The sequence below is a fragment of the Lentzea sp. NPDC051838 genome (genome assembly GCF_040681245.1).
Taxonomy (GTDB): domain Bacteria; phylum Actinomycetota; class Actinomycetes; order Mycobacteriales; family Pseudonocardiaceae; genus Lentzea.
In genome coordinates, this window is sequence record NZ_JBFAYI010000007.1 from 1 (window position 1) to 365,423 (window position 365,423).

359 protein-coding genes, 1 tRNA gene and 1 rRNA gene are annotated in these 365,423 nt (G+C 68.4%); 208 read left to right on the forward strand and 153 right to left on the reverse strand.

Annotated elements, in window-relative coordinates; genetic code table 11:
• Positions 1-152: 152 nt before the first annotated feature.
• The 6 genes from AB0M24_RS18040 to AB0M24_RS18065 form a co-directional block, all read right to left on the reverse strand.
• Complete coding sequence (locus AB0M24_RS18040; RefSeq protein ID WP_363769304.1) at positions 153-1,196, reverse strand: IS30 family transposase; 1,044 nt, start codon at positions 1,194-1,196, stop codon at positions 153-155.
• Between the two features lie 496 nt (positions 1,197-1,692).
• Entirely contained in the window at positions 1,693-2,928 is a 1,236-nt protein-coding gene (gene fabF / locus AB0M24_RS18045; RefSeq protein WP_363768313.1) for a beta-ketoacyl-ACP synthase II, read from the reverse strand.
• Complete coding sequence (locus AB0M24_RS18050; protein ID WP_089950824.1) at positions 2,925-3,161, reverse strand: acyl carrier protein; 237 nt, start codon at positions 3,159-3,161, stop codon at positions 2,925-2,927. Before AB0M24_RS18050 ends, fabF begins: the two co-directional genes overlap by 4 nt.
• Positions 3,162-3,195: 34 nt before the next feature.
• Positions 3,196-4,173 (reverse strand): beta-ketoacyl-ACP synthase III, encoded by a 978-nt coding sequence (locus tag AB0M24_RS18055; protein ID WP_363768318.1) that lies wholly within the window; start codon positions 4,171-4,173, stop codon positions 3,196-3,198.
• Positions 4,174-5,100 (reverse strand): ACP S-malonyltransferase, encoded by a 927-nt coding sequence (locus AB0M24_RS18060; RefSeq protein WP_363768321.1) that lies wholly within the window; start codon positions 5,098-5,100, stop codon positions 4,174-4,176.
• Between the two features lie 194 nt (positions 5,101-5,294).
• On the reverse strand, positions 5,295-6,497 hold the full coding sequence (locus AB0M24_RS18065) for a helix-turn-helix domain-containing protein (RefSeq protein ID WP_363768324.1): 1,203 nt from the start codon (positions 6,495-6,497) through the stop codon (positions 5,295-5,297).
• A gap of 122 nt (positions 6,498-6,619) precedes the next feature.
• Here AB0M24_RS18065 and AB0M24_RS18070 point away from each other — a divergent pair, with 122 nt between their 5' ends.
• The 3 genes from AB0M24_RS18070 (at position 6,620) to AB0M24_RS18080 (ending at position 10,354) form a co-directional block, all read left to right on the forward strand.
• A complete protein-coding gene (locus AB0M24_RS18070) occupies positions 6,620-8,176 on the forward strand; it encodes an alpha/beta fold hydrolase (RefSeq protein WP_363768327.1) in 1,557 nt (518 codons plus the stop codon).
• A gap of 219 nt (positions 8,177-8,395) precedes the next feature.
• A complete protein-coding gene (locus AB0M24_RS18075) occupies positions 8,396-9,166 on the forward strand; it encodes a hypothetical protein (RefSeq protein ID WP_363768330.1) in 771 nt (256 codons plus the stop codon).
• A gap of 132 nt (positions 9,167-9,298) precedes the next feature.
• Positions 9,299-10,354, forward strand: a complete 1,056-nt coding sequence (locus AB0M24_RS18080) for a glucose-1-phosphate thymidylyltransferase (RefSeq protein WP_363768333.1) — start codon at positions 9,299-9,301, stop codon at positions 10,352-10,354.
• Here the strand turns inward: AB0M24_RS18080 and AB0M24_RS18085 are convergent.
• Positions 10,351-11,394, reverse strand: a complete 1,044-nt coding sequence (locus tag AB0M24_RS18085; protein ID WP_363768336.1) for a winged helix DNA-binding domain-containing protein — start codon at positions 11,392-11,394, stop codon at positions 10,351-10,353. The two genes, AB0M24_RS18080 and AB0M24_RS18085, sit on opposite strands and share 4 nt — an antisense overlap.
• A 9-nt stretch (positions 11,395-11,403) precedes the next feature.
• On the reverse strand, positions 11,404-12,486 hold the full coding sequence (locus tag AB0M24_RS18090; protein ID WP_363768339.1) for a phytase: 1,083 nt from the start codon (positions 12,484-12,486) through the stop codon (positions 11,404-11,406).
• Between the two features lie 55 nt (positions 12,487-12,541).
• Between AB0M24_RS18090 and pnuC the strand changes: the two genes are divergently transcribed.
• On the forward strand, positions 12,542-13,165 hold the full coding sequence (gene pnuC / locus AB0M24_RS18095) for a nicotinamide riboside transporter PnuC (protein WP_363768342.1): 624 nt from the start codon (positions 12,542-12,544) through the stop codon (positions 13,163-13,165).
• A complete protein-coding gene (locus tag AB0M24_RS18100; RefSeq protein ID WP_363768345.1) occupies positions 13,162-14,331 on the forward strand; it encodes a M14 family zinc carboxypeptidase in 1,170 nt (389 codons plus the stop codon). Before pnuC ends, AB0M24_RS18100 begins: the two co-directional genes overlap by 4 nt.
• Here the strand turns inward: AB0M24_RS18100 and AB0M24_RS18105 are convergent.
• Positions 14,328-15,077, reverse strand: coding sequence for an SDR family oxidoreductase (locus AB0M24_RS18105; RefSeq protein WP_363768348.1), 750 nt, complete (start codon positions 15,075-15,077; stop codon positions 14,328-14,330). The genes AB0M24_RS18100 and AB0M24_RS18105 overlap by 4 nt on opposite strands.
• 248 nt (positions 15,078-15,325) lie before the next feature.
• Here AB0M24_RS18105 and AB0M24_RS18110 point away from each other — a divergent pair, with 248 nt between their 5' ends.
• The 4 genes from AB0M24_RS18110 to AB0M24_RS18125 all read left to right on the forward strand — a co-directional run bounded on the left by AB0M24_RS18110 (position 15,326) and on the right by AB0M24_RS18125 (position 19,568).
• Positions 15,326-15,997 (forward strand): TetR/AcrR family transcriptional regulator, encoded by a 672-nt coding sequence (locus tag AB0M24_RS18110; RefSeq protein ID WP_363768351.1) that lies wholly within the window; start codon positions 15,326-15,328, stop codon positions 15,995-15,997.
• On the forward strand, positions 15,967-16,758 hold the full coding sequence (locus tag AB0M24_RS18115) for a maleylpyruvate isomerase family mycothiol-dependent enzyme (RefSeq protein WP_363768354.1): 792 nt from the start codon (positions 15,967-15,969) through the stop codon (positions 16,756-16,758). Before AB0M24_RS18110 ends, AB0M24_RS18115 begins: the two co-directional genes overlap by 31 nt.
• A gap of 315 nt (positions 16,759-17,073) precedes the next feature.
• Positions 17,074-18,321, forward strand: a complete 1,248-nt coding sequence (locus tag AB0M24_RS18120; RefSeq protein WP_363768357.1) for a GNAT family N-acetyltransferase — start codon at positions 17,074-17,076, stop codon at positions 18,319-18,321.
• Positions 18,318-19,568: a pentapeptide repeat-containing protein gene (locus tag AB0M24_RS18125; RefSeq protein ID WP_363768360.1), complete on the forward strand. Its 1,251-nt coding sequence runs from the start codon at positions 18,318-18,320 to the stop codon at positions 19,566-19,568. The genes AB0M24_RS18120 and AB0M24_RS18125 overlap by 4 nt, the downstream gene beginning before the upstream one ends.
• Before the next feature lie 47 nt (positions 19,569-19,615).
• Here the strand turns inward: AB0M24_RS18125 and aceE are convergent, their stop codons facing one another.
• A complete protein-coding gene (aceE, locus tag AB0M24_RS18130; RefSeq protein ID WP_363769307.1) occupies positions 19,616-22,324 on the reverse strand; it encodes a pyruvate dehydrogenase (acetyl-transferring), homodimeric type in 2,709 nt (902 codons plus the stop codon).
• Between the two features lie 371 nt (positions 22,325-22,695).
• Here aceE and AB0M24_RS18135 point away from each other — a divergent pair, with 371 nt between their 5' ends.
• The 5 genes from AB0M24_RS18135 (at position 22,696) to AB0M24_RS18155 (ending at position 25,740) form a co-directional block, all read left to right on the forward strand.
• Positions 22,696-23,127, forward strand: a complete 432-nt coding sequence (locus AB0M24_RS18135; RefSeq protein WP_363768363.1) for a DUF3052 domain-containing protein — start codon at positions 22,696-22,698, stop codon at positions 23,125-23,127.
• Between the two features lie 80 nt (positions 23,128-23,207).
• The gene (locus tag AB0M24_RS18140; protein WP_363768366.1) at positions 23,208-23,669 is read left to right on the forward strand and encodes a peroxiredoxin; all 462 of its coding nucleotides are present in this window, start codon (positions 23,208-23,210) and stop codon (positions 23,667-23,669) included.
• Between the two features lie 36 nt (positions 23,670-23,705).
• Positions 23,706-23,780, forward strand: a tRNA-Val gene (locus AB0M24_RS18145).
• A gap of 181 nt (positions 23,781-23,961) precedes the next feature.
• Positions 23,962-24,690 (forward strand): TIGR02391 family protein, encoded by a 729-nt coding sequence (locus tag AB0M24_RS18150; RefSeq protein ID WP_363768369.1) that lies wholly within the window; start codon positions 23,962-23,964, stop codon positions 24,688-24,690.
• Positions 24,691-25,050: 360 nt separating this feature from the next.
• A complete protein-coding gene (locus tag AB0M24_RS18155; RefSeq protein ID WP_363768372.1) occupies positions 25,051-25,740 on the forward strand; it encodes a hypothetical protein in 690 nt (229 codons plus the stop codon).
• Here the strand turns inward: AB0M24_RS18155 and AB0M24_RS18160 are convergent.
• The 3 genes from AB0M24_RS18160 to AB0M24_RS18170 all read right to left on the reverse strand — a co-directional run bounded on the left by AB0M24_RS18160 (position 25,721) and on the right by AB0M24_RS18170 (position 27,762).
• On the reverse strand, positions 25,721-26,935 hold the full coding sequence (locus tag AB0M24_RS18160) for a cupin domain-containing protein (protein ID WP_363768375.1): 1,215 nt from the start codon (positions 26,933-26,935) through the stop codon (positions 25,721-25,723). The two genes, AB0M24_RS18155 and AB0M24_RS18160, sit on opposite strands and share 20 nt — an antisense overlap.
• Positions 26,936-27,198: 263 nt before the next feature.
• Complete coding sequence (locus tag AB0M24_RS18165) at positions 27,199-27,525, reverse strand: hypothetical protein (protein ID WP_363768378.1); 327 nt, start codon at positions 27,523-27,525, stop codon at positions 27,199-27,201.
• A gap of 6 nt (positions 27,526-27,531) precedes the next feature.
• A complete protein-coding gene (locus tag AB0M24_RS18170; RefSeq protein ID WP_363768381.1) occupies positions 27,532-27,762 on the reverse strand; it encodes a hypothetical protein in 231 nt (76 codons plus the stop codon).
• A 255-nt stretch (positions 27,763-28,017) separates the two neighbouring features.
• On the opposite strand from AB0M24_RS18170, the gene AB0M24_RS18175 reads away from it, so the two are divergent.
• From AB0M24_RS18175 to AB0M24_RS18190, 4 genes are all read left to right on the forward strand, one after another.
• Positions 28,018-29,232 (forward strand): helix-turn-helix transcriptional regulator, encoded by a 1,215-nt coding sequence (locus AB0M24_RS18175; RefSeq protein ID WP_363768384.1) that lies wholly within the window; start codon positions 28,018-28,020, stop codon positions 29,230-29,232.
• Positions 29,229-29,759 carry a flavoprotein gene (locus AB0M24_RS18180; protein WP_363768387.1) on the forward strand — a complete coding sequence of 177 codons (531 nt, stop codon included), beginning with the start codon at positions 29,229-29,231 and terminating at the stop codon, positions 29,757-29,759. The genes AB0M24_RS18175 and AB0M24_RS18180 overlap by 4 nt, the downstream gene beginning before the upstream one ends.
• Before the next feature lie 242 nt (positions 29,760-30,001).
• Positions 30,002-30,892, forward strand: coding sequence for a hypothetical protein (locus tag AB0M24_RS18185; protein WP_363768390.1), 891 nt, complete (start codon positions 30,002-30,004; stop codon positions 30,890-30,892).
• 5 nt (positions 30,893-30,897) lie between these two features.
• The gene (locus AB0M24_RS18190) at positions 30,898-31,671 is read left to right on the forward strand and encodes a hypothetical protein (RefSeq protein WP_363768393.1); all 774 of its coding nucleotides are present in this window, start codon (positions 30,898-30,900) and stop codon (positions 31,669-31,671) included.
• Positions 31,672-31,735: 64 nt separating this feature from the next.
• Here the strand turns inward: AB0M24_RS18190 and AB0M24_RS18195 are convergent, their stop codons facing one another.
• Positions 31,736-32,170 carry a helix-turn-helix domain-containing protein gene (locus AB0M24_RS18195; RefSeq protein WP_363768396.1) on the reverse strand — a complete coding sequence of 145 codons (435 nt, stop codon included), beginning with the start codon at positions 32,168-32,170 and terminating at the stop codon, positions 31,736-31,738.
• Between the two features lie 147 nt (positions 32,171-32,317).
• On the opposite strand from AB0M24_RS18195, the gene AB0M24_RS18200 reads away from it, so the two are divergent.
• The 5 genes from AB0M24_RS18200 (at position 32,318) to AB0M24_RS18220 (ending at position 35,875) form a co-directional block, all read left to right on the forward strand.
• The gene (locus AB0M24_RS18200; RefSeq protein ID WP_363768399.1) at positions 32,318-32,689 is read left to right on the forward strand and encodes a hypothetical protein; all 372 of its coding nucleotides are present in this window, start codon (positions 32,318-32,320) and stop codon (positions 32,687-32,689) included.
• Between the two features lie 73 nt (positions 32,690-32,762).
• Entirely contained in the window at positions 32,763-33,959 is a 1,197-nt protein-coding gene (locus AB0M24_RS18205) for a cytochrome P450 (protein ID WP_363768402.1), read from the forward strand.
• Positions 33,960-33,974: 15 nt separating this feature from the next.
• A complete protein-coding gene (locus AB0M24_RS18210) occupies positions 33,975-34,442 on the forward strand; it encodes a GNAT family N-acetyltransferase (protein ID WP_363768405.1) in 468 nt (155 codons plus the stop codon).
• 104 nt (positions 34,443-34,546) lie between these two features.
• Complete coding sequence (locus AB0M24_RS18215) at positions 34,547-34,840, forward strand: hypothetical protein (RefSeq protein ID WP_363768408.1); 294 nt, start codon at positions 34,547-34,549, stop codon at positions 34,838-34,840.
• Between the two features lie 9 nt (positions 34,841-34,849).
• Positions 34,850-35,875 carry a saccharopine dehydrogenase NADP-binding domain-containing protein gene (locus tag AB0M24_RS18220; RefSeq protein WP_363768411.1) on the forward strand — a complete coding sequence of 342 codons (1,026 nt, stop codon included), beginning with the start codon at positions 34,850-34,852 and terminating at the stop codon, positions 35,873-35,875.
• A 100-nt stretch (positions 35,876-35,975) separates the two neighbouring features.
• On the opposite strand, the gene AB0M24_RS18225 is transcribed toward AB0M24_RS18220, so the two are convergent.
• Complete coding sequence (locus tag AB0M24_RS18225; protein WP_363768414.1) at positions 35,976-36,182, reverse strand: CsbD family protein; 207 nt, start codon at positions 36,180-36,182, stop codon at positions 35,976-35,978.
• 182 nt (positions 36,183-36,364) lie between these two features.
• Here AB0M24_RS18225 and AB0M24_RS18230 point away from each other — a divergent pair, with 182 nt between their 5' ends.
• Genes AB0M24_RS18230 through AB0M24_RS18270 form a run of 9 tightly spaced genes read left to right on the forward strand, consistent with a single transcriptional unit; the run spans position 36,365 to position 40,148 of the window.
• The gene (locus tag AB0M24_RS18230; protein WP_363768417.1) at positions 36,365-36,922 is read left to right on the forward strand and encodes a sigma-70 family RNA polymerase sigma factor; all 558 of its coding nucleotides are present in this window, start codon (positions 36,365-36,367) and stop codon (positions 36,920-36,922) included.
• A complete protein-coding gene (locus AB0M24_RS18235; RefSeq protein ID WP_363768420.1) occupies positions 36,913-37,452 on the forward strand; it encodes an Asp23/Gls24 family envelope stress response protein in 540 nt (179 codons plus the stop codon). The genes AB0M24_RS18230 and AB0M24_RS18235 overlap by 10 nt, the downstream gene beginning before the upstream one ends.
• A 4-nt stretch (positions 37,453-37,456) precedes the next feature.
• On the forward strand, positions 37,457-37,804 hold the full coding sequence (locus AB0M24_RS18240) for an Asp23/Gls24 family envelope stress response protein (RefSeq protein WP_363768423.1): 348 nt from the start codon (positions 37,457-37,459) through the stop codon (positions 37,802-37,804).
• Positions 37,798-38,091: a hypothetical protein gene (locus AB0M24_RS18245; RefSeq protein ID WP_363768426.1), complete on the forward strand. Its 294-nt coding sequence runs from the start codon at positions 37,798-37,800 to the stop codon at positions 38,089-38,091. Before AB0M24_RS18240 ends, AB0M24_RS18245 begins: the two co-directional genes overlap by 7 nt.
• Before the next feature lie 57 nt (positions 38,092-38,148).
• Positions 38,149-38,589 (forward strand): Asp23/Gls24 family envelope stress response protein, encoded by a 441-nt coding sequence (locus AB0M24_RS18250; protein ID WP_363768429.1) that lies wholly within the window; start codon positions 38,149-38,151, stop codon positions 38,587-38,589.
• 11 nt (positions 38,590-38,600) lie between these two features.
• Positions 38,601-38,777 carry a hypothetical protein gene (locus AB0M24_RS18255; RefSeq protein WP_363768432.1) on the forward strand — a complete coding sequence of 59 codons (177 nt, stop codon included), beginning with the start codon at positions 38,601-38,603 and terminating at the stop codon, positions 38,775-38,777.
• Between the two features lie 2 nt (positions 38,778-38,779).
• Complete coding sequence (locus AB0M24_RS18260; protein ID WP_363768435.1) at positions 38,780-39,097, forward strand: Asp23/Gls24 family envelope stress response protein; 318 nt, start codon at positions 38,780-38,782, stop codon at positions 39,095-39,097.
• Positions 39,094-39,612 (forward strand): DUF6286 domain-containing protein, encoded by a 519-nt coding sequence (locus AB0M24_RS18265; RefSeq protein ID WP_363768438.1) that lies wholly within the window; start codon positions 39,094-39,096, stop codon positions 39,610-39,612. Before AB0M24_RS18260 ends, AB0M24_RS18265 begins: the two co-directional genes overlap by 4 nt.
• Positions 39,609-40,148, forward strand: a complete 540-nt coding sequence (locus AB0M24_RS18270; RefSeq protein ID WP_363768441.1) for an alkaline shock response membrane anchor protein AmaP — start codon at positions 39,609-39,611, stop codon at positions 40,146-40,148. The genes AB0M24_RS18265 and AB0M24_RS18270 overlap by 4 nt, the downstream gene beginning before the upstream one ends.
• Before the next feature lie 114 nt (positions 40,149-40,262).
• Here AB0M24_RS18270 and lipA read toward each other — a convergent pair whose 3' ends face one another.
• The 3 genes from lipA to AB0M24_RS18285 form a co-directional block, all read right to left on the reverse strand.
• The gene (gene lipA / locus AB0M24_RS18275) at positions 40,263-41,264 is read right to left on the reverse strand and encodes a lipoyl synthase (protein WP_363768444.1); all 1,002 of its coding nucleotides are present in this window, start codon (positions 41,262-41,264) and stop codon (positions 40,263-40,265) included.
• 239 nt (positions 41,265-41,503) lie between these two features.
• The gene (locus AB0M24_RS18280) at positions 41,504-42,394 is read right to left on the reverse strand and encodes an oxidoreductase (RefSeq protein WP_363768447.1); all 891 of its coding nucleotides are present in this window, start codon (positions 42,392-42,394) and stop codon (positions 41,504-41,506) included.
• A 10-nt stretch (positions 42,395-42,404) separates the two neighbouring features.
• Positions 42,405-42,713, reverse strand: coding sequence for a hypothetical protein (locus tag AB0M24_RS18285; RefSeq protein ID WP_363768450.1), 309 nt, complete (start codon positions 42,711-42,713; stop codon positions 42,405-42,407).
• A gap of 89 nt (positions 42,714-42,802) precedes the next feature.
• Between AB0M24_RS18285 and AB0M24_RS18290 the strand changes: the two genes are divergently transcribed.
• The 3 genes from AB0M24_RS18290 to AB0M24_RS18300 all read left to right on the forward strand — a co-directional run bounded on the left by AB0M24_RS18290 (position 42,803) and on the right by AB0M24_RS18300 (position 44,925).
• Positions 42,803-43,393: a TetR/AcrR family transcriptional regulator gene (locus AB0M24_RS18290; protein WP_355453699.1), complete on the forward strand. Its 591-nt coding sequence runs from the start codon at positions 42,803-42,805 to the stop codon at positions 43,391-43,393.
• Between the two features lie 66 nt (positions 43,394-43,459).
• Positions 43,460-44,140 (forward strand): SDR family oxidoreductase, encoded by a 681-nt coding sequence (locus AB0M24_RS18295; protein ID WP_363768453.1) that lies wholly within the window; start codon positions 43,460-43,462, stop codon positions 44,138-44,140.
• A 179-nt stretch (positions 44,141-44,319) separates the two neighbouring features.
• Positions 44,320-44,925, forward strand: coding sequence for a response regulator transcription factor (locus AB0M24_RS18300; protein WP_355557858.1), 606 nt, complete (start codon positions 44,320-44,322; stop codon positions 44,923-44,925).
• A gap of 169 nt (positions 44,926-45,094) precedes the next feature.
• On the opposite strand, the gene AB0M24_RS18305 is transcribed toward AB0M24_RS18300, so the two are convergent.
• Positions 45,095-46,126: a histidine kinase gene (locus AB0M24_RS18305; protein WP_363768457.1), complete on the reverse strand. Its 1,032-nt coding sequence runs from the start codon at positions 46,124-46,126 to the stop codon at positions 45,095-45,097.
• 466 nt (positions 46,127-46,592) lie between these two features.
• On the opposite strand from AB0M24_RS18305, the gene AB0M24_RS18310 reads away from it, so the two are divergent.
• From AB0M24_RS18310 to AB0M24_RS18320, 3 genes are read left to right on the forward strand one after another with little or no spacing between them, the layout of a single operon-like run.
• Positions 46,593-47,408, forward strand: coding sequence for an AfsR/SARP family transcriptional regulator (locus AB0M24_RS18310; protein ID WP_363768460.1), 816 nt, complete (start codon positions 46,593-46,595; stop codon positions 47,406-47,408).
• A 20-nt stretch (positions 47,409-47,428) separates the two neighbouring features.
• On the forward strand, positions 47,429-49,141 hold the full coding sequence (locus tag AB0M24_RS18315) for an acetolactate synthase large subunit (RefSeq protein ID WP_363768463.1): 1,713 nt from the start codon (positions 47,429-47,431) through the stop codon (positions 49,139-49,141).
• Entirely contained in the window at positions 49,141-49,413 is a 273-nt protein-coding gene (locus AB0M24_RS18320; RefSeq protein ID WP_363768466.1) for an ACT domain-containing protein, read from the forward strand. The genes AB0M24_RS18315 and AB0M24_RS18320 overlap by 1 nt, the downstream gene beginning before the upstream one ends.
• A gap of 94 nt (positions 49,414-49,507) precedes the next feature.
• Here the strand turns inward: AB0M24_RS18320 and AB0M24_RS18325 are convergent, their stop codons facing one another.
• Positions 49,508-49,990, reverse strand: a complete 483-nt coding sequence (locus AB0M24_RS18325) for an SRPBCC domain-containing protein (protein ID WP_363768469.1) — start codon at positions 49,988-49,990, stop codon at positions 49,508-49,510.
• Between the two features lie 161 nt (positions 49,991-50,151).
• On the opposite strand from AB0M24_RS18325, the gene AB0M24_RS18330 reads away from it, so the two are divergent.
• The 3 genes from AB0M24_RS18330 (at position 50,152) to AB0M24_RS18340 (ending at position 53,133) form a co-directional block, all read left to right on the forward strand.
• On the forward strand, positions 50,152-50,589 hold the full coding sequence (locus AB0M24_RS18330; RefSeq protein WP_363768472.1) for a nuclear transport factor 2 family protein: 438 nt from the start codon (positions 50,152-50,154) through the stop codon (positions 50,587-50,589).
• Between the two features lie 86 nt (positions 50,590-50,675).
• A complete protein-coding gene (locus tag AB0M24_RS18335; RefSeq protein WP_363768474.1) occupies positions 50,676-51,695 on the forward strand; it encodes an NADP-dependent oxidoreductase in 1,020 nt (339 codons plus the stop codon).
• 19 nt (positions 51,696-51,714) lie between these two features.
• Positions 51,715-53,133 carry an alpha/beta hydrolase gene (locus tag AB0M24_RS18340; RefSeq protein WP_363768477.1) on the forward strand — a complete coding sequence of 473 codons (1,419 nt, stop codon included), beginning with the start codon at positions 51,715-51,717 and terminating at the stop codon, positions 53,131-53,133.
• Positions 53,134-53,307: 174 nt separating this feature from the next.
• Here AB0M24_RS18340 and AB0M24_RS18345 read toward each other — a convergent pair whose 3' ends face one another.
• On the reverse strand, positions 53,308-53,790 hold the full coding sequence (locus AB0M24_RS18345; RefSeq protein WP_363768480.1) for a hypothetical protein: 483 nt from the start codon (positions 53,788-53,790) through the stop codon (positions 53,308-53,310).
• Between the two features lie 201 nt (positions 53,791-53,991).
• On the opposite strand from AB0M24_RS18345, the gene AB0M24_RS18350 reads away from it, so the two are divergent.
• Positions 53,992-55,437: an MFS transporter gene (locus AB0M24_RS18350; protein ID WP_363768483.1), complete on the forward strand. Its 1,446-nt coding sequence runs from the start codon at positions 53,992-53,994 to the stop codon at positions 55,435-55,437.
• Positions 55,438-55,495: 58 nt separating this feature from the next.
• Here the strand turns inward: AB0M24_RS18350 and AB0M24_RS18355 are convergent, their stop codons facing one another.
• On the reverse strand, positions 55,496-56,617 hold the full coding sequence (locus tag AB0M24_RS18355) for an epoxide hydrolase family protein (protein WP_363768486.1): 1,122 nt from the start codon (positions 56,615-56,617) through the stop codon (positions 55,496-55,498).
• Between the two features lie 146 nt (positions 56,618-56,763).
• Between AB0M24_RS18355 and AB0M24_RS18360 the strand changes: the two genes are divergently transcribed.
• From AB0M24_RS18360 to AB0M24_RS18375, 4 genes are all read left to right on the forward strand, one after another.
• Positions 56,764-57,996 carry a cytochrome P450 gene (locus AB0M24_RS18360; protein WP_363768489.1) on the forward strand — a complete coding sequence of 411 codons (1,233 nt, stop codon included), beginning with the start codon at positions 56,764-56,766 and terminating at the stop codon, positions 57,994-57,996.
• 134 nt (positions 57,997-58,130) lie between these two features.
• Complete coding sequence (locus AB0M24_RS18365) at positions 58,131-58,454, forward strand: 2Fe-2S iron-sulfur cluster-binding protein (protein WP_363768492.1); 324 nt, start codon at positions 58,131-58,133, stop codon at positions 58,452-58,454.
• 14 nt (positions 58,455-58,468) lie between these two features.
• Complete coding sequence (locus AB0M24_RS18370) at positions 58,469-59,248, forward strand: SDR family NAD(P)-dependent oxidoreductase (protein WP_363768495.1); 780 nt, start codon at positions 58,469-58,471, stop codon at positions 59,246-59,248.
• A gap of 1 nt (position 59,249) precedes the next feature.
• The gene (locus tag AB0M24_RS18375) at positions 59,250-60,470 is read left to right on the forward strand and encodes an FAD-dependent oxidoreductase (RefSeq protein WP_363768498.1); all 1,221 of its coding nucleotides are present in this window, start codon (positions 59,250-59,252) and stop codon (positions 60,468-60,470) included.
• 19 nt (positions 60,471-60,489) lie between these two features.
• Here AB0M24_RS18375 and AB0M24_RS18380 read toward each other — a convergent pair whose 3' ends face one another.
• Positions 60,490-61,095, reverse strand: coding sequence for a response regulator transcription factor (locus AB0M24_RS18380; protein WP_363768501.1), 606 nt, complete (start codon positions 61,093-61,095; stop codon positions 60,490-60,492).
• A 113-nt stretch (positions 61,096-61,208) separates the two neighbouring features.
• Between AB0M24_RS18380 and AB0M24_RS18385 the strand changes: the two genes are divergently transcribed.
• Positions 61,209-62,216 (forward strand): ketoacyl-ACP synthase III family protein, encoded by a 1,008-nt coding sequence (locus tag AB0M24_RS18385; RefSeq protein WP_363768504.1) that lies wholly within the window; start codon positions 61,209-61,211, stop codon positions 62,214-62,216.
• 50 nt (positions 62,217-62,266) lie between these two features.
• Here AB0M24_RS18385 and AB0M24_RS18390 read toward each other — a convergent pair whose 3' ends face one another.
• The 4 genes from AB0M24_RS18390 to AB0M24_RS18405 form a co-directional block, all read right to left on the reverse strand.
• The gene (locus AB0M24_RS18390; RefSeq protein ID WP_363768507.1) at positions 62,267-64,522 is read right to left on the reverse strand and encodes a histidine kinase; all 2,256 of its coding nucleotides are present in this window, start codon (positions 64,520-64,522) and stop codon (positions 62,267-62,269) included.
• A 102-nt stretch (positions 64,523-64,624) separates the two neighbouring features.
• Positions 64,625-65,272, reverse strand: a complete 648-nt coding sequence (locus tag AB0M24_RS18395; RefSeq protein ID WP_363768509.1) for a hypothetical protein — start codon at positions 65,270-65,272, stop codon at positions 64,625-64,627.
• Between the two features lie 18 nt (positions 65,273-65,290).
• On the reverse strand, positions 65,291-67,555 hold the full coding sequence (locus tag AB0M24_RS18400) for a TOMM precursor leader peptide-binding protein (RefSeq protein ID WP_363768512.1): 2,265 nt from the start codon (positions 67,553-67,555) through the stop codon (positions 65,291-65,293).
• The gene (locus AB0M24_RS18405) at positions 67,552-67,737 is read right to left on the reverse strand and encodes a hypothetical protein (protein WP_363768515.1); all 186 of its coding nucleotides are present in this window, start codon (positions 67,735-67,737) and stop codon (positions 67,552-67,554) included. Before AB0M24_RS18405 ends, AB0M24_RS18400 begins: the two co-directional genes overlap by 4 nt.
• Before the next feature lie 211 nt (positions 67,738-67,948).
• On the opposite strand from AB0M24_RS18405, the gene AB0M24_RS18410 reads away from it, so the two are divergent.
• The 8 genes from AB0M24_RS18410 to AB0M24_RS18445 all read left to right on the forward strand — a co-directional run bounded on the left by AB0M24_RS18410 (position 67,949) and on the right by AB0M24_RS18445 (position 74,519).
• Positions 67,949-68,758, forward strand: a complete 810-nt coding sequence (locus tag AB0M24_RS18410) for an AfsR/SARP family transcriptional regulator (RefSeq protein WP_363768518.1) — start codon at positions 67,949-67,951, stop codon at positions 68,756-68,758.
• A gap of 158 nt (positions 68,759-68,916) precedes the next feature.
• Positions 68,917-69,168, forward strand: a complete 252-nt coding sequence (locus AB0M24_RS18415; RefSeq protein ID WP_363768520.1) for an acyl carrier protein — start codon at positions 68,917-68,919, stop codon at positions 69,166-69,168.
• A 28-nt stretch (positions 69,169-69,196) separates the two neighbouring features.
• Complete coding sequence (locus tag AB0M24_RS18420) at positions 69,197-70,132, forward strand: aromatase/cyclase (protein WP_363768523.1); 936 nt, start codon at positions 69,197-69,199, stop codon at positions 70,130-70,132.
• Between the two features lie 11 nt (positions 70,133-70,143).
• Positions 70,144-70,329, forward strand: coding sequence for a hypothetical protein (locus AB0M24_RS18425; RefSeq protein WP_045309297.1), 186 nt, complete (start codon positions 70,144-70,146; stop codon positions 70,327-70,329).
• Entirely contained in the window at positions 70,330-71,043 is a 714-nt protein-coding gene (locus tag AB0M24_RS18430; RefSeq protein WP_363768526.1) for a hypothetical protein, read from the forward strand.
• A complete protein-coding gene (locus AB0M24_RS18435; RefSeq protein WP_363768529.1) occupies positions 71,040-72,308 on the forward strand; it encodes a beta-ketoacyl-[acyl-carrier-protein] synthase family protein in 1,269 nt (422 codons plus the stop codon). The genes AB0M24_RS18430 and AB0M24_RS18435 overlap by 4 nt, the downstream gene beginning before the upstream one ends.
• Positions 72,305-73,519 carry a ketosynthase chain-length factor gene (locus tag AB0M24_RS18440; RefSeq protein WP_363768532.1) on the forward strand — a complete coding sequence of 405 codons (1,215 nt, stop codon included), beginning with the start codon at positions 72,305-72,307 and terminating at the stop codon, positions 73,517-73,519. Before AB0M24_RS18435 ends, AB0M24_RS18440 begins: the two co-directional genes overlap by 4 nt.
• Before the next feature lie 82 nt (positions 73,520-73,601).
• The gene (locus AB0M24_RS18445; RefSeq protein WP_363768535.1) at positions 73,602-74,519 is read left to right on the forward strand and encodes an acyltransferase domain-containing protein; all 918 of its coding nucleotides are present in this window, start codon (positions 73,602-73,604) and stop codon (positions 74,517-74,519) included.
• Positions 74,520-74,676: 157 nt separating this feature from the next.
• Here AB0M24_RS18445 and AB0M24_RS18450 read toward each other — a convergent pair whose 3' ends face one another.
• Positions 74,677-75,453 (reverse strand): cyclase family protein, encoded by a 777-nt coding sequence (locus AB0M24_RS18450; protein WP_363768538.1) that lies wholly within the window; start codon positions 75,451-75,453, stop codon positions 74,677-74,679.
• A gap of 94 nt (positions 75,454-75,547) precedes the next feature.
• On the opposite strand from AB0M24_RS18450, the gene AB0M24_RS18455 reads away from it, so the two are divergent.
• Both AB0M24_RS18455 and AB0M24_RS18460 read left to right on the forward strand, forming a co-directional pair.
• On the forward strand, positions 75,548-75,838 hold the full coding sequence (locus AB0M24_RS18455; protein WP_363768541.1) for an antibiotic biosynthesis monooxygenase family protein: 291 nt from the start codon (positions 75,548-75,550) through the stop codon (positions 75,836-75,838).
• The gene (locus AB0M24_RS18460; RefSeq protein WP_363769310.1) at positions 75,835-76,827 is read left to right on the forward strand and encodes a CaiB/BaiF CoA-transferase family protein; all 993 of its coding nucleotides are present in this window, start codon (positions 75,835-75,837) and stop codon (positions 76,825-76,827) included. Before AB0M24_RS18455 ends, AB0M24_RS18460 begins: the two co-directional genes overlap by 4 nt.
• Here the strand turns inward: AB0M24_RS18460 and AB0M24_RS18465 are convergent.
• Positions 76,822-77,907 (reverse strand): epoxide hydrolase family protein, encoded by a 1,086-nt coding sequence (locus AB0M24_RS18465; protein ID WP_363768544.1) that lies wholly within the window; start codon positions 77,905-77,907, stop codon positions 76,822-76,824. The two genes, AB0M24_RS18460 and AB0M24_RS18465, sit on opposite strands and share 6 nt — an antisense overlap.
• An 80-nt stretch (positions 77,908-77,987) precedes the next feature.
• Between AB0M24_RS18465 and AB0M24_RS18470 the strand changes: the two genes are divergently transcribed.
• A complete protein-coding gene (locus AB0M24_RS18470) occupies positions 77,988-78,920 on the forward strand; it encodes an LLM class F420-dependent oxidoreductase (protein ID WP_363768547.1) in 933 nt (310 codons plus the stop codon).
• Between the two features lie 11 nt (positions 78,921-78,931).
• Here AB0M24_RS18470 and AB0M24_RS18475 read toward each other — a convergent pair whose 3' ends face one another.
• From AB0M24_RS18475 to lpdA, 6 genes are all read right to left on the reverse strand, one after another.
• Positions 78,932-79,342 carry a hypothetical protein gene (locus tag AB0M24_RS18475; protein ID WP_363768551.1) on the reverse strand — a complete coding sequence of 137 codons (411 nt, stop codon included), beginning with the start codon at positions 79,340-79,342 and terminating at the stop codon, positions 78,932-78,934.
• A 128-nt stretch (positions 79,343-79,470) separates the two neighbouring features.
• Complete coding sequence (gene lipB, locus AB0M24_RS18480) at positions 79,471-80,199, reverse strand: lipoyl(octanoyl) transferase LipB (protein WP_363768554.1); 729 nt, start codon at positions 80,197-80,199, stop codon at positions 79,471-79,473.
• On the reverse strand, positions 80,156-80,734 hold the full coding sequence (locus AB0M24_RS18485; RefSeq protein WP_363768557.1) for a phosphatase PAP2 family protein: 579 nt from the start codon (positions 80,732-80,734) through the stop codon (positions 80,156-80,158). The genes lipB and AB0M24_RS18485 overlap by 44 nt, the downstream gene beginning before the upstream one ends.
• Positions 80,731-81,621, reverse strand: a complete 891-nt coding sequence (locus AB0M24_RS18490; protein WP_363768560.1) for a TIGR01777 family oxidoreductase — start codon at positions 81,619-81,621, stop codon at positions 80,731-80,733. The genes AB0M24_RS18485 and AB0M24_RS18490 overlap by 4 nt, the downstream gene beginning before the upstream one ends.
• 146 nt (positions 81,622-81,767) lie before the next feature.
• Positions 81,768-83,501, reverse strand: coding sequence for a 2-oxoglutarate dehydrogenase, E2 component, dihydrolipoamide succinyltransferase (sucB, locus tag AB0M24_RS18495; RefSeq protein WP_363768563.1), 1,734 nt, complete (start codon positions 83,499-83,501; stop codon positions 81,768-81,770).
• A gap of 52 nt (positions 83,502-83,553) precedes the next feature.
• Positions 83,554-84,942, reverse strand: coding sequence for a dihydrolipoyl dehydrogenase (gene lpdA / locus AB0M24_RS18500; protein ID WP_363768566.1), 1,389 nt, complete (start codon positions 84,940-84,942; stop codon positions 83,554-83,556).
• Between the two features lie 179 nt (positions 84,943-85,121).
• Here lpdA and AB0M24_RS18505 point away from each other — a divergent pair, with 179 nt between their 5' ends.
• On the forward strand, positions 85,122-85,448 hold the full coding sequence (locus AB0M24_RS18505; RefSeq protein WP_363768569.1) for an oxidoreductase: 327 nt from the start codon (positions 85,122-85,124) through the stop codon (positions 85,446-85,448).
• Here AB0M24_RS18505 and AB0M24_RS18510 read toward each other — a convergent pair.
• Positions 85,445-85,909 (reverse strand): OsmC family protein, encoded by a 465-nt coding sequence (locus AB0M24_RS18510; RefSeq protein ID WP_363768572.1) that lies wholly within the window; start codon positions 85,907-85,909, stop codon positions 85,445-85,447. The genes AB0M24_RS18505 and AB0M24_RS18510 overlap by 4 nt on opposite strands.
• 549 nt (positions 85,910-86,458) lie before the next feature.
• Positions 86,459-87,931: a leucyl aminopeptidase gene (locus AB0M24_RS18515; RefSeq protein ID WP_363768574.1), complete on the reverse strand. Its 1,473-nt coding sequence runs from the start codon at positions 87,929-87,931 to the stop codon at positions 86,459-86,461.
• A gap of 213 nt (positions 87,932-88,144) precedes the next feature.
• On the opposite strand from AB0M24_RS18515, the gene AB0M24_RS18520 reads away from it, so the two are divergent.
• On the forward strand, positions 88,145-89,380 hold the full coding sequence (locus AB0M24_RS18520; RefSeq protein ID WP_363768576.1) for an amino acid permease: 1,236 nt from the start codon (positions 88,145-88,147) through the stop codon (positions 89,378-89,380).
• Here AB0M24_RS18520 and AB0M24_RS18525 read toward each other — a convergent pair.
• Positions 89,310-89,588, reverse strand: coding sequence for a hypothetical protein (locus tag AB0M24_RS18525; RefSeq protein WP_363768579.1), 279 nt, complete (start codon positions 89,586-89,588; stop codon positions 89,310-89,312). The genes AB0M24_RS18520 and AB0M24_RS18525 overlap by 71 nt on opposite strands.
• Before the next feature lie 92 nt (positions 89,589-89,680).
• On the opposite strand from AB0M24_RS18525, the gene AB0M24_RS18530 reads away from it, so the two are divergent.
• Positions 89,681-90,769 carry a branched-chain amino acid aminotransferase gene (locus tag AB0M24_RS18530; RefSeq protein WP_363768582.1) on the forward strand — a complete coding sequence of 363 codons (1,089 nt, stop codon included), beginning with the start codon at positions 89,681-89,683 and terminating at the stop codon, positions 90,767-90,769.
• On the opposite strand, the gene cobS is transcribed toward AB0M24_RS18530, so the two are convergent.
• The 3 genes from cobS to cobU are packed head-to-tail and all read right to left on the reverse strand — an operon-like array spanning position 90,766 to position 93,071.
• Entirely contained in the window at positions 90,766-91,467 is a 702-nt protein-coding gene (gene cobS, locus AB0M24_RS18535; RefSeq protein WP_363768585.1) for an adenosylcobinamide-GDP ribazoletransferase, read from the reverse strand. The genes AB0M24_RS18530 and cobS overlap by 4 nt on opposite strands.
• 12 nt (positions 91,468-91,479) lie before the next feature.
• A complete protein-coding gene (gene cobT, locus AB0M24_RS18540) occupies positions 91,480-92,523 on the reverse strand; it encodes a nicotinate-nucleotide--dimethylbenzimidazole phosphoribosyltransferase (protein ID WP_363768588.1) in 1,044 nt (347 codons plus the stop codon).
• 8 nt (positions 92,524-92,531) lie between these two features.
• Complete coding sequence (gene cobU, locus AB0M24_RS18545; RefSeq protein WP_363768590.1) at positions 92,532-93,071, reverse strand: bifunctional adenosylcobinamide kinase/adenosylcobinamide-phosphate guanylyltransferase; 540 nt, start codon at positions 93,069-93,071, stop codon at positions 92,532-92,534.
• Positions 93,072-93,088: 17 nt separating this feature from the next.
• Here cobU and AB0M24_RS18550 point away from each other — a divergent pair, with 17 nt between their 5' ends.
• On the forward strand, positions 93,089-93,289 hold the full coding sequence (locus AB0M24_RS18550; RefSeq protein WP_363768593.1) for a hypothetical protein: 201 nt from the start codon (positions 93,089-93,091) through the stop codon (positions 93,287-93,289).
• On the opposite strand, the gene AB0M24_RS18555 is transcribed toward AB0M24_RS18550, so the two are convergent.
• From AB0M24_RS18555 to AB0M24_RS18565, 3 genes are read right to left on the reverse strand one after another with little or no spacing between them, the layout of a single operon-like run.
• Entirely contained in the window at positions 93,286-94,272 is a 987-nt protein-coding gene (locus AB0M24_RS18555) for an aldo/keto reductase family protein (RefSeq protein ID WP_363768596.1), read from the reverse strand. The genes AB0M24_RS18550 and AB0M24_RS18555 overlap by 4 nt on opposite strands.
• Positions 94,273-94,305: 33 nt before the next feature.
• Positions 94,306-94,938 (reverse strand): methyltransferase domain-containing protein, encoded by a 633-nt coding sequence (locus AB0M24_RS18560; protein ID WP_363768599.1) that lies wholly within the window; start codon positions 94,936-94,938, stop codon positions 94,306-94,308.
• Positions 94,938-95,576, reverse strand: a complete 639-nt coding sequence (locus tag AB0M24_RS18565) for a DUF3043 domain-containing protein (protein ID WP_363768602.1) — start codon at positions 95,574-95,576, stop codon at positions 94,938-94,940. The genes AB0M24_RS18560 and AB0M24_RS18565 overlap by 1 nt, the downstream gene beginning before the upstream one ends.
• A gap of 42 nt (positions 95,577-95,618) precedes the next feature.
• On the opposite strand from AB0M24_RS18565, the gene AB0M24_RS18570 reads away from it, so the two are divergent.
• From AB0M24_RS18570 to AB0M24_RS18580, 3 genes are all read left to right on the forward strand, one after another.
• On the forward strand, positions 95,619-96,653 hold the full coding sequence (locus AB0M24_RS18570; RefSeq protein WP_363768605.1) for a glycerate kinase: 1,035 nt from the start codon (positions 95,619-95,621) through the stop codon (positions 96,651-96,653).
• A 23-nt stretch (positions 96,654-96,676) separates the two neighbouring features.
• Positions 96,677-97,024 (forward strand): hypothetical protein, encoded by a 348-nt coding sequence (locus AB0M24_RS18575; RefSeq protein ID WP_363768608.1) that lies wholly within the window; start codon positions 96,677-96,679, stop codon positions 97,022-97,024.
• A gap of 150 nt (positions 97,025-97,174) precedes the next feature.
• Positions 97,175-97,543, forward strand: coding sequence for an iron-sulfur cluster assembly accessory protein (locus AB0M24_RS18580; RefSeq protein WP_045309323.1), 369 nt, complete (start codon positions 97,175-97,177; stop codon positions 97,541-97,543).
• A 106-nt stretch (positions 97,544-97,649) separates the two neighbouring features.
• Here the strand turns inward: AB0M24_RS18580 and AB0M24_RS18585 are convergent, their stop codons facing one another.
• Positions 97,650-97,823 carry a hypothetical protein gene (locus AB0M24_RS18585; RefSeq protein WP_363768612.1) on the reverse strand — a complete coding sequence of 58 codons (174 nt, stop codon included), beginning with the start codon at positions 97,821-97,823 and terminating at the stop codon, positions 97,650-97,652.
• A gap of 158 nt (positions 97,824-97,981) precedes the next feature.
• Here AB0M24_RS18585 and AB0M24_RS18590 point away from each other — a divergent pair, with 158 nt between their 5' ends.
• Both AB0M24_RS18590 and AB0M24_RS18595 read left to right on the forward strand, forming a co-directional pair.
• Positions 97,982-98,914, forward strand: coding sequence for a carbohydrate kinase family protein (locus AB0M24_RS18590; protein ID WP_363769313.1), 933 nt, complete (start codon positions 97,982-97,984; stop codon positions 98,912-98,914).
• A gap of 31 nt (positions 98,915-98,945) precedes the next feature.
• Complete coding sequence (locus AB0M24_RS18595) at positions 98,946-99,710, forward strand: methyltransferase domain-containing protein (protein WP_363768615.1); 765 nt, start codon at positions 98,946-98,948, stop codon at positions 99,708-99,710.
• A 36-nt stretch (positions 99,711-99,746) separates the two neighbouring features.
• Here the strand turns inward: AB0M24_RS18595 and asnB are convergent, their stop codons facing one another.
• Positions 99,747-101,675, reverse strand: a complete 1,929-nt coding sequence (gene asnB / locus AB0M24_RS18600; RefSeq protein ID WP_363768618.1) for an asparagine synthase (glutamine-hydrolyzing) — start codon at positions 101,673-101,675, stop codon at positions 99,747-99,749.
• 181 nt (positions 101,676-101,856) lie between these two features.
• On the opposite strand from asnB, the gene coxB reads away from it, so the two are divergent.
• Positions 101,857-102,789 carry a cytochrome c oxidase subunit II gene (gene coxB / locus AB0M24_RS18605; protein ID WP_363768621.1) on the forward strand — a complete coding sequence of 311 codons (933 nt, stop codon included), beginning with the start codon at positions 101,857-101,859 and terminating at the stop codon, positions 102,787-102,789.
• 14 nt (positions 102,790-102,803) lie between these two features.
• Positions 102,804-103,220 (forward strand): cytochrome c oxidase subunit 4, encoded by a 417-nt coding sequence (locus AB0M24_RS18610; RefSeq protein ID WP_363768624.1) that lies wholly within the window; start codon positions 102,804-102,806, stop codon positions 103,218-103,220.
• Between the two features lie 250 nt (positions 103,221-103,470).
• Here the strand turns inward: AB0M24_RS18610 and AB0M24_RS18615 are convergent, their stop codons facing one another.
• From AB0M24_RS18615 to AB0M24_RS18630, 4 genes are all read right to left on the reverse strand, one after another.
• Entirely contained in the window at positions 103,471-104,142 is a 672-nt protein-coding gene (locus AB0M24_RS18615) for a lysophospholipid acyltransferase family protein (protein WP_363768627.1), read from the reverse strand.
• Positions 104,143-104,277: 135 nt separating this feature from the next.
• Positions 104,278-105,318 (reverse strand): anthranilate phosphoribosyltransferase, encoded by a 1,041-nt coding sequence (gene trpD / locus AB0M24_RS18620; protein ID WP_363768630.1) that lies wholly within the window; start codon positions 105,316-105,318, stop codon positions 104,278-104,280.
• A 6-nt stretch (positions 105,319-105,324) separates the two neighbouring features.
• Entirely contained in the window at positions 105,325-105,735 is a 411-nt protein-coding gene (locus AB0M24_RS18625; RefSeq protein WP_363768633.1) for a hypothetical protein, read from the reverse strand.
• Positions 105,736-105,774: 39 nt separating this feature from the next.
• Positions 105,775-106,176, reverse strand: a complete 402-nt coding sequence (locus AB0M24_RS18630; protein WP_363768636.1) for a hypothetical protein — start codon at positions 106,174-106,176, stop codon at positions 105,775-105,777.
• Between the two features lie 94 nt (positions 106,177-106,270).
• On the opposite strand from AB0M24_RS18630, the gene AB0M24_RS18635 reads away from it, so the two are divergent.
• The 4 genes from AB0M24_RS18635 (at position 106,271) to AB0M24_RS18650 (ending at position 110,532) form a co-directional block, all read left to right on the forward strand.
• Positions 106,271-106,882, forward strand: a complete 612-nt coding sequence (locus AB0M24_RS18635) for a heme-copper oxidase subunit III (protein ID WP_363768639.1) — start codon at positions 106,271-106,273, stop codon at positions 106,880-106,882.
• A gap of 61 nt (positions 106,883-106,943) precedes the next feature.
• Positions 106,944-107,756, forward strand: coding sequence for a c-type cytochrome (locus AB0M24_RS18640; RefSeq protein ID WP_363768642.1), 813 nt, complete (start codon positions 106,944-106,946; stop codon positions 107,754-107,756).
• Complete coding sequence (locus tag AB0M24_RS18645) at positions 107,753-108,880, forward strand: Rieske 2Fe-2S domain-containing protein (protein ID WP_363768645.1); 1,128 nt, start codon at positions 107,753-107,755, stop codon at positions 108,878-108,880. Before AB0M24_RS18640 ends, AB0M24_RS18645 begins: the two co-directional genes overlap by 4 nt.
• A complete protein-coding gene (locus AB0M24_RS18650; RefSeq protein ID WP_363768648.1) occupies positions 108,877-110,532 on the forward strand; it encodes a cytochrome bc complex cytochrome b subunit in 1,656 nt (551 codons plus the stop codon). The genes AB0M24_RS18645 and AB0M24_RS18650 overlap by 4 nt, the downstream gene beginning before the upstream one ends.
• A gap of 109 nt (positions 110,533-110,641) precedes the next feature.
• Here the strand turns inward: AB0M24_RS18650 and AB0M24_RS18655 are convergent, their stop codons facing one another.
• Positions 110,642-110,929 (reverse strand): Lrp/AsnC ligand binding domain-containing protein, encoded by a 288-nt coding sequence (locus AB0M24_RS18655; RefSeq protein ID WP_045309335.1) that lies wholly within the window; start codon positions 110,927-110,929, stop codon positions 110,642-110,644.
• 132 nt (positions 110,930-111,061) lie between these two features.
• Here AB0M24_RS18655 and AB0M24_RS18660 point away from each other — a divergent pair, with 132 nt between their 5' ends.
• A complete protein-coding gene (locus AB0M24_RS18660) occupies positions 111,062-111,775 on the forward strand; it encodes an aquaporin (RefSeq protein WP_363768651.1) in 714 nt (237 codons plus the stop codon).
• A 206-nt stretch (positions 111,776-111,981) separates the two neighbouring features.
• Here AB0M24_RS18660 and AB0M24_RS18665 read toward each other — a convergent pair whose 3' ends face one another.
• Entirely contained in the window at positions 111,982-113,682 is a 1,701-nt protein-coding gene (locus tag AB0M24_RS18665; RefSeq protein ID WP_363768654.1) for a DEDD exonuclease domain-containing protein, read from the reverse strand.
• Between the two features lie 165 nt (positions 113,683-113,847).
• Here AB0M24_RS18665 and AB0M24_RS18670 point away from each other — a divergent pair, with 165 nt between their 5' ends.
• The 5 genes from AB0M24_RS18670 to AB0M24_RS18690 all read left to right on the forward strand — a co-directional run bounded on the left by AB0M24_RS18670 (position 113,848) and on the right by AB0M24_RS18690 (position 119,030).
• Positions 113,848-115,191: an NYN domain-containing protein gene (locus tag AB0M24_RS18670; protein ID WP_363769316.1), complete on the forward strand. Its 1,344-nt coding sequence runs from the start codon at positions 113,848-113,850 to the stop codon at positions 115,189-115,191.
• A gap of 65 nt (positions 115,192-115,256) precedes the next feature.
• The gene (locus AB0M24_RS18675) at positions 115,257-116,264 is read left to right on the forward strand and encodes an NlpC/P60 family protein (protein WP_363768657.1); all 1,008 of its coding nucleotides are present in this window, start codon (positions 115,257-115,259) and stop codon (positions 116,262-116,264) included.
• 193 nt (positions 116,265-116,457) lie between these two features.
• Complete coding sequence (locus AB0M24_RS18680; RefSeq protein ID WP_363768660.1) at positions 116,458-117,042, forward strand: hypothetical protein; 585 nt, start codon at positions 116,458-116,460, stop codon at positions 117,040-117,042.
• Positions 117,043-117,052: 10 nt separating this feature from the next.
• Positions 117,053-118,156, forward strand: a complete 1,104-nt coding sequence (locus tag AB0M24_RS18685) for a glycosyltransferase family 4 protein (RefSeq protein ID WP_363768662.1) — start codon at positions 117,053-117,055, stop codon at positions 118,154-118,156.
• 265 nt (positions 118,157-118,421) lie between these two features.
• The gene (locus AB0M24_RS18690; protein ID WP_363768665.1) at positions 118,422-119,030 is read left to right on the forward strand and encodes a hypothetical protein; all 609 of its coding nucleotides are present in this window, start codon (positions 118,422-118,424) and stop codon (positions 119,028-119,030) included.
• An 82-nt stretch (positions 119,031-119,112) separates the two neighbouring features.
• On the opposite strand, the gene AB0M24_RS18695 is transcribed toward AB0M24_RS18690, so the two are convergent.
• Both AB0M24_RS18695 and AB0M24_RS18700 read right to left on the reverse strand, forming a co-directional pair.
• Positions 119,113-121,968 carry a BTAD domain-containing putative transcriptional regulator gene (locus AB0M24_RS18695; RefSeq protein ID WP_363768668.1) on the reverse strand — a complete coding sequence of 952 codons (2,856 nt, stop codon included), beginning with the start codon at positions 121,966-121,968 and terminating at the stop codon, positions 119,113-119,115.
• Between the two features lie 249 nt (positions 121,969-122,217).
• Positions 122,218-124,014 carry a long-chain fatty acid--CoA ligase gene (locus AB0M24_RS18700; protein ID WP_363768671.1) on the reverse strand — a complete coding sequence of 599 codons (1,797 nt, stop codon included), beginning with the start codon at positions 124,012-124,014 and terminating at the stop codon, positions 122,218-122,220.
• 98 nt (positions 124,015-124,112) lie between these two features.
• On the opposite strand from AB0M24_RS18700, the gene AB0M24_RS18705 reads away from it, so the two are divergent.
• From AB0M24_RS18705 to AB0M24_RS18730, 6 genes are read left to right on the forward strand one after another with little or no spacing between them, the layout of a single operon-like run.
• Positions 124,113-124,493 (forward strand): polyketide cyclase / dehydrase and lipid transport, encoded by a 381-nt coding sequence (locus AB0M24_RS18705; protein ID WP_363768674.1) that lies wholly within the window; start codon positions 124,113-124,115, stop codon positions 124,491-124,493.
• Between the two features lie 57 nt (positions 124,494-124,550).
• Complete coding sequence (locus AB0M24_RS18710; RefSeq protein WP_363768677.1) at positions 124,551-125,339, forward strand: metallophosphoesterase; 789 nt, start codon at positions 124,551-124,553, stop codon at positions 125,337-125,339.
• Positions 125,340-125,362: 23 nt separating this feature from the next.
• Positions 125,363-125,800, forward strand: a complete 438-nt coding sequence (locus tag AB0M24_RS18715) for an SRPBCC family protein (RefSeq protein ID WP_363768679.1) — start codon at positions 125,363-125,365, stop codon at positions 125,798-125,800.
• Positions 125,797-127,005, forward strand: a complete 1,209-nt coding sequence (locus tag AB0M24_RS18720; protein WP_363768682.1) for an ArsA family ATPase — start codon at positions 125,797-125,799, stop codon at positions 127,003-127,005. Before AB0M24_RS18715 ends, AB0M24_RS18720 begins: the two co-directional genes overlap by 4 nt.
• A gap of 13 nt (positions 127,006-127,018) precedes the next feature.
• Complete coding sequence (locus AB0M24_RS18725; protein ID WP_363768685.1) at positions 127,019-127,363, forward strand: hypothetical protein; 345 nt, start codon at positions 127,019-127,021, stop codon at positions 127,361-127,363.
• Positions 127,363-128,337 (forward strand): ROK family glucokinase, encoded by a 975-nt coding sequence (locus tag AB0M24_RS18730; RefSeq protein WP_363768688.1) that lies wholly within the window; start codon positions 127,363-127,365, stop codon positions 128,335-128,337. Before AB0M24_RS18725 ends, AB0M24_RS18730 begins: the two co-directional genes overlap by 1 nt.
• Here the strand turns inward: AB0M24_RS18730 and AB0M24_RS18735 are convergent.
• The 3 genes from AB0M24_RS18735 to AB0M24_RS18745 form a co-directional block, all read right to left on the reverse strand.
• Positions 128,323-129,045: an AAC(3) family N-acetyltransferase gene (locus AB0M24_RS18735; RefSeq protein WP_363768691.1), complete on the reverse strand. Its 723-nt coding sequence runs from the start codon at positions 129,043-129,045 to the stop codon at positions 128,323-128,325. The genes AB0M24_RS18730 and AB0M24_RS18735 overlap by 15 nt on opposite strands.
• A 185-nt stretch (positions 129,046-129,230) precedes the next feature.
• Positions 129,231-130,934 carry an insulinase family protein gene (locus AB0M24_RS18740; RefSeq protein ID WP_363768694.1) on the reverse strand — a complete coding sequence of 568 codons (1,704 nt, stop codon included), beginning with the start codon at positions 130,932-130,934 and terminating at the stop codon, positions 129,231-129,233.
• Between the two features lie 353 nt (positions 130,935-131,287).
• Positions 131,288-131,758, reverse strand: coding sequence for a hypothetical protein (locus AB0M24_RS18745; RefSeq protein WP_363768697.1), 471 nt, complete (start codon positions 131,756-131,758; stop codon positions 131,288-131,290).
• 191 nt (positions 131,759-131,949) lie between these two features.
• On the opposite strand from AB0M24_RS18745, the gene AB0M24_RS18750 reads away from it, so the two are divergent.
• The 5 genes from AB0M24_RS18750 to AB0M24_RS18770 all read left to right on the forward strand — a co-directional run bounded on the left by AB0M24_RS18750 (position 131,950) and on the right by AB0M24_RS18770 (position 136,677).
• Positions 131,950-132,684, forward strand: a complete 735-nt coding sequence (locus AB0M24_RS18750) for a lysophospholipid acyltransferase family protein (RefSeq protein WP_363769319.1) — start codon at positions 131,950-131,952, stop codon at positions 132,682-132,684.
• Between the two features lie 21 nt (positions 132,685-132,705).
• A complete protein-coding gene (locus tag AB0M24_RS18755) occupies positions 132,706-133,218 on the forward strand; it encodes a polyadenylate-specific 3'-exoribonuclease AS (protein ID WP_363768700.1) in 513 nt (170 codons plus the stop codon).
• 77 nt (positions 133,219-133,295) lie between these two features.
• Positions 133,296-134,324 carry a 6-phosphofructokinase gene (locus AB0M24_RS18760; protein WP_363768703.1) on the forward strand — a complete coding sequence of 343 codons (1,029 nt, stop codon included), beginning with the start codon at positions 133,296-133,298 and terminating at the stop codon, positions 134,322-134,324.
• Positions 134,325-134,508: 184 nt separating this feature from the next.
• Complete coding sequence (locus tag AB0M24_RS18765; protein ID WP_363768706.1) at positions 134,509-134,865, forward strand: putative quinol monooxygenase; 357 nt, start codon at positions 134,509-134,511, stop codon at positions 134,863-134,865.
• A gap of 3 nt (positions 134,866-134,868) precedes the next feature.
• Complete coding sequence (locus tag AB0M24_RS18770; RefSeq protein WP_363768709.1) at positions 134,869-136,677, forward strand: FAD-dependent monooxygenase; 1,809 nt, start codon at positions 134,869-134,871, stop codon at positions 136,675-136,677.
• Here the strand turns inward: AB0M24_RS18770 and AB0M24_RS18775 are convergent.
• The 4 genes from AB0M24_RS18775 to AB0M24_RS18790 all read right to left on the reverse strand — a co-directional run bounded on the left by AB0M24_RS18775 (position 136,638) and on the right by AB0M24_RS18790 (position 139,774).
• Positions 136,638-136,997 carry a nuclear transport factor 2 family protein gene (locus tag AB0M24_RS18775; protein ID WP_363768712.1) on the reverse strand — a complete coding sequence of 120 codons (360 nt, stop codon included), beginning with the start codon at positions 136,995-136,997 and terminating at the stop codon, positions 136,638-136,640. The genes AB0M24_RS18770 and AB0M24_RS18775 overlap by 40 nt on opposite strands.
• A complete protein-coding gene (locus tag AB0M24_RS18780) occupies positions 136,994-137,443 on the reverse strand; it encodes a cupin domain-containing protein (protein ID WP_363768715.1) in 450 nt (149 codons plus the stop codon). Before AB0M24_RS18780 ends, AB0M24_RS18775 begins: the two co-directional genes overlap by 4 nt.
• Positions 137,412-138,914, reverse strand: coding sequence for an NAD(P)/FAD-dependent oxidoreductase (locus tag AB0M24_RS18785; protein WP_363768719.1), 1,503 nt, complete (start codon positions 138,912-138,914; stop codon positions 137,412-137,414). The genes AB0M24_RS18780 and AB0M24_RS18785 overlap by 32 nt, the downstream gene beginning before the upstream one ends.
• A 77-nt stretch (positions 138,915-138,991) precedes the next feature.
• Positions 138,992-139,774, reverse strand: a complete 783-nt coding sequence (locus tag AB0M24_RS18790; RefSeq protein ID WP_363768722.1) for an IclR family transcriptional regulator — start codon at positions 139,772-139,774, stop codon at positions 138,992-138,994.
• Positions 139,775-139,813: 39 nt separating this feature from the next.
• On the opposite strand from AB0M24_RS18790, the gene AB0M24_RS18795 reads away from it, so the two are divergent.
• The 4 genes from AB0M24_RS18795 to AB0M24_RS18810 are packed head-to-tail and all read left to right on the forward strand — an operon-like array spanning position 139,814 to position 142,941.
• Positions 139,814-140,584, forward strand: coding sequence for an SDR family oxidoreductase (locus tag AB0M24_RS18795; RefSeq protein ID WP_363768725.1), 771 nt, complete (start codon positions 139,814-139,816; stop codon positions 140,582-140,584).
• Positions 140,585-140,597: 13 nt separating this feature from the next.
• Positions 140,598-141,125 carry a cupin domain-containing protein gene (locus AB0M24_RS18800; protein ID WP_363768728.1) on the forward strand — a complete coding sequence of 176 codons (528 nt, stop codon included), beginning with the start codon at positions 140,598-140,600 and terminating at the stop codon, positions 141,123-141,125.
• Positions 141,122-142,006, forward strand: coding sequence for an alpha/beta hydrolase (locus AB0M24_RS18805; protein ID WP_363768731.1), 885 nt, complete (start codon positions 141,122-141,124; stop codon positions 142,004-142,006). The genes AB0M24_RS18800 and AB0M24_RS18805 overlap by 4 nt, the downstream gene beginning before the upstream one ends.
• Positions 142,006-142,941: a 2,3-dihydroxyphenylpropionate 1,2-dioxygenase gene (locus tag AB0M24_RS18810; protein ID WP_363768734.1), complete on the forward strand. Its 936-nt coding sequence runs from the start codon at positions 142,006-142,008 to the stop codon at positions 142,939-142,941. Before AB0M24_RS18805 ends, AB0M24_RS18810 begins: the two co-directional genes overlap by 1 nt.
• A 34-nt stretch (positions 142,942-142,975) precedes the next feature.
• Here the strand turns inward: AB0M24_RS18810 and dmpG are convergent, their stop codons facing one another.
• Genes dmpG through AB0M24_RS18825 form a run of 3 tightly spaced genes read right to left on the reverse strand, consistent with a single transcriptional unit; the run spans position 142,976 to position 145,658 of the window.
• The gene (gene dmpG, locus AB0M24_RS18815; RefSeq protein ID WP_363768737.1) at positions 142,976-143,974 is read right to left on the reverse strand and encodes a 4-hydroxy-2-oxovalerate aldolase; all 999 of its coding nucleotides are present in this window, start codon (positions 143,972-143,974) and stop codon (positions 142,976-142,978) included.
• Positions 143,971-144,888 (reverse strand): acetaldehyde dehydrogenase (acetylating), encoded by a 918-nt coding sequence (locus tag AB0M24_RS18820; protein ID WP_363768740.1) that lies wholly within the window; start codon positions 144,886-144,888, stop codon positions 143,971-143,973. Before AB0M24_RS18820 ends, dmpG begins: the two co-directional genes overlap by 4 nt.
• Positions 144,885-145,658 (reverse strand): fumarylacetoacetate hydrolase family protein, encoded by a 774-nt coding sequence (locus AB0M24_RS18825; RefSeq protein ID WP_363768743.1) that lies wholly within the window; start codon positions 145,656-145,658, stop codon positions 144,885-144,887. The genes AB0M24_RS18820 and AB0M24_RS18825 overlap by 4 nt, the downstream gene beginning before the upstream one ends.
• Positions 145,659-145,737: 79 nt before the next feature.
• On the opposite strand from AB0M24_RS18825, the gene AB0M24_RS18830 reads away from it, so the two are divergent.
• A complete protein-coding gene (locus AB0M24_RS18830) occupies positions 145,738-146,502 on the forward strand; it encodes an IclR family transcriptional regulator (RefSeq protein WP_363768746.1) in 765 nt (254 codons plus the stop codon).
• Positions 146,503-146,594: 92 nt separating this feature from the next.
• On the opposite strand, the gene AB0M24_RS18835 is transcribed toward AB0M24_RS18830, so the two are convergent.
• Positions 146,595-147,602 carry a DUF2891 domain-containing protein gene (locus AB0M24_RS18835; protein WP_363768750.1) on the reverse strand — a complete coding sequence of 336 codons (1,008 nt, stop codon included), beginning with the start codon at positions 147,600-147,602 and terminating at the stop codon, positions 146,595-146,597.
• Positions 147,603-147,766: 164 nt separating this feature from the next.
• Here AB0M24_RS18835 and AB0M24_RS18840 point away from each other — a divergent pair, with 164 nt between their 5' ends.
• The gene (locus AB0M24_RS18840; RefSeq protein WP_363768753.1) at positions 147,767-149,155 is read left to right on the forward strand and encodes a class II 3-deoxy-7-phosphoheptulonate synthase; all 1,389 of its coding nucleotides are present in this window, start codon (positions 147,767-147,769) and stop codon (positions 149,153-149,155) included.
• A gap of 70 nt (positions 149,156-149,225) precedes the next feature.
• Here AB0M24_RS18840 and pknB read toward each other — a convergent pair whose 3' ends face one another.
• A complete protein-coding gene (pknB, locus tag AB0M24_RS18845) occupies positions 149,226-151,241 on the reverse strand; it encodes a Stk1 family PASTA domain-containing Ser/Thr kinase (protein WP_363768756.1) in 2,016 nt (671 codons plus the stop codon).
• Between the two features lie 77 nt (positions 151,242-151,318).
• On the opposite strand from pknB, the gene AB0M24_RS18850 reads away from it, so the two are divergent.
• Entirely contained in the window at positions 151,319-151,684 is a 366-nt protein-coding gene (locus AB0M24_RS18850) for an Rv2175c family DNA-binding protein (RefSeq protein WP_363768759.1), read from the forward strand.
• 69 nt (positions 151,685-151,753) lie between these two features.
• The gene (locus tag AB0M24_RS18855; RefSeq protein ID WP_363768762.1) at positions 151,754-152,176 is read left to right on the forward strand and encodes a hypothetical protein; all 423 of its coding nucleotides are present in this window, start codon (positions 151,754-151,756) and stop codon (positions 152,174-152,176) included.
• A 17-nt stretch (positions 152,177-152,193) separates the two neighbouring features.
• Here the strand turns inward: AB0M24_RS18855 and AB0M24_RS18860 are convergent, their stop codons facing one another.
• A complete protein-coding gene (locus tag AB0M24_RS18860; RefSeq protein ID WP_363768765.1) occupies positions 152,194-153,048 on the reverse strand; it encodes a phytoene/squalene synthase family protein in 855 nt (284 codons plus the stop codon).
• A 56-nt stretch (positions 153,049-153,104) separates the two neighbouring features.
• Entirely contained in the window at positions 153,105-154,172 is a 1,068-nt protein-coding gene (locus tag AB0M24_RS18865) for a polyprenyl synthetase family protein (RefSeq protein WP_363768768.1), read from the reverse strand.
• Positions 154,173-154,299: 127 nt separating this feature from the next.
• Between AB0M24_RS18865 and metF the strand changes: the two genes are divergently transcribed.
• Entirely contained in the window at positions 154,300-155,181 is an 882-nt protein-coding gene (metF, locus tag AB0M24_RS18870; protein ID WP_363768771.1) for a methylenetetrahydrofolate reductase [NAD(P)H], read from the forward strand.
• Here the strand turns inward: metF and AB0M24_RS18875 are convergent.
• Complete coding sequence (locus tag AB0M24_RS18875; RefSeq protein WP_363768774.1) at positions 155,178-155,831, reverse strand: DUF3153 domain-containing protein; 654 nt, start codon at positions 155,829-155,831, stop codon at positions 155,178-155,180. The two genes, metF and AB0M24_RS18875, sit on opposite strands and share 4 nt — an antisense overlap.
• 118 nt (positions 155,832-155,949) lie before the next feature.
• On the opposite strand from AB0M24_RS18875, the gene AB0M24_RS18880 reads away from it, so the two are divergent.
• Positions 155,950-157,602, forward strand: coding sequence for a DUF885 domain-containing protein (locus tag AB0M24_RS18880; RefSeq protein WP_363768777.1), 1,653 nt, complete (start codon positions 155,950-155,952; stop codon positions 157,600-157,602).
• A gap of 111 nt (positions 157,603-157,713) precedes the next feature.
• Here AB0M24_RS18880 and AB0M24_RS18885 read toward each other — a convergent pair whose 3' ends face one another.
• Both AB0M24_RS18885 and AB0M24_RS18890 read right to left on the reverse strand, forming a co-directional pair.
• A complete protein-coding gene (locus AB0M24_RS18885; protein WP_363768780.1) occupies positions 157,714-158,406 on the reverse strand; it encodes a hypothetical protein in 693 nt (230 codons plus the stop codon).
• On the reverse strand, positions 158,406-158,900 hold the full coding sequence (locus AB0M24_RS18890; protein WP_363768783.1) for a VOC family protein: 495 nt from the start codon (positions 158,898-158,900) through the stop codon (positions 158,406-158,408). The genes AB0M24_RS18885 and AB0M24_RS18890 overlap by 1 nt, the downstream gene beginning before the upstream one ends.
• A gap of 24 nt (positions 158,901-158,924) precedes the next feature.
• Here AB0M24_RS18890 and AB0M24_RS18895 point away from each other — a divergent pair, with 24 nt between their 5' ends.
• Positions 158,925-160,505, forward strand: coding sequence for an alkaline phosphatase D family protein (locus tag AB0M24_RS18895; RefSeq protein WP_363768786.1), 1,581 nt, complete (start codon positions 158,925-158,927; stop codon positions 160,503-160,505).
• On the opposite strand, the gene AB0M24_RS18900 is transcribed toward AB0M24_RS18895, so the two are convergent.
• Both AB0M24_RS18900 and AB0M24_RS18905 read right to left on the reverse strand, forming a co-directional pair.
• On the reverse strand, positions 160,482-161,228 hold the full coding sequence (locus AB0M24_RS18900) for a maleylpyruvate isomerase N-terminal domain-containing protein (protein ID WP_363768789.1): 747 nt from the start codon (positions 161,226-161,228) through the stop codon (positions 160,482-160,484). The two genes, AB0M24_RS18895 and AB0M24_RS18900, sit on opposite strands and share 24 nt — an antisense overlap.
• Positions 161,225-161,656: an SAV_6107 family HEPN domain-containing protein gene (locus AB0M24_RS18905; protein WP_363768792.1), complete on the reverse strand. Its 432-nt coding sequence runs from the start codon at positions 161,654-161,656 to the stop codon at positions 161,225-161,227. Before AB0M24_RS18905 ends, AB0M24_RS18900 begins: the two co-directional genes overlap by 4 nt.
• A gap of 204 nt (positions 161,657-161,860) precedes the next feature.
• Between AB0M24_RS18905 and AB0M24_RS18910 the strand changes: the two genes are divergently transcribed.
• The 4 genes from AB0M24_RS18910 (at position 161,861) to AB0M24_RS18925 (ending at position 164,598) form a co-directional block, all read left to right on the forward strand.
• Complete coding sequence (locus tag AB0M24_RS18910; protein ID WP_363768795.1) at positions 161,861-162,349, forward strand: YbaK/EbsC family protein; 489 nt, start codon at positions 161,861-161,863, stop codon at positions 162,347-162,349.
• Positions 162,346-162,909 carry a GNAT family N-acetyltransferase gene (locus AB0M24_RS18915; RefSeq protein WP_363768798.1) on the forward strand — a complete coding sequence of 188 codons (564 nt, stop codon included), beginning with the start codon at positions 162,346-162,348 and terminating at the stop codon, positions 162,907-162,909. The genes AB0M24_RS18910 and AB0M24_RS18915 overlap by 4 nt, the downstream gene beginning before the upstream one ends.
• A 70-nt stretch (positions 162,910-162,979) precedes the next feature.
• A complete protein-coding gene (locus AB0M24_RS18920; protein WP_363768801.1) occupies positions 162,980-163,615 on the forward strand; it encodes a GntR family transcriptional regulator in 636 nt (211 codons plus the stop codon).
• A complete protein-coding gene (locus AB0M24_RS18925) occupies positions 163,612-164,598 on the forward strand; it encodes a 1-aminocyclopropane-1-carboxylate deaminase (RefSeq protein WP_363768804.1) in 987 nt (328 codons plus the stop codon). Before AB0M24_RS18920 ends, AB0M24_RS18925 begins: the two co-directional genes overlap by 4 nt.
• 11 nt (positions 164,599-164,609) lie before the next feature.
• Here the strand turns inward: AB0M24_RS18925 and AB0M24_RS18930 are convergent, their stop codons facing one another.
• Complete coding sequence (locus AB0M24_RS18930) at positions 164,610-165,338, reverse strand: pentapeptide repeat-containing protein (RefSeq protein WP_363768807.1); 729 nt, start codon at positions 165,336-165,338, stop codon at positions 164,610-164,612.
• A gap of 54 nt (positions 165,339-165,392) precedes the next feature.
• Entirely contained in the window at positions 165,393-169,967 is a 4,575-nt protein-coding gene (locus tag AB0M24_RS18935; protein ID WP_363768810.1) for an ATP-dependent helicase, read from the reverse strand.
• Between the two features lie 81 nt (positions 169,968-170,048).
• Between AB0M24_RS18935 and AB0M24_RS18940 the strand changes: the two genes are divergently transcribed.
• The 8 genes from AB0M24_RS18940 (at position 170,049) to AB0M24_RS18975 (ending at position 177,460) form a co-directional block, all read left to right on the forward strand.
• Positions 170,049-171,893 carry an Hsp70 family protein gene (locus tag AB0M24_RS18940; protein WP_363768813.1) on the forward strand — a complete coding sequence of 615 codons (1,845 nt, stop codon included), beginning with the start codon at positions 170,049-170,051 and terminating at the stop codon, positions 171,891-171,893.
• 53 nt (positions 171,894-171,946) lie between these two features.
• A complete protein-coding gene (locus tag AB0M24_RS18945) occupies positions 171,947-173,200 on the forward strand; it encodes an MFS transporter (RefSeq protein WP_363768816.1) in 1,254 nt (417 codons plus the stop codon).
• A gap of 9 nt (positions 173,201-173,209) precedes the next feature.
• Positions 173,210-173,404: a DUF3046 domain-containing protein gene (locus AB0M24_RS18950; protein WP_045309365.1), complete on the forward strand. Its 195-nt coding sequence runs from the start codon at positions 173,210-173,212 to the stop codon at positions 173,402-173,404.
• 147 nt (positions 173,405-173,551) lie between these two features.
• On the forward strand, positions 173,552-174,598 hold the full coding sequence (gene recA / locus AB0M24_RS18955) for a recombinase RecA (RefSeq protein WP_363768819.1): 1,047 nt from the start codon (positions 173,552-173,554) through the stop codon (positions 174,596-174,598).
• A 13-nt stretch (positions 174,599-174,611) separates the two neighbouring features.
• Positions 174,612-175,121, forward strand: coding sequence for a regulatory protein RecX (locus tag AB0M24_RS18960; protein WP_363768822.1), 510 nt, complete (start codon positions 174,612-174,614; stop codon positions 175,119-175,121).
• Positions 175,122-175,436: 315 nt separating this feature from the next.
• Positions 175,437-176,045, forward strand: coding sequence for a nucleotidyltransferase family protein (locus AB0M24_RS18965; RefSeq protein ID WP_363768825.1), 609 nt, complete (start codon positions 175,437-175,439; stop codon positions 176,043-176,045).
• 46 nt (positions 176,046-176,091) lie between these two features.
• Positions 176,092-176,544, forward strand: a complete 453-nt coding sequence (locus AB0M24_RS18970; protein ID WP_363768828.1) for a MarR family transcriptional regulator — start codon at positions 176,092-176,094, stop codon at positions 176,542-176,544.
• A gap of 121 nt (positions 176,545-176,665) precedes the next feature.
• A complete protein-coding gene (locus tag AB0M24_RS18975; protein WP_363768831.1) occupies positions 176,666-177,460 on the forward strand; it encodes an alpha/beta hydrolase in 795 nt (264 codons plus the stop codon).
• A 53-nt stretch (positions 177,461-177,513) separates the two neighbouring features.
• Here the strand turns inward: AB0M24_RS18975 and AB0M24_RS18980 are convergent, their stop codons facing one another.
• Positions 177,514-178,317 (reverse strand): serine protease, encoded by an 804-nt coding sequence (locus AB0M24_RS18980; RefSeq protein ID WP_363768834.1) that lies wholly within the window; start codon positions 178,315-178,317, stop codon positions 177,514-177,516.
• 186 nt (positions 178,318-178,503) lie between these two features.
• Between AB0M24_RS18980 and AB0M24_RS18985 the strand changes: the two genes are divergently transcribed.
• Genes AB0M24_RS18985 through AB0M24_RS19000 form a run of 4 tightly spaced genes read left to right on the forward strand, consistent with a single transcriptional unit; the run spans position 178,504 to position 181,614 of the window.
• Positions 178,504-179,241, forward strand: a complete 738-nt coding sequence (locus AB0M24_RS18985; RefSeq protein WP_363768837.1) for a DUF4190 domain-containing protein — start codon at positions 178,504-178,506, stop codon at positions 179,239-179,241.
• Between the two features lie 42 nt (positions 179,242-179,283).
• Complete coding sequence (locus tag AB0M24_RS18990; RefSeq protein ID WP_363768840.1) at positions 179,284-180,051, forward strand: RNA ligase family protein; 768 nt, start codon at positions 179,284-179,286, stop codon at positions 180,049-180,051.
• Positions 180,044-181,177, forward strand: coding sequence for an AAA family ATPase (locus AB0M24_RS18995; protein WP_363768843.1), 1,134 nt, complete (start codon positions 180,044-180,046; stop codon positions 181,175-181,177). The genes AB0M24_RS18990 and AB0M24_RS18995 overlap by 8 nt, the downstream gene beginning before the upstream one ends.
• 56 nt (positions 181,178-181,233) lie before the next feature.
• A complete protein-coding gene (locus AB0M24_RS19000) occupies positions 181,234-181,614 on the forward strand; it encodes a hypothetical protein (RefSeq protein WP_363768846.1) in 381 nt (126 codons plus the stop codon).
• 141 nt (positions 181,615-181,755) lie between these two features.
• Here the strand turns inward: AB0M24_RS19000 and AB0M24_RS19005 are convergent, their stop codons facing one another.
• Positions 181,756-182,973, reverse strand: a complete 1,218-nt coding sequence (locus AB0M24_RS19005) for a DUF4142 domain-containing protein (protein ID WP_363768849.1) — start codon at positions 182,971-182,973, stop codon at positions 181,756-181,758.
• A 272-nt stretch (positions 182,974-183,245) separates the two neighbouring features.
• Here AB0M24_RS19005 and AB0M24_RS19010 point away from each other — a divergent pair, with 272 nt between their 5' ends.
• From AB0M24_RS19010 to AB0M24_RS19020, 3 genes are all read left to right on the forward strand, one after another.
• Complete coding sequence (locus tag AB0M24_RS19010; protein WP_363768852.1) at positions 183,246-183,773, forward strand: sigma-70 family RNA polymerase sigma factor; 528 nt, start codon at positions 183,246-183,248, stop codon at positions 183,771-183,773.
• A gap of 4 nt (positions 183,774-183,777) precedes the next feature.
• Entirely contained in the window at positions 183,778-184,245 is a 468-nt protein-coding gene (locus AB0M24_RS19015; RefSeq protein ID WP_363768855.1) for a zf-HC2 domain-containing protein, read from the forward strand.
• 222 nt (positions 184,246-184,467) lie between these two features.
• Entirely contained in the window at positions 184,468-187,002 is a 2,535-nt protein-coding gene (locus AB0M24_RS19020; protein WP_363768858.1) for a BREX system ATP-binding domain-containing protein, read from the forward strand.
• Here AB0M24_RS19020 and AB0M24_RS19025 read toward each other — a convergent pair.
• The 4 genes from AB0M24_RS19025 to edd all read right to left on the reverse strand — a co-directional run bounded on the left by AB0M24_RS19025 (position 186,962) and on the right by edd (position 193,285).
• Positions 186,962-188,197, reverse strand: a complete 1,236-nt coding sequence (locus AB0M24_RS19025) for an MFS transporter (RefSeq protein ID WP_363768861.1) — start codon at positions 188,195-188,197, stop codon at positions 186,962-186,964. The genes AB0M24_RS19020 and AB0M24_RS19025 overlap by 41 nt on opposite strands.
• Complete coding sequence (locus AB0M24_RS19030; protein ID WP_363768864.1) at positions 188,197-190,158, reverse strand: PEP/pyruvate-binding domain-containing protein; 1,962 nt, start codon at positions 190,156-190,158, stop codon at positions 188,197-188,199. The genes AB0M24_RS19025 and AB0M24_RS19030 overlap by 1 nt, the downstream gene beginning before the upstream one ends.
• 215 nt (positions 190,159-190,373) lie before the next feature.
• Positions 190,374-190,997 carry a bifunctional 4-hydroxy-2-oxoglutarate aldolase/2-dehydro-3-deoxy-phosphogluconate aldolase gene (gene eda / locus AB0M24_RS19035; RefSeq protein ID WP_363769322.1) on the reverse strand — a complete coding sequence of 208 codons (624 nt, stop codon included), beginning with the start codon at positions 190,995-190,997 and terminating at the stop codon, positions 190,374-190,376.
• 413 nt (positions 190,998-191,410) lie between these two features.
• Entirely contained in the window at positions 191,411-193,285 is a 1,875-nt protein-coding gene (gene edd / locus AB0M24_RS19040) for a phosphogluconate dehydratase (protein ID WP_363768867.1), read from the reverse strand.
• Positions 193,286-193,496: 211 nt separating this feature from the next.
• Here edd and AB0M24_RS19045 point away from each other — a divergent pair, with 211 nt between their 5' ends.
• From AB0M24_RS19045 to AB0M24_RS19060, 4 genes are all read left to right on the forward strand, one after another.
• On the forward strand, positions 193,497-193,790 hold the full coding sequence (locus AB0M24_RS19045; RefSeq protein WP_112263494.1) for a hypothetical protein: 294 nt from the start codon (positions 193,497-193,499) through the stop codon (positions 193,788-193,790).
• A gap of 85 nt (positions 193,791-193,875) precedes the next feature.
• Complete coding sequence (locus tag AB0M24_RS19050; protein WP_363768871.1) at positions 193,876-194,640, forward strand: hypothetical protein; 765 nt, start codon at positions 193,876-193,878, stop codon at positions 194,638-194,640.
• A 9-nt stretch (positions 194,641-194,649) separates the two neighbouring features.
• Positions 194,650-196,518 carry a fumarate reductase/succinate dehydrogenase flavoprotein subunit gene (locus AB0M24_RS19055; RefSeq protein ID WP_363768874.1) on the forward strand — a complete coding sequence of 623 codons (1,869 nt, stop codon included), beginning with the start codon at positions 194,650-194,652 and terminating at the stop codon, positions 196,516-196,518.
• Positions 196,515-197,261, forward strand: coding sequence for a succinate dehydrogenase/fumarate reductase iron-sulfur subunit (locus tag AB0M24_RS19060; protein ID WP_045309383.1), 747 nt, complete (start codon positions 196,515-196,517; stop codon positions 197,259-197,261). Before AB0M24_RS19055 ends, AB0M24_RS19060 begins: the two co-directional genes overlap by 4 nt.
• Here AB0M24_RS19060 and AB0M24_RS19065 read toward each other — a convergent pair.
• The gene (locus AB0M24_RS19065; RefSeq protein ID WP_363768877.1) at positions 197,251-197,883 is read right to left on the reverse strand and encodes a response regulator transcription factor; all 633 of its coding nucleotides are present in this window, start codon (positions 197,881-197,883) and stop codon (positions 197,251-197,253) included. The two genes, AB0M24_RS19060 and AB0M24_RS19065, sit on opposite strands and share 11 nt — an antisense overlap.
• 136 nt (positions 197,884-198,019) lie before the next feature.
• Here AB0M24_RS19065 and AB0M24_RS19070 point away from each other — a divergent pair, with 136 nt between their 5' ends.
• Genes AB0M24_RS19070 through AB0M24_RS19080 form a run of 3 tightly spaced genes read left to right on the forward strand, consistent with a single transcriptional unit; the run spans position 198,020 to position 199,117 of the window.
• Complete coding sequence (locus AB0M24_RS19070; protein WP_363768880.1) at positions 198,020-198,295, forward strand: hypothetical protein; 276 nt, start codon at positions 198,020-198,022, stop codon at positions 198,293-198,295.
• A gap of 13 nt (positions 198,296-198,308) precedes the next feature.
• Entirely contained in the window at positions 198,309-198,674 is a 366-nt protein-coding gene (locus AB0M24_RS19075) for a hypothetical protein (protein WP_363768883.1), read from the forward strand.
• A complete protein-coding gene (locus tag AB0M24_RS19080; protein WP_363768886.1) occupies positions 198,659-199,117 on the forward strand; it encodes a hypothetical protein in 459 nt (152 codons plus the stop codon). The genes AB0M24_RS19075 and AB0M24_RS19080 overlap by 16 nt, the downstream gene beginning before the upstream one ends.
• A gap of 49 nt (positions 199,118-199,166) precedes the next feature.
• Here the strand turns inward: AB0M24_RS19080 and AB0M24_RS19085 are convergent, their stop codons facing one another.
• The 4 genes from AB0M24_RS19085 to AB0M24_RS19100 all read right to left on the reverse strand — a co-directional run bounded on the left by AB0M24_RS19085 (position 199,167) and on the right by AB0M24_RS19100 (position 202,406).
• Complete coding sequence (locus AB0M24_RS19085; RefSeq protein WP_363768889.1) at positions 199,167-200,024, reverse strand: amino acid ABC transporter permease; 858 nt, start codon at positions 200,022-200,024, stop codon at positions 199,167-199,169.
• Entirely contained in the window at positions 200,021-200,668 is a 648-nt protein-coding gene (locus AB0M24_RS19090) for an amino acid ABC transporter permease (protein WP_363768892.1), read from the reverse strand. The genes AB0M24_RS19085 and AB0M24_RS19090 overlap by 4 nt, the downstream gene beginning before the upstream one ends.
• Before the next feature lie 79 nt (positions 200,669-200,747).
• On the reverse strand, positions 200,748-201,638 hold the full coding sequence (locus AB0M24_RS19095) for a glutamate ABC transporter substrate-binding protein (protein WP_363768895.1): 891 nt from the start codon (positions 201,636-201,638) through the stop codon (positions 200,748-200,750).
• Between the two features lie 39 nt (positions 201,639-201,677).
• Positions 201,678-202,406 carry an amino acid ABC transporter ATP-binding protein gene (locus tag AB0M24_RS19100; RefSeq protein ID WP_198680630.1) on the reverse strand — a complete coding sequence of 243 codons (729 nt, stop codon included), beginning with the start codon at positions 202,404-202,406 and terminating at the stop codon, positions 201,678-201,680.
• 159 nt (positions 202,407-202,565) lie between these two features.
• Here AB0M24_RS19100 and AB0M24_RS19105 point away from each other — a divergent pair, with 159 nt between their 5' ends.
• Both AB0M24_RS19105 and AB0M24_RS19110 read left to right on the forward strand, forming a co-directional pair.
• A complete protein-coding gene (locus AB0M24_RS19105; RefSeq protein WP_363768898.1) occupies positions 202,566-203,243 on the forward strand; it encodes a response regulator transcription factor in 678 nt (225 codons plus the stop codon).
• Positions 203,244-203,268: 25 nt separating this feature from the next.
• A complete protein-coding gene (locus tag AB0M24_RS19110) occupies positions 203,269-204,654 on the forward strand; it encodes a HAMP domain-containing sensor histidine kinase (protein WP_363768901.1) in 1,386 nt (461 codons plus the stop codon).
• Positions 204,655-204,665: 11 nt separating this feature from the next.
• On the opposite strand, the gene AB0M24_RS19115 is transcribed toward AB0M24_RS19110, so the two are convergent.
• Entirely contained in the window at positions 204,666-205,580 is a 915-nt protein-coding gene (locus tag AB0M24_RS19115; RefSeq protein WP_363768904.1) for a TAXI family TRAP transporter solute-binding subunit, read from the reverse strand.
• A 57-nt stretch (positions 205,581-205,637) separates the two neighbouring features.
• On the opposite strand from AB0M24_RS19115, the gene miaB reads away from it, so the two are divergent.
• From miaB to AB0M24_RS19130, 3 genes are read left to right on the forward strand one after another with little or no spacing between them, the layout of a single operon-like run.
• Entirely contained in the window at positions 205,638-207,104 is a 1,467-nt protein-coding gene (gene miaB / locus AB0M24_RS19120; RefSeq protein WP_363768907.1) for a tRNA (N6-isopentenyl adenosine(37)-C2)-methylthiotransferase MiaB, read from the forward strand.
• Positions 207,101-207,568 carry a hypothetical protein gene (locus tag AB0M24_RS19125; protein WP_363768910.1) on the forward strand — a complete coding sequence of 156 codons (468 nt, stop codon included), beginning with the start codon at positions 207,101-207,103 and terminating at the stop codon, positions 207,566-207,568. The genes miaB and AB0M24_RS19125 overlap by 4 nt, the downstream gene beginning before the upstream one ends.
• Before the next feature lie 54 nt (positions 207,569-207,622).
• Positions 207,623-208,423 carry a ricin-type beta-trefoil lectin domain protein gene (locus AB0M24_RS19130; RefSeq protein ID WP_363768912.1) on the forward strand — a complete coding sequence of 267 codons (801 nt, stop codon included), beginning with the start codon at positions 207,623-207,625 and terminating at the stop codon, positions 208,421-208,423.
• A 46-nt stretch (positions 208,424-208,469) separates the two neighbouring features.
• Here the strand turns inward: AB0M24_RS19130 and AB0M24_RS19135 are convergent, their stop codons facing one another.
• Positions 208,470-209,822: a DUF349 domain-containing protein gene (locus AB0M24_RS19135; RefSeq protein ID WP_363768915.1), complete on the reverse strand. Its 1,353-nt coding sequence runs from the start codon at positions 209,820-209,822 to the stop codon at positions 208,470-208,472.
• 170 nt (positions 209,823-209,992) lie between these two features.
• On the opposite strand from AB0M24_RS19135, the gene AB0M24_RS19140 reads away from it, so the two are divergent.
• From AB0M24_RS19140 to dapF, 3 genes are read left to right on the forward strand one after another with little or no spacing between them, the layout of a single operon-like run.
• The gene (locus AB0M24_RS19140) at positions 209,993-210,673 is read left to right on the forward strand and encodes a hypothetical protein (RefSeq protein ID WP_363768918.1); all 681 of its coding nucleotides are present in this window, start codon (positions 209,993-209,995) and stop codon (positions 210,671-210,673) included.
• Positions 210,670-211,578 carry a tRNA (adenosine(37)-N6)-dimethylallyltransferase MiaA gene (miaA, locus tag AB0M24_RS19145; RefSeq protein ID WP_363768921.1) on the forward strand — a complete coding sequence of 303 codons (909 nt, stop codon included), beginning with the start codon at positions 210,670-210,672 and terminating at the stop codon, positions 211,576-211,578. The genes AB0M24_RS19140 and miaA overlap by 4 nt, the downstream gene beginning before the upstream one ends.
• Entirely contained in the window at positions 211,566-212,360 is a 795-nt protein-coding gene (gene dapF / locus AB0M24_RS19150) for a diaminopimelate epimerase (protein ID WP_363768924.1), read from the forward strand. The genes miaA and dapF overlap by 13 nt, the downstream gene beginning before the upstream one ends.
• Positions 212,361-212,378: 18 nt before the next feature.
• On the opposite strand, the gene AB0M24_RS19155 is transcribed toward dapF, so the two are convergent.
• Positions 212,379-213,272 (reverse strand): SMP-30/gluconolactonase/LRE family protein, encoded by an 894-nt coding sequence (locus tag AB0M24_RS19155; protein ID WP_363768927.1) that lies wholly within the window; start codon positions 213,270-213,272, stop codon positions 212,379-212,381.
• Positions 213,265-214,506 (reverse strand): MFS transporter, encoded by a 1,242-nt coding sequence (locus AB0M24_RS19160; protein WP_363768930.1) that lies wholly within the window; start codon positions 214,504-214,506, stop codon positions 213,265-213,267. The genes AB0M24_RS19155 and AB0M24_RS19160 overlap by 8 nt, the downstream gene beginning before the upstream one ends.
• A 55-nt stretch (positions 214,507-214,561) precedes the next feature.
• Here AB0M24_RS19160 and AB0M24_RS19165 point away from each other — a divergent pair, with 55 nt between their 5' ends.
• The 3 genes from AB0M24_RS19165 to AB0M24_RS19175 are packed head-to-tail and all read left to right on the forward strand — an operon-like array spanning position 214,562 to position 217,510.
• Positions 214,562-215,062 (forward strand): winged helix-turn-helix domain-containing protein, encoded by a 501-nt coding sequence (locus AB0M24_RS19165; protein WP_363768933.1) that lies wholly within the window; start codon positions 214,562-214,564, stop codon positions 215,060-215,062.
• Positions 215,063-215,087: 25 nt separating this feature from the next.
• On the forward strand, positions 215,088-216,548 hold the full coding sequence (gene hflX / locus AB0M24_RS19170; RefSeq protein ID WP_363768936.1) for a GTPase HflX: 1,461 nt from the start codon (positions 215,088-215,090) through the stop codon (positions 216,546-216,548).
• Positions 216,545-217,510, forward strand: a complete 966-nt coding sequence (locus tag AB0M24_RS19175; protein ID WP_363768939.1) for a hypothetical protein — start codon at positions 216,545-216,547, stop codon at positions 217,508-217,510. Before hflX ends, AB0M24_RS19175 begins: the two co-directional genes overlap by 4 nt.
• Here the strand turns inward: AB0M24_RS19175 and AB0M24_RS19180 are convergent.
• Together AB0M24_RS19180 and AB0M24_RS19185 are read right to left on the reverse strand one after the other, a co-directional pair.
• Entirely contained in the window at positions 217,397-218,119 is a 723-nt protein-coding gene (locus tag AB0M24_RS19180) for a hypothetical protein (protein WP_363768942.1), read from the reverse strand. The two genes, AB0M24_RS19175 and AB0M24_RS19180, sit on opposite strands and share 114 nt — an antisense overlap.
• 43 nt (positions 218,120-218,162) lie before the next feature.
• Positions 218,163-219,272 (reverse strand): cytochrome P450, encoded by a 1,110-nt coding sequence (locus AB0M24_RS19185; RefSeq protein WP_363768944.1) that lies wholly within the window; start codon positions 219,270-219,272, stop codon positions 218,163-218,165.
• Positions 219,273-219,385: 113 nt separating this feature from the next.
• Between AB0M24_RS19185 and AB0M24_RS19190 the strand changes: the two genes are divergently transcribed.
• A complete protein-coding gene (locus tag AB0M24_RS19190) occupies positions 219,386-220,114 on the forward strand; it encodes a helix-turn-helix domain-containing protein (RefSeq protein ID WP_363768946.1) in 729 nt (242 codons plus the stop codon).
• Here the strand turns inward: AB0M24_RS19190 and lexA are convergent.
• On the reverse strand, positions 220,098-220,754 hold the full coding sequence (gene lexA, locus AB0M24_RS19195; protein WP_363769326.1) for a transcriptional repressor LexA: 657 nt from the start codon (positions 220,752-220,754) through the stop codon (positions 220,098-220,100). The two genes, AB0M24_RS19190 and lexA, sit on opposite strands and share 17 nt — an antisense overlap.
• 256 nt (positions 220,755-221,010) lie before the next feature.
• On the opposite strand from lexA, the gene AB0M24_RS19200 reads away from it, so the two are divergent.
• Positions 221,011-221,283, forward strand: coding sequence for a hypothetical protein (locus AB0M24_RS19200; protein ID WP_363768949.1), 273 nt, complete (start codon positions 221,011-221,013; stop codon positions 221,281-221,283).
• A 92-nt stretch (positions 221,284-221,375) separates the two neighbouring features.
• Positions 221,376-221,777 (forward strand): hypothetical protein, encoded by a 402-nt coding sequence (locus AB0M24_RS19205; RefSeq protein ID WP_363768952.1) that lies wholly within the window; start codon positions 221,376-221,378, stop codon positions 221,775-221,777.
• A gap of 6 nt (positions 221,778-221,783) precedes the next feature.
• Here AB0M24_RS19205 and AB0M24_RS19210 read toward each other — a convergent pair whose 3' ends face one another.
• Positions 221,784-224,813 (reverse strand): BTAD domain-containing putative transcriptional regulator, encoded by a 3,030-nt coding sequence (locus tag AB0M24_RS19210; protein WP_363768955.1) that lies wholly within the window; start codon positions 224,811-224,813, stop codon positions 221,784-221,786.
• Positions 224,786-225,247: a hypothetical protein gene (locus AB0M24_RS19215; RefSeq protein WP_363768958.1), complete on the reverse strand. Its 462-nt coding sequence runs from the start codon at positions 225,245-225,247 to the stop codon at positions 224,786-224,788. The genes AB0M24_RS19210 and AB0M24_RS19215 overlap by 28 nt, the downstream gene beginning before the upstream one ends.
• A 266-nt stretch (positions 225,248-225,513) precedes the next feature.
• On the opposite strand from AB0M24_RS19215, the gene nrdR reads away from it, so the two are divergent.
• Together nrdR and AB0M24_RS19225 are read left to right on the forward strand one after the other, a co-directional pair.
• Positions 225,514-225,984 (forward strand): transcriptional regulator NrdR, encoded by a 471-nt coding sequence (gene nrdR / locus AB0M24_RS19220; protein ID WP_030464916.1) that lies wholly within the window; start codon positions 225,514-225,516, stop codon positions 225,982-225,984.
• Between the two features lie 66 nt (positions 225,985-226,050).
• Positions 226,051-228,873: a vitamin B12-dependent ribonucleotide reductase gene (locus AB0M24_RS19225; protein ID WP_363768962.1), complete on the forward strand. Its 2,823-nt coding sequence runs from the start codon at positions 226,051-226,053 to the stop codon at positions 228,871-228,873.
• Between the two features lie 47 nt (positions 228,874-228,920).
• On the opposite strand, the gene AB0M24_RS19230 is transcribed toward AB0M24_RS19225, so the two are convergent.
• From AB0M24_RS19230 to AB0M24_RS19240, 3 genes are all read right to left on the reverse strand, one after another.
• Positions 228,921-229,268, reverse strand: coding sequence for a hypothetical protein (locus AB0M24_RS19230; RefSeq protein WP_363768965.1), 348 nt, complete (start codon positions 229,266-229,268; stop codon positions 228,921-228,923).
• Between the two features lie 102 nt (positions 229,269-229,370).
• Positions 229,371-229,574 carry a hypothetical protein gene (locus AB0M24_RS19235; RefSeq protein ID WP_363768967.1) on the reverse strand — a complete coding sequence of 68 codons (204 nt, stop codon included), beginning with the start codon at positions 229,572-229,574 and terminating at the stop codon, positions 229,371-229,373.
• Positions 229,526-229,846, reverse strand: coding sequence for an HNH endonuclease signature motif containing protein (locus AB0M24_RS19240; RefSeq protein ID WP_363768970.1), 321 nt, complete (start codon positions 229,844-229,846; stop codon positions 229,526-229,528). The genes AB0M24_RS19235 and AB0M24_RS19240 overlap by 49 nt, the downstream gene beginning before the upstream one ends.
• Before the next feature lie 82 nt (positions 229,847-229,928).
• On the opposite strand from AB0M24_RS19240, the gene AB0M24_RS19245 reads away from it, so the two are divergent.
• Positions 229,929-230,480 (forward strand): hypothetical protein, encoded by a 552-nt coding sequence (locus tag AB0M24_RS19245; RefSeq protein WP_363768973.1) that lies wholly within the window; start codon positions 229,929-229,931, stop codon positions 230,478-230,480.
• On the opposite strand, the gene AB0M24_RS19250 is transcribed toward AB0M24_RS19245, so the two are convergent.
• Entirely contained in the window at positions 230,455-233,352 is a 2,898-nt protein-coding gene (locus tag AB0M24_RS19250; RefSeq protein WP_363768976.1) for a Shedu anti-phage system protein SduA domain-containing protein, read from the reverse strand. The genes AB0M24_RS19245 and AB0M24_RS19250 overlap by 26 nt on opposite strands.
• Between AB0M24_RS19250 and AB0M24_RS19255 the strand changes: the two genes are divergently transcribed.
• On the forward strand, positions 233,246-233,923 hold the full coding sequence (locus tag AB0M24_RS19255; protein WP_363768979.1) for an SDR family oxidoreductase: 678 nt from the start codon (positions 233,246-233,248) through the stop codon (positions 233,921-233,923). The two genes, AB0M24_RS19250 and AB0M24_RS19255, sit on opposite strands and share 107 nt — an antisense overlap.
• Before the next feature lie 33 nt (positions 233,924-233,956).
• The gene (locus AB0M24_RS19260; RefSeq protein ID WP_363768982.1) at positions 233,957-234,838 is read left to right on the forward strand and encodes an ADP-ribosylglycohydrolase family protein; all 882 of its coding nucleotides are present in this window, start codon (positions 233,957-233,959) and stop codon (positions 234,836-234,838) included.
• Here AB0M24_RS19260 and AB0M24_RS19265 read toward each other — a convergent pair.
• Positions 234,835-235,293 (reverse strand): CGNR zinc finger domain-containing protein, encoded by a 459-nt coding sequence (locus AB0M24_RS19265; RefSeq protein ID WP_363768985.1) that lies wholly within the window; start codon positions 235,291-235,293, stop codon positions 234,835-234,837. The genes AB0M24_RS19260 and AB0M24_RS19265 overlap by 4 nt on opposite strands.
• Positions 235,294-235,338: 45 nt before the next feature.
• Here AB0M24_RS19265 and AB0M24_RS19270 point away from each other — a divergent pair, with 45 nt between their 5' ends.
• The 3 genes from AB0M24_RS19270 to AB0M24_RS19280 are packed head-to-tail and all read left to right on the forward strand — an operon-like array spanning position 235,339 to position 239,380.
• Positions 235,339-236,175, forward strand: coding sequence for an alpha/beta hydrolase (locus tag AB0M24_RS19270; protein WP_363768988.1), 837 nt, complete (start codon positions 235,339-235,341; stop codon positions 236,173-236,175).
• 51 nt (positions 236,176-236,226) lie between these two features.
• Positions 236,227-238,713 (forward strand): PEP/pyruvate-binding domain-containing protein, encoded by a 2,487-nt coding sequence (locus AB0M24_RS19275; RefSeq protein ID WP_363768991.1) that lies wholly within the window; start codon positions 236,227-236,229, stop codon positions 238,711-238,713.
• 10 nt (positions 238,714-238,723) lie between these two features.
• Positions 238,724-239,380: an EcsC family protein gene (locus tag AB0M24_RS19280; RefSeq protein WP_363768994.1), complete on the forward strand. Its 657-nt coding sequence runs from the start codon at positions 238,724-238,726 to the stop codon at positions 239,378-239,380.
• Here AB0M24_RS19280 and AB0M24_RS19285 read toward each other — a convergent pair.
• Positions 239,377-240,135, reverse strand: coding sequence for a hypothetical protein (locus tag AB0M24_RS19285; protein WP_363768997.1), 759 nt, complete (start codon positions 240,133-240,135; stop codon positions 239,377-239,379). The two genes, AB0M24_RS19280 and AB0M24_RS19285, sit on opposite strands and share 4 nt — an antisense overlap.
• 315 nt (positions 240,136-240,450) lie before the next feature.
• Here AB0M24_RS19285 and AB0M24_RS19290 point away from each other — a divergent pair, with 315 nt between their 5' ends.
• The 4 genes from AB0M24_RS19290 (at position 240,451) to AB0M24_RS19305 (ending at position 243,261) form a co-directional block, all read left to right on the forward strand.
• Entirely contained in the window at positions 240,451-241,392 is a 942-nt protein-coding gene (locus tag AB0M24_RS19290) for a hypothetical protein (protein ID WP_363769000.1), read from the forward strand.
• A gap of 174 nt (positions 241,393-241,566) precedes the next feature.
• Positions 241,567-241,731 (forward strand): hypothetical protein, encoded by a 165-nt coding sequence (locus tag AB0M24_RS19295; protein ID WP_363769003.1) that lies wholly within the window; start codon positions 241,567-241,569, stop codon positions 241,729-241,731.
• 144 nt (positions 241,732-241,875) lie between these two features.
• Positions 241,876-242,304, forward strand: coding sequence for a CBS domain-containing protein (locus tag AB0M24_RS19300; protein WP_363769006.1), 429 nt, complete (start codon positions 241,876-241,878; stop codon positions 242,302-242,304).
• A gap of 27 nt (positions 242,305-242,331) precedes the next feature.
• Positions 242,332-243,261 (forward strand): MBL fold metallo-hydrolase, encoded by a 930-nt coding sequence (locus AB0M24_RS19305; RefSeq protein ID WP_363769009.1) that lies wholly within the window; start codon positions 242,332-242,334, stop codon positions 243,259-243,261.
• A 105-nt stretch (positions 243,262-243,366) separates the two neighbouring features.
• Here the strand turns inward: AB0M24_RS19305 and AB0M24_RS19310 are convergent, their stop codons facing one another.
• A complete protein-coding gene (locus tag AB0M24_RS19310; RefSeq protein WP_363769012.1) occupies positions 243,367-243,912 on the reverse strand; it encodes an SRPBCC domain-containing protein in 546 nt (181 codons plus the stop codon).
• Entirely contained in the window at positions 243,896-244,243 is a 348-nt protein-coding gene (locus tag AB0M24_RS19315) for a metalloregulator ArsR/SmtB family transcription factor (RefSeq protein ID WP_363769015.1), read from the reverse strand. Before AB0M24_RS19315 ends, AB0M24_RS19310 begins: the two co-directional genes overlap by 17 nt.
• A 157-nt stretch (positions 244,244-244,400) precedes the next feature.
• Between AB0M24_RS19315 and AB0M24_RS19320 the strand changes: the two genes are divergently transcribed.
• From AB0M24_RS19320 to AB0M24_RS19330, 3 genes are read left to right on the forward strand one after another with little or no spacing between them, the layout of a single operon-like run.
• The gene (locus AB0M24_RS19320) at positions 244,401-245,171 is read left to right on the forward strand and encodes a Tat pathway signal sequence domain protein (protein ID WP_363769018.1); all 771 of its coding nucleotides are present in this window, start codon (positions 244,401-244,403) and stop codon (positions 245,169-245,171) included.
• Positions 245,171-246,136, forward strand: coding sequence for a DUF3500 domain-containing protein (locus tag AB0M24_RS19325; RefSeq protein WP_363769021.1), 966 nt, complete (start codon positions 245,171-245,173; stop codon positions 246,134-246,136). The genes AB0M24_RS19320 and AB0M24_RS19325 overlap by 1 nt, the downstream gene beginning before the upstream one ends.
• Positions 246,114-246,791, forward strand: a complete 678-nt coding sequence (locus tag AB0M24_RS19330) for an endonuclease V (RefSeq protein WP_363769024.1) — start codon at positions 246,114-246,116, stop codon at positions 246,789-246,791. The genes AB0M24_RS19325 and AB0M24_RS19330 overlap by 23 nt, the downstream gene beginning before the upstream one ends.
• On the opposite strand, the gene lspA is transcribed toward AB0M24_RS19330, so the two are convergent.
• Genes lspA through AB0M24_RS19355 form a run of 5 tightly spaced genes read right to left on the reverse strand, consistent with a single transcriptional unit; the run spans position 246,763 to position 252,878 of the window.
• Positions 246,763-247,248, reverse strand: coding sequence for a signal peptidase II (gene lspA, locus AB0M24_RS19335; protein WP_363769027.1), 486 nt, complete (start codon positions 247,246-247,248; stop codon positions 246,763-246,765). The two genes, AB0M24_RS19330 and lspA, sit on opposite strands and share 29 nt — an antisense overlap.
• 52 nt (positions 247,249-247,300) lie before the next feature.
• Entirely contained in the window at positions 247,301-247,774 is a 474-nt protein-coding gene (locus tag AB0M24_RS19340; RefSeq protein ID WP_363769030.1) for a DUF4440 domain-containing protein, read from the reverse strand.
• Between the two features lie 40 nt (positions 247,775-247,814).
• Positions 247,815-250,799 (reverse strand): glycoside hydrolase family 38 C-terminal domain-containing protein, encoded by a 2,985-nt coding sequence (locus AB0M24_RS19345; protein WP_363769033.1) that lies wholly within the window; start codon positions 250,797-250,799, stop codon positions 247,815-247,817.
• Positions 250,789-252,084 (reverse strand): 6-phospho-beta-glucosidase, encoded by a 1,296-nt coding sequence (locus tag AB0M24_RS19350; RefSeq protein ID WP_363769036.1) that lies wholly within the window; start codon positions 252,082-252,084, stop codon positions 250,789-250,791. Before AB0M24_RS19350 ends, AB0M24_RS19345 begins: the two co-directional genes overlap by 11 nt.
• Entirely contained in the window at positions 252,081-252,878 is a 798-nt protein-coding gene (locus AB0M24_RS19355) for a DeoR/GlpR family DNA-binding transcription regulator (protein ID WP_363769039.1), read from the reverse strand. The genes AB0M24_RS19350 and AB0M24_RS19355 overlap by 4 nt, the downstream gene beginning before the upstream one ends.
• Positions 252,879-252,977: 99 nt before the next feature.
• Here AB0M24_RS19355 and AB0M24_RS19360 point away from each other — a divergent pair, with 99 nt between their 5' ends.
• From AB0M24_RS19360 to AB0M24_RS19380, 5 genes are all read left to right on the forward strand, one after another.
• On the forward strand, positions 252,978-253,868 hold the full coding sequence (locus AB0M24_RS19360) for a carbohydrate kinase family protein (protein ID WP_363769042.1): 891 nt from the start codon (positions 252,978-252,980) through the stop codon (positions 253,866-253,868).
• Complete coding sequence (locus AB0M24_RS19365) at positions 253,865-255,070, forward strand: extracellular solute-binding protein (RefSeq protein WP_363769045.1); 1,206 nt, start codon at positions 253,865-253,867, stop codon at positions 255,068-255,070. The genes AB0M24_RS19360 and AB0M24_RS19365 overlap by 4 nt, the downstream gene beginning before the upstream one ends.
• A complete protein-coding gene (locus tag AB0M24_RS19370; RefSeq protein ID WP_363769047.1) occupies positions 255,067-255,933 on the forward strand; it encodes a sugar ABC transporter permease in 867 nt (288 codons plus the stop codon). Before AB0M24_RS19365 ends, AB0M24_RS19370 begins: the two co-directional genes overlap by 4 nt.
• Positions 255,930-256,733, forward strand: coding sequence for a carbohydrate ABC transporter permease (locus tag AB0M24_RS19375; protein ID WP_363769050.1), 804 nt, complete (start codon positions 255,930-255,932; stop codon positions 256,731-256,733). Before AB0M24_RS19370 ends, AB0M24_RS19375 begins: the two co-directional genes overlap by 4 nt.
• A gap of 79 nt (positions 256,734-256,812) precedes the next feature.
• The gene (locus tag AB0M24_RS19380) at positions 256,813-258,837 is read left to right on the forward strand and encodes an ATP-binding domain-containing protein (RefSeq protein ID WP_363769053.1); all 2,025 of its coding nucleotides are present in this window, start codon (positions 256,813-256,815) and stop codon (positions 258,835-258,837) included.
• On the opposite strand, the gene cutA is transcribed toward AB0M24_RS19380, so the two are convergent.
• Together cutA and add are read right to left on the reverse strand one after the other, a co-directional pair.
• Positions 258,820-259,134, reverse strand: a complete 315-nt coding sequence (gene cutA / locus AB0M24_RS19385; RefSeq protein ID WP_363769056.1) for a divalent-cation tolerance protein CutA — start codon at positions 259,132-259,134, stop codon at positions 258,820-258,822. The two genes, AB0M24_RS19380 and cutA, sit on opposite strands and share 18 nt — an antisense overlap.
• The gene (add, locus tag AB0M24_RS19390) at positions 259,131-260,132 is read right to left on the reverse strand and encodes an adenosine deaminase (protein ID WP_363769059.1); all 1,002 of its coding nucleotides are present in this window, start codon (positions 260,130-260,132) and stop codon (positions 259,131-259,133) included. Before add ends, cutA begins: the two co-directional genes overlap by 4 nt.
• 107 nt (positions 260,133-260,239) lie before the next feature.
• Here add and AB0M24_RS19395 point away from each other — a divergent pair, with 107 nt between their 5' ends.
• Together AB0M24_RS19395 and AB0M24_RS19400 are read left to right on the forward strand one after the other, a co-directional pair.
• Positions 260,240-262,039, forward strand: a complete 1,800-nt coding sequence (locus AB0M24_RS19395) for a Xaa-Pro dipeptidyl-peptidase (RefSeq protein ID WP_363769062.1) — start codon at positions 260,240-260,242, stop codon at positions 262,037-262,039.
• A 178-nt stretch (positions 262,040-262,217) separates the two neighbouring features.
• Entirely contained in the window at positions 262,218-263,258 is a 1,041-nt protein-coding gene (locus AB0M24_RS19400; protein WP_363769065.1) for a DUF4192 domain-containing protein, read from the forward strand.
• Here AB0M24_RS19400 and AB0M24_RS19405 read toward each other — a convergent pair.
• From AB0M24_RS19405 to AB0M24_RS19420, 4 genes are read right to left on the reverse strand one after another with little or no spacing between them, the layout of a single operon-like run.
• Positions 263,228-265,231 carry a S9 family peptidase gene (locus AB0M24_RS19405; protein ID WP_363769068.1) on the reverse strand — a complete coding sequence of 668 codons (2,004 nt, stop codon included), beginning with the start codon at positions 265,229-265,231 and terminating at the stop codon, positions 263,228-263,230. The two genes, AB0M24_RS19400 and AB0M24_RS19405, sit on opposite strands and share 31 nt — an antisense overlap.
• A gap of 6 nt (positions 265,232-265,237) precedes the next feature.
• Positions 265,238-266,200, reverse strand: coding sequence for a UDP-glucose 4-epimerase GalE (galE, locus tag AB0M24_RS19410; protein WP_363769071.1), 963 nt, complete (start codon positions 266,198-266,200; stop codon positions 265,238-265,240).
• A 36-nt stretch (positions 266,201-266,236) separates the two neighbouring features.
• Positions 266,237-267,409: a galactokinase gene (galK, locus tag AB0M24_RS19415; RefSeq protein WP_363769074.1), complete on the reverse strand. Its 1,173-nt coding sequence runs from the start codon at positions 267,407-267,409 to the stop codon at positions 266,237-266,239.
• On the reverse strand, positions 267,406-268,101 hold the full coding sequence (locus AB0M24_RS19420) for an iron dependent repressor, metal binding and dimerization domain protein (protein ID WP_363769077.1): 696 nt from the start codon (positions 268,099-268,101) through the stop codon (positions 267,406-267,408). Before AB0M24_RS19420 ends, galK begins: the two co-directional genes overlap by 4 nt.
• A 78-nt stretch (positions 268,102-268,179) precedes the next feature.
• Here AB0M24_RS19420 and AB0M24_RS19425 point away from each other — a divergent pair, with 78 nt between their 5' ends.
• Entirely contained in the window at positions 268,180-269,031 is an 852-nt protein-coding gene (locus AB0M24_RS19425; protein ID WP_363769080.1) for a sulfurtransferase, read from the forward strand.
• 97 nt (positions 269,032-269,128) lie between these two features.
• Here AB0M24_RS19425 and AB0M24_RS19430 read toward each other — a convergent pair whose 3' ends face one another.
• Positions 269,129-269,731 carry a hypothetical protein gene (locus tag AB0M24_RS19430; protein WP_363769083.1) on the reverse strand — a complete coding sequence of 201 codons (603 nt, stop codon included), beginning with the start codon at positions 269,729-269,731 and terminating at the stop codon, positions 269,129-269,131.
• Between the two features lie 173 nt (positions 269,732-269,904).
• On the opposite strand from AB0M24_RS19430, the gene AB0M24_RS19435 reads away from it, so the two are divergent.
• From AB0M24_RS19435 to AB0M24_RS19460, 6 genes are all read left to right on the forward strand, one after another.
• On the forward strand, positions 269,905-271,077 hold the full coding sequence (locus tag AB0M24_RS19435) for an acetoin utilization protein AcuC (RefSeq protein WP_363769086.1): 1,173 nt from the start codon (positions 269,905-269,907) through the stop codon (positions 271,075-271,077).
• Between the two features lie 7 nt (positions 271,078-271,084).
• Positions 271,085-273,742: a GNAT family N-acetyltransferase gene (locus AB0M24_RS19440; protein ID WP_363769089.1), complete on the forward strand. Its 2,658-nt coding sequence runs from the start codon at positions 271,085-271,087 to the stop codon at positions 273,740-273,742.
• A gap of 148 nt (positions 273,743-273,890) precedes the next feature.
• A complete protein-coding gene (locus tag AB0M24_RS19445; RefSeq protein ID WP_363769092.1) occupies positions 273,891-274,724 on the forward strand; it encodes a glutamate ABC transporter substrate-binding protein in 834 nt (277 codons plus the stop codon).
• Positions 274,725-274,755: 31 nt separating this feature from the next.
• Complete coding sequence (locus AB0M24_RS19450; RefSeq protein ID WP_363769095.1) at positions 274,756-275,523, forward strand: GntR family transcriptional regulator; 768 nt, start codon at positions 274,756-274,758, stop codon at positions 275,521-275,523.
• A gap of 33 nt (positions 275,524-275,556) precedes the next feature.
• Positions 275,557-279,087: a hypothetical protein gene (locus AB0M24_RS19455; RefSeq protein WP_363769098.1), complete on the forward strand. Its 3,531-nt coding sequence runs from the start codon at positions 275,557-275,559 to the stop codon at positions 279,085-279,087.
• 101 nt (positions 279,088-279,188) lie between these two features.
• Positions 279,189-279,581, forward strand: a complete 393-nt coding sequence (locus AB0M24_RS19460) for a hypothetical protein (RefSeq protein ID WP_363769101.1) — start codon at positions 279,189-279,191, stop codon at positions 279,579-279,581.
• Positions 279,582-279,650: 69 nt separating this feature from the next.
• Here AB0M24_RS19460 and AB0M24_RS19465 read toward each other — a convergent pair whose 3' ends face one another.
• The 6 genes from AB0M24_RS19465 to AB0M24_RS19490 all read right to left on the reverse strand — a co-directional run bounded on the left by AB0M24_RS19465 (position 279,651) and on the right by AB0M24_RS19490 (position 284,377).
• Positions 279,651-280,085, reverse strand: coding sequence for a hypothetical protein (locus AB0M24_RS19465; RefSeq protein ID WP_363769104.1), 435 nt, complete (start codon positions 280,083-280,085; stop codon positions 279,651-279,653).
• The gene (locus AB0M24_RS19470) at positions 280,078-280,641 is read right to left on the reverse strand and encodes a hypothetical protein (RefSeq protein WP_363769107.1); all 564 of its coding nucleotides are present in this window, start codon (positions 280,639-280,641) and stop codon (positions 280,078-280,080) included. The genes AB0M24_RS19465 and AB0M24_RS19470 overlap by 8 nt, the downstream gene beginning before the upstream one ends.
• A gap of 70 nt (positions 280,642-280,711) precedes the next feature.
• Entirely contained in the window at positions 280,712-281,890 is a 1,179-nt protein-coding gene (locus AB0M24_RS19475) for an RtcB family protein (protein WP_363769110.1), read from the reverse strand.
• Between the two features lie 10 nt (positions 281,891-281,900).
• Positions 281,901-282,578 carry a hypothetical protein gene (locus AB0M24_RS19480; RefSeq protein ID WP_363769113.1) on the reverse strand — a complete coding sequence of 226 codons (678 nt, stop codon included), beginning with the start codon at positions 282,576-282,578 and terminating at the stop codon, positions 281,901-281,903.
• Positions 282,579-282,626: 48 nt separating this feature from the next.
• Positions 282,627-283,427, reverse strand: a complete 801-nt coding sequence (locus tag AB0M24_RS19485; RefSeq protein WP_363769116.1) for an ABC transporter permease — start codon at positions 283,425-283,427, stop codon at positions 282,627-282,629.
• The gene (locus AB0M24_RS19490) at positions 283,424-284,377 is read right to left on the reverse strand and encodes an ATP-binding cassette domain-containing protein (RefSeq protein ID WP_363769119.1); all 954 of its coding nucleotides are present in this window, start codon (positions 284,375-284,377) and stop codon (positions 283,424-283,426) included. Before AB0M24_RS19490 ends, AB0M24_RS19485 begins: the two co-directional genes overlap by 4 nt.
• A gap of 97 nt (positions 284,378-284,474) precedes the next feature.
• On the opposite strand from AB0M24_RS19490, the gene AB0M24_RS19495 reads away from it, so the two are divergent.
• From AB0M24_RS19495 to cpt, 3 genes are all read left to right on the forward strand, one after another.
• The gene (locus tag AB0M24_RS19495) at positions 284,475-285,794 is read left to right on the forward strand and encodes an NAD(P)-binding domain-containing protein (protein WP_363769122.1); all 1,320 of its coding nucleotides are present in this window, start codon (positions 284,475-284,477) and stop codon (positions 285,792-285,794) included.
• Between the two features lie 10 nt (positions 285,795-285,804).
• The gene (locus tag AB0M24_RS19500; protein WP_363769125.1) at positions 285,805-286,407 is read left to right on the forward strand and encodes an ATP-binding protein; all 603 of its coding nucleotides are present in this window, start codon (positions 285,805-285,807) and stop codon (positions 286,405-286,407) included.
• A 246-nt stretch (positions 286,408-286,653) separates the two neighbouring features.
• The gene (cpt, locus tag AB0M24_RS19505; protein WP_363769128.1) at positions 286,654-287,220 is read left to right on the forward strand and encodes a chloramphenicol phosphotransferase CPT; all 567 of its coding nucleotides are present in this window, start codon (positions 286,654-286,656) and stop codon (positions 287,218-287,220) included.
• Here cpt and AB0M24_RS19510 read toward each other — a convergent pair.
• From AB0M24_RS19510 to AB0M24_RS19535, 6 genes are all read right to left on the reverse strand, one after another.
• Complete coding sequence (locus AB0M24_RS19510) at positions 287,195-288,016, reverse strand: radical SAM protein (protein WP_363769131.1); 822 nt, start codon at positions 288,014-288,016, stop codon at positions 287,195-287,197. The two genes, cpt and AB0M24_RS19510, sit on opposite strands and share 26 nt — an antisense overlap.
• Positions 288,017-288,239: 223 nt before the next feature.
• On the reverse strand, positions 288,240-288,608 hold the full coding sequence (locus tag AB0M24_RS19515) for a heavy metal-responsive transcriptional regulator (RefSeq protein WP_363769134.1): 369 nt from the start codon (positions 288,606-288,608) through the stop codon (positions 288,240-288,242).
• A 35-nt stretch (positions 288,609-288,643) separates the two neighbouring features.
• Entirely contained in the window at positions 288,644-289,225 is a 582-nt protein-coding gene (locus tag AB0M24_RS19520) for a class I SAM-dependent methyltransferase (protein ID WP_363769137.1), read from the reverse strand.
• 65 nt (positions 289,226-289,290) lie between these two features.
• Complete coding sequence (locus tag AB0M24_RS19525) at positions 289,291-290,793, reverse strand: aldehyde dehydrogenase (NADP(+)) (protein WP_363769140.1); 1,503 nt, start codon at positions 290,791-290,793, stop codon at positions 289,291-289,293.
• Positions 290,790-291,617, reverse strand: a complete 828-nt coding sequence (locus AB0M24_RS19530) for an NAD(P)-dependent oxidoreductase (protein WP_363769143.1) — start codon at positions 291,615-291,617, stop codon at positions 290,790-290,792. Before AB0M24_RS19530 ends, AB0M24_RS19525 begins: the two co-directional genes overlap by 4 nt.
• A 44-nt stretch (positions 291,618-291,661) precedes the next feature.
• Positions 291,662-292,450, reverse strand: a complete 789-nt coding sequence (locus tag AB0M24_RS19535; protein WP_363769146.1) for an IclR family transcriptional regulator — start codon at positions 292,448-292,450, stop codon at positions 291,662-291,664.
• A 237-nt stretch (positions 292,451-292,687) separates the two neighbouring features.
• On the opposite strand from AB0M24_RS19535, the gene AB0M24_RS19540 reads away from it, so the two are divergent.
• The 8 genes from AB0M24_RS19540 to AB0M24_RS19575 all read left to right on the forward strand — a co-directional run bounded on the left by AB0M24_RS19540 (position 292,688) and on the right by AB0M24_RS19575 (position 300,177).
• On the forward strand, positions 292,688-293,890 hold the full coding sequence (locus AB0M24_RS19540) for a sugar ABC transporter substrate-binding protein (RefSeq protein ID WP_363769149.1): 1,203 nt from the start codon (positions 292,688-292,690) through the stop codon (positions 293,888-293,890).
• Between the two features lie 128 nt (positions 293,891-294,018).
• On the forward strand, positions 294,019-294,858 hold the full coding sequence (locus tag AB0M24_RS19545; protein ID WP_363769152.1) for a sugar ABC transporter permease: 840 nt from the start codon (positions 294,019-294,021) through the stop codon (positions 294,856-294,858).
• The gene (locus tag AB0M24_RS19550) at positions 294,855-295,736 is read left to right on the forward strand and encodes a carbohydrate ABC transporter permease (RefSeq protein WP_363769154.1); all 882 of its coding nucleotides are present in this window, start codon (positions 294,855-294,857) and stop codon (positions 295,734-295,736) included. The genes AB0M24_RS19545 and AB0M24_RS19550 overlap by 4 nt, the downstream gene beginning before the upstream one ends.
• 9 nt (positions 295,737-295,745) lie before the next feature.
• Complete coding sequence (locus AB0M24_RS19555) at positions 295,746-296,648, forward strand: 5-dehydro-4-deoxyglucarate dehydratase (RefSeq protein ID WP_363769157.1); 903 nt, start codon at positions 295,746-295,748, stop codon at positions 296,646-296,648.
• Positions 296,645-297,904: a glucarate dehydratase family protein gene (locus AB0M24_RS19560; protein ID WP_363769160.1), complete on the forward strand. Its 1,260-nt coding sequence runs from the start codon at positions 296,645-296,647 to the stop codon at positions 297,902-297,904. The genes AB0M24_RS19555 and AB0M24_RS19560 overlap by 4 nt, the downstream gene beginning before the upstream one ends.
• Positions 297,901-299,028, forward strand: coding sequence for a hypothetical protein (locus AB0M24_RS19565; RefSeq protein ID WP_363769163.1), 1,128 nt, complete (start codon positions 297,901-297,903; stop codon positions 299,026-299,028). Before AB0M24_RS19560 ends, AB0M24_RS19565 begins: the two co-directional genes overlap by 4 nt.
• A gap of 245 nt (positions 299,029-299,273) precedes the next feature.
• On the forward strand, positions 299,274-299,564 hold the full coding sequence (locus AB0M24_RS19570) for a hypothetical protein (RefSeq protein WP_363769166.1): 291 nt from the start codon (positions 299,274-299,276) through the stop codon (positions 299,562-299,564).
• Positions 299,565-299,658: 94 nt separating this feature from the next.
• On the forward strand, positions 299,659-300,177 hold the full coding sequence (locus AB0M24_RS19575; RefSeq protein WP_363769169.1) for a hypothetical protein: 519 nt from the start codon (positions 299,659-299,661) through the stop codon (positions 300,175-300,177).
• 66 nt (positions 300,178-300,243) lie between these two features.
• On the opposite strand, the gene AB0M24_RS19580 is transcribed toward AB0M24_RS19575, so the two are convergent.
• From AB0M24_RS19580 to AB0M24_RS19605, 6 genes are all read right to left on the reverse strand, one after another.
• Positions 300,244-300,597, reverse strand: coding sequence for a glyoxalase (locus AB0M24_RS19580; RefSeq protein ID WP_363769172.1), 354 nt, complete (start codon positions 300,595-300,597; stop codon positions 300,244-300,246).
• 219 nt (positions 300,598-300,816) lie between these two features.
• A complete protein-coding gene (locus AB0M24_RS19585) occupies positions 300,817-302,472 on the reverse strand; it encodes a fumarate hydratase (RefSeq protein ID WP_363769329.1) in 1,656 nt (551 codons plus the stop codon).
• A 271-nt stretch (positions 302,473-302,743) separates the two neighbouring features.
• Complete coding sequence (locus tag AB0M24_RS19590) at positions 302,744-303,733, reverse strand: sigma-70 family RNA polymerase sigma factor (protein ID WP_363769175.1); 990 nt, start codon at positions 303,731-303,733, stop codon at positions 302,744-302,746.
• A 269-nt stretch (positions 303,734-304,002) separates the two neighbouring features.
• Positions 304,003-304,428: a D-aminoacyl-tRNA deacylase gene (gene dtd / locus AB0M24_RS19595; RefSeq protein WP_363769178.1), complete on the reverse strand. Its 426-nt coding sequence runs from the start codon at positions 304,426-304,428 to the stop codon at positions 304,003-304,005.
• Positions 304,425-305,897, reverse strand: a complete 1,473-nt coding sequence (locus AB0M24_RS19600) for a methyltransferase (protein ID WP_363769181.1) — start codon at positions 305,895-305,897, stop codon at positions 304,425-304,427. The genes dtd and AB0M24_RS19600 overlap by 4 nt, the downstream gene beginning before the upstream one ends.
• Positions 305,898-305,904: 7 nt before the next feature.
• Complete coding sequence (locus tag AB0M24_RS19605) at positions 305,905-307,392, reverse strand: helix-turn-helix domain-containing protein (RefSeq protein ID WP_363769183.1); 1,488 nt, start codon at positions 307,390-307,392, stop codon at positions 305,905-305,907.
• 76 nt (positions 307,393-307,468) lie between these two features.
• On the opposite strand from AB0M24_RS19605, the gene AB0M24_RS19610 reads away from it, so the two are divergent.
• Positions 307,469-307,783 (forward strand): DUF3099 domain-containing protein, encoded by a 315-nt coding sequence (locus AB0M24_RS19610; protein ID WP_363769186.1) that lies wholly within the window; start codon positions 307,469-307,471, stop codon positions 307,781-307,783.
• 2 nt (positions 307,784-307,785) lie between these two features.
• The gene (locus AB0M24_RS19615; protein WP_363769188.1) at positions 307,786-308,502 is read left to right on the forward strand and encodes a DinB family protein; all 717 of its coding nucleotides are present in this window, start codon (positions 307,786-307,788) and stop codon (positions 308,500-308,502) included.
• Here the strand turns inward: AB0M24_RS19615 and AB0M24_RS19620 are convergent.
• Together AB0M24_RS19620 and AB0M24_RS19625 are read right to left on the reverse strand one after the other, a co-directional pair.
• Positions 308,499-309,377: a carbohydrate kinase family protein gene (locus tag AB0M24_RS19620; RefSeq protein WP_363769191.1), complete on the reverse strand. Its 879-nt coding sequence runs from the start codon at positions 309,375-309,377 to the stop codon at positions 308,499-308,501. The two genes, AB0M24_RS19615 and AB0M24_RS19620, sit on opposite strands and share 4 nt — an antisense overlap.
• The gene (locus AB0M24_RS19625) at positions 309,374-310,261 is read right to left on the reverse strand and encodes a pseudouridine-5'-phosphate glycosidase (protein ID WP_363769194.1); all 888 of its coding nucleotides are present in this window, start codon (positions 310,259-310,261) and stop codon (positions 309,374-309,376) included. Before AB0M24_RS19625 ends, AB0M24_RS19620 begins: the two co-directional genes overlap by 4 nt.
• A gap of 31 nt (positions 310,262-310,292) precedes the next feature.
• Between AB0M24_RS19625 and AB0M24_RS19630 the strand changes: the two genes are divergently transcribed.
• The 4 genes from AB0M24_RS19630 (at position 310,293) to AB0M24_RS19645 (ending at position 325,217) form a co-directional block, all read left to right on the forward strand.
• Positions 310,293-310,544, forward strand: a complete 252-nt coding sequence (locus AB0M24_RS19630) for a DUF3039 domain-containing protein (protein ID WP_363769197.1) — start codon at positions 310,293-310,295, stop codon at positions 310,542-310,544.
• Between the two features lie 255 nt (positions 310,545-310,799).
• A complete protein-coding gene (locus tag AB0M24_RS19635) occupies positions 310,800-319,601 on the forward strand; it encodes a LamG-like jellyroll fold domain-containing protein (RefSeq protein WP_363769200.1) in 8,802 nt (2,933 codons plus the stop codon).
• Positions 319,585-320,718, forward strand: a complete 1,134-nt coding sequence (locus AB0M24_RS19640; RefSeq protein WP_363769203.1) for an SMI1/KNR4 family protein — start codon at positions 319,585-319,587, stop codon at positions 320,716-320,718. The genes AB0M24_RS19635 and AB0M24_RS19640 overlap by 17 nt, the downstream gene beginning before the upstream one ends.
• 167 nt (positions 320,719-320,885) lie before the next feature.
• The gene (locus AB0M24_RS19645; RefSeq protein WP_363769206.1) at positions 320,886-325,217 is read left to right on the forward strand and encodes a ricin-type beta-trefoil lectin domain protein; all 4,332 of its coding nucleotides are present in this window, start codon (positions 320,886-320,888) and stop codon (positions 325,215-325,217) included.
• Between the two features lie 37 nt (positions 325,218-325,254).
• Here AB0M24_RS19645 and AB0M24_RS19650 read toward each other — a convergent pair whose 3' ends face one another.
• A complete protein-coding gene (locus AB0M24_RS19650; protein ID WP_363769209.1) occupies positions 325,255-326,358 on the reverse strand; it encodes a YihY/virulence factor BrkB family protein in 1,104 nt (367 codons plus the stop codon).
• 142 nt (positions 326,359-326,500) lie between these two features.
• Between AB0M24_RS19650 and AB0M24_RS19655 the strand changes: the two genes are divergently transcribed.
• Positions 326,501-328,186 carry a DEAD/DEAH box helicase gene (locus AB0M24_RS19655; protein WP_363769332.1) on the forward strand — a complete coding sequence of 562 codons (1,686 nt, stop codon included), beginning with the start codon at positions 326,501-326,503 and terminating at the stop codon, positions 328,184-328,186.
• A gap of 216 nt (positions 328,187-328,402) precedes the next feature.
• On the opposite strand, the gene AB0M24_RS19660 is transcribed toward AB0M24_RS19655, so the two are convergent.
• Positions 328,403-329,221, reverse strand: coding sequence for a methyltransferase domain-containing protein (locus AB0M24_RS19660; protein ID WP_363769212.1), 819 nt, complete (start codon positions 329,219-329,221; stop codon positions 328,403-328,405).
• A 49-nt stretch (positions 329,222-329,270) separates the two neighbouring features.
• Here AB0M24_RS19660 and AB0M24_RS19665 point away from each other — a divergent pair, with 49 nt between their 5' ends.
• The 5 genes from AB0M24_RS19665 (at position 329,271) to AB0M24_RS19685 (ending at position 334,591) form a co-directional block, all read left to right on the forward strand.
• A complete protein-coding gene (locus AB0M24_RS19665) occupies positions 329,271-329,867 on the forward strand; it encodes a TetR/AcrR family transcriptional regulator (protein ID WP_363769215.1) in 597 nt (198 codons plus the stop codon).
• A gap of 130 nt (positions 329,868-329,997) precedes the next feature.
• Positions 329,998-331,128, forward strand: a complete 1,131-nt coding sequence (locus tag AB0M24_RS19670; protein WP_363769218.1) for a substrate-binding domain-containing protein — start codon at positions 329,998-330,000, stop codon at positions 331,126-331,128.
• A gap of 76 nt (positions 331,129-331,204) precedes the next feature.
• Positions 331,205-331,978 (forward strand): ATP-binding cassette domain-containing protein, encoded by a 774-nt coding sequence (locus tag AB0M24_RS19675; RefSeq protein WP_363769221.1) that lies wholly within the window; start codon positions 331,205-331,207, stop codon positions 331,976-331,978.
• A gap of 20 nt (positions 331,979-331,998) precedes the next feature.
• Positions 331,999-333,429, forward strand: a complete 1,431-nt coding sequence (locus tag AB0M24_RS19680) for an ABC transporter permease (protein WP_363769224.1) — start codon at positions 331,999-332,001, stop codon at positions 333,427-333,429.
• Between the two features lie 4 nt (positions 333,430-333,433).
• Positions 333,434-334,591: an ROK family protein gene (locus tag AB0M24_RS19685; protein ID WP_363769227.1), complete on the forward strand. Its 1,158-nt coding sequence runs from the start codon at positions 333,434-333,436 to the stop codon at positions 334,589-334,591.
• Between the two features lie 71 nt (positions 334,592-334,662).
• Here the strand turns inward: AB0M24_RS19685 and AB0M24_RS19690 are convergent, their stop codons facing one another.
• The 4 genes from AB0M24_RS19690 to ppgK all read right to left on the reverse strand — a co-directional run bounded on the left by AB0M24_RS19690 (position 334,663) and on the right by ppgK (position 338,558).
• Positions 334,663-334,845 (reverse strand): hypothetical protein, encoded by a 183-nt coding sequence (locus AB0M24_RS19690; protein WP_045316573.1) that lies wholly within the window; start codon positions 334,843-334,845, stop codon positions 334,663-334,665.
• Between the two features lie 436 nt (positions 334,846-335,281).
• Positions 335,282-335,824 (reverse strand): helix-turn-helix domain-containing protein, encoded by a 543-nt coding sequence (locus AB0M24_RS19695; RefSeq protein ID WP_052685410.1) that lies wholly within the window; start codon positions 335,822-335,824, stop codon positions 335,282-335,284.
• Between the two features lie 262 nt (positions 335,825-336,086).
• Entirely contained in the window at positions 336,087-337,415 is a 1,329-nt protein-coding gene (locus tag AB0M24_RS19700; RefSeq protein WP_363769230.1) for an RNA polymerase sigma factor, read from the reverse strand.
• Positions 337,416-337,796: 381 nt separating this feature from the next.
• Positions 337,797-338,558 carry a polyphosphate--glucose phosphotransferase gene (gene ppgK / locus AB0M24_RS19705; protein WP_363769233.1) on the reverse strand — a complete coding sequence of 254 codons (762 nt, stop codon included), beginning with the start codon at positions 338,556-338,558 and terminating at the stop codon, positions 337,797-337,799.
• A gap of 115 nt (positions 338,559-338,673) precedes the next feature.
• On the opposite strand from ppgK, the gene AB0M24_RS19710 reads away from it, so the two are divergent.
• Positions 338,674-339,468, forward strand: coding sequence for an inositol monophosphatase family protein (locus tag AB0M24_RS19710; RefSeq protein ID WP_363769236.1), 795 nt, complete (start codon positions 338,674-338,676; stop codon positions 339,466-339,468).
• 101 nt (positions 339,469-339,569) lie between these two features.
• Here the strand turns inward: AB0M24_RS19710 and AB0M24_RS19715 are convergent, their stop codons facing one another.
• A complete protein-coding gene (locus AB0M24_RS19715; RefSeq protein ID WP_363769239.1) occupies positions 339,570-340,106 on the reverse strand; it encodes a PH domain-containing protein in 537 nt (178 codons plus the stop codon).
• Between the two features lie 28 nt (positions 340,107-340,134).
• Entirely contained in the window at positions 340,135-340,851 is a 717-nt protein-coding gene (gene cei / locus AB0M24_RS19720) for an envelope integrity protein Cei (protein WP_363769242.1), read from the reverse strand.
• Positions 340,852-341,274: 423 nt separating this feature from the next.
• Here cei and AB0M24_RS19725 point away from each other — a divergent pair, with 423 nt between their 5' ends.
• Positions 341,275-341,574 (forward strand): DUF4193 domain-containing protein, encoded by a 300-nt coding sequence (locus tag AB0M24_RS19725; RefSeq protein ID WP_030464829.1) that lies wholly within the window; start codon positions 341,275-341,277, stop codon positions 341,572-341,574.
• 69 nt (positions 341,575-341,643) lie between these two features.
• Here AB0M24_RS19725 and AB0M24_RS19730 read toward each other — a convergent pair whose 3' ends face one another.
• Positions 341,644-342,105, reverse strand: a complete 462-nt coding sequence (locus tag AB0M24_RS19730; protein ID WP_363769245.1) for a DUF3093 domain-containing protein — start codon at positions 342,103-342,105, stop codon at positions 341,644-341,646.
• Between the two features lie 24 nt (positions 342,106-342,129).
• Here AB0M24_RS19730 and dut point away from each other — a divergent pair, with 24 nt between their 5' ends.
• Positions 342,130-342,603 carry a dUTP diphosphatase gene (dut, locus tag AB0M24_RS19735; protein ID WP_045316566.1) on the forward strand — a complete coding sequence of 158 codons (474 nt, stop codon included), beginning with the start codon at positions 342,130-342,132 and terminating at the stop codon, positions 342,601-342,603.
• Between the two features lie 4 nt (positions 342,604-342,607).
• Complete coding sequence (locus AB0M24_RS19740; protein WP_363769248.1) at positions 342,608-343,225, forward strand: DUF3710 domain-containing protein; 618 nt, start codon at positions 342,608-342,610, stop codon at positions 343,223-343,225.
• On the opposite strand, the gene AB0M24_RS19745 is transcribed toward AB0M24_RS19740, so the two are convergent.
• Positions 343,222-343,881 carry an alpha/beta hydrolase gene (locus AB0M24_RS19745; protein WP_363769251.1) on the reverse strand — a complete coding sequence of 220 codons (660 nt, stop codon included), beginning with the start codon at positions 343,879-343,881 and terminating at the stop codon, positions 343,222-343,224. The two genes, AB0M24_RS19740 and AB0M24_RS19745, sit on opposite strands and share 4 nt — an antisense overlap.
• A gap of 84 nt (positions 343,882-343,965) precedes the next feature.
• Between AB0M24_RS19745 and AB0M24_RS19750 the strand changes: the two genes are divergently transcribed.
• Both AB0M24_RS19750 and AB0M24_RS19755 read left to right on the forward strand, forming a co-directional pair.
• Complete coding sequence (locus tag AB0M24_RS19750) at positions 343,966-344,331, forward strand: OB-fold nucleic acid binding domain-containing protein (RefSeq protein ID WP_363769254.1); 366 nt, start codon at positions 343,966-343,968, stop codon at positions 344,329-344,331.
• A complete protein-coding gene (locus tag AB0M24_RS19755) occupies positions 344,328-345,080 on the forward strand; it encodes a DUF3159 domain-containing protein (RefSeq protein ID WP_363769257.1) in 753 nt (250 codons plus the stop codon). The genes AB0M24_RS19750 and AB0M24_RS19755 overlap by 4 nt, the downstream gene beginning before the upstream one ends.
• Positions 345,081-345,179: 99 nt before the next feature.
• Here the strand turns inward: AB0M24_RS19755 and AB0M24_RS19760 are convergent, their stop codons facing one another.
• The 3 genes from AB0M24_RS19760 to AB0M24_RS19770 form a co-directional block, all read right to left on the reverse strand.
• Positions 345,180-346,658 (reverse strand): ricin-type beta-trefoil lectin domain protein, encoded by a 1,479-nt coding sequence (locus tag AB0M24_RS19760; RefSeq protein ID WP_363769260.1) that lies wholly within the window; start codon positions 346,656-346,658, stop codon positions 345,180-345,182.
• Between the two features lie 50 nt (positions 346,659-346,708).
• Entirely contained in the window at positions 346,709-349,270 is a 2,562-nt protein-coding gene (locus AB0M24_RS19765) for a LuxR C-terminal-related transcriptional regulator (RefSeq protein ID WP_363769263.1), read from the reverse strand.
• Positions 349,271-349,353: 83 nt separating this feature from the next.
• Complete coding sequence (locus tag AB0M24_RS19770; protein ID WP_363769266.1) at positions 349,354-351,906, reverse strand: AAA family ATPase; 2,553 nt, start codon at positions 351,904-351,906, stop codon at positions 349,354-349,356.
• 128 nt (positions 351,907-352,034) lie between these two features.
• Between AB0M24_RS19770 and AB0M24_RS19775 the strand changes: the two genes are divergently transcribed.
• Both AB0M24_RS19775 and AB0M24_RS19780 read left to right on the forward strand, forming a co-directional pair.
• Positions 352,035-352,526 (forward strand): RICIN domain-containing protein, encoded by a 492-nt coding sequence (locus AB0M24_RS19775; RefSeq protein WP_363769269.1) that lies wholly within the window; start codon positions 352,035-352,037, stop codon positions 352,524-352,526.
• Positions 352,527-352,566: 40 nt separating this feature from the next.
• Positions 352,567-353,064: an RICIN domain-containing protein gene (locus AB0M24_RS19780; RefSeq protein WP_363769272.1), complete on the forward strand. Its 498-nt coding sequence runs from the start codon at positions 352,567-352,569 to the stop codon at positions 353,062-353,064.
• Here the strand turns inward: AB0M24_RS19780 and AB0M24_RS19785 are convergent.
• From AB0M24_RS19785 to AB0M24_RS19800, 4 genes are all read right to left on the reverse strand, one after another.
• Positions 353,061-354,512 carry an SPFH domain-containing protein gene (locus AB0M24_RS19785; protein WP_363769274.1) on the reverse strand — a complete coding sequence of 484 codons (1,452 nt, stop codon included), beginning with the start codon at positions 354,510-354,512 and terminating at the stop codon, positions 353,061-353,063. The genes AB0M24_RS19780 and AB0M24_RS19785 overlap by 4 nt on opposite strands.
• A gap of 96 nt (positions 354,513-354,608) precedes the next feature.
• A complete protein-coding gene (locus AB0M24_RS19790; RefSeq protein WP_363769277.1) occupies positions 354,609-354,812 on the reverse strand; it encodes a hypothetical protein in 204 nt (67 codons plus the stop codon).
• Complete coding sequence (locus AB0M24_RS19795; protein WP_045316554.1) at positions 354,812-355,468, reverse strand: TrkA family potassium uptake protein; 657 nt, start codon at positions 355,466-355,468, stop codon at positions 354,812-354,814. The genes AB0M24_RS19790 and AB0M24_RS19795 overlap by 1 nt, the downstream gene beginning before the upstream one ends.
• Complete coding sequence (locus AB0M24_RS19800; RefSeq protein ID WP_363769281.1) at positions 355,468-356,130, reverse strand: TrkA family potassium uptake protein; 663 nt, start codon at positions 356,128-356,130, stop codon at positions 355,468-355,470. The genes AB0M24_RS19795 and AB0M24_RS19800 overlap by 1 nt, the downstream gene beginning before the upstream one ends.
• Positions 356,131-356,212: 82 nt before the next feature.
• Here AB0M24_RS19800 and AB0M24_RS19805 point away from each other — a divergent pair, with 82 nt between their 5' ends.
• From AB0M24_RS19805 to AB0M24_RS19820, 4 genes are all read left to right on the forward strand, one after another.
• Positions 356,213-358,198 (forward strand): APC family permease, encoded by a 1,986-nt coding sequence (locus AB0M24_RS19805; RefSeq protein WP_363769284.1) that lies wholly within the window; start codon positions 356,213-356,215, stop codon positions 358,196-358,198.
• Entirely contained in the window at positions 358,195-359,385 is a 1,191-nt protein-coding gene (locus AB0M24_RS19810) for a class I SAM-dependent RNA methyltransferase (protein WP_363769287.1), read from the forward strand. Before AB0M24_RS19805 ends, AB0M24_RS19810 begins: the two co-directional genes overlap by 4 nt.
• A gap of 62 nt (positions 359,386-359,447) precedes the next feature.
• Positions 359,448-361,361 (forward strand): 1-deoxy-D-xylulose-5-phosphate synthase, encoded by a 1,914-nt coding sequence (gene dxs, locus AB0M24_RS19815; protein WP_363769289.1) that lies wholly within the window; start codon positions 359,448-359,450, stop codon positions 361,359-361,361.
• A 237-nt stretch (positions 361,362-361,598) separates the two neighbouring features.
• Positions 361,599-362,240: an SPFH domain-containing protein gene (locus AB0M24_RS19820; protein WP_363769292.1), complete on the forward strand. Its 642-nt coding sequence runs from the start codon at positions 361,599-361,601 to the stop codon at positions 362,238-362,240.
• Between the two features lie 135 nt (positions 362,241-362,375).
• Here AB0M24_RS19820 and AB0M24_RS19825 read toward each other — a convergent pair whose 3' ends face one another.
• Positions 362,376-362,771, reverse strand: coding sequence for a nuclear transport factor 2 family protein (locus tag AB0M24_RS19825; protein WP_363769295.1), 396 nt, complete (start codon positions 362,769-362,771; stop codon positions 362,376-362,378).
• A 121-nt stretch (positions 362,772-362,892) separates the two neighbouring features.
• On the opposite strand from AB0M24_RS19825, the gene AB0M24_RS19830 reads away from it, so the two are divergent.
• The 3 genes from AB0M24_RS19830 to AB0M24_RS19840 form a co-directional block, all read left to right on the forward strand.
• On the forward strand, positions 362,893-363,576 hold the full coding sequence (locus tag AB0M24_RS19830; protein ID WP_363769298.1) for a response regulator transcription factor: 684 nt from the start codon (positions 362,893-362,895) through the stop codon (positions 363,574-363,576).
• A gap of 18 nt (positions 363,577-363,594) precedes the next feature.
• A complete protein-coding gene (locus AB0M24_RS19835) occupies positions 363,595-364,722 on the forward strand; it encodes a HAMP domain-containing sensor histidine kinase (protein WP_363769301.1) in 1,128 nt (375 codons plus the stop codon).
• Between the two features lie 389 nt (positions 364,723-365,111).
• A 16S ribosomal RNA gene (locus AB0M24_RS19840) occupies positions 365,112-365,423 on the forward strand; the annotation flags it as partial.

The window sequence follows — 365,423 nt, forward strand, 5'->3', positions numbered from 1 at the left end:
AGTCGACGAAAAGCGTGTCGAGTTGACACCCCTGACCTGGCGCGGCCAACGTTCAGCCACGACTCGTGACGGGACCCACCCCACCTATTCGTTGTGAGGTAAGGGCAGCTCGCCTTCGGGGTGGATTCCAGGGGTCGTCGCAACACAGGTGGTCAACTGGCCTGAGCCAGGAGTTTAGTGAGGCGTTCGGCTGGGGTGTCCCAGTCGAGTGTCTTGCGTGGGCGGCGGTTGAGCTGGGCTGCGACGGCGGCGAGGTCGTCGGCGGTGTGGGCGGACAGGTTGGCGCCTTTGGGGAAGTATTGGCGTAGCAGGCCGTTGGTGTTCTCGTTGGAGCCGCGTTGCCAGGGGCTGTGCGGGTCGCAGAAGTAGACGGGCATGCCGGTGGCGATGCTGAACTCGTGGTGGCGGCCCATTTCCGGGCCTTGGTCCCAGGTCAGCGACTGCCGCAGAAGTTCCGGCAGGGTGCCGATCGTGGTGATGAGACCGTCGCGGACGGTCTCGGCGTTGTGACGTTCGGGCAGGTGCACGAGCATCACGAACCGGGTGGTGCGCTCGACCAGGGTGCCGATCGCGGAGGTGCCGCCACCACCGATGATCAGGTCGCCTTCCCAGTGACCGGGGACGGCGCGGTCGGCGACCTCGGCTGGCCGGTCGCTGATCATCAGCATCGGATGGGTGAATCGGGGCTGGCGTGCGTCGCCGGTGCGGCGGGGTTTGCGCACGGTGCGGCCGGTGCGCAGCGCGCGGGCGATTTCGCGGCGCAGCTCGCCGCGGCCTTGCAGGTAGAGGGTCTGGTAGATCGTCTCGTGGGTCACGTGCAGCTCCGGCCGGTCGGGGTGATCACGGCGCAGCCGGCGACTGATCTGCTCGGGACTGCACCGGTCATCCAGCATGCCCTGCACGAGATCATGCAGTTCAGGGCAGGCGGCGATCTTGCCGGTCTTCGGGCGCGGACGACGTGCCTCGGCCCGGTCCTGGGCCGCGTAGGGCCGGTAGTCCCCCGAGCCGGGATGACGGTTACGCGCGATCTCCCGGCTGATCGTGGACGGGCTGCGGCCCGACTCCCGCGCGATCGACCGTAGTGAACGGCCCGCCCGCAGCCCGTCAGCGATCACGATCCGCTCGTCGACCGACAAGAACCTGTCCGAGCCTGGTGCGGGCCGGACGGGAGGCACCTTCTGCCCGGCCCGCGCCACGTCTGCTCGTCCGTGCCGCCATCGATAACCGGTCACCCGGTTGACTCCCACGATCCGGCAGGCCTCGTCGTTCCCCACACCCCGCGCCACAAGATCAAGATAAGCCTGGCGCTCCGCCACCAGCTTCCTACGTCCCTGCGGCGACCGATCCCCGCGGATCTCGAACACTGCAACCCCTGAACAACTCAGGTGTTGCAACGATCCCTAGAACCCACGCGGCGTCGCCCAAGCAGCTCGGCTTCGCCATCGCCCTGCCACCGCCTCCCGCCCCCGGTTCTAGCTCCCGCTCCCGCCTCCGCCTTCGCCCCGCGTCCGCCGTTCCCGCCTTCGCCCTCGCCGCGCCCTCGCCGCGCCTCCGCCCCTGTGCCTTCCCCGCGCCTTCGCCCCTGTGCCTTCCCCTCGCCCCTGTCCCGTCCTCGCTCGGCTTTTCCATCTGGGAAAGCCGAAGCCCCGGCTTGCGGGTGCGGGCCGGGGCTTCGTGGTGGTGCGGGCGTGACTAGGCCGGGGTGAAGGCCAGGGCCACGTTGTGGCCGCCGAAGCCGAACGAGTCGTTCACTGCGGCGTCCAGCTTGATCTTGCGCGGTTCGCCTGCGACCACGTCCAGGGAGACGGCCGGGTCCAGGTTTTCCAGGTTCAGCGTTTGTGGAACCACGCCATCGCGGATCGAGAGGACGGTCACGATGGCTTCTACTGCGCCTGCTGCGCCCAGGAGGTGTCCCAGGGCGCCCTTCGGGGCGGTCAGGACCGGGTGGTCGCCGATCGCCTTGCGGATTGCCACGGTTTCCGCGACGTCGCCCACCGGGGTGGAGGTGGCGTGGCAGTTGACGTGGCCCACGTCGGACGGGTCGATGTTGCCGGAGCGCAGGGCTGCGGCGATGGCGCGGGACTGGCCCACGCCCTCGGGGTCCGGGGCGGTGATGTGGTAGCCGTCGGCTGAGGTGCCGATGCCTGCCAGGCGGCCGTAGATCTTGGCACCTCGGGCTTCGGCGAACTCTCGGCGTTCCAGGACCATGATTCCGGCGCCTTCGCCCAGGACGAAGCCGTCGCGGGCCGTGTCGAACGGGCGCGAGGCCTTTTCGGGCTCGTCGTTGCGGGTGCTCATGGTTCGGGCCTGCGAGAAGCCCGCTACCGGGATTGCCGTGATGCACGCTTCGGCGCCGCCTGCCACGACCACGTCGGCTTCGCCGGACTTGATCATGCGGTAGGCCCAGGCGATGGCTTCGGCACCTGAGGCGCAGGCCGAGACCGGGGCGTGGACGCCTGCTTGGGCCTTCAGTTCGAGGCCCACGTGGGCGGCCGGGCCGTTCGGCATCAGCATCGGGACGGTCAGCGGCGACACCTTGCGCAGGCCCTGCTGCTCCAGGAGGTCGTCCTGGGTCAGGAGGGTGATCGCGCCGCCGATGCCCGTGCCGATGATCACGGCCAGGCGCTGGCGGTCCACGGTGTCGTCGCTGTGGCCCGCGTCCTGCCACGCCTGGCGGGACGCCACGATGGCGACCTGCTCCGAGCGGTCAAGGCGCCTCGCCTCGACGCGGGGAAGCACCTCGGTGGGGTCGACGACCAGCTGGGAAGCGATCTTCACCGGCAGGTCGTACTTCTCCACCCACTCGTGGGTGAGGGGGCTGACCCCGCTCTTGCCCGCGAGCAGTGCGTCCCAGGTGGACGTGACGTCACCGCCGAGCGGGGTGGTGGCACCCAGCCCGGTGATGACGACCTCGATGTCCGAACTCACTTGTTGCTGGTGATGTAGTTCACCGCGTCACCAACGGTCTTGAGGTTCGCCAGCTCGTCGTCCGGGATCTTCACGCCGAACTTGTCCTCAGCCTGGACGGCGATCTCGACCATCGACAGCGAGTCGATGTCGAGGTCGTCCACGAAGGACTTCTCAGCGGTGACGTCGTCGGCGGCAACGCCGGCGACCTCTTCGACGATCTCGGCAAGACCGGTCAGGACGTTGTCGCTCACTGAAGTTCCCTTTCGATTGAAACGGTGGAAAAACTCATGGGACCCGGACCACCTGTCCCGCGTAGGACAGGCCTGCGCCGAACCCGACCATCAGCACCACATCTCCCGAGGAGATCTCGCCCGCCGCCCGCATGTGGTCCAGTGCCATGGGGATCGAGGCCGAGGAGGTGTTACCGGATTCGACGATGTCTCGAGCGACCTTCAGGTCCTCCCGCGCACCATTGTTGCGCAGGCGCTTGGCGATCGCCTCGATGATCCGCAGGTTCGCCTGGTGCGGGGCGAACACGTCCACATCGGACAGTTCGACACCCGCGAGCTCGGCGGCGCGGAGAGCGATGGGCGCGATCTGGGTCGTCGCCCAGCGGAAGACCGTCTGGCCTTCCTGGTGGATGAAGGAGTCGCGGTCGACGATGTTGATGACCTCGGCCATGTCACCGGCCGAGCCCCACGCGACGGGGCCGATCTGGTTGTCGTCGCTCGCGCCGATCACGACGGCGCCCGCGCCGTCCGCGAAGATGATCGCGGTCGAGCGGTCGTCCTGGTCGGTCCAGTCGGTGAGCTTCTCGGCACCGATGACGAGCACGTTCTTCAGCGTGCCCGCGCGGACGATGTCCGACGCGGTGGCGACGGCGTAGCAGAAGCCCGCGCACGCGGCGTTGAGGTCGAACGCGGCGGCGGCCTTGATGCCGATCTTGTCCGCGACCTGGGCGGCGGCGTTCGGGATGGTCGACGGCATCGTGCACGTCGCCACGATGACGCCACCGATGTCGGCCGGGGTGAGACCCGCGTCCTCGATCGCCCTGGTGCCCGCCGTGACCGACATGTCCACGACGCCCTCGTCCTTGGACGCGAACCGCCGGTTGACGATGCCGACGCGGTCGCGGATCCACTCGTCGGACGTGTCCATCCGCGCGGCGAGGTCGTGGTTGCTCACCACCGTCTCGGGCTGGTAGCTGCCGAGGCCGATGATGCGGCTACCCGCGGATGCCTGCGGGGCCTGGAAGGTCGTCACTTAGTTAGCTCCAACGGTGTCGAACAGCTCCGCGACCTTCTCGAGCTGGTCGGGGGTCTTGAGGGCGAGGGTGGCGGTGCCCTTCATCGCACGCTTGGCGAGACCCGTCAGCACGCCGGCGGGCGGCAGCTCGACCGAGCCCGCGATGCCCTTCTCGACGAGGGTGGCCTGGCACAGGTCCCAGCGGACGGGGCTCGTGACCTGGGAGACCAGGCGCCGCAGCACCTCGGTGCCCTCGGTGACGACCTGACCGTCCTTGTTGGACACCAGCGGCAGCAACGGGTCGTGCGTGGTGACTTCGGCGGCACGCGCGCGCACTGCGTCTTCCGCAGGCGCCATGTACTGGGTGTGGAACGCGCCCGCGACGGCGAGCTTGCGGATCTTCGCCGGGCCGGGAGGGTTCTCCACCAGCGCGTCGAGAGCCGAGTGCGGACCGGCGGCGACGATCTGGCCGGCGCCGTTGCGGTTGGCGGGCACGAGACCGAGCTCCTCGAGGCGCGCGAGCACCTCCGGCTCGTCGCCGCCGAGCACCGCGGCCATGCCGGTCGGCTCCAGGGCGCACGCCTCGGCCATCGCGGCACCGCGCACGGCGGCCAGCGCGACGGCGTCGTCGGCGCTGATGACACCCGCGACCGCGGCGGCCGCGAGCTCGCCGACCGAGTGACCGCCGACGATCACGGCGGACGGCAGTTCGACGCGCTTGCGCAGCTCACCGAACGCGAGCACGGCGAGTGCCACGACCAGCGGCTGGGTGATGGCGGTGTCGACGATCTCGTCGGCCTCCGCGGTGGTGCCGAGACGCACCAGGTCCAGGCCCGTGATCTCCGACCACGTGCGGACCTGCTTCTCCGCCCCCTCCAGTTCGAGCCAGGGGGTGAGCATGCCGGGCGTCTGGGACCCTTGTCCGGGCGCGAGGAGTGCGATCACGCCGATTACTAAAGCTGGTGAACCCACCGGTACCCCATGCTGTAAAGAACGAAGTACGGCGATCGTATTTGTAGAGACCCTACAAAAGTGTCGGCCAGGTGAACGATCCTCGACGTCCTCGCAGGTCAGCGCATGGGCAGGTCGTTTGGCTCTCACCCTAACGGATGTGTGCGAAGTCGGTCACAGGCCGTTCGCTACCACAGCCCCCGGGCCCGAGCAAGGCGGCCTACAGACAAAGCGACGCGAAGCACAAGCGCGTCTCGAGCGTCATGTGCATTTCTTCCCGTCATTTCCTGAACGCGCCGAAGGCGATATCTGACCGTGTTCGGGTGCACGAACAGCCTTTTCGCGCACGTCTCGAGCACGCCGCCGACCTCCAGGAACGCGTCCACGGTCTCCAGCAGCGCGCCGCCCGCGTCCTCCAGTGGCCGCGCAACCCTGTCAACGAGCTGCCACTCGGCCTCCGGGTCGCCCGCCAAAGCGCGTTCCGGCAGCAGGTCGAGCGAGCGGACCGGCCTCGGAGCGGCGGGCCAGCCCACGACCGCGCGCAGTCCGCTCAACGCGTCGCTGGCGCTGCGGTGGGCCTCCGAGAGGGAGGCGACTGTGGGTCCCGCCACAACGGGTCCTTCGCCGAAGCCTTCCGCTATCCGGCCCAGCACGTCCTCTCCGGTCTCCGTCGGGCCGCCGAGCACGACCACCAGCCGCGAGCCCTGGACGGACAGCAGCACCGGCCGTCCCGCACGCGCCGCCTTGCTGCGGACCGAGTAGATGATCGTGGGCGGGTCCTCACCGCCGGGGTTGCCGACCAGGACCGTGGCTTCGAGCGCCGGGTCCCAGCCGAGTGCGGCCGCACGCGACAGCAGTGACTCCTCGGGGTCGCCACGCACGATGCCGTCCACGACCAGCGCTTCCAGCCGGGCGTCCCACGCGCCACGCGCCTCGGCCGCCGCCGCATAAGAGGTGGCGGCGGAGAACGCGATCTCCCGGCCGTACCGGAGCACGCCCTCCATCAGCAGCGCGCGTTCGGCCTCGTCCGCGGCCATCTCCGGCATCTGGTCCTCGAAGTGCTCCAGCGCTATCCGGACCAGCTCGACGGTCTGGCGCAGGCTGACCCAGCGGGAGATGTCCTTGGGGGCGCTGCGGAACGCGTCCGCGGTGAGCCGGATCGCCTGCTGCCGGTCGTGCAGCCACTCGACGAACCCCGCCACGCCGTTCTGGATCAGCAGCAGCACGCTCGCGCGCTGGTCCGCGGGCATCCGGGCGAACCACGGCAGCCGCTCCTCCATCGCGGACACGCTCGCGGTGGCGAGTGATCCGGACGCGCGCTCGATCTTGCGCATCGTGCGGGCGGAGAGGGTGGGCGGGTGCTCCTCCTTCGCCGGGGCTGCCTTGGTCATACCCGCAGCTTAAGGCGTTCTGGGTGACATCACCGGGACGGGTGACAGAACCCTCTCCGTCGTTTGAACGGCCATACCTTCGGGAAGCAGAGGTCATTTCGGCTCGGCACGGAGGTTTCGTCTTGCGCAGGTTCCTGGCTTTCGTCCTCGGCGTGGTCATGCTCACCGCCACGGGCGTGGCAGCCGCGGCCGACCCTCCCGACCCCCTCGCCGAGTACGTCGCCCAACCCGTCAAGTGGTCCGCGTGCAGCGGAAAGCTCAGCGAGCTGGAATGCGCGACGCTCATGGCGCCGCTCGACTACACCAAACCGGCCGGTGACCGGATCAACCTCACGATCAGCCGGAAGAAGGCGGCGGCGCAGGACCGCAGGCGCGGCGTGCTGTTCACCAATCCGGGTGGACCTGGTGGTTCGGGGCTCGGCCTGCCGCTGTTCCTGGGCAAGTCCGAGCTCTCGCAGGTCTACGACGTGATCGGCCTCGACCCGCGCGGGGTCGGCGGGTCGACGGCGCTGAACTGCCGAGCCGCACCGGCGATCGCCGACCCGGAGTCGCGGCCCGCGGACAGCGAGTTCGGCAAGTGGGCGGCCGAGGCGCGCGAGGCCGAGGAGGCGTGCCAGAAGTCGTCCGGCGGGATCCGGCAGTTCATCAGCACCGCGAACACCGCGCGGGACATGGACGTCGTGCGCGCGGTGCTGGGCGAGCAGAAGATCAACTACTTGGGTTACTCCTACGGCACGTACCTGGGCGCGGTGTACGGGACGTTGTTCCCGAACCGCCTGGACCGCAGCGTGCTCGACTCCGCCGTGCACCCGGAGTGGGTGTGGCACGAGCAGTTCCGGCAGCAGGCCGTGGCGTACCGGCACGACGTCGAGGTGTGGGCGGCGTGGGTGGGGGAGCGCAACGAGAAGTTCGGCCTGGGCAAGTCGCAGGACGAGGTGATCGCCGAGGTCGAGAAGGTCGCCGCCAAGCTGCACGGCACGCCGGTCGGTGAGCACGACCGCTCTTCCTTCGACGGCGCGGTCGGGGTCGGCTCCCGCTACCGTCCACTGTGGTCAGACCTCGCGTCGATCGTGATCAAGCTGCGGTCGGGCGAGAAGCCCGCCAACACCGAAGGCGCCAAGGCCGGGCAGCTGCTCGCGAAGACCGGTCTGCAGGAGCTGCGGTCCGGCGTGTTCGACACGGTCACCTGCGAGTCCGACTGGCCGACCGACCTGCACGTCTACTACGAGGACATGCGGACGTTCCGCGAGCGCTACCCGTTCGGCTTCGGGATCGTCCGCGCCGCACCGATGACGTGCACGTTCCGCTCGTTCACGCCGCCGGAGGAGCCGGTCAGGATCGCGCGCAACGGATACCCCGTCGGCGTCGTCGTGCAGTCCGAGGGCGACACGCAGACGCAGTACGCGAGCGGGCCCGCGATGGCGTCGAGGTTGGGGCACAACCTGATCAGCGTCGTCGACGAGGGCAAGCACGGGCTCTACAACGGCGGCAACAAGTGCGTCGACGACAAGGTCAACCGGTACCTGATCGACGGTGCGCTGCCGGGCAGCAGCTCCGAGTGCGCCGGCGACCCGCGGCCGGACGTGCCGAAGGACGGTCAGGGAGGCGCGGCGCCGGCACTCTCGCCGGACCGGATGCAGCTGTATCTCGACGGCCGGGGACTCTCCGCGCGACCGTAGAAATCTCTTGGGAAATGTGGAAGGGCCCGACACGGAGCGTGTCGGGCCCTTCCCTCTCCCCGGTCCCCACCGGTAGTTCCACTCTGGACTGTATTGAGACAAAAATCCACGTCAGCCACCCTTTCGTGTCACAGTGTCGAAGTTGCCGAGCGGGGTGAACCGCGAAACGATCAACTGGTCGGATCTTCACTCACCGCAACTTTGTTCTTTGGAGGGCCCGTGGGCTCGCAAATCACCGAGGGCCTGGGCCAGGCGTGGGCGATGGTGGCCACGTTCGTGCCGAAGCTGCTCGGCTTCCTGCTCGTTCTGGTCATCGGCTGGTTCATCGCCAAGGCTCTCGCCAAGGGCGTCCAGTTCCTGCTCAAGCGCGTCGGCTTCGACAAGCTCGTCGACAAGTCGGGCCTGAACAACGCGATGCGCCAGTCGCCGATGGACGCGACCGGCCTGATCGCCAAGATCGTCTACTACTTCGTGCTGCTGATCGCGCTGCAGCTGGCGTTCGGCGTGTTCGGCGCCTCGAACCCGGTCAGCACGCTGCTGAACGAGGTCATCGCGTACCTGCCGCGCATCGTCGTGGCGATGGTGCTCGTGATCGTCGCGTCGGCCATCGGCACGGCGCTCAAGGGCCTCGTGACCGGCGCGCTCGGCCAGCGCTCGTACACGAAGATCCTGGGCAACATCACGTACGGCTTCGTGATGGCGCTGGGCATCATCGCGGCGCTCAACCAGCTGGGCATCGCGATCTCGGTGACCATGCCGGTGCTGATCGCCGTGCTCGCCACGGTCGCCGGCGTGATCATCATCGGTGTCGGCGGTGGCCTGGTCCGCCCGATGCAGGCGCGCTGGGAGGGCTGGCTGAACCGCATGCAGGAGGAGGCGAACGTCGAGTCGCCGATGCCGCGTGCCTCCCAGGAGATGCCCGCCACCGTGGGTGGCCGCATGGGTGACGCCCCGACGCCGCCGTCGGGCATGCCGATGAACGAGAAGTAGTTCTCATTTCGTCGAAGGGGCCCCTCGCGAGGGGCCCCTTCTTCGTGTTCTGACGGTTCTCCAGTTTCGATCCAGCGGGCGCACGGACGCTCGTATCCACCCGAACTTGTCCGCTGTCGCGGTGGAGGACCCATGAAAGCCCTTGTGCTGTCCGGAGGAGCGGGAACAAGAAGTCGTCCCGCCGGATGCTCGCTGCCGCCGCTGCTCGTCCCCATCGCGAACAAACCGGTGCTCGAGTACGTCGTGGACAACCTGCGGGACATCGGGATCACCGAGATCGGCGTCGTCGTGGCGGACGGCGAGCACGAGGTCGCCGAGCAGTACGGCGACGGGTCGGTGCTGGGTGTGTCGTTGACCTACATCGACCAGCGGTTCTCGCTCGGACTCGCCCACTCCGTGAGGACCGCCAGGCCGTTCCTCGGCGACGACGACTTCGTGCTCTACCTGGGCGGCACGGTGTTCGCCGAGGGCATCACGCAGATCGCCGACGACTTCGTGCGGCTGCGGCCGTCCGCGCAGGTGCTCGTGGACAAGGTGGAGGACCCGTCGCTGTACGGGGTCGCCGAGGTGGACGAGAACTCGCGCGTGACGCGGCTGATCGAGCAGCCTCGGGAGCCTCGCAGCGATCTCGCGATGATCGGCGTCTACTTCTTCACCTCCGCCGTGCACGCCGCCGTCGACGCGATCGAGCCGTCGTGGCGCGGCGAGTTCGAGATCACCGACGCGCTGCAGTGGCTCGTCACGCACGAGCGCGACGTGCGGGCGTCGAGCTACTCCGGGTTCTGGAAGGACACCGGGAGCATCGAGGAGGTGCTGGAGTGCAACCGCGAGCTGCTTCTGGGGCTGCGGAAGGACGTCCAGGGCGTGGTCGACGACGAGTCGCGGCTGATCGGCGACGTCGTGATCGAGGAGGGCGCGCGGGTCGTGCGCTCGTGCATCGTCGGGCCCGCGATCATCGGTCCCGGCACGCTGGTCGAGGAGTCGATCGTGGGGCCGTACGCGTCGATCGGCGCGGACTGCCGGATCACCGAGTCCGGGGTGGCCGACTCGATCGTGCTGAACGAGGCGTCGGTGCACAACGTGTCCGGGATCGAGACGTCGTTGATCGGGCGCAAGGCTCGCGTCGGATCGGCGCGCCAGCACCGGCTGGTCGTCGGTGATGGCGCGCACGTCTCGGTCGCCGCCTAAGAGCTCATCCAGTCCTGAAGGCGGTCGCACTCCTCGGCGACCGCCTTCTGCCTGCTCTTCGGCAGCTTGTCGAGGTAGTCGACCGAAATGGTCTTGTCTTTCGCCATGGACCAGGTGGCGACGACGTAGCCGTCGACGAGGACTGTCGGCTTGCCGCCGATGACGACGCCGAGCCGGTCGTCCGCGATGACCCTCCTGCGGTCGGCGTGGGCGAGCAGGATGTTGTCGAACTCGGGCAGAAGCCTCACTGGCAGTGAGGTTTCCGGGTCGGGGCGCGGCGCGTCCGGGAGGTCGAACAGCTCTTTGCCGGCCTCGTTGCGGAAGGTCTCGAGCTGCGGTCGGAGTGCTTCGAACGTGTCGGTGAGCCTGGTGAGGCCGGACCACTGCTGGGCGTCCATCACCGTCGCCGGGCCGAATGCCTTGAGGTAGCGCAGGACCAGGCGTTCGAGTGGCATGGGGTGCTGCTCCTGGTCGAGCCAGGACTCCATCGTCGTGCAGACCGCCCGGCCGCTCTGGTGCCACAGGCCTCTCGGCGGAAGCTGGACGAGCGCGAGCTTGTTGCGCAGTGCGTTGCCCAGGACGGTGTGCTCGCGGTCGGGCCAGAGTTGTTTCAGCTGTTTTCCGGCGTCCGCGGTGCCCTGAGGGTCCTCTTCGAGGATCTTGCGGCCGGCTTCGGCGACGGCGTCGAGATCGAGACCCCTGAGGTGTTTCGCGAACGGGCCACTCTGCAGCTCCCGGTCGAGCCGGAGCTGCATGTGGGGCCGGAGGGTCAGCGCGTCGACGGCGCTTACCAGGTGGATCGTGCCGCGCATCAGCAGGATGCGGACGACGTACCTGCTGACGAGGAGATCTTCGAGCTCATCGGGCCGGAAGTGGTTCAGCCGCGTCCACAGACCGATGTACGGGGACTTGGGTTCCTGGGCCTGGATGCCGAAGAGTCGTTCGATGGCGGCGAACGCGCCTATGTCGGCGCGTTCGCGCAGCATCTGTCGTTCGATCAGTGCCCGGTTGAGGGCGTCCTGGCTCAGCGTTGTCCCCATCGGGACAGGTTAGAACCTGATGAACGCGAAACCCGTGCCATTCGGACGTTCGCCGTCGTGGACGACGAGCAGGTTGAGCTTGCCGGTGACGATGTCGGCGCCGTCGGAGTGCTCCACGTCCTTGATTCGGAAGTCCTTGAGCGGCTTCATGTCGGCCTTGCGGTAGGCGACGAACCGCGAGTCGCCCTGGCTGGACGCGAGCAGCACGTCGTTCGCGATCGTGAGGCCCTCGGCGTCGGCTTCGAGCCACTTGCCGCCGAAGCCGGGGTTGGGACCGTCTGCCTCGCACTCCTCGGTCTCGGGGTTGTACTTCTGCGGCGCGCCCCAAGTCCTGACCTTGTCGACGAGCTGCGGTTTGCCGAAGCCGTTGGAGCGCAACGGGATGCGCCAGATGCCGACGTCCTCCTGCGCCGCGTACAGCGTGCTGGTGCGCTCGTCGATCACCATGCCCTCGACCTGCGGGCCCTCGCCGGGCTCGCCGCACACCGTCCACTGCTTGCCGTTCGGCAGCGTGAAGGTGCTCGGAAGGTCCAGAGTGGACACCTTGCGGGTGTCGTTGTCCTTGGTCGCCTGGAGGAGCGCGATGCGGGCCTCGCTGCGCTGGCTGGTGACGACGACGTCCTTGCCGTTGATGCGCCCGGCGGCCAGGCCGTAGACGGTGTGCTGCTCGTCGACCTCCGCCTCGGTCTTGCTGAACACCGGTTTGGTGGCGGGGTTCGTGACGTCCTTCGCACCGCGTTCGTCCACTTGGAACACCCGGATGCGGTCACGGCCGCGGTCGCTGACGAACGCGCGGTCGCCCAGCACGTCGACGTTGTTGTAGCGGCCGGGCTTGGCATCCGGCGTGGGAGGCTTCGGCGCCGGGTACACGCCGATCGTGCGGCCGTTCAGGTCGAACGCCGCCAAGCCGCCTTCCTTGAGTGTGCCCAGGACCACACTGCGTTCGGTGTTGCGCGGGTTCACCCAGATGGCCGGGTCGTCGGCGTCTGAGGGCTCCTCGAACGTCTGCGTGATCACCGTCGGTGTGATGACGGGAGTCGCAGGTGCGGTGAGGAACAAGGGCACGAGCGCCAGCGCTAAGGGAGATGACATGGTGGGAACGTAGAAAACACCGGTATACGGCGACTGAACCACGGGAGAACAAGCCGTGTGGTACGAGCTGGGACTGACGATCTTCGGACAGAAGATCGCGTACACGGAGCTGTTCGGGCAGGTCCTCGCGTTGGCGGTGGTCTTCCTGGCGCAGCGGCGTTCACTGTTGACCTGGCCTGTTCAACTCGTCTCGGTCGCATTGCTGTTCACGGTCTACGCGTCCGCGCACCTGGGTGGTCTCGCCACTCGGCAGATCGTCGTCGGGCTGATCGCCGTCTACGGCTGGTACGCGTGGGTGCGCCGGCGTGACCCGGTGTTCGGTGTCGTGGTGCGCAAGGGCTCCTGGGTCGAACGGCTAGTAGTGGCCAGCGTTTTCCTGGTCGGCACAGTCGGTTTCGCGCTGGTTCTGGACTGGCTGGACGCCTCCTGGGCGCCGTGGCCGGACGCCGCGATCTTCGTCGGCACCGTGCTGGCGTTCACCCTGCAGGGACTCGGTCTGGTCGAGTTCTGGCTGGTGTGGCTCGTGGTCGACTTCGTGGGCGTGCCGCTGCAGATCCAGTCGGGCCTGTACTTCAGCGCGCTGGTCTACGTGGTCTTCGCGGGTCTGGTGATCCACGGTTTCGTCGACTGGAACCGCACGGCCCGGCGGTTGACAGAGGCGGCAAAGTCTCCTCTATGAGGGGACTGATCGCTTTACTGGCTGCTGCTTCGTTGCTGGTGCCCGTGCCCGCTCTGGCTGCTCCCGAGCCGCGGACCGGGTTCGAGAAGACCGGCAAGTGGACCACCGAGACCGAGGAGCAGGACTACCTGCGCTCGCTGGGTCTTCCGGTGTCGCAGATCGGTGAGACCGTGCAAGGCAGGCCGCTGCAACTGGTGCGCGTCGGCTCTCGGTCGGCGCGCACGGTCGTGCTGTTCATCTGTTCGCAGCACGGTGACGAACCCGCGGGCCGCGAAGCCTGCTTGATCCGGATGCGCTCGTTGCCGCGCTCTTCCGCCGTGACCTACCTGTTCGTGCCGAACGCCAACCCCGATGGCCGCGTCGCCGACACGCGCGGCAACTCTCTTGGCACCGACATCAACCGCGACCACCTGTTGCTGAAGTCCGCCGAGGCTCGCGCGATGGCCGCGGTGATTCGTGACTGGCGGCCTGACGTCATCCACGACCTCCACGAGTTCGGGCCTTCCGCGCCCTACTACGTGAAGGACGTGCTCTGGCTGTGGCCGCGCAACCTCAACGTTGCTTCAGGTGTGCACTCGCTGTCCGAGTCGCTGTCGCGGTCTTACGTGCGGCCTTCTGTTGAGGCGGCCGGCCGGACGTCCGGTGTCTACGGCATCTACGTCGACCCGGTGACCGGTGAGCCGGTGCGTCAGGTGGCGGGTGATCACCAGGAACGCATCCTGCGCAACACGGGTGGGTTGAAGCACGGCATGGGGTTGCTCGTCGAGACCAACGTCGACGGCACTCCCGCATACCGCGTCGACTCGCATTTGAAGGCTCTGGACGGCACGCAGTCGTTCGTCCGGGATCGGCGTGCGGAGATCGAGGCCGCCAACGCCGCTTCGCGTGCGGTGCGATCCGGCCCGATCTACTTCGCCGGCGCCGACAACCAACCGCCGGCGCCTGGTGACGTGCTCGCGACGCCTCCCTGCGGCTACGTCCTGACCGGTGCCCAGTACCGCGAGTTCTCCGACGAGCTCGCGCTGCACGGCATCAAGTCGCAGTACCTGCGTGGCGGCGATCGCATCGTGCCTCTTCGCCAGGAAGCGCGTTCCATCATCCCGTTGCTTCTGGACGCCCGTGCCGCCGAACCTCTGCTGAAGGCACAGCCCGTCGCCCAGTGCTAGCTCCGTTGAGCCGCAAGCCACTCGTCGAAGGTCGTCGGGGCGATCTCCGCGTCCGCCGCCGGTAGCAGGACGTCGCCGGCGGCGGTCTCGTCGAACACGCCGCCGTGCCAGGTCGCCACGAGCTTCGTGCTCCTGCCCTGGACGGCGAGCGTGCGGCGAGCCATGTCGACGAGTTCGTGCGTCTCGGGGCCGGCGATGTCGCGGTGCCGGCCCTGCGGCGTACCTACGGCGACTCGGGCGAGAACGTCGGCGACGTCGGCGGGGGCGATCGGCTGCATCAACAGCGGCGGCAACTGCGCGACACCGTCGTGTTCCACCCACCCCACGAACGTCGCGGGGAAGTCGTAGAACTGCGTCGCGGGAACGATCGTGTACGGGATCGGCCCGGCCTCGACGGCGTCCTCCTGGGCGCGCTTGCCCGCGTGGTGAGGGTTGCCGGGCACGGTGCGGACGCGGGCGATGGACAGCACGACGTGGTGGCCGACCCCGGCGCGCTGTTCGGCGGCGAGCAGGTTGGCCGCGGCCGTGGTGAAGAAACCGACGGCCTCCGCCTCGGTCGCGGCCTCGACGCTGGTGGTGTCGACGACCGCGGCCACGCTCTTCAGGGCTTCGTCGAGCCCGGTGCCGGCGATGACGTCGACACCGTGGGTCCGGCTGATGGGCACGACGTCGTGCCCGTCGCGGTGCAACGCGGCGACGGTCAACGACCCGATCCGTCCACTGGCCCCGACCACGGCTACTCGCATGGTGGCAACTCCTCGCACAGCGCGGACATCAGCGGCCCATTCTGGCGACAGCCGCCCAACCCTGCCAGGCCTGCGCGGATGCAAAAGACGTTTGCGGACGTCCGCAAACGTCTTTTGCACAACCGATATATCAGCGCTCTGACCAGGCCTTTAGCAATGAAACTTTGGACTTCGTCCGCAAAAGATCCATTGCTAAGGGGCTTTTCGTGTAACTTGCGGACGTTGGCTATAGGCTATAGCTTGGAGGGATGATGGCGGTTCGGGCCGACGGACGGCGGCGGGTGGACACGCGCCGGGCGATCCTGGACACCGCGGTCGAGGTGATGGCCGAGCGCGGTGTCGCGGGGCTGAGCCTGTCCGAGGTGGCGCGGCGGGTCGGGATCAAGCAGCCGTCGCTCTACAAGCACTTCGCCTCGCTGCACGCCGTGTACGACGAGGTGTTCCGCGAGGGTGCGCAACGTCAGCTGGAAGCGGTCGCGCGAGCGGCGATGGCGAGCGAGCCGGGCCTGCCCGCCATGGAGGCCGTGGTCGAGGCGATCGGGCGGCTGGCGATGGCGAACCCGGTCGTCGCGCAGCTGCTGTCGTGGAGGCCGGTGCCGGACTTCACCCCGTCGGAGGAGGCGTTCCGGCCCAGCGTTGAGATGGTCGGCATCGTGCGGACGATGCTGCGGGACGCCGTCGCCGCAGGTGAGCTGGACCCGGCCGCCGACTCCGACTCCGGTGCCGCGCTCTTCTCGATCGTTGTGGCGGGGACGTTGACCCAGCAGCTGGCCAACGAGCCCGGCGCCACCTACGAAGGCGGTCGCTTCAGCTCGCTGCTGCCGTCCGCCCACGCCATGTTCGTCCGGTACTTCGCCCCGAAGATCGTCTCGCAAGCGGAGGGACAACCGTGCACCAGACCCGAGCACCGCAAGCCCTGACCATTCCGAGACCGAGCCCCCGCGACGCCGCCGCCGAGAGCCTGGCCGAGATCGAGGCGTTCACCGCGTTGCTCGCTGACGTGCCCGACGAGGAGTGGAGCCGGCCCACGGCCAGTGCCGGGTGGAGCGTGCACGACATGGTCGCCCACGTCGTCGGTCAGCACATCGCGTCCGCACGCCCGTGGACGATCCCCGGGAAGCTCAAGCAGGGACGTCGCCGATTCCCCGGCCGCACCACGCTGGACGCCCACAACGCACTCCAGATCGCCGAGTACGGCACCCGCACGCCCGCCGAACTCCGCGGCCTTCTCCAGCGGTTCGGGCCGAAGGCGGTACGCGTCCGGCTGCGGGCGCCGGGGTTCGTCCGCGGCCGGAGCTTCGCGAAGATGTTCCCCGAGGAGAGCCTGCCGGACGGCACGTTCGCCTACCTCTTCGACGTGCTGTCCAACCGGGACACCTGGATGCACCGCCTCGAGATCGCTCGTGCCACGGGCCGGCCGTTCGTCACAGGAGAGCACGATCGCGGCGTCGTCACCCAGGTCGTGCGCGACCTGGCCCAGGAGTGGTCAGGCCTGCCGATCACGCTGGAGCTCGCCGGCGGCCGGTGGTCGTTGGGCGATGGCGAACCGGTCGCGGTCGTCCGTGCCGACGCGCTCGACTTCCTCTGGAACCTGTCCGGGCGCGGCGGTGACCCCGCCCTCGACATCGACGGTGATCCCGCGGTCAGTTCGGCTGTGCTGGACGCTCGCGTCGTGTTCTGACCGTGAGCAGGTCGCGGTGTTCCAGGGTCCACAGAGCAGCTCGCGACTGCGTCGTCGACACCCGAACCCATCACGGCGCGGTGCGGCCTCGAACCCCCTCGGCTTCCAGGTGACGCAGGAACGCGTGCACGGTCTTCGTCCACGGCTGGGGCCGGATGGTAGACAGTCGACCGTCGACGGTCGGCGGGATTGGTGTGGCCGAGATCGGCGAGGCGGTCGTAGGGATCCTGCATACCGGCAACCTAGGTCGCCGACGGTTCCGGGCAACTGACATATCGGTCGCGGTCGATCTCGGGCCCGTGATCCGATGGCGCGATGCGCGTCGAGCAGTACTCCTACTTTGCCCTCAAGAGCCTGACGGTTCCCGCCGCCGAGATGACGCGGCGCCTCGGCCTGGAGCCCGACAAGGTCCTCGTGCGGGGCAGCAGGAACCCCGAACGCGACGTCCCCCGCGTGCACGCCTGGGAGATCGTCCGGAGAACCACCGAAACCGTCGACGAACAGATCCAGCACCTCGTCGACCGGCTCCTGCCTGTCCGCGACGAACTGGTGCGCCTCACCGCCGACCCCGAGATCGAGGCGGTGATGCAGGTGGTGCGCTACTTCAACCACGACGGCGACGCCGAGTCGGAGCGGGCGCCGGTTGGCTTCGGGCTCGAGCCGCAGACCGTCGCGTTCCTCGCCGAGGTTCGCGCCTGGATCGACTTCGACGAGTACGACCACGTCTACCCGCCCGACGAACCGTTGCGGGAGATCAGCGCGGGCCTGCTGGTGAGCATGGAGCAGAACCTCGCCGAACACGCCTGCCACCTGCACCGGCACCTCGGGCACGCGACCGTCGTGGAGACCGATGACCTGCTGATCGCGGACAGCGGCCTGGACGACGACACGTTCAACATCGTCGCGTCGGCCCGGTTCAGCCCGGAGCACGCCGCGGGACGCGTGGTGGAGACGGTGAACGTGGTGAGGCCGACGGGCAGGCGCTTCTCGTGGTGGGTCGGGCCCGCGTCGACGCCTGGCCTCGGGTCGGTGCTGAAGCAGGCGGGCATCGCGGCCGCGGAGACGGAAGCGGCGATGTGGATGGACCTCACCGACGCCGCCCTGCCCGAGCCGGGCGTCGACGGGCTGGAGATCCGGCGGGTGACCACCGAAGCGGAGCTCGCGGACTACGCGGCTGTCGTGGCCGCGAACTGGGACCCGCCCGCCGCCACGGTCCGGCAGTTCTACGCCGACGCGGCACGGCACGCGTTGCGGAGCCAGGCGCGGTACCTCGTCGGGTACGTGGACGGGCGCGCGGTGTGCGCGGCGGAGGTCTTCCTGCACGCGGGCGTCGCCGGGATCTACAACATCGCGACGCTCGCCGGAGACCGCCGGCGTGGCTATGGCGGCGCGATCACGTTGGCCGCGTTGCACACCGCACGAGCAGAAGGCTGCCGTACGGCCGTGCTACAGGCCTCCTACGACGGTGAGCCCGTCTACCGGCGTCTCGGATTCACCATCGCCGGTCAGTTCACCGAATACGCCCTCGTTCCGGGTGGTGGAGACGGCACGCTGTCCGGGTGAAGCTGTTCTCCCCGGCTCCTCAGCAGCCCGTGAACCCCGTCCTGCGTCCAGTAGCGGTGTTCGTGTGGGCTGCGGTCGCCCTGGCCGTCACGGTTGCGCTGACGGCCTTCCTCGCACATCTGTCCTACCGCGCGGACCCGCAACGTCTGGGCGGGCTGCTCGACGTCGTGCGGATCGGACTCAGCGTGGGGGTCGGCACAGGAGGCCTGTTCGCTCTCTGGCTGGCGACGAGGCGGCAGCGCTCAGCGGAGCAGACGCTGGCGTTGCAGCGTGAAGTGTCGGACACGACTGTCGTCGACAGCACCGAACGCCGGATCACCGACCAGTACAGCAAAGCCATCGAACAGCTCGGCCACGAGAAGGCCGCGGTGAGATTGGGCGCGATCTACTCACTCGAGCGACTCGCACAGGAACATCCCGGGCATCGGCAAACCGTGGTCGACGTCTTCTGCTCGTACCTGAGGCTGCCGTTCGACGTGCCGACCGGCCGGAAGAACGCGGAGTACCGGCGTCGGCTGACGTCCGACGAGTCCAGGGCCTTCGCCGAACTGGAGGTCCGCCACACGATCCAGGAGATGCTCTGGACGCATCTGGGCGACCCCGATCAGCGAGAGGTCGGATCGAAGCGCTGGCCGGACATCGACCTGGACCTGTCGCGCGCCATCCTGGTCGACCCGGTCCTGCGGCAGCTCAAGGTGCGCGATTTGAAATGCGAGGGAACGGTCGTTCACGGGATCGCGGACTTCCGCCATCTCCGAGTGACGGGCTTCGCCGCGATCGGGGGTGCGCGATTCCACGGCCAGGCCCTCTTCTCCGATGCCGTGTTCGCCACGCACTTCGGTCTGATCGACTGTGATTTCGCCGCCAGAGCCGACTTCAGCGGGATGAAGATCCCAAAGCTGTCCGTAAACCTCCTGCGCAGCCGGTTCCGCGGCGAGGTCGACTTGAGCGGCTGCACACTGCACAACCTCGGGGTGAACGACTGCCGGTTCGAGCGGGACGTCGTTCTCACCGGCATTTCCTGCGGCGCGTTGTTGATCTTCAACAGCGACTTCCGCGGCAGGCTCTCGACACAGCGACTGGAGTTGACCGCCGGGATGTCGGTGGGGTGCACGTTCCGCGTTCAGCCCGAGCGGCATCAGCAGATCGTGCTGTTCGACAGCCTCGAGAAGAACGAGGCCGCGCGGCGCATCAGAGAGCACTTCGAGATCGAGCTCCCGGACACCGACTCCGTGACAACACGCTGAGAAGGGCCGCCCCGCGCGTGCGGGACGGCCCTTCGGACGAGATCTGACTACGCGAGGCCCGCGTCGCCCGTCGACGGGCCGGCTGCCTGCACGTCGTCGATGCGGTACTTGCGGGCCGCCTCGACGACCTTCGACTGCTCGACCTCGCCGCGCTTGGCCAGGGCGGCCAGCGTGGCGACGACGACGGACTCCGCGTCCACCAGGAAGTGGCGGCGGGCGGCCGGGCGGGTGTCGGAGAAGCCGAAGCCGTCCGTGCCCAGGGTCGTCATGTCGGTCGGCACGTACGGGCGGATCAGGTCCGGGATCGCCGACGCCCAGTCGGACACGGCGACGACCGGGCCCTGGACGTTCTGCAGCACCTGCGTCACGTACGGCACGCGCGGCTCGGCGTCCGGGTGCAGCAGGTTGTGGCGGTCGGTGTCGACGGCGTCGCGGCGCAGCTCCGAGTACGAGGTGGCGGACCACACGTCCGCGGAGACGCCCCACTCGTCGGCGAGCAGCTGCTGGGCCTTGAGAGCCCACGGGAGGCCGACGCCAGAGCCGAGGATCTGCGCACGCGGGCCACCCGTCGCCGGGCCGTCCTGGTACTTGTAGAGGCCGCGCAGGAGGCCTTCCACGTCCAGGCCCTCCGGCTCGGCGGGCTGCACGTACGGCTCGTTGTAGACCGTCATGTAGTAGAAGACGTTCTCGGCGTTCTCGCCGTACATCCTGCGCAGACCGTCCTTGACGATGTGCGCCACCTCGAACGACCACGCCGGGTCGTACGCGATCACGGCCGGGTTCGTGTGCGCCAGCAGGAGCGAGTGGCCGTCGGCGTGCTGCAGGCCCTCACCGGTCAGCGTGGTGCGGCCCGCGGTGGCGCCGAGCACGAAGCCGCGCGCCATCTGGTCCGCCGCCGCCCACAGGCCGTCGCCCGTGCGCTGGAAGCCGAACATCGAGTAGAAGATGTAGATCGGGATCATCGGCTCGCCCTGCGTCGCGTAGGACGTGCCGACCGCCGTGAACGACGCCGTGGAACCCGCCTCGTTGATGCCCTCGTGCAGGATCTGGCCCTGCTCGGACTCCTTGTAGGCGAGCATCAGGTTGGCGTCCACCGAGGTGTACGCCTGGCCGTTCGGGTTGTAGATCTTCTGCGTCGGGAACATGGAGTCCATGCCGAACGTCCGTGCCTCGTCCGGGATGATCGGGACGATGCGCGGGCCGATCTCCGGGTCCTTCGCGAGGTCGCGGACGAGGCGGACGAACGCCATCGTCGTGGCGACCTCCTGCTTGCCAGAGCCGCGCTTGATGCCGTCGTAGACCTTGTCGCCCGGCAGCACCAGCGCCTTGGACTTCGTGCGGCGCTCCGGCACGAACCCACCCAGCTGACGGCGGCGCTCCAGCATGTACTGGATCTCCTGGCTGTCCTGCCCGGGGTGGTAGTACGGCGGCAGGTACGGGTCCTTCTCGAGCACCTCGTCGGAGATCGGGATCCGCAGGCTGTCGCGGAAGCCCTTCAGGTCGTCGAGGGTCATCTTCTTCATCTGGTGCGTCGCGTTGCGGGCCGCGAAGTGCGGGCCGAGCGAGTAGCCCTTGATGGTCTTGGCGAGGATGACGGTCGGCTGGCCGACGGTCTCGGTGGCCGCCTTGTAGGCCGCGTAGACCTTGCGGTAGTCGTGGCCGCCGCGCTTGAGGTTCCACACCTCGTCGTCGGTCATCGGCTCGACGAGCGCCTTCGTCCGCGGGTCGCGGCCGAAGAAGTGCTCCTTGATGTACGCGCCGTCGTTCGCCTTGTAGGTCTGGTAGTCACCGTCGGGCGTGGCGTTCATGAGGTTGACGAGCGCGCCGTCGCGGTCGGCGTGCAGCAGCGCGTCCCACTCGCGGCCCCAGACGACCTTGATGACGTTCCAGCCGGCACCCCGGAAGAACGACTCCAGCTCCTGGATGATCTTGCCGTTGCCGCGCACCGGCCCGTCGAGGCGCTGCAGGTTGCAGTTGACGACGAACGTGAGGTTGTCGAGCTGCTCGTTCGCGGCGAGCTGCAGCAGGCCGCGCGACTCCGGCTCGTCCATCTCGCCGTCGCCGAGGAACGCCCACACGTGCTGGTCGGACGTGTCCTTGAAGCCGCGGTCGCGCAGGTAGCGGTTGAACCGCGCCTGGTAGATCGCGTTCATCGGGCCGATGCCCATCGAGACCGTGGGGAACTCCCAGAAGTCCGGCATCAGGCGCGGGTGCGGGTACGACGGCAGGCCGCCACCCGGACCGGCGTGCGAGTACTCCTGGCGGAAGCCGTCGAGCTGGTGCTCGCTCAGGCGACCCTCGAGGAACGCGCGGGCGTAGACACCGGGGGAGGCGTGGCCCTGGATGAAGACCTGGTCGCCGCCGCCGGGGTGGTTCTTGCCGCGGAAGAAGTGGTTGAAGCCGACCTCGTAGAGCGACGCGCTCGACGCGTACGTCGAAATGTGGCCACCGACACCAACGCCCGGCCGCTGCGCGCGGTGCACCGTCATCGCGGCGTTCCAGCGGATCCACGCGCGGTAGCGACGCTCCACCTCCTCGTCACCGGGGAACCACGGCTCCCGCTCGGTGGGGATGGTGTTGACGTAGTCGGTGCTGGTCAGAGAGGGCATGCCGACGTGGTTCTCACGCGCACGCTCCAGCAGACGCAACATCAGGTACCGGGCCCGCTGCTGACCGCCACCCTTGAGCACCTCGTCGAAGGACTCCAGCCACTCGGACGTCTCTTCGGGGTCGATGTCCGGCAGGTGCGCGGCCATGCCGTCACGAATGACACGTACCCGCTCGGGGCCGGTGTTCTGCGGGCTCAAGGTGTCTCCTCGGCTTCGTTGGCGGTACCTCGCGTTGGCCCGGAAACCGTGCCACGCGCTCCTATCGTTGTCCTTGCGCGACGACTTCGTCACCGCTACTGATCGGTAGTTCTGGATCGTGTCGCTCACGCGCGCGCGATAAGAGGTATGTAGAGCGTGCCTCATGCCAGTGTAGGGATCTCCACAGGGGTCCCTGTTACGGCGTGTCACGTGGTCAACAGTTGCGCCGGAGGTAGCTGACAGTGTTCGCTAGCCGGAGTAACGGACTTGGCGGCAGTCTTTGAGGCTGTCGCTCTTGCGTAGTTGGAGGAGTGAAAACCGTGGTCGCCGCGGAAGACGCCGGCAAGATCGGCGTCGCCGAGAAGCTCGGGATCGAATCGGGCATGGTCGTCCAGGAGCTCGGCTGGGACGAGGACGTCGACGACGCCCTCCGTGCCGCCGTCGAGGAGCAGATCGGGGGCGACCTCCTCGACGAAGACGCCGACGAGACTGTGAGCACCGTGCTGCTCTGGTGGCGAGAGGACGACGGCGACCTGGTCGACGCTCTGCTCGAGGCCACCGGTGTGCTCGCCGAGGACGGCGTGATCTGGGTTCTCACCCCGAAGACCGGCCGCCCCGGCCACGTGGAGCCCTCGGACATCGCCGAGGCCGTCCCCACCGCCGGCCTGTCGCAGACGTCGAACATCAGCGTGGCCGACGACTGGGCCGGCACCCGCCTGGTGTGGCCGAAGTCCGCCAAGGCCAAGCGCTGATCCCACTTCGGTAGGGTTGATCCACGGGCGTCCTGTCTCGCCCGTGGATTCGTCCTGGTCAACCTCCGAGGGGTTCTCGCATGGTGGTCGTGGGTTCCGAGGCGCCGGACTTCACGCTCAAGGACTACAACAAGCAGCCCGTGACGTTGTCGTCGTTCCGCGGCAAGAAGAGCGTTCTCCTGGTCTTCTACCCGTTCGCGTTCAGCGGCATCTGCGGCGGCGAGCTCTGCCAGCTCCGCGACGAGATCGCGGTGTACGAGGACGAGGGCGTCCAGGTGCTCGGCATCTCCGTGGACACCCCGTTCGCCTTGAAGGCGTGGGCGAACCAGGAGGGCTTCGGGTTCCCGCTGCTGTCGGACTTCTGGCCGCACGGAGCCGTGGCTTCGTCGTACGGCGTGTTCAACTCCGTGGCGGGCATGGCGTTGCGCGGTACGTTCCTGATCGACGTCGCCGGTGTCGTCCGCTTCGCCGAGGTGAACGCGCCGGGTGAGGCTCGCGATCAGGACGCCTGGAAGAAGGCCGTGGCCTCGCTTCAGGCATGATGTAGCTGTACCCCTGTGCTTGCGGGCGCGGGGTTGGGGCGTGTAGCTCAGCGGAAGAGCACTCGGTTTACACCCGAGCGGTCGCAGGTTCGATCCCTGTCGCGCCCACCAGCCAGAACGGCGCCTCTGAGAGCGTCGGAGGCGCCGTTGACATCACCGGTTGACATCAGTCGGGCTCTGAAACCCGGTCCGTCCAGGCCTCCAGCCGCTGTTTCGCCTCATCCAGCACCTGGCTGTAGATGTCTGCTAATGCCGTGGTGTGGCCCAGTGCAGCAGCCATACGATGCCGTTTATGCAGACGCGTGCCGCCGTAGAGAACTTGAAGTCGCTCAGGGAGGAAGCGGAGCAGCAGGGGATTCAGCTCAAGCCGCCTGCGAAGCTCGCATCCTGGAGAGGGCGCGTCCAGACGGTTCTGACGCGTGCCTTGGGTGCGGATCACCACGCGACAAAGGCGTTTATGGACGTCAGGTACGCGCCTCGTGCGGTGACTTCGAGCAGTACCCAGAGCTACTTTGACAATGCCTTTCTTAGTGGGCTGGCTAAAGTTACCGGGATAATTGATGCTGCAATCTTTGAACTTGAGCTTGCGGGCACCAGTGACGACGCGGTGGACGAAACTGCATTCGACCCTGATTTGTGGTCGCATGTTCAAAGTCACGTTCAGGGTGAAGAATGGCAGAAGGTTGCAAGTCAAACCGCAATTTTTGTTGAAGATCGAGTTCGGCAGTGGTGTGGGAACCCTACTGGCTCCAGTGGCGAAGCGCTCGTGGGCAAGAGGTTGTTCTCCACAGTATTTGCCGATGCCGGTCAGTATCGCCTTGGGAAGCAGGCGGGCGAATGGGAGGGGTGGCGCGCGCTAGGTATGGGGTTCGCTCAGGCGCTCAGCAACGTTGATCGGCACAACATTCAGAAGCGGCCTGATGCAAAGCGATACGCTTTTGGTGTGCTGGGGCTGGGGAGTCTGATCCTTACGCAGCTTCGTCATCAGCATGGTGACGACCTTGTTGTAGATGGCGAGTAGCAACTCCAAAGGGTTTCAGAGACGCCGTTTCGACTGACGGAGTCGGTTGCGGGAACGGCACCGCGAGCAGGGTGTAATAGGTGCCGTCCCTATTCGCCTCGGTCCCGCTGATCTCGGTACGTCTTGAACACGTTCTTCGCGGCGTCTGTCGCCGGAAACTCCTCGTCGACTGGCATCCATTGGTCCTCGTCGTGCTCCTGCAGCATGCGCTAGTATTTGCGAGTGGCTATAGACCTCCGAACGTATTCCTGTGATGACGTCATCGACCGTGTGCAGAGGACCTTGGATACGACCTTTGATGCCAGCACGGAAGTACGGAAGCGGCGCTCACTGGGCTTCCGTACTAACCGCGGTACATGGGTGCGCATTGAGGTTCGAGGTGTCGATCGCATCGGTGGCCAATGCTGGGGGATTGAATGCGCTTCAGTTCTCAAGGGCGTCGCCATGCCTGCTTGGCGTCAAGGCGTTTCCTGGATTGACCACGAACGCGGCGTCATGTGGCGGACTGACGAGACCGAGTGTGTTTCGGACCAGGCTGTGAAGCTCGGCGGCACCCTCACCACGGCGCCGGACCTATCCGAGTCGTGGTGGCAGACCTTCTCTAGCTCCATGACGGAACTGGCCGCCCACACCACGACCCGGACGGCCACCCCTCACCTGCAACCCATCTCGCAGGACCGCTTTAGCGACACCATCCACCAGGTCTTTCCCGACGTGGACGCCCAAATCACGGAATGGCGGGTGGCTCACGCCGATCTCGCCTGGGGCAACCTCACCGCCCCGAACTGCTACTTCCTCGACTGGGAAGACTGGGGCATGGCACCCCGCGGCTTTGACGCCTCAACGCTGTGGAGTGCGTCGCTTGCCGTGCCCGAGCTGGCGGACCGCGTGTACCGGGAATGTCAGGCCGAGCTTGACAGCCCCACCGGCAAGCTGGTGCAGCTCTACCACTGCGCTGAGATCATGGCCGCCCCCGCCGGCTACGCCGGGCCGTTGCTCGAACCAGCCGAGGCTCGGGCAGCCGAGCTGGTTAAAGAGCTTCAGGGGTAAGCAAGCCGTCATATCCGGCTGCGAGCTCGGGCGTCACCTCGGCGCAGACACCCTCGCGGATGAGCGTCTCAGCGATGGTCATCGCGTCGAGGCTTGTCATCGCAGCCACCTTGTCAATGAAGACCGGCCTGCCGCACGTCAACAGCTCAACAGCGGGCAACGCCTTGCTGGCAAAGGTAATGCGCCGCGTAGCCGCGGCCACGACCACGCGATCGCCGTCCTGCTCGATGTGTGGCGGGAACTCTGTCATGCAGACGACCGCGAGTGGCGCGCCGAAGAGCCCGTGCGTCATGACATGGCGAGCGCTGGACAACTGGTACTCCCGCGCAGACAGGAAGTCGTCCAGCGAGTGGGTGGCGGCGAGTCTCACCGCCATGTCGGTGAATGCCAGCTGTTGCTCTTTGCGCGTGCCGGCCGTGCCCCAACGGTCTACGTCGTGGCGCATCAGCTCGGCTTGGCGCGACTCGTCGGCAATCCAGGTGAAGTAGTCAACGCCGGTGCGCTTGGGGAACCCGAACGTCAGATGCAGACTGAACCCGTCCCCACGCTGCTGCCGCGTGGCCTGATGCCAGTAGCCGCGCGGAATGTGCATGACCTCACCGGCTTGGAGCGTGCCCTTCCACACGATCTCGTCAGTCGGCGTGGGGTTCGGCACGGCGTCGCGGTACATCGGTACGGGCCGCGACAGGCCACGCACTTCCCAGGACTTCTCTCCGGCCACCTGCACGATCACGACGTCGTGGTCGTCCCAGTGAATCTGGAACCCTGCCGCGCTGCCGGTGGTGAGGTAGGCGTTCACCTGCACCAGTTCGCGGGACCACCATTGCAACGCCCGGCAGGCGACTTCCAGCGTGGCGTCGTAGGCGTTCACGCCATCGAGCACCAGCGTGCAGCCGTCCCGAAGCAGGATGCCGAGCCGTTCCATGTCGACCATCTGGATGGCCTCGGCGCGGCGCATCGCCCGTGTGGTCAGATAGTTCTGCGGGTGTACATAGTCGCCGTCTTGCAGGCAACTGATGCGAGCGGCGGTCAGGCTGCGCCGCATGATGAGGTCGAGGAGACGGGTAGGTGTGAGCAGTCGCCCGCACAGGTCGCGATCTGCGAGCTTGCCTCGGGCGAACGTGTCGCCGAGTTCTGTCGGGCCGTCCCAGCACAGCGCCTTCTCGATGGCGCCAACCAACCGATGATGGTTCATAAGAGAGTCCTCCGGCTTAGCAGGAGGGACCCCGCTGTGGGCAGAAGCGAAGTCCCTCCTGGACATGCGAGTGCGAACTAGTGAGCTGGCGGTTTACGGATCGCGCGTGTCGCCCCAGTCGCCCTGCGCACCATCGGACAGCTGCACTTCCGTGCGGTCCTGGACGATGGGCGTCCGCTCGACCGTGAGCACCAAGTCTTCGGGTGCGGACATACGTCACCTCCCTTCGGTTTGCTCGGATTGGTCCCATCCAGACAGATGGCTTATGTGCGAGCCGGATTCACTGGCCAGCTCGGCGGCGTGTCAGTGCGCAGCGCGAGGAGTTGTCCGGCGACCTCGGCGAGCTTTCCCTTGTCGCGAGCCAGGGCGGCAGGCGGAGCGAAGGGCACCGCGGCACTGAAGCTGTCCTGGAGCTGCGCCCGGACGGTTAGGTGGTCGAAGTGTCCGTGCCACACCTGCACCACGTCGATTACGTGCCCCGGCAGGAAGCGGTGAAGGTGAAGCCCGACGAAGTAGCCGTCCGGGTCGAGCAATGGCACGGCCCGGTATCCGGCTTCCGCACGCAGCCGCTGCAACAGTTCGTCTTCCACAGCGCTTCAGAATCCTTCGCGCAAGCGGTACGCCAGCCGCAGGTGCGCGCATGGCCACGGCTCAGGACAACGAGCGCAGACCTCCTTGTCGCCGACCTGCTTTGGCACGTGCAGGAGGAAGGCCAGCACCGTGAGGCCGTACAGCTGTACCGGCTCCGGCAGATCGGGCTCGGCAGGTTCTGCCGAACTGTCCTTTTGCCTGGGGTGCAACGTAATGACTGCCGCCAGGGCTGTCATAGGGATCGCCACCTGTTCACGCTCGCGACTCGAAGAAGCTGGGTGACACCCGGCGGCGGGGACTCAACCGCCGCAGACGAGCGAGGGAGTGTCAAGCGGGCTGCTCGTCTGCGTTCGGGGAGAGGTTTTGCGTCAACCCGACGCCGGATGCCGACAGAGACGTTAGGGCGACGGTGCGTGACGGCTTGTACAAAATGTGTGACCAGCAGGTCGGTAGAGTGAAATCGTCCTCACCAGGCACAGAAGGAGGTGAGCATGGAGCCAACGGATGAGCACATCGGTGCCCGCGTGCGGTACTGGCGGGAGCGGCGGAAGCTGCCGCGCAAGCAGTTCGCCGACATGGTGGGCCGCTCCACCTCGTGGCTGGACAAGATCGAGTCTGGCGAGCGGGAGCTGGTGCGCCTGCCCATGATTGAACGCGTCGCCGAAGCACTCGGGATTGATCCGGCCGTGCTCACCGACGAACCTTCCGCCCAGCGGGCGCAGCAGTGCGTTGACGCCTGCGAGGTCCAAGCTATTCGCCGGGCACTGGCCGCGTATCCGGGTCTCAACGCTGGGGCCTCAGAAGAGGTCGACCTATCGAGAGTTGCGGCTCAAGCGTCCTATTTGGACCATGCCTGGATAACCTCACACTTCACCGTCGTTGCCCGACATTTGCCGACCCTCATGGCCGAGGCGCAGATCGCCGTGCAAACGGCATCCGATGCTGACGAAGTGGCGGCAAACCGGGTCTTGGTGACGACCTACCGTCTGGCCTCGTCGATGCTGCTCAAGTTCGAAGCCAACGACATCGCGTGGCTGGCGGCCGACCGGGCGATGCATACGGCCATGTACGCGGGCGACACCTGGTCGCTTGCCCGAGCGACGCGCAGCGTGGCCCGTGCCATGACCAGCATCCACGAGCAGAACCAGGCAATTGCCACACTGCTGGCGATGGCGGATCAGATGCGGCATGAAGTCAGCGACAATGCCGAAGAGCTGCTGTCGCTCTACGGCATGTTGTATCTCGCCGCCTCGATCACGGCCGCGGGGCAGGAGGACGCTGACCTCGCGCGGGATATGCACGATGCGGCTATGGCTGCAGCTCGTCGCTACGAGCCGCACTACAACGACCACCACACGTTCTTCGGGCTGACCAACACGCAGATTCACCGAGTAGCAGCACTGGTGCGGCTGCGCGAGTGCGGCCAAGCGCTGGAGTTCGCCGGGACGATCAGCCCTGGTGCAGTGGCGGCACTGTCGGCTGAGCGGCAGTCGAACTACCTGCTCGACCTCACCGAGGCGCACACCGGCGCTGGCAACTACGGCCAGGCAGTGCGGATGCTCGGCCGAGCCGAGCAAATTGCTCCAGAAGAAGTCCGCTGCCGGCCGTTGGCGCATGGTCTGCTGCGGTCGCTGCTAGGCAACACCACCGGCGAGCCAGCACGGCTCGCGCGTCAGATGGCACTGCGAGCGGGAGTCGAAGCGTGAGCGCACCGGTTCTGTACCTCATGATCTGCGGCGCTGGTCCCGCCGACCATGTTGATCGCATGGTGAAGCTGGCCCAGGCGGATGGCTGGGACGTGTGGTGCATCGCCTCGCCGTCCGCCATCGAGCACTTCCTCGACCTCGATGCACTGGAAGCCCTGAGCGGGCACCCTGTACGTACGGGTCACCAGCGGGCCGGACAGCCGGCGTTGCCCAAGGCCGCGGCAGTCATCGTCGCGCCTGCTACCTACAACACGATCAACAAGTGGGCCGCAGGCATCGCTGACACCTACGTGCTGACCCAGTTGGCCGAGCTCACCGGGCTCGGCGTGCCGATCGCGGTGCTGCCGTTCGTCAACACGGCCTTGGCGAACAACCGGGTCTTCCATCGCAGCGTCGCCGAGCTGCGCGAGTCCGGCGTGACAGTGCTGTTCGGCGAGGGCGGCTTCGTGCCGCACCCGCCCCGAACGGGTGGCAAGGTCATGGACTCGTACCCGTGGCAGGCGGCGCTGGACGCGGTGAGGGGCTAGTAGGTCGTAGCTCGTCTCAAGGCGGCGTTCCATCGGCCGCAGCAAGCCGAGAGGACCTGAGAATTCTTCAGGTTCTCGGCATTTAGTGACAAAAAGTGGCCATTTTCTCTAGTCTACGGCCGCGGCTTCGCTTGGCACACATTTGTTACTAGCGAGTTGGATGGTTGAACCAATGAGGCCATTGCCATCATTGGCGGGAGTAGTGATGTAGTACATCTCGACACGATGTACTGTGGCCCGCCATGAACGACATCGTGCAGCCAACCAAGATCACCATCTCGGGGCGCGTTGGCTTCGAGCAAGAGATCACCGCCAGCCAGGCTGCTCAAATCATTGCTTTCATCGATCAAACGGGGCCTGCGGCCGGTGTATCCGCCTCCGTCTTTCCGCTAGTGACACCGTCGTCGTCGCCACCCAAAATGATCGCCGCGCTGTCAGTCGGCCCTGCGCTGAGTCCACGTGAAGCACTCGACGCTTCGGGTGCGAAGACCAACGCCGAAAAGATCGTGGCCTTCGCGCTATGTATAGCGCAGGAAGGTGACAAAGACACCTTCAAGATCGAGGACATCAAGCCACTTTTTCGGCGGACGAGGGAAACTCCACCCAAGAACTTTAGCCGCGACCTAGCGGTGGCCATCCGGGCGGGTTGGGTTGTCGAAACGGATGTAAAGAATGAATACTTCATCGCCTCGAAGGTGTCAGACGTCCTCGAGGTGGGATTTGAAGGTCTTCGTTCGCCTCGCGGCAATGGCACTAAGATCCGCGCGCCGAGGGGGCGTCAGTCGAATGGAAAGCCTTCACGCAAGACTGCCGCCGAGGTGCCGGAAGCCTTCAAAGGCATTGAGGCAATTGAGCCCGTCCTCGTTGGCGTCATCGACTTTCATAAGCTGACGAAGCAGGTCGAAAAGTTTGTGTGGACGGTCTACGCTGCAAAGCAGTGGGGCGTGTCGGCGGTGAGTAATCAGGAAGTTGTTTGGCTTAGCGACAAACTGGGCGACTGCATCCCATCGGGAAGCATCACCAAGACTTTCCAAAGTCTTCATAAGGCTGGCTACTTGAACCGCACGCTGCATGAGCACAAGATTCGGATCACGTCGAAGGGCGAGGAGTACCTGAAGGCGCTGGAGAAGTGACAGGGATGCTGCCCGAGGAGCTGACCACCGAACTCGCCAAGGCAATTGATCCCAAGCTCGCTGTACAGCTAGTGGAAGAGGCGGTCTCGCTTGAAGAAGCCTTCCTCCTGAAGCAGTGGAAGTATACGGAGCTGGATGGCGGTCGGTTCGCAGAAGTCGCCGCTCGAATCGTGTATGCCGTTGACTCCGGGAATGTCGCGCTTACCAAGGGTGTTGATGACTGCCTGAAGTATGTCGATAATACCCAGGTTACGCATAGCTTCCCTGAGAACCAAGCGGCGATTCATCTTGCGAAGGTCATTCGCTCCATTTACAAGTTGCGCAGCCAGCGAGGTGCGGTGCACGTATCGCCTACTTACACCGCCAACGAGATTGACTCACGACTGATCGTCGAATCGGCTCGCTGGGTACTTGCTGAGATCATCCGCATCTTCGTGCAGTCGAACCGGGAACTGGTGGCGGAGGCGATCCGCAACCTCGCGCGGTTTCCGCAACCGCTCATTCGTAAGTATGGGGAGGTGCCGCTGTTGCAGTCAGTGTCCTTCACGACCGAGGAAGAGGTACTAGCTCATCTGCTCTACGCAGAAGGAGGCCTCCCTGTTGGTGAGCTGATCTCGGCCATCCCGAAAGATCAGTCAGGCGTGCGACGTGCGCTAAAGAAGCTATCGTCGGCCCAATGCCGACAGGTCGCCCTCAGGGGTAGCCGTTGGTTCATCACCGATCTTGGTATTGCTCGGATTGAAGGAAGGATCGCCAAGGAAGTTGCAAGTGGCCAGTAGCGCGGGCTTCATACCGCAGACTCGGCGGTCGAGGATTTCCCCGCCTGGCGCATAGTTGGAGCGCTCATCGGCGTCGCCGCCCAGGTGGTCGCATCGTCACCCCAGTCTCGCGGAGGTACCTCTGGATCGTGCTGTCGCTGAGCCCATACTGCTTGGCGAGGTCCTCCAGGGTCGCTCCTGCCTGGTAGAGCTTGGCGGCTTCATTGATCTGGTCTTGCCTAAGTGTTCTTGCCTTTGTGTCGATGCCCCGTGCCTTGATGTGAAGGCCCGCCGTCGACCTGTGGATGTTGTACCTCCGGGCGAGCTGTTGCACGCTCCACCCCTCCCGATACGCCTCGACCAGCTTGCTGATTTCAGCCGGCTTCAGCTGACGGGCCGTCTGGCAGTCGCGCTGGACGGGCGGAGGAGCTTGATTAACACTGCCACCCCAGGTCTTGGCCAGGTCCAGTAGCCGCTGTACCGGGCGGTTCGGCATGGAAAGGGCCTCAGTCGCGCCCACTTCACCTCAGGGCCTCTCGACGACGATTGATCACAGTGTGTGGTTGCAGGACCACCGGTGAAGATCTGGAACGGGCCGGGGCGGTGCCGTATTTTGTACGGGTTGTCGGGGACGTTTGGGCCCGCCTCCTCCTAAGGACGACTACCTGTGAAGCGCAAGGCCAAAGCCGCCAAGCCCGTCCCCTCCACCGTCTCGCAGGAGCAGGTCAAGCTGCTCGCCCTGGCGGAACAGGGCGGCGTGCACCGCGGCGCCACCAGCTGGTACCTGGAGCACCGGCCGGCCAAGCAGTGGGACGCCGAGGACCTGGAGATCCTGCAGCGGCGCGGCTGGATCACGTGGGAGCGGCCTGATCGGGCCATGGACCACGGGATGGCGGCTCCTGTCGACATCACGCCGGAGGGGCGCGCGGCGTTGCAGCACCACTTGCCGCACCACGTTCACGGGCGCAAGGCCATTGCCGCGCCGCCGCCGCGGATGCCCGCCGTGGAGACGATCAAGGTGCTCGACGCGCTCCAGTGATCGGAACCGCCGGTTGACCCTCAGGCACGCCGGAGTAGAAACGGTGGGGAGACTCTTCTGAGGGGGCAGAGCCATGTCTGACGGGTTGGCCGGCGGCGATTTGCGCGCGCGTGAGCACCATCGGATCGAGGACGACGCACGGGCAGCGGGGCCACTTCACGACGCGACGCGGCCTGACGGGGTGCGCGTGCAGGTGGTCACGGTGGGGCTCGAGCTCACTCGCAAGTTGCTGGCGGACAAGCGTTTGTCGAAGGACAGCGCTTCGCTCGAGCGTGAGTTCCAGCGCCAGCTCGCGGAGAACGGCAGCTCGACCGAGCTCGGCGGGTTGTTCGGCCCGAGCATGCTCAACAGCGACAACCCGAAGCACGCCCGGCTGCGCGGCCTCGCGGTGAAGGCGTTCAACGCGGAAGCCGTGCAGCTGCTCGCGCCGCGCATCGAGGAGATCGCGAAGCACCTCATCGACCGGCTGCCCGTGAACGAGGAGATCGACCTCGTCGAGACACTGGCCGTGCCGATGCCGATGCGCATCATCGGCGAGGTCCTCGGCGTGCCCGAGAAGGACGGCGCGCGGGTTCGCGAGTTGATCGAGACGTTGATGTCGATGGATCCCGAGGTGTCGCTGCCGGCGAGCGGTCAGCTCGCCGGGTACTTCCACGGCCTGCTGACCGGCGACGAGCTCGACGAGGGCTCGCTGTTCGGTGCGATGGTCAAGGCCGACGACAACGGCGACCACCTCACCAACGACGAGCTCATGGCGATGGCGTTCCTTCTCGTCATCGCGGGCCACGAGACGACGGCCGCGCTCATCACGAACGTCGTGCACGACGCGTTGGACAACGAACTGTGGGAGAAGACCGCGGCCGACCCGGACCTCGTGCCGCTGCTCGTCGAGGAGACGCTGCGGCACAACTCTCCGGTTCGTAACGCCACCCATCGCATCGTCACCGAGGCGATGGAGATCGACGGCGTCGCGGTTGCGGAGAACACGCTGCTGCTGATCAACCTCGGCTCCGCGGGACGCTGCCCGGTCGCCCACGAGGACGCCGCGCAGTACCGGATCGACCGCTCGACGACCTCGCACGTGGCGTTCGGGCACGGACCGCACTTCTGCCTCGGTTCGGTGCTCGCCCGCCTGGAGACCGAGATCGTGCTGCGCGAGCTCGTCACCCGGTTCCCGCGCACCACCTACTCCGGCGACGAGCAGCCCCAGGTGACGGACAACGACATCATGGCCAGCTCGAAAACCCTTCCCGTGGTGTTGCGGCGCTGACCTACGCTGGCGTGCGTGGAGATCATCCGTGGAGGACCGGAACACGTCGACACGGCCGCGCTCATCTGGGCGCACGCGGTGAAGGTCAGAGACGGCTACGACGAGGTTCCGTCCCTTGAGGAAGCGCGTCCCGGTATCGAGAACGCGCTCGCGAACGAACCATCGCTGTTGCTGCTCGCGGTCGAAAACGGTGCTGCGGTCGGCTTTCTCGCCGGAGGTCCACAAGGGACAGCGACGGCGTACATCAACTACGTGGGCGTGCACCCCGACGCGTGGGGCAGGCGTGTCGGCGAGGCGTTGCTGCGCGCGCTGCCCGATGCACTGGCGCACCACGGATACACGGACGCCCAACTGTTGGTCTACGTCGACAACACGCGTGGCGTTCGCCTCTACGAGCGCCTCGGATGGATCAAGGTCGGCGACCCGGCGCCGCATCCGCGCAACGGCCGAGTGGAGCAGCGCTACTCGTTCTCCGTTGCATAACGCATACAAGGGCGCGGGAGCGTTTAGCCGGGGGTTAGGGGATCAACCCCAATGCGGCTGACCAGGGCTATCCCCAAGTCCATTTGAGACGTAACTTTTGTTCCATGTCAGTGCGCACCTTCGCCGTCGTGGTCGGTCTCGCGTTCCTTCTCGGTGGAGGTGCGATCCTGTTCGTGATGCTGGCCGTCGAGGCGCCCAGCGGTTCGCTCATCCCGTGCGGCAACGGTCTGGGCTTCGGGTTCGACGAGCCGGCGGCCGCCGCGGTCGGTCAGGCCTATGTGGACATCTGCGCCGATTTGAGGCATCGCAGACTGCTCTGGGCGTTGCCCGTGATCGGGGTGGGCGCACTACTGCTGATCGGCTCTTTGGTCTCTTCCCGCAACGCTACTCGCCGGTAAGGTCGCGGCATGACGTGGATGGTCTACGGCGCCAACGGCTACACCGGACGCCTCATCGCCGAGCTCGCGGTCAAGCGAGGGGAACGGCCGATCCTCGCGGGTCGCTCGAAGGAGAAGGTCGAGCCGATCGCCGGCGCGCTGGGGCTCGAGCACCGCGCGTTCGACCTCTCCGAGGCGAAGGCGCACCTGGAGGACGTCGACGCTGTCGTGCACTGCGCCGGCCCGTTCGCCCACACCTCGGACGCGATGGTCGACGCCTGCCTCAAGACTCGCACCCACTACCTCGACATCACCGGCGAGATCGACGTCTTCGAGTCCATCGGCCTCCGTGACATCGACGCGCGCAAGGCCGGTGTCGTGCTGTTGCCCGGCGCCGGGTTCGACGTCGTCCCCACCGACTGCCTCGCCGCGATCCTGTCGAACGCCCTGCCCACCGCGACGCACCTCGACCTCGCGTTCGTCGTCGGGGGAGGAGCGAGCGCGGGCACCACCAAGACCTCCGTCGAGGCCGCCGCCGTCGGTGGCCGGGTCCGCGAGGACGGCGAGCTGAAGAGCGTCCGCATCGGACACCGCCGCCGCACCGCCTACTTCCGCTCCGGACCGCGTGAAGTAGGCAGTATCCCGTGGGGCGATGTGTCTACTGCATACCGTTCGACCGGTATACCGAACATCACGACGTTCACGATCGTGCCCGGCGTGCTCGGGCAGCTGCAGCAGGTCTTCGCGCCCGTGCTGCAGGCGCCGCTCGTGCAGAACGTCGCCAAGACCGTCGCCGGCAAGGTCAAGGGACCCGACGAGCGCAAGCGCGCCAACACCAGGGCCGAGGTGTTCGGCGAGGCATGGGACGTCAAGACCAAAGTCGAGTGCGCGATCACCACCCCGAACGCCTACAGCCTCACCGCGGACTCCGTTCTGCGCGCCATCGGCAAGATCAACGGCGTCGCGCCCGGATCGCATACACCATCCAGTGCGTTCGGTGCCGACTTCGTGCGCGAGCTGGACGGCGTCGTCGCCAGCGAGCTCCGCTTCACCTGACCTCACCTGTTTCCGCTGGTCAGGGCAACTAATATATCAGTTATGCAAAAGACGTTTGCGGACGTCCGCAAACGTCTTTTGCATAAGCGGGCAGTGAGCGTCACTTCTTGAGGTGCTTGGCGACGCTGTCGACGGCCCCGCCGACAGCGTCCTTCACCTTCTCCACGCCGTCCTTCAGAGCGGCCTTCGCCTGATCCGCGCGGCCCTCGTCGGCCAGCTGCTCGTCGCCCGTGAGCTCGCCCGCGGCTTCCTTGGCCTTGCCGCCGAGGTCCTCCGCCTTGTTGCCGATCTTGTCCGACAGCGACATCGCGTCCTCCTGAACTGAGTTTGTTGACGCGTTGTCGACACCCGCGGCCGGGCTGTCGTCACGCACGTTCGTGTGAAACCCCGCGTGAGCGTGATCACCGATGGGAAATCCGAGAACCGCGTGACGTTCCGCGACCGAACGTGTCCATCGGGCGACGAAGCAAATTGGGCGGGGGTGTGCGCATGAGCGTGGCCGAAGCAGCCGCACTCGACGACGCCACGCTGGTGGCGAGGTCCCGTGACGGCGACATGCATGCCTATGAGCAGCTTGTTCGCCGTTACCAGGGGCCGATGTACCGGCTGGCGTTGCGCATCGTGGGCAGTTCCGGTGACGCCGAGGACGCGGTGCAGGACGTGTTCCTGACCGCGTGGCGGCGGCTCGGGCAGCTCAACGACGACGGGGCGTTCCTCGGCTGGCTCTACCGCACGACCACCAACCAGTGCCTGAACGTGCTGCGCAAGCGCAAACCGCACGCCGACACCGAGCTCGACGAGCACGAGTCGCCGGCGCCGCGCACCCGGCCCGAACGCGCGGTAGAGGTGAACGCGCAGCTCGACGCACTGCAAGCCGCACTGCGCGACCTCACGCCCGAGCAGCGGGCGTGCTGGGTGCTGCGCGAGGTCCACGGCCGGTCGTACGACGAGATCGCCGACGTGATCGGCACGACCCAGCAGGCGGTGCGCGGCCGGCTCGCGCGGGCGCGGGCACAACTCGCGGAGGTGATGGCGCCGTGGAGGTGACGTCCGACTACGACCTGCCGTGCGGGCGGGACGTCGAACAGGTCTGGGAGTCGATCGACCTCTCGGACGGGCACACGCGGTCGTGCCCGCACTGCGCGGCGGTGCGGGAAAGCCTGCTGGTGCTGCGCGCGGCGACCGAGGAGATGGCCCGCGAGGAGGTCGAGCCGCCGTCCGACCTGGTCAGCAGGGTGATGTCGGCGGTGCGGGCCGACGTGCGCCGATCTGACGTGGTGCCGCTGCCCGGTGACGGCCTGGCGCGGGTCAGCACGCGGGCGGTCGCGGCGGTGCTGCGGTACGCGGCGGACGGGGTCGCCGGTGTGCGGGCGCGGAGATGCCGGGTCGCCGAGGCGCCGGAGTCGACGCACGCGGATCCGGTGATCGAGGTCGAGCTCGACATCGCGATCACCACGGCGGTCACGCCCGAGGCGTTCGAGGAGGTCCGGCGCAGGGTGCTGGCCGCCGCCTCGGCGCGGATCGGCGTGCGGCTGGCCCGCCTGGACCTCGTCGTGTCCGACGTTCTCGAAGGGTGAGCGAGTGATCGAGACGGTCGTGTCCGCCCCGGTGGTGGCGGCGATCGCGGTGCACGCGGCCGAGCGGGTGGCGGGCGTCCGCGTGCAACCGGGTGTGGCGGGTCTGGTGGGTTCGGTCGTGCGGGTGGCGCGGCAGCAGATCAAGGGACTGCGGCCCGCACCTGTGGAAGGCGTGCGGGTGCGGTGGGCCGGCGCGGCTGTGCTGCTGGAGGTGGACGTGGTGATCTCGGGCGAGGACCAGGCGGCGGCGGTGGCCCGTGCGGTGCAGCGGTCAGTGCGGGCGCTCGTGCCGGAACTGGCCGGTGTCGAGGTCGAGTCGGTGCTGGTGACCGTGGTGGACGTCGCATGGTGATCGTCGCGGAGTTGTTGAAGGCACTGGAAAAGGTGGAGAACCTGCGGCCGTCGGTTCCGGAACCCGGCCGGTCGTGGGTCCCGTGGGACGTCGACGTGCTCGCCGTCGACGTCGACGACGACCTGGTGTGCGTGCGGGTCGTCGCCACCGGCCTGCCGTTGCGGCTGGCCGAGGCAGGGGCGGCGCTGCGCCTTGTTCTTGTTGGCACGCAATGGGAAAGCGCGACTCTGCGCGTTGTTGTGACCGATGTGGACAAACGTGCCCTCGATCACCTGAACGGGTCGTGACGAATCGCTGGAGAGCGGTGTCTCTCTGATGTGAACGCTTCGAGGAAAGGGGTTGCGATGAGCACGCAGACTGCGGAGAAGAACGGTGTGCAGGCTGGAAAGCTGGTGACCGACAAGGGATCGACGGCCATCGCCGACGTCGTGGTGCAGAAGGTCGCCGGTCTTGCCGCACGGGAGATTCGCGGCGTGCACGCACTGGGCGGCGGGGCGACGCGGGCGCTGAGCGCGTTGCGTGACCGCATCCCCGGCGCCACCGCGAGCGCGGGCCAGGGCGTGTCGGTCGAGGTCGGCGAGAAGCAGGCCGCGGTCGACCTGGAGATCGTGGTCGAGTACGGCGTGCCGATCGCCGATCTCGCGAAGTCGGTGCGCGGCAACGTGATCACCGCCATCGAGCAGATCACCGGCCTGGAGGTCGTCGAGGTCAACATCAACGTCAACGACGTGCACATCCCGAGCGACTCGGCGGGCGACGAGCCCGAAGCCGCTCGCGTGCGGTGAGAGGAAACGCCATGACCACCACCGCACTGGGTCTGCTGACCGGGCTGACGCTCGGCCTGGCCGCCGCGTTCGGAGGCTTCAGCGCGTTTCTGCTCGTGCTCGTCTTCGGCGGACTCGGCCTGGTCGCGGGCCGGGTCGCGGAGGGCAAGCTCGACCTCGCGCAGCTGCTGGGCAGGGATCGGGACTGACGATGACCACATCTCTCGCTGTGCAGCCGGGCTTGACCACCGTCGCGGATCGCGTGGTGGGCCGGATCGCGGGACGTGCCGCGCTGGAGGTGGCGGACGTGCTGGGCGCCGCGGTCACCGCACGGGTGACCGGTGGAGTGACAGCGCTCGACGCACGTCTCGACCTGCGGTACCCGGCACCTGTCGCGTCGACCGCCGCTCGGGTGCGGGCGCACCTCGTCGAACGGGTTCGCGCGCTCACCGGGTTGAGGGTGTCGGTCGTGGACGTCTCGGTCGGCGTGTTGCAGGCCGGGGTGGCGCCGACGCGGAGGGTGCGATGACCCGCCGTTCCCGCCGCGCTCTGCCAGCCGCGATCACGGCGTTCGTCCTGCTGGCCGTCTCGGCCCTGGTCGCGGCGTGCGCGATCCAGCTGATCGTCGGTGAGACCCCGCTGCTGTCGTACGACGTGTTGGCGGCGGGCTTGCACGACATGACGTGGTCGGCGCCGGCAGTAGCGGCCGCGGGCGGGGTCGTTGGTGCCGTTGGGCTGCTGTTGCTGTTGGTGGCCGTGGTTCCTGGACGGGCCAGGACGGCGGCACTCGACCCGCACACCTCGGTATCGGTGCGTGGCCTGCGCAACGCGCTGAGGTCGGCCGCTCAGGTCGACGGCGTCGAGTCCGCGGTGGTGAAGGTGGGACGCCGTCGCGTCAAGACTGTCGTGCGCACCCGGCGTGCGGTCGTGGACGGCCTTGCGGATGCCGTCCGCACTTCGCTGGATCACCGGATCGGCGAGTTCGCCCTCGTTCGCCCGCCTCAGGTGCTGGTGCGGGTCAAGACGTCGAGGAGCCCGTCGTGAACCGCGTCCTGCTTGGCCTGCTGGGGGTGCTCCTGCTCGGTACAGGAGGTGCGGTGCTCGCCGTGCACCTCGGGTTCGTGCCCCAGGTCGATCGTGGTGCCGCGGTGGTCCCCGGTACGGCTCTGCCTCCGGCGTGGGTGCTGGTCGTCGTCGCGGCCGTGGCCGTCGTGATCGCACTGCTGTGCTTGCGGTGGCTGGCCGCCCAGGTGCCGCGCCACCGGAGCACGACCTGGCGCTGGGCCGGGGACGCCGGGGTCACCCGCCTGAGCACGGCCACGGCCACCGCGCCGTTCACCGCGGAGGTCAGCGCGTATCCCGGGGTGCGCAAGGCCGAGGCGACGCTGACCGGTCCGCGCACCGCCCCGAGTCTCGCCCTCGTCGTCCGCGCCCACAGCGACGCGGATCTGCGTGGGATCCGTCGCCGCCTCGACGACGAGGGCCTGCCACGCCTGCGGGAGGCGCTGGAGACGCCCGGCCTCCAGGCCGTCGTGGAGTTCCGGATGGCCTCGTCGAAGATCGACGCGCGAGTGCACTGATATATCGGTTATGCAAAAGACGTTTGCGGACGTCCGCAAACGTCTTTTGCATCCGGATGCAAAACAGCAGCTCACCCTGGGTGGGTGAGCTGCTGATATATCGGTGGTTCGCCGTCAGCGAGGGGCCAGGAGGCTGGTGATCTCCTGGGAAGCCGAGACCGTCAGGAGGTGCTGGAGGTTCTCCGGCAGCTCCTCGCCGCGTGCCTGCTTCGCCTGTGCATACAGTCGACCGGCGCGGTAGGAGGAGCGGACCAGCGGGCCCGCCATGACGCCGAGGAAGCCGATCTTCTCGGCCGTCTCCTTGTGCTCGACGAACTCCTCGGGCTTCACCCAGCGCTCGACCGGGTGGTGCCGCGGTGAGGGGCGCAGGTACTGGGTGATCGTGATGATGTCGCAGCCCGCGTCGTAGAGGTCGGCAAGCGCCTCGGTGACCTCCTCGGGGGTCTCGCCCATGCCGAGGATCAGGTTCGACTTGGTCACCAGGCCGAACTCGCGGGCCTGCGTGATGACGTCGAGGGAGCGCTCGTAGCGGAACGCCGGGCGGATGCGCTTGAAGATCCGAGGGACGGTCTCCAGGTTGTGCGCGAGCACCTCGGGACGCGACTCGAAGACCTCGGTGAGCTGCTCGGGGACCGCGTTGAAGTCCGGGATCAGCAGCTCGACGCCGGTGCCGGGGTTCATCTCGTGGATCTGGCGGACGGTCTCGGCGTAGAGCCACGCGCCGCCGTCGGCCAGGTCGTCACGGGCGACGCCGGTGACGGTGGAGTAGCGCAGGCCCATCGCCTGGACCGACTCGGCGACGCGGCGGGGCTCGTCGCGGTCGAGGTCGGCGGGCTTGCCCGTGTCGATCTGGCAGAAGTCGCAGCGCCTGGTGCACTGTTCGCCGCCGATCAGGAACGTGGCCTCGCGGTCTTCCCAGCACTCGTAGATGTTGGGACAGCCGGCCTCTTCGCAGACCGTGTGGAGGCCCTCGCGCTTGACCAGACCCTTGAGCTCCCGGTACTCGGGGCCCATCTTCGCCCGCGTCTTGATCCACGAGGGCTTCTTCTCGATCGGCGTCTGGCTGTTGCGGACCTCGAGCCGCAGCAGCTTCCGACCCTCAGGTACCACAGTCACCACCTCACCCTACGCTGCGACCCCGCGTGTCCGGCGTCACGCACGTCTCGCCGAGGATAAGTGCCAGAAACAGGCCGCCGGTCGAGGATTCGTTGTTCACGGTCTGTTGTTCACGGACGTTGCGTCGAACATGAACAACTCCGGCGGACGAGGATGGTCGCCAGGCCCGGAGGTGACGACCGGGCCGTGCCGGCGCCTTCCCTACTCCCTGGCGAAGGCGCCGGCACCCCGAAAGTCGGTTACGGCAGGTCCGGCGTGATCCCGGTGAGCTTGATCGTGAGCTCCCAGAGGCGGTTCGCGGCGAGGTCGTCGCGGGCGGCGGCGGTCATCCGCGCGACGGCCGGGTAGCCGCGCATGCCGTTGAAGCTGTCCGGTCCGTAGTACTGGCCACCGCGCGCGTCGGGCGACGTCGCCGCGTAGAGCTGCGGCAGCGCGCCCATCTCGACGGACTGCGAGAATAGATGACTGATCCTGCCGCCAAGACGCAGCAGCACGGAGTTGTGCGCGCTGGCCATGTTGTTGGTCAGGTCGGTGACCGTGACGCCGGGATGTGCGGCGATGGACGTCACGTCCGATGAGCGTCGTTCCAGCTCACGCGCGAACAGGATGTTGGCGAGCTTCGACTGGCCGTACGAGCTGCGGTAGCCGTACGGGCGGTGCTCCCAGTTCGGGTCGTCGAAGTCCATGCGGCCGTACTGGTGCGCGAGAGAGGCGACCGTGACGACGCGCGCACCCGGACGTTGCCTCAGCGCCGGCAGCAGGAGCCACGTCAGGGCGGCGTGGCCGAGGTGGTTGGTGCCGAACTGGCGCTCGAAACCGTCGGCGGTCTTGCCGTACGGGACGGCCATGATGCCCGCGTTGTTGATCAGGACGTCGAGCGATTCGACCTTCTCGGCAGCGGCGCGCACCGAGCTCAGGTCGGCGAGGTCCAGTTCGAGGACCTCCGCCGACCCGTTGACCTCACGCCGTGCGGCCTGACCTCGTTGGACAGAACGACAGCCCATGATCACGTGAGCGCCCTTGCCCGCGAGCACCTGTGCGGTGCGCAGGCCCAGGCCGGAGTTCGCGCCGGTCACGAGGACGGTGCGGCCGGTCTGGTCGGGGATGTCGGCTTCGGTCCAACGGCTCATGCGGCCATTCCTACCGTCCGGTAACCGCCGAGCGGAAGGCGCGGAGAGAAAGATGACTGTCGAGGACCGCGCGCAGCACCGGCTCGTCGGCGGCCAGTTCCGCGGTGACGACGTGCTCGTCGACCGGGCCGTCCAGCGCGGCGGCCTCCATGCGCGCGGTCAGCTTGTTCTGCCAGCGGTGATCGAGTGCCAGCAGCAGTTCGTGCAGCGACGAGAAGACGTCCGGATCCACGATCAGCGGTGCGGACGGGTCGCGGCGGGCGTCGCGCAGGACGGCGTCGAGCGCGTCACGGCGGCGGTAGTGGTCTGCCCAGCCCATGTCTCGTACCCCCGGTTTCTCGCATACCCTCGGTATGACACGACCATACCACCGGTACGTACCGTCGGTATGTGAGATACGTTTCGGCCGTGCGAACACGGCGTGCCGAGTACTCGGAGTCGACCAGGCAGGCGCTGGTCGACAGCGCCGTCGACCTCTTCACCAAGCGCGGGTACGCCGGGACGTCGCTCGACGAGGTCGTCAAACGGGCACGCGTGACGAAAGGTGCGCTCTACCACCACTTCAGCGGCAAGCAGGCGTTGTTCGAGGCGGCTTTCGCGCAGGTGGAGACCCAGTCGATCGAGTCGCTCACCGCGGTGGTGACGGCGGAAGGCGACGCGTGGGAGACCGCGGTGGCGGGTCTGCGCGCGTACGTCCGCAAGTGCCTGGAGCCGGAGTACCAGCGGATCATCGTCCACGAGGCGCCGGTGGTGATGGGCTGGGAACGCTGGCGCGAGGCGGAGGAGCACTTCAGCTTCGGTCTGCTCCGCACGGCCGTGCAGTTGCTCGTGGACGCCGGCGAGATCGAGGAAGCGCCCGTCGAGATCATGGCCCGGCTGCTGTTCGGGGCGTTGTCCGCGGGTGCCAGCACCATCGCCAGCTCGTCCGACCCGAAGCGCACCGGGCGCGAGGTCGAACGCGCGATCCTGCGCGTTCTGGAGGGTTTGCGCAAGAAGTAGTCGAGTTCCTCCCTAGCGACCGGGCGCAACGTCGATCACCACGCGGACAACGAGGTGGTCAGCATCATGATCGAACCGGTCAACACGCGCCTGGGACTCGACGGAAAGATCGCTCTGGTCACGTCGGGAACGCACGGGCTCGGTCTCGCCATCGCGAGCAAGCTCTGCGACAACGGCGCCCACGTCATCCTCACGACTTCCGACGACGACGTCGACATCGAGCGCGCGAAGACGGTGCTCGCGGGCAAGCCCGGCTCGGCGACCGTCGTCGGGCTGGACATCCACGACGAGCACTCGGTGCGCCTGCTGTTCGACCAGATCAAGGAACAGCGTGGCCGGCTGGACGTGTTCGTGCACCACGCCGTGTCGCCGGATCTCACGCCGTTGCTCAACATCGTGGAGCCTCTCGCCAAGGCTTTCGTGGACGGCGGGCGCGTGGTCATCGCCGGTTACACGGTGACCCCGGTGCACGGCGTGATCCGGACTTTGGCGCTCGAGATGGCCTGGTACCGGGTGGCGGTCAACGCTGTCGTCACCACTGTTGTCGACAACGGCCCGATGAACGTCGATCCGGAACTCGTCGACCGGCTCACGGTGAAGAGTCCGTCAGGTCGAGTCACCGTTCCTTCGGACATCGGCGATGCAGTCGCATTGCTCTGCACGGACGAAGCCGGTTGGATCCAAGGGCAGGTAATTACGGTTGACGGCGGTCTCGAATTGCTGGAGCGGTGGGGTGAGACCCGGTAGCGCTCCCATATGTCCCGATGCGTAAAGGATTGATGACAGGGCGTAATCGCTTGATTGGCCATGTTAATTGCTCATAGCGCAGATGGAGTAACGTAATGCGCTGCGAGCTCAAATCCTTGTCCTGCTTGGTCGCCCAGTGTAAAACTCGAAATACTGGGTGGGATAAGCGGGGGGCCGAGATGATCAGGGTACTACTCGCCGAAGACGTGCAAATGGTCCGTGGCGCGTTGGTGGCTTTGTTGGATCTCGAACCGGACATTGAGGTGGTCGCGTCGATCGCGAACGGTGACGAAATCATCGCAGCGGTCGCCAAGAACAAACCGGACGTCGCGGTCCTCGACATCGACCTGCCCGGGATGGACGGACTTTCCGCCGCGACCGTGATCAACGAAACCGCTCCGGAGACCCGCACCCTCATTCTCACGAGCCTCGGCCGGCCGGGCACCCTGCGTCGCGCGCTCAACGCCCGCGTCAACGGCTTCATCCTCAAGGACGCTCCGGTCGGCGAGCTCGCGGACGCCATCCGCGGCGTCTCGGTCGGCCGCAGAGTGATCGACTCGCAGCTGGCGCTCTCGGCGTGGGACACCGACGAGTGCCCGCTGACCCCTCGCGAGCTCGAGGTGCTGCGGCTCGCCTCCGACGGCGCCGACGCCATGGAGATCGCCACGACGTTGTTCCTGTCGGTCGGCACCGTCCGCAACTACCTCACCTCCGCGACGGCCAAGCTCGACGCCCGCAACCGGGTCGACGCCGTCCGCATCGCGCGCAAGTCCGGCTGGTTCTAAGTCGCCGTCCCAGCCTGTATGCACCTCTCGTGCGGGCCTTTGCAACAGATCTTTTGACGACGAAGTCCAAAGAGTCATTGCTAAGGTGCTGGTCAGTGAGGTTTGGGCGAGTTCGGTTTGGGTATGAAGCCGACGTTGCCAGGCTGATATCCAATATATTGGTGAGTGGTCAGCTTGCTCGGTGGTCGGGCGGGTTGTGGTGGGCGCCGGCGGACGGCGCCGGGATCGTGGCGTGCACGTGGAACAGGCCGCCGTCGGCGTGGCGGGCGCTGAACGTGCCGCCCGCCGCCTTGACGCGCTCGGCCTGGTTGCGGACGCCGTTGCAGTCGGCGGAGGCAGGGCGGGCGTGGGCGCCGTCGTTGATGACGTCGAGCAGGACCGCGCTGCCGCGTTGACGGACGCCGATCGTGCAGCTGCTGGCGTCGCTGTGGCGCAGGATGTTGGTCACGGCCTCGCACAGCACGGCGGCGAGCACTGATTCGACGGGTTCGGGCAGCGGGTCGTGGTCGAGTTCGACGCGGACGTCGATGTTCGACGCGGCCAGCATGGCTTTCGCCGAGTCCGAGGTGTCGGCCAGCGACAGGGGCCGGTACGCGCGGGCCAGTGAGCGGACGTCGGCCAGGGCGTGGTGGGTGATCGACAGGATCTCGCTGAGCTGCTGTTTCGCGTCGGCCGGCTGGTCGTCGACGATGCGGTGCGCTAGCTCGCTCTTGAGCTTGATCGCGCTCAGGCTGTAGCCGAGCAGGTCGTGGAGGTCGCGGGCGACGCGCATGCGTTCGGCGGCGACCGCGGTGTGGACCTTGCTCGCGGCGACGGCCGGCGGCACGTCAGGCAGGTCAGGAGTGTCGGCGGGGTCCTGGGTCGGCCGGAGGGGGCGACCCAGCAAGGCCACGAGGAGTCCGGTCGCGGCTGCCGCGACTGCTGCCTCGCCTGGTGATGTCCCACTGGCGAGGCCGGTGACCAGCACGGTCAGCGTGAAGGTCGCCCAGCCCGCCGGTGGGCGCAGGACGAGAAGGGCGTTGCCGGCGATCAAACCCGCTACTCCCGCCCAGGCGTAACCCAGGGCCAGCGGGGCCAGCAGGAGCAGGATCTGGGCGGCCAGAGTGACGTGTCTCGTGGTGGTGCCCAGTTCCCGGAAATAGGTCAACTGCAACAGCAGCAGCAGTGCCAAATCAATGGTCAACACCACTAATTCGGCCACGTCACGCGTCTGTAACACGAGGCGGCCGAGGTCGGTCAGGCAGACCCCGGCGAAGACCGCGATGATGACCGAGCGGTATCTGGGTATTGCTGGTGCGGCATTCAACTTTCCCCCAATGGGCGTGCCTCTCCGCGTCGTCGGCATACCGGCGCGCCCATGGTCGAATGGTAGACAGCCGAAGCATGCTCGCGTCGGCAACTGTATCGGTGCAGAAACCAAACCTGAAGATGCGTTGCGACCGGATTTCACACAGAAGGACGAGTATTTTCCGGAACTATCACGGCGGGTAACCGGGTGATCACGAACCGAATTGGTTTGGGTTCGTTTGGACCTGTGAATATCTCATACCGGCCGTAGTAGATGGCCATCCCGCACTCATGGCCGGATACGTGGCGTTCGATAGCCCGGCTCAGGTGAACTTGATGGCACAACCAAGTCGGACCGCCGTCGATCAGGGGAGGATCCAATGGAGATCAAGGTTCTGGGGCCGTTGGAGGCGCGGGAGAACGGTGTCTCGATCGCGCCGAGCGCCGTCAAGCCGCGCCAGGTGCTGTCGCTGCTCGGGTTGCAGGCCGGGCACGTCGTCACGGTGCCGACGCTGATCGAGGAACTCTGGGGGATGACACCGCCACGCAGCGCTTTGACCACGTTGCAGACGTACGTGCTGCAGGTGCGCCGGCGCATCGGCGACGCCATGCCCGGCGACGGTCCCGGTATCGCGAAGAGCGTCCTGGTGACCCGCTACGGCGGCTACATGCTGGACGTGCCGCCGGAGAGCGTCGACGTGCGCAGCTACGAGCGGCTCGCGAGCGCCGGTCAGCGCGCGTTCGAGGTCGGCGACCTGGAGTCCGCGAGCCGGTTGCTGCGCAGCGCCACCGACGTGTGGCGCGGACCGGTGCTGGTGGACGTCCAGATCGGCGTGCGCCTCGGCATGGAGGTCACCCGGTTGCAGGAGAGCAGGCTCGGCGTGCTGGAGACGCGCATCGAGGCCGACCTGCAGCTCGGCAAGCACCAGTCGTTGCTCAGCGAGCTGTCCGTGCTCACCTCGCAGCATCCGATGCACGAGAACCTGTGCGCGCAGTACATGCTCGCGCTGTACCGGGCCGGCCGGCAGTGGAAGTCCCTGGAGGCGTACCAGTCGCTGCGGGACACGCTGATCGAGGAGCTCGGGCTTGAGCCGTCCGAAAGGCTGCGTCAGCTGCAGCGGGCGATCCTGAGCTCGGAGCCGTCACTCGACAAGCCGTTGTCCCCTCGCCAGCTGGAGCGTCAGCTCGCGGGCTGAACCCGTTCGGGAGCGTCATCGTGGATACCACCACCGGTGCAGGTGCGTTGATCAAGGCACTTGAGGACGTCGGTTGCGAGGTGATCTTCGGTATGCCCGGCGGGGCGATCCTGCCCGCGTACGACCCGCTGTTCGACTCGGTGAAGATCCGCCACGTGCTGGTGCGCCACGAACAGGGCGCCGGGCACGCCGCGCAGGGGTACGCGCAGGCGACCGGACGAGTCGGCGTCTGCATGGCGACATCGGGACCGGGGGCGACGAACCTGGTGACGCCGCTCGCGGACGCGTACATGGACTCGGTGCCGATCGTGGCGATCACCGGCCAGGTCAACCGGTCGGTGATCGGCACGGACGCCTTCCAGGAGGCGGACATCCGCAGCATCACGCTGCCGATCACCAAGCACAGCTACCAGGTGCACGACCCGGCCGACATCCCGCGCGTGATCGCCGAGGCGTTCGCGCTCGCGGCGAGCGGCAGGCCGGGACCGGTGCTGGTGGACCTGCCCAAGGACGTGCTGGCCACCGCCACGACGTACACCGCGCCGGCCATCACGACGCCGGCGCGCCCCGCTGTCTCGCCGGTGCAGGTTCGCCACGCCGCCCAGCTGATCGCGACCTCCCGCCGCCCGGTGTTCTACGTCGGCGGAGGCGTGATCCGCAGCGGCGCGGCACCCGAACTGCTCAAGTTCGCCACGAGGACCGGGATTCCGGTCGTGACCACGCTGATGGCCCGCGGCGCGTTCCCCGACTCGCACCGGCTGAACCTGGGGATGCCGGGCATGCACGGCACGGTGCCCGCCGTGGGAGCGCTCCAGCGAGCGGACCTGCTGATCGCGCTCGGCACCCGGTTCGACGACCGGGTCACGGGCTCGCTGCCGTTGTTCGCCCCGCACGCCGCGGTGGTGCACGCCGACATCGACCCGGCGGAGATCTCCAAGAACCGCAAGGCGGACGTCGGCATCGTCGGCGACTGCCGCGACGTGATCGCCGCGCTGAACGCCGTCGTCACCAGGACCGCCGATCTCACCGAGTGGTGGGCGTTCCTGGACGGCCTGCGCACCACCTACCCGCTCGGCTACGACTGGCCGTCCGACGGGATGCTCGCCCCGCAGTACGTGATCGAACGGATCAGCAAGCTCGTCGGCCCGGAAGCCGTCTACACCGCGGGGGTCGGCCAGCACCAGATGTGGGCCGCGCAGTACGTGAAGTACGAGCGGCCCGGTTCGTTCATCAACTCCGGCGGCGCGGGCACCATGGGTTTCGCGGTGCCGGCGGCGATGGGCGCCCAGGTCGGCGCACCGGACCGCACGGTGTGGGCGATCGACGGCGACGGCTGCTTCCAGATGACCAACCAGGAGCTCGCGACCTGTGCCGCCGAGGGCATCCCGATCAAGGTCGCGATCATCAACAACGGCAACCTCGGGATGGTCCGGCAGTGGCAGACCCTGTTCTACCAAGGGCGCTACTCCAACACCCGGCTCGGCACGCACGATCGGCACCCCGACTTCGTGCGACTGGCGGAGGCACTGGGGTGCGCCGGACTGCGGTGCACCGAACAGTCCGAAGTGGACGACGTGATCCTCAGGGCGATGTCGATCGACGACCGCCCGGTGGTAGTCGACTTCGTGGTGGGGCAGGACTCCCAGGTGTGGCCGATGGTGGCCGCGGGCACCGGCAACGACGAGATCATGGCCGCGCGGGGCATCCGGCCCCTGTTCGACGAGGAAGAGTGATGACCACCAGACATTCGCTTTCCCTGCTGCTGCGCAACGAACCCGGCGCCCTCGCGCGCATCGTCGTGCTGTTCTCCAGCAGAGGCGTCGACGTCGAGGCGCTCAGCCTCGGACCGGCGGAACGCGGCGACCTGTCCCGTCTCGACGTGATCGTCGGCCTGCAGCCCGGCCGCACGCCCGCCCAGCTGATCAAGCAGCTCGGCCGGATCGTGGAGGTCAAGAACGTCGTCGACCGGACCCACGACGAGGACGAGCTCGAGCTCGGCGCCTGAACCCCAGGAAACCAAGCAGAACGAAAAGGCCGCCCCGCGTGGGGCGGCCTTTTCGGTGTTGCCTGAGGGAGGAGGTCACCTCAGGCCCGCACGGTCAGGCTGCTTTGGTGACGTGCTTGGCCACGACAGATGCGAACTGCTCCAGCGTCTCGCCGGGCGACGGGCCGTCGAGCGCCTGGTGGATGTGCTCGGCGATGTCGCCGTGGCGGTGCAGGTCGGCGTGCGTCAGCGTCATCGTCGTGGTGTTCGGGCCGGTGGCGACGAAGTCCACCTTGATGAACGAGGCCTTCTCGTCGTCGAAGATCGGCCGCCAGTTCGGGCCGACCCGCCACGTCATGACGAGGCGATTGGGCGGGTCCCACTCGGTGATGGTGCCCCACGCGATCTCCTCGCCGTTCGCGCCGCGTTCGAAGTAGCGGCCGCCGACGAACGGCTCGATCGTGATCGACTGGCGGTCCTCGACGAAGACGTGCGTCGGGGGCCACCACTCCATCGGCCGCTCGACGAAGATCGCGAACGCCTGCTCGATGGTCGCTTCGACCGTCACCGACTTGGCGACGTCGGGAACTGAGGCCATGTCGGCCCTCCTCGCGGGTAGGTACAGGGGGTGTCGGGTCCACCGTGCCGAGGCGTTCTCGATCCCGGTTGGAAGCGAGGTCGAACCAGGGCGACTCGACCGGATGTCCAGAAGTGCCACGCATAGTCGCGGGCAGAGAATCCGGCATACGAGGAGTTGTCGTGTCCCCTGTCAGCGTTGAGGTTCACCACGAGGTTCTGACGTTCTACGCACGCCAGATGCGGCTGCTCGACGCGCTGGACGTCGACAACTACGCGAACACCTTCACCGAGGACGGCGTGACCGACCACGCGCACCGCGGCGAGAAGGTCGAGGGCAGGGCCGCGCTGATCGCCGGCGCGAAGCACGCGCTGCCGCGGTACAAGGGCGTGGCCGTGCGGCACTGGAACGACCACTACCTGATCGACGAGGTCGCCGAGAACACGTTCGAGGTCACCTACTGCTCGCTCGTGACGCGGACCGACGCCGAGGGCAAGGTCACGTTCGAGCCGACGTTCTTCATCGAGGACGTCCTCGTGCGCGTCGACGGGCAGCTGTTCACGAAGTCCCGGACCGTGCACCGCGACGGCCAGGAGAAGCCGGTCGCGAAGGCCTCCTGAGCTGGTGCGGCACTCGACTCGACCGCCGCTCTAGGGCGGTGCCCGAGGCTGGGTGCCAAACCGATTTCTAGTACGGAGGTCCCCTCATGGCCACCCAGGCGATTCCCGCCAAAGCACGGGAAGTGCGTCTCGCCTCCCATGTGACGGACGTCGCGACCGAAGCCAACTTCGACATCGTCGAGGTCGAGGTCCGTGAACCAGGTGAGGGCGAGGTCGTCGTCCGGTACGACTACCTCCAGGTCACCGCGGTGATGCAGGACCTGATGCACGAGGACGCGGATCTGCCGATGCCCACCTACAAGGTCGGCGAGCCGCTGTGGGGCTTCGCCGTCGGCAAGGTCGTGGCGTCGAACAGCCCGGACCTGGCGGTCGGCGACGACGTCCAGGGCATGAACGGCTGGCAGGAGTACGCGGTCGGTCCGGCCCAGTCGTTCTGGAAGCTCGACCCGAACCTGTTCCCGACGCCCCAGCACTACCTGACGCAGGGTCCGACGGCCTACCACGGCATCGTCGACATCGCGCAGGTCAAGGAAGGCGACACGGTGTTCGTCTCCGGTGCCGCCGGTGGTGTCGGCTCGCTCGCCGGGCAGATCGCCAAGTGCCTCGGCGCGCGTGTCATCGGGTCGGCCGGCAGCCAGAAGAAGATCGACTACCTGGTGAACGAGCTCGGCTTCGACGCCGCCTTCAGCTACAAGAAGGGCAAGGTCGTCGACAACCTGCGCAAGCTGGCGCCGGAAGGCATCGACGTCTTCTTCGACGTCGTCGGCGGCGAGCAGTTCGAGGCGGCGATCCAGGCCGCGGCGCAGGACGCGAGGTTCGCCCTGTGCGGTGCGTTGTCCGGTCAGGCCGGCAACGGCGACGGCGCGTTCCCGCGGCTCGACATCATGCACGCGATCGTGCGGCAGATCCAGATCCGGCCGTTCGCGACCTACCACACGCCCGAGCAGATCTGGGCGTGGCAGCAGAGCTTCAGCAAGTGGCTCAAGGAAGGCAAGTTCGTCTTCCCGCACACGGTCGTCAACGGGGGAATGAAGAAGGCGCCTGCCGCACTGCTCAACCTGTTGCGGGGCAAGCACTCCGGCAACGTTCTCGTGAAGCTCACCTGACACGTCAAGGGGAACAATCGTGGAGACGTCTTTGCCCGTGTGGTCGGCGGCCGATGCGGACGGTGTGCACCACGCCGTCGTCGAGGTGCCGCTCGACCACTCCGATCCGGCGGGTGAGCGGATTTCGCTGAAGCTCACCCGCATCCCGGCGACCGACCCGGCACGCCGGCGCGGCGTGCTCATTGCGATCAACGGCGGACCAGGCGGAGACGACGGCCTCGGTGCCAGGATGCCGGCCGAACTGCGACGCCTCACGTCGTTGAACGAGGTGTACGACCTCGTCGGGTTCGACCCGCGCGGCACCGGGGACTCCACGTTCCTCGGCGCGGAGGCGAGCCCGGTCACCGCGACGTTCGACTCGCGGCCGCCGGACGAGCAGTTCCCGCTGATCGCGGCGGACATGAAGGAACGGGAGGAAGGGTGCCGCCGGGCCGGTGGCACCCTTCGCCCGCACGTCAGCACCCGCATTCTCGCGCGTGACATCGACGTCATCCGCGAGCTGCTGGGTGAGGAGAAGATCAACTACCTGGGGTACGCGTACGGGACGATGCTCGGCGCGGTGTACGGAACGATGTTCCCGAACCGCTTGGACCGCAGCGTGCTCGACTCGTGCAAGCACCCCGTCTGGGACTGGCGCACCCAGTTCAAGTCGCAGGGCCCCGCGATCCGGCGCAACGTCGACAAGTGGGCCGGTTGGACCGGTGAGCGCGCGAGCCGGTACGGGCTCGGGACGAGTGCGGCCGAGGTGATCGCCTCGGTCGAGGAGGTCTCGGCCGGACTCGCGGAACTGGCGCCGCATCCGTTGCTGCGCACGCTGTTCGACCAGCGGATCGGTGTGCTCGCACCGCGCCGGCCGGACTGGGACGAGCTCGCCCGGCTCGTGGTGGACCTGCGCAAGGCGGCGTCGCACGGCGACTCCGCGGCGGCGGAGGCACTGCTCGCCGGTCAGAGCGTGTGGCGCCCTGGTTCCACGATGGGCGGCCTGCGCGAGGCGGTGCTCGAAGCGGTGACGCTGGAGACCGAGTGGCCGACCGACCTCGAGCTCTACTTCGCGGACATGCGGCGCTTCCGCGACGAGTACCCGTACGGGTTCGGCGTGATGCGCGCACAGCCGTGGGTCGGGACGTTCGCGACGTTCAAGCACGCCGAGCCGATGACGACGGTGGTCCGCGAGGGCTATCCGGCAGGCCTCGTGGTGCAGACCGACGGCGACCCGTGGAGCTGCTACGAGGGCGGCGTCGCGATGGCGGCGAGGCTGGGGAACCGGCTGATCACGATCGTGGACTCCGGTGGGCACGAGAACTTCGCGTTCGCCGGCAACGCTGTCGTCGACGAACTCGTGACCCGTTACCTCGTCGAAGGTGTGCTGCCGGAGAAGGACGTGACGTGCGCGGGTGACCCGCGTCCCGACGTTCCCGCCGACGAACCGGTGCGGTGACAGTCTTTCCTCCCTTGCGGGCGGGCCGTCGAAGTGGACGGTCCGCCCGTTGTTTTGCCAGGTACGACAAAAGGGCAACGGCCGCGGCCGTTGCCCTTCTACGTCCACATGGAACTGGACCCTGTTCCGCGTTTGTTGCCCCGCCGCCGCGAAACAGGGTCCGGACTGCTCGGATCAGACGCGCGTCGCGGTGATCGTCGCCTGCGCCTGGGCCACCTGGTTGCCGTTGACGTCGTAGATCGTGGAAATGCCCGTGCTGTTCAGCGTGTTGCCGGTGATCTTGCCGGACTGGTTCACGTCGACCGACCCGGTCTTGTTGCCCGCGGTGTCGTAGAGGATCTCCCGCACCTTGAACTTGAAGGTGCTGGCGCCGGTGGAGGTCCACGTACCGGTGCCCTCGCCGTGGCCGCCGCTGCCGCCACCGGAGTGCAGGCTCACGGAACCGTTGGCGCAGAAGGTGAGGCTGATCGGGCCGCTCCCACCCTGGTGCTGCACGGTTCCCTGCCAGGAACCGATCACGGGGTTGGCCCTGATGGCCAGCTCGGTGTCCGTCACCGCTTCCGCTCCGACCGCTGTTGTGCTCGTCGCGGCGGCTCCGGAGAGCGCGAGCGCCGCCGCCGAGGCGAGCAGGGCCAAGTTCTTGACGATACGGGGCATCAGAAATCAGTCCTTTGCAGAATCGATGGCGATCGCAGGCAGCTTGGCCAAGAGACCTTCAGGCCTGGTCGAGGACGACTACAGAGGACTCAAGTGCGGCCCGATCGCGGATACACCGCGTTCCGGCACGCTGGTTTGCCTGGGGAGCGCGTACCAACCGCCAGCGCTTACTCGGCGAACTCCAGTGAAGGAGCCACATCCATGTCGAATGCCAACCACGGGCGAACCGGCCTCGTGCTGCTCGCCTGCTGCGTGGGGCAGCTCCTGGTGGTGCTCGACGGCACCATCATGAACGTCGCCCTGCCGTCCATCGAGTCCGCGCTGAAATTCGACGCGAACAGCCTGCAGTGGGTCATCAACGCCTACCTGATCCCGACTGCCGGTCTGCTGCTCCTCGCGGGGCGGATGGCAGACCTGTTCTCCCGCCGCGGCTTCTTCCTCGCCGGCATCGCGCTGTTCACCGTCGCGAGCCTCGCCGGTGGTTTCGCGCAGGACGCGACACAGCTCATCATCGCCCGCGCGTTCCAGGGCGTCGGTGTGGCGCTGATGTCACCCGCGACGCTGACGGTGCTGGGCACGACGTTCACCGAACCTGCCCAGCGCGCCAAGGCGTTCGGGCTGTGGGGTGCCGCCGGCGGTAGCGGTGGCGCGATCGGTGTGCTGGCCGGTGGCGTTGTCACGGACTGGTTGTCGTGGCGCTGGGTGCTGTTGATCAACGTGCCGGTCGGCATCGCGCTGTTCATCGTCGCCGCCATCTCGATCACGCCGACCGCCAAGCACGTCGGACCGCGCAAGCTCGACATCCTCGGTGCCGTCTCGGTGACGATCGGCATCGCCGCTCTGGTGTTCGCCATCGCGCAGGGTGAGCGCGAGGGCTGGGGTTCCCCGGTCAGCCTCATCTCGTTCGCGGTCGCCGTGGTGGGCATCGGTGTCTTCCTGTTCGACCAGGCGAAGCTCGCGAGCGAGCCGCTCGTCCCGTTGAGCGTGTTCCGCAACCGGGCGATCGTCGCCTCGAACGTCGCGATGTTCTGCGTGGGTGCGGCGATGGCGTCGACGTTCTACTTCCTGACGCTGCTGATGCAGTTCGTGCTCGGGTACAGCCCGCTGACGACCGGCCTGTCGTACCTGCCGCTGTCGGTCGCGATCTTCCTGGGCGCCGGCATGGTCGCACCGCAGACGAGCAAGCTGGGCGGCCGGTTCACGTTGATCAGCGGCCTGGTCGTCGGTGTCATCGGCCTCGGCTGGCTGGCCCTCGCCACGGACAACAAGGCGACGTTCGTCGCCGACCTGCTCGGCCCGAGCCTGCTGTTCGGTGTCGGCGTCGGCATGGTGCTCGGCACCGTGGCGAACCTCGCCACCGCGGCGCTGCCGTCGAGCCAGCAGGGCCTCGCGTCCGGTCTGCTGACGACCGGTCAGGCTCTCGGTGGTGCGGCGGGTCTCGCCGTGCTCGTCGCGGTCGCCAACGCGACCGGTGGCGAGACGCGCGTTCCCGAGGAGATGGCGTCCGGGTACGCGAACGCCTTCATCGGCACCGCCATCCTGCTCGTGATCGCCGCGCTCGCCGCGGTCGCGATGCCGAAGGTGGCGAAGTCCGAGTCCGACGACTCGGACGAGTCCGCGCCGAAGCCCGTCGCGGTGCACATCTGATACACGGCAACGAAAAGAGGGGAGCTTCCGCAGCGGAAGCTCCCCTCTTCGTCGTGACTCAGTCGAGTACGCGCAGAAACGCGCGGAGCTCGGCGGCCAGCTCCACCGGGCGTTCCAGCGCGGGGAAGTGGCCTCCCTCGGGGAGATCACGCCAGTACCGCAGGTCGGTGAACCGGGTGCGGGCCCACGCCCTCGGCAGCCATGCGTCGTTCGGGAACACCGACGCGCCGGTGGGCACGTTGGTGGCGTTCATCGGCTCCTTGTCGAAGCTCTCCCAGAACAACCGCGCCGACGAGACACCCGTGCCGGTGAGCCAGTAGGTGGTCACGATGTCGAGCAGCTTGTCCTTGGGCACCGCCTGCTCGAGGTCGTTGTCGTGGCCCGCCCACTCCCAGAAGCGGTCGACGATCCACGCCAGCAACGCGGCGGGGGAGTCGGTGAGCCCGTAGCCGAGCGCCTGCGGGCGGCTCGACTGGATCGCGGCGTACCCGGAGCGGCCCTTGCCGAAGCTCTGCATGCGCGCCATGGCCTTCTGGTCGCGCTCGTCGAGCTCGACCTGCTCCTTCGGCGGCCGGGCGAGCGGCATCGTGAGGTGGATGCCGGCGAGGTGCTCGGGATCCGCGGTGCCGAGCGCGGCGGAGACCCACGAACCCCAGTCGCCGCCGTGCGCGACGTAGCGTTCGTAGCCCAGCCGCGACATGAGCTCCGCCCACGCCTCGGCGATGTGCTGCACGGTCCACCCGGTCGTCGCGGGCTTGTCGCTGAAACCGTGTCCTGGCAAGGAAGGGCACACGACGTCGAACGCGTCGGCCGGGTCCTCGGGATCCGTCAGGAGGTCGATGATGTCGAGGAACTCCACCGAGGCGCTGGGCCAGCCGTGCGTCAGCAGGATCGGCGTCGCCGACGGGTGGGGCGACCGCACGTGGATGAAGTGGATGCCGACACCGTCGATCTCGGTGCGGAACTGCGGCAGCGAGTTCAGCCTGCGTTCGACCACGCGCCAGTCGTACTTGTTCGCCCAGTGGTCCACGAGGTCGGTGAGGTACGCCAGTGGCGGTCCCTGGGACCAGTCGTCGACGGTCTCGGCGTCGGGCCAGCGCGTGCGCGCCAGCCGTTCTTTCAGGTCTTCCAACGCGGACGACGGCACGTCGACCACGTAGGGCTCGATCTTCCGGCTCACCTGCTCACCTCCGGGGGGAGAGGACTGGGGGTCGCGGGTCACGCTAGGGCGCGCCGCTCGACACACCCTTGAGTCCACAATGGACTTTTGAGTGACGCTCCAGGCACCGGTGGCACGCTCTCGGCAGTCGACCAGGAGGACCCGTCATGACCACGAGTGCCGTCGAGCCCGGCAGCGCAGAAGCCGAGGAGACGTTCCCCTACAAAAGGCAGTGCCCGTTCACGCCTCCGAAGCAGTACGACGACATGATCGAAGAGGACGTCGTCGAGGTCACGCTGACGGGCTCCGGGCTGCGCATCTGGACGATCAGCGGGTACGAGACGATCAAGAAGATCCTGACCGACCCGCGGATCAGCGCGTCCCGCAAGCACGACAACTTCCCGTTCTACTTCATCGCCCCGCCGGAGTTCCGCACCGAGACGTCGTTCATCGGGTACGACAACCCGGAGCACACGAAGACGCGGCGCAAGGCGGCGGTGACGTTCACCAACCGCCAGGTGAAGCGGTTGCGCCCGCGGATCCAGGAGATCGTCGACGAGTACATCGACAAGATCCTGACCATGACGCCGCCGATCGACTTCCACCGCGAGTTCTCGCTCGCCGTGCCGATGACGGTGATCTGCGAGCTGCTCGGCATCCCGCAGGACGAGCACGACTTCTTCATCAACCACGGCACGTGTCTGCTCGGCGGTCACTCGACGCCCGAGCAGCGTCAGGCGGCCATCGTCGAGGTGAACGCCTACGTCGACAAGCTGATCACGTTGAAGGAGAAGGAACCCGGCGAGGACCTGCTCAGCCGTGCGATGGCCGAGTACGCCGCGTCCGGCGAGGAGTACACCCGCCGCGACCTGTTCAACATGATCCGCCTGCTGATGAACGGCGGCCACGAGACGACGGCCTCGATGCTGTCGCTCGGCACCGCCGCGCTGCTGGAGAACCCCGACCAGCTGCAGCTGCTGCTCGACGACCCCGAGGGCATGATCGAGCCGGCCGTCGAGGAGCTCGTCCGCATCGCCACCATCGGCGACACCGCGATTCCGCGCGTCGCCCTGGAGGACATCGAGATCGCGGGCAAGACCATCAAGGCGGGCGACGGCATCCTGTGCCTCGCGCTGGCAGGCAACCGCGACCCGGAGCTGTTCCCTGAGCCGGAGAAGCTGATCCTGTCCCGCGGCACGCGCAAGCACCTCGGGTTCGGGCACGGGCTGCACCACTGCATCGGCGCCGACCTCGCGCGCCTGGAGATGGAGCTGGTGTGGTCGACGCTGTTCCAGCGGATCCCGTCGCTGCGGCTCGCCAAGCCGTTCCTGGAGATCCCGCGCAAGGAAGGCGCCGTGATCTACGGCCTGTGGGAGCTTCCGGTCACCTGGGACCTGTAGGCACCCGTGAAGAAGCCCCGCTCCGGCGGGGCTTTTTCCGTTGCGGGGGCTCAAGGTCGCCTCCACCGCACGCAAAGTCCGGCTGGGCACAGTAGAAAACGTCCGGCGAGCCGCAGATCCGTGGGAGAACTGCCATGCCAAAGATCACTTACGTAGCGCACGACGGCATTGAGACCGTCGTCGACGTTGCCCTCAACGACTCCGTGATGCGCGGCGCGGTTCTCAACGGCGTCAAGGGAATCGTCGCGCAGTGCGGCGGCGGGGCCTCCTGCGGCACGTGCCACGTGTACGTGGACCCGGAGAACACCAAGCCGCTGTCGCCGATGCACCAGGTCGAGGACGAGCTGCTGTACTTCACGGCCTGTGAGCGCAAGGAGAACAGCCGGCTGAGCTGCCAGCTCGCCGTGACCGAGGAGCAGGACGGACTCGTCGTGCACACGCCCGAGAAGCAACTCTGAGGGAGAGAAGACGCATGAGCAAGCGACGGGTCGCCCTGGTCACGGGCGCCACGAGTGGCATCGGCCTGGAGGTCGCGCGCAGTCTCGGCAAGGAGGGTCACGCGGTCTTCGTCGTGGCCCGCAACGCCGAGAACGTGAACACCACGGTGAAGCAGCTGCGCGAAGAGGGTTACGAAGCCGACGGTGCCGCCACCGACGTGACGTCCACTGAGGACATTCGCAACGCGGTCCAGAAGGCCGTCGAGGTCTTCGGCCCGATCGAGATCCTCGTGAACAACGCGGGTCGCGGCGGCGGCGGCATCACGGCGGAGCTGGACGAGGACCTCTGGCTGGATGTGATCAACACCAACCTCAACGGTGTTTTCCGCTTCACCAAAGAGGTTCTGTCCACGGGCAAGATGGTCGAGCAGCCGTGGGGCCGGATCATCAACATCGCCTCCACCGGCGGCAAGCAGGGTGTCGTGTTCGCCGCGCCCTACTCGGCGTCCAAGCACGGCGTCGTCGGGTTCACCAAGGCCGTGGGCATCGAGCTCGCGAAGACCGGCATCACCGTCAACGCGGTGTGCCCCGGCTACGTCGAGACGCCGATGGCCGGCCGCGTCCGCCAGGGCTACGCGAACCACTGGGGCGTCACCGAGGAAGAGGTCCTCGAGAAGTTCAACGCCAAGATCCCGCTGGGTCGGTACAGCACGCCGGAAGAGGTCGCCGGTCTCGTGACGTACCTGACCACGGACACCGCGTCCTCGATCACCGCGCAGGCGCTCAACGTCTGCGGCGGGCTGGGCAACTACTGACATGCGCGGCGAGTCGGTAGTCGTCGTCGGGGCCGGGCAGGCGGGTTGCCAAGTCGCGGTGTCCCTGCGTGAACAGGGACACCGCGGCCCCATCACCCTGGTCGGGGACGAGCAGGCCGCGCCGTACCAGCGGCCGCCGCTCACCAAGGCCTACCTCGCGGGGGAGACCGACCTCGCCGGGCTGGTGCTGCGCCAGGACTCCTACTACACGGACCACGGCATCCAGCTCGTCACCGGTGAGCGGGTCGTCGGCGTCGACCGGTCGGCACGGGTCGTGGTCCTGGGCTGTGCCCGCACGATCAGCTACGACCACCTGGTGTTCGCGACGGGCGCACGGCCGCGCCCGCTGTCCGTTCCCGGCGCCGAGCACGTGCTGTCCCTGCGCTCGGTGGCCGACGCGGACGCGATCAGGCAGAAGCTCGACGGCCGCACCGGACTCGACGTCGTCGTCATCGGCGGCGGGTTCATCGGCCTCGAGTTCGCCGCCGTGGTGCGGAAGATGCGCCACGAGGTGACCGTCGTCGAGACCCAGCCGAGGGTCATGCAGCGCGCCGTCTCCGAGGCGACCGCGCAGCACCTCACGGCACGCCACCGCAGCGAGGGCGTGCAGGTGCTGACCGGCGCCGGCGTCGCGGCGGTCAGGGAGGGCTTCGTCGAGCTGACCGACGGCACCGTGCTCGTGGCGGACCTCGTGGTCGCGGGCATCGGCGTGATCCCGAACGCGGAGATCGCGCAGCGGGCCGGGCTGGCGTGCGACGACGGCATCGTCGTCGACACCCACCTGCGCACCGTCGACCAGCGGGTGCACGCGATCGGGGACTGCGCGAGGTTCGCGAGCCCGCTCACCGGCGGCGTGCTGACCCGGCTGGAATCGGTGCAGAACGCCACGGACCAGGCGACCTGCGTGGCCGCGGCGATCCTCGGCAGTGCGGAGCCCTACACCGCGCTGCCGTGGTTCTGGAGCGACCAGTACGACGTGAAGCTGCAGATCGCGGGGCTCACCGACGGGCACGACCGCACGGTCACCGTCGGCGACCCGGCCGAGGGCAAGTTCTCGGTGTTCTGCTTCCGCGGTGACCGGCTGCTCGGGGTCGAGGCCTACAACCGGCCGATCGACTTCCTCATGGCCCGCCGCGTGCTGGAGGCGGGGAGCTCGCTCACCCCGGAGATCGTGGCCAGGCCCGGTTTCGACCTCCGAACCAGTCAGCAGCAGGCGGCTTAGAGCGATGCCATCCGCCGCGTCAGATCCAGCCCGCTTCCTCCGCGATGCGGATGGCGTCGACCCTGTTGCGGCCGTTGAGCTTGGTCATGATCGTCGTCATGTAGTTGCGGACGGTGCCGACGGACAGCGACAGCGTTGTCGCGATGTCCTGCGCGTCGGTGCCGTTCGCGGCCAGGCGCAGCACTTCGAGCTCGCGGTCGGTGAGCGGGCACTCGCCCCTGTCCCACGCGGCGAGCGCGAGCTGGCTGTCCACCACCCGCTCACCGGCGGCGACGCGGCGGATCGCGTCGGCCAGCTCGGTCGGCGGCGCGTCTTTGAGCAGGAACCCGTCCACGCGGGCCGCGAGCGCCCGGCGCAGCGTTCCCGGACGGCCGAGGCTGGTCAGCATCAACGTCCTGACCTGCGGCATCGTCTCGCGGATCGTCGTCGCGGCGCTCAGCCCGTCGAGAATCGGCAGGTCGATGTCGATCACGCAGACGTCCGGCCGGTGCTGGCGGGCGGCCGGCACGATCTTGTCACCGGAGCTGACCTCGACGACCACCTCGATGTCCGGTTCCAGGTTGAGCAGCGCGATGAGAGCACCGCGCACCATGTGCATGTCCTCCGCGAGCAGAACCCTGATCATCGCGCCCCTCCGCACAACACCATATCTCCCACCGTTCCTGTCCCGCTTCGCGCCACAGCGAGGCGGGGCCACATCGAGTCACACGTGCGCGTCTTGAAGGGGGACTGACCGCGGTGCGAGTAGAGGATGTTTTCGTCAGCGGCCACGGGGTACGGCTGCCCGCGACGCTGACCGTCGCGGACGCCATCACGTCGGGGGAGTGCGAGCCGAAACTGGTGGCACGAACCGATGTGCTGTCCGTGGCCGTGTCCCCGGACGAGTCAGCCGCCGAGATGGCGGTCGCGGCGGCCAGGACGGCGTTGGCACGAGCGGGATCCGGCGCGGACGACGTCGACCTGATCCTGCACGCCACGACGTACCACCAGGGCCAGGACCTGTGGGCGGTCGGCTCGTACATCCAGCGCGAGACGGTCAGGAACGCCTGTCTGGCGCTGGAGATCCGGCAGATGTCCAACGGTGGCATGGCGGCGCTCGACCTCGCGGTGGCCTACCTCGCCGCGCGGCCGGGCAAGGACGCGTTGCTGACCTCGGCGGACCGCTTCTGCCTACCGGGCATCGACAGGTGGCGCACCGACCCCGGAACTCCCTACGGCGACGGCGCTTCGGCAATCGTCCTGTCGCGCCGCGGCGGATACGCGCGCCTGCTTTCGTTGGCCATCAATGCGGATTCGGACCTGGAACCGCTGCACCGCGGCGACGTTCCGTTCGGACTCGCGCCGTTCGCGCACTGCATGCCGGTCGACTTCGAGGACGCCAAGCACTCGTTCAGCCGCCAGTACGGGCTTTCCTACGGCATCAACAAGGCCAACGCGGGCCAGGCCGCCGCCGTGGAGCAGGCGCTGGCCGACGCGGACATGAAGATCGGTGACGCCGACTGGGTGGTGCTGCCGCACTTCGGCCGTCGCCGCCTGGACGTGAACTACCTGCGCCCGTACGGGATCGAGGCCGAGCGCACGACGTGGGAGTGGAGCCGCACGGTCGGCCATCTGGGCGCGGGTGACCAGTTCGCGAGCCTCGCCCACCTGGTCGACACCGGTCAGGCCCGTCCGGGGCAGCGCGTCGTGATGTTCGGCGTGGGGGCCGGTTACAGCTGGGGTTGCGCGGTGCTCGAAATGGTGTGAGCGAACAAGATGGCCGCGTGGGCGGGAACGTTCCCGCCCACGCGGCCTTCTCAGTTCAGCGGGATCTCGGCGCGCAGGCGGTACGTGTGCTCGGGGGTGAGGCCCGCGTGGAGGTCTCCGCCGAGTGCGCGGACGCGGGTGGTGAGGTTGCCGATTCCGCTGCCGTCGCGGGACTTGCGGTCCGTGGTGGGGATGCCGTCGTTGACGATGTCCATCGTCACCAGGCCGCGGGCGTGGGACAGCACGATCTCGCAGTGCTCGGCTTTGCTGTGCCGCAACAGGTTCGTGACGCCTTCGCGCAGCACTGTCGCCAGCGTGACCGTCACGTCCTTGGGGAGCCGGTCGCACTCGTCGATCCGCACGGTGACCTCGATGTCGGCCGCGGACAGCAATGCTTGAGCGGACTGGGTTTCCTCGTCGAACGACAGCTCTCGATAGCTCAGCGCCACCGACCGCACGTCCGCGAGCGCCTGCCGGGAGATCTCCAGCACCTCGCCGAGCTCCTGGCGCGCCCGCTCGGGGTCGATGGTGACGAGCCGGTGCGTGAGCTCGCTCTTCAACGTGATCGCGGAGAGGCTGTAGCCGAGCAGGTCGTGCAGGTCGCGCGCGAACCGCAACCGCTCCTGCGTCACGGCGGCGTTCGCGAGCTCTTCGCGTGCCTCGTGCAGCTCGGTCACCATCGACCGCAACCGCGTCAACGCGTACAGGACGAGGCCGTGGTTGATCGTCGCCATGATGCCCCACGCGACGTCCACCGAGTCGAAGCCGAGCACGTCGAAGATGACGCCCTGCCCGAGTGCGACCGCGAAGAAACCCACCCACCCGGCGACGCGCGGCAGGAGCAGTGCCGCAGACCCGGCCAGGAACCCCGGCACGGAGCTGAACGGGTCGCCGTACACGAGCTGGGGCACGTACACGCAGAGCGCGATGCCGCCGAGCACCGCGAGACGGCGCGGCAGGTCCAGCTCGACGAGCGGACGGCTCACCATGCCCAGTGCGAGCGCGGCCGTGCCCGCGATGCCGGCCGCGACGACCGTGACTCCCAGCGGCCCGAACTTGGCGTAGCCGTACCAGACGAAGGTCATCGCCATCAGGCCGTAGCCGATCACCACCGCGGTGAGCAGGATCTGCGCGAACCGCGTCGCGATCATCGGCCCGGCCGGGCGTTCGTCGCGCGCCGGTTCCTCGGTCACCGGGTCGACCGGCACCTCGGCGTGCAGGCGGTAGGTGCGGTCCGGGGAGGTCTGGGACAGCAGGGAACCGCCGATCGCGGTGGTGCGGGTCGCGAGGTTGGCGAGGCCGCTGCCGCGTTCGGCGTTCGCCTCGGCGGGCGCGCCGTCGTTGATGATGTCGATCGACACGTGCCGGTCCGTGCCGGAGATCGTGATCGAGCACCGGGTCGCGTGGCTGTGCCGCAGCAGGTTCGTCACGCCTTCGCGCAGCACGGTCGCGAGCACGGTTCTGGATCTGGGGGAGAGGTCGGTGTGGTTCGCCTCGATCGCCGTCTCGACGCCGGCCGCGGTCAGCACGGATCGCGCGGACTCGATCTCGTCGGTGAGCGACAGCTCGCGATAGCTCGATGCGACCGCACGAACGTCCGTCAACGCCTCGCGGGCGATGCCGAGGATCTCCGCGAGCTCCTTCTGCGCGCGTTCGGTGTGCTCGCCGACCTGGCGGCGGGCGAGCTCCACTTTCAGCGTGATGGCGGAAAGGCTGACGCCGAGCAGGTCGTGCAGGTCGCGGGCGAACCGCAGCCGTTCCTGGGACACCGCGAGGCCGGCGAGCTCGGAGCGGACCGTCTCCAGCTGCTTGACCAGCGACGGCAACCGGGACAGGCCGTAGACGACCAGGCCCGCGACCATCGGCGACAGCAGGTAGTAGACCAGCTGCGGCACCACGTCGACGTAGAAGGACTGGATCGCGGCATTGCTGAGGGCCACCGTGCCGAACGCGAGCCATCGCACCCGGTTCGGGAGCACCAGCAACGCGCTGCCCGCGACGAAACCGGGCATCCCGGACCACGCCTGGGGGAAGAACACCACGGGCACGAACGCCAGCAGAGTCATGGCGCCCAGCGCCAGGTAGGCCTTGACCGACCGGAGATCGGCGCCCGGTTTGGAGAACACCCGCAGCTGCAGGTACCCGATCGTGAGCAGGCAGGCGAGCGAGCCGGCGATGCGCTCGGGGGTCGCTCCGGCCTGCAGGACGTAGAAGAACGCGATGCCGAGGAAGTTGGCGAACACCACGCTGATCACGACGTACGCCAAACGACGGGACACCGATGAGCGTTCCTGTCGCAGCGTCACAGCAGCAGCTCCCACGCGAGGATCCGGACGCGGCCATGATACGGGCGCCGCTTCGGATCTTTCGCGTTTCGCGAGCCTCGTTCGGAGCAACATGACGGCGGCTCAGGGCCGCGGCTCGACGACGAACTGGGCACCCGCGAGGTAGGCGATGACGTCCGCGACCAGCGTGCGGTCGAGCTGCAGCGCCTCCGCTACCTGGGCGATCGTGGTCTCGCCGGTCAGCAGCGCCTTCGCGATCTCCGTCGCCGGTGCGCCGTGCAGGATCACCTGGTACTGCCGACCGGCGCAGGTCAGTGCCTGGTCACCGTTCAGCCGTTCGATCTCCGTGCCAGGCCGCATGGTCACCACGGTCTCGTTCTCGATGTGCGGCAGCGAGAACACCGCGTCCCCGGTCACCGCCATCACGGACAGGATCGGGCCCGCGCCGTCGTCCAGCCCCAGCGACGGCACGAGCACGCCACCCAGCTGGTCGAGCGTGTTCTTGAGCTTGCGCCAGATCAGGCACGGCCCGTTGCCGCCGGTCTTCCAGCGCACGAAGTTGTCGTGCAGCATGGAGATGTTCTCCAGCGCGACCGGGCCCAGGCTCATCCGGTGCAGCGCCTCGCGCACCAGCGGGCTGGTGTCCGCGAGCTCGATCTTGCCCCATCTCCCGTGCACGGTGAGGTGCTCCGCGTCCTCGTCGACGAACGCGTCCTCGAGCAACGACCACAGCGGGCGGCCCGACGGGATGTGCGACTGGGTGGGTACCACAGCGCCTCCACTCGGCAGTCACATGAACAACGGGACGGGGTTGAGCTCGTCGTAGCGGCGAGGTTGTGCCAGTCGACCCAGTTGTACCGGGACGTCGTAGAGGCGCCCTTGAGCGAATCTCGACCAGAAGTGCCGCAGCCCCGGCACGACCACCCGGACCACGGGCAGACCGATGTCGGGTCTGGTCTGGTCGAGCACCAGCACCTCCATCCCGAGCGACTCCAGGGTGTTCTGGACGGCGCGGATGTCGTCGATCAGGTCGGGCCGGTGCGTGTAGCCGTGGTGGAACACGTCCCTGGCCTGCTGCTCCGGATCCGGTGCCAGCCAGGGTTCCCCGGCGAGCCTCGTGTTCTCGAACCAGCTGCGCGTGTCGACGTCGAACGAGCCGATGTCGACCGGCTCGCAGACCATCGGCATGCACTGGTTGAGCTCGGTGAGCGCGCGGCGGGCGGCGATCCGCGGATCCGGATGCGCGCCGCAGCCGAGCATGATGTCCTCGCGCGGCCCGTCGTCCGTGCGACGGGACACGGCGACCATCACCGGCACGCCCAGATCCGCGGTGACGTCGAGCAGCCACACCTCGCGGCCGAGGTTCGCGTGCACGGCGCGGCACTCGTCGATCCACGGGTCGCGGAACGAGTCGAGGTCCATCGCGGGCATCGGGGTGCGGTTGTACCACCAGATGGCGACCGCGTCCCGTTCGACGAGCTCCAGAAGTCCTTGCAGCACAGCGTCTTCCAGGCTGCTGCCGGCGGCGCAGCCGTTGGAGTTGGACGTGATGCTCGGCGGGCAGGGGGCGCCGAAGTAGCACATCCCGGTGGGCAGGAGCTTGTGCCGCTGCTCGGTGAGGGACCACAACGGGGTCCAGTCCATCACCTCGTCGTCGTCGAACGGGGCGGCGACGTGCTGGAACTTCGAATGGCTCGCGTTCCAGGAGTCCCGGTCGCCGTACTGGCGCGGGTCGAAGTGCTGCACGGTGTCGGGGTGGATCGCCAGGTCGCCCAGCGACCGGTAGCTGCCCTGCACGCGTGCCTCGTTGCCGCAGAACGCGCCGCTGCGTCGTTCCACGGCCTCGCACAGCGCGCCGACCTCGGCGTCGAGAGGCGTCACGCCCTTGCCTCCGGTGTCCGCGCGCAGGCTCGAGCGCAGCCCTTCGAGTCCTTCGCCCGCGGCCGCGATGTTCGAGCCGGACCAGAAGGAGTTGAAGAACGCCGGGCCGGACTCGTCGCGGTGGATCTCCCGCACGATCCCGGTGACCGGGCCGATGAGGTGCCGATAGCGGTCGAGCACCTCCTGCGGGGACGAGGACCGGTGGCCGCCGCCGTCGCAGGAGCGCTTCGCCCGGCTGGTCAGCGTGACCGGCTCGAACGCGCGGCGGGCGACCATCCCGGGATCCCCGCAGCCGGGACACTGCGGGCGGACCCGCACGTCGTGCTGCGTGACCTGCATGGTGAGGCTGTCGTAGCTCCAGATCGACCGCTGGGTGTCGTGGCGCAGGCCGGCGAGCCACTTCGTCGCCTCGACCGCGGCCACTCCCAGCGCCGTCGCGGTGAGCGACGGCAGCCCGACGGCCGCACGTGGTGCGGGACCTCGTTGTCCGCACCTCGCGCGCACGTGAGCCTCCGCCGACCGGTTGGCCGACAGCCGGGCGGCCAGGCAACGCCAGCACGGGCCGTCGCCGGGGGTGAAGAAGGGACCGACGCACACCTGCGCGCCGACCGGCTTGACGAGCAACCACGGGATGCCGGCGGCGCGGTGCGCGGAGTCGATGTCGCGCAGCTCGGGAGCCAGGTAGTCGGCACACGCCACGACCGTCAGGTCACCACTCCCCGAGGTGACTGTGAGTCCGTTGCGGTGCAAGGCTTCCACGAGCGAGTCGCGGTTGATGTCGCCGATCGCGGCGACGGAGACGAGCGACCTCGTTGTCGCTGCCACCGCATCCGCGGAGTCGAGGCCCGCCGCGTCCCAGTACGCGAGTGCGGCCTCGGTCCCAGCCGAACCGTCCTCCCGGCCGCGCCTGCCGACCAGGCCCGCCGCGGCGAGCCGCGAGAGCATGCGCCCGACCTTGTCCGCGGGCAGGTCGGCCGGTGCGTCGCGCAGCAGCCCCGCGAGGTCGCGGGTGCCGTCCAGCAACGGGGCCAGCACCTCGACGTGGGCACCCTGGATCGCGGTGACCCCGGACTCCCCGAAGAGGTAGACGGCCTCGCCGCGCACGATCTGCGGCCGGAGGTGTCGTTTGAACCCGATGCGTTGATCGCCCGGTTCGGCCAGGTCTTCTCTCATGCCGCGAGGACCTCTTCGTGCATGACGAAGCGGCCGCCGGGCGAGGTGTTCGACCACGGAGCCGCGATCCAGGTCCAGTCCATCGAGGCGTCACGGTCGAACTCGTAGATTTTCATGTCGTCGGAGTCGTCATGGGCTGTGGCGACGGAAGACAGGTGCTCCACGGTGACGGTGGGGTACATGTGCATCTCCGGTATCTGCGTGTCAATTGGTGTGAGTCAATCGTGCCGACGAGCCGTAATGGCTCGGTAGTTACCGGCTAATGCGCCCAGGTGTGAAGTTTTCATACCCGGCGTGGTGAGAACTCACCTGAGATCGAGGACCGGTGCACTAACGCGACACCGTTGGGCCGAGCAGACTAATCAGGTGCTTGGAGAAGGAGGAGGGGTCGCGATGCAGATCAAGGTCCTGGGGCCGGTCGAGGCCAAGGTGAACGGTCGCTCGGTGACGCCCACGGCAGCCAAGCCGCGGCAGATCCTGGCGCTGCTCGCCCTGCACTCCGGGTCGGTGGTGTCCGTGCCGACGCTGATCGAGGAGTTGTGGGGCGACCGCCCGCCCCGAAGCGCGCGCACGACGTTGCAGACCTACATCCTGCAGTTGCGCAAGCTCATCGGGGACGCGCTGTCGTCGTCCGGTGAGAGCGGTGCGAAGGAAGTGCTCGTCACCCGCTACGGCGGCTATCTGCTCGACGTGCCACCGGAAGCCGTTGACGTGCATGAGTTCGAACGCCTCGCACGCGCCGGCCAGCAGGCCTACGACGTCGAGGACTACGCGTCCGCCGGCCGTCTGCTGGCGCAGGCTCTGGAGACGTGGCGCGGTCCGGCTGTCGTCGACGTGCGGCCCGGTATGCCGCTGGGCATCGAGGTCGTGCGGCTGGAGGAGTCCCGCCTCGGCGTGCTGGAGACCCGCATCGACGCGGAGCTGCGGATGGGCCGGCACAAGTCGTTGCTCAGCGAGCTTTCCGTGCTCACGGTGCAGAACCCGATGAACGAGAACCTGTGCGCGCAGTACATGATCTCGCTGTTCCGCGCTGGCAGGCAGTGGCAGGCACTGGACGCGTTCAAGGCCCTGCGCAACACCCTCGTCGGGGAGCTCGGCGTCGAGCCGTCGGCGCGGCTGCAGACGTTGCAGCACGCCATCCTGACGTCGGACCCTCGCCTGGACCAAGCTGAAACCGGTCAGCTGCAGCGACTTCTCGCCTGAGCTCGGCGGAAGCGGCCCTCGCCACACTGTGGCGGGGGCCGTTTTTCTTTGTGCCGCAACGGTTTCTTCGAGAATCTCTCCAGCGGATTACCAGTGCGCGCTGGCAGTCTCACTTGAGGGCGTGCGGAAACCGCCCAGGTGAGGAAAGGAAAGAAGCCGTGAGCGCACTGACCATCGAGGGCCTCAAGGAGATCCTCAACGAGGCCGCGGGCGAGGACGACTCGTTCAAGCCGGGCCAGGACATTCTCGACACGCCGTTCCTCGAGCTGGGCTTCGACTCGCTCGCCCTGCTGGAGACGGTCGCGCTGATCAAGCGCAAGCACGGGGTCGCGGTCGCCGACGACGAGATGGCGTACATCGAGACGCCGCGTCAGCTGCTGGACAAGGTCAACGGACAGATCGCGGCCTGACCGGCGGCGAGACGAAACGGAGACGGACATGACGCACACCACCACGCACACGGTCATGATCGGTGCTCCCGCCAAGGTGGTCTACGACCTGGTCGCGGACGTCACGGCCTGGCCGTACACCTTCGGACCCACGGTGCACGCCGAGGTGTTCGAACGGGACGGTTCCACCGAAAGGTTGCGGTTGCACGCGTTCGCCAACGGTGACGTGCGCACGTGGACGTCCCGTCGCGAGCTCGACCCCGCGAACCTGCACATCAAGTTCCAGCAGGAACGTTCGGCCGCGCCCGTCAAGACGATGGGCGGGGAGTGGCGGATCGTCCCGATCGCCGACTCGGCGACCCGGGTCGATCTGCTGCACCACTTCACGGCGGCGCAGCCGGAGGCGGTCGACCTGATCCTGAACGCCGTCAACAACAACAGCGACGCCGAGCTGGCCGCACTGAAGCGGGCGGCGGAGTACGGCGACGACTACGACAAGCTGGTGCTGTCGTTCTCCGACAGCATCACGATCCACGCGGGTCGCAAGGACGTCTACGAGTTCCTGTACCGGTCGGACCTGTGGCCGCAGCGGCTGCCGCACGTCGCCAGGCTGGACCTGCAGGAAGCCGTCACCGGGGTGCAGTCCATGCAGATGGACACGCGCAGCCCGGACGGGTCGATCCACACCACGCACTCGGTGCGGGTCTGCTTCCCGTACGACGGCATCGTCTACAAGCAGACGGCGACGCCGCCGATCATGGCGGCTCACGTCGGCAGGTGGACGTTCCGCGACATCGGCGACGGCATCGAGGCCGGGATCGAGGCGACCTCGCACCACACGGTCGTCATCCGGCCGGAGGTCGTGACCGAGGTCCTCGGACCCGACGGCACGCTCGAGCGCGCTCGCGAGCTGATCCGTCACGCGCTGGGAACCAACAGCCTCACGACTCTCCGGCACGCGAAGGAATTCGCGGAGAACGGATGAGGTGACACGCGATGGGGTTGGGTGGAGCGGAGCTGCTCACCGCCGCGGCGCGTGCCGCGAGCCGCAACGGGCTCTACGTGGTGTCCATGTACCTGGAGAAGGCGGCGGTCGAACATCAGCGCAAGGGTTGTCCCTCCGAGGTGGGGCATTGCGCTTATGAGATCGAGGCCTCCCGTGTGCTGCTGTCGGGGTTCTAGATGAAGCTCTACGACATCTCGCTGCGCCGCACCGGACTGTCCATTTCGGACAGGTTGGTCGCGGCGCGGCACCTCGACGCGTCGGGCGTCGCGTTCGTCGACGGAGGGCGGCCCGGCCGGCGGTTCTACCACCGCGCCGCGGTCGAGCTCCGGCTGCGGACAGCCACCCTCATCGCCTCCGGTGGTGCGGAGGACCTCACCGCACTGCTCGCCGCGGAAACCCCCGCGGTGACGGTTGTTGTGCAAGGGCACGGCTTCTCGGTCCTCCGAGAGGCCGTGCGTCAACTCGTGCGCGCCGAACGGCGAGTGATCGTCGAGGCGCGGGACTTCTTCGACGGCTGGTTGATCGACCCCGAACACGCTTTGGAGGTCGTGCTCACCGCCGCGGAGGCTGGGGCGGAAACCGTGTTGCTGCACGACACAGCGGGTGCGTTGTGGCCAGACCAGGTGGGCGAGATCATCGCTGCTGTCGCCCACACCGGTGTGCCCCTTGGTTTTGGTGGTCCGGAAGGCGGCGGAACCGCGGCGAAGCAGCTGGTCGCGGCGGATGCGGGAGCGGGACTCGTACAGGGGTCCTACGCCGTCGTTCGAGGTGGCCTCGATCGGGCCGTTCCACCATCGGTTCATTCGGCAGAAACAGGTGTCGCTCCCGTGCCCTGTCCGAGATTGGAGCAGACCGTGTCCGCACAGAAGGCGATTGGAGGTGTCCGATGAGTCGTCGCGCCGTCATCACCGGGGTGGGCGTGGTCGCACCTGGTGGCATCGGAACGAAGGCGTATTGGCAACTGTTGTCCGAAGGGCGTACGGCGACTCGCATCATCACGCACTTCGACGCGTCTCCGTACCGCTCCCGCATGGCAGGCGAAGCTGACTTCGACCCCGTGCGCGAAGGCCTTACGCCGCAAGAGATCCGCAGGCTCGACCGGGCCGCGCAGTTCGCGGTCGTCGCGGGCCGTGAGGCGATGGCCGACTCGGGCATCGAGTTCGACCAGCTCGACCCCGGCCGCATCGGTGTCTCGCTCGGCACCGCGGTCGGCTGCACGACCTCGTTGGAGCGCGAGTTCATCGTCGGCTCCGACCGGGGCAAGTACTGGGAGGTCGACCAGTCCTACGCCGTTCCGCACCTCTACGACTACTTCACGCCGTCCTCGATGGCGACGGAGCTGGCGTGGACGGTCGGCGCGGAAGGCCCGGTCTCCGTGGTCTCCACGGGCTGCACCTCCGGCCTCGACTCGGTGGGTTACGCGGCCGAGCTGATCATGGAGGGCTCCGCGGACGTCGTCGTCACCGGCGGCACCGAGGCTCCGCTCTCCCCGATCACCGTGGTGTGCTTCGACGTCATCCGCGCGTCCAGCACCCGCAACGACGACCCCACCACCGCCTGCCGCCCGTTCGACAAGACGCGCGACGGACTGGTGCTGGGCGAGGGTTCCGCGATCATCGTGCTCGAAGAGCTGGAGCACGCACGGGCTCGCGGCGCCCACATCTACGGTGAGGTCGCCGGCTTCGCCTCGCGGTGCAACGCCTACCACATGACGGGCCTGCACCCCGAGGGCATCGAGATGTCCGACGCCATCAACATCGCGCTGAAGCAGGCGCGGGCGGACGCGACGGACGTCGGTTACATCAACGCGCACGGGTCGGGCACGAAGCAGAACGACCTGCACGAGACGGCCGCTTTCAAGCGCTCGTTGGGTGCGCACGCGTACAAGACCCCGGTCTCCGGCTTCAAGTCGATGATCGGGCACTCGCTGGGCGCGATCGGGTCGCTGGAGATCGTCGGCTCGCTGCTGGCGTTCGAGCAGGACCTCATCCCGCCGACGGCGAACCTCCACGAGCAGGACCCCGAGTGCGACCTCGACTACACGCCACTGGTGGCGCGCGAGAAGAAGGTCGACACCCTCCTGACCGTGGGCAGTGGTTTCGGTGGATTCCAGAGCGCCATGGTGCTCAAGAAGGTGGAAGGGGCAGGCCGGTGACTCGGGCGGTGGTGACGGGAATCGGCATCGCGTCGCCGAACGGGCTGGGGCCGACCGCGTACTGGCGGGCGACCCTGCACGGGGAGGCGGCGATCAAGCCGATCACCCGGTTCGACAGTGCGAACTACTGGGCGAAGATCGCCGGTGAGGTGCCGGGCTTCGAGGCAGGCCGGCACCTGCAGGGCCGGCTGCTGCCGCAGACGGACCACATGACGCGGTTGACGCTGGTGGGCACGGACTGGGCGTTGCGCGGCGCGGGTGTGCAGCCCAACGACATCCCGGACACCGACATCGCGGTGATCACCGCGGCGACGGCGGGCGGGTACGAGTTCGGTCAGCGGGAGCTGCAGAAGCTGTGGCACCAGGGTCCGGAGTACGTCTCGGCGTACCAGTCGTTCGCGTGGTTCTACGCGGTCAACACGGGCCAGATCTCCATCCGTCACGGCACACGCGGTCCTGGCGCCGTGGTGGTCTCGGAGCAGGCTGGTGGCATCGACTCCATCGGGCATGCTCGCCGTCAGCTGCGCAAGGGTGTCCAGCTCGCGTTGACGGGAGGCATGGACTCGTCCCTGTGCCCGTGGGCGTGGGTGGCGCACCAGGCGTCGGGTTGCCTGTCCCGCAGCAACAACCCTCGCCGGGCGTACCTGCCGTTCGACCGCGACGCCTCCGGGTACGTCGCCGGTGAGGGCGGCGCGATCATGGTGCTCGAGACGCCGGAGTCGGCGGCCGAGCGTCCCGGTACGCGGGTCTACGGCGAGATCGTCGGGTACGCCTCGACGTTCGACTCGAAGATGCCGTCGCGGGAGCCCGGGTTGAAGCGGGCGGCCGAACTGGCGTTGCGCGACGCCGGCATGGACGCGTCCGAGATCGACGTCGTGTTCGCTGACGCGGCGGGCATTCCCGAGCTCGACAAGGCCGAGGCCGAGGCGATCAAGGGGATCTTCGGGCCGTACGGCGTGCCGGTGACGGCGCCGAAGACCATGACCGGGCGCCTGTTCGCCGGTGGTGGCTCGCTGGACGTGGCGTCGGCGATCCTCTCGATCTACTGGTCGGCGATTCCGCCCACCGTCAACGTCGAGAACGTCGTGCCGGAGTACGAGCTCGACCTCGTCCTGAACGAGGCGCGGCACGGCAAGATCAAGGCCGCTCTGGTGCTCGGGCGCGGCAAGGGCGGGTTCAACTCCGCCATGGTGGTTCGCGAGTACAGGTGATGTTGTTGTCCGCACAGGGGTCGTGAGGTCTTCCTCGCGGCCCTTGTCGCTTTTCTGGAGGCTTCTCGTGGATGTTGCCCAGATGGAAGTAGCCCTGATGTTTCCCGGGCAGGGGTCGCAGTACCCGCGGATGGCGGCGTCCCTGTACGGGTCCGAGCCCGTGTTCACCTCCGTGATCGACGAGGTGTTCGGGCTGTTCGGCGACGTGGGTTCGGTTGCTCGCGAGGACTGGTTGTCCGGTGCTGATGTCGATCACGTGTCCCGCGCGCAGCCGTTGCTGTTCGCGGTCGACTACGCGTTGGGGCGCACGGTTCTGTCGTGGGGCGTCAAGCCGGTCGCGTTGATCGGGCACTCCGCGGGTGAAGTCGTCGCGGCGACGCTGGCGCGCGTGTTCTCGTTGGAGGAGGCCGTGTCGCTGGTGCGGGACCGGGTGGTGTCGGCGGTGCCGATTCCGTCCGGTGGCATGCTCGCGGTCGCGGCGTCCGAGGCGGATCTGGTGCCGTACCTGGTCGGTGACGTGGCGATCGCGGCGGTGAACTCGGCCCGGCAGACGATGCTGGCCGGGTCGGACGAGCCGTTGGCCGCGGTGCGCGCCCGGTTGGAGGCGGACGAGTACATCGTGGTGACGGTGCCCGCGTCGACTCCGTTCCACAGCCCGGCGATGCAGCCCGCGGTGGACGAGGCGCTGGCGTCGTGGAACGTGTCGCCCCGGCCGCCGGTCATGCCGGTGTACTCGGGGTACACGGGCAAGCTGATGACCGAGGAGGACGCGTTGTCCGCGCGGTTCTGGACTCGTCAGCTGACCGACGCCGTCTACTTCGGACCGGCGTTGAACGAGCTCGTGGCGATGTACGACGTGCTCTTGGTGGAGGCCGGTCCTGGCCAGACTCTGACGTCGTTCGCCCGTCGTACGAAGGCGGTGCGGTCCGGGGCGTCGCAGGTGTTGCCGTTGTTGGACGCGTCGGATTCCATCGAGGCCGCTCGCGCTCGTCTGTGGTGAGTGCATAAAAGGGCCGCCCTCCTGGTGTGGAGGGCGGCCCTTTGGTGTGCATCTAGTCGATGCCACGGACGATGTGGTCTTCGTTTTCGGGTGGCCATATTTCGTTGTTGTTCATACGTTTTACGGTAAGCGCAGTGATTCAGCTCTCACTTGAGAGCTAGTCGTCGAGGAGAGCGACGGCCCTGGTCCAGCCCGCGCCGGCGCCCTTGATCTTCACCGGGAACGCGACGACCGTGAAACCGAAGTCCGGCAACGCCTCCAGGTTGCTGAGGCGTTCGATCTGGCAGTACTCGCGGTCGCGGCCGGCGAAGTGCGCGGGCCACAGCACGCTCTGGTCCTGGGTCGCCAGGTAGCGCTTGACGATGTCCGGGAACGGCGCGTCGAGGCTGAACGCGTCGGTGGCGATCACCTTGACTCCGAGGTCCAGGAGGAAGTTCGTGGCGGGACCGTCGAGTCCGGTGTAGTCGGTGAAGTAGGTCTGGGTGCCCGCGTGCTCGGCGGCGCCGGTGTCGAGGATAACGATGTCCATCGGCTTCGGGGTGTACCCGATGCGGGCGAACTCCTTCTCGAGGACTTCCGGGCCGATGACGCCGGTGCCGTGGCCGCGGACGTCGAGCTTCACGCCGGGGTTGTGGAACCACTCCAGCGGCATCTCGTCGATGTGGCGCGGGATTCCGTTGCCGTACGTGGTCTTCGAGCCGTAGTGGCTCGGCGCGTCCACGTGCGTGCCGGTGTGGGAGGTGAGGCTGAGCCGGTCCAGCGTCAGGAACTCGGAGTCCCGCAGCACGGACACGTCGAACTCGATGCCCAGCCTCGCCTTCAGCGTCTCGGCCATGTGGTCGGCACCCTGGGCGGCCGTGAGCACCTCGTGCGTCACCGGGTCCGCTTCGTACGCGGATGCGTCAATGTGGGAAGACAGATCGATGATGCGCATGGTGCTGAGCCTGACGGGCGTTCCTTGAGCACGTCTCAAGACGCGGTGTGCATGGTTTTCCTTGTCGCGGAAGCCTGACTCAGGGAGCTTGGCCATGATCACGTTCGTCAACCGTTTCACGCTCACCGGTGACCCGGAGGAGTTCGAGAAGGCCTTCGACGAGACGGCGGGGTTCCTGCGCGAGCAGCCGGGTCTGATCAAGTACACCCTCTCGCGCCAGCTGGACGACCCGGCCTCGTACATCAACATCGCGTTGTGGGAGACCGCGGACGCCCTGCGCGCGGCCCTCGCTCACCCCGAGTTCCCCAACCACGCCAAGGCGATGCGCGGTCTGGCGGAGTCTTCCGGCGCGCTGTTCACGCCGCGCCTGTCTTTTGAAGCCTGATGGCTCCTCTGAAGGGCCTCCGGGTCGTCGAGTTCGGCGGCATCGGACCCGGTCCGCACGGCGCGATGCTGCTCGCGGACCTCGGTGCGGAGGTCACCCGCGTCGAACGTCCGTCCGGCGGCCTGTCCGTGGTGCCGGACGCCTCCCGCGACTTCCTGTTGCGCGGCAGGCGTTCGGTGTCCGCGGACCTGAAGTCTCCTGACGGCCGTTCGGCGGTGCTGTCGCTGATCGCGTCGGCGGACGTGGTGATCGAGGGCTTCCGTCCCGGCGTGCTGGAACGGCTGGGACTAGGCCCTTCCGACTGCCTGGCGGTGAATCCAGCCCTGGTCTACGCGCGGATGACCGGGTGGGGGCAGAGCGGGCCGTTGTCCGACCGGGCCGGCCACGACATCAACTACCTGTCGCTGACCGGGGTGCTGCACGCGATCGGCAAGCCGCCGCTGAACCTCGTCGGCGACTTCGGCGGCGGGTCGTTGTACCTGGTGCTGGGTGTGCTGGCGGCGTTGTGGGAACGGCAGTGGACCGGGCGCGGCCAGATCGTGGACGCGGCGATCGTCGACGGGGTGGCGTCGCTCGCCCAGATGATCTGGTCGATGAGGTCGCAGTCGGAGTGGTCGGACGCGCCGGACTCGAACCTGCTGGACGGCGGCTGCCCGTTCTACTCGCTGTACGAGTGCGCGGACGGCCGTTCGGTCGCGGTGGGTTCGCTGGAGCCGCAGTTCTACGCGTTGTTGTTGTCCGGCTTGGGTTTGTCTTCGTCGGATCTGCCCGAGCAGATGGACCGGGCTTCCTGGCCGTTGCTGCGCAAGACGTTCGCCGAGGCGTTCCTGTCGCGGACGCGCGACGAGTGGGCTTCGGTGTTCGAGGGCACCGACGCCTGTGTGACGCCGGTGCTCACCCTGGAGGAAGCCTCCGCGCACCCCCATCTCGTTGCGCGCGGAGTGTTCACTTCGGACGGTGCCGCCGCTGCGGCGCCGCGCTTTCTATAGCTCGGCGAAGAACTCGATGATGTCCTCGGCATGTGCCTTGGGCTGCTCCATCGCGACGAAGTGGCCGCCGGGATTGCCCTCGCCCCACCGGACGACGTGGTTCGTCCGTTCCGCGAGCCGGCGAATTCCCGGCGCCCCGTGGTAGACGCCGGTGGGCGCGGCCTGCTGCCCGGTCGGCCAGGCGAACCGCGTGTTGTTGTACATGAACCACGACGAGCTCGCGGCGGTGTTGGTGAACCAGTAGATGCTCGCGTTGGTGAGCATGTCGTCGCGGTCGATCACCAGGTCGGGCAGCGCTGCGGTGGGTGTGAACTCCTGGAACTTCTGCATCAGCCAGCCCAGCAACCCGGTCGGGGAGTCGGCCCAGGCGTAGGAGAACGTCTGCGGTGCGACGCGCAGCAGGCCGTGGTGGTCGACGGCGTACTTCGACCACTGTGCCATCTGCGCGAACACCTGTCGTTCGTCCTCGGTCAGGTCCGCTTCGTCGTCGTCCGGGAAGCCGAGCCCGCCGTCGATGTGCACGCCGACGACCGCGTCCGGAGCGGCCTTCGCGACCTCCTGGGAGACGTACGCGCCGAGGTCTCCGCCTTGTGCGCCATAGCGTTCGTAGCCGAGCCGGTGCATCAGCTCCGCCCACATGCGTCCGACGTGAGCGGTGCTGAACCCGGTTTCCTTTGGCGCGTCGGAGAAACCGTAGCCGGGCACCGACGGCGCCACGATGTGGAAGTGCTCGCTCAGCAGGCCGATGGTCTTCGTGAACTCGACGATCGAGTTGGGCCAGCCGTGCGTGAGGATCAGCGGGAGAGCGTTCGGGTTCTGCGACCGGACGTGCAGGAAGTGCACGCGCAGTCCGTCGATTTCCGTTGTGTACTGCGGGAACTCGTTGAGCAGGCGTTCCTGCTCGCGCCAGTCGAAGCCGTGCCGCCAGTGGTGTGCGAGGTCCTTCAGGTAGCCGACGGGGACACCGCGGCTCCAGCCGTCGCCGGGCAGCTGCTCCGGCCAGCGCGCCTGGTCGAGCCGGGAGTGCAGGTCGTCGAGGTCGGCCTGCGGGATCTGGATCTGGAACGGCGAGATCGTCATGTTTGAGACGCTATCGGCGAACTAGGACAGGATCGGTCCCAGTTGCACGCGAATTCGTTCGCAGGACTAAGTTCTTGTTCGTGGAACTGCGCATCTTCACCGAGCCCCAGCAGGGGGCGAGCTACGACGACCTGCTCCGCGTGGCGCGGACGGCGGAGGACGCCGGGTATGGCGCCTTCTTCCGCTCCGACCACTACCTCAAGATGGGCTCGGCCGACGGTCTGCCCGGCCCGACGGACCCGTGGATCACGTTCGCCGGTCTCGCCCGGGACACGTCGACGATCCGTCTGGGCACGCTGATGACGGCCGCGACGTTCCGCCACCCCGGTCCGCTCGCCATCTCCGTGGCTCAGGTCGACCAGATGTCCGGCGGCCGCGTGGAGTTCGGCATCGGCGCCGGCTGGTACGAGGCGGAGCACACCGCGTACGGCATCGAGTTCCCGCCGCTCGGGGTGCGCTTCGAGCGCTACGAGGAGCAGCTCGCCGTCATCACCGGGCTCTGGGAGACGCCGCTCGGCGGCACGTTCTCGTTCGAGGGCAAGCACTACACGCTGACGGACTCGCCCGCGCTGCCGAAGCCGCTGCAGGAGCGCATCCCGGTGCTGATCGGTGGCAAGGGTGCTCGCCGGACCCCTGCGCTGGCGGCTTCGTTCGCCACCGAGTTCAACCTGCCGTTCGTCGGCATCGACGACGCCGTCGCGCAGTACGCCCGCGTCGACGCCGCGTGTGCCGAGATCGACCGCGACCCGCGCGAGATCATCCGCTCGGTGGCGCTCGTCGCGTGCGTCGGCCGCACCGACGCCGACGTCGCCCGCCGTGCCGCCGCGATCGGTCGTGAGGTGTCGGAGCTCAAGGAGAACGGCCTCTGCGGCACCCCGGCCGAGATCGTCGAGCGCATCGGCACGTGGCGCGAAGCAACCGGTGTACAGCGCGTGTACCTGCAGGTGCTGGACCTGTCGGACCTCGACCACATCACCGAGATCGCTGCGGACGTCGCTCCCCAGCTCGGCTGATATATCGGATATCAGGCCAGCGCGCGGCGTACAGCGTCCGGTATGGGCATTGCATACCGCGCGTATGGCCGCCGATATCCGATATATCGCAGCTGCAGGCCGGGGTCGTCGAGGTAGCGGCGCTCCAGGCCGTCCTCGCCGAGCACCAGCTTGAGCCCGCGCCCGAGCATCGACGGCGAGTCGAGGCCGAAGCGGTCGCGCAGCACGTCGGCGGCGGCGTGGTCGCCGAACTCCAGTGCGGCACGGCGCACGGACTCGACGGACACCATCAGCTCCGGCTCGTCCGCGCGGACTCCGTCGCGGTATGCGATGTCCAGCGCACGCAGCGCCTTCTGGTGCGCTCCGCCGTCGAGGCCGAGGTAGTACTGCTCCCAGTCGCCGACGCGGATCTCGCCGCTCCAGTCGCGTGCTGGTGCAGCCACCGCCGCTGCACCCGTCGCACTGGCAGCGGTTCCGGACATCAACACCGTGACACTGGCAGCCGTGAACAACTGGCGTCGGGAAAGCCTCACGACGCATCCTCCTCCGGAAGCCCGCAACCCGCGCGGGGCTACGGAATGCTAGCGAAGGTGATTCCCGGCGCGACGGGGCCAGTGCGGGTCAAAGTGCGGTCCGTCAGGGGGAGCGTTCCGTCAAGGGCTGCTAGCACAGAGTCACGAGCGAGCGGCAGCACCTCGGTCACCGTGACGTCCCGGCTGAGCTCGAAGGAAAGCGAAGCGACGCCCGCGTCCTTGATGCCACACGGGATGATGTCGCCGAACGCCTCGAGGCTCGCGTTGCAGTTGATCTCGAAGCCGTGCATGGTCACGCCGCGCTGCACGCGGATGCCGATCGCGGCGACCTTGCGCTCGGGGCCTCGGTCGTCGGCGGGGATCCACACGCCGCTGCGGCCCTCGACCCGGCCGGTGTGCACGCCGAGCTGATCACACACGTCGATCAAGCCCTGTTCGATGCGGCGCACGTACTCGACGACGTCGATGGGGTCGGTGAGCTTGACGATCGGGTAGCCGACGAGCTGGCCGGGGCCGTGCCAGGTGATCTTGCCGCCGCGGTCGACGTCGATGACCGGGGTGCTGCCGCCGACCGGACGTTCCTCGTCGAGCGTGCGGCGACCGCAGGTGTAAACGGGCGGGTGTTCGAGCAGAAGCATCGTGTCCGGCCCAGCGGTACCCGCGCGCTCCTCGGCGAGCTCCTTCTGGAGGTCCCACGCCGCCATGTAGTCGATGAGGCCCAGCTCACGGACGACGACGGGGTCTGACGAGGTGCGGCACGAGTTCACGACCCGACGTTACCAACCCCAAAGCCAGTGCTGCCACGAGTCCCACGCCCGTCACACCCAGCACCGCGCCGATGACGTCGGTGACCCAGTGCATCTCCAGCACGACCCTGGCGAACCCGCCCACGAGCACCGCGAGCACGCCCCACGCCAGGTAGCGCTTCGTCAGCACGACGATGGTGAACGCCACCGACGCGATCGCCACCGCGTGCCCGCTCGGATAGCTCGGCAGATGGTATTCAATCGGCCGCATACGATCGAAGAACCACCGCGTCAGCAGCGTCGCGCAACATATTGCATGCAATGCGAGCGCTTTCCACAGCCGCAGATCTCGTCGTCGCCATGCGAGCACGAACAACACAGCCGCGAACGTCCAGCCGATCGTCGGCCCGAGCACCAAGCCCACAACGTATGCAGTCGTCCGCAGCCACTCCGGCCGGGGCAGAAAGTCGTGCACCCACACGTCGAGCCAGGTGACCTCGGGCATTCCCAGCAGGATCCACGAGATCACCAGCGCGGCGGCGACCACACGAGTCATGCGACCGCCGCGTTCAGCGCCGCCGGCAACGCGGGATGCATGAAGTGGAAGCCGTGGCTCTCCAGCGCCTTCGGCGTGAGGCCCGGTCCGCTGAGCAGCAACTCCTGCGCCATCTCACCGCCGAGCAACGTCTTCAGCGCGAACGCCGGCACCGACCACGGCGTCGGCCGGTGCAGCGCGTTGCCGACCGCCTTGGTGAACTCGGCGTTCGTCACCGGCGTCGGTCCCGCGACGTTGACCGGCCCGACGATGTCGTCGTGCTCGACGACGAACCGGTAGGCGGAGACGACGTCGTCCAGCGACACCCAGGGGAAGAACTGGTCGCCGGTCCCGAGCTTGCCGCCCAGGAAGAACTGGAAGACGGGCTTCAGTCGACCGAATACACCGCCTGAAGGAGAGATGACGACAGCGGTGCGCATCAGTACGACACGGACACCGGCCTTCTGCGCCACGGACGTCGCCGCTTCCCACTCCTGGGTCAGCCGCGACATGAACGTGTGGCCGCCCGGCGCGTCCTCGTCCGCGAGCCGCGAGCCGGTGTCGCCGTAGAAGTGGGCGCCCGACGAGCTCACCAGCACCGGCACGCCGTGCTCGACGACCGCCGCCGACAGCACCTCGGCCGGCACGACCCGGCTGTCGTGCAGCACCTGCTTGCGCGCGTCGTCCCAGCGCTTGTCGCCGATGCCCGCGCCGCACAGGTTGATGACGGCGTCGACGCCGTCGAACGTCCCGTCGTCGATGCGTCCGGCGTACGGGTCCCAGCCGCGTTCGTCCGGGGCGGCGGCTTTGCGGCGCACCAGCCGCAGCACCTCGTGACCGGCGGCGCGCATCGACGCCACCAGGCTCGTGCCGATCAGTCCCGAAGACCCCGCGATGACTACCCGCATGCCTAGATCGTTCCGCACTCAACCATCGCGTGCACAGCAGTACTTCGCATACCGGACGCCAGATGTGCCGAAGGCCACCCCGGGCGAACCCGGGGTGGCCTTCGGTCGATATCCAATATATCGGATATCAGTACTGCTCAGTGGCGTCAGAGACCGAGGTCGGCCTCGAACGCGCCCTCCTCGAGACGGTTCTTGACCGTCGTGAGGAAGCGGCCCGCGTCGGCACCGTCGACCAGGCGGTGGTCGTAGGTGAGCGCGAGGTACATCATCGAACGGATCGCGATGGTGTCGTCGCCGGCCTCGTCGGTGATGACGACCGCGCGCTTCTTCACCACGCCGACGCCCAGGATGCCGACCTGTGGCTGCTGGATGATCGGGGTGTCGAAGAGCGCGCCGTTGCTGCCCAGGTTGGTCAGCGAGAACGTGCCGCCGGCGAGCTCGTCCGGGGTGAGCTTGTTCGAACGGGCGCGCGCCGCCAGGTCACCGATCTTGTGGGCGATGCCCGACAGGTTCAGGTCACCGGCGTTGTGGATCACGGCGTTGAGCAGGCCGCGCTCCGTGTCGATCGCCAGACCGAGGTGCTCGGCACCGTGGTACGTGACCTCCTTGCGCTCCTCGTCGATCGACGCGTTGAGCACCGGGTGGGCCTTGAGGGCCTCGATGGCGGCCTTCGCGAAGAACGGCAGGAACGTGAGCTTCGCGCCCTCACGAGCCTCGAACGCCTTCTTGGCCTGGTTGCGCAGCCGGGCGATCTTGGTCACGTCGACCTCGAACACCTGGGTGAGCTGGGCCGACTGCTGCAGCGACTCACGCGTGCGCTGCGCGACGATCTGGCGCAGGCGCGGGAGCTTCTGCACGGTGCCGCGCTTGCCCGAGTTGTCGACCGTCGGGGCGGTCGCGGTGCGGGCGGCCGGAGCAGCGGCAGCGGGAGCGGCGACGGGTGCCGGCGCCGGGGCCTTCTTGGCCTCGACGGCGGCGAGCACGTCCTGCTTGCGGATGCGGCCACCGACGCCGGTGCCCTTCAGCGAGCCCAGGTCGATGCCGTTCTCCGACGCGAGCTTGCGCACGAGCGGAGTGACGTACGGCGTGCCGTTCGCGTCGTCGCCGGCGGGAGCGGCAGGCGCGGCCGGGGCGGCAACCGGAGCCGGGGCGGGCGCCGGAGCAGCGGGAGCCGGGGCCGGAGCGGCGACCGGCGCGGGAGCCGGAGCAGCCGGGGCGGGCGCGGGTGCCGGGGCAGGGGCAGGGGCAGGGGCGGCGGCCGGAGCCGGGCTGCCCGAGCCGATGACGGCGAGCTTGCCGCCGACCTCGACGGTCTCGTCCTCGCCGGCGCTGATCTCGAGCAGCGTGCCCGCGACCGGCGACGGGATCTCGGTGTCGACCTTGTCGGTCGAGACCTCGAGCAGCGGCTCGTCGACCTCGACGCTGTCGCCGACCTGCTTGAGCCAGCGGGTGACGGTGCCCTCGGTGACGGACTCGCCGAGCGCGGGCATGGTGACGTCGGTGCCCGAGACCGGACCGGCGGACGGCGCGGCCGCGGGAGCAGCCGGGGCCGGGGCGGCCGGAGCCTCGGCGACAGGAGCGGGCGCGGCCGGAGCCGGTGCGGCTTCCGGAGCGGGGGCGGGCGCGGCGGCGGGGGCGGCGTCGCCGTCACCGATGATCGCGAGCTCGCCGCCGACCTCGACGGTGTCGTCCTCCTGGGCGACGATCTTCTGCAGGACGCCCGCCGCGGGGGAGGGGATCTCGGTGTCGACCTTGTCGGTGGACACCTCGAGCAACGGCTCGTCCACCTCCACCCGGTCGCCTTCCTGCTTCAACCACCGGGTGACGGTGCCCTCGGTAACGCTCTCGCCGAGGGCGGGCATCTGGACGGAGAAGGCCATTGGTTCGCTGACTCCTCGTGCTGTCGTGTGGCTGACTTTGTGTGGGGAACGGTCAGCCGTGCACGTGCAGCGGCTTGCCGGCCAAGGCGAGGAAGGCCTCACCAAGGGCTTCAGTCTGGGTCGGGTGGGCGTGGATCAGCGGAGCCACGTCCTCCGGGTAAGCCTCCCAGCTGTAGATCAGCTGGGCCTCACCGATGAGCTCGCCGACGCGTTCGCCGACCATGGTCACGCCGACAACGGGGCCGTCGGGCGCCTTGACCAGCTTCACGCCACCGGCGGTCTTGAGGATCTGGCTCTTGCCGTTACCCGCGAGGTCGTAGATGAAAACCTCCGCGGAGCCGTACTTCTCCTTCGCGGCGGCCTCGGTGAGACCGACGGAGGCGACCTCGGGCTTGCAGTAGGTGACGCGCGGGATGCCCGCCTCGTCGATCACCTTCGGGTTCTGGCCGGCGATCTCCTCGGCCACGAAGATGCCCTGCTGGAAACCGCGGTGCGCGAGCTGCAGGCCCGGCACGATGTCGCCGACGGCGTACACGTTCGGCAGGTTCGTGCGCAGGCGCTCGTTGGTGATGACGAAGCCGCGGTCGATCTGGATTCCGGCCTCCTCGTAGCCGTGGCCCGCGCTGTTCGGGCCGCGGCCGACCGCGACCAGCAGCAGGTCGGCGTCGAGGACGTCGCCGTTCTCCAGCGTGACGGACACGCCCGAGTCGGTCTGCGTGGCGCCGGTGAACTTCACACCGGTCTTGAACTTGATGCCGCGCTTGCGGAAGGCGCGCTCGAGCTGCTTGGACGCGTACTCGTCCTCGGCCGGGACCAGGCGGGGCAGAGCCTCGACGATGGTCACCTCGGCGCCGAACGACCGCCACACGCTCGCGAACTCCACGCCGATGACGCCGCCGCCCAGGACGACGACCTTCTCCGGGATGAAGTCCAGGTTGAGCGCCTGGTCGCTGGTGATCACGCGGCCGCCGATCTCCAGACCGGGCAGGCTGCGGGCGTACGAACCGGTGGCGAGCACCACGTTCTTGCCGACGTAGCGCTGGCCGTTCACGACGACGGTGTTCGGGCCGACGAACGTGCCCGCGCCCTCGACCATGGTGACCTTGTTGGCCTTCGCGAGACCCTGCAGGCCCTTGTAGAGCCGCGAGATCACGCCGTCCTTGTACGAGTTGACGCCGGCGATGTCGATGCCCTCGAGCGAGGACTTCACACCGAACTGGTCGCCTTCGCGGGCGTTGTCCGCCACCTCGGCCGCGTGCAACAGCGCCTTGGTGGGGATGCAACCGCGGTGCAGGCAGGTGCCACCCAGCTTGTCCTTCTCGACCAGGACGACGGACAGGCCGAGCTCAGCCGCGCGGAAAGCGCAGGCGTAGCCACCCGATCCACCGCCGAGGATGACGAGATCGGCGTTGGTGGCCGACTCCAGTTCCGGCGAAGTCACTTCGGATCTCCTCGGGATTACTTACTACGCGCGGGTGCGCGCGAGGTACGCGGCCATCTTGTCACTAGTTGCCAGAGCATGGTGATCCGGCATAGGACACCACGTCTCGATCTGATCATTCACCTACTCATAACACCCGTACCTGGCACCATGGTGGAGGGACGCACAGGAGGTGCTCGATGGGGCTGTTCGATCGTTTTCGCAGGAAGCCACGTCCCGGTGTGCTGCGCACGGCGTCCAACCAGGACACGAGCCACCTCGAGCAGTGGACGAAGAGCCGTCACGGCGTGGAGGCCTACGTCGAGCCGAAGACGACGGTGACCGAAACCACTGTGGTCCTGGTCGCTCACGACGGCGAGTGGACCCGCCGCCGCGTCGCCTCACCCGACGCCGCGCGAGCGTTCGCCCGCAAACAAGGCATGCCGATCTACGACGCCGGCATCGTCGGCTACCCGAAGCGCATGCGCGACTACACCGCGCGCAAAAAGGCGTCCGGCGATCTTTAAGCCGTCACGGTCGGTTCGTGGCGCACGGGAAAATTGACGCTCGCCGCGATGAAGCACATCGAGTGCGCTTTCTCGTGCAACGCCTGCGCGGTCTCCCGCGTCTCCGGATCGGCCACCGCCACCACGGGGTTGAGCACCACCTCGGTGAACCGCCCGGACCCGTCGGGGTGCTCGGCCATAGTCCCGGTCGCGTGATCGCTGTACCCGGTGACGACCACCCCGTTGACCGACGCGAGATGCAGGTACCACAGCATGTGGCACTGCGACAGCGACGCGACGAGCAGCTCCTCGGGGTTGTACCTGCTCCGGTCGCCCCGGAACGACGGGTCCGACGACCCGAGGATCAGCTCCTTGCCCTCGGCCCGAACCTCGTGCGCACGCTCGTAGTCCTTGTACCCGGAAGTCCCGCTCCCGCTGTTCCCGGTCCAGACGACGTCCACCTCGTACCGATGCGTCCCCATGTGGAAATCCTCCTCTCCCAGGTCCTGCCGACCTAGCCCCGCGTCTCCGTTCAGCCGCCACCCGTTGGCTCCTCGCCGAGCAACTCCCGCCGCAACGCCTCCAGCCGCGCCTCGGCCTGGGCTCGGGCTCACCGTCGATCCGCACGAACACCTCGAACGGATGAACCCATCGGAAACCCGGGTTCGAGTTCTCCGTCGAGATGAACGAACCCCCCCGAAGTTCTGAATCGACTAGATGGTCCCGCTGACCACCGAACCGACGCGCAGGCCTTTCAAGAAGTGGCGAGCAGGAACCGACACACCCGCCGACACCGATATATCAGTCCCGCCCGCACTCGTCAGCGCGCCAACCCAGCCGATATATCAGTTCCAGGGCCCGCCCTGACCTGCACCCTAGCAATGACTCTTTGGACTTCGTCTGCAAACGGGTCATTGCAAACGCTGGTGAGCGGGGCGCCGCGAGCCTCACCACGTGCTCGACCTAAAAGACGCGGGCGGAGTTCCCGAAAAGGAAGTCCGCCCGCGCCGGAGAAAGCGAAGAAAACGAAATCAGCCGTTGGCCGCGATGTCCGCCAGAACGGCCGCGATGGTCCGGACCGGAACGCCGGTGCCGCCCTTCGAGGTGTATCCGTACGCGCCACCCGTGTGGTACGCCGGGCCCGCGATGTCGATGTGCGCCCACTGCACGCCCTCGGCCACGAACTCGCGCAGGAACAGGCCCGCCGCGAGCATGCCGCCCCAGCGGTGGCCGGTGACGTTCGCGAGGTCGGCCAGGCGCGAGTCGAGGTCCGCGCGGAGCTCCTCGGGCAGCGGCATCGGCCACGCCGACTCGCCGACCGCGGTGCCGATGGCCGCCACGCGGTCGCGGAACTCGTCGGAGCCCATGACGCCCGAGGTGCGCTTGCCCAGGGCCACGACCTGCGCGCCGGTCAGGGTCGCGGTCTCGATCAGGTAGTCCGGGCCGTCCTCGCACGCGCGCACGATGGCGTCGGACAGGATCAGCCGGCCCTCGGCGTCGGTGTTGAGCACCTCGACGGTCTTGCCGCCGTACATGGTCAGCACGTCGCCGGGGCGGTACGCGTCGCCGGACGGCATGTTCTCCGCCATCGGGATCGACGCGATGATCTCCAGCGGGTACTTGAGCTTCGCGGCGAGCACCATCGTGGCGACGATCGCGGCGGCACCGGACATGTCGGACGTCATCTCGTCCATGCCCGCGGCCGGCTTGATCGAGATGCCGCCGGTGTCGAACGTGATGCCCTTGCCGACCAGGGCGACCTTCTTGACGGCCTTCGCGCCCTTGTACGAGATGCGCACGAGACGCGGCTGGCGCGTCGAACCGCCGCCGACGCCCAGGATGCCGCCGAAGCCCTGCTTCTTGAGCGCCTTCTCGTCGAGCACCTCGACGTCGAGACCGGCGGCCGTGGCGAGCTTGGAGGCGCGGTCGGCGAACGAGCCGGGGTAGAGGTCGTTCGGCGGCGTGTTGATGAAGTCGCGCGCGATGGCGACGGCCTCGGCGATCGCGACGGCGGCCTTCAGGGCGGCCTTGTTCTCCTTGGACCCGGCGGCGTGCAGGTCGACCTTCGCGACCGCGCCCTCACCCTTGTCGGACTTGTACTCGGTGAACGAGTAGGCGCCGAGCAGCGTGCCCTCGGCGGCGGCCGCGACGTGCAGCGAGGCCAGCGTGTTGATGGCGCGCTTCTTGCCGGCGAGCGCGCGGGCGGCGACACCGGACGCGCGGCGCACCTGCTCCTCCCCGGCGGTCTTGCCGAGGCCGACGGCCAGCACGAGCGGGGCGGCGATCTTGCCGAACGTCGGCACCTTCACGAGCTCGTCGGCCTTGCCGGACGCGCGCAGGGTGCCGAGCACCTCGAGCAGCGCACCGTCGAACGCGGCGGCGACAGCTTCGGCACCGGGGGCGAGCTCCAGACCGTCCGCACCCTGCAGGGTGCCCACGACGACTGCGTCCGCGGCGGTGGTGCTCAGGTCACCTTCGGTGAGGGCCAGCTTCGGGGCTGTCACGTGCTGCTCCAGGGTTGTGCGTGGTAGGGGTGCTCGGAATCGTGACCTATGCTAAAGGTCCGACTGTCCACTAATGCCGAGGCCCGCCACGTTCGGCCGCAATCAGTGACGTTGACAGTTGCTCACGGTGGTGCTTCCGGGGCGGTTCGCCCATTTCGCGCATCAGTCGACCGGGTGGTTACGACCGGATGCCGCATCTGCGAATGTGTACCGGTGACCCACAAGCCCCGCGAGATCGTCGGTACGGTCGCGCTCGGTCTCCCCGCGGTGCTCGGTGCGGGGGTTTTCGCCGGATTCGCCTCCGCCGCAGGCCTTGCGGGCTGGTGGGTGCTCCCCGCACTCGCCCTTTCCGCGGCCGCCGCGCTGTGCTCCGCGTTCTCGACCGCCGACCAGTCCCGCGCCTACCCCGACGCCGCCGGCGGCTACGGCTACGTGCGCGCGCAGCTCGGCGTGTGGCCCGCACGGATGACGGCGAGCGTCCACCTGCTCAGCAGGTGCGCCATGGCGGCGGCGGTGGCGTTGACGTTCGGCGCGTACGTGGTGCCGAACCAGCCGGTGATCGGGGCGCTGGTGCTCGTCGCGGGCACGGCGTTGCTCGGCGCGGCCGGGTTCCGGTTCGGCGTGGGTGTCAGCGTGGCCGCGTCGCTGGTGGTCCTCGGTGTGCTGGCACTCGTGGTCGCGTCGGTGTTCTCGATCGAACCGGTGCCGTCGGCGGGCGAAGCGGGCTCGGTCAACGAGCTCGTCGGCGTCGCGGGCCTGATGTTCGCGGCGTTCGCGGGATTCGAACGCATCACCGCGCCGCACCGGGGTGAGCAGCCGCATTCGGTGTCAGTGATGAAGTTCGCGATTCCAGTCCTCATCGGACTGTCCTTCGTGGTCTACCTCGCGGTCGGTGCAGGCGTGCTCCGTCAGCTCGGCAGCGCGCGCCTCGCGTTGTCACCCGCCCCGCTGCGAGACGCGCTCGTCGCGGCCGACGCGTCCGCCTTGGTGCCGTTGGTGCAGATCGCGGCAGCGGTCGCCGGTGTGGCCGCGTTGCACTTCGTTCTCTTGTCCGCACACCGCACGCTGACGGGACTTGTCGAGGACGGCGACCTCCCGTCACGCCTCAAGCCGAGCGTGCTCACCCTCGCCGTGGTCGTGGGTTCCGCTCTCGCGATCGCCTTCATGCCGATGGCGACCGCGCTGGGCGTGGCGGCGTGCGCGATGTTGTTCTACTACGCCTTCACGAACGCGTCGGCGCGTGTGCTGCTGCAGAACGACCGCACGTGGCCGATGCGCACGGCCTGCCTCGGACTCGGGCTCTCGGTGCTGCTCGCGATGAGCATGCCGATCCCCGCCCTGCTGATCTCGCTCGCGGGGCTGGGGGCCGGCACCGGACTCATCGGTTTGACAGCAGCACTGAGAGGAAAACGAGCAGCGTCACGCCAACACACACCGCAAGCCCGATGATGCGGCCGTTGGTGCTCGGGCCGTCCTTCGTGATCGCCCAGTAGCAGGCCAGGAACATCCCGGCGAAGATCACCGCGCCGACGACCCCGCCCACACCGCCCAGCATCCAGCCGTTGATGAGCGTGACGCCGGTGCCCACGACGAGGAGCGCGGCCTGTCCGACGGTGCGTGCGTCGGCGCCTAACGAAGATCGTTCTTCCTTGGTCATGGCCGGGCACTCTATATAGTCCGACTTAGTAGGACGTCCGAGTTTTGAGAAGACGATTTTCCGTATCCCGACCAGCGGGTTACCGTGCTCACATGACGAGCGAGTTGCCTTTCACCCGGACTCCCCACCCGCACCCGGCGACCCCGGAGCGCGTAGCGGAGGTACTTGCCAAGCCGGGCTTCGGGCAGCACTTCACCGACCACATGGTGACGATCCGCTGGAACCGCGAGAAGGGCTGGCACGACGCTGAAGTCGGGCCCTACAGCTCTCTCTCACTCGACCCCGCGGCAATGGTGCTGCACTACGGCCAAGCGATCTTCGAAGGGCTCAAGGCCTACCGCCAGCCCGACGGTTCGATCGCGTCCTTCCGCCCTGAGGCCAACGCCGAGCGCTTCCGCGCCTCGGCCCGCCGCATGGCGATGCCCGAACTTCCCGACGAGCTCTTCCTCGAGTCGGTGCGGCAGATCCTGGCGGTCGACGACCGCTGGGTGCCGTCAGCGCAGGAGGAGTCCCTCTACCTGCGGCCGTTCATGATCTCCACGGAGAAGGGCCTCGGCGTGCGACCCGCGTCCGAGTACCTGTTCGTGCTGATCGCCTCACCCGCCGGCTCCTACTTCGCGGGCGGTGTCCGCCCGGTGAGCGTGTGGCTCTCGACCGAGTACGTGCGCGCGGCCCCCGGTGGTACCGGCGCGGCCAAGTTCGCCGGCAACTACGCCGCCTCCCTCGTCGCCCAGGCACAAGCCGCCGAAAAGGGCTGCGACCAGGTCGTCTGGCTCGACGCGGTGGAACGCCGCTGGGTCGAGGAGATGGGCGGCATGAACCTGTTCTTCGTCTTCGGAGACAAGGTCGTCACCCCGGAGCTGACCGGCACGCTGCTGCCCGGCATCACCCGCAGCTCGTTGCTGCAGCTGGCGTCCGACCTCGGCCTGACCGTCGAGGAACGCCGCATCTCCACCGACGAGTGGGAGAAGGCCAACGCCTCCGGTGAGCTCACCGAGGTCTTCGCCTGTGGCACGGCCGCGGTCATCACGCCGGTCGGCCACGTCAAGCACGCCGGGGGCGAGTTCGACGTCGCCGACGGCGGCACCGGCTCGGTGACGATGAAGCTGCGCGAGCGCCTGACCGGCCTCCAGCACGGCCACGTCGCCGACACCCACAGCTGGATGACGACTCTGGGCTAAGCAATTACGAGTACGGCCAGAAGCGCGATTTCGGCGGCAGCACCGAGCACATCACCGGTGATGCCGCCGAAACGCTTTCCGGTGTGCTTCACGAGCCCCCACACGAGTGCGAACGCGACGACGACGGCGACGACCGCCCGCCACCCGAGCGGAACCGCCGCGGCGGCGAGCACCACCCATGTGCCGGCGACCAGCATTGGATGCTGTGTACCGGCTACCAAAGCCCCGAGCCCCTCGGGTCGTGCGGCGGGCACGTTCTGCATACAGCAGACACCGAACGCGGCCCTGCTCGTCGCGAACGCCAGCAGTACGACACCCCAGTGAGCGTGGGGGAGTGCTGCGGCCTGCGCTCCCAGCACGACGATCAGCGTGACGACGCCGAACGGTCCGGCACCGCCGTCCTTCATCACCTGCAGCGCACGCTCGGGCGGCCCGTAACACCCCAGACCGTCTGCAGTGTCCGCCAGACCGTCGAGGTGCATACCGCGTGTCGACAGCGCGACGACGCCGACGACCAGGAACCCGGCCACCAACGCCGATATATTGGATATTGCCAACAGCTTGAGCACGCCGATGACGAACGCGCCGAGTAGAACGCCGACAATCGGCGTGTATGCAATGGCCCGCCCTGCCGCTTTGCGGTCGACGTGATCGACGCGCAGCGGCAGGACCGTCAGCCAGGACAGCGCCAGTTTCATTTGGGCAGAGCTTCATTCCTTGTTCGTGACGCCGGCGCTCTCGAAGGTCGCCATCTCCGCGAGCACCTTCACCGCCGAGATCAGCAACGGCAGCGCCGCCACCGCGCCGGAACCCTCGCCGAGCCGCATCTCGAACTCCAGCAGCGGCTTCAGGTTGAGGTGGCCCAACGCGATCGCGTGCGCGGGCTCGGCCGACTGGTGCCCGGCCACCCACCACTCACGCGCACCCGGAGCCAGCTCCTCGGCGACGACAGCGGCCGCACCGACGACGACGCCGTCGAGCACGACGGGAGTCCGGCGGACAGCGGCCTGTGCCAGGAACCCGGCCATCGCGGCCAGGTCGGCGCCACCGGCCGTCGCCAGCAACGCGATCGGGTCGCTGATCACCAGACGAGCCCGGCGCAGCGCGTCCCGGATCGCCGCCGTCTTGCGCATCCACGCCTGGTCGTCGATGCCGGTGCCGCGACCGACCACCGCGACGGGCTCCGACCCGGTCAGCGACGCGATCAGCACCGCGGCCGGCGTCGTGTTGCCGATGCCCATGTCGCCGGCGACGAGCACGTCCGCGCCCGCGTCGACCTCCTCGTCGGCGATGGCGCGACCGGCCGCGATCGCCAGCTCGCACTGCTCACGGGTGAGCGCGTCCTCGCGGTCGATCGACCCGGACGAGCGCCGCACCTTGTGCTGGCTGACCACCGCCGGGGTGTCCGAGTCGACGGCCATGTCGACCACCCGCACCGTGGCGCCGGCGACCTGCGCGAGCACGTTCACCGCGGCGCCGCCGGTGAGGAAGTTCGCGACCATCTGGCCGGTGACCTCGCTCGGGAACGCCGACACGCCCTGCGCCGTCACGCCGTGGTCGCCCGCGAACACGACGACCCGAGGCCGCACGAACGGCTTCGGCGGCACGACGCCCTGGCACGCCGCGATCCAGTTGCCCAGCTCCTCGAGCCGTCCGAGCGAGCCGACCGGCTTGGTCAGCACCGCGTGCCGGGCCTCTGCCTCGCGCAGAACGGTCTCGTCCGGCGGTTCGACCGGCGGGAACTCGGTGCTCACCTTGGCTCCTATCGCAGCTTCAACGGGATTCCCGCGACGAGCAGCACGACCTCGTCGCACACCTCGGCGACGCGCGCGTTGAGCGAGCCGAGGTGATCGCGGAAGAGTCTGCCTGAGCGCGTCGAGGGGATCACGCCGAGGCCGACCTCCGCGGTCACGAGCACCAGCCGAGCCCGGCACGTCGCGACCGAGCTCACCAGTTCGTCGACGTGGCGTTCGATCGCCTCCTCGCCGTTCCCCTCCCAAGCTTCGGCGTGGTCCAGCACTCCGACCAGCCACGTCGAGAGGTCGTCGACCAGGATCGGCGGGTCCTCGTACTGCGTTGCTGTGAGCAACGCGGGCAGGTCGGGTGGCGCGGACGCCTCGACCGTGTGCCAGGTCGCCGGGCGCCGGGCGACGTGCAGCGCGATGCGCGCGTCCCAGTCCGGGTCGTCGGGGTAGCGCTGGGCGGTTGCGACGTAAGTCACGACCGGCTCGACGAGCAGGCCTTCCGCGTGCGCTGACTTGCCTGAACGCGCTCCGCCGAGCACGAGCGTGCGAGATGACAAGAGTTAGCCTTCGTCCCATGGAGTTCCGCTGGCGCTACCAGGATGCACAGGGACGCGACGTCGCGGGCCCGGATGTGATGTTCTCCGAGCAGACCGAGGCCGAGGAGTGGTTCAGCGCCGAGTGGCGTGACCTGCTCGACGCCGGGGTCGAGCAGGTCACGCTGCTGCGCGCGGAATCCGAGGTGTACGGCCCGATGAGCCTCCACCCCGCTGGCTAGCCCTGGGCGGTCAAACGGGGGTCGTCGGTGATGACGCCCTCGAGGACGTTGTCGATCTGCTTGAGCACGTCGTCGTCGAGCACGACGTCGATCGCCTTGACGTTCTCGAAGACCTGCTCCGGCCGCGACGCGCCGATGATCGCGGAGGCGACGTTCGGGTTCCGCAGCACCCACGCGACGGCGAGCTGCGCCATCGTGATGCCGGCTTCCTCGGCGATCGGCTTGAGCTGCTGAACGGCGTTGAGCACGTCGTCCCGCATCCAGCGCGAGATCATCTGCGAACCACGCGCGTCGGCCAGGCGTGACCCCTCCGGCACCTCGGCGCCCGGCAGGTACTTGCCGGTCAGGATGCCCTGCGCGACGGGGGAGAAGACGATCTGGCTGAGGCCCTCGCGCTCGCACGCCGGGATGACCTGCGGCTCGATGACGCGCCACAGCATCGAGTACTGCGGCTGGTGCGACACGAACGGCACCTGCAGCTCACGGGCCAGCGCGGCACCGCGGGTGATCTGCTCGGCGGTCCACTCGGAGACGCCGACGTAGAGGACCTTGCCCTGGCGGACGAGGTCGGCGAACGCCAGCATCGTCTCTTCGAGCGGCACGGTGTGGTCGAACCGGTGGGCCTGGTAGAGGTCGACGTAGTCGGTCTGCAGCCGCTTCAGCGACGCGTTGGCCGACTCCATGATGTGCTTGCGGCCCAGACCGCGGTCGTTGGCGCCACCGGGACCGGTCGGCCAGTAGACCTTGGTGAGGATCTCCAGCGACTCGCGCTGCTCACCCTTGAGCGCCCGGCCGAGCACCGACTCCGCGGCGGTGTTCGCGTAGACGTCGGCGGTGTCGAAGGTCGTGATCCCCGACTCCAGAGCCGCCTTCACGCACGCGTGAGCCTGCTCTTCTTCAACCTGCGAGCCGTGGGTGAGCCAGTTGCCGTACGAGATCTCACTGATGGACAGGCCGCTGCGGCCGAGTCGACGGAACTTCATACATCGGAGCTTAAACCGAAATCGTTCGTACTGCTAATGAACTTCGGGTGCCCGCCACACCAGCGAATACCGCCAGAACACGTGCCTGCGGATACGCGCTCCCGGGGTGATCTCCGCTGCTGCCGCGCGGATCTCCGGCAACGGTGGCGCGGTCATCACCACCGGCATCTCCGTGTCGTGCGGCTTGCCGCCGGTGCCGTTGACGGCCTTCGCCAGTCCGATGATCGCGTTCGCGGGCAACGTCACGAGCTCCATCGCCCGGTCCGCGTTCGTCGACGTCATGTACAGCCCGATGACGATCAACGTTCCGCCGGGCTTGGTCAGCTCGGCGAGCCGCGTTAGACCCTCTCGCAACCGCAAGTGGTGCAAGCTCGCCTCGGCGGTGACGACGTCGTAGCGCCCCAGATCGTGGGTGAGCACGTCGCCGTGGATCCACTCGATGCGGTCGCTGGTCGCACTCGCGCGCTCGATCATGCGCTCGCTGGCGTCGATCGCGGTGACGTGCTGGGCGTTGATCGATCGTGCGAGATCACCGAGGCCGCAGCCGACGTCCAGCGCAGACTCGACCCGAGACGGCAACTGCCGGAGCAGCCAGCGGCGGTACCACTCGTTGTGGTTCCACCGCAGCTTCTCCGGCAGCTGAAGCTTGCGTTGCTTCTCGCGCACTATTTGATGGCTTCGCCCGGCTTCACGCGCGGCTTGGGCACGCGGAGCCTGCGCAGCTGGCTCGCGCGGATGAACGAGTACCAGCCGATCGAGAGGCCCTTGATCGGCTCGGTCGGGAACTTCGCCCTGACCTTCTTCGTGACGAGCCGGCCGAGGACGAGACCCTCGATGACCATCGCGATGAGCATGAACGTCGTCGCCAGCGTCGCGTACCGCTGCACCGCGAGCGACGGCGTCAGCAGCGCCACGAACACCAGGATCGCGAGCGGCATGAACAGGCCCATGAGGTTGCGGCGCGAGTCGACCAGGTCGCGGATGTAGGCCTTGACCGGACCGCGGTCGCGCGGCAGCAGGTACTTGTCCTCGCCCGCCATCATGCGCTGACGGCGCTCGGTGGCCGCGGCACGGCGCTCTTCCTTGCTCACCTTGTTGCCGCGCATGCGCTTGAACGCCTCGCGCTGCGTGCGGGGAGGAGGCGGAACCGGACCGCTGCGCCTGCCCTGCGCCTCACGCCGCTTGGGCGTGGCCTTGCCCTTGGCCGCCGTGCGCCCCTTCTCGACGGGGTCGGCGAACTCGGCCCCGGACTCGGGCGTCTCGGCGGCGGCGGTGTCGTCAGAGCTGCGGCGCAGGAACCTCACACCACCAGGGTAGGGCAGTGGTTTTTCGGTACCTTTCGCGAGGTGCGCGTACTCATCGCTCCGGACTGCTTCGGCGGCACCCTCACCGCCCGCGAGGCCGCCGACGCCATCGCCACCGGCTGGCGCGAGGCCAAGCCCGACGACGCCGTCACCGAACGCCCACTGGCCGACGGCGGCCCCGGTTTTGTAGACGTTCTGCACGCGGCCCTGGGCGGTGATATCCGATATATCAGTGTCACGGGCCCGCTCGGCAAGCCAGTCGAAGCCCGCTACCTCAGCGTGCACACCGACGGTCGACGCGGTGCATACATCGAGTCCGCGGAAGCGTGCGGCCTCCACCTCATCCCTGCCGAACTCCGCCCCGAGTCCTGCGAGACGGCCACAACGCGCGGCGTGGGCGAGCTCATCGCGGCAGCTGCGGATGACAACGATGTCATCACGATCGGCCTCGGCGGCTCGGGAACGACCGACGGCGGCGCCGGCATGCTCGCCGCTCTCGCCGAGGCGGGTGTCGTACCAACTGATATATCGCTCGTGGCGGCGTCCGACGTCGAAAACCCACTGCTCGGCCCGCACGGTGCAGCCCGCACGTTCGGCCCGCAGAAGGGCGCGTCCCCGGAAGCCGTCGAACGCCTCGAAGCCAAGCTCGCCGCGATGGACGTCCTCAAACCCGTATCCGATATACCGGGCGCAGGAGCAGCGGGCGGTCTTGGCGCCGCACTCCTCTCGTTGCGCGCGACCATGAAGTCCGGCGCCGGCCTCGTCCGCGAGCTGACCGGCCTCGACGCCGCGCTCGACGACGCCGACGTCGTCATCACCGGCGAAGGCAGCTTCGACTGGCAGTCCCTGCGCGGCAAGCTCATCACCGCGGTCGCGAGCGGCGCCGCCGAGCGCGGCATCCCGTGCGTCGCCATCGCGGGCCAGGTGAGCGTCGGCCGCCGCGAGATGGGCGCCGCGGGCGTCCAGGAGGCCTACTCGGTGTCCGACCACGTCGGCTCTGTGCAAAAGTCGATTGCGGACGCCCGCAAAAGTCTCATTGCAACGGCGCAGCACGTCGCCGTGCAGTGGTCGCGTTAGAGGGTCTAGCTGGGGGAAATCAGATGGATCGAAGTTCGGAAGTCGACGCATGGCTCGTGGAGGAGTTCGGCGAGGAGAGCTCGGTGGTGCTCGAGCTGGACCAGCTGGTGGCGTTGAACCTCGCCGTGCAACGAGGTGCGGTGCCGCCGGACGACGTGATGGAGATCTGGCACCACCAGATCTGCGGCGCGAGGATCGTGGCGGCCCAGTCCGAGGCGAGCTTCATCGACGCGGCCAGGGCGAAGGACTGGCCGGACGAGAACATCGCCGAGATGGTGATGGTCGAGCCCGAGCGGCTCGACGAGCACCGCGACCAGCAGCGGTCATTGCACCTGACGATCCATCCCGCGGTCCGGCGGCAGCAGGACTGAAGGCTCTGGCCGATATATAGGTTGGCTTGAGGGTGGTCTACGTGACGTTCGACATGAGGCGTCGCTGTGGGACCATGGGAGTGGAACAAAGCGGGGAACGCCCGTGTTGCTGATGGGCGAACCGCCCGCAAAGGACCTCTTAGGAGAGCCATGACGACCGCTCAGGATGCCGCTTCGACCTCCGAGGCGCCGACCCACGGCGTGACGCTGACCGATGCGGCCGCCTCCAAGGCGAAGGCGCTGCTCGACCAGGAGGGCCGCGACGACATGCACCTGCGCATCGCCGTCCAGCCCGGCGGTTGCGCTGGCCTGCGCTACCAGCTGTTCTTCGACGAGCGCTCGCTCGACGGTGACGCGCTGGTCGACTTCAACGGCATGAAGGTCGCCGTTGACCGCATGAGCGCGCCGTACGTCGAAGGTGCCGTCATCGACTTCGTGGACACGATCGAGAAGCAGGGCTTCACGATCGACAACCCGAACGCCGGCGGGTCTTGCGCCTGCGGCGACTCGTTCCACTAAGGAGAACCCAACGCGGGAGGCCGCGTTCCCGCACGGGAACGCGGCCTTTCGCTTGTGCGAACCGGGATTCGGACTGGTGATCGGCCCAGTGGTTCAGCGCATACCTTTAGGCGCCGTACTCGCCCAGGCCTTCGACCTGGTGGGTGCACCGCTCGTCGACCTGCCAGGGCGCGGCCGCGCGCGGGGAGGGAAGGGGGTGCTCGGGGTGCGTCAGAGCGAAGGGGAGCTGCGCGCAGTCCTCGATCAGCTCACTCATCGTGGTCGCCTCAGGGATCGTCACGTCCCGACCGTATGTCGGTGGTCTGACCTGCACTAGCCCTACCAAACGGTAGTCTTCACAGCTGCACTCATCCGGGTGAGTTGTCACGTAGAGCAACAAGGGAAAGAGGAGCCGACGTGCCGGTAGCCGTGTGCGGCAGCATCGCGACCGACCATCTGATGCACTTTCCGGGACGATTCGCCGACCAGCTGGTCGCGGAGCGTCTCGATCGCGTGTCACTGAGCTTCCTGGTCGACGACCTCGTGGTCCGTCGCGGTGGCATCGGCGCGAACATCGCGTTCGGCCTCGGCGTCCTCGGGGTGCGGCCGGTGCTCGTCGGCGCCGTCGGCCAGGACTTCGACGACTACCGCTCGTGGCTCGAGCGGCACGGCGTCGACACGTCGGGCGTGTACGTGTCCGAGGTCGCGCACACCGCACGGTTCGTCTGCACGACGGACGACGACATGTGCCAGATCGCCTCCTTCTACGCCGGTGCGATGGCCGAGGCGCGCAACATCGAGCTCGCGCCGATCGCGAACCGCGTCGAGAACCTCGAGCTCGTCGTGATCAGCCCGGACGACCCGGCCGCGATGCTCCGGCACGCCGACGAGTGCCGTCAGCGCGGCTACAAGTTCGCCGTCGACCCGTCGCAGCAGCTGGCCCGCATGGACGGCGACCAGGCGCGCGCGTTCATCGAGGGCGCCGAGTACCTCTTCAGCAACGACTACGAGTGGGAACTGCTGCTGCAGAAGACCGGCTGGACCGAGGCCGACGTCCTCGCCCGCGTCGGCAAGCGCATCACGACGCTCGGCGCCAAGGGTGTCGAGATCGTCGACAAGGACGGCTTCTCGCTGCACGTCCCCGCGGTGCCCGAGGTCGCGAAGACCGACCCGACCGGTGTCGGCGACGGCTTCCGCGCGGGCTTCCTCGCCGGCATCACCGCGGGTCTGAGCATCGAGCGCTCGGCTCAGCTCGGCTCGTTCATCGCCGTCGAGGTGCTCGAGACCGTCGGCACGCAGGAGTGGGTGCTCGACCGCGAGGCGGCGCTCACCCGCATCCGCGGCGCGTTCGGCGACGAAGCGGCCGCGGAGATCGCTCCCGTCCTGCCGTGATCATCGCAATTTTCACTGGCATGATCGGACAATGGGGACGTACCTGTTCGGCAACACCGGTGAGTTGATCGACCCTCAGTTCGACGCGCTGAGCTCCCTGCTCGACGCGGGCACCTTCGCCCGCGTCGAGCAGCTCGGCATCGCGGACGGCTGGCGCTGCCTGGAGGTCGGTGGTGGCGGGGGATCGGTGGCGAACTGGCTCGCCGACGTCGTCGCCCCGTCCGGGCACGTGACGGTGACCGATCTCGACGTGTCCCGGCTCGAGGAACGCGACAACGTCACCGTCCTGGAGCACGACGTAGTATCCAATATATTACCCGGCAACGCGTTCGACCTGGTCCACGCACGCCTGGTGCTCTTCCACCTTCCCGCCCGCGACGTCGTCCTGCGCAAGCTGCGCGACGCGTTGCGCCCCGGCGGCTGGCTCGTGCTCGAAGAGTTCGACTGCCTCCCGCTCGAGGTCCTGAAGGCCGCGCCCGACGACGCGAAGCTGATCATGCGCGTGAAGAACGCCCTGCTGACGTTGCTCGACCAGGCCGGCGCGGAGCTGGCGTGGGGCGCGCGGATCGAGAAGGCGCTGGTCGACACCGGCCTGCACGACGTCAGCGGCTCACGCGAGGTGCAGGAGTGGGAAGGCGGCTCGCCGGGCTGCCGGCTGCTCGCCACCACCGCGCGCCAGGTGCGCGCGAAGCTGCCGTTGGCCGACGACGAGTTCGACCGCTACCTGGAGCTGATGGCGTCGCCGGAGACGATTGTCAGCTCGTATGCGATCTGCAGTGCCCAGGGTCGCAGGTAAGTGAAAGGGCCCCTCCGAAGAGGGGCCCCGCGTTCGTCAGAGCTTGACCGGGTAGTGCGGTTCCGGCACCACCGGCTTGATGCGGCCCTCGACGAAGATGCCGTGCCAGATCATGAACACCAGCAGCGCCCAGATGCGGCGGCTGTGGTCGATGATCCCGGACCGGTGCTCCTCGATCAGCCGCAGCACCGCGCGCTTGTCGAGGTACTGGTCGGTCTGCGACGTGCGCACGATGTCGACGGCCCAGTCGTGCATCTCGTCCTTGAGCCAGTGCCGGATCGGCACCGGGAAGCCGAGCTTGCGGCGGTTCAGCACGTGCGCGGGCACGATGTCGCGGATCGCCTTGCGCAGCGCGAACTTCGTGGTGTCCTTCGTGATCTTCAACTCGCTCGGGATCTGCGAGGCGATCTTGAAGACCTCGGGGTCCAGGAACGGAACGCGCAGCTCCAGCGAGTTCGCCATGGTCATCTTGTCGGCCTTGACCAGGATGTCGCCGCGCAGCCACGTGAACAGGTCGACGTGCTGCATGCGCGTGACCGGGTCCCAGTGCTGCGACTCGCGGTACGGCTGGGCCGTGACGTTCGTGTGCGAGACGTTCGAGTCGTACGTCTTCAGCACCTCGCGCAGCTGCGGGTCGAGGAAGATGCGCGCGTTGCCGTAGTAGCGCTCCTCCAGCGTCAACGCGCCACGACGCAGCAGGTCCTTGCCGCGCACGCCCTGCGGGATCTTCGTCGAGACCTTGCCCATCGCCTTGCGCAGCGCGCCCGGCACCTTCTCGAACGCCGCCAGCGACAACGGCTCGCGGTAGATCGTGTACCCGCCGAACAGCTCGTCCGCGCCCTCGCCGGACAGCACGACCTTCACGTGCTGCCGCGCCTCACGGGCGATGAACCACAACGGCACCAACGCCGGGTCCGCCACCGGGTCGTCGAGGTACCAGGTGATCAGCGGCAGGGAGTCCATCATCTCCTGCGCGCTCACCGTGCGGACCACGTGCTTCACGCCGATCAGCGCCGCCGACTCCGCGGCCACGTCGACCTCGGAGAAGCCCTGGCGCTCGAAGCCCGTCGTGAACGTGATCAGGTCCGGGTTGTGCTCCTTGGCCAGGGCCGCGACCACCGTCGAGTCGATGCCGCCGGACAGGAACGAGCCGACCGTCACGTCCGCGCGCATGTGCTTGGCGACCGAGTCGCGCAGCGCCGCCGTGATCTCGTCGTACAGCGCGTCCGCCTCGGCCTCGCTGCGGACCGTGCGGATCTTGAAGTTCGCGGGGAAGTAGCGCTCGAACTTCGGCGACTCACCCGGCGTCAGCGTGAACGAGTGACCGGACTCCACGCGGAAGATCTGGTCGTGCAGCGAGGCGGGCTCCGGCACGTACTGCAGCGTCAGGTAGTGCTGCAGGCCCCTGACGTTCATCTTCGGGTCGATGCCGAGCGTCGGGGCGATCTCCAGCAGGATCTTCTTCTCGCTGGAGAACGCGACACCGGCCTGGCCCTGCGCCCAGTACAGGGGCTTGATGCCGAACGGGTCGCGGCCGCCGAACACGACGCCGCGCTCGGAGTCCCAGATCATGAAGGCGAACATGCCGCGCAGCTTCGTGATCGCCGCTGGGCCGAAGTAGTGGTAGGCGGCGACGATCGTCTCGGTGTCGCCGTCGGTGTGGAAGACCGCGCCGTAGGACTCGGTGAGCTCGGCGCGCAGTTCCAGGTAGTTGTAGATCTCGCCGTTGAAGTTGATCGTGTACCGGCTCGGCGCCTCCGGCGGCCCCCAGGTCAGGGGCTGGTGGGAGTGCTCGATGTCGATGATGGCGAGACGGTTGAAGCCGAACACGACCTCGTCGACCCGCCGGGTGCCGCTCTCGTCCGGGCCGCGGTGCCGCATGCAGCGCAGAGCGGCCTCCACCGCCGGGCGCGCGCTCTCGGCCTCGTTCTCGCTAGGGCAAACAAGTCCTGCCAGGCCGCACAAGGGTCTCGCACCTCACAAGAAATACGACGGGGAAGACCTCAGTATGCCGAAGCGGCTCTGTGTGACCGAAACTGCACCGCAGCGGCAGTGCCCCCAAGGGGTGAGGCCGGGTGCGCTGGGCTACGCTCCCGCTTGATCCGTTGGCACGGCCAGTAGTTGTGAACGAGGAGGCGGGCGAGCAGTGGGCCTGAAGGAGGGCACCAGGGCATCCCGGCTGGCGAAGACCGCCGGGCTGGTAGGCCTGGTCGGTATCGGGGCCACCGGTTGCTCCACGGACGAGGTGCTGCGCTTCGGCTGGCCGGAGGCCGTCACGCCGCAGGCCGACAAGATGCGCGAGCTCTGGACCTGGTCCGTGATCGCCGCGCTCGTCGTCGGCGTCATCGTGTGGGGTCTGATCCTGTGGTCGGTGGTCTTCCACCGCAAGAAGTCGGAAGAGCTGCCGCGCCAGACGGCGTACAACCTCCCGCTGGAGATCGTGCTCATCGTCGTGCCGACGGTGATCGTGGCGGTGCTGTTCTACTTCACCGCCATCACGCAGAACTACGTCACGGACAAGTCGGGCAAGCCCGACGTCAACGTCGACGTGATCGCGTTCCAGTGGAACTGGGAGTTCCAGTACCCGGACCACAAGACCGAAGAGGGCAAGGTCGTCAGCACGGTCGGCACCTCGGGCGAGGTCCCGATCATGGTGCTGCCCGCCGGCAAGCGCATCCAGTTCACGCTGCGCTCGACGGACGTCATCCACTCGTTCTTCGTGCCGGAGTTCCACTTCAAGCGCGACGTCTTCCCGATGCCCGAGAAGAACAACCAGGACAACGTCTTCCAGGTCGACCAGATCGACCGTCCCGGTGCGTTCGTCGGCCGTTGCGCCGAGCTCTGCGGCTCCTACCACGCGGTGATGAACTTCGAGGTCCGTGCCCTTGAGGAGGCCGACTTCGAGAAGTACATCGAGTACCGCAAGGAGATCAACGAGAAGACGGGCAAGACGTACACCACGGCCGAAGCGCTCGCGAAGGTGGGCTGCAAGGACTGGTGCTCGCCGCTCGCGACCACGACCACCCCGTTCAACACCGACCGGACCGCCCGTGAGGCTTCCGGCTCGGGTCAGAAGTAGGGACACGCAACGCGATGAAGATCGAAGCTCGCGTATTCGACCTGGTGATGGGCTTCTCGTTCCTGATGGCCGTCGTGTACGGCTACTGGACGCACGCGGCGACCGGCCACGTCGAGCCCACCGGCACGGTGGCGCTCGCGCTGACCGGCGGCCTGGCGCTGATCACCGGCACCTACTTCCGGTTCGTCTCCCGCCGCATCGAGGTGCGGCCGGAGGACAACCCCGAGGCCGAGGTCTCCGACGGCGCCGGTGAGCTGGGCTTCTTCAGCCCGGGCTCGTACTGGCCGGTCGGTCTCGCGGCCGCGGCGGCGACCGCCGGTGTCGCGGTGGCGTTCTGGCACGTGTGGCTGCTCGTGATCGCCATCATCATGGTGCTGATCATGGTCGGCGGCCTGGTGTTCGAGTACCACACCGGTCCGAACCACGACTGAGCCAAAAAGACTGGCACAGCCGATATATCGGATATCGCTTTGGCTGAGGCCCTCTCCGTTCGCGGAGGGGGCCTCAGTCGTTTCCCGGGACCGATGTCCAGCATGTGATGTATTGCATATCGGATATCGCCGCGCCCGATATATCGCATATCGGCAAGCCGCCCGATATATCGCATACAAACGCCAAGGGCCCTCCCCGCCGTGAAAGCGGGAAGGGCCCTTGCGAGGTCCTGAGAGCGTTGCTGAGGGGTTACGCGGCGACCGGCGTCTTCTGGTACGCGTCGACGTACTCCTGGCCGCTCAGGTCCAGGATGCGGTAGATGATCTCGTCCGTGACGCTGCGCAGCACCGGAAGCGACTCCTGCATGCCGTCGTAGCGGCTGAAGTCGAGCGGCTCGCCGAAGCGGATGGTCACGGGGACGATCTTGGGGAACTTGCTGCCGACGGGCTGGACCTTGTCCGTGCCGATGATGCCGACCGGGATGACCGGCGCTCCGGACTCGAGTGCCATGCGCGCGACACCGGTGCGGCCGCGGTGCAGCTTGCCGTCGAGCGAACGCGTGCCCTCGGGGTAGATCGCGAACGCGTCACCACGCGCGAGGATCTCGGCGGCGGTGTCGAGCGCGGCACGAGCGTCACGCCCCTTGCCGCGGTGCACCGGCACGTGGCCCAGCGACGAGAAGAACCAGCGCGACAGCGCGCCCTTGAACCCGGTGCCGGTGAAGTACTCCGCCTTCGCGAGGAACGACACCCGCCGCGGGACCACCATGGGGATCACGACGCTGTCGATGAAGCTGAGATGGTTGGCCGCCAGGATGACCGGGCCGTCGGTGGGGATGTTCTCCAAGCCTTCCACCACGGGGCGGTAGACAACTCGGGCTGCGCGCGCGACGACATGCTTCATCACCGGGTAGAGGACCATGCCTCCAGCATTCCAGGTGGCGATTGCCGACGCGTTACCACGTGGTGCGCATCTCCGGCCCGTCACTCGCTCGGACTACACCTGTACGGCGGCCGTGCGAGCACGGTCACGCGTCGACGACGACGCGTGACCGAATCACCCCTTCAACGAGGTGGAGAGCTCCACCCAGCGGCTCAGCAGCGACGCCGCCTTGCCCGAGTCGATCGCCTCGGCCGCGCGGCTCAGCGACCCCGCCAGGTCGGCGTGCAGGTCGTCGGAGAACCCGCCGTGCGCCGCGATGGCCCCGGCGGCGTTCACGAGCACCGCGTCGCGCACCGATCCGGTCTTGCCTGCCACCAGGTCGCGGACCACCTGGGCGTTGACGGACGCGTCGCCGCCCTTCAGGTCCTCCTCGCGCGCGGGCTTCACCCCGAGCACGACCGGGTCGATCGTCTCCGTGCGCACGACACCGTCCTGGGCGAGCCAGGCGGACGTCGTCGTGGTCGTGGTGATCTCGTCGAGGCCGTCGTCGCCGCGCACCACCAGCGCGGTGTTGTTGCGGCGGGCGAACACCCCCGCGATCAACGGAGCCGCGGCCGCCCGCGCACACCCGATCAGGCCGACCTGCGGCTGCGCCGGGTTCGTCAGCGGGCCGAGCAGGTTGAACGACGTCGGGATGCCGATCTCGCGCCGCACCGGGCCCGCGTGCCGGAAGCCGGGGTGGAACACCGGCGCGAAGCAGAACCCGATGCCGAGCTCGGCCACCGTCGCGCGCACGCCGTCCGGCGGCAGGTCGATCGCGACGCCCAGCTCCTCCAGCACGTCCGCCGTGCCGCACTGCGACGACGCCGCGCGGTTGCCGTGCTTGACCACCGGAACGCCCGCCGCGGCCGTGATGATCGCGGCCATCGTCGAAATGTTCACCGAACCGGAATGATCGCCGCCGGTGCCCACGATGTCGGTCGCCCGCACGCCCACCTCGAACCGCCGGGCGTGGTTGAGCATCATCGTGGCGAGGCCGTCGACCTCCTCCGGCGTCTCGCCCTTGGCGCGCAACGCGACGATGAACGCCGCGATCTGCGCGGGCGTCGCCTCGCCCGACATGACCTGGTCCATGCCCCAGGACGTGTCGTCAGCGGTCAGGTCCGCGCCGTCGAGAAGTCTGTTGAGCAGCGTTGGCCAGGTGCGCTCGCTCACCGGGGATCAGCCCTTGACGACAGGAAGAGCCGAGCCCCGCAGCACCTCGGCCACGGTCTCGGCGGCGGCCAGCGGGTCGAGCGGGTGCACCAGCACCGCGTCGGCCTGCGACCAGGTCGCGAGCCACCGATCGTCCTTGCGGCGCACCGCCACGACGATCGGCGGGCAGTTCGTGATCTCGTCCTTGAGCTGGCGGGACAGGCCCATGCCCCCGGTCGGCTGCGCCTCGCCGTCGAGGATCAGCAGGTCGACGGTGCCGTTGTCCACCTCGTAGAGGACGTCGGCGATCGCACCGGCCTCCACGTAGTCGACGCGCGCCAGATCCGGTGCCGGACGGCGGCCGACCGCAGTGATGATCGTCTCACGCACCTCGGGCCGGTGGCTGAACACCAGGATCTTCGTGGTCTGCGTGCTCATCTCACGATCCTCCAGAAAGTGACCAAGGTCGCCGCGATGTTATCGGGACGCCGAGGAGTGTGGTTGCAGGGCGTCCCACCCCAGGGCGTCGCCGCCGAGCCGCTGCGCCAGCGAGGCCATCCGCGACCGCTCCTGGGCGCAGTGCAGGGCGTCCAGCTTCTGCACACGACTGATATGCGATATATCACCGGCTACGAGCACCCAGCCGTCCGGTGTTAGAAGTTCTCGCGCGCGTTCTAGCTGCTCAGACGGTATGCGAACGTGGTGACGGAGCACCGCGAGCTCGTCGGAACGCCACTCGGGGGAACGCGCCAAAACGGCCGAATCGGCCTCGACGATGTCGAACGCCTCGACGACCACGACGAGGTCCGGATCGTCGATCGACAACGAGGGTTCGTCACGTCGGCGCAGCCTGTCCCGCAATCGGCCCAGCAAGCTCATCCGTTGATCTCCTCCGCGATCACCCGCTGTGTGACCCAGCCGACCCATGATCCGCCCAGGACCCGATGGGCGGACGGAAATAGCGCAGGCAATAATGCTGCCCGTGACCACGGCAGCGCCTTCAATCGGCCAGCGCGTGCACTCGCTGAACCGCCCGAACATGGTCAGCGTCGGCACGATCGTCTGGCTGTCCAGCGAGCTCATGTTCTTCGCTGGCCTCTTCGCCATGTTCTTCACGGTGAAGGCCCAGAACACGGCGGAGCACTGGCCGCCACCGCCCACGCACCTGAACGTCCCCTACGCGTCGGTCTTCACGATCATCCTGGTCGCGTCGTCCTTCACGTGTCAGTGGGGCGTTTTCGCCGCGGAGCGTGGCGACGTCTTCGGTCTGCGTCGCTGGTACATCGTGACGTTGATCATGGGCGCGATCTTCGTCGCAGGTCAGGCGGGTGAGTACGTGACCCTCGTCGAGGAGGGCACCACGATCCCCTCGTCGGCCTACGGCACCGTCTTCTTCTTGACGACCGGCTTCCACGGCCTGCACGTCATCGGCGGTCTGATCGCGTTCGTCTTCCTGTTGATCCGGACGAAGCTCAGCAAGTTCACGCCGGCACAGGCCACCGCATCGATCGTCGTGTCGTACTACTGGCACTTCGTCGACGTCGTGTGGATCGGCCTGTTCGCCATCATCTACATCGTGCCCTGACCTAGTCAGCACGCAGCCAAGCCACGAGCTCCCGAACTGACAGCAAGGGTTGCCGCACACCATGACCACCACGACGAAACGCCCCCGCGGCGCCCGCACCAAGCTGCGCCGCCGGGTCGCCGGACTGCTCGCACTGGGCTTCGGCCTGCTGAGCGCCGGCATGCTGTTCGCCGCCTTCGCGCCCACGGCGCAGACTGCCCAGGCGCAGCAGCAGGACGCTCTCGTCCGCCAGGGCGAGCAGATCTACCTGAACACCTGCATGGGCTGCCACGGCAAGTCCCTCGAAGGTGTCAAGGACCGCGGGCCGAGCCTGATCGGCGTCGGTGACGCCGCGGTCTACTTCCAGACTTCCTCCGGCCGCATGCCCATGGCGCGGCAGGAGGCGCAGGCCATCCGCAAGCCCTCGAAGCTCTCCGCCGAGGAGATCAGCGCGCTGATGGCCTACATCACCGCGAACGGCGGCGAGGGCCCGAAGAAGCCTTCCGAGACCGGTGAGGAACTGCGCGGCGACAACCCTGCGCGCGGTGGGGAGCTCTTCCGCCTCAACTGCTCCAGCTGCCACAACTTCACGGGTCGTGGTGGAGCGCTGTCGTCCGGCAAGTTCGCGCCGACGCTCGACGGGGTAACTGAAGAGCAGATCTACACGGCGATGCTGACCGGCCCGCAGAACATGCCGAAGTTCGGCGAGCGCCAGCTCACGCCGGAAGAGAAGAAGGACATCATCGCGTACGTCAAGTCGGTGACCGACGGGAACAACAACTCCGGCGGTAACCCCCTGGGCGGGTTCGGACCCGTCTCGGAAGGCTTGATCGCATTCATCGTGGGCATCGCCGCGCTCATCGGCGTGACCCTCTGGATCGGAGCCAAGGCATGAGCGGCGACAAGCCGACCGAGCTGCCCAGCGAGGCAGAGCTCGCGGAGATGAGCCGGGACGACCTCGTCAAGCTCGGCACCAAGATGGACGGCGTCGAGATCGTCCACTACGAGGAGCGGTTCCCGGTTCCGGGAACCCGCGCCGAGCGCCGTGCCCAGCGCGTCGTCGCGACCTGGTTCATGATCTCCGCGCTGTCGGGGCTCGCGTTCCTCGGCGTGTTCCTGTTCTGGCCGTGGCAGTACGAGGCCCCGTCCAACGAGCACGGCCACCTGCTGCACTCGCTCTACAACCCGCTGATCGGCCTGTTCCTGGGTCTGTCGGTGGTGGGCCTGGGCGTCGGCGCGCTGCTCTACACCAAGAAGTTCATCCCGGACGAGATCGCGGTGCAGCAGCGCCACGACGGTCCGTCGGCCGAGGTCGACCGCGCCACGCTGGTGGCCGAGCTCGCCGACGCCGGTGACCGCAGCGGCATCGCCCGCCGCAACCTGATCAAGCGCACCGCGGGCCTCGGCGCCGGCGTGCTGGGTCTGGGCGTGGCGGCCGTCCCGCTGGGCGCGCTGATCAAGAACCCGCACGCGGACAGCGAGACCAAGGCCTCGCTGTGGCACACCGGCTGGAAGGCCGAAAAGGGCGAGAAGGTCTACCTCCGTCGCCACACCGGCAACTTCCACGAGGTCTCGCTGGTGCGTCCCGAGGACGTCGAGCCCGGCGGCTTCGAGACGGTGTTCCCGTTCCGCGAGTCGGAGCGCGACGACGAGCACGCCCTGGTCGCGGCCCTCAAGCGGGCCGACGCGCCGGTCATGCTCATCCGCCTGCGTCCCAACCAGGCGGTCACCAAGCGCGCCGGTCAGGAAGACTTCAACTTCGGCGACCTGTACGCGTACTCGAAGATCTGCACGCACCTCGGTTGCCCGACCTCGCTGTTCGAGCAGCAGACCGGTCTGCTGCTCTGCCCGTGCCACCAGTCGCAGTTCGACGTGTTCGAGTACGCCAAGCCGCGGTTCGGCCCGGCGACCCGTCCTCTTCCCCAGCTTCCAATCACTGTGGACGAAGAGGGATACTTGGTTGCCCGCAGCGACTTCATCGAGGCTGTGGGTCCGGCGTTCTGGGAGCGGAAGTCATGAGTGCCATCACCACGCCGACGAAGCCGGCCAACGCGGCCGCGCGCGTCGCAGGGGCGGCGGCCAACGCTGCCGACGAGCGGTACCACGCGGCCTCTGGCCTGCGTAAACAGCTGAACAAGGTCTTCCCGACGCACTGGTCGTTCCTGCTCGGTGAGATCGCGCTCTACAGCTTCATCGTGCTGCTGCTGTCGGGTACGTACCTGGCGTTGTTCTTCGACCCGTCGATGACCGAGGTCACCTACAACGGCGCGTTCGAGAACCTGCGCGGCATCGAGATGTCGCGGGCGTTCGCGTCCACTCTCGACATCTCGTTCGAGACGCGCGGTGGCCTGTTCGTCCGCCAGGTGCACCACTGGGCGGCGCTGCTGTTCATGGCCGCGATCGTCGTGCACATGTTCCGGATCTTCTTCACCGGCGCGTTCCGCAAGCCGCGTGAGATCAACTGGGTCATCGGCATCGTGCTGTTCATGCTCGGCGCGATCGAGGGCTTCCTCGGCTACTCGCTCCCCGACGACCTGCTCTCGGGCACCGGCCTCCGCGTGATGGCGGCGCTGCTGATCTCGTTCCCGGTCATCGGCACGTGGCTGAACTGGCTGATGTTCGGCGGGGAGTTCCCCGGCACGGACATCATCCCGATGCTCTACACTGCGCACATCCTGCTGATCCCGGCGATCATCCTCGGCCTGATCGCGGCGCACCTCGCGCTCGTCTGGTACCAGAAGCACACGCAGTTCCCGGGCGTGGGCCGCAAGGAGACCAACGTCGTCGGCGTCCGCATCATGCCGGTGTTCGCGGCCAAGGGCGGTGGCTTCTTCGCCATCGTCGTCGGTGTCATCGCGATCATGGGTGGCGTCTTCCAGATCAACCCGATCTGGAACTTCGGCCCGTACAACCCCGCGCAGATCTCCGCCGGCTCGCAGCCCGACTGGTACATGGGCTGGACCGACGGCCTGGTCCGCATCTGGCCCGCGTGGGAGTTCTACCTGGGCAACTACACGATCCCGGCGCCGTTCCTGCCGTTCATCCTCGGTCTGCCGCTGCTGACCGGCATCGCGGCGGTGTACCCGTGGATCGAGAAGAAGATGACCAAGGACTACGCGCACCACAACCTGCTGCAGCGCCCGCGTGACGTTCCCGTCCGCACCGCGCTCGGCTGGATGGCGATCACGTACTTCATGGTCCTGCTGCTCATGGGCGGCAACGACATCTTCGCGTACAAGTTCGACATCTCGTTGAACCTGACGACGTGGATGGGCCGCATCGGCATGCTGGTCCTGCCTCCGATCGCGTACTTCGTCGCGTACCGGATCTGCATCGGCCTGCAGCGCGGCGACCGCGAGGTGCTCGAGCACGGTGTCGAGACCGGCATCATCAAGCGCCTGCCGCACGGCGAGTTCATCGAGATCCACCAGCCGCTCGGCCCGGTGGACGACCACGGCCACCCGATCCCGCTCGCCTACCAGGGCGCGTCGGTGCCAAAGAAGATGAACAAGCTCGGCTCGGCCGGTCACCCGGTCGCCGGCAGCACGTGGTCGCCGGACCCGGTCGAGGAGACCGTGGCCCTGGAGAACGCGAAGCACAAGAACGCGCTGGAGTCCGCCTCGGAGGAGCAGGCCGAGCTCGCGGGCAAGCCTTCCGACCCGAAGGCCTGATCTGGTTCCAGAACTGTGAAAAGCCCCCGTGAACCTTCACGGGGGCTTTTCGTTACGTCAGTTGCGCCGAACGATTTCTCGGGCTGCGCTGATCGTGGCCTCGCGGTGGTTACTGGGCGTCATCCAGGCCGATGGCGAAGGCCGCCTCGTCGTCTCGCTTCGAGTAGCTGCGGAACGCGATGTGCGTGTCGGTGTTCAGCACGCCCGCGACCTTGCTGATCTTGCCGGGCACCAGCGCGGCCAGGTCCTCGTGCTTGCTCACCCGCACGAGCGCGATCAGGTCGACGTCACCTGCGCAGGAGTACACCTCGGTGACGCCGTCGATGTCGGCGATCTCCTGCGCCGCCTCGGGAATGCGTTCGGCGGCGGCCTGGATCAGCACGATGGCGGTGACCACGCTGTCCTCCTCATGGGTCTCAGCACGGGTATCTAAAGCACACGTAGTCTGCCCTACCGGCTTATGGCTGGCGTGAGGACGTCGCTGCGAGCGTGGGTCCCCTCATTCCCCCGTTGTTGTCGAGGTGAACCCGTGTTCGCACGCAAGCTGATTGCCGAGGTGGCCGGTACGACCATCCTCTGCCTGTTCGGAATCTCCGCCGCCGTGTCCGTGGTCGCCGCGGGCAACGAGCCCTCCGGTCTGCTCATCGTCGCTCTGGCCCACGGGCTCGCTCTGATGGCCGGCATCTACGCGTTCGGCGCCGTTTCCGGCGCGCATTTCAACCCGACCGTCACCCTCGCGCTCGCCGTGTCCGGCCGCGTGCCGTGGCGCGAGGTGCCGGGTTACGTCGGCGCGCAGCTTCTCGGCGGTGTGCTGGCCGCTTCGCTCGCTCACGTCGTGCACGGGTCGCGTGCTGTCGAAGCGGGTCTGGGCGCGACCGCGTTCGGCTCCGGGATCTCGGTGACTCAGGCCTTCGCGGCCGAAGCCCTCGGCGCGTTCATCCTCGTGACCGCCGTGTTCGCTCTCGCGGTGAACCCCGCTGCTCCTCGCGGTCTGCACGGGATCGGCATCGGTCTGGCTCTGGCCACCCAGATCCTCGCGTTCGGTCCCGTCGCGGGTGCCTCGGTGAACCTCGCCCGCACGTTCGGCCCGGACGTCGTGCTCACCTTCGCCGGCGGCAACCCGGCCTGGAGCCAGCTGCCGGTGTACCTGATCGCCCCGGTTTTCGGCGGCATCCTGGCGGCCGGCCTCTACGCCCTGGTGACGTCCGCGACCCGCCGAGTCAGCGTCCCCGCCCCGCGCTGACCCACCACCTTTGTCGACATTCCAACTAATATATTGGTTCGTCGCCCGCCTCTGACCTGCTCAAACCCCGCCGGATGCAAAAAACGTTTGCGGACGTCCGCAAACGTTTTTTGCATAACTGATATATCGGTGGGCTCCGGGGGCCGGTTTCGGCGGTCGTTCAGGGTGCAGACGGCTGCTGGACCACTCGGCGCTGTCGTGGCGGGTCAGGCCCAGCGGTCGTGCAGCGGGCGGGCGCCGGCGGCTTGTTCGGCCCACGGCACCCAAGCCGCGGCGGCACCGGCGGGGGACGACCACGGTTCGTCCGCGTAGACGAGGCGGGTGCCCGGCTGGTCGAGCCAGCGGAGGACGACGCCTGTCTCCTCGGGTGGGGCACCGCGCAGTGGGCCCGCCGTCGGGACGACGGTTTCGGCGGAGGCGACGAGGGCGTCGACGACCGGCATGGGGCGGGTGCCGCGGAGGGCGACTCCGGCTGAGGCGAGGCGGCCGTAGCGGATCACCGAGAACTGCCAGCCGCCCTCGCGGTCGGGGCGGGCGGCTACCAGCTGGGGGAGCGCGGCGAGGGCGGCGAGGCGTTGGGCGCGGTCGAGCGAGCGGACCAGGCCGGCCAGGCGGTCGCGGCGGCGGGCGGCTTCCTCGAAGCGTTCGGCCGAGGCCAGGCCGCCGAGCTGGGTGATGAGGGTGCGCAGCGGGTCGGCGTTGCGGCCGACGACCAGGTCTTGGACGGCGACGACCGCCGGGGAGTACTCCTCGGCGGTCTGGTGGCCCGCGCACGGGGCTTGGCAGCGGCCCAGTTCAGCCAGGGCGCAGGGGGAGGCGCGTTGGTTCGTCGCCGGGATCTTGATCGTGCAGGAACGGAGTGGGACGGCGTCGAGGAGGGCGTCGGCCACGGATTCGGCCGCCTGGCGGGTGCGGAAGGGGCCCAGGGCGCCGTCGCGCGGGTTTCTGACCAGGGACAGCCGCGGGAAGGCCTCGTCCGTCAGGATCAGCCACCAGGCGTGGTGGGGGTTCTTGGAGCGGCGGTTGTAGGCGGGGCGGTGGGCGCGCAACAACCGGAGCTCGCGCACTTCGGCTTCCAGCGGGTGGGCGCATTCGACGGCGTCGACACGCACGGCCAGGGCGACCATCTCGCGGAGTCTGCGGCGGCCTTCGCTGGCCGTGAAGTACTGGCGGACGCGGCGGCGCAGGTCGGACGCCGTGCCCACGTAGAGCACCTCTTCCTTCGGGCCGCGGAAGAGGTAGACGCCCGGCTTGGACGGCAGGTGGGCGGCCAGGGAGCGCTTGCGGCGTTGTTCCGGGGTGACCTCCGGGAGGTAGGCCAGGAGTTCTTCCAGCGAGTGCACGCCCACGTTGCCGACGCGCTCCAGCAGCGAGTGCAGGACCTCGACGGTGGCGCGGGCGTCGGCTAACGCGCGGTGCGTCGGGCGCGTGGTGGTGTGGAAGAGGTCGGCCAGGGCGGACAGACGGCACGACGGGGCCTCGTCGCGGCTCAGCACGCGCCGGGCGAGTTTCACCGTGCAGACGACCGACGGCTTCGGCCAGCGGTAGCCGTGCCGTTCGCAGGCCGCTTTGAGGAAGCTGATGTCGAAGCCGGAGTTGTGCGCGACCAGGACCGATCCGGCGGCGAACTCCAGGAACGCGGGCAGCACGGTGTCGAGTTTCGGCGCGCCCGTCACCATCAGCTGCGTGATCCCGGTCAGCTGGGCCACCTGCACGGGGATGCCGCGCTCCGGGTCGACGAGCGTCGCGAACTCGCCGAGCACCTCGCCCGCGCGCACCTTCACCGCGCCGATCTCGGTGATGGCGTCCTCCTCGTTGCTCCCGCCCGTCGTCTCCAGGTCGAAGACGACGAACGTGGTGTCGCGAAGAGGCGTACCGAGCTCGTCGAAGGACAGTTGACCGGTCACGATGCCGGACGTTAGCGACGGGGTCTGACAATTTCCGGCGGCGGACCGGTTGACCTGCGGTGGGGCGGTTGGGCGGGTCCTTTGCCAGATCGTTGTTCCGAAGGCCGGAGATGTCCGTGCGCTGCTCAGGCAGGAGGGCTCTAGCCTGTTGGGGTGCCAGACCCGATGCCCGAGCCCGAGTTCGACCAGCCTGCCGAGGAGGTAGGCGAGTCCCCAGAAGAGTCTGCTGTGGACTGGTCGGCCCTGCCGGAGCCGCTTCGGGTGAGACTGGCGGAGCTGGCCGCGGACGCGCTGGGCGAGATGGCGAAGGTCGACGTGCCGCAGCACCTGCGGCCGGTGGCGAAGTTCGCGCCGACGAAACGGGCCCGGCTGGGTGGCGCGCAGGTCGTCGCGGCGCTGCGGGACTCCGCGAACTTCCGCACCGCTGTGGTGGAGTGGCTGCGCAAGAACCGGCCGTCGACGCTGGAGGTGACGTCGCCGGACCCGGTGACGGCGGCCGCGGCGGCGGTGCTGACCGGGGACGACGTCGCGCCGCACTACGTGGAGCTGGTGTCGCGACGGGTCGGCGACGCGACGTTGCGGGCCGAGCGGGACGCCGCCGTCATCAGGTCGGAACGGCTCGAAGGAGAACTGGAGCGGCTCAAAGCCGAGCGCAGCCAGCTCGACGGCGCCGCCGAACGGGTCCGCGCCGACGCCGAAATCGAGCTGGAACGCCTGCGCAAGCGGTTGCGAGAGCAGGGCGTGAAGCTGCGCGAGGCCAAGGACGCCGCCGAGGCCGCCGCCACCGAGGTCGACAAGATCCAGGAACGCACAGCCGACGAGGTCAAGCGCCTCACCGCCGAACGCGACAGGGAACGGGAACGCGCCGAGACCGAGCGCGGCAAGGCCCAACGGGCGATCGCGGACGCCGAGATCGCCCGTCAGTCCGCGCGCGAAGCCCGGCAGGCGGACGAGGTGCGGCTCGCGCTGCTCGTCGACACGCTCGACGGCGCCGTGAACGGCTTGCGCCGCGAACTGGCACTGGGTGGCACCGGGCCGCGTCCTGCCGACCTCGTGCGGGGCGCCAGCGCGTCGCAGGGGGCCGTGGGACGCGTGGAGGACCCGGCGGCGCTCGATCGGCTGCTGGCGTTGCCCGCGGTCCATCTCGTCGTGGACGGCTACAACGTCACGAAGACCGGTTATCCGGAGCTGTCGTTGTCGGATCAGCGTGATCGGCTCGTGCACCAGCTGGCGGTGCTCGCCGCGCGCACGGGTGCCGAGGTGACGTTGGTGTTCGACGGCGCGGGGGTGGTGGCTGTGCCCGCGGCGGCTCCACGTGGCGTGCGCGTGCTCTTCAGCGACCCCGGTGTGCTGGCCGACGACGTGATCCGCGCGCTGGTCACCGCAGAGCCCGAGGGGCGTCCTGTGGTGGTGGTGACGTCGGATCGCGCGGTCGCCGACTCAGTGCGCCGGCGGGGTGCGCACCCGGTGCCGTCGGCCGTACTGCTGGCCCGTCTCGGGCGCGTTTGATCACCCGGTAGCCTGACGCCTGTTGATCTTTTGACGATCTTGTTCTCGCGAAGGGGATCGGCGACGTGTCGTCGCGCAAACTCACCCGCGGTGTTCTGGTTACCGCCCTGCTTTTCGCCGCTTTGCCGGCCGTGTCGTTCGCCGCGCAGCCGGCTGATCCGGCGCGCGCGTACGCCGATCTGACGGCGCAGGCGACGAAGCTGAACGAGGAAGTCCTGCGCGCGCAGGAGGATCTCGTCTTACGGCGTGCCGAGCTCGAACGCGCCACCACGGACGTGGGCGCGGCGCAGCAGATCGAGCGGCAGGCCAAGAACGACGAGAACGGCTACCGCGAGCAGGTCGACCTGATCACCCAGGCGTCGTTCGAGGGCGCGCGGTTCAACCAGCTGTCGGCGTTGCTCGTCGCGGACTCGCAGCAGGACTTCCTGAACCGCCTGGAGATGATGCGGGTCCTGGCCTCGGACAAGGCCGACTCGCTGGCCCGGCTCTCGGGCGCGGTGGAGAAGGCACGTCAGGCGCACCAGGCGGCGGAGAACGCGCGCTCGCGTGCGGCCGAGGCCACGGCGGCGGCCGAGCGGCTGAAGAGCGATCTGGACGGCCGCAGCCACGCGTTGCAGGCACAGATCAGCGAGGTGCGCACGGCACTGACGCGGCTGCCCGCACCGGTCGTGAACCAGCTGCGCGATCCGGGGGACCGGTCGCCGATCGGCGTGCCCTCGGGGACGGCGGGGCTCGCGCTGGCGTTCGCGCTGGCGCAGCGCGGCGACGGCTACAAGTACGGCTCGACGGGCCCCGACGAGTGGGACTGCGCCGGCCTGACGATGAAGGCGTACGCGTCCGCCGGCCTCACCATTCCGCGCACGTCCGGTGGACAGGCCTCGATCGGGCGCGCCGTGTCGCGGGCCGAGGTCCGCGCGGGCGACCTGATCGTCTACTACGCGAGCCGGTCGCACGTCGCCATGGCCGTCGACAACGCACGTGCTGTGCACGCCTCCACCGAGGGGCAACCGGTGAAGATCGCGTCCATCGACGCCATCGGGCCCATCGCGGTGATCCGGCGCATCGAGGGCTAGCGTTGCGCCGGTGAAACACCTCAGGACGTTGCTGGCGGTCACCGTCGCCATGACGTTCCTGCTGGGCCTGACCATTGCAACGCGACCCGTTGAGTTGCAGCCGACGGAAACTGTCCATTGCAAAGAGGCTGTTCAGGCGGTGTCTGCGGGGACTGTGACCGCCAGTTCCTGTGATGCGGAGCTGGCCTCGCGGGTGTCCGCTGTCGTGGACGAGTCGGTGGACGCGGTCGCCGATATATTGGATATCGGTTGGTCGCGACGGGTCGACGTCGTCATCCCGGCCACGGATTCCGAGCTCGTGTCGCTCGTCGGGCCGGCGTTCGCGGACATGGCCGGCGTCGCGATCCGGGAGGGCTCCGGGCAGCGCGTGGTGATCAACCGGGTGCGGGCGGCGGCGCTGACTCCGTTGGAGTTGCGTGTGCTGCTGCGGCACGAGATCACGCACGTGGCGACGCGCGACCAGACGTCGGACTCGGCGCCGCTGTGGCTGGTGGAGGGGTTCGCGGACTGGGTGGCGTTCCACGGGCTCGGGCTGTCGCTGCGCCAGGCCGCGCCGTTGCTCACCTCTGACGTCACCAAGCTGCCCACCGACTTCAGCGGTCCTGGGCGTGACCTCGCTTATCAGCAGGCGTACTCGATCATGGTCTATCTGGAGTCGCAGCTGGGAGAGCACGGTGTCGTCGACTTCTTCCTGCGGCAGGCCTCGAAGTCCGCTGTGGACGCGAGCACGGTGGGCGTGGCGGGCTGGCGGGACTTCCTGAAGTCGAGCATCGGATAGCGTTGGGTTCGTGCGCCGAACCTTGCTGGTGACCAACGACTTCCCGCCCCGCCCCGGTGGCATCCAGTCCTACCTGCACGCTTTGGCGACACGGCTGCCCGCGGAGTCCCTCGTCGTGTACGCGCCGAAGTGGAAGGGCGCGGAGGAGTTCGACGCGGCACAGCCTTTCCCCGTCGTGCGGCATCCGACGTCGCTGATGCTGCCGACGCCCGACGTTCTGCGGCGCGCGCGTGACATCGCTCGGGCCGAGTCCTGTGAGGCTTCGTGGTTCGGGGCGGCGGCACCGCTGGCGTTGCTGGCGCCGTCGCTGGGGTTGAGTCGCTCGGTGGCGTGCACGCACGGGCACGAGGTCGGCTGGTCGATGTTGCCGGTGGCGCGGCAGGCGTTGCGGGCGATCGGGTCCGGTGTGGACGTCGTGACTTACGTCAGCCGCTACACGCGCTCGCGCTTCGCCGCCGCGTTCGGGCCGATGGCGGCTCTGGAGCACCTTCCGTCCGGTGTGGACACCGATCTCTACCGGCCGGATCCGGCCGCGCGCGCCGAGATGCGGAAGCGGTACGGGCTGGGCGACCGGCCGGTGATCGTGTGCGTGTCGCGTCTGGTGCCGCGCAAGGGGCAGGACGTCCTGATCCGCGCGTTGCCGTTGATCCAGCGCAGGGTGCCGGACGCGGCGTTGCTGATCGTCGGCGGCGGGCCGTACCGGGGGACGCTGGAGAAGATGGCGGCCGGCTCGCGCGACATCGTGCTGACCGGCTCGGTGCCGTGGGAGGAACTGCCCGCGCACTACAACGCCGGCGACGTCTTCGCGATGCCGTGCCGCACGCGTGGACGGGGCCTCGACGTCGAGGGGCTCGGCATCGTCTACCTGGAGGCGTCGGCGACCGGGCTGCCCGTGATCGCCGGACGATCCGGCGGCGCGCCGGAGACCGTGCGCGACGGCATCACCGGCAACGTCGTCGACGGGCTCGACGTCGGGAACGTCGCCGAGCGGATCGCCGTGTTGCTCGCGGACCCTGAGATGGCGGCCAAGATGGGCCGCGCCGGGCGGGAGTGGGTGAGCGACCACTGGCGCTGGGACCAGCTCGCGCACCGCCTCGAAGGCCTCATCGGCTGACCTCGGGATCCCGCCTGGTGCACACCCGGATGCAAAAAACGTTTGCGGACGAAGTCAAAAGACTCATTGCAAAGCCCTTCTGATATCCAATATCCGATATATCAGTTGTCCGTTTGGGTGGCGAGAGCTGCCCGGATGTCCGTGCATGCGGTGTACGGGTCTGCGAAGGACGAGCGGGCACCATCGGTTCATGAGGGCTCATGGCGCGCGTATACAGGCTGAACACAGCTCGCGTCGTGCCCGGACGGAAGAGTGCATACACCCGTTGGCCGCCCTTCAGAGCGCCGCGGGCAACTGCGCGGTGCAACGGCTGATCGCGGATGAGCGCTCAGTGCAGCGGTATCGCGAGAAGACCGCGATGAACTTCGGCGCCATGGACGGCGCCCTGGTCGAGAGCCCGTTCCGCAACGCGAAGAAGCAGCCATGGATCGACCTGATCACGGTCGACTTCGACAGCGTCGTCACCGACTCGGGCGGCGTGGAGATGCCGAAGGGCACCGCGACCGCGACGTACTTCGCCAACCCCGCTGCGCTCTCGTCGTTCAGCTTCGAGGTGACCGGAGGGCCGGTCGGCCTGCGCAGCGATCCGGGGCACTTCAAGGTCATCCGCATCGAGGGAGTCGGCTACAACGACCCGGCCGCCGCCGCCGACATCGCCGCCACCCTGGGTGCAGGCGCGCTGGAGGGGCCGAAACGCGGTGCACACCGGCGGTATACAAAGCCCACACCGGGACAGAGCCGGTCGACGTTGCTCGCGTCGATGAGCCTCGCGGTCTTCTACAACGCAGGCGAGGCGTTCCACAACTCACCGGCCACAACGCCCCGGCCAACGTCGCGTCGCACGGCTGCCTGCACGTCGTCGACGCCAAGCTGATCCAGCTCAACTACCACAGCGTCGTCGGCAGGACGAAGGTCAACGTCGCCTACACCGGCGCGGCCAAGACCAAGTTCGACCCCTAGACCGACCGCGCCTGGTTCTCCAGAGCGCGCAGACCCAGCTCGGCGCTGCGGCGGGTGGCCTCGTCAGCGGCGGACCGGGACTCGGCGTGACGGTCGAGATCGCCCCACACGACGGCCAGCGCGATCAGCGCGCGGATCTCACCGGACGCGTAGCCGATGCGTCGCGCCGTCGTCAGCGCCTGGTCGAAGAGACCGGCGGCGACGTCGAAGTCGAACAACGCCCGCCGCACCTCGCCGAGCGTGATCCGTACCGACGTCGCCACCTGCGGATCGCCGCCGTCGGCCACCAGCGACAGCGCCCGCGTGGCCAGCGACAGCGCGGCAGACGGGTTGCCGGACGCGAGCTCCACCGCGGCCAGGTTCTCGAGCGTCTCGGCCTCACCGGCGGGCACGTTGCCGATCTGCAGCGCCTGTTCGAGGTGGGAGCGGGCCTCGTCGAGACGTCCCCGCAACCGCAGGGCCATGCCGAGGTACGTGTGGCTGTCGGCGTTCGGAGCGAGCGCCAGCGCCTGCGAGAAGTGCTCGACGGCGTCCTCGATCTCACCGAGCTCCACGGCGAGCTGGCCGAGGTTGTACAGGCCGGTGCTGATGCTGTCGGACGAGTGCAGCATCGCCAGGCAGCGGACCAGCGCGTCCCGGGCCTCGGTCAGCTGCCCGGAGCGGCGGTGCACGAGGCTCAGGTTGTTCAGCACGCTCGCCTCGGCGTCCTTGTCACCCAGCGCGCGATACAGGTCGATGGCCTGGTTGTGGTGCTCGACCGACAGCGCGTACTCGCCCAGCCGCAGGTAGAGGGTGCCGACGTTGGTGTGCATGGCGGCCTGCGCGGGCTGGTTCCCGGACGCCACCGCCGCCTGCAGACCGTGGTGGGCCGTCGCGAGCCACTCGCCCACGTGCTGGCCGATCCACAGGTAGCCGCGCAGGGCGTCGGCGAGCTGCCACGCCATCGGCGCCGGACCGTGCTCGGCGGCCTGCTGGATGGCGGCGGTGAGGTTCGGGCGTTCCGCGTCGAGCCACGCCAGCGCCTCGGCGGACGTCGCGATCCGGGGTGCGGGCCCAGTGGCGGACGTCGGCAGCCGCACGATGCCGGGGTAGAGCAGCTCAGCACAGCGTTCGACGACGCGCAGGTAGTGGTTCAACAACGCGGACCAGGCCAGCTCCTGATCGCCCGGCGAGTCCGACTCCTCGCGCAACGCCGCCGCGTGACGCACCAGCTCGTCGTGGAACCGGAAACGGCCCGGCGCAACAGAAACCACGAGCTGGGCGATCTCCAGCACCGTCAGCAGGCCCTCGGCGTCCACGTCGGCCAACGCCGAGGCGGCCTCCGCGGTGAAGTCAGGACCCGGCACCAGCGACAGCAACCGGAACAACCGTTGCGGCGCCGGCGGAAGAGCCGCGTACGCGAGCTCGATCGGCGAACCGGAAATCGTCACATCACCGCGCCCGGCCAGGTAGGCAGCCGCCACCCGCAACGCCAGCGGCAGATGCCCGCACCGCGCCGCCAGCTCCGCGTGATCACCCGGCCCCAGCAGCTCCGACAGCAACGCGGCGGACTCGGCCGGCGCGAACACGTCCACCGGCACCGTCCGCGCGCCGTTCATCGCGATCAGCCCGCGCAGGTCGTCCCGCGACGTCACGATCACCCGGCACGACGCGGTCCCCGGCAGCAGCGGCCGCACCTGGTCCGGCGCGGACGCGTTGTCCAGCACCAGCAGCATCCGCCTGCCCGACACCAGCGACCGCAGCATCGTGCTCTGCTCGTCCGCGTCCGGCGGGATCTCGTCCGGCGGCACCCCGAGCGCGCGCAGGAACCGCGACAGCACGTCCATCTCGTCCGCGGGCGGCCCCAGCGAGTACCCGCGCAGGTCGACGTACAGCTGTCCGTCCGGGAACCGGTCCCGCAGCAGGTGCGCCACGTGCACGGCCAGCGTCGTCTTGCCCACGCCCGGCTGCCCGGCCAGCGTCACGATCGGCACCGAGCCCGTGACCAGTCCGGAGATCCGCTCGACGTGGTCCAGGCGCCCGGTGAAGTCCGCGATGTCGTCCGGCAGCCGCATCGGCGACGCGGGCGCGCGTTCGGGCTCACGAGAGGCCACCGGAGCGGCCAGCGACGGCGCCCCCACCAAGATCGCCTGGTGCAGTTCCCGCAGCTCACCGGACGGGTCGATGCCCAGCTGCTCGTCCAGCGTCCGGTCGAGCTGCCGGAACGCCTCCAGCGCCTCCGCCTGCCTGCTGCTGCGGTACAGCGCGAGCATCAGCTGCCCCCAGAACCGCTCGCGCAACGGGTGGTCCCGCGTCAGCGCGAACAGCTCCGGCACCAGATCCGCGTGGTTGCCGAGCGCGAACTCCACGTCGATCCGCTGCTCGTGCACCTGCATCAGCATCTCGGTCAGCCGCGGCGCGTTGTCGGCGTGCAGCGTCTCCGAGGGCACGTCCGACAGCACCGGCCCGCGCCACAGCTCCAACGCCTCGGCAAACGCTTTCCGCGCCGTGACCAGGTCGTCCGACGCGGCGGCAGCCCGTCCGCGAGAGGCCGCGTCAGCGAACCGGTGCACGTCCACGGCCAGCGGGTCGACGCGCATCCGGTAGCCGTCAGGAGCGGTCTGGATCAGCGACGGGTCGCCCAGCGCGGCTCGCAACCGCATCACGTACGTCTGCAACGTCCCACGCGTGCGGGCAGGCGGCGCGTCACCCCACACGTGCTCGACGAGTTCCGTCACGGGTACGACGCGGTTCGGCCGCAGCAGCAACGCCGCCAGCAACGCCCTGTGCTTGCCCGCCCGCAGCACCACCGGCGCCCCGTCCAGGCGCACTTCCACCGGGCCGAGCAGCCGGAACTGCGGACCCGAGGTCATTGCCATCCCTTCGCGCGAGCCGGATCATCCCCCTGTACCGGACAGCGTAATTGCGCACTGTCGCCGAGTGACATCGGCGCGTCAGCGATACGTCAGCGCCATACGGCAATCTTCTTCATGTCCCGGTCGGGGGGCCGGGGCAACAAACTTCTCGGGTTCTGCGGAGAGCTCCGCGGATCACGATCGCTGGGGGTCGAAAGGCCCAGGAGCACTCTCTCAGCTCCTGGGCCTTTCGCGCATTAGACCCTCTTACTTCGCGTAGATGGCGTCGATGTCCGACGCGTACGTCGTCGCCACGACAGAGCGCTTCAGCTTCAGCGACGGCGTCATCTCGCCACCGGCCTCGGTGAAGTCGATCGGCAGCACGCGGAACTTGCGGATCGCCTCCGCCTTCGACACCGACTTGTTCGCCTCGTCGACCACGGCCTGGATCTCCGCGAGCAGCTCGGCGTCCTCGATCAGGTCCGCGACCTCGGCCGACGCCGGCTTGCCGTGCGACTCCTTCCACGACGGGAAGAACTCAGGGTCGATCGTGATCAGCGCGCCGATGAACGGCTGCTTGTCGCCGACGACCATGCACTGCGACACCAGGGGGTGCGCCCGGATGCGGTCCTCGAGCTGCGCGGGGGAGACGTTCTTGCCACCGGCGGTGACGATGATCTCCTTCTTGCGGCCCGTGATCTTCAGGAAGCCGTCGCTGTCGAGCTCGCCGATGTCACCGGTGTGGAACCAGCCGTCCTCGAGGGCCTCCTTGGTGGCGGCCTCGTTGTTCCAGTAGCCGGTGAAGACGATGTCGCCCTTGATGAGGATCTCGCCGTCGTCCGCGATCCGGATCGACGTGCCGGGAACCGGGAGACCGACCGTGCCGACCTTCTCCTGCCCGCGGAACGTCACGCACGCCGCCGCCGACGTCTCGGTGAGGCCGTAGCCCTCGTAGACCGGGATGCCGCAGCCGCGGAAGAAGTGCGACAGCCTGTCACCCAGCGGCGCGCCACCGGACACGGCCGCGATCGCCCTGCCACCGAGGGCCGCGCGCAGCTTCGAGAACACCAGCTTGTCGAACACCGCGTGCTTGAGCCGCAGCACCAGGCCGGGACCGCCGTTGTCCAGCGCGGCCGAGTACTCGACGGCGGTCGCCTCGGCCGCGTCGAAGATCTTGCCCTTGCCACCGGCGTGCGCCTTCTGCTTGGCGCCGTTGTAGACCTTCTCGAACACGCGCGGCACCGCGACCACGAACGTCGGCCGGAACTGGCCCAGGTCCGCGACGAGGTTCTTCACGTCGGCGGTGTGACCCAGCGTCGCCCGCGAGTACACGCACGCCAGCGCCAGGGCGCGGGCGAGGATGTGCGCGAGCGGCAGGAACTCCAGCAGCGAGTTGCCCGCGGTGAGGATCTCCGGGAACCGCGACAGCGCCGACCGCACCTCGGAGAGCAGGTTGCGGTGCGTGAGCGTGCAGCCCTTGGGGCGGCCCGTGGTGCCGGACGTGTAGACCAGCGTCGCGGTCTCGTCCGCGCCCACCTGCCCGCGGCGCTCGTGCACCTGCTCGTCGGTGATCTCGGCGCCCAGCGCGGTCAGCTCGTCGACCGCGGCGGCCGCGCCCTCGATCTGCCACACGTGGCGCAGCTCGGGCAGTTTGCCGACGACCTCGTCGACGGACGCGCGGTGCGCCGACGTCTCGACGAACACGGCCTTGGCGCCGGAGTCGGACAGGATCCACTCGATCTGGTCCGCCGACGACGTCTCGTAGATCGGCACGGTGATGCCGCCCGCCGCCCAGATGGCGAAGTCGAGCAGCTGCCACTCGTAGCGCGTCTTGGAGACCAGGCCGATGCGGTCGCCGTGCTCGATGCCGGCCGCGATCATGCCCTTCGCGACCGCCATGACCTGCGCGGCGAAGTCACGCGCCGTGATGTCGACCCAGGTGCCGTCGACCTGCCTGCGAAAGCTGACGGCGTTGCCGAAGCGTTCCGCGTTGGCCCACACCATGTCGGTGAGGTTCTCCTCCGGAGCCACTGCGGCGGTGGCGGGGACGCTGAACTCGCGCACGTCAACCTCCGTACGGTGATTTGTTACTGGTGGGGAAACTTAGCGTGTGATTCCGGCGATACAAAGGTTGGTACGCCCTTCCGTTACCTTTTGACCCCATGGCCAGTGTGGACGTCGTCGACGAGACTTTCCTGGCGGTACCACCCAGCGTGGTCGCCGCCGCCTTCGCAACGCCGTCGTCGTGGCGTGCGTTCTGGCCGGATCTCGAGCTCGACGTCTACGCCGACCGCGGTGACGAGGGGCTGCGCTGGACGGTCGCGGGCGCGCTCGTCGGCACCATGGAGGTCTGGCTCGAGCCGATGCTCGACGGCACCCTGGTGCACTACTTCCTCCGCGCTGATCCACCCGCCGGTTCCTTCACCCCGCGCACCGCTCTTCGCGAGGTGCAACGCCGGCAGCTCGCCGCGAAGTCCGTCGCTCTGGGTCTGAAGCTGACTCTGGAGGACGGTCGTCCCGCTGGCTGCCCGCCGCACGGGTGATCTTCCTTGACTTGCGTCTCATCACCCGTGCCGCTCCCGTGAACTAGGTTGGGAAGCGTGCGGGTTCACGTGGTTTCCGATGTGCACGGCAACGCGGAGGCGCTCGCGCGCGCCGGTGACGGGGCGGACGCGCTCGTCGTGCTCGGCGACCTCATCGACTTCGTCGACTACCACGACCATTCCAAGGGGATCCTCGGGCGCGTTTTCGGGCCCGAGAAGGTGGGGATCTTCGCCGAGCTGAGACGCGGCACCAAACGCGCGGACACCGCCGGCTACATCCGGTCTCTCTGGGACGGTCTCGTCGACGCCCGCGCCATCGTCGAAGAGGCGGTGCTGGAGCAGTACCACGCGCTGTTCGCCGCGATGTCCGCGCCGACGTACGCGACACCGGGCAATGTGGACAGTCCGCACCTGTGGCCGCAGTTCGCGCGCGACGGCGTGCACGTCGTCGACGGCGCGGCGGTGGAGATCGGCGGGCTGCGGTTCGGGTTCGCGGGCGGCGGGCTGATGCCGGCCGGGCACGTGCGCAACCCCAACGCGCCCTGGTACCCGTACCTCCGCACGGACGAGAACATGGCGGCCGCCCTGGACGGGATGGGGCCGGTCGACGTGCTGTGCACGCACATCCCGCCGGCTGTCCCGGAATTGACATATGACGTCGTGGCGCGCCGTCCCGAATGGGGATCACGGCCCGCGCTGGAGAAGATCGTGCGCGAACGTCCGCGCTGGTCGGTGTTCGGGCACGTGCACCAGCCGCTGGCCCGGCGCATGCGGATCGGCTGGACCGAATGCGTCAACGTCGGGCACTTCCAGCGCAGCGGCAAGCCTCACGTCCTCAATTGGTAAAGACGCGAGTAACCTCCTCACACATGGCCGACGAGTCCACTCAGTCCATCGTCATCGACGCGCCGCCTGAGAAGATCATGGCGATCATCGCGGATTTCCCGTCGTACCCGGACTGGGCGAACGGGATGAAAGACGTGGAGGTCCTCGACGCGCGCGATGACGGCCGCGCGGAGCAGGTCCGGTTCGCGATCGACCAGGGCCCCGTCAAGGACGAGTACGTCCTGAAGTACGACTGGGCGGCCGACGGTCTCTCGGTGCAGTGGGACCTCGTCAAGGGCACCATGCAGAAGTCGCAGCACGGCAGCTACGTGCTGGAGCCGTCCGGTACCGGGACCAAGGTCACCTACACGCTGTCCGTGCAGCTGGTGATCCCGATGATCGGGCTGTTCCGCCGCAAGGCCGAGAAGCTGATCCTCGACACCGCGCTCAAGGAGCTCAAGAAGCGCGCGGAGAAGGCTTGAGCCGCGTCCTGCTCTTCACCGGCAAGGGCGGGGTCGGCAAGACGACGCTGGCGGCTGCCACGGCGGCCTCCCTCGCGGCCAACGGTCGCAAGGCGCTCGTTGTGTCGACCGATCCCGCTCACTCGCTGGGTGACGCCCTCGACGTCCGTCTGGGCGCCGCACCGTCCGAAGTAGACACAGCGGACGGGCTCTTCGCGTGCCAGATCGATCCGCGTGGCCTCGTCGACGAGGCGTGGGGCGAGCTGCGCGGGCATCTGCGGACCGTGCTGGCCGGTGCCGGTGTCGACGAGCTCGACGCCGAGGAGCTGACCGTGCTGCCGGGCGTCGAGGAGCTCCTCGCGCTGGCGGAGGTGCGGCGGCTGGCGTCGAACGGGCCGTGGGAGGTCGTGGTCGTCGACTGCGGGCCGACCGCGGAGACGTTGCGGCTGCTGTCGTTGCCCGAGGCGTTCGCGGGGTATCTGGAACGGTTGTTCCCGACGCACCGGCGGGTGGTGCGCGGGTTGCTCGCGGGGGTCGCGGGTACCGGGACCGTCGAGAAGTGGGACGCGACCGCGGACGCGTTGTCGCGGCTCGCCGAGCGGCTGGACTCGTTGCGGACGATGCTGTCGGATCCTTCGTCGTGCTCGGTGCGGCTGGTGCTGACGCCGGAACGCGTCGTGGCCGCCGAGACGCGCCGGACGTTGACCGCGTTGGCGCTGCAGGGAATCCGGGTCGACAGCGTGATCGCGAACCGGCTGGTGCCGTCGCCTGGGTCCGCGCGGGGTGCCGCTGCCACGTGGCTGCGGACGCGTCGGCACGAGCAGGACGCGGTGCTGGCCGAGCTGACCGGGATCGGTGAGATCCGCACGGTCGACCACCGCGCTTCGGAGCCCGTCGGCGTGCCGGCGTTGCTCGAAGTGGCCTCGCAGCTCTACGGCACTGAAGACCCGTTGCCGGGTGCCGCTGTCGCGGAGTCGTTGCTGGAGGTGTCGGGCAGCGGACGTGGTCTCGACGCCCGATACTCGCTGCGGATCGCGTTGCCGCTGGCCGACGACACGGAGCTGGACCTCGCGCGCGTGGGCGACGACCTCGCGTTGACGATCGACGGCAGGCGTCGGCTCGTGGCGCTGCCGTCGTTGCTGAAGCGCTGCATCGTGACCGGTGCGGAGATGGACTCGGGTGGCGTGACGGTGGGGTTCCGCCCTGACCCCTCGCTGTGGCGCTGATCAGGAGTTTTAGATGACCCAGGACAACACCGGCAAGCTCGCCGAGGAGCTGCGGCTGTTCATCGACGCGGCTGCCGAGCGCATGCAGCCGTGGCTGCAGCGGGTGGCGGAGGCGGGCGACGGCGAGCACACGCCCGAGACGTGCGGCTGGTGCCCTCTGTGCAACGGCGTGGCGCTGCTGCGTGGCGACCGCTCCGAACTGGCCGCGAAGGCCGCTGAGCACGCCGCCGGTCTGGTGGCGGTGCTGCGCGCGGCTCTGCGCGAGCCCGGAGCCCCGCCCACGCCGCCGGAGCCTTCTGGTTCGGAGCCTTCCGGCCAGCGTGTGCAGCACATCAAGGTCGTCAGGAAGACCGACTAGTGCTCACCGTCGGAGTGGACATCGGTGGCACCAGCGTGCGCGCGGGCGTCGTGGACGCGCGTGGCTCGGTGCTGGACACCTCACGCGCCCCCACGCCCGCCGGTGAGCGCGCTCTCGAAGACGCGATCGTCGCCGCCGTGGAGGAGGTGGCGGACCGGCACGCGGTGAACGCCGTCGGTCTGGCCGTGGCGGGCTTCATCGCCTCCGACCGCCGCACGGTCCGTTTCGCACCTCACCTCGCGTGGCGGCAGGCCGACGTGGCCGACCGCATGAGCGACCGCCTCGGCATGCCGGTGGTGCTGGAGCACGACGCGAACGCCGCCGCCCTGGCCGAACACCGCTTCGGTGCCGCACGGGGCGCCAAGACCGCTGTGCTGGTGGCCATTGGGACGGGCATCGGGGCCGCTTTACTGCTGAACGGCGAGGTGTTCCGAGGTGCCCACGGCGTGGCGCCCGAGCTGGGTCACCTGCGCGTGGTTCCCGATGGCCGTCCTTGCCCGTGCGGCAAGAACGGGTGCTGGGAGCGCTACTGCAGTGGCACGGCTTTGAGCGCGACGGCGGTAGAGCTGCTGGCGAAGCATCCCGGTGTCTCGACCGTGCTGGCTCGCGAAGCCGCCGGTGACTCGCGTGCCGTGACCGGGCGTCGCGTGGCCGGAGCGGCTCGTGATGGTGATCCTCTGGCGAAGCGCGCGATGGCCGACCTGGCTCGCTGGCTCGGCGAGGGGCTGGCGCTGGTGGCGGACGTCTACGACCCCGAGGTGATCGTCATCGGGGGAGGGGTGTCCGAGTCCGCGCCGATGTTCCTGGACGACGCCCGCGAGCGCTACGCGTCCGTGGTGACCGGGGCTGGGCACCGTCCGCTGGCCCGGATCCGGACCGCGCAGCTGGGGGACGACGCCGGCATCGTGGGCGCCGCGACCCTGGCCCGTGAGATGGCGGCGTCCTTGACGAAGAACAACTCACGCCGGCCCTAGCAGGAGCTGGGCGAGCCGTTTCCTCGCGAAGTCGATGAACGGAACGGCGTCCAGCAGCTCGCAGCGCGCGGCTCCGATGACCTGCCGGACGCTCTGCCCCCAGCCAGCACCGACGCGCGGGAAATGCGTGTCGTTGTCGTCGCCGACGTCCGGTGCTTCGACCCAGACCCGCTGGCCGTCGACGAGGTAGGGGAACCGGCGCAGCTTCGTGCGGTGACCGGGCACCAGCGACTCCGCGTGGTGCAGGAACGAGTTGCGGTTGTGCCCGACGCCGAGCAGCACGATCTGCGCTCCCAGGTCGTACAGCCTGCTGAACGGCGAGTCCGTCCCCAGCGCGTAGGCGAACGGTTGATGTGCGGTGATGTGCTCGGCAGCCGGTCCGAGCGCCGCCACGGACGCCTGCGGATGCCGGCTGCGCACCCGGCCCGGCTCGGCGAGCACGGCAGTGGGAAGCGCGCCCATCGTCGTGGGGAACGCGTCGTGGAACAACGGCACGCGCGCCCTCGCCGCCTCCACATCGGGGTCACCCGCGGTGCGGGCGTCCGGATGTGGATCGGCGATCACGTCGCCGGTGAACGCCGGGACCACGATCGTCCCGCTCTCACCCACGCAACCCCGGAGCGCGCGCAGAACCGTCGCCGCGCCGCCCTCCACGTCACCGAACGCCGAGAGCGACGAGTGCACCACCAGCGTCGCGCCTTGGCTCACACCGAGCTCTTGGAAACCCCGTCGCAGAAGATCGAAACCAACCCGCACGCCCCCAGCCTGCCCGCACCCGCAAGGCCTTTTGCAATGACTCTTTTGCGGACGAAGTCCAAAGAGTCATTGCTAGGCAGCAGGTCAACGGTGTCCACAACTGATATATCGGGCTGTATGCAATCTGCGGGCAGCGGTCAGGGCGCGGTTCGCAGCCTTCGACGGCCGCGGAACAGCGCGTTGAACGGCCAGCCGATGAACCACAGGATGCCGACCGCGATCCAGCTGCCGGCGGTCGCGTCGTCCTTGGCGGCCATGCCGGCCGTCGCGAGCAGCGTGAACACCAACCAGCTGGTGAACAGCACCCAGGCGATCACGCGGGCCACGGTCCTCGGCCAGGTGCGTGCCCGCCGTTGCACGATCCGAGGCGCCTCGGCCACTGCCTCCTCGGCCGTCACCTCAGCGCTCTCCTCCGGCAGCGGCGGGCGCCAGACCACCACCGACGCGGGCACGTGGGCGTCGACCACCGCGATCGCCCGCGGGTCGATGTCGAACTGCCTGGGGTTGATCGGCAGGACCTTGCCGTCAGCGCTCATCAGGTCGCGCCCGCCGTGCGGCCAGGCGTCCATCAGCACGCACTGGTCGTACCTGACCGTGATCACTCCGCCGGGCGTGATCAGGCTGGCACCCGTGTCCCCGATGACGAGGCCCAGCTCGGAGGGCTCGAAGGTGGAATACATGGTTCCGGCCACCGCGGAGGACGACCACGTCGGAACCCGCGCGAACCCCGCCCAGTCCGCTTCGTGGCCTTCCGGCACCTGCAGCACCGCCGAACCCATGGCCTCGACCGCGACCACGTGGACGTCGGAGGGGGTCACGGCCTCCGTCTCGGCGAGCAGTTCCTCGGCGGTCGAGCACCGCCCGCGGTTGAGGAGATCGGTGGCCGCGAGGATGACCACGCTGTTCGTGTCGGCGGCGGGAGCGGAGAGCACCGTCCTCAGCGCTGCCTTGGCGGCGTCGACGTCGGCAGCGGGAACGTCGCCCGCCTTCAACGCGAGCAGCGTCTCGATGAAGCCCTTGACGACGACGTCCTGGTTCTCGGGCAGGGTGTCGGCGAGCGCGGTGATCGTCATGTGCTCGGCGTCGCGGGTCTCGTAGGACGCCGTGGCCAGGTACGAGCCGCCGAGGTCCTGCCGCAGCTTCTGGAACAGCCGGCGTTCGATCACCTGGGACAACACGATGGCGCCCATGGACCGCCGCACGACAGCGCCCATGGACACCCGTCCTTCGCCGGTGTCGAAGTAGGCCGGCAGGACGGGAGGGACCGACGTCGCGGGCGGCGGGGGACGGCGAACGCCGCCGGGCAGGCGCAGCCGCAGTCCTTCGGGCACGTCGTCACCGGTGATCCACAACACCGCGTTCTCGCGGGTGAACCAGTCCGCGGCCCACTCGACGACGTCCCGGGGCCGCAGCAGGTCGACTCCGAAGTCGTTGGCGGCCGCCAACCCGTAGCCCTGTGCGCCGTACCGCCAGGCGGAGACCTCCTCGCCCGGTGAGGATCCGCGGCTCGCGGCCTCGGTGCGGACGATCGTCCTCTCCGCCTCGAACCGGTCGATCGGCAGCGAGGTCAGCGCGTCACACACGCGCGTCAGGAACGCGCCGACCTCGTCCGGTGACCCGACCGTGTAGAAGTGCGTGTTGACCATCCGGGTCATGCCGTTGGCGTGGAAGTCGGGCGACGCGAGCCCGCTGAGTGCCAGGTGTTCTACGAGATGGGTGATGCCCGAGGTGACGTAGGTTTCGTCGGCGACGCCGACGCGGAAGATCAGACCCGCGTTCATCGGGCCGTCGGCCGGTGCGATCACGGTGGGTACGCCGTCCACCTCGGTGTGTCGAATCATGATCCCTGCCCCAGGTCAGCGCCGTTGATGCGTTCAACGTGACCGGGGGCGTGATCGACCACCATGCTTGCGGGTCAGGAATGGCCGGTCGGCCGACAACAACCTGTCTCTTCGGGGGACAAGGCGGTTTGTTCGCTCACCGCGAACAAACCGGGCGACTACCGGCCGAGCAGGCGCAGGATCCGCGGGCGGCGCTTGGCGCGCTCCGCGTCCTTCTTGCCGAGGGTCGCCAGGGCGCGGGCCATCATCAGGTGCTGCATCTGGTCCATGTCCGACACGGTAGGCATGACCGAATCGTTATCTGAAGGTTTGAGTGGCCGTTATCACGTCGTTACCAAGTAAGACGTGACGTGTCACACCTGCGCGCCGTCGTCCCATCCGGAGTCCGGCGGAGGGGTGTTGCGCATGCGCAGGATCAGCCAGCCGACGCCCGCGCACAGCGACACCAGCGACAGCGGCGTGCCGATGCGCGACTCCAGGCCGAAGAGGCCGGGGGCGACCAGCAGGACGATGCCCAGCACGAACAGGCCGAGCGCCGCGATCGTGGACGCGCGCAGCACGGGGAAGGGCGGGGGCTCGGGCGGGACGTAGTGGTCCTCGTCGTCCCGATCTCGCCGTTCGGGCTCGTCCACGGGCTCCGCGGGGACGTCGTCGGCCGCGTCGACGCGTGCCGCGAGAGTGCGGTCGAGGTCGCTCTCGGGGCTCGCCTCGTCGAGGTCGAGCCAGTCCTTGCCGACCCCGTCCCGTTCGAGACCCGCGACGATCTCGGCAAAGAGCTCGTCGACGTTCTCGGGGCCGTCGGTCGAGTCGCGCCGGGCGTTCATCCAGAGCCTCTCCGTGTGCCGCAACCCTCTGACCCCTCATCGTTGCACGGGCAGGATGTGTTGCGGGTTACGGCAGTCGGCTCAGCAGCGGCCGTGACGCACTAACTTGGGATTCGTTGTGTGAGGTGCGGTCGGCTCCGTAGGCTGGTTGCCGGGATCAAGGTTCGGTGTCTAGGGAGGCGCTTCCCGCTGTGCTGTACTGGATCATGAAGCACGTCCTCCTGGGACCGATTCTGCGGCTGTTCTTCCAGCCGAAGATCATCGAGGGCGCCGAGAACATCCCGAAGGAGGGCGGCGCGATCCTGGCGAGCAACCACCTCGCCGTCTCCGACTCCTTCTTCCTGCCGCTGATGCTGTCGCGGCGGGTGACCTTCCCCGCCAAGATCGAGTACTTCACCGGCACGGGGCTCAAGGGCAGGCTGCAGAAGTGGTTCTTCTCCGGCGTCGGCCAGGTGCCGATCGACCGGTCCAGCGCCTCGGCCGCCCAGGGCGCGCTCGACACCGGTGTGCGGATCGTGCGCGAGGGCAAGCTGCTCGGCATCTACCCCGAGGGCACCCGTTCGCCCGACAGCCGCCTGTACAAGGGCAAGGTCGGTGTCGCGTGGATCGCGCTGGAGTCCGGTGCGCCGGTCATCCCGGTGGCGATGTTCGGCACGGACAAGGCCAACCCCATCGGCTCGAAGATGTGGAAGCCGTACCCGATCCGGATCAAGATCGGCAAGCCGCTCGACTTCTCCCGTTACGAAGGGCTGTCGGGCGACCGGTTCGTGCTGCGGTCCATCACCGACGAGATCATGTACGCGTTGATGGAGCTCTCCGGCCAGGAGTACGTCGACGTCTACGCGGCCAAGGCCAAGGAGCAGGCGACGACCGTGCCCGAGCAGGGCAAGGGCTCCGACCGGGTGCCCGAGAAGAAGGCGAGCTGAGCGGCCCCCTAGGGTGTCGCGGTGCGGTTCTTCTACGACTGTGAGTTCATCGAGGACGGGGTGACGATCGACCTCGTGTCGATCGGTGTGGTCGACGAGGAAGGCCGCGAGTTCTATGCCGTGTCCACCGAGTTCGACCCCGAGCGGGCCGGGCCGTGGGTGCGGCAGAACGTCCTCAACCAGCTCCCCTCGCCCGCGGACAAGGCGTGGCGCGGCCGTGAGCGCATCCGCGAGGACCTGCTCGACTTCCTCGGCGCCCGCAACGCCGCCCGTGACGAGGTCGAGCTGTGGGCGTGGTTCGCCGCCTACGACCACGTCGCGCTGGCTCAGCTGTGGGGTGCGATGCCGGCGTTGCCGCGCGCGCTGCCCCGGTTCACCCGTGACCTGCGGCAACGCTGGGACGACGTCGGCCGCCCGAAGCTGCCCGCGCCCCCGGCCGACGCGCACGACGCTCTCGCCGACGCGCGCCACAACCTCGCGCGGTGGAAGGTGATCGAGGAACATCGGCGGAAAATCGGGTTTCCCGTCCGGTAAGTGAGACCCCATGTTGCTGCACCGATACAGCTCGTGAAAGTCTGCGTGACACAGAACACGAGAGATTGGGCAAGCAGATGCGCATCGGTGTGCTCACTGGCGGTGGTGACTGCCCCGGTCTGAACGCCGTGATCCGGGCCGTGGTCCGCAAGGGCATCAAGGCACACGGCTGGGAGATCGTCGGGTTCCGCAACGGGTGGCAGGGTCCGATCGAGAACCTGACCAAGGAGATCGGCCTCGCCGACGTCGAGGAGATCCTCACTCGCGGTGGCACCATCCTGGGCTCGTCGCGCACGAACCCGTACAAGGTCGAGGGCGGTGTCGACCGCATCCGCGAGACGATCGCGGCCAACAACATCGACGCCATCGTCGCGATCGGCGGCGAGGACACCCTCGGCGTCGCCAAGCGCCTGACCGATGACGGCATCGGCGTCGTCGGTGTGCCGAAGACGATCGACAACGACCTCGGCGCCACGGACTACACGTTCGGCTTCGACACCGCCGTGCACATCGCGACCGAGGCGATCGACCGCCTCCGCACCACGGCCGAGTCGCACCACCGCGCGCTCGTCGTCGAGGTCATGGGTCGGCACGCCGGCTGGATCGCGCTGCACTCCGGTCTCGCCGGTGGTGCGAACGTCATCCTCGTGCCCGAGCGCCCGTTCAGCGTCGACAAGGTCGTCGAGTGGGTCGAGCGCCGCTTCGAGCGCGAGTTCGCGCCGATCATCGTCGTCGCGGAAGGCGCGATCCCCGAAGGTGGCGCCGAGGTGCTGCACTCCGGTGAGCGCGACGCGTTCGGTCACGTCCGCCTCGGTGGCGTCGGCCAGTGGCTCGCGGAGGAGATCGCGGACCGCACCGGCAAGGAGTCCCGCGCGGCCGTGCTCGGCCACATCCAGCGCGGTGGTACGCCGACCGCATACGACCGCGTGCTCGCGACCCGTTTCGGTCTGCACGCTGTCGACGCCGTCGCGGCCGGTGACTTCGGCACGATGGTCGCGCTGCGCGGCACCGAGATCGTCCGGGTGAAGCTGTCGGAGGCGACGGCCGAGCTCAAGACCGTTCCGGCGGAGCGCTACGAAGAGGCCGAGGTCTTCTTCGGCGCGTGATATCAGGCCTGGTCAGGGCCCGATATCCAATATCCGATATATCAGTTATGCAAAAAACGTTTGCGGACGTCCGCAAACGTTTTTTGCATAAGAGGGTCCCGCTCGCTGGGACTGGCGCTGTGACCAGGCGCTCTCTGGCTGCGATGGTGAATTCATCATCCGTTGAGCAGTCAAGGGAGACCTGATGAGCGACGCACGAGTCGTGCTGCCCGAGCCGGACGCCGACGAGACCGGGCCCTACACCCACCTCGGGTTCGCGACCGCCAAGCCGGGGTGCGAGGACCGGGTCGAGGCGTTGATCCTCGGCCTCGTCGAGCCGTTGCGGGCGGAAGAGGGCTCGATCGAGTTCCACGTGCACCGCGACCGCGCGGACCGGTCGCAGTTCGTGATCTACGAGATGTTCCGGTCGAAGCAGGACCTGGAGAAGCACCTCGCCGAGCCCTACGTCCAGGAGTTCGTGCGGGCGGTCGGGCCGCTCGTCGAGGGTCCGCTCGTGCAGCAGTTCCTGCGCATGTCGAGCGCGCTGCCGGCGGTGAGGTGAGCCGTGGGCCTGCTGATCTTCGCCGTCGTCGCGCTGCTGTTCCTGCTCACCCGCCGGATGTGGGGCAGGCTCACCGGCAACCCGCTGCCGCAGGTGACCGCTCGTCCTGGTCGGGGGTTCCTGGCCAACCTGGGCAAGTCGAGGGCCCGGCCGAAACCGTCGGTCGCCCCGCCGAAGAACACCGGACCGAGGCTCGCGCACTACGACTGCGACGTGCTCGTCGTCGGCGCGGGCCCGAGCGGCCTGATGACGGCGGCGCTCCTGGTCAGGCAGGGCGTCAAAGTCCACGTCATTGACGCCGGCGCCGGACCCGCCACCGAGTCGAGGGCGTTCGCCGTCCAGGCGCGGACGATCGAGCTCTTCCGGAGCATCGGGCTCGCCGACGAGCTCCTCGGCCGCGGCGTCGTCACCACCGGCATCCGCTTCCACGTCAGGGGCCGGGAGGCGGGCGGTCTCGACTTCGACCGGGCGAGTGCCGCGACCACGCCGTACCAGTTCATCCTGATGGCGCCGCAGTCCGAAGTGGAGGAAGTGCTGCTGAAGGACCTGGCGCGGCACGGCGTCACCGTCCGCCGAGACACGAGATTGACGCAACTGCGCCAGACCGAAGACGCCGTCACCGCAATCGCGAACGAGCGCACCCTCACCGCCCGGTACGTGGTGGGGGCAGACGGGGCGCACAGCACCGTCCGGCAGCAGCTGGGGCTGAGTTTCGACGGCGACAAGTACGGCCAGCGCTACCTGCTCGCGGACTGCAAGGTCGACTGGCCGCTCGACCACGCGCACTTCCGGGTGTTCATGAACCGCGACCGCATCGGCCTCTTCCTGCCGCTCCACGGTGCCGAGACGTCCAGGGTCATGGTCACCGACGCAGGCGACCCGCAGGCGGAGTTCGACCTGGAGAACCTGCAGGCCGAGCTGCGCAAGGCGATGAACGTGCCGCTCACCCTCAGCGCCCCGATCTGGACCAGCCGCTACCAGGTCCACCTCCGTGGCGTCGACGACTACCGGCGCGGCAGGGGTTTCCTCGTCGGCGACGCCGCCCACATCCACTCCCCGGCGGGCGGCCAGGGCATGAACACGGGCCTGCACGACGCCGCCAACCTCGCCTGGAAGCTCGCCACCGCGATCAACGACGACATCGACGTGCTCGACACCTACTCCGCGGAACGTCATCCGGCGGGTGTCCGGCTGCTGAAGTTCACCGACCGTCTCTACAAGGTCGCGGCAGGACTGCGCGGCTGGCAGGCGTGGCTGCGCGACACCGCGGGGCCGTTCCTGATCGGACGGATGTCGGCGGCCCCGATCCCGCACCGCAAGTCGTTCCACCGCCTCAGCCAGATCAGCCTCGGCTACCGGCCCAGCGAGATCAACGTCAACGGACTGCTCTACTCGCTCAGGGGTCCGCTCGCGGGCCAGCGCGTCCCGGACGCGAGGATCAACGCCGCCGAGCAGGTGTTCGACCTGCTGCAGGGTTATCAGCTGCACGTCCTCGCGTTGTCCCGCAAGCACCTCACCGCCGACGAGATCACCGCGCACTCCACAGCCCTCGCGGAACTCGGCGTCGCCGGCCACCTCGTCGCCCGCGTCGAAGCCAGGGGAGACGACCGCGTGCACCGGGCGGACTCGGCGCAGGTGTTCGAGCACTACGGCCTCACCGAACCGGATTCGCAGGCCCTGTACGTGATCCGCCCTGACGGCCATGTCGCCTGGCGGTGCGACGAGCTGGACGTCGAAGCCTGCCGGGAGTTCCTCGGCAGGCTCCACCGCTCTCACGCCAGTGCCGGAGAGATGTCCATGTGCACGCGATAGTCGACGACCTCGGCGCCGGACATCCAGATCACCGTCACACAAGGCAACGCGAGCGGTGTCCCGTCCGGCGCCGAGGTCTCGATCGTGAACCGGCAGAACAACTGGTCCCCGACCTCCGCCACCTGCTCGACCACGTGCCGCACCCACGGCAACGCCCCCGCGGCACCGGCAGTGGCCGCCACGACAGCGGCACGCCCGATCAACGGCTCGTTGTTGCCGAACACATAAGTGGCATCGGAGGCGAACCAGGAACCGAACGCCTCGGCGTCACCCGCATCGACCGCGGCGCACATCCGCCGCACCATCTCCGCGCGGCTCATGGCTTGTGCTGCAACGAAAGACCGTGCCGCACCATGATCTCCGCGACCAGCTTCATGTCCCGCGGCCCGGGAGGCAGCTCGGACAGCGCCTGGTAGTAGTTCTCCAGCCCCGGCGGCGACACGACGGCCACCACGCGGGTCTCCTCGTCGAACGGGTTGTGGAACATGTGCGGCACCCCGCGCGGCATCAGCAGCGAATCCCCTTGCCCCAGCACGTGTTCCTCGCCGTCCAGCTCGACGACGACCCGTCCCTGGACGCACGTGAACAGCTCGTCCTCGCGGGTGTGGACGTGCGTGGGCGGCCCACCGAGGTTCGGCGGCACGACGTACTCGAACAACGAGTAGGCGCCCTTGGTGTCCGCACCGGTCAGCCGGGTGTAGATGCCCAGGCCGATCGCGCCGACGTTGGTGCCCTCACCGCTGCGGTAGACGTGGTGCTCTTCCATGTTCTCCAACCTCATTTCGAACGGCTTCGAGCCGGGTGAGCAACAAAGGCGTGACCTTGCGGTAGGCCGAGGGCGCGACGGGGTTCAGCCAGTGCGCCGCGCGGGTGGCCCTGCCGATCTGCAGGTCCAGGTCCTCCAGCACCTCGTCGGCGTTGTGCAGGGAGAACGGGATGATCTTCGTGCCGCGGCAGTGGTGCGTGTTCGTCGCCTCGTCCATGAACGCGAGCTGCGCGGTGACATCCGCACGACGAGCAGCGGCGTCCGGCAGCGAGAGCGCTCCCTCCAGGTCCGCCGCGATCCACAACGCCGCCATCTCCGCGTTGAGAGGGCTGAAGAACGACGAGTTGTAGCCGTTGAAGTACAAGCCGGGCACGTCGATCGGCTGGATCTGCCGGTACAGCACGAAGTTGCCGCGCTCGTCGAACAACCGTTCCCGCACGGCTTCCGGCAGGAACGGCACACCCTGCGTGAACCCGGTGGCGCACACGACCAGGTCCGCGGGCAGCATCGTGCCGTCCGACAGCACGGCGCCACTCGACGTCAGCCGCTCGATGGTCGTGTCGCGGCGCACGCGGATCGCGCCGGACTCGACGCCCTCGAAGAACCCTTCGGTGGCAAGGCCGATCGCGCCCTTGACGATGTCCTCCATCCGCCCGGACGGCACGAGGCCGTGCTGGGCGAGCCCGAACTGCCGCACCGACACCGACCCGAGCGAGTTGAGCATCGAGCGCCGCACCCGGTTCGCGGGACCGTGCAGGAACTTCTCGAACCCGCGCAGCCACCGGTACCGGAACAGGGCCTCGCCCATGCGGGTCAGCAGCAGCATCTTGAAGTTGACGACCCCGGCGATCTTGCGCGGCACCTTCCACAGCAGCTGCCGCGCGATGACGTCGGTGCTCGCCGCCACCTCGCTGATCGGCACCGTGACGTCGCACGCGGACTTGCCGTAGCCGACGACCAGAACGCGGCGCCCACGCGCTTCCTCGGCGTCGTGGAACTCCGTGCCCGCGAGCACGCGCCCACCGGCGGCCTCGAAGTCCGCACGGCCGGGGAACGCGGGCACGGACGGTTCGCAGAACACGCCGTTCGCGACGACAACGCGGTCGTACCGATATGTCGTCCCGGTGTGTGTGGTCAGCTCCCACTCGCCGTCCACTGGCACGACCGACGTCACGGTCGTCTCCAGACGCAGGCACGCGTCGACGCCGAAATGCCACGTGTACGCCTGCAGGTACGCCTGCACCTGGGCGCCCGTCGGCCACTCCGGCAGGTCCTTCGGCATCGGGAAGTCCGAGAACGAGTACTGCGCCTTGGGACTCTGCGTGGTGAGGCCGGGGTAGCGCCGGGTGCTGCTCCACACGCCGCCGACGTCGGGTGTCCGGTCGAACACCTCGACCTCGTGCCCGGCCTGCAGCAGCACCTTCGCCGTGGTGAGGCCGGCGACTCCGGCACCGATGATCGCGACTCGCATCCTGGTCCTCCTGGGTGAGGATGTGACGGACCACACTCTGGAGCGCTCCCACGAGCGGAGCCAACCGGGAGTCCCGGCTAGTGGGACTCCCAGCGGCGGGTCGAGTAGGCCCGGCTCGCTGCCGCGGCCGCCATCCGCACGGCGGGACCGATCCGTTCCGGGCGCACCGCCGCGTTCGGGCCTGTCACCGACAACGCCGCGACGACCTCACCGCTCGCGCCGAAGATCGGTGCCGCGACGCAGCTGACGCCGACGTTGCCCTCCTCCCTGTCGTAGGCCCAGCCGCGGTCGGGGATCGCGACGAGCTCACGGCGCAACGCCATCGGGCTCGTGATGGTGCGAGGCGTGCGGCGTTCCATGCCCGCGGCGATCACGGTGTCCACTGTGGACGTGTCGGAGTAGGCGAGGATCGCGCGGCCCAGACCCGAGCAGTGGGCCGGGATCATGCCGCCGACCTGCTCCAGCATCGGCATCGGCCGGTGCCCGGTGATCTTCTCCACGACCAGCACGCGGGTGCCGTCGAGCACGCCGAGCTGGACGGTGACCTTGGCGGCGGCGTAGAGGTCCTGCAGGAACGGCAGCACGGCCTCGCGCAGCTCGTGCCGCACCGGCACCAGGCCCGCGAGCTTGAACAGGCCGGTGCTGATCCGGTAGCGGTCGCCCGGTTTGTCGAGCCAGCCGAGCTCGATCATCCGCGCCGCCGTGCGGTGCACCGTCGAGCGCGGCAGACCGGACCGGCGCACCAGTTCGGCGAGGCCCAGCTCGCGGTGCGTCACGTCGAACGCGTCGAGGATCGCCGCCGCGCGTTCGAGTGAACCGCTCGGCTCGGTTGCCTGCGAGTCCCGGCCACTGGGACTCATCCTTGGTCCGCCTCTCGCATGCGACGACTGTAGGAGCCCATGTACGCAAACACCACGCGGGTCGCGCTCGTCGGGGGCGGCGCCGGCGGCATCGGAGCGGCGACGGCCGCCGCGCTCGTCGAGAGCGGGCATCGCGTCGTGCTGGCCGGACGCACCGAGGTCACGTTGAAGGAGACTGCTTCGGCTTTGGGGGCCGACCACATCGTCTGCGACCTCGCCGACGCCCGCGAGGCCGCGACGGTCGTGACCCACGTCGGTGACCGGTTCGGTTCGCTCGACGTGCTGGTCGTGAACGCGGGCGGGCCGTCGCCCGGCGGGATCTTCGAGGTGACGGACGCGCAGTGGCACCGCGACCTCGACCTGTTGCTGCTCGGGCCGCTCGCGTTGCTGCACACCGCTTTGCCCGCGATGGCGCGGCGCGGGTTCGGCCGGGCCGTGGTGATCACGTCGACCGCCGTTCGTCAGCCGCAGCCCGGGCTCGCGTCGTCCACGGTGCTGCGCGCGGCGGTGACGTCGGCGATGAAGCTCGTTTCGCGGCAGTACGCGGCGGATGGGGTCACGGTGAACTGCGTGGCTCCAGGCGCCACGTTGACTCCTCGGCGGCTGGAAGTGTTGCGTCGCAGGGCCGAGGCGGCGGGCGTGGATCTCGACGCGGCGGCCGCGGACGATCTCGCGGACATTCCGGCTCTGCGCGCCGCGGATCCGTCCGAGATCGCTGCGGCGGTGGCGTTTCTGGCTTCCGCACAGGCTTCTTATGTGAACGGCACCGTGCTCACCGTTGATGGTGGGCGTACCGAATTCGCAGTGTGAAAGGGAAATCGCGTTGGCCACTTCCGGACCCGACTTCGCCATGACCGACTTCCTCGGGGCGCTCACGCACGCGGTGCGGCCCGACGGCGGGCGTCCGCTGGTCGTGCACGACGACGAGCTGGAGACGATCCCGCCGGGCGCGGTGCCGAACCCGACGACGCTGCGCATCGCGGGCAAGCTGCCGACGTCGACGTTCGAGCTGTTCCGGCAGGTGATCCCGCCGGGCGAGAGCTCCGACATGCAACGGCACTACCACGAGACGGTGCACTTCGTGATCTCCGGCGACGGGCACAGCGAGATCCAGAACGCCGAGCCGAACGCGTTCGAGTGGGTCTCGTGGACTACCGGCTCGTTCGTCTACACGCCGCCGTGGACCTGGCACCGGCACTACAACGACTCGTCCGAGCACCCGGTCGAGTTCCTGACCATCGAGAACTCCCGGCTGCTCGCGCTGTTCGGGCTCGCCCGCAGGCAGAGCGCGGGGCTCGCGTCGTTCGCCGAGGCTCGCGCCCGTTTCGACACACCAGGGGAGGGGCAATGATTCCCGAGCACGTCAGCATCTGGGGCGAACTGTCGCCTGTGGACCACACAGTGCGGCACGTCGACGTCCCCGTGCGCGGCCACGTGGTGCGGACCAGGGTGCTGCAGGCGGGTGCCGGTCCGGAGCTCGTGCTGCTGCACGGGACCGGCGGCCATCTGGAGGCGTACGCGCGGGACATCGCCGGGCTGGCGGAGGACTTCCACGTCACCGCCTACGACATGATCGGCCACGGCTGGTCCTCGCTGCCGGACCTGCCGTACACGATCGACGTGCTGTCCGAGCACCTCGTCGGGCTGCTGGACGCGTTGGGTGTCTCGTCGGCGCACCTGTCTGGTGAGTCGCTCGGTGGCTGGGTGGTGGCGTGGGTTGCGGCGCACTTTCCTGCGCGCGTCGATCGGCTGGTGCTGAACACGCCCGGCAACATCGCGAACAAACCCGAAGTCATGCGACGGATGCGCGACAGCACGATGGCCGCGGTGCTCGACCCGAGCGAGGAGACCGTGCGGCGGCGGGTCGAGTTCCTGTTCCACCACAAGGAGATGGTCACCGACGAGCTGGTGAACCTGCGGCGGCAGGTGTACTCGCGGCCTGGTTTCGTGCAGGCGATCACGAACACGCTGGTGCTGCAGGATCCGGTGGTGCGCAAGGACTTCGCGTGGGATCCGGCGTGGGTGGGCAAGGTCGCGGCGCCGACATTGTTGTTGTGGACCAGCCATGACCCGACGGGTGGGCTGGACGAGGCCGACATGTTGCTGTCCTGGCTGCCGGACGCGCGTCTGCACGTCATCGACGACGCGGGGCATTGGCCGCAGTGGGAGAAGGTTTCGGAGTTCCTCGACACGCACCGCACCTGGCTGCTGCACGGAAAGGACCCGTCCTGATGGCGGAGATCATCGGTTTCGCCGGTATGTCCCACAGCCCGTTCGCGACGCTGCTGCCGCCGGACGGATCCGACGGGCCAGGCGCGGTGTTCCTGCGCGACGCGGATCGGGTGCGGCGCGCGGTGGAGGCGCTGGCGCCGGACGCGATCGTGGCCATCGGGCCGGACCACTTCCACGCCAACTTCTACGACGTGATGCCGCCGTTCGTGCTCGGTGTCGAGGAAGCCGTCGGGTTCGGGGACTTCGGCAGCAGCTCCGGGCCTCTGCTGGTGGCGCAAACGCTTGCCTGGTCGGTGCACGGCGGGTTGGCCGACGCGGGGTTCGACGTGTCGTTGTCGTATTCGCTGACTGTGGACCACGGGATCGTGCAGAGCTACGAGATGATCACCGGCGGGACTTCCCTGCCGTTGGTGCCGCTGGTGGTGAACACGGCCGCGCCGCCGTTGCCGTCTTTGGGCCGCTGCGTGGAGTTGGGGCGCGCGCTCGGGGCTTCGTTGCGTTCTTCGGTGTTTCCCGGGCGGGTGCTGGTGGTCGCGAGTGGCGGGCTGTCGCACTGGTTGCCGTCCAACGACCCGCGCGATCCCTCGGTGGTGGGGGAGCGGCGCGAGTCGTTGATCCGCGGGCGCTCTTATGCGCGGGAGTTCGCTGCGGCCCGGGAGCCTCGCGTGCGGGAGATGGGCGGCAACCCCGACGCGCGCGTCAACGCCGTGTGGGACGGATGGTTCCTCGACCGGCTGTCGGTCGGTGCGGCCGAGGAGATCGCTTCGGTGGGGCACGAGGCGTTGGAGGCGCACGCGGGCAGTGGCGGGCACGAGGTCCGGTGCTGGCTGATCGGGCAGGTCGCCGTGGGGCTGCCGCTGGTGTGGACGAGCTACGAGCCCGTGCCGGAGTGGATCACCGGCATGGGCATCGGCACCACTTTCGCAGTTGTTTGATTCGCAGTTGTTTGATTCTCGGGTGTTTGAACCTCTAACGCGTGAGATCCAAGGCGATGTCGGTGAGCATGTCCTCCTGACCGCCCACCAGGCGCCGGCGTCCGGCTTCCAGCAGGAGGTCGCGGACGTCGGCGCCGGTGCGTTGGGCGGCTATGTCGGCGTGGCGCAGGAACGAGCCGTAGACGCCCGCGTAGCCGAGGGTCAGGCTCTCGCGGTCGACTCGGACCGGGCGGTCCATCAGCGGACGGACCAGGTCGTCGGCGGCGTCCTGGAGTGCGAACAGGTCTGCGTCGTGCTGCCAGCCTCTGATGTTCGCGACAGCCACCAACGGTTCGATGGGGCAGTTACCGGCGCCTGCTCCGAGACCGGCGAGAGAGGCATCAACTCTCGTTACACCCTCTTCCACGGCTGCGATCGAGTTCGCGACGGCCAGTGAGAGGTTCTCATGAGCGTGAATACCTATCTCAGTAGTTACATCCAGTAACTCGCGATAGGCCCGCACGCGGTCGCGAACGTCGTCGGGCAGCAGACGGCCGCCGGAGTCCGTCACGTATACGCAGTGCGCACCGTAGGACTCCATCAGCTTCGCCTGCCGTGCGAGTTCCTGTGGTTCGGCGAGGTGACTCATCATCAGGAACCCCGACACGTCCATGCCCAGGTCGCGCGCGCCGGCGATGTGCTGTGCCGCGATGTCGGCCTCGGTGCAGTGCGTGGCGATGCGTACGGACGTGACGCCGAGGCTGTGTGCGCGCTTGAGGTCGTGGAGAGTGCCGATGCCCGGTAGCAACAGCGTCGTGGGTTTGGCTTGCGTCAACGCTTCTGCCGCTGCGGCGATCCACTCCCAGTCGGTGTGGCTGCCGGGTCCGTAGACGAGTGATCCGCCGCTGAGTCCGTCGCCGTGCGAGACCTCGACGGCATCGACACCGGCGGCGTCCAGCGCTCGCGCGATCTCGGCGACCTTCGCCGGAGTGATCTTGTGGCGCAGGGCGTGCATGCCGTCCCTGATCGTCACGTCCTGCAGGTAGATCCTCATGCCGCCGCCATCGTCTCGGCGACCCTGAGAGCCGCACTGGTCATGATGTCCAAGTTGCCCGCGTACGCCGGGAGGTAGTCCGCCGCGCCTTCGACCTCCAGCAGCACCGTGACCTGGTGGGTGACCGGGGTTTCGGTGAGCGTGTGAGGCTGGTCGACCGGGTTGATCTGCACCTGTTGTTTGAGTCGGTAGCCGGGGACGTACGTGGCGACCTCGGCGACCATCTGCTCGACGGAGGCACGGATCCGTTGGTGTGTCTCGGGGTTCGCCGCGTCGACCAGGGCGAGCACGGTGTCGCGCATGGTGATCGGCGGGTCGGCGGGGTTCAGCACGATGACGGCCTTGCCCCTGGCCGCGCCACCGACCGCGGCGATGGCGTGCGAGGTCGTCTCGGTGAACTCGTCGATGTTCGCGCGCGTGCCCGGTCCTGCTGAGCGGGACGCGATCGACGCGACGATCTCCGCGTACGGCACGGGCGTGATCTTCCCGATGGCGGCGACGATCGGGATCGTGGCCTGGCCACCGCACGTGACCATGTTGAGGTTCGGCGCGTCGAGGTGCTCGCGCAGGTTCACCGTCGGCACGACCATCGGCCCGATCGCGGCCGGAGTGAGGTCGATGACCCGTTTGCCATGCGCGGCAAGGATCTCCGCGTGCTTCTCGTGCGCTCTGGCGGAGGTGGCGTCGAAGACGATCTCGATGTCGTCGAAGCCGGGCATGGCGATGAGCCCGTCGATGCCGTCCGCTGTCGTCGCGACGCCGAGCTTTCGGGCCTTGGCGAGACCGTCCGACGCGGGGTCGATGCCGACCAGCGCCGCGACTTCCAGCGCGGTGGACCGCTTGAGCACCTTGATGACGAGGTCGGTGCCGATGTTCCCGGAACCGATCACCGCGACCTTCACCGGAGCATTCACTGGGCCTCCTCCCCGAACGACGCCGAGACCGATCCGAGCCCGGTGAACACGGCCTCGACGTGGTCGCCCGCCCGCACTGGCACGACCGGGCCGAGCGCGCCGCTGAGCACGACGTCGCCCGCCCGCAACGGATCTCCGAGGTTCGCGGCGGTGGTGGCGAGCCAGGCGAGCGCGCTGAGCGGGTCGCCCAGGCAGGCGGCGCCGGTACCGGTGGAGCGTTCGACGCCGTTGACCTTGAGCACCATCGACACCTCGCGCGGCACGACGTCGGTGACCTGCTCGGTGCCGAGCACGAACAGTCCTGCCGAGGCGTTGTCCGCGACCGTGTCGGCGAACGTGATGTCCCAGCCCGCGATCCGGCTGTCCACGATCTCCAGCGAGGCCAGCACGTACCCGACCGCGCCGGCGACGACGTCCTCGTCGAACGGCCCGGTGGCGAGGTCCGCCTTCAGCACGAACGCCACCTCCGCCTCGACCCGCGGCTGCAGCAGCCTTCCCGTGGGCAGCACGTCGCCGTCCTTGTAGGCCATGTCGTCCAGCAGCACCCCGAAGTCCGGCTGGCCGACGCCGAGCTGACGCTGGACCGCCTCCGACGTGAGGCCGATCTTGCGTCCGACCGCGGTCGCGCCCTCCGCGAGCCGAGCCGCGATGTTGTGCTGCTGCACCGCGTACGCCTCGTCGTCGCCGATGAGATCCCGAACCGGCGCACAGGGCACGCGATCCCGGGTCGCGGTGGCGAGCCGCGCCGCTGCCGTGCTGACGTTGTCCATGCCGACATCGTGGCCGCGCCCGTCGCCTCACCGGCACCGAAAAGTTCTGGTGAGCGGAACTCCGTGGCACCATCGGGTGATGACCGACGTGCCGAACACCCTGCTGGGCAAGGTGATGTCGGTGCTCAACGCCTTCGGCCCGGACGACGACGAGCTCGGTTTCGCCGAACTGGGCAGGCGCACTGGCCTGTCGAAGTCGACACTGCACCGCCTGCTGGGCGAGCTCACCGACACCCGGCTGCTCGACCGCACCCCGCGCGGCTACCGCCTGGGCGGCCACCTGTTCCAGCTGGGCATCCGGGCGTCGGTCGAACGCCGCCTGGTCGAGGTCTCCACCCCGTTCTTGGAAGACCTCTACGAACGCACCCACGAGACCGTCCACCTCGGACTCCTCGAAGGCCACGAGGTCGTCTACGCCGCCAAGATCGGCGGCCACCGCCAGGCGTCGTCCCCGTCCCGGCTCGGCGGACGCATGCCGCTGCACGCCACCGCCATCGGCAAGGCCCTGCTCGCCCACGCACCTTCTCCGGTGCGGGCCGAGGTGCTCGCCGCTCCGCTGGACCGCCGCACGCCGCGCACCGTCGTCACACCCGGCCGACTCCGCCGCCAGCTCACCGCCATCCGCGAGACCGGCGTGGCCTACGAGTTCGAGGAGTCCCGGATCGGCCTCGCCTGCGTGGCCTCCCCGGTGCTCGGCCACGACGGCGCCGTCGTCGCCGCGGTCAGCGTCGCGGGCCCGACCACCCGGTTCGACCCCCGCACCCACGCGGCCTCGGTGCACGCGGCAGCGACCGGAATCGCCCTCACCTTGATCCGCCGCGCGGGCCTCGCCACCACCCCGTAAGCCCTTCTAACCAATATCCGATATATCAGTTATGCAAAAGACGTTTGCGGACGTCCGCAAACGTCTTTTGCATAAGGGGGTATTTGTGCTGGTCAGAAGGCTTTGACGTCGAGGTAGGCGGCGAAGGTGCCGAGCCAGTGGTCGGCCATGTAGCCGTGGCCGCCGAAGACGTAGGTCCACCCGGCCTCGCGGTGCGCGGCGGCGGCGGTGCGGGCCAGTGAGGCGTAGCGGTGGCCGGTCGGCAGCGAGTCGGCGATGGCTTCCCAGTTCCAGGCGCGGGACAGCGCGAGCCCGGCGAGGTGCGAGCCGTAGGGGTCGCTGGGGTCGTCGACCGGGAAGGGTTCGCGGAGCGCGCGCCACCGTTCTGTGTCGAGCTCCGGCAGGTAGGCGTCGAACCAGGCGCCGAACTCCGGGGTGTCGAGGGCGCGGCGCATCAGGTCGGCCGTCGTCAGCGCGGGGGAGAGGAAGTCGGCGGCGTCCGGCTCGAACCCGCCGTACGCGACCTCGTCCCGGTGCCATCGCAGGGCCGCGTCGATGCACGCCGACGCCAGCTCGAAGTCGCCGTTCACCTGAGCCGCGTCGAACACCAGCCCGGTCGCGAACGCGGTGTTGCCGTGCGTGCCGGTGCGCACCGGCAGGCGTGCCGCGGAGATCCACTCGAGCCAGCGGTCGCGCAGGACGTCGGCGATCGGCGCGACGGACCACGGCAGGCCGGAGGTGCGCAGTTCCGCGTCGAGCAGCAGCAGCCACGCCCACCCGTACGGCCGCTCCCAGTGGCGGCCCGCGGACGACGCGAAGAACGAGGCCTCGACCGCGCAGTTCTCGTGCGTGATCAGCTTGTCGAGAGCGTCACGGGCGAGGTCGGCGCCGGGCAGCGAGGGGCGCAGCCGCAGCAGCCGGACGGCGAGCCACGTCTGGTGCACGCACGAGTGCCAGTCGAACGACCCGGCGAACACGGGATGCAGCACCCGCTGCGGTATCAGCCGGTCGTCGCCGTCGATGACGTGCGACCAGTGCACCGGGTGATCGCGCTGGATGTTGTCGATCGCGATGGCCAGCAGCCGGGTCGCGGTGCCGTCATCCAATCGGGTGGCGTCCATGGCCACATCATGCAGTGCGGCATCTCAATAGGGCAGAGGGCGTTAGTTGACAAGTAACAGACTTCACTCGCCTGTACACCATCGAATGACGCCCATAACCACACCCTGGAACCGCTGACAGGCCCGGCCTGGTCTCTCAGTGTGGGACAACTAGGATGAGCAGCGTGAACTGGACCGTGGACGTGCCCATCGACACGCTTCCCGAGCTTCCGCCGCTGCCTCCCGAGATGCGCAAGCGCCTGGACGACGCCCTGTCGCGCCCGGCCGCCCAGCAGCCCGAATGGCCCGACGCCGAACAGGTGCGTCGCGTGCGGACCGTGCTCGAGAGCGTGCCGCCGATCACCGTGCCCGCCGAGATCGACCGGCTGCACACGCAACTGGCGCAGGTCGCGAACGGTGAGGCATTTCTTCTGCAGGGCGGTGACTGCGCGGAGACGTTCGCTGACAACACCGAGCCGCACATCCGCGCGAACATCCGGACCCTGCTGCAGATGGCCGTGGTGCTGACCTACGGCGCGAGCCTTCCCGTGGTGAAGGTCGGCCGCATCGCCGGCCAGTACGCCAAGCCGCGCTCGTCGGGCATCGACGCGCTCGGCCTGCCGTCCTACCGCGGCGACATCATCAACTCCCTGGTCGCGACGCCCGAAGCCCGTGTCGCCGACCCCGGTCGCATGATCCGCGCCTACGCGAACGCCGGCGCGGCCATGAACCTGCTGCGCGCCCTCACCGGCGCGGGTCTCGCCGACCTGCACCGCGTGCACGACTGGAACCGCGACTTCGTGCGCACCTCGCCCGCCGGCGAGCGCTACGAGGCCCTGGCCAGCGAGATCGACCGCGGTCTGAAGTTCATGTCGGCGTGCGGTGTCACCGACCAGTCGTTGCACGGCACGGAGATCTTCGCCTCGCACGAGGCGTTGCTGCTGGACTACGAGCGCGCGCTGCTGCGTCTGGACACCACGGGCGAGCAGCCGAAGCTGTACGACCTGTCGTCGCACTTCGTGTGGATCGGTGAGCGCACCCGTCAGCTCGACGGCGCGCACATCGCGTTCGCGGAGATGCTCGCGAACCCGATCGGCCTCAAGATCGGCCCCACGACGTCGCCCGAGATGGCCGTCGAGTACGTCGAGCGCCTCGACCCGCACAACACGCCCGGCCGCCTGACGCTGATCTCGCGCATGGGCAACCAGAAGGTCCGCGACGTGCTGCCCGCCATCATCGAGAAGGTCGAGGCGAGCGGCCACAAGGTCATCTGGCAGTGCGACCCGATGCACGGCAACACGCACGAGTCGAGCACCGGCTACAAGACCCGCCACTTCGACCGCATCGTCGACGAGGTCCAGGGCTTCTTCGAGGTGCACCGCAGGCTCGGCACGCACCCAGGCGGCATCCACATCGAGCTCACGGGTGAGGACGTCACCGAGTGCCTGGGCGGCGCGCAGGAGATCTCCGACGACGACCTCGCCGGCCGCTACGAGACGGCGTGCGACCCGCGCCTGAACACGCAGCAGTCGCTCGAGCTCGCGTTCCTCGTCGCCGAGATGCTGCGCTCGTAGGTTTCCTGAAGACGAGCTGAAGAACGAAGGGCCCCGCGTCGAGAACGCGGGGCCCTTGTCTTGTTCCTGGTCAGAGACCGAAGATCGTGATCTCCGTGCCGCGCCGGACCTTGCTGCCCGGTTGCGGGTTCTGGTTGAAGACGGTCGCGCTGTTGCTCCGGTTGAGCTCGACCTTCACCTTGAAGCCGCGCTCCTCGAGCTCCCTCTTCGCGTCCCGGACCTTCTGCCTGGTCACGTCCGGCACCTCGACCTCCGAGTTGTCCTGGAAGAACACGGTGACGCGCTTGTTCGCCGTTCCCTCCAGCACCGTGCCCGCGGGCGGATCGGTGCGGACCACGCGCGCGTCGTCGCCGTTGGCCGCGTCCTGACCGGTCGCCTCGACCGGCTCCAGACCGGCGCGCTGCAGCTCCGCGAACGCCTCGTCCTTCGTCTTGCCCTGCACGTTCGGCACCGGCCGGCGTGGCGCGGGACCCTTGCTGAGCACGAGGGTCACCGGGCTGTCGATCTTCACCGCGGTACCGGGACGCGGGTCCAGCGCCACGACCTTGCCGATCGGCACGGTGTCGTGGAACGCGTCCTTCGTCGGGTCCTTGACGGCCTTCAGGCCCGCGGACTCGATCTCCTTCGTCGCGGCCTCGACCTCGACGCCGACGTTGACGAACGGCACCACGGGCTTGCCCCGCGAGACGACGATCTTCACCTTGTCGTTCTTGCGCAGCTCCGTGCCCCCGGCGGGGTCGGTGCTGATGACCTGGCCGTTCGGCACGTCGTCCGACGGCACCTTGTCGACCAGAGCGGTGAGGTCCGCAGCTCTCACCAGCTGCGACGCGTTCGCCTCCGTCTGCCCGACCACCGCGGGAACGGCGGTCCAGCGGCCCGCGCCGAGGTACCAGGAGAACAGGCCGACGATCAGCACGAGCACGCCGACCACGGAGCCCCAGATGATGAAGAGCTTCTTGCGCCGCTTGCGCTCCGCCTCGACCGGGTCGATCTTCGGCTTCTTCGCGCGCGCCTGCGGTGGGCGGCGTCGTGGCTGCTCGGGACGCTGCATCGTGCGCGTGCCGGCGAGACCCGGCGGCGGCGTCGGCGGGCCCGTGTTGATCGTCGTCATGGCCGGCTGGAGCGGCTGCACCGGCCGGGTCGCCTCGGCGATCGACGGGGGAGTGGCGCCGACCGCGACCGGAACCGGTCGCATGACCATCGTCTTGTCGTTCTCGGGCGCGGAGCCGGGAACGGGCACCGGCTGCGGCGTGAGGCCCAGCTCGGACCCCACCCGCTCGAGCTCCGAGAGGAACGCGTCGGCGTTGAGCGGACGCAGCGACGGGTCGCGCCGCGTCGCCTTGCGGACCAGCGTGTCGAGCGCCAGCGGGATCTCGGGAATCGACGGGACGTCGTTGTTGACGTGCTGGTAGGCCACCGAGATGGGCGTCTCGCCGCGGTACGGCGCCTGACCGGCCAGCATCTCGTAGAGCACGATTCCGGCCGCGTAGACGTCACTGCGCGCGTCCGCGGAGCCCGTCTCCACCTGTTCGGGTGAGAGGTAGGCCACAGTTCCGAGGATCTCGCTGTCGCTCGTGACGCCGTTCCCGCCGATCGCGCGAGCCAGGCCGAAGTCCGCCACCTTGACCTGGCCACCCGGCCCGATCAGCACGTTCTCCGGCTTCACGTCGCGGTGCACCAGTCCGGCGCGGTGGGCGGCGCCCAACGCGGACAGCACAGGCCCCAGGACGCTCAACGCCACGGCCGGAGGGAGCTTGCCGCGCTGATTCAGCAGGTCACGGAGGTTGCCGCCGTCGATCAGCTCCATCACCAGGTACACCTGGTCACCGTCGACGCCCTGGTCGTGCACGGACACCACGGCCGGGTGATGCAACTGAGCTGCCGCGCGTGCCTCGCGTTCGAAGCGCGCGACGAAAGCAGGGTCCGCCGTCAGGTGCGGATCCATCACCTTGATGGCCACATCGCGATCGAGGCGGGTGTCGCGACCTCGATAGACGGTGGACATGCCACCGCGCGCGAGCACGGAGTCCACCCGGTAGCGCTGCTCGAGCAGTCCACCCATCACGTTCGAAACCGACCTCTCCACAGTGCGAGATGGTAAAGCTCAGGATGACCCGGTTGGCGGAAGGGCGTTCACAGTTCGGTTATGGCATCGTGACCCCCGTGAGTGCGATTCCTGCCGCTGCGGATGTACTGGCTGCCGACCTGGAGGTTCTTCCTCTCCCCGAGGTGGCCGACCGAATGGGGCTTCCGGTCACCCGGATCCACCAACTGCTGCGCGACGGGCAACTGCTCGCCGTGCGCCGGGACGGCGTTCTCGTCGTTCCCGAAGCGTTTCTCGCCGCCGGAACGGTGGTGAAGGGTCTGCCGGGCACCATCACGGTGCTGCGCGACCAGAACTTCTCCACGGACGAGATTCTGCGCTGGCTCTTCACGGAGGACGAGAGCCTCCCTGGCACTCCGATCGAAGCATTGCGCGGAGACCGTGGGCGTGAGGTAAAGCGACGCGCGCAAGCCATGGGCTTCTAGTTCACACGATGCGGCGGTTCCGGGCGTCTCCCCAGGCGGGAGACGCCCGGAACCCCTGAACTGGTGCGCATGATCACCAAGACTCTTGCCGCCGGTCTCACCGTGCTCGGCCTGCTGTTCTCGCCGGCTGTCGCTACTGGGATCGCTTCTGGGGCGCCCGCTGTGCACGCCAAGCCCACGACGCTCGAGCTCGACGCGGGTGGCGCCCAGGTCAAGCTCAAGAAGGGCAACCAGCTCCAGATCAAGGGCAAGCTCGGTGCCCAGGGCGGCCGGAGTGATGACCGTCAGCTGACGCTGGGGCTTGACGTCTTCGCCCAGGTCAGGGTCAACGCAGGCGTGTGGACGAACATCTTCACGAAGTCCTGCAGCCCGAACGCGCAGTTCACCGCCAAGGTGTCCATCGACGCGTCCGCCGACCTGCGCCTCTACTTCCCCGGCACGACGACGTACGCCTCGGCGACGTCCAACATCGTCGGCGTCGTCGTCCTCTAGCCCAGGTAACGCCGGGTTCATCGGACCATCGCGCGTGCGAGCAGTGCCCGGCCGGCGCCGGGCACTGCCACCGCGAGACGACGAGAGCCCGGCACGGCCACCCGCTGCCAGAGCACCTCGCAGCCGACCAGTCCCAAGATGTCGCGATACAGCGTGTACGCCGTCTGCATACAAGGCCGCGACACCGGCGACAGCATCGCGATCCCCGGCTCAGCGGACTGATATATCGCATACGAGTGCGCGACGAGGTCGTCCAGCGCCCGTTGCACCCGGACGTTTGCGCGTCGATGACAACGAACCCATTGCAAAAGGTCGCGGTCGACGCCGTGCGCGCCGAGGACGTCCTGCGGCAGGTACACGCGGCCGCGGTCGAGGTCCTCGCCGACGTCGCGCAGGAAGTTCGTCAGCTGGAACGCCACGCCGAGCCGTGCCGCGTACGGTGCGGCCTCCTCGCGGGGGACGACGGTGCCGAGCACCGGCAGCATCTGCAGCCCGATGACCTCCGCCGAGCCGTGCATGTAGACGCCTAGCGCGTCGAGGTCGGCGTACTCGGTGACGTCGAGGTCCATCCGCATCGACGTGAGGAAGTCCGTGAAGAGCGACCTGTCGATGTCGTAGCGCTGCATCGTGTCCGCGAGAGCGAGCAACACCGGGTTCGAGGGCGTCTTGTCGAGGAGTCGTTCGAGCCTGTCGAGCTCACCCGCGCGGTCGTCGACGCCGGCCGCGTCGACGATCTCGTCGGCCCAGCGGGCGAATGCGTACAACGCGTGCACCGCTGGTCGTTGTTCGGGACGCAGCAGTGTCGTGGCCAGGAAGAACGTCTTGCCGTAGCGCGCGTTGATCCGGCGGCACGCGTCGTACGCGGATGCCATGTCCAATGTATTGGTGCTCGCTGCCATCGCCCGGACATGGTCGCACAGGGCTCGGATCAGAACGCCCGCTTCGTGGAGCTGATCGCGAGGTCGGCGAGCTTGGTCGCGGCGGGCTCGGCCACGGGCGCGGCGTCGAGGGCGGCGAGCGCGCTCTTCGTCAGTTCCTCGATGCGTTCCTCGACGGCGTCGACGGCGCCGACCTTCACGAGCGCGCGGCGGACCTCCTCGACGGTGTCGATGTCCAGGTCAGGCTTGCCCAGTGCGATATCCAATATATCGGCGCCGAACTGCATACCGAGTGCCACGAGCAGCGTGCGCTTGCCCTCGGCGAGGTCGTCACCGGCGGGCTTGCCGGTCACCTCCGGGTCGCCGAACACTCCGAGCAGGTCGTCGCGCAGCTGGAACGCGACGCCGATGTCGGCACCGAACGTCCGCAGCCCGTCGATGAGCTCCGCCGAGCCGCCCGCCATCGCCGCGCCCATGTGCAACGGCCGTTCGACGGTGTACGCGGCGGTCTTGAGCCGGTCGATCCGCAGCGCCGCGTCGGGGGAGGAGTCGCCCTGTGCCTGCGTCAGCACGTCGAGGTACTGGCCCGCGAGCATCTCGGTGCGCATGTCCCGCCACGGCTCGCTCATCCGCCGCAGCACCTCCGACGGCAGCCCGGCCGCGAAGAGCATGTCGTCGGCCCACGCCAGCGCGATGTCGCCGATCAGCACCGCCGCCGACATGCCGAACCGCTCCGACGACCCGAGCCAGCGCTGCTCGCGGTGCCGCGCGCCGAACGCGATGTGCACGGTCGGCTTGCCCCGGCGCACCGACGAGGCGTCCATCAGGTCGTCGTGGATCAGCGCGCACGCCTGGATCAGCTCCAGCGAGCTCACCGCCGTGAGCACCTCGTCCGCGAGCTCACCGTCGGGGTCGCCGCCGGCCGCCCGCCAGCCCCACCACGCGTAGGTCGGGCGGATGCGCTTGCCGCCGCCCAGCACGAAGTCCGAAAGCGCGTCCACCGCGCCCGCGAAGCTCGGGTCCATCGCCTCGCCGGACGCGCGCCGGGAGGCCAGGTACGTGGTCAACGCTTCTTCGACGTGCATGGGCAGCGCTACGTCGATGGGGTGGTGGGACACACCCCAATGGTCCGCTGTGTCCGGGACCACCCGCATGGCGGGGGCGGTCTGAAGCCTCGATGGAGCCTCGGGTACCACATGGTGAGCTGGAGTCTCACCTAGCGGAAGAACCACTAGGGTTGGGCCCATGACGTCGGTCGTGGAGCGCCTGCAGGGCCAGTCTCCCAAGTTCTCGGTCGAGTTCCTGCCACCGCGGGACGCCGAGGACGAGAAGATCCTGTGGAAGGCCGTCCGCGAGCTGGAAGGCCTCGACCCGGCGTTCGTGTCGATCACCTACGGAGCCGGCGGGTCGCGGCGGGACCGCACGATCCGCGCCACCGGCCGCATCGCGCAGGAGACGACGCTGCTGCCGGTCGCCCACCTGTGCGCCGTCGACCACTCGGTCGCCGAGCTGCGCAACGTGATCGGCTGGTACGCGGCGATCGGCGTGCGCAACGTCCTGGCGCTGCGCGGCGACCCTCCCGGCGACCCGATGGGCGAGTGGGTCGCGCACCCCGAAGGCCTCAACTACGCCGACGAGCTCGTGTCGCTCGTGCGCGAGCTGGGCGACTTCTGCGTCGGCGTGGCGGCGTTCCCGTACGGGCACCCGCGCTCGAACGACCTCGACACCGACCTGAAGTTCCTGCTGCGCAAGCTGAACGCGGGCGCGGACTACGCGGTGGCGCAGCTGTTCCACGAGCCGGAGCCGTTCCTGCGGCTGCGCGACAGGGTGGCGGACGCGGGCAGCCAGGCCGCGATCCTGCCCGGCATCATGCCGATGCTGTCGGCGCGAGGCCTGTCCAAGATCGTCGAGCTGTCCGGCGCCGACCTGCCCGTGGAGATCTCGCGCAGGCTCGAGCCGTACGCGGACGACGCGGCCGGCTTCCGCGCGACGGGCATCGACATCGCGACCGAGATGTGCCAGAAGCTGCTCGACGAGGGCGTTCCGGCGCTGCACTTCTACACGATGAACCGTGCCAAGGCGACGCGGGAAGTTTTGGGGCGCTTGGGTTTGGTAGCCCGCGCCTAGACCATCGCGCTGCGTTTGTGCGCGATGAGGGCGAGCACGACCACGATCAGCGCGGCACCACCGGTGAGTCCGGCGACGAGCAACGCCCAGCCGAGGAACGAACCGGACTCCTCGCCCGCGTACTGCACGGTCGCCTGGAGCATCGACGCCTGACCGGGCTTCGGAGACCACGCGATCGTGTTGTTCTCCTCCTCGCGGCCGTTGGTGTTCACGATCTTGCCGGGGAAGCTGACCTTGACCTGGATGTCCGCGCGTTCCACGGGCACCTGGGTGAGGTCGACCGAGCCCGACAACGTGACAAGATCACCCGACCGGCGGAAGTTCATGCTGTAGCGGCTGTTCGACGAACTGGTCGCCATGGACAGCGTGCGCATCTCGTCGAACGACAGCCCGTTGAAGAACAGCTGCGTGCCCGCGTACGACTCCACCCGGTACGGCTTGGTGGTGACGCGGCTCGCGAGCTCCGGCGGCACCTTCAGCTGGGGGCCGGGGTCGTTGTCCTGCGTGGGCGGCGTGGCCGCGACGATCTCACCCGAGATGCGGTCGTCGTCCGAGACGGCCATGGCCGCGTACACGCGAACGCAACCGCTCAACGAGAACAGGGTGAGCAGCAGGAAAACCGGCACCAGAAGTGCCCGGGATCGACGCACGGCGGACATCCTGCCAGTCCCCTCCAAACGACGCTGTATCTACCTTTGACCCTCCTTTGGTCGTGAGCTTGACTAACTACCTTTTGGTGTCGAGAACCGCCAGGTAGCGTCTCGCGCCATGGCATCGGTGCACGACATCAGCAACAAGTACGTCAGCGACTACGTTGCGCTCGACCCCATCACCGCCACCCACCTGGGGTTCGCGGGATCCGACGACCAGCTGACGGACTTCTCGCCGGAAGGGATCGCGGCACGCGACGAACTCGCTGTGCGCGCTCTCACCGAGATCACGGCCGCGACCCCCGCGGATGCTTCCGAGGACGCGGCGCGCGCCGTCTTCCTGGAGCGCGTGGGCCTGGAGCACGAGCTCTACGAGGCCGGGGAGTACGAGTCCTCGCTGAACGTGATCGCGAGCCCGATCCAGTCGTTGCGCGACATCTTCGACCACATGCCGACCGACACGCCGGAGCAGTGGGCCACGATCGGGCGGCGTCTTTCCGCCGTTCCCGCGGCTCTCGACGGTCTGCGCGCCTCCCTCACGCACGCCGCCTCCCGCGGCCACGTCTCCGCGCTGCGCCAGGTGACCAAGGTCGCCGAGCAGTGCGACACCTGGGCTTCGACGTTCTTCACGCCCTTCGTGGCCACGTCCGGTGCCGACGGCGCGCTGCGTTCGTCGCTGGACGCCGGTGCCGCCGCCGCTTCCTCCGCCTACGCCGAGTTCGCCTCGTTCCTGCGCACGACGCTGGCTTCGTCCGCGCCGGCGAAGGACGCCGTCGGCGAGGAGCGCTACCGCCTCGGCTCGCGCTACTTCACCGGCTCGCGGCTCGACCTGGCCGAGGCGTACGCGTGGGGCTGGGAGGAGTTCCTCGGCATCGAGGCTGAGATGAAGAAGGTCGCGGCCCGCCTGAAGCCGGGCGCGTCCCTGGCGGAGACGGCCGCCTACCTCGACGAGCACCCGCGCTACCAGGTCCACGGCCAGGACGGCCTGCAGGCGTGGATGCAGGAGCTCTCCGACAAGGCCCTGCTCGACCTGCGCGACGTGCACTTCGACCTGCCGGACGCGCTGATGAACCTCGAGTGCAAGATCGCCCCGCCCGGCGGTGGCGTCGGCGCCTACTACACGCCGCCGACCGCGGACTTCTCCCGCCCCGGCCGCATGTGGTGGTCGATCGCCGAGGGCAAGACGGTGTTCCCGACGTGGCGCGAGACGTCGACCGTCTACCACGAGGGCGTGCCCGGCCATCACCTCCAGTGCGCGACGGCGGTGTACCAGTCGGCGACGCTCAACGACTTCCAGCGCCTCATGTGCTGGGTCTCGGGTCACGGCGAGGGCTGGGCCCTGTACTCGGAACGCCTCATGCGCGAGCTCGGCTACCTCGACGACGACGGCGACCTGCTCGGCATGCTCGACGCGCACCTGTTCCGCGCGGCCCGCGTGATCATCGACATCGGCATGCACCTGGAGCTCGAGATCCCGGCCGGCACCGGATTCCACCCCGGCGAGCGCTGGACCCCCGAGCTCGGTCTCGAGTTCATGCTGACCCGCACGCTGCAGGAGCCCGCCGCCGCCCGCGACGAGCTCGACCGCTACCTCGGCTGGCCCGGTCAGGCCCCGGCGTACAAGATCGGCGAGCGCCTCTGGCTCGCCGCGCGCGAGGACGCCCGTGCCCGCAAGGGCGCCGACTTCGACCTCAAGCTCTTCCACAAGGAAGCCCTCGAGATGGGCTCGATGGGCCTCGACACCTTGCGTGAACGGTTGGCCGCTCTCTAGTCGCAGCTCGTTGCAAGGGTCTCTGACCTGCGCAAACCCATCCTTATGCAAAAAACGTTTGCGGACGTCCGCAAACGTTTTTTGCATAACTGATATATGGGATATCGGATATCAGCTGGCGAGAAGATCGAAGTGGAAGCCGGCGACGAACAGGAAGAAGGCGAACCAGCGGACGTGGTAGCCGGGGTTCTCGCGGTCGAGCAGCCACGCCAGCGGGCGCAGCACGACGAAGCCGAACGCCGCTCCGAGCAGTGAGCCGAGCAGCGAGACGACGTAGAACGCGAAGCCGGGGACGTAGAGGAGAGGCAGGAACACGAGCAGCCACGGGTCGTCTTTGACCGTGGCGATCGTCCAGTTCATCAGGCTGTCGCTCACGATCCCCGCGATGAAGAAACCGAGGATCGCCCAGAGCACGAGGGCCTCGACGGTCGCGCTGACGCGGTAGTGCTCGCGGAACTCCTCCTGCTCTTCGACTTGCCTGAGCACGAGGCGGGCCCGTTCCGACCGGGACACGCCCCGCGGTGACACGCCGCTGAGCCCGTGTTGCCGGAAGTCGTCCCAGGCGTCGAGCGTGGCGAGCAGCCGGAGCTGACGCAGCCTGGTCATCGCGACCCCGGCCGAGCCCTGGGCCCACGTCCGCAGCCGCACCGGTCCGATGAGGTCCAGCAGCACCGCGAGCCCCGCCACGAACTGCGCCACCTTGCCTGCCCGACCCCACCACAGCAGCGGCATGCCCCACAGCACGAACTGCTGCGTCGACGCGCCGGTGCCCCAAAGTCGCCAGGCTTCCCACAGGCCCGACATCAGCGCGGGTCTGCCCACCGCACGCGCACGCGGTTCGTGATCGGCTCCGAATCGGAGGTCTGCACGAACTCGAGCCACGGTCCGGGCTCCGGCCGCACCGACGCGAACCCCTCACCGCCGCGCACCACCGGATGCCCGGTCGCGGAAGCCGACGCCAGCGGATCCGGCGAGTCGACGACGACCGCGGCGATCACCCCTGTGTACTCGGGGCGCGGCTCCAGCACACAGAACTCGTTGCCCTGCGGATCGCGCAACACCACCCACGGCACGTCGGCCTGCCCGATGTCCGCGTGCTCCGCGCCGAGCTTCAGGGCGCGCGCCACGATGTCCGCCTGGTGTTCGAGCGACGACGAGGCCAGGTCGATGTGCACCCGGTTCTTCTCGATCTTCGGCGCGTCGCTCCACACGAACGTCAGCTCGATCTCGTCACCGGCGAACTCGGACCAGAACGCGGCCAGCGCGGAGGGATCTGCTGCGTCGAACGTGATTTCCACCCGTGCGAGGGTACTGTCTCGCGGGTGGCGAAGCTGGTGCTCGGACCGCTCCTCAGGCATGTGAACGACACGTCCGCGACCGTGTGGGTCGAGACGGACGCTTCCTGCGACGTCACGATCGCGGGGCACACCGCGCGCACGTTCCAGGTCGGCGGCCAGCACTTCGCCCTCGTCAGACTGGAGAACCTGGGTCCGCGCACCGAGTACGACGTCAAGCTGAACCAGGAAGAGGTCTGGCCGGAACCTGACAGCACGTTCCCGAAACCTGTCATCCGCACGGGTGAGGTCACGCGGATCGCCTTCGGGTCGTGCCGCGCCGCGCCGGGCCAGCCGGTCGGTCCCGACGCGCTCGACGCCTTCGCGCAACGGCTGATGAGCGCGCCGGAACAGGACTGGCCGCAGGCGCTGATCCTGTTGGGAGACCAGGTCTACGCCGACGAACCCACCGAGGCGACCAAGCAGTGGCTCAAGGAACACCGCCACGGCACGCACGAACCCGACGGCGAGGTCGTGCACTTCCGCGAGTACGCGCACCTCTACCACGAGACCTGGGGCGACCCGGAGATCCGCTGGCTGCTGTCGGTCGTGCCGTCGTCGATGATCTTCGACGACCACGACGTGCGCGACGACTGGAACACGTCCGCGGTGTGGCGCCGGGAAATGGCCGACAAACCGTGGTGGCGCAACAGGATTCGCGGTGCCATCGCCTCCTACTGGGTGTACCAGCACCTCGGCAACCTCGGTCCGAACGAGCTCGCCAGGGATCCCTTGTACGCCAAGGTGAAAGCCCAGGGCACGGACGTTCTGCCGCTGCTGGAGGAGTTCGCGGAGGAAGCGGACAAGGAGACCCAGGGCGGCAAGTCCACGTGGTGGAGCTTCCGTCGCGACTTCGGCCGCGCGAGGCTGCTGATGGTCGACACGCGCTGCGGACGCATCCTGGACAACGACAAGCGGCAGATGGTCAGCGACGCCGAGTTCGAATGGCTGGAACAAAACACAGTCCACAAAAATGCAGGCGGCGACTACGACCACCTGCTCATCGGCTCGTCGCTGCCGTGGCTGATGCCGCACGCGCTCAGCCACTTCCAGTCCCTCAACGAGGTCGGCGCGCGCAAACCCGGCTGGCAGGGCAGGGCCGCCGAGAAGATCCGGCAGGCGGCCGACCTCGAGCACTGGCCGGCGTTCCGCGAGTCGTTCGACCGGCTCACCCGCATGATCGAGAAGGCCGCGAACAACGGCGCCGCAACGGTTTCGGTGCTCTCCGGCGACGTCCACCACAGCTACGTCGCCGAGGCCGAGTTCCCCACACCGACCAAGGCCGTGGTCACGCAGCTCGTGTGTTCGCCGGTCCACAACGAGCCGCCGAACGTGTTCCTGCCGATCTTCCGGCTGTCGTGGTCCCGCACGGCCGCCTGGGTGTTCCGCCGCCTCGCGACGCTGGCGAAAGTCCCGAAGGACCGCATGCGCTGGCGCAAGACCAGCGGCCCGCACTTCGGGAACTCCGTGGCACTGCTGGAGTTCGACGGCCGCCGCGCCCGCTACCGGCTGTTGTCGGCGACGGGCGCGGAGTCCGCGAACGTGCTACTTGGTCGCCAGCCGCAGTAGGGCCCACAGCTGCGCGATCGCGTCGTGATCGCCGATCACCTCGACCATCCGGTCAGGCAGCCGTCCCCACAGCCAGCGGTACATCGTCATCGGGCTCGCGGTGACCTGCGCGTCGGCGAGGTGGACGTCCTCCTGGTCGACGACGCGCCACGCCGACGCGCCGTGCGGACCGCAGCGCGTGAGCCAGAAGTCGTCCTCGACCTGGATCGCGACGAGGCTGTCGCGTGACCCCCGCACGCCGAGCACCTCGAGCTTGTGCCCCAGCCACAACGTGAGCACCTCGTCGACGCCGTCGATCGCGACCTCGTCGGTGACCGGGCCGACCTCCATGCCCGCGGCGCCCTGGACGTCCATGCGGTGCACCGTCGTCTCGTGCGCGAGCCGCCGCCGCCAGAACCCGTAGTTCTGCTGCACCGGCCACCACGTCGTGCACGGCTCGTCTTCCCCGTGCGCCTCCAGTTCCGCCAGCGCGGCCTCCGCACCCGAACGCATGAACTCCAGCGGGTCCTCACCCGAAGCCGGAAACTCCTGCCATTCCCCGGCTTCCGGCTCGCGGCCGAGCGTGATCCACGCCAGCGCCGACCGGTAGCCGCTGCCGACGTGCCGGACCGTCTCCCCGAGATTGAGTCCTGGACACGCGGGCACGCCTTTGTGCGGTGGCTGGCCGATCGCGGACATGGCGAGCAGATCGGCCTCACGACGCAGCACTTCCAAAGCGTTCACCGCTGTGTCCCGTTTTGGGCCTCGTTCATCACGCGGTCGACGAGCGTCACGAACTGATCGGTCTGGCGCACCAGGTCGTCGGCCGTGCGCGCGTTGACGTGCCTGGTGATCCCCGCGAGCACGGCGGCCCGCGTCGACGACCACGACGCGAAGAAAGCGGCCCACTCGCTCATCTCCGGCGCGATCGCGGCGAGCAGCACCCACGCGCTGGTGGGCTTCGCACGTCCGCGATGAGGACGTCCGCGTAACGCGAGCACCGCCGCGGCGGCACGCAACGCGGCCAAGTAGGCGGTGGCGAACCGTTCCGGCGGCTCGGGCGTGCGTTCCGACTCGGCTAGTGAGTCACGTGCCTGCTGCAGCAGCGCAAGTGCGGATGCTGGGGGCAACGGGAGGGGGAAGTCTGCCGGATAAGAAATCTCAGCGGTCATCTCTGGCCTCCTCGTGGCGTCGGTGAACGACGTCTCCGCCGAGGGGAAGCCGGCGGCTCCCGGAGGTGGGGTGCTTCCCCCACCCCACCTCCGAGGCATGGTGCGACTCGAACACATGTTCGAGTCCCCATCAGCGTAGCTCCCGGCCGATGGATTCCTCAACCCGCCCCACCACGTGGGCGCCAGTCGTGGTCTGATGGTGATGTGAGTGCGCTCGAACACCCCGGAATCCGCAGAGTCGCGGAAGCCCTGCCACCCGCCACCGCCGACCGCATCGTCGTGCTGCCGGACGCCGTGCGGACAGCGGCGGCCGCTGCGGACGCGGTGGGCGTGCAGGTCGGCGCCATCGCGAACAGCCTGCTGTTCGCCGCGGTGCGCGACGGCGTGGCGACCCCGTTGCTGGTGCTGACCTCGGGCGCGCACCGGGCGGACACCTCGCTGGTGGCCGGGATCGTCGGCGCGGACGCGGTGAAGCGCGCCGACCCGGAGTTCGTCCGCGAGCACACAGGCCAGGTGATCGGTGGCGTGTCGCCGGTCGGGCACCCGGCGCCGATCGAGACCGTGGTGGACGAGGCGTTGTCCGATTACTCCGAAATCTGGGCGGCGGCAGGACATCCGCACGCCGTGTACCCCACGACCTTCGCGGATCTGGTGGCACTGACGGGCGGGCGCGTGGCGGTGGTGTCGGCATGACGGCCTCGCCGCGCCTGGAGCGCATCGTCGAGATGTCCGCCTCCGAGCTGAACGTCCGGCTCGGTGAGGCGCTCGCGCTGTACGTGACCGCGATGAACTACCCGCCCGGCACCGTCGAGCAGCGCGCCCCGATGTGGCTCGCGCACATGATGCGCGAGGACTGGCGCTGCGTCGTCGCGCTGGGTGAGCAGGACGAGCTCGTCGGCATCGGCTACGGCTACCGCGGCGCCGCCGGGCAGTGGTGGCACGAACAGGTGCGGCGCGGTCTGATGGCCGTCTCGTCGCCCGCCGTCGTCGACGACTGGCTCACCGACTACTTCGAGCTGACCGAGCTCCACGTGCTGCCGCGCGCCCAGGGGCGCGGTCTCGGTGAGGACCTGCTGCGCCGTCTCATGGAGGGCGTCGGCCCGGCCCGCGTGCTGCTGTCGACGCCGGAAGGCCCGAGCAAGGCGTGGAAGCTCTACCGCCGCGTCGGGTTCGTCGACGTGCTGCGGCACTACCAGTTCACCGGCGACCCGCGCCCGTTCGCGGTGCTCGGCCGGGCACTGCCGCTGGTCTAGATTCCCGACTTCTGAACGGCCCTGGCATGCGTTGTTGCATGTCAGGGCCGTTCGTCTTACGCTCACCAATATGCAATATATTGGATATGGGTCACTGAAGGAGCGGGCGGCCGCCGAGATCAGGTCGGCGATCGTGCGCGGCGACCTGGAGCCGGGCACGGCCATCAAGGACGTCGAGCTGGCCGAGAAGCTCGGTCTCTCCCGCACCCCGGTGCGCGAGGCGCTCGCGACGCTGACCGACGAGGGCCTCGTCGAGACCAAGGCGCACGCCTACACCCGTGTCACCGCCCTGGACGCGGAACCGGTGCTCGACGCTCTCGAGGTCGTGCAGTCGATGCACGCCCTGGCCGCGGGCACGGCTTTGCGGCGGAACCTGATGACAGCCGACGACATCGCCGCGATGCGCGCCGCCAACAAGGCGTTCAAGAAGGCGCTCGACGCCAATGACGCCGTCGCCGCGCTGGCCGCCGACGACGAGTTCCACGCCGTCGCCGTGCGCTGCTGCGACAACTTCGCGGTCACCGCGACCATCGACCGCTACACGCCGCTGATCCGCCGCGCCGAGCACAGCCGCTTCTCCTCGCCCAACGCCCGCCACTCGGTCACCCAGCACCAGCAGATCATCGAGGCCTGCGAACAGGGCGACTCCGCGCTGGCCGCACGCCTGGTCGACGAGAACTGGAGCACGCTGAAGGAGGAACTGTGAACAGATTCCCGCTTCTCTTCGGTCCCTCACCGGTCCACCGCCTGGACCGCCTCTCCACGCACCTCGGCGGCGCGTCGGTCTGGGCGAAGCGCGAGGACTGCAACTCCGGCCTCGCCTACGGCGGCAACAAGACCCGCAAGCTCGAGTACCTCGTCGCCGACGCACTGGCCACCGGCTGCGACACGCTCGTGTCGATCGGCGGCATCCAGTCCAACCACACCCGCCAGGTCGCGGCGGCCGCGGCCCGCGCGGGCCTGAAAGCCGTGCTGGTACAGGAAAGCTGGGTCGACTGGTCCGACGTCGGCAGTGACCGGGTGGGCAACATCCTGCTCAGCCGCATGATGGGAGCCGACGTCCGCCTGGTGGACGCCGAGTTCGGCATCGGCATCAAACCGGCGTGGGAGAAGGCCATCGAGGACGTCCGCGCGGCGGGCGGCAAGCCCTACCCGATCCCGGCCGGCGCCTCCGACCACCCGCTGGGCGGCATGGGCTTCGCGAACTGGGCCGACGAGGTCCGCCAGCAGGAGGCGCAGCTCGGCGTCTTCTTCGACACCATCATCGTCTGCTCGGTCACCGGCAGCACCCAGGCCGGCATGGTCGCCGGTTTCGCGGGTGACAGCAACCGCCGCGTGCTGGGCATCGACGCCTCGGCCAAGCCCGCCGAGACCCTCGACCAGATCACCAGGATCGCCCACAACACCGCCAAGCTCCGCGAGGTCACGGTGTCCGAGAAGGACGTCCTCCTCGACGACCGCTTCCACGCCGGCACCTACGGCATCGCCGACGAGTCCACTGTGGACGCCATGCGCCTCGGTGCGAGCCTCGAAGGCATGATCACCGACCCCGTCTACGAGGGGAAGTCGCTGGCAGGCCTCATCCACCTGGTGTCGTCAGGTGAGATCGACCGCGACTCCACGGTGCTCTACGCCCACCTCGGCGGACAGCCCGCCCTGAACGCGTACAGCTCGCTCTTCCCCGCTTAGCGCCTGGGGGACTACCAGGTCATGAAGTTGAGGGTCTCTTCCCGGGACGAACGGCGGCGCCGCCGCTGCTGCTGGGCGGGTGGTGCCGGTGCGGTGATCACCCAGGTGTCGTCCGGTCCGGCGACCGAGTTGGCCACAGCCTGAGCACGCACGGTCTCGGACCATTGCGTGGCGGAGTCGAAGCGGACGCCGCCGAACGCGCCGAGATCGGGCAGCAGCGCGTCGGTGAGGTTCGCGCCGCGCAGGTCGGCGGACATGAGGGCGGACTTCCGGAGATCGGCTCCGACGAGGCTGGTACCGACCAGACTGACCCTGCGCAGCGAGCAGGAGGTGAGCACCGCGCCGTCGAGAACGGCTCTGTCGAGAACCGCGCGGTCGAACGTGGCGCCGCCGACGTTGACACCGGACAGATCCGCCCCGGTGAGGTCGGCGCCGTCGAAGCTGGTCACCGCGAACTGCCCGCGCCTGCTGAGATCGAGTCCGGAGAGGAGGGCGCCGCGGAGATCGGCTCCCTCGAAGTCCGGGACTCCGAGCTCGGCCCCGCGGAGGTCCGCACCGGACAGGTTGACGTCGGTGAGGTCCACGCTGGGGTCACCCCACGAGCCGACCCTTTGGAGGTCCGCGCCGCGGAGATCCGCGCCGTGCAGGTCCATGCCGTGCAGGTCCGGAGAGGAAGGAAAGGTGATTCCGCGAAGATCGGCACCGGGGACGAGCCGTCTGCGAAAGTCGTCGGCGTCCATCACTCGATGGTGACACCGTCCGGACGTGCCGGGAATCCGCAGCATGGCGGCTGTTCATGCTCTCAAACGCAGTCCCTTCGGGGTAGCGCGGAAACCCGCTTCCTGCAGCACGGAAGCGAGGTGTGAGGTCAGCGCGACCTCGCCGTCGGCACGCTGCACGGCCAGCTGACCCAGCCAGCCGTCGCGGACAGCCCGGCTCAGCGCGTTCGCGGCCACGCGCAGCGTCGGGTCGTCGTCGGTGAACGACAGCAGGGACTTGCCGCCCCGCTCGACGTACAGCGCAGGACTGCCGTCGACCAGCACCGCCAGCGCGCCCGCCTTGCGCGCCGGGCGATGTTTGCCCTCTCCCAACGGATCCGGCCACGCCAGCGCGGCACCGTAGGGCTGGGCGGGGTCGGCCGCGGCCAGCACCACAGCAGCCTGGTCGTCCTGCGCCGGTTGGCCGGGCGGGCGCGACAACGCCCGCAGCCGGTCCACCGCACCTCGCGCCGCGAACTGGGCGGCACCCAGTCCCTCGACGACGTAGCCGCGGATCACCTGACCCGACTCCTCCATCGCCCGCAGCACCTTGTAGACACCGCTGAACCCGCCGGTGACGCGTTCGGTGTCGAGAGCGCCGCGAGTGAGCACGCCGTGGCGTTCCAGGAAAGCCTCGGCGCGAGCGTGCGCCCGGCGGGTCGGATCTTCCGCAGGGCGTACCGCCAGCGACCACCGGCCCGCGACGGTCGGCGGTCCGCTGCGCGACGGCATGTCCGGCCGAGCCGCGCGTAGCCGGGCATAGCGGCCTCGCGGTGCGCTGCGGCGAGGTTTGTGGGCCGCACCGCCGCCGGACACCAAGGCGCGCAACGGAGACAGCGTGTCGTTGGTGATCAGGCCCGCCCACACCAGGTCCCACAGCGCGCCGACGACCTCGGCGTCCGTGCACTCCACGGACAGCGAGACCCTGTCGACCACCTGCCGGAAGAACAACGCACCACCGGACAGGGTTTCCAGGAGCGCTGTGTGCAGGGGCGACTCCGGGATCGACTCCGGCACCAGGTCCGGCAGCAGCAGGTCGGCCACGTCCGTTGGCGCCAAGGCGATCCAGCCGTCGCCACCGGCCAGCGAGCCGCAGCCCGTCCACGTCACCTCGCCGGACGCCGTCAGCTCGTCGAGCAGCGCCGGGTAGTAACCCGGCAACCGCGCGGGGAGCAGCAGCGACTCCAGCGCACTTGCGGGCAGGGGTGCTCCGGCCAGTTGCTCGACCACCGAGAACACGTCGTCGACCGTCGGCGCTGAGCGGAGACGGCGGCCCAGGCCGTGCCACGACGGCAGGAACCGGCCCAGCGCCGCCGGCTCGACCGGCTCCACCTCGGACCGCAGCCGGGCCAGCGAGGCACGACGCAGCCGCCGGAGCACGTCCGCGTCGCAGTACTCGGTGTGCGTGCCGCCGGGCCGCAGCTCACCGCGGACCAACCGGCCCGTGGCGGCCATCCGTTCCAGCACACCCGTCACCACGGCCACGCCCAGACCGAAGCGAGCGGAGGGTTCCGTCGCGGCGAAAGGACCGTGCGTGCGGGCGTAGCGGCTCAGCAGGTCGCCCAGCGGATCCGCCACCGGTTCGGTGAACGCCTCCGGGACGCCGACCGGAAGCGCCACACCCAAAGCGTCGCGAACGCGGCCGGCGTCCTCGATCGCGATCGTGCGGTCCTCACCGGCGATCCGGACGCGGATCGCCCGGCGCTGCGCCACCAGCTCGTCCAGCCACTCGCGCGGCACACCGCGGTCGAGCGCCTCCGCGTCGGAGAGATCTCCCAGGAACCGCAACAGGTCCGCGGTGTCCTCGGCATGACGCGGGCGGCGGTCCTCGGACAGGCGTTGCAGGCTGCGCTCGACCTCGGCCACGACCTCCGGGTCCAGCAGCTCCCGGATCGCCTCGGAGCCGAGCAGCTCCGCGAGCAACGTCGAGTCCAAAGACAGTGCGGCCGCACGACGTTCCGCCAGCGGAGCATCGAGCTCGTAGAGGAACATGCCCACGTAACCGAACAACAGACTGCGCGCGAACGGCGACGGCGACGGCGTCTCCACCTCGACCACGCGCACCCGGCGCGCGCGGACGTCCGACATCAGCTCGCGCAGACCCGGCACGTCGTAGACGTCCTGCAGGCACTCGCGCATCGCCTCCAGGACCACCGGGAACCGCTCGTACTTCGCCGCCACCGACAGCAGCTGGGCCGAGCGCTGACGCTGCTGCCACAACGGAGTCCGCCGTTTCGGATCACGGCGGGGGAGCAGCAGCGAGCGGGCGGCGCACTCGCGGAACCGGGCCGCGAACAACGCCGAACCGCCGACCTCCGCGACGACGATCTGCTCGACCTCGTCCGGATCGAGCAGCACGTCCTCGGCGCCCGCGGTGACCTCCACGCCCTCGTAGTCGAGAGCATCCGGCAACCGCAGCACGATGCCGTCGTCGGAGTGCGCGGCCTGCACCTCGACACCACGGCGTTCGCGCAGCCGGGCCGCGATCGCCAACGCCCACGGCGCGTTGACCTGGGCGCCGAACGGGGAGTGCACGACGAGCCGCCAGTCGCCCAGCTCGTCGCGGAACCGTTCCACCAGCACGGTTCTGTCGTTCGGGACGTGCCGTGTCGCGTCGCGCTGCTCGCCCAGGTACGCCAGCAGGTTGTCCGTCGCCCACGCGTCCAGACCCGCCGCGGAAGCCCGTTCGCGCGCCGCCGAATCCTCCATTGTGGACACTTCGCGGAGGAACCTGCCCATCGCCCTGCCGAGCTCCAGCGGACGGCCCGGCGCGTCGCCCTTCCAGAACGGCATCCGCGCGGGCTGCCCCGGCGCCGGCACGACGATCACTCGATCGTGTGTGATGTCCTCGACCCGCCACGACGACGTGCCCAGCAGGAACGTGTCGCCGACGCGCGACTCGTAGACCATCTCCTCGTCGAGCTCACCGACCCGCGAACCAGGACCGTTCTCCGACGGCGGCGTCATCACCGCGAACAGCCCGCGGTCCGGGATCGTGCCGCCGGAGGTGACCGCCAAACGCTGAGAACCCGGACGGCCGCGCAGCTCGGAGTTCACCCGGTCCCAGGTGATCCGCGGCCGCAGCTCGCCGAACTCCTCGGACGGGTACCGGCCAGACAACATGTCGAGCACGGCGTGCAGCGCCGAGTCCGGCAGACCGGCGAACGGCGCCGCCCGCCGCACCAGCCCCGTCAGCTCCTCGACCGTCCACGTCTCCATCGCCACCATCGCGACGATGTGCTGCGCCAGCACGTCCAACGGGTTGCGCGGGAACTTCACGGCCTCGATCGCGCCGTTCTGCATCCGTTCCGCCACCACCGCGCACGACACCAGGTCGCCGCGGAACTTCGGGAACATCACGCCCCGCGAGATCGCGCCGACCTGGTGACCGGCACGACCGACGCGTTGCAGACCCGAGGCGACCGACGGTGGCGCCTCGACCTGCACGACCAGGTCGACCGAGCCCATGTCGATGCCGAGCTCCAACGACGACGTCGCGACCACGCACGGCAGCCGTCCGGACTTCAGGTCTTCCTCTACCGCGGTGCGCTGTTCGCGCGACATCGAGCCGTGGTGCGCGCGGGCGACAGAAGCCGTCTTCTGCGTCGTGAGTCCCGACTGACCGATGGCTTCGGCCGGGAACGACTCCAGTTCGGTGGCTTCTTCGGCCAGTTCGTTGAGGCGCGCGGTCAGCCTTTCCGCGAGCCGCCGCGAGTTCGCGAACACGATCGTCGACCGGTGGGCCCGCACCAGTTCGAGCACCCGAGCCTCGACCGACGGCCAGATGGACGTGCGCTGCTCGGGGCCCGCCGCCGAACCCGACACCTCACCCGTCGGCTGGCCGAGCAGAGCCATGTCCTCGACCGGCACCTCCACCTCGACCTGGATGGTCTTGGGAGTCTTCGGCTGCACGATCGACACCGGACGCCCGCCGGCCAGGAACGTGCTGATCTCCTCGACCGGCCGCACCGTCGCCGACAACCCGATCCGCTGCGCCGGCTTCTCGAGCAGCGCGTCCAGCCGTTCGAGTGACAACGCCATGTGCGCGCCGCGCTTGGTGCCCGCCACCGCGTGCACTTCGTCGACGATCACCGTCTCGACGCCGCGCAACGACTCGCGCGCCGACGACGTGAGCAACAGGAACAACGACTCCGGCGTCGTCACCAGCACGTCCGGGGGAGTGCGCCCGAACGCCCGCCGCTCCTCTGGGGAGGTGTCGCCCGTCCTCATGCCCACGGTGATCGACGGCTCGGTGAGGTTGAGCCGGTGCGCGGCCTGCCGAATACCGGCCAACGGCGCGCGCAGATTTCGTTCGACGTCCACCGCCAGTGCTTTCAACGGCGACACGTAAAGCACCCGGCACCGGCGTTTCGGCTCCGGCGGCACGGGAGACGAAGCCAGCCGGTCCAGTGCCCACAGGAACGCGGCCAGCGTCTTGCCCGAGCCCGTCGGGGCGATGACCAGCGCGTGCTCGCCCGCCGCCGCGGCCGCCCACGCACCGGTCTGGGCCTGGGTGGGCGCGGCGAAAGCCCCGGCGAACCACTGCCTGGTCGCCGGTGAGAAAGCCTCCATCACGTCCATGCCGACCATCATGACAACCGGGTCTGACATTTTCTGATTGCGCAGGTCCGAGCACCCGCCGAAGCCCGCTGTGGCACGATCACCCGCAGTACGTCCTGCGAGGGGAGCACGGTGCGCGTCCTGTCCGTCGACCTGGGCACCGCCAACACGGTTGCGGTGCTGTCCGACCACGGTGTGGTGGATCTGGACGGAGGGCCCGCCATGCCCTCGTCCGTCTACCTCGACGAGGACGGCACCCTGCGCGTCGGCAGAGAAGCCGAGCGGCGGTCGCGCCAGGACCCGTCGCGCTACGAGCCGAACCCCAAGCGCCACATCGACAAGGCGACGATCAAGCTCGGCGAGACCAACCTGCCGGTCAACGACGCGATCGCGGCCATCTACGAGCACGTGATGGCGGTCGTGACGCCGTTGCTGCAGGGCGGGCAGCTGGACGAGATCCGCCTGACGCACCCCGCCGAGTGGGGCCCGACCAGGCGCAACAAGCTCCTGTCCTCGGCCAGGCTCGCGGGCATGACCGGCGAGCTGGTGCCGGTTCCCGAGGCCATCGCGGTGGCGTCGCTCGGCGGCGGCCGTCCGCTCGCGATCTACGACTTCGGCGCAGACACGTTCGACGTCTCTGTGCTCGACGCCGAGCACCGCATCCTCGCCGACGGCAGCCTCAGCGACGTCGGCGGTCTCGACATCGACCAGGCGCTGCTCGAGCACATCGGCCGCAGCGTCTCGCACAAGGACCCCGCGGGCTGGCAGCGGTTGCTGCGCCCGGTCACCGTGGACGACCACCGCGCCCGCCTCGGCCTGCGCGAGGAGCTGCGCCTCGCCAAGGAGGACCTCTCCGCGCTGCCTCAGGTCGAGGTGATGATGCCGGAGCCGTTCGAGAAGGTCGTCGTCACGCGCGCGGAGCTGGAGGCGCTGATCCGGCCGAGTCTGATCCGCACCACCGAGCTGCTCATCAGCACCGTGCACAAGGCCGGTGTCACGCCGGAGCACGTCTACCTCGTCGGCGGCTCCTGCCGGATGCCGCTGGTCGCACAGGTCATCGCGGAGAAGGTCGGCATCGTCCCGACCAGTCCCGACAACCCGGAGACGATCGTCGCGTCCGGGGCACAGGTCGTCGACCGCGCGATGATCACGCTCAAGCCCGAGGACGACAAGCCGAAGTACGTCGAGCCGCCGACGGTCGTGACGGCGCCGGTCAGCCCCGCTGTGAGCGGACCGCACCAGGTCAATCCGAACGTGAGTGGCTCATACCCGAGCGGCTCGTACCCGAACCCGAACGCGAGCGGGCCGTACTCGGCGAGCGGCACCTACCAGCTGACGTCGCAGTACCCGATGAACCCGAACGTCAGCGGCGCCTACCCGACCAACTTCCCGCAGCAGCAGTTGCCGCCGAAGAAGGACAACAAGAAGGTCCTGCTCGGCATCGGTGGTGCTGTCGTGGCGCTGGCCCTCGTCGTCGGCGCGGTGTTCGCGTTCAACGGCCCGAACCTGCCCAGCGCGGACGAGTGCAAGGACGACGTCACCCAGGACGGCCAGGGCTTCACCCAATGCCTGCGCCAGCTCGCGGGCCACGTGCCGGACGGCGGCGGCTGCGAGAAGGCCGACTCCGCGCAGATCACCGGCATGGAGGAGATCAAGGGCACCGTCGTGAGCTGCACGATCCGCGACGGCTACGCGGTCCAGTACATCCTCACCGACAGCGTGACCGGCGCGGAGAACAACGCCGAGGCCATCGTGAAGTCGTTCCAGACCGACCGCGTCGAGGCCGACTGGACCGGCAACGGCCTGGAGGGCACCTACCGCGCGGCCACGTCGAGCGGCACCGGCGTGTTGGTGTTCACGGCCAAGGGGCGCCCCATGTTCGGCATCCTCACCAAGAACGCCGAGGAGAACGCCGACGAGCTCAAGCCGGACGAAATCGCCGATTTCTTCGAGCAGACCGTGCAACCGGGTGAGTAACCGCCCCTGATGGACCTGTCGGCACGTGGGTCCCGCGTGCCACCATCGCGATCATGGTGACCGTCGCGCCGCAGGTCGAACGCGTGCAGCGCAAGGTCGTCCGCGTGCTGACCGGCACCCAGATCCTGGGGTCGGCGGCCGTGACGATCGGCCTCGCGATCAGCACGTTGATCGCCGCGTCGCTGTCCGGGTCCGATGCCGTCGGCGGGCTCGCGCAGACCGCGGCCGTCGCCGGTGCCGCGCTGCTCGCCTTACCCGGCGCACGCTTGGCGCAACGGCGGGGGCGTCGTCCCGCATTGATCCTCGGCTACGGCATGGGCGCACTCGGCGCCGTGATCGCAGCTGTCGCCGTGGGTGCCGGAGTGTGGCCGGTGTTGTTGGTAGGACTCCTTCTGTTCGGAGGGGCGTCCAGCGCGAACTACGCGGCTCGTTATGCCGCAACGGATCTGGCGGATCCGCAACGTCGTGCGCGCGAGCTCTCCCGCGTGGTGTGGGCGGCGATGATCGGCGCGATCATCGGGCCGAACCTCGCCGATCCCGCCGGACGGCTCGCGGTTTTCCTGGGCCTGCCAGTGGGTGTGGGGCCGTTCCTGCTGGCGGCGATCGTGCTGTGCGCGGCGGTGCTGGTGATCCAGTTCGGGTTGCGGCCGGACCCGCTCGTGGTCGTGAGAAGCACTCGACCGGTTGAATCCCCGCACTGCTCCGGCGGCGGGGGCACTCCGGGTGGCCTGAAGATCTGGGGATCGCTCGGGCCGATGGCGCGACTTGCACTCGTTGGAGTGATGTTGTGCCACACCGCGATGGTCGGGCTGATGTCGATGACACCGGTGCACATGAACCACGCCGGGTCGTCGTTGCGCGTGGTCGGCGTGGTGATCAGCCTGCACGTGGCCGCGATGTACGCCGCGAGCCCGTTGTTCGGGTGGATGGCGGACCGGCTGGGGCGCGTGCCGGTGCTCGCGATCGGCGCGTCGCTGGTGGTGGCGGCGTCCGGGATCGCGGGGATGGCGCCGTCGCACGACGCCCCGCAGCTCGCGGCGGGACTGGCGCTGCTCGGGTTCGGCTGGTCGGCGGGGCTCGTGTCCGGGTCGGCGTTGCTGACCGAGTCGGTGCGGGTCGAGGACCGGCCGGCCGCGCAGGGGCTGTCCGATCTGGTGATGAACGTCGGCGGGGCCGTTGGTGGCGCTGTCTCCGGGATCGTCGTGACGGCGTGGTCGTACGCGGCGCTCGGGCTGATCGTCGGGTTCACCGCGCTGCCGTTGCTCGTCGTGTGCCTCTTCGCGTCGCTGCGAAAGCCCGTTCGTTAGGGTCTCGTAGTGCGCATCACCATGTTCCGCAAACTCATGGCAGGGGAGTTCGGCCAGGTCAGGGCCGAGATGATCGCCCGCGACCACGTGCTGTCGTCGCTGGGAGGACGGACCGCCGACGACGCGTTGGAGGCGGGAATCGGCGCCAAAGAAGTCTGGGTCGCGGTCTGCGACGCGTTCGAAGTTCCCGAAAATCGGCGTTGACCACGTGCTTCGGAGTGTCACGTGTGCTCGAACACGTGTTCGGCTACAGTTGCCCCGACCCCCGGCTTCGCAGAATTGTCAGACCCCGCCAGTAGCGTCAGGTCCAACATGACGAAGCAACGGCAGACGACAAAAGGTGGACCCAAGATGGCACCCGCAGCACCCGACCGGGACAAGGCGCTCGAGCTGGCCCTGGCGCAGATCGACAAGCAGTTCGGCAAGGGCTCCGTGATGCGCCTCGGCGAAGAGGGCCGCGCCCCGATCGAGGTCATCCCGACCGGCGCGATCGCGCTGGACGTGGCGCTGGGCATCGGCGGTCTGCCCAAGGGCCGCGTCGTCGAGATCTACGGTCCTGAGTCCTCCGGTAAGACCACCGTCGCCCTGCACGCCGTCGCGAACGCCCAGAAGGCCGGCGGTATCGCCGCGTTCATCGACGCGGAGCACGCCCTCGACCCGGAGTACGCGAAGCGCCTGGGGGTCGACACCGACGCGCTGCTGGTCTCCCAGCCCGACACCGGTGAGCAGGCGCTCGAGATCGCGGACATGCTGGTCCGCTCCGGCGCGCTCGACATCCTGGTCATCGACTCGGTCGCCGCCCTCGTGCCGCGCGCCGAGATCGAGGGCGAGATGGGCGACAACCACGTCGGTCTGCAGGCCCGCCTGATGAGCCAGGCGCTGCGCAAGATCACGGGTGCGCTGAGCGCGTCCAACACCACCGCGATCTTCATCAACCAGCTGCGCGAGAAGATCGGCGTGATGTTCGGCTCCCCGGAGACCACGACCGGTGGTAAGGCGCTGAAGTTCTACGCCTCCGTGCGCCTCGACGTCCGCCGCATCGAGACCCTGAAGGACGGCGGCGAGCCCGTCGGCAACCGCACCAGGGTCAAGGTCGTGAAGAACAAGGTCGCGCCGCCCTTCAAGCAGGCCGAGTTCGACATCCTCTACGGCAAGGGCGTCAGCCGCGAGGGCTCGCTGATCGACATGGGCGTCGACCAGGGCATCCTGCGCAAGTCCGGTGCCTGGTACACCTACGAGGGCGACCAGCTGGGGCAGGGCAAGGAGAACGCCCGCAAGTTCCTGCTGGACAACCCGGACATCGCGAACGAGGTCGAGAAGCGCATCAAGGACAAGCTCGGCATCGGCGCCACCCTCGACGCCGACGAGGCCGCTCCCGCCGCGCCGGTCGAGTTCTAAGAGGTAGAAGAGTTTGGACGAGGCTGAGGAGCAGCGCAAAGCACGCGACATCTGCTACGCGCTGCTCACCGCTCGGGCCCGATCGCGTCAGGAGCTGCACGACGCGTTGCTGCGCAAGGGAATCAGCGCCGGCGCGGCCGAGGTCGTGCTGGGCAAGTTCGACCGCGCGGGCCTGATCGACGACGCGCAGTTCGCCGAGATGTGGGTCCGCTCCCGCCACACCTACAACGGCCTGGGCCGCCGAGCCCTGGCCATGGAGCTGCGGCGCAAGGGCGTGGCTGACGAGGTCGTGGCCGAAGCGGTGGCCGCGGTCGACGGTGAGGCGGAGGAGGAGCGGGCCCGCGAACTGGTCCGCAAACGCCTCCGCACGCTGTCCGGCGCGGACGAGACGACCAAGATCCGCCGTCTCGTAGGAGCCTTGGCGCGCAAGGGATACGCCGAGGGCCTCGCCTACCGCGTGGTCCGCGACGAACTCCGCTCGGCGGGCGACGAGGCGTCGGCGTTGGACGAGCCCTGGTCGTGATCGACCGGCTGCCGGTGGACGAGCAGGTCGCCGTACTGCGATCCAACCCCTCGCCCGCAAGGCTGTGTTGGTGTGCCGGGGTGTCGCTGGACGTCTGGCCTGTTGTGCGGCTGGAGCCGAGGCGTCGATGCTGGGTGAGGCGTGGTCGTGAGGCCGGTGGCAGATGGGCTGGTCGGTCGGCGGTCGCTGCACCGCGATCGATCCGCGTCCGCAGCGCTGCGTTGATGGAGGCCTTGGTGTGTCAGGGTTTCGGTGGACGCGTCGCCTGTTGTGCGGCTGGAGCCGAGGCTCGGCACTGGATGAGACGTGAGATCGATGCCAGACGGGCTGGTCGGCCGGCTGCCGGTCGACGAACAGGTCGCCGCGCTGCGATCGACCCTGGCCCGCAACGAGTTGCTGATGGAGGTCTTGAGTCGCGCCGCGGCGCTGGACCTCCCCGGCTGGTACCTGACGGCCGGGTGCCTGTTCCAGACGGTGTGGAACGTGGTCACCGGACGGCCGCCGGGCGAAGGCATCAAGGACTACGACCTGTTCTACTTCGACGACTCCGATCTCGGCTGGGACGCCGAGAACGAGGTCATCCAGGCAGCCGACCAGGTCTTCGGCGGCCTGCCGGCGGTCGTCGAGATCCGCAACGAGGCCCGCGTGCACCTCTGGTACCCCGAGCGCTTCGGCGTGCCGTGCGAGCCGTACACCTCGACTGAAGCGGCCATCGACTCGTTCGCGGCCACGACCTGTTGCCTTGGCGTGCGCGTCGAGAACGGAAGGTGGCGTGTCTACGCGCCGCACGGCCTGGCCGACGTGTTCAACCTCGTCGTCCGTCCCAACCCGGTGCTCGCCCCGCGCGGCGTGTACGAGGCGAAAACCCGGCGATGGTGCGAACAGTGGCCAGAGCTCACCGTTCTTCCCTGGCCCGCGCCGTGACTGATTACGTCGCGTCATTACATCGTGCACGAGTAGTCTGGTTGACGTGAGCACTACTCCCGACACGTCGTCCGCCGTCACGCCCACGGTCTCCGACCTGCTCTGCTTCGACCTCTACACGACGTCGAGAGCGGTCACCGGGTTCTACCGGCCGATCCTGGACAAGGCGGGCATCACCTACCCGCAGTTCCTGGTGATGCTCCTGCTGTGGGAGCGCGACTCGCGGCCGATCAGGGAGCTCGTGCACGAGCTCGACCTCGAGTACAGCACGCTCTCGCCGTTGATCAAGCGGCTGGAGAAGAGCGGCCTGCTGGTGCGCGTCACGCATCCCGACGACGAGCGTTCCGTGCTCGTCCAGCTCACCGACAAGGGTCGTGAGCTGCGGTGGATCGGCGCCGAGATGACCAACCAGCTCGGCAAGGCGCTCGGCATGGACGAGCAGGAGATCGCCGTCCTGCGCAAGGCTCTGCACCGGGTCAAGCACGGCGCCGAGCGCTGACAACCCCGTGTGACCTGAATTACCTCGCGTGCGAGGTATCTCGTCCGGTAACTTACATCGTGCACGACCTAATCGAGCGCGATGCACCACCGCCAAGGTGCCGGACGAGAGTGAGAGACCAATGCGAGTTCGTAAGGTGTTCGCCGTTCTTGGGACCCTGCTGGCCCTGGCTGCTGTTGTCCCGTCGGGTGCCGGTGCCTCGGAGGAGACCACCAAGACCAAGAAGCCGACCGTCGTCCTGGTGCACGGCGCGTTCGCCGATGCGTCCAGCTGGAACGGTGTCGTGGAACGCCTACAGCGCAAGGGATTCCCGGTCGTCGCGGTGGCGAACCCGCTGCGCAGCCTCACCGGTGACGCGACCTACCTGCGCAAGGTGCTCGCCTCGATCGACGGCCCGATCGTGCTCGCCGGCCACTCCTACGGCGGCATGGTCCAGTCCGAGGCCGCACTGGGCAACCCGAACGTGAAGTCGCTCGTCTACGTCGCGGCGTTCGCTCCGGAGAAGGGCGAGAGCGCGCTGGAGCTGTCGGGCAAGTTCCCCGGCAGCACCCTGGGCGACACGCTGTCGACCATCGACATCGGTGACGGCACCAAGGACCTCGTGATCCAGCAGGACAAGTACTGGCAGCAGTTCGCGGCCGACGTCTCGCGCAAGGACGCGACGCTGGCGGCGGCGACGCAGCGGCCGGTCAACGACACCGCGCTGACCGAGAAGGCCGGCGAGCCCGCGTGGCACCAGATCCCGTCGTACTTCGTCGTGGCCGGCAAGGACAAGAACATCCCGATCGCGGCCCAGAAGTGGATGGCCGAGCGCGCCCACGCCAAGGCCGTCGTCGAGGTGCGCAACGCTTCGCACTCGGTCGCCGTGTCTCAGCCGGACACCGTGGCCGACCTGATTGTCCGCGCGGCGCGTTAGTAGAAGCAGAAAGCCCGGGGCGCGGCAGGGGCGTCCCGGGCTTTCGCCATGTCCTAGGGCTTCGCGACCTTGCAGCCCGGCAGTGCCAGGTTCAGCGTCGTGCCGGGACCGAAGCAGGCGACGAAGTCGAACGTCTGCTGGCCGTAGTTGATGCCCTTGCGGACGGTGACCTTGCCCGCGGCGTCGACCTCGCACGGGTTGTTCATCGTGCAGCGGGCGCCGCTCTCGTTGCCGGTGTTGTTGACGCCGACGACCTTGCCGCTCGCGTTGTCGATGATCGGCGAGCCCGAGGTGCCGCCGATGGTGTTGCACGACGACGTGTAGCGCAGAGAGTCGCGCCAGGTCCAGTCGGCTTCCTTGAGCTGGTACACGAAGCCGTCGACCTGGCAGGAGTAGATCCGCTTCCAGTAGCCCGACACGACCCGGATGTCGGTCTTGGCGACGGGGTGCGATGCCGACAGCTCCAGCGCCCGGCTGCCCGACTGCTGGATCTGCCCGTACGTCTGGTCGAGCCGGTAGAACGCGGCGTCGGTGCCGGTCATCGTCGCGTAGACGAGCTTGGTGCTGCTCAAGGTCGTGATCCGCCCGCCGGATCCGTTGAGCAGCTCGAAGGTGCGCGCTCGCGGCAGCGTCCGATCGACGACCACCTCGCCGGCCTTCATGAGGTTGACGCAGTGCCCGTTCGTGAGCACGAGTGCCTTGTCCGCCGCCGTCGAGTTCGGCAGGCGAACCACCGAACCGGAGCAGTTGTTGAGCGCCACGGTGCCGGTGAAGTCGACGGCGGCCTGGGCCGGTGCCGTCGTCACACCGAGTGCGGCGATCGCCGCGAGCAGGGATACGACGAGTCGTCGTGCCATGTGCAGGGTTCCTTTCAAGGATGGCATCCAGCGCCAAGCCTGTACGGATCGTATCCGTCCCGCTACCGACGGAAGTCGGCTGACGGGCCGCGAGTAACTCGATCGGGTGACGCCCGAGTGCGGCGCTAACGGGCCAAGCGGACCAATCGACGTGGTGGTCACACATCGCAACCGCCAGGAGCCGTGATGACCTATCCGACGCAGCCCGTCTACGCCCCGCCTCCGGTCGCACCGCAGAAACCCACGCGGTTCGGTGCGCTCGCATGGGCCGCGGTGATACTCGGGATCGTCGGTGTCGTCGGCTCGTGGGTCATCTTCCTCAACAACCTCACCGCGATCGGCGCGTTCGTCGGCATCGTGCTCGGCGTGATCGCGTTGTTCGGCACGCGCAAGGTCCTCGCGATCGTCGGAGTCGTGTTGTGCGTGCTGGGAATCGTCTTCACGGTGGTGGCGCAGCAGTCCGCGGTCGAGGAGCTGAACAAGGTCTTCGACACACCGGGCGCGGCGCCGAAACAGGAGGCGCTCGTGCAACCGCCGACCTGGGGCAAGCGCTACACGTGGGCGAACGGTCTCTCCGTCGACGTCGCCGAGCCCGTCGCGTGCACGCCGGGCCAGTTCGCGTCACCGCAGAACATCGCCCGCGCGGTGAAGTTCAAGATCACCGTCACCAACGGCACGGGCGCCGCCTTCGAGACCGCGTTGATGTCCATGGGCGACGACGCGCAGTTCAACGGGCAGAGAGCGGAGCGCGTGTTCGACTCCGGCGGTGAGTGCGGCGGCGGGTTCGAGTCGGTGACCGTGTTGCCCGGCAAGACCTACACCTACGAGGCGGCGTACTCCGTGGGCGCGCAGCCCGGTGAGATGCAGCTCGTCTTCGAACCGACCTTCAACTCCGACAAGGCCGCGTTCGTCGGCAAGGCGTAAACCGTTCGCGAGCGGGCGCCCGGACGGGTTACAAATCGGGGCATGTTGCGCAAGTACCCGCGAACTCCCCACCTCGAGGGCTCGCGCCTGCAACCGGGCGACGAGGACCTCGACCAGGTGCCGTTCCGCGCGATCGCGGGACGGCACCTGGTCGTAGAGGAGAAGCTCGACGGCGCCAACGCGGGCATCAGCTTCGAGGGCGATGGCACGCTGAAGTTGCAGTCACGCGGCCATTTCCTCACCGGCGGGCCGCGCGAGCGCCAGTTCGCGCCGCTGAAGGCCTGGGCCGCGACGCACCAGAGCGTGCTCTGGGAGCGGCTCGGCACGCGTTTCGTTCTGTACGGAGAATGGCTCTACGCCAAGCACACCGTGTTCTACGACGCGCTGCCGCACCACTTCTGCGAGTTCGACCTGCTCGACCGCGACACCGGAGACTTCCTGTCCACGCCGGAACGCCGCCGTGTTCTGGAAGGCACTCCGGTGGTCTCCGTACCGGTGCTGCACGAGGGCCCGTTGCGGGTGTTGAAGGACCTGACCGCTCTGATCGGCCCGTCGACCTGCCGCACACCCCGGTGGCGTTCCTCGCTGGTCGAAGCTGCCGTGGCGGCGGGCCAGGACGCTGAAGTCGTTGTCGCGGAAACGGATTCCGACGACCACATGGAAGGCCTCTACATCAAGGTGGAGGAGGGTGGCCGCACCGTCGAGCGCTACAAGTGGGTGCGCCCGACGTTCGTCACCGCCGTGCTGGACTCGGGCAGCCACTGGCAGGACCGCCCGATCCTGCCGAACCGGGTGGTGCCGCGTGTTTGAGGAACTCTGCCCGTCAGGTCCACAGTGGACTCTCGACTGGACCGCCGTCCGTGCGGCGTTCCCGTGGGTGCGCGCTCTTGAAGGTGTGCCTCAGGATCCGATCCACCACGCGGAAGGCGACGTCGCCACCCACACCCGGATGGCGTGCGAGGCTCTGGTGTCGCTGCCGGAGTGGCGCGCCCGTCCCGAACCCGACCGCGTGCGGCTGTTCGCGACGGTGCTGCTCCACGACGTCGCGAAGCCGTTCCGCACCCAGATCGACGCCGGCCGCGTCACCGCGCACGGCCACTCGCGCGCCGGCGACCTGCTGGCGCGCAGGCTGTTGTGGGAGATGGACCGCCCGATCGCGTGGCGCGAACACGTCTGCGCGCTGGTGCGTCACCACCAGGTGCCGTTCTGGGCGCTGGAACGTCCCGACCTCGACCAGATCGCGTTCCGGGTGAGCCTGCTCGCGCGCAACGACGACCTCGCGACGCTCGCCCGCGCTGACATCCTCGGCCGGATCTGCGGCGACGTCGAGGCGGTGCTCGACAACATCGCCCTGTTCGAGGAGTACTGCCGCGAACGCTCGTGCCTCGACCGCCCGCGGCTCTTCCCGTCCGACCACGCGCGCTTCCAGTACTTCCGCACGCCCGGCCGCGACCCGGACTACGCCGCCTACGACGACACGCGCGTCGAGGTGACCGTGCTGTCAGGTCTGCCCGGCGTCGGCAAGGACCACTGGATCGCTCGCAACCGACCGGGTTTGCCAGTCGTCAGCCTCGACTCCGTGCGTGCACGACTCGGCATCGCTCCCGACGGCGACCAACGCGCCGTGGCGGCCGCCGCCTTCGAGGAAGCGCGGGTGCTGCTGCGTGCGGGGGAGCCGTTCGTGTGGAACGCGACCAACATCTCCCGCCAGCTGCGCGACCGCTGCATCGGCCTGGCCGCCGACTACCGCGCCCGCATCACGCTGATCGGCCTCGAAGCCCCGAAGGCCGTGATCCACTCGCGCAACCGGGCCCGCCCGGAACCGGTGCCGGCCGCGGTGATCGACCGGCTCGTCGACAAGTGGGAAGCAGTCGACCTCACCGAAGCGCATGCCGTCGAACGGGTGGACACCGCACAAACCTCGACACGTACTTAGCCCCGCCGCCGATGCCTCATACAAGGGATCCTGCCCACCCCCTCCGGAGGCGCGCGATGACCGACGTTCCGCTGACCAGATCCGTCCGCCTCATCTTCGAGTTCGCCGCCGAAGGTGTCCGGTTGCTGGAGCAGCACCCGGTCAACGTGACGGTCGGGCTCTTCCGCGACAGCGACGCCGGCGACTACGTCGAGGTCCGCAACCGCGAGGGGCGCACGGTCAGCCGCGTCCCGGTGTGGGCAGGCCTCGGCAGCAACGTCGAGACGTTCCCCCAAGATCCGGATACCGGCTCGGACACCCCACGCGTCCTCACCGTCGTGGTGCCCGCGCCACCCGACGCCGACCACGTCGCGATCGTCCGCGACACCCGAAACACCCGCGGCGGCCCCGGCACCCCCAACCTCGAGGTCCTGGGCACGTTCCGCCTCTCACGCTGATTATGTCAACCCAGCACCCCCGCCGACCTGCGCCTTAGCAATGAGACTTTGGACGACGTCGTCAAAAGACTCATTGCTAAGGCCGGTCGAGGGGGCTGATATATCGGTTGGCGAGGGCTTGCAGCCGATATATCAGTTGGGTCAGCGGCGGTGTTCGCCGTGGTGGCCGATGGCTCGGACCAGCCAGAGGGTGCCCGCGCCGGCGACGACGAGGACGAGGATTCCGGTGATGAAGCCGATGCTCGTGGACGAGTCGTCGGGCTGAGGGGGCGGGCTGGGGGCGGACTTGTGCTGGGTGATGGCCGGGACGTCGGTCATCAGCAGGGAGTTCGACTTGACCAGGCCGGTGCCCTCCAGCAGGAGCATGTGCTTGAGGAGGAGCGTCAGACCAGTTTGTGCGGCGACGCGTGCCGGGATGCTCTTGGTCGTCGCGCGGGCCTGGGCGACCTGGATGATCAGGCTGCCGTCGGCGGCGCGGGACAGGTTCGCGTACATGCGGTCGAGCTCGTCGCCGGAGCTGGACGAGATGGCGTTCGCCCACGACTTCTGCTCGGTGGTCGGTTCGGCCGGGAGATCGACGCCGATCTGCTTGGCCGCGTCGGCCACCGCCGAGGTGAGCTGCGTGTGTTCGGCGGCGAGCTGGCCCGCCACCTTGCGGACCTTCGCGTCACGGGCCCGGTCGGAGCTCTCGCGGCTCGCCGGTTTCTGCCACAGCGAATGCTGGGTGAGCAGAACGAGCAATTCCCGGTCCGACGGTTCGATGTTCTGCCCGATGACGCGAACCGCGTTCACCTGTGCCTTGGCCGTCACCAATTCGAGGGCGGACGGGTCGACCAGTCCGGTGTTCTCGAGGACCGTCATCGTGCGGATGAGCATTTGAACGGTTTGGTGGGCGAGCGTGCGAATTGCGGTGTTCTGCGTCGTGGCCCGTGTTTGCACCGCCATTACCAGAAGGCCGCCCTGAGTCTGTCGCACGATCGTCGCGTAGGCACGGTCGTGGTTGTCTCCGGTGCGCTCTGCCATCTCGTTGATGAGTGACTGGTGTTCACTGCTCACGTCGTTCGGCAGCACCACGCCAAGATCGCTGGCGGCTTTCAGAAGATCGACGTCGAGTCGAGAGTGCGCTTCGAATATATCTCGTCCCGCATTGCTGATCCCAGCATTCGTGGTGCGCCCAGGAGCCTCTTTGCTGACAGGTACGAGCCAAGAGTTCGCTTGGCGCAGAGATACCATGAAAGAGCGTTCCGAGGGTTGCACGTCGGTCGACTGCGCATTTGCTGGAACCGCCCCTATCAGCGCTCCCAGAAATACGACAGACGAGACGGCAAACAGCGCTGCGTGGTGCCCCAGCGTGCCCATCCGGTGACGCATAGTGCCCGTTCCTCCCCGCGATCGAGCTGCCTTCGAAGGTGATACGCGCTGGTGGGGCCTCGGTTCACCACGTATGCGAAGATAGCATTGTGACGTGGATCACACTAGAACTTGCGAACCATTGAGGCTGAATTTACGTACCCGAGAGGATTTCGTGTTCACGATGTAGGATGCGATGGATTCCATACTCGGCCACCGAGTCGCTAGGCCTGCCGCCCGAAGCGAAGCCGTCGCCGATATCTGGGGAGGTCGCAAGCTTCATGGTCGATCAGGGCAGGGTCGCACAAGCTGATCAGGACGAGGAATTGCTCACGCTCCTCTACGGGCAGTTCCAGCGGATGTTGTTCTCGCAGGTCCTGTGCCTGACCAACTACGACCGTCAATGGACGGAAGATGTCGTCCAGGAGACGTTGATCAGGGCTTGGCAGAACTCCGCACACCTTGTTCGTGAACCCGGGATGTTGCGCGGGTGGCTTTGTACCGTGGCTCGTCGCATTGTGATCGACGGATGGCGCAGCCGTCAGGCGCGTCCGCAGGAAGTGGAATTGCTTCGCCCTGACATCGCCGAATCTCCGGACGACACGGAACAGACACTTTCGGTGATGGTCATTACCGAGGTAGTACGCCAATTGAGTGATGAACATCGGTCCGCTATTTACGAAACGTATGTCATGGGACGAACCGTGAAGGAGGCCGCGATCGTTCTCGGAGTCCCGGAAGGAACCGTCAAGTCCCGGCTGTACAAGGCGATGCACACGATCCGCCGGGCGCTGCAGGACAGGAGCTAGCGGGATGGTGACCCGTCAACCACATCACGAGCACGCGCACGTGGCAGGAGAAGCAGGACCTGAAGATCCAGACGACGAAAACCGCACGAGCCCGGAAGGGCCGTGCGGTGATGTTGCGGCGTACGTGCTCGGGGTGCTCGACCCCGCCCAGCACGTGATCTTCTCCCGGCACCTAGCCGGGTGCGAGAGCTGCCAGCGCGACGCGGCCGACTTCGGCATGTTCGCGCCCGTGCTGCGTCAGGTCGTCCACCCACCCGCCGGGCACCGGCAGCGCGCGATCTTGGGCCCGATCTCGGGCCGCATCACGCGCAGCGTCCTGGTGGTCGCGGCAGGCGTCGTGGTGGCCATCGCCGCGGTCCTGACGGTCGTGGAGTCGTTGTCCGCGCACACCGTCGACCCGGTCGAAGCCGGCACCCTGACGCGTGCGGAGTCTGCTCACAGCGAGCCGTTTCCGCTGTTCCGGCACGTCTGAACGGACAGACGAGGCGATGAGCGCGCAGGCGAGGCGGAACCATCCGCTCACCAGCCCGGCCCAGGTCATCGCGCTCCTCCGAACAGCTCACAGTTCCGTTAACCGTTACCTGTGGGTAAGTTTGCCCGACGACGAAGCGCAGGTCTCTACGGTCCTCACCGAAGGAACACCGAAACGTTCGACCTGCGGTCCTCTCGGTACCGAAGGCAGGGGTAGGTAGAGGTGACATCTCCACTACTCGGCCGGGACGCGGAACTCGCGGCTCTCGGACGTTTGCTGGACGAAGCAGTGCAAGGAACGGCCTCGTGCGTGGTCGTCACCGGAGGCTTCGGCATCGGCAAGTCCGCGCTGCTGGACGCCTTCACGGCTGAGGCGCGAAGCCGCGGGTTCACCGTCCGGCTGGCCAAGAGCGCCCGCCTGGAGAGCCACTTACCGGGTGCCGTAGTACGCCAGCTCGCACCGTGCCTCGCCAACGAACGCGACCTCGAAGAGCTGTACGCGCGCGCCGCGAACTCCGCGCGCAAGGCTCCGATCCTGATGGTCATCGACGACGTCCACGTCGCCGACACGTTCTCCAAGCGTGCTCTCGCCTACCTTCGGCCACGGTTGCAGGGCATGCCGGTCGTCATCGCTCTCGGTGCCTCCCAGGGCTACCTGTCCACGGACGAGGTGACGCTGCCCGAGATCGCCGGCGCGCACCCGCACCGCATCGATCTCGACGGCCTCGACGTCGCCGCCATCGCTCAGCTGGGCATCGGGGACCGCGACCCGCAGCGTTGCCACGAGCTCACCGGCGGAAACCCTTATCTGCTACAAGCCTTGCTACGTGAGGAAGGCGAGGGGTCGGCCTCGGTCGGCGAGATGGTCGGCATGCGGCTGCGCGAGTACACCGGCGCCGCCGAAGTCGCCCGATCCGCGGCCGTGCTGGACGGCGACGCGGGCCTGGAACTGCTGTCCGCGCTGACCGGGTTCGACGCGCTGCCCGCCGTCGACACGCTCGTCCGCCTCGGCGTGCTCGCCGACACCGACCCTCTGACGTTCCGCTATCCGTTCGTGCGCAACAGCATCCTCGCCGACATGCCGATCGCCGTCCGCTCCGCCGCGCACGCCCGCTCCGCCTGGCTGCTGTTCGAGTCCGACGCGCCGGACGAACGCGTCGCCGAGCACGTGCTGAAGGCCAGGTCGGTCCGCCTGCCGTGGTCGGTGGATCTGCTGCGCGAGGTCGGTGGCGTCGAGCACCTCGAACGGGCGCTGGAGGAACATCTGTCCGATGAGGACCGGCTGTCGATCGAGATCGAGCTCGGCCACGCCGAACACCTCCTGGACAACGCGGAAGGCCGCGACAGGGTCCGCGACGCGCTGACCGCCTGCGAGGACCCGCATCTCGCCGCGAACGCCACGTTGTCGCTGATCCAGAACATGTGCACCGGCTCCGACGCGCACTTCGCGGTGTCGCTGGCGATCATGGCGGTCGCCCGGCTGCTGCCCGAGGACCGGGACAAGGTGTGGAACCTCGTCTGCACCACCTATCTCCTCGCCGCCAACCGCGACGCCCGGATGGCCAACTGCGCGGGCAAGTACTACGACGACCTCATCGGCGACGTCCCGCAGGACCCGAACCTGCGGCGCGCGCGGGAGGCGTTGCTCGCGGTCGGCAACGCGCGCAGCGGTGACTCGTCCGACGAAGCCGTCGAGCACGCGCTCGCGGCACTCGACGGCGAGTGGGTCGACGTGTTCGGCGAGCCCTACCTGTTCACGTTCCTGGTGCCGGTGCTCGCGGATCACCCCGAGCACATCAACAAGTTCTGGCTCTCGCACAGCACCGCGCCGGTCTCCTACGACCCGCACCTGCGCCGGGGAATGCTGAGCATGATCGCCCGCGCCGCCGCGTTCCACAACAGCGGTGATCTCGCGCGCGCCTACACGTTCCTGACGCCGCCGACCTCGACGGGCAGCGTGGACTGCCCCGCGGTTCTGCTGGCCAGGGCGAAGCTCGCCGAGGTGTGCGTCGAGATGGGGCAGTTCGACGAGGCGGCCCCGCTCGTCGCCGAGGACGGCGACCTGTTGCAGCACATCAACATCGTCTACGCGCGCGGCCGGCTCAAGCTCGCGTCGTGCCACGCAGAGGGCGCTCTGGAAGACCTGCTCGAGGCTGGGCGACGGCTCGCCGCACGCGAGATGCCGAACCCCGCGCTGATGGCGTGGCGGCACCACGCTGTACGCGCGTATCTGGCGCTGGGCAACCGCGACGACGCGGCCCGGCTCGCGCACGAGGAGCTTGATCTGGCGAAGCGGTGGGGTTCCACGCGTGTTGTCGGGACCGCGATGATGAGCGTGGGCATCAGCACCGACGACATCGATGTCCTGACCGAATCAGAACAGCTGCTCGCCTCGTCACCGCACCGGCTGCTGCACGCCCAGTCGCTCTACTGGCTCGGGCATCACCTGCGGCGCAAGGGACGCACCGAGGCGGCGGCCCCGCACCTGCGGCGCGCGTTCGAGCTTGCGCGTCACCTCAGCGCGCACCCGCTGGCCAAGCTCGCGGGTGACGAGGTGCGCGACGAGGGCGACCAGGTGCAGGGCCTGACCAAGCAGGAGAACCGGGTCGCGCGGATGGCGGCGCAGGGTCTGACGAACCGGCAGATCGCCGAGACCCTGCACCTGACCCGCCGCACGGTGGAGCTGCACCTGTCGAGCGCCTACCGCAAGCTCTCCATCACGGGACGAGCTGAGCTCGTCGCCGCCTTGTGGTCCTGACGGCGATCAGCAGGCCCGCCAGCAACGCCATCAGGATCACGGTGACGACGGACGACAGCACCAGGAACTCGTTGAGCTGCCCGCCGGCGAGGTAGGCGCCGAGCGCGACCGCGACGACCGCGCACACGGCACGGTCCATGATGGACTCCATCGAGAGAAGCGTTGCGCGGTAACGGGAGTCCGGGATCGCGTCGTTGAGGAGCTTCTTCTGGATGGGGAAGCTCATGCCCGCCGTCACGGAGAACAGGCACAGCAACACGATCGTGAGCACCCCGCCGGACGGCACGATGAAGCCGATCGACAGCGCCATCACGACGGTCAGCAGGAACACCGACTTCGCCGGCCCGATCTTGCGCGACAGCCAGTGCGGTCGTGCGGCGGCGATCGCCTCGAAGATCGTCATCGCGGCGAGCACCGAGCCGTACCAGTTGACCGAGACGTGCTTCGACTCGAGCACCGGCTGGAACAGGTTCACCTGCAGGATCCGGACCAGCGTGAACATCGCGATGCCCTGGACCATCAGCAGGAGCAGCCAGCGCGAGGCTTTGAGCGAGCCGAACGCGCCCCCGACGCCCGCGAGGAGCTTGGACGTCTTGCCTTCCGGCCTGGTCCAGCCAGGAATCGGCGGGAGCTTTAGCGCGAGGACGACGGCGATCGCCGCGTTGATCGCGGTGAGCCAGTACGGCGACGGCATGTTCCACTGCATCAGCAGACCGATCACCGGCCAGTACACGATCTTGCCGACCAGGCTGTACGACCGTCCGACGCCTTCGACCTTGAGGTAGAGGTGCCCGGCGTTGTGCGCGTTGAGGTACTCGTACAGGTATGCGCTCTGGGCGCCCGAGATCAACGACCTCGCCAGCGCGATCAGCAGGAAGTGGATCAGGAACCCGGTGTAGTTGCCGGCGAACACCGGTACGAGGTTCGCGCCGACCAGCACGCTCGCGCCGAGCCACAACGACGTGCGGTAGTCGAAGCGGTCCGCGACCATGCCGGTCGGGATCTCCATGAGGCAGAACGCGATGTAGTAGATCGACTGGATGCCGAAGATCTCGGCGTCGCTCATGCCGAGCTGCTTCTGGTACTCGTAGAAGATCGGGATCCACAGCAGCAGCCCGAAGAAGAACTGGAAGCCGTACGTCAGGCGGACGGCACGCGCCACTTCCGGAGTCGCCGGTACGCGAAGTCCCAGCATCAGATCGAGTACGGCCGCAGCTGCAGGACGTACAGGATCTCGTCGGTGGCGAGCCACTCGATGTCGACCGGCGAGTCGAACGTGTAGTCCGGAGAGAAGTGCGACTGCAGCAACCGTCCCACGATCGCGAGCCGCTGCAGCTGTGCCTGGGCGTTCGGGCTCAGGTCTTCCTTCGCGTCACCGAGGGAGACCGTGCGGCCACCACCCTCCACAGTGGAGTAGAGGTACTGCATCGGCTGTTTCGAGCCCTCGACGACGTCGGTGACGTTCGGCGAGACGTTGATGTAGACATTGCGGAAGTCGTTGCGGTTCATGGGGTTCGTGGTGACCATGACGCCACCGAAGTCCGCCTTGACCTGCTCCTGGATCACGACACCCATGAAGCAGTCGTCGAGCGAGATGCCGGCCTGCTGCCGCAGCCGCACGCTGCGAGCCGAGACCAGCGACGCCCACACCTCCTTGACCGACTCCACGATCTTCTCGGCGCTCGTCACGTGGTTGTACGACTCGTAGATGCCCGCGGCGGAGAACCCGGCGAGGTCCTCGGCGTTCGACGAGCTGCGCACCACGAACGTCCTGACCCCGGCCAGGTTCTCGACCAGCGCACTGTCCAGTTCGGACAGCAGGTAGTCCGGAACGCGGGTCGTGCGGATCAGGCGCTGCAGCTCGACGCACAACGGCTCGATCTCGCGGGCGTTGAGCTCCAGCGCCATCTTCAGCTTGCCGATGGCCTGCTGGATCTTCGGCGACGACTCCAGGAAGCCCTGGTGCATCGAGAACGGCAACGCGACGCCGCGCGGCACCCGGACCCGTTCCGCGAGCAGCTGCTGGGCGGCGGCGAGCAGGTCGCCCTCATCGTCGAGGAGTTTCGCCAGGTACGGCATGAGGTTGTCGCGCGGCGGGCGCGGGACCGAGAAGAAGCCGAGCAGGCGGCGCGGGTTGTCGGTCGCGAGCACGTGGTGCAGCTCGCCCAGGTTCGCGGCCTTGGTGCCGTAGCGGTGGCTGTCGTTGTAGCGGATCTTGGCGAGGTTGAGGATCGGGTTGTAGGTGTCCTCGGGCTCTTCCAGCGTGATGCGCTGCGCGTACCAGGCGGGGCGCTGGCCGAGGTCCTGCGGTTCGTCGATCAGCCGCAGCCCGACGCCCGCGCTCTTCGGCGACACCTCGTACTCGACCCACTGGCCGTCGAGGTTCTCCCGGTCGATCAGGTCGAACGCGCCCAGCTGGATCGCGTTCGGGATGGACCAGCCGGTCGCCAGGACGTTCGTGTGCGACAGGGGAGTGGTGTGGCTCGCGTTGATGATGCCGGCGAGCCGCGGAATGTCGTCAGGGACGCGGTGCATCACCACGATGTCGAACCACTCCAGCGAGTTCTCCCGGTACTCCTGCTCGGTGCGGAATGCGCGCAACCGGCCCTTCGTCGTACCCGGATTCAACGCCACGAACTCGGCCGTGGAGAACAATTCGTGCGCGAGGATCCGTGGAAGCCTTTCCACGGGAAGCTCCGCCACCTCCTGCTCCTGGAGGTGGTTGGCGGGCTTGAAGAACAACGGCGTCGCGGCGTCCACGTTGCGACGCACCTCGCCGTAGAAGAACTCGATCATGTCCGCCGACATCGTGTCGACCTCGACCGTCTCCAGCGAGAACATGCGCTTGTCCTCGCGCTTGTGCAGCGACAGGATGCCGAGGAAGAACCGCCGGTCAGAGGCGTGGTAAAAGCTCTGGTTGAACTCGTCGATGCGCGCCCGCATCTCCTCTTCGGCGATCCCCAGGATCTCCTGGCCGATGTAGATGGCGTGGAACTCGTGGCGCGCGTTGTTGAGGAAGTGAATCGTCTCGTTCTGGCGGTCGACGACCACCTTCACGAAGGAATAACCACCCAGACTGCCGGAAAGCTGGTTGAAAGCCGACATAGTCAGCTGCTCCCCGACCAACCCCGCCACGTCGGCCTCCTGGACAGCCACACCTGCTCCTCTCACGCGCCATTGCGAACGAGACAGTGTGACACTCAGAAGATAAGCGTTATTCCCCTTGTAATCTCAATAGGTCAGGGGTCGATTCACTTTCCCTTAAACTTCCGTTAATAGGAGACCGGCGTCACCTCCCGTTGGGTGAAGAATCCAACTGAGTGGGACGCCGGTCTCGTAGTTCGGGAGAAGATCCCGGATGGTGATCTCGGTTACCCGAGCTTCGTGGCCTCGCGGGCGAGCGTCTCGATGCGGTCCCAGTCGCCCTTGTGGAGCGCGTCCTTGGGAGCCAGCCACGAGCCGCCGACGCACCCGACGTTCGGCAGCGCGAGGTAGTTCGGCGCGGTCTGCGGCGTGATGCCACCGGTCGGGCAGAACCGGACGTGCGGAATCGGCCCGCCGATCGACTTCAGGTAGTCGACGCCACCCGCCGCCTCGGCCGGGAAGAACTTCAGCGCGCTCAGCCCGCGCTCGGCCAGCCGCATCACCTCGGACACGGTCGCCGCCCCCGGCAGGTATGGCAGCCCGGTGGCGTCGGCGGCGTCGAGCACCCGGTCGGTCGTGCCGGGCGTGACGAGGAACGCCGCCCCGGCCTTCGCCGCCTGCTCGGCGTGCTCCGGCGCCGTGACGGTGCCCGCGCCGATCACGATCTCCGGCACCTCGCGCGCGACGTTCTCGATGGCGGCGAGCGCGGCCGGCGTGCGCAGGGTGAGCTCGATGACGCGGACGCCACCCCGCAGCAACGCCTGGGCGAGCGGCACGGCGTGGTCGGCGTCGTCGACCACGACGACGGGGATGACGGGCGACAGCTCCAGCAGGTCCGCCCCGGTGGTCACCCCGAGGTTGTCACCGTTGGTCACGAGTCCACTCCTTGCACATCTCTAGGGCACATCTCTTGAGCACATCACTCGGGCACGTCGTCGAAGATCGCAAACTGATATATCGCATATCGGCTGCCACGGCCCGTCGCGGCCCGCCCCGTCCAGTCTCCCGCCTGCATACACCACCCGGATGCAAAAAACGTTTGCGGACGAAGTCAAAAGACTCATTGCAAAGGTGGGTGGGCAGGGGTGGCGGGGTGGGCGTGGGGCGGGTCGGCGGCGGACTGCATACAGCCGCGGTGGCTGGGTCGGTTGGGCGTCGCTGCCGCCTTTGCAATGGGTCTTTTGACGACGAAGTCCAAAGTCTCATTGCTAAGGGGCAGGTCAGCGGTGGCGTGGTGCGGCAATATATTGGTTGGGCGGGCTGGTCAGAGGTGGGTGACCGGGGCGAAGTGGTCGGCGGTGATCGGGCCGAACACGGTGGCGCCGCGGTCGGCTGGGCCCACGGTGCGGCGGAGCGCGGCGAACAGTTCGCGGCCCGTGCCGACCCACTCGCGGCCCGTCGGCGGGAAGTCGACGAGCGGGCGGGAGGCGAGTTCCTCGGCCGAGACGTGGACCTCCAGCGTGCCCGCGGTGGCGTCGAGGCGGACGACGTCGCCGTCGCGAACCCGGCCGAGCGGGCCGCCGACCGCGGCCTCCGGGGTCAGCTGGATGGCGGCCGGGATCTTGCCCGAGGCGCCGGACATGCGGCCGTCGGTCACCAGGGCGACCTTGTAGCCGCGGTCCATCAGGACGCCCAGAGGCGGCGTCAGCTTGTGGAGCTCGGGCATGCCGTTGGCCTGGGGGCCCTGCTGGCGGACGACGACGACCACGTCGCGGTCGAGCTCACCGGCCTTGAAGGCCTCCTGGAAGGCCTCCTGGGTGGTGAACACGCGGGCCGGGGCCTCGACGACGTGGTTCTCGGCGGCCACCGCGGAGACCTTGATGACCGAGCGGCCGAGGTTGCCCGAGAGCATGCGCAGGCCGCCGTCGGAGGCGAACGGGTCGGAAGCCGGGCGCAGGACGTCGAGGTCCAGCGAGCGGCCGGGACCGTCGACCCAGACCAGTGAGCCGTCCAAAAGCATCGGTTCCTGGCGGTAGCGGTCGAGACCGTGGCCGACCACGGTGTTGACGTCGGCGTGCAGCAGACCGGCGTCCAGCAGAGTGCCGACGACGAACTGGACGCCACCGGCGGCCTGGAAGTGGTTGATGTCCGCGCTTCCGTTCGGGTAGACGCGGGCGATCAAGGGCACGATCGACGACAGATCGTTGAGGTCGTCCCAGCTCAGCTCGATGCCCGCGGCGGCGGCGATGGCGACCAGGTGCATCGTGTGGTTGGTGGAACCGCCGGTGGCCAGAAGAGCCACCACGCCGTTGACCACGGCCTTCTCGTCGACGATGTGCGCGATCGGGGTGTAGTCGGAGCCTCGGGCCATCTCGACGGCGCGCCGGCCGGCGTACTCGGTCAGAGCCTTGCGAAGACCAGTACCAGGCGGGACGAACGACGCGCCCGGCAGATGCAGGCCCATGACCTCGACAACCATCTGGTTCGAGTTCGCGGTGCCGTAGAACGTGCAGGTGCCGGGGGAGTGGTACGAGGCGGCCTCGGCCTCCAGGAGGTCCTCGCGCGAGGCCTTGCCCTCGGCGTAGAGCTGCCGGACGCGGGCCTTCTCCTTGTTCGACAGGCCGGACGCCATCGGGCCCGCGGGCACGAGGATCGACGGCAGGTGGCCGAACGACAGAGCGCCGATCAGCAGACCGGGCACGATCTTGTCGCAGACGCCCAGAAGCACCGCCGCGTCGAACATCTCGTGCGACAGGGCCACACCCGTGGACATCGCGATGACGTCCCGGCTGAACAGCGACAGCTCCATGCCGTCACGGCCCTGGGTGATGCCGTCGCACATCGCGGGCACGCCGCCCGCGAACTGGGACACGCCGCCAACAGAGCGCACCGAGTCCTTGATCCAGGCCGGGTACTCCTGGAACGGCTGGTGGGCCGACAGCATGTCGTTGTAGGACGAGACGATCGCGACGTTGGACTTCCGCAGAGCGCGCAGAGCGGCCTTGTCGCCGCCGGTGATCCCGGCGAAGCCGTGCGCCAGGTTGCTGCACGCGAAGCCGGACCGGGACGTGCCGTCCTGCGCGGCTGCGGCCACACGTTCGAGGTACACACGACGGGTGTCGGCGCTCCTGGCGGCGATTCGGCGTGTCACCTCTGTCAGTACGGGATGCAGTTCGCTCATGGTGGGTCTCCGGGTCATCACGGGCCGTGGTGGGGCCCTTACGAGACGACAACGGTGGCGTCCCACGGACGGGCGTGACGCCACACACAGTAAGTCATGGCTGGTCGCCGACACAAAAACGATTCAGTAACTGGGACGGCACCAGTTTTGAATCTTGGCGTGTGGTGCTTGTCACATGGCTTGAGATTGGGCAGAGTGCGGGGCACGACCTTGGAACGGAGGTGTCCCCATGACGTCCACGGAGATCGTCGAACTGCGCCGGGTCATCGGTCAGATGCGGCACTGCGTCAGCTCGTTGCGCGCCAAGTACGGCGATGTGGCAGCGGTGCAACGCCTTGCCAACGACGTAGAACGCATGGACATCGACGCCACCGAACTCGTCGATCTCGGCACCACGCCGAGGCAGCGTGAAGCGCCTCAAGTGGAACGCGAGGTCGTGGTCGTGCCCGACACGCCCTACGACGAGTCGTTGTGGAAGGACGCGGACGACGAAGGACTCGGTGGCTACCGCAACCGGACCTGAGCCGAACTGATCACACGGCCCCCGCCTGACGCGGGGGCCGTTCGGCGTTTTTCCACAACGGCGTGGACCCCCAGAAAGGTGAGTAATGGCGAGGGCAGAGATCGCCGCCAGGACTCTGCGCACGGACCGATGGTGGCTGCCACCGCTGACGACGTTCGTCGGCCTGCTGCTCATCTCGATCTACGCGGCGTTCCGCACGTTCCAGGGGGACTACTACTGGGTCGACCAGTACCACTACCTCACACCGATGTACTCCCCGTGCCTCACCGAGGAGTGCGTCCCCGCGGCAAGTCACTTCGGTCAGTGGTTCCCGGCGCTGCCCGGCTTCCTGACCCCACCGGTGATCATCATCCCGTTCCTGCTGGGATTCCGGATCACCTGCTACTACTACCGCAAGGCCTACTACCGGGCAGCCTGGGCGTCACCGCCCGCGTGCGCCGTGGCCGAGCCGCACAGCAAGTACACCGGTGAGACCAGGTTCCCGCTCATCGCGCAGAACCTGCACCGCTACTTCTTCTACGCGGCCTCGCTCCTGCTGCTGATCAACATCTACGACGCGGTCCTCGCGTTCGGCACCGGCGTCGGCCTCGGCAACATCATCCTGCTGGCCAACGTCGCGCTGCTCGGCGCGTACACGCTGTCCTGCCACTCGTGCCGCCACATCGCGGGCGGGCGGCTCAAGCACTTCTCCAAACACCCGGTCCGGTACTGGATGTGGACGCAGATCTCCAAGCTGAACAACCGGCACATGCAGCTCGCGTGGGCCTCGCTGATCTTCGTCTGCCTCACCGACCTGTACGTCGCGCTGGTCGCCTCGGGAACGATCTCCGACCTCCGCTTCATCAACTAAGGAGTGGTTTTGCCCGAGCTGGAAAGGCATTCGTTCGACGTTCTCGTGATCGGTGCCGGTGGTGCCGGGTTGCGTGCCGCGATCGAGGCCCGTGAGCACGGCCTGCGCACCGCCGTTCTCTGCAAGTCGTTGTTCGGCAAGGCCCACACGGTGATGGCCGAGGGTGGCATCGCCGCCGCGATGGGCAACGTGAACTCGAGCGACAGCTGGCAGGTGCACTTCCGCGACACCATGCGCGGTGGCAAGTTCCTCAACAACTGGCGGATGGCCGAACTGCACGCGCAGGAGGCACCGCAACGGGTCTGGGAGCTCGAGACCTACGGCGCGCTGTTCGACCGCACCAAGGACGGCCGGATCTCGCAGCGCAACTTCGGCGGCCACGAGTACCCGCGTCTCGCGCACGTCGGCGACCGCACCGGACTCGAACTGATCCGCACGCTGCAGCAGAAAATCGTTTCCCTCCAACAAGAGGACTTCAAGGAGTTCGGCGACTACGAGGAACGCCTGCGGGTGTTCCAGGAGTTCACCGTCACCGATCTCGTGAAGGACGGGGACCGGATCGCCGGCGCGTTCGGGTACTGGCGCGAGTCCGGCCGGTTCGTCATGTTCGAAGCACCGGCGGTGATCCTCGCGACCGGCGGTATCGGCAAGTCGTTCAAGGTCACCTCGAACTCCTGGGAGTACACGGGTGACGGCCACGCGCTGGCCATGCGCGCGGGCGCCTCGCTGATCAACATGGAGTTCATCCAGTTCCACCCCACGGGAATGGTCTGGCCGCCGTCCGTCAAGGGCATCCTCGTCACCGAGTCCGTGCGCGGTGACGGTGGCGTGCTGCGCAACTCCGACGGCAAGCGGTTCATGTTCGACTACATCCCCGAGGTGTTCAAGGACAAGTACGCGGACAACGAGGCGGAAGGCGACCGCTGGTACACCGACCAGGCGAACAACCGGCGCCCACCGGAGCTGCTGCCGCGCGACGAGGTCGCGCGCGCGATCAACTCCGAGGTGAAGGCCGGGCGCGGGTCACCCCACGGCGGCGTTTTCCTCGACGTGTCCACGCGTCTGCCCGCCGAGGAGATCCGCAAGCGGCTGCCGTCCATGCACCACCAGTTCAAGGAACTGGCCGATGTGGACATCACCGCGCAGCCGATGGAGGTCGGCCCGACCTGTCACTACGTGATGGGTGGCGTCGAGGTGGACCCGGACACCGGATCCTCTTCCGTGGCAGGGCTTTACGCCGCCGGTGAGGTGTCGGGCGGCATGCACGGCTCTAACCGGCTGGGCGGCAACTCGCTGTCGGACCTGCTCGTGTTCGGCCGCCGCGCTGGGGCAGGCGCGGCGGAGTACGTGCGGGCACTCGACACCAGGCCGTCCGTCTCCGAGGACATCGTCGAGGAGGCACGGGCGACCGCGCTGAAGCCGTTCCAGCAGGAAGGCGGCGAGAACCCGTACACGCTGCACATGGAGCTGCAGCAGTCGATGAACGACCTCGTCGGCATCATCCGGCGTCAGGGCGAGATGGAAGAAGCCTTGCAACGACTGGAGAAGCTCAAGGAGCGCGCCCAGTCGCTGACGGTCGAGGGGCACCAGCAGTTCAACCCCGGCTGGCACCTCGCCCTCGACCTGCGCAACATGCTGCTGGTGTCGGAGTGCGTGGCGAAGGCGGCACTGCTGCGCACGGAGTCCCGTGGTGGCCACACCCGCGACGACCACCCCGTGATGGACGCGGAGTGGCGGCGAAAGTTGTTGGTCTGCAACGTGGACGGCGACGGCGTGTCCGTCGAGGAGAAACCGCAGATCCCGATCCGCAACGACCTGCTGGACCTGTTCGACCGCACCGAGCTGGAGAAGTACCTCACCGCCGAGGAGTTGTCATGAGCTACCAGGGGAAGTTCCGGGTGTGGCGCGGTGACGACTCCGGCGGCGCGCTGGAGGACTTCACCGTCGAGGTCAACGAGGGTGAGGTCGTGCTCGACATCATCCACCGGCTGCAGGCCACGCAGGCGCCGGACCTCGCGGTGCGGTGGAACTGCAAGGCGGGCAAGTGCGGCTCGTGCTCGGCGGAGATCAACGGCCGCCCGCGCCTGCTGTGCATGACCCGGATGTCGACGTTCACGGAGGGCGAGACGATCACGGTCACGCCGATGCGGACGTTCCCGATCATCCGCGACCTCGTCACCGACGTGTCCTTCAACTACACCAAGGCGCGCGAGGTACCGTCGTTCGCGCCGCCGAAGGACCTGGCGCCGGGCGAGTACCGGATGCAGCAGGTCGACGTCGAGCGCTCGCAGGAGTTCCGCAAGTGCATCGAGTGCTTCCTGTGCCAGAACACCTGCCACGTGGTGCGTGACCACGAGGAGAACAAGGAGGCCTTCTCCGGCCCCCGTTTCCTCATGCGCGTGGCGGAGCTGGAGATGCACCCGCTCGACACGGCGGACCGCGTCGACCAGGCGCAGGAAGAGCACGGGCTCGGGCTCTGCAACATCACCAAGTGCTGCAGCGAGGTGTGCCCGGAGCACATCCACATCACCGACAACGCGCTCATCCCGATGAAGGAGCGCGTGGCGGACCGCAAGTACGACCCGATCGTCTGGCTCGGCAACAAGCTGTTCAAGCGCTAAAAGCCTGTGGCACGACCAGCCGGGACTCGTAGGCCATCACCACGGCCTGCGCCCGGCTGGTCAGCCGCAGCTTCGTCATCACGCGGTTGAGGTGGGTCTTCACCGTGCCCTCGGTGACCGTCAGCTTCGACGCGATGGCCGCGTTCGTCAGCCCCGTGCCGACCAGTCGCAGCACCTCGCGCTCGCGGCCCGTGAGCTCGTCCAGGCCCACGGAGCTCCACGGCGCGACGGCCGTGTCACCACGCAGGTACGCCGCCACGAGCCGGCGCATCACGGTGGGGCTGAACTGCATCTCGCCGGACGCCACCGCGTGGATCGCGGCCAGCAGGCGGGCGGGTTCGGACTCCTTCAGCACGAACCCCGCGGCACCCAGGCGCAGCGCCTCGTGGACGTACTCGTCGAGGTCGACGGTCGTCAGGATCAGCACCCGCGACACCGCCGCCAGCCGCTCCACAGCGGCCAGCCGGATGTCCATCAGCACCACGTCGGGGCGCGAGGACTCGGCGAGCAGCACTGCCCTGTCGCTGTCGGCGGTCTCCCCGACCACGGTCAGGTCCGGTGTGGCGTTCAGCAAAGCGACCAGGCCCGCTCTGAACAACGGCTGGTCGTCGACTACGAGCACGCGCGTCACAATGTCCCTCACTCATGTGACGTCACCGCGGTAGATCCCCCCAACCGGGAGCGTACCGCGAAAGTTGACGAGAGATCCACTGTTCGTGAGACGCAACGGTTCCGCTCGCGTCGATACGTTCCGCGGCATGCGCACCGCATCGGCCGACCTGCTCGCCGTCCGCACGATCACCGCCGACGGCTCGGACGTCTACCTGCGGGTCACGTCCAGTCCGGTGGACCTGGAGATCCGCTGGTTCCGCGACGGCGACCACCGCGTCGCGGGAGCTCCCGTGCTGTTCCCGGCGGGAGACCACGAGCGCCGGCGGATCGGGTCGAACTTCCGCGCCGGCACGGCGTTCTGCCTGCGGGCGGTGGGAAGCGAGGACTGGTGCGGCGTCGTCGACTGGAACGTCTACTCCTGAGGGGGAACTCCTGATGAAACGCGTACTCGTCGGTGTGCTGGCCGTGGGCTTCGCGATGCTGTCCGCCGTGCCCGCGCAGGCCGCGTCGACCACGATCACCGTGCCGTTCAAGCACAACCAGATCACCTGGTTCACGACCGCGCGCACGATCACCGTGGCGGGTTCGGACATCGATGCCCAGGTCGCGTACGGCGGCATCATGCAGCTCGCCTGGTACAAGTGCGGCGACCGCAACACGCGCGGCGCGTTCGTGCGGATGGAGGAGTACCGCAAGCACGTCGGCACGAACTTCAAGGCGGGCACCAAGTTCTGCCTCGCGTCGAACAGCCCGTACACCGAGGGCACCGTCGGGGGAACGCTGTGGTGGAGCGGAAGCTGACCGCACTGCTCGCGGTCGCCCTGGTGGCGGGCTGTGCGACGGCTCAGCCGCAGTTCGTGGATCAGGGGCAGTACGCGAAAGCCGTGCACGACAACGCCTCGAAGTTCACCTGGCCGGACGGGCGCACGCCGGACCTCGACGTGCTCGCGGAGAAGTCGGGGCCGGGACCGGACAAGGCACCGGCGGGCAGCGAGCGGATCGTCCTGGAGATGACCAACTCCTGCGCCTGGTACCTCGGCTGGGACGACGCCCGCAAGCGCGGCGACCGGACGGCCGAGCAGAAGGCGTTGAAGGTGATGGACGAGGTGCTGCCGAAGTTCTCACCGGAAGACCCGGACGGGCAGCGCTATGCCCGTGAGACGGCCGCCAAGGCCAAGAACGGCAACGGTTCGATGGCGACGGACTACGTGGCCAACAACTGCGAGTCCGTGGTCTGGAAATAGCGAACGGGGCGTGTCCACACAGGACACGCCCCGTTGAGCCGAACAGGTGTCAGGCGGACGCCATCTCGGGGATGTCGTCGGCGTCCACGTGGATGACCTTCTTGTTGCGCCGGTTGCGCTTCTCCAGGTAGGTCGCGAGCCACGTCAGCAGCAGGCACAGTCCGATGTAGATCGCGGCGACCACGATCATCACCGAGATGAGCGGCCGGCCGAAGTTCACCGCGTCACCACCGATGCGGGTACCCCACCTCAGCAGCTCCTCGAAGGTGATCAAGAAGCCGAGCGCGGTGTCCTTCAGCAGCACCACCAGCTGGCTGATGATGGTCGGCAGCATCGCCCGCAACGCCTGCGGCAGCAGCACGAACGTCATCACCTGCGTCTTGCGCATGCCCAGCGCGTACGCGGCCTCGCTCTGGCCCTTCGGCAGCGAGTTGATGCCCGCGCGGAAGATCTCGGCGAGCACCGAGCCGTTGTAGAGCATCAGGCTGACCACGACCGCCGTGAACGCGGTCAGCTTGATCCCGGCCTGGGGCAGGCCGTAGTAGAAGAAGAACATCATGATCACCAGCGGGATCGCGCGGAAGATCTCCACGATCACCGCCGCGGGAGCGCGCACCCAGGCGTGGTCGGACAGCCGGGCCGCCGCGAAGATCGCGCCGAACGCGAGCGCCAGCACCGCGCCGACCGCGAACGCGCTGAGCGTGTTGCCGATCGCCTCGACCAGGGAGAGCTGGATCTGCTGGTACTCGATCCAGCCGAGCCTGCGGGCGGAGAACTGGTCGGTGACGATGAAACGCGAGACCACGTACACGGCCGCGGCGATCACCGCCGCGATGCCGACGACGGCCATGATCTTGTGACGGACGCGGGCCTTCGGGCCGGGAACGTCGAACAGCACCATGCTCATCGGGCCACGCTCCACCGCTTCTCGAAGACCTGCTGGACGTACGTCAGCGGCATCACCAGGATCACGAACCCGATGGCGACCCAGATGAGTCCGAAGAGGACGTCGCCACCCGCGTCGGCCAGCGCCTCGCGGATGTTGCCCGCCTGGAAGACGGCGAAGCCCGACGCGACCGTCGTGTTCTTCAGCAACGCGATCATGGTGCTCGTCATGGGCGGCACCACCGAGCGCAACGCCTGGGGCAGCACCACGTTGCCGAGCATCTGGGTGAACGTCAGACCGAGCGCGCGGGAGGCTTCCGCCTGACCGACCGGCACCGTGTTGATGCCCGACCGCACGACCTCGCAGACGAACGCCGCCGTGTAGAGCGTCAACGCCACCACCGCGGCGGCGTACTCGTCGATCTTCAGGATCTCCAGCAGCGGGTACGCGAACACGAAGAACACGAAGACCAGCGTCAACGGCGTGTTGCGCAGGACCGTCACGTACAGCGTGCCGATGCCCCGGAAGACCGGCACGGGGCTGACCCGCAGTGCGGCGAGCAGCGTGCCCAGCACCAGCGACAACACCGCGGAGATCGCGAAGAGCTGCAGTGTCTGGCCGAAGGCCCGCAGGAACAGATCTAGGTTGTTGGTGAGGACGCTCATCGGTTTCCTTGCCGTCCGTCCGCCTTCAAAGGAACGGCCGGTGGACCCACGCGGGATCCACCGGCCACGTGAGGAACCGTCAGTACCGGTCGATCTTCGGCTTGGTGGCCGACGAACCCGACTTGCCCAGGGTGCCGTCGTAGATCTTCTGCCACGAGCCGTCGTCCAGCGAGGCCTGCAGGATGTCGTTCACCTTGTCGCGCAGGGCCTTGTCCTCCTTGGGCAGGCCGATGCCGTACGGCTCGCTGGAGAACGTCTTGCCGACGACCTTCAGCTTGCCCTCCTCGGCGGCCGCGTAGCCCTTGAGGATCGCGTCGTCGGTGGTGACCGCGTCGACCTCACCGTTGAGCAGCTTGGTGACGCACTGCGAGTAGCCCTGGAACTCGAGGACGTTGGACGCCTCGGTCAGGTTCTCGTCCTTGATCCGCTTGGCCGGCGTGGAGCCGGTCACGGAGCAGACCTTCTTGCCCTTGAGGGTCTCCTTGCCGGTGATGTCGGTGTTGTCCTTCTTCACCAGCAGGTCCTGACCGGCGACGAAGTACGGACCGGCGAAGCCGACCTTCTCCTTGCGGCCCGCGTTGATCGTGTACGTGCCGACGTAGTAGTCGACGTCGCCGTTGATCAGCGCCTGCTCACGCGCGGCGGACTGGATCGTCTTGAACTGGATCTTCTCGGGGTCGAAGCCCAGCTTCGCCGAGACCAGCCGCGCGATGTCGATGTCGAAGCCGCTGTACTTGTTCGTCGTCGGGTCCTTGTAACCCAGGCCCGGCTGGTCTTCCTTGACACCGACGACCAGCGTGCCGCGCGCCTTGATCTTCTCGAACGTGGGCGAGCCGTCGACCTTGACGTCCTTGGCGACCTCGAACAGGCCGGCGGGAGCAGCCGTGTCGGTCGGGCTGCCCTCCTTGCCACACGCGGTCAGGGCCAGTGCGCCCGTGAGCAGCACCGCCGCAAGGGTGCGAACCCTCATCGTCCTTCTCCTGCCATTCGTTCGAAAGTGAGCTGACTTCTAGTGAGTCAGGATCTTGCCAAGGAAGTCCTTCGCGCGGTTGGACTTCGGGGCCGAGAAGAACTCTTCCGGGGTGGAGTCCTCGACGACTTCGCCGTCGGACATGAAGATCACCCGGTCCGCGGCCTTGCGGGCGAAGCCCATCTCGTGCGTGACGACCAGCATCGTCATGCCGTCCTTGGCCAGGCCCGTCATGACGTCCAGGACCTCCTGGACCATCTCGGGGTCCAGTGCGGACGTGGGCTCGTCGAACAGCATCACCTTGGGCTTCATCGCGAGCGCGCGGGCGATCGCCGCACGCTGCTGCTGCCCACCTGACAGCTGAGCCGGGAACTTCTCCGCCTGGTTGGCGATCCCGACGCGCTCCAGCAGCTCCATCGCGGTCTTGCGCGCCTCGGCCGCCGGCGTCTTGCGCACCTTCACCGGAGCGAGCATGACGTTCTCGACGATGGTTTTGTGCGCGAAAAGGTTGAAGGACTGGAACACCATGCCGACATCGGCGCGAAGGCGGGCCAGTTCCTTTCCTTCGGCGGGAAGAGGCTGACCGTCGACCTCGATGACACCGGAATCAATCGGCTCGAGGCGGTTGATGGTCCGGCACAGGGTCGACTTACCGGAACCGGACGGCCCCAGCACGACCACGACCTGCCCCTTCGGGACCTCCAGCTGCACGTTCTTGAGCACGTGGAGCGGTCCGAAGAACTTGTCCACACCCGCCACGCGAATCATCGGCGGGGTAGAGGCGGCAGTCATCCAGTCCTCCATTTGGGGTCGTCTGCGTTGGCGGAAACCTAGGTGTCCGCCACCACACCAGTCCAGGACATTGAGCAAGACTTAGGGTCTCAACTCTGTCACAGGCAGACATCGGTTGCCCGGGAGGTAGCGAAAGTGCGCGTGCTGCTCGTCGAGGACGACGACAGGGTCGCCGAGGCCTTGGTCCCAGCCCTGACCAGACGAGGTTTCCACGTGGACCGGCAGGCCACGGGCCGCGGCACGCTCGACCGCCTCACCGGCGTCGACGTGGTGCTGCTCGACCTCGGCCTGCCCGACATGGACGGCGTGACGCTGTGCCGCGCCATCCGCGCGGCCTCGGACGTCGCGATCATCGTGGTGTCGGCGCGAGGGGAGATCGACGACCGGATCCTCGGGCTGCACGCCGGGGCGGACGACTACCTGGTCAAACCGTACGACGTGGGCGAGCTCGTGGCGCGCGTGCACGCGGTCCGGCGTCGGCGCGGCGCGGATCCGGTGGGGGTCGGGGCGGTGTCGACGGAGGTGTTCGAGACCGGCGACGTGCGCGTCGACCTGGGGCGTCACGAGGTCACCGTGGCGGGGGAGGCGGTCGCCCTCTCGCGCAAGGAGTTCCAGGTGCTCGCGCTGGTGATGGCGGCGGGCGGCGCGGTGTGCACGCGGGAGCGGATCCTCGCCGAGGTGTGGGGCCGCACGTGGTCCGGCGCGAACCGGACGCTGGACGTGCACGTGGCGACGCTGCGGACGAAGCTCGGCCGGCCGGCGCTGCTGGAGACCGTGCGCGGGGTCGGTTATCGGTTGGGACAGGTCTCGTGATTTTTCACCTGATCGGGTTGGGCTCGTGAGGTCTCGTCTGCTGGGCGTGGTGCTCGCCCTGATCGTGCTGGTGCTCGTCGGGCTCGGCGTGCCGCTGGGGCGCGGCGTGGCGGCCGCGGAGCAGCAGGAGATGTTCCTCGACCGGCTCACCGACACCAGCCGGTTCGCGTCCCTGGCGCAGCGGCCGTTGATCGACGACAAGCCGGACCTGATGCGGGCCGAGCTGGAGCGCTACACCGAGCTCTACGACATCGGGGTGGCCGTGGTGGCGCGCGACGCGCCGACGGTGGCGGTGGTGGCGTCGCGCAACGACCTCGCGCTCGGCGACAGCGGCGTGCAGGACCTGGTGAGCAAGGCGTTGGCCGGGCGGTTGCCGGTCGCGCCGCCGTTGTTCATGCCGTGGAGCGAGTCCAAGCTCGTGCTGGCCGAGCCGGTGCTGGTCGACGGCGAGGTGCGGGGCGCGGTGATCACGTTCTCGCCGACGTCCAAGACCCGGTTCGAGGTGCTGGCGTGGTGGGGTTTACTACTCGCGGCGTCGTTGCTGGTGCTCGCTTTGGCGGTGCTGCTGGCGTTGCCGGTCGTGCGGTGGACTTTGCGTCCGGTGCAGGCTCTGGACGACGCGACCGGGAAGCTGCTGGCGGCGGTGGTGTCGGGCCGGCCGGTGCCGCCGGTGGGCGCGGAGAGCGGGCCGCCGGAACTGCGGCAGCTCTCGCGGTCGTTCGACCAGATGGCGGCGAACGTGAGCGATGTGCTTGCCGCGCAACGGGCTTTCGTCGCCGACGCGTCGCACCAGCTGCGCAACCCGTTGACGGCGCTGAAACTCCGGTTGTCCAATCTGGAGGGTCACGTCGACGCCGAGGCGGAGGTGCACCAGGTCGAGGCGCTGAGCGAGACCGATCGGCTGAACAGGATCCTGGACGAGCTGCTCGCCATGGCTCGCGCGGAGTCCAGCTCGGTCGACCCGGTGCCGGTCGACGTCGACAAGTCCGTCGCGGCGCGGCTCTCGGCGTGGCAGGCGGCGGCGACGGCCAAGGAAGTGCACCTCGTGCTGGACGGTCAGCGGGTCGGCATGGCTCTCGCGCCGCCGCGCGGGATCGAGACGGTGCTCGACGCGTTGCTCGACAACGCGCTGAAGTTCACCCCTGAGGGCACGTTGATCGTCGTCGACGTCCGCAAGGCCGACGGGGTCGTCACGTTGTCCGTCGCTGATCACGGGCCTGGGTTGCAGCCCGATGAGCTGGAGAGGGCGACCGACCGGTTCTGGCGGAGTCCGGCGCACCAGAACGTGCCCGGCTCTGGTTTGGGGTTGTCGATCGTGCGGCTCGTCGTCGAACGCGTCGACGGTGCCGTCCGCCTCGAGTCGCCGGAGGACGGCGGCCTCAAGGTCGTGATCGAGCTGCCGGCGATCTAATACATCGGATATCAGACCTTGCTGTCGCGGTAGTAGCGCATGGCGCCGTCGTGCAGCGGCACCGGCGATGTCTCGATCGCCGACCGCTGCTCGATGGTCCGCGCCGCCGAATGGGCCTTCACGAGGTCGGGTTGCCCCTCGAACAGCTGCCGCACGAGCGCTTCGGCGACGTCGTCGGGCATCGAGTCGCTGACGAGCAGGAAGTTGCGCACGACGAGCGTGATGACAGGCCCGGACTGCAGATTGTATGTAGATGCCGGCAGGGTCGCGGAACCGTATACAGGATACTGCTGACGGAATCTCGGCAGCTCTTCCTTGAGGTCGAGCATCCGCACGCCGAGGCTCTTGGTGAGCTCGGTGATGCTCGACGTCGGCAGTCCGCCCGACCAGAAGAACGCGTCGAGCTTGCCCTCCTGCATCGCCTTGGCGGAGGCCTCGACGCCGAGGTGGAACTCCTGCGGCGTGACGTTCTCGGCCCGCAGCAGCCTGCGCGCGATGATCTCGACACCCGACTCCGGCGCGCCGATCGACACCCTCAGGCCCGACAGCTGGCCGAGCTTGGTCGCCGGGAGGTCGGCGCGCACGATGATCTGCAGGTAGTCGTCGTGCATCCGGGCCAGCGCGCGCAGCCGGGACGCGCCCTCCACCTCTTCGACGGCGTCCGCCTGCGAGAAGCCGACCTGCGCCTGGTTGTTGACGAGCCGGGTGACGTTGTCCTTGGAGCCGGCGGTGGCCACGACCTGCGGCCGCACGATGCCGAGCCGGCCGCTCCAGATGTCCGCGAGACCGTTGCCGAGCCGGTAGTAGACGCCGCCCTCGCTGCCGGTGGCCATCGTGAGCTTGACGTCCTCGACCGTGCTGCCGCAGCCCGTCAGGACCGTTGCGGCGGTCAACAGGCTCACGGCGGCATGCACTCGTCCCAGCACCTGCGCATCGTGCCACGGCGGCGTTCTACGCTTGCACCCGACGAAAGGTTGGTTGCAGTGACCCGCAGTTACCAGATCCGCACGTTCGGTTGCCAGATGAACGTGCACGACTCGGAGCGGCTCGCCGGTCTGCTGGAGGACGCCGGCTACGAGCGTGCCGCCGAGGACGCGCAGGCCGACGTCGTCGTGTTCAACACCTGCGCGGTCCGCGAGAACGCCGACAACAAGCTCTACGGCACCCTCGGCCACCTCGCGCCGCAGAAGACCGCGAACCCCGGCATGCAGATCGCCGTCGGCGGCTGCCTCGCGCAGAAGGACCGCGGCGAGATCGTGCGGCGTGCCCCGTGGGTCGACGTCGTGTTCGGCACGCACAACATCGGTTCGCTGCCTGTGCTGCTCGAACGCGCGCGCCACAACGAGGAGGCGCAGGTCGAGATCCTCGACGCGCTGGAGACCTTCCCGTCGTCGCTGCCGGCCGCCCGCGACTCCGCCTACTCGGGCTGGGTGTCGATCTCGGTGGGCTGCAACAACACCTGCACGTTCTGCATCGTCCCGTCGTTGCGAGGCAAGGAGAAGGACCGCCGCCCCGGTGACGTGCTCGCGGAGGTCCAGACGCTCGTCGGCGAGGGCGTGCTCGAAGTGACGCTGCTGGGCCAGAACGTGAACTCCTACGGCGTCGAGTTCGGCGACAGGCTGGCGTTCGGCAAGCTGCTGCGCGCGTGCGGCGAGATCGACGGCCTGGAGCGCGTGCGCTTCACCTCCCCGCACCCCAAGGACTTCACCGACGACGTCATCGCCGCCATGGCCGAGACGCCGAACGTGTGCCACCAGCTGCACATGCCGTTGCAGTCGGGTTCGGACCGCATGCTCAAGGAGATGCGCCGCTCGTACCGGACCGAGAAGTACCTGGGCATCATCGAGAAGGTCCGCGCCGCCATGCCGGACGCCGCGATCACCACCGACATCATCGTCGGCTTCCCCGGTGAGACCGAGGAGGACTTCCAGGGCACGCTCGACGTGGTGCGGCAGGCCAGGTTCTCCTCCGCCTTCACGTTCCAGTACTCGAAGCGCCCCGGCACCCCGGCCGCCGACCTGCCGGACCAGCTGCCCAAGGCCGTCGTGCAGGAGCGGTTCGACCGGCTCGTGGCGCTGCAGAACGAGATGACGCACCAGCTGAACATCGAGCAGGTCGGGCGGACCGTCGAGGTCCTCGTCGCGACCGGCGAGGGCAAGCGCGACGCCGAGACCCACCGCATGAGCGGCCGTGCTCGCGACGGGCGCCTCGTGCACTTCACGCCCGGCGAAACCGCCCCGCGTCCCGGCGACGTCGTCGAGACGGTCGTGACGTACGCGGCTCCGCACTACCTCGTCGCGGACGGCGAACCGCTGACGTGGCGCCGCACCCAGGCCGGTGACCGTTCCGAGGCGGGCATCAAGCCCAAGACCGCGGGCGTCGGCCTCGGCCTGCCGTCGTTCGGTGCTCCCGCGCCGCTGCCCGCCGTGTCCGGGTGCGCTGCCCAGTGAGCGAAGAGGAGTACCTGCGCAAGGAGATCGACGCGGTGGAGCAGCAGGCGGCCAAGCGCATCGATCCCGGCACCGGCGCGCTGACGATCTCGATCGCCGTGCTGGCGTTGCTGGTGTCGCTGGTGCTGCCGTGGGTCGGTGAGACCACGGGCCTGAGCGTCGTGCTCGGCGAGTCCACCAGCTTCGTGCCGCGCCTGTTCTCGTTCTTCGCGTTCGGCATCGGCGTGATCGGCTCGGGCATCACCCTGGCGGTCCGCCGCTGGGGCCTGGCGTGGGTGTGCACGCTGGGCCTGTTCGCCGGGTCGGTGACGGGTGTGCTGTCGATCTGGTCGCAGCAGACGACCACGAGCAACAAGGCGATCGGACCGGGCCCCGGCGCCGGTCTGATCATCGCCGTGATCGCGGTGATCGTCCTGCTGATCAAGTGGGTGAGGATCGCGGCTTCCCGGCCGCCCCAGCTGTAATGAACCTTGGCACCTTCCCGATTGCTTTGTCGTCAAACGGGAAGGTGCACCGGGATGGCCGACGTCACGAACACCACCGGCGGGGTCGAGGGTGACACCGTCCAGATCGGCTCCATCGGCGGAGACGTCAACTTCTACTCCAGGTTCCCGAAGCTGCTTCTCGTCGCGCTGGCGGTCGTCGTGGTGGCAGCGGTTGTCCTCGTCGTCGTCCTGCACCCGTGGACGGACGAGCAGCCGGGCGCGGCACCGTCGACGACGTCCGCTCCGCCGTTGATCTCGACCCCGCCGGCGACCTCGGAGTCCGCCGCGGTGCCGACGACTCAGGTGCGGACGGGCAGTCCCGAGCGACCTGCCGGGCAGACCGCCAAGCAACCCACGCCCCAACCGACCCAGCCCCCGGTGCTGCCCGCGCCGGGACCGGTGAAGGCGGCGGACGACGGGCCCGGCTACCTGATGCCCGGCAACACCGAGAAGGTGGCCGACCTCTACGACGGGTCGAAAGAGGCCGTCATGTGGACCAGGGAACCGGCCGGCACGGACGGCGCGAAGTTCCAGCCGAACTGGGTGCGCGAGTTCTCGGACTCCGGGGCGTTCCGCATCCGCAACACCCACGCGAACCTCTGCCTGGAGACAGCGACCGAGGCCGCCGCGCGTCTGGAGCAGGTGCTGGGCCGGACGTGTTCGTGGAGCCGTGAGCACCAGCTGTGGCGCGCGCAGAACGGCAACCAGTACGCGAACGTCAGGTCGGGGGAGTGTCTCGTCGCGGGGGAGAGCGACACCTACCCGGACGGCACCTGGCTCGTCGTCTGGACGTGTGAGAGCAAATCCGACCAGCAGTGGCGTGTCGCGCCCTGAAACGCGAGAAGGCCCCCTCACCCGAGGGGGCCTTCTCGCGTTCGAACTAGCGGGTCGCCAGCGCCTGCTCGGCGGCGGCGAGCCACTCACGCCACTGCGCGGCCTGAGCCTCGGCCTGCTCGGTGCGGCGCTTGTCGCCCGCGGCACGAGCCTTCGCGGCCTGGGCCTCGAACTGCTCCACGCGCTCGCGGAACTGCGCCACGCGCGCCTCGGCCTCGGGGTCGGAGCGACGCCACTGCGCGTCGACCGCGCCGCGCACCTTCTCCTCGATCGTCCGCAGCTTGCCCTCGAGCTCGCGGATGCGCTCGCGCGGCACCTTGCCGATCGCGTCCCAGCGCTCCTGGATCTTGTACAGGTGCTGGCGCGCCGACTCGAGGTCGCCCGACGGGTCGATCGTCTCGGCCTCGGCGAGCAGCTCCTCCTTCAGCTTCGCGTTCGCCGAGAACTCGGCGTCGCGCTCGCTGAAGGCCTCGGAACGCTTCTGGAAGAACGCGTCCTGCGCGGCCCGGAACCGCTGCCACAGCGCGTCGTCGGCCTCCTTGGGCGCACGCCCGGCGGCCTTCCACTCGACCATCAGCTCCTTGTAGCGACCGGCCGTGGGGCCCCAGTCGTCGGAGTCGATGAGCTTCTCGGCCTCTTCGACGAGCGCCTGCTTGGAGGACTTCGCCACCGAGCGCTGGCGGTCGAGGTCGGCGAAGTGCGAGCCGCGACGGCGGTTGAACGCGTCACGGGCCTTCGAGAACCGGCGCCACAGCTGCTCGTCGGTCTTGCGGTCGACGCCGCGGATGGTCTTCCACTCGTCGAGGATCGCGCGCAGCCGGTCGCCCGCGACCTTCCACTGGGTCGACTCGTTCGCGATCGACTCGGCCTCGTCGACGAGCGCCTGCTTGCGCGCCACGGACTGGGCTCGGGCGGCCTCCTTGGCCTCCTTCGCCTTTTCCATGCCGGCCTCGGCCCGCTCCAGCACGTGCTCGACGCGGGCGGCCAGCGCCTTCAGGTCGCCGACGACGGCGGCCTCGGCGAGCTGCTCCTTGACGTGCTTCGCGCTGGTCAGGGCGTGCTTCGGGTCGCCGGCGCCGGACGCGAGCCGCGTGACCAGCAGCTCGACCTCGGTGCGCAGGTCGTCGAAGCGCCGCGCGAAGTGCGCGAGGCCTTCGACCGGCTCACCGGCCTGCCACGACCCGACGGCGCGCTCGCCGTCGTCGGTCTTCACGTACACGGTGCCGTCGGCGTCCACGCGCCCCCAGCGGTCAGGGTGGTCCGACGCCACGGGGACGGCCGGAGGCGTCGCCTGCGGTGCGGTCTCCTTCGGCGTTTCCTCGACTCCACCCTCGGCTGCGACCTCCACCGCTGGGGTGGTCTCGGTCACGGCCTCCGGTGTGCTGTCCTGCTCCGACATCGCCGGTTCCTCCCATCTGACGCCCGTGCCTGCCACGGGCGCCCCGCCACTGGCGGGGCCGATGCAATACGGGCGCTGGAGGGTCTCCCGTCCCCAGTTCCCCGCGCGCATTCAAACAGGTCAGAGCTCGACTCGGTACTGGGAGTCCACGATAGGTAGCCTCATTCGTCGTGATCACCCGTGCCGTGGTGGTGCCGCACCCACCACTTCTGGTGCCAGAACTGGTCGCGGGAGCCGCCGCCGAAACAGAGCCCGTGCGCGCCGCAACCGTTGCCGCAGCAGGAAAACTGCCCGGTCCGTGGGTGGCTGTCGCGGTCGACGACAGCGGTCCGGCGACGGTGGTGCCGCCGTTGTCGGGAACTTTTCTCGGATATGGGGTCGATGTACCTGTGTCACTCGGCGGTGACCTGGCTCCGGACCCCCGAATTCCGTTGCCTGTGCTAATCACCGCGTGGCTGCGGGAACAGTGCGCAGTCGAGGTGTCACGCGTTGAACTCGTACCGCGTGATCTGCCGCCGTCCGAATGTGTCTCGTTTGGACAACGACTTGCGGACGAATCCGCCGGGCTCTTGATTCTGGGCGACGGCTCCACTCGCCACGGCCTGCGCTCGCCGGGCTCTGACGACGAGCGTTCGGGACCTTTCGACGCGCACGTCCATTCACTTCTGGCCGCCGCTGATGTGGACGGCCTGCTTTCCCTCGACCTCGCACTCGCCGCGGAGCTGGGCGCGCAGGGCCGTGCGGCGTGGCAGATCCTCGCCAGCGTGCCCGGTCCGTGGCGTTGTTCTTCCGCCGAGTTCTTCGCACCGTTCGGCGTGGGCTACCACGTCGCTGTCTGGGAGCGCCCGTGATCACCCCTATCGCAGTCGTCGGACCCACCGCGACCGGCAAGTCCGATCTTGCCGTGTCGCTGGCGGAACGGTTCGGAGGCGAGGTCGTCAACGCCGACGCCATGCAGCTCTACCGCGGCATGGACATCGGCACGGCGAAGATGACCCTGGCCGAGCGCCGAGGCGTCCCGCACCACCTGCTCGACGTCCTGTCCGTCACCGAGACCGCGTCGGTGGCTGCCTACCAGCGGGAGACGCGCGCGGTCATCGAGGACCTGCTCGCCTCCGGTCGTCCGCCGATCCTCGTCGGCGGGTCCGGTCTGTACGTGCAGGCGGTGCTCGACGACCTGAAGTTTCCCGGCACCGACGATGCGGTGCGGGAACGCTTTGAGTCCGAGCTCGCGTCTCTGGGGTCCGAGGCACTGCACGCCCGGTTGCGGACGCTCGACCCGGCCGCCGCGATCGCGATCCTGCCGTCCAACGGGCGCCGCATCGTGCGCGCGCTGGAGGTCATCGAGCTGACCGGGCAGCCGTTCTCCGCGAACCTGCCCAAGCCGGGACCCGCCCGCTACGACACCGTCCAGATCGGCGTCGACCGCGAGGTGTCCGAACTGGACTCGCGCGTCGACCGGCGCGTGGACGTGATGTTCGCTTCCGGTCTGGAGTCCGAGGTGCGCGCCCTGGTCCGGATCGGTCTGCGCGACGGCAAGACCGCGTCCCGGGCGCTCGGCTACCAGCAGGTGCTGTCCGCAATGGACGGAGCCTGCACGATCGACTTCGCCGCCGAGGAGACCAAACGCGCCACCCGCCGGTTCGTGCGGCGCCAGCGCTCGTGGTTCCGGCGTGACCAGCGCATCACCTGGTTGGACGGTGCACGGCCCGATTTGGTGGAGGCCGCCGGTAACCTTGTCCCGTGGAGTTCGTGAAGGGGCACGGCACGGAGAACGACTTCGTCATCCTGCCCGACCTCGATGACCAGCTGGACCTGACGGTGGCGCGCGTCCAGGCGCTGTGCGACCGGCAGCGCGGCCTGGGCGCCGATGGCGTCCTGCGCGTCGTGCGAGTGGACGGCAAATGGTTCATGGACTACCGCAACGCCGACGGCTCCATCGCCGAGATGTGCGGCAACGGCCTGCGCGTCTTCGCCCGCTACCTCGTCGACGCGGGCCACCAGCCGCAGGGCTCCTTCGTCGTCGGCACGCGCGCAGGCGACCGTGAGGTGACCACGCACCCGGACGGCTCCGTCACGAACGACATGGGCCCCGCCCGCGTCACCGGCACGTCCATCGCGGCGGTCGACGGCCAGGGCATCGGCGGCTTCGCGGTCGACGTCGGCAACCCGCACCTCGCGTGCGTCACCGACACGCCCGTCGAGTCGTTCGACCTCACCGTGCCGCCCGGCTTCGACCCGGTGATCTTCCCGCACGGCGTGAACGTCGAGCTGATCAACACCATTGGCGACAACGCGCTGCGCATGCGCGTCTACGAGCGCGGCGTCGGCGAGACCCGCTCGTGCGGCACCGGCACCGTCGCGTCGGTCGCCTCCTGGCTCGCGGGTCAGGGCAAGACGACCGGTTCGGCGACCGTCGACGTCCTCGGCGGCCAGGTCTTCGTGACGATCGAGCCGACGACGTCGACCCTCACCGGACCTGCCGTGCTCGTCGCGCGCGGCGAGCTCGACAAGTCCTGGTGGGACGCCCTCGCTTAGGAACTGATATCCGATATATCAGTTTCCGAGGTCGTAGATCTCGACCTTCCCGAGCCTCTCGGGCTTGACCACGTCCGGGTGCGAGTCCGGCGCCGTGAGGCACACGAGTTTGTCGTCGACGACGGCGACGGCGAAGCACGTCTGCGTCGTCTCGACCCGGTGCGTGATCTTGCCGCCCTCGGTCACCCGGAACACCGCGGGCTGCAACGCCGGCGCCACCCACACGCCGTCCCCGTCACCCGCGATCCCGTCCGGCGCGATCCCGAACTCCTTCACTTCGGCCCACACCCTGCGGTTTTGCAACGATCCGTTGCGGTCGACCGAAAACGAAGTGAGTTTGAATGCAACGGTCTCGGCGACGACCAATATATTGCCGCTCCCGATGTGACCGTCGGGATCGTCCGGGTCGGGCAGCAGCGCCATGCCGTTGGGGAACTTGAGGTCCTCGGCGGCGACGCTGACGGAGCCGTCGGGCTGGACGAGGGCGAGCGCGGCGCCCGGCGGGTCGAAGCCCGGTTCGAGGAGCTTGGCGACGCCGACCTCGGTGATGAGGCCGTGCAGGTCGAAGCCGAAGTTGCCGACGTACGCGCGGCCCTCGCCGTCGACGAGCATGTCGTTGGCGTGATAGGTCGCGATATCCGATATATCAGCGTGGAGCACGAGGTCGTCGCCCTCGAGCCGGCGCACGGTGTGGTCGAGCATCGACACGACGAGCAGGCGTCCGTCGGGCAGCCAGCCGAGGCCGGACGGCTGGCCATCGAAGGCGACGACGACCTCGTCCTCACCCGTCGTGAGGTCGAGCGCGTGCACCTCGCCCGCGTAGAAGTCGGAGTAGTAGAGGCGGCCGTCGGGGCCGCGTCGCGGTCCCTCGCCGAAGTGAAGACCGTCCCGCAAGACCCGAGTATCAGCCATGGGCGTCGACGCTAGCTTCGGTCGGCAGGTCTCGCATCGTCCGCAACGGTGAGAACAAAACCCACAACATTCCGAGCACCGAGCCGATCAGCGACACCCACAGCGTCGGCACGATTCCGATCCACGTGCCGAGCCCGCCGCCCAGCAGCGCGCCCAGCGGCGTCGAGCCCCACACCACCCAGCGGATCGAGGCGTTCATCCGGCCCAGCAGGTGGTCGGGGCAGATCGCCTGCCGGTAGCTGACCTGGCCGACGTTGTAGACGACGACCCCGAACGCGGTCACCGCGGAACCGACCATCGGCAGCACGAGGCCCCAGCCGTCGGAGACGAACGGCAGCGTCAGGGTGAACGGCCAGGTCAGCAACGGGATCAGCCAGATCATCCTGGCCTGCCCGACCAGCAGGCCGATCCGGTACGCGAAAGCCGCGCCGAGCACGCCGCCGACACCGCCCGCGCTGAACAGCAGGCCCGTGGTTCCCTCGTTCAGCCCCACGGTGTTCAGCAGGAAGAGGATGAGTACGGCGTTCTGTATGCCGTGGAAGAAGTTCGACGTGCCGGTGCAGGCCACGATCATGCGCAGGGTGACGTTGCCGAAGACGAACCGCAGCCCCTCCGCGATCTCGCGACGCAGGTTCGGGTCGGGGTGACGTTCCGGCGTCGGCTCCACCGTCCTGATCCGGACCAGGAAGAACGCCGAGCTCAGGTAGCCCAGGCCGGTCGCGAGGACACCGTTGGCCGCGCCGAGGAACTGGGCCGCGTAGCCGCCGATCGCGGGTCCCGACACCTCCGCGACCGACAGGCTGGCCTGCAGCTTCGAGTTGCCCTCGACGAGCTGGCCGCGTCCGACCAACGACGGCAGGTACGACTGGTAGGCGACGTCGAAGAACACCGTGCACACACCCACCGCGAGGCTCACCGCGATGAGCTGCGGCAGCGTGAGCAGGTCCAGCCACCACGCGACGGGCACGCTCAGCAGCAGGGCGGCGCGGCAGACGTCCATCGCGATCATCAACGGTTTGCGGCGCATCCGGTCCACCCACACGCCCGCGGGCAGGCCGATCACCAGGAACGCCATCGTGCTCGCCGCGGCCAGCAGACCCATCTCGAACGGTGTCGCGTTCAGCACACCCGCCGCGAGCAGCGGGACGACCGTCATGCCGACGGTCGCGCCGAACTGGCTGATGGTGTCGCCCATCCAGAGCCTGCGGAAGTCGGGGTGCCCCCAAAGCGCCATGCCGAGGAGTCTGCGCTGAGTGATTGGAAACTGTCAATCACTTAGACTGGAGAGCGTGGCACTCTCCCGCAAGCGACGGCCCGCGACGAGCGAGGAAGCCGCAGCCCTCAGCTCTGACCTGCGGCTGCGGATGATCCGGATGACGTTCGACCGACCGCTGACCAACAAGGAGCTGGCGCAGCGGCTCGGCAAGGACCCGGCCACGACGCTGCACCACGTCCGCAAGCTCGTCGCGGCGGGGTTCCTCGAGGCGATGCCGCCACGCGCGGGCAACCGGGGGGCGAAAGAGATCCCCTATCGGTCGACAGGGCTGTCGTGGCAGCTCGACAACAGCGAAAATATGGTCGCCGTCGGCGAAGCGATGCTGCACGCTTTTCTCGGCGAGGTTGCCGACATCGGGCTCAGGGACGTGGATCAGAGCCGCCTGGTCGTCACCGTCGACCCGGAGGAACTAAAGCAGCGGCTCGCGTCGTTGATGGATGAGCTGGCCGCGCAACCGGTCAAGCCGGATGTTCCCCGTGTGGCGATCTACCTCGCGGTGTATCCGGGGGACTGACGGTCCATGGGACGATGAAGGGCAAATGACGGAAAACATCCAGAGCACAGAGTTCGACCCGGAGTTCGACTCCTCTTGGGAAGAGGAAGAGTTCTCCACCGGTGACTACGAACGCGCCGAACGCGCCGCGCTGCGCCGTGTCGCCGGGTTGTCCACCGAGCTCGAGGACATCACCGAGGTCGAGTACCGCCAGCTTCGCCTGGAGCGGGTCGTGCTCGTCGGGGTGTGGACCGAGGGCACGGCCGCTGACTCCGACGCCTCCCTCGAAGAGCTCGCCCGTCTCGCCGAGACCGCGGGTTCCGAGGTGCTCGAGGGCGTGGTGCAGCGGCGTGACAAGCCGGACCCCGCGACGTACATCGGCTCGGGCAAGGTCGCGGAGCTGCGCGACGTGGTGCAGGCGACCGGCGCTGACACGGTGATCTGCGACGGTGAGCTCTCACCCGGTCAGCTGCGTCAGCTGGAGGAACGGCTCAAGGTCAAGGTCATCGACCGGACCGCTCTGATCCTGGACATCTTCGCGCAGCACGCGCGGTCCAAGGAGGGCAAGGCCCAGGTCGAACTGGCTCAGCTGCAGTACCTGATGCCGCGCCTGCGCGGCTGGGGTGAGACGTTGTCGAGGCAGGCCGGTGGTCGTGCCGGTGGCGGCAACGGCGGTGTGGGTCTGCGCGGTCCCGGTGAAACCAAGATCGAGACCGACCGGCGCCGGATCCGCGACCGCATCTCGAAGCTCCGCCGGGAGCTCGCCGCGATCAAGGTGATCCGCGAGACCAAGCGCAGCCGCCGTGTTGCGAACGAGGTCCCGAGCGTCGCCATCGCGGGGTACACGAACGCGGGCAAGTCCTCGCTGCTCAACGCGCTGACCGACGCCGGTGTCCTGGTGGAGGACGCGCTGTTCGCCACCCTCGACCCGACGACGCGCCGCGCGCTGACGCCGGAGGGCCTGCCGTACACGCTGACGGACACGGTCGGCTTCGTCCGGCACCTGCCGCACCAGCTGGTCGAGGCGTTCCGCTCGACGTTGGAGGAGGTCGGCCAGGCCGATCTGCTCGTGCACGTCGTCGACGGCTCCGACGGCATGCCGGAGAACCAGGTCAAGGCCGTGCGCGAGGTCCTCGCCGAGATCAACGAGCAGTCCGGCACGCCGATGCCGCGCGAGATGCTCGTCGTGAACAAGATCGACGCGGTGGGCGACCTGGGCCTGGCCCGGCTGCGGCACCTGTTCCCGGACGCGTCGTTCGTCTCGGCGCACTCGGGCCTCGGCATCGAGGAGCTCAAGGTCCGCATCGCCGAGCTGATGCCCCGTCCCGAGGTCGTGGTCGAGGCTCTCGTCCCGTACGCGCGCGGCGAGGTCGTCGCCCGCGTGCACCGCGACGGCGAGGTGCTGTCCGAGAAGCACACGGAGTCGGGCACGCTGCTGTCCGCCCGCGTGCGCCCGGACCTCGCGGGGCTGCTCGAGGAGTTCGCGACGAACGGAACGCCTGCTTGATCCCGCCTCCACCGGTGGACGTGTGCCCGGTAGCCATGCAGGAGCTCTCCGGGCTCACGTCCGACGGAAACCAGTTCTTCGCCGTCAGCGACAGCGACAACGGCACGCTGCGCATCCAGGTCATGGGCCGCGACTGCGTCGTCAAGCGCACCATCACCGCGCCCGTCGACCCGTTCGACGTCGAAGACCTGGCGATGACGCCGGACGGCACCCTCTGGGCCTCCGACACCGGCGACAACGGCAAGTCCCGCTCCACGGTCGCCCTGCACAAGGTCTCGCCTTCGGGCGCCGTGGAGCGGTTCCGCGTGACCTACCCGGACGGCAAGCACGACGCCGAGGCTCTGCTGATCGACAAGTCCGGTATCCCGTACATCGTCACCAAAGAACCGCTCGGCTCCGCGCTGGTATATCGCCCCACAGGCCCGCTCCAAACCGATATATCAGTCCCGTTGGAGCAGGTAGCACGCGTGTCGCTGTCCACCACGGACACGCCGGGCGGCCCTCTGGAAGGCACCCTCGACTCGCGCCTGGTGACCGGCGCCGCCGCCACTTCCGACGGCTCGGTCATCGCCCTGCGCACCTACACCGACGCCTACCTCTACCCGGTCCCCGACGGCGACCCAGAAAATGCGATCGTCAAGGCTCTCTCCGGCGACCCGGTCCGCATCCCGCTGCCGAACGAACCCCAGGGCGAGGCCATCGCCTTCGACCCGGACGGCACCCTGCTCTCCGCCTCGGAAGGCGCCGGCACCCCGATCCGCGCGGTAGCGGGCGCCGCCGCCCTGGCCCGGCCACCGGCGCCGACGACCACAACGCCCCCACCGCCGGCAGCCGACCAACCCCAGGCCTCACCGCAGTCGCCGTCCAGCTCGTGGCAGAACTGGCCGCTCGCCCTGACCCTCGGCGGCATCGTCCTCATCGCCGCTCTCGTCATCGGCCTCCGCCTGCGCCGCCGAGCCTGACGGCCGGACCGCGGCGAACGCCTCTTCGAGCCTCGTCGTCGCAGCTCTCGTCGTGCCGCGCTGGCTCACGTACGAGTAGATGACGAGACCGGTGCCCACGACAACGCTCGCAACGGTCAGCGTGATGTACAGCCACGCCCGCTCATGGCCCCACGCTCCTGGCGTTGTCGTGTGGAGTGCTTGCGCCAATCCGGCAACCGCACTTGCGACGTACACGGCCGCGGCCGGGAACAGCAGGAGTTTGATCTGGCGGTGGGGCTGCCCGCTTTCCCGGACGTAGGACTGCCAGGTGACGAGCGGCAGTCCGGCGCGCCGGGTGATCTCCTCCTCCAGCCCGAGCTGATATCCGATCAGGTTGCGCACCATGCTCTTCAGGTACAGGCCGTGGAGGAGCACGATCGAAACGGCAAAGGGAAACCACATCAACAGGTAACCCTTGCCGCCTCCGATCGCGACGGTGGCCGCCAGGGCCGTGACCGTGCTGCCCGTGGCGAAGATCCTGTCACCGGAGGTGGTCACCGCCGTGATCCGACCGGCGACATCCCGGCACTCGTCGATCAGCCAGTCCACGATCTGAGTCTCGGTGAACGGAGGCGGTTCCTCAGACACGACAGCAGGTTCCCTCACCTCGCGGCTTTGCCGTACCGCTGTTCTAGTCCCAGGCGACGGGCATGCTGTCCAGGCCGCCGATCACGAGGCTCGCGCGGTGGCGGAGGTCGTCCTCGGGGACGGCGAGACGCAGCTTCGGGAACCGGGTGAAGAGGCCGGGGAACGCGATCTTCAGCTCGATCCGCGCGAGGTGCTGGCCGATGCACTGGTGGATGCCGTGGCCGAACGCGAGGTGGCCCGGCGCGCCCCGGACGAGGTCGAGGAGATCCGGATCCGCGTAGCGGGCCGGGTCGTGGTTGGCCGAGCGCAGTTCGACGAACACGGTGTCGCCGGCGCGGACGAGCGTGCCCTCGATCTCGACGTCCTCCAAGGCGGTGCGGGCCGTCGCGGGCGTCAGACTGATGTATCGGAGCAGCTCCTCGACGGCGGCGTCGGGATCGGCCAGCATCGCGTCGACCCGTTCCTGCGCGCGCAGGAGCTCCAGCGTGCCGAGCGACAGCATGTTCGTCGTCGTGTCGAGGCCACCGCCGAGCAACGCCATGCCCATCGCGGCCATCTCGTCGTCGGTGAGATCGCCGGCCGAACCGACGAGGTCGCTCAAGACGTCGTCGGTCGGTTGCGTGCGCTTCAGGGCGACCATTTCCAGCATGAACTGCTGGAGGCGTCCGAACGCCGCGTACATCGCCTCGCCCTCGTCCTCCTCCGCGCCGCTGGCACCGGTCAGCAGCATCGCGTCCTGCTGAAACTCGGTGCGCCGGTCGTAAGGCACGCCGAGCAGCTCGCAGATCATCAGGCCCGGCACCGGCACGGCGAAGTGCTCGACCAGGTCCGCGGGCGAGCCCTGGGCCTCCAGCGAGTCCAGGTGGCCGGCGGTGATCACTTCGAGGCGTTCGGCGAGCACGCGCATCCGCCGGACGGTGAACTGGCCGGTGAGCTTGCCGCGGTAGCGGGTGTGGTCCGGCGGGTCGTGGTCGGTGAACGCGCCGGGCGGTGACGGCGGCGCGTCGCCGGGGCTGCCCGGACCGAACGGGTTGTGCATCTTGTCCGGCCGGATGCTGAAACGGCTGTCGGCGAGCACGGCACGCACCGTCGCGTGGTCGTGCGCTCGCCAGCCGACGTGCCCGTCCGGGTACGTCATCGGGCTGAGTGGCATTGCTGTGTTCCCCCTTGCAACGATGTCTTTCCCCTCCTTGCAAGCTAAAAACGTTTGCGGACGAAGTCAAAAGACTCATTGCAATGGCCTGAAGGGGAAGGCACTATGGGGTTGTGCCTGGTAAGCGGCTAGATGAAGAAGAACGGCAGCTCATCGCCCAGTTCCTCTGGGACGGGCTGGGGTACTCCGAAATCGGGAGGCGGTTGCAAAGGCCGGCCTCGACGATCCAGCGCGAAGTGGCGCGGAACGGGGGCCACAACAGCTACCGGCCGGCCGCCGCGCACCGGGCCGCGGGGGAGCGCGCGATGCGCCGGATGCCCGCGGTGGACGACCTCGACATCGACGAGGAGGTCTACTCGTTCGACCGGAGCCCGGCGCAGGTGCAGGAGTTCCACCTGCGGCTGGTCGCGGTCTTCGTGCAGACCGGGCTGACGCGCACGGCGGCGCGGATCCTCGCCGAGATCTTCATGACCGACAAGGGCAGCCTGTCGGCGACCGAGCTGGTGCTGAGGCTGTCGGTCAGCCCGGGCACGGTCTCGCGGTCGACGAAGTACCTGGAGGAGCTGGACCTGTTGCGCAGCGAGCGCGACGGCAAGCGGATGCGCTACTTCCTGGACGACGACCTCTGGTACCGGGCGTGGCTGGCCAGCGCCGAGCGCAACGCCGTGTGGTCGAACACCGCACTGGACGGGTCCGAGATCTTCGGACCCGCCACGCCAGTGGGTGCACGTCTCAAGGACATGGGCCAGTTCTTCAGCTTCGTCGTCCTGGAGATGGAGTCGACGCGGAAGAAGTGGCTCGAGTTCTTCGAGAAGAAGAAAAAGGCTAGGGGAGACGCCTGAGCACGGTCACGACCTTGCCCAGGATGGTGGCCTCGTCGCCGTTGATCGGCTGGTAGGCCTCGTTGTGCGGGAGCAGCCACACGTGGCCGTCCTTGCGCTTGAACGTCTTGACGGTCGCCTCGCCGTCGATCATGGCGGCGACGATCTCGCCCTGGTCGGCGGTCGGCTGCTTGCGGATCACGACCCAGTCGCCGTCGGTGATGGCGGCGTCGATCATCGAGTCACCGACGACGCGCAGCAGGAACAGCTCGCCCTCGCCGACGATCTCGCGCGGCAGCGGGAACACGTCCTCGATCGACTCCTCCGCCAGGATCGGGCCACCGGCCGCGATACGGCCGAGCATCGGCACGTACGCGGGGGTCGGCTTGGACATCGGGTCGAGGCCCGGGTCGATCTCGGACGGCAGCATGCCGACCGCGCGCGGGCGGTTCGGGTCGCGGCGCAGGAAGCCCTTCCGCTCCAGCGCGCGCAGCTGGTAGGCGACCGACGAGGTCGACGTGAGGCCCACGGCCTCGCCGATCTCGCGCACGCTCGGCGGGTAGCCGAAACGGTCGACCCAGTCGCGGATCACGTCGAGAACCTTGCGCTGACGCAAAGTCAGGCCGGCGTTTCCCGCGATCTCGCTTACCTCTGTCTCCACAAGAGCGGGATCCTGGTCGATCGTCTTGCCTGCCACGGTCGCTGTCCTCCTCGCCGCCCCCAGTTCGAATGGGATTCCGGCATTCCGTCGATCTTCGTGGTCGACGGTAGTCGTGTTTGCTGCACAGATCAAACACCTGTTCGAGGTATTTGGGCGCGTGTTGTGGCGTTCGGCGGGTCGGTCTGGTAGAAATTCGCACGGACGTTCGATCGAACCCCTGTTCGATCATGGTGCTTGACCTGCGATGGAGGGCGTCATGGCGGTACTGGTCGAGAAGCGGTTGCGCGTTGCAGAGGACGCGGACGTCGCAGCGGGGCGTCCACTCCGTTCGGGTCCCCGCGTCATGCCGCGCCGCCCGGCGACCAAGCCGAGGCCGGTCGCGGTGCCCGCGTCGCGCGAGTCGAGCTCCTGCGAGGTCCGGCCGAAGCGCGAGTCCACGCTCGAGCTCGTCGCCGTCGGCGTGCTGAGCGCCCTCACGGTCATCGCGCTCGGCGTGCTCTACCTCCAGCAGGCCGGCATCACCCCGTAGGACCGAAGCGAAACCGAAGCCTCGCGGAAGTGGCCCTGTCCACCATTCGGTGCGACAGAACGAGACCACCCGAGAGGCGACCGAGAATGAGCATGAAACGCATCGTCGCGGCCGCGGCGATCGCCGTCGGCACCGTGTTGTCGATGGCCCCGGCCGCCCACGCCGCGAAGGACGTCGACGTCTACAGCGACGATCCCGGCGCCAAAGGCGGCATGGCCTGGTTCAAGGCCTACGGCGAGCACTTCGGCATCTGCGACCGCGACTACGACGACCTGGGCGTGCGCGGCCGGCTCACCTACACGTACCGCGGCACCACGTACGAGTACAAGCTGTGGCACCACACGGGCCACCACCAGGACCCGCGCCTGAACTGCGACACCTACCCGGATGACATCAACATCCCCGAGGGCACCAAGGTGTACCTGGAGGTGTGTCTGCAGAAGGAGAAGGGCGCGCCCCTCAAGTACTGCGACACCGACACCGGCGAGGCCTGACGGTCCTCACGACCGCGCGGCGAGGCCTTCGGCAAAGCGTGTCGCACGCGCGACACCGGTGATGTGCCCGGTGTCGCGCCAGACGCGCAAGGCCTCCCGCGCCGCGTGTCCGGCCTGCGCACCCGCTCCGGAGGCGGACTCCACGGCGGCGACGGCGAGCAGCGCTTCCGCTTCCAGGAGCCGGAATCCGCCCGCGCGCGCCACTTCGAGGGCAGTGGTCGCCTGCGCACGTGCCGCCGCCGGATCGGTCGTGGCGAGGACGTGCGCGAGCGCGGCGGACGCCTCCGCCTCCAGTCCGCGCAGGCCGGACCGCGTCGCGATCTCCAACGCCCGCACCAGGTGTTCCCGCCCGGACGTCGCGCGGCCCAGTCCGATCAACGCCACGGCCTCGGCCTGCTGATCGCCGTCCTGCCGGGCGCACTCCAGCGCCTCGGCGGCGGTCCGGCGGGCGGTGTCGTGGTCGTCGCGCGCCAGGTGCACGGCGCACAGCCCGCTCAGCGCGGTCGCCTCGCCGAAGCGGGATCCCTGCTCGCGGAACGACTCCAGCGCGAGCAACAACGTGTGCTCGGCGTCCGCGACGTCGCCGAGCGCCAGCAGCACCGAACCCAGGTCCGCCAGGTTGGCGGCCTCCCAGAAAGCGAGAGAATGGCCGCGACACAACCGCACGGACTCGTCCAGGCACTTCCTCGCCTCGGCCAGCCTGCCGAGCTGCCGGTAGTGACAGCTCAATGAGTTCAGCGCGTGACTCTCACCTGACGGGTTGCCCAGCTCGCGAAACAGCTCGATCGCACGATGGCTGTGCTCGACCGCCTCGGCGAGCCTGCCCGTCCAGTCCAGCATCGACCCGAGGTTCGACACGGCTGTCGCCTCGCACTCGCGCCAGCCGCAGGTGCGGCTCGCCCGCGCGGCTTCCTCGGTGTGCGCGACACCGTCGGTGTGCCGTCCTTCGCGAAACGCCGCGCCGCCCATCGTCAGGCGCAGCAACGCTTCCGCGGCGTGCGCCCCGTGCCGCCGGGCAGCGGGCAGCAGCACCGACGCGAGCTCCAGCCACTCCGCGCGCCTGCCGTGGTCGTGGAAGAACCGCCGTACCGCGTCGGCGAGGTACCAGACCTGCGGGCGCGGGCCGGTCACCGCGGCCCGGCGCAACGCCGCGACCAGGTTGGGCGCCTCCACGTCCAGCCACGCCACGGCTTCCGCGCTCGAAGAGAACCGCAGTGGGCTCACGGCGGGTTCGTCGTCGCGCGGGAGTGACACGACTCGCTTGCCCAGCTGGGCCACCGCCGCGTCGGCGGCCGCGAGGTAGCCGGCGAACAACCTCTCCCACGCGGGCGTGGACTCCTCGGCCTCCAGGCGCTCCTCGGCGTAGCGGCGCACCAGGTCGTGGAACCGGTAGCGGCCCGGCGCATGCGCCTCGACCAGGTTCGCGGCACTCAGACCGCGCAGCAACCGGCCCGCGTCGGCGCCGAGCAGCGCGGACGCGTCCAGCGGCGTGAAGTCCGGTCCCGGCACGATCCCGAGCAGCCGGAACAACCGCTGCTGATCCGCCGGAAGTGCTTGGTAGGACACGGAGAACGCCGTGGCGACCGCGCTCTGCTCCGCCCCGTCGAAGGCGAGCAGGGGATCGGCGCGCAGCTCCGCGACCGCTGCTTCGATGCTCGTGCCGACACCGGCCGCGGCGATGCGCAACGCCAGCGGGTGATGCCCGCACACCCGCGCCAGATCGGCCGCGGCCGCGGGTTCGGCGGCCACGCGGTCGGCACCCAGTGCCGAGACGAGCAGCTCGTGCGAGTCCTGTGCGGGCAGCTGCGCCAGGGTGATCGTGCGGGCACCAGTGCCGGCGACGAGATCGCCCAGCCTGTTCCTGCTCGTCACCAGCACCCGGCCGGACGACGGCAGCAACGGCAGCACCTGAGCGGCATCACGCGCGTTGTCCAGCACTACCAAGGCTTTCCGGTCCGCAAGAAGCGAACGGAACAGTCCACTTTGGTCGTCCGATTCGGACGGTGTGGCGCCGAGTGCGCGCAGCAGCTGCGCCAGTGCGGCGGTGGAGCTGAGCGGTTCGTCGTCGGCGTCGAACCCGCGCAGGTTCACGTACAGCTGCCCGTCCGGGTAGCGGTCACGGGCCGAGTGCGCCCACCGGACGGCGAGCGCGGTCTTGCCGACGCCCGCGGTGCCGGTGATCAGCCACACGCCGTCCTCACCGGACTCCAGCGCGGCCAGCTCGGCGGCACGACCGGCGAACCCCCGTGCGGCCAAAGGAAGTTCGGCGGGTCGCACCTCGGTGAACGCGGGGGCCGAGTCCTCGCCGCGCAGCACGCGCAGCTGCATCTCCCGCAGCGCCGGCCCCGGCTCGATGCCGAGCTCCGACGCCAGCAGGTCGTGCCCCTGGGAGTACACCTCGAGCGCCTCAGCCGACCGTCCACAACCGTGCAGCGCGAGCATCAGCGCGGCGCGCGGCCGTTCGCGGTACGGGTGCTCGTCGACGAGCTTGCGCAGCCCGCCGACCGCCTCCGCGTGGTGCCCCTCGGCGATCTGGAGCTCGTGCAGCTCCTCCGCGATCGCGAGCCGTCGCTCGACCAGCGCCGGGCGCTCCAGTTCGGCCAGCTCGTCGCTCACCCCGTCCAGCGGCGTGCCCGTCCACAGCTCCAGTGCCGCGCGCAGCCGTGCGATGGCGGCCTCACCGGTCAGCGTCCTGGCCTGCGCGACGGCGTCGTCGGCCAGGTCGAGGTCGCGTTCGCCGGGCGCCACGTCGATCGAGTAACCGGAGGCCCCGCGCGTGATCACGTCGGCGCCGATCAGCTTGCGCAGGTCGGAGATGTGCACCTGCAGTCGTCCGCGGGCGCTGCGCGGCGCCTGCTCACCCCAGGTCAGGTCGATCAGCCGGTCCTCCGGCACGACCCGGCCGGGGCTGAGCAGCAGTGCCGCCAGCACCGACGCCTGTTTCGGCCCGGCCGGGCGCACCGGCCCGGCCGGACCGAGGACCGTGACCGGTCCGAGCAGGAGATACCTCAGCGGAGGTCCTTCTCCGCCGTGCACTTCGCGCCGCTGCTGTCGGCGAACTTGACCTCGACCCAGGCACGTCCCGAGCTCGGCACCTTCGTCCCGTTCACGGACACCTCGCCGACCTGGTCCGACCTCAGGCCGGTCCTGGACTTCGAGAGCAGCGTGGACTGCGACGTGCCGACGCGGTGGTGGACCTGGACGTGCATCGCGCCGGTGTCGGCGATGTACGGACCGGCCGCGCCCCTGCCGTTGCGCAGGCGGTACTCCGCGGCGATGTCGTAGGTCAGCGTGAACTTGCCGCTGAAGGCTCCCGCCGTGCACGTGGCGGTCACCGATCCCGTGGCGGCTTGCGCGGCCGGTGCCACCAGGCCGCTCGCCGCCACCAGCAGGGCCAGCAGACCGGCCCTCTTCACCCCAGACCCCAAGACGATCTCCCTCATCTCGTTGCGCCACCCGAGTGAACGCATCACAGGAATATCACGCGAGGACCGCGCCGGAGGTTGCGCGAGGGTCACGCCCCGGCGGCGGTGCGTAGTAGTCGCAGTTCACCCCGGATTCCTCCATCCGAGTGTCGCCCGACACGCCGTGTCGAGTTGCAACCTCTTGCGTTGCGATCTAGGTTCTACCCCTACATCTAGTGGTTACATGGTTGTAAGTAGTCCACAGGTTGTGGGTAACTCCGCTCCTGCGTGGCTGCTGTGGTCAGTGCTGCGCCGGGGAGGGGTGAACAGACGTGCGGTGTCCGTTCTGCCGTCATTCGGACTCGCGGGTGGTCGACTCCCGCGAGGTCGACGAGGGTCAGGTGATCCGTCGCCGACGCTCCTGCAACAGCTGCAGCCGCAGGTTCACCACGGTCGAAGAAGCGGTTCTCGCCGTGGTCAAGCGCTCCGGGGTGACGGAGCCTTTCAGCCGCGACAAGGTGGTCGTCGGCGTGCGCAGGGCGTGCCAGGGGCGCCCTGTCGACGAGGACGCGTTCCAGCAGCTCGCCCAGCGAGTGGAAGAGTCGATCCGGTCGACGGGATGCGCGGAAATCGCCAGTCACGAGGTGGGCCTCGCCATTCTCGGCCCCCTGCGTGAGCTCGACGAGGTCGCTTATCTGCGCTTCGCGAGCGTGTACAGGTCCTTCTCGTCCGTCGAGGACTTCGAGAAGGAAATTCTTGATCTTCGCACTGCCAGAGCCGAGGAAGCACCGGCCGAGCAGTGATCCGCGCGCTTCGGGGCGCGCGAGAAAACACCAGCTTTCCAAGCACCAGCACGAGGGAGATCCACCGTGACCGAGACCGTCGGCGGCTCAGCCAAGAAGACAGCCGCACGGGCGGCTGCCAAGCCTGCCGCGCTGAAGGTCCAGCGCGTCTACACCACCGAAGGCCGCCACCCCTACGACGAGGTCACCTGGGAGCGCCGCGACGTCGTCATGACGAACTGGCGTGACGGGTCGGTGAACTTCGAGCAGCGCGGTGTCGAGTTCCCCGAGTCCTGGTCGGTGAACGCCACCAACATCGTCACCAGCAAGTACTTCCGCGGTGCCGTCGGCAGCGACAAGCGCGAGCAGTCGCTGCGCCAGCTGATCGACCGCGTCGTGAAGAAGTACGTGGGCGCGGGCAAGGAGCACGGCTACTTCGCGAACGACGCGGACGCCGAGATCTTCGAGCACGAGCTCACCTACATGCTTCTGCACCAGGTGTTCAGCTTCAACTCGCCGGTGTGGTTCAACGTCGGCACGACCTCGCCGCAGCAGGTCAGCGCGTGCTTCATCCTCGCGGTCGACGACACGATGGAGTCGATCCTGAACTGGTACCGCGAGGAGGGCCTGATCTTCAAGGGCGGCTCCGGTGCCGGCCTGAACCTCTCGCGCATCCGTTCCTCCAAGGAGCTGCTGTCCTCCGGCGGCACCGCGTCCGGCCCGGTGTCGTTCATGCGCGGCGCCGACGCGTCCGCGGGCACCATCAAGTCCGGTGGCGCGACCCGTCGTGCCGCGAAGATGGTCGTGCTCGACGTCGACCACCCGGACGTCGAGGAGTTCATCGAGACCAAGGCGCGCGAAGAGGACAAGATCCGCGCGCTGCGGGACGCCGGGTTCGACATGGACCTCGGTGGCGCGGACATCGTGTCGGTGCAGTACCAGAACGCGAACAACTCGATCCGCGTGTCGGACGAGTTCATGCACGCTTACGAGAGCGGCTCGGACTTCGACCTGCGCGCGCGTCAGACCGGTGAGGTCATCGAGCGCGTCGACGCCAAGGGTCTGTTCGGCAAGCTCGCGAAGGCCGCGTGGGAGTGCGCCGACCCCGGCATCCAGTACGACGACACGATCAACGACTGGCACACCTGCCCCGAGTCGGGCCGCATCACCGCGTCCAACCCGTGCTCGGAGTACATGCACCTGGACAACTCCAGCTGCAACCTCGCGTCGCTGAACCTGATGAAGTTCCTCGGTGCCGACGGCAAGTTCGACGCCGTCACGTTCGCCAAGGCCGTCGAGCTGATCATCACCGCGATGGACATCTCGATCTGCTTCGCGGACTTCCCGACCGAGCCGATCGCGGACACCACCCGCAAGTTCCGCCAGCTCGGCATCGGCTACGCCAACCTCGGCGCGCTGCTGATGGCGACCGGTCACGCGTACGACTCGGAGGGTGGCCGCGCGCTCGCGGCGACCATCACGTCGTTGATGACCGGTGTGTCCTACCGCCGTTCCGCGGAGCTCGCGGGCTTCGTCGGCGCGTACGACGGCTACAAGCGCAACGAGACCGCGCACCAGCGGGTCATGCGCAAGCACGCCGCGGCCAACGACCTGATCCGCACCTACGGCGGCAACGACTCCGCGACGCACAAGGTCGCGACCGAGGCGTGGCAGCAGGCGCTGGAGATCGGCGCGAAGAACGGCTGGCGCAACGCCCAGGCGTCCGTGCTGGCGCCCACCGGCACCATCGGCCTGATGATGGACTGCGACACCACCGGTATCGAGCCGGACCTGGCCCTGGTCAAGTTCAAGAAGCTCGTCGGCGGCGGCTCGATGCAGATCGTCAACCAGACGGTGCCGCGCGCGCTGAAGGCGTTGGGCTACCAGGACGAGCAGATCGAGGCGATCGTCGAGTTCATCGGCGAGCACGGCCACGTCGTCGACGCGCCGGGCCTGCGCCGCGAGCACTACGAGGTCTTCGACTGCGCGATGGGCGAGCGTTCCATCGCGCCCATGGGCCACGTGCGGATGATGGCGGCCACGCAGCCGTTCCTGTCCGGCGCGATCTCCAAGACCGTCAACATGCCGGAGACGGCGACGATCGAGGACGTCGAGGAGATCTACTACCAGGGCTGGAAGCTCGGCCTGAAGGCGCTCGCGATCTACCGCGACAACTGCAAGGTCGGCCAGCCGCTGTCGGCGGGCAAGTCCGCCAAGGCGGAAGAGAAGAAGACGGACACGGTCGTCGAGTACCGCCCGGTCCGCAAGCGCCTGCCGAAGAAGCGCCCGTCGCAGACCGTGTCGTTCACGGTCGGTGGCGCCGAGGGCTACCTGCACGCCGGTTCGTACCCCGACAACGGCCTGGGCGAGATCTTCGTCAAGCTGGGCAAGCAGGGTTCCACGCTCGCCGGTGTGATGGACGCGTTCTCGATGTCCATCTCGGTGGGTCTGCAGTACGGCATCCCGCTGGAGTTCTACGTCTCGAAGTTCCAGAACCTGCGCTTCGAGCCGGCGGGCATGACCGACGACCCGGACGTGCGGATCGCGACCTCGGTGCTCGACTACCTGTTCCGCCGCCTGGCGCTGGACTACCTGTCCTACGACAAGCGCGCGCAGCTCGGCATCTTCACGGCCGACGAGCGTTCGGCGCAGGTGGCCGGCGAGTACGGCGCTCCGGCATCGTCCGATGTGGACCTCGAGGGTCTGCGCGGGTCGGTGGAGGCCGCGCCGAAGCAGGTCGAGGCCGCCGCCGAGACGCCGAAGCACGTCGGCAGCTCGACCGAGCTGCTGGAGCTGCACCTGGGCAAGGCCGCTGACGCGCCGCTGTGCATGACCTGTGGCACGAAGATGCGTCCGGCCGGGTCCTGCTACCTGTGCGAGGGCTGCGGCAGCACGTCCGGCTGCAGCTGATCGATCACGTGGATGGGCGGCTCTTCGGGGCCGCCCATTCGTCGTTTTCAGGGGGAGTGGTGGGTTTTCTGCTCGCGGGATACCGGGTGGCGACGACCGAACCCGGCCTGGTGTCGATGAGCGACTGCGTGGTGGACGTCGCCGAGGAGACGTTCTTCGACGATCGCGGGCAGGCCGAGCGGGTGTGCGCCGGCGCACTCGGTGCTCACGTGCTCGCGGTGGGGGTTCATCGTGAGCACGTTCTCGCGTCGCGCGAACCGATGCCCGACGGTGACGTGCTCGGATACGAGCTCGTCGGCCTGGATCCGGACATGCTGTTCTGGCACACGTGGAGGTGCCTCGGCGGGCTGGTGGAGGACGTCCGTGCCGCGACCGGTGTCGTCCCCGGGACGCACGGCCTGATCCAGGACGCCGAGCAGGCGAGCTTGCGGCGCGGTGGCTCACCGCGTCGGGTCTCGGTGACCCGAAGGTCTTCGAGTGGTCGGTGGCGCAGCTCGTCAGGCCGCTTCCGGAAGCGTGATGCCGTGGCGGTCCGCCAGCTTCTTCTCGATCTCCGCGATCATGCACGCGATGGTCGACGGGTTGAGGCCTTCCCCGAAGCGGTCGACGGTCTGCGCGAACTCGGTGGCCGCCAGCTCACGGCATTCAGCGGTCAGGTCACCGGCGTCCGTGAAGCACGCCAGCGGCTTCCGTCCGAACATGACCTCGAACTCCTCCCCCCGCGGATCGTCCAGTACGTGTCGTCAGAGGAGACCCGTGTCGCCCGCAGCCACCTCCACATGTACTGCGGGTCCTGGTGGTTCGGCGCCTCGCGACGGCAGCGTCCGCACAGCAGCACCAGGTTGTCGGCCGAGTCCGTGCCGCCCAGCGACTCCGGCACGATCAGGCACTGCTCCAGCAGCGACTTGTAGCCGCAACGCCAGCACCGGTCGTGGGCCTCGCCCCAGTGTTCGGCGACCTGCTCGTCGATCATGCGTCCTCCCCGTCGTCGACACTCCTTGTCGGTGACGAAGGCGATTGCGTTTCATCTCCCCGCAACTGATAGAACAACCGGAATGCGCTCGTTCGACGACTTACGCGGTTACCTGCTCGGCCAGCTGAACGCCGCCGTCCGCCGCCCCGGCATGTACGGGGGCGAGCCGGTGATCCTGACGTTGCTGGACGCGCTGGCGTTCGCCGACGACCGCACCGACCGCTGGCAGACGGAGCTCGACGCGCTCGTGGCGCGCGGGGCGGCCAACGCGGCGATGGTGAGCGGCGCGGTGCACGAGGTGCTCGGGCACCGCAGCGAGGACGTCATGGCGTCGGTGTACGCGGATCTCGCCCATCGGCAGGGGTGGCTGTCGCTCGACGCGGACAGCCGGATTCCCGGTGTGCTGGGCGAACGCGACTGCGGGCTCGACGACGTGATCGCCGAGTACGGTGAGCCGCCGTTGTGGCTGGGCGGCACCAACCCGAAGTACTCGAAGACGCTCGGCTACCCGGACCGGTCGGGGTCGCTGGTGTTCTTCCACTTCATGCCGGAACTGCGGCTGATGGCGACGCGGCGCGGGGACGGCGGGTTCCGCGACAGCTTCGTGTTCACCCCTGCTGGGCTATCTCGCTGAGCTCAGGCTTGCCGATGAGGTCGAGCACTCGTTCCGCGCGCTCCAACAGCTGTTGGTAAGTGATCACCTCAACTCGACTGAGATGGCTGTTGAAGATGCGAAGCGTCTCGTGGATCTCCGCCGGCGTCAGATCCTCTTGGAAATCCGGGTGTCCAACGACAACCGTCGCACTCGCACGTCGGGTGTCGATGGAGAACTCGTTGAGCAGGCTTGCTCGCTGTTCGTCCAGGAGCGTCAGGTAGTTCATGGTCTGGCCGACGGCCTCGTTCACCACACCAGCGACGATGAGGCCGTTGCGGTGGCGTCGTACGGCCGCCGCGTCCGCTCGCTTCAGTTCCACGACGTGCAGCACGCCATCCGGCTGAAGCAACGGGATGTCGAGTTCTATCGTCTCGACGAGACGGCGCCGTACTGCTTCTCCGACGAACTCCCCACCGAACATCCACCACGCGTTGGTGAGCGCGGTTTGAAGATCCCGTTCCTGGCTGCCGTGCTTCTTCGCGACCTCTTGCACGGCTCTCAGTTGACCCCGTCGGACGTGGAGCTGAAGCGCGGACAGAAGTTCTGCTCCATCGCCTTGCTCCAACAGCCGAACAACCTCTGCCGGCAGGCCCGCAACGTCACTGGTGGGCTCAGGATCGTCATCAGGTTCGACCCACCACTGCTTCTTCAATCTGCGTCTGTGCAAGGCGGCATTCAGCGCGTATCTGCATTCAGCCGGACTTAGTCCACCATCCCCGACACCGTAACCGAACCCGCGGAGGTGCATGTTCAGGTCGCTGGTGTCGACTGGAGGTTTCTTGGGAGGGTTTGTGGCTACGGTCTCTACGCGCCTGGCGAGCTGCGGCAACCCGTGCACCGTGAAGAGGTTCCGGAGAAACAGCGCACGCTGCTCGTCGTCGTAGATGTGTTCAGAGTCGAGTTCGAGGCCGTTGAGACCCCGGTCGCGTTCCTGCAGGAACAAGCGGAAGATCGCAGGTATGCGGCCCGCGAGCCAGGAGAAGGTAGTACTCCTGATGCGGGAGCAGGGGAACAGTCGATGGATCGCGTGCGTCGGCAAGGGCATCTGGTGCTCATGAAACACAGCAAAGGTGTCGCCGTGGTGAGCGGTGCAGATTCCGTCGAGCAGTCCTATCCAGCGCAGTGTGGTTCTCGTCCACGCGGCAAGGACTTGGTCTGGGAGATCTGGCAGCCTCTCACCGACCGCTTGGCGGGCCCAGTCCGCTTGTTCCGCCGAGACTCTGCTCGCCGCGGAGTTCGGAGGTTCACCTTCCTTCACCAGCTTGAGAAACTTCGGAAGTACGTGCCGGGTCACGAGATCTCTCACATCCCACTCCGTGAGGCGATCCAGTGACCTGAACTCATGCACGGCGACCTTGTTGAACCTCGCGTACTTGCGCTGTTTGGTCCGCTGCCTCGAGCGCTTGTTCGTGCACAACCAGGCCGCGGCCACCATCACCGGAAGCCGTTCTTCGAGCTTCTCGGACAGGACGTCGAGGAACGACTCCCGGCGCTCGCGGCATTGCTTCCACAGCCTGGCAAGCGGCATCTTGGCCACGGTCGGATGGAGGACTCGAATGCTGCTGACGTCGAAGGCGGTGAGATCGACCACGTCTTCCTTCAGCCGCAACACGTAGGAGTCGGTTTGGCCATCGAACTCGACGAGCGCGAGCCCCGCCGTGAAGTGATCCGCCATCGGGCCGACCGGCACACAATGCACTCGGCCAGGTGACACCAAGTCTGCGATGGCGCCTTTCCGAGGCTGAACCTGCACGATCTCACGTGCCTTCTGCTTCAACCCAACGCACTCGCTGTCGCCATGCCACAACTGCCCTGACTTGGTGCACCACAGCGTCAGTTCGGAACCTGCCAACGGACCCAACGGGATGTCCGCGTCGGTCAACGTCACGCTTGCCTCGCGATCTCGATGAATTCGGCTATCAAAGCCGTGTGCCTGTGCGCGGACCACGCCAGAGCGACCTCGTTCGGCGCGATGTCCTCGATCGGCACGTGCACCAGGTCGCCGCGCGAGTAGAACACCGCGGTCGACAACGGCAACACGGCAACGCCGCCGTGTATCGCCACGTGCTCCAGCTTCTCCTCGACGGACCGGAAACCCCGGCGGGTCGGTGTGCTGCACGCGCCGCTCGCCGGACAGGTCCGCCGCCAGCACGCTTTCCTTGCCCGCCAACCGATGCGTCGCCGGCACCACGGCCACGCGCGGCTCGGTGAACAGCGGCACGACGCTCAACCCCGCCGCGGGAACCGGCAACCGCACGTACCCGACGTCCACGCGCCCGTCGTGGATCACCTCGACCTGGTCCTCCCACGTCGTGCGCACCACGTCGACCCGCAGCCCGGGGTGCCGCGACGACAGCACCCGCACGGCAGCCGTCACGATCAGGCCCGGCATGAAGCCGACCGTGAACGTGTCCGTCACCCCAACCCGCCGCAGCAACGCCGACGCCGACGCGAGCAACGGACGCGCGTCGGCCAGCAGCTGGGCACCTGCCGGAGTGAGTTCGGTCCCCTTCGACGACCGGTCGAACAGCTGCACCTTCAGCTCCGCCTCCAACGCGCGGATCTGCCGCGACAGCACGGGCTGCGCGATGTGCAGTGCCTCGGCGGCGCGGCCGAAGCTGAGCTGCTCCGCGACCGCCACGAAGTACCGCAGCTTCCGCAGGTCCAGGTCCATACCTGAAGGGTATGACAGACGACAGGACAGGTCTTGGACCACGCGCCCACCGCAGGCGCACGCTGGAGACATGAAATCCACACTGGACGGACAGCGGGTCGCGATCCTCGGCGGCTCCTCGGGAATCGGCCTCGCGACGGCTCGGGCGGCGCGAGACCAGGGCGCCGAAGTCACCATCGTCTCGCGCAAACCACAGCCCCAGCCCGGAATCGCTACGCACGCGGCCGACCTGACCGATCCCGACGCCATCACGCGAGCCTTCGAGGCGATCGGCGAGATCGACCACCTCGTCTACACGGCGGGGGAGCCGCTCGAACTGATGACGCTCGAAGACTTCGACCGCGACCGCGCGAGGTCCTTCTTCGGCCTCAGGTACTTCAGCGTGCTCGACACCGTCAAAGCCGCGCGGGTCACCACCTCGATCACCCTCACCACGGGCATCGCCAAGGACCGGCCAGGCCCGGGCTGGGCGGTCGCGGCGAGCATCTGCGGCGCGGTCGAGGCGCTCACCAAGGCGCTCGCGGTCGAGCTGGCACCGTTGCGGGTCAACGCGGTCAGCTCCGGCGTGGTGCGCAGCCCGTTGTGGGGACCGGACGCCGAGCAGCTCTACACCGACGTCGGCAAGACGCTGCCGTTGCAGAGGGTCGGCGAGGTCGAGCAGATCGCCCACGCCTACCTGTACCTGATGACGCAGCCGTGGTCGACCGGCACGATTCTCACGGTCGACGGAGGTACCGTGATCGGCTGAATTCCGTTGCGAGGCCAGGTAAAATCGCAGGTGATGCGCATAGTTCTGCATGCTCGTGCGCGCCTGGATCTCGCATACGCCTCGCTCGACGGGCTCTCCGTCGGCGACGCTCTGGGCGCACAGTTCTTCATGGTCGGCCGCTCGCTGTCCGACCTCGTGGCCGGCACGCCGCCACGAGGGCCCTGGGAGTGGACCGACGACACCGAAATGGCCTGCAACCTCGTCGCCGAGCTTCGCGATCACGGTGACGTGGAACAAAACCGGCTCGCGGCCACGTTCGCCGATCGCTGCGAGCCCTATCGCGGTTACGGCGCGGGGGCTTTCACCATCCTGCGCAAGATTCGCCAAGGCACGCCGTGGAAAGAGGCGGCCGGGAGCGCGTTCGACGGTCAGGGTTCGTGCGGCAACGGCGCCGCGATGAGGATCGCCCCGCTCGGCGCGTACTTCGCCGACGACCCGAAAACGCTGACGGTCAAAGCGATCCAGGCGAGCGAGGTCACCCACCAGCACCCGGAGGGCATTGCGGGCGGAGTGGCCGTGGCCCACGCCGCGGCCATCGCGGCGAAGGCACGCCTGACGGGCGGCGAGCCAGACCTGCTCGCGGGAGTGCTCGACCACCTCGAAGGAAACTCCTTCGTGCGCAAGGGAATCGAGAAGGCGCGCACCATCGGAACCGCCGAGGAAGCCGCGTACGTCCTCGGCAACGGCTCCCGCGTCACGGCCCAGGACACCGTGCCGTTCACGCTGTGGGTCGCCGCGCACCACCTCGACGACTACCGCAAGGCGATCACGACGTGTGTGCAGGCCGGGGGAGACGTCGACACGACGGCCGCCATCGTCGGCGGCATCGTCGCCACACCACCGGAAGAATGGGTCGCGGAACGCGAAGCGCTTCCCGACTGGGTAGACCGCTAATCCTTGTGCCGCTGGTAGTACCGCGCCACCCGCACCCGGTTCCCGCACGTCGCGGGGTCGCACCACCGGCGTCGCGGGTGCGCGGGCACGAACAGCAGCCGGCACCCCGGCCCCTCGCACGTCTTCACCTTCCGCACGGCCGGTGACGCCAGCAGTTCCGCCGCCGCCCCCGCCAGCACCGCGAGCCCCCGCGCCACCTCGTCGCCCTCCCGCGAGCGCGCCACGACAACCCCGTCGGTCCAGGTCAGAACCTCGAACGACGGGGCACCGCGCAACGCCGCGTTCAACGGCGCCAGATCGGGCTCAGTGCCGTCCCGTGCCGCGAGCACCGCCGCCTCGACGTGCCCTCGCAGCTCCAAGAACGCCTCCGACCAGGGCAAACCCTGCGCGGACAACCACTCCTCCAAGTGGTCGTCCCCGGACGTCAGCGTGTTGACGAAGTCGATCGCAAGCACGAACTAACTGTACAACACGCGGAGTACCCATTAGCCTAATGCGTCATGACGACAAAGACGCATGTGACTAGGCACCGGTTCGTCGACGTCGACGGCATGAAGGTCTTCTACCGGGAGGCGGGCGACCCGGACGCGCCCAAGCTCCTGCTCCTGCACGGCTTCCCGTCCGCCTCGCACCAGTACGCGCGGCTCATCGAGGAGCTCAAGGACGACTTCCACATCGTCGCGCCGGACAACCCGGGCTCCGGCCACAGCGACGCTCCCGAGCGGCCCTACACGTTCGACTTCCTCGCCGACACCGTCGAGAAGTTCCTGGAAACGCTGAACTTCACGGGTTTCACCATGTACGTCTTCGACTTCGGCGCCCCGGTCGGCTTCCGCGTCGCGACGCGGCACCCCGAGTGGGTCAAGGGTCTGATCGTCCAGAACGGCAACGCCTACGAGGACGGGCTCTCCGACCTCGCCAAGGGGTTCGTCGGCAACCGCGACCCGCAGGCCGCCCGAGACCTGCTCGCGGTGGAGTACACGAAGTTCGGCTACCTCGAAGGCGCGCGCGACCCCGAGACGATCTCGCCCGACACGTGGACGCTCGACCAGCACTACCTCGACCTGCGCCCGCAGCCCCAGGTCGACCTCTTCCTCGACTACCACACCAACGTCGCCAAGTACCCGGAATGGCAGGCCTACCTGCGCGAACACCAGCCGCCGACGCTCATCACGTGGGGCAAGGGCGACCCGTTCTTCATCGAGCCTGGCGCCAAGGCGTACCTGCGGGACCTGCCGGACGCCCAGCTGCACCTGCTCGACACCGGCCACTTCGCGCTGGAGGAGAACCTGACGGAGATCGCCGCGCTGATCAGGGCGTTTACCCCGACGGTGTGATTTATTCATCACGTGTTGAGTTTTCGTCCCGACGCTCGTAACCTCAGCGCCATGGACGACTACTGCGTGGACTTCGGGGCCATCGACGGCACGATGCTCGCGACGGTCGGTGGCAAGGCCGCCAACCTCGGCGAGCTCACGAGGGCTGGATTGCCGGTGCCGCAGGGTTTCTGCGTCACGACGGACGCTTACCGCGCCGTCGCCGAGGCGGACGAGCTGGCCGCCACGACCCCCGAGAACGCCCGCAGGACGCTGGTGGAGACCCCTGTGCCGCAGGCGATCCGGGACGCCATCGTCGCCGAGTACCGCAAGCTCGGTGAGAACGTCCCGGTCGCGGTGCGGTCCAGCGCCACCGCGGAGGACCTGCCGTTCGCGAGCTTCGCGGGCCAGCAGGACACGTTCCTCAACGTCGTGGGGGAGGGCGAGGTCGTCGACGCGGTCCGTCGGTGCTGGGCTTCGCTGTGGACCGATCGCGCTGTCAGCTACCGCGAGACGAACGGCATCGACCACACCACCACGTACCTCGCTGTTGTGGTGCAACGGATGGTGCAGTCCGCGGTGTCCGGCGTGATGTTCACGGCGAACCCGGTCACCGGCAAGCGCGACCAGATCGTCATCGACGCGAGCCCCGGCCTCGGCGAGGCCGTCGTGTCCGGTGCGGTCAACCCGGACCACTTCGTCGTCGACGGCCGCGAGATCGTCGAGAAGCGGCTGGGGGACAAGAAGTTCCTCATCCGCTCACTGCCTGGAGGCGGTACCGAGCACGTCGAGGTCGGCGAGAACGAGGAGCAGTGCCTGACCGACGGGCAGATCCACGCGCTCGCCGTCCTCGGCCGCAAGGTGCAGCAGCACTACGGTTCGCCGCAGGACACCGAGTGGGCGATCGACGCGGACGGCGAGCTCCACCTCACCCAGGCGCGGCCGATCACGACGCTGTTCCCGTTGCCGGACAACACCGACGGCCGCGCGCACGTCTACTTCTGCTTCAGCCTCGCGCAGGGTCTCGAACGCCCGATCACGCCGATGGGCCGCGCGGCGTTCCGCGAGATCTCCAAGTCCGCCTTCGAGATCGTGATCGGTGACCCGACGAGCCAGTCCTATGTGGAGAACGGCGAGCGCATCTTCTTCGACGTCACCAAGGTTCTGCAGAGCCGGGTCGGCCGCGAGTTCGTCACGAAGCTGCTCGGCGTGATGGAGGCGCGCTCGTCCGAGGTGCTGCGCGGCCTGTTCGACGACCCGCGGTTCGCGATCAGGAACTCGTCGCCGACGCCGGCGATCAAGCGCGTGCTGCGACTCGCGCGACGGTTCAGCGCGCCGGCGACGGTGGGGAAGGCCCTGGTGAACCCGGAGAAGGCCGTGCGTACCGCGTTGCGGATGGAGCGCGACGTCCTGGAGATGTCCGCGAACCTCTCGATCGAACAGGCGCTGCGGCAGTGCGTCGTTCCGGTGCTGCCCAGGGTGGCCCCGACCGCGCTGATCGGCTTCGTGATGCTCGGCTTGGTCAGCAAGATCGTGAAGACGAAACCGGGCGAGCTGCAGACCGTGCTGCGCGGCCTGCCCAACAACATCACCACCGAGATGGACATGGCGATGTGGGACCTCGCGCAGGAGATCCGGCACGATCCCGTTGCGCTGCGGCAGTTCCAGAACGGTGAGCGCCCCGCCGCACTCGACCGCTTCCTCGCGAGGTGGGGTCACCGCGCCGTCGCGGAGATCGACCTCGGCCTGCCCCGGTGGTCCGACGACCCGGCGCACGTCATCGGCGTCGTGCGGAACTTCCTGCGCCTCGAAGACGACAAGGCAGCGCCGGACGCGGTCTTCGCACGCGGTGCCGCCGAAGCCGAAGCGATGATCGAAACGCTGGCACGACGGGCGTGGGGCCGCGGCTGGTTCGTGCGCTTCGCGTTGCGCCGCACCAGGTTGCTCGCGGGCCTGCGCGAGTACCCGAAGTACCTGGTCATCACGCTGTTCGGCGCGTTGCGCAAGCGCATCGCGGACCACGGCGCCGAACTGGCGGCTCAGGGCAGGCTCGCGGAGGCGGACGACGTCTACTTCCTCACCTTCGAGGAAATGCGCTCTGCACAAGGAGATCTGCGTCCGGTCGTGGCGGAGCGGCGTGAGGTCTACGACCGCGAGATGCGGCGCCGGCACATCCCGCGCGTCCTGCTCTCGGACGGCACCGAACCGGAAGCCGTGCACCACGGTGTCCCGGCGGAGGGCGATCTCGTCGGCACACCGGCGTCGGCGGGCACGATCACCGGCATCGCACGGGTCGTGATGGACCCGGTCGGCGCGCACCTCGAACCCGGCGAGATTCTCGTGGCGCCGTCGACGGATCCAGGTTGGACGCCGTTGTTCCTTACGGCGGGCGGCCTGGTGATGGAGATGGGCGGTTCGAACTCGCACGGCGCCGTTGTCGCGCGGGAGTACGGAATCCCGGCGGTCGTCGGAGTGCGGGAAGCCGTGACGCGCATCAAGACCGGCGAATGGATCACGGTTGACGGCAGTACGGGCGCAGTCACGACCGTCGACGCGTAATGTCGGGTTTGTGGCTGAGTCCAAGGGTGAGCTGAACAAGGTGCAGCAGGGCATCGCCGACTACCTGCTGCGAGCCGGTGTGGACGGGTTCGGCCCGTTCAAGAGCGCACGCGAGGCCGCGTCCGACGCGCTCGTCAAGAAGGGCGACGAGTCGGACGCGATCAAGCACCTCATCCGCACGCACGTCGCGCTGGCGGGCGCGCAGGGCTTCATCACGAACCTCGGCGGCCTGATCACGCTGCCGATCTCGATGCCGTCGAACGTCGCGGCAACCTACGTGATCCAGACGCACCTGATCGCGTCCATCGCGTCGATGCGCGGCCACGACGTCGACAGCGAAGAAGTGCAGACCGCCATCCTGCTGTGCCTGCTCGGCAACGCCGGAACCGAGCTGTTCAAAAAGGTCGGCATCAAGCAGTTCACCAAGAAGGCCGCGTCGGCGCTCATCACAAAATACGGTACAAAGAAACTCGGCACCCTCGCGGCCAAGGGAGTTCCGGTACTGGGCGGCGTCATCGGCGGTGGCGTCGACGCCGCCTCTACCAGAGCGGTCGGCGCATTCGCAAATCGCTACTTCACCCGCACGGACGTGTTGCCGAAGGTTATCGACGGCGAGGTGCTGTCCGTGGAGATCGAAGAAGCGGACGGAATGACCGATTCGCGCTAACTGAGCCGGTCGAGTGCCGCGCTGAACGCGTCCGGCGGGATGGCCACACCGCCGCTGAACGGGTTCTGCATCTGGTAGATCGCGAACAGCAGCAGGACCAGCGTCGAGCTCAGCGTGATCGTGATCAGCAGCTGCGAGATCAGGTTCGGGCCGCCGAACAGGTACGGGAACAGCAGCGACAGCCCGGTGCCGATCAGCAGCGCGAGCCACACGACGGGGTTGACCCCGTTGCCCGCCGCGTCCAGCCGCTCCTGTCGCGCCTGGTAGGCCTCCCAGAGCTGGTTCGCCGCCTCGGTCTTGCGGTCCTCCTGCCAGTCGCCGTCCGGTGCCGACGTCGCGATCGTCTCCCTGAGCTGGTTCAACGTGGCCCAGCCCTCGTTGCCGACGTCCTCGCCCTCGCGCATCCTCGGCCACTCCTGGTCGACGACGGTGCTGACGTAGTCGCGGATCAGCCCCTCCACCTTGGTCTTCGCGGGCTCCGGCAGCGAGTCCGACGACCAGTCGACTGCCACGAGCGCGTTGGCCTCCCGCTGCACCTGCTCCTCGGCGTTGTTCGACGAGTCGAACAGGGAGATCAGGATGAACGCGACCAGGACGGCGTGCAGGCCGGCGACGATGCTGAACACCGAACCGCCGGCGCTGAGGTTCTTCTCGCCGACTTCCTCCGAGCCGAACCGACGTGTGATGACGACGATGATGGCGGACAGGACGGCCGCACCGAGAACCCAGAGCAGGCCGGTGACGTAAATGCTCAATTCGGCTCCTTTCTGGTGTGGGATTAGACCACGGTCTACTGTGACCGCGACAGCACGGTCTGGTGAACGGCTAATGGTCAGGTGGGAATGCACGGCAACAGCAGCGATACCCGGTTGTCGTATTGGACTGCTCCATTCCGGTGGCGCGAGAATTTGCTTGCGTTGAGCACGATCTCGTCTCTTTTGGTGCTTTCCGCGCCGTTCACCAGCGCCGTTGCTCATGCTGCACCGCCGAACTGTGACGCATTTCAAGTTCGTTCATCCCATCGTGGTGATCTGTCGACGTTGGCGCGGCTGGACACGTCATCCGGTGGGGTGACGGAGATCGCTCGGCTGGACTACGCGGTGAACGCACTGGGGTACTCGCCGTCGTTGGGCCGATTGGTTGGACTCACCTCCAGGGGCCACGCGTGGTGGAAGAACCCGTCGCACGTCGTCCTGATCGACGCCAAGGGAGTGGTCAGCGACCTCGGACCCGTTGACGCGCACTGGTTCCGCACCGACGACGTGACCGCGGGCGCGGTCGTCGGCACCACGTTCTACGTGCGCGACAACGCGAGCCTGCGCGCGATCGACATCGACCCGGAGAGCCCCACGTACCTCAAGATCGTGCGCAGCGTCGTGCTGGGATGGCCGGCGCTCGCTCTCGACGACTTCACGTCGTTCAACGGCAAGCTGACCGGGGTGTCGGCGGCGGGCCACGGTCCGGGCGAGGTCGTGACGTTCGACCCGGTGACCGGCCGGGTGCTGAGCAGGACCGAGATCGAGGAGCTGCCGGGCAGGTCCGACTACGGCGCCGTCGTGATCGACTCGGCGGGCACGATCTTCGCGACCAACAACAACTTCCACGGCCGCAGCCGCGTCTACCGGGTCACCGACGCGGCGGTCGAACTGTCGTCCGGCCCCGCGATGGGCATGATCGACGGCGCGGGCTGCCTGCCGAACCCGATGCCCCCGCGCGCCGAACCTCCCGCCCCGCGCCCCGAGGTGCCCGCGCCCCCGCCGCCTCCGCCCGCTCCCGTGGCGCCGCCGGCTCCCGTTCCCGCTCCGGTGGTTCCCCCGCCCGTTGTGACACCGCCTTCCGCTGCGCCACAACCGGTTCCGGTGCGGGCGGCGCGGCAGAAACCGGAACCGCGCAGGGACCTGTCGTTGAAGGTCGAGTCCACGCCGCTGACCAAGTCCCGCAAGTGGGCGATGGTCACGATCGTCCTGGTGATGCTGGGCGCCGGCGCGGCCGCTGCCCGGGCCCGCGGATAAATCGGTTGGCGTGATCGGGCGGCGTCGCTACCGTTGCGGCATGTTCATCATCTGATGAGACCCCGCAGCGCGCTCGACGCTGCCCTCGCTTCGGTGACCCCTTTCGCGGGTCCTTCTTCCACGGCTGGTCTTTCGCCGTGTCCTTGCACGCCCTCTTCGTGAGGAGGCTTTCGCATGCCTGCCACCACCCCGCCCGACCCGTCCAACCGCGCTGCCCGCCGTGCCGCGCGCAAACAGGGCAAGACTGACCAGAACGCGCACTTCCCGCTGCCGCAGCAGCGGGTGCCGATGGTCCAGCCGCGCCAGTTCGCGACCCGTCGCCGCGGAGGATCCGCGTAGCCGACGCCGAACCAGGCGCGACACCAGCGGGGGACGCATTCGTTCGAGTGCGTCCCCTGCTCTCTTAGTGGCTTGATCTCCCGTTCTGTCCGAATCCGATCTAGCCTGAGGTGCCTACCGGACCGACAGGATCGGAGGCGCCAGATGAGGATCGCTGACGTGTTGCGGACCAAGGGATCGGCGGTCGCGACGATCGACCCGGACGTACCAGTGTCCGAGCTGCTCAGAGCGTTGTCCGAACACAACGTCGGCGCGATCGTCGTCGTCGGCGCCGGTGGCGTCGCGGGGATCGTGTCCGAGCGCGACGTCGTGCGCCGTCTGCACGAAACGGGCGCTGAACTGCTGTCTTCCCCGGTGTCGGCGATCATGACAGCCGACGTCTTCACCTGCTCCCCATCGGACACGGTGGACAGCCTCACGGTCGTGATGACCGAGAGGCGGTTCCGCCACGTACCCGTTCTGTCCGACGGGCAGCTGGTCGGCATCGTCAGCATCGGCGACGTCGTGAAGAGCCGGATAGGACAGTTGGAGCAGTCCGCGGACCAGCTGCAGGCCTACATCGCCCAGGGCTGACCGCTTGACCTGACTACGCTTGATCGGGTGAATCCTTCTCTGGGCCAGCCCGAACTGGTGGAAGTCGCACCGGGCGTCCACGCCTACATCCAGCCCGACGGCTCCTGGATGATCAACAACACCGGCGCGGTCATCGGCACCGATGACACGCTGCTGCTCGTGGACACCACTTCCACCGAGGCGCGCAACCGCGCGTTGTTCGCCTCGGTGGCGTCGGTGTCTTCGTCGGATCCTCGCTACGTCATCAACACCCACCACCACGGCGACCACACCTACGGCAACTGGCTCGTGCCGCCGTCGACGGTGATCGTCGGCCACGACGCCTGCCGCGACGAGGTGATCGCCGCCGGCCTGATCGCCGCGCAGGTGCTGACCGGCCCGGACTACGGCCACATCGAGGTACGCCCGCCGTCCCTCACCTATTCGTCTTCTCTGACGCTGCACCTCGGCTCGCGCGTCGTCGAGCTCCACCACCCGGGCCCGGCCCACACCCGTGGCGACACCGTCGTGTGGCTCCCCGCCGAACGCGTCCTCTTCACCGGCGACCTGGTCTTCGCGGGCGGCCAGCCGTTCCTCGCCGAGGGCAGCATCAGCGGCTACCAGTCGGCCCTCGAGTTCCTGCGCGCGTTCGACGCCGAGGTCGTCGTCCCCGGTCACGGTCCGCTACTGCGCGGCCCCGAAATCAACCGCGTCCTCGACGATCTCGCCGACTACACGACCTACCTCTCCTCGCTGGCCGCGTCCGGCCACGCCGCCTCCAAGCCACCGCTGGAAGTGGTCCAGGAGGCCGGCGAATCCCGTTTCTCAGCCTGGCAGGAGTCCGAGCGCCTGGTCGGCAACCTCCACCGCGCCTACCACGAGCTGGACGGCAAACCCTTGTCCGAGCGCGTCGACATCCCCCGCGTCTGGATGGACATGATGGCCCTGCACGGCGGCCCCATCGCCTGCCACGCCTGACAGAAACCAATATATCGGTTTATCAACCCGCCCCGACCAGCCACTTAGCAATGACTCTTTGGACTTCGTCGTCCAAAGAGTCATTGCAAAAGCAGGATTCGCGTTTCAGACCGCCCGGTCGATGCCCGGCGGCTCGGGTACGTTCTCGGACTTCGTGCCCGACGGCATCGCCCACATGAAGGCGCGCATCATCGCGTACTGGAACTTCAGGCCGGTGCCGACGTCGCCGGACTCGACGACCTGCTTGAGCGCGGCGAGGATGCCCTTCCAGGTCGTGTCGACCTTGTCGAGGCGCTTGACGTCCGCGGGCCAACCGGAGTTACGCAGCGTGACGCGCGTGCCGCCGTCGACCTCTTCGAGTTCCCACGAGACGACGGTCCACGGGTCGTCGCGCATGGTGAGCCGCTGCGTGTGGGAGAGCAGTCGTGGCGGGTCGACCTCGACGACGCGACCGACGACGAAGACCCGTTTGCCGTCGGTCGATCTGTAGTACAACGGCGCGCCCGGCTCCAGCTTCGAGTCGAGGACGACGTCCATCATGGCGCGCTGCTTGCCGTCGAGTTTGGTGATCTCCGCCCACACCTGCTCGATGGGCGCGGCGATCACGATGCTGTGCAGGAGCTCGGTACCCGGTTCAGCCAACGTCCTCATCCTCCTGTCCGGCGCCCTCGACCGCGTGCTTCAGGCCGACCAGCGCCGCTGCCCAGTTCTCCTCGTAGTGCGCGACCCACCGCTGGTGGATCTGCTGGATGGGCACGGGATTCAGGTGGTTGACCCGCTTCCGGCCCCGCGGCTCCACGAGCACCAGATCGGCCTCGCGGAGCACACCGAGGTGCTGCATGACGACGTGCCGGCTCGTCTCGAGCGCCTCCACCAGCTCGCCCGTGGTGCGCGGGCCGGTGCGCAGGACGTCGAGGATCGCGCGCCGCAGCGGGTTCGCCAGGGCGCGCCAGACGGCGTCGTCATCATGTGGCATCGTCATTACGTAATAGTTTTAACACCTATGCTGGTCGCGAGTCGAGACCGTTCGGCCAGATGATTGACTCCTGCGTCAACCGGTGATGTGATCACGCCCGCACCGGCGTTGGTGCAGACCTTTTCCCTAAATCCGCCGCCATGGATGTTGGGGAGGAACGGGCGTGGAGATCTCTCGGCGTTCGGCGTTGATCGGTGGGGCGGCGGCGGTTCCGCTGCTCATGGCCGGTTCCGGGCTCGCGCAGGCGGCCACCTGGAAGCTGAAGTGGAACCCGCAGGCGAGCAAGGACGGGCTCGGCGCGTTCGAGGGCGTCGAGGACGACAGGGCCGGCTCGCATCCGGGCACGAAGCACATCTACGTGTCGGGCAACGACTACCGGTTCGACATGCACACCCGCGACCGGGACACGTCGACCGACCGGCAGCGCAACGAGGTCCGCGGCATGAAGGCGGGCGGGCAGAACCTCGAGATCGACAACGGTGAGACGTGGAAGTGGACCTACTCCATGTTCATGCCGAGCGCGTTGAAGTCGACGACCTCGTTCACCCACATCATGCAGACCAAGATGCCCGGACTCGGCTCCGCGCCCGTGACGGTCATGTCGCTGCGCCGCACCGGTGGCGCGCAGAAGATCGAGTTCAAGATCACCGAGGGCAACGTGCTCGTCGGCAACGTCGACCTCGAACCGCTGCACAACAAGTGGATCGACACCGAGGTGGAGATCAAGGTCGGCAACGGCAACGGGCGTGTCCGCTGGGTGGTCCGCGAGGGCGGCCGGACCGTGCTCGACGCGACGAAGGACAACGTCGACACGTGGCTTGACGACCGGTTGCGCCCGAAGTGGGGCATCTACCGCTCACTCGGCGACACCTCGGGTTCACTGCAGAACTGCTACCTGCTGCTCCGCAACCTCAAGGCCTATAAGTTCGAATGATGCTGCACGACGTCGCTGACGCCACGCACCAATATATTAGTTTGCTCGGCGGTGACCAGCGCGAACTCGGCATTCGCGCGGTCACCGACGACGACCTCAGGCACCGCTGGGCGTATACACCCGGTACACGAGCGGGCCTCGTGCTCGGCGAGCTCCGGCGTGACCAGCGCAAGGCTGTACACGGAATGCTGGCGACAGTCCTCAGTCCACACGCCTACGCGCAGGCCGCCGCGGTGATGGCGCTCGAAGACGTCCTCGACCACCGCGAGGGCGGGCACCGCGACCGGCACAGCGGCGACTTCTGGACGGTGCTCTTCGGCACGCCCGGCGGTGACGAACCGTGGGGGTGGCGCGTCGAGGGACACCACCTGTCGGTCAACGTCGTGGTCGTCGACGGCCGAGTCTCCGCGACCCCGTTCTTCCTCGGCGCGAACCCGGCCCGCATCACCTATCGCGGCCACGTCGTCGGCCAGCCGCTCCGGCTCGAAGAGGAACTGGCTCGCGAGCTCCTCGACCGCATGGGCCCGACCGCCCGCCGCCTGGCCGTCGTCTCCGACACCGCGCCCCACGACATCCGCAGCGGCAATTCCCCGCGCGTCAGCCCGTCCGAACCGGTCGGCGTGACACCGGCCCAGCTCGGCAGGCCGGCGGGGGAACTGCTCGTCGACATCGTCCGCTTCTACCTCGACCGGCTCGCGTTCGAGCTCGCCGACGACGAGTTCGCGCGCATCGACCCCGAACGCCTGCACTTCTCGTGGGAGGGCTCGCTGCGCCGCGGCGAGGGCCACTACTACCGGATCCAGGGCCCGGAACTGCTCATCGAGTACGACAACACGGCCAACGAGGCCAACCACGTGCATACAGTCTGGCGTCGTCATTCGGGTGACTTCGGCGACGACCTCCTCGCCGCCCACTACGACCAGTCACGGCACACTGTCGCCCGTGGAGTGGCCCAGAACGGTTGACTCAAGAGTCGACGCTGCCGTCGCGTTGCAAGAACGCCTGCGCACCCAGGTGATCACCACCAGCGCCCCTGACCTGCGTGTAGACAAAGTAGCGGGCCTGGACGTCGGCTACCGTAGCAATGACACAGTTGCGGGCGTCTGCGTGGTGTTCGATGCAAAGACGCTGGTCGTGCTGGACGAGGTGGTCGTCGAGGCCACGACGGACTTCCCATATATTGCCGGGCTCTTCGCGTTCCGCGAGATGCCGGTGCTGCTGCAGGCCCTCGATCAGGTGACGGTCACGCCGGACCTGTTGGTTGCGGACGGTCAGGGCCTGGCGCACCCGCGGAGGTTCGGCCTGGCGTGCCATCTCGGGGTGCACACGGGCATCCCGAGCATCGGAGTCGCCAAGAACGCGATGGGCGAGTTCGACCCGCCAGGCGACACCCGCGGGTCGGTGAGCGACCTCGTCATGGACGGCCCCGAAGGCAGGGGCGTCGTCGGCAGGGCGTTGCGGACGCAGGACGGCGTGAAGCCGGTGTTCGTGTCGGTCGGCCACAAGATCGACCTGGACCGGGCGTGCGCCGAGGTGCTGCGTCTCGCCCCGCGCTACCGCCTGCCCGAGACCACCCGCCGCGCGGACCAGCTCACGAAGCAGGCTGTTTCGTCGGCGTGAAGCTCAGCAGCACCAGCAGGATCGCGCCGCAGACCAGCGCGATGTCCGCCACGTTGCCGACGAACCAGCCGTTGTAGTCGATGAAGTCGACGACGTGCCCGCGCGCGAAACCCGGCGGCCGGAACAGCCGGTCGAGCAGGTGCGTCGTCGCGCCGCCCAGCATCATCGCGAGCGCGGCCGCCCGGAGCTTGGTCTGCGGCTGCATGCCGTAGCGGGCGAGCAGCACGACGGCGACGGCCGCGACGATGGTGAAGATCCACGTCGACCCCGCGCCGATCGAGAACGCGGCACCGGGGTTGTAGAGGAGCCTGAACTGCAGGAACTCCCCGAGCACGGGAATCGGCGCGCGGCCGGTCAGCGCGCTCTCGGCCCAGTACTTCGTGGCCTGGTCCAGCAGCAGCACGAACACGGCGATGCCCATCACGAGCGGCACGCGGCGAGAGATGGTGGTGTCCATTTGCCGACGAGCGTAGTTAAGGACGTCGTCGTTCGGCATCAGGCCCCAAGAATCAGGCTCCAGTCTTGAACGCCTCGACGTCGTCGGCGTCGACCGCGGCGAGGAACTCCGACTCCAGCGTCGCTGACCGTTCGTCGGTGTCGTAGTCGACGCAGATGCGCCACCGTCCGTCGGTGCGTCGCGCATAGGTGTGGAAGCGTCCGTAGAAGGTGCGCTCGTCGCCGTTGGCGCGTCTCGACCTGATCTGGAAGATGCCGCGTTCGCTCGCGAGGGCATCAGACGCGATGCGTTCGACGAACCGGAACGAGATGGTCACCGAGCTGCCGCGGTCCGCGAGTCCGGCGAACCACTTCGCGACCTGGTCGGAGTAGTCCTCGAACCCGAGCAGCTCCTTGGTCTGCCCGCCCGCGCGGATCAGTTCAGGCGCGTGCAGGTCGAGGAACGCCGGCGCGTCCAGCTTCGCGTAGGCGAGCCGGAACGGGTGCCAGATGTCGTCGTTGAGCTGCCGCAACAGGTCGGTGTCCACGCGGCGAAGCTAGCGCGGACACCGACCGGACATCACTCGGTTATTTCAGACGTTCCATTCTCAGGGTCAGGATCTGGAACGGCCGCAGCTCGATGTCCTCCAGGGACACGGTCTGCTGCGGTCGTTCGAGCAGATCCGTCACCTGCGCGCGCACGCACTCGAAACCAGGCGTCAGCGTGAACCGCGCCCGCCCGCCGAGGCACTCGTACAGCCGGACGACGACGTCACCCGACCTGTCGTCGGCGAGCTTCACCGACTCGACCGCGACTGCATCGGAGTCGATGGACACCAACGGCACGTGGTCTGACGTGCCTGGCATGATCCGCAACGGCAGGTTCAGCGCGTAGCCCTCCGCGAGAGTGGCGCCGACGTCCGCGCCCGGCAGCAGCGCATAACGGAACCGGTGCACGCCTTGGTCCGCGTGCGGGTCCGGGATGTGCGGCGCGCGCACGAGGCTCAACCGCACGACGGTCGCGCGTCCGTGCCGTGTGATGTCGTGGCCGTATGTGGAGTCGTTGAGCACGCCGACGCCGAAGCCCGGTTCGGCGACGTGGACCCACCGGTGCGCGTACACCTCGAACCGCGCGGCGTCCCAGCTGGTGTTGGCGTGCGTGGGGCGGTGGACGTGCCCGAACTGGATCTCCGCGGCGGACCGTTCGGCGTGGACGTCGAGCGGGAATGCCGCCTTGAGGATCTTCTCCGACTCGTGCCAGTCGATCTCGGTGTCGACGTCGATCCGCTTCGATCCGGCGTTGAGCGAGATCAGCTGGGTCACCTTCGACCGGCCGAACGAGCGGACGACCCTGACCGTGGCGCGCAGCGGACCGTGGTCTTCGAAGGTCACCTCGTCGGCGTCGACGAGGTCGGTGTGCTTGCGCTTGTAGTGCGCGTCGATGTCCCAGGCGTCCCAGTAGTTCGGGAAGTCGGGGTGGAGCTGCAGCAGGTTGCCAGGCCCGGCAAGGGTTTCGCGGCCGTCGGTGACGACAGAGGTCATCAGGCCGTTCTCGTCGAACTCCACCCGCACCAGGCCGTTGTCGAGCACACGACCGTTGACGGTGACCGGGTTCGTGGGCTCGCTCGTAGTCCCGATGCCGGACGCGGGTGCGCTCACGAAGATCGGCTTGCCGTCGCTGACGACGACCTCGGCTCGATCGCGCGGGCTCGTGTTGAACACGCCGCCGCCGAGCGATTCCTGGGCTGCGCGCGTGATCTTGGTGAGGTGCTCCGCGACGTCGGCGTAGGTCTGCTCGGCCTCCTGGTGCACCCACGCGATGGAGCTGCCGGGCAGGATGTCGTGGAACTGGTGCAGCAGCACGGTTTTCCACAACGCGTCGAGCTCGTCGTACGGGTAGTCGTGTCCGTTGTGGACGGCGTCGGTCGCGGCCCACAGCTCGGCTTCGCGCAGCAGGTGCTCGCTGCGGCGGTTGCCGGCCTTGGTGCGCGACTGCGTGGTGTAAGTGGCGCGGTGCAGCTCCAGGTACAGCTCGCCGGACCACACCGGCGCGTCCGGGTACTCGGCCTGGGCCTTGCGGAAGAACTCGTGCGGCGGCTCGATCTCGACCTTGGGGGAGCCTTCGAGGTTCTGGAGGCGGCGGGCGCGTTCGACCATGTCCCTGGTGGGGCCGCCACCGCCGTCGCCGAAGCCGAACGGCAGCAGCGACCGGGTGCCGCGGCCCTTCTCGGCGTAGTTGCGGACGGCGTGGGCGAGCTCCTTGCCGAGAATCTCCGCGTTGTAGGTGTCGACCGGCGGGAAGTGCGTGAAGACGCGGCTGCCGTCGATCCCCTCCCACCAGAACGTGTGGTGCGGCAGCTTGTTCGTCTGGTTCCACGACAGCTTCTGGGTGAGAAACCATTTCGCGCCCGCTAGAACCGCTAACTGCGGGAACGCCGCGGTGTAGCCGAACGAGTCGGGCAGCCACACCTCCTCGCACTCGATGCCGAACTCGTCGAGGAAGTAGCGCTTGCCGTGGGTCAGCTGGCGGGCGAGTGCTTCGCCGCCGGGAAGGTTCGCGTCGGACTCGACCCACATGCCCCCGACCGGGCGCCACTGGCCGTTCTTCGCGGCTTCTTGGATGCGTTCGTAGATCCGCGGCTGGTTCTCCTTGACCCACGCGTACTGCTGGGCTTGGGAGGCGGCGAACACGAACTCCGGGTACTGGGTCGCGAGCCAGGTGACGTTCGCGAAGCTGCGCGACGCCTTGCGCACGGTCTCCCGCAGCGGCCACAGCCAGGCGGAGTCGATGTGCGCGTGGCCGATCGCGGACAACGTGTGCGCGCTCGCGTGGGCCGGCCTGCTCAGGACGTCGACGAGCTCGTCGCGCGCCTGCTGCGCCGTCGCCGCGACGTCGTGCGGGTCCAGGGCGTCGAGCGAGCGTTCGATGGCGCGCAGGATCTCGTGGCGGCGCGGGTCGTCGAGGGACAGCTCCAGCATCAGATCGCGCAGCACCTCGAGGTCGAGGCTCAGGTGCCAGACGGTCTCGTTCAGCATCGCCAGCTCCGCCTTGTCCAGCCGGTACATCGGGGCCGGCGGCGCGGTCTTCTTGTCGCCGAACGGAGTGGGCTGGAAGTCGTGCTTGAGGATGTCCGGGTTCGCCGCCGCCTCGATGAGGAACTCGACTGATATATCGGATACGGGCACGTGCTTGTTGCGTGGTGCCACACCCTTTATGGGCGTTCCATCCAACTTGTATACAAGCGCTTCGGCCTGGTTTCCGGGCCACGCGTCCTCGAAGCCGAGGTCGAAGACAGCCTCGACGTGCAAGCCGTGTTCATTCTTGGGCCACTCGTCGGGCACGGTCGCTTTGACGCGGAACCACGTCGTCGACCACGGCGCACCCCACCGGTCGCCGATCTCGAACGGCTCCCATTCGGCCTCCTCCATCGCCTGCGCGAACTGGATCGGCTCGTCCGGCAGCCGCCACATCTCGACGGTGAACGGCACGGACGACTGATATATCGCCGGCAGGACGCGGGTCGTCAACGCCCGCGACAGCCGGTCTTCGACGAGCCGCCGGTCATCGTGCACGGAAAACTCCAGACAGGAACGGGTGGGTGTCGACGATCTTGCGAGCGACGCCGACGGAGTCGACGAGTGGATGCAGCGCCAGCGCCTTCACCGCGTGGGCACGCTCGCCACTGATGGCCGCCTGGATGGTGGCGCGCTCGACGACCTTGAGCGCGGTGACGAGTCCGACGCCCTCGTCGGGCACCTGGCTCACCGCGACGGGCCGCGCGCCGTTCGCGTCGACGAGACTCGGCACTTCGACGATGGCGTCGGCGTCCAGGCATGACAACGTTGTCTTGTTCGGCACGTTGAGGATCAGCGTGGTGCGTTTGTCGGACGCGATCGCGTGCATCAGATCGAGCGCGACCTGCTCGTAGCCGCCGCCGTCGAGGTCGTCGGTGTCGCGGTCGTCGTCGCGCGTCTCGGCCATGTAGGTCTGCTCGCGTTCGAGGCGGGTGCGCTCCCAGCTCTCCAACGACGGCTCCGCGTAGAACCCCTTCTGCTGCTCCAGCAGGAACGCTCCGCGCGACGCGCCGGACTCCACCGCCTCACGCGTGAAGTAGTAGTAGTGCAGGTACTCGTTCGGGATGGCACCCAGCGTCCGCAGCCACTCCGCGCCGAAGAGCTTGCCCTCCTCGAACGACTCCAGCCTCTCGGTGTCGGCGAGCAGATCCGGCAGGACGTCGTGCCCGTGCACGTGCACGCCCCGCAGCCAGCCGAGGTGGTTGAGTCCGGCGTAGTCGAGCCACGCGTCCTCGAGATCAGCGCCGACCGCTCGTGCCACCCGGCGACCAAGCCCGACGGGGGAGTCGCAGATGCCGATGACGCGGTTGCCGAGGTGCGCGGACATCGCCTCGGTGACCATGCCGGCGGGGTTCGTGAAGTTGATGACCCACGCGTCCGGCGCGTGCACTGATATACGACGTGCGATGTCGAGCGCGACGGGCACGGTACGCAGACCGTATGCAATCCCACCCGCGCCGACTGTCTCCTGTCCGAGCACACCGCACCCCGCAGCGACGCTCTCGTCGGCAGCGCGCCCGTCGAGTCCGCCGACCCGGATCGCGGAGAACACGAAGTCGGCTCCGCGCAGCGCCTCGTCGAGATCAGTCGACGTCGTCACGCTCGGCGCATCCGATATATCAGTTGCGAGCTCGGTCAGGACGCCGCCAACGGCTGCGAGCCGGGTGGCGTCGAGGTCGTGCAGCACGACCTCGGTGACCCGGCCAGGCGACCGGTCGGCGAGCAACGCTCGGTATACAAGCGGTACACGGAATCCGCCGCCGCCCAGGATGACCAGCTTCATGCCGTAATCACGTCCACTCCGGCTTCCTGCAATGCGAGCCGCGTCGCCGGGTCGGCCGACGCGGTGGTGACGACGACGTCGAGGTCGCCGGGTCCGCAAACGCGTGCGACGCCGACGCCGGGGAACTTCCCGCCGTCCGCGACGAGCACGACCTGGTCCGCGGCCTTGATCATCGCGCGCTTGAGCGGTACCTCGACAAGCGTTGTGTCCATGACGGCGCCGTCGCCGCGCACGCCGCTGGTGCCGAGGAACAGCCGGCCCGCGTGGACCTGCCGCAGGTTGTCCTCGGTGAGGAACCCGACCAGCGAGTGGTAGCGCCGCCGCACCATGCCACCGAGCAGGACGAGCTCGATGTCGGCGTCGTCGCGCAGCTCGTCGAAGACGGCGAGGTTGCTCGTGATGACGGTGATCCGCTTGCCGTGCAGGTGGTGGGCGAGCCGGTGCATCGTGGTGCCGATGTCGAGCAGCACGGTCTCGCCGTCCTGGACCATGTCGGCGGCCGCGCGCGCCACGGTGTCTTTGTCCTCGGCTCGTTCGGCGGCGACGTCAGCGAACGGATCGTCGATGTCGTCCCCGTTGATGTCCCCGTTGATGTCACTGTTGACCTCGCCGGGGTCGAGGGTCATCGCCCCGCCGTACACACGGGTCAGCTTGCCGTCGGCGTCGAGGTGTTCGAGGTCGCGGCGGATCGTCGCCTGGCTGACGCCGAGCTTGTCTGCGAGCGAGCGCACCTCGCTCGGCCCGTCCGCGCGCAGTGTGCGCAGGATCAGCTCGCGTCTGCTCTGGGGAAGCATGCGGCCACCGTACCTCCCAAGTCGCGCAAACTTGAGCAAACTCTTGCCAACTCGTGCACATCTGGCGCACTCTCTTGCGCAACCTTGGAAGGGGGCAGCGTGCGCGACGTCCAGGATGACAACGATGTCTACCTGTCCGGACTGCTCTTCTACGACCTGGTCTTCACCGGACTGCCCAAGCCACCGACACCAGGTGAGGAGCTCTGGACCGGCGGCATGGCGAGCGGACCGGGCGGCATCGCGAACTTCGCCGTCGCCCTCGCCCGCCTCGGCACCCGGCCGGTGCTGGCCGCGGCGTTCGGCGACGACGCCCACGGCACCCTTTGCTGGGACTTCCTCGAGAACGAGGGCGTCGACCTCACCTGCTCCCGCCGTTTCGCGGACTGGGCGACACCGGTGACGGTTGCGTTGTCCTACGACGACGACCGCGCCCTCATCACGCACGGCACGCCGCCGCCCGCCCTGCATACAAAAGCACTGCATACGACAGCGCCCGCGACGAGCGCGTCGATCGTCCACCTGGATCCAGTCGCCGATATATCAGTGGCGGATCTTCCGGGGCTGGTCTTCGCCGACGTCGGCTGGGACCCCACGCAGCAGTGGCGGCCGGAACTGCTGCACCAGCTCGAGCACTGTCACGCCTTCATGCCGAACGAGGTGGAGGCGATGGCATACACGCGCACCGACACGCCGCAGAACGCACTGAAGAAGCTCGCCGACATCGTCCCCATCGCTGTCGTGACAAGAGGCGCGCGGGGCGCACTGGCAGTGGACAACGTGACTGGCGAGCACGCCGAGGTTGACGGAATCAACGTTGACTGCATCGACAGCACGGGCGCGGGCGACGTGTTCGGCGCGGCATTCGTGCACGCGACGTTGAACGGCATGCCCTTGCAAGAACGTCTCACGTTCGCGAACAGAGCAGCCGCGCTCTCGGTGCAACGACCCGGCGGAGCGACAGCCGCCCCGACATCGGACGAACTCTCATGAACAGGCGAGCATTCCTCGCGCTGATGGGCCTGGCCGCGGCAGGGTGCGCGACCGAGTCACGCGACGGCATGACGTTGTGGATGTGGTCGGGCGGCCTGAGCGAGAAGTCGCTCGAGGAAGCCACGACGAAGTTCTCCGGACTGCGCCCGCTCAAGGCCGGCGCGCAGTTCAAGGCGAAGCTCATGACGAACCTCGCGGGCAAGTCCCACGTCCCGGACATCACCGGCCTCAAGGGCGAGGACATCTCCGCGTTCTTCCCGAACGCCGAGGAGTTCGCCGACCTGCGGACGCTAGGCGCGGACAGGTTCAAACCGCAGTACCTCGACTGGAAGTGGCAACAGGGCATCACCGCGGAAGGCCGCATGATCGGCTTCCCGATCGACACCGGCCCCACCGGTCTCTACTACCGCCAGGACGTCTTCGACCGGCACGGAGTCAAGGCCGAGAGCATCCGCACCTGGGAGGACTACTTCGACGCCGGCGTCGTCATGAAGCAGGACGCGTCGATGATCCTCAACCTCCGCATGGTCTACAACATGGCCATGGCGCAGTCGACGCGCCAGCTCGTCGACGAGCACAAGCAATACATTGGCGACGACGACCACGTTCGCCACGCGTGGGACCTGGCCATCAAGGCGCACCGGCTCGGCATCAACGCCGCGATGCAGGACGGCAGCCCCGACGTCAACGCCGCTCTCACGACCGGCGAGGTCGCGAGCATGATCGGCGCGTCATGGGCCGCCGCCGACCTGAAGGCCGGCGCACCGGACTCCAAGGGACTGTGGCGCGTCTCCCGGACTCCGGGCGGCGCGGCGAACTGGGGCGGCTCGTTCCTCAGCATCACCAAGTACTGCCGCGAACCCGAGAAGGCGTTCGAGGTCGTCACCTGGCTGCTCACCCCGGAGCAGCAGGTGCGCGGCTTCCTCGACCTGGGCCTGTTCCCCTCCACCCCAGAGGCGTTCGCTAGCTCTGACCTGCGGCAACCGGATGACTACTTCGGCGGGCAGATCATCGTCGACACCTTCGCCGACTCCGCGAAACAGGTACCGGTCGCCTACATGAGCCCGTGGGAGCCGCGACTGGCGCAGCTGTTCTACGACGAGCTCATCAACGTCGAGACCGTCGGCAAACCACCTGAGGAGGCGTGGCGCGACGTGCAGCACAAGGCCCGCAGGATCGCCGACCACGTGGGGCTCTCATGAGGAAGTACCTGCCGCAGTACCTCGCGATCTCGCCCTTCTTCCTGCTGTTCGGCGTGTTCGGGCTGTTCCCGATGATGTTCCTCGGCTACCTGGCATTCCACACGTGGGACGGCATCGGCGAGATGAGGTTCGTCGGGCTCGACCAGTTCAAGTTCCTGGTCACCGACGACATCTTCTGGCTCTCTCTCGTGAACACCCTCGAGATTTGGGTGATGTCCACGGTGCCGACGCTGTTCCTCGGCCTGGTGATTGCATACGTTCTGCACTCGTCGGTGCGGTTCACGACCTTCTACCGGATTGCATACTTCGTACCGAGCGTGACATCGCTGGTGGCGGTCGCGATCGTGTTCGGGTCGATCTTCAGCAGTCACTTCGGCTTGCTCAACGCCGTGCTGGAGTGGATCGGCGGGGGAGCGGTGCCGTGGCTCACGAGTGAGTGGGGCATCAAGGTCTCGATCTCGGCGCTGATCGTGTGGCAGTGGACCGGCTACAACGCGATCATCTACCTCGCCGGGCTGCAGGCGATTCCGGGCGAGGTGCTCGACGCGGCCACTGTGGACGGTGCGAGCCGCTGGCAGACGTTGTGGCGCATCGTGATCCCGATGATGAAGCCGGTGATCCTCTTCACGGTGATCGCGTCGACGATCGGCGGGCTGCAGACGTTCACCGAGGCGCAGATCCTCGTCGGTGAGGAGGGCGGGCCGGGCCAGTCCGGTCTGACGATGGTGCTCTACCTGTACCAGCAGGCGTTCAAACACAACGACTTCGGCTACGGCGCGACGATCGGCGTCGGCCTCTTCCTGGTCGTGCTGATCTTCTCGATCATCAACTGGCGGCTCGTGCAGCGAGGGGAGAGGCCGTGAAGCGCCACGTCTTGCTGGTCTTGGGCGTGCTGGTGTCGTTGTTCCCGTTCTACTGGATGGCCGTCATGGCGACCAACGCTACGGAGGACATCCTCAAGTTCCCTCCGGTGCTGACACCGGGCGGCGAGCTGCTCGTCAACGTCGGCAAGGTGTTCGACGAGATCGACTTCTTCGGGTCGATGCTGAACACCGTGCTCGCGGCCGTCGGCGCCACGGTTCTGGTGCTGGTGTTCGACTCGCTCGCGGCTTTCACGTTCGCCAAGTTCCGCTTCCCCGGCCGCAACGCGTTGTTCGTGCTGTTGCTCGGGACGATGATGATCCCGCCGCAACTCTCGGCCATCCCGCAGTTCGTGGTGATGGCGCAGCTCGGCTGGGTCGGGTCGCTGAAAGCGCTGATCGTGCCCGCGGTGATCAACGCTTTCGGCATCTTCTGGATGCGTCAGTACATTTCAGGTGCGGTGCACGACGAATTGCTGGAGGCCTCGCGGCTCGACGGCTGCGGATTCTTCCGGCAGTACTGGCACGTCGGCCTACCTGTAGTGCGGCCGGCGCTCGCGTTCCTCGGGATCTTCACGTTCATCAGCGTGTGGAACGACTACCTGTGGCCGCTCGTCGTCCTGGTCGACCCGGACCAGGTGACGCTGCAGGTCGCGTTGGGCCAGCTCAACCGCACGCACGACACCGACTACGGCATGTTGATGGCGGGGACGGTGCTCGCGGTGATCCCGCTGCTGATCGTCTTCCTCATCGGCGCACGCAATTTCATCGCGGATCTGACAAAGGGTGCCGTGCGCGGCTGACCTGTGATACAAAGAATGGCTTTGTATTTTCGGAATGAATTTTCCGGGAAGACAGAACTATTGTATCACAGGGGGCAAGGTGTTGGCGAGCGAACAGGCACGGATCACCTCTCTGTATGAAAAGCTCGACCAGGAACGGAACAAAGCGGCCGCGGACCTTGCGGCCGTGCTGCGGGACGGCACCACCCAGAGGCTGGACCGCGAAGCCGCCGTGCACGTGCTGACGAGGGAGGTAGGGAAGTACCGCGCGGCGGAGGAGGGGCTGGTCTTCGGTCGCATCGACTCTGCGAAAGGCGAATGCACCTACATCGGACGCGTCGGCTTGTTCGACGACGAGTTCGAACCGCTGCTGCTGGACTGGCGAGCGCCGGCGGCACGGCCGTTCTACACCGCGACCGCCGCGAACCCGGAAGGCCTGGTGCTGCGCCGCCACTTCCGCGTCCGCGACCGGGAGCTGCGCGATTTCCACGACGACGAACTGCTGTCCGACACGACAGCGTTGCTCGACGCACTCAACGCGCCGCGGACCGCGACGATGCGGGACATCGTCTCGACCATCCAGGCCGAGCAGGACGAGATCATCCGCTACTCGGGTCCCGGCGTGCTGGTGATCGAGGGCGGCCCCGGCACCGGCAAGACCGCCGTGGCCCTGCACCGCGTGGCATACCTGTTGTATACGCGTCGTGAACGCCTGTCGCGGCACGGTGTGCTGATCGTCGGCCCGAACACCGGCTTCCTCAACTACGTGGGCGACATCCTGCCGTCGCTGGGAGAGACCGACGTTGTATTCGGTACACCGGGCGAGCTTTACCCCGGCGTGGTGACCGACGCCGAGGACACCCCGTCGTTGCAACGACTGAAAGGCGATATATCAGTTCTGGACCTGCTGGCCGTCGCCGTCGCCGACCGGCAGGAGCTTCCCGACGAGCCCGTCGAGATCGAACTGGAGGACGTCGTCGTCCCGCTCGACGCGCACATCGCCGCCGTCGCGCGTGAGAAGACGCGGTACTACGGGCTGCCGCACAACGCCGCCCGCAAGTACTTCTTCCTCGCGCTCGCCGAGGAGCTGGTCGCGCCGGCGTTGCGTCTGATCGGCGTCGACTGGCCGGAGATCGAGGAGGACGTGCGCCACGAGCTTCGGCACAGCGCCGAGCTGCGCGCCGCCGTCGACAGGTTGTGGCCCCTGCTCACCCCGGAGCAGCTGCTCGCCGACCTGTACCGGGGCCGGTGCTTCCGGATCGGAGTGCCGGAGCTGTACCGGGAGTACGCCGAAGCGTGGACGGTATCCGATGTGCCGCTGCTCGACGAGCTCGCCGAACTGCTCGGGTCCGATGGAGCCGCTGAGCGCGCTGTCAGGCGTGAGGAGGAGGAACAGCTCGAATACGCGCGCGGTGTGATGGATGTTCTCTCGATCGACGAACGCGCGGACGACGACGAGTACATCGTCACGGACTTCGTCAACGCCGACGTGCTCGCAGACCGGCACGAGGTGCGCGACCATCGCACCCTCGCTGAACGAGCCGCTGACGACCGCACGTGGACCTACGGACACGTCGTCGTCGACGAGGCGCAGGAACTGTCTGCAATGGACTGGCGAGTACTGCTGCGCCGGTGCCCCAACAGGTCGATGACCGTCGTCGGCGACCTGGCCCAGCGCCAGGCGGCGGGTGGCGTGCGGAGCTGGGGTTCGGTGTTCGACCGGTTCACCTACCGACGGCTGGAGGTCAACTACCGCACACCCGGCGAGATCATGGCCGTCGCCACCCCGGTCCTGAAGCTCGTCGACCCCGACGCGTCGGCGCCGGTGTCGGTGCGCAAGTCCGGCGTCCGCCCGTGGGCCCGCCGCGTCACTGATATATCGGCGGCTGTGCGCGACGAGCTCGACGCGCACGCCGTTGCACGCAACGGGCGCACGATCGCGGTCATCGGCGGCAGCTGGATGTCCCCGCGCGCGTCGAAGGGGTTGGAGTTCGACGTCGTCATCGTCGTCGAACCGCAGCACATGTCACCCAGCGAGCTGTACGTGGCGTTGACGAGGGCGACACAACGGCTCGGCGTCCTGCACACCGAGCCGTTGCCGCGTCATCTACGAGGTCTCCTCTGAGACCCATGTGAGGTAGTCGTCGTTGCCCCCGACCACGGGGGTGACGATGACCTCGGGCGTGTCATAGGTGTGATGCGCCTTGATGTGCGCGACGAGTTCGTCGGCGCGGATGGCGGACGTCTTCACGACGCACTGCCATTCCGCGTCGACGCGCACTTCGCCGTCCCATCGGTAGACGCTGCGACACGGCAGGATCTGCACACACGCGCCGAGGCGTGCCTCGACGATGCCCTTCGCCAACGACTCCGCGGCTTCGGCTGAGTCGACGGTCGTCGTCACCACACATGCACCGGTCATAGGGCGTCGATCTCCTTCAGCAGCTGGTCCTTCAGCTCAGCCGGGGCAAACGACGCCCGCACCGCCGCGCGCGCGAGCCCGGCGAGTTCGTCGCGGCTGAAACCGAACCGCTCGTGGCACAAGAGGTACTCGCGGTCGAGGTCGGTGTGGAACATGCCGGGGTCGTCGGTGCTGAGCGCCACCGGCACCCCGGCCTCCACGAGCCGGGGCAGGTGGTGTTCGTGCAACGACTTCACCGCGCCAGTGCGGATGTTCGACGTCGGGCACACCTCGACGACGACGCCCTCGTCAGCCAGGTGCCGCAGCAGCTCGGGATCCTGCACGGAACTCACGCCGTGCCCGATCCGTTCGGCGCGCAGATCGTGCAGCGCGGCCCAGATCTCGCTCGGCGGCGTCGTCTCACCGGCGTGGGGCACCATGTGCAGCCCGGCGTCGCGCGCCATCGCGAACGCCTCCCGGAACTTCGCCCGCGGCGAGTCCGACTCGAACCCGCCCAGCCCGAACCCGACCAGCCCTTCCGGCCGGTGCTCGGACGCGAACCGTGCGCTCGTCATGCCCCAGTCGCGGTCCCAGATGCCAGGAATGTCGAAGATCCACTGCAGCGCCACGCCGTGCAGGGCCAGCGCTTCCTCCCTGCCTGCCGCCAGTGCCTCGACGAGCTCGTCAGGTTCGATGCCCGCCCGCAGGTGGCTCGTCGCGCTGATCGTGAGCTCCGCATATCGGATATTGGTTCGCGCGGCGTCACGGGCGTAGCCGACGACGAGAGTGCGGACGTCCTCGCCCGTGGTGACGAGGTCGTTGACTACTCCATACACGTTGATGAAATGCCGGAAGTCCCGGAACTCGTAGAACTTCCGCAACGCCGCCTCGTCGGTCGGTACTGGTCCGTCGGGGTGGTTGCGGGCGAGCGCGAGGACGGTGTCGAGAGAAGCGGCGCCCACGAGGTGGACATGCAGCTCGGCTTTCGGCAGCGCGTGGACGAAGTCGGAAATGTGCACGGCCCATGCTCTCAGGTCAAGGGCCGATCGACGGGTGACATGTCTTGCAGTCAACGGGAAGGGTGCAGGGCGAATCCCTGTACCTGGCCTTGCATTGGGGGTGCCTCGTGAGGGGCGCACGAAGAGTCGCATTGCTGACAGCGGTGCTAGTACTGCCTTTCCTTCCGACGACGGCCCAGGCCGCCGAAGGACCCGTGTTCAAGGACGGCGAGGCGCAACCCGTCTTCGACCCGAAGGACGTGGTCAAGGAGAGCCTCTGGGTCCGGGCGCCGGTCGACAGCGACCGCGACGGCAAGGACGACGAGGTCTACACCGAGGTCGTCCGGCCGCGCGCCACCGAACGCGGCCTCAAAGTGCCGGTTGTATACATGGTCAGCCCGTACTTCTCGGGCGGCAACGACGTCGCGAACCACAACGTCGACGTCGAGCTGTACGTGCCTGACAAGCGCGATGGCCGTCTGCTGAAGGCCTCCTCCGACGAACGCGTCACCGCTGCCCTCGGCCCGAACCCGATCACGTCGGCTCGTTACGAGGCCTACTTCATCGCGCGCGGGTATGCGGTCGTCTACGCCGAATCGCTCGGTACCGGCAAGTCCACGGGCTGTCCGACGACGGGCGACGTGAACGAGACGATCGGTGCGCGTGTCGTCGTCGACTGGCTCAACGGCCGTGCGCCGGCCCGTACCGCAACGGGCGAAGCCATCAAGGCGACGTGGTCGACCGGCAAGACCGGCATGATGGGCGTCTCCTACAACGGAACGCTGCCCAACGCCGTCGCCTCCACGGGTGTGCGCGGTCTGGAAGCCATCGTGCCGATCGCCGCGATCTCCAGCTGGTACGACTACTACCGCGCCGATGGTGCCGTGGTCGCGCCCGGCACGTTCCAGGGTGAGGACGCCGACGTGCTCGCCGAGTACGTCTACACCCGCGCGGACAGGGAGATCTGCAAGCCGATCATCGCCGAGATCGCGAAGGACCAGGACCGGATCACCGGTGACTACAGCAGGTTCTGGGACAAGCGGAACTACCTGAACGACGTCCGCAAGGTTCGTGCGGCCGTGCTGGCGGTGCACGGGCTCAACGACTGGAACGTCAAGATGACGCACGTCGAGCAGTGGTACTCGGCGTTGAAGAAGGTCGGTGTGCCGCACAAGATCTGGCTGCACCAGTCGGGTCACACGGATGCCGACACGCTGCGTTCGGTCGAGTGGCGGCGCACACTGAACCGCTGGTTCACCCAGTACCTCTGGGGTCACCGCAACGGCGTCGACAAGGAGCCGAAGGCGACGCTGCAGCGTGAGGACAAGACGTGGGTCGACGAGAAGGACTGGCCGGCGCCCGGCACGTCCGACGTGCGGCTGCGGTTGTCCGCGGGCGGATCCACCAAGGGCGGCCTCGGGATCCGGCCCGGCCACGGCGTCGAGAAGCTGACCGACGACGCGACGAAGACGGCGGAGTCGTTGATCGACCAGGCTTCTTCTCCCAACCGGCTGTCCTACGCCACCGAGCCGGCGCAGAAGTCGTTGCGGTTGTCCGGAAAGTCGACCGCGCACCTGCGGATCGCCTTCGACCGGCCCGCGGCCAACGTCACGACGCTGCTCGTCGACCGGGCTCCTGACGGCAAGTCGCACGTCATCACGCGCGGCTCGACCGACCCGCAGAACCGGGAGCGGCCGGACAAGACATCGCCGATCAAGCCGGGCAAGTTCTACGACGTCGACGTGCCCATCGTGCCGGACGACTACATCCTGCAGGCCGGCCACCGGCTCGAGTTCGTGCTGATCTCCAGCGACTACGACTACACGCTGCGCCCGAAGCCGGGTGCGGGCCTGTCGCTGGATCTCGCCCGCACGTCGGTCGAGCTGCCCGTCGTGGGCGGCTGGCGCGCGGTGTTCCAGACGATCTGACGGATGCCCGCGCTGCGGTCCCTGATCCAGGGACCGCAGCGCGGCAACCTACCACCCACCCCCGACAAAACCCCGCTCCCGAGCGCTTCAAGATCTCAACCTGTCCACAACCGCCGAGTTGTCCACAACTTCGCGCCCACCCCACCCACCCCCCTGCCCGAACCCCCACTGTGGGCCCATGCCCACAACCCTCCCGAAACCGATCCGAGTCCGTGGCGCCGGCGACCTCTACGCCGCGATTCCGCACCTGATGGGGTTCCACCCGTCCGACTCGCTCGTCGTGCTGGTGCTGCAGGACAACGTGATCAGCATGACCATGCGTGTCGACCTGCCGCGTCCACGACATAGGGGAACACTTGCGGCACAACTGGAAGCGCCATTGCTGGAGCACGGCGCGACGGACGTGATCCTGGCCGTCGTGTGCCCGCCGTGCGAGCACATGCCGGAGGAACTGCCGCACGAACCGTTGGTCACCACGCTCAGAAACAAACTGGGCTGCGTGGGTGTCGAGGTCGTCGAAGCCGTGTGGCTGCCGTCGTGCCAGAAGGACGCGCGGTGGCTCTGCTACCTCGACATCGACTGCCACGGAACACTTCCGGACCCCGGGCTGTCAGCTGTTGCCGCAGCGTCGGCCCACGAGGGCCAGGTGACTTTCGAGTCGCGTGCGGCGATGGCCGCGATCGCGGCGCTCGACCCATCGGATGCGCTCGAGCGCAGATCCGCGTTGCTCGACGAGCTCATGACGAGCAGCGGCGAGCCCGATCCGGGCACGGAGCTGCACCGGGTCCGCGACGCGATCGACGCGGTGGCGGAACGCAAGGGGCCCTTGCCGGACACGGAGATCGTCGCGTTGGCGAGAGCCTTGGCCGTGCCCGAGGTGCGGGACGCGAGCATGGCGTTCGCCATCCACGCGAGGTCCAGGATGGCCGAACGTCTCTGGCTCGAGCTCACCAGGTCGTGCCCCGCCCCCGAACGCGCCGAGCCCGCGTGCCTGCTCGCGTTCTACGCCTACCAGCGCGGTGATGGCGGGATCGCGTCCATCGCACTCGACGCGGCGGAAGAAGCCTGTCCGGGCCACGCGCTGGCCAAGCTGCTGCGCGGCGCTGTCAGCGCAGGGTTCCCGCCGGCGGAGATGCGGGCGTTGTCCTCCAAGTACCAGGACGACGCCCGCAGGTTGCTCTCCAGCGCTCAGAGCAGTTCCGGTCGCTCCCAGTCCTGATCCAGGACGTGCTCGGCCAGGAACGCCCACACCGTCTCGTACCAGACCCGAGAGTTGCCGGGGGTGAGAATCCAGTGGTTTTCGGTTGGGAAGTAAAGGTATTTCGCGTTGACCCCGTGGCGGACGAGGTCGAAGTAGAGCCGATGCCCCTCGCCGATGGGAACCCGGTAGTCCTTGTCCCCGTGGATGACGAGCATCGGGGTCTTGATGTCGGCGACCCGCAGGTGCGGGGAGTTGGCCTGGATCCGCTCCGGCCGGGTGAGGGGGTCTCCCATCTCCCGCATCCAGAAGTAGGAGCTGTCGGTGCCGCCGGAGAACGCGTCGAGGTGCCACAGCGAAGCGTGCGTGACGATGGCGCGGAACCGGTCGGTCTGGGTGGCGATCCAGTTGGCCATGTAGCCGCCGAACGAGCCTCCCATGGCCGCGGTCCGGGAGGCGTCGATGTCAGCCCGCTCGACGGCGACGTCCGTGATGGCCATGAGATCGGTGTAGGGCTCGGCACCCCAGCGGCCCCAGCCGGCCTCGATGAACTCCGGCCCGTACCCGGTGGACAGGGCGGGGTCGGGCAGCAGGATGGCGTAGCCGCGGGCGGCCATCAGCCACGGGTTCCAGCGCCAGGTCCAGCCGTTCCAGCTCATGACGGGGCCGCCGTGGACCCACAGCACCATCGGGGCGGGGTTGTCGGCGGAGGCGCCTTCCGGCAGCACGAGCCAGGAGCGCACGGTCCTGCCGTCGGCGACGACCGTGGAGATCTCCGTGAGCGTGCCGGGCACCGAGGCGAGGGCACCGGGGGCGCGCAGCCGTTCCGGGTCCTGATCGGCTCCGGTGGTGGCGAACCGCACGGGCTGTGGCGGGTGGTCGACCGAGTTGCGCAGTGCGTACAGCGTGTCGCCGTCCGGGCTCACGATCACGTCGCTGTAGTAACCCGAGATCGTCAGCTTCGTGATCTCACCGGTCGTGAGGTCCAGCCGCCACGTCGGCTGGTGCCCGAGGTGGCTCGCGGTGAAGAACACCGCGGACCCGTCCGGGCTCACCACCGGGTGGTCCGGCTCCTCCTGGAAATCGGGCGCCAGTGGCGTGATCGAGCCGTCCGCCACGTCGATGCGCACGAGGTCGCGCCGGTACGGGGAGTCCGCAGTGGACTCTCGGAACCGGATCGCGATCACAGCGGTGCCATCGGGCGTGAAAGCGCCGTCGTAGAACGAGAAACCGTCCTCGGAGGCGAGGACGCGCGACGAGCTGCCGTCCGTTGCCACGAGCCGAAGTTCGGTCCTGCGGCCGTAGGAGGCGCTGACGTCGACACCGTGGCCGTGGACGGCCCACTTCCCGTCGCGGCTCAGCGAGATGTCCTCGTCGCTGAGCCTGCTCTCGGAGTCTTCGCTGAGAGTGGTGACCTTCTCGGCGGTGGCGTCCGTGAGGGGCGCCGCGAACAGGCGCGGGTAGCTCGGGCCGAGGTCCGAGTCCCAGTACCTGATCGGGTACGACTCGTGCAGGATCGCCGTCACTCCAGCGTCCTCGCGGGCCTTGCGCTTGGCGTCGTCCTGGTCGCCGAACTCCGCGAAGCGGTACGCCGACGACGTGAACAGCAGCGTCTCGCCCGCGGCACGGATCTGACCGACTCCGCCTCCCGGCCTCATGACCTCGGCGGCCTCGCCGTGGACCGGAAGCCGCCACAGCGCCTTCTGCTCCTTGGCCTCACCCGGCTTCGCGAGCGGGTCCGGGCGCGCCGACAGGAACAGCAGCGACCCGTCCGGTGCGAAGACGGGGGAGGAGTCACCCTTGGCGGAGCGGGTGAGCCGCACGGCGTCCCGCTCGCCGGTGGGGTCGACCTCCCAGAGAGCGCCCTGCCACGTCTTGCCGTCAGGCGCGAGCGTGGAGACGACGGTGACGAGCCGCGTGCCGTCCGGGGACAGCGCGAGCGAGGCGAGCCTCGGTGTGGCGTTGTAGCTCTCGAAGGAGGCGAAGTCGGTCATCCCGGATCAGGCTCCGTGCCGGGCGCGGGTGAACTCCCACGCGTCGCGGACGATTCCGGCGAGGTCGGCGCGCTCGGGCTTCCAGCCGAGCTCCGTGCGGGCGCGCTCGGCGGAGGCGACGAGGACGGCAGGGTCGCCGGCGCGCCTGAGGGCGACGACGGCGGGGATCGGGTGCCCGGTGACCTCGCGGCAGGTGTCGATGACCTGCTTCACGGAGAAGCCGGTGCCGTTGCCGAGGTTGTAGATCCGGTGCTCACCGGCGGTGGCGTGGTCGAGCGCCAGGAGGTGGGCGTCCGCGAGGTCCGTGACGTGGATGTAGTCGCGGACGCAGGTGCCGTCCTCGGTGGGCCAGTCCTCGCCGAAGATCGAGATGTGCTCTCGCTGCCCGAGCGCGACCTGCAGGACGAGCGGGATGAGGTGGGTCTCGGTCGCGTGACGCTCGCCGATGCCGCCGTAGGCGCCGGCGACGTTGAAGTACCGCAGGCTCGTCGCCGCCAGGCCGTGCGCCGCGGCGTACGACGTGATCGCGTGGTCGATGGCCAGCTTGGTGGCGCCGTAGGTGTTGGTGGGCGCGGTCGCCGCGGTCTCGGGGATCGGCACCTCCCGCGGCTCGCCGTACGTCGCGGCAGTCGAGGAGAAGACGAGCTTCGGCGTGCCGTGATCCTTCATCGCATCAAGGAGGCGGATCGCCGTAAGGACGTTGCCCGTCCAATACTTGCCGGGGTCCTGCATGGACTCGCCAACGAGGGACTTCGCCGCGAAGTGCAGAACGCCGTCGAACCCTTCTGCGAGGACGTCGCCGATCACCTCGGCGATGTCACCCCGGACGAAGCGCGCTCCCGCGGGGACGGCGTCCTCGTGCCCGGTGGAGAGGTCGTCGAGGACGACCACCTCGTGTCCGGCTTCGAGCAGCCTGGCGGCGCACACGCTGCCGACGTATCCGGCCCCGCCCGTGACGAGCAGCTTCACCACAGTCCTCGCATTCCTGGTCAAGATCGTTGTTCGCTACCGGTCCCTGCCCGCGCCCGCGGACGGAACCGCCGTGAAGAGCCTCGGCCGCGTGAGCGAGCGCGAGGAGAAGCCGGCGAGCACGGCCCGTTCGACCTCGTCGTGCCGTTCGACGGGCACGAGGGCGATGGCCGAGCCGCCGAAGCCGCCACCGATCATGCGCGCACCGAGCGCCCCGGCGGCCATCGCGGAGTCGACGGCGACGTCGAGCTCCAGGCAGGAGACCCGGTAGTCGTCCCTCAGGCTCGCGTGGGAGGCCGAGAGGAGGGTGCCGATGTCGGCGAGCCTGCCCGCGCGGAGGAGCTCTACGGTGCGCAGGACCCTGTCGTTCTCGGTCACGACGTGCCGCACCAGCGGACGCAGCTCTTCGGGCAGCCGGACGAGCGTGTCGCCGAGCTCGGCGATGTCGACGTCGCGCAGCGCGGGGACGCCGAGGATGCCCGCGGCACGCTCGCAGCCTGCCCGCCGGGCGCCGTAGCCGCCGTCGACGTGGGAGTGGCTGGCGCGGGTGTCGACGACCATCACTTCGAGCCCGCTGGCAGCCGCGTCGAACGGGATCTGTTCCGGCTTGCCGGAGCGTACGTCGTAAAACAGGGCGTGCGCTTCGACGCAGCACAGCGATGCCGTCTGGTCCAGGATTCCCGTCGGTGCGCCCACGAACTCGTTCTCGGAACGCTGGACCCAGCGGGCGATGTCGGGCCGCTCGGCGTCGACGCCGGCAAGGCCCAGGAGGGCGAGGGCGACCGCGCACTCAAGAGCGTGCGACGAGGAAAGACCGGCCCCTGCGGGCACGTCGCCCGCGAGGACGAGGTCCGCCCCGCCTCCGACGTCGATCCCCTGCCCCCGCAGGGCCCAGGCGACGCCACTGGGGTACGCGGCCCACCCCTTGACGGTCCCGGGGACTAGGTCGGCGATCACGACCGGGTCCGCGTCCTGCACCCCGCCGTCGTCGCCCAGCGTGCTGACGGTCAGCACGCTGTCCGCACGGGGCGACGCCGCGACCGCGATGCGGTGGGGCAACGCGAACGGCAGCACGTAGCCGTCGTTGTAGTCGGTGTGCTCGCCGATGAGGTTGACGCGGCCTGGTGCCGACCAGACCCCTTCGGGAGTGCGTCCGTGCAGGCGCTGGAACGCCTCGGCCGCCTTCGCCGCGGGTGCCGCCTGGGTCACCGGGCGAGCACCAGGACGGCGTGGGCGACCGCGGGGTCGAGCTCCGCCACGGTGCCGTTGCCGCCACGCACCTGGACGACCTTGGCGCCACCGAGCGCCTCGACCTGCACGGTGCCGCCGGGCACCACGCCGGCGTCCTTCAGCTCGGCCATGAGGTCCGGGTCGAGCTGGACGTGTTCCGCGATGCGGCGCACCTCGACCTTGCCACCGCCGCGCCGGGCCACCTCGTCCACGCGCACCAGGTCCGCCTCGGCGGGTGGGGCGGGCTCGCCGTCGCCCAGCTTGTCGAGGCCGGGGATCGGGTTGCCGTAGGGCGAGGTGGTCGGGTTGCCGAGCAGCTTGATGAGCTTGCGCTCGACCGCCTCGCTCATCACGTGCTCCCAGCGGCACGCCTCGCTGTGCACGTGCTCCCATTCGAGCCCGATGATGTCCACGAGGAGGCGCTCGGCGAGCCGGTGCTTGCGCATGACGGCGATCGCGAGGTTGCGGCCCTGCTCGGTGAGCTCGAGGTGGCGGTCCTCCGCCACGACGACCAAGCCGTCGCGCTCCATGCGGCCGACGGTCTGGCTCACCGTCGGTCCACTTTGGCCGAGACGCTCGGCGATGCGGGCGCGCAGAGGCACCACGCCCTCTTCTTCGAGCTCGTAGATCGTGCGGAGATACATCTCCGTGGTGTCGATGAGGTCGTTCACACCCGCTCCCCTTCGTATGGTGTCAATGGTAGTCGTGCCGGGGGACACAGGTGTCCGCGCGGGTGCAGGATGTGAGTCGTGCATCCCTTGATCACTCCTGAGGCCCTCTCCGACGCGCTGAGTGCGCGGCCGGCCACCGTCGTGCTGGACGTCCGGTGGCGTCTCGGTGGACCACCCGGACGCCAAGACTACGAGGTCAGCCACGTGCCTGGCGCGGTGTACGTGGATCTGGACACCGAGCTGTCGGCTCCTCCGGGTGTCGGCGGCAGGCATCCGCTGCCGGATCCTGGGCTGTTGCAGGAGGTGCTGCGCCGCGCGGGCGTGCGCGAGGGCGGCCATGTCGTGGCGTACGACGCGGGGGACGGTTCGGTCGCTGCGCGGGTCTGGTGGCTACTGCGGTGGGCCGGGTACGGCGAGGTGGCGGTGCTGGACGGCGGGTTCGCCGCGTGGGAGGCGGCCGGTCTGCCGGTGACGGCCGAGGTGCCGGTGCCACCGACGGGTGATGCGGCCGGTGACGTGGTGGTTCGGCCTGGGCAGATGCCTGTGCTGGAGGCGGACGAGGCGGCGGCGCTGGCGCAGGAGGGCGTGCTGCTCGACGCGCGGGCGGCGGCGCGTTACCGCGGGGAGACCGAGCCGGTGGATCCCAAGGCCGGGCACATCCCCGGTGCGCTCAACGCGCCGACTACCGGGCACGTTGGTGGCGACGGGCGGTGGCTCGGGGCGGCCGAGTTGGCCGAGCGGTTCGAGGGCATCGGGGTGTCGGGCGGCGTTGCGGTTGGCGCTTACTGCGGGTCTGGTGTGACGGCCTCGTCCGTCGTGCTGGCTCTGGAGGTTGCCGGGATCACATCGGCGGAGAAGCCGGCGGCGCTGTACGCCGGGTCGTGGTCCAACTGGTGTGCGTTGGACCGGGAGGTCGCGACCGGCGCCTGACGCGGCGCGGCTGGGCTGGTCCGGTCAGGTTCGGGTGGCCTCGTCGAGCGGCTTGGCCCGAGCGGCCTGGCTCGAGTGGCTTGGGTGGCGGTGGGCGTCAGGCGTTGGGGATTCGGTCGAAGCCTTGGGTGGCGAGCTTCAGGGCTGTGGCGCACGCGTCCAGCTCGTCGATGGCCAGGACGCTCACCGAGAAGGCCGAGGTGATGGCTGCCGGGTCGTCGGTCAGCATGACGGTGACCTGGCAGTCCTCTGTGGAGGCGCTGACCTGCCAGGCGGTGTTGCCGCCGATGTCGATCTGCTTCTTCTCGCCGTCCTGGTCCGCCACGTCCGGGACCGTGACCATCTGGGTGATGATGGTCGAGGGACCGGTGGTGGTGTGGATGCAGCCGCCATCCGCTGAGGACTTGCCGCCTGTCGCGGCTTCGATGTCCGCGGCTTTGAGCACGCCGCAGGTTTCCAGGCCGCTTGCCTTCTTCTTGGTGCCGATCTTGATGTCGCCCTGCTGCTTCTGGGCGGTGGGGTCGGCCGGCTTGGAGGGGGAGGTGCTGGTGGAGGGCTTCTTCGGGGTTGAGGTCGCGGTGGCGGGGGCTTCGGCGTTGGGGTCGGCCGAGGCTGTGCCTTTGACCTGTTCCGCGCAGCCGGTGAGGGCGGCCAGGGGCAGGGTCAGCGCTAGGAGGAGGGCTGCCGGTCGCAGGTGCATGTCGCCTCTGACCCCTGTTCAGTGGAATTGGTTCCGGGGCCCGTGGGTGGGCCGCGAGGAGGGACTGTAGGCGGCGTTGGTCGGTTGGGCACGGGGCACGGCTAACGGCCACCCGGATGCGGCTGGTGGGACGTGATCACCGGATGAGCCGCTCGGTGGGTAGGTTGCTGGGCATGGGTAAGCCAGCCGCTGTTGTCTGGGATCGGTCCTTCCTCGGGTACGACCTCGGTGGCGACCATCCGCTGAATCCTGTTCGGCTTGATCTGACCGTGCGGCTGGCGACGGCGCTCGGGGTGCTTGAGGGCGTTGAGCTGCGGGTGCCTGAGGCGGCCAGCGACGAAGAGATCGAGCTGGTGCATCTGCCTGGCTATTTGAGCGCGGTGCAGGCCGCGCCGACGGCTGGGTGGGATGTCGGGCACGGCTTGGGGACGCCGGACAATCCGGTGTTCGAGCGGATGCACGAGGCTTCGGCGTTGGTGGTGGGCGGGTCGCTGGCGGCGGCTCGGGCCATTGCGTCGGGTGAGGTGGATCGGGCCGTCAACATCGCCGGCGGGCTGCACCACGCGATGCCGGACAGTGCGGCTGGGTTCTGCGTTTACAACGACTGTGCGGTGGCCATCGAGTGGTTGTTGCGCAACGGGGTGGAGCGCGTCGCGTATGTGGATGTCGATGTGCATCACGGGGACGGGGTGCAGACGGCGTTCTGGGACGACCCGCGGGTGTTGACGGTGTCGTTGCATCAGCATCCGATGAGCTTGTGGCCGGGGACCGGGTGGGCCGGTGAGGTCGGCGGCAAGGGGGCTGAGGGGACGGCGGTCAACGTCGCGTTGCCCGCGGGGACGAAGGACGGGGCGTGGTTGCGGGCGTTCCACGCGACGGTGCCGGCGTTGCTGAAGGCGTTCCGGCCGCAGGTGCTGGTCACGCAGTGCGGTGTGGACACTCACAAGGAGGATCCGCTCGCGGACCTGTCGTTGAGCGTGGACGGGCACCGGGCGATCTACCAGGCGTTCCGGGACCTGGTGAACGAGCACGGGTTCAAGTGGCTGGCGCTCGGCGGTGGCGGGTACGAGCTGCTCAGGGTCGTGCCGCGGTCGTGGACGCACCTGCTGGCGACGGTGCTGGACCGCGATGTGGATCCGAGCCGGCCGTTGCCCGCGGACTGGGTGGCGCATGCGACACGCATCGCACCTGGCTGGCCTTTGCCTGCGTCGATGACCGATGAGTGCGACCCTGTGCACCAGCCGTGGGGCGGGGACGCGGAGGAGCCGGTGGACAAGGCGATCCGCGACACGCGTCGTGCGGTGTTCCCGTTGCACGGACTTGATCCCGACGACCCCAGGGACTGACACACCAGTGGCAGACACCCCAACAGCAGGCGCTGCGAGAGATCCGGCTGCGAGAGATCCGTTCGACTTCCCGAGGCAGTGGGAGGCGGACGTCGTCCTCAGCGACGGCGGCACCGTCCACCTGCGACCGATCACGCCGGACGACGGCGAGAAGCTGAGGGAGTTCCACGGGAGGCTGTCCGAGCGGACGCGGTACTTCCGCTACTTCGGGCCCTACCCGCGGATCCCGCAGCGGGACCTCGAGCGGTTCAGCACCGTCGACCACCACGACCGGGTGGCGCTCATAGCCCTCCTCGGCGACGACATCGTCGCCGTCGGCCGGTTCGACCGGTTGCACGAGGGAGAGAGCGCCGAGGTCGCGTTCGTCGTCGAGGACGGGCATCAGGGGCGCGGACTGGGCAGCATCCTGCTCGAGCACCTCGCAGCCGCCGCGAAAGAGGTCGGGCTCGCCCGGTTCGAGGCCGAGGTGCTCGCCGAGAACGGGCAGATGGTCCGGGTGTTCCGCGACGCCGGCTACCAGGTCAGCAGGGCGTTCGAGGACGGCGTGCTGCACCTGGAGTTCGCGATCGACCCGACGGACGAGTCCGTCGCCGTCGCCAGGGCACGGGAGCAGGCCGCCGAGGCGCGCAGCGTGCACAACCTGCTGCACCCGAAGTCCGTTGCCGTCATCGGCGCGTCGACCGACCCCACCAAGATCGGGCACGCCGTCCTCAAGAACCTCCTCGAAGCCGACTTCAACGGTCCCGTCTACCCGGTCAACGCCGAACACCGCGCGGTCAGGGGCGTCCGGGCCTACCCAACCGTGCTCGACATCCCCGACGACGTCGACCTCGCCGTCGTCGCCGTCCCCGCGGCAAGCGTTGACGAGGTCATGGACGCGTGCCTCGCGAAGGGCGTGAAGGCGCTCGTCGTCGTCAGCAGCGGCTACGGCGAGACGGGTCCAGACGGGCTGTCAGCGGAACGCAGGCTCGCGGCCGAGGCGAGAGCGCACGGCATGCGTGTCGTCGGCCCGAACGCGCTCGGCGTCCTGAACCTCGACCCCAAGGTGAGGCTCAACGCGAGCCTCGCCCCGAAGCTCCCGGCAAGAGGCCGTGCGGGCTTCTTCTGCCAATCTGGAGCCCTCGGCACCGCGATCCTGGCCAATGCCGCCGGATGGGGCCTCGGGCTCTCCACGTTCGTCTCAGCGGGCAACCGCGCCGACGTCTCCGGCAACGACCTCCTGCAGTACTGGGAGACCGACCCGGCCACAGACGTCGTGCTGCTCTACCTGGAGTCGTTCGGCAACCCGCGCAAGTTCGCGAGGCTGGCGCGACGACTCGGCCGCACCAAGCCCATCGTCGCGGTCAAGTCCGGCCGCCACGCCGTCGTCCCCGGCCTCGCCGCCACCGCCGCGAAGGTCGACGAGGCGAGTGTCCAGGCGCTGTTCGAGCAGGCAGGCGTGATCAGGGTCGACTCGCTGGCCCAGATGTTCGACACCGCGCTGCTGCTCGCCCACCAGCCGCTGCCCAGGGGTAAACGCGTCGCCGTCGTCGGCAACTCCACCGCCATCGGCCTGCTCGCCGCCGACACGCTCCTGGCCCAGGACCTCGACCTCGCGGGCGACCCCGTCGACGTCGGCGCCCAGGCCGCCCCCGAGGAGTTCGCCAAGGCCGTCCAGGAAGCCCTCAACCGTCCCGACACCGACGCCCTCGTCGTCGTGTTCGTGCCCCCGATCGCCGTCCCCGGCACGGCCTACGCCCGCGCGCTCAAAGAAGCCGCCCACAGCACGAAACCGATCGTCTCGACGTTCCTCGCCGTCGAAGGCATCCCGGAAGAGCTCAGAATGCCGGGCAAGGGCTCGATTCCCAGCTACGCGAGCCCGGAACGCGCCGTCCTCGCACTGGCCCGCGTCATCCGCTACGCCCGTTGGCGCGCCGCACCCCAGGGCCACTTCACCCGCCCCGACGGCATCGACATCGAGCGAGCCCGGTCCATTGTGGACAACCCGCACAACGAACAGCTCCTCGACGACCACACGGCCGTCGAACTGCTGAGCTGCTACGGCATCGACGTCGTCCCGTTCCGCATCGCCCACAGCGCCGAGGAAGCAGCCGAAGCCGCGGACGACCTCGGCTACCCGGTCGCCATGAAAGCCACCACCGAACGCCTCCGCCACCGCACGGATCTCGTCGGCGTCAGACTGGACATCGCGCAACAAGAATCGGTCAAGGCGGCATACCACGACCTCGCCGCACTGAGCGGCAAACCGGGCGTGTACGTGCAACGCATGGCGCCCAAGGGGGTCAGCTGCGTCCTCGGCCTCCAGGACGACCCGAGCTTCGGCGCACTGGTCTGGTTCGGACTGTCGGGTCTCGTCAGCGACCTGCTCGGCGACCGGGCCTACCGGGCAGTACCCCTCACCGACACCGACGCGGCGGAACTCGTTGCCGCACCGAAAGCCGCACCCCTACTCACCGGTTACCGCGGCGACGAACCCGCGGACCTGAAAGCACTTCAGGAACTGGTACTCCGTTTGGCCGCACTGGCCGAGGACCTCCCGGAGGTCCGCTCGCTCAAGCTCGAACCCGTTCTTGCTTCTGCCGCAGGGGCTTTCGTCAGCAGCGCGCGCATCGTCATCGGCCCACCTCCGTCCCTGCACGACGCCGGTCCGCGACGCCTGCGCTGATCGGTCTACGGCAACGATTCCGTTGTCTCATTCGCTCCGGGGTATGGACATGCGTCCGATCGCCGCCTAGGTTTCCCGGCATCGCCGAGCAGCGTCACCGATGATGCGCCGGCGCATGCCCATGATTTCCGTGCTGTAAGAGGGACGAATGACGCCGAGAGCGCTCCTCCGCCTGCTGGCGACAACAAGTGCGGCTGTGCTGCTCCTCTCCTCGTGCGCGAGCGGCGACGAGAACACGATCGCCGGCAGGGCGAGCAAGAACGACCGCCTGACGATCGCCGTCTCGTACGACCAGCCGGGGATGGCGGTGCGCCGGCTCGACGGCAGCTACCGCGGGTTCGACGTCGACGTCGCCAAGTTCATCGCGAACGAGTTCGGCGTCGAGGAGAAGAACATCACCTGGCGAGAGGCGCAGCCCGGCAACCGGGAGACGCTCCTGACCAGCGGTGAGGCCGATCTCGTCGTCTCCACGTACTCGATCACGGACAAGCGCAAGGAACTGATCGACTTCGTCGGCCCGTACTTCGTCGCCGGCCAGGACCTGCTGGTGCGCATGAACGAGACCCGCATCGACGGCCCGAAGTCGCTCAACGCCAGCCTGCGCCTGTGCTCCACCGCGGGCTCCACCTCCGCCGCGTACGTGCGCGACCAGTTCGCGAACGACGTGAAGATGGTCGAGTACGCGAAGTTCAGCGACTGCGTGACGGCGCTGCTCGCGTCCAACGTCGACGCCGTCACCACCGACGACGTGCTGCTCGCGGGCTACGCGGCGCAGAACCCCGAGCTGCTGAGGGTCGTCGGCGACCCGTTCAGCAAGGAGGAGTACGGCGTCGGCCTGCACCGCGACGACCCCACCAGCAAGCAGAAGGTCCAGGCGGCGCTGCAGAAGATGATCGACACGGGTGCCTGGCGCAAGTCGCTCGAGGTCAACATCGGATCTTCCGGCTACAAGATCCCCGACCCGCCGAAGCTGGCCCCCTGATCACACAGGGGGTGACGTATGCTCACGCCACGTGAACCGAGTGCCGCCGCACCGCGCTGATCGACCCGTTCGCGCGGGCATTCCAGAACACGGCCGAGTCCCGCGCTACTACGCGGTCAAGGCCGAGCTCTTCGACCTCGTCGAGACCCTCGGCGAAGGGACCGTCCTGCCGTCCGAACGCGAGCTCGCCGAACGGTTCTCCGTCTCGCGCGTCACGCTCCGCCAGGCGGTCAGCGAACTGGTGCTCGAAGGCAAGCTCATCCGCCGCCAGGGCAGCGGCACGTTCGTCGCGCCGCCGAAGCTCGTCCAGCCGTTGTCCCTGGTCAGCTATACCGAGGGCATGCGCCGTCAGGGCGTCGAGCCGACCCGCACGGTGATCACGATCGAGGAGATCAGCGCCGACGAGGGGCTGTCGCGCGACCTGATGCTCGAGCCGGGCGACCCGGTCGTGCACCTCGAACGCGTCCTGCTCGCCGACGACGAGCGCATCGGCCTCGAGTCGACGTACCTGAGCCTGAAGCGCTTCCCGGACCTGCTGGACAAGCTCGACCCCTCCGGGTCGCTCTACGCGTGCCTCACCGAGCGCCTCGGCGTGCGTTTCGCCGAGGCCGAGGAACGCGTCGAGACGGTGCTCGCCACGCCCCGTGAGGCGCTGCTGATCGGCACGAACCCCGCGCTGCCGATGCTGCTGCTGCACCGCGTGTCCTACGACGTGGACGGCCACCCGATCGAACGCGCCAGATCGCTGTACCGCGGCGACAGGTTCAGCTTCGTCGCCCGTTTGCACGCGGATCGTTAGGAACAGAACCAGCCCCGGTAGCGTCTGAGGATCATGGCGCTGGAACCGGAGATCGGACTCGTCGGCAGAGACGACATCACCGCGTTGGTGGAGTCGTTGATGGAACGCAGGAAACGCTCCACCCTGCCGGTGATCGTCGCGTTCGGCCCTGGTGGCAGTGGCAAGACGGCGCTGCTCGACCACGTCCGCAGGCGCTACCGCGACGCTCCGACGGCCAGGGTCGACCTCGACAAGGCCGGTTCCCGTTCGTGCAAGGACATCCTCGACGTCGCCGCCGAGCAACTGCGCTCCTACCGGCACGCCGAGTTCGGGCGCCTGCGCTTACCCCGCTACGACCTGGCCCGGCTCGCGCTGCACTCCGAACCGACGGACGACCCGCACCACCGCGCCCGTGAGCTCGCCGCGAAGCAGATGACGCGGCTCGTGGCGGTCGCTGACGCCGCCGAGGTCGTCGAGGTGCTGCCGCCCGCCCAGGGCCTCGGGAAGGTGCTCAGGCCGCTGCTGCTGTGGCTCATCGGGCTCTCCGTCGTCGCGCCGCGGCCGTTGCGCTGGCTGCTCGGCGGGCCGCGCGTCGCGAGTGCGTTGCGCTGGTTCGAGAACTACGCGGGGCGCCCGAAGTTCGACGCCGCGCTCGTGCACATGTGGAGTCTCAACCGCGCCGGCGACACGCTGGAGATCGACCGGCTGCTCGTCGCCGCGTTCCTCGCCGACATCACCGCCGCCTACCGGTTCCGCCGCTACCGCAGGATGAACAGCCTGCTGCTGCTCGACGGCGCCGACCTCCTCGACGGCATCGACTCCTACCTGCCACCGAAACGGCCACGCCCCGCCGCGAAACCGACCGACTTCCTGAGCCTGCTCGCCGAGCGCCGCGAACAAGAACCGCACGTGCCGTTGCTGGTGATCGCCACCAAGCAGTCGGCGCCCAACCTGCCCGACTCACCGGTGTTCAAGCCGGTGCACCTCGAGCCCTTCACCCTGGCGCAGACACGGCAGTTCCTCGCCGAGTGGAACCGCACCCGCAACAGCACCGTCGAGTCCGAGGCGCTCGTCGAGGAGCTGCACGAGGTCACGCACGGCCATCCGCTCGCGGTCCGGCTCGCCATCCAGCTCGTGCAGTTCGTCTTCGCACGCGACCAAGTGCTGCCGTCGGTGCGTTCCGTGTTCGACGAACGTCTGCCGGTCGACGAGACCACGACGTTCCAGGACGCCACGGTCGGCGACTACCTGCTTCTCCGCTTCTTCCAACGGATTCCGGGTGCCGAGGAAATGCCGGAACGCGAGGCGGCGCGCGAGATCTTCGCCCGGCTGGCCGCACCGCGCCTGCTCGACCGGCACGTGATCCGCGCGCTGCTGCCGTCGACGTGGTCCGCGGAGAACATGCGCGCTCTGTTGGCACAGCTCAGTTTCGTCAGCCAACAGGGCGACAATTTCGTACTGCATCCCCTTTTGCGCGACCTGCTGGCGCGCAGGCTCCGCGAAGTTCCCGACGGTCAACCGTTCTCACACATGAACGTCCACAGGTTGCTGAAAGAGCGCTACGACAGCCTCGGGCAACGCGAAGACGCGCTGTACCACGCACTCGCGCTCGGCGAAGTCCACCTCGTCGCGCATCGCCTGCGCCCGCACGTCGACGAACGCAGCGACCGCTGGATCGCCGAGCTCGCCGCCATCGCCGAGGCTCCCATGCCTCCAGGCGAAGGCGAACCGGAGTACGAGGACGCACCGGCCACGTGGTGGGAACGTCTTCGCACAGGAACCAAGAAGAACCTCCACCGCCGCTACGACCGCGTGGTGCGACCGGAGACCGGTCAGCTGGAGGACGCCGTCATCGCGACCTGGGAACTGCGCTCGCGCACCCGGATCGTGCGGCCGACGGTCGAGATGTACGACCGCGTCTTGCGCACCCACCAGGACCTCCACGGCGCCGAGGAACGCCTGACCGCTTACCGTGCAACGAAACGGGCGCTCGAACACAACACGCCCGCGTCACTCCCGGCGTTGTTGCCGCGTTCGTCCGCTACCACCCAGTACCCGTATCCGCGGCGCTGGCCCGGCCGCAACGCCGTGCGCCGCGTGGCCGTCTACCTCGTCGTCACGCTGCTTGTCTTGTACGGCGCGGCTTTCTACCTCCAGACGAGCAACAACTGCCTGCGCTACGGCCTCTACGAACCGGCAGAGCTCGTCGCGGACCTCGCGGGCAAGCGCACGCGTCTGTCCAAACTGGATGGTGTGCAATGCGTTGGCCTGAGCGAGAAACCGGGCCGTTTCGCCTACGGTGACGCGACGCTGCAGAACAACGACGACGCCGAGGTCGAGGAGCTCGCCAAGCTCATCGCCGAGGAGAACGACCGCGTCGCCAAGGTGAAGGACCGCGACGTCGTCACCATCGTCGTCGCCACGATGCTCAGCTCCGGCGAGCGGGTGAAGCGCGACCTGTCCGCCGGAGTGAACGAGCTGCGCGGCGCGTATCTGGCTCAGCGCGACTGGAACCAGCTCGACGGGCTCGGCAGCAACCCGTTGGTGCGCCTGGTTCTCGCGAACCTCGGCGGCGAGTCCAAGTACGCGGAGAGGGTCGCGGGCGAGATCCGCGCCTACGCCGAACGCAACCCGAGGGTCGTCGCCGTGACCGGTCTCGGCCAGAGCCGCGCCACCACGCTCACGGCCCTCGGCATCCTCGGGCCGTCGAAGGACAGCCCCGACGGCATCCCGATGGTCGGCTCGTCCCTGTCGTCGACGCACTTCAGCCACAAGCCGTACTTCTTCCGCGTCGCACCGGCCAACGACCGCCAGGCTCAGGTCGCCGCGCGGATCATCGAGCGCACCGACGCGTTGCGCGGACGTCCGTTGCACCTCATGCGCAGCACCGGGGACGAGTACAGCTCGGATCTCGCGGACCAGTTCCAGGACGTGCTCCGGCCGGAAATCCACGACTACGACGAGACGGCGAACCTGGTGGCCGCGCAGCTCGGCACCGTGGTGAAGGAGATCTGCAAGAAGGCGCCGAACCCGCTCATCCTCTACACGGGCCGCACCGCGGAGGTCGGCGGGCTGCTGACCGAGCTGAGTCGCAGCAACTGCACCGACCCCGTGGTGTTCGGCGGTGACGACCTGACACAGCTGGAGACGACGAACTTCACGGATCTGGAAGACATCAAACGATTCGCCGACGGCAGGCTCTACTTCACCACGTTCGCCTGGACTCCCGGCCGCGAGCCGATTGCCCAGCCGACACAACAGTTCTTCACCACCTACGAAGCCGCGCAGAAGCGGCATGCGAGGAAGGCTTTCCTTTCGGGCCCCAACGGACACATTCTGCTTGCCTATGACGCGGTCACCGTTGTCGCGCGTTCAACTGACGTTGGGGCGTCACGAGAACGGGTATTTGAGCGGCTGCGCACTTTGAGTGACTTCGCGGGCGCGTCCGGGAGGCTGACGTTCGCCCCTCCCGCCGCGACCGGCCTGTCCGGCGCGGACCCGGCCGACAAGCTGGTCGTCGGCCAGATCGTCAAGCTGGACAACGGTTTCCTGACGTCTCGATACGTCGCCCACGAGGGTGCGTAACGGGTCGGCGAAGTGACTGCGGGTCACCGGACCTCTTTTGCGCGCAGGAAGATACCGCCCGTTCGCACTCGTTTCCCGTTCAAGTCGCGGAGGTACTGTTGGTGGCACGAACTCAGGATGTCCGCAACGGTGCGGAAGAGCGGGGGTGTGCCGTGTCCTTCAAGGCGGAGTTCCTCGCTGAACTCGAAGACTGTCTGCGCGGCTACGGCGCGGTCCCGGTGAGCAATCCCGACGCGTTGGCGTTGTTCATCGAGTTCGTGCGAGCACTTCCGGAGAGCGACCAGAAGCTGCGCTGCCTCGAAGGAGTCGATCAGGGTTCCGGGTCGTTCTGGAACAACCCGGCGGTGTGGTGGGAGCAGGTGCCGCGGTTCGGCGCCGGGCTGCCGCGATGCGGGTCGGCGGAGTGCCGCAAGTTGCTGGACGACATGCTCGACGAGGCGATCAGCGACGAGATCGACGTGCTGGAGATGGAGATCCGGGAGCTCCCCAGCTGATCGGACACAGCTGGACATGCCTGCCGGCGCCGCAACCTGGTACGGCCACGGCGCCGGGGCTTCCAACTGCTACTTGACCGCGACGAGCGACTTGAACAGTTCCCGATAGCGGTGGAGAGCCAGTCGCAGGTCCTCTGTCTGTGGATCACCGTTTCCCTCGAGCTGCTTCGCGAGTGAACGGTGACGGGTCGTCAGTTCCTCGATCGCGCGAGTCACGAGGTCGTCCGCCTTGCGCACAGCGGCTTTCGGGTCGTCGACGAACTCGTACTGCACGGCCTGCCACTCGTCCTCGAGCCTGCTGGACGGCCGCTGCTCGGTGCGCTGTTCGAGGTGCTTGTCCGCGCGCTCTTCGGTGCGCGCGTCGGTTCGTGTTTCGGTACGCACGTCCGGGCGCTGCGGCGGCTGCTGCGGTACTCGCTCGGTCTGCTGCCGGCGCTCGTCCTGCTGCGGCCTGGCGGGCGTGGGCGTGGGAACCGCTCCGTGCTGCGCAGGTGCCTCAGACATCCGTCTTCTCCTTCCGCTTGGCCGTGCCGCGTTCGAGCAGGTCGGTGAACAGCTCGCGGTAGTGCACCATCGCGGTGCGCAGGTCCTCGGTGCCGGCCTCGCCGATCTCCTGGCGTTCGGAGATGTCGTGGGCCTTGCGGTAGTGGTCGAGCGTGCGTGCGTGTTCCACGGACAGGACGCTCAGCTGTGCCTCGTAACCCTCGGTGGGGTAACCGCGTTCGGCCATCAGATCGGTGACCAGACGGTCGGCGTCGGCGATCGCCTTGTCCGGCGCGTCGACGAACTTCGCCTGCACGTCTGCCCAGTGCCGGCGGTAACTCTGCTGCGCCGACTCCGAAAGCGGCTTCAGGTCGAACTCGCTGTGGCGGTGCTCGCGCTCGGCGAGCTCCTTCTCCGCGGCCGTTCTGTTGTCGCTGTGCTCGACCGCGCGGTCGTATTCAGGGCCGAACCGGTCGCGAAGCTTCTTGCGCTGCATGGCGGGCCTCAGCACGAAGGCGAGGACCACCAGCACCACGAGAACCGCGACCACCAGGCCGATGATGGCGCCCGTTGACATGGAAAAACCTCCAAGACAGGCCAAAACTCTGCTGTCCTGGAGGCTTTCCCGCGTCGTCGCAGGGGAAACATCAACCCTTGATACAAACCACCTGCTTGAGCTTGGCGACGATCTCGACGAGGTCGGACTGGTTCGCCATCACCGCGTCGATGTCCTTGTAGGCGCCCGGAATCTCGTCCACCACACCGGAGTCCTTGCGGCACTCGACACCACTTGTCTGGGCGGCGAGATCCTTCGTGGTGAACGTCTTGCGGGCCTTGTTGCGCGACATCCTCCGGCCGGCACCGTGCGACGCCGACTCGAACGAGTCCGGGTTCCCGAGACCGCGCACGATGTACGAGCCGGTGCCCATCGAGCCCGGGATGATGCCCAGCTCGCCGCGTCCTGCCCGGATCGCGCCCTTGCGGGTCACCAGCACGTCCTCGCCGAAGTGGTGCTCCTCGGCGACGTAGTTGTGGTGCGCCGAGATCGGCTCTTCGAACATGACGTGCGGGAACTCGGCGCGCAGCACGTCACAGACGAGACGCAGCATGACCGAGCGGTTACGGCGTGCGTAGTCCTGCGCCCAGTACAGGTCGTGCCGGTACGCCGCCATCTCCGGCGTACCGGCGAGGAACACGGCGAGGTCCGGGTCCGGCAGCTCGGCGTTGTGCGCGAGCGTGCGCGCCACCGCGATGTGGTGCTGCGCCAACTCGTTGCCGATACCGCGCGACCCGGAGTGCAGCATGACCCACACGTTCTGGTCGGTGTCCAGGCAGACCTCGAGGAAGTGGTTTCCTCCGCCGAGCGTGCCCATCTGGTGCAACGCCTTGTCGGCGCGCGCCTTCACGGCGGGCGTGAGGTCGTCGAACTTCCTCCAGAACGAACCCCAGTCGGACGCGTCCCTTTCGGTGAAGGCGGTCGCCTTGTGCTGACCGAACCCGACGGGGACCACGGCCTCCATGCGCGACCGCAGCCCGCGCAGTGTCTCCGGCAGGTCCTTCGCGCGCAGCGAGGTGCGCACGGCGGTCATGCCGCAGCCGATGTCCACGCCGACGGCCGCGGGGGAGACGGCGTCGCGCAACGCGATCACCGACCCCACCGTGGCCCCCTTGCCGTAATGCACGTCCGGCATCACGGCGATGTGCTTGACGGCCCACGGCAGCGCGGAGATGTTCTGAAGCTGTTGCATGGCGAACTCTTCGACCTCGTCGGGCCGAGTCCACATGCGGATGTCCACGTTCTTCCCGCGGACGACGGTTGCTGCCATGTCGTTGAGGTTAGGCGGCGTTTTGGTTGTTCCACAAAGGAGTTTCCTCGGAACTCGACACGAACTCCCACGTGCCCTTGCGCACCTTGGCCTTGCTCATGTCGCCACCGAGCGTGGTGACGAACGCGCGCACCGTCGGCAGGTCGTTGACGTCCGCGATGAGGATCGCCTTGTCGTGCAACGTGACGCTGCCGCCGCCGAGCTTCTCGCGCGCGACCGCGTCCTTGAGGAGGCCGTCACGGACCTGCTGCGCGGTGATGCCGTCGACCTCGACCTGGACGGCGTCGACCTTCGGGGAGTTCGCCGCGAGGAAGCGGAACGTCAGCACGGACTCCTGCCTGAACTGCTTGCTGATCGTCGACGCGGTGTGGCGCAGGCTTTCCTCGCCCAGCGTGACGTCGAACTTGCGGGAGCGTTCGAACGTCGTCTGCTGCAGGTCGCTCGACCAGAACACGCCGTCGAGCAGCGTGGAGCGGGTGGTGAGGCCGCCGTTCGCGAACACGATGCCCCGGACCTCGCGGTCGAACCTGACCAGCTTGTCCTGCAGGCGCGGGTCGTTGGGGTCGGTGATGATCGCGGTGTTGTTGGTCGCGAAGATCTCCGGGCACGGCAGCGGTGCGCCCGCCGCCGTGCCCGTGGAGATCGTGATCGCCAGTACCGACGTGACTGCCACGAGAAGCTTTCGCATGTGCGACAACGTATTGGTCCTGGCGTGGTGGGGCATACCCAGTTCCGCTCAGCGGGCCACGGCGCGTTTGTACTGGTGGTTGGCCAGCGGAACGAAGATCAGCAGGAAGATCACCACCCAGCCGAGCGACGCGAGCACCGGGTGCTGCAGCGGCCACACGTCCGGCGGAGGCGACAGGGGAGAGGTGTTGCCGAACAGTTCGCGGGTCGCCTGCGTGACCGCGGAGACCGGGTTCCACTCCGCGAAGTGGCGCAGCACGGTCGGCAGCTTGTCCGACTGCACGAACGTGTTCGCGATGTAGCTGAGCGGGAAGATGAAGATGAAGCTGGCGTTGTTGAACACCTCGGGACTGCGGACCAGCAGCCCCACCCACGCCATCGCCCACGAGAAGGCGTAGGCGAAGAGCAACAGCAGTCCGACTCCCGCCAGAGCCTCCAGCGGTGACGAGTGGATGCGCCAGCCGACGACGAGACCGCTGAGCATCATGATGACGACGACCAGAGCGTTGTTGACGAGGTCGGACGTCGTGCGCCCGACCAGCACCGCGGACCGTGCCATCGGCAGCGAGCGGAACCGGTCGATGATGCCCTTGGTGATGTCCTCCGCGAGGCCGCCGCCCGTGATCGTGGCGCCGAACAGGACCGTCTGCGCGAAGATGCCCGCCATCAGGAACTCGCGGTAGTCCATGCCGGGGATCTCGATCGAGCCGCCGAACACGTAGGCGAACAGCAGCACGAACATGATCGGCATGATCGTCGCGAACACCAGCAGGTCCGGCACGCGCTTGATCTTGATGAGGTTGCGCTTGGCGACGACCCCGCCGTCGGCGAGTGCCTGCAGCAGCTTCATTTCTCCTCGCTTTCGGCATGGTGGCCGGTCAGGGTCAGGAACACGTCGTCGAGCGTCGGCCTGCGCAGGCCGACGTCGAGGACCTTCACCGATTCGCCGTCCAGCCGCCTGATCGCCTCCATCAGCACCACAGACCCTCCCGTGACCGGCACGGTGAGGTGGTGCTGGCGTTCGTCGGCCTCCATCGGGCCGACGGCGAGGTCCGCGAGGGTCGACCTGGCCGTGTCGAGCTCCTGCGTGGTCGCGACGGAGAGCTCGAGACGTTCGCCGCCGACCTGGTCCTTCAGCTGGTCCGCGGTGCCTTCGGCGATCACCTTGCCCCGGTCGATCACGGCGATCTGGTCGGCCAGGCGGTCGGCCTCCTCCAGGTACTGGGTGGTGAGCAGGACGGTCGTGCCGCCTTGGACCAGCTCCTCGATGACGTCCCACATGCCGAGGCGAGATCGCGGGTCGAGGCCGGTGGTGGGTTCGTCGAGGAACAGGACCTTGGGTTTCGCGACGAGCGCGCCGGCGAGGTCGAGCCGCCTGCGCATGCCGCCGGAGTAGCCCTTCACCGGGCGGTCGGCGGCGTCCTCGAGGTCGAACCTGCTGAGCAGCTCACGTGCTCGCTCGCGGCTTTTCGCACGTCCGAGGTGGTAGAGGCGGCCGACCATGTCGAGGTTCTCGAACCCGGTGAGGTTGTCGTCGACGGCCGCGTACTGACCGGACAGCCCGATGCGTTCGCGCAGCTCGTTCGCCTGCTTGCGGATGTCGAGCCCCGCGACTGTCGCACTGCCCTCGTCGGCGTCGAGCAGGGTGGTGAACACCCGCACGGCCGTCGTCTTGCCGGCGCCGTTGGGCCCGAGCAGGCCGGTGATGGTGCCCTCCTCGACTCGCAGGTCCAGGCCGTTGAGGGCGACGACCGACCCGTAGCGTTTGACCAGGCCTTCGGCCACGATCGCGTCTGTCATGCCCGCATCATGAACCTCGGGTCTGACAATTTCGTCCGATTTGCGGTCGCCGGATCGGGATTGACATGCGGTTTGAACGTGAAAATACTTCAGAGCCATGGACCGCGTGTGCGTCATCGGGGCAGGCTCTTCCGGCATCGCCGCATGTCAGGTGCTCAGTGCGCGCGGCATCGAGTACGACTGCTACGAGACCGGGTCGGAGATCGGCGGCAACTGGCGCTACCTCAACGACAACGGCATGTCCTCCGCCTATCGCTCGCTCCACATCAACACCTCGCGGCAGATGATGGAGTTCAAGTCGTTCCCGATGTCGTCTTCTTTGCCGGCCTACCCCTCGCACTTCCAGATCGCGGAGTACTTCGACGACTTCGTGAAGCACCACGGATTCCGCGACCGCATCCGATTCCGGACCGAGGTCGTGTCGGTTTCCGTCGCTTCCGGTGGTTATTCGGTCACCACGCGCGATCGCGACACGGGTGCCACGGCTACCGTTTCGTACCGTTCGGTCATCGTCGCTTCCGGCCATCACTGGTCGCCGCGACTTCCGGAACCCGCGTTTCCCGGATCGTTCTCCGGGGAGGAGCTGCACGCGCACTTCTACAAGACGCCGGAACGTTTCGCGGACAAGAAGGTGCTGGTTCTCGGCATCGGCAATTCCGCGTGCGACATCGCCGTCGAGTCGTCCCGGGTCTCTTCCCGGACTTTTCTGGCCATGCGTCGCGGCGCGCACATCATGCCCAAGTACCTGTTCGGGATGCCGACCGATCACCTCACGACCTCGCCGCTCGCCCGGTTCGCGCCCGCTTGGCTGCAGGCGCTGTCACTTCGGGCGATGCTGCGGCTGGCTCGCGGAAAGCTGTCGGCTTACGGGCTTCCTGAACCGTCGCACGGGATTCTGGCCGCGCACCCGACGGTGTCCGACGACCTGCTCACGCGGCTCGGGCACGGCGACATCACGGTGAAGCCGAACATCACGCGGCTGGACGGGTCTTCGGTGGTTTTCTCCGATGGCAGCCGTGAGGACGTCGACGTCATCGTCTACTGCACCGGCTACAAGGTCGACTTCCCGTTCCTCGACGCTTCTTCGTTCCCGGCGGTGTCCTCCCAGGACAACGAGGTGTCGCTCTACCGGCGGGTCGTGGACCCCGCGCATCCCGGGCTGTACTTCCTCGGGTTGATCCAGCCTCTCGGGGCGATCATGCCGCTGGCCGAGGCGCAGGCCGAGTGGATCGCCGATCTGCTGTCCGGTCGCGGCGTGTTGCCTCCGGTGCCGGAGATGAAGGCGGAGATCACCTCGTACCGGGAGTCGCTGCGGAGCCGGTACGTGAAGTCGAAGCGGCACACGCTGGAGGTCGACTTCCTCGGCTACCTGCGGGAACTCGACGAGGAACGCCGGGCCGGCGCCGCGCGTCGCTAGTGTCGGTCGGGTGCTGATCTGGATCAACGGGCCGTTCGGTGGTGGGAAGACCGCGGCCGCCTTCGAACTCCACCGGCGGCTGGCCGGCAGCGTCGTGTCCGATCCCGAACACCTCGGATTCGGGCTGAACCGGATGATGCCGCCCGCCTTGCGCGGTGACTTCCAGGACCTGCCGGCTTGGCGACGCGGTGTGCGCGAGGTGCTCGACCTGGCTTCGCGCGGACACGACGGACCGGTCATCGTCCCCATGACGCTGGTCGACTCCGGCTACTTCGCGGACATCGTCGGCGGTCTGCGCGGTTCCGGACACGTTGTGCACCACTTCGCGCTGATGGCCGAGCCCATCACCGTGCTGAGGCGGCTGCACAACCGCGGCTTCTGGCCCGGGCTGAAACGCGAGCGGTGGGCCGTCGGCCGGATCGACGACTGCCTGACGCGGTTGAGCTCGCCCGCTTTCGCCACGCACATCGCCACCGACCATCTGACCGTCGCCCAGGTCGCCGACACGATCGCCCGGTCGGCCGGGCTGTTGCTCACGCCGAACGTTGACGGCCCGGTTCGCGCCCACCTGCGTCGGTACGCCACCACGCTGCGCCACCTCCGAGCCGACTGACCACACCCGCCCAACTGATATATCGCCGCGCCTCGGCCTCCCTGCGCCTGCCATTGCAATGAGTCTTTTGACTTCGTCCGCAAACGTTTTTTGCATCCGGGGTGGCGGCGGAACCGATATATCAGTTGGGGTGGGGCTGTGAGCTGTGGCTTAGCAATGGGTCTTTTGACGACGTCGTCAAAAGACCCATTGCTAGGGGTGGAAATTGATCGTGGGGGCTGGGTGGGGCTGGGTACGGTCGCGGGCGTGGTGGATGTTCAGGTGATCGTTCTCAACGGTGGGTCGAGCTCCGGCAAGTCGGGGATCGCGCGGTGTCTGCAGGCCGTGCTGGCGGACAGGTCTGCTGGGGCGTGGCTGGCGATCGGGGTCGACACGTTGATCGACGTGATGCCACCGCGGTTGCGGCTCGGGGCCGAGGGGATCGGGTTCGCGGACGACGGGGAGGTCACCGTCGGGGCCGAGTTCCGGGTGCTCGAGGACGCGTGGATGGAGGGGGTAGCGGCGATGGTCCGTGCTGGGGCACGGGTGATCGTGGACGACGTGTTCCTCGGCGGGGTCGAGTCGCGTCGGCGGTGGGAGAAGGCCTTGCGGGGGCTTGAGGTGGTGTGGGTCGGGGTCCGGTGTGACGCCGAGGTCGCGGCCGGCCGGGAGCTCGCGCGCGGAGACCGGGTGGCCGGGATGGCGGCGGTGCAGGCCGAGCTGGTGCACCGGGGGATGAGCTACGACGTCGAGGTCGACACCGGGCGCAGCGAGGCGATCGAGTGCGCCGAGGTCATCGCGGAGAACGTCAAGGGCGTGGGGGATCGTCGTTAGGGGCGCACGAGCCGCCGCCTTGGGGCCAGCAGGAGGGGCCGGCGGTCATGGGGGAAGCGACCGTCACGGTCGACAGGATCGTTTCAAGATCCGTATCCAATATGTTGCCCAGCGAGATCCAGCGGGCGAACACGCACGGCCAGACCTCGCCGGACGGTGAGATCGCGACGGCGCCGTGGCCGCAGCGGCCGCACAGCTGGTCAGGCGAAGGTGAAGGCGAAGCGTTTGCGCCTCGGCCGACGCCACGCAGGCGGTCGACGCCGACGGACGTGACGCCCTGCCGGGCAAGATCGTCACGGGCGGCATGTGTGCGCTGCTGGCCGATGAAGTCGGAAGAGCTGACATCGATGACACCGGCGCGCAGTGGGATGTCGCGGTTCAGCGCCTCGGCGATGTTGGCCCGAGTGCGCGCGTGGCTGCCGCGCCGGCCCGTGATGGCCTCGTGTTCGGCGGCGGTGTCGGAGTAGTAGCTCGTCGCCAGGCGCACTCCGGGACGGGAGAACGCGTCCCACAGGCGCGGGCCGATGTGGACGAGATTGCTGAAGACCTCGACTTCCAGACCGCGGGACAGAGCGCGGTCGACCAAAGCCGGTAAATCAGGATGCAATGTCGGTTCTCCGCCGATGAACTGAACCGACCGCGCGCCAATTGAGACGAGCTGGTCGATGACGCGGAACCAGTCGGATGTTCGAAGCGCGCCCTCGTCGCCGCGCGGGCCGGAGTCCGCGTAGCAGTGCGTGCAGCTCAGTTGACATTTGCCGGTGATCTCGAGCCATGCGAAACGCAGGTCGGTCATGTCCCGCTCCCCTGGACGTCGCCGTGCATATCCATCTTGCCCCGGCGAGTCGCGAATGGAGCTGTCGAATTCGTTTAAACATCAAGCTGCTGTTGCCTTGGTGACATGTGGCCGACACGAATCCGGCGGGCGCCTCGCCGGATTGGTATCAACTGACCAATCAATCGTCAGTCAGCGTCGGTCAGCAGCAGTCGCAACACGTGCAGCAGTCGTCCACTCCCGATCACCTCCCCTCTGGCGGGCACAACGGTGAACAGTCGGTCCCGACCATGTCCACCAGGTCCGAACGGAGTCGCGCGAGCCGTTCCATCTCGGCGTCGATCTCGGCGATGTGCCGGTGCAGCAGCTGCTCGGCCGGTTCGCACGGGCACTCACCGGTGTCGCGGACCTCGAGCAACGACGAGATCTCGCGCAACGTCAGGCCGAGGCGCTGGCAGTCGCGGATGAACAGGATCCGGTCCGCGGCCGACGACGGGTACTGCCGGTACCCCGACGACGTGCGCGGCGGCGGCGCGAGCAGGCCCGCGCGCTCGTAGTACCTGACCGTGTCGGGCCGGACCCCGGCCTGCCGTGCGAGCTCGGCGACTCTCATGCACCCAACGCTAAACCTGTGAGTGCACTCCAAAGTCAAGCGCGCGTCATCACGAAGCAGGCGTAGCCGCTGCCGACGGCCGGGTCGTCCAGCCGTTCGACGTCGAAAGAAGCCCCGAACAGCCGCTGCTCAGCACCCACGGCGAGACCCGGGAACCGGCCGCCACGACGCTTCCACCACGGGATCTCGTCGTAGAAGCACCACATCACGAACACGGAACTCGGATGCGACAACCGATGCACCGTCGCCGCCATCGCGTCCACAGCAGGCCCGCGCATGTCGTCCAGAACGCTGTAGTCGACGAGCAGGTCGAACGTTCCGGAGACACCGGGAATCGAAGAAGCCGTCAGATCGCCGGCCACCCAGGACACGGCCAACGACGGAGGCGTCGCGCGCCGCGCCTTCTCCAGCCCGACGGGGGAGTAGTCCACGCCCGTCACGTCGAATCCGTGCGCCGCGAGGAAGATCGAGTTCGCCCCGCTGCCGCACCCGAGATCGATCGCGCGGCCGGGAGGAATCCGTCCGGACGTCACCAGCCGCGCCAGCTCGGACCGCGGCCCGACCTCCCACGGCGCCCAGGTCCGGTACATGAAGTCGTAAGCGCGGCGTCCGACCATCTCGTGGCCTCCCAACGAAAACGGGGCCACTGACGTTACGTCAGCAGCCCCGCCAGCAAAACCGATCAGTCCACCACGAGCACGCCGTCCACTCGACGCGGAATGCCCAGCGGGTTCGCGTCCTGCAGCTCGGCAGGAAGCAGAGCGTCCGGCCACGACTGGTACGTCACCGGCGCGATCCACCGGCGGATCGACGTCGCACCAACGGAAGTGTGCAGCGGGTTCGTCGTCGACGGCCACGGCCCGCCGTGGTGCTGACCCCACGCCACCGCGACCCCGGTCGGCCACGCGTTGAAGATCAACCGGCCCGCGACGTGCCGCAGGATCTCCGCGATCTCACCGGCCTCCGCGTGGTCCGACTCGGCCGCGTGCACAGTGCCGGTCAGCGTGCCGGGCAGCTTGGCCAGCACGGAGTGCAGCTCGGACGGCGACGAGTACGTCACGACCAATGCCGCCGGACCGAAGTGCTCCTCGGTCAGCTTCTCGAGGTTCTCCTCGAACACCTTCACCGACGTCGAGAACAGCAGCGGCGCAACGGCCCACGCCTCGTCCGGCCGGACACCGGTGGACACCACCGAGGCGAGGTCCGACGCGGCCAAAGCGTCCGTGCCCGCCTTGTAGGAGTCGCACATCCGCTCGTTCAGCATCGCGCCACCGGAAGCGGCCGCGACGGCCTCACCCAGCGCGGGAACCAGCTCCGCCGGCGCGAACACCAGACCGGGGTTCGTGCAGAACTGCCCGACACCCATCGTCAACGACTGAGCGAAACCACCAGCGATGTCCGGGGTCGCCGCACCCGGCAGGATCACCGTCGGGTTCACGCTGCCGAGCTCGCCGTAGAACGGGATCGGGTCCGGCCTGCCCTGGGCGAGGTCGAACAGCGCACGCCCGCCACCGGTCGACCCGGTGAAGCCGACCGCGCGCACCGCCGGGTGCTTCACCAGCGCGACACCGGACTCGGTGCCGTACACGATGCCGAAGACACCCTCGGGCGCACCGGCCGAACGCAACGCGTCCACAACAACCCGTGCGGTCTCACGAGAAGTCGACGGATGCGCCGAATGTGCCTTCACCACAACGGAACAGCCGGACGCGAGAGCGGACGCCGTGTCACCACCGGCGACCGAGAACGCGAACGGGAAGTTCGACGCGGAGAACACCGCGACCGTCCCAAGAGGACGCAACACGCGCCGCAGCACGGGCCGTGGCGGAATGATGTCCGGGTTCGCCGAGTCCAAAGTGGCCTCGACGTAACTGCCTTCCCGCAACACCTCCGCGAACAACCGCAGCTGGTTCGTCGTGCGCTTCAGCTCGGTCGTCAGCCGCGGCACGCCCAGCGCCGTCTCGCCGTCGGCCGTCTCGACGAGCAACGACGACTCGGCGTCCAGCGCGTCCGCGACCTTCTCCAGCACGACAGCGCGATCCGCCGCCGGAACCACCGACCATGCCGAGAACGCGGTGGCCGCCGCCGAGGCGATCCGGTCCACCTCGCTGTCGGCGGTCTTCGCAACGGGCTCGCCGAACGGCTCACCGGTGCGCGGGTTGTATCCCTGCACGACGTGGCTCAACGCCCTGCCTCCTTGACTGCCGTGTCGAAATCGGGACCGCACCAGGCCCCGCCCACGTACTTCGCCGCGTACGACGAGGGATCGAGCTCGCCGCCGTGCTGCGACAGCACGTCGGCGGCGTACACCTCGGAGTCGTCCTGCGGCTCGTAACCCAGCGCGCGGGCCTCGTCCAGCGAGAACCAGCCGCGCTTGTTGTCCGAAACGCCCCACACGATCCGGAAACCCGGCGACGCGACGGAAAGGCACGCCTCGAACAGGCGCGCGCCGTCGTCCGGCGACATCCACGTCGACAGCATCCGCACGTCGCGCGGCTTCTCGAAGCACGAGCCGATGCGGACCGCGATCACGTCCATGCCGTAGCGGTCGGCGTACAGCGACCCCAACGCCTCCAGCGCCACCTTGGACACACCGTAGTAGGTGTCCGGACGCGGGAAGACGTAGTCACCCGCCTCGCCGTTGGCCCGCTCGACGTACCCCACCGCGTGGTTCGAGCTCGCCAGGACCACGCGGCGAACTCCGGCGCGACGGGCGGCTTCGAGCAGCGTGTGCGTGCCGTCGATGTTGACGGAGAGAATCTTGTCCCACGGCTCTTCCAGGCTGTGGCCGCCGAGGTGGATCACGGCGTCGACGTCCTTCATCGCCGCCTCCATCGCGGCCATGTCGGTCACCGAGGCCTGGACGATCTCGACGTTCTCGCCGTCAGCGGCCGCGGGTAGCTCCGCGATGTCCAGCAGCCGCAGGACTCGGCCGTCCGCGGCAAGGCGAGAACGCATGAGCGTTCCCACCCCGCCACCGGCTCCGGTGATCAGGATGCGTGCGGTCACGGGATGGACCCCTCCGTCGTGTGCAGATGTTTCAGTAAACCTTTTCACCTACCGAACTGGCGGAGAAGCTCGGTGATCGTTCGGGCAGCGTCCAGCAGAGCGGCGACGACCTGCCGCTCGTGCTCGGGGTCCAGTCTGCCCAGTGGGACCGAGCAACTCATAGCGTCCAGAACGGGGTTCCTGTAGGGCAGGGCGACGGCGAAACAGCCCAGTCCAGGGGTGTTTTCCTCGCGTTCGTGCGCATAACCGACATTCCGGAAACCGGCGAGCTGCTCGTGCAACGCGGCCCGGTCGGTCACGGTGTTCGGGGTCAGCGGCGCGAGCTCGTCGGGAAGGATCAGGTCGACCTCCTCCGGCGTGCGCGTCGAGAGCACGGCCTTGCCCAGCGACGTCGAGTGCGCGGGCAGCCGGCGGCCGACGCGGGAGACGACGCGCAGGTGGTGCTCGGACTCGCGGCTCGCCAGGTAGACGACGTCCGCGCCGTCCAAACGGGCGAGGTGGACCGTCTCGTTGATGTCCTGCCGCACCTGCTCCATCACGCGGATCGCGGCGCGGACCACGGGGTCGTGGTCCAAGTAGGACGTACCGACGAGCAGAGCGCGCACGCCGATGCCGTACGTGCCGCGGTCCGAGTCGACCTCCACCCAGCCGCGTGCGACCAGCGTCTGCAGCAGCATGTAGAGGCTCGACTTGGGGTAGCTGAGCTCGCGATGGAGCTCCGTGAGCGTCAGCCTGCGATCCGACGCGGACAGCACTTCGAGCAGCTCAACGGTGCGGTCAGCGGACTTGACCGCACCTGGACGAGCAGTGCCCTTGTCGATCGGCGACGCCACATGGCCTCCTCGAAACCTGGAAGCAACACGCCCTTGACACGTTGCTGTGCTGATTCTTACAGTCCTGCACCAGGTTCACAAGTACGACCCCGGTTCACATACGTGAAAGCGAAGGGCCCGACGATGCGCCGTAGAACTGCCGCGACAATTGCCGCGTTAAGCGCGGTCACATTGCTTGCAGGTTGTGGAAGTTCGAACACGCCCACGTCGACCAAAGACCCGAACAAGCCCCTCGAGGTGTGGACCCGCTCGACGGAGGCAACGGCGAAGGTCTACGAGAAGATCTTCAAGTCGTTCACGGACAAGACCGGCGTGCAGGTCGACTACAAGCCGATCTTCAACGACTTCGACAAGCAGGTGCAGCAGCGCGCCGCGTCGAAGGACCTGCCCGACGTCGTCATCACCGACACCGGCTCGCTCGGCAACTTCGTCAAGCAGGGCTGGACGACCGAGATCAAGCGCGAGGACATCGCGGGCGGCGGCGACATCGTCGACCGGGCCTGGAACAACGGCAAGGGCGCGGACGACAAGTACTACGCCATCCCGTACTCCACGCAGGCGATGGTCACGCTGATCCGCAAGGACTGGCGCGAGAAGCTCGGCAAGCCGGTCCCGACGACGTGGGAAGAGCTCGACGACCTGGCCCGCGCGTTCACCAAGAACGACCCGGACGGCAACGGGCAGAACGACACCTACGGCATGCTCGTCCCCGGCACCGTCGACCGCGGCTACCTCGCGTGGTGGGCGTCCAGCTACATCTGGCAGGGCGGCGGCGACATCCTCGAGCAGGAAGGCGCCGGCAAGTTCTCCGTCGGCATCGACTCGCCCGAGTCGACCAAGGCGATCGAACGGCTGCGCAAGCTCTTCTGCGAAGACAAGGTCATGCAGCCGGGCTCGCTGACGTTGAGCACGAACGACGCGCACCCGCTGTTCGAGTCCGGCAAGAGCGGCATCTACCTGACCGGCCCGTACATGATCGGCCGCTTCGACAAGTCGGTCGGCAAGGACAAGTACGAGGTCATCGCGTCGCCGCGCGGCCCGGCCGGTGCCACGGTCCTGGGCGAGGGCGAGGACATCTACCTGATGGCCGGCTCCGCGAAGACCGGCGACCAGAAGAAGCTCGCCGAGTACCTGATCACGCCCGAGGCGCAGCAGGCCGGCATGAAGGGCGACCCGCAGCCGGTGGTCCGCCTTCCCGTCAACAAGAACGTCGACGTCAACGCGACGTACAAGGACCCGCGGTGGGCGACCGTGGCGGGTGTGTACGCCAGCGAGGCGCGGCCGTTCCCCAGCGTTCCGAACTTCACGCCCTTCCGGCAGAAGACCTCGGAGACCCTGAACTCGATCTTCGCCAAGTGCCCCGCCGACTCGTCGGCTGAGCTCAAGACGCTGGCGGAGGCGCTGAAGAAGGAACTCGACAACCAGAAGGCGTCGCAGTGACGGCAGTTCAGTCACTCGGCGACACCCGAGACGTGGGCTCGACGGCTAGTGGCGGCGGTGCCGTCGAAACCCACCCCGTGAGGCGGCGCCGCCGGCGCCGCCTCACGGGAGCCACCTTCGTACCGTGGTTGTTCCTGCTCCCCGCCGCGCTGATCTTCCTGGTCTTCAAGTTCATCCCGATGGCGGAAGGGATCCGGCTCTCGCTGTTCGAGGTCCGGCCCTTCCTCGGGGACATCTTCGTCGGCTTCAAGAACTACGCCACGATCCTGCAGGACGAGAAGTTCCTGACGGCGTCGTGGCACACGCTGGTCCTGGCCGGTGGGCAGACGCTCGGAGCGATGCTCATCGGCTTTTTCCTGGCACTGCTGCTGGAAGGCCACGCCAAGTCGCTGTGGTTCGTCCGGTCCGCGGTGTTCCTGCCGGTGGTCGCCGCCACCGCCGTCATCGGTGAGATCTGGCGGCTGTTCTTCTACCCGGCGCCGGAAGGCTTCCTGAACGAGCTCATCTCGTGGGTCGGCCTCGGCCCCTGGGAGTACATCAGCAGCACGGACACGTCGCTGGTGTCGGTCATGTTCGTCGGCATCTGGAAGCACGCGCCGTACGACATGGTGCTGATCCTCGCCGGGCTCGCCGGCATCGACCGCCAGCAGTACGAGGCCGCCGCGATCGACGGAGCCTCGACGCCGCAACGGATCTGGAACGTCACGCTGCCGGCGTTGCGTCCCGTCATCACGATTCTGCTGACGCTGGCGGCGATTCGCGGCCTGCGCGTGTTCACCGAGGTCTACGTCCTGACCGGTGGCGGCCCCGCCGGGTCGACGGATGTCTGGATGACCCGCGTCTACACAACGGCGTTCGAGCAGTCCGAGGCTGGTCTCGCCTCGGCTGGTTCTGTGTTGTTGTTCCTGGTTACCTTGATTTTGACGGTCAGCGTGCAGTGGTACCGCCGCAAGAGGGAGGCGCGATGAGCAGCATCAACTCCAGCCGCTTCGACAGCGCCATCGGCTGGTCCACCCGCTCGGACGCGTGGGTGTCCAAGGGCATCAGGGTTCTTTTGAGCGCCCTCGCTGTAATCCTTTTCTGCGGCCCGCTGCTGGTCATCTTCTCCGGCGCGTTCGACCACAACCCGGACCCGACCAAGCTGTCGGTGATCCCCGAGAACCCGTCGCTGATCAACTTCCAGGTGGCGGGCGAGAACAAGATCTGGCACTACCTGGCGAACTCGCTGTTCATCGCCGGCGGTGCCTTGCTGTTGCAGCTGGCGGTGAGCGTGTTCGCCGCCTACGCGTTGGCGCGCAAGAAGTTCCGCGGTCAGGCCATCGCGTTGTTGGTCATCCTTGCCACGATGATGTTGCCGGAGGAGGTCATCGCGATCCCGCTGTCGCTGGTGATCGGAGACCTACCGCTGGTGCACGTGAGTCTCAAGGGCACCCTGCTCGGCGTCATCCTCCCCTTGGGGGCGTGGGGTTTCTCCATCTTCGTCATGACGGAGTTCATGAGGGAGATCCCCGCCGAACTGGAGGAAGCGGCCAAAGTGGACGGTGCCGGGGAGCTGCGTCTCTTCGCGCAGATCATCCTCCCGCTGTGCAGGCCCGCGCTCGGCGTCATCGCCGTGTTCGGCTTCAACATGATTTGGGAGCAGTACCTGCTCCCCCTGATCGTCGCCGCTGACCCCTCCGATTACACGCTCACGGTCGCACTTCTCGCGCTCAGATCCGACGATCAGGTCGGGACGGGCATCGTGCTGGCCGGAGCGTTGCTGGCGCTGGTACCGAGCTTGGTCGTGTACCTGTCGCTGCAGAAGTCCTTCCTGCGTGGGATCACCACCGGAGCGATCAAGGGATGAGTGTCTGGTATGCAACTCGATGGTGTGCTGTTCTTTCCGGTGACCCCGTTCGACACCGAGGGGAACATCGCGTTCGACGTGCTGGCTGAGCACGTCAAGCACGGTGTCTCCGCCGGCCCGGGCGCGGTGTTCGTCGCCTGCGGCACCGGCGAGTTCCACGCGTTGGGGCTGGAGGAGTTCGAGCGCGCGGTGTCGGTGGCGGTCGAGGCGACCGCGGGCAAGGTGCCGGTGTTCGCCGGCGCGGGCGGCTCGGTCGTGGCGACCAAGCAGTTCGTGCAGGCCGCGGAACGTGCCGGCGCGCAGGGAATTCTGCTGCTGCCGCCGTACCTGGTGACCAACCCGGCGGCTGGACTCGTCCGGTACGTGAAGGAGGTCGCGGGCGTCACCGAGCTGCCGATCATCGTGTACCAGCGCAACAACGCGCGGTTCACGCCGGAGACCGCCGTCGAGGTCGCGCAGATCCCGAACGTGGTGGGCTTCAAGGACGGCATCGGCGACCTCGACCAGATGCAGCGGATCGTGCTGTCGGTGCGTGCCAACGTTGACAAGCCTTTCCAGTTCTTCAACGGCCTGCCGACGGCGGAGATGACGCAGCTCGCGTACCGGGGGATCGGCGTCGAGCTGTACTCGTCCGCGGTGTTCTGCTTCGCGCCGGAGATCTCGCTGGGCTTCTACAACGCCGTGCAGGCGGGCGACACCGAGCTGGTGAACCGCTTTCTGTTCGAGTTCTACAAGCCGCTGGTCGAGCTGCGCGACAAGGTTCCCGGCTATGCCGTTGCCCTGGTGAAGGCCGCGGTGCGCGCGAACGGTCTCGACGTCGGTGGTGTGCGGCCGCCGCTGATCGATCCTTCCGACGAGCACCTGGCTGCCCTGGACAAGATCATTGCCGCTGGTAAGGCGCTGTTGGCATGAAGATCACCGAGATCGTTCTGACACCGATCGCGTTTCGGGACCCGCCGCTGTTGAACGCGGCCGGCGTGCACGAGCCGTGGGCGCTGCGCACGATCGTCGAGGTGCACACCGACGAAGGCATTTCGGGGCTGGGGGAGACCTACGGCGACCTCGGGCACATCGAGCGCTCGCGGTCCGTTGTGGACTCTCTGATCGGCCTCGATGTCTTCGCTCTCAACGAGATGCACGCGCGGGTCGCCGCGTTGTTGGGCGGCAAGGCTGCTCCGGACAAGCACGGGCTGACCGGGAAGATCACCGCGGAGAGCGCGGTCGACCGGGTGTACTCGCCGTTCGAGGTCGCGTGCCTGGACATCCAGGGCAAGGCTCTCGGGCGTCCGGTGCACGACCTGCTGGGCGGCGCTGTTCGTTCTTCGGTGCCGTACTCCGCCTACCTGTTCTACAAGTGGGACGGGCACCCCGGCGCGGAGCCCGACGAGTGGGGCGAGGCGATCGACCCCGCCGGGATCGTGGCGCAGGCGTCGAAGATGATCTCGGAGTACGGGTTCGGGTCGATCAAGCTCAAGGGCGGCGTCTTCCCGCCGGAGCAGGAGATCGAGGCGATCCGGGCGTTGCGCGAGGCGTTCCCGCACCACCCGCTGCGGCTCGACCCGAACGCGGCGTGGTCCGTCGCGACGTCGCTGAAGGTCGCGGCCGAGCTCGACGGCGTGCTGGAGTACCTGGAGGACCCGACGCCGGAGATCTCCGGGATGGCGGAGGTCGCCGCCAAGGCGCCGATGCCGTTGGCCACCAACATGTGCGTGGTCGCGTTCGAGCACCTGAAGCCGTCGGTGGAGCAGGACGCGGTGCAGGTGCTGCTGTCCGATCACCACTACTGGGGTGGGCTGCAGCGGTCGCGTCAGCTGGGCATGATCTGCCAGACGTTCGGGATCGGGCTGTCGATGCACTCGAACTCGCACCTCGGTATCTCCCTGGCCGCCATGACTCATCTGGCCGCTGCCACGCCGAACCTGAACTACGCGTGCGACACGCACTACCCGTGGAACCGCGCCGACGAGGTGGTGGAGCCGGGCGTGCTGTCCTTTGTGGATGGTGCGGTGCCGGTGCCGGTGACTCCTGGACTCGGTGTGTCGCTGGACCGGGACGCGTTGGCGCGCATGGCGGAGAACTACCTCCATTGCGGGATCACGGCTCGTGACGACACGGGCTACATGCAGAAGTTCGACCCCAGCTACGAGAGGAAGCGTCCCCGGTGGTGAAGTCGGTTGTCCACGCTTATCCGTGGGACCTGATCGGGGATCCCGATGCCGTCGCGCGGTACCAGGGGCTCGGGGTGGACGCGATCGCCCTTGCCGCGTCGTACCACACGGTGCGGGCGGCGACTCCTCTGCACCCGTCGCATCGTCTCGTCGACGCCCGGCACGCGGCTTTCTACCTGCCGGTGCGTTCGTCCAACTACGGCCGGCTCGTGCCTGCTGAACCGTCCTGGGTGGACGGTTCGGACTCGTTCGGCGCGGCGGCTGCTTTGGTTCGTGCGGCTGGGCTTCCGGTTTACGCGTGGACTGTTCTGACGCACAACTCGCGGCTGGGTGACCTGCACCCGGACGTGACGGTGGTGAACGCGTTCGGGGATCGGTACCCGTACGCGTTGTGCACCGCGCAGCCCGACGTCGTGGAGTACACGTCGGTGCTGGTGTCCGAGGTGCTGGAGCTCGGTGCGCCGGACGGGATCATCCTTGAGGCCGCGGGGCCGCTGGGGTTCTTCCACGGCGGGCACCACGAGAAGACCGATGGCACCGACTGGAACGCGGTGCAGCAGAAGCTGTTGTCGCTGTGCTTCTGCTCCGCGTGCACCGCCCTGTACGCCGACCCGGATGCCCTGCGTGAAGCGGTCCGGGCCGGGGTTGATCGCGGTGCGTCCAGCGTTGAGGAAGCGCTGGGCGCGCTCGCGGAGGATGTTCGTGCCGTGCGCACGGGTGTTGTTCGGTCGTTGCGGTCCCGGCTGGTTTCCGAGATTCGTGCCGCGTCGCCCTCTGTCCGGGTGGGAATGCACGTGACGGCGGACCCTTGGGGCACCGGGCCGTTCGCGACCGTCGCCGGTGGCTTGGATGCGGACATCGACGTGCTGACGACGATGTGCTGGCCTGGTCCCGAGGTCGCGGTGCCGGGTATCGAGGCGTTGCGCGCCGCTGCTCCGGACACGCGGATCGCCGCGTACGTGCTGGGGTTGCCGCCGAAGCCCGCGGACGGTGCCGCTCTGTCGAAGGAGTGGCTGGCTTACCTGGATGCCGGCGTGGAGGAGTTCCACCTCTACCACGGCGGATTGGCGTCGGCCGCTCGTCTGGAAGCACTGCGTGAGGCCGTGGCCGCCATAGCGCGGTAACTGTGAAGCGAAGTCCCTGCAACCCTTAGTGCTGGCGGTTCCGTCCTCTGAACATGAGGCACATAGGAACCGTAGTTGGCACTGGCGTCCTGCTGCTGGTGATCTCGGCCTGTGGCAGTGCGCAGAACGCGGGCACTGGGGCAGGTGGCGGTCCGACGTTGCCGACCGCCACCTCACCCTCTGAGTCTTCTCCTGGGGTGCCGCCAGGTATCGCGCCTGGAGAAGTACCGCCGGACGGCAAACCCGTGACAAAGCTGGACACCAACGCTTTGACACCGGAGTATCCGCGCACAGTCTGGACGGTCGGCGATGGCCGGACCGTCGGCGTCCTCGCCCAGGAAGGCGGGTGCGGGAAGGCCAGCGCGTCCGTGCTGGAGCAGTCGGCGTCCGCGGTGAAGATCGAGCTCGTCGAGACCACCCCGCTGACCAAGCAGATGTGCACGATGGACATCCGCTTCCCTCCGCTGACGGTGCAGCTCTCCGACCCCTTGGGTGAGCGCACGGTCGTGCTGACGTCGCGGCAGGAACAGAAGTAGACCCTTCCCCAACGGTGCCCGGCCGGCATCTGCCCCGTCGGCCGGGCATCTCCTTTCACCTGGCCCCTTGGCCCGGTTTGCAAGGATGGTGCGCATGAGACACGTCGTCGCTGCCGTTGCTCTGGCTGCCGCACTGGCCGGCTGCTCGTCGGGCACGCAGTCCAGCGCGCCCGGCTCCTCCTCGGGTTCGTCGAGCGGCGCGCCCACGACGGGCACGTCCGCGCCCGGATCCTCAGGTTCCACGGCGCCCCCGGTGCAGCCTCCGGTCTCGATCTCGGAGGAGAAGCCCGTCATCCCGCCCAACGTCACGCCGGTACCCAAGGACAAAGTCGACACGACATCGTTGTCAGACACCTACCGCGACGAGGCCTACGTCTTCGGCGACGGCCGCGACGTCGAGGTCTTCGGCGTCGGCGGCGGCTGCAAGGAAGCTCGCGCCGAGGTGTCGGGCCAGTCCGCCGACGTCGTCCAGATCACGCTGGTCACCATCACCAAGCAGCCTCCGGGCACGATGTGCACCCAGGAGGTCCGCCAGGTGCCGCTGACCGTCCGCCTGTCCGCGCCTTTGGGCAACCGCCGCCTGGTCCTGGAGTCCCGCGAAGAGACCGGCTGATATATCGCATATCGCCGATGCCGCTCAGGCGGCGCACCACATGCCCTCGCGTCCGCCGCCTGATCGCTAGCCCGCCAGGAACTCGGCCCGGTTCCCGGCTCCGTCGAACGTGTGGAACCTCCGCCGCCCCGGAATCTCCGCGGGATCGGCCCACACCACCGGGTGTCCCGCCGCCTCCACAGCTCCCGCGACCTCGTCGACGTCGACGACGAACGCCGGGTGAGCCTTGCGCGCGGGCCGGAAGTCCTCCTCGACCCCCACGTGCACCTCACCACCGCCGGGCACCTCGAACCAGCACCCGCCGCGCGCGGCGAGCAACGGCGGCTTGGGCAGTTCGACCCACCCGAGCACCCCTGTGTAGAACGCCCGCTGCTCGTCCTCCGCACCCGCCGGACACGCCACCTGCACGTGGTGAATCACCGCGACCCCCTAGCTCGCCCAACTAACAGGACAAGCGTACTGCTAGCCGTTCACTGATGTTATGTAAACCGCCCAAGCCGCTCACCTGCGCCTTAGCAATGACTCTTTGGACGACGTCGTCAAAAGACCTGTTGCAAAGGTCGGGAAGCACGACGGCCGGGCCAACTGATATGCGATATATCAGCGGGCCCGGCCGTGGTGGTGGCTACTGCTTGCAGATCAGCGGCGGAAGCTGATCTGCAGGGTCGGGGCGGAGGTCTCGGCGAAGAAGTCGTTGCCCTTGTCGTCGACGACGACGAAGGCGGGGAAGTCCTCGACCTCGATCTTCCAGACCGCCTCCATGCCGAGCTCGGGGTACTCGAGCACCTCGACCTTGCGGATGCAGTCCTGGGCGAGGCGGGCCGCCGGGCCGCCGATGGAACCCAGGTAGAAGCCGCCGTGCGACGAGCACGCGTCGGTGACCTGCTTGGAGCGGTTGCCCTTGGCGAGCATCACCAGCGAGCCGCCCGCCGCCTGGAACTGCTCGACGTAGGAGTCCATGCGGCCCGCGGTGGTCGGGCCGAACGAACCGGAGGCGTAGCCCTCGGGCGTCTTGGCCGGACCGGCGTAGTAGACCGGGTGGTCCTTGAGGTACTGCGGCATCTCCTCGCCGGCGTCGAGGCGTTCCTTGATCTTGGCGTGCGCGATGTCGCGGGCCACGACCAGTGGGCCGGTCAGCGAGACGCGGGTCTTCACCGGGAGCTGGGTGAGGACCTCGCGGATCTCCGCCATCGGGCGGGTGAGGTCGATGTGGACGACCTCGTCGGACAGGTCCTCGCCCTCGACCTCGGGCAGGAACTGGGCCGGGTCGCGCTCCAGCTGCTCCAGGAACACGCCCTCGGGCGTGATGCGGGCCTTGGCCTGGCGGTCGGCCGAGCACGAGACCGCGATGCCGACCGGCAAGGAGGCGCCGTGGCGGGGGAGGCGGATGACGCGCACGTCGTGGCAGAAGTACTTGCCGCCGAACTGGGCGCCGATGCCGAAGTTGCGGGTGAGCTCCAGGACCTGCTGTTCGAGGTCCTTGTCGCGGAACGCGTGGCCCGACGGCGAGCCCTCGGTGGGCAGGTTGTCGAGGTAGCGGGCCGACGCGAGCTTCGCGACCTTGAGGTTCTGCTCGGCCGACAGACCGCCGACGACGACCGCCAGGTGGTACGGCGGGCACGCGGCGGTGCCGAGCGAGCGCAGCTTCTCGTCGAGGAACGACGCGAGGCGCTTCGGGTTCAGAACCGCCTTGGTCTCCTGGTAGAGGAACGTCTTGTTCGCGCTGCCGCCGCCCTTGGCCATGAACAGGAACTCGTAGACGGGCTCCTGGCCGGGCTTGTGGAACACCTCGATCTGCGCGGGCAGGTTCGAGCCGGTGTTCTTCTCGTCCCAGAACGTTAGCGGAGCCATCTGCGAGTAGCGCAGGTTGAGCTCCTGGTAGGCCTCGAAGACGCCGCGGGCGAGGGCCTGCTCGTCGGCGCCGCCGGTCAGGACGGTCTCCGAGCGCTTGCCCATGATGATCGCCGTGCCGGTGTCCTGGCACATCGGCAGGACGCCGCCGGACGAGATGGCCGCGTTGCGCAGCAGGTCCATCGCGACGAAGCGGTCGTTGCCCGACGCCTCCGGGTCGTCGATGATCTTGCGCAGCTGGGCGAGGTGCGACGGGCGCAGCAGGTGCTGGATGTCGCGGATGGCTTCCTTCGCGAGCAGCGTCAGCGTCTCGGGGGCGATCTCGAGGAACTTGCGGTCACCGGCCTCGATCAGCTTCACCCCGTCGGAGGTGACGAGGCGGTACTCGGTCTCGGTGTCCTTCGCGAGAGGAAGGACGTCGGTGTACTCGAAAGTGGTGGGCACGGCGTACACAACTCCAACGGTGTGCAGTTCGGATCAGAAAACCGTACCGCCATCAACAGGACGTACCGGTGTGATCCCCGACCGGGTCGTTGTTCCGTGGCCCACAGCGCCTTCAAAACGCGGAAGGCCGGGGCGGCCCCCGGCCGTCCCGACCTTCCTTCGCGTGCGAAACCTGTCTCACGACCGGCGTCGCTTGGTCTGGTAACGCCCGACCGTGCCGTGAGTTGAGTCACAAGTCAATACTGCCGGACGAGTGACAGCCGAACTGTGACTACGAGGCGTAGGCGCGCAACTTCGCGGCGCGTTCGCCCTGGCGCAGCTTCGACATGACCTCGCGCTCGATCTGGCGCACCCGCTCCCGCGACAACCCGAACCGCTTGCCGATCTGGTCCAGCGTGCGGGGCTGGCCGTCCTCGAGGCCGTAGCGCAGCCGGATCACGGCCTGCTCGCGCGGTTCGAGGGTCGCCAGCACGCGGCGCAGGTCGTCCTGCAGCAGGCCGGAGATGACGGCGCTCTCGGCGTCGGTCGCGTCCGAGTCCTCGATGAAGTCACCGAGCGGAGCGTCCTCCTCCGTGCCGACCGGCATGTCGAGCGATACCGGGTCACGAGCGTGGTCGAGCAGGTCGGCGACCTTGTCGACGGACAGGCCCGACTCCTTCGCGAGCTCCTCGTTCGTCGCCTCGCGGCCGAGCGTCTGGTGCAGGTCGCGCTTGATCCGCGCGAGCTTGTTCACCTGCTCGACGAGGTGGACGGGGAGGCGGATGGTGCGGCCCTGGTCGGCCATGCCGCGGGTGATGGCCTGGCGGATCCACCACGTCGCGTAGGTCGAGAACTTGAAGCCCTTGGTGTAGTCGAACTTCTCGACCGCGCGGATGAGGCCCAGGTTGCCTTCCTGGATCAGGTCCAGCAGCGGCATGCCACGGCCGGTGTAGCGCTTGGCCAGCGACACGACGAGGCGCAGGTTCGCCTTGAGCAGGTGGTCCTTGGCGCGGCGGCCGTCGCGGACGAGCTCCCCCATCTCGTCGCGGCGGGTGGGCGTGAGGCGCTTGGCCGTCTCCAGGACGTGCTGCGCGAACACACCTGCCTCGATGCGCTTGGCGAGCTCCACCTCCTCCTCGGCGGTGAGCAGCGCGGTCTTGCCGATTCCGTTCAGGTAGACTCGAACCAGATCGGCTGCAGGCCCCTGCGCGTCGAGTTCGTGCTCGACGACGGTGGTGGTGTTCTCTCCGACTTCACGGTCGGAGATCCTCGTGACGGTCATGGATCTCCCTCCCCCTGCTGCGGGCAACGCTTCACTGTCGGTCAGGTCTGTCTCTCCTGACCAAACAGTCGCGCGTGGCGGTCAAGGCGGCGCGGCGCTGCGCCCTGGTGGCCGGTTGCGGCGGGCCCGCTCGGGATCCCATCGCTAGCTGGCTGATACCTGGGTAACGAACCCGATTCCGAATTCGTTCCCGACTTCCTGACTTGAAGACGTCACCGCTGTCACACGCGTTGCGCGAGTAATCTGAGGATTGGCTGAGAACCCTTTAGTCACACCTCTACGAGCACGGTGAACGGACCGTCGTTCACGCTCCGCACCTTCATCTCGGCCCTGAATCGTCCCGTTTCGACCCGCGCGCCCTTTTGGCGGAGTTCCTGCACGACGGCGTTCACCAAAGGTTCCGCGTGCTCGGGCCGCGCGGCCGCCGTCCAGGACGGGCGGCGGCCCTTGCGCGTGTCCCCGTAGAGCGTGAACTGGCTGACGACCAGCAGTGGAGCGCCCGTCGACTCACATGACTGCTCGTCGTCGAGGATGCGCAGCCCGTGCAGCTTCTGCGCCATTTTGCGGGCGTGCCCGTCCGTGTCGTCGTGGTGGACGCCGAGCAGCACCAGCAATCCGGGCTCGTTGATCGCGCCGACGATCTCTCCGGCGACTTCCACGCTCGCTTCTGTGACGCGCGCCACAACCGCTTTCACGCGGGAATCAACATTCCGTGCCGGATGAGATCACGAACGATCGGCAACGCGGCTTCTGCATCGATTTCTCCGTAAGCGAACTCGAGGAGTGCGAGCAGGTCCTCGAGCGGGAGCGCGCCGGTGCAGCCCGCGACGAGCTTCGCGGTCGCCTCGTCGACCTCGTGCTGCCAGCCCGGCCCGTCGGTGCGGTGCAGCCGGGCGACGACCTTGCGCCAGCCCTCGTCGCCGGGCTCGGACACCTCTTCGAGCAGCACGGTGTCGGCGACCCGGAACCGATGGCCCAGCAGGTCGGGATTCGCGCGGAGCCACGCGACGTTGTCGAGCCACCGTGCCGCCTCCGGGCCCAGCGGGTCGTCGTAGGCGTGGCGCAGGTCTTCACACACGACCTGGGAGTGCATCTCGTCGGTGCGCCGCAGCGTCACGTAGCCGAAGCCGACGCCCTGGACGTCGTTCTCCTCGAACCAGTCGAGCCACGCCGCGGCCTTCCGCCGGCCCTCGGGGCTGCGCGGGTCGACGCCCGCGTCCTTGAGCCACGTGCCCACGTACAGGGCGGGCTCGGCGATGTCGCGCTGCACGAACCAGGCGTCGATCCCGCCGCGCGGCAGCCAGCTCGAGACGCGCTCCTCCCAGTCCTCGCCCTTCTTGTGCACCCACGACGCGAGCAGCTGGCCGACGCCGCCCTCGTTCAGGAACGCGGGCAGCTGCCGGATGACCAGCGCCGACGCGTCGTCGCCGGCGAGCCCGGAGTCGCGGTATACAAAATCCACACGCGGCGGACCGACGACGAACGGTGGATTGCATACAACCTGGTCGAACCGCCGGTTGCGCACCGGGCCGAACCACTCGCCCTGCAGCGTCTCGACGTCGAGCTCGTTCATGCGAAACGTGCCCTGCGCGAGCCTCAGCGCGCGCTCGGACAGGTCGGTGGCGGTGATGCGCTCGGCGTGCTTGCTGGCGTGCAGGGCCTGGACGCCGCAGCCGGTGCCGAGGTCGAGCAGTGTGCCGACCGGCGTGCGCTTGGTGGCGCGGGCGAGGCTGATCGAGGCGTGGCCGACGCCGAGCACGTGGTCCTCGGGCACCGCTGTGCCGCGCAGGTCGGAGTCGAGGTCGGCGATGACCCACCAGTTGTCCTCGTACGGACGGACGTCGAGGCCGGCGGTCAGCTTGCTCGTCAGCACCTCGTTGGTGACGAGGTCGTCGACGTCCACTCCGGCGAGCGCCTTGCGGACGTCCTGTTCCGGCTCCTCGTCGCCGAGCAGGAACAGGCGGATCAGCGTGCCGAGCGTCCCGGCGTCCTTCGAGGCGCGGCGGGCGGGCTCGGGCTCGCCCCTGCCCAGCGCGGAGTGGGCCTGCGGGCCGAGCGCGTCGACGACGCCGTCCGCGGTGTAGCCCGCGTTCAGAAAGGCTTCGCGCAGTCGGGCGCAGAGATCAACGGAGAGATCGGGGTGCACGAGTGCAGATGTTTTCACGCTCCAGTTATTGGCGCGTGATCTGGAGGGCGATGGCCATCGCGAGGCGCTGTTCGGGATCGTCGAGGGGGAGTGGCGTCACTTCCGCCATCTTCTGCATCCGGTACCGCAGCGTGTTCGGGTGCACGTTCAGCTCCCGCGCCGCCGCCCGCACGTCGCCCTGCGCCGCGAGCCACGCCTTCAACGTCGTCGCATACTGCGTTCCGTATTCAGCGTCGTAGCGCAATATATTGGATATCGGCCCACGTGTAGGCAGTCGACCGGCCTCGGCGACGGCGGCGAGCCGATGCAGCAGCACCTGGGCCCACGCGTCGTCGTATACAACCGGCGTACCGGTGGAGAGCGCGAGGCATTCATCGGCTTCCTGCCGTGACGTCGGCAGCTGCGTCGCCTCCGCCGGACCGCCGATGCCCGCCAGCACCGTCGCTTCCGCTGGAAGCTCTCGCACCAGTGAACGCACCCAGTCGACGGCGTCGTCGGCCGCCGGGATGACCGTGTACAGAACATTGCCGAACAACGCGCTCCGCCCTGGCCGCGACCAGCCGAACCCCGCCGTCGCCCGCTGGAACGCGAGCACCGCCGCCCCGTGCTCGCCCTCGCCCGCGTGCGCCTGCACCGCGATCACGCGCAGGTCCGCCGACGGCAACCCGAGCCGCGCGACGTCCGCCGACTCCGGATGTTCGAGCAGCCGGATCACGAGGTCCGCCTCTGCCTGGCGTTCGAGGTCCGTCGACGCCCGCGAGCGCAACAGGTGCAACGCCGCCGTGCGCGCGCCGTCGACCAACGCTGCCGAACGCGCGGCATCGACCGGCCCGGTCACCTCGACCCACACCGAGCCGAGCAGCTCCCGGCCGGCCCGGACGGCCGCGACGAGCCGGTTGCCCAGCTGTGGCGTCAGCTTGGGCACGAAGATCGGCTCGTCCGACGACGCGAGGTGGCTGAACACGCCGAACTCGTCGAGCGCGCGCCGCGCCTCCTCCGGCACACGCCGCCCGAGGATGGTCTGCACCCGCACAGGGTCGACGTCCTCCTGCCGGTACGAGTAGGCGAGCACCCGCGACTGCTGGTCCTCGATCGTCACCGGCCCGCCGACCACACCCGCGATCACGTCGGCCAGCCCGAACAGGTCGCCGGTCCGCGTGCCGCCGTTGACCAGCGTCTGCGTGACGTTCGCGAGCTGGCCCCACGGCACGGACGGGTCCACGAGCAACACGGCAGCACCGGACTTCTTGGCGGCGGCCACGACCCGTTCGTCGAGCGGCGGCTTGCCGTGCAGCACCACCGCCGAGGCCGCCGTCGAGGACACCAGCCGAGCCGCCGCGGCCACCGAGGGCGTGCCGAGCCCGAGAAGAACGTCACCCGCGGCCGCCGGCGTGTTTTCCGCCGGATCATGCAGGGCAACCCCACGGAGTTCGGCGTCGCGTCCTCTCGGCGCGCACGCCAGATGCGTGCCGAGACTGCCGAGCACGTCCACGAGGCGATCAAGGGCGACCACCCGCGGATGTTAACCGCCGACCGGGTGTCCCGGCGGTCACCCGGACGTGGGACCATTGAGGAGTGGAGGTGGTGTCGTGAGCAGTCCCGACCGGAACGACACCCCGGTGTTGATCACCGAGGCGGCCCCGTCCTACGAGGAACAGCACGCCGCCCGGCGCCGCAAGTACGCGATCATGATGAGTCTGCGCTTCCCGTGCCTCATCCTCGCGGCCCTGTTCGCGCACACCTGGTGGCTCGCTCTGTTCTTCATCGTGCTGTCGGTCCCGCTGCCGTGGATGGCCGTGCTGATCGCCAACGACCGCCCGCCGCGCAAGTCGGAGAAGGTCAACCGGCACGAGGCCGAGCGCCGCGCCATCGCCCCCAAGAGCACCACCGTGATCGACGGCTAGACATGACGCGGTACGTCGACGAGGACCTGCACGGCGCGGAGTTCCGCGAGTGCGACCTGACCGGGGCCCGTCTGATCGGCGTCGTGATGCAGGACGCCGTCATCGACGGGCTCGTCACGAACCTCGTGGTGAACGGTGTCGAGGTCACCCAGTACGTCGAGGCGGAGCTCGACCGGCGTCATCCGGTGCGGGTGCTGATCCGCTCCGACGACCCCGCCGATCTGCGCGAGGCGGCGCGGCAGCTCCGGGCCGATTGGGCCGCCACGATCGAGCGGATCCGCCGTACCCCCGGAATCGAGCGCCGCAGCGTCAACGACGAGTGGTCGGCCGCGCAGACGCTGCGCCACCTGGTCTTCGTCCACGACTCGTGGTTCCGCCGCTGCTGCCTCGGCGCGACGGAGCTGTTCACGCCGATGGGCATCGGGCCGGACGTCGAGCCCTACCGCGAAGCGCACGGGCTCGACCTCTCCCTCGACCCGGACCTCGACGAGATCGTGAGCGTGCGGGACGCACAGATCGCCGAGCTCGGCGCCTGGCTCGACGAGGTCACCGACGTGCGGCTCACCGCGCCGGCACCGGTGCCCGACGACGACGTCTGGCCGCCGTACGCCAGGGGCCGCTCGGTGCGGCGGTGCCTCGGCACGGTGCTCAACGAGACCTTCGAACACCACCGCTTCTGCGTCCGCGACCTCGACCTGATCGAGGCGCAGGACGCCTAGCGGGGTGGCTGGGCGCCTACCAGGCTGACGGCCTTCGAGCCCGCGCGCACGCCGCCGAGGAGGGCGTCGCGCTTGGAGGCGCCGTCCAGCCAGGAGGCGAGGAAGCCCGCGTCGAAGGCGTCGCCCGCACCCGTCGAGTCGACGCACTCAGTGACTTCAGCGGGGACCGAGACCAGCTCGGCCGCGTCCACCCAGGAAGCGCCGTCCGGGCCCGTGGTCACGACCACCGCGCCGACGTGGCCGAGCAGGGCCTTGGCCGACGACGGCTCGGCCGAGCCGGTCAGTGCCAGGAGCTCGTCGGCGTTCGGCATGAGGATGTCGACGCCGCGCACGTCCTCCAGGAACGCCTCCGCGGAGTGGATCAGCACCGCCGCCTGCGGGTCGACCGACGTCGTCCAGCCCGCGGAACGAGCCGCTCCGAGCGCCGCGAGACCCGCCGGGCGCGAGGTGGCGTCGAGCAGGACGTAGCCGGACAGGTGCAGGTGTCCGCCCGGCGACGCCAGCAGGCCGGGAGCGAGGTCCGCGGGGGAGAAGCGGGCGTTGGCGCCGCGGTCGGGCAGCATCGAGCGCTGGCCGTTCTCGTCGACCAGCACGACGACGCAGCAGGTCGCGAGGTCGGGGTCGACCGCGAACGCGCACTGCACGCCCGCCGCGGTCAGCTCGGCGTGGACCTGCCGGCCCGCCGAGTCCGCGCCGACGCGCGCGACCAGCACCGGGGACGCGCCGCACGCGGCCAGCCACACCGCGGTGTTGGCACCGGCGCCGCCCGGTTCGATGGTGACCTTGGCCCTGACATCGCCGCCGTGGGCGATCGGGCCGGAGTGGCGGGCGACGACGTCCAGACCGGCGTCGCCCACGACGACAACGGGCCTCACCGGAACAGCTCTACGGCGACGGCGGAGGCGACGGCGGTGTTGCTGACGACGAGTTCCTCGTTGGCGTCGAGGCTCACGCCGGCGCTCGCGGTGTGGAAGTGCTCCAGCAGGACGGGGGTGACGTCCTTGCCGCGGACGTTCTGGTCGACGAGCTTCCGCAGGCCCTCCGCGAGCAGGCGGTCGTGCAGGGCGGAGTCCATCTCGAACGCGGCGGGGATCGGGTTCGCGAGCAGCATGCCGCGACCACCGGCGGCGAACACGGCGGCGGCCTCGGTGGGGTTCTCGACGCGCCAGGGCACCTCGAACTCCGACTCGCGGCGGTAGAAGGCGGGGAAGGACGAGGTCCGGTAGCCGACGACCGGCACTGAGCGGGTCTCCAGCACCTCCAGGGTCGCGCCCATGTCCAGGATCGACTTCACGCCGGAGCAGACGATGAGCACCGGAGTCGTGGCCACCACGTCGAGGTCGGCCGACACGTCCCACGTCTCGCGCGCGCCGCGGTGCACGCCGCCGAGGCCGCCGGTCGCGAACACGCGGATCCCGGCCTGGTGGGCGAGTGCCGTGGTCGAGGCCACGGTCGTCGCGCCGCTGCGGCCCAGCGCGTAGGTCGGGCCGAGGTCGCGCAACGAGAGCTTGAGCAGGTCCTCGGAGCAGACGCGCTCCAGCTCAGCAGGGGTGAGACCGATGCGCGGCACGCCGTCGAGCACGGCGATCGTCGCGGGGACCGCACCGGCCTCGCGCACGACCTTCTCCAGACGCGCGGCGACGGCCAGGTTGCGCGGCGCGGGCAGGCCGTGGGACAGGATGGTGCTCTCAAGAGCGACGACGGGCCGGTTCTCGGCCAGTGCGGTGGCTACTTCTTCGGCGATGTGCAGCGTGGTCACGAGGGGACATCATCCCAGGTACCCTGGGCGCGTGAGCACCCAGACTCTCCCCGAGGTCGACGTACGGCCGGAAGGCACCGACCACACCGGGGACGACGCCCCGAAGATGTTCCACTACGTGCGCAAGGCGAAGATCGCCGAGAGCGCCGTGATGGGAACGCACGTGGTCGCTCTGTGCGGCGAGGTCTTCCCGGTGACGAAGTCGCCGAAGCCTGGTTCGCCGGTGTGCCCGGACTGCAAGAAGATCTACGACAACCTGCCTGACGGCGGCGGCGACGAGTAAGGCCTCCTAGAACCACGACAGCCGCGCCTGGCACCTCGACCCCCTCGAGGTGCCAGGCGCGGCTGTCTCATTTCGCTGTCGTGATCTTGTGATCGGGACGTGAGCGGCGCCGGTTACGTTTCGGAGCCGTTACACCCGCGTGCGTGAACTAGCGCACGTTGACCTGCGACAACGACCCTGTCACGGTTCTCGCCGGACCTGGGGAAGGGTCTTCACAACAAAACACTCTGGGGGGAACGCGTGAGACACGCGTCGGTGTTTCGTGCTGCGCGCAGACCGTTGTGTCTGCTGCTCGTTCTGGTCGTCGCCCTGCCGATCCTGGCGGGTTCGCAGACACCACCCGGCACTTTCGGAGCCATCCCGCTCGGTGCCTCGCTCACCGCACCCCAGCAACGCACCGGAACCGCTGACGGGTCCTCGCACGAGGCGTCGGCGGACTCCACCCGCGGCACCCGTGCGCTGGACAAGCGCGATCAGGCCCGTCCGGCGGGAGCGGTGGCCGACCAGGCGCCCGGGCTGCCCGAGGTGAAGAAGCCCTCGGCGGAGCCGGGCCACGTCAAGCCGGCCGTCAGCCAGTCCTCGGCCCTCCCCGCGGTCGACCCCGGCGCCACCGAACGCCCGCAGGACCGCACCGCGGACACCCAGACGTTCGACAACCCCGACGGCAGCCGCACCCTGCGCCTGCACACCGGTCAGGCCAACACCCGGCAGCAGGACGGCTCGTGGAAGCCGGTCGACCTCACCCTCGCGGAGTCCGACGGCCGGGTGAAGCCCAAGAACAGCCCCGCTGACATCAGCTTCGCCCCGAACAGCGGTGACGGTGCCCTGGTCCGCTACGCCGCCGACAGCGATCACAGGATCAGCTACAGCCTGCGCGACGCGGCCGACGTCCGCGGTGAGGCGCACGACGCGCAGATCACCTACCGCGGCGTGCGCCCCGGCACGGACCTGAGGCTCACCGCGACCCGCAACGGGCTCAAGGAAGAGCTGGTGCTGTCCGGCTCCGGCGCGCCCAGCTCCACCACGTTCGCACTGACGCTGGACCGGATGCAGCCGCACGTCACGGAGTCCGGTGACGTCGAGCTCAAGGACGGCGACCGGGTCGTCGCCACGATTCCCGCCGGCTTCATGGACGACGCCAACGGGGCCCGCTCCACCGGAGTCCGCTACGCCGTCGAGAAGACCGGCGACCGCACCTGGAACCTGCGCCTCGACCTCGACCAGGCCTGGCTGCGCGATCCGGCGCGAGCGTTCCCCGTCACCGTCGACCCGTCCGTCGGGCAGTACCTCACCGCGACCGACGACACCTACGTGCAGAAGAACGCCCCGAGCGGCCACTCCGGGGAGGCGGTGCTGATCGCGGGCAACGTCGGTGACGGCGGTGGCGTCGGCCGCGCCTACCTGCACTTCCCGTCGCTCGGCGCCATCAGCGGCAAGTACGTGATCGGTGCGTCGCTCGGGCTCAACAACTCGGATGCCTCCTGCGCCTCCTACTCGTTCACCGCGTTCGAGGTCACGCAGTCGTGGAACACCGGCATCCGCTGGCCGGGGGCGGCGGTCGGCCAGGCTCTCGGCTCCGCGGCACTGGGTTCCTGCGCCGGCAACCGCTGGGGATTCATCCCGATCAGCGGCGAGGTGATGACCCGCTGGACTCACGGGATGGCCGTCCCGCACGGCCTGAGTGTGCGCGCCAGCAACGAGACCAACGGCACCGGTCACCGCTTCTCCTCGGCCAACGCGGCCAATGCGCCTTATCTCGACGTGCGCTACGCCGACGAGGGCGCGGCGTTCGAGGTCACCGACGTGCTGCTGCCGACCAACAACCGGGCCGGCAACCTCAAGGCGAAGGTCACCAACCTCGGTTCGAAGACCTGGACCCCGAGCAGCGGCCACCAGTTCGGCTACATCGTCCGGCAGGGCGGCACGACGATCCGGACGTCCAAGTACGGCTACCCGACGACCACCGGTCCGATGCAGATCGGCACGGTCGACGTGCCGATCGACGCCCTCGCGCCGGGCGACTACCAGCTCGACCTGACGATGTTCGCTTCGGGCGCCGACTTCCACCAGGCCTTCGAGGTGCCGTACGGCCGGATCGACCTGAAGGTCGAGAACCTGTGGCCGACGTCGAACCTGCAGCAGCCGGGCAGCGGCGCGATCGTCGAGTCGCTCAAGCCCACCCTGTACGCCGAAGGTGTCGACCCGGACAACTGGCCGGGCAAGGGGCTCACCTACAACTTCCGGCTCTGCTCCAACTCCGACCTCACGGAGAACTGCCAGGAGTCCGGCTGGAGCGGTCAGTCCTGGACGCCGCAACCGCTGCGCTGGGGCAAGAGCTACTTCTGGGGCGTCAAGGTCTACGACACCGTGACCCCGTCGCCGAACTGGGACGTCAAGCTCGCCCTCACCACTCGCGTGCCTCAGCCGCAGATCACGTCGCACCTCGCGGGCAATCCGTTCAGCGTGCAAGGGCCGGGTCTCGACGCGGGCATCGGCAACTACTCCACCGTGGTGACCGACGCGTCGGTGGCCACCGCGGGGCCCGACCTCACGATCACCCGCACGTACAACAGCCTCGACCCGCGTCGTGACACCGCGTTCGGCGTGGGCTGGGCGTCCCGGCTCGACATGCGGCTCAAGGCCGACGACGACCGCTCCGGCAACGTCGTCGTCACCTTCCCGAGCGGCCGGCAGATCCGGTTCGGCAAGAACCCCGACTCGAGCTTCGGCTCGCCGCTGGGCGACAGCACCGAACTCGTGTACGACACCGCCTCGGGCCGCTACACGTTGCGGGACAACTCGGGCAGCCGCTGGGTGTTCGACGTGCAGGGCAGGCTCGGCGAGATCGTCGACCCCGCCGGTCTGGTCCAGCGCCTCGAGTACGACACGCAGGACCGCGTCATCACGATCACGAGCGACACCAGCTCGCGGACCCTGTCGCTGACGTGGGACGGCAAGCACGTCAAGACGATCTCGACGGAGGCACCGGACGCGGGCGGCGAGCCGCTCGTGTGGACCTACAACTACACCGGCGACAAGCTGACGTCGGCGTGCGTGCCCGGCGCCACCCCGAACTGCACGACCTACGACCACACCAGCGGTTCGCACTACCGCAGCTCCGTCGTCGACAACAACCCGAAGGCCTACTGGCGCTTCGGCGAGACCTCCGGTGACACGGTCGGCAACGCCATGGCCCGGCAGCCCGGCGACAACGCGGCCACCCAGCACGGCGTGATCCTCGGCACCGACGGCGCACTCGGCGGCACCGTCGACAAGGCAGCGACCTTCGACGGCAACAGCAGCTACGTCACGTTGCCCGAGAAGCTCACCATCAGCACGATGTCGCTGGCGGTGGAGCTGTGGTTCAAGACGACGGCCCAGGGCACCCTGCTCAGCTACGCCGACCAGGCGTTCCCGGCCTCGTCCGGCAAGTCGACCCCGCTCCTCTACGTCGGCACCGACGGTCTGCTCTACGGCGGTTTCTCGTTGCGCGACAACGGAGGCGACCGGCAGATCAGCAGCACCACCCAGGTCGACGACGGTCAGTGGCACCACGTCGTGCTGTCCGCGGCCATCGACACGCAGACGATGTACCTGGACGGCGCCAAGGTCGGCAGCGACCTCACCGGCTTCGTGGACCACAAGCAGCAGGGCAAGCTCACGCTCGGTGCGGGCCAGACCAAGGACTGGCCCGCGACCAACGGTGGCGACTTCTACTTCGAGGGCTCGATCGACGAGGTCGCGCTCTACCAGCACCCGATCGGTTCACTGGCCGCCAAGCAGCACTTCGGCGCCCGGTCCGCGATCGATCAGCTGACCGGCATCAAGCTGCCGCAGGACAACCGCCAGTTCGTCAAGCTGACCTACGACGACGTGAACGACCGCGTGAAGACGATGGTCGACAACCAGGGCCGCACCTGGACGATGGACGTCCCGAAGGTGCAGGGTCCCACCCGCACCACGGTGCTGCGCGGGCCGGGCGGCTACGGCGACTGGACCTACAACTCCGACCTCGACAACGGCGGCCGGCTCACCTCGCGTGTCCACAAGGGACACACGACGAAGGTCGAGTACAACACCGCGGGCTTCCGCTCCGCGGTCGTCGACGAGAACGGCAGGCGTTTCGAGCAGACGACCGACGACCGCGGCAACGTGCTCAGCAGCAAGTCGTGCCGTGCGCCCGGTTCCTGCAACACGACCTACTACACCTACGTCCAGTCCGGCAACCCGCTCGACCCCCGGCGCGACAAGCTGGAGTCCACTTCGGACGCTCGCTCGTCCGGGCCGGACGACACGCGCTACCGGACCACGTACCAGTACGACACCGCGGGCAGACTGACGAAGAGCACGTTCCCGACGCCGGACGGTGTCGGCGCGGCTCCCACCGAGGTGCTGTCCTACTCCGCCGGCACCGAGAGCGCCGTCGGGGGTGGCACGGTTCCCGCGGGTCTGCTCGTGAAGACCACCGGGCGCCGCGCGCAGGAGACCGTCAACTCGTACCGGTCGAACGGTGACCTCGCCGAGACGCGGTCGCCCACCGGGCTGCTCACCAGGTACGAGTACGACGGCATCGGCCGCCCGAAGTCCGTCACCACGGCCAACGCGGGCGGTGCGGCGTTCGGCACGACCCGGTACGAGTACTCGCCGCGCTCGCTGATCTCGAAGATCACCGAGCCGCCGGTGCTCAACCAGCTGACCGGCGTGACGCACACGAAGGTCACGACCAACTCCTACGACGGCAACGGCAACCTCCTCGAGACGACGGTCGCCGACCAGCCGCAGGGCGGTCAGGGTGACGCGGCGCGCACCACGCGCTTCACCTACGACGCGTCCGATCGTCTCGCGAGCACGGTCTACCCGGACGGTGGCAAGGAGACCCGCGACTACCGCGACGACGCGCTGACCGAGGTCGTCACAGATGTCCGCGGTTTCGTCTGGGCGACTCACCACGACGAGGAAGACCGGGTGCTGTCGCGGGACGTCAGCGGCACCGGGGTCGACCCGCAGAACCCCGGCGCGACCAACCTCGCGCTCGAGTACCGCGCCTACGACCCGGCCGGCCAGCTGTCCACCACGACCGACGCGATGGGCAGGACGACCAGGTTCACCTACTACGACGACGGCCTGCCCGCCACCACCACGCTCGAAGGCTGCGTCGGCGAGAACGGCCCGTGCGACGCCGAACTGGACCGGCGGACCTACGACCCGGCGGGCAACATCGTCGAGCAGTCGGTCGCGGGCGGTCGCCGGTCGGTGCAGACCTTCGACGCGGCGAGCTTCCTGACCAGCACGACGCTCGACCCGGACGGCCTGCGCCGCGCGAAGACCTTCCGGCGCGACGCGGACGGCAACATCACGCGGATCGAGGCGCGGGGAGCCGCCGACCCGAACCGGGTCGAGAGCAGCAACTACGAGTACGACGCGGTCGGCCTCGTCACTCGCGAGGACGCGTTCCTCAACCCCACCACGGCGTTGTCGAGCACGACGGTCCGCGACGAGCGCGGCCTGGTCGTGTCCAGCACTGATCGCCGTCAGCTGACGACGAAGCTGAAGTACGACGCGAATGGCGACCTCGTGGAGACGGCGCTCCCGGCCACCGAGGTTTGGGTGAACGGCGTCCGCACGCCGAGCCACGCGAGCACGGAAACGGTCGGACGCAACGCGTTCGGCGAGGTCACGCACTCGCGCAACGGTGCAGGCGCCGTGGCCACGACCGAACGCGACGGGATGGGCCGCGCGACCGCGGGTGTGCTGCCCGCTTACACCTCGCCTGGAGGCGCCGCGGTCACCTCTCGGTCGGCGACCGAGTACGACCACGCCGGCAACCCCGTGAAGTTCACCGACCCGCTCGGCAAGATCACGACGCACACCTACGACCCGTACGGGCGCACGCTGACCACGACGTTGCCGCAGGTCGGCTCCACGCCGAGTGTGTTGTCCCACCGCTACGACCGGCTCGGCGAGCTGCTCGCACAGGTCGATGCGGCCGGCGGCGAGACCAGGTACACCTACGACGAGCTCGGCAGGCGAATCACGTCGACCCAGGTCGACAGGTCGTCCGGCGTGTTCGCCTTCTACACCACCACGACGGCGTACGACCTCGCCCACAACCCGGTTTCCGTCACCACGCCGCAGGGCTTCACCACGAAGTACACCCGCGACAAGGCGGGCCAGGTCCTCACCGCGACGGATCCGACCGGCCGCGTCACCGGCTACGACTACGACTTCGCCGGCCGCCAGACGTCGATGACCGAGCCGTCCGGTGTCGTCACCAGCACGGTGTACGACCTGCTCGGCCGGGCCACCGACACGAAACAACTCGTCGGCGGTCAGCAGCTGCGTGCGTCGAGCAACACCTACGACGCGAACGGGAACCTCACCGGCGACACCTCGGCCGAGGGACGCACGACGACGTACGTCTACGACGAGCTCGACCGGCTGCGTCAGCAGATCGAGAAGGTCAACCCGACGAAGTCGATCACCACGTCGTTCGGGTACGACAAGCTCGGCAACCGGAGCAGGTTCGTCGACGGCAACGGCCGCGAGACTCAGTACACCTACAACGTCTGGGGCAAGTCGGAGTCGACCGTCGAACCGTCGACGAGCACCACCCCGAACCTCGCCGACCGCACCTGGACGGCGTCCTACGACGCCGCGGGCAGGCAGGTCAAGGTCGTCAAGCCGGGTGGCGTCACGCTGACCCGCGAGTTCGACGAGCAGGACAGGCTGACCGTCGAGCACGGCACCGGCGCCGAGTCGGCGACCGCCGACCGGACGCTGGGCTACGACAAGGCCGGACGCGTCACGCGGGTCGGCGGACCCAGCGGCGACAGCACTTACCGGTACGACGACCGGGGCAACCTCCTGGAGTCGACCGGGCCGGCGGGTGCCGCGACGTACTCCTACAACGCCGACAACACCCTGGCGTCGCGGACGGACACGGCGGGCACCGCCACGTTCGGCTACGACCAGGCGGGCAGGCTGACCAGCGCGTCCGACCCGCTGACCGGCCGCACGGTCGACTACGCGTACGACGCCGCTGGGCGGCTCGCGGTCGTGGCCGATCGGGCGGTGGCGAACAAGGTCACCAGGCGGATCGGTTACGACGCGCTCGGCAGGCAGACGTCCGACCAGGTGCAGCAGATCATCGACTCCGGTCTGCCACCGCGGGTGGTGCTGGGTACGAACTACGGCTACGACCTCGACGACCAGGTCACCTCGAAGTCGGTCACGAACAACCTCGGCAAGACGAGCAACGCCTACACCTACGACGGTGCCGGCCGTCTGACCTCGTGGACGGATGGTGCGAACAACACGACGTCGTACGGCTGGGACGACGCGGGCAACCGGACGTCGGCAGGTGCGGCCACCTTCACCTACGACGAACGCAACCGGATGAAGTCAGGTGGCGGTGCGACGTACACCTACACCGCGCGCGGCACTCTCTCGTCCACGACGCAGAACGGTCAGACCGCCAACTCCGCGTTCGACGCATTCGACCGGATGGCGAGCAGTGGCGCGGTGCAATACCGCTACGACGCCATGGACCGCGTATCTGACCGCAACGGCACGCAGTTCCAGTACGCCGGACTCACCAACGAGGCGGTCAGCGACGGCAGCCGCAAGATCACCAGGCTGCCGGACGGCACCGCGCTGTCCGACAAGAGCACGACCGGCACCGGCCGGATGACCTTCGCCGACCAGCACGGCGACGTGATCGGCCGTTACCTGGGCAGCGGTGCGGACGGGCTGCGCTCGTTCGACCCGTTCGGCAAGGTCCTGTCCTCGTCGGGTGACGCGTCATCGCTCGGCTACCAGGGCGACTGGACGGACAGCTCGACCGGCGCGGTGAACATGTCGGCGCGGTGGTACTCGCCGAACGCAGGTCAGTTCGTCAGCCGTGACGACTGGAACGTGAGCCCGAAGCCGTCCATCGCGGCCAACCGGTTCGCCTACGGCAACGGCGACCCGGTCAGGAACGCCGATCCGACCGGTCACTGTGCCGTCATGGCACCGGCCTGTGCCGGTGCCGCAGTCGGCGGGGTGGTGGGAGGACCGCCGGGTGCGGCGTTCGGCTTCGCCCTCGGCGCGATCGTGGTCGTCGGCACCTTGATCCTGTGGGCCACCGAGCCGGCGCCCAAGGTGGAGTTCAAACGAGGCAACTGGCGCCTTCCGCAGCCCCGGCCGAACCCGACCCCGAACCAGAATCCCAACCCGAACCCGAACCCCAACCCGAATCCCAACCCGAACTGCGCGCCCAACTGCGGCGGTGGCCAGCCGCCCAAGTGCGTCGTCAACTGCACGCCGAAGCCTCCGGTCTTCGTCCCGCCCGCACCGCCGCCTCCTCCGATCTGGTGGATCAACGCGATGCGCACGTTGGTGCGTCCCGGCGCGGGTTCGACGGTCGTCGCCGCGGCGACCCAGGTGGCGGCGGCGACCGCGGCGACGGAGATCCTCAACCTCGGCTGGAAGTACATCGAGGACGAGCGGGACGTCACGGAGGCCGACGGCGCGGACGACCCGCGTCCGCCGGGCACGACGAACCCGAACGACGACGACTTCTGCGGCGACCTGGGGATGGCGGAGAACAGGCCGTACTACGGCCCGATGGAGCCGACCAGCTTCAAGGGCAAGTACAAGGGCAAGCCCCGCAAGGGGCCGGCCATGCGGGCGACGGGTGCCGCTGTCTGCCTGACCGCGATCAACCCCGACGACCGGCTCACCCCGCTGGAACCCGCCGGTTACGCGCGCAAGGAAGGCCACGTCAAGGGACACCTGGTGGCGCACATGTTCTGGGGCTCGAACCGTCGCGACAACATGGTCCCGTTGTACGACAAGGTCAACAACCCGGACATGCTCGGCATCGAGATCACCGTGCGCGACCAGGTGAAGGTCGCCAAGGAGAAGATCTACTACCAGGTGACCCCGGAGTACGCGGACGAAAGCGACCCGCAGCCGTACATGATCAGCATCCGGGCGTACGGGAACAAGGGCTTCAAGTGCGAGGTGGACGTGTTCAACATCGAGGAAGGCAGTGTCATTGCGCCGACATGTTGATGAGCTCGTGACGTTGCTCGGCTGGGAGCCGGGCGATCACGTCGCGCTCGGCTGGCAGGAGGCCGAGCGGCGGCTCGGGTTCGTGTTCCCCGAGGACTACAAGCGGCTGATGACGGTGTTCGGCACGGGCCTGTTCGACGACTTCGTCGCGCTGGTCTCGCCGGCCGAGGACGAGGTGGCGTTCGACGAGTTCGAGCGGGACTTCGCGGAGGCGCTGGAGCTCGCGGGGGAGCGGGTGGCGCGGGGAACCCTGCCGCACCGCCTGTTCCCCCAGCCGGGCGGCCTCATCCCGTGGGGTGGCGCGGGTGACGGCGTGACGTTGTTCTGGCGCACCGACTCCGGTGGCCCGGACGACTGGACCGTCGTCTACTGCGACGACGACTTCTCCCGGTGGGAGGAGTACCAGGGCGACACCTCGGCGTTCCTGCTGGACCTGCTCGCCGGCCGGATCACCAGCGACCTGCTGGGGTTCGAGCCGGTGGAGCACCCGGAGTTCACACCGGCCGAAGCAGAGGACGAGGAACCGAAGCCGCCGCCGGCGCCGAACCCGAAGATCTGGCAGGCGGCGCTCGGCAACCGGAAGGCGGAGCCACCGCACGACCTGACCGCTGAGCTCGCCTCCGTGACCAGGGTCGCGGCGGGGGAGTCCGAAGTGGACTGGTCCGAAGTGGAGGGTCGGCTGGGTTTCCGGTTCCCCGGTGACTACAAGGCCGTGGCCGACCACTTCGGGCCGGGGGACTTCCTCGGCATCAGGCTCGTCGTGCCGGGGGCAGCCGGTCAGGACTTCCGGTTCGAACGGCTCGCGGAGGACGTGCTGGCGCGGGTGCGCGCCAAGCGTCCGATCCCCGCGCCGTTCTTCCCCGAGTCCGGTGGGGTGATCCCTTGGGGTTACACGGTTTCCGGGCACACCTTCTTCTGGGTTCCGCTGCACGAGAACCCGGACGAGTGGCCCGTGATCATGCTTTTCCCGGGGTTCGGGGCGCAGGCCAAGTGGGGCCTGACGGCGTCGAGCCTGCTGCTCGCCCACGTGTCCGGGCGGGGGAAAGAGGTCGGGATGCTGCCGGATCCAGCGCAGATCGCGGATCCGGGTCGCCCGCTCTTCGTTGCCGGTCGCTGACGAAGCGGCCGGTCTGAGGGAACTGAAGAGACAGGAAGAGAATGAGAAGACTGCGACGTGCGGCCGTAGCGGCCGTGTATTGCACGCTGGGGGCGGTTGTCGTCGCAACGCCGGAAGTGGCGGTGGCGGCTCCGTCGAACGGGTCCAGACCCGATGTCGTGAACTCGGTGGACGACGCGAGACCCACTCAGAAGGTCGCCAAGGACAAGGCCGGCCGGACGCTGGTCTACGTCGACGGCGGCAACACCGCACAGCTGCGGTCCGCGGTGGAGAAGGCGGGCGGCGTGGTCGCCCAGACCGGCTCCGGCAGGGTCAAGGCCGCGGTGCCCGGTGACAAGCTCGACCTGGTCGCGAGCCAGCCCGGCGTCGCCGAGGTCCGGTTACCGGACCGGGCGATCCCCATGGCCGTCACGTCCGAGGGCGTCGGTCTGTCCAAAGCGAACAACTGGATCGCGGCGGGCAAGAAGGGCGCCGGCGTCAAGGTCGGCATCATCGACGTCGGCTTCGGTGGCCTCGAGGCCGCGCAGACCGCGGGCGAACTGCCGCCGACCGGCCCGAAGCTCACCGTCAACGGCACCGGCTGCCTCGACTCCGGCACGCACACCGAGCACGGCACGAACGTGGCCGAGGTCGTGAACGACATGGCTCCCGACGCGGCGCTCTACCTCGCCTGCGTCGAGGACACCGTCAGCTTCGCGAGCGCGGCGGACTGGTTGCGCTCGCAGGGCGTGCAGGTGATCACGGCGGCTGTCGGCTTCCTCAGCCCCGCCGGTGGCCGTGGCGACGGCTCCGGCCCGGACGACAGCCCGGCCGGTGTGGTCAAGCGCAGCCGTGAAGCGGGCATCCTGTGGAGCGTCGCGGCCGGAAACCAGGCACGCCTGCACTTCTCGGGCAAGGCCGCGGACGTGAACGCCAACTCCTTCGTCGAGTTCAAGGACGGCGCGGAGAACAACGCGTTCACGTTGCAGGGCAACACCACGGGCACGGTCAGCATCCGCTGGGACGCCTGGCCGAAGACGAACGAGGACCTCGACCTCTACGTCATGACCCGGCCGCACGCGCCCACCGGCGTGAACGACCCTGACCTCGTCGCGGTCTCCACCCGGTCCCAGAAGGACACCCAGGGCGGTCTCGCACCGACCGAGGAGGTCACCTTCGCGAACACCACCGGGGCCGGCATCACCTACTACGTCTACGTGAAGAACAACAACGCGCGGTTCATCACGCAGTTCGACCTGTTCGTCGCGGGTCCGGCCGACGGCCAGCTGCAGTACGCGACCGCGGCGGGCAGCATCACCGAGCCCGGCACGTCGCCGCACGTGATCACCGTGGGCGCGACCGAGCCGGCCAGCGGCCAGATCGAGGCCTACAGCGGCCGCGGTCCGACGATCGACGGCAGGCAGAAGCCGGACATCACGGGCTTCGACAGGGTCAGCACCTCCAGCTGGGGTCCTTCCGGGTTCCCGGGCACCTCGGCCGCCGCGGCGCACGTCGCCGGTGCGGCGGCGCTGCTCAAGGGCGACAACCCGGCGCTCGACGCCGCGCAGATCCAGTCCGTGCTGCAGAGCAGGGCGAACCCCAAGAAGTCCGACACCACCTGGGGCAACGGAACGCTGAACCTGGGCGCGCCGAGCGGGGTTCCGGCGTTCACGGGTTCCGGCTTCACCGTTCTGCCGCAGCAGCAACGCGTCCACAGCCAGGCCTACACGGCGGGGCAGGTCACGACGCTGGCGTTCCCGGACGTGCCCGGTGACACCACCGCGGTGGCGATCACGGTCAGCGTGCGGTCGGACGACGAGAACGTCGTCGACGTCACGCCCGGCGATCCGAACACCTCGTCGTCCAAGGCGACCGGTGTGCAGGTGCGGCGCGGCAACGCGTTCAACTCGCTGACGATGTTCGCTCCGCTCGGACCGGACCGCGCGATCCGCATCCGCAGCAAGAGCAGCAACTCGTGGGTCGTCGTCGACTACATGGGCTACTTCAGCCCGTCGCAGAGCACCGACAACTACTTCGCCAAGACTCAGCCGCAGCGCGTCCTCGACACCCGCGGCTTCGCGGGCAGCCCGCGCACCGGGTCGCTGGGCGCCGGCCAGTCGCAGGAGGTGCAGATCCGCGGCAACGCCGGTGTGCCGAGCACCGCGACCTCGGTGGCGGTCAACATCACCGGGTTCGAGGCGACCGGCGAGGCGTACCTGCTCGCGTACGGCGCCAACAGCCCCGGCACCACGACGGTGACGGTCAACCAGGGCGAGAAGCGGTCCGGCCTCGGCATCGTGCCGATCGACGAGAACGGCAAGATCCGCGTCGCCAGCTACGGCAACACCGCGGGTGTCGCGCTCGACGTCGTCGGCTGGTTCGGTCCCGGCGCGGGCGGCGCGAAGTACGTGACGCTGCCCGAGGCCAGCCGCATCGCCGACACGGCCACCGGCAACGGCCTGCCCAAGGCTCCGATCGGGCACGGCCAGAAGGCGACCGTGAAGGTCGGCGGGGTCGCGGGCGTGAGCTCCGCGGCGACGTCGGCGGCGCTCGTCGTCACGGGTCTCGACCCGAACCTCGGCACCGACCTCAGCGTCTCGCCGAGCGAGGCCGGCTGGACCCCGGTGTCCAGCGTCAGCACCCGCAAGGCCGAGGCGTTCGCGGGTCTCGTGCTCGCTCCCCTGGGCGACAGCGGCAAGGTCGACATCCGCAACGAGCGCGGCCAGACCAGGCTGTCGGCCGACGTCACCGGGTACTTCGTCGGTGGCACGAAGGTCCCCGCCGGCACGACCGGCAACTGCGTCACCCCGCAGGACGAGCCCGGCTTCTACAGCGCGTTCGACGGCCGGATCGAGTCGGGTCTGGACGCCTGGCAGACCACCGGGACGAAGCTCGGCGCCGACGGCTGCGAGCTCGTGACCAAGGACGGCACCGACGTCTCCTGGTACGGGGCGCACACCTACGGCAACGACTACACGATGAAGGTCGACTGGAAGGCCACCACGGACAACTCCGACTCCGGTGTGCTCCTCCTGATGAACAACCCCGGCTCCGACGCCGGCGCGCCGGGACGGACCGGTTTCGAGGTCCAGATCGGCCCGAAGAACGCCACCGACACCCTGAAGACCGGCGGCATCCCCGGCTCCCAGGCGCCGACCACCACCGCACCGGTGAAGCCGACCGGTGAGTGGAACACCTTCGAGCTCAAGGTCCGCTGGAACTCGGTGACCGTGCTCGTCAACGGTCAGCAGGTCAACCAGTACACGACGGGTGACGCGACGCAGACGTGGCGCAACACGTTCGTCGGTCTGCAGAACGACGGTGCCAACGACACCGTCCGCTTCCGCAACGTCCGGATCAAGCGGGACACCCCCGTCTTCTCCGGCGTGCTGAAGGGCGTCAACGACCGCTGCCTCGACATGGCGAACGGCGACCCGTACCAGTCCGTCGTGTGGATGTGGGACTGCCACGGCGCTTTCGCGCAGACCTGGACGTCGAACGAAGGCACGCTCCTCGCCGGTGGCCGCTGCCTGACCACCAACGACTACGGCGCGGAAGGCGCCCTGGTCGTGCTGGCAGAGTGCAACGGCACCGACGCCCAGCAGTGGGTGCGGCGCACGGACGGCCGGATCGTCAGCCGCACGTCCGGCCGGTGCGTGACGCCGGACAGCGGGGACAAGGGAGCCCGGCTGTCCATGCGGGGCTGCAACACCCAGCGTTCCGAGCAGGTGTGGCAGGTGCCGGACCAGAACGGCCGGGTCGGCCTTCTGCTCGGTCCCGCGGGCAAGTGCCTGGACGTCAACAACCACAACCCGTTGAACAACCAGGTCAACCTGTGGCCCTGCAACGGCAACGTGGCCCAGAGCTGGACGGCGCCGGGTGACGGCACGCTGCGCGGCGACGGCAAGTGCCTCGACGTGTCGGGTGCGAACACCGCCGACGGCAGTGCCGTGGCGCTCTGGGAGTGCAACAGCCACCCGGCCCAGCAGTGGGTCGCTCAGCCCGACGGCACGGTGGTGAACCCGGTCTCGGGCCGCTGCCTCACGACGGCGTCGACCGACAACGGCGCCACGCTGAAGATCAACGACTGCACCGGTGGCCGCACGCAGCTCTGGCGGCACACGGCGGAGTGGGTGTCCCGCGGCGCGATCGTGGGCATCGCTACCAAGTGCATCGACGTCTACGGCAACGACCCGAACGCGAGCAGGCTGTGGCTGTGGGACTGCTTCGGCCCGGCCGGGCAGCTGTGGTGGGCGCCGGGTGATGGCACCTTCCGCATCTACGGCAAGTGCCTCGACATCGGCGACACGGTGAACGGCACCGCCATCGTGAACGTCGGCTGCCACGGCGGCACGAGCCAGCAGTGGACGGCACGGCCCGACGGAACGCTGGTGAGCGCGCTCGCCGGACGCTGCGTCGACGACGTGGGCTACAACACGGACAACGGCAACGCTCTGGCGATCTACAACTGCACGCGTGATCGCAACCAGCGCTGGGCGACGCCGGTGAACCCGAGCTGAGTCCGGCCGAGCACGGCGGCAGCGGGGGTGGCTTCGGCTACCCCCGCTGTTTTTCTTGCTCCGGTGAGGTCCGCGGCTCCTGGATCTTGAGCGGCGCGGTGAGCTGCGTGTCGGCGGGGGAGGGCGCCGAGTACTCGGTGTTGGCGGCTTCTTGTTTGGGAGCCGCGTTCTCGGAGCGGATGCGGGAGGCCGCGCGTTCCATCTCCAGACGGCGCCACCGGCGGCGCTGGCGGCGGGTCATGCGGGCCGGCCACATGTCCTGGATGGCGCTGTTGAAGTACGCGCCGATCGTGATCGCCAGGCCGATGAAGAACACGAACAGCAGGAACGCGATCGGCGTCGCCAGCGCGCCGTAGGTGTAGCCCGTCGTGGTGATCCACTGGATGTACAGGCGCAGCCCGATGGACGACAGGATGAACACGGCCATCGCGAGCACCGCGCCCGGCAGCACGCGGTGGTACGGCAGCCTGCGCGGCAGTGCGACCTTGTAGAGCATCGACAGCGACAGCACGAGCAGCAGGGCGACGCCGGGGTAGTAGAACCGGCCCACCCACGTCTCGATGTAGGGCTGCCAGGACGTCGGGAAGAACTGCGGCAGGACGTCCGGGCCCAGCGCCAGCACCGGCAGGCCGATCACCAGGGCCACCAGCGAGATCAGGTAGAGCAGCAGGGCGAAGACGCGCTGCCACAGCTCGTTGCGGACGCCGTACTGGCCGTGGGCCACCGTGATCGCGTCGACGAACGACGACATCGCCGACGAACCCGCCCACAGCGAGATCAGGAAGCCGACGGAGACGATCTCGCCCTTGCCGGTGCTGAGGATCTCGGCCACGGTCGGCGCGATCACGCCGTTGACCACGTCGGTGCTGAAGATCGTGCGGGTGAACCCGATGATCTTCTCCTGGACGGCCAGGACCACTTCGGAGCCGAACCAGTCGCCCAGATAACCCATGGCGCCCAGCACACCGAGCAGAAGTGGCGGGAACGACAGCGTCTGCCAGAACGCCGCCTCGGCCGCTTCTGAGAAGATGTTGCCTTCCCACGCTTTCGACAGCGTGCGCGCGAGTAGACGCAGCGGCCCCTTGCGGCCGGACCTGCGTGCGTCGTTGTCGGTAGGCGCACCCATCGCAGGGACAAGCATGGTGCATGGCGCCACGTTTCGCGGCATCGGCGCCGTGAACAGGTAGAGTCACAGTGCCCTCGGCAACGGTCTGCCTGAGGGTATTGCTATGTCTGACCTGCATAAATGAGGAGAAACACGTCTCGTGACAGCGACAGCAGCAATGCGACCGCTGCGGGCATGGCAGCGCCGCGCGCTGACCAAGTACCTGGCCGCCAAACCGCAGGACTTCCTCGCCGTCGCGACTCCCGGCGCGGGCAAGACGACCTTCGGACTGCGCGTGGCCGCCGAGCTGCTGGCAGACCGCACGATCGAGGCCGTCACGATCGTCACGCCCACCGAGCACCTCAAGCACCAGTGGGCGAAGGCCGCCGCCGAGCAGGGCATCCACATCGACTCGAACTTCCGCAACACCAACGCGATGACCTCCCGCGACTACCACGGTGTCGCGGTCACGTACGCGCAGGTCGCCGCCCATCCGTCGCTGCACCGGGTGCGCACGGAGAACCGCAAGACGCTGGTGCTGCTCGACGAGGTCCACCACGGTGGTGATGCCAAGTCGTGGGGTGATGCGATCCGCGAGGCGTTCACGCCCGCGGTCCGCCGTCTCTGCCTCACGGGCACGCCGTTCCGCTCGGACGACTCGCCGATCCCGTTCGTGCAGTACGAGGAGAGCTCGGGCGGCTTCAAGACCTCCAAGGCCGATCACACGTACGGGTACTCCGACGCGTTGCGCGACGGCGTGGTCCGGCCCGTGCTGTTCCTGGCGTACTCGGGCGAGGCGTCGTGGCGGACCAGCGCGGGCGAGGAGTACACGGCACGCCTGGGCGAGCCGCTGACCCAGGAGCAGACCGCGCGGGCCTGGCGCACGGCCCTCGACCCGGCCGGCGACTGGATGGCCTCCGTGCTGCGCGCCGCCGACCAGCGGCTCACCCAGAAGCGCGAGAACGGCCTGCCCGACGCCGGCGGCCTGGTGATCGCGACCGACCAGACCGTGGCGAAGGCCTACGCGCAGGTGCTCACGCGCGTCACGGGCCAGATCCCGACCCTGGTCCTCTCCGACGACCCGAAGGCGTCCGGCAAGATCGCCGAGTTCTCCGCGACGAACGAACGCTGGATGATCGCCGTCCGCATGGTGTCCGAGGGCGTCGACGTGCCGCGGCTCGCCGTCGGCGTCTACGCGACGTCGTCGTCGACCCCGCTGTTCTTCGCCCAGGCCATCGGCCGTTTCGTGCGCAACCGGAAACCCGGCGAGACCGCGACGGTGTTCCTGCCGTCGGTGCCGGTGCTGCTGCAGCTCGCGTCCGAGCTGGAAGCCGAGCGCGACCACGTCCTGGGCAAGCCGCACCGCGAAAAAGACGGCTGGGACGACGAGCTCATGGCCGCGGCGAACCAGACCAAGGACGAACCCGGCGAGGACGAGCGCGCCTTCACGGCACTGGGCACCACCGCCGAGCTCGACCAGGTGATCTTCGACGGCTCGTCGTTCGGCGCCCCGACCCTCGCGGGCTCGGAGGAGGAGCAGGAGTACCTCGGCCTGCCAGGCCTGCTGGAACCCGACCAGGTGCGCACCCTGCTGCTCCAGCGTCAGGAAGAGCAGATGGCCTCCGCGGCTCGGCGCCCCAAGCCCGAGGTGGCGGTGCGCGAGGCCCGGCCGGTCGGCGTGCAGGAGCGTCTCGCGTCACTGCGCAAAGAGCTCAACACCCTCGTCGCGATGCACCACCACCGCACCAAGAAACCGCACGGCAAGATCCACAACCAGCTGCGCGAGTACTGCGGTGGTCCACCGACCGCGATGGCCAGCATCGAGCAGCTCGAGGAACGCATCGCGACCCTGCGTTCCTGGTAGCCGCTCCGGCCGAGCCGTCCGAGGGCCGCGCTCGAACGGAGAACGGCGACCTCGGGCAAGGCGAGCCCGAGGTCGTGCGCATCCCCGCGCCCAGCCTGGTGACACCGAAACCCCAGGTAGACGGTGTATCAACCTTTGCAATGAGTCTTTTGACTTCGTCCGCAAACGTTTTTTGCTTGCGCTTGCAAGGAAATGCGGCAACTGATATGCGATATATCAGTTGCGGGTGACGGCTACGGCGAAGGTCGTGTAGTTCGAGGTGAACTGGCCGCCGATGGCGTTCACCGCGGCGCCGACGTCGTCGAGGAGTGCGGTGGTCTGCTCCGGGGTGAGGAGGGCCATCGGGCTCATCGTGAGGATCAGGTCGAGGTACTCGGCGGTCGTGTAGGTCTTGTCCCAGGTGGCGCTCCAGACGTCCGGGGCGGCGAAGTCGCCGGTGCCGACGAACGCTTCGGCGGTGCGGTCGCAGCCCGACCGGTAGAACGCCGTCGCCTCCTCGCGAGAGTGGCCGATGCGGAACGTCGTGTCCGGTGCGATCCGTTCGTAGGTCTCGGCCAGGGTTTGGGCGATCTCGTCCGGCGTGGAGAACACGTGCCAGAGGGCGACGAAGATGCCGCCGGGGCGCAGCACCCGTGCGACCTGACGTGGGCCCTGTTCGGCGTCGACCCAGTGCCACGACTGGCCGGCGACGACGGCGTCGAACTGGCGGCCGGCGGGGTCCCAGGTCTCGAACTTCGACACCTCCACCGGGACGCCGGTCTCGCGGGCGAACCCGGCCATCTGCTCGTCGTGCTCCACGCCGAGGACTTCGCGGCCGGCGGCGATCAGCTGGCGCGAGAGCGTGCCGGTGCCGCAGCCGACGTCGACCATCCGCGCGCCCGGAGCGGCGGTGACCAGGCGCTCGACCAGTGAGTCGGGGTAGGGCGGGCGAGTGCGGTCGTAGCGGGCGGCCTCGGCGCCGAACGACGTCGCGAGCCGCTCGGCGAGGTCCTTGTCGAACTTTTCCGGCTGTGGCTTCTCACCTAGAGTGGGCATGCGTCCACCTTAGTGGGCGAGCGCCCACTTCAGCTAGGAGAATTCAGGCGTGCCCACCGGTGTGCACCTGCGTGACGTGCGGGAACAGCTGTTCACGGCTGCGGAACGCCTTCTGGTCGAAGGCGGCCCTAGCGCGCTCACAAGCCGTGCGGTGACGACTGAAGCGGGCGTGGCCAAGGGGGTGCTGCACAAGCACTTCGACGACTTCGACGCGTTTCTCGCGGCGTTCGTCCTCGATCGCGTGGACAAGATGGACGCGCGCGCGAAGCTGCTCCTGAGCCAAGCGGGCACCGGCACGGTCGTCGACAACCTCACCGAGGCGATCACCGCCGTCTTCCGGTCGGTCGCCGTCGCGATCGTCGCCCTCGTGACGTTCCGCGACGACCTGCGCCGCAAGCTCAGAGAGGCCTGGCCCGCCGGTGTACCGGTGCTGACCGAGGCCGCGATCATGATCAAGAAATACCTGGAGCGCGAGCAGGAGCTGGGCCGCCTCGGTGATCTCGACGCGGACGGGGTGGCGCCGATGCTCATCGGCACCGGGCATCTGTTGTTCGCGGACCGCGACGCTCCGCCGCACGAGGACGCTGTGCGCCGAATGGTCGCAAGTGTTGTAGCGCCGTGGTTACGCTCCCACAACTCTGGGTAGTCAAATGACGGCGAGGTTGCCGCATCGTTACGACTTAATCGATTCAGTGTGGTTCCGGTCACGCATATGTCGGGCATACGTTGTGCGCCACAACATTCTCTGTGACACAGCGCAGTGAAAGGGATGGCGGATGCGCAGCAAGAGCCTCGCTTCCATCGCCGTTGCCACGGGCCTCGCCCTGGCTGTTTCGGCGTGTGGCGCCAACACGTCCTCCGGTGGAGGAGACAACAAGACGAACGCTGGCAGCGGCGGGGGTACCAAGGTCGGCGTGATCCTTCCTGAGACCGCCACCTCCGCTCGCTGGGAGGGCTTCGACAAGCCTCTCCTCGAGGCCGCGTTGAAGAAGGAGGGGCTCGACCCCGACATCCAGAACGCGCAGGGCGACGTCCAGAAGTTCAGCACCCTGGCCGACGGCATGATCAACGCCGGTGTCAAGGTCCTGATCATCGCGACCCCCAACAGCGAGGTCGGCGCTTCCGTCGCCAAGAAGGCGCAGGCGCAGGGCATCCAGGTCATCGACTACGACCGCCTGAACACCGGTGGCTCCTCGCAGTACTACGTGTCGTTCGACAACGTGAAGGTCGGCGAGTTGCAGGGCCAGGGCCTGGTCGAGGGTGTCGCGAAGCTCGTCCCCGGCAAGAAGCCCGCCGAGATCATCGAGATCGAGGGCTCGCCGACGGACAACAACGCCACGCTCTTCGCCGATGGACAGCACAAGGTCCTCGACCCGAAGTACGCCTCTGGTGACCTCAAGAAGGTCGCGTCGCAGCCGATCGACGGCTGGGACAACCAGAAGGGCGGCCAGGTCTTCGAGCAGCTCCTGACGACCAACGGCAACAAGATCGACGGTGTCGTCGCCGCGAACGACGGCCTCGCGGGTGCGGTCATCACCGTGCTCAAGAAGGTCGGCCTGAACGGCAAGATCCCCGTCACCGGTCAGGACGCCACCCCGGACGGCCTGCAGGCCGTGCTCCGCGGTGACCAGTACATGACCGTCTTCAAGCCGATCAAGGACGAGGCCGAGGCCGCCGCCAAGCTGGCCGCCGCCCTCGCCAAGGGCGACAAGGCCGCCGCCGACGCGCTCGCGACCGGCAAGACCAAGGACGACAAGGGCAACCGCGACGTCCCGTCGGTGCTGCTGTCCGCTCAGCTGATCACCAAGGACAAGGTCAAGTCCGTCGTGGACGCCGGCTTCGTCAAGGCGTCGGAGATCTGCGTGGCCGACACCCAGGCCGCCTGCACCGAGCTCGGCATCAAGTAGTAACCGCTTCGGGTCAAGGCGGGGTGCGGACCTGCGCACCCCGCCTCGGCGCGTGGTAACCACGGAGGAAACCCCAGTGAGCGAGCCGATTCTCGAGCTGCGCGGCATCAACAAGAGCTTCGGCCCCGTGCACGTCCTGCACGACATCGACCTCACCGTGAACCCGGGCGAGGTCACCGCGCTCGTCGGCGACAACGGCGCGGGCAAGTCGACGCTGGTCAAGTGCATCGCGGGCATCCACCCGACCGACTCGGGTGAGGTCCTTTTCAACGGCGAGCCGACGCACATCAAGGGCCCGCGCGACGCCGCGGCGCTCGGGATCGAGGTCGTCTACCAGGACCTCGCGCTGGCCGACAACCTCGACATCGTCCAGAACATGTTCCTCGGCCGCGAGCGCACCAAGGGTGGTCTGCTCGACGAGACCGACATGGAGCAGGCGGCGCGCAAGACGCTGGCCTCGCTGTCCGTGCGCACGGTCAAGTCGGTGCGCACGCAGGTCTCGTCGCTGTCCGGTGGCCAGCGCCAGACGGTCGCGATCGCCAAGGCCGTGCTGTGGAACAGCAAGGTCGTGCTGCTCGACGAGCCGACCGCCGCACTCGGCGTCGCGCAGACGCGGCAGGTCCTCGACCTCGTCCGCCGGCTCGCGGACCAGGGCCTGGGGGTCGTCCTGATCAGCCACAACATGAACGACGTCTTCGAGGTCGCCGACAAGATCGCGTGCCTCTACCTCGGACGCATGGCCGCGGTCGTGGGCTCCAAGGACGTCACGCACGGCCAGGTGGTCGAGCTGATCACCGCCGGTCGTTCCGGTGACCTGGGCATCGCCCGCCCCGAGGCGGCGACGATCTGATGAGTTCCGAAGAGGCGAGCATGACCGACACCACCGAAACGCACGAGCAGGAGACGCCGCAGCAGGGCGCGATCTCCGACTTCGGCATCGACACGACGTCCATGTCCACCGGTGAGGCCGTCAGCGACTACTGGGCCAGGGTCCGCGGTGGCGAGCTCGGCTCGCTGCCGGCGCTCCTCGGGCTCATCGTGCTGCTCATCGTGTTCAGCACGTTGTCCGACACGTTCTTCACCCTCGGCAACCTCGCCAACCTGCTCCAGCAGGGCGCCAGCATCACCATCATCGCGATGGGCCTGGTGTTCGTGCTGCTGCTGGGCGAGATCGACCTGTCCGCCGGTACCGCGTCCGGTGTGACGGCGTCGGTGATGGCACTGCACCTGATCCACAACGGCAACCTGCTCGGCGGCATGGGCGACACCGTGTTCTGGGTGTTCTGCGGCCTGCTGCTGCTCGCGATCGTGCTCGCGGTGCTGATGAAGATCTGGGCGGGCGCGGCACTGGCGCTCGTCGCGTTCCTGATCTCCGTGATCGGCATCCCGGCGAACCCCTGGCTGGAGATGTTCCTCGCGGTCTGCGTCGGCGCGGCCATCGGCTGCATCACCGGCTACCTCATCGCCAAGGTCGGTATCCCGTCGTTCGTCGTGACCCTGGCGCTGTTCCTCGTCTGGAACGGCGTGGTGCTGCAGTTCATCGGCCAGGGCGGCACGCTCGGCCTGCGCGACGACACGATCTTCAACGTCGCCAACGGCAACCTGAACTTCCTGGGCTCCTGGGCGCTGTTCGTGATCGCGATCGGCGGCTACGCGGCCGTCGTGCTGACGCGGCACTTCTCCCGTCTGCGCAAGGGACTCGTGGCCCAGCCGACCTCGCTGGTGCTGGCCAAGATCGGTGCCCTCGCGGTGCTGGCCGCGCTCATCACCTACGCGCTGTCGATCAACCGGTCGCCGAGCGACCTCGTTGTCATCGAGGGCGTGCCGTACGTGGTGCCGGTGGTGCTCGTCCTGCTGGTGATCGGCACGTTCGTGCTCGACCGCACCAGCTACGGCCGGCACATCTACGCGGTCGGCGGCAACAAGGAAGCCGCCCGCCGCGCCGGTATCAACGTCGAGCGGATTCGCATGAGCGTGTTCGTGATCGCGTCCTCCGCGGCCGCGATCGGCGCGATCGTGTACTCGTCGAAGGTCGGCTCGGTCGACCCGAACGCCGGTGGCGGCAACACGCTGCTGCTGTCGGTCGGTGCGGCCGTCATCGGTGGCACGTCGCTGTTCGGCGGCAAGGGCCGGCTGCGTGACGCGGTGATCGGTGGCGCGGTGCTCGCGATCATCCAGAACGGCATGGGCCTGCTCAAGCAGCCCGCCGCCGTCGTGTTCATCGTGACCGGCCTGGTCCTGCTGCTCGCCGCGAGCGTCGACGCGTTGTCCCGCCGCCGGGCAGCGACCGCGGCTCGCTGACGAGGTGACCGGACCAACCTCCGGCACCCGTCCCGACGAGATCCGCAGGCACAACAGGACGGCGCTGCTGCGTCGCCTGCACGTCGACGGACCGTCCACCAGGGCGTCGCTCGCGGCTGAGCTCGGGCTCAACCGCAGCACGATCAAGGCCCTGGTGGACGGCCTCGCCGAAGCCGGTGTGGTGGCCGAACGCGTCCCTGCCCAGCGCAGTGGCGCCGGCCGCCCCTCGTTGCTCGTCCTGCCCCAGCCTCAGGCCGCGGTCGTCATCGCGATCGACGTGCGGGTGGAGCAGGTGGCGATGGGGTTCGTCGGCCTCGGTGGGGAGATCCTCGGGCGCGACAGCTGGAACCTGCACAACCGGACGCGTGATCCGGGAGAGGTCATCACGCACATCGTCGAGTCGGCGCGCCTCATGGCCGACGACCTCGACGTCACCGCGGTCGGGGTCGGCGTGTCGGTGCCGGGCGTCGTGCGGCGCGCGGACGGCCAGGTGCACGAGGCGCCGAACCTGCACTGGACGGACGTCGCGCTCGGCAAGCGCCTGGAGGCGGTGCTCAAGATGCCCGTCCAGGTGGGCAACGACGCGGAGCTCGGCGCGCTGGCGGAGCACGTGCGCGGCGCTGCGCGGGCATCCGCGGACATGGTCTACATCTCCGCGGACGTCGGTGTCGGCGGCGGCGTGATCCTGTCCGGGCAGCCGTTGCGCGGCTCCGGCGGCTACGTCGGCGAGCTCGGGCACATGGTGGTCAACCCGCGCGGCCGGCGCTGCTACTGCGGCTGCGACGGGTGCTGGGAGACCGAGGTCGGCGAACCGGCGTTGTGCCGCGCCCTGGGGCTGCCCGACGACGCCCCGCGCGGTGCCGTCGTCGCGGCGCTGCGGGCGCTGGACGACCCGTCGTTGCTCGGCGAGTTCGCGGACTGGCTGGCGCTGGGGCTCGCGAACATCGTCAACGTGCTGGGCCCCGAGCTGGTCGTGCTGGGTGATCTCTACACGGCGTTGCCGCCGTCGCTGGTCGACTCGGTGGGAGCCGTCGTGCAGCAGCGCAGTCTCGTCTCGCGCGCGGTCGGCGGAACGCAGGTCGTGACGTCGCCGCTGGGCCGCGATGCGAAGCTGGTCGGTGCCGCCGAGCTGGCGTTCGAACCCGTGCTGGACGCTCTCTAAGACGCTCCGGAAAGCGAAGGGGGCGGAGATCCATCCGGATCTCCGCCCCGAGCGGCTAGGTGGGGTGGAAGTCAGCCCTGCTGAATCTCAGCAGCGAGTTCGCGCAACTTCTCGCTGTGCGCGCGAGCGTGGTGCCCGCAGAACAGCAGCTCGCCCCCGGACGGGAGCAAGGCGCGAACCTGGGCAGCAGCCCCGCAGCGGTCGCAGCGGTCGGCAGCGGTCAACTCGGGGCGGGTGAGTGCTGCAGTCATGATGAATCTCCCTCCGTCCCGGCACCGGAACTGGAGTGTTCGGTGCCCTCTTACCAAGCTGCGACCACAGCGCCCCTGGCAGGTGCGCGGTGCTCGCTGGCTCCACTCTGACAGACGTTTTGGCGATAGTCAGTGTTCCCGTGTGCGTGGCGACTCGCGTCACTATCCGATTTACCCGGCTGCAGCAGGCTCACACCTGTATTTGCCACCGGTTCACCGTCTTGACACGCACGGAGCGCAACCGGAAACCCGCTGGTGGAGCAGTGAGTTCGGGCCGTTCGGTCTGTTGCGTGCGACCGAGAGTGTGATATCGGTTGCCCTTGTCCGCCCGCAGCGAACAGGTCACGAACGTCCCACGATTCGGACTCTGGACCGTGATCAAACTCCCGATCGCACGCACTGGGGGCGAGTGCGAGCGGGAGTCCGACCACCCCGTCGATCAGCTCGCGAGGGCTGCGCTGATCGCTCGTGCGGCGTGCCCCACGGCCTCCCTCAGAGCCGTGGCGCTGCGACCGCTGTCCAGCACCGCGGACACCGTGCCGATGACACTGCTGGACGGTGTGCGCACCGGAGCGCTGACGAACTCCATGCCCGCCGGAACCGTGGCACCGGGACGCAGCCGGGCCACGTCCTCCGCGCGCACGATGCTCGCCGCGGCGACGAGCACCCGGTCACGTCGCGGCACCGCGAGGATCGTCGACGTCCTGATCGTCGCCGACAACGCCCGCAGCGGCTGCCGGGCGACCCGCAGGATGCCCGGGGCGGGTTCCCACGCCTGCCCGAGCCGGAACATCTGCGCGCCGATGCGGTAGCGGCCGCGCACGTTCTCGACCGCCCCGAGCACCTCCATCTGGTCCAGAAGTCGGTGCACCGTCGTCTTCGGCATCTCGCAGCGGTCGGCGAGTTGCGTGAGCCCCAGCTCACCCTCGTCCATCAGCTTGTCCAGCAGCGAGAAAGCCCCTTCGAGTACTGACCTGCCCATGTTTCCAGCCCCCTCGTTCCGGTCTCCGGAACTGTCCCTGTGCACCCCTCCGGCACAGCCACACACTGATGCTGTCGCGGATGCATAGGCGGCACATGAGTACATGGGTACTCATCTTTCGCATGCGTTCGATCACGCCTGGTCACGGCGTGAGCATAGGTAAAGCTGGACGTGCTCACGGGCGTGCGGGCGAGTTCCCGGAACAAAAAAGATCCCCGCACCGAACCGGTGCGGGGATCTCTGCGTATGCCTGAGTGAAGGACTAGTCGAGGTAGTCGCGCAGGACCTGCGAGCGCGACGGGTGACGCAGCTTCGACATCGTCTTGGACTCGATCTGGCGGATGCGCTCACGCGTGACGCCGTAGACCTGACCGATCTCGTCCAGCGTGCGCGGCTGGCCGTCGGTGAGACCGAAGCGCAGCCGGACGACGCCCGCCTCGCGCTCGGACAGCGTCGCGAGCACGGACTGCAGCTGGTCCTGCAGCAGCGTGAACGAGACGGCGTCGACCGCGACGACGGCCTCGGAGTCCTCGATGAAGTCGCCGAGCTGGCTGTCGCCCTCGTCGCCGATCGTCTGGTCCAGCGAGATGGGCTCACGCGCGTACTGCTGGATCTCCAGCACCTTCTCGGGCGTGATGTCCATTTCCTTGGCGAGCTCTTCCGGGGTGGGCTCGCGGCCCAGGTCCTGGAGCAGCTCCCGCTGGATGCGACCGAGCTTGTTGATGACCTCGACCATGTGCACCGGGATGCGGATGGTGCGGGCCTGGTCGGCCATCGCGCGGGTGATCGCCTGACGGATCCACCAGGTGGCGTACGTGGAGAACTTGTAGCCCTTGGTGTAGTCGAACTTCTCGACGGCGCGGATCAGACCCAGGTTGCCCTCCTGGATCAGGTCCAGGAACGCCATGCCGCGGCCGGTGTAGCGCTTGGCCAGCGACACGACGAGACGCAGGTTCGCCTCGAGCAGGTGGTTCTTGGCGCGCTCGCCGTCACGCACGATCCACCGCAGGTCGCGGCGCATCTGCGGGGTGAGCTTCTCCGCGTCCTCCTCGGAGCGGCGCACGCGCTCGGCGGCGTAGAGACCCGCCTCGATGCGCTTGGCGAGCTCGACCTCCTCCTCGGCGTTGAGGAGGGCGACCTTGCCGATCTGCTTGAGGTAGGCGCGAACGGAGTCGGCCGAAGCGGTGAGCTCCGCGTCCTTGCGCGCCTGGCGCAGGGCCTCGGACTCCTCCTCGTCCCAGACGAAGTCACCCTCGTTCTTGGGGTCCTCCGCCTCCTCCGGCTCGTCGACGACCGGCTCGTCGACGATCTCGACGTCCTCCAGGTCCTCGGCGCCGGGAGCGCCTTCCATGTCCTCCGGCTCTTCGCCGTCCTTCTTGGCGGTGCCCTTCGCGGCAGGATCGGCCTTGCCGGCCGGCTTGCGCGGGGTCTTGGCGCCGGCGGCCTTGGCGGCGGCGGGCTTCTTCGCTGCCGCAGCGGTCGTCTTGCGCTTCGGCTTCTCCTCGGCCTCGCCGGCCGCGGTCGCCTTGGTCGTCTTGGCGGCGCTCGCGGCGGAGCTGGAGCGTCGGGTTGCGGTTTCTGCGGCTGCCACGTACGCCCTTTCGCGACGGTCGTTCAAGGCAAACCAGAGGGCGCGAAACCTCGGTCGCCAGAGTTCAGGGGATCTCCCCGCCGATCTTGCTTGGCGGGTGTGCGTTCCATTGTAACGACGTCGGTGACGCGGTGTTGCGCCCCGAGGTCGTTCGGAGCGCTCCCACCTGCGTTGTCCCAGCTAGATCCAGTCGGACACGTTTCGGTGTCAACTGTCTCCAAGCGCTGTGGCCGTCACCCTTCGCCGCGTCTTCGACGCTCAGCAGGGCGCCTCGCGGCACCTGCCCCTCGCCCACAGCCAACCAGGATGAGGGCGAGGGGCAGGCACCGCGACGCACCCGTCTGACCGCCGAATACGGGGCAAAGGGTGACGGCCACAGCGCTACGGGCGCACACCGTGTGCGGCGGCCCACGCGGCGCCCACAATGCCGGCGTCGTTTTTCAGTGCAGCAGCAACTACCTCGGTGCGCACTTCGAGCAACGGCAGCCACTTGTGCGCCTTCTTGCTCACGCCGCCACCGGCGATCACCAGGTCGGGCCAGATGAGGTCCTCCAGCACGTTGATGTACCGGGTGACCCGAGGCGCCCACTCCTCCCAGGACAGGCCCTTCTCCTCCTTCACGGAGGCGGCCGCACGCGTCTCGGCGTCGTGCCCGTCGACCTGCAGGTGCCCGAACTCGGTGTTCGGGACGAGCTTGCCGTCGAGGAACACCGCGCTGCCGATGCCCGTGCCGAACGTCAGCAGCACCACGGTCCCGGCCTTGCCGACGCCCGCGCCGAACGACATCTCCGCGATGCCGGCCGCGTCCGCGTCGTTCATCACGACGATGTCCTCGGGGTTGCGCTTGAGGCGTTCCGCGAAGAGCGTCTGCGCGTCGCAGTTGATCCAGCCCTTGTCGACGTTCGCCGCGCTCAGCGCCACGCCGTGCTTGACCACGCAGGGGAGCGTGATGCCGACCGGCCCGTCCCACTGGAACTTCTCGACGATCTCGGCGACGACCTCGGCCACCGCCTCGGGCGTCGAGGGCTGGGGCGTGGGGATCCGCATGCGTTCGCCGTCCAGTGCTCCTGCCTCGAGGTCGACAAGGCCGCCCTTGACGCCGGAGCCGCCGATGTCCACACCGAACCCGCGGGTGATGCCCATCCCCGTGGTCCTTCCTACTCGATGCTGCTGGTTTCGATTCAGTAATCGTGGTGCGCAGACATTAGCCTGAGGTAGTCCGATAGTCCCGTGCTAGTGACGTAGGAGGGAACCGGTCGTGTTCGATCCCCGGCCACTCGTCGACATCGCGACGGCCATCGGACGGGAAGCAGGCGCTCTTGTTCAGCGCATGCGTGCTTCCGCCGTCGTCTCGTTCGACACGAAGAGCACCTCGACCGACGTCGTCACCGCCGCCGACCGAGCCTCAGAACAACTCGTCCGGACGCGTCTGTCCGAGTTGCGCCCCGGCGAACCGGTCCTCGGCGAGGAGGAGGGCGGAACGGTCGTGGAGGGGCTGACCTGGGTCGTCGACCCGATCGACGGCACCGTCAACTACCTCTACGGAATCCCCTGGTACTCGGTGTCGATCGCGGCGCAGGTCGACGGTGAGTCCGTCGCGGGCGCTGTGGTCGAGCCCGCGACCGGCCGCGTGTGGACCGCTGCGCGCGGCTACGGCGCGTTTCTGGACGGCACGCCGTTGCACGTGTCCGCCACGACGGATCTCTCGCTGTCGTTGCTCGGCTACGGGTTCGCGTACCGGCCGGAGCGGCGTCAGCGGCAGGCCGACGCGTGGGCCGCGATGTCCACCCGAGTGCGTGACCTCCGCCGGGCCGGTGCGGCCTCCCTCGACCTGTGCTCCGTGGCGGCCGGGCGGCTCGACGCCTACGCCGAGCACGCCCTCGGCCGGTGGGACTGGGCGGCCGGCGGGCTGATCGCCGCGGAGGCCGGCGCGGTCGTGCGGCTGCCCGGATCGTCGCCCGAACTGGGGGAGGACGCGACGTTCGCGGCGGCCCCCGGCATCGCCGACGTGATGCACGACGCGCTCGTCGAGTCCGGCTTCGGCAAGGTCTGACGCAGCACCCGGATTGTATACACGCAGGTCAGCGCAACTGATATATCGGTTGTGCAAAAGACGTTTGCGGACGTCCGCAAACGTCTTTTGCATAAGGGGTGTCAGGGGCGGCGGGAGACCGGGGTTTTGCCGGTGAGCCGGGAGAGCAGGTCGACGACTTCGCGGACGTCCGGAACGTGGATCAGCTCGGCCACCGTGCCGTTGCCGAACCCGTCCGGCATGTGCCGGCCGTAGAGCCGGATGTACCCGGAGCCGTCGTCGCTCTCGGCGAACGCGAGGGTGTCGATCTCGGCGAGCGGCACCGACCGCGGCCGCCTGCCCGGCACGGACACGACGCGTTGGTCGGTGACGTAGTAGGTCGTGCGGCGCAGCGTGAGGAAGCGCCACGCGAACGGTTCGATGAAGTAGAAGGCCGTGGACCCGGCGAACATCGCCGCGAAGAACGTGACCGACCAGCCGTCGACCACGCCCAGTCCCTGGTTGAGCAGGCCGATGATCGCGGCCAGCACGGCGAACAGGACCGCGTCGAACTTCACGCTGAACCACATCCACGCCGGATCGACGCTCAGGAACACCGAACGGTGTGCGGGCGAGCCCTGCCACAGCACGCGCTCGTCCTGAAGAAGAGCAACCCCCATGCGCGCAAGGGTAGGGGACGAGCGGAAGTCAGCAGGTCACGTCGCGCGCGCCGGACAGGTTGTCCGGGCTCAGCGTCGGCGGGGTGGCCGCGGCGACCTGGCCGCCCTGCTGCTCCGGCTGCTGGTCCGCCCACTCCTTGAGCTGGTCGAGGACCTTGCGGGCGTCGCTGTTCGGCTTGACCTCGTCGAACTTCTTGCCCAAAGCGACGTCGACGGTCGCGTCCTGGCGGTCGTCGCGGACCAGTTCGAGGCACGGCTCCAGCAGCGACAGCGTGCGCGCGGCCTGGGAGCCGGGCGCGCCGAAGCGGATCTGGCCGCGGCAGTTCATGTCCTGCGCCGGGTAGATCGGGTCGTTGCCGGGGTCCGCCGCCTGCTTCAGGCCGAGCTCGGTGAGCTGGGTCGCGATGGTCTTGGCGTGGTTGCGCTGCGTCGAGGCGTTGATGACCTTGAAGTTGACCTCGCCGACCGGCACCGGGTTCGTGCGGTCGAGCGCGTCGTGCTCCAGCACCGTCCCCAGCGGTGGTGGCGGCGCCGTCGTCGTGTCCGCGGGATCCGGCGCACCGGAGACGGTCGTGGTCGCGTGACCAGGCGCGTTGCACTTGATGGCCGCGTCCACGTCACTCGCGTTGCCGAGCACCTTCACCCACACGAACACGGAACTGACCAACAGCACCGCGAACAGGACGAGCGCGGGCACGGGCCGACGCCGCTTGTAGGGCGTCAAACTTCCCGATGCGGGTCCCACGTCCGAAGCCCTCCCCGTATTCGTCCCCTGCTGATCAGCCTAGGCCCTGCCCGGCTGTCGCGCGCTCCGGCGGGCGTGACCCACCGCACCGGCCTGATTGCTCACAGTCAGGACGGTACCGGCCGGGCGCCAGGTTGCACGCCGAGCCGCACGTGCTCCCGCACAGGGTATCGGTCCAGCGTAGAAAGGTTGTGTCACCCGTCCGGTCGGTAAGGGGTAACCCGATGTCGAGTCACTCGGGCAATGAGCTACCCTCTGCGCGCTCCGCACACTTGTGGATCAAGCCTGGCGGGCACGCCTAGGGGGTTGGCCTGACCCTCGTGTGTGAGAGACCTACGTCACCTTGACGTGGGGCACAAAAGAGGTCGCTGGAGCGTTAACCAGCGACACGAACAGTCTCCGTAGACCGCAGGGGTGAAGAAGATGGCGACCGACTACGACGCGCCGCGTCGCAGCGAGGCGGACGAACTCGCTGAGGACTCCCTCGAGGAGTTGAAGGCCCGGCGGAACGAGACGCAGTCCGGCGTCGTGGACGTCGACGAGGACGCGAGCGCGGAGAACTTCGAGCTGCCCGGTGCCGATCTGTCCGGCGAGGAGCTCACGTTCAAGGTCCTGCCCAAGCAGGCCGACGAGTTCACGTGCTCGAAGTGCTTCCTGGTGCACCACCGCAGCAGGCTCGCCGAGGACAACAACGGCGTGTACATCTGCCGCGACTGCGCCTGATTCCGTCAGCAGAAATCCGCCAGAGAAAACTGGGCGCTCACCCGCACGGGTGGCGCCCAGTTGTGTTCTTCAGGACCTGATCGCGGCGACGAGCTCTTCCGGACGCCGCGTGCTGATCATCCAGTACGGGGTCGGGTCCTCCGGGTCGTTCACCCGCACCCGGACGAGTGGCTTCACCCAGCCGCGGGTCACGACGTACGCGGCCGGGTCGAGGAACGGGCCCATGGCCTTGCGCCGGTCCTCGGGCGCGATGATCTCGACGTCGCCGAGCAGGTCGAGCGGGATGTGGGCGTCGCCGGCCTTGAGCTCGCCGCCGGACACCTCGATCGTCGTCGAGCTCCACTTCACCAGCAGCAGGACCGTCAGCGGCAGCAGGATCACGTACGGCAGCCAGGAGCGGACACCGGGGAAGCCCATGTGCACCTCGGCGGCCAGCAGCCCGGCGCCCAGCAGCGGCAACGGCCAGATGTACGGCGTCACGTAGAGGCGCTCGCGGAAGGTCGTACTGGCGGTCACGGCAGTCTCACTCACGTCGTCAGGGTAATCTCGCCCGCCGTGTCCAGCGTCGAGGTGTTGCTGACCCGGCTCGATCCGGGGGTTCCCGTGCCCGCCTACGCCCGTCCCGGCGACGCGGGCGCCGATCTGGTCACCACGTCGGACGTGGTCATTCCACCAGGCGAGCGCGCTGTCGTCGGCACCGGTGTCGCGATCGCGCTCCCGACCGGGTACGCAGGGTTCGTGCACCCCCGTTCCGGACTGGCCGCGCGGGTCGGGCTGAGCGTGGTCAACACGCCCGGCACGATCGACTCCGGCTACCGCGGTGAGATCCGCGTTTGCCTCGTGAACCATGATCTGCGGGAGCCGATCGTGCTGTCGCGCGGTGACCGGATCGCCCAGCTCGTCGTGCAACGCGTCGAGCACGCGGTGTTCCGCGAGGTCACCGAGCTGCCGGAGACGGAGCGCGGTGCGGGAGGCTACGGCTCGACCGGTGGGCACGTGGTGCTCGCCCGTATGAAGACAGAGGGGTAGGGGCATGTTCGGAAGGCGCCGCAAGCGCGGTCGTCACTCCGCGGGGTCGGTCGACACCGGTCCGGAGCACGACGAGGCGTTCGACGAGGACGTCGACGGCCCGTGGGACTCGACCGTGGCGCCCCATGACGACGTGCAGCGGCTCGACCTGGGATCGGTGCAGCTGCCGATGCCGGCCGAGGCCCAGCTGCAGGTCGAGATGGACCAGGAGTCCGGTGCCGTGCGCGCCGTGCACGTCCTCACGTCCGTTGGGCAGCTGACGGTCAGCGCGTTCGCCGCGCCGAAGTCGGGTGGACTCTGGCGGGAGGTCGGCGCCGAGCTGATCGACGGCCTCAAGGAGGACGGCGCCCGGATCAACCGCGAGAACGGCGAGTGGGGCGAGGAGATCACCGCGCGCAACCAGGGCGTGCAGATCCTCTTCGTCGGCGTCGACGGGCCGCGCTGGATGCTGCGCGGTGTCGCGGCCGGTCCCGAGGAGCACTTCGAGCAGAACACCGCGGCGTTGCGCGAGATGCTGCGCGGCACCGTCGTCGTGCGCGGTGAGCAGCCGATGCCGCCGCGGACCCCGCTGCCGGTCGAACTGCCGGAAGCGATCGCCCGGCACATCCAGCAACAGGGCTAGGACCGCGCCTGCTGCCACGCCTGCACCGCGCGCCCCAGAGCGTGCGGGTAGGCGTCCAGCGCGATGGTCGTGAGCACGGCGCCGGGGATGGCGCCGGCCCACTGTTCAGCGATCTCGATCGGGTGCACCGGGTCGTCGGTGCACCCGACGATTCCCGTTGGCACGCCGAGGGTTTTCAGCTCCTCGAGCGTGGGCGCCTCCGACGTGGCGGCTTCCCGCAGGTGTGGCACCAGTTGCTCGCCGTAGGCCCGCCACGCCCGGCTCAGCTCGTCGTGCAGCCAGCCCGTCGTGCCCCGCAGCGCCGCGTCGAGTCCTTCGTTCGTGACGACGTCCGCGCTGATCTTCGCCGCCATCGCCGCCGGCGCGCCGCCGGGATGTCCCGTCCACGCGGGCAGGGCGAGGATCAGACCTGCGCACTTCGCCGGATTGCGCACCGCCCACGCCGCGGCGACGTGCGCTCCGAGTGAGACGCCGCCCACCACGATCGGGTGGCCCGCGGAGGCATTTTCGAGGGCCGTCAACCGTTCACTGAGTGTGCGTACACGCGGAGCGGTGAGAACGGCGCCGACCTGCGACAACGGGTCGGCGAACACGGAACGGACAAAAACCTCGTCTGAGGCGGTTCCGGGCAGGAGGAGCACAGTCTCGGCAGGCACGCCCGAGATTGTCGGTCCTCGTGCGTACCCTCACTCACAGACGGTCCACACCACGGGGCCACTTGAGCAATGCAGGAGTCGGGGATGAGCGGCTATTGGCGCCGCTTGGTGAAGCGCTTGACCAGCGACGTCACCGAGCTCGACGCGGACGACCTCTCGCGAGAAGCCGAGGCCGTCGGCGCGGTGAAGGCCTGCGACTGCAAGTCCGGTGAGGAGGTCACCGTCCTCGGCAGGCTCCGCAGCGTGGAGCTCTGTCCCAGGGACGCGGCCGCCACGCTGGAAGCCGAGCTCTACGACGGCACCGAGGGCGTCACCCTCGTCTGGCTCGGCCGCCGTCGCATCGCGGGAATCGAGCCTGGTCGCACGATCAAGGCCCGGGGCCGCATCGCCGTGCGCGACGGGCGCAAGGTGCTCTACAACCCCTATTACGAGTTGCAGAACGCTTCATGACCTCAGCTGAGACCGAAGAAAAGCAGCCCACTCTCCTCGAGCAGATGGGCGGCGTGAGCGGAATGCTCTACTCGTCGCTGCCCGTCGTCGTGTTCGTCATCGTCAACTTCGCGACCAAGAACCTGATGGCCGCGATCATCTCCTCGCTCGCCGCCGCCGTCGTCATCGGCGTGATCCTGGCCGTGCGCAAGGGCACCGTGCAGCCCGCGATCTCCGCCGTGTTCGGTGTGGGCATCGCGGCGTTCATCGCCTACAAGACCGGTGAGGCCAAGGGTTTCTTCCTCTTCGGCATCTGGCAGAGCGTCGTCTACGGCGGCGCGTTCGTCCTGTCGATCATCGTGCGCTGGCCGCTGGCCGGCGTGATCTGGACGTTCCTCAACGGCCGCGACCGCTCCTGGCGCTCCGACAAGGCCTCGGTCCGCGACTACGACATCGCGACCCTCGTGTGGGCCCTGGTGTTCTTCGCCCGCTTCGTCGTGCAGCGCTGGCTCTACGACGAGGACCAGGTCGGCTGGCTCGCCGTCGCGAAGCTCGGCATGGGCTACCCGCTGATGGCCATCGCCCTGCTGGCGACGGTGTGGGCGGTCCGCAGGTCCGACAAGCGTCTCAAGGCCGCCGAGGAAGCCCGCGCGGCCGAGGCGGAGGCGGAGGGCGTGCTCGCTCGCACCGCGGACGACCTGCTCACGCCGGACATGGACGAGCTGAAGCGAGTCGTCGAGGCAGATTCGCGTGACAAGTCCCGAGACTGACCCGTAGTCTTCCTGTTCTCGCGGCCGTCGCCACCCCCAGGGCGTCGGCCGCGTCCTATTTCCAGGCAAGGACGCGGCCGACCGCGCTGCTGTGTCAGCTCAGACCGCGATCTTCCACTTCTGAGCCTCGGTGCCGTTGCAGGAGAAGAGCTGCAGCAGCGTGCCGTCGGCGATCATGCCGTCCCGCAGCTCAAGGCACTTCCCGGACGCCGGGTGCACGATCGTGCCGTCGTCCTTGGGCACCCACTGCCGACCGGGGCCGCCGAGGCAGTCGAAGATCTCGATCCCCGTGCCGTCCGCGGTGCCGCCACCCGAGGCGCTGAGGCAGCGGGCCTCGGTGAGGACCGGGGCGCCCGAGACCCTGAGCACGGAGGGAAACCGCTGGGCAGCGGTGCCGTTGCAGTCGAAGATCTGCAGTTGCAGGCCGTCGTTGACCATGGCGCCGGGCAGGTCGACGCAGCGGTCGAAGACGCGCAGCGAGCCGTCCTCGTACTTGGTGAAGCGCTGGGCGGCCGACCCGTTGCAGTCGAACAGCTGGATCTTCGAGCCGTTGGCGTTGGTGCCGTCCCGCACGTCCAGGCACTTGCCCAGGACGCGGATCGACCCGTCACCGTCGGGGCCGGGCTTGAACGTCTGGGCCGCGGTGCCGTTGCAGCCCATGATCTGGATCTTGGTGCCGTTCGCGTCGCTGCCGCCGTCGACGTCGAGGCAGCGCTGCTTCATCTGGATCTGCTGGTCGGCGCGGACCGACCAGCTCTGGCCGTCGGTGCCGTTGCAGCCGAAGTACTGCGTCTTGTTGCCGTTCGCGATGTAGGCGTTGGGGTTGTCGACGCACTTGTCGCCCTTGCCGACGAACGCGCCGAACGGTGCCACGACCGTTTCCTTGATCCACGGCGCGATGTCGTCGACGCGGACCTGTGTGCCACCGTGCCGGGTCTCGGTGACCGACAGACATCCGTGCTGCCACGACGTCGAGGTGATGCCCGCGAGCTGCTCGCCCGCGAGTGCCGGGCCGCCCGCGTCGCCCTTGCAGGTGTCCTGGGCGGACGGGCTGGTGACCGCGAACGTGGCCGTGCTGAGCGCGCCGACGGTGAACGGCGCGATGGCCGCCTTGTCCGGTGCCCACGTGTCGGCGGTGCGGCCGTAGCCGATGACCCGCACGGTCGCGCCCGTGGCCGGTGCCGTGGTGGCGATCGGCAGCACCGGCACGTCGACGACCGGGATCGAGAGCTTCACCAGCGCGAGGTCGCGGTCGGCGCGGGGGACGACCAGGGTCGCCTGCTGCACGCGGCCCGCGGTGCCGGTCAGGTCGCCTCGGCCGATGGTCAGCGTGACCGGCGCGACGGGTGTGCCGTCCGCGTTGTGCGGCACGCAGTTCTTGGCGGTGACGACCCACAGCGGCGCGACCAGGCTGCCGGTGCACGCACCGGATGGGCTCTGGATCTTCGCGACGTAGCGGTGCTCGCCGGTGCCGACGGTGGTGCCGCCACCGACGGCGCTCGCGGCGGTGCCGGCGAGGATGAGCGCGGCGGATGCGAACACGCCGATGGACGCGCGTCTGAACGACGGCGATTTCATGTTGTTCCCCCAGATCAACTAAACCTTCCGGGGGACATGCTAGGCACTGTTCAGGAGGGGCCGAGCACTGTGCGAAGTTCGTCACGACCGGTAACGCCGAGCACGCCGTAGATCGCGTGCAGGTGGTTGTCGACGGTGCGCTTCGAGGTGTGCAGCTGCTCGGCGATCTGCTGGTTCGTGAGACCGGACGTCGCCAGCCGGGCCACCTCCACCTGGCGCCGGGTCAGGTGCGTGAGGCCGTCCGCGCGCAACGCCGGGGTGCGCACGCCGTCGAAGTCGCGCATCAGCAGCGCCTGGCGCGCCGAGGCCTGGGAGGCGGCGCGGACGTTGCCCTGAGCCCGGTGCAGGCGCGCGGCGGACGCGAGAGCCTCCGCGGCGTAGAGGGTGGCGCCGGTGCGCTGGAAGTCCGCCGCCACGGCCTCCAGAGCGGTCGGTGCGGCGTGCGCGAGGGCGGTCGCGTGGGCCGCGTAGGCCGCGGGCAGCGGGCCGTCCATCGTGGACATGAGGGCCGCCAGGCGCAGGGACGTGTCGACGCCGAGGCGCGCCGCGTCGTGCAGGGCCACGGCCTCGGGGCTGTGCAGGCCCTGCTCGGCGCACTCGTCGGCGGCCGCCATCGCCGCGTCGGCCGCGCCGCGGAGGTCGCCCGCCGCGGCGAGCACCCAGGAGCGGGCGACCGACACGGTGGCCCCCGTGTTCCTCCAGGCCGGGCGGCGGGCCTTCTCCGCGCGGGCCAGGGCTTCCTGGGCCAGTGCGTGGTCGCCGCACACCGACGCGGCCGCGGCGAGGCTCGACAACGCGATCGCGTCGAAGATCAGCGGGTTTTCCGCCGTCTTCGCACAGGCTTCGCGGGCGAAGCGCAGGGCGTTGGATCCATGGCCGCGCAAGCGCGCACAGAACGACAACACGCCGTACATCGACGTCGGGCCGATGAACGCCAACTCGTCGAACGCCATGTCGAGCGTCGCCAACGAGAGACTCTCCGCTTCGGCGAGATGGCCCCCGTACGCCAACGCGAACGTTCGCACGCGCAGCGCACCGTGGTCCGGCAGCGGCAAGTCGCTGATCACAGTCGGCAGCTCGGCTTCGTAGCGGTCGATCTCCTCGCCGACCTCGCGGTACCGGCCGGCCTGCACGAGGCACATCGACCTGATCAGTCGCATGTGGACGGACATGGGCGACACCACGGGTTCGTAGGTCTGCTCCAGCACCGTGTGCACGTTGTAGTAGTGGGCGTCCTGCAACATCCGGACGACCTTCACCCAGTCCCGCAGCTCGTCCGAGAGTCCCGGCACGTCGACGCGGTCGAGCACCGCCCTGGACGCGTCGCCGTCGCCCAGCGCGAAGTAGAGGTTCGTGGACCTGATGATGCCGAGCCGGGTCAGGTCCTCCGCCGACAACGAGCCGGCCATCACGTCGGCCAGCGTGGCCTCGGCCTGGTCCGGCGCGCGGCCGTGCATCAGCACCTGCCCGAACACGTACGCGACCTGCCCCAGCCCGCCCGCGTCGACGGCGGCGCGGCACAGGCGTTCGGCGAGCGTCACGTCACGCGCGGCCCACGCCTGCTCGGCGGCCGCGGCCAGCAGATCGAGTGAAATCGGTGAGCCGCCGTCGAGCCGCCACGTCGCGATGCGCATCAGGTCTTCACGACGGCGCGCGCCCGTTGCCTCCAGACCGGCGGCCAACGCCCGTTGGTGCGACTGCGCGCGCACGGGCGGACACGTTGCCCGCAACAGGCTGCCGTACAACGGATGCCCGAGCCGCACGACGGTCCGCCGCCCCGACGCCTCGACGCGGATCAGCGCCCGCGTCTCCAGGTCGTCGAGCGCCTCCTCCTGCACGAGCGACGCCAGCAGGTCGAGCTCCACCGGTTCGGAGTAGGCGAGCAGCTCCAGCGCCAGCCGGTGCGACGGCTCCAGCCGCCCGAGGTTCTCCTGCACGAGCTCGCCGAGCCGCCCGCCCAGCTCGATCGCGCCGTGCCACGCCCAGATGCCCTCGACCTCGCGCAACGACCCGACCGCACGCCCCGAGACGACGAGTTCCCTGAGGTACAACGGGTTTCCCGCGCTGGCCGACCACAGCGACGACGCCGACCGCGTGTCCACCGGCCCGCCCAGGGCCTGTTCCAGGAGGAGGTCCGACTCGGCCCGGGAGAGATCACCGAGCGGGTACCGCTGCAGCAGCCCCTCCTGCCACAGCTCGGCGCGCTCTCCGGGCCGTGACGTCACCAACACACGCGCGTGCCCGTGACGGATCATGTGGTGCAACATGCCAATGGACGCGTCATCGAGCAGATGGGCGTCGTCAACCACGATCGCCAACGGCTGCGGTTCGGCCAGAAGATGCTCCACGGCACGACCGAGCGGATTCGCCGTGCGCATGTCCGCGGGCAGCATCGCGGCGAGAGCGCCGAACGGGATCGATGACGTCGCCACGGTCGCGTAGCAGCGCCGCACGGTGAACCCGGTCTGCTCCAGCCGGTCGACGACCTCGTCCGCGAGCCGCGTCTTGCCCACCCCTGCGGGCCCGACGAGCGCGGCGCCCTTTCCGTTCGGTTCGGTGAGCGCGGACATCACGTCCTGAAGCTCCCGCACCCTGCCCACGAACGGCCACACAACTCGCAGTGTGCCGAAGTTTCCCTCAAGCGCCCATACAGTTTTGCCCGAGTCCGAAAAGGATGGGCACGAAAGTGTGGGCATCAACCCTGTCCGAACAGCGCGCGCAGCCCGCCTCGACCCGTCACACCCACCGCCGCGTACGTCGTGTGCAGATGGTTGTCCACGGTGCGTTTCGCGATGGCGAGCCGTTCGGCGATCTCCACGTTCGTCAGGCCCGCCACGGCCAGACGCGCGATTTCCAGCTGACGTGGCGTCAACGCGGCGAGGGTGCTCGTCACGACCAGACCAGGCGTGGTGGCGCCGTCGAACGTCTCCGCGATCGCCGAAGCCTGCCGTTCCAGCCGCTCGGCCTCACGAGGCCGGTCGTGCAACCGCGACAGCCTGCTGGCCTCCGCGAGCGCCTCGGCCGCGTACAGGGTGACCCCGCACGCCGCGAACGCCGCCGCCACCACCTCCAGGCCCGCCGGGTCACGCAACGCGCGCGCCTGGGCGTGAGAGGCATACGCGGTAGTTAGAGGGTCTTTCCGCGTCTTCGCCAGCTCCAGCAGTCGCGGCGACGTGTCCGCACCGAACCGGGCGGCGTCGTGCAGCGACACGATCTCCTCGGAATGAGCGCCGTGCGCACGCGCGGTGGCAGCGTTGTCCAGGGCCGCCTGCATCGCCTCGTTGACGCGTCCCGCACCGGCGAGCACCCACGCGCGCGCGGACCCCACCGCGAACCGGGCGATCCGCCAGGCCGGTCGCAGCCCTTCCTCGGCGCGCGCCAACGCCCGTTCCGCCCGGTCGGACTGCCCCTGCAACGCCGCCCCGGCCGCGAACTCGGCCAGCAGCAGCACGTCCCACATCATCGGCAGCACACCGGACTCCGGGATGCCCTCGGCGGTCATCCGCACGGCGGCCGCGGCTTGCCCGCGCAACCGCGCGCTCTGGCTCAGCAGCACCCGCGGCGGCACCTGGGTGACCGACCAGCGGTCCTCCTCGATCACCTCGGCCAGCGCCTGCGCGGCCCGCGTCTCGGCGCCGACCAGGTCACCGATGCGCAGGATGCTCTCGTTGCGCACCCAGTTCGCCGCGTTCACCAGCGACGGGAACCGCCCGGCCGTCGCCACGACCGCCTCGTGGTTGGCCTCGATCCGCGCGATCGCCTCGGTGTAGCGGCCGGCGAACTGGTCCGCGAACGCCAGCAGCTGACGCCCCGCCGTCGCCGCCCAGCCGCCGTCGCCGATCAGCAGCTCACCGCCGAGCCGCGCGATCCGCAGCGGCGCCGCTTCCAACGCGAACGTCAGCGCGAAGAACAGCACCGCGTGTTCCAGCTCGGACGGCAGCTTCTGCTCGGTGACCTCGTCCAGCACCGCGACGGCCGCGTCCTCGTCACCAAGGCCGAAGAACAGGTTGAACGCGCGCGTACAGCCCACCTGGATCACGGTGAGCATGTCGCCGCCCGCCGCCATCGTCTCGGCGAGCACCTCTTCGGCCTGTGCGCACTGACGTTGGTACATCAGCACGAGACCGAGCACGAGACCCACGCGCGAAGTCGCCCCACGTGCCACGGCGGCGCGCGAGAGCCGTTCGGCGAGTTCCCAGTCCTGTGCGGAAAGTGCCTGTTCAGCGGCCCGCGCGAGCACGTCCGGCGACTCCGCCGTGCCGCTGTCGAGCCGCCACGTGGCCACCCGCACCGCGTCACCGGGCAGGGAGGCGCCTTCTGCTTCGAGCCGGTCGGCCAACGCTCTTCGGTGCGCGCGAGCTCTCAACGTCGGGCACGTGGCCCGCAGGCGCGCGCTGTAGAGCGGGTGGGCGACGCGCGCGCGTCCGTCGTCACCGATGCGCACGAACCCCATGTCCACGAGGTCGTGCGGGATCGGCATCAGCTCGGGCTCCAGCGGCTCCCCGTACGCGAGCAGCTCGAGCGCCCTGCGTTGCGGCTCGGCGAGCCGGTTCAGCGTGAGGTCGACGAGCTCGGCGAGCCGTCCGGACAGCTCCAGCGGCCCGTTCCAGTTCCAGCCGCCCTGGGTCTCGGTGAGCGCGCCCGAGTGCAGCCCGGTCGCGACGAGTTCCTTGAGGTACAACGGGTTGCCCTGGCTGTTCGCCCACACCAGGTGCCGGGTCGAGACGTCGGCGGGCCCGCCGAGCGCAGACGTGAGCAACGCGTCCGCCCGCTCCTGGTCGAGCGCATCGACGTGCACGACCGTCAGCCCCTCGATGCCCGGCCACCCGAGCCGTGCCGTGCAGATGACCCGCGTCAGCTTGTGGCGCACCACGTGCTGCAACACCAACAACGACGCGTCGTCGAGCAGATGAGCGTCATCGATCGACAACACCCGCCGTCCGCCGCGGGTGAGCTGCTCGGCCGCGGCACGCACCGACGACGCCGGCAGGAAACCAGGGCCGGGCGAGCCCGCGGGAAGGTCGGTGGGCACGTGCGACGCGATCGCGCCGAGCGGGATCCGGGACGTGGCGACCGTGGCGTAACAGCGCACCACCGGGTGCGGCACAGCGGCGAGCGCCTCCGCGGCCAGGCGCGTCTTGCCGACTCCGGGAGGACCGGACAGCAGCACGGCGCCGTCCACGGCCAGCGCCCGCAGCGCCGCCCTCAGCTCACTCTCGCGCCCGACCAGGGGCAACTGATCGCTCACAGCTGGTAAGTGCTCGCTTCCGTTGCGCAGATACCCGACAAGTTGAGCATGTCCATGCTCATGACGACGACAACCGGCCCTTCCAGGATGGCGTGGGTGCCGAAAACCGGCACGAAGAGGGGGGAGTCATGAGGAAGAAGGCAGCGATCTTCGCGGCGCTCGCACTGATCGCCGGGACCATCTTCACGACCACCACGGCGTCGGCGGGAGCGGCCCAGGACGGGCAGCTGCTCCGGTCGTACCTGAACACCAGCCTGTGCCTGACCGTGTCCGACGGCAACGTGGGCAACGGCGCCGGCGTGATCATGACCGAGTGCTCCGTCACCGACACCGGCCAGCGCTGGTTCTGGGACGGGCTGAACCTGCGCAGCGTGCAGTCCCTGAGGTGCCTCACCGCCGCGTGGAACAACGTCGGGGACGGCGCGGCGCTGCACATGTGGGACTGCCGGGGCTGGTACGCGCAGATGTTCTACCGGCCGGGCGGGGAGAACCTGGGGCGCATCCAGCAGATCCAGAGCCCCAACCCGTGCGTCGAGGTCTCGGGGGCGAACCCGCGCGCAGGTGCTTCCGTGCAGCTGTGGACGTGTCACGGCGGCTCGAACCACCGCTGGACCGTCTGACCGGCTGTATCAGGCGGCGCGCGGCGAGCGTCAGGACCGCATGAAACCTTTCGTGCGCAAGATCGCTCTCCTGGCCTCGCTCGCGCTCGTCTCCGGCGGGCTGCTCGTCGGCACGTCCGCGTCGGCGGGCGCGCAGACCGGCAACTACGTCCAGTCGAAGTTCAACGGGCGTTGCATGAGCGCCGCCTCCGGCCAGAACGGCGCCGGGATCATCATGGTCGACTGCGTGAACGCCCTGAACCAGCGCTGGTACTGGGACGGGCTGCGGCTGCGCAACGCCGACGGCGGCAGATGCCTCACCGCCGCGTGGGGCAACAGCGACAACGGCGCCCACCTGCAGTTGTTCGACTGCGACCCGAACAGACCCGGCCACCAGACCTTCTACCGCCCGGCCTCGACCAGCGCCGAGGTCGGACGGATCCGGGTGTGGATGCAGGGCTACCGGTGCGTCGAGATCGCCGGCGCGAACTGGTGGAACGGCGCCTCCGTGCAGCTCTGGGACTGCCACGGAGGCGGCAACCAGTACTGGTGGGTCTAAGAAACCGGCAGGCCGTTGACGGGGTTCTCGTCAACGGCCTTCGGCGCGCTCTTCATGGCGTCCATCAGCTGCCGGGCGAGGCCGAGTCCCGTGCCACCCATCGACAACGCCTTGGTCAGCAGGTCGGACACCCCGTCGGCGCCGTTGAAGACGACCATGTGGTCGACGTTCCCGAACGCCTTCGACGCCGCCTCCACGATCTCCGGCCACTTCTCCGCGAGCTGCTGGGCGACGACCGCGTCGGGGTTCTCCGCCAGAGCGGACGACCTCGCGCTGATCGCCTCCGCCTCGGCGAGTCCCTGGGCACGGAGAGCCTCGGCCTCGGCGAGACCTTGAGCCTTGGTGGCGTCCGCGATGGCCAGACCGCGTGCTTTCGCGGCGATCGCCTCGGCCTCACCGGTCGCGCGCGTGGCCTCGGCTTCCGCCACCGCAGCGGCCTTCACCCGCGTCGCGTCGGCTGCCGCTCGCAGCTCGATCTCCCGGGCCTGCGCCTCGGCACGGGCGATCTGCGCGTCACGGTCGGCGTCGGCCAGCGTGCGCGTCTCGTACGCGCGGGCGTCGGCGGGTTTGCGGACCTGCGCCTGCAGCTTCTGCTCGGCCAGATCGGCCTCCAGCTCCACAGCACGCGTCTCCTGCACGACGACCTGCTGCCGTGAGGTCGCCATCGCGAGCGGACCCGCCTGCTGCGACTCGGCCTTCGCCTGGTCGATCTCGGCCTGGTAGGCGGCCGACTTGATCTGCGCGTCCCGCCACGCGGCTGCCTTCTTGGCGTTCGCGACCTGCTCGGCCTCGGTCGCCTCCTGGTCGCGTTGCGCCTCGGCGATGCGCGCGGACGCGGCGATGGCGGCGGCGTGCGGCTTGCCGAGGTTCGTGATGTAGCCGGTGGTGTCCTCGATCTCCTGGATCTGCAACGAGTCCACGATGAGCCCGAGCTTGCTCATCTCGTCGGCCGACGACTGCCGCACCTGGGCGGTCAGCGCCTCGCGGTTGTGCAGCATGTCCTCGATCGTCAGGCTGCCGACGATCGAGCGCAGGTGCCCGGCGAACAGCGAGTGCGTCTTGTCGTCCATGCGGTCCTGCTGGTCGAGGAACCGCCGCGCGGAGTTCGCGATCGAGGCGTAGTCGTCGCCGACCTTGTAGATCACCACGCCGCGCACGTGCACCGGGATGCCCTGGCTCGTCACGCACGACACCTGCAGATCGGCCACCCGCGTGTCCAGCGAGAGCCGGCGCGCGGTCTGGAAACCGGGCAGCACCAGCACGCCCTTACCGGTGACGATCTTGAACGTCAGGCTGTCCGCCGTGTCGCGGATTCCGCGCGCGCCGAGACCTGAGATGATCAACGCCTCGTTGGGCTCCGCGACCCGCCACAACGCGCGCAGGAGCAAGAACAGCATCAGCACCGCGAAAATCACGCCACCGATGAGATATAAGACCGTTTCGTCCATTTCACAGTCCCCCTAACGGCCGGGGAGACCTCTCAGGAAGTCTCCCCACGACAGAACCTGTCGCCGACCAGACTTCCCGGCACACCAAGGGAAAGACTACAACGGACGCCACCGCTGGACGTAGACCGTTCGGGGTTCTTCGAAGTCCACGACGAGGATTTGCTGCCCGATTTCGATCACGCTGTCCTCGTCCGCGGGATATGCGTAGAAAGCCTCCGCGCCACCCCGCACCGCGATCATCACCTCGCCCACGAGACCGGGCCCGACCCTGCCGGTGACCCGGCCTCGTTTGCCGATCATCAGTACCCGAGCGCGGTCTTGATGTCCTGTTCGACTGCTGCCGTCGTGACGAACAACAGCTCGTCGCCGCCCTCGAGAGTGTCGTCGGGCTGCGGCACGATGACCCGCCCACCGCGCAGGATCGTCACCAACGCGGCGTCACGCGGCAACGTCAGTTCGGAGACCGCACGGCCCGCGAACGGCGTCGACTCGTCGAGCGTGATCTCCACGAGGTTCGCCTGCCCCTGCCGCAACGTCAGCAGCCGCACCACGTCGCCGATCGTCACGGACTCCTCGACCATCGCGGCGAGCAACCGCGGCGTCGACACGGCGACGTCGACACCCCACGACTCCGTGAAGAGCCATTCGTTCGTCGGGTCGTTCACGCGCGCGACGACACGACGAACCGCGAACTCCGTCTTGGCGAGCAACGACACCACGAGGTTGACCTTGTCGTCACCGGTCGCGGCGATCACCACGTCGCACAGCTGCATGCCCGCGTCCTCCAAAGAGGACAGCTCGCACGCGTCGGCCTGCACCCACTCGGCCTGCTCGACCGAGTTCGGGTCGAAGTGCGCCCGGTCCCGCTCGATCAGCATCACCTGGTGCCCGTCCTGCACGAGCTCCTGCGCGATGGACCGCCCCACCGCGCCCGCACCAGCGATCGCGACCCGCATCAGCTCTCCTCCGGTGCCTGCTGCGCCGCGGCCGCGACGTCGGTGATCGTGCCGGACAACGCCGCCACGTAGATGATGTCGTCCGCCTGCACGACGGCCTTCGCGTCCGGCAGCACACCCGTGCCGAACCGCATGAGGAACGCCACGCGGGCGCCGATGGCCGCTTCGAGCTCGAACACGGGCCGCCCGACCCACGTCTCGTCGACCTCGATCGGCAGCACCGCCACGGTGCCGGACGGGTCGCGCCACGCCGTCGAGGCGCCCTCGGGCAGCAGCATCCGCAGGAACCTGTCGGTCGACCACGGCACCGTGGCCACCGTCGGGATGCCCAACCGCTCGTAGACGGCCGCGCGCTTGTGGTCGTAAATACGCGCGACGACGTGCTCGACGCCGAACGTCTCACGCGCCACGCGAGCCGAGATGATGTTGGAGTTGTCGCCGCTCGAGACCGCCGCGAACGCGCCGGCGCGCTCGACCCCCGCCTCGATCAGGACATTGCGGTCGAAACCGTTCCCGACGACCTGCTGGCCGTGGAAGTCGCTGCCCAGCCGGCGGAACGACTGGGCGTCCTTGTCGATCACGGCGACCTGGTGGTCGAGCCGCTCCAAGGCCCTGGCCAGGGAGGCCCCGACCCGGCCACACCCCATGATCACGACGTGCACGACATGCCTCCTCAGGCGAACCTTGAGCAGAACCTACCGAGCATTAGCCCGTCCCGGTGAGTGGACCCCTTACGCTCTGGCCGTGTCCAAGCTCGCCACCGCTGCCAAACGCCTCCTGGTCGGACGGCCGTTCCGCAGTGATCGTCTCGCTCACACCCTGCTGCCCAAACGCATCGCGCTCCCCGTGTTCGCGTCCGACGCCATGTCGTCGGTCGCCTACGCGCCGGAGGAGATCTTCCTGATGCTCTCGGTGGCGGGGTTGAGCGCCTACGCGATGGCGCCCTGGGTCGGGGTCGCCGTCGTCGTGGTGATGCTCACCGTGGTCGCCAGCTACCGCCAGAACGTGCACGCCTACCCGTCCGGCGGTGGCGACTACGAGGTCGCGACGGTGAACCTGGGGCGCAGAGCGGGGCTGACAGTGGCGAGCGCCCTGCTCGTGGACTACATCCTCACGGTCGCGGTGTCGATCTCGGCGGCGGCGGCGAACATCGGGTCCGCGATCCCGTTCGTCGCGGAGCACAAGGCGTTGTTCGCGGTCGCCGCGATCGTGGTGCTGACAGCGATCAACCTGCGCGGCATCCGCGAGTCCGGCAGCGCGTTCGCGATCCCCACCTACGCGTTCATGGTCGGCATCATGGTCCTGATCGCGTGGGGCCTGTTCCGCGGGTTCGTGCTCGGTGACGAGATGCGTGCGGAGAGTGCCGGCTTCGAGATCCACGCCGAGGGCGACCACCTGATGGGGCTCGCGTTCGTGTTCCTCGTGCTGCGGGCGTTCTCGTCCGGCTGTGCCGCGCTGACCGGTGTCGAGGCGATCAGCAACGGCGTGCCCGCGTTCCGCAAGCCCAAGTCCCGCAACGCCGCCACGACGCTGCTGATGATGGGCGGCATCTCGGTGACGATGCTGATGGGCCTGATCGTGCTCGCGCAGCTGACCGACGTGCGGATGGCCGAGTTCCCGAAGGACCAGATCGCGAACGCTCCGGCGGACTACGAGCAGAAGACGATGGTGGCGCAGGTCGCGCACGCCGTGTTCAGCGACTTCCCGGCGGGCTTCTTCTTCATCACCGCCGTCACCGCGCTGATCCTGGTGCTCGCGGCCAACACGGCGTTCAACGGCTTCCCGGTGCTCGGCTCGATCCTCGCCCAGGACCGCTACCTGCCGCGCCAGCTGCACACTCGCGGCGACCGGCTGGCGTTCTCGAACGGGATCCTCTTCCTGGCCGGCTTCGCGGTCGTGCTCGTGATCGCGTTCGACGCCGAGGTCACGCGGCTGATCCAGCTGTACATCGTGGGCGTGTTCGTGTCGTTCACGCTGAGCCAGCTCGGCATGATCAGGCACTGGAAGCGGCTGCTCAAGACCGAGACGGACGCGCAGGCGCGCAGCCGGATGCGGCGCTCGCAGGCGATCAACACGTTCGGTCTCGTGATGACCGCGACCGTGCTGATCGTCGTGCTCATCACGAAGTTCACCAAGGGCGCGTGGATCGCCATCGCCGCGATGGCCGCCATCTACGCGTTGATGACGGCGATCCGCAAGCACTACGACACCGTCGCCGAGGAGCTGCGCCAGCAGGAGCGGGTGCGCACGATGCCGGCGCGCAACCACGCGATGGTGCTGGTGTCCAAACTGCACATGCCGACCCTGCGGGCGTTGTCCTACGCCAAGGCGACGCGGCCGGACGTGCTGGAGGCCGTCACGGTCAACGTCGACGACGGCGACACGCGCAAGCTCGTCGCGGACTGGGAGCGGGAGAACTTCAAGATTCCGCTGAAGGTGATCGAGTCGCCGTACCGCGAGATCACCAAACCTGTGCTGGACTACGTGAAGCGCGTGAAGTCCGACAACCCGCGCGACGTGGTCACCGTGTTCATCCCCGAGTACGTCGTCGGTCACTGGTGGGAGCAGCTGCTGCACAACCAGAGCGCGTTGCGGCTCAAGGGAAGGCTGCTGTTCCAGCCGGGTGTCATGGTCACGAGCGTGCCGTGGCAGCTGGCTTCCTCCGTGAAGGTTCGTGACAAGGACGTCATCGCGCCCGGTGCTGTCCGAAGGGGACTCGACGACCGATGAGCTGGGTTGGTTCCAAGTTCGAAGTAGAGGTCGGTGCCGTCGCGCACGGTGGCCACTTCGTTGCACGGCATGAGGGACGCGTTCTGTTCGTGCGTCACGCACTGCCCGGTGAGCGTGTTGTGGCCTCGGTTTACGAGGACAACGGCGGGTCGTTCTGCCGTGCGGACGCCGTGGAGATTCTTTCCGCTTCACCGGATCGTGTGGAGCCGCCGTGCCCGTTCAGCGGCCCCGGGATGTGCGGTGGCTGCGACTTCCAGCACGTGTCGTGGGACGCGCAACGCGAGCTGAAGGCTCAGGTCGTCCGCGAGCAGCTCTCGCGTCTGGGCAAGATCGAGCGGGACGTCGTCGTGGAGGCGCTGCCGGGCGGTCCGCTGGAGTGGCGGACCCGGATCCGGATGGCCGTCGACGGCGACGGACGGCCCGGTTTCCGCGGCACCCGTTCCCACGATGTGATCCCGATCGACCACTGTGTGATCTCCCGGCCGGGCATGGTCGAGGCGGTCGCCGACCGAAAGTGGCGAGCCCAGGAGTTGAAGCTCACCCAGGACGGTGACGGCAACCTGCATGTGGGTGAGGTGCGCGGACGACACACCGCGCGACGCGCCGGATCCGGTACGGCCGTTGAGACGGCCGCCCAACGAAAGTGGCGAATTTCTGCCGACGGTTTCTGGCAGGTCCACCCGGCGGCCGCGGACACGTTCGCCACGGTCGTGGGGGAGTGGGCGGCGGCTCAGCCGGGACAGCGCGCGTGGGATCTCTACGGCGGCGCGGGACTGTTCGCGTCGGTGCTCGCGCGGCAGGTCGGCGAAAGCGGATCCGTGCTGGTCGTGGAGTCTTTCCCCGGTGCTGTGGAGGACGGCAGGCGCAACCTTCGCCGCATGTCCCAGGTGGAGTGGGTGGCGGACAAGGTGGAGCGCGCCGTGACGCGCCGGCTGCCCGTCGAGGACCCTCACGCCGTGGTGCTCGACCCGCCTCGAAAGGGCGCCGGGAAGGTCGTTGTGGCTGAAGTCGCACGACGGCACCCGGAGCGGGTCGTCTACGTGGCTTGCGACCCTGCCGCACTGGCGAGGGACCTGGCTGAATTCACAGTTCAGGGGTATCGGCTGGCGGAACTGCGAGCGTTCGACGCGTTCCCGATGACGCATCACATGGAGTGCATCGCCCTGCTTGTCCCTGAGACGAGGTAAAGCAGCGTCTCAGTCGAGCCTCCGTAGACTGAGCCGAAGTCTTCAGGAGTGAGGTGGGCGTGGTGACCCTGCTGGAGTCCGTGCACGGACCGGCTGATCTGAAACGGATGACCGAGGCGGAGCTGGGACAGCTCTGCGCCGAGATCCGGCGTTTTCTGGTCGACAAGGTCTCCAAGACGGGCGGGCACCTCGGCCCGAACCTCGGTGTCGTCGAGCTGACGGTGGCGTTGCACCGCGTGTTCGACTCGCCGCGGGACCCGATCGTGTTCGACACCGGGCACCAGTCGTACGTGCACAAGATCGTCACGGGTCGTCGTGACGGCTTCGACCGGCTGCGCCAGCAGGGCGGCCTGTCCGGCTACCCGTCGCGGTCGGAGTCCGAGCACGACGTGCAGGAGAGCTCGCACGCCTCGACGGCGCTGTCCTACGCGGACGGTCTGGCGAAGGCGAAGCAGATCACCGGCGCTGACGGCCACGTGATCGCGGTCGTCGGCGACGGCGCGCTGACCGGTGGCATGTGCTGGGAGGCGTTGAACAACATCGCGGCGGACAAGACGCGTCCTGTCGTGATCGTGGTCAACGACAACGGCCGCTCGTACTCGCCGACGATCGGTGGTCTCGCGGACCACCTGTCGTCGTTGCGGCTGCGTCCTGGCTACGAGCGCGTGCTGGAGAAGGGCAAGAGCGCTCTGCAGCACACGCCGTTCTTCGGCAAGCCGCTGTACGCCGCGCTGCACGCGGCCAAGCGCGGCATCAAGGACGCCTTGGCGCCGCAGGCGATGTTCGAAGACCTGGGGCTGAAGTACATCGGCCCCGTGGACGGACATGACCTCGCGACGCTGGAATCGGCTCTGCAGCGCGCGAAGTCGTTCGGCGGCCCGGTGATCGTGCACGCCGTCACGCGCAAGGGCATGGGCTTCGCGCCGGCCGAGAACCACGAGGCCGACCAGATGCACGCCACCGGCGTCATCGACCCGATCACCGGCGAGGACGTCAAGCCGGCCGGGCGCACCTGGACGCACGTGTTCTCCGACTCCCTGGTGGAGATCGGCCGCGAGCGCTCCGACCTGGTGGCGATCACCGCCGCGATGCAGGGACCGACCGGCCTCGACGCGTTCGCCAAGGCGTTCCCCTCGCGCTTCTACGACGTCGGCATCGCCGAGCAGCACGCGATGACGTCCGCCGCCGGTCTCGCGATCGGCGGCCTGCACCCGGTCGTCGCCGTCTACGCGACGTTCCTGAACCGTGCGTTCGACCAGCTGCTGATGGACGTCGCGCTGCACAAGCAGGGCGTCACGGTCGTGCTCGACCGCTCGGGCGTCACCGGCCCGGACGGCGCGTCGCACCACGGCATGTGGGACATGTCCATCTGCGGCGCGGTTCCCGGCATCCACGTGGCCGCGCCGCGCGACGCCTCCTCGTTGACCGAGGAGCTGCGCGAGGCCGTCGCGATCTCGGACGCGCCTACCGTGATCCGCTACCCGAAGGCCGCCGTCGGCGCCGATCTGCCCGCTCTCGAGCGCGTGGGTTCCGTCGATGTTCTTCGTCGTTCCGGTAACGACGTGCTGTTGGTGTCTGTCGGCGCGTTGGGCGAGCTCGCGCTCGAGGCCGCTTCTCGTCTCGAGGACCAGGGCATCGGCGTGACGGTCGTCGACCCGCGGTGGATCTACCCGATGTCCGACGACCTCGTGTCGATGGCCGCGTCTCATCGGTTGGTGGTGACCGTTGAGGACGGTGGCCGCCACGGTGGCTTCGGCTCGTCGTTCGCGGCCGCGCTGCGCGACGCCGACATCGAGGTGCCGTTGCGCGACATCGCTCTGCCGCAACAGTTCCACGACCACGGCTCACGTGGCGAGGTGCTGTCGCTGCTCGGCATCACCGCGCAGGACGTGGCGCGCCGCGTGACGGAGTGGGCCTCGCGCCTGGAGTGCCTGCCCGTCGAAATGGACGCGCCCGCGGACAAGCAGATCGGCTAACCTCCACCGCACGCCCGCTTTTTTGCGGCCCGGCAGGTCTTCCTCGTCCGGGTCCCGCGGTCAAGGCGGGTGGTGGGTGCCTTAGGAGCATTCAGGTTCGATCCCTGAGCGCCACGACCCCGGTCGCACACGGGGATGTCAGGCTTTGCGAGTCCCTTGTGGACTCCCGCCTCGACGTTCCGCCGGCCGGGGTCGTGGTCTGTCCGGACGGTGTTGATCTATGGGGGTGGAGAGACGATGAAGCACACGTTGTTCCCGTGGGAGCGGGGAGTTCGGTTCGATCGCGGTGTTCTGGTGGGTGAGGTGGAGCCCGGCCAGCACAAGCTGCCGCGACACACCGTGCTGCACCGCGTCGACGTTCGTCCGCGCTCTCTCACGCCCGCCGCACAGGACGTGCCGACCTCCGACGGCGTGCTCGTCCGCGTGACCGTTGTCGTGCGCTGGGCCGTGTCCTCGGCGACGACGTTCGTGGTGGGGTCCTCCGCACCCGAGGCCGAGCTCTACACGGCCGTGCAGCTCGCACTGCGCGGTGCGGTCCTCACGCGCGCACACTCGGCCGTCGACGCCGAGCGTGACGTGATTGCCGCCGAGGTCCTGGCCGGTGTCGCCGCCCGCGCCGCCGAGCTGGGTGTCACGGTGTCCGACGTGGCCGTTCGCGATGTCGTCATGCCCGGTGAGCTGCGTCGTGCGGCCCTGGCCGAGCTGGTGGCGGCGGCCGAGGGACGTGCCGCGCTGGAGCGTGCGCGCGGCGAGACCGCTGCGCTGCGGTCGTTGCTCAACGCGGCCCGGCTGGCGGAGGAGCACCCGGCGCTGCTGGAGCTCCGCGCCCTGCAGTCCGCCTCGACCGTCGTGGTGGACCGCCCGGCCCGCAAGTCCTGATCACTCCTTGCGCGTCCAGCGCAGGGTGGTTCGTGACTCGCTGAGTCGCCGGCCGGTCTCTGTCCTGACGGCGGTGTGGTTCAGCCGCAGGTCGCCTCGACCGTCGTGGTGGACCGTCCGGCTCGCAAGTCCTGATCATTCCTTGCGCGTCCAGCGCAGGGTGGTTCGTGACTCGCTGAGCCGCCGGCCGGTCTCTGTCCTGACCGCGGTGCAGTCCAGCCGCAGGCCACTGGTGCGGTGCGGCGCCTCACCCTCGCGGAAGAAGTGGACGACCGAGTTCGCCGAGGCAGCCGCCCTGCTGCCGTCGACGTCGACAACGACGTCGGTGGTGACGTGCTGGGTGTGCTCCTCGGCGACCTCGGCCTTGCACATGAAGTCGACGAGGTCATCGAGGCCGTGGATCTCGCCGTTGCGCGGCGAGTAAACCGATATATCAGTCGTGAAGACTGTATGCACTTCGTCCCAGCGCTTGTCGTCGAGCAGCAGGTTGAGACGGCTGAACAGCTCGGTTATCTCGATGCGGTCGTTCACGCAGGCCCCCAGATCGATCGGGAGCGCCGACGTTACCGATCTTCGTCGCCAGCCGGAGCCGACAGCGCGCGTGAAGGTGTCGTTAAGCGCCTTCTCAGGCTCGTATGGCACCTTTGAGTGCGTGCGGATTCTGGTAGTCGAGGACGAGGCTCCTCTGGCCGACGCGATCGCTCGCGGCCTGAGGCGCGAAGGTATGGCCGTGGACGTCGCCTACGACGGCGAGACCGGGCACGAGAAGTCGACCGTCACGCGGTACGACGTCGTGGTGCTCGACCGCGACCTGCCGGGGATGTCCGGCGACGAGCTGTGCAAGGAGATCCTCAGCTCCGGCGCGCTCACCAGGGTCATGATGCTGACGGCCAGCGGGTCGATCGAGGACCGCGTGTCCGGGTTGTCGCTGGGTGCGGACGACTACCTCGCGAAGCCGTTCGCGTTTCCCGAGCTGGTCGCGCGCGTGCGGGCGTTGGCGCGGCGGGCGACTCCGGCGACGCCGCCGGTGCTGTCCGCGCGGGACGTCGAGCTGGACCCGGCGCGGCGCACGGTGTCGCGCGGCGGGCAGCCGATCGAGCTCACGCGCAAGGAGTTCGGCGTGCTCGAGGTGCTGCTCGCGGCCAAGGGGTCGGTGGTGAGCAGTGAGGAGCTGCTGGAGCGGGTGTGGGACGAGAACGCCGACCCGTTCACCACGACCGTGCGCGTCACGGTGATGACGTTGCGCAAGAAGCTGGGCGAACCGGGCATCATCGACACCGTCGTGGGCTCCGGGTACCGGGTGCCGAGCGCTTCGATCGGACCAGCTGAGGCCTGATTCTTAGGGACTGACATCGTGCGTAGGCGCGGGCCGGGGCTTCGTCTCCGGATCACGCTCCTCACCACCGCACTCGTCGCGGTGGTGAGTGCTGTGCTGCTCTTCCTCGGGTGGACGCTGGTCGGGCGGGTCTTCGACTCGTCGCCGTCGTTCCCGTCAGGCAGCCAGGTGACGGTCGACGGCGTGAACGTCGACGTCACCGTGTTGACCAACGCACTGACGGCCGCCGCTCGCAAAGATCTGCTGCAGGCGGGCCTCATCGCGTTCGCGTGCATGGTGGTGGCCGCGGCCGTACTGGCGTGGACGTTCACGGGTCGTGTGTTGAAGCCGCTGCACGACGTGACGGGTGCCGCACGCCGGTTGTCGGCGGAGTCGCTGGGCGCGCGGTTGCGGCTGGAAGGGCCGCGGGACGAGGTCGCGGAGCTCGCGGACACGTTCGACGCGATGCTCGACCGTCTTGAGGCCGCCTTCGATTCGCAACGACGGTTCGTGGCGAACGCGTCGCACGAACTGCGCACCCCTCTCTCGGTGGTGCGCACGGAGCTGGACGTGACTCTGTCCGACCCGGACGCCGACGTCGAAGAGCTGCGGCGCATGGCCGGCGTCGTGCGCGCGGCGGGGGAGCGTGCGGAGCAGTTGGTGTCCGCACTGCTGCTGCTTGCCCGCACGGATGGTGTTGGGCTCGCGGTCCGTGAGCCGGTCGATCTCTCTGCTGTCGTCGAGTCCGCGTGGAAGGCCGTGCGCGCGGAGGCTGAGGCACGGAACCTGCGCACGGTGTTCCGGTGCGTGCCGGCGCTCGCGGTCGGGGATCCCGCGCTGCTGGAGCGCATCGCGGGGAACCTGCTGGAGAACGCCGTCCGCCACAACCACCTCGGCGGGTGGATCGAGACCGTGGTGGAGACGGGGCCGCAGTGGTCTCTGCTGCGGGTGTCGTCGTCCGGTGCGTTGATCCCGCCGGACCGCGTCGAGGAGCTGTTCGAGCCGTTCCGACGTGGGGTCAAGGACCGCACCAGCCAGTCCGGCACGGGTCTCGGGCTCTCCATCGTGCGTGCCGCGGTGGCCGCGCACGGCGGGTTTGCGCAGGCAGTGGCCGTGCCGACGGGTGGTCTGTCGGTCACCGTGCACCTGCCCGTGGCACCCCGCTGAGACCGGATACAAGATTGTCGACGTGGCCCCGGTCACACTGTGCGTCGATCTTGGCCGTTTGCGGCCACTCGTGTGGCGTCTGACCTGCGGTTACGCCGTAAGTGACCCCCGATTTGGATCTCAGTGGGCGCCCGTGTAAATTTCTCTCTGCCAGCGCGGAACGGGCCGGGAAACACCGGAACGGAGCGCGGCGCCAAAACTTCTAAGACTGACACAGCCCCGGAAGTGACTCTCCTCGGAGAGAAGCTGCGGTGAGCGCGTGTTCTTTGAGAACTCAACAGCGTGCCGAAACACAGCCAGTAATATGAAAACTCCTCGTCAGGAGTTTTCCTTTGAGTAGATAGACCAGATTGCCAGACATATTCCGTCTGGAGCGATCAACACAATCCTTATTGGAGAGTTTGATCCTGGCTCAGGACGAACGCTGGCGGCGTGCTTAACACATGCAAGTCGAGCGGTAAGGCCCTTCGGGGTACACGAGCGGCGAACGGGTGAGTAACACGTGGGTAACCTGCCCTGTACTCTGGGATAAGCCTTGGAAACGAGGTCTAATACCGGATACGACCACTGAGCGCATGCTCGGTGGTGGAAAGTTCCGGCGGTACAGGATGGACCCGCGGCCTATCAGCTTGTTGGTGGGGTAATGGCCTACCAAGGCGACGACGGGTAGCCGGCCTGAGAGGGTGACCGGCCACACTGGG

What these genes read in the sequence shown, in the direction of transcription:
- AB0M24_RS19240 (WP_363768970.1), bottom strand. Translation starts at nt 229,846, where the DNA reads ATGATCGACGAGCAGGTCGCCGAACACTGGGGCGAGGCCCACGACCGG.
- AB0M24_RS18830 (WP_363768746.1), top strand. Translation starts at nt 145,738, where the DNA reads ATGACCGACGTGCCGAACACCCTGCTGGGCAAGGTGATGTCGGTGCTC.
- AB0M24_RS18740 (WP_363768694.1), bottom strand. Translation starts at nt 130,934, where the DNA reads ATGATTCGACACACCGAGGTGGACGGCGTACCCACCGTGATCGCACCG.
- AB0M24_RS18745 (WP_363768697.1), bottom strand. Translation starts at nt 131,758, where the DNA reads ATGAACGCCCGGCGCGACTCGACCGACGGCCCCGAGAACGTCGACGAG.
- AB0M24_RS18445 (WP_363768535.1), top strand. Translation starts at nt 73,602, where the DNA reads ATGGAAGTAGCCCTGATGTTTCCCGGGCAGGGGTCGCAGTACCCGCGG.
- AB0M24_RS19490 (WP_363769119.1), bottom strand. Translation starts at nt 284,377, where the DNA reads ATGACAGACGCGATCGTGGCCGAAGGCCTGGTCAAACGCTACGGGTCG.
- AB0M24_RS18170 (WP_363768381.1), bottom strand. Translation starts at nt 27,762, where the DNA reads ATGACAGCCCTGGCGGCAGTCATTACGTTGCACCCCAGGCAAAAGGAC.
- AB0M24_RS19760 (WP_363769260.1), bottom strand. Translation starts at nt 346,658, where the DNA reads ATGAAATCGCCGTCGTTCAGACGCGCGTCCATCGGCGTGTTCGCATCC.
- AB0M24_RS18310 (WP_363768460.1), top strand. Translation starts at nt 46,593, where the DNA reads ATGGAGATCAAGGTTCTGGGGCCGTTGGAGGCGCGGGAGAACGGTGTC.
- AB0M24_RS18455 (WP_363768541.1), top strand. Translation starts at nt 75,548, where the DNA reads ATGATCACGTTCGTCAACCGTTTCACGCTCACCGGTGACCCGGAGGAG.
- AB0M24_RS18375 (WP_363768498.1), top strand. Translation starts at nt 59,250, where the DNA reads ATGCGCGGCGAGTCGGTAGTCGTCGTCGGGGCCGGGCAGGCGGGTTGC.
- AB0M24_RS18990 (WP_363768840.1), top strand. Translation starts at nt 179,284, where the DNA reads ATGTTGCGCAAGTACCCGCGAACTCCCCACCTCGAGGGCTCGCGCCTG.
- AB0M24_RS19495 (WP_363769122.1), top strand. Translation starts at nt 284,475, where the DNA reads ATGGACCGCGTGTGCGTCATCGGGGCAGGCTCTTCCGGCATCGCCGCA.
- AB0M24_RS18245 (WP_363768426.1), top strand. Translation starts at nt 37,798, where the DNA reads ATGGTGATCGTCGCGGAGTTGTTGAAGGCACTGGAAAAGGTGGAGAAC.
- AB0M24_RS19095 (WP_363768895.1), bottom strand. Translation starts at nt 201,638, where the DNA reads ATGAGGGTTCGCACCCTTGCGGCGGTGCTGCTCACGGGCGCACTGGCC.
- AB0M24_RS19555 (WP_363769157.1), top strand. Translation starts at nt 295,746, where the DNA reads ATGCAACTCGATGGTGTGCTGTTCTTTCCGGTGACCCCGTTCGACACC.
- AB0M24_RS19025 (WP_363768861.1), bottom strand. Translation starts at nt 188,197, where the DNA reads ATGCTGGGACTTCGCGTACCGGCGACTCCGGAAGTGGCGCGTGCCGTC.
- AB0M24_RS18350 (WP_363768483.1), top strand. Translation starts at nt 53,992, where the DNA reads ATGTCGAATGCCAACCACGGGCGAACCGGCCTCGTGCTGCTCGCCTGC.
- AB0M24_RS18325 (WP_363768469.1), bottom strand. Translation starts at nt 49,990, where the DNA reads ATGGCCTCAGTTCCCGACGTCGCCAAGTCGGTGACGGTCGAAGCGACC.
- AB0M24_RS18405 (WP_363768515.1), bottom strand. Translation starts at nt 67,737, where the DNA reads ATGTACCCCACCGTCACCGTGGAGCACCTGTCTTCCGTCGCCACAGCC.
- AB0M24_RS18695 (WP_363768668.1), bottom strand. Translation starts at nt 121,968, where the DNA reads ATGACCTCGGGTCCGCAGTTCCGGCTGCTCGGCCCGGTGGAAGTGCGC.
- AB0M24_RS18790 (WP_363768722.1), bottom strand. Translation starts at nt 139,774, where the DNA reads ATGAGTCCCAGTGGCCGGGACTCGCAGGCAACCGAGCCGAGCGGTTCA.
- AB0M24_RS19300 (WP_363769006.1), top strand. Translation starts at nt 241,876, where the DNA reads ATGAGGATCGCTGACGTGTTGCGGACCAAGGGATCGGCGGTCGCGACG.
- AB0M24_RS19615 (WP_363769188.1), top strand. Translation starts at nt 307,786, where the DNA reads ATGACGCGGTACGTCGACGAGGACCTGCACGGCGCGGAGTTCCGCGAG.
- AB0M24_RS19295 (WP_363769003.1), top strand. Translation starts at nt 241,567, where the DNA reads ATGCCTGCCACCACCCCGCCCGACCCGTCCAACCGCGCTGCCCGCCGT.
- AB0M24_RS19185 (WP_363768944.1), bottom strand. Translation starts at nt 219,272, where the DNA reads ATGCCACTCAGCCCGATGACGTACCCGGACGGGCACGTCGGCTGGCGA.
- AB0M24_RS18435 (WP_363768529.1), top strand. Translation starts at nt 71,040, where the DNA reads ATGAGTCGTCGCGCCGTCATCACCGGGGTGGGCGTGGTCGCACCTGGT.
- AB0M24_RS18860 (WP_363768765.1), bottom strand. Translation starts at nt 153,048, where the DNA reads ATGGCATCCGCGTACGACGCGTGCCGCCGGATCAACGCGCGCTACGGC.
- AB0M24_RS19785 (WP_363769274.1), bottom strand. Translation starts at nt 354,512, where the DNA reads ATGGACGAAACGGTCTTATATCTCATCGGTGGCGTGATTTTCGCGGTG.
- AB0M24_RS18345 (WP_363768480.1), bottom strand. Translation starts at nt 53,790, where the DNA reads ATGCCCCGTATCGTCAAGAACTTGGCCCTGCTCGCCTCGGCGGCGGCG.
- AB0M24_RS18835 (WP_363768750.1), bottom strand. Translation starts at nt 147,602, where the DNA reads ATGGACGCCACCCGATTGGATGACGGCACCGCGACCCGGCTGCTGGCC.
- AB0M24_RS19405 (WP_363769068.1), bottom strand. Translation starts at nt 265,231, where the DNA reads ATGACCGACTTCGCCTCCTTCGAGAGCTACAACGCCACACCGAGGCTC.
- AB0M24_RS18485 (WP_363768557.1), bottom strand. Translation starts at nt 80,734, where the DNA reads ATGACTCGTGTGGTCGCCGCCGCGCTGGTGATCTCGTGGATCCTGCTG.
- AB0M24_RS18300 (WP_355557858.1), top strand. Translation starts at nt 44,320, where the DNA reads ATGATCAGGGTACTACTCGCCGAAGACGTGCAAATGGTCCGTGGCGCG.
- AB0M24_RS19445 (WP_363769092.1), top strand. Translation starts at nt 273,891, where the DNA reads ATGACGCCGAGAGCGCTCCTCCGCCTGCTGGCGACAACAAGTGCGGCT.
- AB0M24_RS19480 (WP_363769113.1), bottom strand. Translation starts at nt 282,578, where the DNA reads ATGCGAAAGCTTCTCGTGGCAGTCACGTCGGTACTGGCGATCACGATC.
- AB0M24_RS18255 (WP_363768432.1), top strand. Translation starts at nt 38,601, where the DNA reads ATGACCACCACCGCACTGGGTCTGCTGACCGGGCTGACGCTCGGCCTG.
- AB0M24_RS19200 (WP_363768949.1), top strand. Translation starts at nt 221,011, where the DNA reads ATGGCGGTACTGGTCGAGAAGCGGTTGCGCGTTGCAGAGGACGCGGAC.
- lspA (WP_363769027.1), bottom strand. Translation starts at nt 247,248, where the DNA reads ATGGACACCACCATCTCTCGCCGCGTGCCGCTCGTGATGGGCATCGCC.
- AB0M24_RS19005 (WP_363768849.1), bottom strand. Translation starts at nt 182,973, where the DNA reads ATGGGCACGCTGGGGCACCACGCAGCGCTGTTTGCCGTCTCGTCTGTC.
- AB0M24_RS18140 (WP_363768366.1), top strand. Translation starts at nt 23,208, where the DNA reads ATGGTGGTCGTGGGTTCCGAGGCGCCGGACTTCACGCTCAAGGACTAC.
- AB0M24_RS19310 (WP_363769012.1), bottom strand. Translation starts at nt 243,912, where the DNA reads ATGAGGACGTTGGCTGAACCGGGTACCGAGCTCCTGCACAGCATCGTG.
- AB0M24_RS19475 (WP_363769110.1), bottom strand. Translation starts at nt 281,890, where the DNA reads ATGGCAGCAACCGTCGTCCGCGGGAAGAACGTGGACATCCGCATGTGG.
- AB0M24_RS18365 (WP_363768492.1), top strand. Translation starts at nt 58,131, where the DNA reads ATGCCAAAGATCACTTACGTAGCGCACGACGGCATTGAGACCGTCGTC.
- AB0M24_RS18645 (WP_363768645.1), top strand. Translation starts at nt 107,753, where the DNA reads ATGAGCGGCGACAAGCCGACCGAGCTGCCCAGCGAGGCAGAGCTCGCG.
- AB0M24_RS19435 (WP_363769086.1), top strand. Translation starts at nt 269,905, where the DNA reads ATGGGTAAGCCAGCCGCTGTTGTCTGGGATCGGTCCTTCCTCGGGTAC.
- AB0M24_RS18615 (WP_363768627.1), bottom strand. Translation starts at nt 104,142, where the DNA reads ATGGTCCTCTACCCGGTGATGAAGCATGTCGTCGCGCGCGCAGCCCGA.
- AB0M24_RS18080 (WP_363768333.1), top strand. Translation starts at nt 9,299, where the DNA reads ATGAAAGCCCTTGTGCTGTCCGGAGGAGCGGGAACAAGAAGTCGTCCC.
- AB0M24_RS19560 (WP_363769160.1), top strand. Translation starts at nt 296,645, where the DNA reads ATGAAGATCACCGAGATCGTTCTGACACCGATCGCGTTTCGGGACCCG.
- AB0M24_RS18410 (WP_363768518.1), top strand. Translation starts at nt 67,949, where the DNA reads ATGCAGATCAAGGTCCTGGGGCCGGTCGAGGCCAAGGTGAACGGTCGC.
- AB0M24_RS18780 (WP_363768715.1), bottom strand. Translation starts at nt 137,443, where the DNA reads ATGGAAGAGCACCACGTCTACCGCAGCGGTGAGGGCACCAACGTCGGC.
- AB0M24_RS18590 (WP_363769313.1), top strand. Translation starts at nt 97,982, where the DNA reads ATGCACTTTCCGGGACGATTCGCCGACCAGCTGGTCGCGGAGCGTCTC.
- AB0M24_RS19070 (WP_363768880.1), top strand. Translation starts at nt 198,020, where the DNA reads ATGCGCACCGCATCGGCCGACCTGCTCGCCGTCCGCACGATCACCGCC.
- AB0M24_RS19100 (WP_198680630.1), bottom strand. Translation starts at nt 202,406, where the DNA reads ATGATTCGCGTGGCGGGTGTGGACAAGTTCTTCGGACCGCTCCACGTG.
- AB0M24_RS18580 (WP_045309323.1), top strand. Translation starts at nt 97,175, where the DNA reads ATGACGACCGCTCAGGATGCCGCTTCGACCTCCGAGGCGCCGACCCAC.
- AB0M24_RS19515 (WP_363769134.1), bottom strand. Translation starts at nt 288,608, where the DNA reads ATGAGAGTCGCCGAGCTCGCACGGCAGGCCGGGGTCCGGCCCGACACG.
- AB0M24_RS18785 (WP_363768719.1), bottom strand. Translation starts at nt 138,914, where the DNA reads ATGCGAGTCGCGATCATCGGTGCCGGAGTCGCCGGCCTCACCACGGCG.
- AB0M24_RS18705 (WP_363768674.1), top strand. Translation starts at nt 124,113, where the DNA reads ATGGCCAGTGTGGACGTCGTCGACGAGACTTTCCTGGCGGTACCACCC.
- AB0M24_RS18715 (WP_363768679.1), top strand. Translation starts at nt 125,363, where the DNA reads ATGGCCGACGAGTCCACTCAGTCCATCGTCATCGACGCGCCGCCTGAG.
- AB0M24_RS19650 (WP_363769209.1), bottom strand. Translation starts at nt 326,358, where the DNA reads ATGCTTGTCCCTGCGATGGGTGCGCCTACCGACAACGACGCACGCAGG.
- AB0M24_RS19465 (WP_363769104.1), bottom strand. Translation starts at nt 280,085, where the DNA reads ATGTCTGAGGCACCTGCGCAGCACGGAGCGGTTCCCACGCCCACGCCC.
- AB0M24_RS18670 (WP_363769316.1), top strand. Translation starts at nt 113,848, where the DNA reads ATGCCCGAGCCCGAGTTCGACCAGCCTGCCGAGGAGGTAGGCGAGTCC.
- AB0M24_RS18100 (WP_363768345.1), top strand. Translation starts at nt 13,162, where the DNA reads ATGAGGGGACTGATCGCTTTACTGGCTGCTGCTTCGTTGCTGGTGCCC.
- AB0M24_RS18425 (WP_045309297.1), top strand. Translation starts at nt 70,144, where the DNA reads ATGGGGTTGGGTGGAGCGGAGCTGCTCACCGCCGCGGCGCGTGCCGCG.
- AB0M24_RS19235 (WP_363768967.1), bottom strand. Translation starts at nt 229,574, where the DNA reads ATGTTCGGACGGAAGCCGCTGGCGTGCTTCACGGACGCCGGTGACCTG.
- AB0M24_RS18225 (WP_363768414.1), bottom strand. Translation starts at nt 36,182, where the DNA reads ATGTCGCTGTCGGACAAGATCGGCAACAAGGCGGAGGACCTCGGCGGC.
- AB0M24_RS18825 (WP_363768743.1), bottom strand. Translation starts at nt 145,658, where the DNA reads ATGGACAACGTCAGCACGGCAGCGGCGCGGCTCGCCACCGCGACCCGG.
- AB0M24_RS19485 (WP_363769116.1), bottom strand. Translation starts at nt 283,427, where the DNA reads ATGAAGCTGCTGCAGGCACTCGCCGACGGCGGGGTCGTCGCCAAGCGC.
- AB0M24_RS19715 (WP_363769239.1), bottom strand. Translation starts at nt 340,106, where the DNA reads ATGGGGGTTGCTCTTCTTCAGGACGAGCGCGTGCTGTGGCAGGGCTCG.
- cobS (WP_363768585.1), bottom strand. Translation starts at nt 91,467, where the DNA reads ATGAAACTGGCGCTGTCCTGGCTGACGGTCCTGCCGCTGCGCGTCGAT.
- AB0M24_RS19695 (WP_052685410.1), bottom strand. Translation starts at nt 335,824, where the DNA reads ATGGGCAGGTCAGTACTCGAAGGGGCTTTCTCGCTGCTGGACAAGCTG.
- AB0M24_RS19000 (WP_363768846.1), top strand. Translation starts at nt 181,234, where the DNA reads ATGACCGACGTTCCGCTGACCAGATCCGTCCGCCTCATCTTCGAGTTC.
- AB0M24_RS19270 (WP_363768988.1), top strand. Translation starts at nt 235,339, where the DNA reads ATGACGACAAAGACGCATGTGACTAGGCACCGGTTCGTCGACGTCGAC.
- AB0M24_RS18230 (WP_363768417.1), top strand. Translation starts at nt 36,365, where the DNA reads ATGAGCGTGGCCGAAGCAGCCGCACTCGACGACGCCACGCTGGTGGCG.
- AB0M24_RS18265 (WP_363768438.1), top strand. Translation starts at nt 39,094, where the DNA reads ATGACCCGCCGTTCCCGCCGCGCTCTGCCAGCCGCGATCACGGCGTTC.
- AB0M24_RS19740 (WP_363769248.1), top strand. Translation starts at nt 342,608, where the DNA reads ATGTTCGGAAGGCGCCGCAAGCGCGGTCGTCACTCCGCGGGGTCGGTC.
- AB0M24_RS18380 (WP_363768501.1), bottom strand. Translation starts at nt 61,095, where the DNA reads ATGATCAGGGTTCTGCTCGCGGAGGACATGCACATGGTGCGCGGTGCT.
- AB0M24_RS18640 (WP_363768642.1), top strand. Translation starts at nt 106,944, where the DNA reads ATGACCACCACGACGAAACGCCCCCGCGGCGCCCGCACCAAGCTGCGC.
- cutA (WP_363769056.1), bottom strand. Translation starts at nt 259,134, where the DNA reads ATGACCGGTGCATGTGTGGTGACGACGACCGTCGACTCAGCCGAAGCC.
- AB0M24_RS18280 (WP_363768447.1), bottom strand. Translation starts at nt 42,394, where the DNA reads ATGAGCCGTTGGACCGAAGCCGACATCCCCGACCAGACCGGCCGCACC.
- AB0M24_RS18635 (WP_363768639.1), top strand. Translation starts at nt 106,271, where the DNA reads ATGCTGCCCGTGACCACGGCAGCGCCTTCAATCGGCCAGCGCGTGCAC.
- AB0M24_RS19260 (WP_363768982.1), top strand. Translation starts at nt 233,957, where the DNA reads ATGCGCATAGTTCTGCATGCTCGTGCGCGCCTGGATCTCGCATACGCC.
- AB0M24_RS18120 (WP_363768357.1), top strand. Translation starts at nt 17,074, where the DNA reads ATGCGCGTCGAGCAGTACTCCTACTTTGCCCTCAAGAGCCTGACGGTT.
- AB0M24_RS19045 (WP_112263494.1), top strand. Translation starts at nt 193,497, where the DNA reads ATGACGTCCACGGAGATCGTCGAACTGCGCCGGGTCATCGGTCAGATG.
- AB0M24_RS18250 (WP_363768429.1), top strand. Translation starts at nt 38,149, where the DNA reads ATGAGCACGCAGACTGCGGAGAAGAACGGTGTGCAGGCTGGAAAGCTG.
- AB0M24_RS19590 (WP_363769175.1), bottom strand. Translation starts at nt 303,733, where the DNA reads ATGACCGTCACGAGGATCTCCGACCGTGAAGTCGGAGAGAACACCACC.
- AB0M24_RS18360 (WP_363768489.1), top strand. Translation starts at nt 56,764, where the DNA reads ATGACCACGAGTGCCGTCGAGCCCGGCAGCGCAGAAGCCGAGGAGACG.
- AB0M24_RS18935 (WP_363768810.1), bottom strand. Translation starts at nt 169,967, where the DNA reads ATGTCAGACCCGGTTGTCATGATGGTCGGCATGGACGTGATGGAGGCT.
- AB0M24_RS19060 (WP_045309383.1), top strand. Translation starts at nt 196,515, where the DNA reads ATGAGCTACCAGGGGAAGTTCCGGGTGTGGCGCGGTGACGACTCCGGC.
- AB0M24_RS18610 (WP_363768624.1), top strand. Translation starts at nt 102,804, where the DNA reads ATGAAGATCGAAGCTCGCGTATTCGACCTGGTGATGGGCTTCTCGTTC.
- AB0M24_RS18965 (WP_363768825.1), top strand. Translation starts at nt 175,437, where the DNA reads ATGCCAGACGGGCTGGTCGGCCGGCTGCCGGTCGACGAACAGGTCGCC.
- AB0M24_RS19820 (WP_363769292.1), top strand. Translation starts at nt 361,599, where the DNA reads ATGAAGCACACGTTGTTCCCGTGGGAGCGGGGAGTTCGGTTCGATCGC.
- AB0M24_RS18595 (WP_363768615.1), top strand. Translation starts at nt 98,946, where the DNA reads ATGGGGACGTACCTGTTCGGCAACACCGGTGAGTTGATCGACCCTCAG.
- hflX (WP_363768936.1), top strand. Translation starts at nt 215,088, where the DNA reads ATGACGGAAAACATCCAGAGCACAGAGTTCGACCCGGAGTTCGACTCC.
- AB0M24_RS18945 (WP_363768816.1), top strand. Translation starts at nt 171,947, where the DNA reads ATGGTGACCGTCGCGCCGCAGGTCGAACGCGTGCAGCGCAAGGTCGTC.
- AB0M24_RS19655 (WP_363769332.1), top strand. Translation starts at nt 326,501, where the DNA reads ATGCGACCGCTGCGGGCATGGCAGCGCCGCGCGCTGACCAAGTACCTG.
- aceE (WP_363769307.1), bottom strand. Translation starts at nt 22,324, where the DNA reads ATGGCCGCGCACCTGCCGGACATCGACCCCGAAGAGACGTCCGAGTGG.
- AB0M24_RS19215 (WP_363768958.1), bottom strand. Translation starts at nt 225,247, where the DNA reads ATGCGTTCACTCGGGTGGCGCAACGAGATGAGGGAGATCGTCTTGGGG.
- AB0M24_RS18220 (WP_363768411.1), top strand. Translation starts at nt 34,850, where the DNA reads ATGACGTGGATGGTCTACGGCGCCAACGGCTACACCGGACGCCTCATC.
- AB0M24_RS19400 (WP_363769065.1), top strand. Translation starts at nt 262,218, where the DNA reads ATGCCCACAACCCTCCCGAAACCGATCCGAGTCCGTGGCGCCGGCGAC.
- AB0M24_RS19470 (WP_363769107.1), bottom strand. Translation starts at nt 280,641, where the DNA reads ATGTCAACGGGCGCCATCATCGGCCTGGTGGTCGCGGTTCTCGTGGTG.
- AB0M24_RS19750 (WP_363769254.1), top strand. Translation starts at nt 343,966, where the DNA reads ATGAGCGGCTATTGGCGCCGCTTGGTGAAGCGCTTGACCAGCGACGTC.
- AB0M24_RS19205 (WP_363768952.1), top strand. Translation starts at nt 221,376, where the DNA reads ATGAAACGCATCGTCGCGGCCGCGGCGATCGCCGTCGGCACCGTGTTG.
- AB0M24_RS18450 (WP_363768538.1), bottom strand. Translation starts at nt 75,453, where the DNA reads ATGCGCATCATCGATCTGTCTTCCCACATTGACGCATCCGCGTACGAA.
- AB0M24_RS18085 (WP_363768336.1), bottom strand. Translation starts at nt 11,394, where the DNA reads ATGGGGACAACGCTGAGCCAGGACGCCCTCAACCGGGCACTGATCGAA.
- metF (WP_363768771.1), top strand. Translation starts at nt 154,300, where the DNA reads ATGACGTCGGTCGTGGAGCGCCTGCAGGGCCAGTCTCCCAAGTTCTCG.
- AB0M24_RS18400 (WP_363768512.1), bottom strand. Translation starts at nt 67,555, where the DNA reads ATGAGAGAAGACCTGGCCGAACCGGGCGATCAACGCATCGGGTTCAAA.
- AB0M24_RS18320 (WP_363768466.1), top strand. Translation starts at nt 49,141, where the DNA reads ATGACCACCAGACATTCGCTTTCCCTGCTGCTGCGCAACGAACCCGGC.
- AB0M24_RS19015 (WP_363768855.1), top strand. Translation starts at nt 183,778, where the DNA reads ATGGTGACCCGTCAACCACATCACGAGCACGCGCACGTGGCAGGAGAA.
- AB0M24_RS19795 (WP_045316554.1), bottom strand. Translation starts at nt 355,468, where the DNA reads ATGCGGGTCGCGATCGCTGGTGCGGGCGCGGTGGGGCGGTCCATCGCG.
- AB0M24_RS18915 (WP_363768798.1), top strand. Translation starts at nt 162,346, where the DNA reads ATGACGGCCTCGCCGCGCCTGGAGCGCATCGTCGAGATGTCCGCCTCC.
- AB0M24_RS19355 (WP_363769039.1), bottom strand. Translation starts at nt 252,878, where the DNA reads ATGCTTCCCCAGAGCAGACGCGAGCTGATCCTGCGCACACTGCGCGCG.
- AB0M24_RS18650 (WP_363768648.1), top strand. Translation starts at nt 108,877, where the DNA reads ATGAGTGCCATCACCACGCCGACGAAGCCGGCCAACGCGGCCGCGCGC.
- AB0M24_RS18370 (WP_363768495.1), top strand. Translation starts at nt 58,469, where the DNA reads ATGAGCAAGCGACGGGTCGCCCTGGTCACGGGCGCCACGAGTGGCATC.
- AB0M24_RS19365 (WP_363769045.1), top strand. Translation starts at nt 253,865, where the DNA reads ATGAACAGGCGAGCATTCCTCGCGCTGATGGGCCTGGCCGCGGCAGGG.
- AB0M24_RS19550 (WP_363769154.1), top strand. Translation starts at nt 294,855, where the DNA reads ATGAGCAGCATCAACTCCAGCCGCTTCGACAGCGCCATCGGCTGGTCC.
- AB0M24_RS18260 (WP_363768435.1), top strand. Translation starts at nt 38,780, where the DNA reads ATGACCACATCTCTCGCTGTGCAGCCGGGCTTGACCACCGTCGCGGAT.
- AB0M24_RS19755 (WP_363769257.1), top strand. Translation starts at nt 344,328, where the DNA reads ATGACCTCAGCTGAGACCGAAGAAAAGCAGCCCACTCTCCTCGAGCAG.
- AB0M24_RS18530 (WP_363768582.1), top strand. Translation starts at nt 89,681, where the DNA reads ATGACGAGCGAGTTGCCTTTCACCCGGACTCCCCACCCGCACCCGGCG.
- AB0M24_RS18505 (WP_363768569.1), top strand. Translation starts at nt 85,122, where the DNA reads ATGGGGCTGTTCGATCGTTTTCGCAGGAAGCCACGTCCCGGTGTGCTG.
- AB0M24_RS18810 (WP_363768734.1), top strand. Translation starts at nt 142,006, where the DNA reads ATGGCGGAGATCATCGGTTTCGCCGGTATGTCCCACAGCCCGTTCGCG.
- AB0M24_RS18765 (WP_363768706.1), top strand. Translation starts at nt 134,509, where the DNA reads ATGAGCGACGCACGAGTCGTGCTGCCCGAGCCGGACGCCGACGAGACC.
- recA (WP_363768819.1), top strand. Translation starts at nt 173,552, where the DNA reads ATGGCACCCGCAGCACCCGACCGGGACAAGGCGCTCGAGCTGGCCCTG.
- AB0M24_RS19325 (WP_363769021.1), top strand. Translation starts at nt 245,171, where the DNA reads ATGCTGCACGACGTCGCTGACGCCACGCACCAATATATTAGTTTGCTC.
- AB0M24_RS18885 (WP_363768780.1), bottom strand. Translation starts at nt 158,406, where the DNA reads ATGTCGGGCCTGTGGGAAGCCTGGCGACTTTGGGGCACCGGCGCGTCG.
- AB0M24_RS18160 (WP_363768375.1), bottom strand. Translation starts at nt 26,935, where the DNA reads ATGAACCATCATCGGTTGGTTGGCGCCATCGAGAAGGCGCTGTGCTGG.
- AB0M24_RS19315 (WP_363769015.1), bottom strand. Translation starts at nt 244,243, where the DNA reads ATGACGATGCCACATGATGACGACGCCGTCTGGCGCGCCCTGGCGAAC.
- AB0M24_RS19250 (WP_363768976.1), bottom strand. Translation starts at nt 233,352, where the DNA reads ATGGTGACTTCGGCGCCCTGGTCTCGCGCCGCCCGAGCCGTCGCGAGG.
- AB0M24_RS18725 (WP_363768685.1), top strand. Translation starts at nt 127,019, where the DNA reads ATGACCCAGGACAACACCGGCAAGCTCGCCGAGGAGCTGCGGCTGTTC.
- AB0M24_RS19275 (WP_363768991.1), top strand. Translation starts at nt 236,227, where the DNA reads ATGGACGACTACTGCGTGGACTTCGGGGCCATCGACGGCACGATGCTC.
- AB0M24_RS19725 (WP_030464829.1), top strand. Translation starts at nt 341,275, where the DNA reads ATGGCGACCGACTACGACGCGCCGCGTCGCAGCGAGGCGGACGAACTC.
- AB0M24_RS18090 (WP_363768339.1), bottom strand. Translation starts at nt 12,486, where the DNA reads ATGTCATCTCCCTTAGCGCTGGCGCTCGTGCCCTTGTTCCTCACCGCA.
- AB0M24_RS19660 (WP_363769212.1), bottom strand. Translation starts at nt 329,221, where the DNA reads ATGCCCACTCTAGGTGAGAAGCCACAGCCGGAAAAGTTCGACAAGGAC.
- AB0M24_RS19050 (WP_363768871.1), top strand. Translation starts at nt 193,876, where the DNA reads ATGGCGAGGGCAGAGATCGCCGCCAGGACTCTGCGCACGGACCGATGG.
- AB0M24_RS18465 (WP_363768544.1), bottom strand. Translation starts at nt 77,907, where the DNA reads ATGACGATCTCGCCGTTCCAGATCCAGATCCCGCAGGCCGACCTCGAC.
- AB0M24_RS19155 (WP_363768927.1), bottom strand. Translation starts at nt 213,272, where the DNA reads ATGGCTGATACTCGGGTCTTGCGGGACGGTCTTCACTTCGGCGAGGGA.
- AB0M24_RS19370 (WP_363769047.1), top strand. Translation starts at nt 255,067, where the DNA reads ATGAGGAAGTACCTGCCGCAGTACCTCGCGATCTCGCCCTTCTTCCTG.
- AB0M24_RS19670 (WP_363769218.1), top strand. Translation starts at nt 329,998, where the DNA reads ATGCGCAGCAAGAGCCTCGCTTCCATCGCCGTTGCCACGGGCCTCGCC.
- AB0M24_RS19135 (WP_363768915.1), bottom strand. Translation starts at nt 209,822, where the DNA reads ATGTCGGAGCAGGACAGCACACCGGAGGCCGTGACCGAGACCACCCCA.
- AB0M24_RS18490 (WP_363768560.1), bottom strand. Translation starts at nt 81,621, where the DNA reads ATGCGGGTAGTCATCGCGGGGTCTTCGGGACTGATCGGCACGAGCCTG.
- AB0M24_RS19160 (WP_363768930.1), bottom strand. Translation starts at nt 214,506, where the DNA reads ATGGCGCTTTGGGGGCACCCCGACTTCCGCAGGCTCTGGATGGGCGAC.
- AB0M24_RS18920 (WP_363768801.1), top strand. Translation starts at nt 162,980, where the DNA reads ATGCAATATATTGGATATGGGTCACTGAAGGAGCGGGCGGCCGCCGAG.
- AB0M24_RS18190 (WP_363768393.1), top strand. Translation starts at nt 30,898, where the DNA reads ATGCTGCCCGAGGAGCTGACCACCGAACTCGCCAAGGCAATTGATCCC.
- AB0M24_RS18805 (WP_363768731.1), top strand. Translation starts at nt 141,122, where the DNA reads ATGATTCCCGAGCACGTCAGCATCTGGGGCGAACTGTCGCCTGTGGAC.
- AB0M24_RS19010 (WP_363768852.1), top strand. Translation starts at nt 183,246, where the DNA reads ATGGTCGATCAGGGCAGGGTCGCACAAGCTGATCAGGACGAGGAATTG.
- AB0M24_RS18150 (WP_363768369.1), top strand. Translation starts at nt 23,962, where the DNA reads ATGCAGACGCGTGCCGCCGTAGAGAACTTGAAGTCGCTCAGGGAGGAA.
- AB0M24_RS18930 (WP_363768807.1), bottom strand. Translation starts at nt 165,338, where the DNA reads ATGGACGCCGACGACTTTCGCAGACGGCTCGTCCCCGGTGCCGATCTT.
- AB0M24_RS18985 (WP_363768837.1), top strand. Translation starts at nt 178,504, where the DNA reads ATGACCTATCCGACGCAGCCCGTCTACGCCCCGCCTCCGGTCGCACCG.
- AB0M24_RS18215 (WP_363768408.1), top strand. Translation starts at nt 34,547, where the DNA reads ATGTCAGTGCGCACCTTCGCCGTCGTGGTCGGTCTCGCGTTCCTTCTC.
- AB0M24_RS18525 (WP_363768579.1), bottom strand. Translation starts at nt 89,588, where the DNA reads ATGACCAAGGAAGAACGATCTTCGTTAGGCGCCGACGCACGCACCGTC.
- AB0M24_RS19245 (WP_363768973.1), top strand. Translation starts at nt 229,929, where the DNA reads ATGCGCTCGTTCGACGACTTACGCGGTTACCTGCTCGGCCAGCTGAAC.
- AB0M24_RS19780 (WP_363769272.1), top strand. Translation starts at nt 352,567, where the DNA reads ATGAAACCTTTCGTGCGCAAGATCGCTCTCCTGGCCTCGCTCGCGCTC.
- AB0M24_RS19680 (WP_363769224.1), top strand. Translation starts at nt 331,999, where the DNA reads ATGACCGACACCACCGAAACGCACGAGCAGGAGACGCCGCAGCAGGGC.
- AB0M24_RS19350 (WP_363769036.1), bottom strand. Translation starts at nt 252,084, where the DNA reads ATGAAGCTGGTCATCCTGGGCGGCGGCGGATTCCGTGTACCGCTTGTA.
- AB0M24_RS18335 (WP_363768474.1), top strand. Translation starts at nt 50,676, where the DNA reads ATGGCCACCCAGGCGATTCCCGCCAAAGCACGGGAAGTGCGTCTCGCC.
- AB0M24_RS19575 (WP_363769169.1), top strand. Translation starts at nt 299,659, where the DNA reads ATGAGACACGTCGTCGCTGCCGTTGCTCTGGCTGCCGCACTGGCCGGC.
- AB0M24_RS18855 (WP_363768762.1), top strand. Translation starts at nt 151,754, where the DNA reads ATGATCACCAAGACTCTTGCCGCCGGTCTCACCGTGCTCGGCCTGCTG.
- AB0M24_RS19810 (WP_363769287.1), top strand. Translation starts at nt 358,195, where the DNA reads ATGAGCTGGGTTGGTTCCAAGTTCGAAGTAGAGGTCGGTGCCGTCGCG.
- AB0M24_RS19075 (WP_363768883.1), top strand. Translation starts at nt 198,309, where the DNA reads ATGAAACGCGTACTCGTCGGTGTGCTGGCCGTGGGCTTCGCGATGCTG.
- AB0M24_RS18420 (WP_363768523.1), top strand. Translation starts at nt 69,197, where the DNA reads ATGACGCACACCACCACGCACACGGTCATGATCGGTGCTCCCGCCAAG.
- AB0M24_RS18760 (WP_363768703.1), top strand. Translation starts at nt 133,296, where the DNA reads ATGCGCATCGGTGTGCTCACTGGCGGTGGTGACTGCCCCGGTCTGAAC.
- AB0M24_RS18880 (WP_363768777.1), top strand. Translation starts at nt 155,950, where the DNA reads ATGGCATCGGTGCACGACATCAGCAACAAGTACGTCAGCGACTACGTT.
- AB0M24_RS18110 (WP_363768351.1), top strand. Translation starts at nt 15,326, where the DNA reads ATGATGGCGGTTCGGGCCGACGGACGGCGGCGGGTGGACACGCGCCGG.
- AB0M24_RS19090 (WP_363768892.1), bottom strand. Translation starts at nt 200,668, where the DNA reads ATGAGCGTCCTCACCAACAACCTAGATCTGTTCCTGCGGGCCTTCGGC.
- sucB (WP_363768563.1), bottom strand. Translation starts at nt 83,501, where the DNA reads ATGGCCTTCTCCGTCCAGATGCCCGCCCTCGGCGAGAGCGTTACCGAG.
- AB0M24_RS19255 (WP_363768979.1), top strand. Translation starts at nt 233,246, where the DNA reads ATGAAATCCACACTGGACGGACAGCGGGTCGCGATCCTCGGCGGCTCC.
- AB0M24_RS18975 (WP_363768831.1), top strand. Translation starts at nt 176,666, where the DNA reads ATGCGAGTTCGTAAGGTGTTCGCCGTTCTTGGGACCCTGCTGGCCCTG.
- AB0M24_RS18510 (WP_363768572.1), bottom strand. Translation starts at nt 85,909, where the DNA reads ATGGGGACGCATCGGTACGAGGTGGACGTCGTCTGGACCGGGAACAGC.
- AB0M24_RS18065 (WP_363768324.1), bottom strand. Translation starts at nt 6,497, where the DNA reads ATGACCAAGGCAGCCCCGGCGAAGGAGGAGCACCCGCCCACCCTCTCC.
- AB0M24_RS19130 (WP_363768912.1), top strand. Translation starts at nt 207,623, where the DNA reads ATGGCCGACGTCACGAACACCACCGGCGGGGTCGAGGGTGACACCGTC.
- AB0M24_RS18980 (WP_363768834.1), bottom strand. Translation starts at nt 178,317, where the DNA reads ATGGCACGACGACTCGTCGTATCCCTGCTCGCGGCGATCGCCGCACTC.
- AB0M24_RS18630 (WP_363768636.1), bottom strand. Translation starts at nt 106,176, where the DNA reads ATGAGCTTGCTGGGCCGATTGCGGGACAGGCTGCGCCGACGTGACGAA.
- AB0M24_RS18625 (WP_363768633.1), bottom strand. Translation starts at nt 105,735, where the DNA reads ATGAGCACGCAGACCACGAAGATCCTGGTGTTCAGCCACCGGCCCGAG.
- AB0M24_RS19510 (WP_363769131.1), bottom strand. Translation starts at nt 288,016, where the DNA reads ATGACCGACCTGCGTTTCGCATGGCTCGAGATCACCGGCAAATGTCAA.
- AB0M24_RS19430 (WP_363769083.1), bottom strand. Translation starts at nt 269,731, where the DNA reads ATGCACCTGCGACCGGCAGCCCTCCTCCTAGCGCTGACCCTGCCCCTG.
- AB0M24_RS19455 (WP_363769098.1), top strand. Translation starts at nt 275,557, where the DNA reads ATGGCGCTGGAACCGGAGATCGGACTCGTCGGCAGAGACGACATCACC.
- AB0M24_RS18575 (WP_363768608.1), top strand. Translation starts at nt 96,677, where the DNA reads ATGGATCGAAGTTCGGAAGTCGACGCATGGCTCGTGGAGGAGTTCGGC.
- AB0M24_RS18555 (WP_363768596.1), bottom strand. Translation starts at nt 94,272, where the DNA reads ATGAAGTTCCGTCGACTCGGCCGCAGCGGCCTGTCCATCAGTGAGATC.
- AB0M24_RS18550 (WP_363768593.1), top strand. Translation starts at nt 93,089, where the DNA reads ATGGAGTTCCGCTGGCGCTACCAGGATGCACAGGGACGCGACGTCGCG.
- AB0M24_RS18775 (WP_363768712.1), bottom strand. Translation starts at nt 136,997, where the DNA reads ATGAGCCGCGCGGAGATGGTGCGGCGGATGTGCGCCGCGGTCGATGCG.
- AB0M24_RS18295 (WP_363768453.1), top strand. Translation starts at nt 43,460, where the DNA reads ATGATCGAACCGGTCAACACGCGCCTGGGACTCGACGGAAAGATCGCT.
- AB0M24_RS18175 (WP_363768384.1), top strand. Translation starts at nt 28,018, where the DNA reads ATGGAGCCAACGGATGAGCACATCGGTGCCCGCGTGCGGTACTGGCGG.
- AB0M24_RS18105 (WP_363768348.1), bottom strand. Translation starts at nt 15,077, where the DNA reads ATGCGAGTAGCCGTGGTCGGGGCCAGTGGACGGATCGGGTCGTTGACC.
- AB0M24_RS19775 (WP_363769269.1), top strand. Translation starts at nt 352,035, where the DNA reads ATGAGGAAGAAGGCAGCGATCTTCGCGGCGCTCGCACTGATCGCCGGG.
- AB0M24_RS19520 (WP_363769137.1), bottom strand. Translation starts at nt 289,225, where the DNA reads ATGGTCGGACGCCGCGCTTACGACTTCATGTACCGGACCTGGGCGCCG.
- AB0M24_RS18285 (WP_363768450.1), bottom strand. Translation starts at nt 42,713, where the DNA reads ATGGGCTGGGCAGACCACTACCGCCGCCGTGACGCGCTCGACGCCGTC.
- AB0M24_RS18185 (WP_363768390.1), top strand. Translation starts at nt 30,002, where the DNA reads ATGAACGACATCGTGCAGCCAACCAAGATCACCATCTCGGGGCGCGTT.
- dmpG (WP_363768737.1), bottom strand. Translation starts at nt 143,974, where the DNA reads ATGAGGATCTACCTGCAGGACGTGACGATCAGGGACGGCATGCACGCC.
- AB0M24_RS19085 (WP_363768889.1), bottom strand. Translation starts at nt 200,024, where the DNA reads ATGAGCATGGTGCTGTTCGACGTTCCCGGCCCGAAGGCCCGCGTCCGT.
- edd (WP_363768867.1), bottom strand. Translation starts at nt 193,285, where the DNA reads ATGACCCGGAGACCCACCATGAGCGAACTGCATCCCGTACTGACAGAG.
- AB0M24_RS18905 (WP_363768792.1), bottom strand. Translation starts at nt 161,656, where the DNA reads ATGACCGCTGAGATTTCTTATCCGGCAGACTTCCCCCTCCCGTTGCCC.
- AB0M24_RS18430 (WP_363768526.1), top strand. Translation starts at nt 70,330, where the DNA reads ATGAAGCTCTACGACATCTCGCTGCGCCGCACCGGACTGTCCATTTCG.
- ppgK (WP_363769233.1), bottom strand. Translation starts at nt 338,558, where the DNA reads ATGGGCATCACCCGCGGGTTCGGTGTGGACATCGGCGGCTCCGGCGTC.
- AB0M24_RS18795 (WP_363768725.1), top strand. Translation starts at nt 139,814, where the DNA reads ATGTACGCAAACACCACGCGGGTCGCGCTCGTCGGGGGCGGCGCCGGC.
- AB0M24_RS18205 (WP_363768402.1), top strand. Translation starts at nt 32,763, where the DNA reads ATGTCTGACGGGTTGGCCGGCGGCGATTTGCGCGCGCGTGAGCACCAT.
- AB0M24_RS19790 (WP_363769277.1), bottom strand. Translation starts at nt 354,812, where the DNA reads ATGATCGGCAAACGAGGCCGGGTCACCGGCAGGGTCGGGCCCGGTCTC.